This window comes from Photobacterium damselae subsp. damselae, assembly GCF_038086725.1.
Taxonomy (GTDB): domain Bacteria; phylum Pseudomonadota; class Gammaproteobacteria; order Enterobacterales; family Vibrionaceae; genus Photobacterium; species Photobacterium damselae.
Genome location: NZ_CP146971.1, coordinates 519,042 through 980,414, shown reverse-complemented (window position 1 = coordinate 980,414; position 461,373 = coordinate 519,042). Strand labels below are relative to the sequence as shown.

Below are 461,373 nucleotides of genomic sequence, written 5' to 3'. Positions count from 1 at the left end.
CTTTTTCGATAAACATGGACTGGGATTTTGGATAAGACTTTGAACATTTTGGGCAACCTTTACCTGAAAGATGTGCGTTTGGTCGTTGTTCAAATTCGCCATGTTGAGGACACATAATAGTACTTTTATTTAATGAACCTAAGTATTCAAAATTTGAATAATCGTATTTTGTACCATGAATTTTACGAGCATTAATAACAAACTCTTCTTTTGTTTTCTTTTCTTTTCCTGCACATTTTGGACAACCTCTCCCTGCTAAGTGTGCGTCTGGACGTTGTTCAAAATCACCATGAACAGGACAAGTAATCATACTTTTTGTTTTTGCATTTACATAAATGAAGTGGTTGTAAATGTATTTACCGTTGTGGACGGTAGTTGCTTTTTCAACAAACTGCTCTTGTGTTTTCTTCATGGCTTTTCATCATATTTAATATGAACTTATTATATTAAGTTACGAAATAATCTAATATTTATGTATGTAGCTCTCCACAAATATTACCAACTTACAAATCGAGTTTTCATTAAAAGTTGATTAAGAATACTTATGCCTATTTATGTTTATTATGGTCGTATTTAATGAAAAAACATGCAATATACAAAAATGAAAATCATTGATTGCAAAATTTTTTGTGGCTTCAATAGATATCCTATCGTAGATTTTTTAGGCCGACATAATCCTGTGATATATCTTGATGTTATATTTGATGTTTATTTAATAGCCTGCTTGCTTATGCATACTATTAACATAACAAAAAATGTAATCGTGATTTTTGTTGGATTAAGAAAAGTTAAAAAAATTAAATAACGATTCATATTGAATTTATTGTTATAACGGGTTAACAATAAAAAGGACGTTAGGCTTTGACTAGAAAAGGAGTAACTATATTTTTATTGTAGAGTGATTCTTATATGGATAAAACGTATCAGCAGGATATTCTGTCTGCTTCTAAGTTTATAATCTTTGGTAAAATAATTACGAGTCTAGTCTTAATTGTTGGTTTAATTTCTTTTGGCTTGTCTAAAGAAATTTACTCTTTATGTCTGGGGGGTGCGATTGCCATTATACCGAATGCGTTAGGTATTTGGTTTGCATCAGTAAAAGCTCGTATCAATCCTAATGTAGATATTAAAGTGTTAGCTCGAACAGTTGAAATGACACAATGGGTTTATACCGCATTATTTGTCTTAGTTACTGTTAAATTTTTATCATTTAATAGTAATGTTTTACTGTTGTCTTACAGTTTTACATTCTTAGGTTGTTTTATTGCTCCAATGTTGAATAAACCTCAAATTAGGATGACGTAAGGTGGATACTGTAACTACCGCTCATGATTATATTGAGCACCATATGACATTCTTAACTGTTGGTAAGGGGTTTTGGAGTATAAACCTTGATTCTATGCTAATGGTTTGGGTGTTAGGTTTACTGTTCATTGGCTTATTTCGATATGTTGTAACTCGAGGCACCAGTGGTGTTCCTGGTCGTTTACAGTGTTTTGTTGAGGTAACATTTGAATTTGTAAACAATTTAGTTAAAGAAATCTTTAAGACCGATGATAAGTTAATTGGACCATTATCATTAACTATTTTTGTCTGGGTTTTCTTAATGAATACAATCGATCTACTTCCTGTCGATTTTATTCCTCACTTTATGGGCCTTTTAGGCTTTGGACATTTTAGAGATTTACCTTCAGCCGATGTTAACGTACCAATGTCAATGGCAATAGGTGTCTTTATTCTTATTATTGGATATACATTTAAGAACAAAGGATTCGTCGGTTTTATTAAAGAGTTAACTACTCAACCGTTTGAAAATCCATTGTTATATCCGGTGAACTTTGTTTTGGAGTTAGTGACATTAATTTCAAAACCAATTTCTCTCGGTTTACGACTATTTGGCAATATGTATGCAGGTGAGATGATCTTTATTCTTATTGCATTAATGCCATGGTGGATGCAATGGGCTTTAAGTGTACCTTGGGCTCTATTCCATATTCTAATTGTGTTCTTACAGGCATTTATATTTATGGTGCTAACGATTGTTTATTTAGCAATGGCAGTAGAAGAACATTAATTTAATCAGTTTTATATATTAGTTGTTTAAAAATTTTGGAGTTATTTATGGATATCGTAAGTGCAGTTCTTTATGTTGCAGGTGCACTGCTAATTGGTTTAGGGGCTGCTGGTGCTGCAACAGGTATCGGTAACTTGGCAGGTAAATATTTAGAAGGTGTTGCTCGTCAGCCTGATTTAACTCCAATGCTTCGTACTCAATTCTTTATTATGATGGGTTTAGTTGATGCGGTACCAATGATCGGTGTAGGTATTGGTCTATATATTATCTTCGCAGTAGCGTAATTACGCAGAGTTTTATTCGTTATTTAATAGCGTATCAAGTGAGGATGTATGAACTTAAATGCAACCATGCTTGGTCAGGCAATTTCCTTTGTGATTTTTGTATGGCTATGCATGAAATATATTTGGCCACCATTGACCGAATTATTAGATAAGCGTCAACGAGAAATTGCAGAAGGCTTAATTCATTCTGAAAATGCAGCGAAAGAATTAGAACTTGCTCGTGCTAATGGCGACAAGCTTCTAAATGATGCAAAAAAAAGTGCGAGTGAATTAGTTGAACAAGGAAATAAACGTCGTTCACAAATTATTGATGATGCAAAAGCAGAAGCAGAAGCAGAGAAAGCTCGAATTATTGCTCAAGGCCAAGCAGAGTTAGAAAGTGAACGTAACCGCATTCGACAAGAATTACGTCGTGAAATGTCAGACCTTGTCATTGAAACTGCAGAGAAACTGATTAATCAAAATTTAGATTCGGCAGCGAACCGCGAATTGGTCAACAAACTTATTAAAGATATTTAGTTAGGGAGTGCGTGATGTCAGATCCTCAAACAATCGCTCATCCTTATGCTAAAGCTGCTTTCGAGTTTGCCAAAGAACAGCAAGCTTTAGAGCAATGGGCGCAGATGTTGACGATTGTCTCCGATGTAGTAACACAACCTGTGATATCTGAGCAGCTAGAAGATCTTGAGCAATTGGGTAATGAGCAGAGAGAACAGTTTGTCGACATGCTCTTGGCGATTTGTGATGGGTTATTAGATGAGCACGTTAAAAACCTAATTCGTGTAATGGCAGAAAATAGTCGATTGGCTGTGTTATCTAGTGTTACCGAGCTGTTTTTAGAGTTAAAAGCCGACTATGAGCGAACTGTCCAAGCTCATGTGGTTAGTGCTGATGAATTAACTGCAGATCAGAAAGTTAATTTGATTGCTGCTCTTGAGAAAAAACTCGATCGACATGTTGAGTTAGATTGCCAAATAGATAAATCGCTTGTGGGGGGCATGTTAATTCATGCTGGTGAGTTGGTCATAGATGGAACGTTGAAAACCTCAATGGATCGCTTAGCGTCTCGTTTACAAGCGTAATAGGTAGTATGTATGCAACTGAATTCAAATGAAATTAGCGATCTTATAAAGCAAAGAATCGCAGACTTCAATGTGGCGACTCAAGCTCGCAATGAAGGAACTATCGTTTCTGTTAGTGACGGTATTATTACTATTAACGGTCTTGCTGATGTTATGCAAGGTGAAATGATTGAGTTACCTGATAATCGTTTTGCTTTAGCATTAAACCTAGAGCGTCACTCAGTGGGTGCTGTTGTGATGGGACCTTATGCAGACCTTGCTGAAGGGATGAAAGTTAAGGGTACTGGCCGTATTTTAGAAGTACCTGTTGGTAAAGGACTATTAGGCCGTGTAGTTAATACTCTTGGCCAACCTATTGATGGTAAAGGTCCTCTCGAACACGATGGATTTTCGCCAGTTGAAGTAATTGCTCCGGGTGTTATTGACCGTAAATCTGTAGATCAGCCGATTCAGACTGGCTATAAAGCGGTAGACTCTATGGTTCCTATTGGTCGAGGTCAACGTGAGTTGATTATCGGTGACCGCCAAACAGGTAAAACCGCGATGGCTATTGATGCCATTATCAATCAAAGAGACACCGGTATTTATTCTATTTACGTAGCTATTGGTCAAAAAGCCTCAACCATTGCAAACGTTGTGCGTAAATTAGAAGAAAATGGCGCACTACAAAATACTATAGTCGTTGTAGCATCAGCGTCAGAAGCGGCGGCACTGCAATATTTAGCACCATATTCTGGTTGTGCAATGGGTGAGTACTTCCGTGATCGCGGTGAAGATGCTCTTATTATCTATGATGATTTGTCTAAACAAGCCGTTGCCTATCGTCAAATATCTCTACTTCTTAAACGCCCACCAGGTCGAGAAGCATTCCCTGGTGATGTTTTCTACTTACATTCTCGTTTACTAGAACGTGCTGCTCGCGTAAATAGCGATTATGTAGAACGTTTTACTAAGGGTGAAGTAAAAGGCCAAACAGGGTCACTAACAGCTCTTCCTATTATTGAAACTCAAGCTGGTGACGTTTCAGCATTTGTTCCAACTAACGTAATTTCGATTACTGATGGTCAGATTTTCCTACAGACTCACTTATTTAATGCGGGTTTAAGACCTGCGGTTGACCCAGGTATCTCGGTCTCTCGTGTTGGTGGCGCTGCGCAAACTAAGATCATTAAAAAGTTATCTGGTGGTATTCGTACTGCTCTTGCTCAGTATCGTGAATTGGCTGCGTTTGCTCAGTTTTCATCAGACCTTGATGATGCAACTCGTAAGCAGTTGGATCATGGTGAAAAAGTAACTGAACTCATGAAGCAAAAGCAATATTCACCAATGTCGGTAGCACTTCAAGCTCTTGCGGTTTTCTCTGCGGAAAAAGGTTATCTAAATGATGTACCTCTAGCAAAAATTGGTGAATTTGAAGCTGAGCTTATTGCTTTTGCTAAGAGTGCTTACAGCGAGTTGTTAGATCGCATTAATCAAACTGGCGATTATAACGATGAAATTGAAGCGAGCCTTCATGAGTTACTAAAAGCATTTGTACAAACACAGTCGTATTAAGACTTTCTCAACATGTTGTTATGAATGTGGATAGGAGCTAACGATGGCAAACGCAAAAGAGATACGTACTAAGATTGCGAGCGTACAAAATACGCAGAAAATCACCAGTGCGATGCAGATGGTTGCCGCAAGTAAGATGCGTAAAGTAGAAGAAAACATGGCGTTGACTCGTCCTTATGCTGCCAATATGCGTAAGGTAATTAGTCATGTTGCTTCTGGCTCTCTAGAGTATCAGCATCCCTATCTTGAAGAACGTGAAGTTAAACGTGTTGCTTACATTATTATTTCCTCCGACAGGGGGTTATGTGGTGGCCTAAACAACAACCTATTTAAAAAGGCGCTAGCAGATATGCGCCAATGGCAAGAAAGTGGTGTCGAGGTGGATACAACTTTAATAGGTTCAAAAGCAATTTCGTTTTTTCACCGTTTTGGCAATGTTATCGCACAAACATCAGGCTTAGGGGATAAGCCAAAACTGGAAGATATTCTTGGTCCTGTTAATGCGATGCTTGAGCATTTTGATCAGGGAAAAATTGATCGTTTGTTTTTAGTGTTTAATGAATTTGTAAATACTATGGTTCAAAAACCACAAATAGTTCAATTACTTCCTAGTCCTGAGATTGAAAAAGAAGCAAATGATGAAATATCTGCTTCTAGTCGCTGGGACTATATTTATGAACCCGATCCTAAACAAATCCTCAACGAATTGATGCTCCGTTACATTGAGTCTCAGGTTTATCAAGGCACCGTTGAGAGTATTGCTTGTGAACAGGCAGCGCGAATGGTTGCTATGAAAGCAGCTACCGATAATGCAGGCCAGCTAATTAATGACTTGCAACTTATGTATAACAAAGCGCGTCAAGCTGCGATCACTCAAGAATTAAGTGAAATCGTAGCAGGGGCACAAGCTGTTTAACCGAATTCAGAGGATAGAGAATGAGTACTGGCAAAATAGTCAAAGTCATCGGTGCTGTCGTTGACGTTGAGTTTGACCAAAATAGTGTGCCTCGAGTCTACGATGCACTAACTGTTTTAGGCACTGAACATGCGTCCTTAGTGCTGGAAGTGCAACAACAAATTGGTAGTGGTGTTGTTCGTTGTATCGCAATGGGTTCATCAGATGGTTTACGTCGAGGATTAGTTGTAGAAAATACACAAAATCCAATTTCAGTTCCCGTTGGTAAAGAAACGCTTGGTCGAATCATGAACGTGCTTGGCGAACCTATTGATGAGTGCGGTGAAATAGGTGAAGAGACTCGTTATGCGATTCACCGTTCTGCGCCATCTTATGAAGAGCAAGCAAACTCAACCGCTCTACTTGAAACGGGCGTTAAAGTTATTGACCTTATTTGCCCATTTGCAAAAGGCGGTAAAATCGGTTTATTTGGTGGTGCCGGTGTTGGTAAAACCGTAAACATGATGGAACTTATCAACAACATTGCAAAAGCACACTCAGGTTTATCCGTATTTACCGGTGTGGGTGAACGTACTCGTGAAGGTAATGACTTTTATTACGAAATGAAAGAAGCAGGTGTTCTCGATAAGGTGTCCATGGTTTATGGTCAGATGAACGAGCCACCGGGTAACCGTCTTCGTGTCGCACTAACTGGTTTAACTATTGCAGAGCGCTTCCGTGATGAAGGCCGTGATGTACTTCTGTTTATCGATAACATTTATCGTTATACCTTAGCGGGTACCGAAGTATCAGCATTACTTGGTCGTATGCCATCTGCGGTAGGTTATCAGCCAACCTTAGCTGAAGAAATGGGTGTACTCCAAGAGCGCATTACTTCAACTAAGAAAGGCTCTATTACCTCTATTCAAGCCGTATATGTTCCTGCTGATGACTTAACTGACCCATCACCAGCGACAACATTTGCTCACTTGGATGCGACCGTTGTATTGTCTCGTAACATCGCAGCACTTGGTCTATATCCAGCCATTGATCCATTAGATTCAACGTCTCGCCAACTTGATCCATTAGTGGTTGGTACAGAGCACTACGAAGTGGCTCGTGGTGTACAGACAGTATTACAACGCTATAAAGAGCTAAAAGATATTATTGCGATTCTTGGTATGGATGAATTATCTGAAGAAGATAAACAAACTGTATCTCGTGCCCGTAAAATTGAGCGTTTCTTAACACAGCCTTACCATGTAGCAGAAGTCTTTACCGGCCAGCCAGGTATTTTTGTTTCACTTAAAGATACGATTTCTGGATTTAAAGGACTGTTAAGTGGTGAATACGACGATATTCCTGAGCAAGCATTCTTGTATTGTGGCGGCATCGACGAAGTGATCGAAAAAGCGAAATCAATGTAAGGGGTAAAGTATGGCTATTGGTGTTTCAGAAAATACCTTTCAACTGAGTATTGTCAGTGCTGAAGGTCCTCTATTTTCAGGCCCTGCTCATGCTCTAGCTGTATCTGGAATTGATGGAGAGTTGGGTATTCGACCTGGACATTCTCCATTACTAACAAAACTAAAACCTGGTGTTGCAAGTTTTGTCGTTGACCTTCAGTTGCCAGAAGAAGTGCTTTATATTTCAGGCGGTATTGTTGAGGTTCAACCCAGTATTGTAACTGTGTTAGCAGATACGGCAATGCATGGTAAAGACATTGATAAAGCAAGAGCGGATGAAGCTCGCCGAGCAGCGGAAGAGAACATCAATAAGCATGCTGATGATGTTAACTTTGCTCAAGCTCAAATGGAGCTCGCGAAAGCTATGGCGCAACTTCGAGCGGTGGAATTAACCCAGCAAGTGCGTCGTTAAACGAATAATCATTTTAATAAATTACTATCTCCATTTGCCTCGATATGTAGCGATATCGAGGCTTTTTTCTATCTGAGGAAAAACGATTACTGGAACCAACAACATGGTGTTTCATTGGTTTGTCCATAGAAGTTTAGTTTTGCTTAACTTTGGTTTGATAAAAACTGACTATGATAAAGCCACAAAAAGCGTAACCTAAAGCTACATACTCAGGTTGCTTTGAGTATAAATAGATTTGTATAAGGCAAAGGAAGGTAAGTGTTATGTCTTTTTCAAAAATTTATATCTTTTGGTTTACGTTTGCCACTGTTTTATGGATCGGTTTCCCATTGCTTGCGGTTACTTCAGGGATTTAAAAAAACGCTAGATTGAGTGCTCAATCTAGCGTTTTTATCTATATATCTAGCTAGTTATTATTTAACTACGCCGCACGCCATTCGAGCTCCGCCACCACCAAGTGGTTTTGGCATATCAGAGTAATTATCACTGCCAGCATGAATCATAATGGCATGACCTTTTAATTCTTTTAAAGTTAGGCGAGGGGCTAAAACGGGATTCGTTGCTAGGCCATTGGCACTAACAAATAGAGCGGGGAGGTCGCCTTTATGATTATCGGTACTCCAAGGATAGCCATGTTTACCTGTTTTCTCTGGGTCGTAATGTCCGCCAGCTGCTCCACCTAAAATTGTCTTCCCTTCTTTTTCGATAGAGCCACAGCTACCATTTTGATGAACGTGGAAACCATGCATTCCTGGTGTTAGATCAGCAAGATCTGGAGTAAACACGACCCCATACTCGTTTTGTGAGAGAGTAATATGACCTACCGTTTTACCTGTTTGTAAATCAGTCATGTTAACGACAAGGTCTTGAGCAAAAACTTGTTGAGATAGGGCTAGTGTTAACGCTCCTAGTAATACTTTTTTATACATTGAACTATTTCCTTATCAAATTGATGCGTTTCACGTTTTCGATATTAGAATAGTCAAGTTATCTAAAAAAGATAGACGAAATTTTCTCATTGATTAATCGAACAATTAGAAAATGAAATAAAATAACGACGTTAGTTTGATTGTAATCAATAAATTTATTTTATTTCTTTGTTTTTAATAGGTTGTCTTGTTTTATGTTATTTTAGACGTTTATATTTCGTAATAATTATTTTGAATTCAAATTTAATTTTAATGATATCTTTCACTTTTAATTAAGGAGGAAGATATGAATAAAGATAAGTTATTATCAATAATAAAAACTATTTATCATGTGATAAAAAATAGCGTAGATTTTAAAAATAGAATTTGGGTTATTAACATTAAGCAAAAAGGAAAACCAGAAGATGCGCATCTCGTAGCTGAAGATGATTTTAGTTATTCTTGGGAGTGGATGATAAAACAAAATTATACTCAGGATATGATCGATAAAGTTGATGCGATGAAACCTTCTGAAACTATCACATTGGAGAACAATCATCATCGATATCATTTAATGAGGGTTAAGTAATCATGTCTGAGATGGCTTATACCCCAGTAACAGATACGAGATCTTTATTACGCAAAGTTATTGTGATTGCGATACCCATTATGCTGCAGACTTTACTTTTTTCAAGTAAAGGACTGATTGATGTCATGATGGTGGGGCAAGTCAACGAATACTCCGTTGCAGCTCTAGGAATTGCAACTAAAATTTTATTTGTTGCAACGATCATCATTAGCGGTGTTTGCTCTGCTGGTGGCATATTAATCGCTCAATATTGGGGGGCAAAAAAGACAGAGCAAGTGAGACAAACCACCATACTGAGTTTGTTGATTACAGTATTAGTAAGTGTAATTATTTTAAGTGTTTTTGTTTTATATCCTGAAAAACTAAGCCAATTAGCAACAACGGATTTATCCATAAGAGATCTCTCTCGTTCTTATATTGCTATTGTTGGATTTGCATTACCTTTAATGGCATATACCGCTGTTATGATGTCGGCACTAAGGTCTATAGAACAGCCTAAATTAAGCTTAATATTTAGTACAATCGGGATTTGCTGTAATATTATTTTAAATGCCATATTTATTTTTGGCCTTTCTTTTATTCCTGCCTTAGGTATTAAAGGTGCAGCTTTAGCAACGGTAATTAGTTGTCTACTTGAAGTTATCCTTATCCAATCATATCTTTTTATTCGCTCACATCCTTTAGTCTTTTCATTTCAAGATTATAAAAACGCAATAACAAAAAGTAAAATTCAACAATTTATTGGGTTATCACTTCCAACAACCTTAAATTTTTTACTGTGGTCTGGAGGGCTTCTTGCCTATCATGCGATTATGGGACGGGTTAGTAATGAAGGGGTTACAGCTCTTGCCGTTATTTCACCAATAGAAACAATATCATTAAGCCTACTTGTTGGAGTTGCTAATGCCTCTGCTGTAATTATTGGTAACCAATTGGGGGCTAAGCAATATGATAATGTGTACCATAACGCCAAAATACTGGTAATCTTTGCCATTACATTAATGGTTTGTGTTGCCTGTATGCTCTATCTATTTAGAGAGCCTCTACTATCTATTTTTACCACGTTAAGTGTTGAAACTCATGCCACATCAATGAGTTTTATGACGGTATTATGTATTGGTATCGTATTACGATCTTTACCTACTACGCTAGTTGTCGGCGTTTTAAGAGCTGGTGGGGATGTTAAATTTTGTTTGTATCAAGATTTATGTACTCAATGGCTTTTTGGTATTCCTCTTACGGCTTTCGTTGCTTTTGTCCTAAATTGGTCGATCGAATTTATCTATGCTTGTTTCTTTCTTGAAACACTGTTCAAATGGTTTGCTTGTATTTATCGCCTACAGAGCTATAAATGGATAAAAAATCTCAGTTTATGAACAGGACCTAAGTTGCTAATATTAAAAGAGTATGATTTGTGTATTTATCCTCAATTATCATCTTGCGAATTTGACAATTTGAAATGCTATTTTCTTTACGTTTGACTATGACAAAATGGTTTCATAATAAATTTTGCGGAGTAAAGTCACATGTCAAAAAAATGGGAACTATTGGATCAGCGAGTACAGCGAACTTTTGAGAAAGCGATTAAGAAGAAAGGGGAACTATCGCTAGCAACGATTGTTGAGTCTCAGTACTATTTTCCTCGAAAATATTCAATCGAACCTGTGGTGCAGGAAATAAAAAAGATTGCATAGGAATTATAAAAATAAAAAGGCACCAAGATGAAGTTATTGGTGCCTTTTTTAGTATGTCGAACATCGATTGTTCTAGGAGCCGAAAGCCCTTTAGTTGAGCGAGAATCGCTAGGCGTGCATGGACAGAGAGGTGAAATATGAAAGAAGAAAACGGTAATATACTTGGCTGTGACGAACAGAAATCTAATAGGCCATTACAATCTTATAGATAGAACAGTCCTACACCTAGATAGGAAATGTGTATGTAAACACCATCATTTAATATTAACAATAAACTTAATTTTGGGTTATTTTTTACTGGTTTTTTATAACACCAAAACAAATTTGAATTAACTTGTTCATTACTGCTTCTACCACTTGTATTTTTGTTTTCCCAACAGATAAAGGTGGTGTTTAAGGATATGATGTCGGAGTTCTTGGGGCAAAAGTTGAAATACATAATAAATCGAGAGAAAAGTGCAGCAACAGAATGCTACACATGAAAATTAGTGATGTTAGTTAAAGGTTAGCGACGTTTAGTGCTAATACCGAACGTAATTCATGCTATACCTACAAAATAGTTCAAGGCATTGTGGTTATTCTCATTGTGAGATAGGTATGGTGAATCGATGAAAACATAAGAACAGCCTGCGATCCACGCTTGTAAGTTGGCGTGAGAAGATAAGAGCAGTGAGACTTCATCCAAAATGATTTTTAGCAAAATTCATTTTAAATGGTATTTTTTTGCTATGTAAAGATTTATTAATGATAAATATACTGAATGTTGAAAGTAAATAAAGTCAACAATTAGGTAATAATTATGATAAAAAATATAATGTTAGTCTCATGTGTTATAATAAGTACCAATGCAATGGCGAGTCTAAGTGAATATGCTTCAAATTTAGACAAAACAACATTTAAGTTTAAGGTTGGTAAAGAAAATAAACCAGATAAATTTAGCTGTGTGACTATTGCAGGTGGTGATGAAATAGGTAATCCATTTTTTAATGGTCAGGATATAATTGCAAAAAAGTGTAATGAAGAAGATAAAAACACTCAGTTTTATTCGTATATTAATGGTGAAATAAAAGCCGTTGTTAATACATATCCAAGTACCTATGTTGCTCATGATTATTGTATTGACGTAGATAATGGAATTGATGTACCTGGAAATAAGGTGCAAATGTTTGAATGTAATGGTACAAAGGCACAAAAATTTACACCATATACAACAAGTGAAAATAAAGTAATTTTTAAAACTAATGCAAAAAATTGCTTAAGCGTTAGTGGCAGTGGTGCTGAAGTAAGGGCCTGTGATTTAGAGGATAATACTCAAATATTTAATGCAGTAAAACCAAAAAAAATGATCAGAGTTGATTTTTATGATGGTGCTGGCTTTAATATGATTGGTCGTGTTGAAGATAAAGGATTTAGGACATTTTATTCTCCTAAAAAAATGATGCTTGGTCAGGAAAGAACCATTTATATGCCAGGAACTTCAGAAACAATTAAAATCTCTGGTGTTGGTTTGTATGCAGGAGCTAGAACATATAGTAAATGGGTTGATGTTAATCCTGGTGAGCATTATCGTCTACAAAGTTGGGGAACTTTATTTAACCCAACTTATGAAGTTAGCAAAATCCTATAATAAATAGATTAATTAGTTATACTATTTCTGTTTTTCATTTGAGAAGAAGATGGCCGTATCTTCTTCTCATGCTCCTCACAACTAATAATCAAGCCGAAGGTTTGTTTGTTCATTAAGAGCTTTTAAAAGAATCCTATCAATATCCATCAAAATAACCGATGCAGCACGAAATCTATCTTTCCATTATAAAACTCTAATAAAAGACTTTCAGCAGGGTAAGATCACGAACGTTTTCTGACCAATTATAACAGATTTGACCCGTTGCTTGAGTTGTGATCATATGCTCCCTTTTTCAGGAGTATAACATGAGCATTGACGCATTTTCTAAGTATTTCGACGACCTAAAGGATCCGCGCCAGTCGGCCAAAATCAGTTACCCATTATTCGATGTTTTGTTCTTGGCTGTGTGCGCCATCATCGCTAGAGTAGAGGGGGATATCGAAGACTTCGGTTAATTTCACCTCGATTGGTTCCTGATTGGAAAGGTCTAACGAGCATTGGTGTTGCTATTGATTATCGTATTGATAAATCAGGTAAAGAATCGTTGGAATATCGTTATTACATCAGCTCAGCAGAGCAAAGAGCGTTTTTCTGCAGCAGTTCGTGAGCATTGGGGAATAGAAAATAGCTTGTACTGGGTTCTTGATGCAACTATGAATGAGGTCGATTGTCAGATTTACGGGGGTAATGCTACCGAAATTATGGCCTATATGCGTCATATGGCTCTGAACATGTTGTGTGCTGAAGGCTCAAAGAAAGCCAGCATTCGATGCAAACAAAAAATTGCAGCCATGAGCAGTTCCTATCAGGAAAAGGTTTTTCTAGCTGGTTTCAATGCTGTAGATGAAAAGTAAGCATTCGTGCTCTCATCCTGAGACTTTCAGTCGTAATCGTTTGATATTTATTAAAGCCATAGAACGTAGAGCTTTAGAGTTGAATCAATAGTAAAACAGCTCAACTTATCTCAAGTATGTAATTGAATTTCTTATGTATTCATGTTAATAATCGAGCAACTATAACATTCGATTAATTAGACATTTTTCTCGCCAAGGTAGCGCTTAATAGCTAATTCATTCCCTCTAAAGATAAATATTCTATGGAATTTAAAATATAGATTGTATCAGGAAAGCCTGTAGAGCTGCCCATATGGCAAGAATAATATCTTTTATTATTTAGTTTTTTGCTGAGTAAGTTTTACTTAGCAAAATTACAACATTTATTTTCTGAACCCTAATTATAGAATTATTTGTGATGATTAAAATTTATATTAGGTGTTAAAAACGCCCATATGAATTCTTATTTGGTATGTTTCTACTGTAATGAGTTGAGGTAATTCTTTTGAGGCATAATTTGATAAGTTATATATATTTAGGTGTTTGATTTATAAAAAATAACAATAAGAAATGTAAGAAGGCATATTTGAAATTAAATTAGTTGTATATGCTATTAATTGTTCGGTGTTTTCTATTTACTATACACCACATCAAGACGAAGCATCTTGATGTTAGTTCTTAAATAATATACGTAAAGTAAAGGAAATTAAAATGAAAACAACAATGAAAACTCTAGCTATCGCAGGTCTATGTGCAATGTCAGCTGGCGCATTTGCAGCTGGTAGTTCTACTGCTCCTGTTAAGTGGTTTGGTACAGTTCCTGGTGTAATCCCTGGTAGTGATATTATTATCACTGGTGCAAATAAGGGTGATGTTCAGGATGGTCTTTTAATGGTTGATGCTAATGGCTCTTTTGTTTCTCAAGATACAGTTACTCTAGAGTCTCATACGTATACACCAGCAACAAAAGAAATTGGTGATTTAACTAATGCAAAATGGTCACTACAGAATGTTGCAGTAATTCCTGGTACTTACGATGCAGCTAACATTAAAGTATCATTTAATAATGCAGAAGTTGCTACTGGTTCTGAACTGCCAACAGCAGAAGACACAGTATACTTAACAGTTAAGCATGATGCTGAAAATGCAGCTGTAGTACCTGGTGAGCAGGTTCGCGTTACAACAACTGTTGTAGCTACGCCTGCTGCTTAATTACTGATTCTTGTATGAATAAAAAGAGGGGTAATCCCCTCTTTTTTTAAGGATAATCAGATGAAATACATATACATATATATATTCATGTTATTATCTCCATGCTTAACCTTCGCTAAGATTATTTCTCATACATTTGATGTTTCAACATTCATTGATACAAGTTTATTCTATGATGAAATATTAGTTATAACGGGTAAAGATGGATTATTGCCAATAAACAGTGGGGATCTTTTTATAAATGAAGATGGAACGTTTGTTTCTAGTACCTTAGTATTAGAAGCTCATAAAAGTGTTGATGGCATAATGGAACTTGATAAATTTCATGGAGAAACATTATGGTCCCTGCTAAAAAGTGAAACATTAATTGATGCCGATGTTAAGGATTTAGATCTAATAGTTAAGATTGATGGTGAAAATTTAGAAGTCGGCAGTAAATATAAAGAAATAGATAGTAGTGTTACTTTGAAAATAGAGAATATAGAAAAAATTGATGATTTAAAGGTTGGTCAAACTATAACTTCAATATTAACTATTCTTCTTGAACCAAGTATTTAATGAATAATATCATGTAGGTTTGTTATAAATGATTTATAAGAAAAAGATATTGACCATGTCAGTTGCACTTATTTTATCTAATAATGCATATAGTATTCCTCATGGTTTTGAAGATTTATACGAAGAACAGAGTGGGAAAGTAAAGTTCATCATAAATGATGACTATATTATGGAATTGAATTCCCACTACAGTAGTGAAAGCGTAACTGTTGACGATTCGGAAGTTAGAGTATTAGAAGAACATCTGAAAAATACATATCTAAATGAGAAAGCAAAAAAGAAAATAATTCTAGATCTTACTAAAGGTGTTACGTCTTCCCTAACATGTAAAGGCAAGCGAGATATCTGTATCCCAGAAGATAAGAATAATATCTCTTATGTAATAATAAATAATCAAAAACTCGTAAGAGTATTAACACCTTCTTCGTACTTAAATTCAAGTACGAATAAAAAAAGATACGTGTCAATAACTAATGAAAATAAAGCATTAATATCAAAACATGATTTAAGTTTCGATATGTACGATGATAGTGATTCAAATTACTATTATCGAAACTCGTCTTTCTTAGGGTTAGGGCCTGGTTATATTTCTGGAGATTTCGATTTAAGTGAAAAGTCTAATAATGACGATTTAGAACTTAATGAATTGGCATATAATTTTTTAAGTGAATCAACTAGGGTTCGATTCGGTTACACTTCTGATTTTGTTGAACAAAATTGGAATAGTACTATATTACTTGATACCAATGCAAGTAAAAATATCTTTGGTTTGACTATCGGATCGACTAAACAATTAGAATTTGAAAACAAAGAAACGGCTCAAAGAATATTTTTTAATTCACCAGCCAATGGAAGATTATCTGTATATCGAAATAATAAACCTATATTAGAGAAAAATATAGGTGCTGGCCAGAATTACTTAAGCCTAAATGAGCTTCCTCAAGGAATATATGATATTGCAATCGAGGTGAAAAGTGGCGGTAATGTTGTATTTAAAGAAAATAGAACAATTTTTAATAAAAACAAATATGACTTAAATACAGCTGATTTTGATTATACTGTTACTGTAGGAAATTATGAAAAAAAAGATGTATATAATAACTTAGATTATGGTGTAGATGATGATATAGAATATGATGATCGTGCTATGATTAATGGTAAAATTGCATATAAAATTAATGACAGTATAATTGTTGGATCTGAGGTGGGAATATTGGAATCGGATTCATTTTATAAAGCAGCAATTGATTATCAAATCACTAATGATCTTAATGTAAACTCTGTCGTAAACTTATTCTCTAATAATAGTTCATATTACCAAGTTGATGCTGTTTATAAGAACTTTGCAATTCAATTTAGTGATTATAATGATCATCATGCCATTTCAGAATCACCAAAGATTGATAACTATTTTTATGGAATTGGCGATAATGAGCAATTATCAATTTCATATAGTCAGAATATATTATCTGGCGATGCTTATGTTAGTTATATAAATCAAAGGAATGATAAGGGAAATTACTATAATGAAATTGATATTTATAATATAGGCTATTCATTGCCTGTCTTTAATGATAGTTACTTATCGATAAACTATTCTTCAGTTGATAGTAAATCAAATTATGATGATAATGATGACTGGAGCATTGACGTTTCACTAGAAATTCCGATTGGAAATTTTGATTCAGTGAGATATACAGGAAACTTTGATGATAATGGAGAGTCAAATCGAATTGCATATAATCACTATATGGAAATAACTGATCAGATTAATGGAAATATTGAAGCGGGTATTAAATATGAACATAATGATTATGATTCTGAAAATGTAGTTTCTGATGCTTCGTTATCATTAAATCAAAGCTCACTTTATGCGACTAGTAGTTTATATGGATATGCCGATTCAAATGGTTATGCATCGTTGTCAATGAATTTAAATGCTAATACTATAATAACAAATGATAATTTATATATAACATCGAATAATTCAGATTCATATCTTGCGCTAGATGATGCATCATATAAAGCTCCAAATCAGGATGATTCTTTTTCATCTGTTGCTAATATCAAAATGAATAATGAACTTTCACAAAGAGTTCATATAGAACATGGTGTTGAAATAATACCTATTGATAGCTATAAAGAATATCAAGTTTCTATCGATACTGATGCTAGTGATTTTTATAATCAAGGTGATGATTTTGTGAAATCAACGACAGCTCCTGGAACTGTTATTGATATGGATCTTCGCTTATATAATGTAGATTCTTATATTTCTATTTTTAATGATTTAAGTGGTTCTCCCGTATCTGATATTAAATGTATAGGTGATGGCTGTTATGGTGTACAAGAGATACAAAATGGAGTTTATAAAATTAGAATTGCTAAAGGACAGCCTTTTAAATTAGTTACGAATAATGAGAGGTGCTTTATTCCTACTGCTGATTCTATTACTAGTAATAATTTAGGTGAAAACTTTTGTATGCCAACAACCGAAGATCAAAATGGTATTCAGGTAGCCAAAATAAAGAATAAATACTACTACTATGTGGGAATTTATGGTGATAAAGATATCTTTATGAGCTCTGCAAAATCAATTTATCATAACGTCGAAGAGCGATTTGTATTTAGAAATGCAGGGAATAGTACAATGGTTTTCTTAAGTTCAAATACTAGAGCCTCTGAACATGATAAAGAAAATATTAATATTCTACAAAGCTATGCTTTAGATGATACTAAAGTAAAATCTGACTATGTAAAATTATAATGGTATTTAAAATGAAGTTATGTAATTTGTTTTTGTTTTTCGGACTTGCTCTATCATCCATCTCTGCTCATGCATTTATTGTCGACAGTATGGTTAAGTTTCCACAAAAAGATAGTGGAAATGGAATGTTTACTCTAAATAGTAATACAAATAAAACTGAATATATAAACGTCACTATTGATAAAATAAAAGTTAAGAGTAATAAACTTGAGAAAACACCATATACAAGAGATAATTTTCCAATGTGGGATTTAGCAACGACTCCAGGGAAATTAGTTCTTCATCCTGGTGAGGCAAAAGATATTGCTGTAAAATTCTTATGCCAAAAAAATTGTCATAATGAGAATGAAGATTTAGTATACCAAATAAGTTTTATCCCTGTTAATGACCCAAATGGAAAAATAGACGGTCAAAAAGTTAATATGCTCTTTGGTATGGCTCCATATTATATAGTACCAGCTAAAAAACCTATAATTGATTATAAATATGAGTTTGATAAAGGCTCTCGAAAATTGACAATTCATAATACGGGAAATACATATCTCAATTTTAATATTGATAATTGTAAAGATGTTGAAACAGATAAGGAAAAAGATTGCAGTATCAATAATCACCTTTTATCTGGCAGAAAACGAAGTGTCGTTATTCCTAAACACTTAATTAGTCGAAATACGTTGTTAAGAGTGAGTAACTATGATGAATCTTTCCTTAAGAAAATCAATTTATAATATATTTTATATTTCAATATTAATTTGTTCTTCATCTGTTTTTTCAATGGCTCTTAACGGTCAAATTAAAGATGGAACTATAAAATGGGATAATGGTGTAAGAATAGATAGTTATTTGTCATTATCCAATTGGCAGATAATATCAGGCTTACAACCTACAGAAGAATGGAAGCCTGGAAGTATAGTTTCAGTAACTGGGATAGTTAATGAGAAAATAAAATTAAAAAATTCAAATGGAGATGTTATAAAAATTCCTTTTGATATTTCAGGTATTCAATATGGATTGGGTGACAGTGGAAGTAAGTTTGAAATTATTAGTTCCGCTGGATCATCTTTTCCGACTTGTGATCGTAGTGTTATAACACCTTCAAAAGCAATTGTAATTGGAAAAAAATGTGCAGCAAAAGAGTCTTACAGAACAAAAAATGGATTTGGCTTTACTCCATTCCATTTTGCTCGACCTCTAATATCAATGAAAGATTCTGACGTTATTGAAGCTTTTAATGATCCAAGTTTAACTAAAGGGATTTTCAAAGGAACCGTAAACATAGTACCAATGTATTTTTTTAAATCGCCAACAGGAACTTGGACCTACCGAACAACAACACCAATACCATTAGATATTTCAATTCGATATAATGGAAGTCAAATGTTAGGGTTTGAAGTTATTGGTAATGGGGTAATAACTCCAAACTACGAACGAGAAAAGAAAATTGTTAGCGGTATGACTGAATTTAAAGTTAAGTTTACAGGCGTATTTTCTCGAGGTACTAAAATTAATATGAAGTTATTAGAGCCGGGCTCTCGTCTTTTTACTCTTAATGCTACTGATACGTCTATTCCTAGTGGAAAAGATAAAATACCATATGGTATCTATTGCGAAGGTAAATCATGTAACGATAATTACCTTGTTAATACCAATGGAGAAATGGTTGTACCTGGTGGGAATAGTTATTTAAATGCTTTTGAAAGTAGTAGAGAAATATCTTTTACATTGGGTGTTGAGTATAAAAATATTCCGATGAATAAAGTTGCAACGAGTCAATATCGCGATAGCTTTACTATTATATTTGAAAATGAAATGTAGAGGATGTATGAATAAAATAAATATATTTATACTTGTCAATATTATTTCTATATCATTATTCGGTTGTGGTGGTGATAGTGATAGCTCATCAGTTTCGACAATTGCAGAAAAACCGATTATTAGAGATATTTTTGATAATATAGAGTATAAAAAAGATAAAATCTATCATCTAGATTTAGCTCATGCCGTTACTGATCCTATGGGCTATCAAGTATATTTAAAATCAATTAGCTCTTCATCTGATGATTGTTCTATAGTGTCATATGATAAAAATTTATTAACTGTTGAAGTAATGTCAAATGGAAAAGTGGCATGTAATTTCGATTATAAAGTTAGTAATCGGCCGAATAATCAAGATATTAGTTCAACATCTCAAGATGGTAACTATTATCTGTTAATTTCAGATTTATCTGATGAGATAGATTTATTTGCTATTAGCTTAACAACAAACGTAAATTCTCCTCCTATCTTAATAGATCTAAAAAAAGAGCTGGGTGAAAAATTCCCTATTGGTTATAAAATTCTTGACATTAGTTATAGTGGTACTGGTTTTATAGATGATTTGGATAAGGAATCATCGACTATGCTTTTTTCAAATTCCAATGCTGGTATGAATCGTATTTATTATTCGTTGACAAATGGGGAAAACGTTGTTCCTGGTTTTATTGACATAGCGGTATCTGATATTGGCATAGAACAACCAGAAGTTGATGATTTCATTTATGATGATGTGGTTTTGTTAGGTGAACCAAAAATTATTAGTATAAATGGACATTTTGATGATAAGGGGCAGAAACTTATGTTAACGAAAGTTTCTGCTTTTAATGCAGATGTATCGATTATCAACGAATATGAGTTTAAATTTATGTCAGATCGACCTGGAATTCATTATGTAACTTATTATGTTACCAATGAATTAGGCGGACTGTCCGTAGGAATCGTTCAAATAAATGTTGGTGGTGCTCCTTTTCAAGATATTAGCCTTGATATTGATGGTATAGATGTTACATTTATTGCGCCAAAAGAAATTAATTCTTTAACTGAACATGAAAAAAAACTAGTTATTGCTAAATATAAAGAAACAGGCGAATATGGACCTGCTGGTGTAATTATGCCAATGTTCAATACTGTTAATGCGCATCAAATATGTTCTGGACTTAGAGCTAGGATACCAACTGAAAGTGATCTTAAGAAACTATATGATAGCTTTGATAATAATTTATTTCAAAAATATCAATGGCCAATCACAAAAAAATATATAACTAGTGAAGGATTTCTTTTCGACTTTAAAACTGGTGAAGCGACGTATCAACCTGGGATTGGTTATCTTACATGTTTTAAATAAGAAATAAGGTAGTAAATTATGGCAAAAATAAAAGCTATAGTATTTTTTATAGTTTCTTTATTTCTACTTGGGTGTAATGGATCTAATAGTAACGAAGATTCTAAAAAAGATGAATTTTATTTTAGTGTTAAAAATAGTTTTCATCACATCGTTTTATCTACTGATAAAAGTAAGCATATAGATCTTTCTGAAAATATCAATATGCAAGGTAAAGGTTCAGTATCAATAAAGAAAGTCAACATTTTATCTGGTGCCTGTGCTGCACCGATTATTGAGGGCACATCATTAGTTATTACTGACAATAAATCAAATTTATGTAAAGTTAGCGTAGAATACTTATCTAACAATAACGTACAAAAATCCTCTGATGTTACATATATAATATCATCGGGAGAAAAAGGTGATATTTTACCTATTCTTAATTTAGATAAAACTTTAGAGCAGGCTAGTGATCCCTTCGTGATCGACCTGAAAGCATCCCTTGGTAGTGATTATCCATTTGAATATTATTTGGTTAATTCATTTGTTCTAGGTAATGGTCAGGTTGAATCAGATGTTACGAATAACACATTATCATTTTCTACTAATCAGGTAGGTTCGACTCGTATTTATTATTCTTTAGCGAGTGACAATCCAGATAATAAGCCAGTTTTTGGTTATATCAATGCTAATATCACTAGTGATAAAATTATTCCACCAAAAGCAAATAATATTACTTTTAATAGAGATGTTGTTGCAGGTGAAATTGTAACTGTCAATTTGAATGAACTAACTGCTATCAATGAGGGAACGGTTCCTCTTAGTGAAGTACAAGTAACTGACGTCTATATGTTAGATACTTATAATGCTGCATTGGTTGAGATTGAAAATCAAAATGATTTACGTAATGTTGAATTTACTTTTCAATCTCAATATCAAGGTAAATATTATGTTTCTTACTATATATCGGATCATTTAGGCAATAGCGATATAGGAATTGTTGAGATTAATGTAAAACCAGCATATGATCTTATTTTTTTACCTGAAGTCGGTATTTTTACAGCACCATTAACAGTCTACGATATACTCGATACTGGATATGAAATAACTGACGATGAACATAAACACACAGAAAATGGGAAAAATGGTCCTAGTGGATTAGAGATAGCATTATTTTCCCAAGTTGACGCTCAGAGATATTGCTCTGATATTGGTATGGTATTAGCAACTGCTCTCCAACTAGAGAAACTTGATAGCAGTGCTTTGGGAACAACTATTTTCAGTAAATATAATTGGCCTCAAAGTAATTTATTTTGGGGGTTTGAAAATAATGGAGCATATAATTTTAAGAAACACAAATGGGTAGATGAGGCTCCGGTCGATAATGGGTACTTTACATGTGTGCTACAATTAGATAATGAAGAAGTTACCATTCATTCTAAGGATAAGTTGTTTGTTGGGCAAAGTGATGATGCATATCTAACAACAAAACTTGTGACTGGAAAAGAAATTATTATTCCTGATGAATATGTTAAATATTCTGTGGAACATAAAGATATTTTGGATATAGATATTGATAAAGGTGATATTTCGGCTTTAGCATTCGGTACTACAAATATCACTGGCACGCTCATTGACTCATCAATTAGTGATTCAAAGAAAGTTGATGTTGTAGAATATCCTATAATTGAGATGAAGGTAAAAGCATATATTCAAGTAGGAGAAACTACGCCTGTTACTTTTGAAATATCTTATGACGGTGGTAAATCTTGGCAGTCGCTTCCTAAGGAAATTGTGGTTCAAAATATAACCATGGAGCCTGACAATCTTGCTACAATATCTGATGATGGTGTTAATAAATTTAACCTTACGGGAGATTATGTCGGTGATGTTGTTCTAACTGCTCATACAAATCATCCTGAAATAGATAAATATATCGATCCTAGAACGGTGATTATAACTAGTAGTGATGTTTGTCTACAATTTGGTTATTTTGATGATATTCATGGATATAAATATTGTATTGTTTATGATGTTGATAAATTTATGCGTATACCTGGTTTGGAAGAATTAATTGCCGATGATCGAGGGATCATTAATAATAATCCATATGTTTATCCTGAAAATCAAAATAAATTTTGTCGTCTAATTGGTGCTGATGAGTATTTAATACCTAAAAATTATGGTGTTTCTAGATTTATTGGAAATTGGATTCCTGGGTGGACAGATGAAAATGCATTGACCGCTCGACTTGTTAAAGAGCGTTACGAAAATCATGAAACCAAACCTGGAAGGCGAATGCAATGGCATGCTCATTGGAGCCTTAATATTAATAAGTCTTATTGGGAAGGATGGATAGATACTATGGTTAAGTCTGATATTGTTGCACCGACATGTCTTTATAAAGACCAACACATAAATCCATCTGCATCTGCAAAAAAACGGTTTATAAAATATAGTACGATGATAAGAAATGTTATTTTAGTTGATAATAAATAGGGGCTGTTGCCCCTTTTTTTGTACTGGAACTAATTGAAAAATGCTAATTATTAATAAGTATATATCACTACTTGTAGTATTTAAAAACTAATGCTTCATGCTATTTCAGTGTCTTCTTATAGGTAACAAAACTAATTAATCAAATGTAACTTTGAAGCTCGGCAAGATAGCTAAATGTGAATATAAATTTGAGTTTTAGTTTATCCATGCTTTTACTTATAGGTGAAATATCATCAGTTAAATCACCTTGACTTCATATTAGATGAGAGGATGCAAGTTTTTGCAATAAAATATAATTTATATGTTGTATTTTTTTGATTCACAAATTGCTTAAAAATTCTATTTAAGAATGCTACTTTTTTTGTTGATACGATTATTTTCGTAATATCTGCGATTGAATCCGAGCTGTTTTATAAGTGCTATCATTAACTAGATAGCATCAATTCATAATCTTAATAGAGATCAATTCGATGCGAACGGTAGCAAAATACTTTCGATAGTGCGAGTTATATTTATATGATCAGTGTTTATGCATAATCAAACGAGCTAATATTTGGTGGTTAAAACTGAGTAGAAAAGCAATGGAATAATAACAACACCTTAATTGATAAAGATAACGATATCACTGCAGCCCTAGGAAAGAAACTATTGGTATAATGACTAGTAAAACCAAGAGAGCAAAATCATTATAGAATAAGGTGGTGGCTACTAGCTTACGGTACGCAATCAAGGGTAACAGCGATAGAAATAGCGTCCTCAACTCAGTAAGTAAATATGACAGATAATTTTTCGGTATGGACCTATAGAGTTTCGTTACTACATCAGTTCCAAAGAGCTTAGTGCAGAGCAAGCCGTGATTGAGAGAATATATTGGGGATAAAATTAATGTATTGGCTATTTGATGAGGCATGAATGAAGAAGTCAGGTATAGAAATCACGGCATATTAGCTGATATGCAGAGCAAATCAAGTTAAGTATTGTCGTAAGTAAAAATGATGCATGACAAACACTATCTTACTAGAGGAAGTATTAAACGTATATAGTAAAGGCCTAGACTCTCCTGTGGTCGATCTGAAATGTTCTGCAGATAGATCAGAGATTTACTTATCTGTGTGTGTTTTGTTTTATACCTAGTGAGCATTGCTAAAGTTTAATATATGGTATATTTTATGATATAAAAATCATCCTTGACTTAAATGATCATTTAATTACTTATGTTAATGACTTGTAGTAATGAAATACATCTTTATTTGATAACAAATCAATTTTATCGAATTTAAAAATATATTTCACAATACCTTTTGATAATCTTGTTGATGACATAATATTCCCCCTAGTTTTTTAAATAATTTATAGCCACTGTCATCAAAAGTATAGATGATAACATCATCTACATTTAGCTTTAATATTAATTCATAAAGCTCTTTATATATCTGTTCAAAACTATTTTTGTTTTTAGCTAAAATCCCCATAAGTATAATTTCTTTTTTATCATTTAATTCTCTAGTGGTATAAATCAAGCATGATTCTAATTGATTATCTCTGTTTAATGATATGGTTTTTATATTTTCATTAATTATACTTTTTGCCAAAAGCTCTGTGCTGAGGTAATCTTTAAGAAATTTCTTAATGTTTAATTTTGAATCACTATTATTTATAGTAAAGATATGATCATTATGTATTAATATATCAGATATTATTGTGCTGCTGTTTTCAAATTTACATTTTAAATAATATTCTATTACTTGGTAATCATTATTAACATCGTGGTTGTAATTTTCGATAAAATCGTATAATTTATTTATATAGTTAAAGATTATAAATTGTTTTTTTAGAGGTGGAATCGTTTTTTCATTCTCCCATCGGCTTAACGTTACTGTATCGAGTTTACTTAATAACGGATGATAGTTCGCTAAGCGATCTACCATGTCTTGTTGAGTGAGATTATTCTCAATTCTAAATTTAAATAACAAATTATTAAACATATTAGCATTCCTTTTTAGTAATTAACTTGAATGCTTATTGTGATGCTTTATATTTATCTCTGACATAGCATAGTTGTAAATTTTATTTGTTTTTTTGCTATTTTAAATTTAATTTACTAACATTATATAATTATACGTAAAGGTTATTTTTCAGTGAAAATAATAATTTAGTTGAATATAAAATAAAGGAAAATATTAGTTTCTCAACTTAGATTTTAAAAATATTTTAGTTAAAGGTTAGCGGGCTAAATTTCTATGTAATTTGTCGCCACTAGAAGTTGTTTTTTGCTACATCCTGATGTATGTTATAAATATTTAAGGATGAACGTAGAGTTAGGTGCTAAATGAGTGATCTTTTCGCTAACATTATTACTGAATATCGCAAGAGTAATAGATTAACGCAGAGGGATTTGTTGAATTTTTTGTATCAGCAAAGTCCATCATTGGTTTCTCTAGATTTAGTAACATTGAGTCGTGGGAAAGAGCAAAAACGGTACCTTCAATGGAAAAGAGACTGCTTATTCTGTCAATAATCAATAAAATGGATGAATATTTTTTCGCTAGTTCTGGAAAATATGAAATTATTTCGAATAATTTAATTAATAAAGTACTAGATAAGCGTTATAGTAAAATAATTAGCTTTGCAGCAATGCTTAAGTTAAAAACTATACTAAATAGTAATGATTTTCAATTAAGATTTAATTCGTTTTCCGACGCACCAAAATCAATAGGCGATTTTTTTCTAATCGTAACCGTTATATAGGGGATATATGTAAAAAGATAAATGCACAAGTCGGTAGTTGGCATTATGAAGATAAAGTCATTGGTTTTTTTATACATGCACCTATTAAAAATGATATGTTTTCAATATTATCAGGTCATATTGATGATATGATAAACCAAGTAAAATTTGAACAATCATCCCCCTTAGGATGCGATGCTCTTTTCTTTTTTGATCAGGTTACTCTAACTCGTGAATTGTATGATTTATCAACGCTTAGGTTTTTTATATTGTTGATCACTAATCCTCAATATAAAAAGGTATATATTTGTATTCATGATCGGATGTATCTTAATCTCATGTTAAGACTCGGTGGTAAGGTTGTATGCACTTATCATACGGATGAAATGATCGATAATGGTTTTGAACATTCACATTTAGTCGTTTTTGATTCGCTCAAATTCATCTCAAACAAATCTGTTTTTGAATTCTTTGCAAATGTTTATAATAAGCTAAATAGGAATAATCCTGACTTACTAAAACAACTAAGAGAATCAAATGAAACCAGGAGCAACAGGTTTAAAGCGTATTGTTGACGCAGCGGGTTACTCTGCACAGGGGCTAAAGGCTGCATGGGAAAATGAAGCGGCATTTCGTCAAGAGATGGTGCTACTGCCAATACTAACCATTATCACTTTTTTTCTGCCAGTCAGTGTTGTAGAGCAAGTGCTAATGATAGGTACGCTGTTTATTGTGGTCATTACAGAGCTATTGAATTCTGCTATTGAAGCGGTAGTTGATCGAATTGGCTCGGAATATCACGAGTTAAGTGGTCGAGCAAAAGACATCGGTTCTGCTGCTGTATTTGTTGCAATGGGACTTGTCGTTGTAACTTGGGGTTTGATTTTAATTTTATAGATAAAAGAATATATAACAGTATTCTGATTAGAAGCAGAGCATATTAAGTGCTCTGCTTTTTTTGATTTTTAGAAACTAGATCTACTGTTTTCTTTCTTATGAATTAAGAGATTTAAACGAATATCTCCTAACAAATAACAATTCGATTTCTGCCCTGTTCTTTTGCTTGATATAGACATTTATCGGCATTTGAAATCAAAGTATGAATGTCTTGATCGCCGTGTGTAACGCCAATACTAACGGTGTACTCAATATCGTTGTTGAGAATCACGGTTGGGACAGTATTGAGTTCTTTTTGCAGAGCTTCTAAGCGTTGTAAAAAAATTGATTGAGAGTTACCAAATACAATGCAGAATTCTTCTCCCCCCAGACGAGCGACAAGAGAATCCGAGAAATAGGTTCTCAGTAGTTTTGCGAAGTTGATAAGGACCATATCACCAACATGATGGCCATACGTATCATTAACCAGTTTAAACTTATCAATATCAATAAGAGCAAGGCATTTGGGGCCTGATGTTTTCTTTGTCGCAGGATGATTGAAAAAGTAACGGCGGTTCCAAGATTGGGTGAGGTAGTCGGTATTTGCCATATTAAATAGCTTTCGTTCAGCATCAAGAATATTCAATGTAGAATGAAGACGGCAATAAAATTCTTCTTGGTTAAACGGCTTACTTAGAAAATCATTGGCTCCGGCTTTTAAAAACTTTGCTGTTAACGCGTGCTCATCACTGGCAGAAAGGCCAATCGCAGCCACTTCACTTGGGCTATGTGTTTTTCGAATTTCTTTGATTAAACTAACACCATCACGTTCGGGCATAGTGTAATCTGTAATAATCAGGCTGATGTCTTTTTCTTTACGAAAGATATCTAATGCTTGTTCTCCATTACACGCCTCTAATACATTCAAATATTGACGTTCAAGTAAGCTACGAACATATTTTCGAGAGGTGATAGAATCATCAACAACCAGTACTTTGTGCTGGCTATTATTTCCCAGTCGATTAAGGATCGGAATAATGGAGGCTATACAACTTGGGCTATCTTTAGGTACATAGTCGATAACGGTTTTGGCGAGAACTCTTTCTCGGGTCATTTCATCCATTAAAGCGGTAAGGACAATCACTTTGATCCCAACCGACAGGCAGACATCTATCACTTCACCGTCTTGACCATCAGGTAAGCAGTAATCGAGAATTGCACATAAGAAATCGAGGTCTTGATCTAAGATTTTTTCCGCATCAGCGATAGACTCTGCAAAAATTGGTGTGTAGCCTGCTTTACGTAATTCCACTTCTAGTACACGGCGAAAAGGACGGCTGTCTTCCACCACCAAGATTTTATGTTCCATTCATTTTAACCTAAAGACAGTTTCATCGACGATTATAGGGGCGCTATTATGAGGCATTTCTTTAAGGCATACAAATAAAGTTATTGTGAATAAACTTATTGATTATTTTATAATTAATTGAATTTTTCTTGATATGGATATGGTATTTAAATGCACGGAATTGCGTATTTTGATGTCTTTTTGCACGTGTTAGTGGTCTGGTCTTTAGCTGCTATTACGCCTGGAGCCAATGTTTTTTTGACGATTAATACCAGTTTGGTATCTGGAAAGGCAAATGGCTTGGCTTGCGCTTTTGGGGTTACTCTTGCCGTTGGCCTATGGGGATTGGCTGGTATTTCAGGGATTGTCATTATGCTATCCCTTTATCCCTGGTTATTTACTGTTATGAAGATTTTGGGTGGGACTTATCTTATTTATTTAGGGCTTAGTCGTTTTAAGACCGTACGCCGAGGGTATCAATTAGCGGGACAGGTAGAGGATAAACACTCATGGGGTGCCTCTGCTATTCGATCATTTACCACCAGTATATTGAATATTAAGACAGGATTGTTTGTGATCAGCTTATTTAGTCTTGCGATCCCTCGTGAGCATGATTACCGTATTGCTATCTTGGTTATAGCAACGATGATGTTGATTACGTTTGTTTGGCATTGCTTGTTAGCGCTTGTTTTTTCCCATTCAAGGGCTCAGAAAACCTATTTTCGGCTACAGCGTTATATTGATGCTTTAACAGGTGGATTGTTTACTCTTTTAGGTCTTAAATTAATCACCAGTTAAAGTAAAAGCCCGACAAAGAATGATCGTTAGAATCTATTTTTATCGGGCTTACAAGTTTATCTCAATTTATAGCTGATATTCGTTTACCAAGTGTACTTAATACCCATGCGGTAGCGAGTTTGGCGGTTATCAGTATAGCGGCTTTGGCTCACATTACCGACTTCAATAAATGGACGCCAAGACGTATCATCTTTTGTTTTGTAGGTGTACATCAAACGGAAATTATGTAAATAGTTAATATCATCATTATCAAACTGAGGTAGGGCGTTACTTTCCATCTCTTTCCAAATTTGGAATTCATACTGGAAGTCCCAGTTTTGAGTGTTGTAGCCTAGCCACGCATCAAATTCTTGAATTTTTGAATGATAGCTATCACCACTTGGACCTGTCATTGAATAGTCCCACAGTTTCCACTTATAACGGCCTTGAACACGAATGTTGTTATCGAACTTATAGTTTAAACGAACATAAGGTACATAGACTAAGCCATCTGGAACAAAATCAAGAGACATACCGACAAGGCCAACGGTATTTGGATTTAGACGCTTATAATAAAATGCGGAGAACTCAGAACCATTCATAGACATTGAGTCGAACATTTTGTCTTTTTCGTCGTTGTTATAACGAGCATCAAGCTCGAAACCAACACCTTTTCCTGTGTCTAAAAATGCTTTAATACGGTCACTGTGTTTATTGGCACCATCAACATACTGGTGGCGATATTCAATAGTGGTTTTGTAATCATTGGCAAGAGCTTGGCCGCCTGCAGTTACAAGAGTTGATGCAATAACAACTTTGGTTAATGTGTTCATGGATTGTCCCTAATATTTATAGTTAAGTTTTTATCAACCACATATCTTTTCTAATTCAGCAGATTAGTGGCAGAGATAGTTGATTTATCGATAACTGCTAGGTGTATGCTTTTGCACTATTTGCTGGAACCTCGGTTGGTCGCCAAGGATCACCTGTATGTTCAAGCCAAGGTAGTAGCTCTTGTTGCACTAGTTTCTCAACGATTGCTTGGTGATCCGCTGCGATATTTTTCATTTGATACGGATCGGCTTGGTTATCATGCAGAGTAACCGTGAGAGGTTTTCCGATCTTACGGTCAATCACTAAAGTATAATGATCGGTTCGTACGCCACGACGACCGTAAGATTGACCACCATAAGGCATGAAAGTATAAAATTGAGAGGTTGGGGTTTTATCGCCTTTCATACCTTGTAAAGTTCGAGCAAAGTTGGTTCCTTCAACTGTATCTGGAATCAACTGCTCCATCCCCATTAAACCAAATAAGGTTGGATAGATATCTGGGGCAGAGAAGAGTAAATCGTTTTGTTGTGGTTGCAGTTTTCCAGGCCAACGGAAAATCATCGGAATGCGCATAGCTTCTTCATAATGAACGTTTTTGGTTGGTTGACCGTTTGAGCCCATACAACATCCATGATCGGAGAAGAACACAACCAAGGTATCATTAGCTAAATTAAGGCGATCTAATTCATCAACAATACGACCAAATTGTTCATCAACCCCATTGACCATCGCCATGTATTCTTTGAAATAGTTAGGACCGTAACCCTCTAAATACTCTTTATCCCATTGTACGTTTGGACGTGTATTTAAACTCTTCGAACTTTGGCCTTTAAAACGGTCAAGGTATTTTTGTGGCACCTGATCGTAAGGGGAGTGTGGTGGGTTCATCGAAACTACGAGTGTAAATGGTTTCTCCGCATCACGATATTTTCCATTTTCGTTTCGTAAATAATTAATAGCAACATCAGCCTCATGCTCAGGACTCCATTGATTTATATGAAGCGGCTGATCACGTGGAGTGTCATTAGTCCAGTAAATTGGATTTAGATGTAAGTCATAAGTACCGTAGGAATACCAGAAATCAAAGCCATGGCGACGATCTGGTGCAGTCCAATCATTCCAATAGCGACCTTCCATAGGATTATTATAGCTAGGAACAAATGGGGTCTCTGGGGCATCGAGATGCCATTTACCGATATATCCCATGCTGTACCCTTGTTCTTTAAGGATATCAGACCAGGTCACTGTATTTTTCTTAAGTTCGATTCCAAAGTCTTTACCACCAAAGAAACCAGGGGTTCCCGTATGGCTATTACCTTGAATACCATTACGGTAAGGGTACTGCCCTGTCATTAACATACCGCGAAAAGGGGTACATAAAGGAAAGTTTGAAACCGCTTGGCGTAGTACAACGCTTTGTTTGGCAAACTTATCAAGATTTGGCGTTAAGCTATTATCTTGTTTCATAAAGCCTAGAGCTTGCGCTCGAAACTCATCAGGAAAAATGATCAATAGATTGGGTTTCTTTTGAACACTTTCGTTTGCATGTTTTTGTTCGGAAGCAGATACCGCATGAGGCGTTAAACCTGCTGAAACTAGCGCACTAGAGGCCGCCATTCCTTTTAACAGTCCACGTCGAGTAATAGACATACCATCAACTCCTAGTTGAAGTTATTTATAATAAAACAATAAAAGTAAATAAAAGTCTTTTGTGTTGCGATTTGTTGCGGATCGTAAGGTATCGACAGTTTTTGTGCTGTGTTTATGATCACAAAAAGCAAAATGAAAGAATAAGAAGGTTTTCGAAAGTTGACTTTCTTACTGTTTTTCGTTCAAAAAATGGCGAATTGCTCGAAAAAACTCGAATATTGTTTGTGGTTCCTATTTTCGAGATATATTATTGATTCGTAATACGTAATATAGCGCAAGCAAATTCGAAGATTAACGAAAGTTTGTGAAAGAGATCATAAGTTTTATTTTTACGTATTGTTTGGGTGTTTTTTAGGTGTAATCTACAAACGAAATCATTCGAAAGTAATTTCATTTGATTTCAATAGGAGACAACAGAAGTGAAAAGTGCTGTTGAAAGACGCATGGAAATTGTCAACGTTGTGAACCGTGATGGTAAAGCACGCGTTGAAGACCTTGCGTCACAGTTTAATGTCTCAAGCGTCACCATTCGTAGTGATCTGAGTTTTCTCGAAAAAAATGGTTATGTTGTTCGCTCTCATGGCGCAGCTATTCCTAACTCAGGTGTGATTGCAGAATTAACCGTACATGAAAAGCGTCGTCAAAATGCGGGAATTAAAACCGCGATTGGACAGGCTGCGGCGAAACTGATTCACAATGGTGACACCGTTATTCTAGATTCGGGGACAACAACACGAGAGATCGCTTCGAACTTAAAAACAGTTGAAGACGTTGTTGTCATGACCAATGGTCTGGATGTAGCAATGGAGTTAGCGTCAGCCCCTGGTGTTGAAGTGTTAATGTCAGGTGGTGTGCTTAGAAAGAACGCACTCTCTTTTTCTGGCTCTCAAGCTGAAACCGGCCTGAAAAACTATCGTTTCGATAAAGTTTTTTTAGGAGTAGATGGTTTTGATTTACGAGCAGGTATCACTACACACAATGAGCAGGAAGCCAGTCTTAACCGCTTAATGTGTGAAATTTCTGAACGCGTGATTGCGGTTGTGGACTCAACTAAGTTTGGGAAACGTAGCTGCCATATGATTCGCGAGTTTGGTCATATTGATACGGTAGTAACCGATTCTGATATTCCAGAAGACTATTTACAAGGTCTTCGAGATATGAAAGTTGACGTTATTATTGTCGAAAAAGAGAACTGATTAACTGACTCCATAGCGGCATCCTAGGTGTTGTTTGTGGAGTTAGTTAATGAACACCCTTCAAGAAATTGTTCAATCTCATAAAGCAGGCGCAAAAAATGGTATTTATTCCGTCTGCTCTGCCCATCCTTTGGTAATTGAAGCTTCATTACTTCAAGCCTTAGATGATAACTCTGCATTATTAATTGAAGCGACATCCAATCAAGTGGATCAATTCGGTGGTTATACCGGTATGACTCCCTGTGATTTTCGTGATTTCGTTTTAGATAAAGCTGAGCAATATCAATTCCCTACTGAAAAATTAATTTTAGGTGGTGATCATTTAGGCCCTAATCGTTGGCAAGATCTCCCAGCTTCTGAAGCGATGAGTAAAGCCGATGATTTGATCGCTGCTTATGTTGCCGCTGGATTTAAAAAAATTCATTTAGATTGCAGTATGTCTTGCGCTGGTGATCCTGTTCCGTTAAGCGATGAAATTGTAGCTGAACGCGCCGCTCGCCTTGCAAGAATTGCTGAGCAAACTGCGGTCGCAACATTCGGTTCAAGTGATGTCGTTTATGTGATTGGTACCGAAGTTCCTGTTCCTGGGGGCGCGGCAGAAGAGCTTGATGAATTGGAAGTTACTTCAGCACAAGCGGCGACAAAAACAATTGAATGTCATCGAAGTGCTTTTGCAGCTTTAGGCCTTAATTGTTGGGAGCGAGTGATTGGTCTTGTGGTTCAACCTGGCGTGGAATTTGACCATACAGGTGTTATTGATTATCAACCAGAAAAAGCCATTGGGTTAAGTCAAGTTGTTGATCAATATCCTCAAATGGTGTTTGAAGCTCATTCTACTGATTATCAAACCGATAAAGCTTATTGCCAACTTGTTGCCGATCATTTTGCCATTTTAAAGGTTGGTCCTGCTTTAACTTTTGCAATGCGTGAAGCGTTATTTAATTTAGCGGCCATTGAAGATGAGTTAGTCGCGTCGGCTCACAGCTCCCATTTTAAACAGCGCATTGAAAATCAAATGCGTGAGCATCCTCAATATTGGCAAAAGTATTATCACGGTAATGAGTCGCAGCAGCGTTTTTCTCGTTGCTATAGTTTTAGTGACCGTATCCGTTATTACTGGCCTGATGAAACAATTTTACAGGCTCAAGCCACTCTTTTTTCAAACTTGTCTCGTTATAGCATTCCTTTGCCGTTATTGAGCCAATATCTTCCTGAGCAATTTCACCATGTCCGAGAGGGGCTGATCTCAGCCGAACCTAAGGCGTTGGTTATCGATAAGATCCGTCAAGTTTTGCGTAGTTACAGTAAAGCTTGTCATCCAAATATTTAATGAGGTCAGCATGAATTCATATTTAGGTTATACCGAGCAAGAGTTAAACCGTTTGAAAGGTTACTGGACAGCAAAAGAAATTACACAGCAACCTGAATGTTGGTTACAAACACTGCAAATTGTTCAGGAATGTCGTCCTGCAATTAAAGCATTTATGGATAAAGTGTTTGCTCATCAAAACATTCGTATTGTGTTAACTGGAGCGGGTACATCTGCCTTTGCCGGTAAATCTCTTGCGCCAACACTAACGGAACAGTTGAGTTGTCGTGTTGAAGCTATTGCTACAACTGATATCGTTTCCAATCCAAAACAATATTTTGCAGAAGATATTCCAACTCTTTTAATTTCTTTCGCTCGTTCAGGAAATAGTCCAGAAAGTGTGGCTGCTGTTGAGTTGGCAAATCAATGCTTATCTCAGTGTTATCATCTAGTTCTTACCTGTAATAACGAAGGTGAATTATATAAAAACAGCATAAATAACGAAAATGCATTGCCACTATTAATGCCAGAGCAAACGAATGATAAATCTTTTGCGATGACCTCAAGTTTTTCATCTATGATGCTAGCCTGTCTTTCGGTTATGTTGTATGGAAACGATTACACGAAAGGTTTCGAAAGTGTTTGTCGAGATTCTGTGCAGTCGCTCAAAGATTTCGATTCGGAAATACGTAATACTATAAACCATGAAGTCGATAGGGTGATCTATCTAGGAAGTGGCGGTTTACAAGGGCTTGCTCAGGAGTCATCGCTAAAATTATTAGAGTTAACGGCTGGAAAAGTGGTCGCTTGTTATGATTCTCCACTGGGCTTTCGTCATGGACCGAAATCTATCGTAAACGAAAAAACCTTAGTTGTTGTTTTCGTTTCTAATGATGAATACACCCGAAAGTACGATCTCGACCTATTAAATGAATTGCGTCGTGACAATATTGCATTTGATGTCATCGCGATTGCAGCTCAACCAGACCCTCGCATCGAAAGCGGAACCCATTTTTATGTAGATAAGATGGCTGGCGCTACTGATGCAGAGTTGTTATTTCCTTACATGCTATTTGCTCAGAGTTACGCATTCCATTGCTCTCTAGCGCTTGGCAATACACCTGATAATCCGTGTCCTACTGGTGAAGTTAACCGTGTAGTACAAGGAGTAGTAATTCACGATTTATCTGGCAATTTAAAATAACTATTAGAGGTAGAACTCATGACGGCACCAAATATCGTATGGACTCGCATTGATGAACGTCTATTACACGGCCAAATTCGTATTACTTGGGGTAAGCATTCTGAAGCTAACCTTATTTTAGTCGCGAATGATGACGCTGCTGACGGCCCTAATGCTGCATTTATGCAAGCGGGGATGAAAGCATCTGCTGGCGGTGAATATGCGGTACGCTTTTTCTCTATCCAAAAAACTATTGATGTAATTCATAAAGCATCACCGCAACAGAAGATTTTTATTCTGTGCAATAACCCAACAGATGTTGCTCGTTTGGTTGAAGGTGGAGTGCCAATTACTCACTGTAATGTAGGCAATATGCATTTCCATGAAGGTAAGCGCCAAATTGCAAAAACAGTTTCGGTTGATGAAAAAGATATTGATGCATTTGAACGTATGGTTGCTCGCGGTGTGACTTGTACTGTGCAAAATACACCAGACCAAAATCCAGTACCTGTTCTTGAACTTGCGAAGACGGTGGCATAAGCCGTCTCTACCCTACATACACAAGGATTGAATTATGTTTTTTGAAGCTGCACTTGTGGCGGTGTGGGCATTCTTCTGCGGTATCGATAAGTACGATGTTGCGCTGAATATTCACCGTCCATTGATTACAGGACCTGTGGTTGGTTTGATCATGGGTGATTTACAAATAGGTTTGATTGCTGGTGCAACACTTGAGCTAGCTTGGCTTGGTTTGGTGCCTAATGCCGGTGCTCAGCCACCAGATGTAACCATGGGTACTATCGCAGCAGTAGCATTTGCGGTAATGACGGGACAGTCTCCTGCGGTTGCGATGGGGGTTGGTATGCCTATCGCCGTTATGATGCAAATGTTGGTGATCGGCTTCTTTGCTATGACAGCATTTACAATGGGTAAAGCTGACCGTTTTGCTGAGCAAGGTGATTCTGATGGTATCGATCGCTTATTGATTACCACTATTTCATTGCGTGCTGTGTTATACGCTGTGATTGCCTTTATTACCGTTTACTTTGGTGAGCATGCGGCAACTTGGATTGATGAAAATGCACCAAAAGCGTTACTTGAAGGCTTAGGTATCGGCGCGAAGATGGTTCCTGCAATCGGTTTTGCCATGTTGCTAAAAATCATGTGGTCAAAAGAAGTGGCAGGTGTGTTCTTCATCGGTTTTGTAATGACTACTTACCTAAAACTTCCAATTATGGCAGTGGCAATTTTGGGCGCATCAGCCGCAGCACTGTACTTCTTCTTTAGTGGCAATGGAAACAGCAATAAGCAAGCAGAGGAATTTGAAGATGGCATCTGATATCACAGCAGGCACTCTAGCCGATAAAAATACCAAAACTCACGTAAATCTAGTCGATGATGTCGATGCGTACGAAGATACTACACCACGTAAAGTGATCACGAAAAAAGATCTTTGGATCTGTGCTATTCGCGGCCTATTTATGGAAGGTAACTTTAACTTTGAACGTATGCAGGCTGGTGGTTTTGCTTACTCTATCGTTCCGGCGTTAAAGAAAATTCACGGTGATAATAAGCGTGATTTTGCAAAGTCTCTTAAGAACCATCTTCAGTTTTTTAATGCAAGTCCAAAGCTGTTTACTTTCTTGCTTGGTACGGCCATTGCGATGGAAGAGAACAAAGAGAAGCCATCAACTGTTAACGTAATGAAAGTTGCGGGTATGGGACCAACGGGTGGTATCGGTGATGCTATCGACCATATGACGCTAATGCCATTAACACTTGCTTTGGGTGCTTCTATTGCGATGGAAGGCTCAATTGCTGGCCCGTTTGTGTTCTTCTTCTTATATCAAATTGTTCATTTTGCTGTTTATTTCGGTTTGATGTTCATGGGCTATAAAGCGGGTACCGCAGCCATGGTTAACATGAGCGAAGCCACGGAGAAGTTAGCAAAAGCTGCCAATATTATGGGTATCTTTGTTATCGGTGCGCTCTCGGCCACCTTTATTAAGGTGCAGACAACAGCCTCCATTGAATTGGGGGGCAAGGTGGTAGAACTACAAAGTGCTCTGTTTGACAAGATCATGCCAAACCTTTTACCACTGGCGCTTGTGTTCTTTATGTTCAAGATGGTGAAAGGAACAGGGTTCTGGGCTAAGCCTCCTGTACTTATCTTCTCAACACTTGCTGCAGGTGTTGTCGGTCACCTACTCGGTATTTTATAAGCTCTCATCAAGTTAGGGAGTACTTGCTCCCTAACTTTCTGCAATACAAGGATTGAAATCATGATTGGAATCGTCGTATCTGGCCATATTCATTTTGCTTCTGGCGTTGCTTCTGCTGTGCGTGCTATCGCTGGAGAGCAAGAGCAAATGTGTTATGTCGACTTTGTAGAAACCATGTCAACCGATGAGTTAGAACTTGCCTTAAGACAAGCGGCTCAAGCAGTAGATTCTGGTGATGGTGTGCTGTTTTTAACGGATATCCCTGGAGGCTCTCCTGCTAATCGCGCTCTAGCTATATTGATGGATACACCTAATGTTGAGCTTATTGGTGGAGCTAACTTACCGATGATTGCGAATGCTGCGTTTGAACGTGATGGCGTTGAGCTGAAAGAGTTAGTTGAAATATTGCTAGAAATTGGCGGCTCTTGTATGCAAGACATGCGTAAGCAACTTGAAATGATGATGGCTCCAGAGCCTGAAGTTGAATGTGAAGATGGTTTGTAATATGCGTTTTGCTCTTCATCCCCAACGAATTTTTACAGCAACAGGTATTGAAACCGATCGTTATGTGATTGTTGCTGGCGGTGAGATTGAACAGATCACCGTAGAGCGTCCAGTCGATTGTGATGTGATAGAGCTTGATAATCAGACCTTACTGCCAGGATTGATTGATATTCATATTCACGGACGAGCAGGCTCTGATGTAATGGATGCAACAGAAGCGGCTTTGCAATCCATTAGTGATGCGCTACCTCAAACAGGGGTTGTTGCATGGGTTGGAACAACGGTAACTGCACCTTGGCAAGATATTTTAGCCGCGTTAGAACAAGTTCGAGATTTTACCGCAGGTTCTCATTCTGGGGCACAGTTGCTTGGTAGCTTTTTAGAAGGGCCATATTTTACAGAAGCGTATCGAGGCTCTCATCCAACAACCTATTTAAAAGCACCAACTATTGCTGAGTTAACCGAACTGCAGCAAGTTGCGGGTCAATCTTTGCTTCGTGTTGCCCTTGCTCCTGAATATGACGGCGCGATGTCTGCCATTGATTGGTTAACCGAACGAGGCATCAAAACTTCTGTTGCGCATACTAGTGCTAACTTTGAGCAAGTAACACAAGCTTATCACGCCGGTGCTGACTGCGGTGTTCATCTGTTTAATGGCATGTTGGGATTGCACCATCGTGAACCGGGTTGCTGTGGTGCGGTGTTATATCACGACATGTTAGCAGAACTGATTGCAGACGGTATTCATGTTCATCCTGTGATGATGCAATTAGCCTATCGGATGAAAGGGTACCAAAAGCTGGCGTTAATAACCGATTGTATGCGTGCTGGTGGATTAAGTGATGGTGAATACTTACTTGGTGCACAAATGATTCAAGTCACACAAGGTGAAGCGCGCACTCAAGATGGGTCACTTGCAGGCAGTACGTGCAGTTTAGATCAAGCACTGCGTAATATGATCTTTAGCATTGGTGTCAATGAGTGGGAAGCGGTTCAAATGGCCAGTCTTGTCCCTGCTCAATATATCAATAAAGCGTCGGAATTAGGTTCGATTGCAGTGGGTAAACGTGCTTCATTTGCAGTTGTAGATAGTGATTTTGTTATTCAAAGTACCATGATTGATGGTCAATGGGCATTTAAGCGTAATGCTTACTAATGTGCCTGAAAAACGTATTTTAGAGGTTAAACATGGAAATTCGTCAACCAATACATAGTGCACATGCAAAGCAACTTGATACTGCTGGTTTGCGTGAACAATTTTTGATTGAAAATCTGTTTCAAGCAGGTCAGATCAATTTAACCTACAGCCATATTGACCGTATTATTGTGGGCGCTGCGGTACCAACAGAGACTGCTATTGCCTTCGAAGGTGGTAAAGAGATCGGGGTGGATTTCTTTCTACAGCGTCGTGAGTTGGGCGTAATCAATATTGGTGAGCCAGGTTTAGTGGTTGTTGATGGCCAAACTTATGAAATTGGTGCACGAGAAGCCATTTATGTCGGAATGGGCGCACAAGATATTCGTTTTGAAAGTGTGAGTGCAGAACAACCTGCGCGCTTTTACTTGAACTGTGCCCCAGCTCATCACGCTTATCCAACTCGTAAAATTACCCGTGAAGATGCTGCTCCTGAAACCTTAGGTAATCAAGAGAACTGTAACGTTCGCACCATCTACAAATATCTTCATCCAGCAGTACTTCCAACTTGTCAACTGCTAATGGGAATGACGGAACTTGCCCCTGGTAGTTTATGGAATACGATGCCGTGTCATACCCATGAACGCCGTATGGAAGTGTACCTCTATTTTGATATGAACCAAGATAATGTGGTGTTCCACTATATGGGTGAACCACAAGAGACTCGTCACTTAGTTGTGCGCAATGAACAAGCCGTTATCAGTCCTAGTTGGTCAATTCACTCAGGTGTAGGTACTGCTGCTTATACCTTTATCTGGGGCATGGTTGGTGAAAACCAAACGTTCCACGACATGGACCACGTAGCGATGAGCGATCTGAAATAAGTTCAGCTTCGCCACTCTTCTTTTTTATTAACTCATTTTTAGATAGCCAAGTCATTACGGTGACTTGGACGGGCTTGGCTATCTTTATTAAGGACAAAATATGAATAATCTATTTGATTTAACAGGAAAAGTTGCCATCGTTACTGGGTGTAATACGGGTTTAGGTCAAGGTATGGCTTTAGGACTTGCAAAAGCGGGGGCAGATATTGTTGGTGTAGGTCATCAAGCCGCACCGGAAACCCAACAGCAAGTAGAAGCAATGGGGCGTAAATTTCATTACATTACCGCCAATCTAATGGCCCAAGATCATTTAGAGCAAATTGTCGCTGAAGCCGTTGAAATCATGGGACATGTGGATGTACTGGTTAATAACGCAGGCATTATCCGTCGCCAAGATATTTTAGAGTTTTCTGAGCAAGATTGGGATGATGTGATCAACATTAACCAAAAAACCCTATTTTTCCTTTCTCAAGCGGTGGCTAAGCAGTTTGTTAAGCAAGGTAACGGTGGCAAGATCATCAATATTGCTTCTATGCTCTCTTATCAAGGTGGTATTCGAGTGCCATCTTATACTGCAAGTAAATCGGCTGTCATGGGTCTGACTCGAGCTCTTGCTACAGAGCTTGCTGAGCATAATATCAATGTGAATGCAATTGCTCCTGGATATATGGCAACCGATAACACTGCAGCTCTTCGTGCTGATGAAGCTCGTAATGCCGCTATTTTAGAGCGTATTCCAGCTAACCGTTGGGGCTTGCCGTCTGATCTTGAAGGTCCTGCTGTCTTTCTAGCTTCTAGCGCCAGTGATTATGTGAATGGTTACACAATTGCCGTTGATGGTGGTTGGTTAGCCCGCTAATTTAAGGAGAATGTGTCATGGAAGCAAAAGCAAATATTCTCACTGCAATGAAGCGAGTTTACCAATATCAAGCGCAAAATCAGACTCGCAGTGTGGTACGCCGTAGTGGTAAAACTCGTTTTATTAAAGACACCGACTGGGAGCGCGGCGTTTTTTGGTCATGTGTAGCCGCAGCTTGGCAGGCAACTGACGATAATGACTATTTAGATGGGGTGATGAACTACACCTTACATACTGGTTTTCGACCAGGCCCTAATGGTCGTTTTGCCGATGATCATATTTGCTGTCAAGCCTATTTAGATGTTTATCCACTGATTAATAAAGAAGAAGCGCTTGAGCCGACCATTAAAGCTCTAGATCTTATGGTGAATGAGCCACAACCTGGTCGTCAAGATTGGTGGTGGTGCGACTCTTTATTTATGGCTCCTCCAAGTTTTGCCGCTCTGTCGCAAGCAACAGGTGACAGTAAATATTTAACATATATGAATACAGCATTTTGGGATGCGGTTGAGCATTTAAAAGATCCTGAAACGGGTCTGTTCTACCGTGACCATCGCTATATCCCTGATGGTAATGGCAGTGAATTGCGTGAAGCCAATGGAGAAAAAGTATTCTGGAGTCGTGGAATTGGTTGGGTATTAGCGGCAGTTCCTCGTTTAATGGCTCGTATGCCAGAAGACTTTGCGGATAAACCACGTTATTTAACCTTATTTACCGAGCTTGCAGCAGAAGTCATTAAGTATCAACAAGAAGATGGTTTCTGGCGTACCAGCTTATTGGATCCACAAAACTATCCAGCAAAAGAGAGTAGCGCAACGGCCCTATTTTGTTACGGTTTAGCATGGGGAGTTCGTACTGGCTTGTTAGATGAAGCGACTTACTTACCTGTTGTCGAAAAAGCGTGGGCAGCATTGGGTGAGTGTATTCATGATAATGGCATGATTGGTTGGGTTCAGCTACCTGCATTTAATCCGCGTGATGTGCAGTTTGAACACAATATCGATTATGGTGCTGGTGCGTTCTTATTAGCCGGTACCGAAGTGCTCCATCTTGCAAAATAAATAGATATGAATAGCTGGCTTCGGTCAGCTATTTTTTTGCTTTACGTTTTTCATATAAGGACATAACAATGAAATTGGCTCTACTAACGACCCTGGTTACTGCGACCTTATTTTCTGCAGCAACATACGCATCTGATAATAATAAAACCTATAGCGTGAACTTTACCGATAAAGCGCCAGTTATTGATGGGCAGCTTGATACTAATATTTGGGATAAGGCAGAAAACTTAACAGATTTCACTTTCCCTTGGCGTAAAGTGGCACCACCGAAAACTGAATTTAAAGCATTATGGGATCAAGATGCGCTGTATTTTATTTATACAGTCACAGATAAAAATGTCGCAATAGGAACAGATCCTGAGCGTGCCATTTTAGACTCGGATCGTGTTGAGATCTTCTTAGCCAAAGATACCGCGTTATCACACTATTACACGATGGAAATTGATCCGAAAGGGCGTGTTTTTAGTGCAAAAGCGAGCTTTGATATGAAAACCCAAAAGCGAGCATCTTTAGATAGTCAGTGGCGCTGGCCTGGACTTGAAACAAAAGCAGTATTGACTGATATGGGCTACCAAGTTGAGGGTAAGTTACCGCTGGCTACGCTATCACAACTTGAATTGTGGCAAGATAAATCTCAAAGTGAACTACTATGTGCATTAATGCGCGCTGAGTTTACTCAACAAGATGGCCAATTAGATATGGGATGGATGACATGGGTGGATCCTAAGACACCAAAACCAAATTTCCATAACCCACAGACATTTGGTTCTTGTAAGTTAGTGAAGTAATCCACCTCTTACTATTAAAATGAATATAAAATGTCAGAATAGTTGCTACTCTGACATTTATTCGAGCTCATCAAGATATTGTTTTAATCCCTCTCGATTAATAATAATTAATTCTCCATTTTTTTGCTTGGTTACAAGCCCTTGTTCAATTAACGTTTTTAAGGCACGACGATAAACTCTACTTGATGTGCCAAAACGCTCGGCTTCTTGATCGATTCGATTAAAACGGCCTAGCATTTGAGTATTATCTTTATGGTGCAGAAGATCATACGCAATATTGTAGGTTATAGGATGGAGTAGGCGATTAGTATAAATATCGAGGGAGTCTTGGTAATCAACCGCTAAAGCTGTCGCAAAAAAGAGAGTATATTGCGGCTGTTCAATGAGCAATTGTTCTACTTTTCTTGCATCCAATACATCTATTTCTAGTGTTTCTCCTGCAATAACAGACCATTGGCAAAGTGTTTTTGTAAATAACTCCATTTCCCCAAAAATTTGATAGCTGCATTCCAATTCACCGAGTTGGAAACGTCGACCATTTATAGCGCTAATATGCATGGATACTCGACCAGCAGGGACAATGAAAAGTTGGTTAACTGTCTGACCTTGCTCTAATATTGCATCATTTTGCTGTAATCGTTGAGTTCCTATTAAACAAGAATACATCGCTTGACGAAACTCTAAATAGTGGCTTTGTAGGTAAGGAGAAAAACGGGTTGTGATATATGGTGTAAGCTGCATGATGATTATTCGATACTATTTTTAGTATTTTCAGCCAAGATACCGCGTTTGATTACGAATGGGTAGCCCCATAAAAGTGAAATCGGCCAGTTGATGAGACTGACCGATAAAGGGGTGATACTCGAATTATTGCTCAATAAGATGAAAGACAGAGAGTGCTGTTTTGGCTGCTAAATGTTCTCCTTGCATCATAGTGTCTGCTTCATCAACATAAGCAGTCACACCCTCAGTTACATCTTGTTGATAGAGTACAACATTATTAAGGATTGAAGCCGTTTTCAGCTGGCGAAGACGACCAATAGTCAAAAGAGCTGAAGTTTCCATATCGGCTCCTAACACCCCTTTTTTATGCCAGTATTGACAAATTTGTTGTTCTGCATCGGTGTAAAAGCTGTCATGTGAACGAATAATTCCGCTATGGTACTTGGCTTGCTGCTGATGTAGATATTGACCAATCAGATAGTTTAGCTGTTGATCAGCTACTGCTGGATACTCAGTTTCTACATATGCTTTTGAACCGCCTTCGCTTCGAACTGCACCTTCTGCAACGATCAATTCACCTAATCCGATATCTGGTTGTAGTGCGCCAGCTGAACCGACACGAATAATATATTGTGCGCCACACTGTCTAAGTTCTTCAAGAGCAATTAATAGTGAAGGCGCACCAATACCAGTACTGCATAGTGTAATTGGCGTTTGCTTAAAAAAACCATTGATAAGTCGGTACTCTCTATTTTCCGCGATCACTTGCCAGTCAGTAAGGAGCTGCTCTGCAATTCGATTGACTCGATTGGGCTCACCACAAACCACAATATATTTGGCAATTTGACCTGGCTCAATTAATAAGTGGGGTTGTTTGCTCATGCGATTGCCTTTTGAGTGTTAGGTTTATTTTTCTTTGCAATCTCAATCCAACAGCGGGCACCATTCGCTGCGACAAAGAGTAAAATGGCGTATTCAATCGAAAGCGCATACACACCTTGAGCAGCATATAAGCCAATGCTGATGATGTTAATAATTACCCAAAGAATCCAGTTTTCAACATATTTACGAGTCATCAATATTTGAGCCACAATAGACAGTACCGTCATACTTGCATCCCAAAAAGGAAAAGCGTCAGGCTGCAAACTTGGTGCAGCTAGATTGGCTCCAAATAGATTAAGAACATCGACTGAAATATTGGCTAAAGCAAAGAATACCGGATCGATATATACAGTTAAGAGTCCAATTGCAATAATGCTTATAGCTGTTGTAAGTACTAACTTTTCTTTACTTAACCAGCGAACTTCTAGGGTCTCTCCATTCTCACTGCTAGGTTGGGTCCACGCATACCAACCATAGATGTTGGCGCAAAAGAAGAAGACTTGCAGTAAGAGCAGTCCATACAATTGGATTTGGAAAAAGATAATACCAAATAAGGTAACGTTGATTAGGCCAAATAAGAAGTTAATTGTTTTCTCTTTACTGGCAAACCAGATACACAGTAAACCAAAGATGGTGCCAATGGCTTCAATCCATGACATTGCATAACCATCCCCTATGGGAAAATTAACTAATGTATTATTAATATCGAACCAAGCAAGAAAATCCATTTGGTATTCCTTTTATCGTGATTATTGGATTAATTCGTATTGTAAAAGGCATATAACGTCAAGGGGAGGACATATGTCCTATTCAAAGAGAGGCAGATCATAGTTTGGGGAATAATGGATATAAACCAAAAGCAACCTGCCAACTATTATCCAACATTGCATTGAAAGTGGCAGATTGCGTACAAATTAATTCAACTTAATTTGACTCGGTGTTATTTCTATTCAAATCAGTAAACGTCGTAATATTTTCTTTAGACTCAAGCCATGCTCGGTTCGCATCACCTGCAATAATGGCCTCAACAATACCATTATGACTGATACCACTTTGTGAGAGATCATAATCATGGTGAGTTAGCTTAATATAACTCTTTAGCTGATTTGAAATTTGTTCATATATCTTAATGAATTTATTGCTTTTACTGATTTCAACGACCTTACGATGAAGCTCAAAATCCTTTTCACATACCTCAATAATATCTAATGAATCATTGAGACAGAATTGGCAGAACTCCTGATAGATACGGCTTAATTCTTGTTTATCTTCTTCTGTTGCTCGCTCCGCAGCCATAACCGCGGCTTGTGATTCAATAGCAACTCGTAAATTATACAGTTCCCATAAATCATCTTGCGATAGGGTAAAGACATGCCAGCCTACATAAGGTTTCTGAACCACTAACCCTTCATGTGACAATGAGTTTAATGCCATGCGAACCGTACTGCGTGACAGCTCAAGATCTTTTGATAGCGTACTTTCGACAATCTTTTCGCCCATCGCTAACTGACCAGAAACGATCATATTTCTAATAAATTCAGTCGCTTGCTCTTCTAAACTCTGCTTATTTATCTTCATTTCCCTGACTCGCTTTAGTGCAAGTTTTTAAGTTGTTGAAAAATATAACACAAACTTGTGAAGCTTGTCATATTTTGTATTCTGTAGATCTGTATACTGCCGATTGTCGGACAATAGACAATTAACTAGTAACGATAAACCGAGAATATAACAATGAAAGCAATAAAACTTTCTCCTGCCGATAATGTGGCAACACTGCTTGGCGACGTGGCAAAAAATGAGTGGGTGGAAATTATTTCCGCTGATAATGAAGTTATTGCTGAGATTAAAGCTCTGCAAAAAATCCCCTTCGGTAACAAGATTGCGTTGTGTGATATCGCTCATGCAGAACATATCAATAAGTGCGGTCATTCGATCGGTAAGTCAATTATTGAAATTCCATTAGGACAGCTTGTTCATGTGCAAAATGTTCGTAGTGAACGTTTAGATATTCCGGAATCCATTATCGAAGAAATCATTAAACAAATGGGGATTGAGCAATAATGACTATGACTTTCAAAGGCTTTCCGCGTCCAAACGGTACATTTGGTATTCGTAATAATGTCATGATTGTTGCTATTGACGAGTGTTGTGAGGGCATCGCTCGTAATATCAGTAAAGAGATAGATGACTCTGTTGTAGTTACAAATCACTACACCTGTATGTATGGCGGTAACGAAGAAATGATCGATACCATTATTCATACAGCAACCAATCCCAATATTGCAGGCGTATTAGTAATTGCAATGGGATGCGGCTCAATTGATCCAGAAATGGTCGCAGAGCCTGTACGTAGAGAAGGGCTTCCTGTTCATACGTTAACCGTGATTAAAAATAAGGGCACGATCGAAACAATTAAAGATGGCCTTGTGTTAGCTAAAGAGTTAAAAGCTTATGCTGATAGCGTTGAACGTATAGATGCCCCAATTTCTGCTTTGCGCATCGGTATTAAATGTGGCGGTTCAGATACATCAAGTGGTTTGGCATCTAATCCATCTGTGGGTGCTGCATCCGATAAATTAGTGGATATGGGCGCAACAACAATGGCGGGTGAGTTATTAGAACTGCTAGGTTGTGAAGAGATCTTAAAAGCGCGTTCGGTAACATCAGAGGTTGGTCATAAAATTGAGCGCCTTATTGCTGAAGATCTTAAGCGTTGGCATGTTATTGAAGGCACCGAAACTATGTCTATTGGTAACAGCGTTGGCGGGTTAACCACGATCGATGAAAAATCACAAGGCGCAATGCATAAAACAGGTACTCAACCGATTCAAGATTGCCTTCGCATTAATCATATTCATCGTGAAAAACCAACAAAACCAGGATTTTATCTAACGGAAACAACAATGCTATGTGGTGGTGCTGCTATGCATTTTGCATCTTTAGGTTGTCAGTTAATTCTGTGGACTGCAGGCGCTGCTGGTTTTAATAACTCCATTGTGCCAGTGATTCGAGTTTCTGGTAATAGTGCTTTGATCACCGCTGATATGGATATCAATGCTTGCGGAATTATGGATGCAACAGACACCATTGATAATGTATCTAATAAAATCATTGATAAAGTTTTTGCTGTTGCTGATGGTTTGCCAACTAATTTAGAAGGGATCGGTTTTGCCTATGCCTCTTTATATCAAAAAGATCAGCGTTTAGAACATGTTATCGGTATCTGTCCTCAATAATCCTATTCCTTTAAAAAGGGGTAAGATGCCCCTAACGTGAGACTACAAAAATGAGTAAAACAGCTCCAAATAAATCATTAGGTCTGACTCTTGCGCTTGTTTGTGCCGCTTTGTGGGGAGCATCGTTCCCTTTAGGTGGAGTATTGGCTGGTAAACTTGATCCTGTTGTTTTAGCTATTGCTCGCTATGCAATTGCCACTTTATGTTTTGTGGCCGTATTTATTTTTTCGAAAAAGCACACTTTAAAGAAAATTCAAAGTAAGAAAGATGCCATTTTGTTGATGGCGGCTGGGATTTCCGCCCAAGCAGTCTTCTTCTATTTTACAATTCTCGCGTATGAATATACTTCATCGGGAGAGATCGGTGTGATAAATGGTATGGCTCCATTTTTAACAATGGCTGCTGTATTTGTTATCGATAAAATTAAACCATCAGCACCAAAAGTATTTGCGGTTGTTTTATCTTTAGTGGGGGCGGCTGTTATCGCTTATGACCCATCTAATAAGATTCAAGGTCTAAATTTGGGTCATTTATTTGCTCTCTGTGGTGTTTTAGGTTTTGTTACTTATAACTATATCTTGGGTAAATTTGGCTCAGATTTAAACTCTCGTTACGATCTGTATTCGAGCAGCTTCTACCAGTTTGCTTCAGCAACAGTAGCCCTGTTTATTTTGGCTATTGTCACTGGTGCAGATTTCAGTTCTGCTGCTGTGTTAGTGGAAAACGGTAAGAATTTAGGCAGTATTTTAGCATTAGGTTTGTTGTGTTCTGGTTTTGCTTACGCACTATGGGAGTTAGCAACACTAAAAACTCAAGATGCGGTTATTACAACAATGGCACTAAACGTATTACCTTTATTTGCAATGATTGTTGCCTACTTCTTATTGGGAGAAGTGATGACGCTGCAGAAATTAGCAGGTGTAGTTACAGTTGTGATTGCTCTATGTATTTATACGGTTGGTGACAAATTTAAGAAGAAGCCAACAGTTCATCAAGCAACAGTTTAATTTCTCCATCTTATAAGCTGCTAGCTTAAAAACTGGCAGCTTTTTTTATTAAATCTTATCTAAATTAAATTCTGATTGTCATCGATAGGGATATAAAATGCAGTTCAATGAAATAAAAATTACCGATATCGAAACTATTCATGTCCGTATTCCAGCCTTTGATGCTGAATGTGAATGGGGAGAAGATGCTGTTATTGTTAAGGTCCATACAAATGCAGGTATTGTTGGGGTTGGTGAGGCTGACTCATCACCGTTAGTCGTAAAAGCTGCAATTGAAGCGCCTCAAACTAACTTTTATTGCAATGGACTTAAGCGTTCTTTAATTGGAGAAAACCCATTAGAAATTGAACGCTTATGGAACAAAATGTACTACGAATCTAATTATTTAGGTCGTCGTGGCGCTGGTATTCACGCCATATCAGCTATCGATATTGCGCTATGGGATATTGCAGCCCAGTTTTATCAAGTGCCATTGCATATTCTACTTGGTGGTAAATACCGTGAAAAAATTCGTTGTTATGGTACGTTTATTCCTGCAGACAAACCTGAAGATAATATTGCAATTGTCGAGCAGTTGTTGGCTCAAGGTTTTTCTTCTATTAAGTTTGGCGGAGGTATTTTAGGTGATCATCCAGATACCGATTATGCGATCATAAAAACCGTTTGCGACACCGCTCGTCGGATTAATCCTGATTGTGAAGTGCAAATTGATCTCGCTTCAAAATGGCGCACATGTGGTCATTCAGCAGATATGGCTAAGCGTTTAGAAACATTTAATTTAAATTGGATTGAAGAGCCAGTTTTGGCTGATTGCCTTGAAAGTTATAATAAATTGTCTCGTTTAACATCACAGAAAATTGCAGGTGGTGAATCGTTAACAACGCGCTACGAGTTTGCTGAATTTTTAGAAAAGTCGGGTGCTGATATCGTACAACCTGATATTACTCGATGTGGTGGTATTACTGAAATGCTCAAAATCTACGATATGGCTCAGATGAAAGGTGTACAATTAATTCCTCATGGTTTTAGTACCGGGATTTTACTTGCGGCCTCAGTTCATTTTCTTGCTTCTCGTGAATATGGTACTTTAATGGAGTATTCACAAAGCACCAGTCCTCTGTTTACCTCATTAGTAAAAAATCAATTGCAATTTAACGATGGGTTTGTTGCTGTACCAAATACCGTAGGATTAGGCGTTGAACTTGATGAAGCATTAATTGCGAAATATCGAGTTGATTAATTTGTATAGATAAGGGGTCTAATGGCCTCTTTTCGATTTATATTCGTAGACATTTTCGAATGTGATTCTCTAGCAGAATATCTTGATGAGAACCCAATAAAGATCATAATACAAGATGATAATGTGATTGCGGCTAATATTTGGCAACAGCAGAAAGTTGAGCTTACTCGCCATATATCTGCGATAGGTAAGATGGCGATACTTGTGCAAAAAGAAGAGGGCACTAAACGTATCTCGGTAAGTGACCCATTACAAAATCAAACTACAGTAGAGCTAGAATTTAAAAAGCCTATCAAGATTAGGTCAGACCCAGATCAAAGACTGCAAATAAGTGGACAGAAGATCCTTACGATAGATGTAACTAATTTAAAAGGGAATAGTTACCAATTCATCGCTAAGTAGTCGGTGTGTTATGGAGCGAAATGAATCTTTCGCTCCTTTTTATAATGCGTAGATAAAAGATAGAAGCCCTAAAATTACAAGTAATAGTCCTGATACTAAATCGTTATATCTGCCTAGAAGTCGACCGATTATGTGATTACCCAGATGATTACCTAAGTAGATGAGTAGAATACTGGTTATGAAGGTCAGGACAGTAATTAAGGTAATATTTAAACGAGAAACACTGCCTAAAATCCCAACACCAATATTATTGATAGAGAGCAATATTCCCAGAATAATAGCGCCTTTAATCCCTAATTCTTTGGTATCGTTTTTTTGAGTCTTTTTTTTATTTGAGAAGCTATTTCCAATAGACCATATTCCAAGTCCAATAAAAATGATTGAGCCGATATCCGAAGATTCTTGATGTGATATGAGGTGCGTTAACCATTGACCTAAAATCATAGAAAGATAAGTAACAACGGCGGTAATAGTGGCAATAATGGTATTAGATAGTAAAGATATTTGTTTATGTTTAACTCCATAAGAGAAACCAATAACAAAGTTATCTAAATTAGATGATAAGCTAAAAAGTAAAGCAAGTAGAAAGGTCATAATATAAAGCCTAAAAATTGCTTTATAGATTTTTTATCAATAAGTTACGAGTGGTTTTATTGCAGGATTATATTTCATTTATTGAAGATAGCCAGCAAGCAACTGGCTATCTTAGTATCACAATTAAAGATGTATTATTTTGCGATTAAACCGAACTGTAGCACTTCAGCATCCGTTGTTGTCGTTGTGACTTTGGTATTTTCACCATCGATACTGGTTTGTACCTTGTCTGATGGGCCGGTTAGTTGCCAATGCCCTTTTACGGTAAAAATACTCGTGACAGGTTGTGATAAATCATAACGCCATGGTCTGCTGTAGATACTCACTTCAACTTGATCGCCATTTTCATCAATTTGATCTGGGTCTTGTCCTTTGTAAAAAGCAAAGTCAGGATTAACGATACTTAAAGCCAATTCATTTCCTTGCTGATTAGGCTTGGCGATAATTTGCATTGGTGTTTCTGCCGATACAACGTGAGTATTACTGGTAACTTGAGCAGGAGCAAAGAATGCATAGGCTTCGATCCCATCTTTTTCAACGGCATGAAGATTAATATCTTGCTGTAATACGTGATATTTTGGTTTTATCGCTTCAGTACCATCTATAGTAATCGCGTATTCATAACCTCGATTTTTTGCTTGAATGCCATGCTCGATCACAGCAGAAGCAAAATTACCTGCTGTGACTTTACCGTCATCCTCATCATTGGAGGTTTGAGTTTGATAGCTAATGTTAAGTGGTTGCTCATTGGTTGCTGAAATAAAATAGTAGTTATGAGCAGGATCTTGCAGAGTAATTTCTCCAGATAAAGAGTCAGCATAGCCAAGATTGCTAATAGGAGTACCATTCACTTCGATTGGTTTTAGCGATGAAACCGAGTGTTGGAATAAGGTTGTTTCTACAGGATATTGGGGATCATCACTGTTGATATTAGATCCTAGGGCAATCACATTATTATCAAAAATGAAGTAGGATTTATTGGCAGTAAAACCTTGTTGTTGATATTTCTTATGCCCTTGTAGTTTCATTGCAAACATTGCCATGTGATCGTCAAGGCGATTTGCTCCCGAATAAGCTTCAGTGGAGAGCAACATTTCTTCAATACCGGCTCCTGGTAATTGGTTTAATACGGCTTTCAGTTTGTCGTTAGGTAAATGAATCGTTGTGGTACCTGGATAGCGATTCCAGTCCCAACCATCGTGACTAAATGCACGCAGAGAATAATCGGCAGGAGTAATTTCTAACTGACCATATTGGAGATAACGGCCGTATAGATTATTTGCCGCATAGGTTTCATTTCCGACTAAATAACGGCTAAATCCTCTTGCTGTGGCGAGCCAAGACTTTTGTGTATCACTGTGACTTGAGCCTCGAACTACAGCCATTGAGGCATAATTCATTGCCCAGCTGCCGACAGGCTCATTTTCAGCTTTAATTCCTTCAAATTCAGTTTTATTTGTCAGGTTAGCAAATGCAGCTGCAAGCTCTGGATCAATTAGATGAGTTTGATCGGGGGAGCCAGCTAAAGCCAACCACTTAAATGGGGTTGCAGTAATCTTTTGTTTACCATCAGGATGGCGTCCACTCAACACAATTGGGGTATTGGTCTCTTTGGTGTAGATACGCATCTTAAGTAAGGCATCTTTAATTCTACTATGAGCTTGTTGTGTGATCTGATAAGGGCTGTTACTGAGTCCGAAAACGGCTCCGGCTAAGCCACTGAAAGCATCTTTGCCATATGCAGGGTAATGCTGAGAGTGGTGAAATATACTGCCGTCAGGCTTAAACCCACCACCAAGTCCATCTGATGCGAGTAGTGTTTTACTCAACCACGTTTGTAGTTGTTGAAGCATGTCGTGACGTTCGGACGAGTTAGGAAGTAAGAGAAAGCTTTTTATCATCCATTGCAGCTGAGTATTTAAAATATCAACATTTGAAGCTGTAATATCTTGGTCTGTTTCATAAATTCGACCTGTGGCATTAAACCACATCATAGATTGTTGAGCTGATTGTAATAGGTGATGTTGTGCCAACAATTGTCGAGCAATAAATAAGGCATCGAAATATTCGCGAGTCTGGTAGCCAACATGAGTAATAACTTGCAAACCGGATCCACCTTGCCATCCTTGATCAAATGAATAAGAGACTGCATTGATAAATGCTTTTTCTAAAGCGGCTCGATTGGTATTGGAAAGAGATTCACTGCGAAGGAGTTTGGCGCTTTCTAACAATATTTTACCAAGGTCTCGAATATTAGCGGTATCGGTTACCATGGCCAAAGTAGCATCATCTAAAATGCCTGTTTTTAGATAATTTTGACGTTTAGGATGGTCGAGCGGTTTCCCTTGCCAGCTACCATCTGTATTTTGAGTTAATGCAAATTTTTGATAGCTTGCGAGATTTTTATCGATTTGCTGCTGGGTAATGGTTGTTTGTGGGTTAACAGCAAGATATTGATCAAATTGCTGATACAAGTTGGCAGTATCGCCAGATGTATCATCAAATGGGACAGTAAAATCAAATGTTGCATGATGTTCTTTTAACATCTCGTCATACATCATCAACGCTGTCCAGTTTTTACTCGCCATATCAACAACGGTTGGATTTACAAAAGGCTGTTGATAATCAGCGGTTGGCCAACGGTTATCTACAGGCACTGACATCATCATTTGGTCAAAGTAAATCGTTCCACTTGCTTGCGGTGCAATAATACGGAGTCGATTCATATTGGCGTTAGCTTGTCCTTGCATGTCTCTATATGGCACGGCAATTCCTCGCCAACCTTTGAAGTTTAATTGGTAATGGAATTTGGCTTGAGTGGAGTCATCCGTTCCAAATTCAAAAAGCAAACTATCATCAATTGGCTTTTCGTTGTAAATCCATGCAGTGAATGTTTGAGGGGTAATTGCATTTTCTTTTTCAGGGCTATATCCAATGGCTTGATGAAAAGTCAGCATAGTTGTTGGGTCAAACTGCCAACGCAGAGATTGAGCGCCGTCTTTATAGTGTCGATTGGTTACAGCTAATGACTGAGCTGATGTTGTTGTAATTGCTTGTGGTACATCTTGTTCAAAGAAGTACATGTAGCCACCAGGCTCTAGTTGTGCTCCTTTTCCATCTACATTTGGAGAGTTTTGAATACTTTCGTTATTACATCCAGCCAGCGCTAAAGAAAGACTGATTGTTAAGATTGAAGGGAGAAGGGGATGTTTCATTGTCGTTTAACCTTTTGTTATATTATTTGAGTGCGAAAGGTTAATGAAAGATTGTTGATTAAAAAATGATCCAGATCGAATTGTTTAGCTCATATTTGCTTTCGGTTTATTTTGTTTTTGGTGATTGAAGCAAGATCACAAAAGAAAATGGCGTTTAATCTTTCATTTGTTTTTGTTCTTGTGATCTTAATCTCTTTGTTGTTTCGTTTGTTTTCGTATTATGTGCCGGTCTTAATAACGAAATATGCAAGGAATGAGCATGGCAACAGCACGCTTTCACATGATGGCAAAACCAACGAGCTATCGCTGTAATTTAAAATGTGAATACTGCTTCTATCTTGAAAAAGAGGAGATATTAGGAGATTCACAGTCATCTGAATGCGTTAGTGCGACATCAAAGCAACCAGATGTAATGCCTGATCCTGTGCTAAAGCGTTACGTTCGAGATTACATTGCTTCTCAAGATGCAGATCAAATAGATTTTTCATGGCAAGGAGGGGAGCCAACACTCGCTGGCTTGGATTTCTATCGCCAAGTGGTGAAGTATCAACGTCAGTATGCAAATGGTAAAACCATCACCAACAGTTTTCAAACTAACGCGGTTGCTATCAATAAACAATGGGCGCAATTTTTTGCTGAACATCAATTTCTGATTGGTGTATCTATTGATGGTACCCCCGATATTCATGATAAATACCGCATATCTGTTAATGGTAAACCAACTTTCGAACGTGTGAAACGTGCTATTGAATTGCTGCTTGAATACCAAGTAGAGTTTAATGTTCTTACTGTGATTAATGATCAGAATTGGGATAAAGGTGCGCAAACCTACCAGTTCTTAAAATCACTAGGGGCTCGCCACCTGCAATTTATTCCAATTGTTGAAGTGGAAGGTTCAGCAACGACCTCGACTCGTCATTACGCTCCAGAAAAAAATAATAACGTCACGCATTTTTCTGTTCCTGCTCATGGCTATGGTCAGTTTATGACTGAAGTGTTTGAAGAGTGGTTAAAAGAAGATGTTGGCACCGTATATGTGCGTATGTTCGATAGCATTTTAGCTACTTGGCTTGGTTATCCCGCCTCTGTTTGTGTTCAATCCAAAAACTGTGGTCAAGCTATGGTAATTGAAGCAAATGGTGATGTGTATTCTTGCGATCACTATGTTTATCCAGCGAACCGATTAGGCAATGTTGCTGAACTGTCGTTAACTAAAATGGCAACGAGCAAACAGCAACAACGCTTTGGTAATGCTAAATCGACCAAATTAACAGATCAATGCCAATCTTGCGAAGTACACGGCTTGTGTTATGGCGGGTGTCCTAAGCCTCGCATTGTTCATCAAGAAGGGCAAAAACATAAACAAAACTATTTGTGCCCGTCATATCAAAAAATTTTCCGTCATACCGCGCCTGCCATGCATTTAATGAGTCAAGCCATTCGTCAAGGGGGCACGGCCGCCGACGCCTTACCTATGATTGCTCATGCTCGCGGTCAACATGCTTTTGCGTAATACCCATTAGGCAATAAATAAAAACGATATTAGTACAACTATGAATAACGATTGAGACAAGGAGTTAACAATGAATCTGTCCTCGACTAAGAAGACAGTGGTTGCCAGTTTAGTTGCCGCAGCATGTGTTGCAGCACCGGTTACCACCTATGCGGCAAAACAAGCTGAACAACCAAATGTATTATTGGTGATCATGGATGACCTAGGTACGGGCCAGCTCGATTTTGCTTTAGACAGCTTAGATAAAACAGAATTAGCAAAACGCCCAGTACCGGCTCGTTATCAAGGCGATCTGGATAAAATGATTGATGCGGCACATCGAGCAATGCCTAATGTGGCTAAATTGGCACAAAATGGCGTTAAGATGACCAATGCATTTGTGGCTCATCCTGTGTGTGGTCCATCTCGTGCTGGTATCTTTACAGGCCGTTATCCAACCAGTTTTGGTACTTACAGTAATGACGATGCGTTGCAAGGTGTGCCTCTTGATATCAAATTACTGCCTGCATTATTCCAAGAAAATGGTTACCGTACCGCCAATATTGGTAAGTGGCACAATGCGAAGATCGCAAGTAAAGATAAAGTAGCAGAAGATGCCCGTACCCGCGATTACCACGATATTCAGATTCCGGTGATCGGTAAAGGATTTGGTCCTGAAGAGCGTGGATTTGATTATTCATACAGTTTCTATGCTTCTGGTGCTGCGTTATGGAATTCCCCTGCGATTTATCAAAATGGCAAGAACATTCCAGCGCCTGGTTATCTAACTCATAATCTCACCAATGAAGCGCTTAAATTTATTGAAGATAGTGGCGATAAACCATTTTTCATTAACTTAGCTTATAGTGTGCCACACATTCCACTAGAGCAAGCATCACCTGCTAAGTACATGGATCGTTTTAATACAGGAAATGTAGAAGCCGATAAATATTTTGCGGCAATTAACGCAGCCGATGAAGGTCTTGGTCAGATCATGGCACTGTTGAAGCAAAAAGGTGAGCTTGATAATACGCTGATTTTCTTCCTATCTGATAATGGTGCTGTTCATGAGTCACCAATGCCAATGAACGGTATGGACAGAGGCTTTAAAGGCCAAATGTATAATGGTGGAGTGCGTGTACCATTTGTCGCTGCTTGGCCAAATCACATTCCTGCTGGTGGAAAGAGTGATACGCTAATCTCGGCTCTTGATATCTTACCAACCGCATTAAAGGCCGCTGGTATCTCGATTCCTCAAGATATGAAGGTTGACGGTCAAGATATTATGCCTGTCCTTGCAGGTAAAGCTGAGCAGTCACCACACAAATATATTTACTGGGCAGGTCCTGGCGCTAAGCATTACAGTGAAGAAAATGATCCATTTTGGTATGGCTATTGGAAATGGATTACATACGAAAGCGATACTATTCCATCTAACCCTAATTTAGAAAAGCTCTCTAAAGGCTCATGGGCAATTCGAGATCAAGATTGGGCTCTGTATTTTTATGATGATGGTTCTAATAAAGTGAAATTATTTAACGATAAATTAGATCCTTCTGAATCTAAAGACTTAGCTCAGAAATACCCAGAAAAAGTAGTTGAAATGAAAAATGCTTTTTATGACTGGATCAAAGATAAGCCAAAGCCTGTGGCATGGGGTCAAGACCGCTATCATGTTCTTACTGAGTCGGCAAAACCAGCACCTAAATTAGCCCAAAACTGATAATCCTATTTTTAAGATTGTAAGCCACGTATGAAGTGACCGCAAATAGTGAACATTTCAGCTACGTGGCTTTATTTATTTTCATTTACGAATTATCAAATCGATTTTTTTATTATATGAATTAACGAGTTGCTTTGATAATACCAATCAGTTCCTTGGTTGGTTTAAACGTCATGATAGGGAAGAAAAATGACAACGAAAACACCTCAGACGCCAACCTCAGCCCCAAAAGCTGAGACTAAATCACATATTGATTCGATTAAGCATATTACTGCAACAGAACGACCAATAGTTCCATATGAGCACCCAGATGCAAAGATGTATTGGCACCTGTTCAAGCAGCGTTTAGTTCGGTTAAAAGTGAAAAAGCCACGTTACGCAAAGCATGACCACCATATTCAGCAGCTTTTCCAGCAAGAACAAGATCTACGCGTATTATGCGACAGTTTAAGCCAATATGTGACCGAAGCGTTTTGTCATTACAGTGTATGGGACCACTCACACGCTTATTACCCTGGCCGTCCTAGTCAGCAAAGTGCTCGTACCGATGCTGTAGAAGGGGTAAGTCGTGTGTTACCAACTCTTGCCGCTTGGCTTCATTTTAGCAATCAAACTCAGATGACAACTTTAGATGGTCAATCGGTTGATATTGCATCGTTGCTATCTCAAGCTTTTTTAGCGGGCACAAATCCAACCCATCCAGGTTATTGGGGGACGTTACATAACTGCGATCAACGTATTTGTGAATCAGCTGATTTGGCTTTGGCTTTATGGTTATCAAAAGAGTGGGTATGGCAACACTATAGTACGTCTGAGCAGCAGCAGATAGTACAGTGGTTTAAGCAGGTTAATTCGTTAATTACAGTTGATAATAATTGGCATTTATTTCCATTAACGGTACAGGTGGTTTTAAAAGCTTTAACGGGCGAAGATCTGGTTGATCATGATAAGTATGAGCGGATCAAAGTCTTTTACGTTGGAGATGGCTGGTTCCGTGATGGCGCAAAAGGTAATTATGATTACTACAATGCTTGGGGGTTCCATTACTCTTTATATTGGCTAGATCAGATAGACCCAAGCTTTGACCCCGATTTTATTCGCCAATCATTAAGTGATTTTGTTGCTGGATACCGCTATTTCTTTACGCCGCAAGGACTGCCTTTTTTTGGTCGCAGTGCGTGTTACCGTTTAGCTGCAGCTGCCCCGTTATTAATGGCGATTGATCAAAATAGTTCTGCTCTTTCTGTGGGAGAGGCGAAACGAGCATTTAGGCTTAACCTAACGTATTTTGTGGGTAATGGCGCGATGCAATACGGTGCACCAACACAAGGTTTGTTCCAAGATGACGGCCGTTTGGTCGATAATTACAGTGGGCCTGCAAGCAGCTTTTGGTCTTTACGGGCTCTAAATATTGCTCTATTTATGGGGAATCGTTGTGATTTATGGCACGCGAAAGAAACCCCATTGATGATAGAACAACAAGGATATGATTTTGATATTCCTGCCATTCAAGCCAATATTAAAGGAGTTTTCGAAACGAAAGAGATTGTAGTGACATTCCAACATGAATATACCGAGCAGCAAACTCCTCTTTCTCGCCGCTTAGAATCACAATCATATCTCAATAAAGCTCTTGAATTAGTCTTGGGGCGAGCCGAACGACCAAAAAATAATTTATTACGCAAAGGGATCACCAGCTATAGTTCGAAAATGTCCCATTTCTTTTAAATTTTAAAGATTGTCTTATTAATAGCCGAAGCTCATAACTATCAAGATAGGCGTTTCGGCTTTATTCACTGTGTTTTTATTCCTCTTTTTTGTTTATTCATCGGTATAACCAATAATTTATTGTGAAAGCGCATCAGTCGAAATTATTCGAAAGTACTTTTCTTTTTCTTTTCTTGTTTATTTTCGATTTGAAAGTGTATCTGTGATCAAGATCTTTTTATTTATCTTTGTTTTCGAATAGTATCTTTATCGAAAGTTAACGAAGGATTTGAGGTTTTCTATGTTTTTGGTTTCATCTCGCGAAATGCTGCACAAGGCGCAAATGGGTGGCTATGCTGTTCCTGCGTTCAATATTCATAATTTAGAGACAGTGCAGGTAGTGGTAGAGACTGCTGCCGAGATGCGCTCTCCTGTGATCTTAGCGGGTACGCCTGGCACTTTTACTTATGCTGGGACTGATTATCTTGTTGGAATTTGTAAGGAAGCGGCGAAGCGTTATGAAATGCCTATTGCGCTTCATCTTGACCACCATGAATCTTTTACTGATATTCGCCAAAAAGTGGAAGCTGGCATTAAGTCAGCCATGATTGATGGGTCTCACCACAGTTTTGAAGAAAATATAGCGCTAACTCGTCAAGTTGTTGAATTTTGTCACCGTTGGGACTGTTCAGTTGAAGCTGAATTAGGCCGCCTTGGTGGTCAAGAAGATGATTTGATTGTTGATGCGAAAGACGCTTTGTATACCGATCCTGATGCAGCAGTGGAGTTCATCCGTTCAACTGGGATTGATTCTCTCGCAATTGCAATTGGTACGGCTCACGGCATGTATAAAGAAGAGCCGCGTTTAGACTTTGACCGCTTAGGCATTATCCGCAGTAAAACTGACACTCCGTTGGTTCTGCATGGTGCATCTGGTGTGCCTGATGCTGATGTTCGACGTTGCATTGATTTAGGTATCACCAAAGTTAATGTCGCGACAGAACTTAAAATTGCGTTTTCTGATGCGGTAAAACAATACTTTATTGAAAATCCTAATGCGAATGATCCTCGTCATTACATCATCCCTGGCAAAAATGCGATGAAGCAAGTTGTTATGGATAAAATCCGAGTTTGTGGTAGCGAAGGTCGATTATAAATTTTTGAGTATCTCTCCCCCCTAATTGGTTCTAAACCAAAGGTACTCATATTAATTGATGCTCTTTTGAGCCCGTTATTAGCTATGTTTGGCGTCTCCCATAACGGTTAAACATAGCTTTTTTATTTTCGTATTGGAGAGATTGATGGAACAACTCCCGTCATTATCTAAAAAAATCGCCATCATTGGTGAGTGCATGATTGAGCTCAGTGGCCAACCCTTTGCACAACAAGAGCAAAATTTTGGTGGTGATACGTTAAATACGGCGATTTATTTATCTCGTTTATTACCGCGTTTGGCTCCTGCTTATATTACCGCTTTAGGTCTTGATAACTATAGCCATTACATGGTTGATGCATGGCAAAAAGAAGGCATTAATTGCGATTATGTATTGCGAGAAACTCGTAAATTGCCGGGTATGTATGCCATCGAAATTGATCCTAATGGCGAAAGAAGTTTTCACTATTGGCGTAATGACTCTGCTGCTCGTCAAATGTGTGATCATCCTCAGTTTCGTACCGCTATCGACTACATGAAAAGCTGCGATCTTGTTTATTTATCTGGGATTTCTTTAGCTATTTTACCTGATCACGGCAAGATTAAATTATTAGAAGCTTTAGCAGAAATTCGTTCTTGCGGCGTTAAAATCGCTATCGACTCTAATTATCGTCCTCGTTTATGGCGCAGCAGAATGAATGCTAAAGAGTGGATGATGCAGCTTTATAGTTTGGCTGATCTGGCTTTAGTAACCGCAGAAGATGAAGATCTACTGCATGGTTCGGTCAATAGTTTACCTTCAGTCATTGCCAAACGTCTACAAGGGCAAGGTGTCGAGCAAGTTGTCGTTAAAATGGGTAAAGAGGGCGCTCAATGGTTTGAGCTAGGTCAGTCTGGTGTTGTTGCTGGTAACCAAGTTGATAACGTTATTGATACCACGGCTGCCGGTGATTCGTTTAATGCTGCTTATTTAGCTTCGTGGGCCTTGGGCATGTCAATGAGCGAAAGCTGCCATTGGGGTAATCAGCTAGCAGCGCAAGTAATTCAGCATAAAGGGGCTGTTATTCCAACAGCTTACACTCGTTATTTAACAGAATTGATGGACGTTAATTATGATGACTAAAGAATGGCTAATGAAGTTACGTGACTTAAAAGTGATGCCTGTAATTCAGATTGATAATGCAGATGATGCAGTACCATTAGCTAAAGTCCTTATTGATAATGGTCTCCCTGCTGCTGAAATTACGTTTAGAACAGCCGCAGCAGCGGAGTCAATTCGTCGTATTCGTGCTGAGTTTCCTGATATTGTTCTTTGTGCCGGAACGGTGTTAACCAAGGAACAAGCTGATGAAGCTACTGCTGCAGGGGCCGACTTTGTTATTAGTCCTGGGTTTAATCCAACTACAGTAAAATACTGCATTGAAAATAATATTAAGATGATCCCTGGCGTTAATAACCCAAGCCTTGTTGAACAGGCTCTTGAGTTGGGTGTTACAGCCTTAAAATTTTTCCCTGCAGAAGCATCTGGCGGTATTAATATGCTGAAATCATTAACTGGGCCATACAGTCAGATTCAGTTAATGCCTACAGGTGGAGTGAATCCAAAGAATTTATTAGATTATTTGGCTATCTCTCAAGTCATTGCTTGTGGTGGAACTTGGATTGCACCAACCGCTGCAATTAATGCCCATGATTGGGATTTGATTGCGCATAATGTGCGTGAAGCAGTAAAACTGACTCAACAATAGGAGAGGATAATGTCTGAGACTAAACGCGTTGCAGTCTTACTTGCTGATGGTTTTGAAGAAGGGGAGGCGGTTGTTTTTATTGATATTATGCGTCGACTTGATATTGAAGTAGATGTCTTATCATGCATGGAAACAACAGCATTAAATACTTATTTTAAAACTAAGATCACTGCTGACTACACACTTATTGCAAAGTTTGATGAGACCTATGACGCAGTAATGATGCCGGGAGGCCCTCAAGGTACTGATAATCTCACTGCAAATACCAGTGTGATTGCATTTTTGAAGCGTCATATTGATGCTAACAAATACATCTGTGCTTTATGTTCATCTGGAGCAAAAGTATTAGCCGCTCATCATTTATTACAAGGCCGTCCTTATACTACAGGTGATAAACTTGCCGATAAGTTTGATGATGGCGATTTTCGTATTCAGAAAGTAGTTGTGGCCGATAACTTTATTACAGGACGTGGTTTAGGCGTCAGTTTTGAGTTCGCTTTTACTGTCGCTAAGTATTTACTATCTGATAATCAGGAAAAAGTAGATTGGCAGGCTAATCATATTTATTTTGAACATTGGCCTTTGTAATATTTCGCTATTACACATAGCCGATAGTGATTGCTATCGGCTTTTTTATATTTAATTATTTGTAATTGAACAAGCCATATATTTTTATTTTGTATATTATTACTGGTCTAATGACTTATTGTTTAATCGTTTCTTTATAATCCCGATTCATTTAGCTTTTAATATATATGAATAAATTAATTTCATATAAAAGTTAACTCTAATAAATCAATAAATAATTAAATATAAACACAATGAATAAGAAGCTATTATTACTTCCGTCTGTTATTTCATTTATCGTAAGTGGTACTGCAACTGCTGGTGGATTTCAAGTTAATGAACATTCTGCAACCGGTTTAGGCCGTGCATTTGCAGGTGAAGCTGTTATTGCTGATAACGCCTCAGTGCTTGCTCGAAACCCTGCCGCTATGGCGATGTTTAAGCGTCCTGCGATGTCTGTTGGTATGACGATTATCGATACTGATGTCACGGTTAAAAATGCTCAATATCAAGCACCAGGTGCTAATATCAATGCTAACTTTGATAAAGAGTCCATTTTTCATTTTGATGGTTTTGCTGGCTTTCCTGGGATTGACCAAGATTGTAAAGGTCAGTTATGCAAGCGAATGGCAGCGACTGCAATCAATGGTTTTTTAGAAAAGCATGGATTAGAAACTAAAATAGCTTGGCAAGATATTCCAGATCATATTTCTGTTCCACAGCTGCCTGCTATTCCTGAATTTGATATTTATGTACCTAAATATGATTCGGTCGATATATTACCTAATACAACTTTTACGCCAATTGCTGATGTATCTGATATCGGACCAACAGAAATTGTACCAAACTTTTATTATATTCGACCAATTAATGATAAATGGGCTGTAGGTATTGCTGCATTTTCAAACTTTGGTACAGGTACCGAATTTAAGAGTAATTATCCGGCTTCTATCTTTGGTGGTAAAACTCAAGTTAAGAGCATGAATTTAGGTTTAAGCGCTTCTTATCGTATTAATCAATATTTAAGTTTAGGAGCGGGTTTAGACATCATTTATGGGGTAGGTGAACTCTATCGTGATGCCGGTTTCGATGCTTCATTATCCGCATCATATAATGATAAACACTATAATTTAGGCAAGCATCACTTTGGCGCAAATGTGATTGATATTGATGCTTCGGGTGTTGCATTTGGTTGGAACGTTGGTGCGGTATACGAGTTAAACGCTAACCATCGTTTTGGTGTTAGCTACCGACATAGTCCAGATCTTAAAGCTAAGGGCGATGTAATGATCGCAGGTAAAGATCATGATGAGATTACCGTTCCTTTGCCTGATATTGCTGAGTTCTCTGGTTATCATCTTTTAACTGATAAATTTGCTATGCACTACAGTGTTCAGTGGATTGGGTGGCGTGATTTTGACCAAGTATCATCAAAAGATTTAGCGATCAAAGAATATGAATGGAAGAATTCATGGCATTACGCTTTAGGTGGTACTTACTATCTAAATGATACATGGACACTACGTGCTGGTTATATGTTTGATAAGAGTCCTGTTGATGAGCTTAAATCCATTTCGATTCCTGACTCAGATCGTCAATGGTATTCGGCAGGTGTAACCTATCATTATACGCCAAATGCAAGCTTTGATTTTGGTGCTGCTTATGTTCGTGGTGAGGATGTAAATGTAACGGAATACTTATCGCCTGAAATGCCTGAATTGGGGGCAATCAGTGCTGTTACTCGCGCAAATGCGTTCTTAATGGGTGTTCAGTTTAGTTATCTCTTTTAACTAAATAGAAAAGAATATAAAAAAACCGAACAATGACGTTCGGTTTTTTTAATCTCTTTACAGAGTAATATCAGTCTAACTAATTACTTATTCATCTCTCCGTTATAGTGCTTATAACAGGATAATGGAACAACTAACGACTCAGATTGGTATTAGTCTGCAATTTCTGCGTTGTGGTAAACGTTCTGAACGTCATCACAATCGTTTAGCATATCAAGGAATTTCTCGAAAGATGCTACATCGTCACCAGCAAGCTCAACCATTGTTTGAGGAACAAATGAGATTTCCTCAACATCTAGAGTCACTTCAGGCATAGTTGCAGCTAAAGCATTTTTAACTTTGAAGAATTCAGTGTGTGGTGCATAAACAGTGATCACGCCATCTTCACAAGTGATGTCAGTCACGTCAGCGTCTTCCATCATAAGGTTCTCAAGAACCACTTCTTCATCTTCGCCTTTGAATTCAAACACAGCTTGGTGTTCAAACATGTGGCCACAAGTACCTGGGCTACCAATTTTCGCGTTGTTCTTCACGAAGCACTGACGAACATCCATAAAAGTACGGTTGTTGTTATCAGTTAGACAGTCAACGATAACCATGCAGTTACCAGGACCAAAGCCTTCATAGCGAGCTGTTGCGTAATCTTCACCAGCACCACCTTTCGCTTTGTCGATCGCTTTTTCGATTACGTGACTAGGTACTTGGTCTTTTTTCGCTTTTTCGATTAGGCGACGAAGTGCTAGGTTACTTTCTGGGTCAGGGCTACCGTTTTTTGCACAAACGTAGATCTCTTTACCGTATTTAGAGTAAACCTTGATTTTAGCGCCCTGTGTTTTAGCCATGGACAGCTTACGTACTTCGAATTTTCTTCCCATGAGGAATAACTCTCTTTGTTCGGGTTTGGGTATATTAACCACCCAATTTTATCAGCTAGAGTCCCTATAAGGCTAGTATTTACCTATATAAACCAACAAAAAAGACATTTGTCAGGCAAATTTAAATAGTTTCTTAAATAGTGTGCATAAGATGATCGCGCAAAATTTTATCTTTGTAGCTCTATGTTCTGGGAATGTAGCAATCGGGTAATATTTTTGTATTTTCATCAGGTGAAAATATTGATTAATTATTTTAATTCTCTTGTTTCTCAATATGTGAGAATTAAGCGATAAATTTTTTATTTAATTCTTATATTGTAAGAATGCGACTTGTCTCTATGACTTAGGGTGGTTATAACTTCATTATCACTTAAATACCGAGAAATGATTGTGACTTATTCCCTAAGCGCCAATGAGAAGTTGCTGCAAGTTTTAATTCATATTGCAGCATCCAATAAACCGTTACATGCTCAGCAGTTAAGTAATGAAACGGGAATGCCAATCAGCAGTTTATATCGTTATTTAGCACTGTTACGTGACTGGAACTTAGTAGAAGAGAATCATAGTCAAAATACTTACAGTGCAGGCCCTGCAGCTCTTCAACTACAGCGCAATTTTCATACCCATTCGCCATTACCTGATGGTGTACGACCTGTTCTTAAGCGTTTACAACAGCAAACAGGTGAAATGTCAGCTTATATGGTGCCTGTTGGTTTTAATGCATTGTGTGTCGATAGTATTGATAGCCCGTATGCCCTACGTTGTAGCTATGAAAAAGGCCAAAGCCAGCCATTGATTCGTGGTGCATCAGCAAAAGTGATCTTGGCTCATTTGTCTTTATCTCGTCAGCTGATGATCTTAGCGCATTACGGCATTACTGATCAGTTTGAAATTGATCGGTGGATGACAGAGTTAGAACTTATCAAGCAAGATGGTTTTGCCCTTAGTACCTCCGAAATTGACCCTGGTGTTTCAGGTGTAAGTGCTCCTGTATTTATCGGAAATAAAGTTGCTGGTGCTGTGAGTGTGATGGCTCCTGCTGAGCGAATTAATAGTCGTAAAAACAAAATTGTCATGTGTGTACTACAAGCTGCTCGCGCTTTACCACCTCAGCACTAAGCTGCGTGGTATTTGTTATAACATATTGAGTTTAAGGAAGTATCGATGTTTGTTGATCATTTAAAGCGTCTATTTATGTCTGAACAGATAGAACATAAAACGGCATCATCACGCATGTTCATTACTCCTTATGCTCAACAGCGAGAGCGTGGCATTGTACTTTTGGGGGTAGTATCGGACTTAAGCCTTGGTTTTAATCGCAGCCGAGATGAAGCCAAAGATGGTCCTGAAAGTATTCGCCAAGTATTACCAAAAATTCATACTCACGGACATTTACCTGTTTATGATGCAGGTAATATTGAACTCGAACAAAGTCATTTTACTGTCGTTGCTCAACAGCAATATTTGACTTTATGTGAATTATTACAACAAGGACAATTGCCTGTCGTTCTTGGTGGCGGACATGAAATTTCGGTTGCCAGTTATCAGGCTGTGTCCGATGTTATGGCTCAGCTGCATCATATAGATAAGACGACAACAGAGACTGATATTGCTCAGTGTGTTCGTGTCGGGGTCATTAACTTTGATGCCCACTTTGAACTTAGACCTGCATTGTCGATGAAACCGGGTTCTGCTTTTCATATGGCTGCGAATTATAGCCGAGAAAAAGGGCGTGAATTTAATTACTTAGGTCTTGGTATTTGTGAGCATGCTAACTCTCAGGCTATGTTTAAATTAGCCGATGAACTGGGATGTCGCTGGTTATTAGATAATCAGATGACAACACGCAATAAGAAGAAAGTTCAAGCGGTTTTAGATGGGTTTATTGACAGTGTTGATCACATTCATTTGAGCGTGGATATGGATGTGTTTTCTTCTACTGTTGCCCCTGCTGCCAATATGACGAATATGGGAGGAGTCAGTCTCTCTGTTGTAGAGTGGGCTCTCAAGTACATTATGGAAAGTGGCAAAGTGAAGTTAGTGGATTTAGCTGAGTTAAACCCTGAATTTGATTATGAGCATCGTACCGCTAAGTTAGCAGGTAAGCTTGTTCATGTTATTGCTCGAAATTTATAGTGTAAATAGATACAAACTTATTGATTTTTTCTGGTTAACCGACCCATTTAACCGGTTAAATCAGTAAGTTGTATGCTCTGGTCTTATTTTATTTCCCTTATGCTAGTCATAATCAGGGAGCAAGTTGCATTGTACTTGCTCCCTTCTTTTTATTTTTCCAAGTCTTATTTTATAGCTTCATCTATTCTCTCTATAACCGACTGTTTTATCTGGCTTGGATATAGTCTAATTACTTCATCAAACTTGGAGACTTAATGGCTTTTTTAGCTAACTCTTTAGCAAATGCTGTAATGTCTTGCTCGATAAGTGACATATTCTGATAAATATCACTTGGCTCTACCGTCATTATTTGGCGATTTTGCATAATGATTTTACCATTGACGATTGTGGTATCTACGTTACTAGGGTTGGCTTGGTAAACTAGAGTTGCGTACGGATTATAATTAGGGTGCATGTTTGCAGATTGTGTTTCGACAATAATAATATCGGCTTTTTTCCCTACCTCTAGCGAACCTATTTGCTTGTCCATATGAAGCGCTCTTGCTCCTCCAATTGTTGCCATTTCAATGACTTGCTCTGGAATCATAATCGTTCGGTCTTGATATTTTAATCGTTGCATATTCGCTGCATAACTTAATGTACGCCATAAATCGACTTGATTTGAACTCATTGGTCCATCAGTGCCTAGTCCTATTGCAATATCTTGCTGATACATAGGCCAAGCAGGAGCAATACCGGTTGCACCTTTTGCATTGGCCATTGGGTTATAAGCAACGCCAGCACCCGATTGTTTAATTAGATTAATATCATTTGGCTCTAAATGAATAGCATGAGCTAATACCATTCGATTATTCAGAACTCCTATTTTTTCTAGCCAAGCAATTGGACTCAATTTCTCTGTATTATCACTGATACGTTCAGCTTCGTTATTAAACTCACTGGTATGGATCAAAATAGGCACATTAAGTTTTTCAGATAAGATATTAATTTCTTTCAGTTTTTGTTCTGAAACTGTATATACCGCGTGAGGGGCAAAAGCTGGGGTAATCAACGGATCGTTTTTATATTGTTCAATAAAGTTTTTGGCATATTCAATTCCACCATAAGGTTTTGGGGCATCGACAACGGGGAACTTAATGACCGTTTCACCTAATACCGCTCGCAGGCCTATTTCCTTTGTTGCTTTAGCCATTTCATCCATATGATAGTACATATCGGCATATGTAGTGACGCCACTTTGTGCTAAGTCAAGCGTACCAAGACGGGTTGCTTGATAAATAACATTTCGACTGAGCTTTTCCTTTTCCAGAGGGAAAAAATATGCAAATAGTCGATTTTCAATGCCTTCTTCACCTAACCCTCGAAAGGCAATCATAGGCAAGTGATTGTGAGTATTTATCATTCCAGGCATGACAATCCCATCTTTAGCATCAATCGTATGCTCTGATTGATACTTAGACAGAAGTGATTCCTCTCCAATCGCAATAATTTTATCGTGATCAATGACGATGATGCCATTTTCAATAACTTTTTTATTTTTATCCATGGTTAAGATCTGACCGTTTTTAATGATCAGACTGGCATGATATGGCTGTTGGGCCTGGCTCGCGAGAGATGAACTACTAAAAAAGAGTATAGAGATAAGAGATACTGCCGTTAATTTCATTGGTAAATTAATTTATGGATAGGAAAAGAGGACGAAAGAATAGAGAGGTTATTTATTAGTGTAAACGTTTGCTTTAGATGTATTGAATATTTTGTGCATTGCGTCAACATTATATTTAAGTCAATTAACTCATTTAAGATCATGTTTCTGCATAGAGGTATTGTGCTAGCAGTCCAAGAAAGCTTTGTTACTTTAAGTTACTTTCTAAATTTAACTAATAATATAGCTATTTCAATACCTTGATGTCACCTTGGTATCATAGATGGCATGATAGGTATAGATTTTTTGACAAAAACATACAAAACTAAGCTCTATGGGTTTGTTGTTATTTATTCTTATTATGTATAATGCTGCTTGGGAATATTAAGTCGAAATTATTTGGTTATGAATTTATACGAACAGGCACAATTGGCGAACCGTCATAAAAAATCGGGAAAGAACAAGGCGGTTGTAAAATACATGGTGAGAGCACTGATTCATGCCGCTCAGTTTAAAAGAATGAGTGCGTATTTTCATCAAGGTAACCGGTTGAAACTGTTTGAAAAGCAACCTAATTTCGTGACTAAGTGTATTACTCCTTATCTCAGAGACGGTTTTACTAAAGACCAGCGTGTTGATATTTTAATTAATCATTATCAATGGTTTGAACAAGTATTTACAGCTCAAGCCCAATGCGCAATCTATCAAGATAATGTGGTTCTTTGTGAATTGTCGATTGATGAAGAACGTTATTTTGTAACACTAAGTTTTGAGCGTAATTCACGAAAAGAAGGTGAATTAACCCTATCTCTTTGTGATGAACAGCATAATAAATACTACGTTATTGCATTTACCTATATTGCTGGTGACTTTTATATTGGCTGTATGCAAGGTGGGGCGAATGATAATGGATTTAGTCGTAAGTTTACAAAAGCATTTTACGGTTTGCGTCCAAAGTCTTTTATGGTTGAAACCGTGCAGTTACTGGCTCAGTTATTACATATCCCACACCTTTATGCGGTGAAGAATTCAGGTCATATTTATAATGCTAAACGTTATGGAAAAAAAGCTCAAACGATCAATTTAAATTATGATCAGCTATGGGAAGAGCATGATGGAGAGGTTTATGATGAATGGTTTTATCAATTGCCGTTAGAGTCTAAACGTCGTGCAATGGAAGATATTAAGCGTCCTAAACGGAAAATGTATCGTGAACGATATGAATGGCTTGATGGTTACAAAGAGCAGTTGGCGCAATCATTAGAGCCATTGTTGAATTCTTCAACGGTAAAATAACTGTCATCAACTTTTAGAGTAAAAATAGCGGGAGCATCATACTCCCGCTATTTTTTTCACTGTTATTTATGCTGCCTCTACTTTGACACGAAAAAACATGGCATAAAATAGAGGAATAACCAGTAGGGTTAATAAAGTAGCAAAGAGTAAACCAAACATAATGGTTACAGCCATGCTCTTAAAGAACGGGTCAATAAGCAGTGGCGCTACCCCTAATATAGTGGTAAATGCACCTAACAATACTGGTCTTGCACGACTGATTGCCGCATCAATAATTGCTTGATAAGGTGCTTTGCCTTCCAAAATTTCAGCATCGGCCTGATCAACCAATACAATGGCATTTTTAACCATCATACCGATTAAGCTTAAGAATCCCAAGATTGCCATAAATTCGAATGGAGTCTGGAAGATAATTAAGCCGATTGTTACGCCAATTAATGCCAGCGGAGCCGTTAGCCAAATCACCAGAGGTTGGCGAATGGCATTAAACATAAAGATTACTGACAAAATCATTGCTGCAAATCCGTAAGGAGCTGAAATAGCAAGACCTTCGTTAGCATCTTTTGAAGCTTTATATTCACCATACCAAGTTAATTGATAGCCTGGTGGTAGATCAATTGCTTCAATTTTATCTTTAATATTATTAAATGCATCTGCGGTTAGTACTCCTGGTGCAGGATCGGCCTGAACTAGCAGAGTTGGCATACGATCAATGCGACGTAATATCGCATCTTCCCAAACCACATCTACAGATTCCACTAACTGACTAACAGGAATAAATCCACCAACGGTATGACTGTATACTTCTGTATTTTCAATGGCTCGTTGATGATCTCGCTCACTTTGTGGTGCTCGTACAACAATTGGGATCAGATCATCGCCTTCACGATATACACCCACATTTCGTCCAGATAAGGTTTGAGCAATCGCTTGGTTTATTTCTTGCGTGGTTAAACCAAAGCGTTGAGCCTCTTCTGCTGAATAGACTGGGCGAATCACGGGTACTTGTTGTCGCCAGTCGTCCTGTACCGCAATCAGTTGAGGATCGTTTAGCATGATTGCTTTTGCTTGCTCTGCTAATTGTCGTAGAACTTTACTGTCAGGGCCCTTAAAGCCGGCTTCAATCTTTTTGCCACCCCCTCGGCCTAACATAAACTTCCACACTTTAATTGAGGCATCTGGATATTTTGCATCAAGCTCGCTTTGTAATTTACCAAGCAGTGGAGCAATCTTGGTGTAGTCATCAATATCGATCAATAACTGACCATAGCTTGGATTACGAGCCTCTGGTGCATAAGTCAGCATAAAGCGTAAACCGCCACCACCGATGAAGCTGGTGATATTCGTAATGCCTTCTTTGACTTTTACATCTTGTTCAATTTGTGCAATCAGTTTTTCGGTTCGTTTAATATCAGAACCTTGAGGAAGATAAACATCAACCACAAACTGTGGACGCTGGGACTCTGGCATAAAACCAGGTGGTACAAAGCGCACTGCATAAACAGCGACGCCAAGCATCACTAGTAGCAGAGAAGTACTCATAGCTCGATGTGCTAGCACCCAAGTTAATACTGCCTTATAACCTGTTACCATTTTACTTGGCTTACTATCTGGTGCTTTTGGCTTAACTTTTAAGAAGTCGTAGCAGAGCATTGGGGTGACAGTGACTGCAAATACCCAACTTAAGAACATGGAGTATAAGATCACCCAAAATAGTGAGCCTGCATATTCGCCCATATCAGATGGTGATAAGCCGATAGCACTAAAAGCACAGATACCAACGACAGTACCACCAAGCAGTGGCCACTTGGTTGAGTTCACAATATCTGAAACAATGGTTGCACGATCTTCTTCGGGGTTATTTTGCAAACGAACTAAGACACCATCTGTAACTACAATGGCGTTATCAACCAACATACCCAATGCAATGATCAGAGCACCAAGAGAGATACGCTGCATCGCAATATCTTCAATGAGCATGATACACAGGGTTCCAGCAACGGTTAGCAGTAGAACAAAACCGATAATAATCCCTGAGCGTAAACCCATGAAAACCAAGAGTACAATAAATACAATAACAACGGCTGCAATTAAGTTATCGATAAAATTGGTAACAGAATCACGAACTGAATCAGACTGCATGGAGATGACATGCAATTCCATCCCCAAAGGACGCTGACCCTCTAATTCGGCGATACGAGCTTTAACCGCATCACCCATATCGACCACATTACCACCTGTTACATTGGAGATACCAAAGCCAATCGCGCGCTCTCCGTTGTATCGCATTAACATAGACGAAGGTTCTTTATACCCTCGTTTTACGGTTGCAATATCACCCAGTCTTAATACGGTGTTGTTTTCACCTACGCCTACTTGTAAGTTCTTTAGATCGTTAAATGAACGAATACTGGAACTTGGAATAACTGGAATACGCATTGAGTCGGTTTCGATACTGCCAGCAACCGTTACCAAGTTTTGTTTTTGAAGAACTTGGAAGACTTTCTCCGCCGATAACCCAAATTGCGCTAAACGTTCACTAGAGATCTCAACAAAAATGGTCTCTTGTTGTTCTGCAAGTGTGGCTGTTTTAGCAACACCTGGAACAAGAACCAATTCTCGGCGTAGGCTATCGACATAATCTTGTAGCTGTTTATCAGTAAACCCATCACCGGTTACCGCAAAAAATAATGCATAAACATCAGAGAAATCATCGTTAACAATAGATGGTCCGGCCCCTGGTGGTAACTGGCGCTGGGCATCATTAACTTTACGACGCAATTTATCCCAGACTTGTTGTAAATCGGCAGAGCTTTTTGCAAACTCTAGCTTGATTTCAACGGTAACTTCCGACATCCCCTGCTTGGAAACCGATTTAACCTCTTTTAATTCTTGTAGAGATTGTACGGCCCCTTCAATAACATCGGTTACTTCGTCAGAAACTTCTTGTGCAGTCGCTCCAGAATAAGGGGTATTAATGACCGCTTGGCGAATAACAAATTCGGGATCTTCAAAGCGTCCTAGTTTGAGGTAGCTGATATAACCACCAATGAGGGTTAGAGCAATCAAAACCCATACACTAGTGCGTTTTGCTATGGTGTAACGAGCAATATCCATCGATTATGCTCCGCTATTATCATCAGTATAAGGGCGAACTTGCATACCATCTTTTAAACTAGCAACACCGGCAATGATGATACGTTCCCCAGGGACAAGGCACTCAGTAATTTCAATACGGCTACTGCTAAGTGCGCCAACCTTTACATAACGTTTTTCAACATGGTTTTTATCATTGACGACCCATACGAATTGCTTTCCTTGATTATCAGGAACAACGGCTGTTAATGGTACGGTAATGGTTGTTTCAATAGGCAGTTTAATCTCAGGATCGGCCGGACTTACTTTTACAGCCATACCAGGTAGTACTCGAAAGCCTTTTAGATCTTCAAAGCCTAATACAACGGCATAAGTTTGAGTCACAGGGTCTGCCTGCGTAGCGAAAGTGCGCAGTTTTAAAGCAAAGTCTTTACCTGGAATGCTTGATAGTTCCGCTTTTGCCTTGGTCTCTTTTAAGCCATAAAGCATAACGGTGTCAGGAATATTGATGACAACTTCAAGGTTCTGCACATCATGTATTGCAATAATAGGCATGTTTGCCTGTACTTGAACATGGTTATCAACCATTTTTCGACCAACTATACCGTCAAATGGCGCTTTGAGTTGAGTATACTCAAGCTGTCGTTTCGCTTCTTCTAAACGGTTTTGTGCTAGGTTAAAGCGAGTCGTTAATGTGTCCAAATCGCTTTTAGCAATCGCTTGGCTTTTCTCAAAGATAGCTTTACCTCGCTGATATTCAGCTCGGGCATTTTTAAGTTCTAGTTGTGCTGATTCAAACGCAGTTTGTGCGTCACGATCATCGAGCTTTGCTAATAATTGGCCTTGTTTAACTTGATCGCCTTCCTTAACGAAAATATAAGTTAAACGCCCACCAATACGAAAAGCTAGATCTGCGCGTTGAGCTGAGCGAACGACGCCATTAAAGCTCAGTTCATCATTAGCATGAGCTTTGACGACTTCCGATAAAGCAGGTTTTACTGCAGTAGGCAGTACTGTTGTACTTTCTTCACTGCCACAGCCTGTAATAACGAAAGAAGACAGTGCTAAGCTCACTGCAAGAGCACTCACTTTTAGGTTTGTTAGTGCTGAAATATGAGTTGTTGTTTTCACCTATTTTCTCCGTAACAGATAGGGTCAGGTGCGACCCGCCATTTATGATTGTATTTGTCAGCTTACTGCGTTTCGATTTTAATCGAACGCTGTAAAGTAAACTTTTGAGTTTATTTTATAGTGAATACGGGAAAAGTAAACTAGTTGGTATACTTGTTGGTGCGAAATTGATAGACTTATCGCAATAGAAGGAGAGCAAATGAAAACAAAAATGACACGCTCCGAACAGAAACATCTTGCGATTATTGATGCAGCAAAAGAAGAGTTCATTCAGCATGGCTTCTTAGCGGCAAATATGGATAGAATCAGCGCAGCAGCTGAGGTTTCAAAGCGTACATTATATCGACACTTTGAAAGTAAAGAGGTGTTGTTTGAATCTGTTTTAACCATTATTCAAGATGAAGTGAATCAAGCGATTCAATATCCTTATATTGAAGGAAAAACATTAAAAGAGCAGTTAACTGAAATTACCTATAAAGAAGTTGATATTCTCTATAATACTTATGGTATTCCTCTATCTAAAACTATTGTGATGGAGTTTATGCGCCAACCTGAAATGGCTCATAACCTTGTTAAAACGATTTATAGTAATAAGGCTATTACGCAGTGGTTTCATGACGCAATGATGGCTGGGAAATTAAAAGAGACTAACCTAAATTTAATTACGAATATTTATGTTAGTTTGTTTCAAGGGTTGTTATTTTGGCCTCAAGTGATGGCATTAGCCCCAAATGCGGAAGGGAAAGAGTTAACTGATAAGGTTGAGACTGTTGTATCAATCTTCTTAGCATCATATTCATTAGAGCCGTAATTTTATGCATGGTGTCTTTGTCAGAACTCTGTAAAAAGATGCCATTTTATTTTTAATTTCCTCATACTTCACGATCTCTTCACATTTATCCTGCCAATATCAATACATCGGAAAAAAATCTTAATTAACGAATTTGTTCATCTTCAATTAATTTCGTTAGCGTTACTATAGCTACAACTTAGAGAGAAGCTCTCAACCAGCTTCATGTAATTATAATAAATTATTGCTAGGACATTGGACTATGAAAAAAATTATTTTAGCATCTGCTCTTCTTCTTGCTTCAGGAGCAACTTTTGCAGCAAATCAAGCTGTTCCTGCTCAAGGTGGTTTTTCAGGCCCTGTAGCTGCAAATGTTGTTAAAACAGTAGATGGCGCGCTACAGGCTAATGATGATGCACAAGTTGAATTGACAGGACATATTGTTAATTCTTTAGGTGATGAAGATTACACTTTTAAAGATAATACTGGCCAAATTGTGATTGAAATCGACCATCACAAATGGAATGGTATCAATGTGACTCCAGAAACGAATATTGTAATCACTGGTGAAGTTGATAAAGATTGGTCAACTCGAATTATTGATGTAAATACAGTACGTTTAGCGACGAAATAAAATTATGGATATACAGCATACGCAATATTTATATGAGAGATTGTATCAACATTTCGAAATGACATCGGATGACGAAGTCCGTAGAAAACTTGATGCAGCACTATTTAATAAGAATCGTCAGCGGATAGACAGTAGTATGCTGGCTCGCTTAGCCGATAGCGAACATTTGTTTGAACGAAAATATTATCAACAGTTGGCTTATAACGCGTCGGTACTTGCTCAGCGTTATCAAATTTAATGCATTAAATGAGTAAAAAGAAAACCCAGAGTATATAGATATTCTGGGTTTTTATTTATCCATTTATTTATATTGTATTTTATAAATTAAGGGATAATTATTCAGCATTAAGAATAAATTTCTCGATAACTTGGGCCACACCACTATTATCGTTCGTATCTGTAATATAGTTAGCAATTGCTTTGGTATCTTCTGACGCATTTTCCATTGCAACGCCTAATCCTGCATATTCGATCATGTGGTGGTCATTGCCTGCATCACCCATACAAATTACTTCACTTGCATCAATACCAAGATAATCAGCTAATGCTTTAACGCCCGTACCTTTATTACTATTTGGGTTCATGAACTCAAGGAAGAATGGTGCACTCTTTACTATGGTGTAGTCTTTAAAAAATGCTTCGGGAAGTTGCTCATGAGCGGCACTCAATTTTTCCGGTACATCAATGATCATCACTTTCATGATCTCTTCATCATCTTCTAATGTTTCAAAGTCTTTTAATGTGATGGAGAGTTCATTGATTTTTGCTTCATGATCGGTGTAATAGTTGTGCTCTGGTGTGATAAGACCTTCAGTTCGAGAAAAAGCATGAACATGTACACCCAGTTCTTTGGCTTTACGAGCAATACGTTTAGCATCTGCTCCCGTTAAAATATTACTGCGTACAACTGTTTGACTGGCAATGCGCTGAACCAGCGATGCGTTGTAACTTAGTACGAAATCATCATCACTGGTCATATTTAATTCTTGAAGGGCGGTTTGCATCCCTTCTAATGGACGACCAGATGCCAAAACCACATGAACTCCTTTAGCACGAGCTGCACTAATGGCTTGTTTATTACGCTCAGTAATTTTATGTTCAGAGTTAAGTAGGGTGCCATCCATATCTAAGGCAACAAGTTTATACATCGTTTCATCCCATTAATAAAAATTAGTAAAGATTTTATACCTAAAGTAGCCTCTGATGCGAGTATCTCGGGAGAATCATAGAGTTGAATTAGCCCTGTGTAAGAGAGGGTAAGGTGAAATTTTGATGTAAGTACAAATGGGGGGAACTAAGAGAGTTTTATAGTATTTATGTTTATTGTTCTAACTAAATTATGTTTTACAAGTTCTATGCATTCCGAAATATTTGGGTTTGAATTTTGATTTAGGCTCTATAATTGTTTAGTATACGAAGGATTTTGTATGGATATAAATCAGTAGAAACTCATTAATGACGAGTTTTTATTTAGTTAGATATAAATAGGGACGATATAATGCGTAAAACATTAGCTTTTTTATTACTCTCAAGCCTCGGCTTTTCTCTTCAAGCTCAAGCCAACGAATGCGGCAAAGTAACTATTGCTGATATGAATTGGAACTCAGCCTCATTTCTCGCCAACTTAGATCAATTTGTCCTCAATAATGCATTTGGTTGTAGTGCTGAATTGGTGCCAGGCGATACGATGCCTACAGGTACATCTATGATTGAAAAAGGGGAGCCCGATATAGCGCCAGAATTTTGGAGTAATTCGATGAAAGCTGCGTTAGATCGTGGTGTCGAAGATAAGCGCTTACGTTTAATTGGTGGACCTTTTGCTGATGGTGGTGTTGAAGGGTTTTGGGTTCCAGCCTATATGGTAGAAAAAGATCCGTCTTTAGCAACTATTGCAGGCATTAAGAAACACGCTAAACTATTTGTTCATCCAGAAGATCCAGGTAAATCAGCATTTTATACATGTCCATCAGGTTGGAATTGTCAGATTTCTGCGGGTAATATTTTTCGAGCTCTTAAGTTAAAGCAGGCTGGATTTGAATTAGTTGATCCTGGTTCGGGTGCGGGACTTGCAGGTTCTATTGCCAAAGCTTACGAGCGTCAACAACCTTGGTTTGGCTACTATTGGGCACCAACAGCGGTTTTAGGTAAATATAAAATGGTTAAAGTTGATTTCGATTCTGGTACCGATCCTGAATATTTTAAATCGTGTTTAACTCAAGAGACGTGTTTAGATCCAAAGCCTTCTATGTACCCAACCTCACAAGTTGATACGGTTATTACGGAGTCTTTTGCTGGTAAAGCTGGTGATGCACTCAAGTATTTACAACAGCGTGCACTTACTAATGAGCAAATGAATGAGTTACTTGCTTGGATGGAAGAAAACCAAGCTGACGGTGAAATTGCAATGGAGCATTTCCTTACCGATTATGAATCAACCTGGACGACTTGGTTTACTCCAGATCAAACAACAAAGCTTAAACAGGCTCTAAAGAATTTATAATACTTTAAATATACATACCCAGTGTTTTTACTGAATCTCATTTTTTGAGAACGCTGGGTATATTTCTACCTACAGCATAAAAATAATGACATGAAGTGAGCTATTTTTGTGCATTCCCCCCCGCTGATTGAACAGTAAATAACTATGGATAGTTTATATGTCTGATTCTTCTTGGCTAACTGAGATCCCACAATTGGATCGTGCTCAGTTACTGGAAATTCGTAAAACGTTAGATGGTGCCTATCGATCTTTCTCTCGGGAGTATGGCGATACCATCGAAGGTTTTTTTGATCCTTTACTTTCTTTTTTGGTTTGGTTTGAAAACTTACTACTTGATAGTCCTTGGTGGTTAGTGATTGCAGTCCTAGCCACCCTTGCTTATGTGGCCAGTCGCTCTTGGAAATTAACCTTGGGTGTGATTATCTCATTTGTGCTTATTGGTGTATTTGGGATGTGGGATAACACCATGAGAACAATGAGTATTATTTTAGTGTCAACACTGGTTGCTATTGGAGTGGGTATTCCTATTGGTATTGCGATGGCTCGCTCTGATCGGGTGCAAAATAGTGTGACACCAATGCTTGATGTGATGCAAACCATGCCTGCTTTTGTCTATTTAATTCCGGTAGTGATGTTGTTAGGTATTGGTAAGATCCCAGGTGTTATTGCTGTTGTTATTTATGCTATTCCACCGGTTATTCGTCTAACCAATTTAGGTATTCGTTTGGTTGATAAAGAAGTTCTGGAAGCGGCTACCGCGTATGGAGCGAGTCCTATGCAGCGGTTGTTCGGTGTCCAACTTCCTCTTGCAATGCCTAATATTATGGCGGGAATAAACCAAACTATCATGATGGCCCTTGCTATGGTGGTTATCGCTTCAATGATTGGAGTTAAGGGCTTAGGACAGCCAGTTCTTAAGTCCATTACAAACCAGTACTTTACGTTAGGATTGCTCAATGGTTTAGCGATTGTGGCACTGGCAATTATTTTCGACCGCATTTCACAAAGTTATGCTAAACGTACTCAACAGCATCTGGGAGGATCTCATTAATGTCTTATTCAACCGCCCAGTCAACTCAGACACCTTTAATTAGGGTGAAAAAGCTCTATAAAGTTTTTGGCCCTAAAGCTAAGCAAGTACTTACTCAAGTCAAGGTCGGGGAAAGTAAAGACGATATTCTTGCTCAAACGGGTCATACAGTTGGATTAAGTGATATTAACTTAGACATTTATCCTGGTGAAATTTTTGTTGTGATGGGGTTGTCTGGTTCTGGAAAATCCACATTAATTCGTCATTTTAATCGCTTAATTGAACCTACAGAAGGCGTAATTGAAGTTGATGGCATAGATGTTTTATCTCTAAAAGAGAAAGATCTACAACATTTTCGACGTCATAAAATGTCGATGGTTTTTCAACGCTTTGGCCTTATGCCGCATAAAACAGTTCTTGAAAATGTCTCTTATGGTTTACAAGTTCAAGGTGTTAACAAAGAAACCCGAATCACCAAAGCGCAAGAGTGGTTAACAACTGTTGGTTTAGATGGCTATGAGAATCAATACCCAGCAAGCCTATCTGGTGGTCAACAACAAAGGGTGGGATTAGCCCGTGCTCTCTGTACTGATGCTGAGATACTCTTAATGGATGAAGCCTTCTCCGCTCTTGATCCACTTATTCGTAGTGAAATGCAAGATCAGTTAATTGAACTACAAGAAAAGTTGCATAAGACTATTGTTTTTATTACCCACGACTTAGATGAAGCGCTTCGACTTGGAGACAGAATTGCGATACTCCGTGATGGTGTATTGGTTCAACAAGGTAAGCCTGTTGATATTCTCTTAAATCCAGCCGACGACTATGTTGAAGCTTTTGTTAAAGATGTTAATCGTGCAAGAGCTTTAACCGTTGAAACTGTTATGAAACCCCAGATTGTTCGTATTTCAGCCCAAACGATTGGTGATGCGGTTAATCAAATGCGTCAAGTTAAAGAAGATTATGGTTATTACGTAACGGATGAAGGGTATCAAGGTGTTATCACACAAGAAAGTTTAGATGAAATCAGTGAGTCACAATACCATCAAGCCATTCCAGACTCATTAGTTGAGAGTGTCCCTGCTGTGACGCCTGATGCTTTACTTGAATCGGTTATTCCTGAGACTTTAGATAGTGATCATCCATTGCCCGTTATTGATGAACTAGGGGAAGTTAAAGGGCGATTATCGCGTTCTACGTTGGCAGAAATATTGAGTGAACAGACTGATAGTAATAAAGTGGAGGTAACTCAAAATGAGACAATAAAAAAGTCTCAAACTGAAACCACAGCCGCTTAAGATAAGAAAAAGCCATACTCATGAGTGCGATCCCAAAAGTTTGAGTATGGCTTTTATATCTGTTATTGAGATTTTTGGATCTCTTGATCTACCCAGCCAAGCAGTTGTTTGATCGCTCGTGACAATACCTGATTTTGGCGAACAATATAGCCTAAGCTGGTGGTTGGAAAATCGGGTAGCGGTGTGATTTTTGTCTTTAAATCGAGTTTGGAGTGAACTGAAAAAGCTGGAATGATAGCAATACCAAAGCCCGCTTCAGCCCAGTCTATTTGTGCATCTACGCTGCCTACTTCCATAATGCGATATTTCGGTAAGTTTAAGCTTGGTAGCGCTAAATCGATTAAATCCCTTGTACGAGTATCATGACCCAATAAAATTAATGTGGGTTCGTCAGCGGTTAAAATTTCCTCTTCCGCTGATATTGTTGTTATTTCCCTATTTTCAGCAAGCGTCTGCCATTGCTGGAGTCCATTTCCTAACGCACACCATTTCACTTGTCGTAACTCTGTAAAATGTAGCGGTTGACTCTCTTTTTGCGCGATAACAAATCCTAAATCGGCTTTTGCACTTTTTACCAGCTCAGCCGCTTGTGATGAGGTGGTATTAAATAATGAAAGATCAATGCCTGGAAACTCTTTGCGAAATGATTGAAAAGGGCCAATAAGAAGCAGGCGTGAAATAATATCACTAGCAGCAATAGATAAGGTACCTTGATTTAACTCATTGATAGCATTGAGATCAGCCTGACAGATTTGCAGTTCCATTAATGCATTTTCAGCGCTGGCTAATAGTCTTTCTCCCGCTTGAGTAAGGCGAAAAGGATTTCTCTCAATTAACTTTACTCTTGTCACTTGTTCTAGCTGTTTAATTTGCAGGCTTACATTAGGTTGGGTCATATGAAGCGCGATCGCTGTTTTCCCAAAATGTTCATATTTTGCCAAAGTAACAAAAGTATTTAGCCAATTAAGATCTAACATCTATTGCTCTCTCATTGGATATATTTCAAATCAGTATGCCGATAAATTAAACTTTACGCTCATATGGAATCCTTATCAAGATTATAAAGATTATTAATTTTTCTTATTCTCATGGTAGGCATACGATAACTCCATCGCTTTTAAGGAGAGTTAATCATGTCGTCTATTGTTGTTGTTGGTGCAAACTGGGGTGATGAAGGTAAAGGTCGTATCGTAGACTTTTTGGCTGAAAATGCTTCAGCAAGCGTTCGTTTCCAAGGTGGTAATAACGCAGGTCATACTGTTGTTAATGATTTTGGTACATTTAAATTGCACCAACTACCAAGTGGCGTGTTTAACCCTGACTGTATTGCAGTGCTAGGCCCTGGCATGGTAATCAGCCCTGAGTTACTTTCTCAAGAAATTGCTGAAGTTAAGCAATCTGGTGTCGAAATTAAACTTTGCATCTCAGATCGCGCAACTTTCTGTCTTCCACTCCACGCTTTAGAAGACACTCTAGAAGAAGCTCGCTTGGCAGATCGTGCTTATGGTTCTACTCGCCAGGGCATTGCACCTGCATATGGTGACCGTGTAATGAAAAAAGGTATTCTAGTGGGATGGTTAAAACAACCTGAAGTACTAGAAGAGCGTATTCAGTTTTGGTTAGATTGGAAACTGCCTCAGCTTAAAGCGCTATATCCAACCTTTGAGTTTACCCAAACGGCAGCAGAGATGACACAATGGTTATTGGATGTGTCTGCACCATGGCGTGATGCGATTTGCAACGTTACGGTTCCACTTAAAGAGATTCAAGCAAAAGACGGTAATTTACTGTTTGAAGCTCAATTAGGTGCAGGTCGTGACCTTGTGTATGGTGAATACCCTTGGACAACATCATCGAATGTGACTTCTGCATATGCAGGTCTAGGCGGTGGTTTACCTGCTCTACGTCCAGAGCGTGTTGTTGCTGTCGCAAAAGCATTTAGTTCATCTGTAGGTACTGGCACACTGATTACCGCGATGGAAGAGCAAGATGCCTTCCGTGAAAAAGCTAACGAATTCGGTGCAACAACAGGTCGTCCTCGTGATATGGGTTACTTTGATGCTGTGGCAACTCGTAATGGTGTTGAACTCCAAGCCGCTACCGAAGTGGCATTAACGAAGATTGACTGCTTAACCGGTCTTAAAGATCTTAAAATCTGTGTTGCATACGATGGTAATCACAGTGAAAACCCAATTTGGCCACAAACCGCGTCTCTAGCACCTGTTTATGAGCAGATGGAAAGTTGGGAAGAAGATATTACAGGTTGTCGTACATTTGAGAGCCTACCAAAAGCAGCACAGCAATATGTGCTACGTATTGAAGAACTCATGGGTGTGCCGGTATCAATGATTTCGGTAGGCCCAGAGCGTGAACAAATGATCCTTCGATAGTTGTTCACATCGGTTGTTTGAGACACAACCATTATGGGAATGGCACAAGGCCAGGGCAGGAAGCTCTGGCCTTTTGTCGTTTTAAATTAACTGATATCAACAAAAAGAGCTTTTGCTAAATAGTCCGAATTATTTTTAACGCCAGGTAAAGTAAAATAGTAGCCACCTCCAAATGGTTTGATATACCTTTCTAAAGGTTCGCCATTTAAACGATTTTGAGTATCAATAAATCCGGTTTTTAAATTTTGCTGGTAGGCAACAAAGATAAGTCCCATATCTAACATTCCTGATGCGTTGACACCTAGGCTGTAGCTAAAACTTCTTCGACGTAATTTTGCAGTATAGCGATCTGGATTTCTGGGCTCTGCTCGGCGTATGTGAGAATTGAATAAGATACGATCACCATGAGGATCACTTTTGTAATCAGGAGAGTCATACTCGTGTTGCTTTCCGATTGGAGCACCACTATATTTGTGGCGGCCAAAGTCATTTTCTTGATCTTCAAGGGGGGTTCGATCCCAAAAATCGAGATTAAAACGAATTAGTCGAATTGCTTGGTAAGAGCCACCAATACACCAATTTTTATCTCTGCCTTTATTATTAACCCAAACCAATTCTTCCATCAATTGCGCGTTATCAGCAGGAGCATTACCTGTACCATCTTTAAAACCAAATAAATTAATTGGCGTTGAATTGTTGTCCAAGTCGCGAGAGGGTAAAAAACCATCTATTTTCCATTTTGGAGCCATGAACATTTGTGTATGCTTTATCAGATCTCTAACGGCATAGATAACGCTTTCAGGGCTATTTGCACATATCTGTAAAATAATATCGCCACCACACCACTTTGATTCTAGTCTATCATTTGGAAAGCTCGTCATTTCTTTGAGATAAGATGGTTTTAAATCATGCAAATTAAAGCGCCCATCAAACAAAGAGTTGCCAATAGATACGGTAATAGTGAGTGCATCTGGATTGATATGACGACCTAAGAGCCCACTCTCTTCAGGTGGTAATCTATCCCTATTAATAGGAATATTAACATTATAATTTTTTGTTAGAATACCAATCCTGGATGTGATCGTAATAAACAAATTTTTTAAATCTTGCTTAGATTTTGTGGTTATATCAAAAGCAATAAAGGTTGCATTTTTTTGTTCTTTAGTAATAACACCTGCCTGATGCAACCCTTGAAATGGAATCTCTTCATCATATTTTGTGTGTGTTTTATTAGCCCCGATTGCAGGTAAACTTATAGAGGCACTACCTAAAGCAATTGCTTTAATAGCATTTCGACGAGATAAATCTAGATTGTTATTTTTCATTATTTTCGACCTCGAACTTATGATATACATTGATTTTTAATAAGGAACGAATAGTGGCAAGTAAATCCGCTTGAGTAGAAAGTAATGAGTACAATTTATTTTTATCATTTATGGTTAAATGTTTAAAAGGTAAGTAAATATTATTATTTTTATATTCATTAAGTACCGATGTGATTCTCATGTTATTATCATCTAATATTTTATAGCTATCTTTTGGTATGAAAGGTTTTAATAGTGTTAATATTTTATAAGATGATTCAATATTAGCATGTAGATCATTTAAGTCTGAGTTGCTATATATATTCTCTTTTCCTGCTAGATTTACTTCAATAGCTGTTTCAACAAAATCACCAGATGATTGTATGAGTTTAGTTATTTCAATAGTTTCAATACTTAAGCGTTCTTTTATATCTGTCAAGTTATAAATAAGATCATCGGTTGCAGACAATACCTGATCTTTATTGTTAGTTTTGAATAAAAGATATTCAATCAAATGAAATCCTTTAAATCGCCAATCGTTTCTACCTTGTATGAAATAACTTTCTCTTGGATCGAGAATGCGATCACTATCACCAAAGAGCATGACAATTGGTCTGGTCATCACATAATTATTATGTGCTAGAATATAAAGTTTTTTTGCCTGAGTAATATTGCCTTGTTTGACTTCATATTGTAATTTCTTAAGATTTATAATAGATTGAGATATTTTCTCTTTAGTATATTTCATGTAATAAGCAATAACATTATGATACTTGTTTGGTGTAGGAATATCACCTTTTGAAATAATAAAGCTATCACCTGTTTGTGGCTGAGATCTAAGCGCTTTTGCTTGAATTATATGAGTGTAGAATAATAAAATTATCATACTTATTATTCTGAGGTTTTTCATGATTTTTTCCTCAATAAAAATAAATGTATTATGCTTGTCCAATATATAATTAAAGTAATAGCATTTAGCACAATCGGCTGAGAACGATAGGCGAAAAATGACGATAGCAAGCTCCCTATAATACCTGAATCATCAATAAATCCACTTGTATTCCAAATAGGGTAGAATAACTCATTTGGAATATTGAAATCAAATTCAAGTAATAAATTTGCTAGTCCATCAATTCCTTTAATTAATAAAGATAATGCAATGAACAATAATATAACACTAGTTGTATTAAAAAATAATTTCCATGGGATATAATGATTTAATCGAGAAAATAAGTATATTGTTATAATAGCAGCTAAGATACCTAAGCTTAAAGATGATATAAAATCAAAAATAGTTGTCATATTAAGAGACATTATAAAACTGGATAAAAATACAACTAATTCACTACCTTCTCTAGTAATGGAGATAGCGACTATTAGGCTTATACCGAACCAACTGTTATCTTTACTTTTCTCTGTAAGATCTGTTTCAACATTATTTTTCATGGATGAACCATTTTTCTTCATCCAATAGACCATTTGCACAATGAGACAGCAAGCTGTGATTTCCATAATAATCATGAATATAGATTGGCTTGTATCATCAAGAAAGTTAAATAATCCATATATTGCCATCGCAAGTATAATTGAAAAAATTATGCCTAAAACAACCCCATACCAAAGATATTTTATTCCATTTTTAGCATCAGGTTGTCTTTTTATCCAAGCATAAATGATACTAATCAATAGTAACGCTTCAATACTTTCGCGCCACATAATAAAAATTATTTGTTCCATTTTAATTAATGCTCAATATCGAGAATGTTGTGTCTATCAAATTGATCTGTCTTATGAATTTGATAGTGGGTTTATTGTTCTATGGCAATGATCATCCCTTTGGGTTGATCTAAATGAAAATCATCAAAAAATGTGTATGTACCAGACCTTAGAGGAGCAATAACGACAACGGATCTCGCTCCTGGAGCTAAAACTTTCTCTTTTCTTAATTGCGTACTTTCAAATTCCGCAGGTTGATTTCCTATGTTTTTAACTTCAACTCGGATGATTTTTCCAGTAGGAACAGTAAAGCTAAGAGGAGTAAAAGTACCATTATTCATTTGAAGTTTAATGGTGTGTTTATCAGCTGCAGAGGCATTTAGTGTGGTTATTGAACTAATAACTAAAACAGCATTTAACAAAAACTTTTTCATTTTAATCACCGTTGAAATAGGGGACATTATTGTCCCCAAATCTAATTTATAAGTTATTAATAACTGCCCTTTCGACCTATGCCTGCATAGTCAAATTCCCAAGAAATATCAAAAGGTTTAAACCAAGGAGCAACACCTGTTTCTTTATCTATGTGGCGATAAAATGGTGCCTTTTTATTATGAGATGGTGGGTAAATGGTAAAAGTAACCTTGTATTTTCCTGTTCCGTTTAGCTTAATATTTTTACCATAATGGGGACCATCACTAGCGACCATAGGCATAAACTCTCCCGTTTGGGTAATTTGTTTTTCTCCTAATTTTGTTACTTTATATTTGATTGTTAGGTATGGAATCCAATCTCCTTCTGCAAAGCCATTCGGATTTTCTTGAACTGCATGAATATCTGCTTCTAAGTGGATATCTGATTTGGCTGCTGGAAGCCGCTCAATAGAAGTGCTGTGTTTTTCTCCATCCATAGTGATAGGTTGCAAATAAACGCCTTGAATTTCCATTCCATCTTTAATAGTTGGTTGTCCTAGAGGGTATTCTTGAGCCAAGGTGGTTGCAGAAAATAAGGCAAAAGCAGCAGTCATTGAGGCGTGTGACAGTTTCATTAAGTTCTCCTTTTTATAATGATATTGATTCTCATTAATGTTAACGTAGATCTTAATGATTCTTTTTATTATTTATTGAGAAGTTATTTTTATGTAATGAAACTTATATAAAATTTCTTTATAAACAATGAGGTGAGATAGTAAATGCTGTTTAATGTTATTATTTTGTATTGCTTTGTTAAAATATAACTTGTTACAAGTAACCATTTAATGGTAACAAACATGAAATATATGCTATTTGTTGATTACTCTGTTGAGTATTGAAGGATGAAATATGATGTTGATGATTAATATCGAAAAAGGCGAACCATCTTGACTCACCTTTGATTTCGATCTTAACTTGAGTTGATTCGGTTAAATATTAATTCTTATAAATAGCTACATGGGGAATACCGTCATTACCAATGGTGCCTCGATACATACCAGCAGAGTTAAATTCCATTGTGTAATTACCTTGCTTATCAAGTACGATTACACCTCCAGAACCATCAATCGATTTCACATCATCTAATGCATTTTTTGCCGCTTCTTGCAACGATACGCCCTTATATTTGACTTGTGATGCAATGTTGTAAGCTGTAAGAGTTCGAATAAATTTTTCCCCTGAACCTGTTGCAGATACGGCTACAGTTTCGTTATCTGCATAATTACCTGCACCAATAAGTGGTGAGTCACCAACACGGCCGTAACGCTTATTTGTCATTCCCCCTGTTGATGTACCTGCGGCAAGATTACCTTCTTTATCTAGTGCTACAGCGCCAACGGTGCCATACTTGTAGTCATACATCATAGGATCGGCAAAAAGTGCTGCAGTTTTACCATCATGATCAAGCACCACTTGTTCTTTTTCGATGGCTTTTTGCAATTGCTGCCAACGAAAATCAGTTTTGAAATAAGACGGATCGACAGTCTTAATGCCATTTTCAGCTGCAAATTTCTCAGCACCTTTTGATACCATTAATACATGTGGACTCTTAGTCATCACAATATGCGCAGCATTGATGGGATTTTTAATATTTGTTACACCGGCAACGGCTCCTGCCATTAAGGTTTTACCATCCATGATTGAAGCATCAAGTTCATTTTTACCTTCATGGGTAAATACGGCACCTTTACCGGCATTAAATAATGGGGAATCTTCCATTACATTGATTGAAGCCATGACCGCATCAAGACTGGAGCCTCCCTTGTTTAAAACTGCATAACCAGCTTGAAGGGCTTCTGACAATTTTTGTTGATATTTTTGCTCTTTTTCAGGGGTAATAGTCTCTTTTGTAATTGTGCCTGCACCACCATGAATCACTAAGCGGATTGGTGATTCTTCTGCAAACGAAGATAGTGAAAACGTAGCGCTTAAAATAGCAATAGATAATGTTTTTAGTTTCATGTTGTTGTCATCCTTTACTTGTTTACTGAACATTATCATGCTTTTAATTAACTATTTATTCTAAATTTACTTAAAATTTTAGTATTTAACAGAAGATCTCACCAGATTGAAACGCACTGGAAACGTTTAACTATTTATATGTAGTTCTTAGCAGTTTTTTCTAGTTTGTTATGTGTTTTGTTACTTATGTGGAAAGAGGCGGGTGGAAGTTGTCTTTTATATCAAGAGATAGGATATATCACAGTTATCGCGATTAAAATTTTATACCCTTCCTCTTTGTTTTAATAATGACTGTGATTCTTATGATGAAGAAAATCATTTTAGATACCGATCCTGGCATTGATGATGCTATGGCTATTTTGTTTGCTGAAGCTCATCCAGATATTGATTTAATGGCTATTACGACTGTGTTTGGTAACGCGACTATTGAGAATGGCACTCATAATGCGTTATATCTTAAACAGCGATTTCAAATGAAAGCAGATATAGCAAAAGGTGCTCGACAGCCTCTTATGAGACCACCTGTTGGTCCTACTGAAATTGTGCATGGTAAAACGGGGTTGGGTGATTTCCATGCCCCTGAATTAATCGATAAAACGATTGATCTTCGTCCCGCCTACCAATATATAATTGAAACGATTCGAGCTAATCCTCAAGAGATTACTTTAGTCGCTGTTGGCCCTTTAACTAACCTTGCTATGGCCATTCAGGCTGCTCCCGATATTGCCGGTTTAGTGAAAGAGGTTGTTATTATGGGTGGTGCTTTTGGGGTTAATGATCATAGAGGTAATGTGACCCCCTACGCAGAAGCAAATATTCATGATGATCCTCACGCTGCCGACATTGTTTTTTCTGCCTCATGGCCAGTAAAAGTTATTGGATTAGACGTGACAGAAGAGAGCTTTTTCTCCGGCCGATATTTAGATCAACTTCGAGATCATGCGGGCTCTGTAGGACAATTTATTTGGGATATCAGTCGTTATTACTTGAGGTTTTACTCAAATAAAGTTGGTTTAGATGGCTGCCATGTTCATGATCCATCTGCAATTGCCTATGTTATTAATCCTGATTTATTTTCATTTCGTTCCGGTGCTGTTCGGGTAGTATGCGAAGGGCCTGCAGAGGGTATGACGGTTCAAAAATTTGACGATAAGTTTTATCCTATTGATGAATGGTCAATACGACCATCACAGCAGGTTGGTGTTGATGTTGATGAAAAGCAATTATTAGCTCTTTACCAGCAGACTATCGTTAACTATTCATATCAATTTGAACAATAAAGAATGTCGTACTTCAGGGCTGAATTTAGCCGCTAAGTATTAATGATGTTTGTAGGCAGTCTTTAATTTTTTAGTATTTTCGTTTAGCTTGATTATAAAGACTGCTTATTATAAATGTTCTAGATTTGCCAAATAATACTGTGCTGTATCTAAAATAGCCTGTTTTTGCTTATCGTCCATATTATCCCAAGCTCTTAATATCATTCTGGTTCTTGGGTTTTTGGCTAATAATAAGTCATGCTTATTCATAAAATGCCAATAGAGACTGTTTAAAGGGCAAGAGTTTTCCCCATGGCGAAGTTTGATGTCATATTTACAGTGCTTACAATAATCACTCATTTTGTTGATATATGATCCGCTAGCGCAATAAGGTTTAGTACCAACTATGCCACCATCTGCAAATAGAGCCATTCCGCGAGTATTAGGGAGTTCAACCCATTCAATCGCGTCGACATAGATCCCTAAATACCAATTGTCAACTTCGCTAGGATCAATTTCTGCTAATAAACAAAAATTTCCTGTTACCATTAATCGTTGGATATGATGCGCATAAGCAAAGGAAAGAGATTGTTGGATAGCCTCCCGTTGACACAGCATTTTTGTATCGCCATTCCAGAAGAATTGCGGTAAAGGACGCGATGAATTTAATGCATTCTTATCTTTATATTTAGGCATGTTTACCCAATAAATAGCCCTAATATATTCTCGCCAGCCTAATATTTGACGAATAAATCCCTCTATTTGTGCGATATCGATATTATTATTTTTTTGTTCAAAATGACTGATAGCGATATTCATGACTTCTAACGGAGAGAGCAATTTGCAATTTAGACAGAAAGAGAGACGACTATGGTATAGAGACCATTTAGCAGATGGAGATGTATGAGTCATTGCATCTTGAAATTGGCCAAAAAAGGGTAAGCAAACCTGACAAAAATGGTTCAGAAGTGTGAGTGCTTGTTGTCGATTAATTGGCCATAATAATACACTTTGTTCATCTCCTATTGTTTTTATTCGATGTCGGTTAAGTCGTTGTACAATTTCAGATACATCGTTATTAAAACACAGAGGTTGGGGAAGATTTTTAATATCAATGGATTTAAGTTTTTTTCTATTATTCTTATCAAAATTCCATTTCATTCCTATCGGTTTATCTACTTCCATTAATATATTAAAACGTTTACGCATTCTCCTATAAAAGTGTTCCATAACAGTATGTTTATCTGCAGTAAATTGTTCGCTTATTTCTTGGCGACTTAAAAGAAAGTGTTCACTATCAACACATGCGATTGAGCAAGGAAAAGAATATGCTTTTATCTGGTTATCAAGACGATATTCATCCGGTTCCTGATATTCGAATTTTTCAGCTTTGGTTTCTTTTATATAAACTTCAATAAGTTGAACTAGGTTTTTATATTGTTCTGTTTCATCTAATGTTAAATATAAAACGTGATGACCTTGCTGTGTTAGTTCTTGTGCAAACTCTTTCATTGCAGCAAAAAATGCGCATACCTTTTGAATATGATGTACGACGTAATCAGTTTCTTGTTTTATTTCAATAAGTAAATATAGAGTAGAGTGGTCTATATTACGAAACCATGAGTGATGGATATTAAGCTGATCACCTAAAATTAACCTTATAGTTTTATATTCCATCATCACTATACCTTTAAGTTATATATTTTTAGATTAAATACTAATAGATAGGTTTTAATTATTATAGTGCTAAAAATGTAAGGAATACTTTTTTGTGATTGCCATTTTATTGACGTTTTATTGTGCATGATATAGTCAAAAGAGGGATGCTGTAGTATGCTATATGTTATAGATTAGTAAACAAGGAGTAGTTGCTATGAAATGTCAACAATGTGGGTCTTTAGATGTCAGACGGTTACGACGTAGTATTTTAGAGCGTGTATATATCCGTAGAATTTTTGTTTGTAATGAATGCAGTCATATTCAAAAAGAGCACAAGTATATAAGAGATTAATAGATGAGTTCTTTTCTAAAATAAAAAGTCACCACGCGCGGTGACTTTTATAATAAATAGATTTTTATAAAGAAAAAGGGGATAATTTTAGTTGATAGAGTTGCTGGGTGGATATTTGCGTACTGACCTCTTTAAGAGATTGAATAAAAAGTAATAAAGAAGTAATTAACTGATAGTTCTTGTTGATTTCATCTACTGTAAAAACAGCATTTAATGCTGATAAGCTTTCGTTATGCCTATAGCTAATTAAATATTCTTGTAGAGCGCTTAATGTAGCGGTATGAGTTGTTGAAATTTTTTCATGGATCATACTGGTACGCATAATATTTGCCAGCTCAGTTAAACTCTCGACAATTAATCGATTAATTCCTTCACTATATTGTTTCTCTCTCCAGTTATTATAATTATCCTCAAATGATCGATAATGAAAACATGCTCGATAAGCAAGATTAAGTACATTTTCTACTTTATCTTTATCTAGATCATTATAGGCAGACCAATTTATCTTGGTACTTGCCATTTCAGCTAAAGAAACAGCCTGAACAGGAGAAGATAACTCTAGCGAGATCAGGCTATGTGTTTTTTTTCTTAGTAACTTGTTTATTTTAAAGTACAAACGGATTCGAAATTGAGTTAGTTGACGTAAAAAAACAAACTCTGGTTGACTTGAAAAAATGCCGTTATAAATCCAAAAAATGATAAGTAGTGCGATGGATAATAAGGTTATTGTTAATAGAGATGTCTCGATATTGTAACTCGGGGTTAATTGAATCGCGCTCGTTGTCATAAGCATTAAGGTTTGACAACCAAGTAAACGATGAAAAATCTGTTGAGGTTGATTGAAGTAAAACCAAAGGCTGAAGACATTAATAAAATAGAACAGACCAAGCTGCCAAAGGTGACTCAAATGCGGCAAGATAAATGTATATTGGAGGAGAGCTAAGGCTGCCCAACAAATCATGTGAAGCAATATATAGCGTGGGCTTACAAATGGAAGAGATAGAGCAACACTACCGAAGATTAAGCTTAGCATTACGATCATCGCACCGCCTTGCATGGGTACATAGACCCACAAAGCAACGCTTATCCAAAAGATGATCAAGATTTTAAGTACATTAATCAGACGCTCAGAATCAAAAGTTAATGTTAATACTGATGATTTGGTTGGTTTTTTGGGGTGAGCTTTTGACGGTTTATCATTTATTATTGCTTGAATAAGGTTTTGATACATCTGCTCTTGAAGCGTATCCATTTTCAGTAAATTTTCAGCCAACATTCTTAGCGCCCCATGTTGAGAATTGCGGTTATCTAGTAACGATTCAAGGGTAAATGTATAGCTTGATTTTGCGGTAGTATTGTTAAGATACTGGCGAAGATCATCCATTGTCGAGTGTGGATGTTCTACTGTATATTCCAGTAAGGTAATGGAGTTGCTGTATCGGGTTTTAAGTTGAGTAAGGATCTCAATAAGATCTTCTTTTTGCTCTTGGGTAAATGGAGTATTAATTAAATTGATAGCTTCAGATAGATGACCGCTTAAAAGGATCCATTGATTTTGCTGTTCTCGAATGCTATCCCAAACGGTAAATTCGCTACTAACTTGATAACTATCACTTTTTGCAGCTTGTAGTAAATCGTCTATACGGGCTAAATATTTTAAGCCATCTCCCCAAGAAACGTTTTTGCTAAGCGTATTATTCTCTTGAAGACTGTTGATCGCCTGTTCTATCTTATCTAGCTTTGTTTCAGCATTATTTTTTAACGTGTTAAGCAGCGTTATTCGACTTGAGACTGGGCTAAAGATACTAAAAACGAAGCTAAAACACAGTACACCTAAAATAGTTTCTTGTAATCGCAGGGCGGCAATTGTAAATGTTTGCTCTGACGTCATTTTTCCCATCACAATAATGACGCAAGAAACCATTAATCCCATGGTCCATGCATAACCATTTTGGGGGTTACTCTGCTGATAGATGCAGACAGCAATAATGAGCGAATAAACAACTAAAAAAGCAAGTGGTTGCTGACCAAATAAACCCACCAATATAAAAGCGATGATTACCCCGGCACAGGTACCCAATAGTCGAAGACGACCTTTTTTGAGTGAATGGCCATTCGTTTCGGTTGCAGCCATTACAATCACAGCAAAGGCAGCCCAGTACGGTTTATTCCAACCAAACGCTAGAGCAATAACAATAGCCAGAGTGAGTGCAGAGGCAACTTTTAATGGCATGATCCAGCGTTTAGATATCATATTACCTCCTCAATCTGCTGCAATAGGGCATTTTGAGCCAAATGTTTTTTATGAATCACAATTGATGCTGACGAACCAATACGAAATTGAATATCTTGCGGAACATGATCTAAGCGAATACGTACAGGAATACGTTGGGCAAGACGAATCCATTGAAATGTTGGATTAACGTTCGGTAAGAGAGAATTTCCAGTACTACCATCTTTATGAGCGATACCATAACCTATGCTTTCGACATAGCCTGATAATGGTTGATCACCATAAGCCATTAACGTAACTGTCGCTTTATCGCCTGTAGTGACATCGCTGATATCTGTCTCTTTAAAGAATCCGTCAATCCAGAAACTGTGTTTATCGATAAGAGCAACGACTGGCTGATTGGCAACAACTTGACTGCCAACATTTAAGTTTAAGTTTGTGATATACCCATCGACAGGAGCTGTAACTTTAGTGAAGCTTAAATCTAGTTTGCTTTGATCATAAAGAGCTTTTGCAGCTTCTACGCCTGCTTGGGCTGCTGTGACAGTATTTTTTTGTTGAACTAAGGTGATTTTTGATATCGCTCCTGGTTGGCGCAGAGCCAGTTGGCGACCTCGATTCGCTTCATCTTTAGCTCGTTGCAACTGTGCTTTAGCTTGGTCTAAGTTACCTTTGGCTTTTTCTAGAGCTGTTTTGTATGTCCTCGGATCCACAGTAAAGAGAACCTGGCCAGCCTTAACTTGACTATTATCTTTAATATTAAGGTGGATTATAGGACCTGTAACACGAGGGGTAATTTGAACAATTTGAGCTCGGACCAGACCATCTCGAGTCCAAGGGTTCATCAAATATTGTTGATATTTCCAACCTATGGCCATGAGAGCAATAATCACAAAGCAACTAGTAATAAGTAAACGTTTGAACATGGATCTTCTCTATTATTATTATGATGGAAAGATAAAGGTACTGATTAATACGGTGTAGATGACTGCAATCGATAACTCGACTAAGGGAGGGCTCGATACGTATTTGTACCATTTGAATGTATTGAATATTCGAACAGTAATAGAAGTACAAATGATCGCAACAAAGCCTGAAATTAGTAGAGGTGGAAAGTAAATTTCTCCGATAGCAATCTCTTTCGGGATGAGATCTAACATAGTTATGATTCGCTATCTAAATATTGATATTTATTATCTCTTTGATATTGGAAGTGATAATAGTCACATTTTTCTGTGAGATAAATATACACTTATGGAATACAATAGAAACTGTGAGTTTCGAATAGATACCATTATCTGAACTTTTAGATAGGAATAGAGTTGGTGGATCGGTTAAGTAGCATTGAAATTTTTGTTAGGGCTGTTGAATTAGGATCATTTACAGCTGTTGCGGAAGAGCGTGGTATTAGTGCGCAAATGGTTGGCAAGCATATCAGAGGATTAGAAAGCTCTCTAGGTACTAAGTTGTTGGCAAAATCAACGCGTTATCAAGCATTAACCGCTGCGGGTGAACAATTTCATCTCCGATGTTTGAATATTTTATCGGAGATGAATGCTGCTCAGGAAGACATATACCGAGATATTAATGAGCCAATAGGTAAACTAAAATTATGCTGTGGGGTAAATTTAGGGATTAGCCTTATAGCGCCATTATTGGGTAAGTTTATTCAGCAGTATCCTAAGTTAGAAATTGAACTTGTACTGGATAATAATCCACCAGATATTCAACGAGATGGCTTCGATGTTATTTTTCATGATCGGGTTGAAGGGTATGAGTTCTTGGTTGGACACCAGATCTGCAGTTATGACATGGTTGCTTGTGCTAGTCCTGAGTATTTACTTAAGTATGGTATACCAAAGCATCCTAAAGAGTTAGAGCATCATCAATGCTTGAAACACAGTACAGCATATCATGCTCATCGTTGGTGCTTTAAAGGGCCTGATGGTGAGTATTTTTCACCTAGAATTTCCTCTCGTTTTATGATCAATAGTGGTCAAGCGATGCTTGCTGCGGCTAAAGAAGGGGCGGGGATTACTATTCAACCTCGATTCCAAGTACAAGATGATCTTAATTCAGAGGCTTTAACTCGCATTCTTCCGAGCTATACATTGCCCGAAATTGAATTATTTATGCTTTATAAATCATCATTGCGTAATACATCACGACTAATATTACTCAATAACTTCTTTATGAGTAATATAAATAATTAGTTGATTTTGTTGGTTTTTATATGGGGTATAAAAAAATAAAAAATTTTGAATTAGAAAAACATAGTTTTATAAATGGCGTATAACAACAATGTTTTTTATAATAACCGAAAATAGTCATATTTCTGACAGCTAAATTGCTGTCTATTCTAATGTTGACAACAATACTTGTGCATTATGTGATGTGCGAAGTTAATAGTTAGGTTGATACCCAAATGACGTTATAAGAGGAGATATTTTCTCTCATTGATGTTGTTTGGGTATAATTATTATAAGCGTATTTAAGTAAGCAATTACTTGAAAGGAGTTTTCAGTGGCCGGTGCCTCTCTTCTTACTTTATTAGATGATATTGCAACTGTTTTAGATGATGTTGCTTTAATGACCAAGGTCGCAGCTCGTAAGACAGCTGGAGTTTTGGGTGATGACTTAGCTCTTAATGCTCAACAAGTCTCAGGTGTTCGTGCAGAGCGTGAAATCCCTGTTGTTTGGGGAGTGGCGAAGGGCTCATTTCGTAATAAGTTAATCCTTGTTCCTGCTGCGATATTAATCAGTGTTATTGCTCCCTGGCTTATTTCTCCAATGTTGCTTCTTGGTGGTTTATTTCTATGTTTTGAGGGTGCGGAGAAAATTTTAGAGAAATTCTTTCACCACGAAGAGCATAATGAAGAAGCAAAAGTTGAGCCTGAAATTGTTGATATTGAACAGTTTGAGAAAGAAAAAATTAAAGGTGCAGTACGAACTGACTTTATTCTTTCCGCTGAAATCATTGTGATAGCGCTAGGTACTGTACAAGACCACCCTCTGATGACTCAAATTCTGGTTGTTAGTTTAATTGCTATCGTGATGACGGCTGGGGTATATGGTTTAGTTGCAGGTATCGTAAAACTAGATGATGCAGGTCTTTATCTGGTAAATCATAGCGAAAAAGAAACATTAAAACATCGTATTGGTGGCGCTTTGGTAAGTGTCGCACCGTACTTAATGAAAGCGCTCGCCGTGATCGGTACTATCGCAATGTTTTTGGTTGGTGGCGGTATTGTAGTTCATAGCATTCCTCAATCGCATGACATTATTCATCATCTTACTGAAACAGTCAGTTTCCCAGGGGCTGCATCTATTTTACCTGCCGCGATTAATGGTGTGATCGGTATTATTGCTGGTCTTGTTGTACTTGCTGTTGTGACGTTGGTGAAAAAAATCAAAGGCTGATACTGCTTTCTGATTTTCAATATAATAACGCCCGTAACCTCTCGGCTACGGGCGTTTTATTTATTACAGAGTATTCATCTGCTCTTGCCATAAGCTAACAACAGCGTAGCCGAGTGGATTATCATGACTACATGCACTGGTGTGTGTATGTTGTTGATGTTTACTGCTACGTACGCTCTCCATGACCACTTTATAACTTTGATCTGGGGTTAGTTTATGCATATCAACGAAATCACCACTTACGTTTGCCTGTGGTACTGATTTCTGTTCAAGTTTGATTGGTTGAATACGACCTTCTAGTACGGTACCCCAAATCTTAATATCTTTAATTTTTGCAGGGTCAATCGTTAATGGGTTTTCATCAAGAATAGTAAAGTTAGCCAATTTACCTGGTTCAATACTGCCAACCTGATTTTCCAACTGAAGAGAATATGCCGCATCAATGGTAACGGCTTTTAGTGCTTGTTCTGCACTTATTCGTTGTTCAGGACCTGCAACTCGACCTGAGAAGGTTGTACGGTTGACTGCACTCCACATCAGATATAGAGGCTGAGCCGGGGCCATTGGCATATCTGAGTGTAGGGAAATTGAAATTCCTTCCTTGGCAACATCACCTAAACGCACCATCTCATTAGAGCGTTCAGGGCCAACACCGGCTTCACTGTATTTGTCAGCCAGTGCCACTGTGTAGTATGGGTTTGCACTAACAATTGCGCCGAGTTCTTTGAGTTCTTTAACCTGCTCTGGGGTTGAGAAACCAAAGTGAACAATGGTTGTTCGGTGATCTTTACGCGGATTGCGTTTCATATTTTCTTTGAGCGATTTGAGAACCATATCCAGTCCTTTATCGCCATTTTGGTGAATATGAATTTGGTAACCCGCATCCCAATATTGAGTAAAAGCTTTGGCGAAGATTTCTGGTTCGATCATCCATTCGCCTTCGTGGCCATCAAGATAGCCATCTTTCATCTGCATTAGCTGACTGAAAATAGCACCATCAGCAAATAGCTTCACTTGTTTAGGAAGGAATGCCGTATTGCCTTCACCCCATGACAGCATCTCTTCTGTTGCACCGATCATATTGTCATTTAGGTGTTCAAGAGCCATCGTTTTTCCATCTGGAATGAAGTAAAAACGAAATGGTGTTTGTGCGTCACTAAGCACTGCGTTTTGAGCTTCTTGTAGTTGTTTTGACACTAGACCACCAGGTTCGGCTGAGGTCGTGATGCCATTTGCGTGCAAATACTGTTCAGTAAATTCTAGGCCGTCTTTTAAGCGTTTAGGGGTTGCAATAGCTGGGGCAATTTTAGGCAATAAAACAAACATGCCTTGTTCCCAGAAATGTCCTTCAGGTAAATTTATTTGTTCTTGGGCACTTTTGCTTTGTTTAGCGATGTAGTCTGCAGTTACCCCATACTTTTTGAGTGCAGCTGTATTTAAAATAAATTCGTGAGCTGAGCGATGCCAAACAATAATAGGACGTTTATTATTGATCTTATCTAAATCATCTTTGGTCAGCTTACCATGGAAGTAATGGTGAAAACCCCAAGTGAGTAGTAGTTCATTAGGGTCGGTCAGTTTTTTATCAGCATCAGCAAGGCGCTTTAGGTAATCCTCACGATTGCTGACAGCTTTAACTGTACCTGTTGGTAATACCCAGTCTTCCATTGAGATGATTTCTGCCGTCATCGTAAGAGAAGAAAGTAGTGGGTGAAGATGCTGATCAATTAAGCCAGGAACAATGATTTTATCTTTAAATTGGTTATTAACAGTAATGTTCTTATCACCAACTTTAGATTTAACCTCTTCGAGAGAACCGACAGCGACTATCTTATGGTTAACAACTGCAACAGCCTGTGCATTTTGTTTATTACCATCCATTGTAACGATATCTTTGGCGGTATAAATCGTTGTTTCTGGGCTAAGAGCTGTAGCGCTAATAACATCTTGCAGCGAAGAGCCTTGAGCAAAAACGCCTGCTGAAACAAATGATAGAGCTATGGCTAGAGAGGTTTTTTTTACTTTCATGAAGTTCATTTAAATCAACCATCTGACTTTAATTATGTAATCATGAGGATAGACAATTAAAAGCAATATTGACCAATTAAAAGTTTTGAATTGCGAGCAATACGTAATTGTTGTGTTTTATCTTAATTTAATTGTTTTTATTTATAGCTATATTGCTTAGCAACTATCTGAAATTTTATGAAAAAAAAGCCTATCTATAAGGATAGGCGTACAGAAGAAGAAATAAACTCTTCAAGGGCATACTGGATATGAATACCAATAGGTTTTTATAATATGGCGTACTGTATTTATCTTTCAAGATGAGAGATTAAATTTTGCGAGCCATCGTTTATTTTTTTGCAAACTGAAGCAATAACAAGGATGTTGTCTGTAAGGATGCAGTTAAGTTGTTTTGAGCTGTTTGATTGTGGTAAGTGCGTGGGTATATGAGGCGGGGCATAAAAAAACCGAGCTAACTTTTCCTTAACAAGGTAAAAGGGCTCGGTTTTTATTAGCTATGGGTTATTGCTATACGCGAATTAAGCCAATAGTTCTTTTGCAGTCTCAACTACGTTCTCTACGGTAAAGCCAAATAGCTTAAATAGTTGATCTGCTGGTGCTGATTCACCAAATGAAGTCATACCAATAATACGACCATCAAAACCAACGTATTTGTACCAGAAGTCAGCAATACCAGCTTCAATTGCAACACGAGCAGTCACATCTGATGGTAGAACAGATTCGCGGTAAGCCGCATCTTGTTTGTCAAATACATCGGTTGCTGGCATAGAAACAACGCGTACTTTACGGCCTTCAGCTGTAAGTAGAGCATAAGCCTCTGTTGCTAGTTCAACTTCAGAACCTGTTGCAATCAGAATTAACTCTGGCTTGCCATCACAATCTTTAAGTACATAGCCGCCTTTTGTGATGTCTGCTAATTGCTGAGCATCACGCTCCTGTTGAGCTAGGTTTTGACGAGAGAAGATAAGCGATGTTGGACCATCTTTACGTTCGATAGCAAATTTCCAAGCAACAGCTGATTCAACTTGGTCACATGGGCGCCATGTGCTCATGTTTGGTGTTAGACGAAGAGAGGCAACTTGTTCAACAGGTTGGTGTGTTGGACCATCTTCACCCAAACCGATTGAGTCATGAGTGTAAACTTGGATATTTTGCACTTTCATTAGTGCAGCCATGCGCATTGCGTTACGAGCGTATTCCATGAACATTAGGAATGTTGCACCGTATGGTACGAAACCACCGTGTAGAGCAATACCGTTAATGATAGCAGTCATACCAAATTCACGAACACCGTAGTGAATGTAGTTACCAGATGCATCATCAGCGGTTAAAGACTTAGAACCAGACCACATGGTTAGGTTTGATGGTGCAAGGTCAGCAGAGCCACCCATAAATTCAGGTAGTAGTTTACCGAATGCTTCTAGTGCGTTTTGTGATGCTTTACGAGAAGCGATATTTGCTGGATTTGCTTGAAGGTCAGCGATAATTGCTGATGATGCTTCTTCCCAGTTAGCTGGAAGTTCACCATTTACACGACGCTTAAATTCAGCTGCTAATTCTGGGTATTGTGCAGCGTATGCAGCAAATTTTTCATCCCAAGCTGTTTCTTTAGCTGTACCTGCTGCTTTAGCATCCCATTCTGCATATACGTCTGCTGGGATTTCAAATGCACCGTAGTTCCAACCAAGGAATTCACGAGCCGCTTTGATTTCTTCTGCACCAAGTGGAGCACCGTGACAGTCGTGAGAACCTGATTTATTTGGCGAACCAAAGCCGATAATAGTCTTACAACAAATTAGTGTTGGGCGAGTTGTATCTGCTTTTGCTTCTTCGACAGCTGCGTTGATCGCTGCCGCATCGTGACCGTCTACAGAACGGATAACTTGCCAGCCGTATGCTTCGAAACGCTTAGGTGTATCATCAGAGAACCAACCTTCAACGTGACCATCGATAGAAATACCGTTGTCATCCCAGAACGCGATTAGTTTGCCTAGACCTAAAGTACCAGCAAGTGAACACGCTTCGTGAGAGATACCTTCCATCATACAACCATCACCCATAAATGCATAAGTATGGTGGTCTACAATGTCATGGCCTTCACGGTTAAATTGAGCTGCTAGCGCTTTTTCTGCTAGAGCCATACCAACAGCGTTAGTGATACCTTGACCTAGAGGGCCTGTTGTTGTTTCAACACCTGGTGCATAGCCGTATTCTGGGTGGCCAGGCGTTTTTGAATGAAGTTGACGGAAGTTCTTTAGATCGTCAATAGATAGGTCGTAACCAGTTAGGTGCAATAGCGAGTAGATCAACATTGAACCATGGCCGTTTGATAGAACAAAACGGTCGCGATCTGCCCAGTTAGGGTTTTGCGGGTTGTGGTTCATGTGGCTACGCCATAAAACTTCAGCGATATCAGCCATACCCATTGGTGCACCTGGGTGACCAGAGTTTGCTTGTTGAACACCATCCATGCTTAGAGCACGAATTGCATTGGCAAGATGTTTACGATCCATAATAAATCTCGTGTTTTCTAAATTGAATAAATTGGTTTGATGAAAAGATTGGGTATCAAACTAATGAATGATACCCAATATCTCTTTTTATCTAAATCTTATAGTTTCTCTGCGATCATTGTTTCAAGTTTACCTTGGTCAATCGCAAAGTTACGAATACCTTCAGCTAGTTTCTCAACAGCCATTGCATCTTGGTTATGCTCCCATAGGAACTCAGAGTGGGTCATTGCAGCTGGACGAGCTTTAACTTCAGTTGCTGGAAGAAGTTTTTGTTCAACAACACCTGTTGCATCTTCAAGATCTTGAAGAAGTTGAGGGCTAATAGTCAGACGGTCACAGCCTGCTAGCTCAAGAATTTCACCTGTGTTACGGAAGCTTGCACCCATCACGACAGTGTTGTAACCATGTTCTTTGTAGTAGTTATAGATATTAGTTACAGAGATAACACCTGGATCTTCTTGAGGTGCAAAATCACGGCCTTCTTTAGCCTTGTACCAGTCCATGATACGACCAACAAATGGTGAGATTAGGAATACACCAGCTTCCGCACATGCACGAGCTTGAGCAAAAGAGAAAAGAAGCGTTAAGTTACAGTTGATGCCTTCTTTTTCAAGAACTTCAGCTGCACGAATACCTTCCCAAGTAGAAGCAAGTTTAATTAGGATACGATCATTGCTGATACCAGCATCGTTGTACATTTTGATTAATTTGCGTGCTTTAGCAATACTACCTTCAGTATCAAATGATAGACGAGCATCAACTTCAGTAGAAATACGACCAGGAACGACTGTTAGGATTTCTTTACCGATATTTACCGCTAGCATGTCACAAGCATCTTGAACTTGCTGAGTTTTGTCAGAGCTTTGTGCTTTTGCATACTCAATAGCTTGATCAATTAATGGTGCATATTGTTCGATTTGAGCAGCTTTTAGAATAAGAGATGGGTTGGTTGTTGCATCTTCTGGCTGGTATTTAGCAATTGCTTCAATTTCACCTGTATCAGCTACAACTGTTGTTAGGGCGCGAAGTTGTTCTAGTTTAGTGCTCATAGCTATCGACCTTCTACGTTGGTAGTGCTTTTAATGCTAAGTGTTATTTCTATTTGCTTAGCGATTAAAGGCCAAATAATTAACTGGATGTTAACAGCAATAATTCAATCATCAAACAAACGACTTGAACATATGGTTTGCTGTAGAACATTTGATACATTGATAATTCATTTTTATGTGATACTTGTCAACGATATTAGAGGCTAAATTTCGTTTGGATCTCATTTTTACTTATTTTTATGACCTTGGCAGTCAAATCTCGCAGTTTAATACGTACGGAATATGATTTAATAAATGTCTCCAGGTTGAGCATATGATCATAGTTGTGAACTTTTGTTCGTATTGAGTAGCAATGATATTGAGTAAGATGACTTATTTTTATCTGCTCTGAGTGAAATTTGTTCGACACCCAAGTGATTTCAAAATACAAAATTCACTTGGGTATAAATGTAGAACAGATAATCACGAGAAACCAATTAGGAGTATTCCCAATTGATTGATTAGCTGAGAAGTTGCTCTAAGGTCAGAGGTGCTGAAGTTAGACCAATCTTTTGAGCGGGAGTTAAACCACTTCGATCTTGTCGACATAAATTATGCCAAGCACGGTAAATATCGAGCAAAGGCATCAATCCGCCAGGTCTTAGTTTGCGTCGCGGTTCATTGACTAACTGTGAAAATTGATCATGAAAACGACTTTGGTATTCGCTGATTGCACGATGAGAAGCAATTTCAAGCCAGCGTTTTTCATTGTCTTTTTCTCCGCCCAGATGGCTAATGCCTTTGCTTGTTTCATTATGTCGCGTAAAGGCCCAGCGATCTCTCCACCATCCTAATAATACGATATCAATGCGTTCACTTACCTCTTGATCAAGCCAATCGGCATCTTCAACTACATACAAAGGATGGAAGCTTTTATCTTTTACTCGCTCAAGAAAAACGGAAATACATGCTGATCTTAGTAAGGTTTCTTGCGGCATAAAGAGAGAGAGCTGTTCGTTGTTCTCTTTTAACTGCTGAGCTAAGTGCAAGTAATGGGCATACGCTGTGTATTGGGGTCTGATGAGACACCCTTTTGTTGGGTAGTTGATTTTCGCTTGATTTGTAAGCGGATCTTCCATATTTGTTCGAGATAATATTTTGCGATACGTTGCATCAACTCTTGCCAGTAAGCCATTAGTCTCAGGCTGAGGTGTTTCTACTAATCTTAACGGTTGTGGTGCAATAAAACGGGTACCAACAGTATAGGCATCGTGGATCTCAAAACGCTCTGTCACTTCTTCAGGCTGAAAATTGGTGTGTTGGCCAACAACATAGCCTGATTGAGCTTCGCTGGTTGCTATCCACAATACGCCATTGTCACTGCATGGTTGTAATGGTCGTATATCAGACGCAAGAGCGAGAGAATGAGCATGCTTAAATAAGCGACCGTCAAACATAGCTAATTGACGGCGACAGCGACTGGCTATATGTGAGAGTTGATCGTAGAAAGATTTCGGGTTCATGCTTAAGCGGCGACAGATATCGCGAACAGAATGCCCGGTAAAAAGCATGGCCAATAATTTTTGTTGCACTAAGTGCTTTTGATTGAAACCCGACCAGCGATCAACAAAAGTATGTTGGCAACATTTACAGCGATAACGTTGTCGATCACCACTGTAACCAAAAGCATGATAAAGATGACGATGGGTTAATACGGGCAGGCCAAGGTTTTCACAGTCAAGATTACTGCAGGCAGGCAATCCACTACTTTGAGCTATTTTTAAGCGTGACGCTTCTGCAACAACATCGGGGTTACTTAAGATTGGTGGAAATGCGCCACATTCACGGCAAATAAGAGCGGGTTTAGCTGGATTAGTACGCTGAAACACATAGTGATCTTCATTTGTTGAGCCAAAATGACTGCATCCAATTGTTTTACAATGGTTAAATTGCAATCCATGGATCGCAGGAGGAAGACATTGTTGATTTGATATTGGATCTTGCTTCATGGTCATCATTACCTAATCCTTGCACTAAAGCTTATCGTAGCAAGTTAGAAAAATACGTCCTAGTTATCATTATTATGATTGAGAGGAATGTAGCGATTATTGATTGAATACCGTTACTGATAACAAGGAGGGACAGCAGAATTTTGAGATTGAGCATCTGTTCAGAATGGTTCAAGAATAAGTTATGAACACATTAATAAAAAGCAGAATGGACGTCGGGGTAGGCGTCCAAACTGCAAAAGAGGTACTTATAGATTTACAGCCGTTTCAAGGGCTACATTCATCATATCGTTAAATGATTTTTGACGATCTTCTGAACTCAATTTTTCACCACGCTTAATATGATCTGAAACAGTAAGAATGGTTAGGGCTTTTGCACCTAGTTCTGCTGCTACACCATAAATGCCAGCCGCTTCCATATCGACACCTAAAATACCGAGTTTTTCCATTTTATCGAATAGATCAACTTCTGGGCTGTAGAATAGATCGGCAGAGAACACATTACCTACGCGTACTGGTACATTCTGACTGCGAGCTTGGTTAACCGCTGTTTCAAGGAGGTGGAAATCAGCAATTGCAGCAAAATCATGATTATTAAAACGAATACGGTTTACTTTAGAATCGGTAGATGCACCCATACCAATGATTACGTCCATCAGTTTTACGTCATCATGAACTGCGCCACAGCTACCAATACGGATAACATTTTTCACGCCAAAATCTTTGATCAACTCATGAACATAGATAGAGCAAGATGGAATACCCATACCATGACCCATTACTGAGATTTTATGGCCTTTATAGGTACCTGTGTAACCAAACATATTACGCACGTTACACACTTCTTTTGCATCTTCTAAGTACGTTTCTGCAATGAATTTAGCGCGAAGTGGGTCACCAGGCATTAATACTGTTTCTGCAAAATCACCAAACTCAGCGTTGATATGTGGAGTAGCCATAATATGAGCTCCTAAAAAGATGTTATCTAATTAATTAAAGCAGTGAAGAGTCTTTACCGAAATGACAAAGCTCTTTTTCATATGTCAATTTGGAATTATTGAGGAGGAAATTCCAAATTGATGTGCTTTTCGTTGCCAACAAGTTTAGGTAAAACCAACTTCTATCCATGAGATCTATATCACACTTTGTAATCTATTTATGATAAAAATGGCAGGTGATAACTAAATCTGTTGATTTGGTGATGGTAAACGTTTGCTTTTTAGGACGGTAATTTAAAATTAGTAAGGTAAATATCAATATATAAATTAGTTTAACTTGCTGTATTTATTTTGTTTTTATCGTTCTTTTCCCGTTTGGTTTAATCTCTGATTAGTCTATTTAGTAAATCTCTGGTGTAATGGATTACACTATTGCAAAACTGCTTATTCTTGTGATTTTGATGCTTATAGAAAGGAATTTTTTATAAATTATCAGACGAGTTTTTCTAATTTGAGGTTGTTATCAAAGATGAATTCTTTAGATGACTATATAATCTAAAATCAATAGTTCATGGATGAGAGAGTTGGATTGAATGACTAACTATGATTTATATTTGCAAACAGTAGATAGGTTAAATGATAAGTTAACCGACCTGTTTAAGTTTGTATATTGGCAGCCGACAGATAACGAATTAACTATCGATCCTCTGTTTGTTGATGAAGCGGGTTGCCCCATTCAAAAATTAAAAGTTAGCGTTTGTCGAGCTCAAAATATCCATATGACTTCTGACTTTTTTAAAGCGTATTGGCTTCGTGGTTTAGCTCGTATTGCTCCATTACGACAAGCAGTATTTAATCGACATTTGTACTATTGGTTGACTCAAAGTGTTCAACAATTTCCTTTCCACCTACTTAGCTCATCATTATTAACTAATCTATCCGATGATGAAACATACCCATTCCCTTCTTTAATTAGACGAGAGAATAGCCACTTACCGTGTTGGGTATTAGCTCGTCAAAATGACGAATACCTGATTTCAATTATCGAGTCTAGAACTGGACAGCTATATACCGCATCATGGGTAAAAGATCCTGATCTTATTGAAGACAGTAAATGGTTTGAAGCTCAAGTTATTGATTCAGTTTTAGACTCATCAAGTAAGGTAGAAGTCATCTATCAAGAATTGATCGAAGAATTTAAAGAACAACGCCTAGAGGATGATATTGATCTTCAAGATATATTACATGCGCCATCTTTAAAGAAAGTCAGTTCATTGGCAAGTGTTGGCTTGGTGTTTGTTATTGTGATTGCATTTTTTATCTTTTTTAAATATCAGCTGGGGTTCTGATATGTAAATGGATCCGATACACTACCCCGAGTACGTTTCTTGGATATTGAGATAAAGGTTAATGCATAACTTATCATTACTGTCTGATGCAGAAAAAAATCGAATTGAATTGGATAAGCAGGCTGCTTATGCGGTTTGGAAAGTCAGTAACGCAAAAGCAGGTCCTGAGGTTTTTTCTGAGCTATTAAATAATATTGTTGATGATGATGAGCGTGAGTTTTTTGAGCAAGCTGTTGTCAAATATAAAGCCCAAATGGGTGTACGATAAGTTGTAGACCTTGGTAGCAACAATATTCAATTATGCTAAGTTAATTAAAACGCCATTGATATATCATTCATATCAATGGCGTTATCGTTTGCGATATTTTATTTATTCTTCCTGTGAATGACTAGAAGTAAATGTATACTTACACGTTTACTTTTTGGCTGTACAAGATACAATAATCCCTATCTCCTTTATTCTCTCCTTTTTGTGGTCTTTGTATGCAACGTCGTCTTATTCCTTTACTGTGTGGCCTAGCGGTTTCTTCTAGTGCATTTGCCCAATCATTTTCTTTACCTATCTGGAAAGAAAAAGCAGAAGCACTTGGCTATGATCTGCCTAAACCTATTGGTTTTAATTTAAGCTATATGTCGCTAGAGCAAGGAATTCAAGTTGATAGCATAGGTTTTTCTGGGTTGCATTTACCGAATTTTATTCGTGGCATTGATATGCAAGCAGAACAGGGTAAACAAACCAGTGAAGTTGTAACACTTCGTGCTGACATGTGGTTATTTCCATTTCTAAATGTTTATGCGCTTGCTGGTAAAATGACAGGTAAGTCTGAAACTTCAGTTAATTACGCTGTTTCTGTTAAACCCTTATTACCAGGACGACCAGATCACAAAATAAAAGGAAGAATTGATAACTTTTCTCTTGATCTTGATGGTTATCTATATGGTGGTGGTATCGTATTAGCAGGTGGTTACGAAAATTGGTTTGGGTTAGTTGATGCCAGTTATACTCAAACTCAATTGACTGTGATTGACGGTAATATTGATGCTTGGGTGATCAGTCCTCGTGTCGGTTATGATTTTCATAAGTTAGGGGTTCCACTTCGAATTTGGGGTGGTGCGATGTATCAAGATGTCGAACAATCGTTATCTGGACAATTAAGTGAATTGGGCTTGCCAAGTGCATTAAATCCAATTGTGAAAGATGGTAAATTTCATATTGAGCAGCGTCTAACGACAGAGTGGAATCCTATTATGGGGGCTCAATATCAGATTAATCCCAATTTAAACTTATTAGCAGAATTTGGCTTTGGCGATCGTCAAAGTGCCTTTGTCTCAATTGATTTTCGCTACTAAGGAAGAGGCATTTTGTTGAAAAAGCTATTACTGTCTTCCCTTATTATGATCAATAGTCCTTATTTATATGCGACTGAAAATGAGCCGCAACAGGATTGGATTGATAATTTTCTGACTCAATTGGGTTCTAGCGATACTATTGATGTTTCACAAGGAATCGATTGGGGCGTACTTCCTGGTCCTTTTGCTAATCCAGAACAAGGTGTTGGGTTTGGTATTGCGGCTGTTGGTTTATATGCCCCTTCAGATTGGGTGGAAACAACCCCCTATTCAACGTTAGCGATCAAATCTTATATCTCATCCACGGGCTCATACGGACTAGGACTTGAGAATCGAACCTATCTAAACCACGATCGACTACGCCTCCTTGGTGATGTATGGATCAGCCATTCCCCACAGTATTATTGGGGGATTGGGAAAAAAGCAGCGGAAGATGATCGTAATAAAAGTGAATATCAAGGACGTATTTTTAAAGTCGCACCAAAAGTCTCTTATCAGTTTTTACCGCATACCTATGTGACTTTAGGATGGGATTTTCAAAGTTACGCGAAACAAAAAATTGATAGTAATTTGCTGACTTCTTACCAATTGGAAGATCAACGAAGTAGTGGTATTAGCACTGCCTTTGAGTACGACAGTCGAGATTTTGAGCCCAATCCTTACCATGGCATGCTTCTGTTTGCTGAATGGGTTAATTTCCGTAAAAGTTTAGGATCTGACCAAAATTACCAACGCCTGACGATCAATTATCGTCAATATGTTGAAATAAGCGATAGTGATGTACTTGCTTGGGATCTTTACGGTCAAAAGGTTGATGGTGATATCCCTTGGTATGGTTATGCTGAGATGGGAAATGATGATCGTATGCGTGGATATTATACTGGGCAATATCGAGATCGTTATCAGCTATCTAGCCAAATAGAGTTGAGGCATCGTTTTAATTATCGACACGGCATGGTGGCTTGGATTGGCGGCGGTAATATCGCGCCGAAAAGCAGTGAGTTATTTTCAGACTCTTGGCTACCATCAGCAGGGATAGGCTACCGTTTTACCTTTAAACCACGAATTAATGTTCGAATAGATTATGCTGTTGGCAAGGATAGTAGCGGGTTCTATTTCAATATTAATGAAGCGTTTTAGTGGCTAATATCATGATAAAACTCATAAAACCAATACTTGGTGCTGGATTACTTTTATTCATTGGTTCAGTTAATGCAATGGATGCGCCTGTAGGTGTGCGTCCGTGTTGCGCTTTTGGTAAAGACCTAAAAGCAGAAGTAGGCGGTGTACCCGTTCCATTCTTTTCTATTGGTAATATTTTAGGCATCGAAGACTTAGGATCTCATGTCTATAATGATGGTTCTCAAGGTGTTTCAAGCAGTCTGTTGGGAATGGGAAAAGAGACTAACGGGATTGTTTATACACAAAAAGGGGGATTCATTGATATTGCCCATGTACGAGATACGGCTGATTTTACCTTTTACTTATATCAAGAAATCCATTCAAAACTGGGCTCAGGAACGAGTATTGTTCTCACACCTGAGTTGCGCTCGCGTCATGTTTATTTACCTAAAAAAGATACACATGGTTTAACGGCTCAAGAGCGTCAACAAATTAGTGTTGAATTAGCTGGTTTGATGGCATTTCGATTAGCTCAATGGCACGAAATAGCTCAATGGTTTGGCCTTGAATCTGTCGGCGGTTTCTCTGAGCTAGCTTCTGCGTTTTCTCCTGAAGATCTTTATTCAAATATGCTTGGTGCTAAAGTTGCGATGAACATATTGCAACAACAGCCATCTATTTCTAAACAAACATTTTCTCAAATATTTACTCAGAATTTAAAAGCAAAATTAATCGCTTTAGATATTGTTTCTGCAGATAAAGCAAAACAAAAAATGGCATCTTTAGATGGTCAGTGGTGGGATAGCTCTAAGCGATTACCGCAAAAATGGGTTGTACTAAAGCGAGACTATCGACTACGTCTTGATTTACAGCCAAATGGTGTAGCAAATGGTGAACTTGAGCAGTTAACAGCGCAATTAAGTAATGGCGATAACAGTGAACAATGGGCAGATTTGTATCTTCATTCAGCTGATCGAGAAAAACAGTTTGAGTTACTACCCGCTGAGCTTAAAAAGAAACAGGTTTGGCAACCTAAAGACTTTAATCAATTAGCTGATTTTGCGAAGCAACATGATGCTAAAGAGGTAGGACACTCTACTCAAGTGTAAATATAGTCAGATATATTCATTTGTTGGACTAAAAAAATACTAGAGCCCGCTATTTTCATCTACAGTAATTAGATATTGAGATATCTTGTGTAGAGAGGGAAATGGTGGGTTCTATATGGCTAATATTGTGCTAGTTTGCGATATTTTTCTAAAACAGGGCAGCAGTTTTTTTGATTTTCTCTACCATTTACCAACCCACAGTCCACATCAATATATTCTTTTAGTAAGAGGTATTGATAAGGGGTTATCGAGCCGCTTAACCTCTCTTGGCTATGACGTTAAAATATTTCACTCAAGCATCGATCTTGCTAAATATTTTTTGCAGTATCAACCGGATCTGATTCATTTCCATTTTTATGGTATTGGGCATCGACATATATTATTGGCTAAATGTTTGGCCCCAAAAGTGCTCTTAACCTTCCATAATTCGCTTGTGAAAAAACCAAAAATCAGCTTTTATCTACGGGTAAAACAATCTCTTTTAGCACTACCTTTATCCCGTGTTATTGCCGTATCGTCGTTTACTTCATCTTGGTTGTGCTCTTTATTACCCCCCATTAAAGTCGTTCATATTGATAACGGTGTTGATTTGACACGGTTTAGGCCAATTCCCCAAATTGAAGTTACTCAATATTTAGAGTGTTGTTATATCGGCTCTTTATCTAATGAGAAAGGGGGTAATAAATTGATATCTCTATTTTCTTTACCAGAGATAGCCCGTTTTGCTCGCTTACATCTGGTGGGAGAGGGGGAGTTACAAGAGGTTATTCATCGATTACCAGAGCAAACAGATAATATTATTTCTTATGGTTATCTGAATGATGTGACTGTGGTATTGAAAAAAGTACATTTGGTTTTGGTCCCTTCTGATTGGTATGAGGCATTTGGTTATAGTGCAGTTGAGGCCATGGCAACACAACGCCCGATTATTGCTCAGCCTGTAGGGGCGCTTAAGGATCTATTTTCCAATGATCTTCATGGCTGGCATGCTGATTATAATAATATGATCTCGGTACAAAAATTGCTTGAAAGAATTCATCGGTCACCTTTGTTGCTGAAACGGACAGGGGAGCAAGCACAAGCATGGGTTAAACAGAAATATGATATCCATAATCAAATCAAGAAGACTCATAGGCAATATTGCCAGCTCTTAAATGAGTAAAAGATTGATGACGATAAATAGGAGGTGGTATGTGGACTTATCGTGTACGTTCATACATAAAACAGCGTAATTCGCTTTTTAGTCGTTGCCTTTATTCAGTCATATTAACAATCCGTGATGGTCAATTGCCTCGAATGGTTTGGGTTTACCGACCTATTTATTTGTTATACCAATTAGTTAAACAGGTATGGGCTAGATTGGTTAATGTCATTTTTTATTTACCTATGTTGCAAGCTCGGTTGACCCAGTTTGCCCCTCGATTGCAACTTGAAAATGGTTTTCCCTTAATAGGAGGCCCTGTTGAAATCACAATTGGTCAAAATACCTGTCTGAATGGAGCACTAAGCATTCATGCTCATCCTGATACACCCAGCAAGTTAACCATAGGCGATAATTGTTATCTAGGTTGGCAAACCAGCATTATTGTGGGGTTAAGTGTCACCATAGGCAACAATGTAAAAATTGCTGGACGGACAAGTATACACTCTCATGCAGGACACAGCACAGATAGCTCCCATCGAGACAAAACGCCTGAATTAGGCCATTTAACGATTGAAGATGATGTATGGATCTGTACCAGTTGTAATATTGTAAAACCTGTATTAATCGGTAGAGGTTCGGTTATTGCTTCCGGTTGTGTTGTTACTCACGATGTCCCTCCAAATGTATTGTTTGCAGGTAATCCAGGGCGAGTGATTCGCCAGTTAAAATAAAGGTGGTAGAGCGCAATATGAAGATTCTTTATATCAGTTATTTTTCGCCACCACTTTTGAATGTAGGTGCTCACCGTACTCGCCGTTTTGCCTCTTACCTAACAACATTCAATCACAAGGTGACGGTTGTCGCTGAAAAACGCCGTAATCGCTTTACTCAACAAAGCAAAGATGCCTCATCTGCTCCTAACACTTTGCTTATTGATGCCGTAAAGTCGTGGAATATTGATTGGTTATGGAAGTATCCAACGATTGTTCATAAAGGTCTATATCGATTATTTGGTCGTACATTACCTGAACAAGATAATAAAATTGCCAAACGTTACTGGTTTATTGATATGCAGTGGGGGTGGATTATTCCTACCCTATGGCATTGTTATCATTTAATTAAACAAGATAAACCCGATGTAATTCTTGTTACTTGTCCTCCATTTAGTAGCAGTGTGGTGGGCTATTATCTTTCCAAATTTTTTTCTATTCCGTTAGTTCTGGATTTTCGTGATGGCTGGACTCATGCGAGTTATTTTGTTGAATACGATTACCAGCACTGGGAAAATCGAGTTTTGGCTCAGGCATCAGCCCTAGTGGTGACCTCTAAAGCTGATCTGCATTCCTATCAAAGTAAATACCCTAAAGTGGCTGTGAGCGATATTCCAAATAGTTTTGATTGGCCATTAGATATTACCTCTAATAGCTCTAGTTGCTGTGATAAAAAGCGTGTGTTTACTATTGGCTATAGTGGTACTTGGGATGGTTTTCGTCGTTCCGCCAAGCAAATATTAACGCACCTTAGTCAAGCATCATTTGATTTCCTATTTATTAATATTGGTGATGATCATCCTGAGTTTCTCTCTTTAGTTGATGAGCTAAAAATAGAAGATAAGGTCCGAAATTTAGGTTTGTTAAATAAAGATAAGATGCTGAAACATCTGGCAGATTGTGATGCATTATTTATCCAAAAAGGTTCGCCTGATTTAGATTTAGAAGATACTCATTTAGCGACAAAAGCGATTGATTATGTGGCTAGCCGAAGAATGATTATTGCAGAATTGCCAAAAGGTGAAACTAAGCAATTTTTACTTCAATATGGTGGGAAAGTGGTTATGGTTGATGCTGATAACTACTCTCAACAATTAGAGTCAGCCTATCAAGATTGGTGTTCAAATCCAAACAAGCGCTATGAACCTAAGGGCGATTTTTGGCAACATTATGACCCCATATTATTAAGTCGTCAGCTAGAGAAGGTATGTTATGACGTGTGCTCAGGATCTTCTCAGACAACTTAGTCAAGATGGCGTAGTTGTCCTTCCTAACCTGATTTCCAAAGAACAATTAAAAGCCATGCAAGTGATATTTGCACAACAGCTAAATCAGCCTAATTGTAATGCTTGGCAAGGTTACCATCAGACAGATCGATATCGTTTGATGGTTGATCAAGTATTAGCGCTTCATCCAACATTTGTTCAATTAGCCATTGCTCCGTTATTGTACACCATGGTTTCTCAGTATTTAGGTGATGATGCCTGCTTACAAGAAGCCAAAGGGTGGCAAAGTTTGCCGTTTAATTATGACTTTCATCCCTTACATCGCGATGAATGGTATTGCACTGAATTTTATCAAGATAAATTACCCCCTAAATCATTAAAGCTAGGATGTTATTTACAAGATGTGAAATCAGGCTCCTTTGGTTATGTTTTAGGCTCTCACCTAAAGAGTAACGGAATAGAGGTGGGAGAAAGGTTTCACCAAGATGCTAAAGACTATGCGATGCATAAGATTATTGGTCGTGCAGGTACGTGTTTTCTATTTGACCCACAAGGGTTACATCAACAAACGTATCCAAATAATGAAGCTAGAAATGCCGTGTTCTATCATTATTTTTCCCCTCATATTCGATTAGCTAAGGCTTTTATCCGGTCAGGGCGCTATAACCATATGCTGGTCGATATTAGTTATCTCAAGGGATTATCCCCACACCAGATGCGATTTCTTGGTTTAGAAAGAGGGCGGCCTTTACCAAGTAATTTACTCTTACCATCATCACGGCAACAAACTTGTATCATCAGAGCAGGACTTCGAGCTTATAATGAATTTCGTTATTGGAAACAGAGAGTAATGGCTCGACTGTCAAAAATTACTTAGTTTGTTTTACTGTGGTCGTAATGTGTGAACCATCAGCAAATTCAAGGGTAATGGGAAAGTTATCTGTAGTATGAAAATCAAATAACATGAGATGATCCCCATGTGGTTTGAGGGTGATTTTTCCATTTGCTGGAATAGTAATATAGTCCAACTTACGCATTTTCATCATACCGTCTTGATGCTGGTGGGTATGAAGCTCAATTGTTTGGCTGTTTGGGCTATGGACTTTTGTTAATTTCGCTAAGTGATTGCTGTTATTTTGGATAGAGAGATATACAGCCCTAACTGTACTATTTGTTGGTGCGATTGGCATCCATGCATTTTCAATAAAAATATGTTCAGCTTGGGAAGACCAAGTGAAAGAACTCAATAATATGAGAAAGAAAGCGACTAATTGTTTCATGACAGCATCCTTGAGATCACTTTAGTATATCTAGAATACTAGCCACTTCTTTCTCTATAATACAAATTAAACTTGCTGCATACCTCGAGTTTGATTCATTGTTCGAGATCCAGCAGTGCCATAGTTGTTAATATCAAATCGGTTAGGGGAGTAACCGATTTGTTTGCGATAGCGTAGGTCTAACTTTTCTAAGTTAATACCATAAGTCAGTCTCATTTTTTCGATCATGGTATTAATTTCTAATTGAGACTTATGTTGTTGTCTCATATAAAAGTAGAGATTTTCGGCTCTTTGTTGATCCATTGTAACCTCCAATACCTTTAACGTATTAACTCATTAAGATTAATGGCTATGAGGTGCGCCTGATAAATTAATAATGGCAATACCTATAGCAATAACAATCATGCCAATCCAAACTTTGGGATCCAGTTGCTGTTTATAAATAAAGCTCGACATCACGGTCACCAGTACAATGGCCATTCCGGCCCAAGACGCATGTACAATACCAACAGGTAGATTTTTCATCGCTTGGCCTAAAAATAAAAAAGCTGTTAAATGCCCTAAAATTACTATGGTACTTGGTAACCAATTGGTAAATCCATTCGTTGCTTTAAGGGCGACATGTGATGTTGCTTCAGCCAAAACGCCAAGTAAAAGAAAAATCCAACCCATTTTATTTGCTCTATTTTTAATATTTAATTAGAAGATATGCCCAAGCACCTTGGATTTAGATATTATATTTATTTCCCTCTTAATGATAATGGTCTGGTGTTATAAATTACTTTTACTATATAGTAATAATTGAGTGCAAAAAAGGCACAGGTGGTATGCCTATGCCTTAGTTGTGTTATTTACAGAAAAGTTTATGCTTCTTTGATTAAGGAGATCATTGTCCAACCAGCTTTTACATCGGGCTGGATGGTACTTGAGAATACGTGAATACTCAGCTTAGGATCGACCGCAAATAATGGGATGATCTGGGCTGTTTTATACTGCTCGTAATAATCTTCTAAGCTAAATGCCTCACTAATCTTCGTATGGCGAACTTCTGCCCCCTGATTGATAAAGCTTGCCAGTTTTTTGTAGCTAACATCTTGATTAAAAAGTGTTAATCCATGGCGTTCTTGTGCTGCGTAGTGCTTTTCATTAAAGTTTGAATTACTGCGATTACCGTACAAGCTGTAAACACTTCGTTCACCAAAGTCATTCATAAAATGCATACAAGCAACCACATTGAGATGCTTATCTGGTGTCATTGCCAGAACTTTGCCGACTCCAATCAAGTTCAAATACTCATCAGCATGGCTCGATACAGGGTTGCCATAATAAGTATCAAGGCCTGCCATACGAGCATTACGGATATAGTCCCAGTTAGAATCGGTCATCACGACTCGGCAATCATATTTCTTTAACTCGATGCCAATGGTTCGAGCAACATCATTGGCTCCAACGATAAGGAAACCACGAGGTGAGGGTTCAGCAACCTTAAGTAATTTAGCCATTGGACGAGCGGAGATACTTTGGAGGACTACGGTTCCAATAATGATCATAAAGGTAAGAGGTACCAGCAGTTCAGCTTCTTTTATGCCTGCTTGAGAGAGCTTAATTGCAAATAGAGATGAGATTGCTGCAGCAACGATACCCCTTGGGGCTACCCATGCTAAAAATAGTTTTTCTTTACATTGCAATCCGCTTCGAAGTGTAGAAAGAAAAATTGAAGCAGGACGAGCCACAAATTGAATGACGATAAATAAAGCCGCAGCACTGAAACCTAATGCTTTAAAGTCAGTGAGGTCAATACGAGCTGCAAGTAATAAGAAAAGTCCTGAAATCAATAGAATAGTAAGGTTTTCTTTAAAGTGTAAGATATGCTGAATGTTGACTTCTTTAGCGTTAGCCAACCACATACCCATAACAGTTACAGCCAGTAGGCCAGCTTCTGATTCAATGGCATTAGAGCCTGCAAATATACCCAGAACTACAGCTAATACGGCGAATGGTTGTAAATATTCTGGCAGTAGATGTCGGCGCAACACAACAGCAATAAACCATCCAGCAAGCGCACCAAAAATAAGTCCAACCGCTAAGATCAGTGCAAAAACCTCTAAACTATGTACTTCACTGCTTGAGACCATAAACTCGTATACAAGAACGACAAATAGAGCACCGATAGGGTCGATAAGAATGCCTTCCCAACGCAGGATATTGGCTAATTTTGCCTGTGGGCGAACCGTTCTTAGCAGAGGAACAATAACGGTTGGCCCTGTAACGACCGTCATACTTCCGAATAAGAATGACATTGACCATGAAAGATCTAATAGGTAATGAGTTGCGGTACTGGTGATTAGCCAAGTTACCACAGCACCAATAGAAACGATACTTTGAACGGTTTTGTTAACTTCCCGAATTTCTTTAAAGTTAAGTGTTAGGCTTCCCTCAAATAAGATAATAGCGACAGAAAGTGAAATTAGAGGGAACAGTAAATCGCCGAACATGTCATTGGGCTGAAAAATACCAGTAACGGGACCAATGACGATACCCGCAATTAATAGAAACAAAATTGCAGGCAGTTTTAAACGCCATGCTAACCACTGGCACCCTAAACCGAGCACACCGAGTCCGGCTAGGGTTAAGCCAATCATTTCTTCATGCATATGTCTTTCTCATAATAAAGGCTGCTGTTGATACAAGCCTTTGGGATTGTTGTTATTGTCAGATAATGAACAGTGTACTATGAGTTAATGGCAGTTACCAAATGTCAGTATTAAGCTAATTTTTAGATAATATTAGAAAAAACACATGAATTGAGAGTGACATTTGAGTTTCACTCCGTAGACTTGGCTTCCCTTACTGAAACTCTTACTAATAAGGAATGAATCCGTGTTACCTGAACGAGCCAGCCGTATGGCTATTTTTCACACTTTAGTTGTTTCTGGTAGCTTTACTCAGGCCGCTTTAACATTAGGCGTTTCGACTTCTCATGTGAGTAAACAACTTGGTCTATTAGAAGCTGATCTTGAGGTGAAATTAGTTCAACGTACAACACGCAGTTTCACCCTTACAGAAGAAGGGGTTCAATACGCGAAATATTGTGCAAAATTGGTTAATACGATTCAAGATGCTGACGCCATGGTAGGTGATGTTCGCAATGAGGTATCTGGGGTATTAAGACTTGGTCTTTCTAAATCTTTTGGCACCATGCATATCATCCCTGCGATTGAGCATTTACGTAAACAATTCCCCGAGCTGCATGTAGAAGTCAGTTTGTTCGATCATAAAGCGAATATGGTAGAAGATGGACTCGATCTATGGATAACCAATGTTGAAAATATTCCAGAAGGTTATGTTGCGCAAAAGTTAGCGGATACTCGTTTTATTGTCGCAGCATCACCTGAATATTTACTTCATCATCCTGCGCCTACTCACCCTAATGAGCTGCAAGAGCATAATTGTTTGACCTACCAAAGTCGCCATCATAGCCATAATACGTGGTCTTTTAATAAAGGGACTGAAGGGCTTTTCGTGACGGTATCTGGTAACTATCGTGTGGATTTGGCAGAAGCGGTACGTGATGCTTGTATTTCAGGTTGGGGAATTGCCTATTTGGCGACGTATCTATTAACTGATGAGTTTCGTCAAGGTAAATTGATTCAACTACTCCCTGACTGGGAAGCCGATCAAGCAATGCACTTTTACGCGGTATATCCTAGTCGTAAGCATTTACCTAAAAAAATATCGGCGGCTATTAGCTTTTTTAAACATTATATTGGTGAACCACCTTATTGGGATAAAGCGCTAAAACCTTTAGTTCGGCTGTAGCGCTTTCTATTTTCAACATCGTTTACTTATGAGTGGGTAAACTGCAATATATTTGCTTTGTTCCAATCTTTACTACGGTGCTGAATATCTTTCCACACCATAGGAGCGACAATGGTGGTAAGGGCAATATTTGAAAGTGGCACCGCCATCCAAACACCATCAACGCCTAACCATTTCGGCAGCAGGTATAAAAACGGTAATTGAATTAGCATATTGCTAACGGAAATGGTAAGTGCTTTCGCCGCTTGATTGACCGACATAAAGTACACTGAAGCAAGCACGATAAAACCATCTAAGAAAAGGCCAAATAAATGAAGCTGAATGCCTTTTGTTGTTTCTGCTAATAGTAGACTATTGTTATTATTAAATAGTCCTATCATGGTTTCCGGAAATATATTGAGTAACAATACCCAGCTTATACCCGCAATAAGCGTACACTTTAACGCTAATACAAACATTTTCTTTATTTTGTTTGCTTGCTTTGAACCGTAATAATAACTAACAGGAGGCTGCATCCCTTCTGCAATCCCTTCGGCTAATAAGTAATATAATGTCATTAGATAACCGACAATGGCATAAGCTCCAACCGTCATTGAAGAGCCATATTGCATAAATTGATAGTTGTGTAAGGCAACCACAAAGCTAGCATATAAATACATCACCAAAGAAGAGGAGCCTAAGCTTACAACTTGCTTCATTGTTGCTGGATCTACTTTATGCCACTCGATATTGAGTTTGAGCTGTGAATGTTTTGATAAGAAGTAATAAATCCCTCCCAAACAGACACAGAGCTGGGCTAATATGGTTGCAATAGCTGCACCTTGTAATGCCATATTGAAGTGACCGATAAAAATATAATCGAAGGCAATATTAAGTAAGGCACCTAAGATCATTAAACCAGTCGCAATTGCTGGGCTTTCATCGTTACGAATGAGCATTGGCATGGCACTAGCCATAATGGTGATTAGCGAACACCAAGTAAAGATATCGATATAGTCGAGTCCCAATGACATGGTTGTGATTGTCGCCCCCTGAGCAAGCAACATCACAGGGGCAAATGCAGATAATAGGGCAAGTGTTAATAGCGCCAAAATCACCATAAGATGAAAGCTACTCAACAGTGCTTTTTGCCCTTCATGCTGTTTATTTTCACCACGAGCAATAGAGATTAAGCTGCCAGCCCCCATTCCAAGCATTAAGCCAAACCCGGATAAAATAAAAACAATAGGCCATGCCATATTAATACCTGCAAGGCCCTCATAACCAACGTAATGTCCGACAAAAATGCCGTCAATGATTTGATATAACCCACTGACTAACATGGCTGTTACAGCGGGAATAGTATAGCGAATAAAAGTTTTGCCAATAGAAGCGCTTTGTTCTACGTGTTGTGCGTGCATGATGCTTATTCCTTCTTCATTGCATATTATTATCCTTGTTTATGAGATAGGAGAAAGTTAGTATCCATCTGTATATCGGATAGGTTGGGTGTGATGTATAGCTATGAATTGGACAATGGATCAGCTTATTGCTTTTGTTTCTGCTGTTGAGACAGGCTCTTTTAGTGCAGCAGCACGTCGTTTGGGAAAAGCACAATCTCGGGTCAGTACTGCGATTGCACATTTAGAAGCTGATCTTGGTATTGAGTTATTTGATAGAAGTGGCCGTTTACCGATATTAACAGAAACGGGTCAACAGCTTTACGAGGATGCAAAGGGCATATTACAACAGTGTGAAAGGTTACAAGCTAAAGCTGGGCATGCAACTCAAGGACAAGAGATTGCCTTGACTATTGCAATTGATGAAGCAGTTCCTGTCATCACTTTTGAAGATTTTTTTACTCAGCTTGCAAACCAATTTCCCGATTTAAAATTGACGATAATTAATGGTTCTCAAGATGATATTGCGCTTTGGGTTGATGAGGGGCGAGCTGATGTTGGTATGATGTTTTATCTTAATGAGTTACCAAGTCGGCTAGAGTTTACGCTTATTAATGATTTTAAGCAGACATTAGTGGTTGCGAAAGAGCACCCATTAGCGATGTACCCCATTCCAACGATAGAACAACTCAATCAATATCGTCAGCTTGTTATTCGTGACAGAATAGGAAATCGCAGTGAAACTCCAATATCGTCACGTCATTGGCATATCGACAGCTATTACCATATTACCGCCCTAGTGCTAAGAAATATTGGTTGGGCTCTGATTCCAGAACATGTAGCTCGAGCTGAGTGGTATATCGATGATCTTGTAGAATTATCGACCGATAATATTTTTGATTCACTGTGGGTAGAGATGGGCATTGTGAAACGAAGAGATAAAGCAAAAGGGCCTGTGATGGTCTGGATATATCAGCAAATTAGGGCGTTGTTTGATTTGTAATGGTATGATGCGAAATCGCACGTTTTTGCTGTAAAAAAGTACCAATGAATACAGATAATTTATTAAGCTCTCGTAATAAGAACTTGTTGCCTTTAGTCGTTGCAGGCCCGATACTTCGTAAAGTGACCGCGGATTCTCTGAACTTTTGGTTAGTGACGACTGAAGCTTTAGTCGGCGAGGTACAAATATACCATTCTGATGAACCAGTGGCTTTTTATCGGACTGAAATTGATTTAAAAGATCAAATTCAAGTTGGAGAAAAAGCTTGGATTGTGTTACTTCAACTCTCAGGTACGTTTCCGCTCGACGAGCCATTAGAATATGAGATAATAACTCAACAAGGGGCCATTTCTTCATTACTTCCGCAATTATTGTATCCACAAGAACAAAGACTTTCTTTTGTTATTCATTCTCGTGCTGATTACGTGCTTCATGGTTCATGTCGAAATCCGCATTACCCTGGCCCTGATAGTCTAGTTGCCGCTGATAATAAGGTAATGAATCAGGCTATTAAGGAGCGGCCCTGTTTATTAATGATGAGTGGTGATCAGATTTACGCTGATCATGTTGCCGGCCCTATGCTGGTGGCTATCATGCAAGTTATTGAAATATTAGGTCTCCATTCAGAAGAGTTTCATCAAAGCGCTGTATCTGATACTCAAGCTCTGTATTTACGACCAGATAATCTCTATGGAAGAGAAGGGTTGTTACCCCATTATATTGATGAATATAGTTTGCTGAGTAGGTTATTTCCTAATCGTAGCTCCCCAATTTTTAGTTCTCGTGAATGTGAAAATCATTTGATTTCATTAGCTGAATTTATTGCTATGTATCTTTTGGTTTGGTCGCCAATATTATGGGAATTTATCGAATTAGACTCCTTGGAGCAGCAGAATTTTGTTATTAATGGAGAACAATTAAACGAGAAGTATCAGCAAAAGTGGCGATGTGAAAAAACAACAATAACTGATTTTGTCCAAGGCCTGCCTCAAGTTCAACGGCTGTTTTCTCATATTCCAACTTATATGATCTTTGATGATCATGATATTACTGATGACTGGAATCTTACTGTTGGGTGGGAACATGCCGCTTACTCAAATTTGTTTTCACGTCAGATTATTGGAAACGGTTTAATTGCTTATTGGTTATGTCAAGGGTGGGGGAATGCCCCTGAATACTTTGGTGATGAGTTTCAATTACCAATGCGATGCTACTTTGCAAATCCAACGCATGAAAATCAGAGTATTTTAATTGATCAACTTTACCGTTTTGAGCGATGGCATTACACGATAGAAATTAAGCCAAAAGTTGTTGTCCTAGATACTCGTACCCGCCGTTGGCGCTCTGAATCAAAGATGAACAAGCCGTCGGGACTGATGGATTGGGAAGCGCTTATGGAGTTTCAACAGGAATTATTGCATCAAGAGTCAGTCATAATTGTGTCGGCAGCACCAATGTTTGGAGTTAAGTTTATTGAAATGCTTCAGCGAATGATGACAGCTTTAGGACAACCTTTACTTATCGATGCGGAAAACTGGATGGCGCATCCTGGCTCAGCAAATAGCTTAATTAGTATCTTTACCCATACAAAAACACCAACAAACTTTGTGATTTTATCCGGTGATGTTCATTATTCATTTGCTTATGACATCAAGCTACGATTTCGCCGTAATAGCCCAAATATTTATCAAATTACCTGTAGTGGGTTTAAGAATGAATTTCCAAATGGTCTACTTCGATTTTGTGATCTAATGGATAGATTACTATATAGTCCTCATTCACCTTTGAACTTATTTACTAAACGCAAACGTCTTAAGATTGAAAAGCGTGACCCAGATGTAAATGGCCATCATAGATTAATTAATCAGTGTTCTATTGGTGAATTACATCTTGATAGTAAAGGCCAACCAAGTTCAATTTCTATCCTAACAGGAGAGGGTAAAACTATTTCGTTCCCTTCGCTCCATTCTAGGGAACTTTAGTGTAATATCACTTACTAATAATCATATTTATAAAGTCAAGATCTGTAGTGTCAGGTTTTGTTAAAATAAAAGCTTATTGATAGCAGTGATATAAGCGTTAAGTGTTAGGTAAATAGCAGTGTCCGACTTTCACTCACAATCGTTAAAAGGATCGGTTTTGGCCATCAGATTGTTATGGGGTTCATTTTTTATTTTAGTTATTGCGATCCTTGCCGTTGGAGCAACAACTTACGAAGCTGAAACTGTGATTGGAACAGTCCTCGATGTAGAAAAAGTAAACGATCTCACTTACGAGCATTATCACTTACATGTTGATTTATTACAGCAAGATGAAGTGATTGATGTTGAACTGAAAAATGGACAAGAATGCCCTGTTGGATCTCAAGTTGTGTTATACCAAAAGCAATCCAAATTGTTAGGTAATGTGAGTTATGAATATGTTTCCTGTGAGGTTTCATATTAGACTTTATAGTAAGTAATGCCATAATCATTGTGCTGTATGTGTTGCTTTGACAACGAATTGACAATAGATTTACTTAGCAAGAACAATTTTTTACTAACTTTACGGTTTACTCTATTAGAATTACGAAATACTTTACGATAATTAATTGTGGAGTGATAAGTCGAATAGGAGTTGCGATGAAAGTAAAAGTAATTGGTTTAGCTTTAGCGGTTGGATTATTCATGGTTGGATGTGATCAACAAGCATCGCAACCATCTGCTGCTGTTGACCAACATAATGCGCAAAACTCACTGGATTGGCCTGGTTCTTACACGGGGATTTTACCTTGTGCAGATTGCTCTGGTATTGAAACCATCTTAGATATTAAAGCTGATGGTAACTATACACTTGATGAAACGTATCAGGGTAAAAAGGATGGTCATTTTGTATCAAGTGGTGTGTTTACTTGGAATAAAGCGGGCAATACAATTTCACTAAAATCTGCTGATGGTAAAAGTGATAGTAACTATTTTGTTGGAGAGAACCGTCTATTTCGTTTAGATAAGGAAGGGAATCGTGTAACGGGGCCTCTTGCTGATAATTATTCTCTAAAGAAACAATAATATCGTTATATTAATAAATTGATGATGGCGTGAGGTGAAACCTTACGCCATTTTAATTTGATTATCCCGCACTCTGTAACATGGTTATTGTACTCAAATCTTGATGATACATCACTTCATTTTGATGGGTTTGATGAGCAATTTTTTTGGCTTGATACATTAATTCATCGGCTTCAATGAGTAATTTCTCAAATGGTAAATAATGCTCTGGGTAAACCGAGGTAACCCCAATACTCAGAGAGACATCATGGGATTTATGTTGGTCGAAATGTCGGCATAAACGTTCCACCAAAATTTGAGTTTTCTTTAATGCGGTATTCGGTAACCAAATACAGAACTCATCTCCCCCGTGTCGTGCTGCCGAATCCGATTTTCGAAGTGTTGCTCGCATACTATCGGCAAGCCCAATAAGTACCTGATCACCAGCTTGATGACCGAAAGTATCATTGACCTCTTTAAAACGGTTAATATCAATATATAACAGGCTTCCCCAGCCAGATGTTCGCTCAGCATAACTGATATTTTTATCTACTATTTCTTGGAAAGAGTGACGATTATAAAGTGATGTTAATGCATCTTTTAAAGCCAGATCTTCTAAACGTTGTGTACGATCAGAAACAATTTGCTCAAGATTATTGGCATAGCTCTCTAGCTGCTTATTCGCAACAATAACTTCAGATTGAAGGGTCGAAATATAAGTATCAAAAACCAGTTGATTATCAAAATACATGAGTTTCTTAAGCGAACTTAGGATTTGATTGGTTTGCGGTTCGTCTTCACTATAATCACGAATAATATCTTCAAGTAGATGTTGTAGGCGATTAATCCCCGATAAATAAAGCTTGGGCGTTACCCCAATTCTTTGATGAATTCGACCAATTTGAAGCCTTTTCGCAACATAGTCCATATCGTAGCTACCAGAAAAAAGCTCGGTAATATATTGGCTCATAGAGTAATGCAGGCGTTTTAATGTGTCTTTATCACCAATAATTAATGCTATTTCGGGAATTGAAACCTGATGTTGGTAAAACTCTTGTACCACTTGAGGTATCAGTGGCTCTAACCATTTTAGACATTGTTGAAGATTTACTTCATCTTGCTCTACAAATGAAAGTGATATCTTGCGCTGTTCAATATCATGTTCATTGATATTTAATTGTTCCGCTAGTGTTTGATGTATAAGATTTCGTGCATCCATATTATTAGCCTAAGTATTTATCTTTATTATGTTTTTTTGAGGTAGAGAATGACGATTCCCCTCAATTTCAATCCTTGAAACGATTCGGGTATATACTGATAGAACTTATATTCACAGACAATTGTTCTAAATCAAAGTTAGATCATTTCACCTAAAAAGTGATATTTTTAACCTCTGAATCGACATTAGTTAGGAAGGCTACCATGCATTTGAAGTATCGATTGATAAGTGCAGCAGTATTAGGTTTGTTATCTGCAAACGTTGCAGCACAACAAGTTGTAGAACTTAAAGATGGACGACGCGTTCAATTAAATGATGATTTTACCTGGCAATATGTTCAAAAACAGCAAACTACTATTGCTAAACCTGAAGTGCTCGCAGCCAGTGCACAATTAGCTCCTGTAACTGCAGTGCCTTTTACTAATACTGTTGTTGGAACTCAATTTAAACTCAATTCTAGTAAGCCTATTCTTCAGTTATCACAAAGTGGTATCGATGCAATTTTGCAGCCAGCCTATTATCAAGGTAATGAGTTAATTATTCCAGTAGGACTGACTAATCAAGGTACGGATTCTGTTGTCTTAGTTAAGATGAATATTACTCTTGCAGATGCTAATGGCAAGAGTTTAGCTTCTGAAAGTGTAAAGGTTTGGTCTGCTATTAAACGTATGCCTGAAACATACCTTCGAGCTAAAACACAGAAGCAAGGTTTACCTATTAAATTAAAGGTTCCTTCGTTTTCTAATTATCAGATCAAAGCAGAAATCACAGAAGTTGAACATTGGTAATCCGAACAGAATACTTTAAGCTGACAAGTTGTTAAAATAATGCTCAAATATGGGGCAACGAGATTAAGTTCCTATTTTAATAGCAATTAGTTAGTTTAATGTGAGAAGGGTTACGAATGAGTCAAGGCAAAAAGGTTCTGGTGGTAGATGATGACCAAGAAATCCGAGAGCTACTTGATGAATATTTAACAAAATCTGGTTTTCATGTTGTAACTGCCGCCGAAGGCGAAGAGATGAAGCGTAAACTTGCAGCAGGAGAACCAGATCTTATTTTGCTTGATGTGATGATGCCTGGTGATGATGGATTTACCTTATGTCAGCACATCCGTAAAACTTCTGATGTTCCAATTATTATGCTGACGGCTGTCTCGGATGAAATGGATCAAATTATTGGTTTAGAGCTAGGGGCGGATGACTACATTGCTAAGCCGTTTAGTCCTCGTCAATTAATGGCTCGCATTAAGGCTCTGTTACGCAGGGTTAAGCCAACTGAAACGCAGCAAGCACCCGCTACGCCTAAATTTATTCGTTTTGCTAACTGGCGGTTAGATACATCAACTCATACATTGTATAACCTCGAGAAGGGCCATGAGCATGAATTGACAGGAGGCGATTATGCGCTTCTTATGTTATTTCTCTCTCGACCAAATGAGATTCTCGATCGCGATACTATTTCTTACGCTACTCGTGGACGAGAAGTACAAGCATCTGAGCGAGGTGTGGATGTGGCTTTGAGCCGTTTGCGTCAACGGTTAGGTGATAAAGGGCGAACTCAGCGTTTAATTAAGACCAGCCGTGGTAATGGTTATATCTTTACCGCAGAGGTAAGCTATGAGGTTTAAGATTGAATCTCGCCGTCTAATTTGATGCTACTTGAGTTTCGAATCTTGAGCTAAGTCACAGCTTGATATCAGATTATTCTATCATCTTCAGTATAATCATCCCATCGTAATACATGATGGGATCCTTCAATGCAACTTAAATCTCTTTGGCCTAAATCACTGTTGGCAAGAACATTGTGGCTGACTTTACTGGCTGTATTTTTTGCTCAACTGATCTCAACCATGATTTGGTATAGTCAGTCTAAGCAAAGAGATTTAAAAGGATTGGAATCTACTTCGGCAAGCATGGCAACAATGTTTGCCTCTACGGTCAATTTCTTTCAATCATTACCAACAGAGTATCGTCATATAGTGCTAGATCAACTGCGTAATATGGGCGGAACACGTTTCTTTGTTTCATTTAACTCTGAAGAAATTCGTATCACACCGATTGCTAATTCCGAGTTAAAGCAAGCGGCAATCTCAACGTTTGAGACAGTTTTACACGATAAATTACCGCAACAAGATCAGATTAAGGTTGAGTTCTCTCGGCCTGAAACGTTGCATGTTTTAAAAAATGATATTTTACTGTCCGATTTACCTAAGTCTTGGGCTCATTATACGTTAAGCCTAGAGCCTCTTAGCCCTCCGATACTGGTTGTTCAGATCCAACTTGAACATAATCAATGGTTGTATATTGCAGCATTACTGCCAGCGCCTTATATGATGCTAGAAGATCAGATCATGACAAGTCATCAGGTCTTTTCATTACTATTTACGACTCTATTATTGTTAGTTTTTACGTATTTAATGATCAGTAAACAAACGAAGCCTTTGAAGCGATTAGCTAATGCTGCCAATGCACTAAGTTTGGATATTTATCAGCCTCCAATAAAAGAAGAGGGGGCCAGTGAAATTGTTACGGCCACCCGAGCGTTCAATCGAATGCAGCTTCGTTTAATGCGCTATATTGATGATCGCGAAAAGCTCTTTTCATCAATATCTCACGATTTAAAAACCCCTATTACTCGACTTCGTTTACGTGCAGAACTCATTGATGATGAAAGTAAAATAGAGAAGTTTAATCGCGATTTAGATGAGCTAGAAATGATGGTCAAAGGGGCGCTTCAATGCGTTCGAGATACGGATTTACATGAAAATCTTGTCACTGTTGATGTATTAGATATTTTGCACCATATTGCAGAAGGCCATAATTCACAACAACGAAAAGTAAGAATTTTAGAAAAACCAATTGCCCCTTTAATGGCTAAGCCTTTAGCTCTAAAACGTTGTTTTACCAACCTCATTGATAATGGCGTTAAATATGGCGAACGTGTCACTGTTTTAATTTCAGACGAATCAGATGCTTTGGTTCTTATTATTAAAGATCAAGGCAAAGGGATTCCTTTGGAACAACAAGACGCGGTATTTGAGCCTTATTATCGCTTAGCAAAAGATAAAGATGGCCACGGACTTGGAATGGGCATTGCCCGCAATATCGTTCGAGCTCATGGTGGAGATTTAACCATTCATAATGCCAACGATGGCGGTTTAGAAGTCAAAGTATTCCTTCCGCGTTTTGCAAACAATCAATAAGAGATAGTGTGATGAACAAGAAGTATTTAGTTGCGACTCTTTTATCTGGCTTAGTTAGTAGTCATGTTTCTCTTGCTGGTGATATTGAAGTTTTGCACTGGTGGACATCTGGTGGTGAGGCCAAATCTGCTCAAGTACTCCAACAGATGATGGAGTTACAAGGACATCACTGGCACAACTTTGCAGTCGCTGGTGGCGGTGGTGAAAGTGCTATGACAATTTTAAAAACCCGAGCTGTATCGGGTAATCCACCAACAGCAGCGCAACTTAAGGGCCACGATCTACAAGAGTGGGGTAGACTGGGCTTTTTAACATCATTAGATCGTATTGCTCAAGAACAGCAGTGGGATAAAGTACTGCCTCCCGTGATTGCTAATATCATGAAATATGACGGGCATTATGTGGCAGCACCTGTCAATGTCCATCGAGTAAACTGGCTATGGGCAAATCCTAAGGTATTTAAAGCTGCTGGTGCAACCATTCCTACATCATTAGATGATTTTTTTGTACAGGCTAAGAAGATTAAGCAAGCGGGTTTTGTCCCTCTTGCCCATGGCGGGCAGCCTTGGCAGGATGTAACGTTATTTGAAAATGTGGCTCTTGCTGTTTTAGGTAGTACGAATTATAAGCGAGCATTTGTTACGCTGGATCCTAAAGTTTTAAACGGCGCTCAAATGGTTGAAGTATTTCGCCAGTTTAAGCGTATGCGAGAGGTTATAGATCCTCGCTTTGAGGGGCAATCATGGAACAAAGCGACAGCTATGGTGATTGAAGGCAAAGCTGCGATGCAAATAATGGGAGATTGGGCAAAAGGCGAATTTGTTCAAGCAAATTTGAAACCTGGGAAAGATTATATTTGTGTACCAGCTCCTGGAACGGACCAACAATTTGCTTACAACATTGATAGCTTTGCTTTTTTTAAATTAAACGGTTCTGCCGAAGATAAGAAGGCTCAGCAAGCTCTTGCTCAAACGATAATGTCTCCTGAATTCCAATCATTGTTTAATCTTACGAAAGGTTCAATTCCCGTTCGTCTTGATATGGATATGTCTGAATTTGATCAATGCGCCCTTGAATCTATGAAGGATCTCAAAGCCACTTCGAAAACAAAACACTTTGTTCCTAGTATCTCTCAAGGATTAGCTACAACAAGTTATGTACAAAGCGCTATTTCTGATGTTGTTAGTGAGTTTTTCCATGACCCAAACGCAAAGCCCCAGCAAGCTGCAAAACAACTGGCTAGGGCGATAAGAGCGGCAGAGTGATGTGAATTAGCTTATTACCACGCCTAAGCTTAATAATATCATCACCATTAATGTCAGCATTCCTAATAATGGCCCAATAAAACGGAGCCAAGAAGAGTATGCAACACGTCCAATGGCAAGGCCTCCCATAACAACTCCTGAGGTTGGGGTAACTAGGTTAGGTAAGCCAGAAGCTGATTGAAATGCAGTAACAACAAGTTCGCGGCTCACTCCGGCAAAGTCGGCAAGAGGGGCTAATACTGGCATTGAGAGAACAGCAAGACCAGATGATGATGGAACTACGAGACAGAGTACGGCTTCAACCCAGTAAATGGCATTGATAAAAGCGATTTGAGGAAGACCCGCAAGTAAGCCTTCTGCGTAATTTAAGATAGTATGGGTAATGTTTCCATCGTCCATTACAACCACTAACCCGCGAGCAATCGCAATGATTAAAGCAACACCTAATAGGTCTCTTGCACCATCAACAAAGCTATCGGTCAATTCTGTTTCTGATAAGCGGCCAATAAAGCCAACTAAAATGCTAGAACCAATAAATAACGCAGAAAGCTCTGCCATCCACCAACCTTGAACCGAAACACCCCACATCATGACTGCAAATGTTAAACCAAAGACCATTAAGACAATCTTTCGTGTTGTATTCAGCTCTGGTGTTTCTTGCTCTTTACCGTGGAGAAAGAGGCGTTCATTTTCATCTTTTTGGCTTGCGACAATAGATTGAGAAGGATCGTCTTTCACTTTCTCAGCATAGCGCATGACGTAAATGGTACACATAATCCAGCCAAGAATCAGAATGGCCAAGCGTAGACCAATGCCATCCATAAAATTAATTTCAGCAGCATTAGAGGCAATTACCGTTGCAAAAGGGTTAATTGTCGAACCTAAACAACCGATCCCGGCTCCAACCATGATAATTGCAACACCGACAATACTGTCATAACCTGCTGCGATCATTACTGGGATAAGAAGTGCGTAAAATGGGATAGTTTCTTCTGCCATGCCGTAAACGGTTCCACCTAAGGCAAATAGGCCCATTAAGATTGGGATCATCCATTTTTCTCGGCCATTAAGTTTTGCCATGGTTCCTGCAATACCAGCATCAATTGCGCCAGTACGAGTAACAACAGCTAAATATCCCCCAATAATCAATACAAATAACGCAACATCAACGGCTCTTGCCATATATTCGCCTGGATCGTAAAAGCCTTGAATGGGAGCCATTAAGATATCAATAATACCTTGAGGATTAGAGGCTACGGTTTCATAAGATCCCACCAGTGGAACCATTTTTCCTAAGGTTTCATTATTCACCATTTGGTACTGACCTGCCGGTATTAACCAAGTCAGTGCTGCCATTAAAACAGTAAGTAACATTAAGATGGTGTAGGCAGAGGGAAACTTTAATTTTTTCATATGATGTCCTTATTTAGGCGAAGCATGACACTTCGCCTTGGGTGGTGAGCCACCTCTGTAATTCCAATGATTAAGCAACAAAATCCATGATTTGCGGGATGGATAAACCAGCTAGTCCCATTTTTTCAAGTGTGCGGCCTTGCTCAAAATAGTTGGTATCGTTATAAGCATTATCTATGTGCAGACATGATGTGATTATTGGCGTTTCAATACCTGACAGTTGGGCGAATTCGTAGCAAGGAACCAGTAAGTAAGCGGCATCTTCAGTGATATAGCGATTGCTTGCACAGTTTGGTGCACTGTTTAATTTACCGTGGGTTTCTGAAGTTCGGTTAACTTCATAAACGGTCTCACACTCCATCGCATACAGTGCATTCATCGCATCAAGTTCGCTTCGCAAATCTAGCCCTAATGCTTTTCCTACTTGCTGACGTTCTTGTTCCATGACTGCCGCAGCTTTTGCTGTTGAAATGGAACAACAGTCTTTGTAGTAATTAAATTGACCATCGAAGTTTTCGAGCAACCCCATATTTAATGTGGTGAGCAGTGGGTGGCCGCCGAAATTGATATTCTCAAGACCTGCACAAATAACATTTTTAAGTGGAGTTAATGGCAGAGGCATGACCGCTTGTAATTGTTCTATGGCGTATTGGGTTTGACTTGCTGGAAAAGCGGCAACAGGAAGAAACTCTTTCATACCTAAAATTGCCAGTTGTGCAGGTCCAATGATACGAGTTGCCCACGGGATGGAGATTGCATCAACAAAGGTGATATCAAGATCTGAGTAACCATGTTCATTTTTTATTTTATTAAGGACTAATGAACCATAGTTACCTGGCATTAACATGATAATTTGCCCATTTTTAAGATGAGGAAGCATTTCAATAAATAAGGGTTCTTGAGCAAAAGAGGGAACTGGTAGGATTAATAAATCTGAATATTCTACTGCTGTCTGTAGATCTCGAGTAACGGTATCAATTGCTTGAAAGCCCGCATAAGTGAGAGGGACTGAATTAAACTCTGCGAGAGCCTCGATTCCGCCATTTTGTTCTATATCCAGTAATGGTTGATCAAAGCCTTTCGCGCCAAATAAACAGACATCTGCACCCTGTAATGAGAAGTGATAAGCTGCGGTTAAACCTGCATTACCAGAGCCAATAATAGAAACTTTAGGTGCCATAATTTTTCCTTAAATTAAGAGGGGGATAACTTGCTCTCAACGTTACGATGGTTATGGCAACAACAGCTAATGACGAGACTGCACCCTAGTATGCAAATTTGTAATACTCTAAGAAATAAATGTTTCAAATTATTGATAATAAATGTTTTATTTATAATTTTTAAAATGTATGAAGGCTGGCTGTTTTGTGATTTTGATGAGTTCAGTACTCATTTAAATCTCGCATTGGGCCTATTTTAAGTTGGATATCCATGGCATCGGCTTGCAGCATAAATTGTTCAATAAACACTTCTGCGTGGCGGTGGATGGGTTTAAATGCAGGGTAAAGAATGTCGAATTCAAAAGGTAAATGAAAGTTAAGAGGTTTGGTTAACACGTTCGTGTGTTCACTACTCATATATGCCGTTAGTGGATCGGTAATTGCCATGCCAATCCCCTCTTGAACTAAAGCAGCGGCTGTGCTGGCAAGTGAGACTTCGATATGTTCTATGGTTCGTAAATCGTGACGCTGTAAAAGAGAGTCGATGCGTTGCTGTACGGTGTCTTTTTCATGTCGAATAACAAGTTGATCGGCAATGTCATCTAGAGATAAGTACGATTTATGGGCAAGGGGAGAATGGATAGGCACGATAGCTACGCACTGGCATTCAACACGTTGCGCTTTAACTCCAGGTAATGGCTGGGTATCAGGCAAAAAAGCAAAGCCGATATCCACGACCTGACTTTGTACCCGGCGAATGATTTCTTCTGAGCGATAGGTTTTAAATCCCACCTTTAGCTGATTGGTCTGTTTCAGAAAATGGGCAAGTATTCGTGGTAAAAACGCATTAGATAATAGAGGCATTGCCGCTAAATGAAGTGATCCAAAATGATTTGTACGAATTGAAGTTGCAACATTATCCAAATCGGACACCGCCTCGAACACTTTAGCGACTTCTAGATAAAAGGCTTCACCTTCAACACTTAATACTAAACGATTTCGACTGCGTACAAAGAGGGTAAAGCCTAGCCGATCTTCTAATGCTGAAAGTAAACGGCTAACAGCGGGTTGACTTAGATTTAATCGTTCGGCAGCTGCCGTTACCGTTTGGCATTCAACCACGGCTTTAAAGGCATTAAGTTGAGAGAGTTTCATTTTCGTCTTTTATTTGTAAATAAGAAAAAGAATAATAAAAATAATAAGTTATTACTTTGAACGGCACCTCATAACCCCACTTTCTTTTCTTTTTTTTGATAACCCAATTTTATTTTACGTATTCGGGGGATATCAATTTGGCTTCGGCAGTCTACAATCAAGTTATTAAACTATAGTGGAGATATCATAATGATTCATGGTCTAGATATTGAAATTGATTGTACTGGTAATCATGTTTTTCTTGAGCTTAAAGCTTGTGGAAAATTGACTCATAGTGACTATGAAAAGATTACACCTATGATTGATGAGGCCCTTGAAAGCATCGATTCCCCGATTGTTAATGTATATTTTGATGGTTCAGAGTTTTCGGGATGGGAATTACGTGCTGCTTGGGATGATTTAAAATTAGGGCTTAAACACGGAAAAGCATTTCACAAAATCGCACTATATGGAAATCAACAATGGCTTGAAGTTGGAGCTAAAGTGGGTAATTGGTTTATCTCTGGAGAAGTGAAATGGTTTGATGAGCCTTTGGATGCGCTAAATTGGCTAAGAAGTGAATAAATTACGATTAATTTTCTGTGTCTAAACTTTAAGGTTTGATAGCATACTCATAAATAATGAATCTATACCCAAGTCTCTATACTTAGGCAAAATTGACTTAAGACATTTTGCATCTTGAAGCTACTTGGGTATAAACCGTGATGACATAGGAATGTTATTCTCAATGAAAAAAATCATGTTAGCAACGAGTACGCTTGTTGCTATTTTATCTCAATCTGCAGTTGCAGAAACTCTTGATCAACAATCCTCTATATTACCAGTAAATACCGATTCAGCTTCTGAGTTAACTGAGTCAGTACAAGTACCGAGCTTTGATGATTCTCGTCATTACTTTGTTGGTTTAACCGGTGGCTTGAGTCAGTTTAGTATCACTAATCGAGCAAAAATATCGGGCCAGTCTTTTGATGCGCCAAGTCCCGATAGAAATGGTTTTGCTGGTATTGATTTTGGTATTTACGCTCCTAATGGTAAAGGACGAATTTACTATAGCTATCAACGTCATCAAGCAGACACTAAAGTAAACGATGTAAAAGCATTAGAAAATACAATCGATTTACATCTGCTTAGCGGTGATTATTTATTTAGACCGCATAAAGCAATCAGTCCTTTTGTAGGGGCTCACTTTGGTTATACCCAGATAGAAGGCAAGGCGACAGGCGAAGGCAGTTATCGTGAATCAGGGTATGTATTTGGTCTGCAAGCCGGTATCAGTTGGCGTATAACTCAGCAATTTACAATGGATATTGGTGCTCGCCATACCGTACTACCTAGTGAATCTGTGAAAAAATGGACAGGTAAGATCTCAGGCGATAATCATTCAGTGTCTTTTGAGACTCAGCCGGAATCGATTTCGTCAGTATATATGGCTGTTAACTACCGATTTTAATTATCCTTTCAATATAAACCACTGAAAGCCCTATCTATTTTAGGGCTTTTTTGTCGTCTGCTATTCTTTAATAAGGCATTTACTCTCTTTGTCAGGGGGGTATAATGCTCTTCCTTAAAAACGACAACCATTATCAATAAGGACTTCACTTTGAAGCTATTTGTTAGAGATCTTACTGTAATTGATGCCTCTTATCTTTCTGTTGAGCGAGGTATGGTAGGCGAGAGTTGGATTCTCGATGTGGTCATGTCTGGTGAATTAAATGAAATGAGCATGGTGCTTGATTTCAGTCGAGTAAAAAAGCAAATCAAACAATTGGTTGATCAGTTTGTCGATCATCGTTTGATTGTTCCAACACAAAATAGTGCAATTAAAGCGCAGCAAGTTGAAGACGGTTACTTTACTGTAGATTTGCTTCGTGGTGATAACAGCATTTATTTAAAAAGCCCTGAACAAGCATTTTGTTTTATTGAGGCGCAAGAGGTTACGATTGAAACAGTAACCAAACACTTGCATAACGTGTTATCTGGACATATGCCAGCCAATGTTGAAGGCTTAGAGCTTACACTTCGACATGAAAAAATTGATGGTGCATTCTACCATTACAGTCACGGCTTAAAAAAACACGATGGTAATTGTCAACGTATTGCCCATGGTCATCGTTCTCCTATCGAATTGTTGGTTAATGGCAAGCGACACTCTGTGTTAGAGCAAGAGTGGGCCGAACGTTGGCAAGACATTTATTTAGCCGCAGAAGAAGATGTGGTTGAGCTTTCTCTTCTTGATTTAAGTGAGAATGCACAAAATCTATCATCTGAGCAGTATGTTGGTTTTAGTTATCAAGCACCGCAAGGTAAATTTGATTTAGCCATTGCTAAAAATAAAACGGAAATTCTACCTACAGATACGACAGTAGAGTTGCTGGCTTATTATATTGCTCAGCAAGTAAAACCGAAATTAGAGACCAATGATTCTCTAGACGTATTTGCTTACGAAGGCGTAGGTAAAGGCGCAATGGCATCGCTTTAGTCGCTCATCGACAGTAAAATTGAATAAAAGCTGTAGTGTAAAAGTTGTATACAATAATATGACTTTTGTACTGCAGCTTTTTAGTTTCTAAGCATTGACTAAGATTAATGGTTGCGAGAAATTCTCTCTGGGTATAAATTCAAAAGATTATTCAAATAATCACAGAATTACACTATGTCAATTAAAGCTTATACCCTAGCATCCTTACTTGCTATGTCATGTTTTTCCGCTGTGTCTTATGCACAATCTGCGCAATCTGTGCCACACGGTAATTCAGATGTGACTCAGTCTTGTATGGGAAATGAAAATTTAGATGAGTCTGGATTAGAAACTTGTTTGGTCAATGCGGGTAATGCTGCTAAATCTCAAGTGTATGATTTATCAGCTCAAGGCGATAAGTTAACATCTCAAGTAGAGCAAGAGTGCGCCCATCTTAAAAAAGTAACGGCTGATGATGCAGATGGTACTAAAGCAAAGGTTAAATGGGCAACCTGCTACGCTAATGCTTGGTCTGCTGCTCGCGATCAGTTCCTTGGTGAGAAATATTAAAGATTATTATCAAACATTAAGCTGATATAAAACAAAAGGCACCGCGGGGTGCCTTTTTTAAATCATTATCTAAAACGATAACATCAGATTATTTATTGTCGCGCTTGTATAGCTCAGAGAAAGAACGCTGATATGCTACTGCAATTTTATTGATGATTTTCTTAGTCATGGCGCTAAACCTAATGTATTCCTAGTATCGTTAATGATTTAAAAAAGTTTAAGGACTTACTTATCCTCTGGAAGTGCGGGCATTATATGGATTTTATAACGATAAAAAAGTGAGAAAAAATTCAAATAAAGATTAGAAAAACTAATATTACTATTTCTAATAAATGGCGATAAAAAACACTAATTTATTTCATGAAAATATTTTATGGTTTTGCTTTTTTCAGCCCTTAAATATTCGCTAAAGTTACCTTTGGTATGAGATGAATTGAAGTTACTGCGAAAGAATAGACAAAGCGCTTTGAGATATAAAACCGTATCGTTATTAGGGTTTAATTAATCATTAACTGAATGAAATATAAAACGAAAAATTTGAAAAATAACGGAGTAAGTCACTAAATCATCATACGTTTATGTTTACACTGAAGACATGATGTCATATATGAGAGGGATCGATTATGTCAGTACAACCTCTAAGCAGTGACAAACTGTATCGAGAATCAGAGCTAAATGGATTAGCTAAAGAAATTAAATCAACCAAACAGTTAGCACCGATCGATGAGATCGTAGGGCAAGAGCGTGCTCAAAGAGCGGTTGAGTTCGCAATGTCGATCAAAGAGAAAGGCTATAATATTTATGCGATTGGACGTAATGGCCTAGGCAAACGTACTATGGTGCTGCGTTATTTAAATCGTCATGATCCTAATGGCAATGGTCATACTTTATATGATTGGTGTTATGTCTCAAATTTTGATAACTCCCGCAGTCCGAAAGTGCTAAAGCTTCCTGCTGGTAGTGGCTTACCTTTTAAAAAAGATATTGAGCAATTGATGAAGCGGCTTGTTAAATCATTACCGCTCGCTTTTGATAACGAAATGTACTATTCCCGTGCTGATAAGCTCAAGCAACAATTAGCAGAGAAACAAGGCGAAATTCTTCAAGCGATTTCAAGCCAAGCTCAAGCTAATAATATTAGTGTGACGGTAACCGCTCAAGGCGAATACCAAATGGTTGCGATGAATGGTGAGCAACCTCATACTGAAGAGAGCTTTCAAGCACTTTCTGAACAAGAGCAAAATCATTTTGAACAGGTCATTAATGCTTTAGAAGCTGAGTTGCGCGGTATGATCCGTCAATTTACTGAGTTTGAAGAAGCATTTAGTGACAAGCTGCAAAAATTAGATGAAGAAGTTGCTCAAGAAGTGGTTTCTCACGTATTAAAACCACTCAAAATCCAATATGGAAAGATTTCAGAAGCTAAACATTACTTAACCGCACTACAAAAAGATATTCTGGAAAATCTGGATATTTTCTTAGAAGACAATGAAGAGCAACTGGCTTTAGCGTATGCCTCACTCGATAAAAAAATGCCAAGACGTTATCAAATTAACGTATTGGTTGCGCAAGATGAACATGCATTTCCAATCGTGGTAGAAGAGAGCCCAACGTATCATAATCTATTTGGCTATATTGAAAATGCCACTTTCAAAGGGACTGTTTTTACCGACTATTCATTAATTCGACCAGGCAGCTTACACCGAGCAAATGGTGGGGTGTTGTTAATGGATGCGGTGAAGGTGTTGGAGCGCCCTTATGTTTGGGATGGCTTGAAGCGAGCATTGCGTGCCCGTGAGCTGAATTTAAACTCCCTTGAGCGAGAAGTCACCTTATCTGGTGTTGTTTCTTTAGAGCCAGAAGCCATTCCTCTGGATGTGAAAATTATTTTATTTGGTGATTATCAAACTTATCAGTTGCTACAGCATTATGATCCTGAATTTGGTGAGCTATTTAGAGTTACCGCCGATTTTGAAGATGATATGCCAAGAACAGAGCAGTCAGAAGAGCAGTACGCCAAGTTTATCGCCAGTATTATTCAAGACAATAATATGCTCCATTGTGATCGAAAAGCGATTGCTCGTATTATTGAATACAGTTCACGTCGGGCCGATGATCAAAATAAGTTGTCATTGCATTCGGCTGATATTGCCAACTTACTGCGAGAAACTAATTACTGTGCGAAATCTTCCAATGCCAATATGATTCGCTCTCATCATGTAGAGCAAGCTTTAGCTAATCAGATTCAACGGGTCAGTCGTTTACAAGATATGGTCAAACAAGGATTTGTAAATGGCACAACTCTCATTGATGTAACAGGTGAGCGCATTGGTCAAGTAAACGCTCTTTCTGTACTGACAACAACGGATCATCAATTTGGCTCTGCCAGTCGAATTACAGCCACAACAGCCTATGGCTCTGGTGAGATTTTTGATATTGAACGAACGGTTGATCTTGGCGGTAGCATACATTCAAAAGGGGTTATGATTCTTTCTGCCTATCTTGCTTCTGTATTTGGCAAAACCGCTCGAATTCCATTAAGTACTCATATTACCTTTGAGCAATCATATGGTGGTGTTGATGGTGACAGTGCTTCAATGGCAGAGCTGTGTGCGATTGTTTCAGCGTATTCACAACAGCCATTACGACAAGATGTTGCTATTACTGGCTCTATGAATCAGTTTGGTGAAGCGCAACCTATTGGCGGTGTTAATGAGAAAATCGAGGGCTTTTTTGATGTTTGTACCATCAAAGGCAGAACTTCTCAGCAAGGCGTTATTATTCCCCAGTCTAATGTACATAACCTGATGCTACGTAAAGACATTGTCGAAGCGGTCGAAAAAGGGGAGTTTCATATTTGGGCGATTAACCATGTAACTGAAGCCATTGAAATCTTAATGAAGATACCTGCGGGTATATGGCACGACAGCACTGGATATGATGCTAATACTCTTTATGGTATGGCTCAAATAAGATTGAATGCTTTAAAACGTTAGTAATACATAAGCGGCTATTTCGGTAGCCGCTTATATTTATTAGCTCATATTTATTTGTTTATATTTTCAATGCTATTACTGAGGAAAGCACACGCCTAATCCTCCTAATCCGCAATACCCATCTGGATTTTTAGCCAAATATTGTTGATGGTACTCTTCGGCAAAATAAAACGTTGATGTGGGTTCAATTTCTGTTGTGATGAGATGATCATCTCCCATCTTTGTGAGTGCCTGTTGATAACGATTACGGCTACTGATTGCCGCTAACTCTTGTTCTGATGAATGAGTATAAATCACCGAACGGTATTGAGTACCGATATCATTACCTTGGCGCATGCCTTGGGTTGGATTGTGTTTTTCCCAAAATAAAGATAAAAGTTGCTCTAAAGAAACAACCGAAGGGTCAAAAACAATCTTAACTACTTCAGCATGCCCGGTTTGTCCTGAACAGACCTCTTGATAAGTGGGGTTTTCAGTATAACCACCACTGTAGCCAACAGCTGTACTGTAGACACCATCGACCTGCCAAAATAGGCGTTCAGCTCCCCAAAAACATCCCATACCCAATATAATGAAATCACAATGATTGGGCACGGTATCTAATGGTGTTTGTAATACATAGTGATGGGCTGGAGGTACTATCGAATTTTTTCTGCCAGCCAAAGCATTAGAAGCATCGATTTTAATTTGTTTATCGTTGAGCATAACCACTTCCTTTGAGCTTAATCTATTTGTTCTTGTTGACGCTGCTGGTAAGTCACATACCTATTTCTATGCTTTTGTTTTGCAAAATACAAGGCTTGATCCGTTTGATGTATCAACGACTCAACGGTTAAGTCATCGAATGAATCAGGCTGCCAAGTATAAGACCCTATCGACAAGGTTAATCTTTCACTGCACTGAGAATAGTGGTGCTCAATATTTTCTTGCTCAAGATATTGCTGCAGCTGTTCAACTTTGGTCTGAATTTGCTCCTGTGATTGATTAAAGGTAAGCAGTAAGAATTCATCGCCACCATAACGAAACGCAAAGTCTTGCTGTTCTGAAAATGCTTGATGAATAAACTTTGCTACTAAGCGCAACACCTTATCACCTTGCTGATGGCCATAGTGATCGTTAAATGTTTTATAGAAATCAATATCAATCATTAAACACGTTAAAGATTTTTGCTGCTTCTGAGCCTCTTTTATCAGGTTTGGGGCAATCGTATCGAGTTCATAACGATTAAATAATTGAGTTAGTGCGTCATAGCGAGACAAGGTATTTAAGCGTTGGTTGACGGCTTCAAGCTCTTGTTGTTGCTGTTTTAAGATGTTGGTTTGTCGTAAATTCTCAAGTGAGACCGCAATATAGCCTGCAAGTTGTTTGGCTAAGTCACAATGGTGTTGTTGGTAGAGATAAGGCGTGTGATGCTCTAAAAATAACACACCAATGGTGATCTCATTTAAAGTGATAGGCGTAATGATAATCGACTGTGTTTTTTCATCATTACCTTGAAATAGTTGACGATCCATTTTTTTGGGATCGACATAAACCGCAAGGTCTTGTTCCGAGCTGGTATTTAAGTGTAGTTGCTGCTGATGGGCCACACTATAGGCACCTAAACTTGAATCATCTTCACAGCGAATGATGATAGGGGGGATAACTGCACCATCTTCAATAAAATAATCATAATTAAGTTGATGTTGTGCTTGGTCGTATAGCGCGATACCAAAAACATGAATCGGTATTATTAGATTCAGCTGTTGATAAATTTCAGGCAAATGAGCCCGTAAATTATTTGCAGTGGCAATCTGCTGACCAATTTTAGTAATCACACTCAAGTTATTATGAAGTTGCTGTAGATTATCAAATTGCCGTTTTTGCTCGCCAAGAGTCAGAATATAATCCATGTAACGAGTTTCTCGACCTGCAGATCGGGTTATCTCATCATTGGCCTCTTTTGCTTGAAGGGCGAGTATATTATTGGCTTTATCGAAATCACCTTGTTGCTGATAAATCTGCACTTGAAGATGGTACAGACGATTTTTAGCTTGATAGTGATCTTCATTAGAGATCAGCTTTTCCGCTTGTTGGCAATGATTTAACGCGGCTTTAAGTTTATTCTTTTTAAGTAGGAGTAAAGCATAAAAATACTGGTTTTCTGAACGACCAAAATACTCATAAGATTGAGAAAAAAAGTAGTCTGAAGTGATATAGCTGTGTTTTGCCTTAGAGTAATTATTTTGAATGGCACTAATACGACCTTGATATGACCAAGCGTAGCCCAGAGTTCGCTGACATAACGTTTTTTGGGCGTAATGGATCGCTTCTTGAATCCACGCTTCTGAATCTATTAAGTCACCTTGATGTGCAAGAGCCAGTGCGACATTCATTTTAGCAAGAGATATACAGTTGAGATCGTCCAACTCTAACGCTAATTTATCGGCTTTGCGGCAATATCTTTCACCTTGTTTAAAGTCATTCAATAGCAAATAAGCATCGCCAATATTGAGATTGAGCAACATCTGAAAATTACGATCTTTTAAATTGGAATTTTTATAAGCTTTTAAAAAATGCGTAAGACCATGCTGAAATTGCCCTAGCATGGTATAGATAGTTCCTAAATGGATATCACAATAAAGTGAAAGTACGGCAGAATGTTGTTGGTAACAAATGCGCTGACAATGTAAAAATGTCGGAATCGCTTTAGCCATATTATTGCTACGATACGCTTCGTAAGCCGTAATAAATTGCTCAAATTCATCGGGGAAATGAATTTTATGCTGATGAGCCATTGCTAAAACTTGCTGGTGGGTTTGTTGAACCTCTTCAAGTCCCGTGCATTGTGGCAAACGAGTTAATATGGTTAATATCTCAGATAAAATGGGGTGTTCTGCCATGCTATTTCATCGTTACTTGTTTTTATTATAAGCGATTATTTTAGCACGATTATGTGAAATTAAATGCGTAGTAAAGAAGAAGTGTGAGTGAATATTGGTTTTATTGTAAAAAATAGTTGCCGCAGGAATAAATGAAACTCAATACAGGAAGATTGGACAGTATTTATAAATCACACTGTCCAAATAATAGATCTTAATGGAATTAATTAAACTGCTTGAGCTGGAAAAATCTCAGTTGGTGCAACCAGTTCTTCTTGAGCTGCAATAGTTTGAAGTTCCCATTCGCCACGTTTATGTGTTTCTTTTAATACGCCGTAACAAGCATTGTGTGCATGTTCAAAAGCTTGCTCCGGAGTCCAACCTTTTAGTAGGCCGCCAGTAAATAGAGATGAAATAAGATCACCAACGCCAACAGGTTGTAAATCAAATGGTAGGTGTGGTCGCTGAGCAATGAAGCAGCCCTTTTCTGTTGCTAGCATCATAGTAAATTGTTCATCAGAAACACTATGAAGATGTTTAACTAGAACAACTTTAGGACCTTTAGTTAATGCCGCTTTACATGCTGCAACAGCGTCTTCTAGATTATTAATTTCCATTCCAACAAATTGACTTAATTCAAATTGGTTTGGAACAATAACATCAGCCATTGGCATAACATCATTGATCAAGTGCTCAGCAATGCCTGGTGCTACGATACAGCCTTTGTCAGGAGCACCCATAACCGGATCACACACATAAATTGCATTTGGGTTATGTTGTTTAACCTTTTTCACTGCATCTAAAATCGCAAGGCATTGATCAGCACTACCTTGGTAGCCACTTAATACAGCTTCGCACTGTTGAAGTTGATCAATTTTTTCAATACCAGAAATCAGTGTTGTAATGTCTTCTGCAGAAAATGCCTTACCTGTCCAGCCCTGCTTATATTGAGTATGGTTTGAAAATTGAACAGTATGAATTGGCCATACCTCAAAACCCATACGTTGTAGAGGGAAAACTGCTGAACTGTTACCCGCATGGCCATATACAACATGCGACTGAATAGAAATAATGCCTTTCATCTAGGTGCCTTTTTTACCTACCTAAGTAATATCCATACTTTACTCTCGTATACAAAATAAGCATAGCTCTTTGAATGAAATCCATGATTACAAAAGTTGAAAGATTAAAATAAGGACAAATAGTTTTAGTTTTCAACACTATAGTGGATATTTAACTTATTGTTTGTATTTATTAATTCCAAAAAGTCGATTTTATAAAAAGACGTAATTTAATTGAGAAAAGTACCTGTTGATATTTTTATATCCTTTCTTGATAAGGGTGTTGGTGCATATAGATGCAAATTATGACCTAGTTTTAACAAATATTATTCACTTTAAAATTAATTGGTTAGAATTTTTTTGTGAAATTAATCTCAAAAAAATGAAAAAACCTATTTACAGTTACTGAAATTCTGATTACTGTTCATAACGTCTGAACTTTAGACCTAAATACTAAATCAGAAACTTTGCATGCTGAGCTTACCTCGCCAAAGCTTGCATTCTGAATGAGTTGAAATAGATAAAGCAAGTTTCTTAGCCTGAGTTCGTACCGTTGCAAATTCGAACTTAAGAGGCCGTACTAAGAGAAGGGTGTACTCTTAGCCAGAAGAAGTAGGTCAAGAAGTTAACAGAAATGATATCGCACTATCAAAAAGATGGTGTGAGATAACTTTGTTCTCTAATTGATAACATCGCGATATTTAGAAAGCTTTTAATTGAATATAAGCAGTATCGTGGTGTCAGAAGGAAAATTACTATGACTTCACAAACAGGTATTATTCGTAGCTTTAACCCTGCAGAAAAGAAAGGCTTGATCACATGTGATTTAGGCGGTGACATCTCATTTGATGCGTCTCAGATTTCATGTACATCATACCCAACAATGGGCAGTATGGTTGAATTTACCCTGGATGAATCTAATAGCAAATTAAAAGCAGTTAAGATCCGTTATCTATAATCTGTTTTTATTTGTGATTGATATTAACGCGAGGCTTAGCCCTCGCGTTTTTAGTTTTAAATACCTAGCTATCAGTGATTAAAACTAAGCTTGGTGCAGTTATATACAATAGAGAAGATAAACTGGCTGTTATTTAGACACTTAATCTTATAGGCCTTTACAGCGAAGAATCCTATCTATATCATACACAGCACTTACGGAGAGATGGCTGAGTGGTTGAAAGCACCGGTCTTGAAAACCGGCATACGTTTGTAGCGTATCTAGGGTTCAAATCCCTATCTCTCCGCCATATTAAAGAAGGCCGCTGAGTTTTGCTCAGCGGCCTTTTTGCATTATTTTTTCAAGCTATTTTTAAAGAGTTTGGTTTAGCAAGAATGGCTAGAATCTACCGTATTACTTTCTTTTACTTTCAGACGATTTTTATTGTCTCGGCTGCGACGGATTAACTCGTTATCTTGAACAATCTGGCTTGTTTTTGCTAAACGATCATAAAGTAGAACGTTTACTGAGGCAGCAAGGTTCATACAACCAACTGTCGGTACATAAACCACATGTTGTGCGCGATCGGCAATCTCTTGATCAATAGAACCATCTTCAGGGCCAAAGATATAAATGGCCTTATTCGGATGCTGAAACAGAGGGAGAGGGGTTGCTCCTTCTGCCAATTCGACACAAACAATTTCGATGTCGTCATCAAGACCGTCTAAAAGAGAATCGACACCAGTAAGAGGAATCGTCTGGGACATCGATTTTGTATCAGTGCTGAACTTTGCTGCGCGGTCATAGCGTTGGCCGGTATATTTCACTTCATTTGCTTGATAGCAGCCAGCGGCGCGCATAACGGCCCCTACGTTCGTCGGACTTTTAGGGTTGGTGAGTCCAATAATGGTATAGCTGTTTTGTTGCTTATTCATAATTTGGTTATCGACTGGATCGTTATATTTGATATAAAAAAGCCGCCTTATATACTCAAAATCGTATAAAGCGGCTAGTTATAATAACAGGGAGAGAAATTAAACGTTAGCTTCTTGCTGCTTAACTTCATCTTCGGTTTGGTTACGTGTGCTATAGAGCTTATAGGCCATAATACCGATCACAAGCGCTTTGATGATCATCATCTGCGGATTGCCATAATAAGCAGCCATACCTACAAAACCAGATAGGAACATAAGAATTCGGTATTTCTTCAGTTCGGTCATATAGAGAGCCAATAGAATTAAGGCAAGATCACCGAACTGTAACGCTTCTGAAATCGTAGGATTGTTAATAAAACTACTGATAGCCACATAAGCAACGTAAAGGATACCGCCAGCCATTAAAGCTGCAACCGTGTTAATGATGGCTTTACTGGTGTTAGTAAAATCTTTTACATATCGATATGCGTTAATTGCGCCAACAGACAGGTTTAGAATAACCTTTGGCCACCATCCCATTAAAATAGACCAAGCTGTATCGTTTGTTGCAGAAGCAAAAGCGGCATAACGGGTAAATTTCATTGAGTTGAAGATGGTGAGTGATATGTAGAATGCGACAGATGTCCATCCTAATACTTCGCGAATTATATCAAGCAAAATATTATCTCTTTTCTAAACGTAATTATCATTCGCAATGGCGAAATTATCTGCTATTTCTATCATAGTGGATGGTTTATGCATCTACATCTGAGAAGATAGTTGCGAGATAATACCACGCCAGAGACAATAAAGCACAGAAAAGCGATATATCAATAACTAATTGAACTTAAAAATATTTTTATCTTATTAAGCAGATTAACTTGTTATATCTCTTCACGATTACAATTTATTATCTATTTGATTACACCATAAACACAGATACTGTGATTTGTCTTAAATAAGACTGCTTGAGCATATTAAAATCGGATAGGGAAGATTAAATGATTGCGTTATTTGCTAAATGCTCATTAGGGGCGTTTGCGGTTCTATTAATTGCATTGTTATCTAAGACGAAAAGCTTTTATATTGCAGGTCTTGTGCCTTTGTTTCCAACTTTTGCTTTAATTGCACACTTTATTGTTGGTTCTGAACGCGGGGTTGAAGAGTTAAGAATAACAGCTTTATTTGGCTTGTATTCGCTGATTCCGTATGCGGGATACCTATTAGTAGTGTATATACTCAGCGCCCGCTATGGATTATGGATGACTTTATCATTAGCAACTGCAATATGGGTATTATTTGCTGCGGGGTTATTGGTCAGTTGGTCTAAGCTTGTCCCTACTATTGGTTAGATAGTAAACAGTAATATCAACCTTGCAGGGGGTTTTTAATACAAAATAAACCAAATAGGTTGATGTTAAGTCAAACGGTTTGTAGAAGCTTTACAATATCGATGAACCACTCTAGTATCCGTTCCCGTAAGGAGAGATGGCTGAGTGGTTGAAAGCACCGGTCTTGAAAACCGGCATACGTTTGTAGCGTATCTAGGGTTCAAATCCCTATCTCTCCGCCATATTAAAGAAGGCCGCTGAGTTTTGCTCAGCGGCCTTTTTGCGTTTTGTTACTGAAATACTCCATACTAACGACCCCTTAGTGTGAGTAGTTCTTATTATTCAAAAGGCTTCTGTACCGAATCGCGTTTAATCAAAAGGGGATGAAATGTATTCGATACAGGTAGCTCGCAACCTTCTAAAGATAGACGAGCAGCATTCATCGCCATACTTTCAATTGGACTACGAATGGTCGTCAGCTTAGGGCTAAAATAACACTGAGGTAGAACATCATCGAAACCTACAATAGATAAACGTTGTGGGATCTCTATGCCATGTTCTTTAAAGACTTGCATTGCAGCTGCTGCGTAAAAATCGTTAAATGCAACTAGCGCTGTTACAGGTAATCCTTTGTTGAGTAAATTAATAGCAGCTTCTGCACCTCCAGGCTCTCCAAAAGGCACTTCTTCAACCCAATCGGGATTAAATTCAATTCCAGCTTCAGCTAACGCTTGTTGATAGCCATTAAAACGATCAAATTTATCATCAACTTCCATTTCACAGGAAAGATAAGCAATTTTACGATGACCCTGTTCAATTAAGTGCTTCGTTGCCAAATATGTGCCTGCGTTATTATCTAACCATACACATTGTGACTCAATTTCGGCGACATGACGGTTAATAATAATGATCCCTGGATGTTGTTTGGCATAACGGATCAACATCTCATCAGTCATTGCTTTGCTATGAACAATGATATTGCGGCAGCCTTTACTTAATATAAATTTTAGCGCCTCTTCTTCACACTCTATATCGTAGTTACCACTTGCCACAATGAGCTTACGTCCGTGCTTTTTTGCAATTTTTTCGACGCCTTGAGTCAATAAACCATAAAAAGGAGAGTGAAAACGGCTTACGATCAAGCCAATAGTATCTTGTCCTTGATTAATGGTAAGGCGTCGGTTGTCTTTAATTTGATAGCCAAGCTGTGCCATCACACTCTCTACCTTCGCTACGGTTTCTGGCAGCACACTATCAGACTGATTAATGACTCTAGATACGGTGGCGGTTGAGACATTTGCCGCTTTTGCTACATCTTTAATGGTTGCCATATGTGTTGAAGATCCCATTTTTTAATCATGTAATTTACATTGAATATTAATATGTTACATCAGTGAATTCCATCACAGATCGATAGATATTTAGTATTTATCCTAATAATGTGATTCAAAACAGATAAAAACAATTAATAACCTTTGTTCCTTTTATGACGTGTGGATGTAAATTACATGAATAATAAATCTATAACGGCACCACCAGTAGGGTTAGCTCTGCTGCCATTAATTGCAATGATCGGATTGCTGGTAATTGGATATGGTGTATATGGTCTTCCGATTGAAAGTCTTTTGTTAACTTCTGCGGTAATAGCAGCTGCAGTGGCATGGAAAATTGGCTACAGCTGGGATGATATTCAAAATGCTATTATCGACCGCTTAGCGAAAACCCTGCCTGCTGTCTTCATATTGGTGTTAGTTGGTGGCTTAATCGGTAGTTGGATGGTCGGTGGTACTATTCCAATGCTGGTCTACTACGGTCTAAAGATCATCAGCCCTGAATATTTAGTGCTTACATCATTTTTAGTGACTTGTATGGTGTCTCTATGTACAGGAACATCATGGGGTTCTGCAGGTACAATTGGTGTGGCTTTGATGGGTATTGCAACGGGTATGGACGCAAACCTTGCCGCAGTGGCTGGTGCTGTGGTTTCTGGCGCATACTTTGGTGATAAGATCTCACCACTTTCTGATTCCACTAACTTTGCCCCTGTTGTTGCTGGCACTGATCTGTACTCGCACATTCAGCACATGCTTTGGACTACAATTCCTGCATTTATCCTTTCTGCCGTTGTGTTCTTCTTTGTGGGTAGTCACGATGTTACCGCAGATACGCCGGAGAAGGTGATTGCAATGCTGGCTAATATTGAGCAGCTATTTTCTCTTAACATTTTCCTATTATTGCCTCCTGCGCTGATTTTGTGGGGTGCTATTCGTAAGTTGCCAACCATTCCTTTGATGTTATTAGCTATCGCAATTGGCATCTTTAACGCAGTAACATTCCAAGGCTTCAGCTTAGTAACGGCATTAACTGCGATGCTTAATGGCTTTAACGCGAGCATGTTTGCAGATGCTGGCTTAAGTAATGTGACCGTGGTTAGCGATGTTTTAACTTTGGTTAATCGTGGTGGTATGACTTCTATGATGGGCGTTGTGTTACTGGTCTTCTGTGCTTTCTCTTTTGCTGGAACTCTGGCTCTTACAGGTGCTCTAAATGTTCTTGTTGATCTACTAAGCAAAGGGATCAAAGGAACTGCAAGTCTTATTGGTGCAACAATTGTGACTACTATTACCGTGGTGTGTACAACATCCGATGGCAAACTGGCGCTACTTATTCCTTCAGAGCTGTTCCGAGATACCTATAAGCGTATGCAGCTAGACCCTAAGAACTTATCTCGCACTATTGAAGATGCAGGCACCATTATCGAACCTCTTGTTCCATGGACTAATGCTGGTGTGTTTATGGCTGCAACATTAGGTGTTTCAACGCTAGATTACATGCCTTGGGCAATTCAAAACTACTCTGCAATTTTCTTTGCCATGTTGTGGGCAGTAACAGGTGTCGGTATTGCCAAAGCGGTAAAAGAGGTTAAACAGACAAAAACAACAACACAAACTAAAGCAACAGTTTAAATAAATTAATTTGGAAAGCCCGTCTATTTGGGGCTTTCCTTTCTTACGTGAGGAAGTTATGGCGCACGAACTGGATACTATTATTAATCGTTATGGTACAGATTGCTTAAAATGGGACTACATGGAGAAATGGCTAGGGGTTCCAGAAGGGGAAGCTCTGCCAAGTTGGGTCTCGGATTGGGACTTTAAAGCTCCTAACTTTATTACTGATGCTTTACAAGAGCGTTTAAATCACGGCATTTTTGGCTATTCTGAGCGCGGTGATGAATATTTTAATTCGGTAATCGATTGGTGGGCTGAACGCCATCAAGTGAGCTTGCAAAAGGAGTGGTTTCATACAACACCGGGAAGCTTACCTGCTATTGCGATGCTGGTGGAGCAATGGTGCCAAGTCGGGGATAAAGTTTTAGTGCTTAGCCCAGTTTATCATGCTTTTTATCGCACCATTGAAAATACGGGCCGTACAGTTGCTGAATCGAGTCTGATCAATGACAACGGTTATTACACGATTGATTTCGCCGATCTTGAAGCGCAATTTCAAAATGGTGTGAAGATCATGATCTTCTGCAACCCTCATAACCCAGGCGGTCGAGTGTGGACAGAGCAAGAAGTGACCCAGGTTTGCCAGTTATGTCATCAATATGGTGTGTATCTAATTTCTGATGAGATTTGGGCTGACATGGTATTTAGTGGCCACTCGTTTTACAGTTGTCTACGAGTTGAACCGCAGTACTTTGATAAACTGGCGGTGTGTATAGCGGGAACTAAGACCTTTGGTTTGCCGTCAATGCGTTTGACTAATACTATGATTCCAAATGAAAAAGAAGCTCAAGCGCTCAAAACAAAGTTATTGGCTTATGGTATTGATGTCTATAGCGCCTTTAGTATTATTGCCAACCAAGCCGCTTACCGAAATGGCCATACATGGGTTGATGAAACCGTTAAATACCTTGAAGAAAATAATAAAATTCTAGAAGCGTTTGTTCGTGATGAGCTAAAGCAAGTGACTTATCGGGTTCAAGAATCAACATATTTAGCATGGTTAGATTGTCGAGCAATGGGGCTTGATGATCAAGAACTTGAGCAGAAGTTGCATCAAGCTGGGGTGATTCCAACTATGGGATACGGATTTGGTCGAGATGGTAGTGGATTTATCCGTCTTAACTTAGGTTGTCCAAAATCTATTTTAGAAGAGAAAATTAACCGCTTAAGAACCGTATTAAAATAAAATCTTAGCGAATATATATCGATTGTAGAAGAGTCGAAAATAGAAGAAAGCCACGTTTTTCATAATGATTTTAATGATGAAAACGTGGCTTTGTATTTCTTATTTATTCGGTTTTGCTTTTAATACTAAGCTGATTTTATGCCCCTTCAAAATGATAGGTCATATCAACTTTGTGCGTCAGTTTAGTAAATAGCGTATTGGTGAGTTGATCGGTTAATTTGAGTGCATCGGTAACGGTTTGTTGCTCAAAATTATTGATCAACGCCTGAGCTTGTTTTGGCTCTGACTTATAAATGGCTAGATACTGTTTTTCCATCTCTTTTTGTTTTTGCGCAGTCTGTTGTTCAAAGTTTTGATACGCCTTTTGAACAATAGGAGCAAAGTCATTCCAATCCATCATGGCAAGTGTTTGTAACTTACGGAACTTCCAATTAGCGGATTGATCATCTGCTTGATCGGTACCTAAAGTAATGCTGTGAGGTACTTTGGTCATACCTTGGTAATACGGCAAATAAACACTAAGTGATGTCATACCATATGCCATGTATTCCACTTCGCCAATTGCTTTGGGTAGGTTAGGACGAACTTGTAGTACGTGGGACTCTTGAGTTCTAAATACCGACACTGGGCGGTATGGTTCTTTAGGATTTTTATTGGCGTACGGATCGTGGGAAGTGCCTTGATAATGGTTACGCAAGCCTTGTTCTACATCAGCAACGGTAAGCTTGTGAGTCGGTTTTAAGAAGACTGGGAATGTTTTACCTTGATCAATTTTTGTTTTAAGACCCTGAGTATACATATGTTGTAGGGTCCAAACGCGAGGGTAGTTGTAGGTGATATCATTTGGGGTATCTTGTGAATAAGCCGCATGAAAATCAAAAGGTTGACCCTTAACGGCTTTATATAAACCGTGTTGTTCAGCAAAACTCACTAAGGTTGGAGAGGCTAAATAATTTGGATTATTTGGAAGATAGTGCTGCAATCGACCTTGGTTTGCTGATACGAAGTATTTATCTGCAGGTACTTTTTCTGCCATCCATTGGTGACCACTACCGGTTTCTAAATACCAAATCCCATCATTATCAACAAAAGCAACCCCAAAACCTTCAGAAGCCCCCTGTGTTTCAATGATCTTACCAAGTAACTCTACCCCTTCTTTGGCAGAGTGAATACGCGGTAAAATCACGTTCTCAATGGAATCTTCGCCAATACCTGTTTTGGTAACGTAAGGATCGACTTTCAGTGCGTTAGCGCCATTATAAATGGTTTCAGTTGATGACATGCCAACGCCGGCAGAGTTGAACCCAACTTCACCCATGCTTTTACCATCAGTATTAAAATCAGACATTGAAGTGTATTGCAACGCCTCTTTTGCTGCCGGATACGTAAAGTCATTGGCATTAGAGTGGAAAGCTTCTTTCTGTGGTTTTTCTGCTGGATGGAAAACAAAATTTTTCGCGTTAGTTGCTTGGTAATCTTCATTACGGGCAACAATATATGACCCGTCTTTAGTTGCTTGATTACCTACAAGAATCGTCGTACAGGCGCTTGCTTGCCCTGCAATAGTTGCCGCAATAATACTGCTAGCCAAAAGTGTGAGTTTTTTCATTTTTTTGTATAACAAATAGAAGTGGAAGATCTGTTATACGAGGGTTAGAGGTTAATTTATGTGATCTTGATCAAATAGAGTGGTAGAGGATAGGAAGACTAAATTTTCATTTTTTGTGAGAGTGGTTATTTACTTATAGTATTGATAGTAAATAGGAAATCCCAAAGCCACTCGCAGTATAGTTGTAGCAAACTTCGGGATTAGTAAGTTAACCTAGCGAATTATAATTAGAATGCTGGGATAAAATGCTGAAAAATGAGTAAAGACGCCACACCACTTATTACCACCCAAATTAGGTCAAAACGTAAGCTAACCAAGGTACATACAATAGCGGCTAATACTTTCGGGTTGTGTAAATTAAACGACATATGAGGACCAACTCCTAAAATCTCAACCGCAATAATGGCTGGGAGAACGGTAACTGGCACAAAGCGTAATGTCTTTTTAAATCGCTCAGACATTTCAAACTTACCCGCCATACCAATGACTGAAAAACGGATAATGAAAGTTGCTACTGTCATCGCAAAAGTGATCAAAAGAAAAGTTGTGGTTGTCATAATTACGCTGCTCCATGTTCTTCAGTCAATAAGCCAGTTTCTGATTCAATAAAGTACTCTTCAGTTGTTTCGTGTAATTGATTGGCTTTCAGTTCTGCTTTTTCTGTTGCTAGATCCATACGGTAACCGGCATATACACCAACAATAGCGGCAATCACTAAACCTAGAGAATAAGGAAGTTCAGCAAGAAGAACCCCTGTAAAAGTGGCAACCATTGCAGCGACAATGCACTCTCGACTTTTTACCTGAGGGATCACAATAGCAATGAAGGCTGCAACCATTGCAAAATCAAGGCCATAGTTAGCAATTTCTGGGAATGAAGAACCAATCAAAGCTCCAAGGAAATCAGCGACTACCCAGTTAAACCAGAATCCGCCCATTGCGGCTAAATAAAACCAGTGGCGACCTTCTTTTTCCTGCTTCATCTCATTTATGGTTGATGCATACACTTCATCGGTTAAGCCATAAGACATTAAAGCTCGAATATGAAGAGGGTATTCTTTCATATGTTCTGACATAGATGCACTATATAGCAGATGGCGAAGGTTAATAATAAAAGTGGTGAACATGATCACCAGGATGCTCGCAGATGACTGAATTAATCCTAAAGCAACCATTTGCGAAGATCCTGCAAAGACAGTAAATGACCATAAGGTACTTTGTAATACACTCATTCCTGCTGTAATGCTCACTGCACCTACAATAAATGAAAAAGGGAAGGCCCCCACACATAAAGGGAAAATGGCTCGTAATCCCGCCTGTACTAGTTGTTTATTCATAACATTCATACCTAGATTAAATTACTCAAATTTATTTGCAAATTTATGAGCGCATCGTATGGCTGTTTTATGCTTTTTTCAAATCTATATTAAAAAATATTTGATCTGGATCTTCCTTTTAAAGTAGCTCCATATTCCAGCTTGGAATTAACATTATGTTATTTATGGTTTTATTTCGTTTGTTTCATTTATGGGATCTTTGGTTTTCTATTTTTGTGCAAATATTTTTGCATTTTGTTTTCTCTGGTGGTTAAACTGTATTTGAAATTTTCAAGATGAATCAGAAAGGAATAGCAATGAAAACTATCATTACAGCAAATAAAGCACCTGAAGCGATTGGTCCGTATTCTCACGGTAATGCATTTGGTGATCTTATTTTTACATCAGGTCAACTTCCTGTATGCAAAGAGAAAGGTGGTGTAGTTGATGGTGGTATTAGCGAGCAATCTCGCCAGTCTTTATTAAACCTTCAGTATGTATTACAAGCTGCTGGTGGTGATATGGAAACTGTTTTAAAAACAACTTGTTACCTGTCTGATATCAATGACTTTGCCGCTTTTAATGAAGTGTACAAAGAATTCTTTAAAACCGATTGTCCCGCACGCAGTTGTTTTGCAGTTAAAGATCTTCCTTTAGGTGTGAAGATTGAAGTTGAAGCAATTGCGTGTCGCAAATAATTAGGTAACAGTTGAGGCTCCCACCATGAAACAACAATGGCAACAGTACAAAAATATTTTAAACTCAGTTGTAAAACCAGCTCTTGGATGTACAGAACCGATTGCCGCAGCCTATGCCGCAGCAGTTGCGGCAGACATGCTATCAGGAACTCCTGAGCAAATTCGAGTGTTCGTCTCTGATAATCTGTATAAAAACGCGATGGGTGTTTTTGTTCCTGGAACCGGTAAGATTGGTTTACCGATTGCTGCTGCTGTTGGTGCTATAGGTGGGAATCCAGACTCTGGACTGGAGGTTCTGGCTAATATTACTTCTGAAGATGTGCAGCATGCACAAGCTCTAATTGATGCGGGTCGAGTTTCGGCTTTTCGTAAAGATGTTGAAGAGTTTATCTACTGTTATGTGGAGATAGAGTCAGGAGATGATCTTGCAACGGTTGAGATCAGTGGTGGTCATACTCAAATAGTTAAGAAGACGCTTAACGGTCAGACTGTTTTTAGCCAAGATCAAACAAAATCAGCCTCGACGGGTTCTATCTGTGATGGGGTTGAGATTAATATTGGTCATATTTATAACTTTGCAACTAGTGCTAATTTTGAAGAGATCAAATTTATTCTTGATGCATCAGATTTAAATATCAAGCTCTCTCAAGAAGGTCTCGAACATGCTTATGGTTTGGAAGTGGGTCGTACTATAGAGCAAAGTATTGCTAATGGTTTGATGGCAGAAGATCTGGTCAACAAGATTGTAATGCACACCGCTGCTGCTTCTGATGCCCGAATGGGGGGAGCAACACTGCCTGCCATGAGTAATTTTGGTAGTGGTAATCAAGGAATCGCCGCGACAGTTCCTGTTGTTGTTACCGGTGAGCACTTTCATGCATCGCAAGAACAATTAGCTCGTGCCCTTATAATGAGCCACCTTGGTGCCATTTATATTAAATCTCACTATCCACCACTTTCTGCATTTTGTGGTAATACAGTAACTAGTGCCGCCGCCGCGATGGCGATGGTCTATTTAGCTGGTGGATCCTTTGAGCAAGGCTGTTATGCGATTCAAAATGTGCTTAGTGATTGTTCTGGTATGGTGTGTGATGGTGCAAAATCAACTTGTGCGATGAAGGTCAAAACCTCAACCAGTGCTGCCGTTAATGGCTTTTTGATGGCACTGCGTTGCAATGAAGCACATAATCAAGGCATTGTTGCTGATGATGTTGAAACGAGTATCCGTAATATCGGTAAATTGGTAACGGCGGGGATGAGTGTTACAGACTCTACGATAATTGATATAATGTCAGCATAACCAGCCGTTTAATAAAGAAAAACCGCTTAGTTATTATGATGACCAAGCGGTTTTTTTATAAAAAGAGGAAGGATTCAGTGCACGAATTAACCCAAAGTGATTATGATATTTTACATGCCATTGAGAATATCGTGGATGGTATTGCTGCTATGTATGGTGAGCATACAGAGGTGTTATTGCACAGCTTAGATGTTCGTAATCCTTCTATTATTAAAATTGCGAATGGCCATGTTACAGGACGTGAAGTGGGAGCACCTATCACGAACTTAGCTTTGATGAAATTAACGCAAGGTAAAGATATTTCAGGTGCTTATATGACCAAGTGTCCTGATGGTAAAACGTTACGTTCAATGACCACGATTATTCGTAATTCTCAGCAACAAGCGATTGGTCTTTTATGTATAAATTCTAACTTAGATGCTCCTTTTCAATCGGTTATTCAATCGCTAGTACCATGTATTTTACCTCACTCTGAAGCGACTAATACCCCTGAAACATTTGCTCGTAATAATGAAGAGATGATGCAAAGTTCGATTGAAACAGTTCGAGCCCAAGTAATGGGAGATAATACGATAGCACCGTCAAAGAAGAGTCGTGAGATTGTGACTCGCTTACATGATCTTGGTGTGTTTGATTTAAAAGATAGTGCTCAAATAGCAGCAAAGGGCTTAGATATTTCCATTCACACAATTTACCGCTATTTACGAGAATTGAAGGCTTAATCTTTTCTCATTTTAGGCGAGTTATATTCTCCCCAATACACAATAAATTATTCTCTTATTATTGATAATCATTGATTAGGTGTTATTGGGGATTGTTATTAATCAATTATTACGGTCACGAGCTTCATAGCGATAAGTAATATCAACAATAGGTTGATAGATCATATCACCCTGTGAATTTAGGAACTGATCCACTTTCACTTTTGACTGAGTAATCTGATAACTACGAGGATTAACGCGATCAGTTAAGATCGGGTTTAAAGCTTTGCCAAGTTCAAATGCACTTTTACTTTCAAACCCTCGCAACAGAGCTAACCCAGCATCAAAAGCTTGTTGAGAGCTTGTAAACTGAGCTCCATCTATGGTGGTCTGCTGAGACTTCCAAGTGTACGGAGAGGCATTCACGGCAAAGCTTAAAACAATACCTGAAAGAAGAGAAATTAACTTAACCATAATCTTTATACCTTATGCTTTCCACAATATGTGTTCGGTAATAAAGACCTATATAGTGAATTATTCTTTCACGGCGAAATGTAAAAAGTTATTTCAGCGATATATCGTTGAGTTAAACCGTTACTTACGACACATCAATCCAAATCCTAAGACACTTATCAATAGCCATAACGCAAATGAACCATGGCTATTTAGCGTATTCATTTCGGTCGCCATTGCAGAAGATGATGCAAATAGAGTTGAGAAGAAAAAGGTGGCTTGCTTTAGTTTTGCGGGGAAAGTATCCATCTTTGGTATTCGTATTGGTCGTTACAGTAAAAAAGTTGCGCGTATAGTAGTTAACCAGTGAAAAAAAACAATCTTTAATTGGGAAAAATGTGACTCTAACACGTGAAAAAAGAACACTATAAATATTATTTATTTTCAAGTGAAAAAACATCATTTGGAGTGAGTTTTTAGTTCAATATAAATTCAGTAATGTAATAAAATTGTTTGTTTTTTGTGTTGTAAATATGGTGTTTTTGAGATGAGTACGGCGATAAGCTAAAAAAATTGGCTTTTTGACAAAAAATACATTTCTACTTATTCCGTTTCCATTGATAATGCTCAAAAAGAATTTAATTGTATGATTTATTATTAATCATCACATATATTGCTTTCAATCATGGAGAGATCATGAATGCATTATTAGGTCGTTGTGATATTACATTGTTGACGAACCGACAAGAAATCGAAGCGGCAGAAATCCATTATGTTCGCCCTGAATTAGAACAAGCTCTAATCGGTTTAGAACCGCAAAATGCTATTGATGTTCTCGGTCATTTACCAAATGCATGTCGAATCTCTCATCAACTCGCGGCAAGTTATGTCTTGGGTTGTTCAACTGGGACATTATTGCGGCAGGTAAATCATGAGTGGATTAATACTCACGCGATGCAGCTTTTTTTAATGCTAAACAAGTTAGGTTGGAAGCAGTACGCAGATTCAGCAACATCGGCATTAATCGCGGGGCAATGGGATATTTCAGAGCAACTGTTTGGTATGTCTGCAGAGTTAACCGTTGAGCTCATTGCAAATCATGGCGTTATTGCTTGGCTTGAGAGTACAGATATGTCAAAGCCGTATCCAAAATTACTTTCGTGGGCGCTGCGTTATGGTTGGCAGATGGATTACCAGATCTTGAAGCATTCAGATCTGTATCAACGACATGCGAGCACGCTGAGTATTTCAGAAAAAATGCAAGATAATGTGTTGTTTCTTTTGATTTTATCTCGAGTATATGAACTGGCTTTATTGCTCTCTGATCATCGTTTATCGGGACAGTGGCAATTTATCAAACCAACGGTTGAAGCTGGAGGGGTGAGAGTAAATGCGCCCCATGGTGAACTTTATCATCAAGCTGTTGTTGGCTGGGATAATAAAATTGTTGAATATCAAATCATTACACCAACAGACAGATTGTGTGAACCTGATGGATTATTTGATTATATTTTTCAGCACTGCGAATTACCTGAAAATGATCCAACCGTTGGGCTTGATCTGCTTGTTGGTGCGCTCGATCCCTGTGTGAATTTTCAGTATTCGTTGCAGGATGTACAACACACATTAAATTCTTAACGTGAAATAGGCAAAGCAGAAGAGTGAACAGGCAAATTATAAGTGTTATTTCACTGTTTTTCTTTGCTTATTTTAGAGTATCGACTTAAACCCAATAGCAATGAGTATTTAGCTCTAGGTTGCTGGGGAAGATTATAATTAGGTGATAGTGGCAATGATTTCTCGTCAATTTATTCATGTCACAGGTATTGTGCAAGGGGTCGGTTTTCGCCCTTTTGTCTATCAATTAGCTCTGGAATATCAACTGTTAGGATGGGTAATCAATGACTCTGAAGGAGTAAAAATTGATGCACAAGGAACCGTTGAGCAATTTACGCAATTTGTTGAGCAGTTAGAGCGTCAAGCCCCACCGTTAAGTCGTATTGACCATATTGAGATCACCGTTTTACCTAGTTGGAATAAGGCGCAATGTCCAACAGAGTTTTCGATTCAAGAAAGTTGTGAGCGAGAAAGTACCTCGGTCTCTATCTCTCCAGATCAAGGGGTATGTCAGGCGTGTTTAGCCGATCTTGAAGATCCCCGTTCGCGCTATTATCACTATCCTTTTACTAATTGTACCCACTGCGGTCCTCGATACAGCATTATCAAAGCGCTGCCTTATGATCGCTGTCATACCAGTATGGCGAATTTTCAGTTCTGCCAGCCGTGTGAACAAGCTTATAAAAACCCATTAGACAGGCGTTACCATGCCCAACCGATCAGTTGTGAACATTGTGGTCCTTGGGTTAGTTGGCACCAGCATTCTACCGCTGAGACGGATAGTGTGGGTGAACAAGCCATTGAATCTTTAGCTAAACAGATCTTAGCTGGTGGCGTTGTTGCACTAAAAGGCTTAGGTGGTTTCCATCTTATTTGTGATGCCAGCGATAATGCGGCTGTTGAGCGATTACGTCAGTATAAACATCGCCCCAAAAAACCATTAGCGATCATGGTTCAAAGCTTATCTGATGCTCGTGTATTTGCGCAAGGTTGTGATAAAGAGTGGCAGACTTTGGATGAACAAAAACGTCCTATTGTGTTACTTAAGAAAAACCGCGAATCGATACTCGCCCCAAATCTTGCGCCAAATGTGCCGTACTTGGGGATCATGTTGCCTTATACCCCTTTGCATTTTTTGCTTTTTGCTAAGTTAGCTGAACTAAAGCCTCATACACCTCACGCTTTGGTTATGACCAGTGCTAACCGTTCTGGATTGCCGATTGCAACATGCTTTGAAGAGGTTATTGCTCAATTTGGTACTGAGCTAGATGGTATTTTAAATCATAATCGTCCAATTCTTCATGCCTGTGATGACAGTCTGGTTCATGTGATTGACGATAAAGTGCATGTTTTAAGAATGGCCCGAGGTTATGCGCCATTTAGTCGATTTGCTGATACTCATAATCAGGCAACATTGGCGATGGGGGCACAACAGAAAGCATCTATAGGCCTTGCTTTGCCGCAGCAATGGATGTTATCTCCATTTATTGGCGATCTTGATAATGTCGATAATGAAATGCGCTATCAACAAACGATAAAAACCTTCACCTCTCTCTATCATGTTTCGCCGCAACGCATTGTTTGTGATTATCACCCAGGATATCGCTCAACCGAACTGGCGCAGAGAATGGTTACAGACGACTCCTCGATTTCGTTGACTCAGATTCAGCACCATCATGCTCATGTGCTTGCCGTGATGGCCGAGCATAATTTAACAGAGCAGGTACTTGGGGTTACCTTTGATGGAACTGGATATGGTGAGGATGAAACCGTCTGGGGTGGGGAAGTGTTATTGGCCGATACCCATAACTCTAAGCGCGTGGCAAGTTTACGATCGTTTCGTTTATTAGGTGGAGAGCAAGCCATTAAAGAGCCTGCTCGTTTGTTATTGGCTATTTTGCTTGAATTTATGCCGATTGAGCAGGTTTGTTCATTGCAAGAAAAACTCTTTCCACAATGGACAAGTGCAACGTTAGAGAATCTATATCAACTTTGGCAAAGTGGCAGTCGTTCTCCATATACTTCATCAATGGGACGGCTTATTGATGCAATGGCTTATCTTTTAGGGGTACTAGAGCGTGTCAGTTATGAAGGTGAAGCCGGGCTTTTATTGGAACAAGCCGCATTAAATTCTCAATATGAGCCTTTGTACCCGTTACCAGAATTATCATTGGTTTCATCGAATGCGCAATCTGATTTTACGGTTATTGACTGGCAACCATGCTTTGAGTCTGTGCTATCTTGCCGATTATCGGTTGCGTTCAATCAAACGTTGCAGAACCGCCTTGCTCATGCTTTTTTACGAAATATCGCCCAAAGTATTTTTACCTTAGCCGAGAATTATCCAGCCCTACCTCTTGTGCTTTCTGGTGGTGTATTTCAAAACCGAATTATTTTGCAGAGCGCTTATACATTAGCATCTGCTCGTGATAGTGCTTTGCAACAAAAACAACCTATTTACAGTGGCGAATTGATCCCTGTGAATGATGGTGGTATTGCAGCAGGTCAGCTGTGGTATGCCATTCATAATAACTAACCACTGATATCTCATTTTTGGAAAGCAATATGTGTTTATGTATTCCGTCTAGTGTCATTGAATTATATCCAGATGAAACTGCTGCTTTAGTTGAAACCATGGGGGTTCAGCGCAAAGTTAGCACCCACTTAATTGCAGAGCCGATTGACCTTGGCGATCATCTGTTAGTTCATGTGGGTTTTGCGATCAGTAAAATTAACGCGAAAGAAGCGCAAGAAAGCCTTGAGATGTACAAACTGATTTTGGCTGATATGGAGCGCCAAGAGTTAGAAGGTTTGGTGTAATGGCAGTATCAACTCAGTTATATCAAGGATTTCGTCAGCCTGATTTAGTCAAAGCGCTGGCTGAAAAAATCGCGCAGCGAGCTCAGCTTCTAACCAAGCCGCTTTATATGATGGAAGTATGTGGTGGTCACACTCATACCATAATGAAGTTTGGTCTAAAGCAGTTATTACCTGATAACCTGCATTTTGTTCATGGTCCAGGTTGTCCCGTCTGTATTATGCCAAAAGAGCGTATTGATCAGGCTATTGAACTGGCTCAGCAGCCCGATGTTATTCTCGTAACTCTAGGCGATATGATTCGAGTTCCTGGGTCAAAAAGTTCACTGGCTCAGTGTCGTGCTCAAGGTGGTTTAGTCGAGCCTATCTATGATCCGATGGATACTCTAAAAATTGCTAAAGAGAATCCCGACAAAAAAGTGGTTTTCTTTGCCATCGGTTTTGAGACAACGACACCAATGACCGCAGTGTTGGTCGAAATGGCAGAAGCTCAACAGATCAATAATCTCTATTTTCACATTAATCATGTATTGGTTACTCCAGCTATGGAAGTGATTTTAGCTGATGGTCAGTCTCCGATTAATGCTTTTATTGGTCCTTCTCATGTGAGCGCGGTAACGGGATCTAAAATTTATCAATCGGTCGTAGATAAGCACCATATTCCGTTAGTGGTTGCGGGGTTTGAACCTGCTGATGTATTAGAATCTGTACTGATGTTGGTTGAGCAAGGCATCAAAGAACAAGCGTTACTTGATGTGCAATATAAGCGTGTTGTTACTCAGGCTGGAAATACCGCAGCACAAAGTTTGGTTGAACGTGTGTTCGATGTACGAGATGAATTCAATTGGCGTGGTTTAGGTCCAATTCCTCACTCTGCTCTTCAACTTAAGCCGTGTTATCAACATCGAGATGCTGAAATTATTTTTGACGACTGCTTCTCTCACATTGATACACCAGATCATAAAGTGTGTCGCTGTGGCGATATTCTAAAAGGCCTTGCAACACCGCCTGATTGTAAAGTCTTTGGTAAAACATGTAACCCCAATCGTCCTATGGGAAGCTGTATGGTGAGCTCTGAAGGCGCTTGTAATGCTTATTACCGTTATGCTGGTACGGAAGATTTATAGGAATTAACTCATGAAACAGGTTCAATTAAGTCATGGTGGTGGCGGTGTCGAAATGAATAAACTGATCAATCAGTTGTTCTTTCGTTATTTAGGTAATGAGATTTTGCTGCGCAATGAAGATGCCGCCGTTTTAGAATGCTCTGGCCCTATCGCGATGACTACCGACAGTTTTACCGTATCACCTCTGTTTTTTGAAGGCGGTAATATCGGTAAACTAGCCATTGCTGGCACCGTAAACGATTTGGCTATGATGGGCGCTGAGCCGCAATATCTCACTTCAAGCTTTATTATTGAAGAGGGCTTCTCGCTTGATGATTTAGAAGTGATTGTTAAGAGCATGGCTGATGAACTGAAGGTATCTGGTGCAAAAATCGTTTGTGGTGATACCAAAGTCGTGCCTAAAGGATCGGCCGATGGTGTTTATATTAATACAACAGGGGTTGGCCATATCCGTCAACGGGGAATTTCATCTCATAATGTAGCTGAAGGGGATACGCTGTTAGTGTCTCGTGATGTTGGTTGTCATGGTGCATGTGTTTTAACGGCACGAGAGTCACTAAAGCTGGCATCACCGATTGCAAGTGATTGTGCGACTCTATGGCCAACCGTAAAAGCATTGCTTGATCAAGGTATCAAGATTCATAGCCTTCGAGATGCAACCCGAGGTGGTATTGCCGCGGTATTTAACGAATGGTGTCAAACATCAGAAGTGCAAATCACGCTAGATGAGCAGCAAATTCCTGTTAATGATAGTGTGCGTGGCATTTGCGAATTATTTGGTTTCGAACCTTATGATTTGGCCAATGAAGGTACATTTATTTTAGCGGTTCCTCATCAAGATGCTGAGCGCGCTTTGGATGTTCTACAGCTGTTTAATCCGCAAGCAGCGATTGTGGGTACGGCTTGTCGATCAGAGCAACATCGAGTGGTATTAAACAGTCCTTGGGGAAGCCGTCGTTATTTAGATTTCCCAGCAGGTGAGCTTTTACCTCGTATCTGCTAGTTAAGTTATTCGCAACTAAGAAAAACAGCCTCTTAACCAAGTGATTATCGTCTGTTAAGAGGCTGTTTTTTTATCGATGGGTTTTATTCTAATATATTGAGCATTTCGGCATTATATTCAGTGAGTGGCTGATGGTTTTTCAGCTTCTCGACATAATCTGGATTGGCAATTAGGGGACGACCAATTGCAACAAGATCTGCGTCTTTTTGTTCTAGTATTTGTTCTGCAATGTCTGGAGTATAACTGCCATTGCCAACCACTTTGCCTTGATAGTAGCGGCGCATATATTGTGTAACCGTTCCATCAATATAGTCGTATTTCACATCATCAAACGCCCCATTGTGCAGATAAACCAGATCGTAGTCGTTCAGTTTCTTTAGAACATAATCTGAAACTTCTCGATCTTTTTCATTCAGAGCCATATGAAGATAACCAACAGGAGATAGACGCAATCCAACGTGATCTATTTCCTTTTGCACCGCTTCTATCACTCTAAAAAGAAAACGTCCCATATTCTCAGGAGTCCCGCCCCATTGATCGGTTCGCTGGTTTGTCTCCCAATGTAAAAATTGATCGATCAGATAACCATTAGCGCCATGAATTTCTACACCATCAAAGCCTGCAAGTTTTGCATTGGCAGCAGCTTGCGCAAATTCTTGAATAACGCGTTCGATCTCCATATCCGTCATAGCGCGAGGTTCTTCATACTGCAAACCATTAGTACGAGGAACACGACCTTCAAATGAAACCGCCGATGGTGCTATTGGTTTGTCACCATTTAGGTAGATAGAGTGAGCGATACGTCCACAGTGCCATAATTGGACAAAGATCTTACCGCCTTGTTGATGCACCCGATCTGTTACTTGCTGCCAATGTTGTATTTGTGATTCGTTATAAATTCCCGGTGTATTTGGGTAGCCTTGTCCTAATGGTGAAACAATGGTTGCCTCAGTGACGATTAACCCTGTTTCCGCGCGCTTAGCGTAATATTCAGCCATCGCCATTGTTGGATTGAGATCATCATCGGCCATAGAACGCGTCATAGGTGCCATAACAATGCGGTTTTTTAGTGTTAAATTCGGTGCCAGTTCAATGGGCATTAGCATTTGTAAGCTCATGATTATGCCTCGCCTTGATACATACCACGAATTGGGTAATGGTTGTTCGGATCACGAATAAAACCGATACCAGAGAGTAAAACTTCAAGCTCTGGACGAACGAATGGGCCATTTGAGATATCAACGATTTGCAATTGACCTTTATCATTGATTACAAAGAGTCCCGGTTCTGCAAATAGGTGATCGGTCTCTTTTTCTGAACGAGGCTCTGAGATATAAAGTCCAAGCTGTTCCATTTGCGATACCGTTAGACCGTAAGCAATAGGGAAGGTCACATTAAGTTGTTCTTTATGAGTGAGTGCCTGCTCTTTGCTGTCAGCTGATACAGCAATAATATCAACACCGACTTTGCTAAATTGGTCTTTTAGTGTTTCTAACTGATTAAGATAGCGAGTACATAAAGGGCAATGCTTGCCGCGATAAACGACAACCATTTTCCAATCATGATTGCCTTGAGGTTGGCTAAGTTCTACATGTTGGTCGTCTAATGTTGTCACTGTCATGGTTGGAAATTGAGCGCCAGCGGTAAGTTTGTGTGTAGTCATCATTATTATTCCTTAAGTATTTGGCTTGAAAGTATCATAGTGTAAAACCATAAGTTCTAGAACTAAGGTAAAATGACTACCAGCTATAACTTTTTGGAATGGCTCTGATATTATGGATACTACATCGAGTTGATGACAGCTCATTAACCCTATTTATATAAAGAGAGAGTAGGACATGGACAAATTAGGGGCAATGCGAGCGTTTGTCCGTGTGGTGCAAACAGGAAGTTTTTCAGCAACGGGGCGAGAGTTAAATACTTCTCAAACGGCAATCAGCAAAAAAGTGGCTGCTCTTGAAAAAGAGATCGGAGTAAAGTTGCTGACTCGTAATAGTCGTGAACTGGCGCTTACACCATCGGGTACTGAGTACTTTAATAAGTGTGTGGCGATTCTCGGTGAAATAGACGAAGCTGAGGCTAGTGCAAGAGAAGATGTTGCTGTACCAAAAGGAGTGCTAAGGATCTCTGCGCCGATCGCGTTTAGCCGCTTAGTTTTAGCTTCGTTATTATCGGAGTTTAATTCTTTATATCCTGAGATCTCAATTGACTTACTTGCCAGTGATCAACATGTTGATTTGATAAGTTCGGGTGTGGATGTGGCGATTCGGGCTCGTAATCTTGAAGATTCTACCCTGATTGCTCGTCATCTGTTTGATAATGTTTTGATGCTTTTTGCATCTCCCGATTACCTTGCTAAAAACGGAACGCCAAATAAGCCTGAAGATCTGCTAGAACATAATTGTTTAGTTTATTCGCGTCTACATTCGGTGAATACATGGTCTTTCAGCTGTAAACAACAAGAGCATTTAATCTCTGTGCATGGTTCATTCCGTTGTGATAATGGTGATGTATTACTGGATGCTGCACTTGCTGGACTCGGTATTACTCATCTACCTAAATGGATGGTGAGCCGTTATGTTGAATCGGGGGAGTTAGTACCATTGCTGGTGGATTATGAAGGTCAAAAACTGCCATTTAATGCGGTATATCTACAAAACCGATATGTACCATTGAAAGTGCGCTGCTTTGTCGATTTTTTAAAGCTGAAGATAGATGGATGTGGGGAGTTTTTTAAATAAACAAAGGCAGACCTTAGTTCTGCCTTTAATCGTATTATTTTATTGCAGAGGAACTTTTTTTGGTTTTCTCGTAATCATCATTTATTGAGCAACAGCCAACTTTTTTTCCATTTGACTTAAGGTAAAGTTGTATGAAAAGAAAAAACATAAAGAATATAAACACAAATAGCGATATGAGTATATACACAATATATAGTTCGTCTTCATTCATATTCTTCTCCTTTCAATTATTCTAATTTTTCTTATTTTGTATATATAGTGAAGTTACCTTCTATAATCTTTTGTACTACATCTTTATCATTTTTTGGTGATAATGTTATCTTTACTCGATAAGGTTCACCATTAGGTTTTGCTGCCAATATTTTTTCATCTGTAAAAGAGTTGTTTGTATTTAAAAAAGGTCCACCATAAACATCAATATTACTTGGGGTGATTGGTAAATAGTTATTTAATAGTGATGACTTAATCGATTGATTTATCAGAGATACTAGTTCTTTTTTCAAAGTTCCAACAGTATTATTTTCTGGAAGTTGAGGCTTGTTAACTGTTGATGTAGTAGATATTGGATTTGATGGATAGAACTCAATACTTCCTTGTTGTTTGATATCTAACACAATTTTATTGAATGACAACCCATTGCTAGAAATAGACATTGGGCCAACATTCACATTATTAAGCGTTGTTGCTGATGCTGTTCCAACTAATGATAAAGATACTATTAGAGCGAGTAATGACTTTGATACTTTCATTTTTGATTTCCTTATTGTTTTTCTTAAAATAACATGTTCCATTTTAAAAAATGCGCATTATTTGTTATTTTTCATGCATAAGTAATAATCAATTTTGGAAAGGGATTGATGAGTGATGTAACTTGATTTTCAATTTATCATCCTCTCTTATATATCCAAAAGTATACTCAACATTCGTGTTGATACCATTTTTATCTGTAAATGTATAATTACCCATAATATACGCATCATTACAGCCTGCATACATATTGTTATTATTAAAGGTTATTTTTTCAAATGAGCTTAAAGCAAAACCTTTATCTTCATCATATTTACCTCCAACAAAGTATGATAATGCATCTTCTTTTGTGTTTCTAAAAGGATGTTGGCTTGCTTTAGTTGGTTTAAATAATACAGTACCATTATCAAAGTCATACATTTGCTGAATAAAAATGTTGGCATCTTTTTCAGGTGTCTTTGATTTTCCTATGTTTATTATTCCCTTAGCCCATTCTTGCTGTGCCTGATCAATTTCACCAGAAGTAATAGGTGAGCATTGATGCGCTTGTACTGAAAGACTTGAAAACCCAAGTAAACTTACGATAAATATTTGTTTCATGTGTAAACTCCTTTTTAACTGATTGCAACAATTTAATATCAACTTGTTATTGTTAAAAGGTATTTATTCCTATCTTATTAATAGGTGTTGGTTATGGTTTATTCAGGTTTGTGAGGAGAGGATTCATGACCATTGGAGGTAATCAGCTCAATATAGATGAGTACTGAGCTGATTGAATGCTTAACCGAAATGTAGTTTTCGATGGCAATTGGGACATAAGCTTTGAACATTATCTAAACTATCTTCACCACCTTTAGATAGTGGAATTAAATGATGCACTTCTAGATATGGTTCACCATTTGATTTTTTATTAAATGGAGCCTGACATCCACATGCTTCACAAATACCTGCTGCTCTAATTAAAGCTTCTGCAACAATATCAGGGTTTCGTTGATAGTCTTTTACAACACGAGAAATTAGTTGAGGTTTTTTATTTGCTTTTTCGATTCGCTGTCGGCGTTTTTTAGGATTATCTAGCAAAGACTTAATAACTGATTGCTCAAAATTAGTAAAATAATCAGCTTGTTCATAATCAATTTTATTTATATCTGAATTATGGATGAATGTATCGTTAGTAACGAATTCAATGTATGTTTTTCGTTTTTCTTCATTAAAATCTTTAATTAGACCAATATGTACATTACGTAATTTCTTCTTGGTTTTAGTAATTACGAATAATGGTATCTGTGCTGTGTAGCAATTTCTTAACGCCTGAATTTCATTATTATCATGTGATCCTCGACGATTAGTAGCTGGAAAATCGTATAAAATACCACAGTCCGAAAAATCATCTGCATAGTCTTTACCTGTATGTAAGATACTAACAGCAATACCGAACTCGTTGTTTATAATCTTTTTAGTTACAGTTGAATGAACCCAAATACCAGCAGCTCCACCATATAGCTGTAATTCTCTTAACTTGTTTGGTGTGACATTAGTTGCGATATCACCATAACTAATTTTCTGAAATAGATTTTTTCTACGCAGTATTTCTTTTTGGATTAATTCAGTATTCATGTGTAATATTGTACATCTTCATGAGAAGTGTCTGATGTATTAGATATCTGAATTAAATGCAAGTAGTTTTAGTGCTCTGTGTTTATTATTTGTGACTAGATAAGCATACAGAGTTGGTTGTGAACAAAAAAACGGCAGATCCTAGATCTGCCGTTTACTATTACACTGGGCGAAAATCTACCCTTTAAGCAATTGCATTTTCTAGAATTTCACGACTACGCTCTAGAGTGATGGATTGGTTTTCACTTAGAGCAGTCATTCCATGCTTACCAAGTTGGTCGATAACAGCACTAACTGCCGACTCTTTATCACCTGTGTACTCAGTTAATTGAGTTGCAACACCTAACTGATGGTAGAAGGCTTCAATTGCATCGATTGTGCGCTCTGCAAGATCAGAGGTTGCTTCAAGACCAAATACATTTCGACCCATTTGCTCTAGCTTAGCGCGCTTATATTCAATCTGATTGCGAAGCAGCGATGGTTGAACAATAGCAAGAGAGCGAGCGTGATCAACATGCCATAACGCAGTCAATTCATGGCCGATCATATGGGTTGACCAGTCTTGCGGAACACCACTACCAATTAGACCATTTAGCGCTTGGTTTGCTGTCCACATTAGGTTTGCACGCCATTCATCGTTATCACGTTCTGCATAGTGATCGCCTAATGTTTTCAGGTTACGAAGAAGCACTTCTGCATAGCCATCTTGCACCATAGCGTGTGTTGGCTTAGTTAGGTATTGCTCACAAGTATGAACCCATGCATCCACGATACCGTTAATAAGCTGACGCTCTGGCAGTGTTTTCATTACATCTGGGTCCATTACTGCAAACTTTGGCTGAACCGCTGGGTGTAAGAAGGCCAGCTTATCTTGTGTTTCTGCTTTAGTAATTACCGCACCCATATTAGATTCAGAACCCGTTGCAGGTAGTGTTAGGATTGCGCCAATTGGGGTTGCTGATTCAATGGTGTGCTTACCAACTAAAATATCCCAGCCATCACCATCGTATTTCGCTGCAGCTGCAACATACTTAGAGCCATCAATAACGGATCCGCCACCAACAGCAAGGATGTAATCCACACCTTGTTCTTTCACAATAGCAACGGCTTTATCTAGTGTTTCTTTAGTTGGGTTTGGTTCAACACCTGAAAACTCAAGCCATGTGTGATTTTCGAGCGCTTTAACAACTTGATCATAAACGCCATTTTTCTTAATAGAACCGCCACCATAAATCACTAATACTTTGCTTGTTGTTGGAATGTCGTTAGTGATTGCTGCGATTTGACCTTGACCAAAATGAATTAATGTAGGGTTTACATAAGTAAATTGCATATCGACCTCTTGCTTCCTTAGATGGATGATTTTCGTTGTGATAGATGCATAATAGTCTTGAAAGCTGGTATAGAATAGGCGGATTTCTGTTTATTTATTGCCTATTTCTCTTAATTGGTGCATTTTGATAAGCAGTAAACAAAAGTAAGGGGATGGAATATGCAATTAAAACGCTCGATGGAGTTGTATGTTGAGAAGCAGCAACTAAATCATTTAGAAGGCATCTACCAAACAGCGATTCCAGAAGTTTATTTTTATCGCAGCAGTAAAGGGAATCAGCGTCAGCCTTTTACCTACCAGTCAGGGCTGATTATTTTAGGCCAAGGACATAAGAATATTCATATTGGTGATGAAGCGGTTCATTATGGCGAAGGTGATTACTTAGTTGTTGGAATGCCAATGCCTTTGGAGTGTGAAGCGTTTCCTGATAATGAGCAGCCACTGTTGGGCATTTCAGTAGATATTCCACCTCAACTTTTACACCGTCTTGTGCAGCAGTTGGAAGCGAAAGGGTTTCGTCCACAAAAAGAGAATCAAGTAACTTGTGGCTGCTTACAATCTGTTGCTATGGATAGTGCAATGCATGATTGCTGTATTCGATTAATGAATGCGCTATGTAATGAGGTGGAAACTGATATTTTAGGAAATGCCTTAGTTGAAGAGTTAGCATACCGAGCCCTGATTGGTCGAGAAGGGCATTTGTTGTTTGAGTTAGCCCACAGTGAAGGCCATTATGCTCGTATTGCCAAAGCATTAAATAAAGTACATCTTTCTTTTGATGAGCCTCTTACCGTTCAACAATTAGCAGAAGAGGCAAGTATGAGTGTTTCTGCTTTTCATACGGCTTTTCGAAATGTGACATTAGAATCACCGTTACAATACATCAAAAAGGTTCGACTAAACAAAGCGAAAGAGCTTATTCATATTGAAGGAAAACGAGTAAATGAAGCGGCGAGAATGGTAGGTTATACCAGTCCATCGCAATTTAGTCGTGAGTATAAACGTCATTTTAATGAAACACCGAAAGGTACAGTATTCGCTTAAGGAAATGAATCATGTTGTGGTTTTTAATGGTGACTTTACCACTGGTTTTGTTGGTAATTCATAAACTGTTTACTTTGGCTGATTGGTATCACGATGTTCGCAAACTTTGGATTATTCCTGGCTTAATTGGCGGATATTGCCTATTTTCATTGCATTCTGTTTTCGATAGAGATGCGCTACCTACGTTGATATTAACCATTTATTATTTGGTCTTAATGTTTTTTGCCGTCAGGTTTACTTTATCAGAGATACGCCAGCTTAATCAGAAGAATGTATAGTAGTGATTGCGTTTTGTATAAGATTTTAGGTGTAGTTTTATGGATCAATTAGGTGCGATGCGGGCTTTCGTTCGAGTTGTTCAAGTACACAGTTTTTCGGCAGCAGCCCGCGAACAAAGTTCAACTCAAGCGACAATCAGTAAAAAAGTTGCTGCGCTAGAAAACCAGTTAGGCGTTAAGCTATTATCGAGAACCAGTCGAGAATTAGCCCTTACCGATGCTGGACAAGAATATTATGATAAATGTGTACTGTTACTGAGTGAGTTAGATGAGGTTGAAGCCTCTATTCGGGAACAAATCACGTTACCAAAAGGGACCATTCGAGTTGCCGCTCCTGTAGCATTTGGACGATTGGTGATTGCGCCAATATTAAATGAATTCATTCAACGTTATCCAGATCTTAAGATAGATCTGACTTTAAGCGATCAGCATGTTGATTTAGTTGCTCAGGGGATTGATGTCGCTTTTAGAGCTCGAAAACTGGAAGATTCAGCTCTTATTGCTCGGCATTTGTTTGATAACCCAATGTTGCTACTCGCGTCTCCAAGTTACTTAGAGCGAAATGGATATCCTGAAACACCACAACAACTGACTAATCATGATTGCTTGGTTTATTCACAATTAAAATCACTCAATATATGGCACTTTAATCAACAAGATGAAGAGATAGCGGTGCCGGTTCAAGGGACGATACAAAGTGATAGTGGAGATGCGCTCCTTGAGATGGCACTAACTGGAGCTGGAGTTGTGCAGCTGCCTATTTGGATGGTAAAGAAACAGTTAGAGTGTGGCGAGCTAGTACAGATCTTGGCCGATTATCAAGGACAAAACTTACCTTTTAATGCTGTTTATCTACAAAATCGCCATGTCCCTTTGAAAGTGCGTACTTTTATTGATTATATGAAAGAGAAACTGGCTCTTTTTGAGCTCAATTCTTAACGTCCAAAATCATTTGAGCCTATAACACATTTTAGTATACCGAACAAAAAAGGGCAGAGAAGGAAGGTTCTCTGCCCAAAAGGATTCAGTGTTGCATAGTTAGAAAATATTAGATGGTAATGTAGTTGTAGCTATCGTCTGATTTATCACGTTTACCACGGTATTTATCGCTATAATTATCAGCCCAAATTGCGGTAGCATCTTGATTTTGGTTCCAATCAAAAACGGTTGAGCGATGTTTGATCTTCCATTCTCCGTTACGACGTTCAAAGCGGAAATGGTGACGGCCACCTAAGATTCCTTCTTTATCTACGCCATTTTCTTCATGAACATGATAAGCCCATACGTAACACTCGGCTGTTGCATGATCGCCATCAATCTCAATTAATGGGTTGCTGATTCGGTGCTGTGTTGCTTTTAATGCTCTAAACCCTTCCATTGCGGGTTCAACAAATTTGTGTGCGTTATCGTTATAGAAAAATAAGTCAGGGAAGATAGGATCTTGATGCTCTTCAATAGCATCTTCCCAGTAAGTTGATTTCATTAATTCGCCATCTACACGATCGAGTGCACGAGCGAATTTGTACATGATTTCAGTCAGTTCTTGTTTATCTAGTAGTTGTTGAAGTTTCTGTTCCATAGTCATAATCGTTTCTCTTAATCTCTGTATTGTGTCGATGAAGAGATACTATCTTTTTGATAAATGGAATAGAACTGAGCTAATATGAATACCAACTATTCATAAATGGAATGATTTAGGTTGCATCAACAGATAAAACAACGCCCTTAATGACACGAGAATAAAAGTCATTAAGGGCGCAGTTAGAAGCTACAAAACTATCAGTTGTTCGCTATTTAAAACTCAGCATCAACTTGAAATTCCATTGGTTCATGAGTAATAGGATGTTCAAGTGATAAGTACTCGGCATGGAGATGAAGTCGATTTGATTTTTGGCCGTAGAGATCGTCACCAATAATTGGCATGTTCATTCCCATTGGGTGTGCTGAGTGAACACGTAATTGATGAGTACGACCTGTTTTTGGGTAGTAATAGACTTTGGTTTTACCGTCTTTTCGGCTGATCACTTGCCATTTAGTTTCAGCGGGTTTTCCGTGCTCAAAGCACACTAACTGACGAGGGCGATCGTTAATGTCGCCTCGCATAGGTAATGAGATAATACCTTCGTCACTATCTGCAAGGCCATCTAATAAAGCGACATAACGTTTTTCAACCGTGCGAGTAATAAATTGTTTCTGAAGGTTTTTATGAGCGCGTTTGGTTAAAGCTATAACCAACAGGCCAGATGTCGACATATCAAGTCGATGCACAATCAATGGGCTATCAGCATCAGGAAACATTGCCTGCATACGGGTGTAAACCGAATCTGAGATGGTCTTTCCTGGAACAGATAAAAACTCAGCTGGTTTATTAACAATAACCATGGCCTCATCTTGATAGATAATCTCAAGCTCTTTGCCTTCTGCTGGGTTTTTTAGCAATAAATTTTCTTCTAATTCAATGCCTTTTAGCATATGTCCAAGAATTGGCTCGCATTTGTTTTTACACGCTTCATAAAAGTATTTGTGTTTACGAATTTCTGATTTTGGTGACGCTCCCCACCAAAACTCTGCCATAGCAATAGGCGTCATACCATGCTTAAACGCATAATGAAGCAGCTTAGGTGCCGCGCATTCACCTGAACCTGCTGGTGGTGTTTGATTTGGTGTTTGGGCAAAGATATCAATGAGATCTTTTTCTTCACCGTATTGATTTAAGAAACGATATTGTGCAAACAGTTTTGCTTGTAGGGTTGAAGAAAGATGGCGACGTTTTTCTTTTAATTCATTAATTTTATTATCAAATACATCAACTTGATTTGCTAATACTTGCAGTTTTTCATCCCAAGTTGACTTAAGAAAACGTTGTTCGTGTTTCTGTTTTGCACTCTCTTTAGCTAAACGAATCGCGGTCTCTTCAATCAATTGGCTGTCATTGGTTGCTTCTGCGGCTTTTCGTTGTGCTTTGCGATCTTTGCGGCTATCAATAATTTGTAAACGGCACTGTTCAATTTCATCTGCGGCTTGAGCCTGACTTTGAGCAAAGGTGTCACGTAACGCCAGCAATTCTGCATTAGTTTCAAGTCGGCGAATTTCTGCGGTGACATCATTAATCACTTTTTGTTCGGTTTGAAAAAAACCATCGTCCGTTAGCATATCAAATACAGGAGGGACAAAGTGAGGCAGTAAATTTTGATCTGCAATTTTGCCTGAAAACGCCGATAAATAACCGATTTCCCCGTCAGCATTTTTGACTAAAAGCACCCCAAACATCTTGCCGATTGCCGTATCTAAATCGCCATTAAGACCAAAATTATGTTGCCATTGTGTCTGCGTTTCTAAATGCAACTGAAGTTCTTGTGCTGCAAGCTCACATAAAGGGTGAGGGGTGTAGTAAAACGGAAACGTAAAACGCTCAGGTAAAGTATATTGATCAATAGAAGATTGAAAACGAGTAAAACAAGATTGAGGAGAGTGCATCATCTAAACTAACTAAGGCCGAGTTCACAAGGAGGCGCGATTCTAGCACTCTCCCCGGGGAAATACGAGGTAGACTAGGCAAAAGGTATCTGCTTAACAAATTGTGCCATTTGCTGCCAGTCTTGACTCACTCTATCTACTTTCCCTTTATTACGGCAGGCGCGCCCAAGTCCACCAGGGTGAGACTGCGCACAGATCCAAACCTTCACTTTACTAGAAAAAGAGAGCAAAAAAGGTTGTTCTATAGCTTGGCTTAGATTTTTGACTGGTTTTAGTGATGTATCTTTTAATCGGTTTTGTTCTTTAGCGGCACGTAACAGTGCATTATAAGTAGCGACACCAAAACAAATTGCAACTTTTGGCGCAATAATTTCAATTTCCTCTAGAGTAAACTGCTCTGCTGCTTGAATCAGTTCACCAATGGTAATATTACCTGCCATTGCTCCAGGTTTAACAAAAGGAAATAGATTTGTACCATAGGTTTGAGCGACAGAGAGTTGAAAATAACGCTGCAAATATTGCTCTAAATTACGAGTAGTCGGAAAACTTGGCTCAATTCCATAATGTATTAAATTACGATTAAGGGGTTGTGATAGAAAATCATCAGAACACCAATCTTGCAAGATTAACATCACTGATGCATTTAGGTTTCCTGCATATTTACTATAAGGTGAGACATAATCGCAATCATAAGCGCCATGATGATAATCGGTAATGCTATTAAATCCGTTTGGTGTTAAGCAACGTCGTTTTTGCGCCAAACGGATAAGTTGTTGATGCTTTTTCTGCAGCGAATTATCTCCCTTCATAATGTTTTACTGTTCCTGTTTATTTAAAGTGTAGATACGGTATAAATTAATACCAACACAGATAAAGTTCATGGCAAAGACAGGCCAAGCTTGAATAATCAAACCATATACTGCATACAAGCTGCATCCTGCAAGGTTTACATAACGCAGTGTTTTAATATTTTTCATGATCAACGAAAGAATGATCAAGGCAGAAGCAACATAGCCAAGAAGGGAAATTTCCATACTTATTATCTCTAAAGTTAAATGATGAAATAAGTATAAAAAATACCTGTTATGTATGAGAAGAGGCTTTAAACCTTAAACAGTTTTGCGTTATATGCAAAAGTTGGTGAAATATAAAAAATAAAGCACCGAAGATTATCCGGTGCTTTATGACATGCATCATGAAATTCTGTGAATACTAGTCAATCACAACTAATGCATTAGGAAGTTCATTTTTTTGCTGTGTTAATGGGAAATGTTGCGCCAGAACTTCCCCACTTGCTGTCAAACATTGGATATACCCTTGATAAGTATTTCCTTGTTTTACATTTTGAGTGAAATCCTGAACCAATTTCTGCCATACCTGATTATCTATTTGCTGGCTGATACCGTAGTCAGTTATGATCTCGACATAATGATCGGCTTCACTTACAAAAATCATCACTCCTAAATGTTGCTGAGTCTTATGTATACCATTAAGCAAAAATTGCTGGTGGGCTAATAAACTTGCTCGGCGATATTTCACTGATTTTGGAATCATTCGATATTTAATTGCTGGTACTCGAAACAGTAAAGTAAGAGCAACAAATACAGCCAGTTGTGCCATTAATAGATCGGTTATATCAAGCCACAAGGGTGACAGGTACAACAGAGCTGGAGTAAATAGGGCAATAATGGCAGCCCATAGTGTAGGTACAAAATAGTAATCATCAGATGCTGTGGCAATGACAGCCATTAATTCTGCGTCTGTTTGTTGCTCAATATTGCCAATCGTCTGACTAATTTGTTGCAACTCTTGTTCGGAAAACATCTTCATTCTTACCAACCTCCCGAAGCGCCGCCGCCACCAAAGCCGCCACCGCCACCACTAAATCCACCGCCAGATGAGCCACCAAAGCCACCTGAATGATTTGAACCATGGCGATGAATGCCGCCCGAACCAAAAGAACCCGTAGTGAAACCATCGCGACCACTGCGGTAATATTTCCCACCATTCTTACGGCGGCGGGTATAAGCGATGATCTGAATGACAACAACAAATAGAACAAATAGATAAAAATCGTACGGTGGCTGATCTTCTTCTACAATCGGCTTATATTCACCGTGAATGGCTGCAATAATCGCTTTGGTACCGTTACTGATCCCTTGATAGAAACGCCCAGCCTTAAATTGCGGTTTGATTTCGTGATTGATAATACTGTATGCAGTTGCATCGGGTAGTGCTCCCTCTAACCCATAGCCAACCTCAATTCGCATTTTCTTATCGTTATAAGCAATAATTAAGAGTACGCCATTATTATGCTCTTTCTGCCCAATGCCCCATTTGCGTCCAAGTTGATAACCGTAATCAGCAATAGGAATACCTCCTGTGCTTGGAACCGTCACAATAACAACCTGATTTGATGAGCTCTTTTCTTCCTCTGCCAGCAAGGTGTTTAAAGCTTGTCGCTGAGGCTGAGTTAAGATGTGCGCATCATCAACCACTCTTCCAGTTAAAGCTGGAAATGACGGTTGAGCAAAACACAGTTGACTTGCAAATAGGAGAAATCCGCAGATCAATAGGTTTTTTCTCATTTAAAATTCTACCTTTGGTGCAACATCAGCATTCGGTGTTGTTGCTGTAAACGTTGGTTTCACTTCAAGGTCACTGTATATTAGCGAGTGCCATAAACGACCAGGGAAAGTGCGGATCTCTGTATTAAAAGCTTTAACACTTTCAATGTAATCACGACGAGCAATAGCAATACGGTTTTCAGTACCTTCTAGTTGGGCCTGCAGCGTTTGGAACTGTTCGTTCGCTTTCAAATCTGGGTATCGTTCAGAAACCATCATCAAACGAGAAAGCGCTGAACTTAATTGGCTTTGAGCTTGTTCGAACTGTTTAAATGCTTGTGGGTTGTTTAGTGTTTCTGGCGTGATTTGAATCGATGAAACTTTAGCTCGCGCTTCAGTCACTGCGGTTAACGTCTCTTTTTCATGAGAGGCATAGCCTTTCACTGTTGCAACAAGATTGGGAATAAGATCAGCGCGACGCTGATAGTTGTTTTCCACCTGAGCCCAATTGGCTTTTACTTGCTCATCAAGTGTTGGAATCGTATTAATGCCGCAACCTGTTAATTGAAACACAAGGGCTAATACAATGAACCACTTGTATGATTTTAAATAATTAGTCATAACAGTCCTTATAAAAGTGCTTTTTTTGATATAATTCTCGACTGCATATCCTAGCATAAAACAGTCAAAAACTTGTCATGGTGATGAGTTTGTGAGTCAACGACCTAAATTATAGTAGATGGTAAGGTTAAGATTTCTAAATAAAATTCCATGTATGTTTAAAAGGAATCTTAAAAGCGTTAAAATACGTCATTCATTTTAAAATGCACTTTATTTAGATTTATGCAAAAATAACGAATAAATCTTTATTTACCAGAAGCAAGATATTAGTTTTCCATATTGTGATCTCGCTAATACGCGATATGCTATTAGGCACTTAATTTGATCACAATTTTGTGAGTGATATAACTAATTAATAGAACGATAATGATATATGAGAACAAGAGCACAACGTATTGGCCATGCTATTGGCTTTGAAGTAATTGGGTTAATTTTAATTGTAGGTGTATTGAGCCAGTTTGGTTTTGATCAGAGCCACAGTGGAATGATGGCCATTGTTGTTACGATTGTAGCAACGTTTTGGAACTACGCTTACAACGTCCTTTTTGATAACTACTTGAAGCGAAAATACGGTTCAATTCATAAAACACAGAAAATGCGCTTGGTTCATACTGTGTTATTTGAAGCGGGCCTATTGGTTGTCACGACCCCAATTGTTGCAGTAATGATGGATCTGAATTTATGGGATGCCTTTTTACTCGATGTGGGTATGGCTCTGTTCTATCTTGTTTACGCTTACATTTATAACTGGATTTTCGACAAACTGTTTCCACCTCAAATTGCGATCTAAGTTTATCGATTGTTATAGATACAAAACGGGGAGCTCAATGCTCCCTGTTTTTTTTGACTGTTTTAGATGAGTATTACTCAATAAACTCATACACAAATGGTGCTTCAAGATCTTTTAGGATCATCTTTTGCAGGTTGATACCAAACATCATAATGATTAAACACCAGTTTAAAAATGGCAATTTACCCGTATTAATGCTGTCGATAAATTTTGCTGGATTCCAATTATGAAGCTGACAGATATTTTCCGCTGTCATTTCTGGGTATAAACCACTATCAATTAGTTTGGAAAATTGTTCAGGTGTTGGGCACACAAAAGTGTTACGAGGACCAAACGCCGTTGGTTTGAAGAGGCGCAGTACTCGACGAATATCATCAACTTCAATGATCTTTTCATTTGTGCTGATATTTGGAATGCCAGCGAGCGCTGAAAGAAAACACCAACATGGGTATGGAATTGTAGAAACATCTAGCGGCTCTTTTTTATAGTTTGCCGTCCAGCTGTTGATATTTTTTTCTTGTAAACCCGTAACAAGAGCCAACTTTTTAGAATCGTAACCATGCTCTTTAAGTAGGTTCACAACTTCTGCAACTTCAGAAACTAAAGGCTTGCTCCACTTGTCGTAGGAAGAAAAAACACTTTCTCTAATCACAATTTTTTCCAGTGTGTTGATAAATTCGATGATGACCGCGAATAATACGTCTTAACGCTCCGTTACGCTACTGTTGACGAGGTTATTTCTACGTTTGTGACGGTCTTAATAGATCTTTATTGATCTGAGAAGGTAGGTTTTGCAATGTTTTAGAAAAGAGTACTTTCCCTTCAATCTATGAATCAAAACGAGATATACCTCACATTAGCCTGCTTACACTTCGCCTCTCTAGTAAAAGACCGCTATAAATGATCAGTTTACATTCTAATATCCATAATGATTTAGTGGATATGTTTCGGTGCGCGTACCGTACACAGTGAGAAGGTCATGGAAGTAGAACAAATCGAAGTATTAAATTTTATCAGTCAATATCCTCCTTTTGATGATTTGCCTGAAGAACGGTTAAAAGAGATCGCGCTTAATGTTGAAATCTCTTATTACCGAGCAGGTACTACCATCGTCAATTTTGGTGATGCTATTCATGACTTATTTATGGTACGCAGTGGTACGGTTGAAATTTATCGTCGTAAAGGTGAGTTATATAACCGAATAGATACTGGCGGCTTATTTGGTCAGATGGGATTGCTGATGAACAATAAGGTGCGTCTTCCTGCTAAAGCGACCGAAGATACGTTGGTTTATTGTATTCCTGAAGCGATTTTTAACGAGCTGTGTGATGAATTTGATAACTTCGCTGACTTTATGGAATTAGAAGACAGTGCTCGTTTGCGCAGTGTGGTTTCAAACCATGCAGAAGGCAATGATCTTACTACAGTTAAAGCGCGTAAAATCTTAACTCGTGAACCTGTGATCATTGATGCGTCTGAAAGTATTCAAGCCGCAGCCAACTTAATGGCAGAAGAAAATATTACAGCTTTGCTAGTTGCTAATTCAGAATCTTCTGATAGTGAAGAGCATGACCATTTATTGGGTATCTTAACCGATCGAGATCTCTGTATTCGGGTATTGGCACAGGGTATTGATACGAATTTACCGATTTCTGAAGTGATGACAACAGATGTTATCTCACTAGATTATAACGCCTATGTTTTTGAAGCCATGCTAATGATGTTGCGTTATAACGTTCATCATTTACCCATCATTAAAGATAAAAAGCCCATCGGCATTATTGGCCTGACGGATATTGTCCGTTATGAATCGCAAAACAGTCTGTTGTTAGTTAGCTCTATCTATCAGCAACAAAGCGTGGAAGAGCTAAAGAGTATTTCGACTCAAGTTAAAGATTGTTTTGTCCGCATGGTAGGTGAAGATGCCAATGCTCATATGATTGGTAATGCGATGTCGGTGATTGGCAGCAGCTTTAAGCAACGTTTAGCCGAATTAGCAGAGGCAGAACTTGGGCCTGCTCCTATTCCATATTGCTTAGTCGCAATGGGCTCTATGGCCCGTGATGAGCAATTGATTGTTACCGACCAAGATAATGCGCTGATTTTAGACGACAGCTATGACGAAGCTATTCACGGTGACTATTTTGCGCAACTTGCTAAGTTTGTGAGTGACGGTTTAGCGGAATGTGGTTATAGCTATTGTGATGGCGATATTATGGCAACCAATCCTCAGTGGCGTAAGACTCGTACTGAATGGGAAGAGTGCTTTGCTGAGTGGATCGATCATCCGAACCCAGAGCGTTTACTTCATAGCTCGATTTTCTTTGACATTGCAGGAGTTTATGGGCGAGTAAAATGGGCTGAACAATTAAACAGCTTCATTGTTCGTCGAGCTAAAAAGAACAACCGTTTCTTAGCTTGTTTGGCTCACAACGCGATCAATCGCACTCCACCTCTTGGGTTCTTTAAAGATTTTGTGATGGAAAAAGATGGCCGTCATCGTAACTCTATCAACTTAAAACGTCGTGGAACGGCACCTCTTGCTGATCTGATCCGTGTTCATGCTTTAGCTGTGGGTTCACAACAACAGAATTCATTTGATCGCCTTGATGACATTATTGATGCAGGTATTTTACCTAAGGGCCGAGGGCAAGACTTACGTGATGCCATGGAATTGATCTATATGGTTCGTATTCGTCACCAAGCATTGGATATAGAAAATGGTGATGAACCTGATAACAGCATCGAGCCTGAAAATATGTCGGAGTTTGAACGTCGTAACTTGAAAGCAGCTTTTCAGATTTTAAGTAACGCCCAAAACTTTATTAAATTCCGTTATCAGAGAAATAGTCGATGATCCGTTTATTTACCTCGGCAAAAGAGGATGAGCCATTACTTGATACGTCAGCCACGCCTAATTGGCCTGAGCGTTTTGTTCAGTTAGCAACAGAAAGCAAAGACAAGCGACTCAAGCAGTTTTATGAAGCATCTTGTGTGGCAGGGGATACTCCATTAAAAGAGGTTCCTTTTGTGGCTCTGGATCTTGAAACGACGGGGCTAGATTCACAACAAGATCAGATTATTTCAGTCGGGTTAGTACCGTTTACTCTCGATCGTATCTATTGTCGTCAATCCGCCCATTGGGTGGTGAATCCTCACCGTTTGTTGAATGAAGAATCGGTCGTTATCCATGGTATTACCGATTCCGAAGTTCAAGATGCCCCCGATCTGCGAGTGATTTTAGAGCAAGTTCTGCAAGCTCTAGCAGGTAAAATTGTGGTGGTTCATTACAAAAATATTGAGCGCGGGTTTTTGAATCAGGCGCTACTTAAACGACTTGGGGAGGGCATTGAATTTCCAGTTGTGGATACATTAGATCTTGAGGCCGCGATTCAATATCGGCAGTGTCGTGGTTTTTTTAACCGATTAAAAGGAAAAAAACCAGGCTCAGTGCGTTTAGGTCATGCTAGAGAACGATATGGATTGCCGACATATCAACCTCATCATGCCTTAACGGATGCATTAGCGTCAGCGGAATTGCTACAGGCGCAACTGGCTTATTATTTTACGCCAAATACGCCTATTTCAGAGGTTTGGCAGTGAGTAAATGATTAGCTTTATGATGCCTTTACATTGGCATCAATAAAGATAACATATTGGTGCCTACCAATAACGGAAGCAAAAAGATAGGGAAATAGAGGCTAAATGTTGCCTTGATCATTTTTGTTATTCCTCTCTACATCACATACATAATAATTTTGGCATCTTGTCACGTATTTAAGGAGTAATTCGTGAGCAACGATAATAATGGCGGGATCCAACGTCCCGACGGTAAAGTAAAAGCAATTGATACTGATTATCAGATTGGTCAGGACAATATCGCTTTGAAAGTAGGGCCATTTGGTCTCGATATCCATAACCGAGTATTTGCAATATCAGGCATGTTTATCATCCTGTTTGTTGTTTTTACTCTTCTTTTCCGCGAGCAAGTGGAACCATTTTTCTCAGGTTTGCGTAATTGGCTCACCTCAAGCATGGATTGGTTCTTCTTATCTGCGGGTAATATTTTTGTTCTTGTTTGTTTAGGACTGATTGTCACACCGTTAGGTCGAGTTCGTATCGGTGGTACAGAAGCAACTCCTGATTATTCATATGCTGGTTGGCTAGCCATGTTGTTTGCCGCTGGTATGGGTATCGGATTGGTTTTCTTTGGCGTATCAGAGTCAATGTCACACTTTAGCTCTGCTCTTGGCGGAGTAACGGTTGAAAATGGCGTTCGTACCGACTGGGCTCCGTTAATGGGGGCAGAAGGTAACACGGAAGCTGCGGCAGCTCTTGGTATGGCTGCAACTATTTATCACTGGGCTCTTCACCCGTGGTCAGTGTATGCATTATTGGCGTTAGGTCTGGCGATCTTCTCGTTCAATAAAGGATTACCTCTGACTATGCGTTCTATTTTCTACCCATTATTTGGTGAGCGAGTTTGGGGGTGGGTGGGTCATATCATTGATATCCTTGCCGTAGTAGCAACTGTTTTTGGCCTTGCGACATCATTAGGTTATGGCGCATCACAAGCTGCGACAGGTTTGAATTTCTTATTTGGCGTACCGATGACAGATACGACACAAATTGTGTTGATCGTTATTATTACTGCCCTGGCTTTGATCTCTGTTGTTGCAGGTCTAGACAGTGGTGTTAAACGTCTATCTGAAATCAATATGGGCCTGGCAGCATTATTACTACTTTTCGTAATTGTTGTTGGACCAACGCTGGCTATTTTCACTGGTTTCTTCGATAACATCGTTTCATATCTAAAAAATCTACCCGCTTTATCAGTACCTTTTGCTCGTGAAGACGTGAACTACTCTCAAGGCTGGACGGCATTCTACTGGGCTTGGTGGATCTCATGGTCTCCATTTGTTGGTATGTTCATTGCTCGTGTATCGCGTGGTCGTAGCGTTCGTGAGTTTATTGTTTGTGTTATCTTAATTCCATCAACAGTATGTGTATTGTGGATGACCGCTTTTGGTGGTACTGCAATCAGTCAATATGTTACAACGGGTTATCAAGCAGTATTTGATGCAGATTTGCCTCTGAAACTGTTTGCGATGTTAGATATTATGCCATTTGCAACGATCACATCGATTATTGGTATTGTGCTGGTTGTGGTCTTCTTTATCACATCCGCTGACTCGGGCTCTCTTGTGATTGATACCATTGCAGCTGGTGGTAAGGTTGATGCTCCTGTTCCTCAACGTGTATTTTGGTGTACGTTTGAAGGCCTTGTTGCTATTGCACTACTGCTTGGTGGTGGTCTGGCTGCAGCTCAGGCGATGGCTGTTACAACAGGTTTGCCGTTTACGTTTGTTCTACTGGTCGCGACAGTTTCGTTAATCAAAGGGTTAATGAGTGAGCCGCGTCCAGCTCGTAAATCTCGTAAGACAGCAACCCAGTAACCTAATTACTGTTATCGATATAAAGGTGAGCTTCGAGCTCACCTTTTTTTTACCTAGTATTTATATGAGCTCTTAATATATTGAGTGTTTTTTTATGATTTTGTGGAAACGTTTACACATTGAGAAATAGATCACGGAACTGAATCCTATTTGATTGATAGACTCTGAACCAGTTAAGCAACTTGAGCATCATGAGAAATAAGATGTTCAGCAGTCTTGGAGAGAGCAAAGTGGAAATTCTTGTCACTGGCGGTATGGGATACATTGGTAGTCACACCTGTGTTCAAATGATCGAAGCAGGTATGACACCTATCATTGTTGATAATTTATGTAATGCAAAAGAAGAAGTTCTTACTCGAATTGAAGCATTGACGGGTATCCGACCGATCTTCCATCGTGGTGATATTCGTGATGAAGCGTTTCTAGATACTGTATTTTCGCAGCATAAAATTGAAGCCGTTATCCATTTTGCAGGCCTTAAAGCCGTTGGTGAGTCCGTAGCTAAGCCTTTGGAATATTACGATAATAATGTGACAGGCACTTTAGTTTTAGCTCGAAGCATGCGCAAAGCGGGTGTAAAAAGCATCGTATTTAGTTCATCTGCTACTGTTTATGGCGATCCTGATGTTGTGCCTATTACGGAAGATTCTCCAACAGGGGCAACCACAAACCCTTATGGCACTAGCAAACACATGGTTGAGCAGTGTTTAAGTGATCTCTTTAAAGCTGAAGATAACTGGAGTATTACGCTACTTCGTTACTTTAATCCAGTAGGAGCACATCCATCGGGCTCAATGGGTGAAGATCCTCAAGGTATTCCAAATAACTTAATGCCATTTATTGCTCAAGTTGCCGTTGGTCGTCGTGAAAAATTGGCTGTTTTTGGTAACGATTACCCTACTCCTGATGGTACAGGTGTTCGTGATTATATTCATGTTATGGATCTTGCCGATGGCCATATTGCAGCACTCACTGCAGTTGGTAAAAAGGCTGGATTACATATTTACAACCTAGGTACGGGTAAAGGCTCAAGTGTTCTCGAAATGGTTGAAGCATTTAGCCAAGCTTGCGGTAAAGCGGTCCCATTTGAAATTTGTCCTCGTCGAGCAGGTGATATTGCTGAATGTTGGGCAAGTACGACTAAAGCTGAGCGCGACCTTGGTTGGAAAGCAACACGCACTGTTGCAGAAATGACGGCAGATACTTGGCGTTGGCAGTCTGAAAATCCACAAGGCTATTCTCCTGTGTAACTAAAGCCTTACCACGATTACTTGCGTTTTCCACATTGGTTTGGAAGGCGGATAAAAAATTTAAGAGTTGAGAAAAGCATGTCAAACGTTGAATTTAACCCAGTCGATCACCCTCATCGTCGTTATAACCCATTAACGGGTCAGTGGATTTTAGTCTCTCCTCACCGAGCAAAACGTCCATGGAGCGGTGCGGATGAGAAACCTGCTACCGAGCAACTTCCGAGTTACGATGGCAAGTGCTTCTTGTGTCCAACGAATGAACGTATTTCAGGTGATGTAAATCCAGATTATAAGGGCACTTATGTCTTTACGAATGATTTCGCAGCTTTGATGGTCGATTCGCCTGACGCACCTAAATCGGATAATCCACTATTTCAAACCCAAGGTGTACGTGGTTTAAGTCGAGTGATCTGTTTTTCTCCTGATCACAGTAAAACTTTACCTGAATTACCTGTCGAGAAAATCCGAGGGGTGATTGATACTTGGAATGACCAAATTGAAGAGTTAGGTAAGGATTATATTTGGGTTCAAGCTTTTGAAAATAAAGGTGAGGCAATGGGTTGCTCTCAGCCGCATCCGCATGGACAGATTTGGGCGAACAGCTTTTTACCTAATGAGATTGAACGTAAAGAGCACAATTTAAAAGCTTATTACCTAGAAAATGGCCGTAACCTGTTAGTTGATTATGTTCAAGCCGAACTTAAAGATGGCTCACGCATTGTAGTTGAAACGGAACATTGGGTTGCATTAGTACCTTACTGGGCGGCGTGGCCATTTGAAACTATGTTGCTACCTAAAACGCATATTCGTCGTATGAGTGAGCTTACAGAAGAGCAACGAGACGATCTGGCGTTGGCGATAAAGAAATTAACGAGCCGTTATGACAACTTGTTCCAATGCTCTTTCCCTTATTCCATGGGGTGGCATTACGCTCCATTTTTTGAAAAAGGAACGAATGTTGACCATTGGCAGCTTCATGCTCTGTTTTATCCGCCGTTACTTCGCAGTGCTACTGTTCGAAAATTTATGGTCGGTTATGAAATGCTGGCGGAAAGTCAGCGAGATCTTACAGCAGAACAAGCAGCACAGCGTCTGCGTGATCTCAGTGACATTCATTATAAAGAACAATAACTGCAGTCAAATTTGAAGCTGAACTGACAATATCAAAAACGTACATTGCGGCTTGAGATTCGAGTCGCTATTAAAGAATTAAATCGTGAGAATTTACTATGTCTGATCTAATCCAAAACGTAACGCATTCATTTAATCAAGTTTTAGGTTACGCGCCAACACACATTATTCAAGCGCCTGGTCGAGTTAATCTTATTGGTGAACATACCGACTATAATGATGGCTTTGTTCTACCTTGTGCCATTAATTATCAGACAGTGGTTGCGGCTGCAAAACGTGATGACAATATTGTTCGTGTTGTATCTGTTGATTACGATAATGCGGTAGATGAGTTTGATATCACTCAGGAAATTACATTCCAGCAAGATAAAATGTGGGCAAACTACATTCGTGGCGTGGTGAAATATTTACTTGCTCGTGGCTATCAATTTACTGGCGCTGATATTTCTGTGAGTGGTAACGTTCCACAAGGTGCCGGTTTAAGTTCGTCTGCAGCGCTTGAAGTTGTTATTGGTCAAACATTTAAAGTCTTATTCAATCTTGAAATTAGTCAAGCCGATATTGCCTTAAATGGTCAGCAAGCAGAGAACCAATTTGTCGGCTGTAACTGTGGCATTATGGATCAGATGATTTCCGCTGAAGGTCGAGAAAATCATGCTATGTTATTAGATTGCCGCAGTTTAGAAACAGAAGCTGTCTCAATGCCAGAAGATATGGCAGTGGTTATCATTAACTCAAATAAGAAACGTGGTTTGGTTGATAGCGAATACAACACCCGCCGTCAACAATGTGAAGAAGCGGCTCGTATTTTTGGTGTTAAAGCGCTGCGTGATGTCACTATTGAACAGTTTAATGAAAAAGTGTCTGAATTAGATGAGCTAGTGGCAAAACGTGCTCGTCACGTAATTACTGAAAATGATCGCACAGTAGAAGCTGCTCAAGCCCTACGAGCTCATGATATGAAGCGTATGGGAGAGTTAATGGCTGAGTCACATGCTTCAATGCGTGATGATTTCGAAATCACAGTGAAAGAGATTGATACTTTAGTTGATATCGTAAAACAAGTGATTGGTGAGCAAGGTGGTGTTCGTATGACTGGTGGTGGCTTCGGCGGTTGTATTGTTTCATTAGTTCCACCTTCACTGGTTGAGGATGTAAAAGCCGCCGTTGAATCTCAATATGAAGCAGCCACAGGCCTTAAAGAGTCGATCTATGTGTGCCAAGCAAAAAATGGTGCTGGCCTAGTAGACGTTCTATAAGGGGTAACAATGAATCCCGATATCATTAAATTAGTTCAAACGATGGCACAATCGCCATCGTTTGATGGTCAGCCAGCAAAGTTAGTACATTTGACCAATGCATCTGGCATGACGACTTCATTTATGGATATAGGCGCGACTTGGTTAAGTTGTACTGTTCCAATGCCAGAAGGTGCCCGTGAAGTTTTATTGCGCTCTGCTAATATGGATGAGCACATGAAGCAAACCGCGTACTTTGGTTCAATCGTTGGTCGCTTTGCTAATCGTATTGCAAAAGGTCAGTTCTCTGTTGATGGTATTGATTATCAACTTGATATCAATAATGGTGAGAATGCCCTTCATGGTGGGGTAGTTGGCTTTGATAAACGTCGTTGGGCAATTGAGAAGCAAACAGATAATCAAGTATGTTTTGCATTACGTTCTGTTGATGGCGATCAGGGTTACCCTGGTAATCTGGATGTGGTGGTTACCTACACTCTGGATGAGGAAAACCAGCTTACTATTTTATACCAAGCACACTGTGATGCTAGCTGTCCGGTCAATTTGACGAATCATGCGTATTTTAATCTGGCAGGAGAAGGTAGTGCATTTAATGCGTTAGACCATAGTCTGCAGATTAAGGCTCCTTATTATTTACCTACAGATGCTACCGCGATTCCTATCGGTGATTATAAATCGGTAGTTGGTAATAGCTTTGATTTTACGTCATTAAAGCTGATTGGCTCTGAGTTTTTGCAAGACGATGATCAAAAATTAGCGGCAGGTTATGACCACAGCTTTGTCTTTTCTGAAGAGGTAGTTGACGGTAAAACGCCTGTTGCAAAACTGGTCTCGCCAAATCAAGATCTTACTATGATAGTGAAGACAACAAAGCCTGCAATGCAAGTGTATACAGGGAACTATTTGTTAGGTTCAATTGGCGCAAGTAAAGCGTATCAAAACCATGATGGTGTGGCACTAGAGACTCAGTATTTCCCTGATTCGCCAAATAAAGAACAATGGCAGCAACGATGCCCACTGTTATTGCCAGAGCAAACTTACCATCATCAAACCTGTTATCAGTTTGAGTTTTAAATTTTTGGAATAACTTCTAAGTTTTGATAGTAAAGCCCGCTTAATTGAAGTCGTCACATTAAGTTAGACTTTCAGTTAAGCGGCTTTATTTTTTCAGTTCTTAATGCTTAAACGTATTCGTTTCTGTTGCACTTGTGGCGGTTAGATCGCCTGATGGATTGATTAGATGAGGAATAATTTTGGGCAGATCTAATTCAATATCATGATTCGTAACAGGGTTAATCACTTCATTATACCAACCAAGTAAGCCAAGAACGGCATAGCCAATTGCATCATCTTCATCACGATGTTCTATGATAATCTGCAAGAAACGAAGAATTGCTTTATCATTCGATTTTGCTTGCTTTAATGTTTCGTGAAAGATAGCGGTTGCTTCACCAACAAGTCCTTCGTATTCGGTTTCGATTGCAACTTTAAATGAGCCGCCATCAACAGAAATTTTCATTATGATTCTACTTATGAGTCTTAATACATTGGTTGTAATGGTATCGAAGATCGTAAAAATTGTCGTGAGAGAAGAGGATAAATCACGAGATAGTCACAGAAGTGGGGAGTAGTTGATGGATTTATATACCCAAGCCATTAACTTGATAAATTGCTTGGGTATATATCATTGTAATACAAAAGACTACATTCTGAACAACTCAACACGTAAGTGTATTTCATCTTCGTAAGCGACAACCGATTGGAAGTACGAACTCTCTTCAACAAATTGTGAAAAGAGTTCTTTGTCTGCTGATTGACCAATAAAGAGAATCTGAGTCGATTTGATCATTAATCCGTCTTCATCAAAGCTTGATGTTAAATCTTCGTCCACAACACAAACAAGTACACGTCCATAACGAGCATTTAGATCGATACGGTGAGCTTGAGAGTACTGAACTTTCGTTTCTAAATTAGCCTCAATTTTTTGGATTAAATCTACGAAACGATACAAATCGCTAGAGCAGGTTTGTAGCAAACTTTCATGATGTTGAACTAAAATGGTTTCTAAATCTGCACCTGATTGACGACCTAGAGATAGCCACTGTCGAGCAGGTTTCTTTGCTCCTCGGTATTGATTACTTTTCACAATGCGCTTGAGAAAGTGGATAAGAAGGGTATTACGCTCTGCAAGACTTAAAGTTTTCTCAAGCTTTTTAAACTCTAAATGAAGTAAGGCGTTGGTTGTTACGTCTAGTAGTTGCTGGGATTGGTTCATTCGCGTACCGATTTGGAACTAGTATTAAGTATAATCATACTCTTACTGCCAAAAGATAACAGTTTTGTTTACATTGTTCCAGATGCAGCAACCATTTTATAAGAGTTGGTAAAGTGGTATCTATTTCAGCATGTAGCGATAGATTAGAGTATCAGTAAAAAGGATCGAGAGATATGCCAAGTTATGTGGCTATATCAAAGCTTCTATGTGAACAACTTTAGTATAAATCTCGACCCTTAAGACTTAGGTATTACTCATAATCTGAAGCATAAGTTTCTTCATAAGTATGAGAGTAAAGCTCAAAGAGGTTACCAAATGGGTCTTCCATGTAGATCATTTGAGCTGGCTTGTTATCATCTTCTGGGTGATAGCGCATAATATCCATACGTGCTTTACCACCATATTGTTCAATTTTTTTAATGGCTGTTTCAAAATCGTCTGTTTGTAGGCAAAAATGGAAAATACCTAAGCGAGAGAAATCAACTTCATGACGCTCTTGGCGCTCTTTCATTTCAAATAACTCAACGCCAATACCATCTGTTGTTACAAGGTGTGCAATATTAAAGCCTTTAAAACCTTCGCCGAATACAGCAATACACATACGACCAATAGCAGTTTCACGTTCTTCAATAACTTTGGTATTGCCCATAACAACCTTTAAACCTAAAGCTTTCGTGTAAAACTCGACGGCTTTGTCCATGTCGCCAACCATAATACCAACGTGATTCATTTTCATAATTAAGGTTCCTAGCTCTGATGTTTGTGGTTTTTGTTTCGATGAGGAGAGTATAGGTAAGTAAGATTAAAACAGGAAATTATCAAAAATTATAAAGTTGATAATATTTTATTATCATCTAAGGGGAATAAAATCCTCCTGTATAAAGGAGGATTTGAGATCATATAGTAAATTTATTTACTAAAGATATTTTCTTGTTTATGTGGGGGATTTTTAGAGATCGACATTTTTCTAAACCAGTGAGGATCCGCCTTTGTTATGAATATGCCACCCAGAAGTAAAAACATTAACCCAACCGATAGCATTGAGATACTATTACCTGCAATCCACGTTGATAAACTTAATGCTATTAATGGAAAGAATAAAAAACATAGAGATGCGGTAAATGGCGTCGATACCTGTCCTAATTTAAAATATGCAACGATACCGCCAACACTAGCAATTAAACCTAAATAAATAATGGCAGCGATAGAGTCTGTAGAGAATTGCTCTATCTGTGGTACTTCAATAAATAATGAGGACATTATAAGAAGAATTGAAGCAATGAAACTTGGTAAAGCATTGTATGTAAGTACAGGCGTCCCTTTACAGAATTTTTCTACAAATACATACATGATTGCATGCATGGCCACTGCACCGCCTAAAGCCATAAATCCAAGTAGATAATCACTTCCACCAAGATTCATCTCTATTGTTAAGATGCCTATTAGGCTCAAAACAGCAATTAATAGCCCGAAGATTTGGTATTTTTGTAACCTTAGTCCAAGAAATAAATTGGATGTTAACATAACTGCAATAGGCATATTAGCAAAAATAATGGATGCTAATCCTGATGAGATATATTGTTCACCATATATCATTAAGGTAAATGGAATTGAAAAGTAAAAAACAGCTACAATCAACATCCAATGTCGCTTTCCTTTTGGGAAAAATAGAGGTTGTTTAAGAATAATAGCTAAGCTTATGAGTAGTGGTGAAGCCACTAAAAAACGTAAACCAGTAGCAAATATTGGCGGGATTGTTTGTACAGCAACTTCCATTGCAAGCCAAGTTGTTCCCCAAATTAAGCAAACAGACACAAATAATAACGTAGGAAGATGTTTATTATTCATAACAACCTCCAATAGAACTATTTATTGATATTATATGTTGTGGCTTTTTATTTATCTTACTATCTATATTTAAAGTAGTATTCATTTTGTAATCCCATTACAGGCCATGTAGATAATATTATCCACACAGATTAATCACTGGTACTGATATGCTTCAGCGCCTAATTTTATTGGGCTCATAATAAAGAGCGTATGAGTATATTGGGATTACAATATAGGAGGGCGATGTTGTGATGAGATATCGATGTTAGTATATAACTCAACCATATTAGACTTTGGCTCATATGTATAATATGTTCCATAAGATACGTTATGTAGAGTGAAAATGGCACTATTCGAAGGAACATGGTGATGAGAACAGCATTGTTTTACATAACAAGTGCCACCTGGTTCACAACAGTTCGGCTCATTACAATTTGAATCTAGATGTTGCTCAGAGTAAGATGATAACTCACAAGATACTGATAAATCAGTATTTAGTGATAAAATATGAGAGGCTTGGTTTACGCTTGTGATATTAGCATATGTCATACCACTAGATAACGACAGAACAAATAGTGCTGTAAGTAATAAGTAAATTATCGAGACACATTTACTAAATTTCACATCTGTTCCATGATAAAAATTAAACCTAAGTATTAAAATATCGATAATAACTCGATAAAACAATAGCAGGAATGTTGAATTTACATTGTTTTACGCTAATCTATTTTATAAATACAAGTATTAAACAAGTTTGTATTCACTATTTGTATATTTCTTTATTAATGTTGATACAACCACTTATGGTTGTATCAACAACAAGAACATCTAAAATAAAACTTATTCTTTTCCGTACACGTTATTTTCTTGCTCTTGTACTCGAATAAACGTTGTGCGTTTTGTGAGTTCTTTTAGCTGAGCTGCACCAACATAAGTACAGGTTGAACGAACGCCACCCATGATATCTTGAATAGTGTTTTCTACTGGGCCTCGGAATGGTAGTAGGACTGTTTTACCTTCTGCTGCACGGTACTTTGCTACACCACCTGAGTGCTTATCCATTGCGCTCTGGCTCGACATGCCATAAAACTTCATGAATGTCTTGCCATTTTGTTCTATAACTTCACCGCCACTTTCTGTGTGAGCTGCAAGCATGCCTCCAAGCATAACGAAATCAGCACCACCACCAAAAGCTTTTGATACATCACCAGCACAAGAACAACCACCGTCACCAATAATACGACCACCAAGCCCATGAGCTGCATCTGCACACTCGATGATAGCCGATAGTTGAGGGTAACCTACGCCAGTTTTCACTCGTGTTGTACATACTGAACCAGGGCCGATACCGACTTTAACGATATCAGCACCAGCAAGGATCAGCTCTTCAACCATATCGCCTGTTACAACGTTACCTGCACTAATGACTTTATTTGGGAATTGGGCTCGAACTTTTTGTACATATTCAACAAGATGTTCTGAGTAACCGTTGGCAATATCAATGCAAATGAAGATGAGATCATCACTCATTGCCATAATATCTTTGGTTTTTTGGAAATCAGCATCAGATGTGCCAGTAGAAACCATTGCGTTGTTGAGAACGCTAGCATCGTTTTGTTCAACAAATTCTTGCCAGTCAGCCGTTGTGTAGTGCTTATGAATTGCCGTCATTACATTATGTTTAGCAAGTGCTTGCGCCATAGCGAAGCTACCCACAGAGTCCATATTTGCTGCAATGATAGGTACACCTGACCATTGACGACCGCTATGCTTAAATGTAAACTCGCGGGTTAATTCAACTTGAGAACGGCTTTTTAAAGTAGAACGTTTTGGACGAAACAGTACATCTTTAAAACCTAACTTCAAGTCTTGTTCGATACGCATGGTTATTCCTTAATCAATTCGTATTGTTGCTCTTAGCAATGTCTGGTGGCAGCCAAACGTTTGCACTTAACGAGCAGGCACAAAAAAACCGGAGCGTTGGCAGACGCTCCGGTTTTCAGCATTATAGGTTCAGAAACTTTTTTAACAAGACTGATATTGTAAAATTTTTTATGTTATCCTCTCGAAGATATACTCAATTTTAACCAATCATTAAAAATTGTTAACCTTCTCACACTTCCTGTTCTTTTATTTCTGATTTGTGCTTATTTAGACCTATACCTTATAATTATCAAAAAGATATACAACATTCAGAGTATGTGTTTTTGCCGTTTTTTATCGAAGTGGTTAAATAAAACAACGTTAAAAATTCTGAATTTATCTGTTTTTCACTTCCATTATTATCAAATGACTGCATAATCTAGACCCTATAATTTAACGCAGCAGTAATTTGGTTGTTATGTGTCATACACCAAATACATAACAATAGTGTGTTAAGACTGAAAATGGTCAAACATCGTACACTCACTCTTAGGATGGTTTACCTTGTTGAATAACAAAAAAATACAAAAACATTTTCCTTTAGATTTCTACGGAGAAGAGGGTAGCTGGCGGTTTATTATTCGTGCTGAGAAGCCGAATGAAATTGTTGATGCTATGTACTGGCGATCTTATGTTTCTTGCCATCGTAAAGACTTTGATTTGCTCAGAATGGCAGTTGATAAGTTTAATTATAAGTATAATTACTCAGCATCAGATTCTTCTGAGTTGCATTATGGTCTAGGCGGAGCTCCTATGCGTGTAAACATGATGGGACCGATAGTTTTGATCTCAGATCTGCTGGCGAAGATTAAAGGCGAATCAGATCCAGATACTGATGAAAATATCGAACTGGTTCCTGCCACGGCATAAATTCTATCGATAAATAAGGCGAAGGGGAGAATATTATCCCCTCCCTAGCTTATCGTGCACGCTCTAATAAACGCTGTTGATATTGCGTCGGTGTCACTCCGCGATAACGCTGAAACGCTTTTGAAAAACTCTGAACATTCTGATAACCCAATAAACTCGCAATTTTCTTAATATCCATCCCTTCCAACATATACTTTATAGCAACATTACACAGTACATAGCTTGTAATACTGGTAAAGTTCAATCCGTAATTGTGTAATCTTCTGCTTAACTGTTGAGTTGAAAGCTGTAATTTTTCTGCGACAAAATGAATACTTGGCCGATCGTAATATCGGTTGTAGTTCACCATTTCATACATTACTTTGGCAAAGTCTTGTGGCTGAGGCATATTCAGTAAATCATCAAGCTGAAGATTAGAAAGTAGCATTGGTTTGGTGACATTAAAAACGCACTCATTTCCCGTTTCTAGAATCGCAATATCAATCCATACTCGAGTCATAGGTGCATTCCATGTGATGTTGCAGCCAAAAAAGTCCTGATAATCAATAACTCGTTCGGGTTTTCCGGATATCTCTACATGAATAGGGTGATAGTCTGTTCCCATATAGTTGCGAATTACATTAGTAAACATTATTGCAACTCGTAAGCTATCAAGTAATCGTTGTTGCCCCATGAGATAATGGTTACCGTATGTCCATTTAATCACTTTGGCTGATTGCTCGCCATGGAAGGTTGCACCTGATTGCAAACATGATGAACCATAGTTAATTCTTCGAAATGCCAGTGCCAGATCGGGGGATGATAGGAACCATTCACCGAGCATACCCATTTGTTCAAATCGAACCAGATCTGCAATCTTTGCTAAATAATTCGGATCTCCAGTCATATTAATGGCACTTTCTAGCCAAGCTGTCATATCTAAAAATGGTGTAAGCGACATTGGTTCTTGTAATAGTTTTGACGGTATATCCCAATCTTGAGGGGCTAGTTGATAGCGCTTTTCTAAACCATTTAAAATTGGTTGAAAGAACAGGGTTCTAATAAAGGCTGTATCAATCATTATTATTTTCTCGATGGATTGATTTAATCATAAAACCATATTTTAAGATTAAATCAATCCAATTTCATTTCTGAAATCACATAATTGCCTGAGAATGTCTGCAACAGATAACAAGAACATAATGATAAATATTTCGTTTTCATCTTAAATTGGAGATGCGTATGAGCCTCTTTAGTATGCCGTTTGTTGATACGGGTGTAGATACGGCACTGCATGTATTTGCAGGTGTTGTGTTAATTGCCACCATTGCCGCTGCTGCAATTGGTTTTTGGAAAATTCATGAAATACCAATTCATAAAGCTCATAAAAGTGATCATCATCAAATAGGTTTGATAACCGCATTAACTTGGATTGGCTTTATTTGGCATTGGGTTTGGGTTGTTGCCGTAATTGTTGCTTTTGTTGATGGAGAGCAAGCTCTGAGCCGAATCAGAGATATATGGCACGGTAAAGATGAGGAACCTCAGGTTGATACAGCCTCTTCAAAAAAGATGAAAACAGAGGAGGTAGAAAATGCTTGAAGGTTTAGCCGTATGGGCTCTATTTATTTATCTACTTCGCTTAGTGGGAATGCCGTGGAATAAGTTTACTAAAAGCTTTGCTTATCTAGGTGGTGGGGGATGGCTTGTATTTGTCTGGTTTGGCTTGATCACTTTCGCCCCTATGGATTTATCGGGGGGATCACTGGTTCAATCACCTCATATCCAGTTAAGGCCTGCATCTTCGCAGATAAAAGGTCATGTGAAAGCTATTCATGTTGAGCCAAATCAAACCGTTGAGAAAGGACAACTCATCTATGAACTGGATGATGAACCATATCGTATCGCGCTCACTAAATCAGAGACGAAACTTGACTCGGCTCATGTTGATTTAAAAATGGCGATTGAAGATGTCGCTAATGCAAAAACTCAGTATCGTTCTGCTGTAAAGGATATTGATATCACAAAAAATAAGTTAATTGCAGCAAAAGAAGATTTAAGATTTAAACAAGCAACATTAAATCGATATGTTAAGCAAAATCAAGTGGTTAAACACACAATTACTGAAAGTATGTTAGATGAACAACGTACTGCAGTTAAAGTGGGTAAAGCACAAGTGACCACGTTAGATTCTCAGGTTGAAAAAGCTGTGATTGCATCGGAACAAGCAAAAGTAAGCTTAGAACAAGCACAATTAGCGGTTACGAGTCGAAAAGTTGCGGTTAAGAGTGAGCAAGAAAATGTGGCACAAGCCCAATGGAATTTAGAGCACACACAAGTTTATGCGCCTGCTGATGGATATCTGACCAATTTCATTATGCGCGAGGGCCAGTATGTTGGCGTTGCTCCTCGTATTCAAATGTATACCGATGAAAAGTACGTATTAATGCGAGTCAATCATCAAGCAATCCGTAATGTAAAACCAGGGCAGATGGCTGAGTTTGCTTCTGCTGTTTATCCAGGAAAAGTTTTTGCTGCTGAGGTTGAGGGTATTATTGAAGCAACAGGAGAAGCTCAGGGTAGCTTGCTCGCTCGTGATGATAATGTACGACAAACAACAGGAGCTAACATTGCCAATAAGCATCATTTTGTTCGCTTAAAACTTATTGAAACAGAAGGCTATGATATCCCAGTTGGCTCGGTTGGACTTGCTTGGATTAGTGCTGAAAAGCCGATTGGATTTCTTGGATTCCTTGATGTTATTCGAGGCATTATTATTCGAATGAAATCTCAGATATTTTACGTATGGTCGATGTAGAACAAAATAAGTAAAGATTATTAATAGAAATAATATATTTTGGCTGTAATTTCAATTGTTCATCTGAACGAGGCTCTGGGATTACAGCCCTTTTTCTTTTGGGAATTGAGTTTGGCAAATATGACAAAGTGTGTCGTTATCATTGACACTAATTTACGAGCATAACATTGACATCTCATTGACCAGTTGCTGACATCAAGATTAATCTTTAAGCCTATTATCCTTCCAAAGCAATCCCCGATTATAAGAGAAGGATGTGATGAAAAAATTCATTATTGGCATGGTTATTACTGCTCTATTATCACCCTCTATGGCTTTTGCAAAACCGCATAAGCATCATCATAAAAAACACCATAAAGATGTGATCATTGTTAAGCCAAAACATCATCGACATCACCATCACCATCGTGATGTTGTAATTGTAAAGCCTGGAAGACCTTATTATAAACCTTGGTATTACCGTTCAAGTCTGCCTGAAATTGCAACATTTGCGGTTATTGCCGGAGTGACCTATGCAATTGTAGATAATATGTATTATAAAAGGGATGGTGATCGTTATATAAAAGTCATGAGGCCATAAAAAGTTAACTATTTGATATGATTTAAATTTCAGTTTGTTTCAGAAGCTTTTTGTATTTGTAAGTGTGTTTTTTCTCTAGAAAATAATATAAAGAGCACTGTTTTTTTGTTCTGGATATGAACACTCTCTATTAAGGAGCCTCTGATAATGAAATTCGTTAAAATTCTACCTTTACTGTGTATGGTTATGGCTTCTACGGCTCAAGCGGATAATCTAGTTGACCGCTTAAATCAGGTAGATCAAGGCTTACAAAGTGCACAAAATGCCGTAAACAGCACTCAAAACTCAATTCGTGATGGTCAAAATCGTATTGATAATACTCAGCGCTCTATCAATGAAATCAAAGATGGGACTTATGTTGAGAATCGTGTGAACAATAAAGTACGTAATACGAAACGTCGTGCGGTTGATAACTTGATTCAGCGTTCAAACAATGCGATTCGTAAAGCGACAAATACTTACTAATATTATGATGTCTAAGCGGTCTTTAGACATAAGATTCTAACTAAACAGAGAAATAATATGTTGCGTTTGATTGTATTAGCATTAGTTGGGTTTGGTATTTATTTAGGTATAACTTATAAAGACAAAATTGACGATGCTCGTAATGTTCGCCCATTTGAGAAAGTGCAAGATGCGGTAGAAGATGCTAGGGATAATGTTAAAGATAAATTTGAAGAGCTAAAAGGCCATAATAATTAGTTCTATACCTAGGTAACTTAAAGATTCAGAATGTTATCTCTGATTCTTTCTTGTTCAAAAAAAGCCTCCAGTGTTTATGAAATGACTCATTAACGTTGGAGGCTTCTTCTATTGTATGAAGATATTATTCAGCAGGCGCCAGATTTGGCGCTTCAGACTTTTTTCGCTCTACCGCACGACAGGCTGCTGCTGTGAAGATAACATCCGTTGAACTGTTAAGAGCCGTTTCAGCAGAATCTTGAATTACCCCAATGATGAAACCTACCGCAACAACTTGCATTGCAATTTCATTTGGAATGCCAAATAAACTACAAGCAAGAGGAATCAATAGCAAAGAACCGCCAGCAACACCAGATGCACCACAAGCAGAAACTGCAGCAACAATACTTAATAATACTGCTGTCGCAATATCTACTTCGATACCTAGAGTATGAACTGCTGCTAACGATAAGATTGTAATCGTAATAGCGGCACCACCCATATTGATTGTTGCACCAAGCGGGATAGAAACAGAATAAGTATCTTCGTGAAGGTCAAGTTCCTTACATAACTGCATATTTACTGGAATATTAGCCGCAGAGCTACGAGTAAAGAAGGCTGTAATACCACTTTCACGAGTACATTTTAGGACTAATGGGTATGGATTCTGGCGTGTTTTGTAGTAAACGATGGCAGGGTTTACGATAAATGCAATGATTGCCATAGAACCTAGTAGTACCGCCAGTAGATGCGCATAGCCTGCTAGTGCAGCAAAACCAGTTTCTGCAAAAGTATTTGCTACAAGACCAAATATACCGATTGGCGCAAGACGAATAATAAAACGTACAATTAGTGTAACGCCATTAGACATGTCATGGAAAACTTGTTTGGTTGCATCACTTGCCTGATGAAGAGCAAAACCTAATGCAATCGCCCAAGCTAAAATACCAATGAAGTTACCAGTCATAAGAGCATTGATTGGGTTATCAACAATTTTAAATAAAAGAGTATTAATAACTTCTGTAATACCTTCTGGTGGTGCAACACCAGTATTACTAGCAACAAGCGTCAAAGTGGTAGGGAAAAGGAAGCTCATTACTACAGCGGTTAATGCCGCCATAAAAGTACCAAACAGATAAAGCACAATAATAGGCTTCATATTGGTATTACCGTCTTTCTTTTTGTTGGCGATGGACGATGCAACTAAAATAAAGACAAGAATAGGGGCGACAGCTTTTAGTGCGCTAACAAAAAGGCCTCCAAGGAAACCAACACTCAGTGCTGATTGTGGTGACAGTGTCGCGAGAATAATACCCGCAATGATACCGACTAATATCTGGACAACCAGACTGCCATTCGCAACGCGTGCGAGAAAAGGTTGTGGTGATTGGTTCATATTACATCCTGCATGTTGTGCCAAGCTACATGGTGCGTTTACGTTGTGGCGAACAAAGCAAAACCGTATAGCATATAGCAGCATTCCCAGTGCTGTTATACAAGTTTAGCTATAGTTTACGCTCTACAACGATATTCCGCGTATTTATATTGGTTTATTATTTTGTGTCTGCAACATTTTTTAACAGGATCTGTTCAAAATATCCAGTATTGATTTTAGAAACTTTTAACTAACCATATTTTAACAAAACACTCGATATTACTAAGGGCTTAAGCTATTGCGATATTCAATAGTGAAATATTCTGTGATAAAGCTCAAAAATAGTCTGTTATTAAATTGTTTGAAAAAAGACAAAAATTAACTGCTGGCACTTTTTTGCTCCTTCAAAGGACATAGAGAGAAATTAGTAGTAGATGAAATCTAAAGGAAAATTTTACACAAAAAAGCAGCGAGAAATATCACATTTATCGCTGCTTAAATTGGAGCTTAGAATGTATCTTTCAATTAAGTCATACGTTACTTATTAGGGCCTAATTCAGCTAAATGAGAGCGCGGTTGACTTTTCTTAGTGCTGGCTGTCGGTAATGCTTTGATTGCTTGCAGTAGATCATCATTTTTCCATGTCGTTGCTTGCTTTGAGTACGCAGCATTCATCATGATTTCTATTTCATGAGCAACTTTTTGTGCTTCTGAGCTACCAACTGATTGTAAGTTTTCATTTTTCCATTGACGGAAATAAGTTTGAGCTTTTATTGGTTCATTACGTTTTGCAGCTTGCAGTAAGCCTTCTAGCGTAGAGATTGCCACCGCTTCAGAATTGATTACGGTTGATCTTGTCTGTTTGCTACGTTTTGCTTTAAGCAATGCAATGGACGTACCTAGCCATAAAATTGCCATTAATGCAGTCAACCAAGGCCAAATGTTGGTGTAAGCACTATCATTTTTAGTTACTGAAGATGATGTGCTTGATGCTACATTTGTGTCTGTAATGTTGGCTATTTTATCTTCTTGGTTATTCAGTGCAGAACTGGTATTGGCTTCTTCTTGCATTACCGTTAATTTCATGCCATCAATAGAGCTTGTTTGTTCCTTTCCTGTTATGGTATTGAACCAATTTACAGACAGTCCTGGAAGTGACAACTTGCCTTCCTTTCTTGGAATAATTACTTGCTTTACTGTCATTACAGTATAACCATTTTGATTGCTATACTCTGGCTTTTCGTTGTAACTACGAACACTACTTGGATATTCCAAGCTGATATTTGGCATATTACTTTGAGAGGTATTTTTAATCTTCAAAGTAATGAGGCGAGTAAGCGGCTCTCCAACTTTCACCGTGCTATTTTGAGGTTGCCATTGCTGCTCTAATTTTAGATCTGTTGTGGGAATCCATAATCCGGTGTAACTTTCAGGCTTTGCTTTAATCTCTAACGCAATATTTTCTGCGGTACGTTTTACCGGAATATTGACGCTAGGACTAAAGCCAAACCCACCTCGATTACCTTTTACTATGTTGCCACTAAACTTTGCTCCGTTTAGCGTGATTTTACCGGGTTTTTCTGCCGTAATTTGATAGTAACGAGTTACGACAATATAACGACGACCGTTTACTACCGTTTCTGTCTGGCGATCATCTCCTTGTTGAACAACATCAAGACCGTCACCATATGGTGCAGTTAGTGATGCTTGTGACATTTGTGCCCCAATTCGTAATTCGACACGGTAAGAGAAGGTTTCGCCTTGATATAACGAGGATTTATTTACTTCTGTTAGTAATTGAACAGCTTGTTGGTCTTGAGTTGTTTTTGTAGTGCTAGCATTTCCATTTTTTTCTACTGTGATGGTAATTGGCTGAGATTCTGTTGCTCCAATTCGGAAAGACGGGATAACGATTTTTCCCGTCTTTTTAGCTGCAAGGGCGACATTCCATTCTGTTGAGCGGGAGATTACACCATTGATCATACTAGTACTGTTACTCACACTGGGGGTGCCATAGTTAAAATCGGTATCCAATGGGCTCAGATCGAGTGCATTAGCATTTACACTATCATCGATTTTTACTGTGAGTTGGAATACGTCATTGAGCCCAACTATGTTTTTTGAAACCGTTGCTTCGACCTGTGCTGCAAACGCAATAGCAGGAGAGAGTATTGTTAACAGTGCGATAAGAAAAAGACTTACCCACTTTGATTGGCGGTTTTTTTTGTTATTAAGTAACTTTTTCATTCTTTATTACCATGAGTTCTCTGTTTCTTGCTGCTGTTGAGCTCGCTGTCGTGCTTGTAAGATCATCTGAGCTCGAATTAATTCACTTGTATCATCAGGAATCTGCTCAAGTTTTTTTAATATAGGGTTACTTTGTGTAACAGTCGCTTCTCCCGGTTTTTTGCCTTCTTGGCTAGGAGTGACGGCTAACTCTTTTTCTTTGTTATTACCTTTTTTCTCTTTACTTTCATCCGTTTTAGCTTCAGCCTGCTGTTGCTGTTGCTGTTGCTGTTGCTGTTGCTGTTGCTGTTGCTGTTGCTGTTGCTGTTGCTGTTGCTGTTGCTGTTGCTGTTGCTGTTGCTGTTGCTGTTGCTGTTGCTGTTGCTGTTGCTGTTGCTGTTGCTGTTGCTGTTGCTGTTGCTGTTGCTGTTGCTGTTGCTGTTGCTGTTGCTGTTGCTGTTGCTGTTGCTGTTGCTGTTGCTGTTGCTGTTGCTGTTGCTGTTGCTGTTGCTGTTGCTGTTGCTGTTGCTGTTGCTGTTGCTGTTGCTGTTGCTGTTGCTGTTGCTGTTTATTGTTCTCTTGCTTAGATTGCTCTGATGATTGAGAGTTTTGTTTTTTGTTCTCTTTTTGTTCATTAGAGTCTTGTTTTTGTTGGTTCTTTTGAGAATCATTCTGCTGATTCTGCTGATTCTGCTGATTCTGCTGATTCTGCTGATTCTGCTGATTCTGCTGATTCTGCTGATTCTGCTGATTCTGCTGATTCTGCTGATTCTGCTGATTCTGCTGATTCTGCTGATTCTGCTGATTCTGCTGATTCTGCTGATTCTGCTGATTCTGCTGATTCTGCGATTGTTGCTTATCTTGTTTTTTTGACTGATCCTGTTTGTTTTGCTGGTTTTGCTGGTTTTGCTGGTTTTGCTGCTGCTTTTCTAATGCTTTTTTTACGATTTCTAGATTCTTTTTAGCATCTGTATTTGTAGGCTCTTGTTTTAATACTTCATCATAAGTATTAATGGCCTTCTCATATTGGCCTGATTGAGCATAAGCATTACCAAGGTTATAGCGAGATGTTGTGTCTTTTAATGGCTCTAATGTTTTAATCGCTTGATGAAATTGCCCTGCTTTATATTGAGCAATACCTTTCCATGCTGGTGATGAAAAGTCTTTAATTGCATCAGTATATTGTCCTTGCTGGTAGTTATCATAACCCCGCTGATCCTGATTTTTCCAAGGGCTTGCATGGGCATAATCTAAGGGCATAAAGACCATTAATGCTGCAAGTACAATACCTCGTCTAAAACCAAGTAATGCAAGTAAAATTAGTGGTAATAGCAACCAAAAACCATTATTTAGACGCTCTTTAAGTTCTTTTTGTTTACCTTGTTCAAGTTGATTACGAGGCTTTGCTGTAAACTTAACAATATTATTGACACCTTGGTTGTCCGCTTGAGAAAACTGTAATAGCCCACCAGTTTTTGATGTAATGGCTGACAAGGTGTTAGGGTCGACTTTTGCTATTACCGTTTGACCATTTTGAGTTAATAGTCGACCGTCAGGCATCTCAATTGGAGCACCTTGCTCTGTACCTATAGCAAGAATAGATACTCGATAATGCGTATTTTTCAACTCTGCTAGAGACTCTTGTGACTCTTTTTCTGTCATACCGTCTGTGATTAATATAATATCGCCGTTGGTATCTCCTGCTTGTTTAAGTAAATCAATAGCTTGTCTAATACCTGATGCAGCATTACTTCCTGGAATCGGCATAATTTTAGGTGATAAACTTGGAATTAAGTTAGCAAGAGTACTGCTATCATCAGTAAGTGGACTTATGGTGTAGCCATCACCTGCATAAGTTACAAGGCCAGTACTTCCTTCTTTCCAACCAGGTAACATATCTAATGCTTTAAATCGAGCTTGCGTGAGTCGATTAGGCGCAATATCGGTTGCATACATAGATTTGGACATATCCATTACAAGTACACGAGCGCCAGAAAGAGAGTAGGCTGGTAGTTTTGTTTTCTCCCAACTTGGCCCAGCTAAGGCAATAACAGCAAGGATCCAAGCAAGACCTAATAGATATAGAGGCCATGTTTTATGTTGTGGCTGGCTAAGTCCAAGTTTTGCTGCGATATGTGGAGCAATTAGTGAACTTGATTGCGACTTACCTTTTAGCCAAGGCAAAAGTAAAAGCAAAGGTACGATTGCAATTAACCACATTGGGTGGATAAAAGTAAAATCAGCCATTACGTTTCCTTAGTATTGCAATAATTAGAGATAACACGAGTGCGACAGTAAGAGGATAACGGAAAAGTTCATCTCTTGGACGCCATGTCTGTTGTGCGTTATTAACTGGCTCTAATTGGTTAATAATCTGATAAATTTTGTCTAGCTCTTGTGGATTACGTGCTCGGAAGTACTTACCTCCAGTCATTTGGGCTATCTTAGTCAGTGTTTTCTCATCAAGATCTTGCGACGGATTGACTTTTTGAACGCCAAAAATGCTACGTTGTAACATTTCATCAGCACCAATGCCGACAGTATAGATTGTTACGCCACTTTCTTTTGCTAATTTAGCTGCTTCTAGAGGATCAATGACCCCTGCTGTATTAGCACCATCACTTAATAAAATAATCACACGTTGAGGTGCTTTGCTTTTTATAAAGGTTTTAGTTGCAATTCCTAATCCTTCACCAATAGCCGTACTTTGTCCAACAAGACCCAAGACGGTTCTGTCCAATTGCTGTTCAACAGTATGACGGTCAAATGTTAATGGCGTTTGCAAATAGGCATGATCGCCAAATAGGACTAACCCCAGACGGTCACCTTTACGTTTTTCAATAAAGTCCGATAGCACATGTTTGATGGCGGTCAAACGATCAATCGATTGGCCTGATTGAGTTTGCATATCTTTGATTGCCATTGAACCTGATAAGTCAACAGCAAGCATCATATCCCTGTGATCGGGTTTGATCTCAATAGGATCTCCATACCAAACAGGTCTTGCAAGGGCACATACAAGAGATACCCATAACAGAGCCATAAGTATTTGCTTAAGTCGATTCTTAGGCTGCGAGCTACCAATATTATCAGGCAAAATAGGCAGATGAATTGCAGCAGGTTCAGTTACTGGTTTACTAAAACGATAAACCAAATAGGCTAGGGGAAGTAAAAGCCACGCCCAAAGCCAAGCAAATTCAAACATGGTTAATTACTCTTTATTTCTTACGGATTGAGATGATACTTTTTTAAGCCAACAATGTGCTTGTTTATAGCAACGATCAAAAGTTTCATCATCCATTTTTGCATTAGAAAAAAGGCCTGATTGCCACTGCTTTTCTAAAGCGACAAACCCTTGTTTCTTTTCATCAAGCGATGAGTCGAGAAACGTCATCCAGTGTTTTCCGGTTAACTTTGCTACTTCTTCTCTTGGGAAATAGGTCAAGGCAACTTGCTTAAGTAAGGCATTGAGAGCAGATATGTCTCGAGTTGACTTAAGTTGTTTTAGCCTATTTAACGCTTCATTTTTAGCTAAATTATTTTGTTTATGGTGTCGCGTACTTATAACAAACAAAACAATAAGACATAAAATAGCAACAATGACGGCCCACCATCCCCAAGCAAGAGGCCAGTAACTAGGCACTGCTTGTACATGAACATCAGCTAATGGCAGTAGTTCAGGTTTTGTTGTCACTTTCTGCCTCCCATTTGAGTTAGTTGGTGTGTAAGTGTTTTTGCTGCCGATAGTTTATGCAGTGGAATAGCCAACGATTTTGCCAAATGTTCAATAAACTCTTGATGTTGATAATAACTCTGTTCAATTGCTTGACGCGTCTTTTTTGATGAAAAATCAAGCCAAGCGGAACGTTTATTATCGGTTACATATTCTCGACCACGATACTGTGTCTGACCTTGCTCTAAAGGGTCATAAATCTGAACAAATTGCATTCGATTATGATGACGTAGCTGGGTTAAGCGTTGCTTATCTTGATTGTATAAATGATAGAAATCACTGATGACAATAATATCACTACCTTTTGGGCATAGGTAATGGAGATGCTTTAAGGCTTCAGCAAAAGAAACTAGATTCGGTTTTTGAATGTGTTCTAGTGATTCTTTATGTGAAGCGATTAACGCATTAATTAATCGAAGTGGACCTTGTTGACGAGCCGTAGGTTTGCACTCAACTAAACTGTGACCGTTATAGATAATAGCTCCAATTCGGTCTTTTTCAGTGACAGTTAACCAACTGATTAAACTACTGAAATGAGCAGCTTGTACTGACTTTAGTAACAATTGAGAACCAAATTGCATGTTAGAACTCAGATCAATAAGCATCATCACTGGTTGTTCACGTTCTTCAGTAAACAGTTTTGTATGTGCTTTACCAGTACGCGCAGTTACACGCCAGTCGATAGAGCGAATATCGTCGCCTGGTTGGTAAGGACGTACTTCGGCAAAGTTCATACCTCGCCCTTTATGGCGGCTAACATGCTGTCCGTTTAGCTGTGACCAAATACTGTGTGCTGGGGGTAACCAACGCACAGTTTGGTTTTTATATTGTAGAAGTTCAGCCAAACAGAGTGTTACACCATCACTATAAGCGGGTAATAAAGCACTCATTGCTGTTTGATTCATACACTTGCAACCTGCTCAAGTAAGTGTTCAATAACACGATCACTAGCAATACCTTCAGCTTGTGCCTCGTAGCTGAGTAATAAGCGGTGACGAAGTACAGGAAATGCCATCGTTTGAACATCTTCAGGTGTTACAAAATCACGTCCTTGCAGCCAGGCGTGTGCTCGAGCGCAACGATCAAGTGCTAAAGTCGCACGAGGACTAACCCCCATTTGTAACCAACTAGCTAAAGTATCACTGTATTTTTCTGGTTGGCGAGTCGCCATGACGATTCGGATGATATATTGCTCAACATCTTCTGCCATATAAATGGTAAGTACTTGCTTACGCGCTTCAAAAATCTCTTCTTGGCTAATGGTTACGGCTTCGGCTACTTTATTACCCAGAGCTTCACCACGATTTAGCCGTAATATTTCTAATTCACTATCTGCATTGGGGTAGTCGACCATTAGTTGCAGTAAAAAGCGATCAAGCTGAGCTTCCGGTAATGGGTAGGTACCTTCTTGTTCTATGGGGTTTTGTGTCGCCATCACCAGAAATAGCTCTGGAAGAGGGTAGGTTTTACGGCCTGCAGTAATTTGTTTCTCCGCCATGGCTTCAAGCATTGCTGCCTGAACTTTGGCCGGAGCTCGGTTTATCTCATCAGCTAGGATTAATGAGTTAAAGATAGGACCGGCTTGAAAACTAAATTCCCCTGTTTCTGGACGGAAGATATCTGTGCCAGTTAAATCAGCAGGTAGTAAGTCTGGTGTAAATTGGATACGGTGAAATTGCCCTTCAATACAATCTGATAGCACCTTAACTGCTCGTGTTTTAGCTAGGCCTGGAGGACCTTCAACAAGAATATGTCCATCGGCAAGTAAAGCGATAAGAAGCTGTTCAACAAGCTCTGGTTGGCCAATAACTTGTGATTTTAAGTAATTGTTAATTTTCTGGAAGCTATTGTTTAACATATTAATTTATCTGTAATTATATGAATTTAATACTGGTAGTTATGACCATGTTCGGTGATGAAAGTTCAAATAAACCAATATTGTATGATGATTGGCTTTGAATTATATGCATAAGAAAAGATAGATATAATCAAAATCAGACCTATTCATATGAAAGCATACCTTTGGTGAATGATTGGTGGCTATTTATCATAAAGTTTTGACTTTATTTATTTGGTGACAATTTTTTGACATTCAATGATGGTAATAACATTATAATTAACTAGAAATAATATGTTTGTTTAATAAAAGAATAGTTACTATAAATATCAAAAATGGTTGCGCGATCTAACCGTAGGGTGTGTATTTGACAATGAAAAGACAATCTCTAATGATAGTCGATGATGGGTACAATATATTATTAAAAGCATGTGACTTTATCATCATTAACTTAGTGTTATCTCTCTTAATTCAGGGACAAGTAAAAAATGAAACTGTAGTTGATTTTGCAGCAGGTTTCTTATTTTCTGTTATATTTATATTGATTGGAGAGTATTGTTCTCTCTACAAGAAAAATGTCAGATTAAATATATCGAAAAGCCTCATAAAATGTACATTAACTTTTGTTTTAACTACGGTTGCATGGTTAATTCTCCGTAACCAGTTAATGTCTCTTGAAGGTATGGAGTACTCGAATTTACGTCAACTGATGGTTCATGGTTGGTTCGCTTTATCCTTAACTTTTCTTTTACTATTTCGTACTACTGTTGTTTTTGTTATCCAATCATGTTGGAAAAAGATGGCGGTAAAAAAGATCGCTATTATTGGTTTGACTAGCGGTGGTATTGCGGTTGAAGCAGCTCTAAGAAAGGAATTAAAAGGTCAAAATTTTACTATTGAGTATTATGACGATCGTGATGAGTCTCGTTTTGGCTATATGACGAAAGCTTCTTTTAAGGGAAAAGTTGACACTTTATTACAAAAAGCAAAGCAAGGTGATATTGACGAAGTTTATGTTGCTTTACCCATGGTTGCTCGAGATCGAATTCAATATTTTTTAAGGTTGTTATCGGATACAACGGTTGAGACATATATTGTTCCAGATTTATATACCTATAATAATGCAATTAATCAGATCCGAGAAATTGATGGTGTCCAAACATTGAGTGTGTTTGCATCTCCTCTCGATGGATTGGGGGATGTCATTAAACGTATAGAAGATATTATTATTGGTGGTTTGATTACGTTAATGATTTCTCCAGTACTTATCGCAGTTGCTATTGGTGTTAAGCTGAGCTCTCCAGGCCCGATTTTGTTTAAACAAGATCGATATGGTTTAGGGGGTAAATGCATAAAAGTATGGAAATTCCGCTCTATGAAAGTGATGGAGAATGATGCAGTTGTTACTCAAGCTACCAAGAACGATCCTCGAGTTACCAAATTTGGCGCATTTATCCGGCGTACGTCACTAGATGAACTTCCACAATTTTTTAATGTGCTCCAAGGTTCAATGTCAATTGTAGGTCCTCGACCTCATGCTGTTGCTCATAATGAAGAGTATCGTGTTTTAGTTGATAACTATATGATTCGTCACAAAGTAAAACCTGGTATCACAGGACTTGCTCAAGTTAATGGTTATCGAGGTGAAACAGATACTTTAGATAAAATGGAAATGCGTGTGCATTACGATATCCGCTATATACAGTCTTGGAGTTTATTCTTAGATCTGAAAATTATATTTATGACGGTGTTTAAAGGATTTGTTGGTGAGACTGCATATTAGCCATAGATTACATGGCATATTGTTAAATAGTATTTATTTAAAGGCTAATTATGAGTGATGAGATCTTTATTTCAGTTATTATAAAAACGTATAACGAGCAAGAGGGTATCGAAAAGACCATATGTAGTATACGTAAGCATATGAGTAATTATCCTCATAAAATTATAGTCGCAGATAGCTTATCAACAGATGATACTCAAAAAATTGCTCAGTCAAATAATGTTGAGGTTATTTCTCTGGTTGATCCTAGTGATCGCTGCTGTGGTGTAGGTCATCAATTAGGTTATTTACTGAGTGAGGGTGACTATTTATTGCTGCTTGATGGCGATATGGAGCTAGAAGATGGATTCATTCATGAAGCTGTTCAGTTTCTGCAAGATAATCAGGATTATGCTGGCGTTGCTGGTATGGTTGAAATGGATGATGTAGAAAGTTATGAATTTAGGGCCCGAAAGCAAAGGATTCATCAAATTTATCCTCTTGGGGATTGCGATCATTTAGGCGGTGGAGGCTTATATCGAAAATCGGCTATTGATCAGTTAGGCTATTTAACTAATAGAAATCTTCATGCTTATGAGGAATCTGAGTTGGGTATGCGATTAATCGATGCTGGATATAAGCTGCATCGATTATCAATTCCATATTTTAAGCATACATCTTATGATATGCCTTCCTTGGAAATGTTAAAATATCGCTGGAAAAATGGTTATCTGTTTTCATCTGGCGAGTTAGTTAGAAGCGCCTGGGGTAAACCATATTTTAAACAAGCATTAAAGACTATTAAAAATGAAGCTATCTTTGCGGCTTACCTAATACTAGTCGCACTTTCAATAATGAGCTTGGATATAAAGTTATTTATTTTTTCTTTAATACCAATATTATCGTTTTGGGGAATAAAAGTAGTTAAAAATAAATCGATAAAAGATGCTACTCAAAGTGTAATTAATATGATGTTCTTTTCTGCTGGATTGTTAAGAGGACTATTTAATAAGCCAAAAGATCCTTACCAATCTCCAAATTATAAAATAATAAAATAAAGAAAGTTATAAGGGGGAAGTAGTCCCCCTTATATTATCTAATCAACCTTCCATTATTTTGCGCGAGTTTCCCGGTGCCGCCGGGGTGTACTCGTTCAGTAACGCCCATTTCTTGCATAAGCAGCTCTTTCATTGCTGCAGCTTCTCGCTGATTTGTTGGTTTCCAGTTTGAGATAACACGAGCTTTATTCTGTTGCATGACCAATCCTTGCCTCACTTAAACAATGTGTTTCATATGTTATGGTTATTTACCATATTATTCTAGTTATATAGTGATTTATTTCTAAAAAAGTGTAACAAGAATTGAAAGGAATAATTGAGTAGATATGTCATTGGCCCCTCAAGGAAGGAGAGGCCAGAAGAGATCTTATTTTGCGATTGAGCGACTACGCAATTCAAAGATTAGTTTTTCTGCACTACATTCAAATTGGATGCGAGCTGTAAGCTCAGTGCTATTTTCTTCAATTGGACTAACTTCAAACTTGAAGTTTTCATTTACTTCTTTAGCTAGTGCTAGGTAGTTAGCTAATTCAGCTTCAAGAGCCGCTTTACCATTAGCAAAAATAGTAACGTCTGCTACATCATCATTTTCTTTGATGATAAAGCCCATTTCAGCTGAAACGCCGCACGCTTCACAAGTTTGATATTCTTGAACGTCTTGAGTCATGACTTTAATCCCCATTTAATATTTGCGAGTATTTTAGAACGTAGCTGATTAGAACGCTATTCATAAATGATGAAAACTCAGTTTAGTAATACTGAATGATGTTTTTTTGTCTAATTTATCCATAACATTGCTTAACATGTTCAAGTACATCTTTGTACGGGTAATGCTCTAATTGGGCAAAGCCTTTTAGACTTTTGGCTTTTATCGTCGTGTGGATCGGAGAAGCCATTCCGGTTAAAAAGCGACTTAAAACACTGGCTTCTGGTTGTTCATTACATTTGGCTATAAATTCATCACACCATTGCGTTATTTTTCGATTATCTATCGGTTCCGCTAACACGATTGCGGGCAAAGTTGCGGTTTTCCCCCTACATACGGAACAGTGATGACACTGCTTAGGAGCGTTTTCGTCACCGAAGTATTGAGCAAGTTTATAGCTTAGACACTCTTTGCTTTCGAAAAATCCTATCATTTCATCAATGCGGTTGATCTCATTATTTTCTTTATTATGAAAAAGGTCATACAAGGCCTTGGCTTCATCTTCTATGTTAAATGAGCTGTGTGTGATTTTATACACGTCGGTCATTTGCTTACTTTCTAGGGTCAACCAACCTTTTTGTGCAAGATAATCCATCGCAGCCACAACGCGTTGTCTTTCACACTGATAGAGTTGCCATAACGCAGTAAAATCTAGTGTATGCCATACTTTTGCTTTAGGCGAACATGAGAATATGGCTTGTAAAAACTGTAAACGTTCGCCTTCAAAATGTTGCAAGATATCATTGACTGGAATGTTGAATTTAAAGCGATACTCAGCGTAATAACTGTATACGGGCTCGATAATATTACGAATTTCTAGATAAACGAGTAGCGTCTTTAATGGCAATAATCGAATATTACTATCTCTCGATAGACGGTTGATCATCACTTCCCAATGCTGCTCTGCCTGTGCTATTTCGCTTAACACTTTAATGATGGCACTTTGTTCTGGAGTATCGCCATAGATAAAGTTTTCCAAAACATTTAGGCCCGATTTATTCGCAATAACAGTGCAGGTTGACTGCTGACCATCACGTCCTGCTCGGCCAATCTCTTGGCTGTAGTTTTCAATTGATTTCGGCAAATCAAAGTGAATAACTTGGCGAATATTTGATTTATCAATACCCATGCCAAAAGCAATGGTAGCAACAATACAGTCAATTTTACCCTGCATAAATTGTTGTTGAATATCATTACGTCGCTCACTGCTCATGCCTGCATGGTAAGCATGTGCATGGATATGGTGACGTTCGAGTTCTTCAGCAAGCCATTCTGCGGTATTTTGCAAAGTAACATAAATAATTGTTGGCCCTTGATTTTGATCGTTCGCAATTTGATTTAACAAACTTGAGAATTTTTCATCTTCTTCTGATGTAAGAATATTGAGATCTAAATTAGGACGATAAAAGCCTGTTACTACAATATTCTCTTTTTCAATGCCAAATTTTAGTTGCATATCATCGATAACAGCAGGTGTTGCCGTTGCTGTTAATAGTAGCACTTGAGGAATATTGAGTGCCTTTTGGTATTCAGGTAATTTCAAATAGTCAGGACGAAAATTATGTCCCCATTCAGAAATACAGTGAGCTTCATCTATAACCAGTAATGAAATCGGAACATGTGAGATAAATTGTCGAAATCGTTCGTTTTTTAAGCGTTCAACAGAAATCATTAAAATTTTGATATCACCTTGTCGAACTTGTTGCATGATATTTTGACTTTCATCCCATGTTTGGCTTGAGTCAATTGATGCCGCTGCGATACCTTTGCTTTGGAGGAAATCAACTTGATCTTTCATTAGTGCCAATAGCGGCGAAATGACCAAAGTAAGATGAGGGAGAAGCAAAGCTGGTAGTTGATAACATAAAGATTTGCCTGAACCTGTCGGAAAGATGGCAGCACTTGAATGTCCATCTAAAACTCGGGAAATCACATCGTCTTGCCCTTGTCGCAGTTGAGCAAATCCAAAGACTTTTTCTAATGTTTGTAAGTACATAATTCAGACACTCTGTATTTTTTTCTTATCCTACCTTATTCCTCGGGTGTTGGGCATACCTGCACAAAAAATGTGATCGTTTTATAACTATTTCTGTTGTTTTATGAACGCTATTTTGGGGTAGTGTTAGATTCATCGTGAATAATTGGTCCACAAATTAGGTGGAAATTTGAAACTTGTGCAGTTCAAAAATCGTATAGGTTGTGTCTAACAGAAATAATATAGATGATATTTATGTCTATTATTGAGCGCTTAGGTTTATACCCAAGTAACCTCAAGATGCGAGGTTCAGCGAGAATAATTTGGTTTACAGGCAAGGCCGCGATTTGAAGATCTAGTGGCTCTAAATTAAAAATCGTTAACGCAGTATGTGAAGCAAATTAACTCGCCCTTTGGGAGCGTGTCTGTGACAATGCTCTGAATCCTGCATCTTGAAGTCACTTGGGTATATATCATGAGTCGTAACTGACTCTTTTATTATTACTATCGAGATGTTTTGTGATATCACTCATAGGTGCTGAAAATTGCTTTTAAGTTAATCTCTCTGTTGCAGATAAAACAGAGAATTTATTTTTAAGTGATATATGTATGCAGTGGTTTAAAAATTTATCTTTCCGTTGGAAATTTGCTATTCCAATGGCGTTTATTGTTAGTATTTTTCTATTGATTATTGGCTTTGCATTAGTTGTTTTTAGTAATGTTGCAGAGTCTGAGCGAATACAAAGAGCGGAGGTCCAACCGGTTCTTGATAAACTTGAAGATGGATATCGCGATCTCTACCAAGTTGTGACTGCTGGTCAGGGTATTATTCTGGCAAAAGGTGATGCTAAACTATTGGCATATCATCAATTTGAGTTTGAGGACAATGGCAGTAAAGCTTTACCTCGTTTAATGTCAGTACAAGAGCTAATTGATTCAAAGTTCTTACCAACCTCGACCCAAAGCCAATTATCACAATTGCGTTCAACCTATGAAGCTTGGATCCAGCATTATTCTTATATGGCTGATAATCCTATGTTGGCAGAATCCTATAGTCGAGAGAATGATGCTCAAATGAATAGAGAGTTTGAGCAGTTAAGATCTCAACTAAAAGGTATTCGAGGACAAATAGAGACATCGTTAACTGAACTTCGTCAAAGTATTGAATCTGATATTCGTCAAGCGGTACTGTCGCTTCAGATCGGTGGTTTTCTCGCATTGATGCTGGCTATAGTTGTTGTATTAGGTGTTGGACAAGTGGTGCTTGCTCCTATGCAGCGCTTGAGTATTGCAATGGAAAATATTGCAACAGGTGATGGGGATCTAACTCAACGAGTACCTGTAGAATCTAGTGATGAATTAGGGCAGTTAGCGACATCATTCAACCAATTCGTTGATAAAATTCATGTTACAGTTCAAGCAGTTTACCAAACCATTAATACGGTTAGTTCACAAGCTGTTCAAATCAAAGATACGACTCAAACGGTAGTTGAAAGAGTTGTTGATCAGCAGGAACAGAGTGCACTTGCCGCCACTGCTGTAAATGAGATGAGTGCAACAAGTGATACGGTTAGCCAGCATGCAAGTGAAGCGGCTCAAGCAAGCCAATTGGTTTCTGATGAATCTAATGCTGCTAAAGTTGTACTTCATCAAACGGTGGCTGCTATTAATCAACTTTCTGAAGAGATTGAATCCTCAAGTATTGTGATTAGTGATCTTGAACGAGATGTAAGTAATATTGCCTCTATACTTGATGTTATTCGAGGCATTGCTGATCAAACTAATCTGCTCGCTTTAAATGCTGCCATTGAAGCGGCTCGAGCAGGAGAGCAAGGTCGTGGTTTTGCTGTTGTGGCTGATGAAGTTCGCTCTTTAGCCAGTAAAACACAGGAAAGTACTGGCGAGATCCAGATTATGATTGAGCGTCTTCAGCAAGGTGCAAATCAAGCAGTGAAAGCAATGTCTTTGAGTAGTCAAAGTGGTATTGCAACTGTTGAGCAAGCTAATAATGCTAATCGTTCACTAGAGAGTATTACTGATTCTATTAATGTTGTGAATGAAATGAATTTGCAAATAGCAACAGCGGCTACTCAACAGAGCCAAGTTAGTGAGGATATTAATCTTAATATTCAAAAGATTGCTGATAATAGCCAAGATGTAGTTGTTAGTTCAAATCAGTGTCACGATATTATTCAAGACTTAGCAACTAAGTGTGAGCAATTAGATACATTAATTCGACAATTTAAAGTGTAGCATTAATAGGAAATAGGGCGGTTCATCATTCTAAGATAAACCGCCTTGTTTATTCTTTTAGTTACTATGCTCTGTTACCGCAGGTGCAATATAGGCTTTTGTTCCCCAAAGAGGTACAGTCGATAAACTGTGTTTAAAACTGCCTGAAGTCTCTTTAGTTGAGTAGCTTAAGTACATAAGAGTCTGATGTTCAGCATCAAATATTCGACGAATTTTCATCGATTTAAAGAAGATACTCTTAGATTTTTTAAAGACAACTTCCCCTGATTTTGATTTATCAATTTGAGCGATCATTTCGGGGGTGATTTCGCCCGTTTGACGACAAGAAATTGATGAGTCTGATGGATCGGCTAGGCTTAAGTTTGCTTCAATACTAGCAATATGACATGTCACTCCAGGAACATCAGGGTCTACAAGAGAGTTTAGTTTGATGTCTTTAGTTGTAAAAGCACCTAAAGAAACATCACCCACTTCATCACCTCCACAGCCACTTAGTAGAGTTGTTGCAGCAATAAGGGTTGCAATTAACGGCGCTTTTTTCATATTTATCTCCAAATAATACAAGCTATTGGTTTATCTTAATATTTATAGTGTGATTTTGCGTCAGATTTTAGTGAATTAGCTCTACTTGCTCGATATTTTGACATAAAAACTTTAAATTAACAAAAAATCAACATAGTATAAAAGTGTGACTGTAAAAAAGGTGCAATGAAATGCGATAAAAAAAGTAATCAATTTGGAGGGGGCTATGTCTAATGTATTAAAGTTTCCTGTGCAAGAACCACGCAGAGAACCCACTGAACTTGAAAAGATGGTAGAGCAAGAGCTGGTTGATCTCGGAGCTGATGTAGAGATGGCTCGAACCATTACTCAGCGAATGGAACGTTTTTTAGAGTTGGCTGCTTTTGAATTTGATATGCGGATGAAAGTATCGAAAGAGTGCTTGGATGAAATGAACCAGAATGTTTTTCCTGTTATTTCTGAAATGCAAGCCTCGGTACAAGAGACAATGAGTGAGATTTTAACTGAACGAGTTATGCATGAAATTCAGTTGTATAATCTTGAGCTTAAAGCGGGTCGTTAATATTTGAGAATACACAATAATGGATAGGGCTGCAGATTAAAGCCGTTGGGAAGATAAAACCAACGGCTTTGTTGTTTCTATGGTAAAGGTTATTAATACGGGACTTATTTGTTTATATCGCTGGGGTATAACTTTTCGGCTTTACTGCCTAGAGCCCAAAAACTAATAGCGAGTAGAGCAAAGAAAATGGTTTTATGCATGCTATCCCAAAAGTATTCAAAGAATCGGGTGTATAAGTTAATCAGTAAAAATGTAATACCAAAGCTGCGATATAACACTTGATTGTGTTTAATACCGAAATAGATAGCGCCCAGACAGCCAAAAATTGAGAAAGCTGCCCATTGTATAAGCTCTATTTGTGGTGTTTTTTGCCATAAGTTGATTTCTGAGTAGTTACCAAAAATCGAGAGGAGCCATAAAGCGAAGAAACTGTACAGCAAACCCATAAATAAGGTGGAATCTTGTAAATATGGTTGGCGTTCTTTTTGCCAATGACCAAATGCAAGTATAACAGCACCAAAAAAGACGAATCGTAATGGAATATTAGTACCTAAAAAGTAGTGTTCAGAGTTGCTCCATAGATCGGTTTGGAGTAAAAACCATAAGCCAGCTCCAATGAGAAAGAATAACCAGATAAGTATGGATCTAAGTTGAAGACCCAGTAAGCCATAAATAAGAGTGGGAGCCAAAATAAACCAAGTATCACTCCACTGATTAAATGTTGATGTTTCATGTAAAAAGCCGAAGGAAACGGCCGTCATGAGAACCCCAAAAAAGAAGATAGCTTCATTACTGATATTTTTACTGGGATTAAGGCGACGACGGCGGATCCCAAATCCATAAAACATAGTAGCGATTAGCGCAGATAGTAGTGCAAGAATACTGGCTGGCGTATCAATAATTTTTGCGATTAATGACATTAAATAATCATCTGCAACAAGCACACCGACAGAGATAACAAAACATGAAATTGCGATCCAAAATGAGTAAACAGCTAATAATTTCCAATCAAAACCAATAATTTCATAACTGACAGCTAGCTGTTTAGCTTGTTCATCATCAATGAATCCTTTTTCATGCCAATGGGAAAGGGTTTGGTCTAAAAATTGTGCTTGGCGTTTGGTTATTTTCATAGTGACGGTCGCTTTGCTAAACACTGGCGGCATAGACATTGGTTATGAGATGTCTGTTTACATGCCTCAATTTTTTTCACATCAAGATCAAAACACCAACACGTTTTATCTTCTGCTTTACACCCACAGTAAGTTGGTTGTTGGCACTGAGGGCAGGTGTGCGTATATCTAGCCCTTCGAATTTGGAGGATCTTCATCGCTTGTTGTTCCTCGGTTAAATCTGGCCACTGTTGAATTTCAGTTTTTGTTCTGCCACAACCTATACAGATGCCATTTTTCAATTTACACACACCGATACATGGAGTTTTCATAAATACCGCTATCGCTTTTTATTCAATCCTCTAATAATACTAAAAAGAGATGTTCTTGTATGGATTTCTCTTCTTAATTGCAGGCGCTGAGTTTTGGGTTATTTCGTTTCAATATGGCTCTTTGCTAGTACACATTCATAATAATCAAGCTGCTCTTTATGATTATTATGCAGACGCTCGACAGAGTTTTTGTACTCCATACCTATCTTTTTCATAACCTTGCCAGATGATGGTTCACGATGTAGATGGCGTGCGTAGAGATAATGAAGTTCTAAGTCACGACTCGCATATTCCTTTACAGCCAAAGCCGCTTCCGTACAAAAACCATTTCCCCAATAGGGGACGCCTATCCAAAATCCTATTTGTGCGTGGTTATCTTTGATATGCTCTAGACCTACACAACCGATGAGCTTATTTGATTGTTTTTCTACAATGGCAAACATAATGGATGTTTTTGCTTGCCACCCAGCTAAATGAACGCCAATCCACTGCCCTGCCATTCCATCGTGATAAGGGTGAGGTACCGATAGCGTTTTATTTGCAATACTGAAGTCTCCGGCAAGGTGCTGAATCTTGGTTGAATCTGATAATTCTAAGGGGCGCAGTAATAAACGAGGTGTTTCTAGTAACGGTTGGTGAAGAGACATAAAACCTCCAAGATTAAGTAGCGTCCTTCATTTAAAGAGAATTAACTGTTTTACTCTAGTTGCAAGATCAATTTTTTGACAGATAGCATAAGGAAAGTATTCAAAATGGGATCTTAAAGGCTCTTTTCATCGTGGTATTCCATATTGAGATTAAAATCTATTTTCATATTCTTCAAAGGGTTAAAGGTTTTTTGTAGATAAAGTTTGTTTTTTGTCCAAAAAGTGGTTGCTAAGTTTATTAAAGCTACTTATATTAAGCGGGTTGATATAAGTCGTAAGGTGAAAATTAGCACTGTAAGCCTATCTAGCTTTAACCGTCACTGAAGTTAAGAACATCACTCCACGCAACATATCACATTTCTAAAAATAAACTTTAAGTAGAAACCTGAAACTTTTAAATGGTTCTACGGTCTCACTTAAAGTAAACGTAAGCTGTTAGTCTCATTGTCATGAATATGTCATTAGAGTTTATTTAAACAGTAACAATAATAAAGCAACATAATAATCAATTTATACCATTGGTAATTTTTTGATTTATGTTCAAAAATAAAAACAGAGGTGTTTTATGAGATCACGTAACCGTAGACAGTGGTTTTACTATCAAAACCAATCAGTTAAAACTGCTGCAAAATCTAAGTGATTAAACATGTAAGCGATACTTTAGGTGATAAGTATCGCTTTAATATTTTCAATGTTTAATTAATTATTCTACCTTTTATCTGTGCCGATTCCGGTATTTCTTTTATTTTACTTCCTGATAGATATAAATCGCCACCTACTTTTAGATTAAGAGGTAAATAGGTGAGTTTTGTATTGTTAAGATATAAATTTCCACCAACAAATAGGTTATTGGGTAAATAGGTAATGGGGGTTGAAATTAAACTTAAATCACCAGGTACAATTAATCCTTCTGGCAGGCGATTAACCTGAGAATGTGCAAGGTTTAAATATCCTCCAACTTTTAGCACATTGGGTAGAAAGGTGATATTGCTATAAGACAAGTCTACATTTCCTTTAACCTTTAAAGGAGAGGGAAGGGGCGAAATTTTAGTGTGTGATGCGATAAGACTGCCGTGGACATCTAACGGTGAGGGTAATTGAAGATCACTAAATCTAGGGAAGTATAAGTTGCCATAGGTGTCGGTATAATTAAGCAAGTGAACATTTGATAATACAACCTTTGCAAATGCATTGGATGAGCCAAGAAAAAAGACAATACAAACGATTATCTTTAATTGATTGAGCAGTAACAGAGATTTAGTCATACAATTTAATACTAATTGTTTGTTTTTATACGGTTCTTATATTATCGGCAAACCATATTAACACTTGAGCTAAACGTTATCCTTTTGATTAGATTCCCATCAGATAAGCAAATAAACTAAAAAAAATGCCTTTAGGGCTTGTTTTTGTGATCCATATCTCTATATACTCCGCTCCCGGCCAGAACCATCGAGTTCAGCCACCTTAGTTACAAGCTGTCACCATGGAATGTGAACGACCCACGGAGTTGGACCGGCGTTAATGTTAGCTTGTTAATTTAGGTGACTTGTATGTTGTACAATCGGACGGAATCAATTTTGTTTGTTAAGCCTTTGGGTTTGACACCTTCCTATTTTGCTTTTTCTCTAAAGCATCTGCCCTATTTGTTTCAACAGACAGCAAGACCTACATTTTTCGACATCCAATTAAAACTCGTAGGACGAAATAATGCAGTTATTAATTAGTATCGCCGGTATTTTGGTGCTGATTTTGTGCGCTTGGGCTTTTTCTGAAAATAAAAAAGCCATCAATTGGCGCACAGTAGGCGGAGCTCTGTTTTTACAGGCGGGCTTTGCAGCGTTGGTATTGTATATACCTATTGGGCAGAAAATGCTAGGGGCCATGAGTGATGGTGTTGCTGGCCTATTAAGCTTTGCTGATGTGGGTATTCAGTTTGTTTTTGGTGATTTATCCAATATTCAAAAAAGCGGCTTTGTTTTTGCTATTCGTGTCCTACCTCTTGTTATCTTCATCAGTGCTCTTATTTCCCTTCTTTATTATCTTGGCGTAATGCAATGGATCATCAAAGTTCTTGGTGGTGGAATTCAAAAAGCTTTAGGTACTAGTCGTGCGGAATCATTAGTTGCAACAGGTAACATCTTCCTTTCTCAAGGCGAATCGCCACTTCTTGTTAAACCTTTCCTTTCTCAAATGACTCGCTCTGAACTGTTTGTTGTGATGACCTGTGGTATGGCATCAGTAGCCGGCTCAGTGCTTGGTGGTTATGCAGGCTTAGGTGTTGATCTGAAATATTTGATTGCTGCTAGCTTTATGGCTGCTCCTGGCGGTCTATTAATGGCAAAGATCTTAGTACCAGAAATCGGTACGCCTGTTGAGCAAACTGCGATTGAAATGGAAAAAAGCGATCACAGCAATGCAATTGATGCTTTAGCTGCTGGTGCAATGAACGGCATGAAAGTGTCTGTGGCTATCGGTACAATGCTGATTGCCTTTGTTAGTGTTATCGCTATGGTAAATGCTGGATTAGAATCTGTTGGTGAGATGTTTGGCTTTGCTGGCATGACGATGCAGAAAGTTCTTGGTTATGTATTCTCCCCATTGGCTTTTGTTGCGGGTGTTCCTGCTCATGAAATGTTGAAGGCTGGCTCTTTCATCGGTGAGAAGCTGATCCTAAATGAATTTGTAGCATTTATGGATTTTGCGAATGTTAAGCAGACTCTTTCTGAGCATACTCAAGTGATCATTACTTTTGCACTGTGTGGTTTTGCTAACATCGGTTCAATTGCGATTCAAATCGGCTCAATTGGTGCGATGGCGCCAGATCGCCGTAGTGATGTAGCAAATCTTGGTTTCCGTGCTGTCCTTGCCGCGACATTAGCTAACTTGATGAGTGCAGCTCTTGCAGGTATCTTTATTTCTCTATAATGAAGAGTGATAAATAGTTGATTCGATAGGGGAGGCTAAGTGCCTCCCTTTGTTTTGTAACTGTATTTTGGAGCAAATATCAAACAGCTTTTTGTTCAAATTGTTTAATAAGTACTGACGTATCACAACGGTTTAAACCTTGCTGCTGTAATTTTTCATACTCTTTATCTACTTGGTGAGTCATAGGTAAATCAACACCAAGCTTGTCTGCTGCTTCAAAGCAAATGGCGAGATCTTTTCTCATCCAATCAATGGCAAAACCGAAATTAAATTGATCCGTAGCCATAGTCGTGGCTCGGTTCTCCAGTTGCCAAGAACCTGCTGCGCCATGTTTTAATACTTCAGCCATCTGTTCTATATTTAAACCCGATGCTTTCGCTAACGTGATGGCTTCTGATAATCCTTGCAAAATACCGGCAATGCAGATTTGATTCGCCATTTTTGTTGTTTGTCCAGCACCTGAATCGCCCATCAAGGTTACTGCTTTTGCGAAAGCGGCTATTGTATCTTTTGCTTGTTCAAATACATTTTTATCGCCACCTACCATTACTGTTAAACAGCCATTAATTGCTCCTGCTTCACCACCCGATACAGGCGCATCTAAAAAGTGGCAATTGACCTCTTTAGCTGCATTGTATAGCTCTTGAGCCAGTTGTGCTGATGCCGTAGTGTTATCAACAAGAATGGCTCCTGATTTTGCATGAGATAAGATACCATTATCACCATAATAGACTTCTCTAACATCATTATCATTACCAACACAAGTAAAGATAATTTCTGCCTCTTTAGCTGCGATTGCTGGCGTTAATGCGCTCTCACCGCCATATTCTTTAACCCAATTTATTGCCTTTTCATGGGTTCGATTATAAACCGTGACCTGATATCCAGCTTTTTGCAGGTGAGCAGCCATTGGATATCCCATGGTACCTAAACCAATAAATGCGACCTTTTTCTGCACGACTATCTCCTTGTTCTTTATATTTTCGTTTACGGGGAAATACACCCAAGCTATTGTTACTGAACTTAACATCTTAATGTTATTTGAGGATAAAGACTCAGATTTTTGTTATCAGCACTATTATGAGGTGAGCTTTGCTGTTTTATGTGATTATTCACTTGTATCTCTGCGCCGTCAGCTTTATGATGCGACGTCATAGTTTAAAACAGTGGTTAATTTCTCGCTTATTTTATGTTTTCGGTCTTATTTCGTTCATTTATCTTGATGCTCTGTCTTGGGTTAACTTCGGTTGCTCATGCTGACGCACGAACGAAATTTGAACAAGATTTTTATCATTTGAGCGTGAATACTAACCAGCTGATCGTCGAGGGTACAGATAACTCCTTTGATATTGCAACGTTATATCGTCAAATTCACATAGATGAGACGGTTGCTTCATACCCCTTTGCCCGACAAGACAAGCTGATTTGGAAATTTGCGAATCAGACAGAAGAAGAGTCTCATGGCGATCACCAGAGCCGTGAACCCCATGATATTCGGTTGGGATTAGCAAATTCTAGTCGATTTTTAAGTATGGCTCATCATGATCCTGATGAAGTCCAGCCGCTTTATTATCTCGCCCATGAGATTTCAGTTCCTTCGATTTTAAGTATAGCGAAAAGCTATTCTGAAGATTTATGTCCAACACTTGATTGGATCCTCAAGATAAAACCATCCTCTAATCGCATCTCTGGTTGGAAAGAGAGCAATTTGACATACCGAATTTATTCACATCAATATTTAGCGTAACGCGCGCCCACACTCCAAGTTTTTTTAGTTTCGAATTTCTTATTTCGATAGCTAAATCTATCTATATTTCGTAAAAAATACCTAATTCGTATTTTTACTTCTATCTTTTGTTATGACTTGTTATCTCATGGTGAGGTCAAGTCAGGTTTATATGTGCTTAACGTTATAAGCATAGGAAGAAATGGTAATGAGAAAAAGAAAACCTCAACAGATCTTAAACCATTATTCGGCATGGAAATATGTCGTATTGGTGGTGACTGTTGCAATCATGCTTTTAAGCGCGATCCCAACGTGGTTTGGTGAAGATGCAGCAGTTCAAATCAGTGCTAAAGGTGGTCCGGTACCAACGCCTTTTGCGATTAAAAAAGAGCTAGATGATAATCACATCGCAATTAAGAAAATTGAGCAAAAACCAGCTCATACCATTGTGATTCTGGATGAAGAAGATCAACAAACTAAAGCAAAAGAAGTTTTAGCTAAGTTGATTAAAGGTGAAAATGCCGAAGAGCGTTTGACGCTGGCTCTTGAACCTGCAGCGCCAATGTGGCTACAAGATATGGGCTTTGAACCGATCAAGCTTGGTCTAGACTTACGTGGTGGTGTTCAATTCTTATTAGATGTTGATGTGAACCAAGTGTTTAAAGTTCAAGGTCAATCTCTTGCTGATGACTTACGCGCCGATTTCCGTAAAGAAGGTATTCGTGCCGCTCGTGTAGAAATTATGGCTGCTGACAAATTGTTAGTACGTCTTCCAAGTTCAGATGCAAACAGTAAGATCCGTCATTTTGTTGAGCAGCAGTACCCTCAATGGCAACCAACAAATGGTAATGGCGATAACCTTATTTTAACGCTTAAAGAAAAAGAGCAGACAGAACTTCGTAATTTAACTGTTCAGCAAAACCTTCAGACTATGCGTAGCCGTATTGAAGAGTTGGGTATTACAGAAGCCGTTGTTCAGCGTCAGGGTGAAAACCGTATCCGTATTGAGCTACCAGGTGTTCAAGATCCAGCTGCTGCGAAAAAAGTTATCGGTGCAACAGCAAGTCTTGCATTCTATGCTGTGAAGCAAGAAGGTACTGGTAGTACTATGGTGCTTGATGATAAGCAAGGTCGCCCTGTTCGCGTAGGTCGTAAACCTGTACTAAGTGGTGATCATATTATCGATGCTCGCGCCGGTTTTGGTGAGATGAGTACTCCAGAAGTAAATATCACACTAGATTCTGCTGGTGGTCATATTATGTCTGAATTCTCTCGTCATAATATCGGTAAACCAATGGCAACATCTTACAGCGAATATAGCCGTAATGATAAAGGTGAAACGGTTCAAACTAACACCATTATCAGTGTTGCGACCATTCAATCTCAATTAGGTAGCCGTTTCCGTATTACGGGTGCTGGTTCTTTAGAAGATGCACAGCAATTAGCGCTGCTTCTTCGTGCTGGTTCATTAACTGCTCCTGTTACTATTGTTGAAGAACGTACAATTGGTCCAACTCTTGGTGCTGAAAACATCAAGAACGGTTTTGCTGCTTTAGCATTAGGTATGGGTGTTACATTGCTATTTATGGCAGTTTGGTACCGCCGTCTAGGTTGGGTAGCCAATATTGCTCTTATCTGTAACATGATTATGCTATTTGGTTTATTAGCATTAATCCCTGGTGCTGTTCTTACCCTTCCTGGTATTGCAGGTCTTGTATTGACTGTTGGTATGGCAGTTGATACCAACGTACTAATTTTTGAACGTATTAAAGATAAATTGAAAGAAGGTCGTAGCTTTGCTCAAGCAATCGATCGTGGCTTTAGCAGCGCCTTTAGCACTATTTTTGATGCGAACTTTACAACCATGATCACCGCAGTAGTACTTTATGCTATCGGTAATGGTCCTATTCAAGGCTTTGCTCTAACTCTTGGTCTTGGTCTATTAACTAGTATGTTTACTGGTATTTTTGCTTCTCGTGCCATTATTAACTTGGTATGGGGCCGCGATTCACGTCACGACGTAAGGGTTTAAGACAATGAATTATCTTGTTAAAAACTTAACTAAGCTTCGTTATTTTACGAGTATTGTATCTATCTCTTTGATGGTAATTTCTATCTCTTTTGTTTGTCTTAAAGGCTTAAATTGGGGTTTAGACTTTACTGGTGGTGTGGTAAGTGAAGTACAACTAGCTGATAATAAAGTAACAAGTAGTGAGCTTCGTCCTCTACTAGATGCTGGCTTCAATCAAGATGTGGTGGTAATTGCAGCAGATGAACCTGGACGTTGGGTGTTGCGTTATGCCACTCCTGCTAAAGGGGTTCAGTATCCAGCCCTTAATGAAGTTCTTGCCCCACTAAAGACTGATGTTCAAGTATTGAATACTAGTATTGTAGGTCCTCAGGTTGGTAAAGAATTAGCTGATCAAGGTGGCTTAGCATTACTGTTATCACTGCTTTGTATTATGGGTTACTTAAGCTACCGTTTTGAATGGCGTCTAGCTTCTGGTTCACTTCTTGCCCTGCTTCACGATGTGGTTCTAGTTTTAGGCTTTTTCGCGGCAACGCAAATGGAGTTTAACTTAACGGTTTTAGCCGCAGTATTGGCGATTTTGGGTTATTCATTGAATGACTCCATTATTATCGCAGACCGTATCCGAGAGTTGCTAATTGCTAAGCCAAAACAGACATTAGAAGAGACCAATAACGAAGCAATTGTAGCAACGTTCTCTCGTACTATGGTGACATCCGGTACTACATTAATGACCGTTGGTTCTTTATGGTTACTAGGTGGTGCTTCTCTTGAAGGATTCTCTATTGCAATGTTTATCGGTATCTTAACGGGTACTTGGTCTTCAATTTCGGTTGGTACAGTATTACCAGAATATCTTGGTTTGAAGCCTGAACATTACATGCCAAAACCAGAACCAAAAGAAGAAGAGTACATCTAACTCTTTCTAATTTGTTTTAAAACTAAGCCGCTTATGAATCTATAAGCGGCTTTTTTTTTACTTCAACCCTTGCTATGGTAATTCAAACGTAAATTAGTCAAGGAAGAGTAATGGAAGAGAACAAAGGGTTACACACAAAAATTATAACGGCTGGACGTGCAAAAAAGTGGACGCAACATTTAGTTAATACTCCAGTAAGCCGAGCGTCAACGATTGTATTTGATTCAGTAAAAGAGATGAAAGAAGCAACGGCTAATCGAGGCAATAAATCTCTTTATTATGGCCGTAGAGGTACCAATACGCATTTCGCTTTTCAAGAAGCAATGACTGAACTTGAAGGCGGGGTTGGCTGTGCTTTATTCCCATGTGGGGCAGCGGCAATAACAAACTCAATTTTGGCTTTTGTTAAGGCTGGAGATCATATTTTAATGGTTGACGGAGTTTATGAGCCAACACGTGATTTTTGCGATAAAGTTCTTGCGCGTATGGGAGTAGAAACAACCTATTATGATCCTTTGATTGGTGATGAATTACGAGAATTAATCAGACCCAATACAAGCGTACTATTTTTAGAATCGCCATGTTCTATTACGATGGAAGTACAAGATGTCCCTAAACTAGCCTCAATTGCACATGAGCATGATATAGTGGTGATGCTGGATAATACATGGGCTTCACCAATTCATTTTCAGCCATTTGACCATGGTGTTGATATATCTATTCAAGCAGCAACTAAGTATATTGTTGGTCACTCTGATGTTATGTTAGGAACGGCAACTGCTAACGAACGCTGTTGGAGCCAACTACAAGAACAAAGCTACTTAATGGGACAGTGTACATCTCCTGACGATATTTATCTTGCTGCTAGAGGATTGAGAACCTTAGGAGTGAGAATGAAACAGCATGAAGAAAGTGCATTGAAAGTGGCACACTGGTTATCTCAGCGCCCTGAAGTTGATCATGTAAGACATCCTGCCTTTGAGAGTTGTGACGGTAATGCTTTTTTTGAACGTGATTATTTAGGTTCTAATGGGTTATTTTCGTTCGTTCTAAAATATGGCGATATATCTTCAGTAAATGCAATGCTTGATAGTATGAAGCATTTTAGTATGGGATATTCTTGGGGAGGATATGAAAGCTTAATTCTTGCTAACCATAATATTAATAATATAAGAACCGTAGATAAAAAAGAGTTTTCAGGCTCAATAATTAGGCTTCATATTGGTTTGGAAAGTGTTGAAGATTTAATATCTGATTTGAATAATGGTTTTGAGGTATTAAATAAAAAATACAAACAACAAAATATATCATAATGGAATAAATCGATAATCATGCTTATTTTTAAAATTAAGCTAGAATTAAATAGATTATACAGGAGGTGCTATGAAACAATTATATTTTACGATTGTATTATTGATTCTTGCTGGTTGTGCAGAAACGAATACTAGTTACCAATTGTATCCCGATGAATATGTAAGCGATGTTAAATACGATAGCATTTATTATTATGGGTACAATCATGGATGTGATAGTGCCCTTGATAAAATAGGGATGGATGGTTATAACTACCTAAAAGACAACACATTTATTAATACAGACACGCGTTACAGTGATGGTTGGGAAGCCGGATACCAAGCATGCAGTAGCGGAGAAAGAAACGTTATTGAATTATAAGAAAGAGCCACCGGTGAGTGGCTCATTTTTTACTTAATTTCAATTACTTGATTATTGTTAAAAATTATTTCAGTAACAATCGATAATTCAGAGAATATAATAAAGAACTTATTTTCGATAATATTTTCAATTATAAGATGAAGATTGCTGTCAATTAATTGACTGAGTCGAGGGGAGTTAAGCTTTTCTGCAATATCTAAGGTTTTATAATTTAAATTACTATCATAGATCCAAGCATTAAATGTGGAATGGTTAGATATATTTCTCTCTGTAAAGGCTGCTAGATTTTCCATAATATCGCCAACTTTTCGGTCCAATAAATACATTATGTCTTGATTTTATTTCTATGTGGAAATTTTAATATTCATTGTGTGATGTAAACAAGGTCTAATGATGAATTTAGTCAATAATAACCCAATGTTGATTTATTTTATGATGAAGTTCTGTTCTTTTTATAAAAGTTAAATTTTTTATAAAACTATCAGGTGTTAAATCGAAAAATCTTATGAATCATTATGAGCACTGATCTTTACTATTAGGTGAAGGATAACATCAGGAAGAATGATTAATAGGATAAAAAGAAGTATGATATGTGGCTTTTAGGTTAGCGGTAAGTTTTATGTCATCAGCTCAAACGGTTCAGGTCATCCGTAAAGCAACTTGGATTGGCTCTATTGCGAATATTATTCTTGCAGTGGTTAAAATTACTATTGGTAAGTTAACCAATAGCCAAGCTTTGATCGCCGATGGTGTTCATAGTTTTTCTGATTTGGTTACTGATGCCGCAATTTTGATTGGTGCAAAATTTTGGACAGCTCCTGCAGACAAAGAACATCCTTACGGGCATGGTCGGTTTGAAACGTTGACCAATATTTTTATCGGTATTTTGTTAGCCTTTGTTGGTATCGGTATTGGTTGGGAATCTCTACATTCTATTAGCCAAGAACAACATAATAGCCCAAGTTTGCTCGCATTTGGCGCTGCAGTCGCTTCAATCGTTGTAAAAGAAATACTTTACCGTTGGACAGTAATACAAGCTAAAAAGGTAAATAGTCGAGCTCTATTTGCCAACGCTTGGCATCATCGTTCAGATGCTCTTAGTTCATTGCCTGTTGCTATTGCTGTTATTGCTAACTATGTTGTTCCAGATCTTCATTATTTGGATCAAATCGCGGCATTAATTGTTACTTTAATGATTTTAAAGGCTGCAATCGAAATCTTATGGCCAGCAGTAAAAGAGTTGACGGATGCCGAAGCAGATTCTGAATTAGAGAAACAGATTCAGAAACTCGCATTAGAAGATGTTAATATCAAAGAGGTTCATGCGATTAGAAGCCGTCGGACTGGAAGCTCAATCCTAATTGATTTTCATCTTCTGGTTGATTCTGAAATGACAATAGAAAAAGCCCACACCATAGCAGAAAACTTTAAAGCTAAGCTACTTGATAATTTAGATGAAGTTGTTGATATTATTATTCATATAGAGCCTTTCAATTGTGCAGAGCGTGTGATGAACCCATGTTGTGATGATTGCAATGAAACAATGAAAGAACATTAAGTTAGAAAGATAGAGCAACTTTCGATATTTGAACACCTTTATTCTGTGAAATTCTCCCCCCATTATTAAGTTATTAATATAAGGGGGAGATAACATTATAGAATCGCTTTAACTAACCAATTTTGAAGTTGTTTAAGCTCTTCATAGTGAGCTGGATACTGTTTTTGTGTGACTTCTATTGCTTGAATTATGGTATCTTCTTTATATGGCGCAAGAACCAATTTATTGGCAAAAAATTCAATTACATCAGGTGTTAAGCTGTCGGTAAATACCTGTGCTTTTGATATATTTCCTTTTTCTACATCAAAATGTAATTCAACTCCTCCCCATGTAAAACGCTCATCTAGTGAATGCATAAATTGAGGCGTATTTCCAAAATTCCATTCCCAGCCTTTTTGTTTATTATAGCGCTCTTCGAAACCAGGAATGTTAGGCATTTTTTCTGGAGATATTAGTTCTAATTCAACGTGCTCACCATAATATTCAAAGAAAGCTTGAATTATAGCGGTAGAAACAGATTGATGATCAATGGATGGGTTAATATTACTCAAATTAGTTACACGAGCTCTAACAGATGTAATTCCTTTTGCTTGTAATTTTTTAGGGTCTGGGTTTAGATAATTTGCTAAACGATTGAGATCGGCATTGAGTAGAAGAGTTCCATGGTGAAAACCTCGATCTAAGGTTTCTCGATAGGCTGAACCTGAAAATTTACGAGTACCATCATCATCTTCAATAACAAGATCATTACGTCCTGTTGCAACAGCATTAATTCCTAATGTTTGTAGTGCATCAATTACGATTTGGGTTGATATGGATTTGTTGTACTCTGGTTTTCCTGCCATAAAGGTAAAGTTTGTATTACCTAGATCATGAAATACAGCGCCACCTCCACTTTGTCGTCTTGCAAGCTTTATATGATCAGATTCCATTTTATGTGTATTACATTCTTTCCATGGATTTTGAGCTCGCCCAATAACCACAGTATTATCATTACGCCATAAAAACAGAACACGCTGATCTGGTGCCATAGCATGAAAGATGGAGTCTTCAACAGCAAGGTTAAACCATGGATCTGTTGATGTAGATATAAAGACACGAAGGCTAGACATAAAATACCTGACTAAAATTGTACATTATTGAAATGTACTCTGTTTAATGAGCTTGGTAAAGAAAGAAGAAGATTTTAGGTGAGTTGGGACAATTAAGAAAAAAGCCAAATCATATGTCTAAACTGGATACATATGATTTGGGAATATTTGATAAGTTATGACTTGCTTAGAAATTTATATTTCAATTGCTTCTAAGAAGATTAACATGATTTATGAGCTACAGATATTAGTAAATCTGCAACATTAGGTTTACTTTGATTGGTTTGATGTAACTAAAAATGACTATTTATTAATAACTATTCATCATTTTTTTAAAGGTATTGGTTTGTATTGTGATATTAGTCATAATTTTATAATGTTGATGACTTATGAATATTTTAATTAATGTTATATAAAAAAAGCCAGCTATTGAGGAGGGAGTTCAATATGCTGGCTTTCTATTATATTAACAACGTACTATCAAACAGTTGAAATTGGCATGTTATCTGTAAATCTAGCTTTTGCTAAATTTTACATATTAGAGATATAACCGTAATTAGCTTGCTTTCGCTCTATTTACTGCACCTTCTCTTAATTGTTGTAAGACAAGATCTTTTTTACCATCAGCAATAATCTGGCCTTGTTCCATTACAATTAAGCGATCAACAATATCGAGCATACTTGTTTTATGTGTGATCAGAATTAGAGTTTCTTCATTTGATAGACTTGCCAATTGATGTTTAATGTACATTTCAGAACGGTTATCCATACTGCTGGTTGGTTCATCCATTACAAGAACCGGAGGTTTGCTCAGTAGAGCTCGAGCAATTGCTATAGATTGACGTTGACCTCCAGAAAGTGCTAAACCACCTTCACCAACTTGCTTTTCTAAACCAGCATCATCATGCTGAGTAAAAGAGGTTACCCCAGCACGTTCTGCTGCAATTAGGATATCTTTATCCGTTGCAAGAGGGCGTCCAAGAGTGATGTTGTCCCGGATAGAACCAAAAAATAGGGTAATATCTTGTGGCACACATCCAATATTACGACGTATATCAATGTGGTGCATTTGATTGATATCTGTATTATCAATACGGACAGAGCCCTCTGTAGGACGGTATAGCCCCATTATCAAACGTTCTAATGTGGTTTTTCCAGAACCAATACGTCCAATAATTGCCACCTTTTCACCTGGGTTGATAGAAAAACTGACATTTTTTAACGCAGCTTTTGTGCTGTTTGGGTAAGCAAAACTAACTTTATCAAATTCAATTTTGCCCTTTAGCATTGGATGGTGAATGTAACGCTTACCATCTTCTTGCTCTAGTGGCATTTCCATCAACTGTTCAATAATGGTCATTGCAGACTTTGCTTGATTGTAACGAGTTGATAGTAGTGATAATTGCACAAGGGGACCTACAGCTCGACCACTAAGCATAGTTGATGCAATTAGGCCACCCATTGTTAATTGCCCATCTGAAATGAGATAAACACCAACAACTATCATTGCAACCGTTACAAATTGCTGTAGAAATCCAGCAACATTTTGTACCGAGTCAGTTAATTTACGTGACTTAATACTCCAGTTGGACATGTGAGCTACAGCTTCTTCCCATTTATACTGGAACTGGCTTTGTGCACCAAACATTTTGACTGTTTCTAGACCTACTAGGCTTTCAATCAAGTTAGCATGCTTTTGTGAAGACAGACGAGAACCTTCTTCAATTGAGCGACGTAATGGTTTTTGAATTAAGAAGCTGTAAATAATGAGAATGACAACAGCAACCATTGGAACCAATACGATTGGCCCACCAACAAGATAAATTACCAATAAAAATAGCAGTGCAAATGGTAAATCGATCAGTGATGAGACCGTCGCAGAGGTAAAGAACTCTCGAATAGATTCGAACTCTTGTAAATGGCGAGCAAAAGCACCAACAGATGCTGGTTTTGCTTCCATTCGAATTCCCATTACTCGGCTAAATATTTTTGCAGAAAGTAAAATGTCTGATTTTTTACCTGCAATATCAATAAAGTAGCTTCTCATTAACTTAAGAATTAAATCAAAACTAAAAATAATCGTAATACCAATAGCTAAAACCCATAGTGAATCAAAAGCTAGATTTGGTACGATTTTATCGTAAACGAGTCGGGAGAATAGAGGTGCTGCAATGGCAAAAATATTGATCAATATAGATGCAATAAGTACATCTCGATAAATATTTTTTGACTCCCAAAGAGTACTCCAAAACCAGTGGCCATCACGAGTTTTTAATATTTCTGGCGAACGCTCATCATAGCGAAAGCGTTTTTTGATAAGGAATAGATGCCCCGTGTATTGTGCTGTTAAGTCATCAATACTGATCCATTGTTCATTTCCATCGGCTTGAGGAAGAACAACCTCGGCTTCATTTTTTTCTTTATCGAGACTAAGAACAACACATGCATCTCCCCCTTTTAATAAAGCTATAACAGGGAAGAGAAGAGGAGACAAATCCGTAATTGATTGTTTGGCTTCTTTTGCTTGTAACCCAGCTTTTTCTGCTGCTCTAGGTAATAAGAACGGGGTCAACAAACCATCAGCTAAAGGTAAATCGGCAATTAGGGCATCCGATGAGTTTGCTTGACCATAGAATCGGCTAACGTACACCAAAGATTGTAGTAATGGATCTTTCATGTTCATCGCTCTTGTTTGAAATTATCTGTGATATACCCTTGGAAACCGTTGATCATAAATTCAGATAATTTATCTTTCTGGGCCTCGGTTTCGACTCGTGATGCAATAACGGTAATACCTAGATTCTGTGCGGTTCTGGTTATTGAGGTTAAGGCATCTGCTTTAACTTCATCATCCACTTGATTGGTGTAAGTAAAGTCAAGTTTTACATAAGTAGGACGGAATTGGGATAAATAGCCCGTTGAACCAAAGTTATAGCCAAATTTATCGATACCAAACTGGAAGCCATTTCTATGTAAGATTTCACAGAGTAAACCTACATTGTGAGGATTCTTGATAAAGCTTATTTCTGGTAATTCAAAGTATATTTTATCTTTAAGTGATGGATAACTTTCAGTTTTATTCGATACCCAACGAATGAAGCTATTATCATTAATACTACTTTGCGTAATATTGATCGCAATAGGTTGTTTGATGTTATTGTGTAGTACTTGTTCAAAAATAGCATCTAGAACAAAAATATCGAATGAAGTTCCTGCATTAAGTTGCTCTAGAGCTGTGAGAAATTGGCTTGCTGAAATATATTTCCCTGCTTTGTCTATATACGCAAAAACCTCTTGATGTAACACTTCACCATTTAAATCCACTGCATTTTGGTAGTTGAATCTAATTTGTCGATTGGCGATAGCTTCATCAACGAGATATTTCCATTGTTGTTTCCCGATTAGGTTCAGCTTTTGATTATTTTCACTCTGGATAATAGCGATTGGTTCATTCGGCTGCTGATGAGCAATAGTTAATGCGTTATCCGCCTGTGTTAATAGTGTAGAGATTGTATCTTCTTGATTTTTCATTACAATCCCAACTGCTGCATGTACAGGCGCTAAATTGAGTGGATCGCTATTCAACTCTGATGTCATATTTAGCATTTGGCGACCCAACATTTTTAATTCATCTTCATCTGCTTCTGGTGCGATGAGAATAAATTCTGCTTGGTTAAGTCGAGCAATAGTATAGTAATCACTGGATAGCTCTTTTAATCGATTAGCAAGAGTTTGAACTTGTTGATCGCCAAGCTCATAACCTTGATGAGTATAAGTATCTTCAATAATATCAGCTTTTAGTAACGCAAATCCGCCGCATGAATCTTGTTCTAGCCATGATTGAAGTTGGGACATGAGGAATGTGCGATTAGCTAGGCCTGAAACGGGATCTTGATACGCTCTAATTCTTAATTTGTCAGCTTCCGCTGCTTGCTGCTCAAAATATTTTTTAAGCTGAGCACTCATATGATTGAATGCATGTACTACATCTTTGAGTTCTTTTACCGCTGGAATAGGGAGTGGTTTATCAAATTGATTACTCGAAATTAATTGTGCTTGTTTTTGAATATGTTTAAGAGGTGTTAATACATTTCGTAAAATAAGCGCAAGAATAATTGCAGCAAGAATGATGGTAATAATGAAGCCTAAAAGTAGCTGCGTGGTTGCATGCCATAATTGAATATAAGCATTTGCCGGGCTACTTGTAACAGTTAGATGTGCAAGTTGCATCCAACCGCTTGCTAGCGTGGTTGTTTTTGTCACAGGTTCGATCGAAATAAAATTCATATACCACTGTGGTACATCTATAATTTCAATCGGGTATTGGCGAGCAATGGATGTTTTTCCATCAAGCGTTTTGAGCTCAACTGCGCTGTAAAAACTGCTATCAAACGTAGCATTAATTACAGACTCAGCAGCAACATAATCTTTATTTTCTAAATAAGGAGCTAAGGCTAAGCCAACCGCACTAATGGCATTATCTAACTCAGTTGACTGTTGGGTTTGTAGGTAGTCTTTGGTCGTATTAAACTGCACTGCAAATACAGCAGAGATTAATACAAAGAATACAACTAGCATCCATAAAAGTATTTTTCTATAAAGACTCATTACCATTACTCATCAAAGTTTATTTTGGGTCTATGAAGTTCTATTTTTCGGTTTCTATGACGTAAATCGTTCCACATACTAAGACGCGACGCTTTTCCCGCCAATTGTCCTTGCCCCTGTTGTTTGATTAACCATAAGTTACTACCGTTAAAACTGTATATGGGCAAAAGATCTTTTCTCTTATTTGCTGGTTTGATCTCACCATCAAGATTATCGAGAATTTCAGGAACGGCTGTTGGGGTAGGGTAGTAGGCCACAACCATATGAAATTGGTTTAAAGTTAATGACTTTACATAGACTAGGCGTAACTTCGAATCTGGTACGCCCAAAGAGCGAAGTGCCATGTACTTAGCGATACTAAAGTCTTCACAATCACCAGCTCCAACACCCACAAATTCAAGAGGTGTGGCCCAGTAATCTTTTTTTCCCCACAGCTTTATATCATCAACAAAGATAAACTGATTAAAGAAATCATTAACCAGCTTGAGTTGTTTTTGGACTGGGAATTGCCGTGACTTATCGATGAGCTCCCGCCATGCAGTTGCTCGTTTTTCAGCCCTTTCACCATAAAAGCTTCGTATTTTGCTAATTTGCTGTTGCTCTCGACTTGTTAGAGCATCGACATTTGCGGCTATACATAGAAGAGCAACAGCAACCAGTGTAACGAATTTTTTCACTGTTTTTAATTTTCACGCACTGTAAAAATTGTCCACTGATCAACAACGTGACCTTTTGACCCTACAACTTGAGCAACAACACGTCGACTTAATGTATTGCTAGCTTCTGATGTTTCAGCTTGAATCGGATCCGCATCACCGAAACCAACTGTTTTGATTCGATCTGCCGCAACACCAAAATCGATCAATTGTTGTCTAACATTGGCAGCCCGGGTATCGGATAAATATTGGTTATGAGCACTATTGCCAACCGGGCTCGCATAACCTTTTAATTCTATATGAGTTTCTGGGAAAGTTTCTAAAAACTGTGCTGTTTTCTTGAGTTGAGCCATGTAGGTCTCAGGAATGACCGTTGAGTCATTCGCAAATAAAACATGCACACTATTTTTTTCATCGGTTTTAACGTAAGTTGGGCAACCATCATTATCGACAACGGCACCTAACGGAGTATCTGCACACTTATCTCGAGCATTGATAACACCATCGCTATCAAAATCTCGCAAATCTTTTGTTTGTGTTGCAACTGGCGGTTGTTGAGCACTAATTGAACAACCAAACAACGAAAGAGCCATTAAACTCATTGCAATATTTTTCATTATGTTTTCTCGCTTACTTTACTGACTCAGTCCATTCGTTAGGGATATCAACTCGCATTTCATTCAAGATTGTACCCGTTGCATTTAAAACGCGATACTTAGCAAAAATGCCATCATAGTGAGCGTTTAAATAAGCTTTGCGTGATTCAAATAGTTCGTTTTCAGTGTTTAATACATCAAGCAGTGAGCGTTGACCAATTTTAAACTGTTTTTCATAAGCAATTACAGTACGAGCTGAAGCATCAACGTGCTCTTGCAAGTATTTTGTCTGACTATTGGCTAATTCCATAGCGCTCCAAGATAGCTTTGTTCCTTCTTTTAGCATACGCAATGCGCGATCTCTAATATCTTTTGATTTATTTAACTGATAAGCCGCTTGACGACTTTTAGCCGCATCACTACCACCATTAAAGAGGTTATAGCGCATATTTAGCATGGCTTTAAATTCATCGGTATCACCACGAGAACCATTAAGCTCATTGCCCCATTCTTGTGATGCTTCAATATCAAAGGTAGGATAAAAATTACCTTTTGCTTGTTTATATTGATATTCAGCAGCATCAATATCATTGCTGGCAACATACATTACAGGATTATTCTTTTGAGCAATTTTCATTGCATCATCAAGAGAGGTAGGAATGAAGTTAGCGTCAACTTCTGGTGTAACTAAACCATCAGGGAATGTTCCGACGGTACGAGCAAATTCTGTTTTCTTATCGTTTAAGTTACTTTGGGCTGCCAATAAATTGGTTTTTGAACGGGCAAGGCGGCCTTCTACTTGAGCTAAGTCTGCTGTTGAACCGATACCTGCATCAGCACGTTTTTTAATATCCACATACATATGTTGGTGGACTTTATAATTCGATTCAGATAGTTTTAAAACAGCTTCTGCACGTAGAACATCAAGATACACTTCTGCTGTTTTTAGCGCCTTATCTTGGGCATCTGAAAGTAACTGATAGCGTTGAGCCTCGGTTTCTGATTGGTTACGGTTAATGTTATTCCAAGTAATAGAACCGTCCCACAATAGCTGTCGAATACTGATTTCAGCTTGTTTAGGGTCGTATTCTCCCTTAGTACCAAACTCATTATCATAATTGTTGTAACCAACCCCTGCACGAAGATCAACAGAAGGCAAATAATCGCCTTTTGCTGCATCTATCATTGAGTTACGACTCATAAACTCATTGAAAGCACTTTTAATTTCAGGGTTTGAGGCTAGCGTTTCAGCGACTGCCTGCTCTAATGATTGAGCCATAACAGGCATGGTCATCAGAGAGGCTCCTATCGTGAAGGCTAATTTCTTTAACGTATTATTTTTCATATTTACTCTCTTAAAGCAGAATGGCGAGCTTTTAATATAGGTTTAAGTAGATAGTCCAGAACTGAGCGTTTTCCTGTGATTATATCTACAGAAGCTGTCATACCTGGGATGATAGGTAACGATTCACCATCTGGCGCAGTAAGACTATTTTTATCTGTTCTAACTCTCACTTGATAGAAACTGTTACCTTCCTTATCTTGGATCGTATCAGCACTGATGGTTTCAACCACGCCATCAAGGCCTCCATAACTAGTAAAATCGTATGCAGTAAATTTCACTATTGCTTTTAGGCCTGGGCGTAAGAAGCCAATATCTTGCGGTGCGATTTTTGCCTCAATAAGTAATGTATCTTCTGTGGGTACTATTTCGATTAAGTTCATGCCGGGCTGAATAACACCGCCAACAGTATTAACATAAATCTTTTGAATAGTGCCGGTAACAGGAGATACCACCGTGGTTCTTTTTACACGATCTTCTAAGCCGATTCGGGTCTCGTTCATACTAGATAATTGATCACTAGTATCATTAAGCTTTGACTGAATATCACTTCTAAACTGCAGGGCAATATCCATATATTTAAAAGTAGCTTCTTTAATTGCGGATTTTGCTACGGGAGCTTGTAGCCTGGCTGAGGTTAAATCTCGTTTTGTATCATTTAATGAACGTTGCAATTTTAGCAGTTCAATTTTAGGTACAACACCTTCATCTGCCAGAGGCTTAGTGATGTTATACTCTTTAAGAGCAATGTTGTAACTGCGTTGTAGATTAGCGATTCTAGATTGATTTTCTGTTAATTCTCTTTGTTTTTGAGAGATTTGTTGAGCAACGACTGATAATTGGTTTTCGAGGTTCGAAATATTATCTCGATATTCATTCTGTTGACGTCGAACTTTATCTGGATGTGATTTTTTATACTCACTAGTAAAGGCCAGCTGAGCCGGTTTTATAACCACCGTTTTTTGCCAATCCTTCGATGCTTGAGACTTATCTACTTTAATACTAGCAAGTAAGCCATTAAAGCGAATAATATCTGCTTGTAAACCAGCGACGCTTTGATCTTTTTCTTTATAGTCTGATTGAAATAGAGTGTCATCAATCAGTAATAGTTTTTGTCCCTTTGTTACATGTTCGCCTTCGCGCACCATAACTTGCTTAACGATACCACCTTCAAGGTTTTGTACGACTTGTAATTGACTTGATGGAATTACCTTACCAATCCCGGTTGTCACTTTGTCTAACTTAGCGACCGATGCCCATGCGAAAGCTACAATAAAAAAGAGCAGTATCACCCAAAGTAAAATACGCGCACTAGTTGGTGTGTTAAGTAGCAGTGCAGCTGATTTATCATCAACAAAATCCAGATTGGATAGAGTATTTTTTTTATCATTATTGGCCATCATGCATCCATCACAATTTGAGTAAATATCTATAGTAAGTAGGTACTAGTCAGGTTTAAATCAAAGCAAAGGACATGAACTAGCAAACTTAAACTATCGTATTTTAAAGTAGTAAATTTTTGTTTATCTTACTATTAATTTTACAGATGCAACATGCATTTGGTTGCTAGATAATAAAGTGACAAATTATTGGCGTAAAGTATTTTCTTCAAATGCAGTTCACGTTATTATCATCGATTAGTAAAACTTATTATAACGATAAATTATTCTAATTAGGAATAATTATACCTCTATGGCATTTACTGGTGGTAGAATGGAAAATCTAAATAAAGTAGTCAAAATTCAAAATGGTGAAGCATTTATACTATCTGCTAGTGGCAAAATTGTACGAGTAGCAGATAAACATGCCTTAACGGAAGATGAAATTTTATTGCTTGATAAAAATACTCAAGCAGTCTTAGTTGATGAGTTTGATTCAGAATCGTCTGCTTTTTCAGATGATTGCATATCATGTATCGCTGTTAATAATAATGATCAAATAATAGAACAGCAATTACCGGAAAATGCTCAATTAAATTTATCAGAATTGCTAGAAGGTAATGTCTCAGCCGATGAAATAGCTGCAATTCAAAATGCAATATTATCAGGAGAAGATCCGACTCAAACACAAGAAGCACCTGCTGCGGGTATCGTTTTAGCAGGCTCTGCAATTGGGCGATTTATTACGATTGATTATGATAATGATTCCATGCTTGCTGAAGCCGGATTTGATACATCGTATGATCCGTCATCTCAACAAAGTGTTGAAGAGCCACTAGCAATAGTAATTGCTGAAGGTGGAGAGCAAATCTCTTTACAAGTAACAGAAGGGGATTTAAGTGATCATTCTTACCCAGTATCCACATCTCAAATAATTACAATAGAAGCAGGTTCTCTTCCTCTCGATCCCGATTCATTTACATTTACACCATCTTCCCTCGCTTCATTACTAAATGAATTATCATCAGATATTCGCTCTGGTGATCAACCTGTTCTATTCATATTTGATTCAAATTCAAATTCTATTTTTGGCACTCAGAATGGCCAAATAATCTTAACTATAGAGATTAAAGGTGTTGGTACGCATGATAACAATGCTGATATTGAAGTTATCACAACCATTCATGCACCTATTGATCATAACTCAAGTGATTCAAATGGCGTAGTTACTAGTTCTGGTGATCAAATACATATCAATTTTGATATCACAGGAGCAGATACAAGTGGTAACGAGATAGATAATCCAATCAACACAGATGTAACAATTGTAGATGGTCAAAACCCAAGCTTTGGTACCGATTCTGGTGTCACCATCAATGAAAGCACAGAAAAAGGCCAAGTGATCCACGGTGAAGTGCCATTGGATGTGGGCTCAGATGCGATTGACTCACTGACTTTTGATGAAAGCCAACCAAGTCTGGTGGGACTAACCTCTAATGGTGAGCCAACAACCGTTGAAGTCAATGGCAACAGCTTAATCGTGCTGGACGCACAAGGTCAGCCGGTACTGACGGTGACAATTGCGAAAGATGGCAGTTACGAAGTAAAAGTAACTGGGCCGCTGGACCAAGGCGACAGTGAATCCATTGATTTGGATTTGAATGTGACGGCGACTGACTTTGATGGTGACAGCACCTCAGGTGTAGCAAACATCACCATCACTGATGGCCGCGATGCAGCCGGTGGCGAAGAGATCGCTATTACTATTACCGAAGGTGATTTAGACACCAACGGCGCAGCACCGGGTGATCCAAGTACTTATCCTGTGAGCCAATCAGGCTCGTTTGTGATTACCGCAGGCGAAGACCGCTTAGTACCAGATAGCGTGCAGGTAGACCCAGCACAAACACAAGCCTTATTACAAGAGCTGTCAGCTGAGCTGACCTCTGGTGGTCAATCGCTCAATTTTACTCTCGACAGTAACGGTAACATTGTTGGTACTCTGCCAGATGGCACGGTTGCGATCACCGTAAGCCTAAGTGCGGTGCAAGATGGACAAGACATCAAAGTCACAGTCGATATCGAGCAGAACGTGCCGCTTGATCACACCAACCGTGGCGATGGTGACGGTTTTGTGCATTCTCAAGGGGATAACATTGAAATCTCTGTACCGGTGCAGGCGCAAGATACCGATGGCGACGCATTAGAAAACAGTGCTAACGTCGATATCACGATTGTAGATGGTCAAAACCCAAGCTTTGGTATCGATTCTGGTGTCACCATCAATGAAAGCACTGAAAAAGGCCAAGTGATCCACGGTGAAGTGCCGCTGGATGTGGGCTCAGATGCGATTAACTCACTGACTTTTGATGAAAGTCAACCAAGTTTGGTGGGGCTAACCTCAAATGGTGAGCCAACAACCGTTGACGTTAATGGCAACAGTCTAACGGTATTGGACGCACAAGGTCAGCCGGTACTGACGGTGACAATTGCGAAAGATGGCAGTTACGAAGTAAAAGTAACTGGACCATTGGACCAAGGCGACAGTGAATCCATTGATTTGGATTTGAATGTGACAGCAACCGATTTTGATGGTGACAGCACCTCAGGTGTAGCAAACATCACCATTACTGATGGCAGCGATGCAGCCGGTGGCGAAGAGATCACTATTACCATTACCGAAGGTGATTTAGACACCAACGGCGCAGCAAAGGGTGATCCAACGACCTATCCTGTGAGCCAATCAGGCTCGTTTGTGATTACCGCAGGCGAAGACCGCTTAGTGCCAGATAGCGTGCAGGTAGACCCAGCACAAACGCAAGCTTTATTACAAGAGCTGTCAGCTGAGCTGACCTCTGGCGGTCAATCGCTCAATTTTACTCTCGACAGTAACGGTAACATTGTTGGCACTCTGCCAGATGGCACGGTTGCGATCACCGTAAGCCTAAGTGCGGTGCAAGATGGACAAGATATCAAAGTTACGGTCGATATTGAGCAGAACGTGCCGCTTGATCACACCAACCGTGGCGATGGTGACGGCTTTGTGCATTCTCAAGGGGATAACATTGAAATCTCTGTACCGGTGCAGGCGCAAGATACCGATGGCGACGCATTAGAAAACAGTGCTAACGTCGATATCACGATTGTAGATGGTCAAAACCCAAGCTTTGGTACCGATTCTGGTGTCACCATCAATGAAAGCACTGAAAAAGGCCAAGTGATCTACGGTGAAGTACCGCTGGATGTGGGCTCAGATGCGATTGACTCACTGACTTTTGATGAAAACCAACCAAGTTTAGTGGGGTTAACCTCAAATGGTGAGCCAACAACTGTTGAAGTTAACGGCAACAGCTTAACCGTGCTGGACTCTCAAGGTCAGCCAGTACTGACGGTGACAATTGCGAAAGATGGCAGTTACGAAGTAAAAGTAACAGGACCATTGGACCAAGGCGACAGTGAATCCATTGATTTGGATTTGAATGTGACGGCGACCGACTTTGATGGTGACAGCACCTCAGGTGTGGCGAACATCACCATCACCGATGGTAGTAATGCAGCCGGTGGCGAAACGGGCAAGGTTGAAGTTATTGAGCCGGATTTAGTGCCAAACGACTACCCAGTAACAGCAAAGACCGAGATCACCTTACATGCCGGAGAAGATCGTCTCGACCCGACTTCTGTGACTCTTGATAAAACTCAAATTAATACACTATTAAATGAATTATCTACCGAGGTCACGTCAAATGGTGAAAGCTTAACCTTCACTTATGTTAATGGCGTATTAACAGGTCAATTACCAAACGGTGAGGTAGCCTTAACCATTACATTGACCGCGATTCAAGACGGTCAAGATGTCAAAGTCACGGTTGAAGTGGAACAGAGTCGACCATTAGATCACAATCCATCAGGTAACAGTGAGGGAATGGTTTCGGTTTCTGATGGCAATATCAGTATTGATTTGCCAATTCAGGCAAAAGATACCGATGGTGATCCATTGGGCAATGCCGCTAATGTAACGGTCGATATTAAAGATGGTGTGCAACCATCATTTGGTGATGACACAGGCATTGAGATTAATGAAGAAACGGATGAGGGTAAAATCCTAGCCGGTCACATCAGTGTGGATGTGGGCAGTGATGAGGTTGCTAGTATTCACTTTAATGACAATCAGCCACATCTTGATGGTATCACCAGTAATGGTCAACCCGTAACGGTAAGCACCCATGAAAATGTCTTAACTCTGGTTGATAGTCAAGGCAATACCGTTCTTGAAGTGACGATTAATGCAGATGGTAGTTATAGCGCTAAGATAACCGGTTCATTAGATCAAGATATTAATAATATTGTTGATTTACCGCTTGATATTACAGTGACAGATAAAGATGGTGACAGTGCGCAAGGAACCATAGAAATTACCATCACCGATGGTAGTGATGCCGTCGGTGGTGAAGAGATCGCTATCACTATTACTGAAGGTGATTTAGACACCAACGGCGCAGCAACGGGTGATCCAACGACCTATCCTGTGAGCCAATCAGGCTCGTTTGTGATTACCGCTGGCGAAGACCGTTTAGTACCAGATAGCGTGCAGGTAGACCCAGCACAAACGCAAGCCCTATTACAAGAGCTGTCAACTGAGCTAACCTCTGGCGGTCAATCGCTCAATTTTACTCTCGACAGTAACGGTAACATTGTTAGTACTCTGCCAGATGGCACGGTTGCGATCACCGTGAGCCTAAGTGCGGTGCAAGATGGACAAGACATCAAAGTCACAGTCGATATCGAGCAGAATGTGCCGCTTGATCATACCAACAAGGGGGACAGTGATGGTTTTGTGCATTCTCAAGGGGATAACATTGAAATCTCTGTACCGGTGCAGGCGCAAGATACCGATGGTGACGCATTAGAAAACAGTGCCAATGTTGATATCACGATTGTTGATGGTCAAAACCCAAGCTTTAGTACCGATTCTGGTGTTACCATCAATGAAAGCACTGAAAAAGGCCAAGTGATCCACGGTGAAGTGCCGCTGGATGTGGGCTCCGATGCGGTTAACTCACTGACTTTTGATGAAAGTCAACCAAGTTTGGTGGGGCTAACCTCAAATGGTGAGCCAACAACCGTTGAAGTTAATGGCAACAGTCTAACGGTATTGGACGCACAAGGTCAGCCGCTACTGACGGTGACAATTGCGAAAGACGGCAGTTACGAAGTAAAAGTAACCGGACCATTGGACCAAGGCGACAGTGAATCCATTGATTTGGATTTGAATGTGACAGCGACTGACTTTGACGGTGACAGCACCTCAGGTGTAGCAAACATCACCATCACTGATGGCCGCGATACAGTCGGTGGCGAAGAGATCGCTATTACCATTACCGAAGGTGATTTAGACACCAACGGCGCAGCACCGGGTGATCCAAGTACTTATCCTGTGAGCCAATCAGGCTCGTTTGTGATTACCGCAGGCGAAGACCGCTTAGTGCCAGATAGCGTGCAGGTAGACCCCGCACAAACACAAGCCTTATTACAAGAGCTGTCAGCTGAGTTAACCTCTGGTGGTCAAGTGCTTACCTTTACCCTAGACAGTAACGGTAACATTGTTGGCACTCTGCCAGATGGCACGGTTGCGATCACTGTGAGCCTAAGTGCGGTGCAAGATGGACAAGACATCAAAGTCACGGTCGATATCGAGCAGAACGTGCCGCTTGATCACACCAACCGTGGTGATGGTGACGGCTTTGTGCATTCACAAGGGGATAACATTGAAATCTCTGTACCGGTGCAGGCGCAAGATACCGATGGTGACGCATTAGAAAACAGTGCCAATGTTGATATCACGATTGTAGATGGTCAAAACCCAAGCTTTGGTACCGATTCTGGTGTCACCATCAATGAAAGCACAGAAAAAGGCCAAGTGATCCACGGTGAAGTGCCGCTGGATGTGGGCTCAGATGCGATTGACTCACTGACTTTTGATGAAAGCCAACCAGGTTTAGTGGGGCTAACCTCAAATGGTGAGCCAACAACTGTTGAAGTCAATGGCAACAGCTTAACCGTGCTGGACTCTCAAGGTCAGCCGGTACTGACGGTGACAATTGCGAAAGACGGCAGTTACGAAGTGAAAGTAACCGGGCCGCTGGACCAAGGCGACAGTGCATCCATTGATTTGGATTTGAATGTGACAGCGACCGACTTTGATGGTGACAGCACCTCAGGTGTGGCGAACATCACCATCACTGATGGCAGCGATGCAGCCGGTGGCGAAGAGATCGCTATTACTATTACCGAAGGTGATTTAGACACCAACGGCGCAGCACCGGGTGATCCAACGACCTATCCTGTGAGCCAATCAGGCTCGTTTGTGATTACCGCAGGCGAAGACCGCTTAGTACCAGATAGCGTGCAGGTAGACCCAGCACAAACACAAGCCTTATTACAAGAGCTGTCAGCTGAGCTGACCTCTGGTGGTCAATCGCTCAATTTTACTCTCGACAGTAACGGTAACATTGTTGGTACTCTGCCAGATGGCACGGTTGCGATCACCGTAAGCCTAAGTGCGGTGCAAGATGGACAAGACATCAAAGTCACAGTCGATATCGAGCAGAACGTGCCGCTTGATCACACCAACCGTGGTGATGGTGACGGTTTTGTGCATTCTCAAGGGGATAACATTGAAATCTCTGTACCGGTGCAGGCGCAAGATACCGATGGCGACGCATTAGAAAACAGTGCTAACGTCGATATCACGATTGTAGATGGTCAAAACCCAAGCTTTGGTACCGATTCTGGTGTCACCATCAATGAAAGCACTGAAAAAGGCCAAGTGATCCACGGTGAAGTGCCGCTGGATGTGGGCTCAGATGCGATTGACTCACTGACTTTTGATGAAAGTCAACCAAGTTTGGTGGGGCTAACCTCAAATGGTGAGCCAACAACTGTTGAAGTCAATGGCAACAGCTTAACCGTGCTAGACGCACAAGGTCAGCCGGTACTGACGGTGACAATTGCGAAAGACGGCAGTTACGAAGTAAAAGTAACCGGACCATTGGACCAAGGCGACAGTGAATCCATTGATCTGGATTTGAATGTGACGGCGACTGACTTTGATGGTGACAGCACCTCAGGTGTGGCGAACATCACCATCACTGATGGCAATGATGCAGCCGGTGGTGAAGAGATCGCTATTACCATTACCGAAGGTGATTTAGACACCAACGGCGCAGCCACGGGTGATCCAACGACCTATCCTGTGAGCCAATCAGGCTCGTTTGTGATTACCGCAGGCGAAGACCGCTTAGTGCCAGATAGCGTGCAGGTAGATCCAGCGCAAACACAAGCCTTATTACAAGAGCTGTCAGCTGAGCTAACCTCCGGTGGTCAATCGCTCAATTTTACTCTCGACAGTAACGGTAACATTATCGGCACTCTGCCAGATGGCACGGTTGCGATCACCGTGAGCCTAAGTGCGGTGCAAGATGGGCAAGACATCAAAGTCACAGTCGATATCGAGCAGAATGTGCCGCTTGATCACACCAACCGTGGCGATGGTGACGGCTTTGTTCATTCTCAAGGGGATAACATTGAAATCTCTGTACCGGTGCAGGCGCAAGATACAGATGGCGACGCATTAGAAAACAGTGCTAACGTCGATATCACGATTGTAGATGGTCAAAACCCAAGCTTTGGTACCGATTCTGGTGTCACCATCAATGAAAGCACAGAAAAAGGCCAAGTGATCCACGGTGAAGTGCCATTGGATGTGGGCTCAGATGCGATTGACTCACTGACTTTTGATGAAAGCCAACCAAGTCTGGTGGGACTAACCTCTAATGGTGAGCCAACAACCGTTGAAGTCAATGGCAACAGCTTAACCGTGCTAGACGCACAAGGTCAGCCGGTACTGACGGTGACAATTGCGAAAGATGGCAGTTACGAAGTAAAAGTAACCGGACCATTGGACCAAGGCGACAGTGAATCCATTGATTTGGATTTGAATGTGACGGCGACTGACTTTGATGGTGACAGCACCTCAGGTGTAGCAAACATCACCATCACTGATGGCAGCGATGCAGCCGGTGGCGAAGAGATCGCTATTACTATTACCGAAGGTGATTTAGACACCAACGGCGCAGCACCGGGTGATCCAAGTACTTATCCTGTGAACCAATCAGGCTCGTTTGTGATTGCCGCAGGCGAAGACCGCTTAGTACCAAGCAGTGTGCAGGTCGATCCAGCGCAAACACAAGCCTTATTACAAGAGCTCTCTGCTGAGTTGACCTCTGGCGGTCAAGCATTGACCTTTGCCTTAGACAGTAACGGTAACATTGTCGGCACTCTGCCAGATGGTACGGTTGCGATCACCGTGAGCCTAAGTGCGGTGCAAGATGGGCAAGACATCAAAGTCACAGTCGATATCGAGCAAAACATGCCGCTTGATCACACCAACCGTGGTGATGGTGACGGCTTTGTGCATTCTCAAGGGGATAACATTGAAATCTCTGTACCGGTGCAGGCGCAAGATACCGATGGTGACGCATTAGAAAACAGTGCTAACGTCGATATCACGATTGTAGATGGTCAAAACCCAAGCTTTGGTACCGATTCTGGTGTCACCATCAATGAAAGCACAGAAAAAGGCCAAGTGATCCACGGTGAAGTGCCATTGGATGTGGGCTCAGATGCGATTGACTCACTGACTTTTGATGAAAGCCAACCAAGTCTGGTGGGACTAACCTCTAATGGTGAGCCAACAACTGTTGAAGTCAATGGCAACAGCTTAACCGTGCTAGACGCACAAGGTCAGCCGGTACTGACGGTGACAATTGCGAAAGATGGCAGTTACGAAGTAAAAGTAACCGGACCATTGGACCAAGGCGACAGTGAATCCATTGATTTGGATTTGAATGTGACGGCGACTGACTTTGATGGTGACAGCACCTCAGGTGTAGCAAACATCACCATCACTGATGGCAGCGATGCAGCCGGTGGCGAAGAGATCGCTATTACTATTACCGAAGGTGATTTAGACACCAACGGCGCAGCACCGGGTGATCCAAGTACTTATCCTGTGAACCAATCAGGCTCGTTTGTGATTGCCGCAGGCGAAGACCGCTTAGTACCAAGCAGTGTGCAGGTCGATCCAGCGCAAACACAAGCCTTATTACAAGAGCTCTCTGCTGAGTTGACCTCTGGTGGTCAAGCATTGACCTTTGCCTTAGACAGTAACGGTAACATTGTCGGCACTCTGCCAGATGGTACGGTTGCGATCACCGTGAGCCTAAGTGCGGTGCAAGATGGGCAAGACATCAAAGTCACAGTCGATATCGAGCAGAACGTGCCGCTTGATCACACCAACCGTGGTGATGGTGACGGCTTTGTGCATTCTCAAGGGGATAACATTGAAATCTCTGTACCGGTGCAGGCGCAAGATACCGATGGCGACGCATTAGAAAACAGTGCTAACGTTGATATCACGATTGTTGATGGTCAAAACCCAAGTTTTGGTATCGATTATGGTGTTACCATCAATGAAAGCACAGAAAAAGGCCAAGTGATCCACGGTGAAGTGCCATTGGATGTGGGCTCAGATGCGATTGACTCACTGACTTTTGATGAAAGCCAACCAAGTTTGGTGGGGCTAACCTCAAATGGTGAGCCAACAACCGTTGAAGTTAATGGCAACAGTCTAACGGTATTGGACGCACAAGGTCAGCCGGTACTGACGGTGACAATTGCGAAAGACGGCAGTTACGAAGTAAAAGTAACCGGACCATTGGACCAAGGCGACAGTGAATCCATTGATTTGGATTTGAATGTGACAGCGACTGACTTTGATGGTGACAGTACCTCAGGTGTAGCAAACATCACCATCACTGATGGCAGCGATGCAGCCGGTGGTGAAGAGATCGCTATTACCATTACCGAAGGTGATTTAGACACCAACGGCGCAGCAACGGGTGATCCAAGTACTTATCCTGTGAGCCAATCAGGCTCGTTTGTGATTGCCGCAGGCGAAGACTGCTTAGTGCCAGATAGCGTGCAGGTAGACCCAGCACAAACACAAGCCTTATTACAAGAGCTGTCAGCTGAGCTAACCTCTGGTGGTCAAGCATTGACCTTTGCCTTAGACAGCCATGGTAATATTGTGGGCACTCTGCCTGATGGCACGGTTGCGATCACCGTAAGCCTAAGTGCGGTGCAAGATGGACAAGACATCAAAGTCACGGTCGATATCGAGCAGAACGTGCCGCTTGATCACACCAACCGTGGCGATGGTGACGGCTTTGTGCATTCACAAGGGGATAACATTGAAATCTCTGTACCGGTGCAGGCGCAAGATACCGATGGTGACGCATTAGAAAACAGTGCTAACGTCGATATCACGATTGTAGATGGTCAAAACCCAAGCTTTGGTACCGATTCTGGTGTCACCATCAATGAAAGCACAGAAAAAGGCCAAGTGATCCACGGTGAAGTGCCATTGGATGTGGGCTCAGATGCGATTGACTCACTGACTTTTGATGAAAGCCAACCAAGTTTAGTGGGGCTAACCTCAAATGGTGAGCCAACAACCGTTGAAGTTAATGGTAACAGCTTAACCGTGCTGGACGCACAAGGTCAGCCGGTACTGACGGTGACAATTGCGAAAGATGGCAGTTACGAAGTAAAAGTAACAGGACCATTGGACCAAGGCGACAGTGAATCCATTGATTTGGATTTGAATGTGACGGCGACCGACTTTGATGGTGACAGCACCTCAGGTGTGGCGAACATCACCATCACCGATGGTAGTAATGCAGCCGGTGGCGAAACGGGCAAGGTTGAAGTTATTGAGCCGGATTTAGTGCCAAACGACTACCCAGTAACAGCAAAGACCGAGATCACCTTACATGCCGGAGAAGATCGTCTCGACCCGACTTCTGTGACTCTTGATAAAACTCAAATTAATACACTATTAAATGAATTATCTACCGAGGTCACGTCAAATGGTGAAAGCTTAACCTTCACTTATGTTAATGGCGTATTAACAGGTCAATTACCAAACGGTGAGGTAGCCTTAACCATTACATTGACCGCGATTCAAGACGGTCAAGATGTCAAAGTCACGGTTGAAGTGGAACAGAGTCGACCATTAGATCACAATCCATCAGGTAACAGTGAGGGAATGGTTTCGGTTTCTGATGGCAATATCAGTATTGATTTGCCAATTCAGGCAACAGATACCGATGGTGATCCATTGGGCAATGCCGCTAATGTAACGGTCGATATTAAAGATGGTGTGCAACCATCATTTGGTGATGACACAGGCATTGAGATTAATGAAGAAACGGATGAGGGTAAAATCCTAGCCGGTCACATCAGTGTGGATGTGGGCAGTGATGAGGTTGCTAGCATTCACTTTAATGACAATCAGCCACATCTTGATGGTATCACCAGTAATGGTCAACCCGTAACGGTAAGCACCCATGAAAATGTCTTAACTCTGGTTGATAGTCAAGGCAATACCGTTCTTGAAGTGACGATTAATGCAGATGGTAGTTATAGCGCTAAGATAACCGGTTCATTAGATCAAGATATTAATAATATTGTTGATTTACCGCTTGATATTACAGTGACAGATAAAGACGGTGATAGTGCGCAAGGAACTATCACGATTAAAGTTACTGATGGTTCTAATGCTTCTGGAGGTGAATCAATTTCAATTGAAGTCGTTGAAGGTGATTTAGAACCGAATGGAGCAGGAACCGGGTATCCAGTTCAACAAACAGGCAACCTGGTCATTATTGCTGGAGAAGATCGACTATTACCTGAATCTGTAAAAATTGATCATACCCAAGTTGATGCATTACTAAATGAGCTTCATCAAGAGGTCACATCTGATGGGCAACCAATTGTATTTACTATCGATAGCAATGGTAGCATTGTTGGAACATTACCTGATGGCACGATTGCAATCACAGTTGAATTAAATGCTGTTCAACAAGGTTTAAACGTCAATGTTAATGTTGAAATCACTCAGAATGTACCCCTAGATCATACAAATACAGGTGATAGTAAAGGGTTCATTGGTTCTGATGGCGATAAGATCACGATCAACGTTCCAATTGAAGCTTCTGATAGTGATGGAGATCCACTAGATAAACCTGCTGACATTAATATTACTGTTGTTGATGGTGATAATCCTACTTTCGGTATAGATGCAGGAACAAATATTAAAGAGACCGAGGGTAGTCAAACGGTAACGGGATCAATTGATTTAGATGTAGGTAGTGATCATATTGCACAGATGAATTTTAATACTGTGCAGCCATCACTTGCTGATCTCACTTCAAATGGGCAGGAAACAGATTATCTTGTTAGTGGTAATCAGATTATTGTTTCTATTAGTGAAGGCCCTCATGCTGGTGAACCTGTTCTTACTATCACGATTAATAATGATGGTTCTTACACTGTGAAACAAGATCATCCGCTAGATCAAAACAATGCGGATGGAGATTCAATTCATCTTGACCTTGGTGTTACTGCGACAGATATGGATGGTGATAAGAGTAATGAAGGTCATGTCATCATTAATATTGCAGACGGTCAAAATCCGACAGGGCAAAACGTTATTGCTAATATTTCAATAACAGAAGGTGATTTAGAAAATCCAGCTCAAGGCAAAGGTTATCCTGTTGCTTCTAATGGGTCATTTACGGTTGATGCTGTTAATGATCAACTGGTTGCGACTTCGATGCATGTTGAACCTAACGTTGTTAATGGTTTATTAGGCGAGTTGAATACCCTGACTTCTGGTGGTCAAGCTCTTAGCTTTATGATTGTACAGGATCCAGCAACCGGCAATATTACTATTATTGGTGTTACTGAAACTGGAAGCTTACCTGTACTTAATGTGACATTAACGCCCCATCAACAAGCTAATGGTGATGTAACGGTTGATATGTCTATTGAGCAGAGTGCGCCATTAGATCATTTAGATAGTGATGGTAAATATATTGATGTTACTGATGGTGACATTAGTATCCATGTTCCTGTTCAAATGAATGATTCTGATGGTGATAATCTAGATCAACCTGTTGATGTGACGATTACTATTGAAGATGGTCAGCTACCATCGTTTAGCGACGATTCATCAATTACTTTGAATGAAGGTGATGATGGTATCGTTTCTGGTTCTGGCCAAATTAGTGTTGATACTGGTAGTGATGTTATTTCTGATGTTTATTTTGCTGATAATCAATCGAGTCTTAATGGGTTAACCAGTAATGGGCATGCGACAACATATACAATCAGTGATGATGGTCATACGTTAACTGTTACGTTAGCTGGCGATCCTTCAACAGTAGTTATGACGATTACTATTGATATTGATGGTAATTATGTCGTCAATCAAACGCAGCCGATCGATCAACGTGACGATACGATTAACGATAATGAAAATATTGTTATTGATGTTATTGCCAAAGATGATGATGGAGATATCAGTCAGCCAGGGCATATTATTATTAATAGCCATGATGGTGATAACGCTCAAGGCGGGCAATCTGGCTCTATCAGTATTACTGAAGGTGATTTAACACCATCGGAAGGCGAACAAGGTTATCCAGTATCTAGCAGTACAAAAATTCATGTTGAATCTGGTGTGGATCGTTTAGATCCAAATACAGTAACCATTGATAAAGGTGTGCTTGCTACATTAGTTTCTGAACTGCAACGAGAGCTTACTTCTGATGGTCAAGCAATCTCATTTACCTATGATCAAAGGGCAGGAAAACTGGTTGGAACTGTTAACGGTGACACAGTACTAACGATTGACATTGACGCTGTGCAATCATCAAACGGGCATGATGTCGATGTAACAGTAACCATTACACAAGAGCGACCTTTAGATCATTCCGGTGATAAAGGTGATGGTTTGGTTACTTCTGATGGCGATAAGATCAATATTGAAGTGCCAATTCAAGTTCAAGATACGGATGGTGATAATCTCAATAATGATATTGTGGTTGATGTTTCTATTGCCGATGGTAATAACCCAATCATTATTGGTGCAGATGCAATTACGGTCTCTGAAAGTGCCTTAAATGGTGATAAAAACCATCACCAAGGGTCAAATCCTGGTGATAAGGGTGAAACAGCTAAAGGCCAAATAGAGGTTGATAGCGGTAGTGATCATATTAAAGATTTCGTTATTGATGTTGATAGTTTTAATGCAGCTAATAAAGGGGTATTAACCTCCGGTGGGCAGCAAATTACATTGGTTTATAACGCCAAAAACGATACCTATATTGGTAAGGCTGCGGGACAGACTATCTTCACTATTAAGATTACCGATGATGGTAACTACACCTTTAAGCTAAAAGGTGCGATCGATCATCAGGAAGGCACTGACACCGATGATTCATTAACTATTAATATTCCTGTACAAGCCGTTGATTCAGACGGGGATATGAGTAATACCGTAAATATTCCGGTAACGATTGAAGATGATATCCCTTCTGTAAATAATGTGACACTTTCCATGGAAGAAGGCCATACATCGCCATTATTTGATGTGTTGACGATTGCTGACGAAGGTGCAGATGATGCACAAGTTACAGCCTTAATTGTGGATGGTCAGCGTATCGCATTAGATGATATTCCTGTCAATGGTCAATATCATGTTTATGAAGTAAAAGATGGAGATATCGTCCTCGGCCAGCTAATGATTACTGCTGAAGGTGAAACCTATTTCTACGCTAATAAAGATTTGGATCACGACCAAGAAGAGATCATAAAAAATATAGGCGTAGAAGTGACCGATGGCGATGGAGATACTGCAACCGGCACTATCACTATTGAGATCAGTGATGAAGATGCAGTATTAAAAGTTGAAAATAGCCAAGTTTATGAAGATGCCCAGCAGCATGATGATGCTAATGTCCCATCGGATTATTACGGTGTTGATATTAACATGTCAATTGATGTGGGCGATCAAGATCGTGGTGAACATATTGGACAAGTAACCATCTCCGCAGCAGGCACAATGCATGGTTCTTTCTTCTTTAATGGGGTTGAATTGCCAGTTATTGATGGCAAAGTGACGATTCCTTCTGCTGCATTTAAAGATAATGGCGATGGAACATTCAGTTTAGATGGTGTGACGTTTAAGCCTGATTCAGATTTCTCGACTATTGACGGTGTTTTGGACTTCAATGTTTCAGCTGAAGTTGTTAATGGTGATGGTAGTAAACATCCTGAAATGAATGGCAGTTTTACCGTTACTGTTGATGGTGTTGCTGATATTCCAACATGGGATGATGATAACTCTGTTTACCACTACACAGTGAATGAAGACGCCGATAATGTACAACTTGATTTACAAGCAGTACTTAATGATGACGATGGATCGGAAAACTTATTCTACTTCATTACAATCACTGAAGGAGAAGGAACACTTGTTGGCAAAGGGTTAGTAGAAGTTTCACCTGGTGTGTACAAAATTGCAGCAAGTGATATTGATACTATTGAGGTTGATCCTGCAGACAACTTTAGTGGTGATATCAAGTTAGATGTTTATGCTCAAAGTGAAGAGAAAGACAATCACGATACCGCCGACTCTGACCATAAAGAGATCATCATTAATGTTAATCCTGTTGCAGATGATGGCGTATTAAAAGTCAGTCGTATTGAAGCTGATGAAGATCAGAGAATTGATTTAGCGTCTCATATTCATTTAACTTCAAATGATGATTTTGACGGATCTGAGCATCTGTATATCCGTATCTCTAATTTGCCGGAGGGAGCAGTACTGTTCTTAGATGGTCAGCCTGTTGCTTTGGATCCAAATGGTTATTATGAGATTGATTACGACAAGATTGGTTCGCTACAACTACAACCACCTCTAGACAGTAACGTCGATTTTACTTTCACAGTTGAAGGCGTTGTAAAAGATACAATTACAGTAACTGATGAAAATGGTAACCCGCAAGATCTGGAAGACGTTAAGGTTATTGGCTCAGGCAATGTTGATGTCGCTCTAACTGGTGTAGTTGATGCCCCTGAGTTAACACCTCATATCCCAGATGAATGGACACCTTTACCAGATAACGCGGGTTTAGAAACTACAATCAAAGAAGACGCAGAAGGCGGTGTTAAACTCGACTTTGATGTGGTTTCAGGTGAGCATATTATTGATCCTGCAACAGGAGCAACTGATGGTTCGGAGACGCTTAGCGTCGTGATTTCTGGTATTCCAGAGGGGGTTGAGATTAAAGGCCCTGATGGTGTGCCTTATGCGCTTGTGTATGCAGGTGAAGATGAAGATGGCAATCCGATTTATCAAGTGGACTTAGATTCGTTAAGTGGTATTACAATTATCCCGCCAGAGAATAGTACTGAAGATATTCATCTTGATGTACGAGTTGTAGTGACAGAAAACGATGGTGCAAGTCAATCATTTGATAAAGATGTCATTATCCATATTGAACCTGTTGTCGATGCAACCAATTATACGAATCACTCTACAGGCTATGAAGATGAATTAACCCCAATTGATTGGAGACCTAATTTAACTGATAGTAAAGAGCAGGTTACTTCTTTAACAATTAAAGATCTGCCTGCGGATTTTGATCTGTATATTGATGGACAATTTATTGCTCATGGTGGCAGTTCTATTACGTTAACTCCTGAACAATTTGCTCTCATTAATCAAGGAAAACCGTTACAAGTTAAAGGACCAGAAGATTCTGATACTGACTTGATCCTGCATACCGATGTGACCGTCACTGAAAATGATGTCGATTCATCTGCCTCAGCCAGTAAGGTGGTTGAGGGGACTATTGATGTCAATATTATTTCCAAGGTTGAAGATGATGGGCATCTAGGAGTATTGGTTCCAGGCACAGGAGAAGGAACTGTTATTGAGGTTGATACCATATCATCAACAGATAAAGGTGTTATAGATCTTTCAACAGGGGATGGTTCTCAGGGACATATTGGCTTTGTTGAAGATGATGATTCGAGTAATGAGGTTGTAACTCAAGTTGTTCTAACTTTCCCTGAAGGGCTTCCAGATGGCTTTGTTGTGGTTGGCGGCATTAATAACGGTAATGGTAGCTGGACTGTGCCGCAATCTGCTTTGGATGGGTTAAAAATCATCGCTCCTGATGGATATACAGGCTCATTTGATCTAACCATTAGCGCTAAAGTCCAAGATCAAGGTGACAATGGTGAAGGTGATGTGAGTTCTGAAAAAATCTTTGAAGATTCCATAAAACTCGACTTCTCGAATAACGCGACTTCATCTGATGAAGAAGCGGGCGAAATTGAAATCAATCATGATTATGTGGTGACAGGTGATGAAGATCATCTGCTTGATCTCGGTAAACAATTAGCAAATGTTGTTTCTGTTTCTACGGATGATGGGCAACAAAAATTTGATGAGTTTACTTTGGTCATAAATGCATCGAGCCTCCCTGATGGCGCTGTTATTACCGGTATGCATTTTGACTTTGAGACTGGCGAGTATGTCCTTAAGGTTCCTGTGGGGGCTGATGGCTCGGTTGATTTATCTGGCGTTGGATTAATTCTGCCACCTGATTTTGCTGGTGATTTTGATCTAGATATGCGCTATGTAACTACAGATACTGAGAGCGGTGATGTGAACACCATTGATGATCAAGTGACAATCGAAGTGAATCCGATTGTTGATATTCCATCAAATCCTCAAACGGGTGATCACACGCCAGATATCTCTATCTCCGTTGTGAAGACAGAGGGGTTAGATGATAATAAACAACCTATAACTGAAGGTGAAGAACAGCATCAATACGATGGCATAGCCTATGAGGATGGTGACATTACACTTGATCTTAGCGTTGCTGTGGCAGATTCTGATACATCAACAAATGATGGTTTGGAAACTATTAATAGTGTCACTGTCACCGTGGATCCTTCTATGGGATATTTTGTTGATAGCCATGGCAATCTAGTATCGAGTCTAACCGTATCATCAGATCAACTTAATAATATTCAGTTTAGACCTGCGCCTGATTTTAGTGGTGAAGTTTCTGTTCATGTCAAAGTCGATATTACAGATACAGCTGACTTTAACCAATCAGGCAATACAGTAACAGATAGTGGCTCGTTTGAGACTGATGTTTCGTTTGATGTTGTTGCTGTTAATGATGAAGTCGTATGGCAGGGAACGGATAAAGTTATTGTTGGCCAAGAGGATTCATCAATTTCTCTTGCTGGTATTAGTGGTTCGATTGAGGATATTGATGGTTCTGAACAGATTCTATCCATTAAATTAACCAATGTACCTGATGGCTTTATTATTGATGGTGCAGTAAATAACGGTGATGGGGTATGGACAATTTCAATCCCACCAGGTCAAACATCATTTAATTTGGATTCATTGAGTATTACGCCGCCGAAAGACTTTAGCGGTCAGGTGGATATCAATGTTGTGGTATACAGCAAAGAAGACTCTTTAGATAAGCCAGCAGAAAACTCAACAACGATTTCTATTGATGTTAAGCCAGTAGCAGACAAGATCGACAGCGATATTACAGATCATGTTTCCGGTACTGAAGATGATGCCATTGTTATTAATTTAGATATTAAAGCGTACGATGACACCAATACTACGGATGGCTCTGCGGGTAATGTTACTGAGAATGGCCCAGAAACACTGCAAATTACCTTTACTAATGTCCCTGATTCAAGTTCTTTCAGTTTACCTGATGGTGTTGTAGGTACATGTGAGAAGCAACCTGATGGATCATGGATAATTAAAGTTGATTCTAGTGAATTGGATAAGGTTATTTTCCATCCAGGTGATGCAAATGAAAATAATTGGGATGGTCAGCTCAATATTGATGTTCGTGCGGTTGATAATGGTGTTGTTGCTGATGACAGTATTGCCGTTAAAGATGTTATTGATGTTGATGTAACGCCAGTTAATGATGCTCCTGTTGTTCATGTACCAGATGCACTAGAAACTGATGAAGACACCAAACTTGTGATTACATCATTGCAAGTGACTGATGTTGATGCAAGTGAAACACCAGACGGTAATATCACCATCAGTATTAATGTTGGCCATGGTACTTTAAGTTTCCCTGATGGAACGGATCTTTCGGGTCTAACTGTTCAGCAAGATAGTAAAGGGCGAATCGTAATTACTGGCAATGTTGATGACATCAATAAAGTATTAAGTGATGGCATTGAATATCAACCCGATCAAGATTTTAACGGTAATGACACTATGTTTGTTACGGCAGATGATCTGGGTAATAGTGGTGATGGTGGTCCTCTTAGTGACGTTGGTCGTGTCGATATTGCTGTAACGGCGGTCAATGATGCACCAGAAAACACGGTGCCTAATGAAGTTGTTGCTCAAGAAGATACGACAACTGTTATCTCGGGCCTCTCGGTATCAGATCCTGACTATAGTGAATCTGGTTCTAGCGATAGTATGACAGTAACCCTAAATGTGGGACATGGTATTTTAGATATTACGCTTCCTGCTGGTAGTTCACTTATTGTTACTGGCAATAGTTCAGGAAATCTGGTTATTTCGGGATCGTTGGATGAGATCAATAAGCTGCTTGATCAAGGTGTTAATTATACTGCTGATGAAAACTACAGTGGTCCTGATGAATTAACAATGATAACCAATGATGGTGGTAATGTTGGTTCTGGCGGAGAACAAAGTTCAACCAGCAAGGTACCTGTAACTGTCACTCCTAAAGCAGACATACCTACATTAAGTTTGAGTGATAGTTTGCCACAGATGACATCAGTTCGAGCTTCTGCTGGCACATTGATCCCATTACTTGGATTGATGGTATTGGCAGCTGATGCATCTGAAACATTATCTGTCGAACTGAGAAATCTGGGAACAGGTAAGATTGTTGATGGTCATGGTAATCCGATTGGTCAGGATATGGGGAATGGAGTTTGGATATTAACCCCAGACCAACTTGCTGATGCCCATATATCAGGATTGCCAGATGGAAATAATCAAATTGAGATCGTTGCTGTTTCTACGGAAAACGATGGTTCTACGGCAGAATCGGCGCCGATTGATATTGGTATTGTGGTTGATAATCTTGCTACCTCTAATGGTCAAGTTGGTGGCTCTGCACCATCAGATGAAGCTAACTTGGTGATTGATAGTAGTGCAGAAGCTACTCTTATTGGTGGCGCTGGTAACGATATTTTAGTTGGTGGTCAATCATCAGATATTCTTTTAGGCGGTGCTGGTGATGATATTCTTTGGGGCGGAGATTTAAATGGTACAGGTGATCGCGCTAAAGATATCTTTAAATGGGAAAGTGCAGATTTAGGTCATGCTGGTAGTGCAGCAGCAGATACCATTATGGATTTCGAAGTTGGAATCGATGTGATCGATCTTGGTGATGCTCTTGATACTAGTCATTTAGCATCAATGAATGATTTACTTCATTTGTTGCAGTTATCTGAGCAAGACGGTAATGCTGTATTGACTCTATTTGATAATGATCACAATGAAATTCAGTCCATTACCTTAAACGGGGTATCTGAATCTGATTTATTAGGTCAAGATCCAACCGGAATGACGGACGGAGATAAGTTAGAAAACTTGCTTAATAGCGGTAACTTACAGCTATCAAATAATTTTGGTGATGAGCACAGTAATATTTTAACTGCTGATAGCCAAGGTGGGTCATTATTTGGCTTTGATGGTGATGATGTTCTCGTCGCTGGTAGTGGAGATGATATTTTAACGGGAGGTGCGGGTAATGACCTCTTTACATGGCATCATGATGACCTGAATACTTCTAGTAGTCCTGATATTATTACCGACTTCACGCTTGATCAGGATCAGTTAGATTTTCGTGATCTATTGCATGACAATAGCAAATCACAAATGGACGATCTGTTATCCCATTTAGATGCAAATATCAATGATGAGGGTAAAGTGGATTTAACGGTATCAACTGATGATGGCAAAGAACAGCATGTTGTTCTTGATAATGTGACGGCTCAAGACTTAGATCTTTCTGATTCGGCAAGCTCAGCAGATATTGTGAGCCAGTTATTTAGTCATGATGCGTTTAAAATTGATCCTAGCAATATGTGATAGATAAGTTGATTTAATAACATAAAAGCTCAGCGTCTCTGCTGGGCTTTTTGTTTATTAAACTGCTGTATTTATTGATATAAATTTTTATTAAAACGTTCTGAGTTAAATTAAGTCCATTTCATCAACATTTTGTGTAACTCTGAGCGCTGATAAGGCTTACATAAAATATCATCCATTCCTGATGTCAGACATTCTTCTCTTTCTGTTGTTGTTGTCCCCGCAGTTAATGCAATAATCGGTTTTGTATAGCCATTATTGCGAAGTAAGCGAGTCGCTGTGTAGCCATCCATGACAGGCATTCGGCAGTCCATTAATATGATATCGAATGATGTATTACTAATAATATCGATAGCCTCTTGTCCATTATTGACTATTTTAGGTTCTATTCCTAATTTCGTTAGCATTAGCTTTATAATCATTTGATTGGTCGCGAGATCTTCGACAACAAGTACCTTTATTTGAGAAGATAACAGGGTTGGTTTAATCGTTTGTTGAGAGATATCTAAGAGATTATCACAAAGTTGTAATGGTAAAATAACCGTAAATGTAGAGCCTTGTTCTGGGATACTTATTAGCTTTATCTCTCCTGACATTAATTCACAAAGTTGTTTACAGATAGCTAAACCGAGTCCTGTTCCTTCATGAATTCTTTGACTAGAAATATCAACTTGACTAAAAGGCTTAAAGAGCTTTAGTTGTTGTCCTTCTGTGATACCTATTCCTGTATCTTTGACCTGAAAGATAAGTTTGTTTTCGCGCCATGCTGTATTTAGGATAATACTGCCTCTACTTGTAAATTTAATTGCATTATTAATGAGGTTGACAAAAATTTGCTTAATTCTATCTTCATCTCCCAATAAAGAATTTGGAACAGTGTCATCAATAACTAAAGTTAATAATAGTTGTTTCTCTTGTGCTTGATACCGCATGATATCTGCTAGGTTACTAATAATTTGGCGTGGATTAAATGGTTTGATTATAAGTTCTAGCATCCCAGCACTGATTTTACTGTAGTCAAGTAAATCATTAATAATCGCTCGTAGTAACTCTCCTGAATTATTTAAGGTATCAAGTAATTTTTTCTGCTCAGAGGATAATGGCGTATCTGCTAACAACTCTGCTGCACCGAGTAAGCCATTTAACGGTGTGCGTAATTCATGATTAATCATAGCCAAAAAGTCTCTCGTACTACGCTCTGAATTTTCAGCTCGTTTCTGTGCTGAAATAGCATTGTTCATAGATATTTTTCTACCAAGAGCTGAACAGAGTAGTTCTTTAAATAAAATCAAATGTTGTTGTAGCGTTTTCAAAGAGGCATTTGTTGATGATATTTGAGCAGCAAAATGGCCAATAATCTGATGATTATGAGTTAAAGATAACCATAATATTTTGTTCTGATGATCCCAATATTTGGTTTGTATATTTAAGTTTGAATGGAATGACCATAAATCAATATTTCCAGCCTGATATAACCCTTCTAAAGAGGTATCTGACCCCTCTCTAATGAAGATGCAACAGCTGGAAACATATTTATTATCAATTAGTTGTTCTACTAAATGGTTTAGAATACTGGGAGTCGGCTCTTGTTTTAAAAAGAGTTGAGAATAGTAAAGGAGATGATTCTCCATTTGAGTTTGATAGGCTAATAATTGTGAATCTAGTTTAGCTTGATGTTTTATTTTTTCTGCTGAATCTTCAATGAGTCTCTTGGCTTCGTATAGCTCAAGGCTTTTCTCTTCAAGCAGTTTTTCTGCCGCAATTCGAGCTTTACGTTCTCGGTTTATTTTTTGTTGTAATAATTGCAGATATGGATCATCCATATAGTTAACTCACACAAAGTTCAAAATGGACATGGCTTTGCGTTGAATTTAGAGGTGTCATTGTAATTTCAATCGTTTGATTAAAATGTTCAGCACACCCTTTGAGTAACCCTAGACAAACATGTGACATACAGCGGGCAGAATGATAATCAAATATCAAATAAGTTTGGCTGGAGGAGATAAACTCAAAGCGAGGTGGTGTAGCATCAGGATATAACTTTTTAACTTCGGTATGTATATGATTCTCTACTCGCTGAATAAAAGAAAAAGTAGAGTCATCATCCGAAATTTGAATGGGTAAACTAGCCAGTAAGCGAGGAAAAACAAGATAGCCAAAACTTTCTTGTAACTCTGCTGCATTGATCTTGGTAATTTTGCTCAATGCTAAGATTAATTTTACTAAGCTGGTATGTTTATAGCTTCCAACGGCAGTATAGATACCTTCGTCTTTTGCTTCATCAAACATCTGTTGACATACCGCAAGCCCAAACTGATCTTCAACAATATCAATAAATTCAGTAAAAATTATTCCTTTCATTTTTATTATCCATTATAAATACGTAGTGCAATTTGTTATCAACGTATTACTTAGTATGGACACTAAAGATAAAGGAGATCAAGTTCATATTCTAAAGCAACGAAGAATAGCTTGAAATAAGAATACTGCACACTCTTTATAATCGAGAACAATGGCAGTATTCATGGGTTGCTGCAGATTACTGTTGAAGGTATAGGTCTGTATGACGATGAGATGCTTGAGAAACTAAATAGTTAACCATTTCATCTTTAAGCTGTTGTTGTATTTCTATATTAATTGCATTTACATCTGTAATAAGAGCAATATCATCATCTTCACTGTAGATCATGCCACACGCTGCAGGTTTTCCCTTATAGAAGCCCACGTAAAGCTGAGCAGGAGATGTCTTTTCTAACATAATTTGGGTTAAAAATTCGATCGCCATTTCTCTTGCTTCATCATCTTCCCAGTGTCCTGCTTGAATAATCGAATAGCGAATAGTTAAGGGATGACAATCAACAGGGTAGAATGACAATAAATTTGATTCGAAGTCAGAACATGCTTCGATAGAGGAAGTGATGAGTTGCGATTGGTATTTTTTATATATTTCTAAACCTTGTAGGCTTTGAGGCGTTGGATATTCAGCATCAGTAACATGACTGGCCATCCATTGGTTTTTATGTTCAATCAGCGTTTCAATATTTAAAGGCATAACATCACTTCTTTGTCATATTTAACCCTACCTTACAGTAAAAATAACTAATAAGGTATGGATAAACGAGTGGTTGTCGAAATTATAAGCAAAACAGCCTGCTAATGCTCGAAAATAACGTCAGAGTGGTTTACTCGATGTCTTTCGCCATAGATACCGTCTTCTGCGCGAAGACCACAGCCAATGATCATGGTGATTTCTGCCTGTTTTGGTAACTGTAGTATCTGTTTTACTCTTTTTGAATCAAACCCTTCCATAGGGCATGTGTCGTACCCTTCTGCTCGCATTGCTGTCATAAATGTCATCGCGGCAAGAGAGCTACTTTTATGTAAACATGTTCGCAAATCTTGTTTACTTACTTCTCTAACCATTGGTCTTTTTAATCCGATAATAGCACTTAATAGTTTACGACCAGCACCAAATAAACCCAATCTATCATTGTTATAAATGAAGGGTATGAGTTTTTCGTAATACTTTAAAGCTCGTGTTGCCGTTGCATCCTCGCGTCCGGTAAAAGCCTCACGTATCTGTTGTGCATTCATTTGGGCTCTTTGTCGCCATTTATAAGGAGTGGTAACAACAATAACCAACTCACTGGCTGTTTTCGCGGCATTTTGTCCCATGCAGAAAGTCGCAATTTGTTCTTTTAGGTTAGGGGTTACAACGCGGTGAAATTCCCAAAGCTGCATATTTGAACTATTTGGTGATAGAGTTGCAAGCTCCAGTGATCTGGCAACGGCTTGATGATCAAAGTGTGCTGTTTGGTCATATTTTCGGACTGAACGACGGCTTTCAATTAATTCTTTAAATGTATCGTGATGATTTGTCATAAGAGTGCTTGGTTGAGAGTAGTGGCGTTTTTATAACAAGCTTCTATCAAGTTGTGCAATCCTTTGCTAACAAGTTTGCGGGAGAACCAACAGCAAACTAATGCTGTTGGTCCGACTGATAGCACTCAGGAGTTCGTGTATTTGGGGGTATTTACACGATATTTGCGATCAGACACCAAATACTTTGTGGTGCCTATCTATTTTTAAGTTAAAATGATGAAGTTAAAAGAGAATAAATGAAATTATAGGTTTCCCCTTTTATGAGCGGTCAACGATTAAAGCTGCAATTTCAAAGACTTTATACCCATTTTAATGGTCAAAATAGTGATACAAATCTTCAAGATATCGCTGATGTTCTATTTTGTACTAGACGAAATGTGCGGATGGTTATCAATAAGATGGTCGATGAAGGCTGGATTAATTGGCAGCCAGCGGTTGGACGCGGGAAACAATCTCATTTAACGTTTCATAGTTCAGATAGTGAATTGCAGCTTAACCATGCTAGAAAACTGGTGGCTGATGGAAAATTAGAGCCTGCGTTATCGGCTTTAGATAATAACGCTGATAAATTAGCACAATTAATCCAAGAACAGCTGGGGCTCTCTCACCATCTTGGTAAGCAAATTGTTCGGTTGCCTTACTATCGTTCTTTTGAGGCATTAGATCCGTTGAAACCTCTGCGCCGCTCAGAGCAACACCTCATTCGTCAGATTTTTAATGGTCTTACTCTTATTAATGAGGAAAAAGAGGAAGTCGAAGGGGATATTGCTCATGCATGGGAGATGTTATCACCACAGCACTGGCGTTTTTATTTGCGCCCTTCAGTACGATTTCATGATGGTAAATTACTTGACGTTCAAGATGTTATCTCAACCTTCGAGCGTGTAAAAGAACATCGTCTATACTGGCATATTCATTGTGTGAAATCACCGCACCCAAATACGGTTGACTTTATTTTGTCGGAACCTGATGTTCATTTTGCTGAGTTAGTTGCTAATATCTCAGCTGTTATTCAGCCAGCAGATGCGATACAACGAAAAGATTTTGATCATTTCCCGATTGGTACTGGCCCGTATCGAGTTATTGAAAATAATAAACAGCGACTAAAGTTAGAAGCATTTGATCACTATTTTGGTTTCCGTGCTTTGACCGATATTGTTGAGATATGGATTTTATCTGGTACAACAGCTTGTTATATTAAGCCGTCTGAAGTAACCGAAATACAACCCTCAACGCTATTTTCAGGTCGGTTTACCCTTGATGAAGGTTGTAACTATTTACTCTTTAATCGCCAGACTGGTATCTGTGCTCAGCAAGAGTGGCTAGATTATTTAAATGCAAAGCTGACTCCTCTTAATCTATTAAAGCATTTGGATCCCAATGAGTTAGGTGACTTTAGGTTCACTAATGCTTATGGGTTACTACCGGGATGGATTCATAACTCACTGGCTGAAAAAGAAGTCGATGTACCAAGTAAGCGCACTATCACGCTGGCTTATCAGATGGAACATCCCATATATCCTTATCTGTCGACTATTATTGCCAAGCTCTTAGCTGAAGATGGCATAAAATTAAAAACTTATGAAATATCATATGAAGATCTTCTCAGTGGTAAGGGGCACGATAAGGTTGATATTTGGCTTAATGGCATGAGCTTAGGTAGTCGTCGTCCGGAAGCTTTTCTGCCTTGGTTCTATAATCATGATTTTATTTACCAAGCGATGCCTGCCAATGAATTTGCTTTGCTACAAGATGATATTCGTTTGTGGCGCTCTTTATCTGATAAAGCCTTCCCTTCGGAGAAAATAGCACGTCACTTGGTAAATGTAGGTCAGATGATGCCTTTGTTTTATGTTTGGGTTGGTATTGATGATACAGGGCAGTGGCAAGGTATGGAATCAAACTCGATGGGGTGGTTTGATTTTAAATCAGTGTGGCTAAAACCATGAATAAGTCACTTAGGTATAAATAGATGGACTTATTCATAAGTTCTAGCTTCTGAAATTAGGGCTTTTGAAATTATAGCTTCATAAGATTATTGCTGAGACATTGGTTGAACTATATCTCTTGCTTGTAATTGCTCTCTTTGTTTTGTCAGCCCATATTTATTCAGCCATGTATATATAGGTTGTAATACACTGTCTATTGCGGAGTTATACCAGGGTGCTTTTACAATTTCTTCTTGGGTTAAAATAGGTTGGCTGACAAGCAATTGTTCATTAATGTACCAGTCAATCTTACCTACTTGTTGGCCTTTTTCTAAGGGAGGCTCCAGATTATCTCTGTAGGTTATGATGGGTTTTAATTTGTTCTTTAATCGACTCGGTACGGTAATCATCCCTGTATCACCTAGAGTTAATTCTGCTGAGGCAGGTTCGCCATGCCAGATACGAATGGGTTCTAAGAGCTTATCGTCAAGTTGTGGTGTAATATCTTCATAGAAACGAAATCCCCAATTGAGTAATTGTTTGCTTTCAAGACGACGAGCTTTTGCGGATTCGGTTCCAAGAACAACCGCAATTAATCGTTGTTCACCATTTTTTGCTGATGAGACTAAACTATAGCCCGCTTGTTTGGTATAGCCTGTTTTAACCCCATCCACATGAAGCGTTTCATCCCATAGTAAGGCATTACGGTTACCTTGTTTAATATCTCCGAAAGTAAAAGATTTTTCTTTATGCATACCGTAAATATCGGGAACTTCTTGAATGAATGCTCTTGTTAATATCGCCATATCAAATGCGCTGGTGGTTTGGTTATCAGAATCTAGACCGTGGGGATTGGTAAAATAGGAATCTTTCATGCCATATCTTTCTGCATATTGATTCATCATTTTTATGAAAGCACTTTGATGACCCGCAACGTGTTCGGCTAATGCTACGGTCGCATCATTTCCTGAAGATACAATTACTCCACGTAATAGGTCTTCTACACTGACGGAGTCTCCCACATTAAGAAACATCTTTGATGAGCCAGGAAATTTTTTACCCCATGCATTTTCGCTGATAGTAACCATATCAGATAATTGAATATTGCCTGCTTTGATCTCTTCTCCCACCACAAAAGTCGTCATTATTTTTGTAAGACTTGCTGGTGCCAAAGGTGTATGTAAGTTGTCACCAGCAATAATTTGGCCTGTGTTATAACTCATCAGAACCCAGGCCTTAGCTTCAATATCGGGAGGATCAAGTAAGTATGCAGAATGACTGTAGAATGATGGAATGACTAAACAAGAAGCAAAAATTAATCGATAAACGTACAAATTTAAAGTTTTTAGCATTGTTATAATCCCTTAAAATTAATTATATTATTGTTTAGAGTTGTAAGTTTATTTATACGCTCAATTCTTATTGATAATACAAGTTTTGATTATTTAAGCTTTTCATGAAAATAACATGATGATTAATCAAATCAGTACTTTGTTGACATAAATTATTATGATTGGATTGTTGACAGTACTCGAGCATACAAACAATGAGTTGATCTAATTTCTTTAGAATCCATCGTTTTAAATCTGGCGAATGATGATATAAAGATACCATTGCTTGTAACTTTGAGTAGGCAAGTTGTAGATAATCTAAAGATAATGAGTAGTTTTGTTTACTATTATAATAATAATGAAGTTTGAAACAGCTATCGAGCCAGTAAGCAAAGGCTTCTTGATCTTGATTTGAGTGAATCTGTTTGAAGATCGAGGCTGGCACATTATTGTTTAAAGCCTCCAACGCTTCAATTTTAACTGAATGATTTTCCTCCATTTTTAAATAGAGTGCCTTTATACGAGGTAACCAGTTTTCTGTATTCATAGCACTCTCCTAAATATTTCCTATTTATTCCATCTTAAGTTTAGTATAAATATTTTAGTTATAATCATTCTTTTTAGGGATAAATTCAGAATGGGTAAATTACGCTTTAGTTATTCCTTTAAGGAAATGTTGAAGGTATTTAGCAGCAGATATTATTTCGTATGGTACGAGTAGATATTAAATGAAAAATAGAGTTAAAGCGGTATGAATGTATAAATTTCCTCTTTTTATGTAATGATTTGCTTATAGTGTAATCGTTTTACTTTATTTTTAGTCTCAATAATAAAAAAAATTTGTATTATTAATGAATTTTTTCTGGTGTTAGTTCTAAAAATATTGCAATCTAAATGTATAGTAACACTTGGTTACAAATAAAATTATTACTAAATTCTTTATTGGTATTTAGATATTTAATTAAAAACTCATATTTACGCTAGAGGAACGCTTTATGAATAAGCCTCAGCTATTAAATATTGCTAAAAAAGCATATTTAACGATGTTTAATACACAAGCTGAAGTTTGCGATATTCAAGAGACGTTTTATGGCTGGATTGTTTTTCTTGTTGGTTCAAAGGGAAAAATTGTTGTTAAGTTCTCCAAGGAAGTGGGACGAATAGCAAAAGAAGCAAATGCTTTAAAACGCTTAAGAACGGTTGCAGACTGTGCTGTACCATCAATCTACTTTTTTGGTCGTGATGAAGGTTACGACTATTTAGCATTAGAGTGGATTGATGGTGTATCTGCAAGTGAATTACCGAAAGAACATCATGCAATCAAAATTTTTTCTGAAAGCTACTCAGATATTTTAGTGGCATTGCATGAGCATCATAACGATCAAGGATTTGAATGTAACTCAGAGTCTTTTACGCCTGATTTCATCAATGCTTTTGAGCAATGGACAATGCCATTACATCGCTTTATTCAAAGCGGTGGATCTCCATTTTCAGGCCAAGAAAGAGAGCAATTTGGGCAATTGTGGGAAATGAGAGAGACATTACTTGATCCAATCCGGCATACCGAATCATCTCTAATTCATGACGATTGTAATCTTGCTAATGTATTGTTTGATCCAAAGACATATAAAGCCATAGCATTACTCGACCCATGTGATATGGGATTTAAACATAGAGAGATGGACTTAATTCATTTAAATCACTATCGCTCAGATGTGCCTATTTTAGATTGTTATATCGAGAAGTCGCCTCTAACGGAGAACTATCTAATTCGTCAGGAATTCTTCCGTTTATGGGATGATGCAAAACATTGTAGGAATACTGGATGGTATAATAATCAATGGTTTAGCACTCAATTAAGCCACTTTATTGATGTTGTTCGTTAGTTTGTTATATTTCTGCGCTAATTAGGTTAATTAGCGCAGAAAATAGTACTAATAACTTACAATGACTTCATAACTTGTGAATTTTCGAATATTGATCACACCAGTATCAAAAATAAGATATTGGCCTTTGATGCCTTGTAGAACACCTTCAACTACAGGGTTCTTATCAAAGTTATGAGATGTGATTTTTGTCGGAAACTGTTCAACAGGATAATGAATATCTTGAGTTTCTGCAGAAAGATATTCTATTGCATCATTACCGTATTGCTTGGTAACCGCCAACAATTCATTTTGGATTTCAGGGAGTAATTGCTCTGAATAAGACTTTAGATCCAATTGATTATTATCTCCTTTCAACATATTGCGCCAGTTAGTTTTATCTGCAATAAATTTTGCTAGCGCAACTTCTACTAATCCAGAAATATGACGGTTTTTAACTTTTAAAATAGTTAGGCCTTGTGTGGCACCCTGATCAATCCAACGAGTTGGTATCTGAGTATAGCGTGTAATGCCTACTTTTAAAGCTGATGTATTGGACAAGTAGACATAATGAGGCACCATACAATTATCGTCACCCCAGCTAGGCTCACGACACGTGCCTTGAGCATAGTGGCATGTCTCTGGTTTCATTATACACATATCACAGCTAGCGAGCTTTTTCATACAAGGAAAACAATGGCCTTGCGAATAGCTTTTTTTAGTCACTTTACCACATGAACAACAAATTATTTTCCCTGTATGAGTTAAGGTGATTTTGTTGCCAATTAACGAGTTTAAGGTTATTTCCTTATCACCAACTAATAGAGAGTAGTTTACATCTTGTCCTAAAGAGGACTTCATTTTACTTAATGTGCCTTGTGCTTGCATGACATTTACTCAAATTAAAACGCCCAAGTTGTTGGCTTGGGCGTTGTGTTATTCTTTATGGTTTTTCGTTACGGCAGACCTGAAAAGTTCGGTAACTTTTTGACTATTATTTACCCAATATAAGCCACGGGAAGCCGAGAGCATCAAATCTAGATAATCCTGATGATAGAGTAAATAGGTATGAGTAACGTTTAGTGCATTATGTTTGTTTTTTAACCCTATTTCATTGTTTAGCACAATGGATTTATCATTATCGATTGTCTTATCTTTATCAGAATAAGCCCAATGATACATTTCTGGGTCAATACGTGTTGTAGCAATAAATTGTGATTTGCTTGGCTCTGTTGTTACTGCTGCTGCTCGAATAGATAAGGCATGATGATAGTCACTATTTTTTTCTGTGATAAAAGAGATGAATGAGTAATTCATTTCACCATCTTCTTCTTTAGAAATGTAATAGTGAGTAACTTTCGATTTTATCCCTGAGCCATCCATATAGTTAGTAAATACCTGAGCTGTTGGCTCACGAGATAATTCGGTTTGAATAATTGGGGTATCTCTAAATATCTCACCTTGTTCACTCGATAATTTTGCAAACTCTCCCCACTTTTCAGGCGAAATACGATAAGCAAAATCAGTTTTCGGTATACATTGATCTGAGTTATCTTTTGTTCTACACCAAGCAACAGAATAAGCACCACGGCTTGTTTTGTACATGTAGATTATGCGGTTTTTAATGGTACTTTTGTTAAACTTTTCGACATTGCCTTGATAAATAGCATCTGCTTTTTGCTCAAGCTCTGCAAGGTCTGTTGGTGTTAATGCAATATAAGTAATTTTGTTGCTACCAATTGTTTCTGTTTTGACTTGAAATGTTGGTATATCAGGATCTTGATTAAAATAAAACCAAGCTATTGAGCTTAATGTGACAGCTAAGGCGCCCACTACTATTGCCGGTTTTACCCAATTCCTTTGAGCTGCTTTTTCTTCTTGTTCTTGTTGTGATAGCGAAATAGTTTCTCGTTGGAAATCTCGAATTTGATAACCAACACGGGGTAGTGTTTCTATAATGTCGCCTTTTTGTTTTTCTTGTAGTTTTACTCGAAGAGCTCGAATAATTTGAAACAAAGAGGCTTCAGTTACAATACGATCTGGCCAACCAACTTTTAATAACTCTTCTTTGGTTACAGGACGGTGATGATTCTCAATCAGAAAAGTCAGAATGTATTGTTCTGAAAGATTTAACTTTTGAGTTGAATCATTTGCCTTGAGCATTCCCTGACTTGGGATATAGCATACATCCGTTTTAAATTTAATCTGCTCAACTGTAGGCATTTAGAACTCTTCCTATAAATATCATTACGATAGTAGTCTACCATGAAAAAAAACGCTTGAATATTTGCGTTAATGTTAAATGAATGATTAACCGCAACAATAAATTGTAACAATGTTTGTATCTACATGATATTGAAAGGAATGATTTTATAATTTCTTATTATAGATGATTCTGGTTGTATCGATATAATACAGTATGCTTAATTTATAGGCTGATATGACAGTTTTTTGACATTGTGAGATATAAGATTGAACAGGGCTATGAATCTTTACTTTATATATTTATAGCTAATTAATCATTACACATCTAACTATATTCTCGTGTGGTATAAAAAAGGAGTGGTATTCGCACTCCTTTATTTATCTGTAATCAATATGTTGATTATTTTTTGAAGATTTCTTGGAATTCGCGTTTCATTGGTGGATTTTGACGCGCTTTCTTAAGTTGTTTTGCAAGATCTTTAACGCAGTTATGTAGAACTTTATCTAACATGGTTGCTTTGTAGTTTGCTTGTTCTTCTGCACCCATATCTTCAGGAAACTCAGTTTCTTGCATTTCACCTAAGAAATCCACACCTGAATATGTCTGGCTAAGAGCAACTAGAGCGTGGAATTGTTCAAAATTGTCCAAAACATTTTGAGCGCTCTTAGGTAGTGCGTTCCATGCTTCTAGAGTAGTAGGCTCAGATACTTTATATACGTTAATTAGCATATCATGAAGTTCTGCAGGCACTTCTTCAACTTCAATGATTTTGCGTAGTTCTGGTGAACAGTCATCTAATGTAAATTGAACTTCTTCAATTACTTGTTCGTCTTTTTTCTCGATATCAGACATCGTATTTTCCTACCACTAAATGTTATGAGGATGGGAATCGTATAGAGATCACTTTAAATGTCAACAGATGATGGCATTTAAACTGAATGCTTGATAGTAAATTGATCACGAAACCAAACGGAATATGCTAATAACTGTGGATATTTTCGACACTTGATGGTTTAGGATCTTGCTCATTGATCGGTTCATGCTAATCTGCCTAAGAACGATACCGTACTATACTCATGTTACTTAATTACGCATTCGTTGAGTTGAATTCGGTATCTCATATAGTGGTCAATAAAGGTTAAAAGAAGAGCATGGATATTAATTTTTCACAGAATGAAGCTCGTATTATTGGTTGTTTACTCGAAAAAGAAGTAACTACTCCTGACCAGTATCCGCTTACTCTTAATGCACTAACAACTGCCTGTAACCAAAAAACCAACCGAGAGCCAGTATTAGCGCTAACAGAAGCTGAGGTAATGGATTCGGTTGAAGAATTAAAAGAAAAACGTTTAATCAATGAATTGGTTGGCTTTGGAAGTCGAGTTCCTAAATATAAGCATAGATTTTGTAATACTGAGTTTGGTTCTCTGCAATTATCTAAACAAGAGTTTGCTGTAATCTGTGTTCTGTTACTTCGAGGACCACAAACTGCTGGCGAATTAAGAACAAGAACAAATCGTCTATGTGATTTTAAAGATGTAAAAGAAGCAGAAGAAGTATTAACTAAGTTAGCAGAGCACGAGAAGGGACCTTATGTTGTAAAATTGCCTAAAGAGCCAGGAAAGAGAGACTGTCGATATATGCATCTATTTAGTGGTGAGGTTGATATCAGCACGCTCGCAGCATCGACTTCAGTTTCTAATTCTTCAGCCAGCTCATCTCGAATCGAGCAACTTGAACTTGAGGTACAGGCATTAAAGCAAGAATTGGCAGAATTAAAAGAAACAGTACAAATGTTAACAGAATAACCATAGCCAATACTTGTTTATGTTGATTAATAGGTCGTAATATCGGCCTATTTTACTTGTCTATTTTTAGCCTAGGCCTAGAAGCGATTCTCACTCACTCACTCTATCTAACTATTAGATAGAACGCAGATATGACTCTTGTGATGAAGTTGTAAAATGAATGAATATCAAGAAGATAAGATAAAAATAGCACCTTCATGGTGGGTCTATTTGATCAGAACACAGCAAAATTCTTTGTATTGTGGTGTAACGACTAATATTGAACGTCGCTTTCATGAACATCAATTTACAGAAAAGGGGGCGAAGTACTTAAAGGGAAAAGGGCCTCTTCAACTTGCGTGGTATAGCGAAATTGGTGATAAAAGATGCGCTATGCAATATGAATATCGGATCAAAAAATTATCAAAATCACATAAAGAACAGTTAGTCGAAGGTATAAAAACGCTAGATATGTTAATTCCGAATATGGATTAAATTCGTTTTATTCTCAGTTAGTTTCCTCTATCATCCTCTCCTTATTTCAGCACTATCAGCCGATTGGCATCATAAATGCACGTATTTTTGTATCTTGATGCCTGTTTTAAAAGGCAAAATTATTATAAAGGTGGCCATTATGGCTCTTAAAGCAACTGTATATAAAGCACATATCAATGTGGCAGATATGGATCGTCATGTTTATCTTGATGTTAACCATACTGTCGCGTGTCATCCATCAGAAACCATTCAACGCTTTATGCTACGCATTTTAGCTTGGGGGCTAAATGCCGATGAGAACCTTAAATTTACTAAAGGTTTATGTGATACTGATGAGCCTGATCTATGGATTGTAAATTACAGTGATGAGATTGAGCTTTGGGTTGAGTTAGGTCTTCCAGATGAAAAACGTCTACGTAAGGCCTCTCATAAAGCACAAAAAGTGATTTTATTTGCTTATGACAACAATGCGGCAACTATTTGGTGGCAACAGAATCAAAATAAGATTAACACACTTGATAATGTGTCGGTTGTATTTATAAATGATCAGACTTTAGTAGAGTTAGAGCAGGTTGCTGAGCGATCAATGCAGCTACAGTTGACCATTGAAGGTGAACAAGCGTGGTTGAGTAGTGACAAAGGCAACGTGACTATTATACCGGAGTGGTGGAAACGCTAAATTTGATATATTTAGTATGATTCTCAAGTAATCTGATGATGCTTGGATCTATGCCACTGCTTGGTAAACAAAAGGAGATATGCAGTGGCAGAGAGGTTGTATCAACATGCTCAAACAATCTGGGATTATCATGTTTTAAACCAAAATTTAAAACCAGCAGATTGTATTGTTGTTTTAGGTAGTAACGATGTTCGAGTTGCAGAGCGAGCAGCAGAGCTTTTTCATCTTGGTTTGAGCTCTAAAGTCTTATTTTCTGGTGGGGTAGGCGAGTTAACCCAAAATATGTTTGATTGCTCTGAAGCGGAAGCTTTTGCCAGTATTGCTATGTCGCTAGGTGTACCTCAAGACGCAATACTAATTGAAAGTCGCTCAACAAATACAGGAGAGAATATTCTCTTTTCTCAGCAGTTGTTCGATCAAGAAGGAATAAATCCTCAGTCTATTCTTTTAGTGCAAAAGCCATTTATGGAAAGAAGGGCTTTAGCAACGGCTCAAGTTTATTGGGCAAATAAGAATTTACAAGTTACATCACCGCGACTCTCTTTTGGTGATTATCCAAATGAAATTCTCTCATTTCCCGATATTGTTAATGTGATGCTTGGCGACTTGCAACGTATTGATGAATATCCAGCGTTAGGGTATTCCGTTAAACAAGATATTCCATCAGACGTATGGCATGCTTATGAACAATTGGTTGCTCTAGGGTTTAATGGTCACTTATTAAAGAAATAAAGATCTTACTCCTTGGCCACGACAGAATTTAAAGTCTTATCACTGATTTCTATATCTTGAAGTCACTTGGGCATATATTAAAATAGAGCAAATACAGTCAGTACTTGCTCTATTTTAGTAAGCGGCTTTTATACTCTTTCAAACAAAAAGAGTGCTATTGAGCTTACTTTGTTTTTGCTGTTAGATCTGCAATTGCGTTTTTTAGGCCTTGTGGGTCAAAGCCATTAATTACTTTTACATTGTCTTTATTTGCATTTTCAGTCGGCATAACAATAAGTGCAGGGGTGCCTTGGAAACCAAGTTCACTAAACAGTTTAAAGTTCTGCATAAAGCTATTGTCTAAATTCATCTTAGTGGTATCTACACCAACAGATTTCGCCGCTGTATCAACATCTACTTTAGTTAGATTACCTTCATCTTTACGCGTTGCAAAAATAGCATTGTGGTACTGTTCGTAAGCAGCACTGCCTTTCTGTTCAAAGATCCAATTACCCATATCTGCAGCATATTTAGATGCTTCCCAACGGTTAGCAAAAATAGGTGTCTCTTTGAAAATAAATTTAACATTTGGATTTGCTTTCTGTAGCTCTTTAACAATAGGTGCAATTTTAGAGCAATACATGCATTGGTAATCAAAGAATTCAATAACATTTACTTTTGCATCTTTAGGTCCAACAAATGGGGTCGCTTTATCATTAATTAGTTTATCGGTATTTTGGATAATGGCACTGACTGCTGCTTGTTGCTGTTGCTCCATCTGCTGTTTCTGAAGAGTCTCAGATGCTTTCACCAAAATTTCTGGGTGAGCGATAATATAGTCACTCGCAATTTTTTCGATCTGTGCTTTCTGTGCTGAAGAGAAATCAGCAGATGAAGCATTGTTTGCTTGGCTATCGTTACAACCCGTTAAAGCGGCAGTAATAAATAATGGTAGAAGATACTTTTTCATTGGAAACCTTGAGCAGAATAGATAAGTGATTTACGTATTAGAAAAGAGCAAAAGCTAAAGTTCCATAACTTTGTTGTAAGTTATTTGTAATGAGCATGCGCTCGCGGCTTTTTATTTATTGCTTAAAATGTATCTAATTGATTATTAATCAGATTTTATTGTTATTTTTGGGTTCTCTTTCTCGTGTGGTATTTAATAAAAACTTAAATTCCATATAGGGAATACTGCAGATGTGATTAATGTCGCTTTTTTCATCACTCAAGTTACGTAATTTTAATCACACCTTGTTATATAAAACATTCTTATTATGAATAAATCCTTTTTATCGTTAGTGCTTGGAACCGTATTGGCGAGTTCTTTTGTTATTGGTAGTGCATATGCTGATCCAAAATTAGCAGGTACTGAAACGGGCTACAGTTCAACTCAATTAATGCAAATGGGCGAACAACAGGCAAAACTTCATTGGGTTTCGGTTGCGGATATCGAAAAAAGCTTAGAAGGCAAGCCACCTATGGCAGTAGGCTTCGATATTGATGATACTGTTTTATTCAGTTCGCCAGGTTTTTATCATGGGCAGCAAGTCTTTTCGCCAAATGGCTACTCTTATTTAAAAAATCAGAAATTCTGGAATAAGATGAACTGTGAATGGGATGTATTCAGCTTACCTAAAGATATTGGTAAAGAATTGATTGCTATGCACCAAAAACGAGGTGATAGCATTTACTTTATTACAGGTCGAGATCCATCAACATGTAAAGAAATCACATCCGACTATTTACAAAAAGTATTTAATATTAAGCATATGAATCCGGTTGTTTTTGCGGGTTCCAGTAAAACAGAATATACCAAGACTAAATACATCAAAGATAACCATATCAAACTTTATTATGGTGATTCTGATGGTGATATTATCTCGGCTCGTCATGCAGGAGCTGAAGGTATTCGAATTATTCGAGCATCAAATTCAAGCTATAAACCAATTGCACAAAATGGTATTTATGGTGAGAAAGTGGTAGAAAATTCACAGTATTAATTTTCTACACGGCTTCCTTCACACGGAAAAATCACTCGGTTATATAGAATTCTTAAAGCGGCTATTTTATTTGGTCGCTTTTTTCTTTTTAGGCGTTCTTTTTTTCTTCTTCGTTTTACGCAAAGTGTGATCCACAGATACTTGATTTCGACCATCATCTTTGGCGTTATATAGAGCAATATCAGCTAGATTTAGTACATCATTTGGTGTCGGAGCAGAGTAACTATCGGCAACACCGATGCTGACTGTAATGTGGACAGCGTTTGGCTCTAAATCATTATGCTGGCGTTTCAGTCTACCTTGAAGCGCTGAAAGAGGTCTATTGTCATGGTCTCTTAACACCAAGTCATAGCAGGCAATTTCTTCTCGAACATATTCTAGTTGAGATTGTACTTCGTTGATGTTCTTGCCTTTAAATAAAAGGGTAAATTCTTCACCACCATAGCGAAAGACTTTTCCCACGCCTGATATTTTTTGACTGATCTGTGCGACAAGGCGTAATACTTCATCACCTGTTTCATGACCGTATAGATCATTAAAGTCTTTAAAATTATCAACGTCCATCATAGCAAGAGTATAAGTTCGGCCTAAATACTTTAGTTCAGTATCTAGTGCTCGTCGACCAGGGATTGTGGTTAAGGGATCAATATAGACTAATTCATGAGTTGATGTAATAAGGCTGCTAAGAAGCAAAATTGCAGCACAGGAATAACTCATACTGGATATGAACGGGTTATCAAACCATGCAAGAGTTATAAAGGAGAATAAAAGACAAATATAAATGGCCTGATCTGTTCGTTGGTTTCGTTTTAATATTGCAGAAGCGCTGCTACAAATAAGTGCGATATTAAGCAGTAATAATATTATTGGTAGCGGTGAAATATTGTTATAAGAATAAAAAACAGCATACCACCAATCAGAGAGTGCCGATCCATCGTAAAGCCATACAATAGCAATGGATAGGGCAATTTGAACCATATTAAAAATAAGCATGGCAAAACCGCATCGAGAAAGTAAGCGTTTTTCAGGAACGATATGCAGTAATAATAAATTTAGAGGTAATAATGCTGATAATAAGATATAGATTAGACGTGTATTGCCATTTGCTAATGGTTGTTGTAAACAATTTAAAATCAGGAAATAGGATTCAAGCATTAAGATCGCAATAATACCAATACGACCTTGATTAAAAGGCTGGCTGAGAATAATAACAAGCGCTAAAACAACGAAGGGGAGCACTTGTAAGCTTGCTTGGAAAGGTGTAAGCAAAGCATAGAGCTGAGGATAGGTGAAAATAAGCAATCCAGCTATCAGTAATGGGATAAGTAATCGAATACTGGCACTACGTAGCATAGAGAGAGAAAACATAGATATCCCTGATGAATAGTTTAACCAATGTCTGCTTATTCTTTTAGTGTACAAGAGCAGAAAATAATCCCAAGAAATTATACTCTTGATGAAACTAACAGCAAATTATAATGCAATATTTTGATTTTTATTTCAAATAAAATTCATATAATATAAATTTTGAATATATATCGATATTTACAAATAATAGTATTTACTCTTAATATCTTGTTCAAGCTAAGATAAAAAAGGCCAGAAAATACTGACCTTAATTATAAGTTTTTAACTATTATTGCTCTACTTGATTTTCATTATCTTGAGCTGTTGTTTTTAACTCTGGATAAGTCTTTACAGGTTTTGCAATAAGCTGACGTGTAGTCGAACGAATCTCTGCAAGTTTAACGTCAAAAGTATCTCCGAGCTTATACTCTTCAGTACCATCAATGCTAATTGTTCCCAATTCACCGCTGCATTGGATTCGTTCTTTATTGTCGATAATCAATGGTGCTGGAATAAAGACAGTTGCACCATTTTCAAGTAAACGAGCACGAATACCTGCACGATTGATATCAAAGACTTCTGCAGTAAAGACAGTTTCTTTTTTTACTGCATCTTTAAGTAAGCGGACATACAACCAATCGGCAACATCGCGTTCTGCCATACGGTGAAGACGGCGGTGTATAGCAATCTCTTCACCAACATTATCATCAGGTGTTTGCGTTGATGGATTGCCTGTAATAACAGATTTTAGTAAGCGATGGTTGATCATATCACCATACTTACGAATTGGTGAGGTCCAAGTTGCATAAACATCAAGACCCATTGCGTAGTGAGGGCCTGGTTTATTGCCCACTTCACTGTATGCTTGGAACTTACGTAGACGATTATCTAAGTAAGAACTCTCCTGCTGGTTTAACCAACGACGAAGCGCGCTAAAGCCTTCTAGTGAGATAACTTCTTCTTTTGAAAAAGGTGCTTCTGCTTTTGTTAAAAACTCCATTGCAGTATCGAGTTTTTCAAGATTAAAACCACTGTGTAGGTTAAAAACACCTGTTCCAAATTTATCTGATAGTACTCGACCCGCACAAATATTTGCTGTAATCATTGCTTCTTCAATCATACGGTTTGCAGTACGACGAAAATCAGTATGAATTGCAACAACATCATTATCAGCACTTAGCTCAAAACGATAATCTGGACGATCAGGGAAGATGACTGCATTATTTTGACGCCACTCGGTACGAGCATTCGCAAATGCATGAAGTGCTTTAATTTGTTCTTCGATAACAGGTGTTGGTTGCCAGTTATCACAATGTCCATTCTCTAAGTAATCTGAAACATTGTCGTATGATAGGCGGCCTTGAGATTGAATCCAAGCGGCAAAGAAGCTGATATCGTCTTGGATTTCGCCTTGTGCATTAACGGTAACTTGGCAACAAATAGCAGGACGCTTTTCACCTTCAATTAATGAACATAGCTCATCACTTAATTCACGAGGCAACATTGGAATGTTACGGCCCGGCAAATAAATGGTAAACCCACGCTCACGGGCTTCATCATCCATTTTGTCGCCAACAGAGATATAAGACGTTGGATCGGCAATAGCGATAGTAATTTCGAAGCTACCATCATCTTTCTGGACGGTATATAGCGCATCATCCATGTCTTTAGTTGAATCACCATCAATGGTAATAAAAGGTAATTCAGTGAGATCTTGACGTTCTAGACCTTCATCGATCATGTTCCAACTATCTTGCGGCGCAGGTTCAGCATTTGGCAGATCATGATGTGCTAAGGTTACCCACCATGGTGCAATTTTGTCATTGCTGTCTGTGATTTTTTCTGACACTTCGCAGAAGAATGTTTTATTGTCACCAACAAGAGGATGGCGAGTAATTTTAGCTACAACCCAATCGCCTTCTTTTAGTGTCTCTGGATTAACACCTTTGGCTGCTTTAGCTCGGATAGCATCTTTAAGTTGTGGATGATCGGGCACCACATGCATACGATCGCGGATTAATTTAATGCGGCCGATAAAACGCGTTAACGATGCTTCGATTAATTCTTGTGGTTCTGCAACTTCACGTTCTTTTTCCGTACGAATAATTGCCATAACACGGTCACCGTGCATAACATTTTTCATATAGTTCGGCGGAATGAAATAGCTTTCTTTACTGTCAACTTCTAAAAAACCAAAACCTTTGTCGGTCGCTTTAACGTTACCTTCTTTTTTGGTTAGAGTATCTTGGATTTGCTTTTTAAGCTGTGCTAGCAGTGGATTGTCTTGAAACATTATGCCCAGTCTCTGTTTAATAACCCTCACACTATACGTTTTTGATAATAGAAAACCAAGATTTGGTATTGAGTTTGTCTGCTCTTTTTAGTTGGAAACTTGTTAGTAGTGAATGAAAAGGGTGAGATGGATTGATTTTATTGATGAGTGATTGAAAGTAGGTTGTTTTGAAAGATCTTTAGGCTAATGAGGTGAAATATGAGGTTTAAATGTTGTTTAATTCTCAAAAAAGCCACCATTATTTGTCTACTCTTATATAATTACTCTTTAGGTTTCGGGGAGTTGTGCAAAGAAGTAGGCGTTTGATATCGATTTCTGCGCTTACCTGATATGCGTATTGTACAAATATTAGTTTTTCAATAGCCAATTTGTGACATTGTTCAATTTTTTCTGGATTTTTGCCCAGTATTGGCGCACAATGCGCGACTCTTATTTATCGAGGCCCATGCTTGTGGTTGCTGTTGCAGAACCGTTATATAGCCAAAGGGGCCCCGTTTTGTGTATGATTATCTTATTGGGATCCCAATGCAAGAATCTGTTACAGAATTTCGCCAGTTAGAACTGGCCGACACACTATTATCCGCACTAGATAAAATGGGCTTCGTTGCGCCTACACCTATTCAGGCGGCGTCAATTCCTCTTCTACTAACTGGTACTGATGCTTTGGGTAAAGCTCAAACAGGTACTGGTAAAACAGCTGCGTTCTCTCTTCCTTTATTGAACAAGCTAAAATTATCTCAGCATAAGCCTCAAGCAATTGTTATGGCTCCAACTCGTGAGCTAGCGATTCAGGTTGCTGCTGAAGTTAAAACTTTGGGTCAAAACATCCAAGGTCTTAAAGTATTAGAAATCTACGGTGGTGCATCTATCGTAGATCAAATGCGTGCACTTAAAAATGGTGCTCACATCGTTGTTGGTACTCCTGGCCGTGTTAAAGACCTAATCACTCGTGATCGTCTACACCTAGATGAAGTTCATACTTTCGTGCTTGATGAAGCTGACGAAATGCTAAAAATGGGCTTTGTTGACGATGTAACATGGATCATGGAACAAGCTCCAGAGACAGCACAGCGCGTTCTATTCTCTGCGACAATGCCTCCAATCGTTAAAGAAATCGTTGATCGTTTCCTACGTAACCCAGCTCGTATCGACGTTGCTGGTGAAAACCGTACTGTTGCTAAAGTTGATCAGCAGTTCTGGGTTGTTAAAGGCGTAGAGAAAGATGAAGCTATGATGCGTCTTCTTGAAACAGAAGATACTGACGCTTCAATCGTATTCGTACGTACACGTCAAGATACTGAACGTCTAGCTGATTGGCTATGTGCTCGTGGCTTTAAAGCTGCTGCTCTACACGGCGATATCCCTCAGTCTCTACGTGAGCGTACTGTTGAACACATCAAACGTGGTGTTATCGATATCCTAGTAGCAACTGACGTTGTTGCTCGTGGTCTTGATGTGCCTCGTATTACTCACGTATTCAACTACGATATCCCATTTGATGTAGAATCTTACATTCACCGTATTGGTCGTACTGGCCGTGCTGGTCGTGAAGGTAAAGCGATTCTATTGGTTCGCACTAACCAAATTCGTATGCTACGTACAATTGAGCGCGTAACAAAATCTCGTATGGAAGAAATTCAACTTCCTCTACGTGATGCTGTTGCTGAAGCTCGCCTAAACCGTTTAGCAAAAGAACTTGAAGCACAAAAAGAGCAGAGCAGTGTTGAAGCATTCGTTGAGCTTGTAGAAAAACTACAAGAATCAATTGAAGTGGATGCAGCGACTCTAGCAGCAATGCTTCTTCAGCGTCAGCAAGGTAACCGTCCTCTGTTCTACAAAGGTCCAGACCCAATGATCGCTGCTCTTGAGCGTGATAAACAACGTCGTGACCGTCGTGGTAATGACCGTGATCGTGGCGAACGTGGTGAGCGCGGTGAACGTCGCGAGCGTCGTACTTTTAACGCTGCAGATTGGGATACTTACCAGCTACAAGTTGGTCGTGAGCAAGGTATTCAGGTTAAAGATGTTGTAGGTGCAATTGCTAACGAATTAGGTCTAAACAAAGACTTCATCGGTGCAATCAAGCTTGCTCCTGAGCACACTTATGTTCAGCTTCCTAAGAAGATGACAGCAGAAGTTGCAGCTCAGCTGAAGAAACTACGTATTCGTCAGAACGAAGTGAAAGCTGTTGTTGTTGATGGTGAAGTTCTACGTGAACACCGTCGTGGCGGTCGTGATGGTAATCGCGATGGCAACCGTGGTGGTTACCGTGGCAACCGCGATGGTAATCGTGATGGCAACCGTGAAGGTGGTCGTGGTCGTCGTGATGGCGAGCGTCGTTTTGACCGTAACCGTGGTGGTGATAACCGTGGTACTTACCGTGGTGAGCGTAATCACGGCGGTGATCGCAATAACAGCAATGGTGGTGAGCGTCGTCGCTCTGATCGTAAGCCTCGCTTCGAATCATAATCAACCCCATTTGATGATTGCTAAAATCTAAATGAAAGCCAAGATGTAATGTCTTGGCTTTTTTATTAATTGTATTTTTATTGTGTTTACCTAAACTTTCTCGCTTCTCGCTTCTCGCTTCTCGCTTCTCGCTTCTCGCTTCTCGCTTCTCGCTTCTCGCTTCTCGCTTCTCGCTTCTCGCTTCTCGCTTCTCGCTTCTCGCTTCTCGCTTCTCGCTTCTCGCTTCTCGCTTCTCGCTTCTCGCTCATTTGTTAAATTTTATTGTTTATTAAATTCTATTTGTTTCATTTTTCATTTTAAGTATTTAAGCAAATCATTAAGATTAAATTTGAATTAACTTGATATTCAATACTTTAAAAAGAATTTGTTGTTTTAGAGTATTGAGTTTTGTCATAAAACATGTCAATTTGTCATACAAATAATAAAGGAATAATAGTAATGACAAACGAACAATTTTTTCAGCAGATTCTTGATTATGCCGATGTAAAAATAAATGGCGACCGCCCTTGGGATATCCAAATTTTAGATGATGCTGTTTATGACCGAGTACTTGAACATGGTTCGCTTGGTTTTGGTGAGAGCTATATGGATGGCTTGTGGACTTGTGATGCTATTGATGAAATGATTTCCCGAGTTCTACATGCCCATATAGAAGAAAAGTTAGGTATAGCGACAAAATTAAAAGTGGGTTTTAAAGCAGGTAAAGCTAAATTAAAACACTTATTTAATGCGCAGAGTATTGAGCGTTCAAGCCAAGATGTGCCTTTTCATTATGACTTAGGCAATGATCTGTTTGAAGCTATGCTTGATAAACGTATGACGTATACTTGCGCCTATTGGCAAGGTAAGCATGGTGCTGAGTACTTAGATGAAGCACAAGAGGCTAAATTAGATCTTGTCTGTCGAAAAATGGGGTTAGAGCCTGGAATGCGTGTGCTGGATATTGGTTGCGGTTGGGGTAGTTTCATGACCTATGCCGCTGAAAAATATGGTGTGATTTGTGATGGTTTGACACTATCTAAAGAACAAGCAGCATTAGGTCAACAGCGCGCTAATAACAAAAATCTTCCTGTGAACTTTATTTTGCAAGATTATCGCTTACATACAACAGAACAGCCTTATGATCGTATTGTTTCCATCGGAATGATGGAGCATGTAGGTCCTGATAATTATCACGACTATTTCAAAGCTGCATTTTCACTGCTAAAAGAAGATGGAATTTTCTTACTTCATACTATCGGCAGTCCAGAATCGAAATCAGAAGCTGATGCTTGGATTCATAAGTATATTTTCCCTAATGGGGTGATTCCATCTATGTGTCAGATTGGTGCAGCAGCTGAAGATTATTTTAATATAGAAGATGTTCATAATATTGGCCCTGATTACGATACTACGTTGATGGCTTGGTGTGAAAAATTTGAACAAGCTTGGCCAACGCTTGCAGATAAGTATGGTGAGAAGTTCTATCGGATGTGGCGTTACTATTTGCTCTCTTGTGCAGGCGCATTCCGTTGCCGAGATCTTAATGTTTGGCAATTTGGTTTAACTAAAAAAGGGGCGGAATTACCACATTCTGTTCGTGCCGCTTAATCTTATCTTATAAATTGTAATAATCGATAAAGAAAGCTCCCAACTAATGGTTTAGCTGGGAGCTTTTTTAGTCACTTATTTTAATCATTAAGCCGTTTAATAATAAGAGATATTATTTACCTGCAATATTTAAACGAGAAAAACGGATTGTTGGTGCATAAAAATCGCGTTCATCATCAGCATGCAGAACATTACTCATAACATCAATTTCTTTGATCATCTGATAAAAGTTACCTGCAACGGTAATGCCACGAACGGGCTGAATGCGTTGCCCATCTCGACACAAGAAACCACTGGCACCAAATGAAAAATCACCACTGACAGCATCAGCACCTGAGTGAACCCCCTGCAGATCGACTAATTCTAAGTACTCGCCAGCTGTTACATCACTCTCAGTCGCTGTGCCTGTAGAAATAACGGTGTGATTACCACCTACACTCAAGCCACCTTTTGCTGAACGTGAAGCGTGCGCTGTATTAGATATACCAAAATAGCTTGCTGTATGGCTGTTATGAAGCATACTTTGTAGCTCACCATTACCAATAAGCACAGTATCTTGACTAGCAAAACCTTCGCTATCAAAGCTTCCAATAGCAAAGCCTCCTGGCATATAGACTTTATCGGTAAGTGTTAGCTGGGTGCTGGCAACTTGGCTATGTAAAGCATCTCGCCATGGATTGATTCCCTTCATGGCAGATACCCCAGAGAAACATAAGCCAAAAGCGCCAAATAAACTGCTTAATGCATTATGTTCAAAAATAACCGAGTAAGCTTTTGTTGCAATCGGGGTTCCATCAGCTAACGCTTTTGCCATTTCATACCCATGCTCAATACAATGAGTTGGGTCAAGATCGCTAAATTTACGGCCTAAAGACATTGCTCCATACATAGATTGCTTATCATCACACTCATATAACGTGTATGCGTAGCAATAGGTTGAGCGAGACTTTTGATAACATTGAGTACCTTGAGTATTTGCGATAAGTACTTGGCTCTCTGATTCTGCAAATCCATTGTAGGGAGCCCCTTTAGCATTAGGTTTTGCAACGACTCCGCGCTCTAGACTGAGTGCTAAATCAATTTTTTGATCAGCACTGCCATCATCTTCCTGGTAAATTTCAGTAATATCTGTAGTAATTCGACTGTTTAAACAACTGATTTTTTGATGTTCATCAATCTGAGAATATTGCGCATTTAATAGTGCATTCTCAACCATGATATTGAGGCTTTGAGGCTCTAAAGATTCAGAGTAACTGGTTGCAACACGTTGATCTTTAACAACACGAACACCAATTACTTGGCCTGAAGTGACTTTATATTCGTCCAGTTCACCATTGTTGGCTTTTAGCGAGAAGTTGTTACTGCAACTGGCGATAACATCGGCTTCTGCTCCACGTTTTTGTGCTTTGTTTAAGACAAAGTCGATCGCTTGCTGTAATTGAGTTTGATCGGCCATTAGTTACCTCCACCAACAAGAATATTATCTACTTTTAATGTCGCTTGACCTACAGTAGTTGGTACAGAACCACTGACTGAACCGCACATACCTGCTGCCAACTCAAAATCACTTCCGACCATACTGATCTCTTTTAGTACTTTAGGACCTGTGCTGATAAGCGTGGCAGATTTAAGTGGTTTAGTGATTTTGCCATTTTCAATGAGATAAGCTTCTTGTACTGAGAAGTTAAATTCTCCTGTACCAGGCTGAACCGAACCGCCGCCCATTTTTTTCGCGTAGATACCACGTTCTACACCGGCAAGCATTTCGTCTAAGCTTGAGTTACCCGGTTCAATAAAGGTATTACGCATACGAGAGGTTGGGGCATATTTGTATGATTCTCGGCGACCAGAACCTGTAGATGCATAACCTGTTTTAAGACCGCCCATCTTATCAACCATAAAGCCGGTAAGTTGGCCTTCTTTAATCAATTGAGTGCGTTGTGTCTCAACACCTTCATCATCGATATTGATTGAGCCCCACTCGTTGACTAGAGTGCCATCATCAACGGCATTTACGGCGGAATTTGCAATCATCTCGCCCATTTTATCGTGGAATACCGAGGCTTTTTTCGCAACAGAGGTGGTCTCAAGCAAGTGGCCACAGGCTTCGTGGAAAATAACGCCACCAAAACCATTACCTATGATGACCGGCATCTCTCCAGATGGGCAAGCATCAGCAAACAGTTTAACCATCGCTTGTTTAGCAACATCTTGGCCTAACTGTTCCGGATCTATTTTATGATGAAATTCCCAGCCTGTAAGTGCTCCAGGAGCTTCATAACCACTTGATTGCTCTGTGCCATTTTGAGCAATAGCGTTGGCAGATAGGCGAGTGTAGTGACGAATGTCATTGATATGCAGCCCTTCGGAGTTAAAAATCTCTACTTTTTGTTCTCGACTACCAATGCCTGCAACTAATTGCGAGATTTTTTCATGTTCATTACGTGCAGCGTTATTAATTTTACGTAAAAAAGCTATTTTTTCCGCTAGATTCGGATCTCCACTAAGAGGGAGTTCGCAATGATGGCGACTCTCATAACGGCGTAAATCAAATGATATTGGAGCGACAATACGTTCACGTTTATCTTTCGCCGCCAGTAAGCTTGTTACACGCTTTAATTCTTCTTCGTCAGTGCTATTGGTATAACCGTAAAGGACTTTAAGCCCAAAAAACAGACGAATACCGATACCGAAGTCGATACCTGAGTTAACACGATCAATATCGCCTGAGATAAGTTGGACTGAGCTCGATTGATGATGCTCGACAAACAATTCGGCAAAATCCGCCCCTAAGAAGAGTGCGTGATCGATAACCGCTTTGGCTGTTGTAGAATTTAGCATAGAGTCTCCTTTGCTAATGACGAGATCGTTCAGCAATCAATAACAGCAAGTCAGTGAACGATTTTAATTGAGACAACCTATCACAATTTAAGATTGGACTGGCTTATCATTGTGATAGGTTTATTAGATGACCTGAGTGATCAATCAGTATGCATTAAGCTGCTGTTACTATTGAGCATAGGATATTTTCGAGCTCATCCCAAGGTAGAATTTCTTTATCAATGACTTCAAGGCGTGACTCAAACCCTTCTAAAGAAAGTTCATTAACAGTCACTATGCGGTTAACAACATTGAAGGCATAACACCCTTTATCTGTATTAACAACGGCCTTTACGCGCTCGGCATTAATATTCGAAAGAAGCGAAAACAGCTTAGAAAAGTCGAATAATTGTTCAGCCGCAAAGAACCATCCACAGCTATGATAGCCTTGGCCCTGATTTTCTTTACGAATAAACTGTTGTCCAGGCGCGAGTTCAAATTCAGGAAGGGGAGCTAACTCTGTATTATCGTCATTGTGATGGTGGTGATGGCTATGGCTTGCTTCTCGTTGCAACCGTTCTACATCTAGCCATGCTGGGTCAAGTTTGCCGTTTTCAACATGAGCAAGCAGTGCTTTTTGCGGTTCTGCTTTCGTAAGAGTCTCTTCAAACAAAAACAGATCATAGTCATCACATTGGTCAATTTTATTGGCAACGACGATATCTGCTAATGCCAGTTGGTCTTGGAAGTTCTCGTTTTCGGTATAGATTGACTCCGAGAAATGACGAGGGTCAACTAATGTGATGGTAGCTCTTAAATCAATATAGTTCTTATAGGTGTCAGAAGTGAGTTTGTTAATCACTTCTTTTGGATGACCAAGACCTGTTGGTTCAAGTAATAATCGGTCAGGTTTTTGTGCTAATAGAGCATTAATACCAACCGACATTGGCAGGCCCGCAACGCAACACATACAACCACCCGGTACTTCTTTAATTATCGCACCTTGTTGTTCCATCATTGCGCCATCAACACCGACGTTACCGAATTCATTGATTAGAACAGCCCATTTTTCATTTTCTGGCTTACGCGCCAACAGGGATAATATTGCGGTTGTTTTACCAGCGCCTAAAAAGCCAGTAATAATATTAGTAGGTATGCGTTTCATGCGGTTCCATTTCTCCATTAGCGTTAGACGCAGTTGACCTAGTGTACGTGACCTATTCTGACCATGCTAGTTTAGGACTCGAATTGTTTTTGGTTTGGTTAAAAAAAATCCGAGTTTATTACCCGTACCAGTTTTTTTCGGTACAATCGATATATTATTTTGTATATAACGATTAACAAGGATAGACCCTATGATTTATTTTTCTGAACAAGAATTAGATGCTCTGTTATTAGAAGATATTTACCGTGGGGATGTAACAACGCGAGGCTTAAATCTTACTCATCAAGAAGCTACGATGGTGTTTCGTCGAAAACATTCTGGTGTTGTCGCGGGAATAGATATATCAGTACGATTATTACAAAAATTAGGTTTAACGGCTTATAGCTATGCAAAAGATGGCGATATTGTTGATAGTGGATTTACGCTAATTGAAGCTAAAGGGTCTGCTGATAAATTGCATCAAGGTTGGAAAGTTGTGCAGTTGGTTTTGGAGTGGTGTTGTGGTGTAGCTCAATATACACATGCGTTAGTCACTCAAGCAAAAGCCATTAATCCAAATGCTATTATTGCGTGTACCCGTAAAAGTATCCCAGGAACTCGAAAATTAGCAACTTTAGCGGTATTAGCCGGTGGGGGGCATATTCATCGTGCTGGGATCAGCGAAACCGTTTTAGTTTTTACTAATCATCGACGATTATTAACAGAACCGAATAATTACGCTAAACAAGTTCAATTGCTGCGTCAATCTGCGCCTGAGAATAAAATCACTATAGAAGCTGATTCTTTAGCGGATGTTGTGCCTATTATTAGTGCAAAACCTGACATTATTCAGCTTGATAAATTTAGCATAGATGATGTGAACCGAGCTCTAGAACTGGTAAATAACGCAACACAATCAATCACATTATCAATTGCTGGCGGGGTAAATATCCATAATATTGAGCAGTATGCCTCAACTGGGGTTAATCTATTTATTACCTCTGCACCGTATTATGCTCAGCCTACCGATATTAAGGTGATTATCTTAGCAAGTGCTCTAGAAACAAATTAAATTTTCTTAATACCATCAAAATTAAAAGAAAAGATGTATAATAGTAACAATTGAACGCTGATTTTTATTGGTGGTAAACGGCTGTGGTGTCAAGTTTTTTATGCATCACTAAGGGTGCAATCTATGCAACAGTCTGTTTTTTTAATCACCAATAAAATTAGATAAAATAAGCGAAATATCAAAGAGGTATCTTGCTTATTAGTAGCAAAGTTACTTAAGGATGTAGACCTGATTATGCGTAGAAATAAAAGAATACTACTATAGATTCTTGACGCATTTAAAATCTTGAGAAGTTGATGTTGATGATATTACGAAAAAATAACTGGGGTCTATGGTGTCACTAGAGCAAACTACCGCTACAGCTGCATTTTTACCTCATGAGCTAATTGCTTGTGAAGAGTGTGGGTTAGTTGTTGATATTCCAGATATTAAAGATGGTCAAAAAGCGACATGTCCAAGATGTGGACATACATTGCTAAAGAAAATTAACAACCCATATCATAAACCTATTGCTTATGGTATTGCTTGTTTGATCATGCTGGCTCTGAGTGTGTCTTTTCCTTTTATGTCTTTTAGTGTTCAAGGAATGACTCAGGAAATTACATTGTTTAAAGCCGCTGAAATGCTACGCCATTTTGATAATGGTGTACTTTCTATATTGTTGATGGGATTTGTTTTGGTACTGCCTGCTTTTTATATCGTGGCTATTATGTACCTGAATTATCAAGCAGCGAGAGTGAATCAAGGCAATTACGATGTTAAAAATATGGCGACAATTAAGAGTTTATGCCGTGTTATTTTTAAGATTGAGCCTTGGACTATGGTCGATGTATTTCTCATTGGCGTATTAGTCAGTCTTGTTAAAATTGCAGCTTTAGCCGATGTTGGTTTAGGTAGTTCATTTTGGGCTTTCTGTGCTTACACCGTATTATTTGTTAAATGCGTTTCAATGATTGATCGTACTTGGATTTGGGATCAGTTTATCCCAATGAAGCCGATTGCTTCTGATGTTAAGCCTGGTGATGATCATACAACATTAAATCATGTCGCGTGTCATACCTGTAATCAGTTAAACCCAATGCCAACAACCAAGCATGCTAAATGTTTACGTTGTGATAGCCATCTTCATACCTATGATCCGCGAATGAATCTTCAGCGTTCATGGGCCTTCTTGCTTGCCTCTATTGTTTTTTATATTCCAGCTAATTTATATCCAATGATGTACACCGTAAGCCTTGGACAGAAAGAAGGTTCAACCATTATGGGTGGGGTAGCACTTTTATGGCATTTAGGGTCGTATCCAATTGCTGCAGTCATATTTTTTGCCAGTATATTTATACCGATGGCAAAAATGTTTGCTTTAATGTGGCTCTATTATTGCGCATCAAAGAAAGCAGATTGTAGTCAGCGAGATGCAATTCAACATTTAAAGCTTTATCGTTTAACAGAATTTATTGGGCGATGGTCAATGATCGATATTTTTGTCGTTGCAATTTTAGTAGCTCTTGTTCAGCTTCAAAATTTAATGGCAATTCTTCCCGGTCCGGCAGCTTTATCTTTTGCTGCAGTTGTCGTCTTTACTATGTTATCAGCTATGACGTTTGACCCAAGAGTGTTCTGGTCAAATACCGACCTCAAATCTTCAGCAGATGGTAAAGCATCTGCTGCAATTAACTAATTAATCGTAATGTCTAATTTTAACGAGAACCCCAATATGAGTGATAATAAGCCAACTCAGGCTGAGGTGAAGAACCTAAAGCAGGTTTCTGCCATTTGGATTATTCCAATTGTTGCCTTAGCCATTGGTATTTGGATGCTGGCACAATATATTACCAGTAAAGGCCCTGAGATAACGTTAAGAATGCCTACGGCTGAAGGTATTGAAGTTGGCAAAACTCAGATTAAGTCTTTAAATGTTAAAGTTGGTGTCGTAACTAATATTAAATTAAGTGATGATTACAGTTATATCACGGTAACTGCTCGTATGAACAAAGATGCTGAGCGTATGCTTCGTGATGATACATTGTTCTGGGTCGTAAAACCTCGTATTGGTAAAGAAGGTATTTCGGGACTAGATACTTTGTTATCTGGCTCTTATATTGAGCTACAGCCTGGTAAGTCTGATATTAAAAAGTACAACTTTAAAGTATTAGATGTGCCACCAATTGCTCCGCCTGATGCAAAAGGACTGCGTGTCGTATTAACTAATAAAGAAGCAGGTAAATTGAGTGTTGGTGATCCTGTACTTTATGAAGGTTTTACGGTTGGACGTGTTGAACAGGTATCGTTTAATACTAAAACTAAGTTAGCAAACTATCATCTATTTATTTTCCAGCCTTATGATAGCCTAATTCAGACAACAACAAAGTTCTGGTTAGCCTCCGGCGTTGACTTCCAAATGAGTGCGTCTGGTATTAATGTAAAAATTGGTTCATTAGAATCACTAATTACTGGTGGTGTAAGTTTTGGTCTTCCTGATGGCGTAAGTTCTGGTGAGAAAGTAACAACACAAAATGAAAAATATCGTCTATACGACAATATGAAGCAAGTAACTGAAGGTATGTACGATCAGTATTTGCCTTATGTCATGCTATTTAAAGAGTCTATTCGAGGTCTTCAGCCTGGTGCTCCTGTTGAATATCGCGGTGTTCGTATTGGTACAGTTGAAAAAGTTCCATTTAAACTGCCTACCAATAAGCACGGTTTCTCCAATAAGATGATTCCAATCTTAGTGCATATTGAATTAGGTAGAATTACACAGCTTGGTGGTCATGAAACTCTTGAAGGGCTAAAAGCCGACTTACAAAAAGAGTTTAAGACAGGTTTACGAGCAACATTAAAAACCGGTAGCTTAATTACAGGTGCGCTGTTTATTGATCTTAATGTTGATCCTGATGAGAAAGCACCAAAGCTTCAATCGTTTGATGGCTATGATATCTTCCCAACTAAAGCGGGTGGATTTGCCGAAGTTCAGAAACAAGTAACTGACCTGTTGAAGAAATTGAATAACTTACCGGTTGAAAAAACAGTGAATTCTTTGAACAGCACTCTAGCTGCAACTGAAAAAACATTGCAGTCTGCAGAACGTGTTACCGCAGATCTTGATCGTTTACTAAAACAAAAAGATACGCAGCAGCTACCGGCAGATATTCGACAGAGTTTAAAAGAGATTCAGCACACATTAAACAGCTATGGACCAAATGGTGCTCCATATCAAAATCTTGAAGGGGCATTAAACCAGTTCCAAGATGTGATGCAAGAACTTCAACCTGTACTAAAACAAATCAATAAAAAGCCAAACTCATTGATTTTTGGTGGTGATAAAACGGCAGATCCAATTCCTGCTGGAGGTAAATAATGATGAAAAAATGGTTAGCAGTCGCAGCGTTATTTTTAGCAGGGTGTAGCAGTGCACCAGAAACCAATACGTATTTACTTCCTGCAGCACCGCAAACAACGATGAGCCATGTTAATGTGAGTAAACCTATGCTGGTGGTAAGACCGGTTGAGATGGCATCTCATCTTAATGGTTCTGGATTGGTTTATCAGGTATCAGATACCAAGGTTGTGGAAGCACAAAATAACTTATGGGCCGAAGCAATCAATAAGCAGTTAACTCGTCGTATTACTGATGATCTACGAAACAAACAAAACAAGTTTTGGCCAACTCAGTTAACACCAACACTTGATATTGCAGGCGCGACACGCTTACAAGTTCGTATCGATCAGTTTAATGGTACTTATAATGGTATTGCTGATGTTGCCGGAGAATGGATAGTGATGAATGCTAATGGTGAACTAGAAAGTGTTCATCCATTTAAATTTAAAGTGCCATTAGCCGAACCTGGTTATAATGCTCAGGTGCTAGCGTTATCAAAAGGTGTTGATGAGTTAACATCACAAATAGCGCAGCAGATTAAGTAATACGTTATTGTTTAAGCAAAAGGAGCCTCAGTTAGGCTCCTTTTTTTATCTGTATTATTGAAAGCTTAATACAACATATTGTTATCGTTAATATGAATATCTTTCATTGGCAATATCCTTAAAACGCCACCAATAAAGTATAAAATCTATTTTCTATATGTTATGTATATAACAAAAGAAATACTATTTTATTAATCTATACCTTTGTGATTTGGGGGGGTGAGATTTAGTTAGAATAGTTTGTTTTACTACAAGGTAACGATTTGAAGCGTAAGAAGCGCTAGATGAAAAAATCGAGTATATGCTGATAAGGGAAGTAAAATGAAGATAGCTCAATATATGGTGAAGTTGCTCAGTGAGGCCGGCGTTAAGCGTATTTGGGGTGTCACTGGTGATTCATTAAATGGGATCAGTGATAGTTTACGAGCCGAGGGTTCGATTGAGTGGATTGGTACCCGCCATGAAGAAGTTGCTGCATTTGCTGCTGGCGCAGAAGCTGAATTAACAGGTGAATTGGCGGTTTGTGCCGGTTCTTGTGGGCCAGGTAATATGCATCTTATTAATGGACTATATAACTGCTACCGCAATAAAGTGCCAGTACTTGCAATCGCTTCAGATATTCCATCTTCAGAAATTGGTACTCACTATTTTCAAGAAACTGATCCTACTCGACTGTTTAAAGAGTGTAGCGTTTTCTGCGAAAAATTAACGACTCCTGAGCAGATGCCTCAACTTATGGAAACTGCGATGCGCCAAGCTATTTTAAAGCGGGGTGTGAGTGTTATTGTGGTCCCAGGGGATGTGGCATTACTCGACATGCCGAAAAACACCGCAATAAAATGGCAGCGTCCAACCTTACCGCTAACAATGCCGATAATCTCTGATCTTAATCAGTGTGCTGAAATACTAAATCAGTCAGTAAAAACGGTATTATTTTGCGGGGCCGGAACAAAAAATTCTCATAAACAAGTCATCGAGCTTGCCGAAAAACTAAAAGCGCCAATTGTACATGCGCTACGAGGCAAAGAGCATATTGAATATGATAACCCTTTTGATGTCGGTATGACGGGATTAATCGGTTTTTCATCTGGTTATCATGCGATGGAAAACGCAGATGTTGTTATTTTAGTTGGTACAAGTTTTCCATTTAGACCTTTTTATCCTAAAGGGGCTAAAATCGTTCAGATTGATAATGATTCTAGTGCGATTGGGCGACATACCCAGATTGATTTAGGTATTGTGGCAGATGTTCAACCGACCTTATCGGCATTGTTACCATTATTAGATGAAAATCATAATACTGAGTTTCTTAATAAATGTGTTGAACACTATCAAAAGACACGAAAGGAGCTTGATAATCTGGCTGAAGTTAAACCTAAGAGTGCCTTAATTCACCCACAAACACTATCAAAAGTCATCAGTGAAAAAGCACATCAAGATGCTGTATTTACTTGTGATGTTGGTACGCCAACACTGTGGGCTGCCCGTTATCTGAAAATGAATGGTCATCGTCGCTTACTGGGATCTTTTAATCATGGTTCGATGGCGAATGCAATGGCTCAAGCTATTGGTGCTCAAGCTGTAGATAAGGACCGCCAAGTTATCGCTATGTGTGGTGATGGTGGATTCTCAATGCTTATGGGTGATTTGTTAACGTTAGCGCCTTATCAATTACCGGTAAAAATTGTGATTCTTAATAACAATTCTCTTGGTTTTGTTGATATGGAAATGAAAGCGGCGGGTTTTGTTTCTAATGCGACAGATCTCCATAACCCAAGTTTCGCAGCTATCGCTAATGCTTGTGGTATTAAAGGTATTAAGGTTTCAGAACCTAAGAAGCTAAATGAAGCCGTTGATGAACTCTTAGCTCACCAAGGTCCTGCGTTACTTGAAGTGATTACTGATAAACATGAGCTTAGCATGCCTCCTAAAATTCAGTTAGCTCAAGAAAAAGGCTTTGCTATTTATATGCTGAAAGCGTTATTTAATGGCTATGGCGATGAGCTGGTAGAAGTGGCTAAGACGAATTTATTGCGGTAAACATTAGAAGATACGGACTAATAAGAAAGCTGGATAACATGAATTATCCAGCTTTTTATAGTATTAATAGGTGTTTTATCGTTACCAGAGGTTCTTAATCTCTGCTAAGTGGTTTGGTAGATCTTGAGGCTTCTCACAGCATACTTGTTCCATGACTTGTTGAAGCTGTTTTTTCAACATATTCATCGCATGGTAGCCACCGTTATGACCTAAAGCTCCTACGCTATACATAAAACTACGGCCTAAGAAGGTGAAATCCATTCCTGCAGCCATAGTACAGGCAATATCTGAGCCTTCTCTAATACCACTATCCATCATAATGGTCGTTTTACCTTTGCAAGCATTAAGTATTTCAATACCCTTATTAATGGTTGAAGGACCAGCATCAAGCTGACGTCCCCCATGGTTAGATACGATAATGCCATCAAGTCCTAAGTGAATTGCTTTTTCTGCATCCTCAACAGTGGATAGCCCTTTTAGAACTAGATTACCGTCCCATTTATCTCGTAGTTTTTGTACTTTTTCTTCACTTAAGCGTCCATTAAATGTTTTATCCATAAATAATGCTAAGTGATGCATATTCATGGAACCTGGCATGTATTTAGTTAGCGTCCTAAATTCAGGCTTACCTTTTATCAATGTTTCTAAAGCCCACTCCGGTGAGGCCATAATTTGTAACATATTTGGAATGGTCATCTTAGGAGGCATTGCCAGACCATTTTTAATTTCTTTTGGACGATAGGCGAATGTTGGAACATCAGATAAAAGAACTAAGGTTTTGACTCCTGCCGCTTTACAACGTGCTAGTAAGTCATCAGTAATAGCATCATCGGCAGGGTGATATAACTGGAACCACATTTTACCTTCGGTGATTTCAGCAATTGTTTCTATTGGAGCGGTTGAAACGGTACTTAAAATAAACGGAACATTGTGGTCGAAAGCGGCTTTAGCCAAAATTTCAGGCGCTTGTGGCCAAATTAGCCCTTGTAAACCAACAGGACTCACACCAAATGGTGCATCATAAGTTTCACCAAAAAGCTCAGTTTTTAATGATATTTCCTGATAATCACGTAGATAGTAAGGGATAAGTTCTAATTTTCGAATGTCATCGGTATTACGTTTTAAGCCAATTTCGTTGTTACAACCACCATCAACATACTCAAAAGCAAATTTAGGTAAGCGACATTTTGCTTTTTTTCGGAGTAGATCGATAGAAGGATAGTTAGTGTTAAAATAGTCCTTCATTGTATAACCTTACATTTTATTATTGTTAATAGGTATTATTATCACTTGGTTGCGCTTAAGTAAATGCAAAATATTTGTATGTGATGATGAAAAATTAAGTAATAAATTTGTCATTTTTTAGGAGTGACAGGCGCTGTCTAGGCTATTTATTAATCGTATAGAAAAAGTTTAAGAGTTAATTTTGCATTCATGGTAGGTTCATTTTTCAGCCGCTATGATACATTCAAGCTTGAAAAAGATGGATAGGAACCCCATCTATGAGTTATAAGAGAAAGAGATAACGAGAGCTGTTCGATGGAGAATGAGGCGTAGCAAGTTGGTTGATACGGTTAATCCTCATCACAGAATAGACAAGAGGGCTCAAAATGAGAAATCTTATTGCTGGTTTTATTGCCGTTGTTATTGGTATGTTTACCCTATTTTTCGCAGCGATTATGGGGCTATTCGTAAGTGTTGCTGCATTGATTACTAAGCCATTCTTAAAGCGTAAATTGGCTTACGCAGATTATGCATATCAAGAGCAAGGTTTTACCGATTCACGTTTTGGTGATGCTCGACAAGAAAAAACAAATGCATCATCAAATGTTATTGACGGTGAGTTTGAAGATATTACAGACCGTAAATAACCTGCTATCGATGTAGTCTGATCGAATATAGAATTATTAACGCCAGCTTGAAAATATGTTTCGAGCTGGCGTTTTCGTATGTTCTAACCACTAACATTATAAATTTTAGCTTTAACCATATTTCGATATTGGCTCGGTGTGACCTTAAATACTTGCTTAAATCGTGTCGAAAAATGGTATGCGTCTTGATAGCCCACATGTTCGGCCACATCCTGTATTGATAACCCAAAATCACGCAACAATTGTTGAGCTGTATCCATTCTTATCCCCTGTAAGTACTGATGCGGGGTTTGCCCAACTTGATCTTTAAAACGGCGATTAAATGTACGTAGGGGAAGCCTACATGCATTGGCGATATCTGTAGCTGTTATTGATTCAGATAAATGACGTTTCATCCACTCTTGCGCTAAAGCGATCGATTCATCAAATTGAGCTTGCCCCCCAATTTGATAGAAGGGCTGTTGACCAGACTTACTGATTTCGTGACCGTAGTGAGTTTCGATTGTCGTCGCAATTTTTTGGCCATAATATTTTTCAATAATATATAGGATCATTTCAGTTTGAGAGTTAATTGATCCTGTGCAATACAAGCCATTTGCTGCCGTAATAGAGGCTTGACGATTTAATTTAATTTTTGGATATCGTTGACTGAATTTATCATAAAAATACCAGTGGGTTGTGGCGACTTGATCGTTTAATAATCCAGTTTCTGCCAGCCACACAACAGACGTTCCTGTCGCCATTAATTGGCTACCATTTTGATATTGTTTGATTAACCACTCCGTTAATCCTGGAGTATTGTGAATCGCAGACAACGGATTGCCCCACATAGGCGGTAAGATCACAAGATCAAATTGTTCTTCATCATTAAAGGTAACATCCGGCTCAATTCTGATCCCTGCTGTTAATTTAGGTGAAGTTAAGGTTGGTGCGACTATTTTCAAACTAAAAGGGGACTCTTTCTGTAAACGCCTTTCCCGCAACGTCGATGCGCTAGAGAGCATTTCAGCAGCCAGAGATATACCTGTAATGAGTGCTCGATGATAAAGCACAAAACCGACTCGCATTGTTCTATCTCACTTTATAAATTGATGATTAGATATTCAATCACATTTAAGTGGCATTATTTTCAGTGTTTTTGGCATAAATTCAAGGTGTGTTGAGCAATAAACTTGTTATTCTGATATTAGAACAGTGTATTGAAAGATTTTTCAGGAAGTGATGTATGGCAAAGTTACCGTTAATCGTTGGATTTGGCGGCATTAATGCGGCGGGTCGTAGTTCTGGGTTTCACAGCTATAAACGAATGTTAGCAGATGTGTTACCCCAAGAGACTATGGCATCAACATGGCAAGATCTTGCGATTCGTATGGGACTGAGCGATACCGGTTGTGATGTTTCAGATGAAATTATTGCTGCGATTAAAGCGGGTACTTTGGTTCGTCGAATCGATTCATTCGATCCCGATGCATTGCTATATCAATATAAAGCGAATTTAGAAACAGAATCTGAAGCAATTACTTTTACTCTGCGCAAATCAAAATTACCGACTCAAATCCCAGATAACTGGCTGGTTGAGGAGCAAGGTAGCAAAGTAAAGATTACCGTAACGGGCAGTATTGATGCATTACTTGAAGATCGCGTAACTTTCCCTGTATCGAGTGGTGGTAATATTCCGACAGGTTTTGATCCTGGCAAATTATATAACTCACGTTTTCACCCTCGTGGTTTGAAGCTGACCGTATATGGCGCTTCAGATGCTTTAAACTCACTAGGGTTTGAATGGAATCAAGTGCTAGAACACGTTAAACCTGATGAAATTTCGGTATATGCAGGTAGTGGTTTAGCGCAAGTTGATGATCAGTCTTTAGCGGGTATGATTGCCGCGCATTTAACCGGTGGACGAGTTAGCTCAAAAATGATGGCTTTGTCTCTTGCTGAAATGCCTGCTGACTTTATTAATGGTTATGTGATTAATAGTGTTGGTACTACGGGCACAAATATGGGTGCCTGTGCCACTTTCCTATACAACCTTCGTCAGGGTATGTACGACATTCAACACGGTAAATCAAAAGTCGTTATTGTGGGTAATGCCGAAGCACCTGTTGCGCCTGAAGTTATGGAAGGTTTCCGTGTTATGGGCGCTTTAGCCGAGGATGAACAGCTAAAAGCACTTGATAACAGTGATTGTGTTGATAACAGTCGTGCTTGTCGTCCGTTTTCGACTAATGCTGGATTTACCATGGCTGAAGCATCACAGTTTGTGGTGTTAATGGATGATGAATTAGCACTAGAGTTAGGGGCTAATATTTACGGTTCTGTTGCTGATGTATTTGTTAACGCTGATGCCAATAAGAAATCTATTTCGGCACCTGGTGTAGGCAACTATGTAACGGTGGCTAAAGCCGCAGCACTTGCTAAAGCCATTTTGGGCGCAGAAGGCGTTAAGCAAACCTATGTGCAATCTCATGGTACGGGTACGCCACAGAACCGTGTAACCGAAAGCCATATTTTAAATGAAGTGGCGAAAACTTTTGCGATAGATAAATGGCCTGTAGCGGCGATCAAGTCTTATGTGGGCCATTCAATGAGCGCAGCGGCAGGGGATCAGCTTATCGCATCTTTAGGCGTGTGGCAGTATGGTTGGATTCCTGGTATTACTACGATCGATCATATTGCAGATGATGTTCATCAATCCAATCTTGAGATTTTAACTTCGCATAAATTTGCAGGAGAGCAGGGCGAAGCATATAAGGCTGTTGTCTTAAATGCCAAAGGTTTTGGTGGTAATAACGCAACTGGTCTGGTGCTCTCTCCTCAGCAAACTCTTGAGATGTTAACGGTTAAATACGGTCAAGAATGTATCGACTCTTATAAAACAAAAAATACGCCAGTTGCTCAAATTGCAAAGCAAAACGATCTTGCAGCATGCCAAGGCCAAGAAACGATTCGCTACGATTTTGGCTCAGAAGTTATGGACGGCGATTCTGTTGAAATGGATCAGCAAAGCTTAAAATTATCTGCTTTTGCACAAGCGATTGATCTACCAACAGTAAACCCATTTGCTGAGTACAGTAAATAAGAGATTTATTGAGTTGCGAGATAGCGTGAGTTGGTAAATATTAGTTTAATATAGAGCTTATTGAGTATAAAAATGCCGCTACTTATAGAAAAGTTAGCGGCATTTTTTTATTTAAATGAATTTAGAAGTCGTTTATTACTTAATAGAACCTAATTTCGCTTTGTTTTGAATCGCTTTACGAAGACGAGCACGACGTTCTGCCGATGATTTATCTTCATTTGGATTATTCGTACGACCACGGCGATCGCGGAACGAAGCTTTAGTATTCATTTTCTCGAGTAGGGCATCACGGCTCTTTGGCTCATAACCTACTAATTGTACGCGGTGAATACGCTGACCGATCAAACGCTCTATTTGGATCAGAGTTAGCTCTTCTTCACGGCTTACAAATGATACCGCATGACCTTGCTGACCTGCACGACCGGTTCGGCCAATACGGTGAACATAGTCCTCAGCAAGAAATGGCATGTCGTAGTTCACAACATGTGGTAAACCTTGAATATCCAAACCACGAGCAGCGACTTCGGTTGCAACCATTACGCGAGCTTTGCCTTCTTTAAACTCTTTAAGAGCACGACGACGGGCGCCTTGCGCTTTATCACCATGACAAAGAACGGCTTTAATACCGTCTAGTTCAAGCTCTTCTACTAGCTGGTTTGCGGTTTCTTTGTAGTTAACAAAAACCAGTACTTGCTGCCAGTTTTTCTTACCAATTAGCTCCGATAGCATTTCACGCTTGCGTTCTTCATCAACCGGATAAACAACGTGCGCAACGGTCTCTGCAGTTGAGTTTTCAGGTGTTACAGAAATACGTTTCGGTTTGTTTAGTAGCTCTCCTGCTAACTTATTCATTTGAGATGAGAAAGTTGCAGAGAACAGCATAATTTGAGGCGTAGAGTTAACGTTACTTAAAATTGTACGGATCGCGCTAATAAAGCCCATATCCAGCATACGGTCAGCTTCATCAAATACTAAAAATTCAATGTTCGACAACAGTACATTTTGTAACTCTAAATGCTCAAGTAAACGACCTGGTGTAGCAACTAAGATATCGCAGCCTGATTCAAGCTTTTTCTCTTGAGTCGCTATTTTACGACCACCAAAAACAGCGACTGTCGTTAAGTCAGTATAACGGGTGTAGTCTTTAATATTATTAGCAATTTGCTCAACTAGCTCACGTGTCGGCGCTAAGATCAGTGCGCGAACGTTCATACGAGAGCGAGGCTGAGGGTTATCCAGCATTTTCTGAATAATTGGTAATGAAAATGCGGCTGTTTTACCAGTACCTGTTTGTGCATTCGCTAATACATCGTGACCACGACGAAGTTGAGGAATGGCTTGCTTTTGAATTGGAGTCAGCTTTTCATAGCCGATCTCTGTTAATGCTTTTACCAGCTCTTGAGAGAAGCCTTGGGCAGAAAATGACATAATGGTTTCCTAATATCTGGCCTATGTCTATTACATTCATAACCGAACCATCTTTATGATGCATATCGTTTATGGATGTAGTCGACAGGAGAATAAAAACGGTCGCACATTATAGAGGATCCTAGCTCGTTTTAACAAAGAAAGTTAAAGCTCTATAACAAGTATTTATTTACAAGGTGAATTAAGTAAGGTCTAATGATTCAAAATAATAATGAACGGTGTGCATTTTGTCTTTTTTGTAGTCAAAAAAATGTCGTTTTGTGTTTTTGTGCTTTCATTTTAAACCTTGTCTTGTAGAATCTGACAATAAATTTACATATTTTTGATGTTGTTATGAATAAAGCCTTTCTTTTTTTACTCTGCGGTTTATTACCGAGCTACGCGGTTGCGTTTAATCCAAGCCCATTTATCGATAATTTAGTTTCGTGCAAAGGGAAAGGTTATACACAGTGTATTGATAACTCTGGTAGTGAAGCGGAAGTGAGTATCAGAAAGGTTGATCTTAACAAAGATGATATCGACGAAATTATTATTGAGATCCACGGTAGCTCGGTTGAATTTGGTATGGCTGGTGGTTATGTTCAGGTGCTAAAGCGAGTGAGTCGTTACCACTATCGGATCATCAATTCATTGGCAGCGTACAGTTGTAATGTACTTGATAAAAAAACAAATGGTTATTTTGATCTTAACTTTTCAGGACCAGGCCTTAATGTTCCCTATGAATGGTACTGGAATGGAGCGACTTACGCAGCTAGATAGTAAAGTCTGACTATGAGCTAATTTGAAAAAGAGGAAGCCAATTGATGACTCCCTCCAACAACATCAAAAAATTAGCGCTTATTGCGTAGGTAACGCTTACGGCGCTCTTCTTTATTCTTTGCTTTTTCTTCGGCTTTACGTTCAGCTTCTACTGCAACGTCGATAAGCTCTTGAGTGATCATCTCAGGGCGTTCCATCGTAATCTTACCCAAAGTACCATTACGCAGCTCATTGATCAGAATTTCTGATACTTTATGAAGATCGACCCGACCGCCACCTTGTAAACAGCCTCGGTTACGACCAATCTCTTCTAATAACTCAATTTCAGAATCAGGAAGCTCATCATCTAGGTTGTAGCGTGCTTTTAGTAAGTCAGGGTAGGCTTGAGCTAAATACTCTACAGTAAAGAAAGCAACGTCGATATAATCCATTGCCGTATCTTTAACTGCGCCTGTTGCAGCCAAACGGAAGCCACTGTGCGGGTTTTCAACTTTAGGCCATAAGATTCCTGGAGTATCTGATAGCACAATACCATTTTGCAGATTAATACGTTGCTGCTGGCGAGTAACTGCTGGCTGGTTACCTGTTACCGCCACTTTACGGCCCGCTAATGTATTGATGATGGTTGATTTACCCACGTTAGGGATACCCATGATCATGGTGCGAATATTTTTGCCCATCTCTTCACGATGAGGAACAAGCTTACGACAAAGCTCCATGATTTGATGAACTTCGTTGATATTGTCTGTTGTAATCGCAATCGCTTTAACGTTTTGCTCTTGTTCTAAGTGGTCAATCCAACGTTGAGTCATTTCAGGATCGGCCAGATCTCGCTTGTTTAGCACCTTAACAACAGGCTTTTCGTTCTTTTCTCGAAATCTTTTGATCAACGGGTTTTCACTACTAAACGGAATTCGGGCATCAAGCACCTCGATGATCACATCTACTTTTGGTAGTGCTTCTTCAATCTCTTTACGCGCTTTGTGCATATGGCCCGGAAACCATTGGATAGTTTGGCTACTCATTTGATTCTTATACTCTTTATTTCTCTAGTTATTACGCTACGCGGTTCTTCTCGAATGTGAATCAGTGACTATACTCTGAATCCTGTATCTTGAAGTCATGGGGTATAACAGTAAACAACTAGGGCTTAAAATTGTTCATGAAACAGCACACTTAATCACTTTTAGTGTACGGAATGCTTTTCATCAAAGACTTGGTTGAAGTTTAACATACTTAAGGGGAGATATTGGTATTACTAAACAAAGATTCTCATTTGTAAACAGAAGCAGCCAGATACGAAGAGTTCGTAAATTTCTATGGTCTTCCAACTTAAAACAGAGTATTGAGTTTGAAAAATATCAAAAAATGACTATGTCTATAATCAACATGCTGCTTATTTGAGTGAAACTGGTCATCTGTATAGGTTTTCTTGATATTGTCGACATTTTATATGCAAAAGTATGACAATAAAGAGGAAATAGTTTAATCTCTCGAGCGAATGGTTATTGCTGTAGGATGGCTCATGTCTTCATCAAATTTCGAATTTTTACAAGGTGTTAACGACACACTGTATATTATTGCTTTATCAGCTGAACGTAACTTGCATCAAGATCCGCATACCACATTGTTTAAGGTGCGTTTACTGTCTGAAGAAATTGTTAATTACATTTCTGAGTTAGTGAAACTTGATGATGGGTTATCGACATTTGAACAGCTGAAGCAGCTTGGCAATAAGGGCTACTTAGATGAGGAGCGTCAAGCAATCTTTCATGCTTTACGTAAATACGGTAACAAAGCTGCGCATGGTTATTACAACAATGCCACCGCTGCGGGCTATGCGCTAGAAATTGCCCACAAGGCTGCAACAATTTATTATCGTGTTAAAACGGGTGATGGCAGCTTTAAACCTAATCCATATCAAGCACCTTCAGAACAGCAAAACGATAACTTGATTGAGCAATCGAATGAAGAGATTGCTCGTCTTAATGCGATTATCGACAAGCTAGAATCGCAGAAGTCACCTGAATTTGATATTAGACAAGCACAGATCGCATTTCTTGAAGCAAAAGACAATGACAGTTTAAATCAAGCTCAAGCACGTATTCGAGAGCTTGAACAGCAACTGCAGCAACAAGCCTCGCTAAACACTGAACCAGAAGACGAAGCAAAAGCATCTCAAGAACTCAAACAGCGAATTGAGTTACTAAAGCATAGCCATTTTGATCTCAACGAAGCTCAGACTCGATTTATTATTGATCAGCAACTACGTGATGCTGGTTGGGATGCGGATACCCAAGAATTAACCTTCAGTAACGGTGCTCGTCCTCATCCTAAGAAAAACCTTGCGATAGCTGAATGGCCAACGGCATCAGGTCCAGCAGACTACGTTTTATTTGTGGGTATGACACCTATTGCCGCTGTGGAAGCAAAACGTAAGCGTGTTAACGTCTCTGGGGCTATCACCCAAGCTGAGCGCTATAGCCATACTTTTTCACCTGTTGCGACAGAGTTAGAACAACTTATGGTACCAGCGTGGGAGCTGATGAAACGTGAAGGCCCTTGGCAAGGGTGCGAAGGGGAGGCATCGTATAAACTTCCTTTTGTGTTTGCGTGTAATGGTAAGCCGTTCTTAAGACAAATGCCTGAGCAGAGTGGTACATGGTTTCGAGACTGTCGTTTACCGACGAATGCTAAACGTGCTTGTGAAAGTTTTTACAGTCCAGCAGGCTTGCTTGACCTCCTAACACGAGATCATCAACAAGCTCAGCAAGAGATGGCGTTAGAGCCTTTTGAATATCTTGGCTTACGTCCATACCAAAAAAAGGCTGTAATTGCTGTAGAAGAAGCATTGCAGCAGAATAAACGTGAATGTCTGCTAGCAATGGCAACAGGTACAGGTAAAACACGTACTATTATTGGCTTACTTTATCGTTTTCTGAAAGCTGAGCGTTTTAAGCGCATTCTATTTTTAGTTGATCGCTCGTCGCTGGGGGATCAAGCAACAGAATCGTTTACCGAAACACGCTTAGAGCAAAACCAATCGCTTACCCAGATCTATGACATCAAAGAAATGGCGGATAAATTACCAGAAGCGGAAACCCGTGTGCATGTAGCAACGGTACAAGCGATGGTGAAACGCTTATTTGAAGACAAAGAGAGTGATAACACTAATGCCACCATTTTGCCTATCGATCAATACGATTGCATCATTGTGGATGAGGCACACCGTGGTTATACCCTTGACCAAGAAATGGATGAAAGCGAACTGATTGCACGTGATCCAAACCTGTATCGCTCTAGTTACCGTCGCGTATTGGATTATTTTGATGCAGTGAAAATTGGCTTAACTGCAACACCAGCAGCACACACTTCCGAAATTTTTGGTTACCCGGTTTATACCTATTCTTACCGTGAAGCAGTAGCTGAAGATTACCTGATTGATCATGAAGCACCTATCCTCTATAAAACCAAACTGAACCAAGCTGGTATCAAGTTTGAAGAAGGTGAAATGGTTGAAATGGTGGATACCTTCTCTGGTGAAGTTAACACCTTAGAACTTGAAGACGAGCTGGATTTTAACGTAGAGAATTTCAACCGTACCGTCATCAATGAAAACTTTGATCGAACTGTATGTGAAGCGTTAGCAGAAGATATCGACCCAACAGGTAAAGAAAAAACCATGATCTTCTGTGTTAACGATCAACATGCGGATCGGGTTGAACGACTGTTAGTTGAAGCGTTTCAAAAAGCCTATGATGATGTACCAGCACATGCAGTACAAAAAATCACAGGCAGCACAGATAGAGTCAAAGAAGCGATCAAAAAATATAAAAACGAAACCTATCCAAGTGTTGCGATTACCGTTGATTTGCTAACTACAGGTATAGACGTACCTGAAATTTGTAACCTTGTGTTCATGCGTCGTGTTAAGTCCCGTATTTTATACGAGCAAATGTTAGGTCGTGCGACGCGCCGTTGTGATGATATTGGTAAAACAGTCTTCCGCATTTTTGATCCAGTCGATCTCTATGCATCATTGGAGCAAGTCAACACCATGAAATCTGTGGTGAAGCGTCCAAATATTTCCATTGAGCAACTTATTGATGAGATTTCCGAACCTCGTAATCTTGAACTATCAGGGCGAGAAGAAGGCAGCAGCTTTGCACATGATTCATTGGATGAGCTAAGCCAAAAAGTGATGCGGGTAATGCGTAAAGCGCAAGCTAAAGCAGAAAAAGATCCCATCATCAAACAAGAGCTTGAAAGTATCGAGCAGGAGTGGGGCTGTCCAGCTGATCAAATTCATCAGAAATTGCATCAAGCAGGGCCTGTGAAAGCGGCTGAAATGCTTAAAGTACACAGTAACTTGGCCAAAAGAGTAGAAAGTGTTCGTTCAATGCTAGGTGGTGGTGAAAAATACGTAATTTCTAACCACGATGATGAGTTTTTAGTTCGTGAACAGAACTTCTCTGCTTACAGTAAGCCAGAAGATTACCTCACTGCTTTTGATCATTTCATCAAAGACAATATCAATAATAATGCGGCGTTGGCAGCAGTCGTCAACAAACCGAAAGAGCTTACCCGTGAGCAACTAAAAGAGATCCGTATTTTATTGGATAACCAAAACTTCAAAGAAGTGGATCTACAAAGTGCTTGGAAGAAAACCACCAACCGAGACATTGCCGCTTCTATCGTGGGTCATATTCGTCGTGCAGCATTGGGTGAAGCATTAATGCCATTTGAGCGCCGTATTGATATGGCGATGGATAGCATTTATGCCATGCATTCTTGGACGAAACCGCAACTAAAATGGCTTGAACGCATTGCCAAACAGTTGAAAAAAGAAGTGGTATTGCAAAACGAAGACATCAACCGCAGTTTTGCTCAAGCTGGTGGCAGCAAAGGGCTGGATAAACAGTTGGGTGGACAGTTAGAGCAAGTATTAATCGCGCTCAACGATCAAATTTGGCAGCAGCAAGCCACCTAATATGCTTAAAGCCTAGCCAATCACAACGACGTTATTATTAATCTTATTTTTACCTTGCCGCTAAGTGGTAAACTTAGCGGAAGTATTGCATTTAAACGTATTTTTATCGCTAGTGGTGTGTAAATAGCCATTAAGCGACCGCTATCTTCAAACGAGAGCCTTATGAATAACAACGAAATTGTACAAAAACTATGGAAGCTGTGTGACGTATTACGTGATGACGGCATTACCTACACTGACTATGTGACTGAGTTGGTGCTGTTGTTATTCATCAAAATGGAAAACGAGCAAGCAGAAGCAGGGATCACAGAGCACGTATTACCTGAAGGGCTGCGCTGGACGGACATCACCGACAAAACAGGTATCAAGCAGTACGACTTTTACCGTCAAATGCTATTAGATTTAGGTAAACACCACGATCCATTATTAGCTGCAATCTATGCTGGGGCGCAAACTAGCCTAAAAGAGCCAAAACACTTAAGTCAGCTTGTTAAGCGTATTGATGAGTTAGATTGGTTCTCTGCGCGTGAAGATGGCTTAGGCGACTTATACGAAGGCTTATTAGAGAAAAACGCTAACGAAACCAAATCGGGTGCAGGTCAGTACTTCACCCCACGTCCACTTATCGACACCATTGTAAAACTGACCAACCCACAAGTCGGGGAAACCATTCAAGATCCTGCGGCAGGTACTGCGGGTTTCTTAATTGCGGCCCATGAGTTTATTAAAGCCAACACAGACGATCTGTTTGACTTAGATGAAAAGCAGCAAGATTTCCAAAAACGCAAAGCTTACAACGGTATGGAGCTGGTGGCATCGACACGCCGATTAGCTTTAATGAACTGCTTATTACATGGCATCGAAGGTGATGGCGAAGGCGTTATTTTCCAAGGTAACACGTTAAGCGGTGAGGGGGCGAAACTACCCAAAGTCGATATCATTCTGTCTAACCCTCCATTTGGTACTTCTAAGGGTGGCGGCGGTCCAACGCGTGACGATTTAACCTTTGACACCAGTAATAAACAGTTGGCTTTCTTACAGCATATTTATCGCCATTTAAAACCAGGTGGTCGAGCTGCTGTGGTACTGCCTGATAACGTATTGTTTGAAGGTGGCGTAGGGCAAAAAATTCGTGCTGACTTAATGAATAAGTGTAACTTGCACACCATTTTACGTTTGCCGACGGGTATTTTTTACGCACAAGGGGTGAAAACTAACGTCCTGTTTTTCCAAAAAGGCACGAAGGATAACCCAGAGCAAGAGGAAAATTGCACCACATCTACGTGGGTGTACGACATGCGTACCAATATGAATACCTTTGGTAAGCGCCGACCATTAACGGCAAAACACTTTGATTCCTTTATTGCCGCTTTTGGTGATGATGTAAATGGTTTATCAAAGCGTGCAGAAGGTGTGTGGCAACAGCTAGGCGAAGTCGAATCTGGCAATGAACCAACATTAGATAACGCTCGTTTCCGCCAATTTAGCCGTGAGTATATTCGTGATCAAAAGGGCGATAGCCTTGATATTTCATGGATGAAAGATTTAGAAGCCAGCAGCGCAGAAAACCTCCCAGAACCAGAGGTACTTGCAGGTGAAGCAATGGCAGAGCTAACAGAAGCCATGGCAGGTATTTATCAGCTAATGCAAGCACTGGGTGCTAGTGATGAAGCAGAAGCGCAAAAGCAACTGCTAGAACAAGCCTTTGGTTTAGAAGAAAAGCCGGAGGAAGTGTGATGAGTGAATTGCCGAAAGGTTGGGTAGCAAGCTCCATTGGTGAAGCCTGTTTGATAGAAAATGGTCTACGAAAACCTATCTCTTTAAAGGAGCGTGCTAGTTGTCAAGGTCATTACCCTTACTATGGAGCCACTGGGGTCATAGACTATTTAAATAACTATACTCATGAAGGCGAGTACGTTCTAATTGGAGAAGATGGAGCAAATCTATTATCTAAATCTAAGCCTTTAGCATTTATTGCTAAGGGAAAATATTGGGTAAATAATCATGCACATACCTTAAGGTGTCTTGCCGATAGCCCAAATTTATATTTGGAAAAATATTTCAACTCACTTTCTTTAGAGTCTTGGGTAACAGGTTCTGCTCAACCTAAGCTTACAAAAAAGAATTTGGAAAGTATCCCATACCCACTTGCCCCACTAAACGAACAAAAACGCATTGTTGAAAAACTCGATGAGGTATTGGCACAGGTCGACACCATCAAAGCGCGTTTAGATGGCATTCCTGCGATCCTTAAACGCTTTCGTCAATCTGTTCTCGCTGCTGCGGTATCGGGGAAATTGACGGAAGAGTGGCGTGGTTCTGCCAACTCTTTTGATGATTGGAAAGTTCTTTCTATTGGTGACATTTCGACAGTAGCGACTGGTAAAACACCAAAGAGGACAAATAGTGAATATTGGAATTCAGAGGACGTGCCTTGGTTAACTAGTAGTGCGACTGGTGATTTATTCTGTTATGAAGCTGAGCAATTTGTTTCAAGTTTTGGGGCTGAAGATTGTAAGTTAAAGTTATTCCCTGTTGGTACATTATTACTAGCAATGTACGGAGAGGGTAAAACTCGAGGTCAAGTGACGGAATTAATGTTGGAAGCTACATGTAATCAAGCCTGCGCAGCAATCATCGTTGATGAAAATAAAGCGCTTAAAAGTTATGTAAAGCTTAGACTTTTAGAGAATTATGAGGAAACTCGAAAAGCAGCTGTAGGTGGAAATCAACCTAACTTGAACTTGAATAAAGTACGTGAAATTATTATTCAGTTGCCAACTCTTGAAGAACAAAAAGAAATCGTCCGCCTAGTTGACCAATACCTCGCGTTCGCTGAGATCATTGAAGCCCAAGTGAAAAAAGCGCAAACACGAGTAGACAACCTTACCCAAAGTATCTTGGCAAAAGCCTTCCGTGGTGAGCTGGTGGAACAAGATCCAAACGATGAGCCTGCCGATAAACTGTTAGAACGCATTGCTGTAGCCCGCAAGGAAGCAGAAGCATTAGCAAAAGCTGCTAAGAAAGCGCAAACAGCAAAAAAACGAACAGTAAAGAAAGAATCTGCACAAGAATCATAATCGAAATCATCAGCACGCTTTCGGGCGTGCTTTTTTAGGGATGAAAGGTTTTGGAATTTTCACGAAAATTTATTGAATATCTACATCAGTTCGATATTGATATATCGATTCTAAATTCAAATTTAGATGAAGTTAAAACTAAGTTAGATAATATATCACCATTAGCAAAATCCTATTTATTAGGTGATGACTTCAGACCTTTTCTTCAATATGTAGAGAAAAAATCTGCTGTTGCGTATACGAAGAAACATGATGGTGGTGCTATTTTTTTTGCCGAAAAATATGTTATTAAGTCTGCACGAAATGCTTATGGTGGATTTTATTTTAGTTCTGAAGGAAACCTAAAATTAGAGTTTTCATTAAAAAATTTATCTTCTGATGAGAAGATGCGCATACCGGAACATATAAAAGGCATTGGTTATATGTATCCTTTAATAACGAATAAAGCTGATATAGATATTGCGAACGAATGTTTGTCTGAATGGCTTGATATTAAAGAGGGCGCTTCCTCGAAATCGAATCATGTGAAAGTCAATAATATAATAAAAAATAAGAAAGTATCATTTATGCCATTAAACCAAATCCTTTATGGCCCTCCAGGTACAGGCAAAACCTTTCATACCATAGAAGCCGCCGTAAAAGCAGCTGAGCCGACATTCTACCTAGATTTAAATATCGACCAGCTAAAAGGGGCAACACAAGAACAACGAGCTCAACTTCAAAGTAAGTTCAAAGCGTTATCTGATTCTAAACGCATCCGTTTTGTAACTTTCCATCAAAGCTATGGCTATGAAGAGTTTGTGGAAGGATTGAAAGCTGAATGTAATGATGAAGGTCAAATCAGCTATTGTGTTGAGTCGGGTATTTTTAAACAAATATGCCAAGATGCTAAAAGTTCCAATGCCGAACACCAACAATTTGATAGTGCTCTAGAAAAGTTAAAAGAATTATGTTCAGACGAGCAAAATCCTTTGCGTGTGAAAACGTCGAACAAGTCTGAGTTTGATGTTGTTTATCGTGGTGGAAAGACATTTTTACTTGACCCCGTTTCAGCTGGAAAGTCTTGTGGGTATTCTGCATCTCTTGAAAACATCAAAAAACTCTATTTAACGGGTAATAAAGACGGTATTTACAATATTTCGTATGTTCGAGGGTTGCTTGAATATATGCGAGAACATTTGAATTTAGCGCCGATTTCACAACATGAGAAGCAAATACAACCTTATGTTTTGGTTATTGACGAAATCAACCGTGGCAATATATCCAAAATTTTTGGTGAATTGATCACCTTAATTGAGCCATCCAAACGGAAAGGAGCAGAAGAAGCGTTAGAAGTTACCTTGCCATATTCTGGCGAGACGTTCTCTGTTCCCGATAATTTACATATCATCGGCACAATGAATACGGCTGACCGATCTTTGGCGCTTATGGATACGGCACTGCGTCGGCGCTTTGATTTCGTTGAAATGATGCCAAAACCTGAGTTATTCAAGAATAGAAAAATCAGAAATATCGATTTAACGAAACTATTAACCACTCTTAATAACCGTATTGAAGTGCTTTATGATCGTGAGCATACCCTTGGTCACGCCTTTTTGTTTCCTGTCTACAATGAACAAGACGAAGGTAAAGCCTTTGAACTGTTAAAAGCGGCATTTAAAAACAAAATTATTCCACTGTTAGAAGAGTACTTCTTTGATGACTGGAACAAGATCCGCCTTGTATTGGGAGATAATCAAAAAGAAGCAGCGTTGTGTTTCGTGACCAAGCAAGAAGATAGCTATGAATCTTTATTTGGTACTAATCACGGGCTTAATCTTTATGAAGATACAAAAGTGACTTTCCAGCTTGCGTCGTTTGATGGTCATGATTCTGTATGGGATCAACCTGAAGCTTATATTGCCATTTATACCAAGGGCTAATGGTTGAGCATGAAAGTGAAAAACAACGTTACGCTATTTGAATTTGGCTATATTACCAACGATCGTAAAGCGAACGAATATGAGCATATTCAGGTTATTTCAGATAACGCTTACTTGTACCTCAAAGGCATGTGTTTAAGTGATGAGCGGGAACGTAACTTACTTAAACTAAAAAGTGTTCAAGGTATGGAAGTGCTGCAAGTACAAAATTATGCAGGGGTGTTATTTACCCCTGATGGTACGCAATTTGAGATCTTACCTAAAATCGGTAAAAACCAATTTGCTTGCAAAAAAGCAGAAGAAGATGCACGTCAGTCGTTATTGATCATGTTAAAGGCGCTAAAAGGCTTTCAACATATTCAAACCTCTAACGCTAATATTATCAGTCGTAAAATGCCGCTGCTTGAAGTGTTCATTAGCCAGTTTTTGCAATCGGTTAATCTCCTTATTAAGCGTGGCTTACGCAGTGATTATGTGCCTAAAGAGGATAACCTGGCCTTTTTAAAAGGTAAGCTCAATGTTGGAAAGCAGCTTCGTCATAATGTGATTAACAAGCACAAATTTTACTGTGAATATGATGAGTTCTTGCGAGATCGCCCTGCCAATCGATTAATTCATGCCGCTTTAACGAAAGTACATGGGGTTGTACGAAGCGCAGAAAATCAAAAGTTGTTACAAGAATTGATGTTCGTCTTTCATGATGTGCCTGTCAGCCTTAACCAGAAGCATGATTTTTCGCTAGTGGCGTTAGGTAGGGGAATGAACCATTATGAATTGCCTTTAGCTTGGGCGAAGTTGATTTTAGACGGACTCTCGCCACAAACAATGAAAGGTGATCATCATGCTGCTTCGCTGTTATTCCCAATGGAACGTGTATTTGAAGATTATGTCGCTCAATCACTTAGTAAAACGTTGAAACAAACACATCGTTTGAAAGCACAGGTACAGAGTAAAAGTTTAGTTACCCACAAGGACTCTAGCTGGTTCAAGCTTAAGCCCGATATGGTAATTGAGCATAATAGTAGAGTTGTAACTGTATTAGACACTAAGTGGAAATTACTTAATTCATCAAAAGCCAATGGCACAGATAAATATGGTTTATCCCAAAGTGATTTTTATCAGATGTTGGCATACGGTCATCATTACTTTGATGCAGATATAGAAAACCCAGAAATGTTCTTGGTATATCCCTCACACTCTGATTTTGAGCAGGCAATATCACATAGTTTTGATTTCCCTATTCAAGGCGAGAAAACCTTAAAGCTATGGGTCGTTCCTTTTGTTATTAGTGATAATGATGTTGAGAAAGGGATTCAGTGGCCGGAAAATACTGATGTGGAAACTTGGATTAAAGTTACTTAAATTTTTATTTTTCCTTTCGATAACAAATGCAGTTCTTATGTAAATTGTGTCTGTTTTTATAAAAATAACCACCTATTACTAGATGATTTTACTATAAATTGTCTTTATTATAATACCTATCGATATGTTGATATAAAGGAATTATATATGATTAACCTTGCTGAATTTAGGAATGATTTTTTTCTTCAATTAGAGTATTCGTTAGCGACAGGAAGGACTATTGATAACTTAATTAAACGTTGTGAAGGTATGCATGGTAATACCCAGTTCAATTCATTTCTGCAGCAAACAAGTTCTAGTCCTAGTCCTATTGATTGGTTAACTAATGATGATTCACTTAATGCCAGTATATCAGGGTTAAGATATGCAGCCGAAGTAATTGTAGAGCTTGAAGATTGGCTTGCCTTACCTTTCCGTGAAATTTTACATGGTTTAGATAAAAAACATTATGTAACAACACTTGAAAAAATATTTAATGCTTCAGAAAATGAAAATTGGAGAGGCGTTACTAAAAGAGATATTAAAGATTTATTAATAGAGTTTGATTGGTGGTGTTTATATATTGATTCGCTTGAAGTAAGAGAAGGTGATATAAAATCAGCAAGAGAGCTTTATCATTTTTTAAATTCTCCATTATTTAATCAATTAACACATTTGGTTGATATAGTAGAAATTGCATCAGCTAATTGGGATGTTGATGAGAAAGTATTTGATAATATAGTAAAAAATCTTGATAAAAGTAACAAAAAGTTTAACCCTGAGTGGCTCACTAATGCGTTTTCATTTAATCATTATAATTTTAAAACTCATAGAGAATACAGTTCACTTTACTCTTGGTTATTTTTATCCATATTCGCTCAGGCTTATCAATATAAAACCAATATGTGGGCTACTAAGCGTCAATGGGAGTCTTTAGGTTTTAAATTAAAACAAGATGCGAGACCTGCACCTATTTTTCATTACTTTAAAGTTAATAGTAATGGAGATGATATTTTTCAAGAGGAAAAACTGGCTACTTTTGGGCAAAAAATATCAATAGTTTATAATGCGGATGGTGTTGAAGGTGAGCTAGGTGACAGTGTTGCTAATACAAAGGTTTTACCATTAGAAAGCCTTGAAAAGCGGATTGAAAATTTGAATGTTAAGATTGAGAATGTTTATAGTGTTGCTTGTTATCACCGAGATATTGACCTTATTATGATGCCGCATAAAGAAACTTTTAGAGCAAAAAATGCAACAAAACAATACTATGCGACATTACTGCATGAGTTAGTTCATTGGACTGGGCATGAGAGTAGATGTAATCGTAAGTTTGGTTATTTGGGAGATGAAGACTACTCATTTGAAGAGTTGGTAGCAGAACTTGGTTCAAGTTTCTTATGTGCTCGATTTGATTTAATTAAAGAAGTAAGAGAAGAATCTATATCATATATTAAAAGTTGGTTATCAAACCTAGACACTACAGAGTCGATGCAATATTTAGAAAGAGCTGCCCGTCTAGCAAATCGAGCTAGTAATTATATTTATGTTCCAAAAAAACATGAGAAATAATTAGCAAATACCTAATAAGCCATAGCCAAAGTTCAACTTTGGCTTTAATTTTTAATTAAATGACTGTAAATCTAAATTGTTTTTTATGTTGAAATGAGCGTTTTAAATATCCATACACTATTATTATAAGATTAATTACCTTAATAGGTGATATTTGCTATTAACCTCATAAAAAGTAATGTTTATCTGAGTTACAATTTAAGAAAATTACTATTATGTCATAGTCATGATAGTAGATTGATTTGTAATGAAAGGATTTAACAATGCAGAACATTAATGTTTTTATTAAAGACAACATAGCTCAAATTGCTCGTAAAGGGCTTCATATTGCACCTGAGATACCAGAAAAAAAATTAAACAATGCAGCAAGTTCAATGAAATTACATGATCATGTAGGCTCTATTATTGCTCTATTAGATAGCACTCTTTTTGGAAGTGGAAAAGATGGTCTTGCATTTACTGGTGAAAAGATGGTTTACAAACCAGCATTTGAGTCTCCAGTTACTGTTGATTTTACGGAGTTAGAGTCAACTGAGTATGTTCGTAATGTTTCTGTAAATGAAAAAGGAAAAGAAAAAGTAGAAGAGTTTACTTTAATTACTCTTAAAAATGGAAGTTCCATTAAAGTTGAACATATAAGTGAGTGTAATTTAGAAAAGCTTGCAGAGTTTCTAAATACTATAGCAACTCAGTTTGACTCTTTTGAGGAAGAAGATCAGCTTGTTGCCTTATCAGAAATGTCGGAAGATCTTAAAGTTGCTTATTTAAAGGTTATCGTAAATATGACCTATTACGATGATGGTGAAGTTGACAAAAATGAATTCGCTCAAATTTTATTATTAATGACTCGATTAGAACTTAGCACCGAGTCTCGTTTTACTCTTCGTGACTATATTACGTCATTAGGTGAATTAGATTGTTTAGATGAGTTAATTAAAACAATCGATGAGTCTTGTCTTCCAAGTCATAATAAGTCTGTAAAAATCTCGCTAACAAAAGATCTTTTCAGCGTTTTCATGAGTGTTAATAATGGAAGTCATGAGAATTTTGCTTTCTTCAAGGAAAACAATCATCTGTTTAATCTAACTGAAGAAGAAGTAGAGCTTATTATTGATGCGCTGAAACTTGATTTTAAAATGTTGAATGCTGATTTCAGTGATGATGCATTAGCAAAAGGTATGAAGGAATTAGGAGCTAAAGCAGGAGCCGTTGGTGTTCCTCTTGCTGCAGTTTATCTTTCTGGTTCTGTTGTTGGTATGTCAGCGGCCGGCCTTACATCTGGTTTAGCGACTCTTGGTTTAGGTGGCGTATTAGGTTTTTCTAGTATGGCAACGGGTATTGGTGTTGCAGTATTACTTGGCGTTGGTGCATATAAAGGGATTAAGCATCTAACTGGTGCCAATGAACTTGATAAAACGAAGCGTAGAGAGTTGATGCTAAATGAAGTTATCAAGCAAACACAGTCAACCGTATCCTATTTAATGGAAGATATTAACTTTATCACCACTAGGTTAAATGACGCTATTTTTGATCAAGGTGTCCAAGATGAAAAAGTAAAATTACTCCTTCAAAAAGTGAAGTTATTAACTTCTGCTGGTAATGTTCTTACTCATAAAGGTGAAGAAACACAGGGTAAGTGCTTTAAGCTAAAATGTCCTACTGAACTTGATCAAGAGAAACTTCAATCGCTTACACGTGATGCGACTAAACATCAAATTTTCAATGTTGTGATGTCTTTTTATGAAGAGAAAACTGTTGAAAGGAAAAAAGATAGTGAAATTGTATCTGTTAATATTTTGGTTTTAAAAGAAAATATTTCAAATACTGATATGGAAAAATTAGCCAAGATTTTTGATGCAATTGGCTACTATAAAGCATCAGATGTAATTAAAGGTAAACTATCTGGACTTTTTTCATAGTGAAAAATAGAAACTATCATGTTTCGGCCATGCTGGTGCAAAAGCACCAGCTGGATAATTCCGAAAGCAAAATGAGTGAGCTCGACGCTGCTTTAAATACGCTAGAGCAAAATCAAACATACAATAATAATGCGTTAGATCAAGCATTAGCAGAGCTTGATGGATTGTTGGGAGAGGAGGGTATTGATTCTAAAGTAGCTGTAACTGTTGATATTACCAATGAACTCGATGATTTATTACAATCTGTAGAGCAAGCTCGAATTCAGCCTTGTGTACCTTATCTTTCTACGTTGGATTTACTCGAATTTAATGATGACATGTCATGGGAGGAGTACCAATATTATGTTGAAAAATATGCATTAAGAAATGCTGTTGATTTAGATGCTGATCCATTTAAAACACTGATGTCTCCAATGCAGAGAATTGAATTAGAAAAACGCATTGAAGAAGAGTTCACTATTAAGAATGCTCAATGTGATAATTATGATTATTTGATTGCAGGTACATGCGGAGTTATTGGTGGACTTATTGATGTGTTTTTCGTTGGGATGCCGGGAGAAGGGAAGTTAACGAATATTGCTGATAATAGTGTTAATTTGGCTGTTGAAAAGTTCGCAGGAGCTTGTGGCTGGGAGGGAGCCAGAGAGGGAAGTGATCCCACTAAAAGTGCGATTAGTTTTCTCGAAAGAAATTATAAAATTAACTACGATCAAGCCACAACGTTTGGTTGTAATGGAACTGATGGTGCTGTAAATAACTTATCTCCTAAAAATCATCATCTGAAGAGTTTAGGGCATTCACCTGATCTTATTGGTCTTTTTTTCTCTATTCTGAATCAGTTCACAAGTACCTCCTCTTTTATATCAAATGGTCAAATCATCACAATTGATACTGATGATTATGAGTTAAAGGGGGGAAATTTTATTGCAAAAGTTTTCTCTGGATTTGTAAATTGGCTTGGGCATCTATTTTCTGATATGGCAGGTTCATCAGGAGCATCAAGCCGGGGATCGGGCATACCCATTCCGTTTTATAACCTTTTATTATTATTTGATATTGGTGAATTTGGTCAGCATAAACAGTCGTTTGCCACTGTTGCTACACAAGTTTTTGAAAAAGGTTATGACATGAGGCATGGCATTGCAATGGCTATCCCTGTTCTTATTACGGAACTGTTGACGAGATTGATGTGGGTAACCAAGCAGCGCTTTTACCATAAGAAACAATGGAAAGAGTGTATTCCGTCTGTGAACAATCCTGAATTAAGACGGATGTTATTAGTTGCTCATGGTTCGCTATGCCTTATCGATACTGGGGACGCAGCTCTAAGATCGGGTGGTGATATGGTTCAGTTTTTATTAAGAACGAATATTATCGGTTGGGCAAGGTTTGGTTCTCTAGCTTTAAAAGAGGTATATGCTTGGCATAACTCTGGACATATTAATGCAGATGCAGTTGATGAGTATCTTGAGTCTGAATACAGAAAAATGTTGAGACAAGTTTAAAAAGTGAGTAATTAAACGAATAATTATGTTTCAGTACCTAACTATGACCAAATTTTATATTAAGTAAATAATAAGTGAATGCGTAAGCATTCACTTTGTAACAAAGTAGTCCCATGCAATTAAATCTACATCCAATAAAGAAGCTTTGGAATCAGATCTGGCATCGTAAGCAGATCGTATTCTTATCATCCTCTAGTTTAAATATTCAGCAATCAAAAGATATCATTGAAATTTCGCTCGATTCGCTAGTTAATTTATCTATTCAAAAAGGGTGGTTATTCCATTCACTTGTGATAGAGGCTGATGAGCAGTACTTTATCTTAAAGGGTTATCGCCATTCTGATTTATTAAGCTTTACTCATGGTGTTGTGGCGACTCTTTTAGAACTGATCTCAAATAGTGATAAATGGCAAGCTTACCAACAGTCATTAGATAAATTGGACGCTAAAAATGTTTATCTATCTTCTTATGAATGGGAGCCTATTGCTGCAATTTATAGCTTGGTATGTAAGTTACAGAACTTAGGTATCTCATCAGAACAATTGGTCAGCCCGCTGCAAAAACAGGTGTTTGAAGAAGCTAAATTACTACCTGCAGAAACCATTAGTGAATTAGGGCGCAGCCTTCATAATAAGCAAGTAATACCTTTATTAGTCAATAAGTATAAAAAATTCTTTGATGAGGTCGAGAAAAATCCACTAACGGATAAGCAGCGAGTGGCTTGTGTTGTTAATGATGATCATACTCTCGTGATTGCTGGTGCAGGAACCGGAAAAACAGCAACCTTAGTGGGTAAAGCGGGTTACCTTATAACGGCTAATATCGCTAAGGCTGAGAATATCCTTATGCTTGCTTTTGGCAACAAAGCGGCATTGGAGATGAATGAACGTATCGCAGATCGTCTATCTGTGAGTGCATTAAAAGCGAGTACGTTCCATGCACTAGGCAATCAAATTCTTGCCAACCACTATGGTGTTAAACGTTCAATAACATCTTTTACGGAGCAGCCTGCTCAATTCACAAGATTTATTGATTCAACGCTAAGCTCTTTAGCTGAACAAAGTTTTCAATTTAAATCGACTCTTGTTCATTATTTTTCTAGTTTAAGTGCACCAGACAAATCAGCTCTCGATTTTAAATCAATCGAAGAATACAACGAGTTTCTCTCAGGATGCCGCTTAGTTACTTTAAACAATGAGTGGGTAAAAAGCGTTGGTGAACTTCGAATTGCTAACTATTTAGCTCTAAATGGTATTAAATACGAATATGAAGCTCCGTATAAATTTGATACGAGAAGCGTTGAACGTAGGCAGTACCAACCTGATTTTTACTTACCTGATGCCGATATCTATATTGAGTATCTTGGATTAGATGAACATAACAATACAGCCCCTTATATTGATAAAAATGAGTATCTAGCGAGTCTTGAATGGAAACGTCAACTACATGCAGCTAATAAGACAACCATGTTAGAGCTATACAGTTATCAGTCAAAAAGGGGCCAGTTACAGGAGCTATTAAGTTCAGCATTAGATGATCATGATGTAGTGAGGAACCCGGTAGAAATTGATACATTATTTCAGCAGTTAAAAGAAGCAAATAATAGCCAATGGCAAGGTTTTGTTGATTTGTTACAGCGCTTTCTTGGTCTATATAAGGAAGGGCAGTTTGATATCGATTTAGTTAAAAGTAAGCTAATAAAAGGAGGGTATGATATTGAAAGAACGGAGGCGTTTTTAGAGATCTTTACCCCTATTTTAACTGCGTATCAAGAGCATCTAGTTAACACTGAAAGCATCGATTTTAGCGATATGATTGCTGAAGCGACATCAATTATTGAACAAGGGGGGTTTAATCACTCCTATACACATATTTTAGTCGATGAATTTCAAGATATATCTGAAGGACGCGCCAAACTACTTAAGGCGTTATTGGCATCAAGACCTAATATGCGCTTATTCGCTGTTGGCGATGATTGGCAGTCTATTTATCGTTTTAATGGTGCTGATTTAACATTATTTACTGAATTCTCAGTGGCTTTTACACCAGCAACAACTGTCCCGTTAGATAAAACATTTCGTTTTAATGACAAGATACATGAAGTGAGTAGTCGATTTGTTATGGGTAATCCGGCCCAAATCAAAAAAGAGATTACGACTCATGAGCAATTAAATGCACCAGCGATTAGGCTTGTTGATATTAAGAAAGAGATGGAAGCTTTATCTTCAACTGCCAGTATGAAGGATCGGAAAAATCGCGCTTATGTAAACGTTTTGCAACGTGCTTTAGCAACTCTAAATCGCTCTGCCAGTCAGAAAGGTAAAGTAGCATCTGTGTTAATTATTGGGCGCTATCGTCAGGAAAATACCGCGCAGTTGCAAGATTTTGATATATCCAAACTCACTTATACACATTTAAATATTCGTTATGTTACCGCTCATGCTAGTAAAGGTTTAGAAGCTGATTATGTGATTTTATTTGGCGTTGATACTGGCATATTTCCTTCTACTAGAGAAAATGATGAATTAATAGACCTGGTCTTACCAAATAAAGAACATTTTATCCATGGTGAAGAGCGCCGCTTATTTTATGTTGCCTTAACCCGGGCAAAACACTTTGTTTACGTAATATTTGATAATGATAACAGTAGCCCATTTTTATCTGAATTAACCAAGTTTGGTTTGCAGTACGTTGATAACAAGTTGGCCCCTCAATTAGCAAAGTGGCACTGTAATCAATGTAAGATAGGAATGCTTCGCCCGTTTACAACAAAATACAATAAAACGTTATATAAATGTTCTTTTTCGCCAGCATGCGACACATTAGTTAATAGCTGTAAGCATTGTAATTCACCATTAGAAGTCAATGCGCAAGGTTTTAGGCGTTGCCGTGGCTGCGGCGAGATAGAAATTGGCTGTTTACGTTGCGGTATTGGTACCATGGTCGCTCGATGTGAAAATGATCCTAATCGAGAAACTTTCTATGGCTGCAACCGTTTTAGGCGCGGAGCCGATGATTCGTGTCGAGAGAATATAACTGTTGCAGCTTATCAACAGCGGTTAAAAGAGGCTTGTGATAGAGTGTCTATTAAGTAATTTATAGAGTATTGAGCTTTTTTAAAAACGCCTAACCCAAAACCATTAGAAGATCTAACTTAATGAATAAAAAACAAATTGAAGTCGTTGCTGCTGTGTTGATGAATGGTGGCCAGTTTCTGGCTGTTCAAAGGGGGGAGTCGCAGTTAAGTTATGTGAGTAAAAAGTGGGAGTTTCCCGGTGGTAAGGTTGAAGCTGGTGAAACACTTGTCGCTGCGATTACGAGAGAGCTTGAAGAAGAGTTAAGAATTACCATTGCAGAGCCTCAGTTTTTACTAACTGTTGAGCATAGTTATCCCGACTTTGATATTACAATGCACTGTTTCGTTGTTAATGTTCCGACTCGTGAATTAGAGCTGACTGAGCACCTTGATTCTCGCTGGTTGAACAAAGAGCAACTGTGGGATCTTGATTGGGCCGCTGCCGATGTACCTGCGGTAGAGATGTTGCAAAAAACTTTTTAAAGCGCAGGCTAAAAGGTAACTATTACAAATGAACTTACAAGCTGGTTGGAATGGAACTTGGCAAGAATTTCTCTCAATGGACAAAGCAAGCTTTCTCAAATCGTTAGTGGCTTTCTATGGTCACCTAAGTTGGACGCAAGATCTTGATCCTGCGCAATACTATGCTTGGGAAATCGAATTCGATGTAATGCAAGCTACGCTCAGTCATGTTATTGCTGAATCTCGAGTTACCCCTAATAAATGCTGGATAGCTTTTGAGCAGGAGTTAATTGGAGAAGGGGGAAAGCGAGCAGCTGATGTTAACTTAGTAACGCCAACCGGTGATTTGTTTGTTATCGAGTTTAAGCACAAGAAAGAAGCTTCAGAATACGAAATTATACGCGCTAACTCTGATTTACAAACGATGAGTCGTTACCACAGTGAGTCTATTGATTTGTCTGGGTACGGCTTTATTGTGTTGACTAAGCCTGGTGCAAAAGCGTTTCAGCACTCAAGTGTTATTTGTGATATCACAGACCATAGCTTCGCACCTAAATTAACAGAAATGCTTATAGGTTCATTATGTAAAACCTTTAAGTATGATGTACTTAACTGGGCGAAAGGTGAATTTTACCGTCAGCCCAGTATTTTGCATGGCACGGCACAAGTTTTCTTCGAAGCAAAAATTCCGACACTTAAAACATCAGCGAGTGAAAATATTGAAGAAGCACGAACGTCACTTCTTAAACTCTATCAGCATGCGAAAGATAAGAAACAAAGGTATGTTGTTGTCGTTCATGGGCGACCTGGTGCCGGAAAAACATTATTGGGTATTAGCACTGTGGCGGAAATTGCGCGTACAGAGAGTGCAAAGCAGAGTGAATCGATTTTTCTGTCTGGCAATGGACCTTTAGTTCAGGTCTTACAGCATACATTGGATTATAGTGGAAAACAGATCGGGTGTCGGATTGGAGACAAAGTCATTGATGGTCAGGTAATGATCCAAGATCTCCACATATTCAAAAAGCACATCAAGCATTCTTTGGCCTCACGACAAGAGACGTTTGTTGTTTTTGATGAAGCGCAGTGAGCTTGGGATAAAGCCAGTCCAAGAGATACACAATCGCTATCTGAATTGATGCTATTTTGTAATTGGTTATCTCAGCAAGCGTTTGGTGTGCTCGTTTTACTTGTTGGAGATGGGCAAGCTATCCATCGAAATGAGATGCAACTGGATCAGATGTTAGAGGACTTAGATCGCGCAGTGAGATCACAAAATGGTAATGTTATTCCGATTATGCCGTCTTTGCATGCTGATAAAATGAAGCTTATTCAGCCTATTAAAAAAGATGTGTATAACCTTAAAACACCAATTCGACAATCTTATACTGAACACCTTGATAAATGGATTGAAGCGGTCTTATCTAACAATCCAAAAACAGCTAAAGAAGTAGCGCTGAGTATTCAACCTGTTTATCCACTAAGAATAACCCAGGATAGAAAAGCTGCCGAAAAATATGCCCGGGCGTTTCAGTACATTATGCATGAAGGAAACAGACTGCAAGATGCCTTTAGATCTGGTTGGTTGATGTCGAGTCAAGGTGGTCACTTTATCGAAGAAGTACAGAAAGATAAATTTAAGCCGGGAAGACACATAGGGCCTTGGTACGTAGAGCCACCAAGTTCAGAAAACTCATCTTGTAATTTTTATGCTGCATGTACTGAATTTAGTTGCCAAGGATTAGAATTATCTCTTGCTTTGTTTAATTGGGGTGTGGACTTAGTTTATAGAAACGGCCAACTTACTATATCTACAGATCAGAAATATCGTCGTCAGTATGCACATTATACTGAGGGAAGCTATCGGGTTCTGTTAAGCCGAGGGCGAAGCGGACTGGTTGTTAAATGTGATGATAGGAATACATTCGAGTATTTAAAAAGCTGCGGAATGCAGGAGATTTAAGTTCAGATATCCAGCTATTATACCCAAGTACTAGGCGATCACATTTAAACGCACTTGATACTTGGGTATATTTGAACTAACTACATTTTGAAACTGGTATCTAATTAAACTCGCTACTGTATAAGACCGATTTATAGGCTAGTTATTTTTAATATCCAAATAGTTATATGTCTCTAAACCTATCTTTGTTTTAGGTCGTTGACAGCAGCGATCAACCCAATTGAGAATGTTGGGGTATTTACTCATATCGATAACCGAATCAATATGATAAAAATTTCGAATCCAGATAATCCATGGGAACATAGCGATATCTGCAATTGAATACTCATCAGCGACAAGGTAGCGCTTACCCGTTAATTCCGACTCAATATAATCTAATACTTTGATACTTTCATTTAGATAACGCTCTTTAGGGTAGGGATCTTTGACTTTATCTTTTGCATAGGTCGAAAAGTGACCGTAAGCACCAAATACGGTTCCCTCTGTACTTGCTTGGTAAAATAGCCATTCAATGGTTTGAGCGCGATGGAGAGGATCATTTGAGATAAGTTTATTAAATTTCTCTGCTAAGTAGAGCAAAATAGCGCAAGATTCACCAATAATTTGGGGATCTTCACTATCTTTCGATTTGTCTGCTAAGACCGGAATTTTATGGCGAGGATTAATTTTAGAAAAAGCTGCAGAAAACTGCTCGCCTTTTGTAATATCAATAGTGTGTAAATCATACATAACGCCCATTTCTTCCAATGCAACTGGAATTTTAATCCCATTGGGTGAACCTAATGTATATATCGTTAGATCTGACATGTGATCTCCTTAATAATGATTTAGGCATAAAAGGTGTATTAAGATTACATTATTTGTGACGGAATAAAAATGATATATCTGAAGTTATATATTGAGGAATTTAACGTTTAATATAAAGCTAACTGGTTGAAATATAGATAAAGCTTCATTTCCTTCTTTGAATTCTAATAAATAGATTTAATCACCTTAATTTCATATATGCCATTGATAATTATCAAGAGTAGCCGCAGGAATTTACCTCTATTATTCTGTTGAGAATGATTATCAATTAGGTGGGTTCATGAAATACTCAATAACATTGCTGACTTTACTGCCTTGTCTCTCTTATGGTGGCGAAGTAACAACGTTAGATGAAGTTTTGGTTGTTGATCACAACAGTGCGGTGTTATATCCAACTCGAATGGCGCAAGAAAAAATTATTCGAAATCAACCAGGAGGGGGAAGTTTAATTACAGATAAATCAATCATTAGTGCTCGCCCTGAAGATGCTTTGTCACAGCAAGCTGGCGTGGTGGTGCAAAGTTTTTCTGGTGGAAATGATCAAACGCGTTTAAGTGTACGTGGTTCTGGTATTCAAAGTTTTCCACCTACTCGCGGGTTAGCTATTTTCCAAAATGGTTTCCCAATTAATGATGCGGATGGCTCGTTTAATTTAGGCCTGGTCAATTTTTCAAACACACAGTTTATTTCAGTGCTACGTGGTGCCAATGCTCTGCGTTCGGCAACCTCAAGCTTGGGCGGTGAAATTGAGCTCTTTTCAAATCAAGGTCGTCAAAATAATCAGGTTTCTTATCAATTAGGTAGTTTCGGTCGCCAAAATACTTTTGCGACAGTAGGGGCCGAAAACAGTGATGGTGATATTAATCTGAGCGCTAATTTAGATGATTATAATGGCTATCGAACTCAATCATCTTCACACCGAAAAGGTTTATCGCTTAACTCAACGTATTTTTTATCAGACCGCTTATCAAACAGCTTATACGTAGATTTAGCAAAGTTACGGTTCAATATTCCCGGCCCTTTGAGTAAAGATCAGCTAGAAGATGACCCAACACAAGCGAACCCTATGTATGCGAAAGCAAAGCCGTTTCGTCATTTAGAAAATATTCGAATAGGTGATCGATTCTCTTTTGCGCAAGGTCAGCAACGCTACGATCTGCAATTGTGGTATAGCCATACATTTGATGATTTCAAAACGCCAATGAGCCGTTATATCAGTCATATTAATACATACGGTTCTTCTCTATCTGCTGATATTAAGCTAAATGATCAACACCATTTAACTTCTTATCTTTCTTTTGATCAAAGTGATATTGATAGGTCGTTTTATGCTAAAAATAACGCATCCATGGGTGTATATAACCTTACTGCTAATAACCTACGATTTAATGTTCGAGATCATTATCAGATTGATCGGGACTTTTCTGTTATAGCGGGAACCGATTTTGCTTTATCTCGTCGTAATGGCGAAAGTAAACATCAAAATCTGGACCAACGCTATCGAACTTTTGCCCCTAAAATTGGTGCTTTATATCAATGGAATGCAGCAAATACGCTGTTTGCTAATGTCAGTTATAGTGCTGAGGTGCCAACATTTTGGGATATTCAAGATACTAAAGGTCAAAACGTAATACTTAAGCCTTTAGAGCAGCAAAAAGCCACCACGTATGAAATTGGTGCTCGTGGTTCACTGTTGGATAGTTGGTATTATGATTTAGCCATTTATCATGCCATTGTCGATAATGAAATTGTCTTAACGTACGATGATTCAGGTACTCAAATGGGGGCTTTCAACTACCAAGGAACCTCTTGGCATCAAGGTGTTGAATTGGCTCTTAATAAAACACAGTATCTTGGTAGTACGGAGCTAGATTATAACTTAACCTGGACTTTTAACCGCTACACGTTCCAAAGCGGGTTATATCAGGGTAAGCATTTACCTACAATTCCAGACCATATTATTACGGCGCAAATAAAAGCGAAACATGGCAAATTTGGTGCTGGAGCCGATATGAATTATGTCCCAACCTCGACACCTGTTGACTATGTTAATAGTGGACGCCAAGAGCTTGATCCATATTTAATTGTGAATGTTGGTGTTGATTATCAACCTATTACTGACCTGACAGTGTGGGCTAAAGTCGACAATATTTTAGATGAGAATTATGCCGCGATGTCGGTAGCCCGTGACAAGGTTGGTTCTAGTAAGCAGCCTACGCAATTTCCTGGGTTAGGTCGTAGTGTCAATATTGGTTTTCAATATAAATATTGATCCGTCTTAAAATAATAGGAATTCATGGCCGAAGAGTTATCTCTTTGGCTGTGGCCTATAGATTCCAAATTAAAACGTTATGAATAAAAAAATAATTGGTTTTTGTTTTGCTTTCATATTAGAGCTTAATCCTGTCAATGCATTAGCAATTACCGTGACTGATATGATGCAAAACCAAGTCTCTATTGATTCTCCGCCCAAACGAGCCGCTATTGCAACCGTACCCATAGCTTCTTTACTTATTAGTTTAACGGGTCAACCTGAGCATTTAGTTGGAGTCCATCCTTTTGCTAAAGAGACATTACTTGATGGCACTCTTGGGCAATATTATCCTCAATTACAAACGCTGGAAACCGACGTTATCGCACGTAATTTTTCGCCTAATATTGAAGCTCTCTTGGCTTTGCATGTGGATCTTGTTGTCCAGTGGGGGCATCTTAACCCTAAATTATATAAACGGCTACAGGCAGCTCAGATCCCAACAATTACGCTACTATATGGCACAGAAGATTATAGTCAGCAGTGGATTAAAATCATGGGAGAAATATCAGGACAATCTGTTAAAGCGTCTCACCTGTTGGCTCAACGTAAGGCATGGATTGAGAAACTTCAGCAACAACAGCAAAGATATCAAACCAAACCTAAAGTACTCTATTTGTCTTCTTGTAAGGACAGTCGCTGTTTTTCCATGAGTGGAAACTCCAATGTTCAATTTGATATTGAGTTGGCTGGTGGCATTAATTTAACCCAAGATATTCATACTCAACAAAATACCAGCATTAATATGGAACAAATTATTGAATGGGACCCAGATATTATTCTATTAGGTAACTTTGATAAAAACTTTATGCCACAAGATATTGAGAAAAATGCACTGCTATCTTATACCACAGCGGCTAAAAAACATCAGATATATAAAATACCGCAAGCAGGCTTTATTTGGGATGTTCCAAGCCATGAAAACCCTGCATATTGGCTCTGGCTCAGTGCTATTTTTCATCCATCGGCTCCAATTAAACTAACGACGATTGATCTTAAACAGATGATAAAGCAGTGGTACGGTATTGAATTAACCCCACAAGATATTAAGGCAATTTTAAAAACAGATATAAATCGTTACGATGCGAGATTACAGTTTGATCGTTAATGGATGAATAAGAATATAGCGATCAAAAAGAAAAAAGTAACAGGCTCAGTTATTATTAGCTGGGTCTGTTACTTTTGTTATTGATAAATCAGATCGGCTTTTTAGATATTATTTTTTATTTAGTTCACAGGAGGATTTGGTTTTTCGTTGTATGTTTTTGCACATAAATAACGACTTTCTACTAAATCATCTAGCATGATCATTGCGCCTGATTCGGCAATAAACTGCATGGCTTTGGTTGGATTTTTCATAATTAAACCACTAATTTCATCAATGCCATAATCAAAAAGAATAGGACATAAAGGCGCACTAGGGCCAACAAGTAGATGATGTTGGATATTACGGCTGCTACATAAAATAGGCTCTAAACTACCATTCATTAATGTTTGAGCTGTTATTGCTAATTGTTGTGCATTTTGAAAAGCCATTGGTGCATCTTCAACCGCAATATCTCCAGGTCTGGGTTCCCGTTCAATAATTTTCGCGCTAGGCAATCGCTGCTGAACAGAACGAAAACCGCCAATGATGACTAAGCCATCCCCTGGTGGTGTAATCGCAGAAAATCCGCCTGTATGGTTAAAATGATACGGGTTATCTATTCGATTCCAGTAAGCGTTGATGGCAGCCAGACCAAGAGCTCGACATAAAGGGTCGAATGAACAGAAGTATTGTGCTAGTTGAGCCAGTGTTTTTCCAGCAAAGCCTTCTTTAGGGCGAATTGTTCGGGCACCTTCTGTTCCTCGTTCTGGACTGCGAGCAATACCGCATAAATTACCTACCTTCACGAAGACCCAATTAAAACCAAAAAGAACGCTATCTACAACGATGGAGTTTGGAATACTAGCTGCTAGTGCTTGTTCAAGTTGTCCGCCGCCAATAGCCTGAATAATGGCGAAAGGATCGGGTGTGATCCCGTGATGATTGATGGCGAATTCTAAGCTTGAACAAGTAAGGATTGTGACGGGGTAACCTAATGGTGTTGTATTGATTGTGAACAGATCCTCTTGAGAAGAGAGCTCCCATCCTGCTTGTTGTAGTTGTTTAATCGCAGAGGTAAAGCAGATGGTTTTTTCTGGAGACGAGGTATCTACGTAAAGCGTGTAATGATCCTGGCAGAAGGTAAGGGGATTTTGAGATATCTGCATGTAGAGCCTATGGTTATGTTTTGGAATGACTAAAAGTGATGAGACTAAAAACGGGCAAGATTCCCGTTTTTAGTTAAAAAGAAATGTAACTTATTGATTGTCTTTTAATAGATGAAGTAAAAATTTAAGGGGCTTTGTCGCTTGAATACTGTGTGGCATTTTAGCATCCATAATGGCCCATGAACCGGGAGTCATAGTGCGAGGCTCTTGATCAAAAGTGAAGATACATTCCCCTTCTAGCACTTGAACAATTGCTGGGCTTGATGCTGTATGCTCGGTCATTTCTTCATTTTCAGCAAAACCAAAGATAACAGCTCGAACTTTATCTCCTTGATATAGAGGGCGTGAGGTGATGCCAACACGAGGAATTTCGATTTCTTCAAGCAGATTTTCATAAAGGGTGTAGTTAAACATTAGGTTGTTCCTTCTTTTTAACAACAAAAGTAATGGCGGCTATATTTCGGCCATGTTCACGGAAGATATTTCGCATGGATAAAACCCGTTTTCTGACATCGGGTTTTAACGCTAAATTTTTTAAAATTTTTGCACATCCTATAATGCCTTCATCTTGTATCATTCGAGTTGGCTCAAGCAGATGCATAGGTGCCATGGCTTCATATTCAATATCAAAACCGCACTCTTGAATTAATTGACGCCACTCTCTAGCTGTTAATGGTTTCGCTGGGTGTTGAATGGCTTCGGTCAATGATTTTTGAATATCTCGTTGTCGATGAGGTGCAATATCATCAGGCGTTATACACATTTCATGAATACCAAATCGTCCATGCGTTTTAAGAAGACGACACGCTTCGATCATTATTTGTTTTTTTCGAGCCGTCGTTTGCATCGTTAGCATGGCTTCACAATAGACGACTGTGGCTATCTCCGAATGTAATGTCGAATCTTGAGCACTATTAACATGGCAGGTTTGGTTTTTACCGTTAAGATAAGAACGAACAATCTCAGCTGCGTGTTCGTTTTGTTCTACTGCCGTATACGTTTTCGGCTGTTTTGCTAAAGTCATCTTAGCGGTTAATCCAACCCCTGGAGCAAATTCAATAACCTCATCAATAGCCGTAATATTGAGCTCATTTAACATCTTATTGGTTAGTTCAAGCCCTCCTGGACGTAGTACTGTTTTTCCAATTTGAGCAAGTACCCAATGACCAGGCCTCTTTGTTATTTGATGATTTTCGCCCGGCATTGTAAGTTTGTTCGGCATCGTGTTTTTCCTATCTAGTGAAAAATAATAGGAACAAACAGTAATAGCAGGGATATAAAACTTACCCAGCGGAAAGTTACACTAATCTCATCCATAAAAAGTTCCTCATAAAGATTGCATCTCAAATGATAATCATTATCATACAATGATGTATTTGAAATATATCTTGATAATTATCAAGTAAGGAAGGGTATGATGAGTTTTTCAATTATCTCTTTACTGAATAAAACGCAGTTAGAGAAACTGGCATCCCATCAAGAGAAACTCATTTGTCATACTGGATCGATACTTTTCCATCAAGGTGATGAGGCGAATCGAATGTATGTCATAGAGAAGGGCAAAGTTATCCTTTATCGTTTGATGCCTAATGGCGAAGAGAAAGTGTTTAATGTTTTTCTTGCGGGGGATGTTATTGCTGAAATGGCTTTGTTTATGTCGCCTCGTCAATATCCAATGACGGCTCGAATAGAACAAGATTCGGTTTTATTGGCTTATCAACATAATGATGTGAAGCAATTGGTTTCTGAGACCCCTGAACTTGCTGTTCGCGTAATGGAATATATGACCAATAAAATTCATAGCTTAGTTAATGATGTTAATATCTTAACTCAGGTCAATGCTAATCAACGTTTTGTTATGAAATTAGCTGAAATATATAAAAAACAAGGGCTAAAAACCGACAAAATTAACCTATTAACCACTAAAAAATTATTAGCTACTCAGTTAGGCATGACCCCAGAGACATTATCACGAGCGATTAAGCGGTTAAAAAATGAAGGGCAAATAGTTGAAAGTGGGAACAGTTTGAAGATTATGGATATTTCAGAACTCTGTCGCTCTGTTGAGTTAACACCCGATATTTTTGAATAGTGTTTGGGGATATACCTAAGTACCATGAAAATACCTAGGTATATCAAAATTAGAGGTTATCCATGAAGCGTTTTAATATATTCAAAATAGCCAAATACGCCATCTAAGAACATCTGTACCGCAAGCATAAGTAGTAACATACCCATTAAGCGCTCAATTGCAGTTAATCCTTTCTTACCGACAATGCGCTCAAATACTTCAGAGAACATTAAGATAGCAGCGGATGCTCCCCACGCACCAATTAAAGCAATACTCCAGTCAAACATACGATTTGGATCTTGGTGCGCAACTAAAATCAAAGTTGCCAATATAGAAGGACCAGCAAGCATAGGAATGGCAAGTGGGACCAGAAATGGTTCTTCACCTGCAGCCATATGACTAGAACCTTCTTTGGATGGAAAAATCATTCGAATTGCAATAAGAAATAGAATGATCGCACCAGCAATAGAAACAGCTTGTTGTTTAAGATTTAAGAAGTTAAGTACGGTTTCTCCCGCAAATAGAAAGAGAAACATGACTAACAACGCAAAGCAAAGCTCACGAATTAAAACGATGCGTCTTCTCTTTTTATCTATATGCCTAATGATTGATGAAAACATAGGGAGGTTTCCCATAGGATCCATAATCAAAAAGAACATAACAGCAGCAGAAAGAGTGTCCATAGCGTACCCTAAATTAAATGTTAAACAGTCTGAGAGGAATCTCAGGAATTAATGATGTCGATTATCTGAATTGTAGCGATTCGGTGCTTTATGAGTAAAAGCAGGATAGTGTTCCGTATTATTAAAATGTCTCGCCGTTTTTCGGGCGTAAGTCTACGCTTTTCTTTTACGAACTCATAGACATATTTTGTACTTTTTAACGGCACTGTGTACGTTATTTTACCTAGGTAAACGATTGTTTTTACCTTATATGATATTTCTTTGCGCAGGAATTATAGATGAGTAAAGAGTCAGTAAATGTTTGGCAACAGTGTGAGAGTCTACAAAACGTAGGTTTGATCAAAAAGTGCCATTTTAATCGTAGTATTTTGAGATTTAGGGTTCGTTCTTAATAGAATGGCTGCTAGTATGATGATTAAAAGTGTGAAGTGTTTCTAATCTTTGCATAAGGTATAGAATAATAACAATATGCTTTTTCTTTGAGAGAGCGCTCCCAGTATTACACTTAAATGAGGTTTGGCCGCCACTATGTTAAGTGTTAATACATCAACTTGTTACAACATAGCTGAACTTACTCTTTGCTCTACATTTCTGTAAGTTATTCGTGACAAACCCGGATTGATACTCCGGGTTTTTTATTATCGAGAAAATGAATGATTGTATTGTAATACCATTAACGGATGCGTTTTCTCGGTCCCGCTAGCTGCGTCATAATAGCATCGAGATTAATGGTTTCATCTAGAACTAAAGCGAACCAATCGTAGCTAAGATCCAGTCCTTTTATATGTCCGTAAGTACCGTAGTATTTGAAACCAAACTTATCTAAGTTATTTATAGATGCGTGATTGTCAGGTTCTACAATAGCGTACAGTACCTTTACGCCGTTCTCCCTAGCGTAATCAATCCGAATTTGGGTAAATTTAGCGGCAATACCCATACGTCGATAGTCTGACGATACAAATAAGTACCCTAATTCAAGATAGTCAGACAGCGTTTCAGATCCCTTGATACTGGCCATACCAATAACTTCTTGTTTGGTATTGACGGCGACGACATTCAAAAATGAGTCAGTAAGACTTTTCCAATTTTTTGTTTGGCGATTAAAAACAATCTCTGCTTCAGAAACAAGTTGAGCGTTAGGAGCAGTGATAAATTCAAAAGAATCGTGAAACATTGAGAACCTGCAAAGGTAAATAATCAAAGAAAAATGCTCTTGAAGCGATAAGTGCTCAAAAGGCGGCGTAGTTTCTTTTTTGTTTGATTAAAAAGCAAGGGATTTTTAAGCGATTTTCTTAATTATTGAGAAATACAAGGTGTTAAATATGCTTACGCAAACATTGTTTTCTAAAATGAAGGGCTTAAGTGCTGGAAAACACCATTGTGAGGAATAAAATTGAGTTTTTGTTTATACAGTGGAGGAGGAGTCATGAAAAAAGCATCAAAAAATAGAAAGTTGTGGTATTTCCATATGCATGAAAAACGCAGTAATGCACCTGTAAGAAAACATATGAAGGTTTGAAAAATCTAAAAAAGCTGAAATTCTTTTCTATTCGCTCTCTTGTAATTTTCGATGTGTACTATAGTATATATCGAAAATTCATGGAGAGTATTATTATGTCTGTAAAAACCTGGGCTTATTCATCTTTGTTACTTGCACTTTTTAGCCAAGGTGTTATGGCAAAAGATGTCACAGTGTTTGCTGCGGCTTCGTTAACCAATGCACTAAACGAGATTTCTACTGATTATAAAAAAGAATCTGGAATGAATACGGTGATGTCATATGCCTCTTCTTCTACATTGGCACGTCAAATTGCACAAGGTGCGCCTGCTGATATTTATCTTTCTGCTAATGAAAAATGGATGGATTATGTTGCAGAACAAGGTGCTATTGATAAAAATTCTCGTATAGATTTACTGAAAAACGCCTTAGTGCTGGTGGCTCCAAGTAACTATCCCGAAAATAAGATCACGATAACTTCATCGTTCGATTTAACAAAAGCACTTGATGGTACTCGTTTAGCGGTTGGCGATCCTGCTCATGTTCCTGCGGGTCGTTATGCCAAGCAATCTTTAGAAAATTTAGGGTTATGGAAACAAGCGGAACCTTTGTTAGCAAGAGCAAATAATGTGCGTGGTGCTTTAGCTTTAGTAGAAAGAGGTGAGGCTAAATTAGGTATTGTTTATAAGACCGATGCTGACATTACCAATAAAGTTAAAGTTGTTGCGGATTTCCCTGCTGATTCTCATAAACCAATTACTTATCCTATTGCCATTGTGAAAGGCCAAGAAAATAACAAAGATGTTGTTAGCTTTTATGATTATCTTCGAGGCCAGCAAGCTAAATCTGTGTTTGCTAAGTATGGATTTACAATCGTTAAATAGCTCACGTATTGCAAGGAATTTAATGATTGATGCTTATTTGGAATAAATGATGTAATCTCATAAGTATCTTGAGTTATACATAAGTAAGAAGGTTTTTATGCGTCGAGCACTGATTGTGGCAGGTTTTATTGCGACACTTGCTGGTTGTAGTAGCGCTTCTCAGAATATTGAGTCTCAACAAGCGGCGGAGCAGCAAGGGTACAATGATGGTTGTAAAGGTGCCTTGCAAAATCAATGGCAGCCTGCTCAAACAACTTTAGATGCAATGAATGCAAAAGATAAGCTCAGTTATCAACAGGGCTGGAAAGCAGGATTTCAGCGTTGTGTTATTGGTATAGGACCAGTAAAAATTAATAGTTCTATGCCTATTGCCAAAGAGCATATCAAGCCAGAGTCAATGACTGAATATGGTTACGATCAAGGGTGCAAAAATGCGCTTCAAGGTACCTATTCAATTCAAGGTGATTTTGCAAATGCGCCTAAACTCTCAGGTACGGCTGCTGAGTATACATCAGCATGGCACCGAGGTTATAACCGTTGCCGTATTGGGTTGGGGCCTGTAAAACTTGCTCCTGGATTAATTGTTCCAAATCAGCATCCAAATAAATAACAGCTCTAAAATAAATGTAAAAAAGCGAGCTAACAGGTTAATTTAGCTCGCTTTTTATTAAACTCTTTTTATGAGAGCATTTTTAGATAAAGACTTAAAACTCTTGACGACCCATCTGGAAAATATGCTCAACCTGATTGTTGTCATTTAATAGAACAATATTCGCTTTATAACCTTCAGCAATTTTACCGTAGCTATCATCGATTTTAATGGCTTTTGCCGGATAAAGAGAGGCCATTCTCAGTGCTTCTTCTCGAGATAGACCAACGTGCTGGATTAGATTCCGAACGCCTTCAATCATCGTAATTGCTGCACCTGCAATAGTTCCATCTTCATAATGGCACTTACCGTTTGTTACATACGCTTTTACACCTGCCATATCGTATTCTGTCATATCTGTACCAGCTGGTGTTACAGCATCGGTAACCATAAATAATTTTTCACCCATAAGTTGGTGAGCAATACGAACCGAAGGATAATCAGCATGGATGCCATCTACAATGATCCCTGTATGAGGTTTTTTATCAAAAATATAACCAACAACACCCGGTTCACGAGATCCAAGGGGAGTCATTGCATTATATAAATGAGTAGCCATTTCTAGACCATTTTTTTCGCATACTTGAGCGTAGGTTGCATTGGTGTGGCCGAGAGAAACAGTAATTCCTGCATTTCTAACAATATCAATAGCTTCTTGACTTGTATTTTCAGGAGCTACGGTTAGAACTCGAATTTTATCTGCATTTTGAGCAAAGAAACGAGCAGTTGGTAGATCCAATTCACGAATAAATTCTTGGCGATGAGCGCCTTTCTTTTCAATACTAATGAATGGTCCTTCAAGATGGAGACCGAGCACACCATGAGTTTCTGGCTGATCTAATTCACCGACGATTGAGACAATATTTTCCATTGCTTGTTGATCGCTGGTGATAAAGGTGGGTAAGAATTGAGTTGTTCCCGTCTTCAAATTTGTTTTATTCATGATATCTAAGGTTTTTAGACTAGGATCGGTATTAAGTAACACGCCACCACAGCCATTTAACTGGAGGTCGATAAATCCTGCTGTTGCTAAATAGCCTTTACCATCTATTTGGACATCTGGCAGTTGTGTGTCCATTGTTTCATTATTCGAAATAACTTTTGTGATTGTGTCATTTTCAATAATGATAATTTGATTGTGATGAATTTCTACACCATCGAAAACGTTAACATTAGTAATCGCGTACATACAGGTCTCTCGTTATTGTAAGTTATTTTTCTTTGTGAAATAACATACCAGTCATTTTATAAGCAGGTCAAGAGAAAGCAATCTGGTTTGAGCGTGATAGAGGTTATAAATGGTATGAAAAGATAAGTTTAGTTAGGGCCTGTTAATGTTTCTTTTATTCAAAACAAGCGATAATAAGTAGTTATTAATTTATTAAACAGTAGGTTGCTTAATGTCTCCCCAAACTATCTTTGCGAGTGTTGCGTTAGTTATCGCATTGGGTTCTCTTGAAAAAAGTATTGTTACCACACCATTACCATTGATAGGGCAAGATCTTAATGCTGGCCAAGCTCTAACTTGGGTTGTAACTGCCTATTTATTAGCAGCAACGGCAGTATTACCTGTTTATGGAAAACTTAGTGATATATTTGGGCGAGTGAAAATGTTAAACGTTAGCATTGTTCTCTTTATGCTCGGATCTGTTGCTTGTGGTTTATCCGATTCTTTAACTCAGTTAATTCTGGGACGTATTTTACAAGGACTGGGAGGCGGAGGTCTGATTGCATTGGCATTTACCGTTATTGCCGACAGTATTCCCGCTCGTGTTGTGGGCAAGTATCAAGGTTATATTTCCATTGTTTATGCGGTATCGAGTATTGCTGGTCCCTTGCTTGGGGGCTACTTTGCTGAGCATTTAAATTGGCGATGGGTATTTTGGATCAATTTACCGCTTGGAATTCTGGCGATTTGGATGATCAATCGTAATTTGAAACATTTAAGTAAAGGCCGTAAATCTCCATTTGATTGGAAAGGCGCGGGGCTTTTGATGTGTTCAACTACATTGACACTATTGATATTATCTCCTGAAGCTAATTTACCACTTGGGTGGGCCGCTTTTGCATTATTACTGTCTTTAGTTGTTCTTTATTGGGTCGAACGTAGTGCCAGCGATCCTATTCTTCCTTCTCGTTTAGCTCGTCTACCAGGGTATTTAGTCAGCGTCAGTCTAATTTTATGTTCTCAGTTATTGATGTTTGCTGTCTTAGTGTATTTACCTCTTCAATTGCAGTGGCAAAAAGGGATGACAGCATCGGAAAGTGGTCTCTTTATGATGGTCTTTATGTTCAGTATCACAACAGGTGCATTTATTGGCGGTAAGCTGATTGCTCGCTGGGGAAATTATAAGATCTTTGTCGTACTTGGTTTCTTGATGGCTTCTCTAGCGTTATGGCAATTACACTTTGGCTTATGGATTCGTGTTGCATTAGCTTTTGCAGGTCTTGGCTTAGGATTTACTCTGCCTGCTCTTAGCGTAGTTGTACAAAATGTTTTGCCGCCAAAGGATCGTGGTATCGGTATGTCTCTGTTTAACTTTGGTCGAGAGTTAGGTGGGGCTATCGGTGTTGCAGTGTGTTCAGCTGTATTTCATTTCCAGCTACCAAAAGATATTGTAATTAATAAAGCTGATGGACTAGCAAGCCTTGAACCTCAGTTACTCGCACAAAGTTTTAATGCGACTTATGTTGTGATGGGGATTTTTGCTTTAGGGGCTTTCTTGTCTGCAATTATATTGTTGAAGTCTCAGTCCTTAGCGATAGATGTTGAGAAACAATAATTTTCAATGCCTTAATGGTATGTTTTATGTTGAGTTAAATTTATAAAATACTGTTTGATTTTACGTAATTTCGAGAATTAATGTTTACTATCAGGAGATAATTTCAATAAAGTCAAAAAAATGACATTATCCATACATGCTTATTAGATATATATTGACCCTATTTTATTGTGTGATAAATTCTCAATGCATATAAAAGGGGTCTGTATGAATATAATTGATTTAAGAGATGATTTAGTAGTCGAATCTGTACAAGGTTCTGTATATACAATTGATAATAAAGGAAACTTAGTTCAATTATATGCAGGTAGTCACCTTAATAAGGGCGATAAAGTTATTTTACAAAATGATGCTTCTTTTGACGCTCTTGTTCATAATCAAACTGTAACATTTGATAATAGTGCAGATAACATGACTGTTGAGGATTTGAAAAATTTACTCAATCAACAGTATGCTGCAACAGTACATCAAAATTATATCAATCAATCTCAACCAGATGATGATTTAGCTTCTTCTCTGTTAGTGAAGCAATCTCATAGTGTTGATCATCAAATTTCAAATAACGTAACCTTAGATACTATCCATAGAATGATTGAGGATGGTCAGGATCCAACGTTAGCACAACCTAAGCCTGCTGCTGGTAATGAGCTGAGCAGTTCGGCTCCTGGTTCTGTATATATCGATTATGACAACGATCAAATGTTGGCAGAGGCTGGGCATGATACTGCTTATAAGCCAACTGATAATCAAGAAAGAAAAGATTATATCGGAGGGGATGAGTCTCTTTTTCTTCCACCGCTGCATGCTGGCGTACAGATCCTTTCAATTGCTGAAGATAATGTTATTAACGAATCCGAAGCGCATTCAAAAGTATCTATTACAGGTACAGTATCTCAAGATGTCAAAGTCGGCGATATTGTCGAGTTATCATTAGATAAGCAGCCTATTGGCCATGCGACAGTGACTCTTGTTAATGGGGAACTGGTTTGGACGACATCTGTTGATGGTTCAACCTTAGTTAATGCTAATCTCGATTTAGTGACAGCGACAGTAACAACGCATGATTCACATGGTCGTACAGTAAGCGCAACAGACGATCACACTTACAGCATTGATACAGACATTGCCGCGAAAATTACGATTACTTCGATTGCGACTGATGACAATGTGACAGGCCCTGACTCTGAGCATAGCCAGACAATCATCGGTACGGTAGGTGGCGATGTGCAAGAGGGGGACCACGTCATCGTAAGTCTCGATGGCAAGGTATTGGGCACCGCGACAGTCCAAGCCGATAAGTCTTGGAGTTTGAACGTTGATGGTAAAGTCTTGTTGGATGCAGGCCGCGATAGCGTGACTGCAACGGTCGACATTCGCGATGCGGCGGGTAACCAGGCTCATGCAACGGCGACGCATGATTATACTGTCGATGTTTCTGCGAGTATTGATATTGACCCGATCACAGGCGATAACATCATCACTCAAAAAGAGGGGCATGAGCAGAGTCTAACCATCACGGGCAGCGTAGGCGGTCAAGTGCAAGCGGGTGATACCGTCATTGTTACTATCCATAATCATCAATATAAGACGACCGTTGGTGCCGATAATAAGTGGTCTGTCGATGTGACGGGCGAGGATGTGCTGCATGCCGATAAAGCGAGCGCGACGGTAACGACCTCATACAGCTCACATAATGCAACCGCCAGCAGTGATGAAAACTATCAAGTTGACATTAAAGCCGATATCGCGATCGATAGCATTGGTGGCGATAACATCATCAATGACACCGAATCAAAAGGCAAAGTGCCGGTGAGTGGTACCGTAGGCGGTGACGTCAAAGCAGGTGATGTGGTTAACGTTATGGTGGATGGCCACAAAGTGGGAGAAGCCAACGTTGTTGAACAGGACGGTAAGTTAACGTGGACAGCCGAGGTTGATGGCAGCGTATTAAAAAATGCAAGTGCTGACAGTGTGACGGCAACCGTGACGACTACAGATGAAGCGGGTCACAGTGCAAGTGCTACTGATGAGCATACTTATAAAGTCGATACCGACATTGCCGCATCTATCACCATTACCTCGATTGCGACCGATGACAATGTGACAGGCCCTGACTCTGAGCATAGCCAGACAATCATCGGTACGGTAGGTGGCGATGTGCAAGAGGGGGACCACGTCATCGTAAGTCTCGATGGCAAGGTATTGGGCACCGCGACAGTCCAAGCCGATAAGTCTTGGAGTTTGAACGTTGATGGTAAAGTCTTGCTGGATGCAGGCCGCGATAGCGTGACTGCAACGGTCGACATTCGCGATGCGGCGGGTAACCAGGCTCATGCAACGGCGACGCATGATTATACTGTCGATGTATCTGCGAGCATTGATATTGACCCGATCACAGGCGATAACATCATCACTCAAAAAGAGGGGCATGAGCAGAGTCTAACCATCACGGGCAGCGTAGGCGGTCAAGTGCAAGCGGGTGATACCGTCATTGTTACTATCCATAATCATCAATATAAGACGACCGTTGGTGCCGATAATAAGTGGTCTGTCGATGTGACGGGCGAGGATGTGCTGCATGCCGATAAAGCGAGCGCGACGGTAACGACCTCATACAGCTCACATAATGCAACCGCCAGCAGTGATGAAAACTATCAAGTTGACATTAAAGCCGATATCGCGATCGATAGCATTGGTGGCGATAACATCATCAATGACACCGAATCAAAAGGCAAAGTGCCGGTGAGCGGTACCGTAGGCGGTGACGTCAAAGCAGGTGATGTGGTTAACGTTATGGTGGATGGCCACAAAGTGGGAGAAGCCAACGTTGTTGAACAGGACGGTAAGTTAACGTGGACAGCCGAGGTTGATGGCAGCGTATTAAAAAATGCAAGTGCTGACAGTGTGACGGCAACCGTGACGACTACAGATGAAGCGGGTCACAGTGCAAGTGCTACTGATGAGCATACTTATAAAGTCGATACCGACATTGCCGCATCTATCACCATTACCTCGATTGCGACCGATGACAATGTGACAGGCCCTGACTCTGAGCATAGCCAGACAATCATCGGTACGGTAGGTGGCGATGTGCAAGAGGGGGACCACGTCATCGTAAGTCTCGATGGCAAGGTATTGGGCACCGCGACAGTCCAAGCCGATAAGTCTTGGAGTTTGAACGTTGATGGTAAAGTCTTGCTGGATGCAGGCCGCGATAGCGTGACTGCAACGGTCGACATTCGCGATGCGGCGGGTAACCAGGCTCATGCAACGGCGACGCATGATTATACTGTCGATGTATCTGCGAGCATTGATATTGACCCGATCACAGGCGATAACATCATCACTCAAAAAGAGGGGCATGAGCAGAGTCTAACCATCACGGGCAGCGTAGGCGGTCAAGTGCAAGCGGGTGATACCGTCATTGTTACTATCCATAATCATCAATATAAGACGACCGTTGGTGCCGATAATAAGTGGTCTGTCGATGTGACGGGCGAGGATGTGCTGCATGCCGATAAAGCGAGCGCGACGGTAACGACCTCATACAGCTCACATAATGCAACCGCCAGCAGTGATGAAAACTATCAAGTTGACATTAAAGCCGATATCGCGATCGATAGCATTGGTGGCGATAACATCATCAATGACACCGAATCAAAAGGCAAAGTGCCGGTGAGCGGTACCGTAGGCGGTGACGTCAAAGCAGGTGATGTGGTTAACGTTATGGTGGATGGCCACAAAGTGGGAGAAGCCAACGTTGTTGAACAGGACGGTAAGTTAACGTGGACAGCCGAGGTTGATGGCAGCGTATTAAAAAATGCAAGTGCTGACAGTGTGACGGCAACCGTGACGACTACAGATGAAGCGGGTCACAGTGCAAGTGCTACTGATGAGCATACTTATAAAGTCGATACCGACATTGCCGCATCTATCACCATTACCTCGATTGCGACCGATGACAATGTGACAGGCCCTGACTCTGAGCATAGCCAGACAATCATCGGTACGGTAGGTGGCGATGTGCAAGAGGGGGACCACGTCATCGTAAGTCTCGATGGCAAGGTATTGGGCACCGCGACAGTCCAAGCCGATAAGTCTTGGAGTTTGAACGTTGATGGTAAAGTCTTGCTGGATGCAGGCCGCGATAGCGTGACTGCAACGGTCGACATTCGCGATGCGGCGGGTAACCAGGCTCATGCAACGGCGACGCATGATTATACTGTCGATGTATCTGCGAGCATTGATATTGACCCGATCACAGGCGATAACATCATCACTCAAAAAGAGGGGCATGAGCAGAGTCTAACCATCACGGGCAGCGTAGGCGGTCAAGTGCAAGCGGGTGATACCGTCATTGTTACTATCCATAATCATCAATATAAGACGACCGTTGGTGCCGATAATAAGTGGTCTGTCGATGTGACGGGCGAGGATGTGTTGCATGCCGATAAAGCGAGCGCGACGGTAACGACCTCATACAGCTCACATAATGCAACCGCCAGCAGTGATGAAAACTATCAAGTTGACATTAAAGCCGATATCGCGATCGATAGCATTGGTGGCGATAACATCATCAATGACACCGAATCAAAAGGCAAAGTGCCGGTGAGCGGTACCGTAGGCGGTGACGTCAAAGCAGGTGATGTGGTTAACGTTATGGTGGATGGCCACAAAGTGGGAGAAGCCAACGTTGTTGAACAGGACGGTAAGTTAACGTGGACAGCCGAGGTTGATGGCAGCGTATTAAAAAATGCAAGTGCTGACAGTGTGACAGCAACCGTGACGACTACAGATGAAGCGGGTCACAGTGCAAGTGCTACTGATGAGCATACTTATAAAGTCGATACCGACATTGCCGCATCTATCACCATTACCTCGATTGCGACCGATGACAATGTGACAGGCCCTGACTCTGAGCATAGCCAGACAATCATCGGTACGGTAGGTGGCGATGTGCAAGGGGGGACCACGTCATCGTAAGTCTCGATGGCAAGGTATTGGGCACCGCGACAGTCCAAGCCGATAAGTCTTGGAGTTTGAACGTTGATGGTAAAGTCTTGCTGGATGCAGGCCGCGATAGCGTGACTGCAACGGTCGACATTCGCGATGCGGCGGGTAACCAGGCTCATGCAACGGCGACGCATGATTATACTGTCGATGTATCTGCGAGCATTGATATTGACCCGATCACAGGCGATAACATCATCACTCAAAAAGAGGGGCATGAGCAGAGTCTAACCATCACGGGCAGCGTAGGCGGTCAAGTGCAAGCGGGTGATACCGTCATTGTTACTATCCATAATCATCAATATAAGACGACCGTTGGTGCCGATAATAAGTGGTCTGTCGATGTGACGGGCGAGGATGTGCTGCATGCCGATAAAGCGAGCGCGACGGTAACGACCTCATACAGCTCACATAATGCAACCGCCAGCAGTGATGAAAACTATCAAGTTGACATTAAAGCCGATATCGCGATCGATAGCATTGGTGGCGATAACATCATCAATGACACCGAATCAAAAGGCAAAGTGCCGGTGAGCGGTACCGTAGGCGGTGACGTCAAAGCAGGTGATGTGGTTAACGTTATGGTGGATGGCCACAAAGTGGGAGAAGCCAACGTTGTTGAACAGGACGGTAAGTTAACGTGGACAGCCGAGGTTGATGGCAGCGTATTAAAAAATGCAAGTGCTGACAGTGTGACGGCAACCGTGACGACTACAGATGAAGCGGGTCACAGTGCAAGTGCTACTGATGAGCATACTTATAAAGTCGATACCGACATTGCCGCATCTATCACCATTACCTCGATTGCGACCGATGACAATGTGACAGGCCCTGACTCTGAGCATAGCCAGACAATCATCGGTACGGTAGGTGGCGATGTGCAAGAGGGGGACCACGTCATCGTAAGTCTCGATGGCAAGGTATTGGGCACCGCGACAGTCCAAGCCGATAAGTCTTGGAGTTTGAACGTTGATGGTAAAGTCTTGCTGGATGCAGGCCGCGATAGCGTGACTGCAACGGTCGACATTCGCGATGCGGCGGGTAACCAGGCTCATGCAACGGCGACGCATGATTATACTGTCGATGTATCTGCGAGCATTGATATTGACCCGATCACAGGCGATAACATCATCACTCAAAAAGAGGGGCATGAGCAGAGTCTAACCATCACGGGCAGCGTAGGCGGTCAAGTGCAAGCGGGTGATACCGTCATTGTTACTATCCATAATCATCAATATAAGACGACCGTTGGTGCCGATAATAAGTGGTCTGTCGATGTGACGGGCGAGGATGTGCTGCATGCCGATAAAGCGAGCGCGACGGTAACGACCTCATACAGCTCACATAATGCAACCGCCAGCAGTGATGAAAACTATCAAGTTGACATTAAAGCCGATATCGCGATCGATAGCATTGGTGGCGATAACATCATCAATGACACCGAATCAAAAGGCAAAGTGCCGGTGAGCGGTACCGTAGGCGGTGACGTCAAAGCAGGTGATGTGGTTAACGTTATGGTGGATGGCCACAAAGTGGGAGAAGCCAACGTTGTTGAACAGGACGGTAAGTTAACGTGGACAGCCGAGGTTGATGGCAGCGTATTAAAAAATGCAAGTGCTGACAGTGTGACAGCAACCGTGACGACTACAGATGAAGCGGGTCACAGTGCAAGTGCTACTGATGAGCATACTTATAAAGTCGATACCGACATTGCCGCATCTATCACCATTACCTCGATTGCGACCGATGACAATGTGACAGGCCCTGACTCTGAGCATAGCCAGACAATCATCGGTACGGTAGGTGGCGATGTGCAAGAGGGGGACCACGTCATCGTAAGTCTCGATGGCAAGGTATTGGGCACCGCGACAGTCCAAGCCGATAAGTCTTGGAGTTTGAACGTTGATGGTAAAGTCTTGCTGGATGCAGGCCGCGATAGCGTGACTGCAACGGTCGACATTCGCGATGCGGCGGGTAACCAGGCTCATGCAACGGCGACGCATGATTATACTGTCGATGTATCTGCGAGCATTGATATTGACCCGATCACAGGCGATAACATCATCACTCAAAAAGAGGGGCATGAGCAGAGTCTAACCATCACGGGCAGCGTAGGCGGTCAAGTGCAAGCGGGTGATACCGTCATTGTTACTATCCATAATCATCAATATAAGACGACCGTTGGTGCCGATAATAAGTGGTCTGTCGATGTGACGGGCGAGGATGTGTTGCATGCCGATAAAGCGAGCGCGACGGTAACGACCTCATACAGCTCACATAATGCAACCGCCAGCAGTGATGAAAACTATCAAGTTGACATTAAAGCCGATATCGCGATCGATAGCATTGGTGGCGATAACATCATCAATGACACCGAATCAAAAGGCAAAGTGCCGGTGAGCGGTACCGTAGGCGGTGACGTCAAAGCAGGTGATGTGGTTAACGTTATGGTGGATGGCCACAAAGTGGGAGAAGCCAACGTTGTTGAACAGGACGGTAAGTTAACGTGGACAGCCGAGGTTGATGGCAGCGTATTAAAAAATGCAAGTGCTGACAGTGTGACAGCAACCGTGACGACTACAGATGAAGCGGGTCACAGTGCAAGTGCTACTGATGAGCATACTTATAAAGTCGATACCGACATTGCCGCATCTATCACCATTACCTCGATTGCGACCGATGACAATGTGACAGGCCCTGACTCTGAGCATAGCCAGACAATCATCGGTACGGTAGGTGGCGATGTGCAAGGGGGGACCACGTCATCGTAAGTCTCGATGGCAAGGTATTGGGCACCGCGACAGTCCAAGCCGATAAGTCTTGGAGTTTGAACGTTGATGGTAAAGTCTTGCTGGATGCAGGCCGCGATAGCGTGACTGCAACGGTCGACATTCGCGATGCGGCGGGTAACCAGGCTCATGCAACGGCGACGCATGATTATACTGTCGATGTATCTGCGAGCATTGATATTGACCCGATCACAGGCGATAACATCATCACTCAAAAAGAGGGGCATGAGCAGAGTCTAACCATCACGGGCAGCGTAGGCGGTCAAGTGCAAGCGGGTGATACCGTCATTGTTACTATCCATAATCATCAATATAAGACGACCGTTGGTGCCGATAATAAGTGGTCTGTCGATGTGACGGGCGAGGATGTGCTGCATGCCGATAAAGCGAGCGCGACGGTAACGACCTCATACAGCTCACATAATGCAACCGCCAGCAGTGATGAAAACTATCAAGTTGACATTAAAGCCGATATCGCGATCGATAGCATTGGTGGCGATAACATCATCAATGACACCGAATCAAAAGGCAAAGTGCCGGTGAGCGGTACCGTAGGCGGTGACGTCAAAGCAGGTGATGTGGTTAACGTTATGGTGGATGGCCACAAAGTGGGAGAAGCCAACGTTGTTGAACAGGACGGTAAGTTAACGTGGACAGCCGAGGTTGATGGCAGCGTATTAAAAAATGCAAGTGCTGACAGTGTGACGGCAACCGTGACGACTACAGATGAAGCGGGTCACAGTGCAAGTGCTACTGATGAGCATACTTATAAAGTCGATACCGACATTGCCGCATCTATCACCATTACCTCGATTGCGACCGATGACAATGTGACAGGCCCTGACTCTGAGCATAGCCAGACAATCATCGGTACGGTAGGTGGCGATGTGCAAGAGGGGGACCACGTCATCGTAAGTCTCGATGGCAAGGTATTGGGCACCGCGACAGTCCAAGCCGATAAGTCTTGGAGTTTGAACGTTGATGGTAAAGTCTTGTTGGATGCAGGCCGCGATAGCGTGACTGCAACGGTCGACATTCGCGATGCGGCGGGTAACCAGGCTCATGCAACGGCGACGCATGATTATACTGTCGATGTTTCTGCGAGTATTGATATTGACCCGATCACAGGCGATAACATCATCACTCAAAAAGAGGGGCATGAAAAAGTATTAGATGTAACTGGTAAAGTTGGTGGTCAGGCTCGTGAAGGGGATGAAGTTACAGTAACTATTGGTAATAACAAGTATATAACTCATGTTCAGAAAGACCTCACTTGGAGTATTGCTGTTGCTGGTATGGATATTTTACATGCCAATCAAGCGATTGCTAGTGTAACAACATCTTATAGCTCACATAACGTTACAGTTGATGCTGATGAGCCATATAAAGTTGATATTGGTGCTCTAGTCACTATTGATTCAATTGCAGAAGATAACATTGTGACTCAAGCTGAAGGTAAGAGCTCTGTAGTAATTAATGGTTCTGTAGGTGGTGATGTTAAAGATGGAGATATAGTCACATTAACAATTGATGGACAACAATTTACTGGTGAAGCTAAAGATGGTCGTTATCAGATTACCGTCGAAGGTAGTGCTTTATTAAAGGATAGTGATCGTATTGTAGAGGCTTCTGTCACTACAACTGATGGTGCTCATCATTCTGCTTCTGATACAGCAGAAAAATCATATCAAATAGATGGTGTGGTGATCCAAGCTGATAATGGTGATAACACTATAGTTGGTACAGTTGGCTCGGATTTATTAATTGGTGATCTAGATCCTGCTAAAATTGTTGATGTTCCAACTAATGTTAATTTTGTGATAGATACATCAGGCAGTATGTATTACGGTCGATTGTTAAACCTTGATTCTATTCATATGAATAGTGCTGAAAAGTATAAAGTCTTTGTAAATTATGGTGCAACATTGACCGCCGCTGATGGCACACAACTTTATAATGGTAGTTCTCAGAGTGGATGGGTTACAGTTACCTACGACCAGATGAAAGCTGGCTTGCAGTATGATGGTTATAGGGCAGAGGATCCAATCTATATTAAGTCATCAATAGGGGAAGATCAGACGTATAAGTTAACAGATTTCCCTTCTGTTTTTGATATGACAAAGCAGGCTTATCAAGTGTTAGTTGATGAGATCTTGACGAATACCAATGATAAAAGTTCTTTAAACTTTAATGTGGTTACCTTCAATAGCACTGTTGGGGGGGACTCGTCGTTTCATTATGATGCTGAGAGTAATAGCTTTGTAAATAGTCGTGGTACCGATATTCATAATTATCTGAATTCTTTGATTGCTGGAGGTGGTACTGAATTTGAAGCTCCATTAAAAACTATAAGCGATCATATTGTTACAGATGGTAATACTAGAAATGTTGTTTACTTCCTAACTGATGGTAAGGACAATACAGGATTTAGTAATTCAGCTAATAATTCAGATTATGCGGCTTTAAAACATGCAGAGGTTATTTCAATTGCTGTTGGTCCATCAGGAGATGCAGATCAAGTTAACCAAATTGCTCAATTGGGTGAAGGGTATAACAATAATAATGACTCAGAGCCAAGCTATTCAAAAGTGATCACAAATACCAATGAGTTAACAGATATATTTAAAGACATCGGTCAACACTTCATTCCTGGTAGTGACACTATTACAGGAAGTGATGATAACGATGTGCTTGTTGGCGACGCTTTAAATATTCATTGGATGTATGACGAAGGATTGTTGCATGGACAATACCATGAGCCTGTAAAAGGTAAAGTTGATACATATCCTGCAACTATTATTAAACAATATTTAGCAGATGAAGCCCACAATGGCGATACTAACAAGGTTCTTACTTCTGATATTAACCATTTTATTGCCGACCACTTAGATAAATTTGGCAACAATGAATATGGTGGTAATGATCATATTAGTGGTGGTAAAGGCAATGATATCTTAATTGGCGATGGTGGTAATGACACTTTAGATGGTGGTTTAGGAGACGATCTACTTGATGGAGGCCTTGGTAATGACTTCCTAACTGGCGGGGCTGGTAACGATACCTTTATTTGGAGTGATCGTTCACTTGTAGCAAAAGATTCAGCAAGTAATAATCCTATAGATCATATTAAGGATTTTGCTATCGGTGAAGATAAGATCGATCTAACCGATATTCTTGATAAGAGTGACAATACCACTATTGATGATTTGCTAAAGCATGTGAGTGCAGAAATTAAAGATGTCGGTAAAGATGATAAAGCTGATGTCGTATTGACAGTTCACAATAGTGATAGCTCAAAACAGGCAACCATTGTCCTAGATGACTTTGCTTCACACTCTGATTTAACAGGTATCACCAGCTCGAATGAGATTGTGCAACACTTGTTTAATGATCATGTCTTTAAATAACACTTAGCTTAAATATAAATAATAAATAAAAGGCCCTTAAGTTCGATGAGCTTAAGGGCCTTTTGATGTCTCAAATCCAACTATTTCAGCAGGATATATCATAAAACTTCATGATGTTAGTTGCTGATAGTTATTGTGGCTAGTTCATGCCAGCGATCTTTCATTGCGCCATCAATGCCGAGTAGTATTTTCGGTTGATTTGTTTCTGGATCAACTAAAGCAACATCAATATAGTATTTGCCAATAGCAAGAGTACTTGGTAACGATAATTCATTGGTTATTTCATAACTAGGGGCTTGGCCATTGAGTTCTTCTGCTGGTTGCCACAGAGTGATATCAGTGTTGGTTTCAAATTCAATGGTACTATCAGAGCTTACTGAACGTAAACGCCAGCGAATAGGATAGTTATTGTAACTTGGCGCAACACCTACATTTTGCCACTGAGAGACAAGCTTAATGCGTTCTCCTGCATGGGCGGTTATAGGTAAGAGTAATTGTGTTAGCTCAAATCGATATCCCAGTTTTTTTAGTGTATCTTGAACAATACCTTGATACATATCGGGTATTTTTTTTGATTTAGCATTAATTAATGAAGCGTGTTTTTTTAATGCGTAATCAAAAGACTCTTTCACTTTTTCTTGGGTATATAGCTCAGGATTGTATGACCAATCTTCCATTGTTTCACAAATTTCAAAATCTACCGGCTTTTGCTGCCAACGATGGTCAAACTCATAATCTGGATATTCATTAGGATAAGGCCCCGATCCTTTTGTATGCTCAATTGCGTATGGATAGCCTTGGTCCATATGATTCCATCCCCATTCAGCCCAATCACCTAAACAGTCAGCTCGCCAGCCAAAGCCTTTTAGAGTTGCATAACTTAATGTATCTTCATCTTTTGAATTAATGAGCATTGTTTTTGTCGTTCGTGGAAAAGTTTTTTCAACGAGATCAACATAATAAAATAGATCTTCATTAGTGTAGCCCTGTGATATAAGGTCTGGATACTGTGGGGTTTGAATTGTTCGGCTGCTCATATTCCATTCACCCCATGTGCCAATTAAACCGACATCAATACGAAGGATATTCTGATTACCATCGTATTTATTACCTAGTGTTTGCATTAACTGGGCAATTTTTTCTTTAAAATAGGGCTGGTTATAGTCAGGAATAAATTTAGCATTGGTAGAACAACCTTCCCACTGACCTGATGGAATAGTACTGCTAAGTTGATCCTTAATCCAACATGGAACACCTAAAATTGGTTGGAAGTTGAAACCAAGCTCTCCATAATAGGTTTCACCTGGAGCTGCTAGCGTCATAATACGAAAAACTAATTTTTTATTATGTTTTATGGCGTCTTTCAATGCCGTGTCGATGACCGAAAAATCATATGTTCCTTCTTGAGGTTCAAGCTGTTCCCAATACCAACGATAGTACACAACACTTGTTACGGGGTAGCTTGGGACTGGCGTGTAGGGATCATCATGAATATGGATTGATGATAAATCAGTAAAGCCAATATCAGGGTTAACCAAAACATTACTATTTATCTGAGGGATAATAGCTTGAATGTTATCAGGTAGTAATGGAAAAGTATTCGCATTGCTAGAACTATTATTGCAACCCAGAAGAATAGATAAAGATAAAATAGGAATAAGATAACTTTTAGGCATTATTGTCTAATTAATGTTCTAATAAAATTTATCTTATCATATATTGAATTATTTTTCTTATATCAGGTTAATGTAAAAAAGGAGATGCTAAATCTCATTTTTTATTTATCTTTTTAGAATGTTATTTAATATATACATCACCTATTGTATGCCAACCATCAATATCTCTACCAGAAATTCCTAACTTTATTGCTGGCTTATTATTTTTATCAAGTAATGCAACTTGTAATTTATACATTCCCGTTTGCATATTAACTGGTAATGAAAAAGTATTGTTTTGATTGTATTCATGTGCATCTTGATTGGTATTTTCTGCTGGATACCATGTGGTTATATCATTTTCTGTATTCCAAGCAATGATTACATTATTATCGTTATTTACTAATCGCCATGAAACTGGATAATTATTATAGCTTGGAGCAGATCCTACATTCTTCCACGTTGAATTAATAGTAAGGTTATTTCCTGGTTTGAAATTACTGATAAGCTGAACTGATTTTAATTCAAATCTATATCCTAATTTTTTTAAAAAGTCATCTAGTAAATCTTGATAAATCGCAGGGATATTACCTGATTTTAGATTGATTAATGATGCATGTTGATTTAGTGCAAAATTAAACGTTTGTTTTACTTTTTCTCGTGTATAAACATTAGAATTATTGGCCCAATAGTTCATAGTATCGCAGATTTCAAAATCTACAGGGGCTTTTTTCCAGTGCTGATCAAAGGTAGGGTATCTATAGGGATTTGTTAAGTATCCATTACCTTTAATAAATTCTAAAACATCAGGGTAGCCATTTTCCATATGGTTCCATCCCCAAGGGGCCCAATCACCAAGACAATCGGCTCTCCAACCGAGATTAAGCTTAGACATTGCATAGCTAGATACGGCCTCTGTTGATGAGCCAATATCAATGGATAATGGTTTGTCTGGAAATGCCTCTTGCATCATATAAACATAGGGTTTTAAATCTTCTTCTGTATAACCATTTCGACCCAAATCGGCCATGTTTGCATGCGTTGCTAGATTCCATTCTCCCCATGAACCAACGAGACCTACATCTAACCGTAGTATATCTGGATTCGTGTTATAACGCTGACCCATAGCATTAACGAATTTAGTTAATTTTTCTTTTAGTAAAGAGTTTTTATAGTCAACAACATAACTATTGTCATCTTTACATATATCAAAAGTATTTGGATCAATTTGTTTTTTTAACCAACAAGGGATTCCAAGTATCTTATTTCCAGCTAGCGGAGATGGATTATAATATATTTCATTAAGTCCCGACATCGTCATAAAACGAATTACAACTTTTTTTCCTAGATGTTTAGCTTGATTTATTGTGTCATCAATAAGTTGGAAGTTATATTTGCCTTCTTCAGTTTCTAACTCTTCCCAATACCATCTAAAATAGACAACTGAAGTATTTGGGTGAGTTGGTTCTGACCACCAAGGGTCATTTTTTATATCAAACGTATGAAATTCAGTAATTCCGATGTCTGGGTTAACTAATATATTATTGTTTGTTTCTGGATAATAATTAATTGTTTCTTGTTTCTGATTGCTATAAGCATTTTGACTAATGATTAACGAAGAAATAAGAGCTGCATAATATAAATTTGATTTTTTCATAATTAATATCCAGTTGCTGGTTTGATATTGAATATGCCAAAAAACAAAATTTAGTAAATATGCTTTTTTGTGATCTTGGTTCCGTTGTTTTTATTTAAAATTAAAAAAACATTGATTTCGACAAAATATTGTCGTTGTCATTTTTTTGTCGTAAATATAATTATATGTTTGACTCTTATTAATATTTATATCATGAATTATTTAGACCTGTTAATAATGAATAACAGGCCTAAAATAATTAAAATTTAAATATTACTCCCACTGTATTAGTGTGTTTTTTGGCCAGTTGCTGCCAATTTCATGATACTGTTTTTCTAAAATATGTCGTTTTATTTTTAAGGTTGGAGTTAGAATTCCATTTTCTATACTCCATGGTTCTTTGATCATGAGTACCCCTCTAATTTGGGCATGGGATTCTAGTTCGCTATTAAGTTTTGCAATCACTTTATTAACTCGTTTTTCATATCGAGCACGATCAAAATTGGGAAAACTGTGAGGGACAGCTAATAGAATGGGTCCTGGCATTCCGGATCCAATGATACACATAAGCTCTAAGTTACTTAATTCAAAGAGTCTCTTTTCGATAGGGACTGGCGCTACAAATTTGCCTTTACTTGTTTTAAAGGTGTCTTTGATTCGTCCCTCTATTGTGATGTAGCCATCTTCATCAATAGATCCTAAATCGCCAGTATGAAGCCAACCATCTTCATCAATGGTTTCTTTTGTTGCTTCTTCATTTTTGTAATAGCCACTGAATAATCCTTTGCCACGAACAAGAATTTCTTCTTCAGCCGTCAGTTTTATTTCAATTCCAGGTCCTGCATTACCTACTGAACCAATTTTGTCTGCTCTAAATGGATAATTTAAGGTGCTATAGGCAAAAGACTCCGTCATTCCCCAAGCCTCGGTGATATTAAGTCCAATATGACGGTACCATTCCAGTAAAGCGGGTGATACAGGGGCTGAGCCGCAGCCTAAAACGCGTGCTTTATCTAAGCCTAAACCATCAGCAAGTTTTCGCTTAATGAGTCCTGAAATAAATGGAATTTTTAGCAATAAGTTGAGTTTAGCTGGTGGTAGTTTTTCATGAATACGCTGTTGAAATAGAGTCCATAATCTCGGGACTGAAATGAAGAGAGTTGGGCGATGCATTTTGACATCATCAATAAACGTATCTAACGACTCAGGAAAAGCAACTTGGATACCTGCTTGGACTGATGTACCGAATATGTAGACTCGTTCTGTTATATGAGCAAGAGGTAAATAGGAGAATAGACGTTCATTTTCTTTGATACCAATATGCTCAATAAGCCGTTGTGAAGACCAAGCAAATGCGCCATAACTTAGCATTGCACCTTTAGGTAGCCCCGATGTTCCCGAAGTGTAGACAATAGACATAATATCTTCATGAGAATGCTGAGGTCTTTCTTGGCTTGGTTCGTATTTCGCAATGAGTTCGTCAAATTGGTATTGGCATTTAGGGGCTGTCGAATAATTAAAACCAATCGTTGGTATGTAAGCATGCTTTGCACATACTGAATTTACCGCTTTCTCATCATCTAGCTTTCCTATAAGGATGATTTTAGATTCACTATGTGTAATACAGTGCTCTATTGTGTCAGCACCAGCGGTTGGAAAGATTGGTACACTAATATAACTTCCTAGCATCATAGCTAGGTCAGTGATAAACCATTCGGCGCAGTTTTTAGCGATTAACGCAACACGATCACCTGGTTGAATTCCCATATCACGCAGACAAGATACGAGGCGAAGTGCTTTATCCAATACATCAGCATAGGTGTAATCAGTAAACTCTCGATTAATAATCTGACGTAAAAAAACTTCGTTAGGCTTCTTCTCTGCCCACTGAATTAACATATTGTAAGGTAAAGATTGATCCATCATAAAGTCCTTTGAAGGGTAGTTTAATGGCACACTCATTGCTTCTTCCTTGTTATAAATAGTCTTTAGAGTGATTTGTTTTTGTCCTGATTGATAATTCTAAGTATAGGCAGAGGTTTTTATTAATGTGCAATCATGCACTTATATTTTATGTGGATGATGTCTCATTCTTAGTGTTAATACTCAGTTCTATTTGCGATCTGGAAGAACAAAAGAAGAAAACCGTTAAGTGATGAGTGACATTTATTCTGATGTGGGTTATAACCCGACCTGTTTTGTCTTGGGTCGTTTGGAGATATTGTGAAAATTCTTCGCGCTTTTTGGGGTATAGGACTGATGTCTGTACTATGTCAGCCTGTTTTAGCCTCTAATTATTCATATAATGATTTTCCACCAAAGGGAAGTCGTACTGTAGATGATGTTATCAAACGCTACCAACCTATTGTTGAGCCTAGATTAAAGATTGATTTTGCTCGTGCAGATGTTTCTTATCCTCCCAAAAAAATTGCGTTATTTGCTATGAAAAATGAGCAAAAAATGGAGTTATGGGCAGAAGAAGGTGATACATGGCATCTTATTAAAAACTATCCAATAACAAAGTTAAGCGGTGTTATGGGGCCAAAAAAGCGAGAAGGGGATAAGCAGATTCCGGAAGGGATTTATCAAGTTGAATTCCTTAACCCTAATAGTCAGTACCACTTATCGATGAAACTTAACTACCCTAATGATTTTGATTTGAAGTATGCAAAGTTAGAGGGAAGAACAAAGCCTGGCACTAATATTTTCATTCATGGTAAGGAATCATCTGTTGGTTGTTTAGCTATTGGTGATGTTGCGATTGAAGAGTTATTTGTTTTAGCGAAAAATACGGGAATCGACAACATTGATGTAGTTATCAGTCCTTATGATCCAAGAACAAGAACTTTAGTACCCACACTTTCTGAGCCATATTGGACATCCATTCTTTATCGCGATATTGCCCACGTGGCCAAGCAATTTAAGAGCAAAACGCGCTTATAAACTTATCTATTAAGGAATAAAGTGTGATGTTGCGCGTATATTTTACATCCGCCTTCGTTAGAACAGAAAATTTATAAAAAATTAATACACTAACAGTGGCTTATCGTATTTCATTTTGTAATACTTTACAGCACATAATACCAAACAGATGAATATCGTAGATTACGGAAGCCAATCGACGATAAACACAGATACAAAAGAGTAATACTTATTTATGCCAAAGCGTAGTAAAGAAGATACCGAGATTACAATTCAAACGATCATGGATGCCGTTGTAGATCAGATTCTGACATTAGGCTACGACAAAATGTCTTACACCACTTTGAGTAATCAGACAGGCATATCGCGTACAGGCATTAGCCACCATTTTCCTAAGAAACAAGATTTCGCTAATGCACTTGATGGACGAATTTTTCAAATTTTTGTTGAAAAACTCGATCTCGAACATGGATTAGAAAACTTTTCTCTTAGTTGGAATCGAGCGCTAGATGATGAAAAGTTCAGAGCTGTGCTGCGATTACTATTTTTACACATTTCAGCGACTGAAACTTCTCATGAATTTGCAAGTAAAGGTATTGAGCGTTTGTTTACTATTTGTGTCGAGAAATTTGGAGTTGAAAGCAGTGAAGAACTGGAGCGTTTATTAGGTCGATCGTTAGTCCGCTTGGCAAAATAAGCTTTATTTCTCTTTTTCTTAGAAAAACCACCTTTATTGCAAAGGTGGTTTTTTTATATATAGCTTTAGCCAATAATATTAGAATGAACTATCTAGATAAGTTGAATTATAGAGCTAAAACTCTAAAATGGTCAAAAAGTCATATATTGGCTTCAGAAGGATTTATGAATGAGAGTTAAGCCATTTACATTACCTAAGCTAGCCCTCGCGCTGTTTGCTTTATCGCCTGTAGTTGGACAAGCTGAATCAGTCAGCTTTAGCCAAGCTTGGCAAACTGTCGTTAGTCAAAATGAAGGGTTAGCGGCAGAACGAACAAAAGTTGATCAAGCTAAATATCTACAAGATGCTGCTTGGGATCTGAATTTACCCCAAGTTAGTGTTGGTGCTAATTATACTCGTTTAGATGATAACGTTGAAATATCACCATCCGATTTGTTTTCAAGCATGCCCGCCTCTGGTACTGATGCTGGTAAAGTTATTTCACAATTAGCAGAGCAGTTGTCTAAGCTAACGGGTACTGACTTCAATTCTTTATTCACCTCTCAAATCACGGATAAAGATGTTTTTACTAGCTCCATTCGCGCTATTTGGCCTATTTTTACTGGAGGGCGCATTAATGCTGCTCAAGCCATTGCTGAAGGTAAAACCGAAGAAGCTAAATATATGCTGGCCATGAAAAAGCAGGCTACCTATGAAGATCTTTCTCGATTCTATTTTGGCGTTGTGCTCGCTGAGCAGGTATATAAAACCCGACAAGAAGTAGAGGCCGGTTTAAAACAGCATTTTGAGCACGCGGTTAAGCTTCAACAACAAGGGCAAATAGCTCGTGTTGAACGATTACAGGCAGAAGCTGCCTACGATAAAGCAAGAGTAGAAACACAAAAATCAAAGCGAGACTTAGAAATTGTGCAAGTTGCATTAACTAAGCTTCTTAATGCGAGTTCGCCTATAACACCAACAACGACATTGTTTACCAATGAACAGTTACCTAATTTAGATTCTTTTCTTTCTCAGACACTAACCACATATCCTGGTTTGCACTTATTAGATGCAAAACGCAAACAAGCTAATGGTTTAATTGATGTGGAGAAGGGCAAGTATTATCCAGAAGTGTATCTCTATGGTAATTATAATATCTATGATGGACATTCTCTTGCTGCTGAATTAACACCAGATTGGGCAGTTGGGGTTGGCGTCAATATACCATTAATTGATAACACGGGTAGAAGCGGTAAATTAAAGGCAGCACATAGCGCAGTATCGCAAGTTAATCATTTGCAAGCACAAGCAAAACAAGATCTTTCTGTTTTAGTTGAGAAAACTTATAAAGAAGCAAACCAAGCTTTGGAAGAGTATCAAGGCTTACAATCGAGCTTAAATTTAGCTATTGAAAATGTCCGTTTACGAGAAAAAGCATTTAGTCAAGGACTTTCAACATCATTAGATGTGGTAGATGCAGAATTGTTTTTAGCCAGCATTAAGACTCAACGTTTAGCTGCATCATATCAATACATCACATCTTTAACTCGTCTTTTGGCTATCAGTGGTCAAATGAGCGAATTTAATCAGTATCAAAAATATCGCGGTCTTGAGGTTCAATCTAAATGAGTAAAGTTAAAACCCTAGCAGTTGTCGTTCCTGTTGCAGCCCTAGTCTCATGGTTAGGTTATACCTTCTGGCAAGCATATCAACCAGTCCCTGAACGAATGCAGGGCCAGATAGAGGCGCAGCAATATAATATTTCATCAAAAATTCCAGGTCGTATAGATAAAGTTTTGGTTCATAAAGGTGATGAAGTTAAACCTGGTCAGTTAATATTCACGCTACTTACACCTGAAATTGATGCAAAACTGATTCAAGCTAAAGCTGGTAAATCTGCGGCAGGCGCTTTAGCCGAAGAAGCTGAAAAAGGGGCGCGTCGCCAGCAGGTCGCCGCAGCACAAGATCAGTGGCGAAAAGCAAGTGCGGCTGCTGATTTAATGGAAAAAACATACCGACGTATTGATAATCTGTACAAAGATGGCGTTGTTGCTCAGCAAAAACGCGATGAAGTTTATACTCAATGGCAAGCCGCAAAATATACAGAAAGCGCAGCTTATCAGATGTATCAAATGGCGAAAGAAGGTGCGCGAGTAGAAACCAAGAAAGCGGCACAAGAGAAAGTTAAAATGGCTGAAGGTGCGGTAGCTGAAGTTCAAGCCTATGCGGATGATGCTAAAGCAACAAGTTGGCACAATGGAGAAGTGTCGCAGATCTTGCTTCATGATGGCGAACTGGCACCTCAAGGTTTTCCTGTTGTGACTATTATGGATATGAGCGATGCATGGGCGGTGTTTAATGTTCGTGAAGATAAGTTAAAGGATTATCAAAAAGGTGCCGAGCTTACTGTGAAAATTCCTGCTTTAGGTGAACAAGAGTATCGTTTTAAGGTTACTCATGTTGCCGTAATGGGCGATTTTGCAACATGGCGTGCAACAGATACTGCTAAGGGCTTTGATATGCGAACCTTTGAAGTGGAAGCGCGTCCGATGGAACCTATTGATGGTTTACGTGCTGGTATGAGTGTAATAGTCGAGTAATCTTATGTTTTGCCTTTCATATATAAAACGAGAATGGCAACTGATCTGGCAAAATGGATGGCTAAGAGCATTACTGATTTGGTTACCTATCACTCTCTTTGTGACAATGTGGCTGATTTTTTCTGCTGGAATAGCAAGAGATTTGCCGATTGGTGTTGTGGATCTTGACCATAGTCGTATGTCTCGTGGCTTAACTCGTTATTTTGATGCGAGTCCGACCATGGCAGTGACTGCCCAGTATACTGATCGAGCTGATGGGGATCGAGCATTACGAGGTGGTGATATCTATGCATTAGTTGTGTTGCCTGATTCATTAGAAAAAGACACCATGTTGGGATACTCGCCATCTGTAACAGTATTTTATAACAGTCAGTTTATCTTGATTGCTAAGTTACTCAATTCAGCTATGGTGCAGGCGCAAGCTACCTATAATGCTTCTATCGAAACACTGAGAAATATGTCTCATGGCTCGCCAGTTCCTCTCCAAGCATTGGGGCAAGCCGTTCCTGTTCAAAGTCAGATTACACCACTGTTTAATAGTAATAGTCATTATGGTCAGTTTCTTGTTTCTGCAATCTTACCTGCAATTTGGCAGATCCTGATTGTTGCGACAACCGTTATGGCTCTCGCTGCTGAAGATCGTCGACAAGGTTTGCTTAATTGGCTTCGAGAACGACCATATCAGAAAGTAATGAGTAAATTCGTTCCTTACTTTTTTGGTTTTCTCATTCAGGGTATGCTGTTTTTGTGGGGAATGTATGGCGTACTAGATTGGCCTATGCATGGTAGTTGGTTGATCTTATTTACAGCGCAAAGTTTGATGGTACTCGCTTGTATTAGTGTTGGCTGCCTATTCTATTTTGTCGCTATGGATACAGCTCGCGCCATGAGTTTTGTCGCTGGATTTACAGCTCCTGCATTTGCATTTATGGGCATTACATTTCCTGCAACTAACATGCATCCATTAGCTCAAATGTGGCGCTCGCTATTGCCTGTTAGCCATTATATCGAGATTCAGCTGCAGCAGGTCGATTATGGTACGGGTTGGTTTCAAGCCCGCGATAACTTGTTTGTCTTAGCGCTTTTTATCATTGCGCTAATCCTTGGTTTAGTAAAAATGCATTTTTGGCGAAAAGGGCAACTGGAACATGAAGCTAAGTTAGATGTTAATAAGGAGACATTATGAGTTGGAAGTCCTTATTAAGGTTTGAACTTAAAGCCATATTTACTAATCCAGCGCTACTGTTCACGGTTTTTGGTGGTATCGTAATTTATTCATTTCTTTACCCATTGCCATATTCTGAACAATTACCTCGAGAGCAGCGAGTTGCCGTGGTTAATTTGGATCATAGTCAATTAAGTCGAAAACTGATTCGTATGGCTGATGCAACACCACAAGTTGAAATTACTGAACATTTGGGCAGTATTTATTCGGCTCAACAGCAGCTGGAGCAGAGTAATATTGATGGCATTTTAGTCATTCCTGAGAATTTTTATCGAGATGTTCTGCTCGGAAAAAGTCCAACTTTAGCTTACGCTGGCAACGCTGCACTATTTTTAGTTTATGGTACTGTTGTTGAAGGATTAGCATCTGCTGGTGGAACGTTAGGAGCGCATATTAAAGTCTCTCATATGGTAATGGATGGTCATAATATTGCTTTAGCGGCTAACCAATATTCGGCAATGAAGCTAAATATGAGGCCAATTTTCAATACTACAATGGGCTACATTAATTATGTTGTACCCGCAGTATTTGTTTTGATCTTACATCAAACATTGCTAATTGGCGTCTCCATCATTGGAGGTGAACATAATGAGCGACGGACCGAAGGCGAAATTGGCTACTGGATGACATACCCTGCTTGGAAAATAATTTTTGTGAGAACAATACTGTTTGTTTTGATCTATATTCCTCTAACGATGTATTACTTTGGCTGGAGTTTTGATTATTACGATATAAGTAAACTTGCAAAGGCTTCTGAGTTGCTCTTGCTTACAATTCCGTTCTTAGTTTCGGTGATCAGTTTAGGTTTAGTGATAGGGCAATTGATCCCTCGACGTGAATTAGCAACATTAATTGTTTTGCTAAGTTCATTACCGCTAGTGTTCTCCGCTGGGTTTATTTGGCCAACTGCAGAATTACCTGCCATCATTAAAGGTTTTGCACAGTTAGTACCGTCAACACCGGCTATAAATGGCTTTTTACGGTTAAATCAAATGGGAGCTAGTTTTACTCAAATTGCTCCATATTTTTGGCAAATGTGGTTGCAGGCAGTGATTTACTTCATGTTAGCTTGGGGGTTGATGAGTCGTAATCGAAGTCATTTAGAATAACGTCCAATCATCACTTAATAATAATGAGCGCTTTAGGTCTTGAATCTGAAGCGTTTTTTTCATGTATTAATTGTGAGATAAGTATGCTTTATAAGTAGAATATATTTACATAAAGAATTGTTAATACTAATCTTTCAAAGATACCAATGATGATATAGGACATACACATGAAAAAGCAGATCTCTGTATTAGCACTATCACTTGCAGCAGTATTCTCGACGGCTGTTTTTGCTGGCAATGGGTTAGATGCAACTATGGACAAGGCAGCAATGGATGCAAAACAAGATGCTCATGCGGCGATGAAGGATGCTAGTGCTGACTCTAAAGATGCAATGACTGACATTAAAGATGAATTAAATAAAGGCACCGAAGATGTCATGAAAATGGCAGAAAAAGAGGGTAATGCAGAATCTCATGCAATTAATAAGCACTCCGATGCTATGAAGATTGATCAGAATGCAATGAAAGAAGAAGCGGCAACACAAGTACAAGAAAAAGTTATTAAAGAAGTTACTAATTAATCATTATTCTAAACTCAAGTGTTTGAAATTAATTAGATAGTTAAGCCCTTGAAGATAGGCTCAAGGGCTTTTTCATGTGTTTTATAACCTGTTATTCATCATCAAAAGAATCTAATAACGTTTGAGATAAAACAAAGTAGTTAGCGCCTGATTTAGCATCAACAAAATCTAATAGGCGATCATAATAGCCATCATTATCAGCGTAGATCATTTGGCGAAGTGATGTTTCAATAACATTGGAGTCAGCTGCAAAGCCTATAAACATAGTGCCGTGCTCTAAGGCGTTACCAAATGGACGATTTTGACGAAGCATTTTAATTTCTTCATCATCAATAATCACTTTACTCTTGTTATTATGAGCCCAAACAGGTTTAGTTTCATCATCAAGTTCAATGTTGTCTAATTTAGTACGACCAATCACTTTCTCTTGATAATCTGTTGATTGGCTTTCCCATTTTAATTCGCGATCGACATAACGCTGCACGGTTAGATAGCTACCTCCATGGTGGATCTCTTCATCATCTTGCACTAATACTGCATTAATACGAGCGGTATTTTTCGGATTTTCAGTACCATCAACAAAGTCGATTAAATCGCGATTATCCAAGTATTTGAACCCCTGAATATCTTCAGCAAGATCAGCACAAGCTCTAAAGGCGTTAAGCAGATATTTAGCGGCTTGATAATTTAAATCCATACGTTCAGATTTAATCATAAAGAACACGTCACCGGCTGTGCTTGGGAATTGGCGCTCACCATCTTTCATTTCTGTAAACGTTGTAAGATGCTTCGGCATAACAACATCAGGAAAAACAACTGGCCATGCTTTTTTTGATACTGCTACAGTGATATTGAGATTAGCTGTTAGATCTTTTTGGGCAATAGATTTTTCGATCCCTGCTATTTGTGAAAAAGCATCTTGTAGACTTTCTGTATCCGCATTCTCATTAAGAACGAAGGTAAGATATTCAGCAAATGTCGATGGGTTTGATAAAGCACCTGCTTGTGCTAATTCTGCAATATTTTGAGTCATAATATTTAGCCTTTTATAGTCTTTACCTTAATTTATACCCTTTATAATAGTGCTGATAAGTGAAACTTTAGGAATATTATTTTCCATAATTTGATCTTGGTCTTTGCATCATAATCTGACCTCAGTAACAATGTAATTTATCGATATATCAATCTGTTAAGTAAATAATTTGACGCTTGATATTACTGATTTTGACTATTTGAATTTTCGGTCATTTTCTTATCTTTTGAGTTATGGAGCAGTGATGAGTTCAGAAAAAGAAAAAATGTTAGCTGGTTTACCCTATGATGCATGGGATCCTCAGTTACTAAATGAACGTATGAGAGCAAAGGCTTACTGCCATAAATTTAATCTGGCTGATCCAACTTTGTTAGATGAGAGAATGGCTATTTTGTCTGACTTACTTCATGTTGAGGGTACCGCTCATTTAGAGCCTAATTTTTATTGTGATTATGGATACAATATCCATTTAGGTGATAATTTTTATGCAAATCACAATTTAACTATTATTGATGTCTGTAAAGTTGATATTGGCTCCAACGTATTGATAGCTCCTCATGTACTTATTTCTACGGGTACTCATCCTACAAATCCTGTGGAACGTCGTAGTACAGAATATGGAAAGCCAATAAAGATTGGTAACGATGTTTGGATTGGTGGTAATGCTTCTATTTTGCCAGGCGTAACTATTGGAGATCGTGTTGTAATAGGTGCGGGTAGTGTGGTAAATAAAGATATTCCTAGCGATAGTATTGCAGTAGGGAACCCATGTCGGGTAATTAAAAAATTAGCAGATTCGTAACCTTTAATCGGTAAGAACTACGGAGTGAAAGTCATGGCTGTCACTCCATTTATCATATTGCTTCATCACAAGAGAAAATGCCGGATTTTGGAAATGAACTGTGAGCCATTGTCTAATCAAAGGATAGGGAGATTCAAGATACCAGTGACGTTCTACTTTCGAAAACTGACGAAGAAAAGGCAGAAGAGCATAATCAACTAAACTTGGATGTTGTCCCATAATAAAAGGCGTTTTACATAGACGCTGTTCTAGGTCTTTTAGAAGTATCTCACATTGATGTCGGCGAAGCTCTATATCGAGGTCATGGTAACGTGCTGCTGCTTTGTAGCGCTCTAATGCAGGAATAAATTTACTATCAAACTTTGCAATTAAGCCCAGCATATCGGCAAAATGCTGGGGATCATCCTCTAACAGTAAGTGGTTAGGATCATGTTGATTCAAAGCCCAGACCATAATTTCTAAGCTTTCATCAAGGTAGTCACCATTTGGAAGAACCAGCAAAGGAACTGTACCTTTAGCACTTATCTTGAGCATATCTCTAGGTTTGTTCTTCATATCTACTTCACGTAATTCCACTTGAATCTGAGCAAAATACAACCCTAAACGAGCTCTAATTGCGTAAGGGCATTGGCGAAGAGAGTAGAGAATAGGAGTAGACATCATGTCACCTAAATTATCCGTAACCTCCCGTCATAATAGTACAAAAAACAGGCGTTGGCCAAGTTCTCATTTTTACGAAAAACAATAATTTTCTTTATCATCAGAGGGTTAATTTGTATGACAGTTCAAAGAAAAAAGCCGTAAGTGGTAGATAATGGATGAGAACATTTCATGCTGGGGTAAAACAACGATAAGGATATAGTGTTATGTTAAAGTTTGGACCATCATTTATGACCATGGTTATGGGATTTACTCTAAGTAGCGCAGCTTATGCGGTTGATGAATGGCCTGATTTACCTGTTGGTGTAAAAAATGGAGTGAGTGCACAAGTTGGCTCTCAGCTATATGTAGGATTAGGTTCTGCTGGACAGCAATGGTATCGATTAGATCTCAACCAGAAAAGTAAGGGATGGCAAGCAGTTTCTCATTTCTCAGGACCTAGTAGAGATGGCGCTACTGCTACGGCTATAGGTAAGAATATTTATGTTTTCGGTGGTTCAGGAAAGGCTAAGGCTCAAGATAAGTCTCCAATTATTTTTGATACGATTTATCGTTATCAGGTCGATCTTGATAAATGGGAAGAAATGGATGCGCATACCCCTGTTGGACTATTAGGAGCTTCGTCATATTCTCCTAATGGAGAAGAAATACTTTTTTTCGGTGGTTATAACAAAACATATTTCGATCAATACCTTGCATCAATTACTGCTGTTGATAAAGAGACTCAACCCGAAAAATGGCAATCGATAGTTGATGGCTACATGGGGATGAAGCCTGAAGATTATAAATGGAATAATTTTGTGATTAGTTTTGAACCTCATACTGGTTTTTGGCGAAGTCTTGGTGAAGTTCCTTATAGTGCAAATTGTGGTGCCGCTTTAGTTCAGAATAAAAAGAATGCAGTAATTATCAGTGGTGAGATTAAGCCTGGTTTACGAACTGCAGAGGTTAAAGAATACCAATTTGATACTCAATCACCATGGCTAAAACTTAATGAATTACCTGTACCTAAAGGCTTTACTTTACAAGAAGGGGTTGCAGGCTCTTTTGCTGGTATGAGCCATGACGCTATGATTGTCATGGGTGGGGCAAATTTTCATGGTGCACAACAAGCGTTTGCCAAAGGAAAAATGTTTGCTCATGCGGGTCTGAGTAAATCTTATAATCCTGAAATGTACGTTTATCAAGATAAGCAATGGCTGCAAGTGAACGACTTTATTTCAGGACTTGCCTATGGTTCTTCTTTCACAACGTCTGATGGCGTGCTCATTGCTGGTGGTGAAAACAGTGATGGCCAAGCCTCAAATAAAGTCTATCTGCTTAACTGGAATGGAAAAACTGTTGATATCATTGATTAATAGACCTAAAGCAATACCGTCCCAAATGACACGATGTAATTAGGTATAATTACAAAGAGATGCTGGATATTATTTTTCCAGCATTTCTTCTATTAAATCGATAAAGCAGCGAACTTTTGGTGATAAGTGTTTTCTGCTTGGGTAAAGCAAATACACATTTACCTCTGTTTCAGGCAAATCTTCAAATAATATCTCAAGCTGTCCTGTTTTTAAGTTATCTGCAATATAAAATTCAGGTAAACGGCAAATTCCTTGGCCAGCAAGAGTCATTGCTAATTCAATGTTACCGTCATTGGTTTTCACTCTAGGTCTTACATCGACATTAATCAGTTGATTTGATTTATCAATATATTCCCAGCGGTAAGGTGATTTCAAATTAGAATAACAGATACAATCGTGGTTCGTCAGCTCAAAGGGGTGATAGGGACGGCCTTTTCGTTCTAAATAATCAGGGCTTGCAACCGTATAAATACAGCTTTTATAGATAGCTTTACAAATAAGAGATGATTCATCGAGTTGAGCTGCTGCTCGAATCGCCAAGTCGTATCCGTCAGCAATCACATCAATACGTTTATCGGTCAGATCGAGATCCAGTATAACGTTAGGATAGCGTTTTGCATATTCAACTAGAACAGGTTGTAAATGTTGATGGCTAAATCCAATAGGGCAGTTGATGCGTAATGTTCCTCTTGGGGAGGCTTCTTGGTGAGTGATTAGGCTCACCGCATCTTCAGCACCTTGAATCAATTGTAGACATTGTTCAAAATAGGCCTCACCTTCAGGAGTTAAACTTAGCGAGCGTGTTGTTCTGTTCAGTAACCGAACACCTAATCGATTCTCTAATTTATTAACTTCTTTACTTACATGTGAGCTAGAGTGGCCTAGTAAATGAGCTGCTGCCGAGAAACTTTCTGATTTAACAACCTGAACAAAGATAATGATACCATCAAATAATTGGTTATTTGTCATGTGGTTATTCACCTTATTTCAGATATAACTATGTGATATCAAGATGCGAATTCGAAGTGTTAGTATAAACTCAATTCAAGGAAAAACATTGGGTTATTGTGATAATTTTATTCGTTATGATAAAAAGAAACCCTTTGATAAGGATATTATCAAAGGGTTTTCTCAATACCATTGCTCAATAAAGAAAATTAGTTTTTCTTAGTGTAAGCTGCAATGATTACCATCTGAACACCGTCTGCACGACCTTGGATGTGTAGAGGGTTGTCAGTTAGGCTGATATTACGTACTGCTGTACCACGCTTAATTACCATGCTAGAACCTTTAACTGGAAGGTCTTTGATGATAGTTACAGTATCGCCTGCTTGTAGAGCTGCGCCGTTGCTGTCTAGTGTTGGTACTGCTGCTTCTGCTTCTGCAACTAGACCTTTTTCTGCCCACTCACGAACATCGTCTTCTAGATACATCATATCAACTAGGTCCATTGCCCAGTCAGTTGTTGTAGAAAGACGCTTAAGCTGACGGTAAGCCATAACTTGAACAGCTGGAACTTGGCTCCACATGCTGTCATTTAGACAACGCCAGTGGTTTTCATCCGTTGCTTCTGGGTTTTCGATTTGAGTGCTACATGTGTCACACAGGTATACACAGCAGCCAGCACTTTTGTCTGCAGATGCTGCAACGTTGTGTACATGTAAGTTGTCTTCAGAAGAACATAGTTCACACTTGTTGCCGCTACGGTCTTTTAGAGCTTGTTCAATAGTCATGGGATTCGATATCCAAAATAATAATGAATAATGATTGTTCGTATATTATGCGCCTCAAATTCTCATATGAAAAGAAAAGTCGGTTGAGATCACAAAATTTATCGTATTCTAGACTGTTTAATATCCAATTTTGCTGTTTAAATAGCAATGATTCTTATTATTTGGTTAAAAATTAACTGATTTATTTCGAGGAAGTCTCAAATGTATGTTCCAGCTCTAGAGCAAAGTATGAATGAGTCTTTTTCTTTAATTTAAATCTACTCTATTTTTATATGCTGAATTATTACTGTTGTAGATGAAATTATTCTCGTCGTATCTCACATAGTAAAGTTGCTAAGATATACATCTTATTTTGGGGATCTAGTCGAAAAAAATGGGATCAAAATATCGTTGTATTCTTATGCTGTTTACAATGCATTAAATTGATAACAACAAGGATTTGGCTGTGAAAGGATTTCAAAAAATAGCGCTTGGAACTGCATTAATATTGGGTGCGTTATCACCTCTTACTCAAGTCTATGCTATGAAGGTTGTTCCTAAAATAATAGGAGGTGATGACGTTAACTTCTCTCCTAATGAAAATATGATGGTTTCACTAAGAGCAAATGAAGTGGATGAAATGCCATTTTGTGGTGGAACTATTATTGGGGAACGGTGGATTTTGACTGCTGCTCATTGTGTTGTACTTGGGTCTGGTGATGGGTTATTTGTTATCAAACCCTCCCAATTAACCATAACAGCCGGAATTACGGATAATAGCGATACAAATGTTGAAAATATGTATGTTGCAACACATGTGGTTGTACATCCAGATTATACACTAGATGCTAAAGTTAAAGTCGACAATCAGGGAAACATTGAGTTAATTCATTCTGCTTTAAATAATGACTTGGCTTTAATTAGAGTCGATAATGAATTTACTGATCTTGGTATGAGTGTTTTAGCCAATGATGAGCTGGCAAATAAGACTGATGTATTATTATCGACCCAATGGGATGATCATGACCGACCTAAAAATGTCCGTATTTTGGGATGGGGCGCGACCTTACCTGATGGCAGTTCACCTTCAGATAGCCTAAAACAAGCTACACTTTCATTCCTACCTATTGCTGATTGTTTTGTACGTATTGAAAATGGTAGTTCTCCTGCATTAGTTATTGATAGCCCGACAAATAGAACAAAAATTTGTACGTTACCCCCAGAAAAAATTGCTCAAAGTCCTACCGTGGGCGCAGACAGTTGTTTTGGGGATAGTGGCGGTCCATTATTTACTCAAACCGCTGAGGGTCAAACTATTCAAATTGGTATTGTGAGTGGTTCTACTGTTGGATCTCCTGCTTGTGGATCACTATCGCGTCCAACATTCTATACTCGTATTGGAACTTATTATGATTGGATCACAGAAACGATAAAAAAGACACCTCAAAAACCGATCACTTACCCTAATATCATCAAAGATCCTGATAGTGATGGAGATAATGGTGGCGGAACAGGGGAAATACCTTGTAACGACAGTATTTCTCCTAATAACTGTGCATTAGTCGGTAAAGATAGTGGAGGTAGTATGGGCTGGTGGAGTTTATTTTTACTGGGTGGATTATTCTGGAAGCGTAATAAAGAGCACAATTCGATGCCAAATTATCAGTCATAAGATGCATTAGCACTAAAATTATTAAAGCCTGCATAATCTTATTAATAAAAGAACGCAGGCTTAATTTTGGGTTGTTAAGTGTGTTTTACGTTAGCGCTTGAAGCTAATATTTTCTGTTTTATCTAAACAAATTTCCGTTTTTGCTGGCTGGGTTTGAGCAATAATGTGGCCAGAGCGAATGGAATAGCGCACAGGAACTTGGCGGCGTACTGCATCAAAACCATTTTCAGCAGGAAGGACAAGTAAGTTACCTGGTTTACCGAGATGAATACCGTAGTGATCTTGTATATTTAAGGTTTTAGCAGAGTGAGTGCTAATCAAATTAAGCGATTGATTAATTTGCTCATATCCCATGATTTGACATACATGAAGTCCCATATGAAGGACTTGCAGCATATTGGCGGTACCTAGAGGATACCATGGATCAAATACATCATCATGGCCAAAACAAACATTAATATCAGCACCTAGCATCTCTTTGACACGCGTGATACCGCGACGTTTTGGATAATCATCGAAGCGGCCTTGTAGATGAATATTCACTAGTGGGTTGGCAACAAAACTGATCCCTGACATTTTTAGTAGTCGGAATAATCGAGAAGCATAGGCACCATTATAAGAGTGCATCGCCGTAGTATGGCTTGCTGTTACCTTATGACCCATTTCATATTTGTGTGCTAGTGCTGCAACAGTTTCAACAAAACGAGATTGTTCATCATCTATTTCATCACAGTGAACATCGATTAATCGGTTGTATTTACGAGCTAATTCAAAAACATAGTGTAGGGATTCAATACCATACTCTCGAGTAAATTCGAAGTGAGGGATTGCACCAATAACATCAGCTCCTAACTCAACGGCTTGTTCTAGTAACTCTTTACCGTTGGGATAAGATAGGATGCCTTCTTGAGGGAAAGCTACAATTTGAATATCGACCCAAGGACGCATTTCTTCACGCACTTCTATCATTGCTTTTAATGCTGTTAGCGTTGGATCCGACACATCAACATGAGTTCTAACATGTTGAATACCATTTGCAATTTGCCATTTTAAAGTCTGTTTAGCGCGAGATTTAACATCCTCAATAGAAAGTAACGCTTTTCGTTCAGCCCAGCGCTCAATACCTTCAAATAGAGTACCTGAAATATTCCAGCTTGGTTCGCCAGCCGTTTGAGTTGTATCTAAGTGGATATGAGGCTCACAAAAAGGAGCCATTGCCATCCCTTTCTCGCCATCAATTACTTGCGTATTTTCAGGGTAAGACAATGCAGCCGCCATAGGCTCAATTGCCGTAAATTTGCCATCATGGATCAATATTTGATACAGGCCTTCCTTGCCTTGTAGCGTCACGTTTGTAATCAGCATATTTGAAGAGTGCATCATAAGGATCCTTATGCAGTAACAGGTTGAGATTGTGTATTACGATTAATAATTGGGTTCAGAATGAGATAACTAATAGCACCACCGAGAACCGCATTGATTGGAACAATACCAGGAATAAAATGCCCACAAGCAACACCAATCGCCACGCCGATAATAGCGGCCCAATTTACTGTTTGGAATTTTGCATTGGCAAAGTCGTGATAGCGGTGACGGTTTTTAAGAAAATCAGCAATGATGATGCCACCAATTGGCGGGATTGCTGCGGATAAGAAGGTTAGCCAGCCAACAAAATGGTTATAAAGCCATAGGGCGCATAAAGTACCGATTATGCCATTAATTACCGAGAGATGCTTACTTGGTAGTTTTGTGATATTTGAAAAGCCTAAACCTGAAGCGTAAAGCGCATTGTCATTTGTGGTCCAGATATTAAGACCTAAAACAATAATTGCAGGAATTAATAAACCTTGAGCAATCATTACTTCAGAGATATCAGACTGACCTGTTACAGCGCCACCTGCGGCGCCAAAAATAAACATCAGAGAGTTACCCAAAAAGAAAGCAATCATTGTGATGACAACGGCCATAATGGGTTTACGACCAAAGCGTACAAAGTCAGCGGTTAGAGTACCAGCAGAGACAAATGAACCAACGACGAGAACAAGTGCTGTTGAAAATTCCAATGGCGTTTCTGGGGAAATTAATTTTAATTGCTCTACACCACCAATACTGTTTACCGCTTCAATGACAGAATACCCACCGAGTAATGCAATCGCAGGCACTGCGATCGCTGATAAAATCATAAGAGCGGCGATACCAAAGTAAACCGTTGCTGTCATTAATAGTCCGGAAACAAGAATCAGAATATTGGTATCAATTCCCGTTGCTTTATGGACTGGGATTGCGAACATGGCTACGCCAACCCCAAACCAACCAACTTGAGTACCACCAAGAAGAGAAGAGGGAAGCCAAGAACCTTTTAAACCGAAAGAAAAACGAGCAAGAAGATGGGTGGAAAGACCAGTTGAAGCGCCAATGTAGCCGAGAAAAGAAGTGTAAATACCAAGAATTAAATTACCAATAGCCACTGCGAGGAAGAAATCATGATAGGAGAGTCCCGTCCCTAGAGTTCCTCCTGTCCACATACTGGCAGAAAAAAATGTCAACCCTAGCATTACCATTGTGAGCGAGAGTGCCCCTTTTCGTGCCGACAGAGGTACCGGACCTAAACTGTAGTTATTGTCGCTTGCCATATCTAATCATCCTTTAGGAAATAGCTAAATTTCACACAAACGGCGCGTATTTTATGGATGAAAATCTAAAGATCAATAACGAATTTTAAAAAATGAACAGAAAAGTACATTTTTGTTTTTATCATTATGATTTAATTATACTTTTATTTTGATTGTTTTTATTTTTTATTGTTATGCAAACGATTTCCATTGTAAGGTTTGTGAATGTATTCGATTTTCCATGCTGTATTTTGTATTCTAAATTGGAATTTTGTGGTGTTTTTAAATTATGACATTAATTGGGATAAGATAGGATCTTTGCTAAAAGTTATCCACAGATATCGATTATCCACAAAACTTGTTAATAAGTCTGTGGGAAAGGCTGAAAGACCAGATTTCTTGCCGACTCTGATAAAGTCAATAGATATTTTTACAAAACGATGACTAACATAATAGAGGTTGATTTAGTTCAATATTCACTTCTGTTTCATGATTAATAGATAAATTGTGGGATCGTATTCACAGTAAAAAGACCAATGGAAGAATAGAGCATATTCTTTATATATCAAATATTTATAAGAAATGTATTGAGAATATTTATGCCACGATTATTCATATATTAATTTAATCATTATTCAAACTTATTGGATCTTTGTTTGCTGTGAAAAGGCTCTGTGAATTATTCTCGATATCACTTAAATAGATTTAAACTGCTTATGTTTTGTACGCCTGTAGTTGTTGTCGACTGGTGTGTTGTGGGTAAAAATTACTCACTTTTATTGTAAGTGTGGAAAAAATAGTAGCTTTAAGGCTTCATCATAAATTTTTGAGGTTATTGATTGCGGCTTTCTATTTATGAATTAGAATGAGAATGTTTTTTGTTCTCTCGAGTGTTTTTGTAGTGTCCCAAATAGTTGTAGTTGATGACGATATTCTCTTGTGTTCTCTATTAACAGAGGTTCTCTCTGATGAGGGGTACGATGTAGAGAGTTTTCATTCTGGTGAAGATGCGCTTAATTATATGCAAGACCATTCTGTTGATTTAGTTTTACTTGATGTAATGCTACCTAAGCTGAATGGTATGCAAGTGGCTCGCCGTATCTGTCAACGTTTTGCCACGCCTATTTTAATGTTAACCGCTTTAAACGACGAAAGCTCTATGCTAGATGGGTTGCAAGCTGGAGCTGATCAATTTTTAGCTAAGCCATTTAAAGTTCCTGAGTTACTTGCGCGGATAACTACAATTTTAAGACGGGTTGGTTTAGAGCGGCAACGCAACTTACTGGTACAAAAAGATAATACCGAGCTATTTAAACAGTTTGCGCGTATCCCTTTAACTACAACAGAATCAGAACTGTTAGATTACTTGGTTAAGCGTCCTGATATAGTGATATCAAAATCTGAATTACAAAAAGAAGTGCTCAAAAAAGATCTTTGTCCGTTTGATCGTAATCTTGATATGCATATTAGTAATATCCGCCGTAAAATGGTGAAACTGGGTTTGTCAAAGCAACATATCAAAACGGTTAGAGGAAAAGGGTACAGCTTTATTGAGAGAGTATAAAAGCATAAAGGCACCATGAGAGTGCCTTTATAAAAGTATGGGAGATAGTTGAAATTTACTTCATCACTGATTGTAGAAAGTTAAAGTTCATTTGCCCTAATTTTTCAGTGTGAAATGCAATTTCTTTAAGATTTGGGTTCAATTCATAAAACAGCGGTTGGTCACGGTTTTCTGCATAGTTATGAACAAGATAGCCTTTACCACTTGGATATTCCATATTCCAAAGCTGGCTTTCTGCGACATGACTTACCGCGATAAATTCACCAATGTATGAAATTTGATTTGATCTCACTGTAAAATGAATATTTAAATCATCTTGATTTGTCGAGATAAAGCTACGGTTACCGTCAGAACCTTCAATGGTAACTTTGCTAATGTCGTATTCACCTTCGGGAAGAAGTAGGGTAAAAAGTTGTCCCGTTTGAGCCGGCGTAGCAAAGTCATGCTGTTTATTATCATTGGTTAATAAAATTGGCTCTCCTTTGCTTCCATCTGGCAACAATTTGCGTAGCTCAATGGTTGTTTTTAGGTTTTCTCCTGTTTGTGGCCAGATTGCACTTGCACCTATGACCCCGACAAGATAGCCGCGAGCAGTGGAAACTTCTGTATAAGAGTCTGGAACGGAAACTTTCATTCCAGAAGCGCAGCCGTAAAGTAGTAGGCTGAAAAAAAGTACTAATAATTTCATTTATGACTTTCCTTGTTAAGCATTGGTAACTTAGCAATGCTTAATCATTATATGAGCGGTTTGCTGGTTCGTAAAGAGGATGCTCATATGGAATAGTTGAAGTGTGTATATTTGTAACGTACTAATTTAACGATAAAAAATTTAGCTATAGTGAATATTTCTTTTATGAATCGAGTTCTTTCGCGTTATCAGCACTCTCTAGCTGTTAAACTTTTTAGTTATTTTGCGATCATATTAATAGTTATTTTAGGTTTACAAAACCTTGCGGAGATAGCACTGGTTCGTTCAATGCTGCAAATTCCAACTCATGTTCAGGTTGATATGAGAAAGATGGCTCATCAAGCAGAGTCTTTGGTTGAGTTAGGTAATAAAGAGGCCTTAACGGATTGGGAAGAACAACAGAAGTATTACCTATTTGTGGTAGATCAACAGCATAATGAGCTATCAAATCGTGTTATGCACCCTCATTTTAAATTCAAACTACAATTCACTCGCCCATTAAATACCATTCTTGATAGTCAAGTTAGCCAGCCTATTATTAGTATTCCTTTGCCTAAAGTTCAGGCAACGTTAATGGTACAATTACCTTATCAACAGCATCCTGCGAAAAACTTTTCGTTCTATTTTGGACTGATCCAAATAGTGATTGCTGTTTTAATCTTATTACTCTTCTCCGTGCTTATTGCTCGATATTTACAAAGACCATTAACAACACTTCAGCTTGCTTCAAGAAAGCTTGCCGATGGTGATTTTTCGGTACGTGTAACGAAAGAGGTCGGTGATAATGTCTCAGAATTTAAAGCGCTTGCTCAAGATCTCGATATTATGGCATCTAATATTCAACTATTAGCGGAAAAGCAAAAGAGATTGATTCGTGATGTATCCCATGAACTGAAAACGCCATTAGCACGGCACGATTTGGCTTTACATTTATTACGTCGCAGAACTCAAGATCAAAATAAAGAGTTACTCGATCAACTAGAGCAACAGTCAGATCAAATGAATACATTGGTCAATGAAATTATTGAATTTTGTCGAATTGATAATGCTAAGTACTCAACACAATTGATGCCAATCCAGATTGATAGTATTTGCCAGATCCAATTCGAAGAAAGCCAACGACATCTAGGCCTGAATCAGTCGTTAAATCTCCATTTAGTTGATAACTTTCCTATGGTAATGGCAGAAAGTCGTTTAGCTTTGCGTGCAATCAAAAATATTATTGAGAATGCCGTAAAATATGCTGGGAGTATGGCTGTCATTGATGTTTCAACTTGCCTACTTATCTATCAAGGTCGTTCTTATGCCGCTGTTGTAATTGAAGATAATGGGGTAGGAATCCCTTCGTCTCAGTTAAAACGTATTTTTGATCCCTTTACTCGTCTGGAAGATTCTCGAGATAAACAATCGGGCGGTTATGGTTTAGGACTTGCGATCGTAAAAGAAGCCATGACGGTTATGAAAGGGGAGGTAATAGCAGAAAATCGACGCAGTGGTGGACTTCGAATATCTCTTCTCTTTCCAATTGTTGAGTAACGGGAAGGACGATTACTTATTGAGTTTCTCTATATATCTTTACGAATGCAAAGAATGTAAATTAGAGTGAAAATAAGAATGGTTATCACTTATATTCCAACTCCGGTTCGCTGGTAGCAGCATTACGATACTCATAAACACTTGGTTTATTACTATAAATATTTCTAATGCTGAGTGTTTGGTTAAATATCTGGAGATAACGGAATATGTTTTCTAAAAGTCAGTTGGCTTTACTTATTGGTGCAACTCTTGCCGCACCTGTTTCATTTGCACAAAATGTAGAAGCAGATGAGCATATGGTGGTTACGGGACGTGATTACGGTTATAAAGCCGATACTAACTCAACAGCTATGCGTATGGAAATGACACAGCTAGAGACCCCTGGGCAAGTTGCAGTTATTGATGAAAAGCTAATTGATGAACAGCGTGCAAGTACGCTAGGTGAGGTACTGCAAAATGATGCAAGTATTTCAGCTGGCGGTACCAGTCGTAACCGTGAACGTTTTTCTCTTCGTGGTTTTGAATTAGGCAGCAGTTCTGGTTTCTTACGTGATGGCCACCAGCATTGGTCTCATTACCGTCAACCAATTGAGTTACTTGAACGTGTAGAAGTCATGAAGGGACCTGCAGGTTTATTATATGGCCAATCTGCTCCTGGTGGCTTAGTGAACATGGTTTCTAAAAAGCCAACTCATGAAACACAAGTTAACTTTAGTCAAGATGTGGGTTCAAACAATCACACTCGTACTGTTGCTGATGTAAGTGGTTCTTTAAATGTAGACCAATCACTTCGTGGCCGTGTGGTATTAGCTAAAGAAGATTATGATTCATGGCGCCGTTACGGTGATGGCACCAAACCATCAACTGACCGCTTTGTTGGTGGTTTATTCCTAGATTACGATATTAACGATGATGTAACAGTTTCTGTTCATTATGACCGCACAGAAGATAAAGGAAGTGTTGACTCAGGCGCTTATGTGGTTGATGGCAAAGTTGTTCGTGGTGACAAATATATTTGGGATGCTCAGTGGTCAACTATTGATAACACCGTTCAAAACACGGGCATTGATGTTAAAGCACAATTAACTGACTCATGGGCTTTAAATACTGGTTTTAACCATCAAGATTTTAAACGTGTAGATGTAGAAAGTTACCCAAGCTTCAATGATTATGCATCAACGGGTAAAATCGTTCATAGTGGTAACGATCGCCATGATCATTGGGTATTTAATACTGCGTATTCCGATCTTGTTGGTGAATTAGATTTTCTTGGTACCCAGCATCAAGTACTAATTGGAGCAAACTGGTTAGGTTATTCATACGATCGAGCTCAATACTATTTTGATAAAGTCACGACAGAACCTGGTCAAACAGTACCTAAACCGGGTTATTCAGGAAAAACACGCAAATCTAATTCTGAGTACGATGCGTGGGGCTTCTATCTACAAGATATGATGACAATTAATGATTACTGGCAATTCTTAGCGGGTGTTCGTTTCGATCGTCAAACACAAGAAGGTAAGGCTGCTGAAGAGGCGATTTCACCTAAAGTTGCAGCAATTTTCCACCCTGCAGATAACGGTTCAATCTATCTGTCATATTCGGAGAGTTTTGAACCTCAAGGTGTCGTTTCATCTGATTACGTTAATGCAGGCGATAAGCTAGATCCTTTGCGTGGAAAGCAATATGAGCTAGGTACTAAATGGGAATTATTAGACAGTCGTCTATATGTATCGGGTGCTGTGTTTAATATTACTCAAGAAAACTCTAAGATTGCGGTAGGTCCTAAAGATAACCAGACTCTAACTCAGGGTGGTGAGCGTGTTCATAATGGCGCAGAGTTAGCATTACAAGGTAAAGTGACGGACAAGTTGAATGTAAATGCATCTGCAATGTACTTAGATGCAGAGTATACCAAAGACCAGAATTTTGAAGGTAATCGCCCTGCAGATGTTCCTGAGTTTGCTGCGAGTGTTTGGTCTACTTATAACGTGACGGATGCTACCGATGTAAACCTAGGTGTGATTTACGAAGGTTCTCGTTATGGAGATGCAGCAAATACATTTAAGAAACCTGGTTATACTCGAGTTGATATGGGTGTATCTCATACCTACAAGTATGACGAAAAACTGGATATTATCGGTCGTTTGAATGTTGAAAATGTATTTGATACAGACTACTTAGCTGGTGGTGGTTCAACAAGCAGCAAGTACCCAGGTGCTACTGGGGTTACTATCGGTGAAGGCCGTAACTTTATGGCAACAGTTGAGTTCAAATACTAATCAAAACTCAAATAAATGAGGGGAGGCGCGAGCTTCCCCTGATACTATTTTTCTTTTTATCTTTATCACATTTGTGACTTTTTATTTTTATATCGCATTGAACTAATAGATTGATGACAATGAAAAAGACATGTATTGCGCTACTGGTTTTAAGCGCATCGGGAACAGTGGCTGCAAACAGTCTAGATACTGCCCGTTCAATTGAAAGTAAAACAAATGCAGCCTCTGCTGTGAGCCAAGATCGCATTGATAAAAGTGCTGATTCCGCACTAAATATGAAAGCTGAAATTGAGCGTTTAGAAGAAGAAACTAAGAATCTGGCTATTTATCACGATCATCTAGCTCGCTTAGTTGAGAACCAACAACAAGAAATGGTTCATATCAATCAGCAGATCAATGATATCAAAGAGACTCGACAAGGTATTGTGCCATTGATGTATCAGATGTTAGATGGTCTTGAGCAGGTCATTAAACAAGATAAACCAATTAAAGAAGAGCAACGTGTAGCTCGTCTGCATAAACTTCAGGCAATGATGGATCAAGCAGATATCTCTGATGCTGAAAAGTTTCGTCGCTTGTTAGAAGCTTACCAAATTGAAATGGATTACGGTACAAAGTTGGCTACCTACCAAGCAAAAATCACGCTTTCAGATAATAAAATAATAGAAGCGAATATTTTGCATTTGGGTCGTTTAGTGTTAGTTGCTCGTAGCCTAGATGGCCAGCAGTATTGGTCTTGGAATGCAAAAGACAGCTCATGGCAAAGTGTCGATGGTGATAAAGCTGATAATATTGCTCAAGCTTATGCAATGGCGAATAAAGATATTACGCCGAATCTGCTGACATTGCCGATTTCTCCATCTCATTTATCACTGACTCAAGCCGCAGGAGCAAAACAATGAAATTAAAAACATTAGCGTTTGCGTTAAGTGTTGTGATGCCTTTGTGGACTGGTCATGCTTATGCCGATAGCTTGGTAAGTAAAGCTCAACAAGAACAAGCAGTGCAAACGGCTCATAACGCAGCTCGTGAGCAAGGTTTTAATCACACTGAAGCCAGTATTAAAGCTCAACGTGATGCTCTGTTAGCTAAGCGAAACCAACTGCAAAATCAAACGGATAAGTTGAGTAAAAGTTTTAGCCAAAATGAAGAGCAGTTAGCTGAACTTGAAGAGAAATTACGATTAGAAACTGGCAGTTTAGGTGAACTTTTTGGTGTTGTACGTCAAGCAGCAAAGGATCTAAATCATGAGCTAGACAATTCTGTCACCAGCTTAGGGGTAAACCACGATGATAACGTCGTTGCTGATATTGTTGCGGCAAAATCGCTGCCATCTATGGCTCAGTTAACTGGGTTATGGCGCACTATGATTGGGCAAATTCAAGCTAGTGATGAAGTGGCTAAGGTCGAGATCCCTTATGTAAATGGGGCCGGTGAGTTAAATCAAGTTTCAGGTTTTCGCCTCGGCAGCTTTGGTTTAATCACTGATGACGGTTATGTTAATTGGAATAGTGGCCGTGGTAATGCTGAAGCGTTTCCAATTCAACCTGAAAATGGTCCAACATCAGCCTCTTTTGAACATTTAAATCAGACTGGGATGATGGATATTGTTATTGATCCATCTCGTGGTGAGATGCTTGCACAATTAGCTAATGAACCGACATTAATGGATCGCTTAAAGGCGGGGGGAGTGGTTGGTCAAATTATTTTAGTTCTATTGGCAATTGGTGGTGGTATTGCGCTGTTCCGTGGTGCTAACTTGATCAAGATTCGTCAACAAATAAGCCGCCAACTTAAAAATCCTGAACAACCTGGCAATAATCCTCTTGGTCGAATTTTGTCTGTTTACAATAAAGAGCAGAACCGAAGTGTTGAGGCCCTTGAGCTACGTTTAATGGAAACTATTATTGATGAGCAACAAGGGTTGGAAAAAGGTTTGTCTATGTTAAAGCTATTGGCTGCATTAGCACCCATGCTGGGATTACTGGGTACAGTCACGGGGATGATCGAAACATTCCAAGTGATCACTCAGTTTGGCAATGGCGATCCTAAAGTGATGGCTGGTGGTATTTCGATGGCGCTTGTTACTACCGTTTTAGGTCTTATTGCCGCAATGCCGCTGCTACTGGCTCATAATGTGTTGGGCACTCAGGCAGAAAATATTCGCAATATTTTAGAAAAACAAGGGATCAGTTTAGTGGCTGAACAGGCAGAAAAAGCGTGTTTTAAGCCAAATACTCAATCTAAGGTGGCGGCTGCGTAATGTTTTCTAGTTTGATTGAAAACTGGTGGTATTCGCTCTCTCATTTTATGGATCAGGGTGGAGCCATTTTATGGTGGCTTGCAGCCGTTGTTGCGATTTATTGGTTGTTGGTTATTGAGCGCCTGCTGTATTTGACGTTGACATACCCAAAACAGAAAGCGAACTGGATTGCTCAATGGCAAGCACGCAGTGATCAAACATCTTGGTATGCGCATGTCATTCGTGAAGGTTGGTTAAATCAGGCACATCAAGCTTTAAACCAAAATTTAAACTTGATCAAAGTCTTAGTTTCTATTTGTCCTATGTTGGGATTAATGGGTACGGTTACCGGGATGATCTCCGTGTTTGATGTGATGGCTTCACTAGGCAGTAGTCAACCTAAACTGATGGCCTCTGGAATCTCTTTAGCTACTCTTCCGACAATGGCGGGAATGGTAGCGGCTGTTGCAGGCATGTTTGTTCACTCTCGTTTATCTAAAGCATGTCACTGGCGAGAGCTTAAGTTAGAAAAATTATTAAGGAGTCAGCAATGAGGCTAACTCGACCTTCACGAAACCGTGAAGATGCTCAAATTGATCTTACATCCATGTTAGATATCGTATTTATCATGTTGATCTTCTTTATTGTAACCAGCTCGTTTGTGCGTGAATCAGGTGTCGAAGTTAACCGACCTCAGGCCAGTCATGCTGTAAGTCAGAAAGATGCAGGTATCTTTATTGCGATCACTTCGGCAAATGATATCTATATTGATAAACGTATCGTAGATGCTGAACGAGTTCAGGCGACCATTGAGCATATGCTTGTTGACCAGCCGGATGCCGCCTTGGTTATCCAAGCTGATGAGCATGCCTATAATGGAACTGTAGTTAAAGTAATGGATGCGGCAAAAGGTGCTGGAGTGAAAAATATTGCACTGGCTGCTGAAAATAAGTGATGGTTAGGGGAGTAGGATGTTAAGAGTCTTAATGGCTTTTCCTTTAGCCATATTGCTTGCGGGTGGCTTGTTTACATTTATGGCTTGGATGGTTGATAACGGCTCACGACAAGAGCCTGAATCAACCCCACCTTTATCGTTTAATATGGTTATGGTTGAGCAAGAATCCGAAGTTCAGCGTCGACAACGCGTTGTACCGCCTAAACCAGAGGCTCCAAAACCACCACCGCAAGTCATGCCAAGTCAAAGTAAGCCGACGTCGGTATCAACACTGCCCGTAGCCTCTATTTCAGCACTTGGCTTAGATACTTCTATTTCTGGTATTGCAGTCTCGGCCCCTAAATTTGGCAAAATAGAGGGAGCGGCGAATTTGGGGGCTGGAATTAATGTTGGTTCAAATCAACAAGCAATGCCTTTGTATCGTGTTGAACCTCGTTATCCAGCACGGGCATTAAAGCAAGGCGCGGAAGGTTATGTGGTTTTGCAATTTACTATTGATACCCAAGGTCGTCCCTCTGATATTAGTGTGCTAGAGGCTAAACCTCGCCGTTTATTTGAACGAGATGCAATGCGAGCACTGCGTAAATGGAAATATCAAGCGAAAGTGATTGATGGCCAAGCGGTTGAACAACCAGGGCAAACGGTAAAATTGGAGTTTAAAATAAATCAATGATGAAGATAAAAAAGCCATTAGTCTCTGTCTTATTATTGTCAGCTTCGATATTACCGTGCTGGGTACAGGCGGCACCTCAGTTGAGTCAAAGTGTGGCGGCTAAATTACAAAAAGCTAATACATTGATGCAAGAGGACAAACTAACCCAAGCGTCACAACTTCTAACTTCAATCGCAGTAGATAAAGCCTATGACAAAGCGTTTATTGCCCGTATGTTAGGAGTTGTATATTGGCAACAAGGTAAAACCCAATCTGCAATTAAAGCGTTAACTCAAGCTGTTAACAGCGGTTTATTGAAAGATGAATATGGGTGGCAAACAGAGCGTATGCTTGCTGATTTATTATTATCTGAGCAACAATATAATAAAGCGCTACCTCATTACTATTCGTTGACCCAAGTAAAAGCTAAAGGTAATAAAATTGATGAGGTGTGGTTACGTATTGCCCAGTCACATTATCAATTAAGCCAATGGCCAAAAGTATTAACTGCCATTAAACGATACGATAGTTATGGTAATAAAGATTCAGTGTCACCACTTTCTATTGCCCTGGGGGCTCAACTGCAGTTAAAAAAATACAATTTGGCTGTACCGACATTAAATCGACTGATCGCTTTAGAACCGAATAAAAACATTTGGTGGCAGCAATTAGCTAGTTTGCAGATTCGTATTGGAAAAACATCGGATGCATTAGATACTTTGGTATTAGCTCAACATCAAGGAATCCAGCTTTCTAATAATGAATTGCGAACATTAGCACAGCTTTATGCTCAGCGTGGTATACCTGAGCGAGCAGCTAAAATAATTGCAACGCTATCTGATGCAAACACACAGGAACGCCTAGTTGAGCAAGCCAATTATTGGCAAATGGCGCGCGAATGGGATAAAGCGATAACAGTATGGAAAAAAGCGGTATCACTCAATAGTAAATACCGCTGGCAGTTGGCTCAATTGCAATTACAGCAAGGGCAGTATCGGCAAGCTCTATCGCAGCTAAATCAAATCTCGAACTCAAAATATCAATCTCAAGTTGAATTAGCAAAAGTACATGCTTATTACAAACTGGATAAGTTAGAAAAAGCAATTATACATGCGAAAATGGCGAATAACTTAAAACCGTCTCAAGAGGCGAAAGGATGGATCCAATATTTGAGTCAGATGCAGACAATGTCATAACAAGTTATAGTTTAATCTATTGAGTATAAGATTTAAGCAGCTAATAGGATGACCTGTTTGCTGCTTTTTTATATCTTTTTAGGCTATTTAATTGGGTATATAATCTTTTCTTTTTTTTAAGAGTCCAATTATGTTTGTTGGTCATATTGATAGATTTCCTGCGCAAAGTTATCTAGCCCCTAAACTACTTGCTGCCATGAAAACCGCGTTCTCTCGTATTCAAGATTTACCTGCTGATTTTTCATCGTCAGTCGAGATTGATGGTAAAGATTTTTTCTTTAATATTCAGCAAGAAACATGTACACCTGCAGAGCACAAATTGGCGGAAATACATCATAACTATGTGGATGTTCATCTAGTATTAGATGGGCAAGAGCAGATTGGTGTGTCATCACTGCCGCTCGAAATTACTGATGATAGTAAGAAAGAGTTTGATTTATATTTTGGTCCCTTGCAGGACGAAGATTTTATTACCTTACAGCAAGGTGATTTTGCAATTTTCTTTCCTCATGAAATTCACAAGCCATTAAGTACTTATGGTGAACCAACAAGGGTAAAGAAAGCAATTATTAAGATCGCTATTGATATTTTGTAGCGAGTGCTATTTTTTATCAGTAGTAGGTCTATACCCAAATACAGCAAATTTGGTATATCCCCTTAGCCATTTAGATAAGGGGATACTTCTATTAAATCTTATCGTAAATTTCTTGTTGAAGTTGTGCTGATTTTGCAATGTCGTCAGCTGACATGTATTGTTTTACGTCTTTTATTTCAGAACTAGCATCATAGCCATTGTCTTCAGCGATATTATACCAAGCTAAAGCTGTTTTGAAATTGCTATATGTACCATGTCCATTTCGGTATGAGTAACCCACCATATACTGACTATATTCATTCCCTCGCATTGCACCCTGAGTGAAATAAGCTAAGGATTTTTTATAGTCTGTTTTTTTAAATCCACACTGGGCTTTATAGTCAGTATAGTAATAAATATCACCCAATTTTGCGTAGGAGCGGGCATGCTCATCGGTCTCTATTGCTTTTTCGAAAAATTGTATAGCACGAGCACAATCTTTTTTTACACCTTCGCCATTAAGATAGGCAATACCTAGGTTATACATCGCACTTGCATCACCTTGGTCTGCTGATTTTTGGAACCACTTTGCAGCTTCAGTAAAATCTTGTTTAACACCTTGGCCATCGTTGTATGAAAATGCTAATTGATACATTGCATCGCTATAGCCTAATTTAGCTGCCGCGAGATAGTACTCATTACCTTTTTCGTAATCTTGAGCTGTGCCTTCTCCATCAAAATACATAATGCCTAAGCTATATAGTACGTAGGGGTCTTGGCTCGATTCTAACTGATGGTAAAGTTTGAGCGCTTTTGTATAGTCTTCTTCTTCGTAATAGTAATCAGCTAAAGTCAGTGTCGCTTTGGGATGATTATTTTCTGCTAATTGATTAAGGTATTTTATACCCTGCTCAATATTTTCTTGCATCATAGATTCGGACATCAAGATATTTGCCGCGTTATAAATAACTTCAGCATCTGTTGATGTTTCCGCTTTTTTTACCACAGCAAGATCTTCGGATGTGTATTCTTCGTAGCTTAAATCATAGGCAAAAGCAGGAGTGGAAAGGCAAAGGGTTATACCTATAGATAATAGAGTTCGGCGATAATTCATTATAATAATTCCATTTTTATTTTGAGAGGGAATTATAACGATCTGTTTTATTTTTAAAACCTAATCAAATGAATGAATCATAAAGAATGTGATCACTGTACAACAATAAATCAGATAATAATATTTCATGCCGTCAAAGTTATTATTTAACGGCATGCATTTATTCTATAATTTACTCTTGCGTGAAACCCAAGCGACAAATAGACATGCTGGAATATTCATTAAAAGTCCGTACATAAGGGGAACTACTGCTAATTGTGGCTGATGCATAATACTAAGTGCCACCATCATTGCTGTTCCGGCATTTTGGACACCAACTTCTATTGCTATGGTTCGTTGTGCTTGTTGGGATACTTTTATTTTTCTAGCAATGAAATAAGCAAGAAATAGAGAACAGCTTGATAGCAATAAAACAGCAATCCCTTCTATACTGATAAAACGATCAAATATTTTTTGATTTGTTATAAGTAACGCTAAAATAATGAGCAGCATTGCTATAGTTGATAGTTTTTTAACCATTGGTTGAATCAGTTGAGATTGTTTGGGTAACCATTTGGTTATTATCATTCCTAGACTAATAGGTAAAACAGTAACAGCAATAAGTTGTTTTATAGCAAGGTCAATCGGTAATTGAAACTGCTCTAATTGAGAACCGTGTATGTCTAAATAAGTAATAAAGACTAAAGGCAGTAAAAAAGGAGAAAGTAAACTGATAACTGCTGTGAGTGTAATACTTAATGCGACATCTCCTTTGGCTATTAAGCTAAAGAGGTTAGATGTTGCACCACCTGGACATAAAGAAACAAGAAACAACCCGGCAGCTGCGGTTGATGATAGAGGTAACAGCTGAATAAGCACTAGGGCCAAAGCCGGTAACATAAAAATTTGCAAACACAAACCGATAATGGATGATTTGGGCTGTGTGATTACACGAGAAAAATCGGCACGTTTTAAACCAAGCCCCATACCGAGCATGACTATGGCCAAAGTAATAGGGAGTAAGACCTGAGTCACAATGTGTTGCATACATCTTCTCTTTGGTGATCATAAAAGCGTGAATTGTAATGTAACGTATTCTTTTGGTGAATGAATTTTATGGTGTTATTTGTATGCTTTTGTAAGAGGAAGAGTGATACAAATAAGCAGAGTACATCTATCACAGTTGTAAGAATGAAGGGTTGAGTTTTGTAAATAATGCTATATAAAATCTTGAACCAAAATAGCAATAAGAATTAGAGACCAATCATGCCAACTATTCAATTTGCCCAAGGCGCTCTTACTTCTCAACATCAGGCTGAACTATCAGTTGGATTTGAATCGCACAGTGAAACACAATCTGCTCCGCCTTATCACAAAGAACAGGTCAATTGGACAGTTGAAAATGAACAAGGAAAGCTAGTTGCGGTGCTTACTGCCGATATTCTGTGGCAATGGTTATATGTCGATGAGCTCTGGGTTGATGAAAGCTGTCGTGGTACGGGAATGGGTAAACAATTAATGGCTAAAGCAGAAGCATATGCAAAAGAGCAACATCTTTCTGGTTTGTGGCTGTGGACCCAAAGTTGGCAAGCTCCAAAATTTTATCAAAGTTTAGGTTTTGAAGAGTTCACCCGTTTTGATAATTTTCCAACTGGTCATAGCCGTATTGGTTTAAGAAAACTTCTAACTGCTTAATAAGTTGTTTTGAAAATGTGCCCATCATCCATTATTTAAAATACTGATGGGCAAATAATTGTTTTAGTACATTATAATTTTATGCAATACCACCTTGAGTAAGATGTAAAGGATCCAGTAATTTATTGAGTTCTTCTCGAGATAGATCCGTTTCTTCTTCCGCTACATCAATAATTGGGCGGTTCTCTTTATAAGCTTTTTTGGCTATCTCTGCCGCTTTTAAATAGCCAATAATCGGATTTAAGGCTGTGACTAAAATAGGATTGCGAGTGAGAGCCTGACTGAGATTATCTTCACGGATCGCAAAGGTTCTGATCGCTTTAGTCGCTAAAAGAGCCGAGGCATTAGCTAATAATTCGATGCTTTGACAAATATTTAAAGCAATCACAGGTAGCATAACATTCAGTTGGAAGTTACCAGATTGACCTGCCACAGTGATGGTTGCATCATTACCTATAACTTGTGCTGCAACCATAGCGGTTGACTCTGGTATCACTGGATTGACTTTACCTGGCATAATTGATGAACCAGGTTGTAACCCTTCAAGTTCAATTTCCCCTAAACCCGCAAGAGGGCCTGAATTCATCCAACGTAAGTCATTAGATATTTTTAATAGGGCAACTGCTGCAGTTTTAATTTGGCCCGATAAGCTAACAATGGCATCTTGGCTGCTGAGGTTGTAATAAAAATTATCACTTGCGGTAAAAGGTATCTCGGTTGCAACCGATAAGTTATTTGCAAATAGAACAGCAAACTGAGGATGAGCATTAATCCCAGTTCCTACCGCTGTTCCTCCTTGTGCTAGTTGAGTCACATTTGCAAGAGATTGAGCGATACCAATTTTAGCTCGTTCAATTTGAGCCTGCCATCCACCTAATTCTTGAGCAAATGTAATTGGCATGGCATCCATTAAATGTGTACGACCTGTTTTAACAATATGTCCAATCGCTTGCTTTTTTGCTTCAAGTTCTGCACTTAATTGCTCTAAGGCTGGAAAAAGGAGGGTATAACACCCTAGAGCAGAGCTGACTTGAATCGCTGTTGGGATCACATCATTACTGCTTTGTCCCATATTAACATGATCATTTGGGCTAACTGATACTCCTAGCTTTTGGGATGCTAAGGTTGCAATAACCTCGTTGGCATTCATATTGGTGCTAGTACCAGATCCCGTTTGGAATACATCGATAGGGAATTGATCTAGATGCTCTCCGTCAATAATTTCTTGGCAACTAGAAATAATGGCATGAGCAATATCGTGATCCAGCAATTCTAAATTTAAATTACTGCGAGCTGCTGCTTGTTTGATATATGCGAGTGCTTTAATGAACAGAACGGGCATAACTAAACCGCTAACAGGAAAATTATCAACAGCACGTTGAGTTTGTGCTTGATACAGTGCGGTAGATGGCACTTTTATTTCACCCATACTGTCTTTTTCTATTCGAAAATCACCCATCGTCATTCAGTCCTTATCTCAGTATTTTATTTTGATAATAATTATCATTTGGTCGTTAACTGTCAACAGGAATACCTTATTAGTTTAATAGAGTAAACCGTGTCTTTGTCGAATCAATTGCAGAAATAATTGGCTCGATATTTCGATAAGCTCATCAGGAAAATCATAATCTGGGTTGTGCAATTGTGGATGAGCCTCACCGCTGCCTATGCAAAATAATGTCCCTGGCCATTGATGCAGAAATTCCCCAACATCTTCTGACCAGCGTAAAGGGTGATCAATCTCTTTTACTGAGTAATGAAGGGTATTGGCTGCAAGGCGAACAGCATCGGTTGTTTGTCGGTTGTTGATCGTTGCAGCAAAAGGTTCAATCCATTCAATATGAAGATCTAAGTGGTGTAACTCTGCTTGAACTTGAGCATATTTTGTTAGCTCCTCCTGTATTTGTGCTAAAACCATTTCATCGTCACTACGTAGTGTAGCCATGACTTGAGCCTTTCCTGGTGATGTACCGTAGCCTTCATTGCCTATTTTTACGTGAACTAAAGTAATTAAGTTGAAATTATCTTGGTAGCTTTGCGTGATTTTATCGAGATAATCCATAAGCCTATTCACCGCAGGGGCAGGGCTAATGCCATGTTCTGGATACGCAGCATGAGAGGTTTTTCCATTAAAGGTGATGTTGACTCCCGTTGATGCACAAGCAAATACGTCGTTTTTGATGACAACTTCACCAAGCGGATACCCTGGTAAATTGTGATAGGCAAAAACAGCATCTGGTTTTATGTGTTGCATTCTTATATCTTGCAACATGTTTTTTGCGCCAAGGCCAATTTCTTCAGCAGGTTGAAATAGTAGAACAACAGTCCCCGATGCTGGTGGATTATGAGCCAAAATATTCGCCAGTTGCAGTAAACTGGTTGTATGACCATCGTGCCCACAAGCATGCATACAACCACTATGGCGAGAACCATGGCTATGATTGGGCTTCTCATTAATAGGAAGCGCATCAAAGTCAGCACGAAAGAGGGTCGTAGGGCCAGATTTTTCGCCGACAATTTCAACAATAATGCCATGACCACCAATATTAGTTTTTGGCGCTAAACCAAATTTTAGTAGTTGATCGGTAATTTCCGATGCAGTTTTATATTCGTTAAGAGAGAGTTCTGGATAACGATGAAGATGATGTCGAAAGCGGATTGGATTAAAGTCTTCTTGGCTCATAATAACGTTAAATCAATGGGTTTGGTTTTAACTCTACTCCGAAAATAGGCATCATTATGTGAGATGTTTCACGTGATCTTAGAAATGAGGCAGTTCCCTGTTATCAATCTTTGATAAACTAGCCATAAAGAATAAACAAAGAATAATTTAATATGAATCGATTACTGTTTACTGCTGGATGTGTTTTTGTGACCGCAACGGTTAATGCCGATCCGATAAATTTGATTGAGCATTATCCTTTATCTATTCCTCAAGTTATGTCGACATTGCACAAGCAGGGCTACCAAGACTTTCGAAAAATTAAGATTGAGCAAGATGAAAATGAATTGGAAGTGATTGCACATGAACCTGATGGTGATCGCGTAGAGATTACACTCGATCTGACTTCTGGAAAAATCATTGAGGTTGAATAGTCATTTTCAGCCCTAGCTTAAGAGAGTCCTTTTCTTGAGCTATTTATATCAGCTACTCTTTTATATTGTTTGATCCTATCAATTTAAACTTATCGTTTTTTGCCTTTTTAAACCGTTTTTGTGATAGATATGAGTAAGCTTGTATTTTAAATGGTCACAATTGATGTAGTTTTTTTACAAATTTGTTGCAAGTCATTTTCAGCGAATAAATTCAAACGAATATCGCTTATTGTTACAATAAAACTCATATTAACGAGATTTTACTGATAACCATCCTTGTTGTGTCAAGGTTTTGACTGGTCTAAGCTCTAGGTTCACTATATAAGGTAAAGAATGATATATGTGAATCTCTTCCACAAAAAGTCTATTTGTTTTTCATTTGTTGCAGTTTGTCATACCGTAAGTAATCAAATTTATGTAATTTTCTATCATTTTTGTATCTTATAGGATTTTAAATTGCTATGCAGCGTGTTATATATGATTGCGATTGCTTATATAACACGGAGGTAACATCATGGCTGGTGTATTAGGAATGATTTTAGCAGGCGGTGAAGGGTCAAGATTACGTCCCTTAACAGACACAAGAACAAAACCTGCGGTGCCATTTGGCGGTAGTTATCGCTTAATTGATTTTGCATTAAATAACTTCGTTAATGCAGATTTATTGAAAATTTATGTACTCACCCAGTTTAAATCTCAATCCTTATATCTTCATATGAAGAAAGGATGGACAATTTCAGGAATTACCGATCGTTTTATTGATCCAGTACCTGCTCAAATGCGAATGGGTAAGCGTTGGTATGATGGTACTGCAGATGCGATCTATCAAAATATTCGCTTTATTGAAATGGAAGACCCGGATCAAGTCTGTATTTTTGGTAGTGATCATATCTATAAAATGGATGTGCAGCAGATGCTAAACTTCCATAAAGAGAAACAAGCAGAACTGACGGTGTCTGCTTTACGAATGCCTCTGTCTCAAGCCAGTTCGTTTGGTGTTATTGAGGTCGATGAAGATGGTTGCATGATCGGTTTTGAAGAAAAACCAGCCAATCCAAAGTCGATCCCTGGAGATCCAGAACACGCGTTGGTTTCCATGGGTAACTATATTTTTGAGACTGCAACACTGCTTACTGAGCTTGAGGCAGATGCTATTGATGATTCTTCTAGCCATGATTTTGGCAAAGATATCATTCCAAAGCTCTTCCCTCAGGGTAAAGTGTTTGTTTACGATTTTAATAACAACATTATCCCTGGTGAAAAGAGCACTGGTTACTGGCGTGATGTTGGTACGATTGAAGCGTATTGGCAAGCTCACATGGATCTATTAGCAGAAGAACCCGCGTTCTCACTGTATAACTCCAAGTGGCAGTTACATACCTATTATCCGCCGCTACCGCCGGCAACGATTATCGATAGTAAAGAGTGCAAAGTTGATATTAATAACTGCATGATTTCAGCGGGCAGTTATATTCATGGTGCAACGGTTCATAAATCGGTTCTAGGTTTCAAAACAAATATCGATACCTGTTCCATCATTACTGAATCAGTCATTCTAGGTGATGTGAAAATTGGAGCTAACTGTTCGATTCGCCGCGCTATCATTGATAAAAACGTTGAGATAGCACCAGGTACCATCATTGGTGAAAATTTAGAAGAAGATCGTAAGAAATATCATGTCTCAGACGAAGGCATTGTTGTGATTCCAAAAGGAGCAAAAATTGGTTTCTAAACGTAAGCCAGCAGGGAAAGCACTTAAGATCCTTTTTGTTGCGTCAGAAGTGGATGGCTTAGTTAAAACTGGAGGCTTGGCAGATGTTGCCAAGTCTTTACCTGCGACTCTAAAATCTATGGGGCATGATGTGCGTATCGTGCTGCCTTTTTATCAAACTATCAAACATTCAGACGAAGCAACTGAGTGTGCCAAATTAAAACTTCATGTTGAAACTCAACCTGAGCCGGTATTTTATCGTGTGATGGATATGAATGTGGCAGGAGTTCCTGTTTGGGCTTTAGATGTGCCTCATTATTTTGCTCGTCCTGAGATCTACGCAGAAAATAATGTTGAATATGCTGACAACGGTGAGCGATTTTCATTTCTAGCTGCAGGGGCATTAGATTGTTGCCAGCAGCTAGGTTTTCAACCGGATGTTGTTCATTGTAACGATTGGCACACAGGGCTAATTCCGTTTCTACTAAAAACGCGTTACCGTCAAAGTGATTTTTTTGCGAATACACGCAGCGTGATCTCCATTCATAATGCTGTATTTAAAGGTGTTTATAACTACGATCAGTTCAGCTTGATCCCTGAGCTTATTCAACATCGTTACCTAAACTTAGAGCAAGATCGCGCTCATATCTCAATGTTGAAAGCTGGTGTTGCGTATGCTGATCGCATCAATGCTGTAAGTCCTAATTACGCCACGGAACTACTGACCGATTTAGGCTCTCATGGTATGGGATGGGAGTTCCAGCAACGTGCTCGCGATCTTTTCGGTATCGTAAATGGTTGTGATTATGATGATTGGAATCCAGAAACCGATGGCTTTATTAAGCAGAAGTACAAAGCCAATAAAGTGAGTTTGGTTCGTGGTAAAAAAGCTTGTAAGCGCGATTTACAACAGCAAGTTGGCTTACCTGAAGATGATGTGCCTATTTATGGGATGGTATGTCGCCTAACTGAGCAAAAGGGTATCCATTATCTTGTTCCAATTTTGCAAGACTTTTTGCTCAATGAGGTTCAAGTGGTGATCGTGGGAACCGGTGACCCAAGGTTAGCTGAACAGCTTCGTCAAATTAGTCTAGCAAATCCAACTAAATGTGCTTTTGTTGAAGCTTACAGCAATCCACTTGCGCACTGTGTAGAAGCTGGATCCGATTTCTTTATGATGCCATCTGAGTTTGAGCCTTGTGGTTTAAATCAAATGTACAGTTTAGCGTATGGTACATTACCGATTGTGCGTGCTGTTGGTGGCCTAAAAGATACGGTTATTGATTACGATGCGACACCAAAATTTGCAACTGGCTTTATTTTTACACAACCTACACCAGAAGCATTATTGATTAAACTCCAGCGTAGTTTGCTGCTTTATTGCCAGCAACCACAGGAGATTAAACGTCTACAACAAAATGCGCTAGCGTGTAAGTTCAGTTGGCAAGAATCGGCACAACAATATTTGGATATGTACCGCTCTATGTGGGCTAAGCAGTCCGAAACGAAAATGGAACAAGAAGCTTAAATGAATAAAGTTATGACCTCTAACTTCAGAGCATAACAATAAAAATGCCGAGATACGATAAGGCCTGTGGTGATGAACACTACAGGCTTTTTTTGTAGGCCTACAAACTGTGATTATTTGTCAAAAAATCATTATTTTATACTGATTATTAACTGTGAGATGCCCTTCGTCACAAAATGTAGTGGTCGCGACTTTTTACTATGTTGGCAGTTTTTAAGTTCAAATCTATTCTAGGTTTATAAGGAATGAGCCATGCAATTTAAATTGTCCCCGCTATCTAAAACCCTTGTTTCAATTCTGACGACAGTGACCATGATGGGATGTAATGATTCAGATTCAACCGTTGATAGTAAAGATGGGTACTTTGATACCACAAATCCCCCAAATATTATTATTAAATTGCCGCCAACGGATGGGCTAACAGCCAAACTCAATAGTGCCGGGGATGTCAGCGAACCCGTTCAAGCCAAAGATGGTGAAGCGGTTGTGTATTATGTGACTAAACCTGATCAGACCCGCAGTAATCAGTTTGCCAATTACAGTTTACACATTTGGAATAATGATCAATGTGATAGAGCTGCTGATGATATGGTTAATGGCGCGTGGGATAACACGCAGAATACTCCAACAGGAATTGATAATTTAGGGCCTTATTGGAAGATTAATTTAAAAGGCGGTAAGAGTCATTGCATTAACTTTATTGTACGAGATGATAAATTGTCCAATGTGTTAGGTGGTGATGCTCAATTGGATTTTAACCAAATATCTGATCGAACAGCTTCCTATCTTTCTGGCGATACTAAAGCCAAAGATTCTCGCGAAGAAGCTTTTGTGGCGATCTCTGGTGTAGCGAATGCAGAAGCGCATTTAATTGGAGCTAAGACTTTAGTATGGAATGGTGCTGCCAACGCAGATCAAGTGCGGCTTTACGTTTCGTTAAAAGGGGACATTGAGCCTAATAAGAATTACCAATATACCAATGATTATATTTTACTTGAGCCAACTCAGCTTACTGCCCAACAAGAGAGTCGTTTCCCATATCTTGCTGGCCAACAAGCTTATGCCATTCCTGCTGATGTTGATATGCGCTCTATTGTAAAAGCAGAAACCGTTACTTTAGCTGTTGATAAACAAGGAACTGTTCTTGCGGGAACCAAAGTACAAACGGCTGGTATACTTGATCAATTGTTTGCGCCAAAAGCACAGTCTGAACCGTTGGGCTCAATGCTGGTCGATAATGGCGTACAGTTTAAGGTGTGGGCCCCGACGGCACAAAATGTTGTATTGATCTTATTTGGTGACAACAAAAAAGAACTTGGTCGCTTGCAGATGGACTATAACGCTCAATCTGGTGTTTGGACCTCATTAACAGACAAAGCTAAAGATGGTACCTATTATCGTTATTTGATTGATGTATTTCATCCAGTATCAGGCCAAGTTGAGCAATATCAAGTCACAGACCCATATTCTTTGAGTTTGGCGATGAACTCCAAATATAGTCAAGTGGTCAATCTTGATGATCCAAATCTAAAACCAGATGGGTGGGATGAGTTAGCTCGACCAAGAGATCAATCAAACCCTGCTACTTTTGTTATTTATGAAGCTCATGTACGCGATTTTAGCGCTCATGATGAATCTACAAAACCTGAGTATCGTGGTAAGTTTAAAGCCTTTACCCAGTCTGATTCTGTACCTGTTAATCATCTAAAAAAATTGAGCAAAAATGGGGTAACACACTTACACTTGCTGCCCATTTTTGATATCGCCACTATTGATGAAGACACACAGCAAGTAGCCAACATCGAACAGCCATTTTCTACCTTGTGCGCTATTAATCCGGAGGTTTCTCAGTCTACATTCAGCGCAGAGTGTCAGAGTAATTTGACTATCGCAGAAGTTTTAGAGCGAGAGCAAAGTAGTGACAGTGCTGAAAATCCAACAGTACAAGAGCTAAATCGTCTGATCTCTGCAACAGATAGCTTCAACTGGGGATACGACCCATTTCATTACACCGTACCTGAAGGCTCTTATGCAATAAATGCAGAAGGGAAAAGCCGTATTTTAGAAATGCGTGAAATGGTTCAGGCTGTTAAGCAAGATATCAATATGAATGTAGTAATGGATGTTGTTTATAACCATACCAATTCTGCAGGTCCTCTGAGTGATACTTCTGTTTTAGATAAAATTGTTCCTTGGTATTACAACCGACTAAACCCATTAACTGGAGCGGTAGAAAACTCGACATGCTGCTCTAATACAGCACCAGAACATGCCATGATGGCAAAGCTTATTAAAGACTCGTTAGTGGTTTGGTCTCGTGATTATAAAATTGATGCTTTTCGTTTTGATTTAATGGGGCATCACCCATTATCTCAAATTCAAGATGCATTACAGGCTGTTCAACATGTTGATCCACAAACCTATTTTTATGGTGAAGGTTGGAATTTTGGTGAAGTGGAAAACGACAAATTATTTGTTCAAGCCACACAACCTAACTTAGCTGGAACAGGTATCGGTAGTTTTTCCGATCGACTTCGTGATGCAGTTCGTGGTGGCGGTCCATTTGATGGTGGAAATGCATTGCGAGAAAATCAAGGATTTGGCAATGGTGCTTATGTTCAACCAAATGAAATAAGTACAACATCCAAAGAAAGTGCACTACATGCTACAGATTTAGTGCGGTTAGGTATGGCAGGGAACCTAAAAGCGTTTAAGTTTGAAAATGCGCAAGGTGCCATTATTCGAGGAGATCAGTTGGATTATAATGGTCAACCAGCTGGTTACGCGAAAGATCCTACAGAAATTCAAAACTACGTATCTAAACATGACAACCAAACATTATGGGATAACCAACAGTATAAGATCCCGTATGATGTATCAGGAGAACAGCGAGTTCGAATGCAGGCCGTTTCTTTAGCCACAGCAATGTTAGGACAAGGCGTGCCATTTACTCATATGGGGTCAGAACTACTACGATCTAAATCAATGCAACGAGACTCTTATGATTCTGGAGATTGGTTCAATAAAGTCGATTTCACATTGCAAGATAATAACTGGAATAAAGGATTACCTCGCAAAGATAAAGACGGTGATAATTATTCTATTATTGAGCAAGTGATTTATGGTAGTGGCGCTCATGCTCAGCCAAGCTCTAAAGAAATGCAGCAAATGGTGGATTACTATCTCGATCTTGTTCATTTACGTCAAAGCTATCCTCTCATTACTTTAGGTACAGGAACTGAAGTGATAAAACGCGTAGCCTTTCATAATACGGGAGTCGATCAGCAACCAGGGTTAATTATTATGAGTATTAATAACGGCCAAGGTTTACAAGATATCGATTCAACGCTTGATGCTATGGTTATTGCGATTAATGCAACGCCAGAAATAAAGACATTTGATATTGGTTTTTCAGGTTTTGAATTGAGCAATCAATACCGTTCTGATTTAGCAAAAGGGGCTAAAGTGGATGGAAATCTATTAACGATTCCTGCATGGACGCCAGCAGTTTTTGTGATGCCTCGTACCAATGAGCGTTCACAAGGACTTCCTGTTTCCCACTAATACATTAGATAGAAAAGCTCTTTATCTTACGATTATAACGAGGTAAAGGGCTTTGCTTTAGGTATGTTGTATGAAAATAAATCTCTTAATAGCTCTTATTTCAGCGCTATCTAGTAGTGCTGTTATTGCTAATCCATCACTTACTATTTCAACTTCGACAACCAGCCGAGATTACCCATTATCCGATCTTCAGAGTTTAGTTATTCCTTTGGTGAAAGGGGAATATCAATTAAAAATTGAAGGTATAAATAAAGATTGTCAGTCACCAATTGCGAAAAAAATAAGATTTAATCAACCGTTGAATTTAAATTGTAGTAAACCAACCGTACTTCCTATTAAAATTCGATTTAGTGGTGATTATGCTTTTGAATATGATGGAAAGAAACAGACGGTATTAATTAAACGTGCACCTAAAAAACAGACACACAGTGTATTTAAACGACCAATCCCCCAAATAGACTGCGAGCAATATCATGGCGGTTTGGTCACGCTTGATTTGGCCAATACATATCCGGATGGAACTCAATTACGAGAAGTGTTTACGCAACAAAATGTGGTGGTGAATAATGGTAAGGTTCGACTCACGCCTTCAATAAATAGTGCTGGATTAGTGTTGTTAGAGCCGCTTACACAAGTAGAACCAAAACCTTCTTTTAACTATCGTAATGCTAATATTTACTTTGTGATGTTGGATCGCTTTAATAATGGTGACACTCGTAATGATAACAGCTATGGCCGTCACAAAGATGGCAAGCAGGAGATAGGTACCTTTCACGGTGGTGATATACAAGGTGTTATTGATAAACTGGATTATATTCAGAGCCTTGGAACCAATGTTATTTGGTTATCTCCCATAGTTGAACAAGTACATGGCTTTGTCGGTGGTGGAGACAGCGGTTCTTTCCCTTTTTATGCCTATCACGGTTATTGGACTCGAGATTTTACTAAGATCGATGCTAATTTAGGTAATGAAGCTGAGTTAAGAGAGCTTGTGAGTCAGGCCCATCAGCGAGGCATCAAAGTACTGTTAGACGCCGTTATTAATCATGCAGGGTATGCAACACTTGCTGATTTGCAATTAGATGACATTCAAGTTGTAAATCGCGAGCAAGTTCCAAAGCAGTGGGCAGATTGGCAACCGAAATCAGGTCAGAGTTGGCACAGTTATAATTCGTTAATCAATTATCAAAGCAAAGAGTGGCAACAGTGGTGGGGGAAAGATTGGGTTCGTGCAGGATTACCTAACTATTTGGCTCCGGGTAGTGATGATATTACGATGACGCTTGCTGGCTTACCGGATTTTCTTACCGAATCAGAGAAAGTTGTTACACCTCCTCAGTGGTTATTGGACAATCCTGATACACAAGTAACAGCAAAATCAAATTACACTGTGAGTGATTATCTTATCGAGTGGCAAACCGATTGGGTTAAACGATTTGGCATTGATGGTTTTCGTGTTGATACTGTAAAACACGTTGATGGTGAGGTTTGGCAAAGATTGAAGCAACAAGCTGGTGAAAAATTACAGCAATGGCGGCAACTGCATAATAGTAAAAACAATGAACCATTTTGGATGATGGGAGAGGTGTGGGGTCATGGCGCTTATCGTAGCCCTTATTATAATGATGGTTTCGATGCTCTGATTAATTTTGACCTGCAGAAAAAAATGGATCAAGCTGCAGTTTGCTTCTCACAAATGAAACCTGTGTATCAAGATTATAACCAGCAGTTAAAAAAATCTGCAGACTTTAATATGACCAGTTACATATCCTCTCATGATACTGAGTTATTTTTTAGCCGTTATCGATCTTTTGAGATGCAAAAAAGTGCCGCAAATGCTCTGTTACTTAGCCCTGGAGCGGTTCAAGTCTTCTATGGTGATGAGATCGGTCGAGATTTAGGGCCTTATGCTGATGATTTTCATCAAGGAACCCGTTCTGATATGGTGTGGAAACTTAATGATGAGCAACAAGCGTTATTACAACATTGGCGGACAGTCGGACAATTTAGGCAACGACATCCAGCCGTTGGTGCAGGCGTTCATCAAGAGCTTACTCAGCAACAGGGTTATGCTTTTTCTCGTCAATTAGGCACTGATAAAGTGGTAGTTGCATTTGTTGGTAATCCTAAGAAGTAACGCGGTTTTATTCTAAATAATAGACAATTCTTACTGATATTATCAATTTGTGTAAACGATCTCATTATGTAGGGGTACAAGACAGGTAAAGTGGATAATCCTTTATTATTCCTGAAGTTATAAAATGTCTTGTACCTTAAATTCGATTCCCTTCCAACCTGCTGCAAATATTGATGTTTCGATATGCCATGAACAGCTCAATGTCGTTTATTTAACCGCAGAATCAACACATTCACTCAGCGCAACTACCTTAATAGGGCGATTTACTTTTCCATATCAAGGAACAGAATCCATTATTGGTGATGGCTTTCAAATGCTGGCTCAAACTGGTGGAACAATAGAACAACCACAAGCTGTTGGTCGATGCCCTGATAATAACAGTGAGTATCGTATCTATCCGCACGATGCGCCAAACCGTTATTATAACTATCTTGTGATAGAGCAAGAGAGGCAATTTACTTTATTCGGTTTTACTTCCTGTCACCGTTTTGCTGGTTACTTTGAAATTCATGATCAATCTATTTACGCTTTCATTGATGGTGAGCACTGTGTATTTAAACCAGATACAACTGATGGTATTACACTTGAGCAGATAGTTACTGTGGTTGGGTCTAATTTACAAGATGTATATCAGAGCTTCACAAAGGCGATTAATCGTAACCATCCAAAGCGAAATGATACGCAACGATCACCTGTAGGTTGGTGCTCGTGGTATGCCTATTATGCAGGGGTGTCAGCTTCAGATATTGAACAAAATATTCGCTGCATGACAGGTGAGAATAAAAATATTGAATGGGTATTACTGGATGATGGTTATCAAGCTTATATGGGAGATTGGCTGACTCCATCGGAACGTTTTTCGGATGGTATTCAAACGGTGATAGCCAAGATTAAACAACAAGGGAAACAACCAGGAATTTGGTTAGCGCCATTTATTGCAGAGCCAAGTTCAGAGATTTTTAAACAACATCCTAATTGGTTTGTGTGTCATCAAGAAGGTGAATTGCTCAAAGCTGAAACTGTAACTTATGGCGGATGGCGATGTACGCCTTGGTATATTCTTGATACTTCACATCCAGAGGTTCAAGAGCATCTAACCTCTGTGGTTAAAACTATGCGGGAAGAGTGGGGCGTTGAGCTATTTAAGTTAGACGCAAACTACTGGGGAACACTTAAAGGTGTGCGTTATCAAAAAGATTGTACAGGTGTGGCAGCTTATCGTTTAGGGATGGAAGCCATTGCCAAAGGTGCTGGTTCAGCTTGGTTATTAGGTTGTAATGCACCAATGTGGCCATCTTTAGGATTGGTTGATGCGATGCGAGTGTCTGATGATGTTGAGCGTAATCCTCACCGTTTTAGTCAAATAGCACAAGAGACGTTTTATCGCAGTTGGCAGCATTTGGCGCTGTGGCATATTGATCCTGATTGTGTCACCTTAATCGATCTCGAAAGTCAAAAAACAAGTCATAACAGTTATCTATTCCATCGTGATGTGGTTTTAGCAAGTGGTGGGTTATTGTTATCTGGTGATCCATTAGCTTATTGGACACCATTCGCTCAGCAGTCGTTTCATCGCTTAGTTAAGCGTCAATGCCAAACACTAAATAGCGCTGAGTTTAATGATCTCTCTTTAGCTCAAGCAGAGTTAACTTTAGACAAGCAGCAAACACTTTATATTGGATTTAATTATAATGATGTAAATGCACGTACTGTGACGTTTGATGCCAAAAGAAATAAAGACTGGTTTGATTTTTGGACAGGAGAATGTGTGGCAATGGGTGTATCTACATATCAAGTTCAATTATCGCCGGGATTAAACAGTTGTAGTGTAGTTGCCCGTTAATAAGTGATAAAAAAGAGCCACTCATTAAAAGTGGCTCAACTGTAAAATTAGAAAAAGAAAAGTTACTCATTTACGACGTGTTGCAAGGAAACTAAGTTGTTCAATTTATTAACTTTGCGCTTTAACAGCAGTAATAAAGACTGAACGCGCTTTATCGATGCCTAAACGCTCAGCTTCATCTAATAACTTCATTGCTTTTTCGATATCATTTTTCTTTACAGCTTGTTTGATACCATCAAGATAATAACTTTTTGTTTCATCAAGAGTAGGGGCTTGATCTGCAACCACCACAGAGGCTTGGGCTTGTGGCTGGTGAGTCAAATAAGGTGTTGAAATTGATAAATTCAACTTACCATAGGGTGAGTGATTGACTTCTGGGTTTGGAATTTCGGGTGGTACATTTCCATGAGCTATAGCATAAGCTTTGGCTGGATGAAGTACTTCCGTTTTTTGTGCTAAATCTTTTGCCGTGGTGTAAATAACCATATTAACGGTTGTTTCTGTAATTGGCGGTAAGAAAGTGAATTTACCTTCAAGCAAATCGCCATCTAAAAATTTGGCTGGTTTATAACTAAAATCAGCAAAAGAGAATGTCTGTAACACTTCACCCTTATTATCAACAAAGGCGATATTTGGAGCATAGACCCCTTGATCTATGATGCTTTGTAAATCAACCGTTATCGCCCCACGATTTGCTGGTATTTGAAAAGCGGCAATGGCTCCAGCACTGTTAAATTGTTGACTGGTTTGACTATTTTTATCCAGGGTGAAAGTGACTTTTGTCGGAATATTAAGCGGTTGCCAGTGAATATCTGAGCTTTGTTTTATTTGAGCTTGTGCTACTGATGTATCTAAGGATTGGGTTTGTTGCGCACAGCCAGAGAGAAGGACTGCGGAAATCGCCAATGCTACAGCTTTGTTCATAATGCTACCCACGTTTGGCTGCTAATTAATGGATCATCAATGGAGAAAAATATACGGTCAATCAAATAATTGACCGTATTTATTTAAGTTAAACTGAAACGATTACCACCAAGCTTCAGCTTGAACACCGATGTTGTATTCGTTGTCTTTATTGCCAGCAAATTTACCGTCGTCATTTTTTAGGTAGCTTGCGTATAGGCGGATTTCAGGACGAGCCCAGAAGCTAGAGCCTGCAGTCCATGCTTGAGCAAGGGTGTATTTTTGACCACCAGAGTTATTTGCATCAGTTGCACCATCGTTAGCAAAGTAACCGGCTTCAAAGATGGTCTTATGATGATCATCCCACTTGTAAACAGGGCGAACTACAGCAGAGAAGTTAGTGATATCCTGCTTTTGACCATCTTGGATATCATCGATAGTTGATGCCCACACTAGTTGGTGAGAAAGATCCCAGTGTTCGCCAAGGCTGATTACACCATGGTTAATTAAGCGATAAGCTGAACCACCGTGTTTAGCTTCAGCAGCGTACCAGTTACCTGCACCACCATAAACCATTGGCGCACCATAACCTTCGTTACCAAACTGGACAACAGTCTTGTTAAAGCCACCAAGAACGCTTTGAGTGAGTTCTGCCGTTAGCATTACGCCATCTTTGGCATTTTTTGCTGCTTGATTTGCATCGTGATCTGGATTGGCAATTGCGTAGTCAATACCAAGCTCAAGAGAGGCGCCATCCCATAAATTTAGACCGGCATAACGAGCGTCTAAAATATTCATGTTTAGTGGCTGGATTTCATCAGGGATTGGATTGAAGTCTTCTGCTTCGCGATCAGAACGAACCCATGCTAAAGAAAGCTTACCTGGACCCATTGCGATATTTTCGATACCAGCACCAGCACCTGAGATATCCCAATAGTAACGGTCAGTAATATGAATATCATGACGTTGGTAGTAACGTTTACCTGCCCATAGTGTTGCTTCTGGTGCAAAGCCAAGTACGCCTTTCGCTTCAACGTTTAGCTGGCGTAATGCAATTTTAGCATCGTCTTTTTCTGTGCCTTCCCAGTCATTTGAACCGTTAGAAGTGGCTGCTAGCATGGTATTAACACGGAATGTCATGTCATCTTGTTGGTAAATATTAGAGCCTAAACCAATTTCACCATATGCATCGCCTTCATTACCTAAACGACCTAGGTTATTTTTTTCGAATTCGAACTGTTGACCGTGGTCACCACTGATACCCACACCAGCACGCATATAACCGAAGAAATCTACATCAGCAGCCATGCTTGCTGTAGACATTAGTGCTGCAGATACGGCTGCGGCTGTTAGACAAACCTTGTTCAATTTCATGGGTGAAACTCCTTCATGGAACATTATATTTGTTATGCCAGTTTCATCACGGTGAATAATCTGATTTAAAATTGATTGCTTATAAGTAATCAGAATATTGCTGAAAATTAATAGTGCAGAGGAGGTAGAGTATTATTAATTTTCATCCCACAGTGATAACTCGCTTTTTTCAAATAAATTAGGATTGAAGATTTATTTGATGAGTTGATTTTTATCTTTTTAATAGTCGTTAGCATCATCCTAAAAAAGAAATAGTTAAGGATGAGATGGGAGGATGAGTGCAAGGATCACATTTTGTTGAGATGCGTCGAAAAATTAGTTTTAAAGCAATAAGTTGTGTGACTTACTTCACGAGTAAATAGCCTTACTTATAATGAGATGAATAATAATGAGATTGGCATCACAAGAATCCATAGGAAAGTATATGGAGTAGAAGCAGTATTTATCTTCTAAATTGGATGGTTAGTGTGATCATATTCAAAATTATTGATAAGATATTTTTTTTAAAATAAAAAGTAAAAAATAAGGGGGATATATTATCTCCCCTTTATCTTTCGAGTCGCTAATATCCAAATTGCTTAGATATTAGGTCTGTATACCCAAGCTATTTTAGAATAAACAAAACTACTCATCCCAATAGCTACGACCTTCTAGTGAATAAGGCTCATTTCTATCATATTGGTTTCGCTGTCCTCGAATTCGAGATAACTGAGCTTCCAGTTCTTTTGCTTGCTGAAAGTGACCTTCTTGATAAGCCAAAGAGATTCTCAATTCCAAGTCTTCAATGCGATCGTTGTGATTCATACTTAGCCTCCTTGATGTGGATAAATACGCATCAAAACCAATATGGCGTTTGTGTCATTCAACCCGGCAACACAATAACGAGTCAAACCCCAAAAGGATTGATGGAGAATTCTATCCCACTGATCCATCTAGCGAGTAGAACATTAAAAGTATAGTTGACAATGGCAAGATCGAAAAAAGGTAAGGCTGCATAGCAAACCTTACCTGCACAAAAACCAATATTATGGCACTGAGCTAATGGTCAATGGATTCGGCAATCCAAATAATAAAACCTAATTAAATTTTTTCCTCATAGAGGCGGCGACAAGCAGTGCCATCGCTATGGAATAGATGACAGCGATGGGCTGGAATTCCGACTTCAAGGCGATCTCCTGCATTAACATCAAGAGTATCTGGCTGGCGATAAATAAAGTCAGCATCAACATTGTCCATATTCAAATAGACCTGTGTTTCATGTCCTAATTTTTCGACAACAAGGACTTTACCCTCAATGCAGGCATCACCATCACAACAAGGCACTAAATGTTCTGGACGGACACCCAGTGACATTCGAGAACCGCGTTCTACGGTTGAGCCATCAACAGGTATCCAGAATGCATTACCATTAGCCAGTTGAACCATAACACGATCATTTTCAACTTCTTCGACAAAGACACTCATAAAGTTCATCTTTGGTGAACCAATAAATCCAGCGACGAAACGATTCTGTGGGTAATGATAAAGCTCTAATGGGCGGCCAACCTGAGAGACAAATCCACCATCTAATACCACAATTTTGTTTGCAAGAGTCATAGCTTCGATCTGATCGTGAGTAACGTAGATCATTGTACAACCCAGTTGTTTATGAAGTTTTGCTAATTCGATACGCATCTGCACACGAAGCGCTGCATCTAGGTTTGATAAAGGTTCATCGAGAAGAAAAACCTGAGGTTGAGCAACAAGTGTTCGACCAATAGCAACACGCTGACGTTGACCACCAGACAGTGCTTTAGGTTTACGCTCTAATAAATGTCCTAGCTGCAAAATATCGGCAGCATGATCCACTCGGCGTTTGATTTCACTTTTATCGGCTTTAGCTAGTTTAAGGCCAAATGACATATTGTCGAATAGGTTTAAGTGGGGATATAGCGCATAAGATTGGAATACCATGCCCACACCTCGTTGAGATGGGGGAACATCATTCATACGTTTATCACCAATGTATAAATCGCCAGAAGTAATGTCTTCTAAACCAGCAATACAGCGAAGTAATGTAGATTTACCACAGCCTGATGGGCCCACGAAAACGACAAATTCTCCGTCCTGAATATCCAAATCAACATTTTTAGATATTAGGTTATCTCCATACGCTTTACATACGTTTCGTAAAGTGACACTTGTCATTGTGCCTGTCCTCTATTTTTTGTTGTGTCGGTGAGCACATTTTTAATCAATGGCTTACTGGCGACGAATATTATCTGGATGTTGGAATTTTTACTCAGTTTTTTTGATAAAACATCCTCCTAAATTGATCTGGTTCAAGGGGGATGAAGGGGGAGGAGTACCGAGTTCACACTTTGCTAGTTTACTAGATGAAATCTATTTAGTAGATGAATATCCTGTGCGTGCTATCACAATATGTACTTATATTTAGATCTTCGTCACACCGCCTATTCGAGCCAGATCACGCTTTGAATAACTGCTGTAGGGGGGCGTAGTATTTAGGATGATGTAGGCCTACACAAAGTTAGGGATGATAGTGGTGAAATGACGTTACCCACTAAATAACCATGTAACGTTGCCAAAAATAACAATCAGGAAGGATGTTAAAGATGAGAAAAGTCCTCAGTACCGTTGCCCTATGTACTCTTGCTGCACTTGGTTCAGTTAATGCTTATGCCGCGATTGAAGAAGGTCAACTCACTATTTGGATTAATGGTGATAAAGGCTATAACGGCCTAGCTGAAGTTGGTAAAAAGTTTGAAGCAGATACTGGTGTAAAAGTGACTGTAGCTCACCCAGATGCGTTGGAAGAGAAGTTTCCTCAGATGGCATCAACTGGTGATGGTCCTGATATTATCTTCTGGGCTCATGACCGCTTTGGTGGATATGCTCAAGCAGGCCTTCTGGCTGAAGTGAAACCAACAGAAGCATTTAAGAATAAGTTCACTGATTTCACATGGGATGCAGTTTCTTACAATGGCAAATACATTGGTTATCCGGTAGCGGTTGAATCCCTTTCTCTTATCTACAATAAAGATCTTGTTCCTAATCCACCAAAGAATTGGGAAGAGATGGCTGCACTAGACAAAGAGCTACAAAAGAAAGGCAAGCGCGCCATTATGTGGAACTTACAAGAACCGTTCTTCACATGGCCAGTGCTTGCTGCTGATGGTGGCTATGCCTTTAAGTTCACTCCAAATGGTTATGATGCTAAGAATGTTGGCGTAAATAATGATGGTGCAAAACGCGCAATGACGTTTATGAAGCAGATGGTTGATAACGGTGTTATCGCAGCTGACGTTGATTATGCGATTGCAGAGTCTGGCTTTAATAAAGGTGATGTTGCAATGACAATCAATGGTCCATGGTCTTGGGCTAACATTGATAAAGCTGGTGTTAATTACGGTGTCACGGTTCTACCTAAACTAAGTGGTAACCCATCTAAGCCATTTGTTGGTGTATTAACTGCAGGTATTAGTACTGCATCTCCAAACCAAGATCTTGCAGTTGAGTTTCTTGAGAATTATCTACTGACAGATGAAGGTTTAGCGACTGTAAATAAAGACGTTCCTCTCGGTGCTGTTGCACTTAAGTCTTATCAGAAAACATTAAGTAAAGATTCTCGTATTGCAGCAACGATGGATAACGCCCTAAATGGTGAAGTTATGCCTAATATTCCACAAATGGCTGCCTTCTGGTACGCAGAGAAAGCAGCGATTGGTAATGTATTAACTGGCCGTCAATCTGTTGATGATGCGCTTAATACTGTTGCTGAACGTATGACTAAGTAAGTTATTGAATTCGTACTATTAATGGGGGAGTTGTTGCTCCCTCATTTACCCGCATTGTGAGGAACTCTGATGCAGTCTCATCAAGCAGCCGATATGACACTAGAGAGCCCTGTAGGGGATATGTCTGTCGGTATAAAAAAAGACTCTCAAAATAAAAAATGGTTGAAATGGCTTGCTCTAGGCTTGATCAGTATTATTAATGGTTATGCGACCATTTTGATGTACGCCCGTGGCGAGTACGCTTTTGCTTTATTAACATTAGTTTTAACATCGCTTGGCGTTTATGTTTTTGCTCGTAAAAGCATGTATGCACACCGTTATATTTTCCCAGGTGTTGCTGGCATGATTTTATTTATTATATTCCCTCTTATGTACACCATAGGTTTGGCTTTCACTAACTATAGTGGCACCAACCAGCTAAGTTTAGAGCGCGCTCAAAGCGTTTTACTTCAACAAACGTATCAAAGTGGTGATAGCGTAAAATTCTCTCTTTATGATGATAACGGTAAAGTGCATATTGCTTTACAAGAGGGGAACAAGTGGTATCAGACACCTGCATATGATTTGAAGCAATTACCAACAGAGCCGATTTCTCTGACTGAGGTTGCCGTACCTTCTGGTGATAAAGCACCATTAAAGCAAGTTATCGCTAATCGTAAAGCATTAAGTGACATTACCTTAATTGGAGTTGAGGGTAATAACCTCAAAATGTCAGGTTTGCGTACTTTTGCTGAAATTGAACCTGTTTATACACTCGAAAAAGATGGTGAAACTCTTATTAACCATCAAAAAGAGATTACACTAAAACCTAATATGGATATCGGGTTCTATCAACAAGTTGATGCTAATGGCCAATTTGTTGGTGAGCCGCTTTCGCCAGGCTTTATAGTTAATATTGGTTGGGACAATTTTTCCCGAATCTTTAATGATCCAGGTATTCAACAACCATTCTTTAAAATCTTTGTGTGGACGGTTGTATTCTCTGCTTTAACCGTGATTTTAACCTTGGCTGTGGGCGTCGTGCTGGCTCAAATTGTATCTTGGGAAGAGCTAAAAGGACGTGGTGTTTATCGCTTGTTACTTATCTTACCTTATGCGGTTCCAGCTTTTATCTCTATCTTGATATTTAAAGGCCTGTTTAACCAAAGTTTTGGTGAGATTAACCAAGTACTAGAAGGTTTATTTGGTATCAGTCCTGCTTGGTTTACCGACCCGTTTTTAGCCAAAACAATGCTTATTATCGTCAATACTTGGTTGGGTTACCCTTATATGATGATTTTGGCTATGGGTCTATTAAAAGCCATTCCTGATGATCTTTATGAAGCATCGGCAATGGATGGGGCGGGTCCAATTGATAACTTCTTCAAAATTACACTGCCTCTTCTTGTTAAGCCAATGATTCCTTTGTTGATTGCAAGCTTTGCCTTTAACTTTAATAACTTTGTATTGATTCAGCTACTAACAAATGGTGCGCCAGATATGATCGGCACATCCGTTCCAGCAGGTCATACCGATTTATTAGTAAGTTATACCTACCGAGTTGCGTTTGAAGGTGCAGGTGGTCAAGACTTTGGCTTAGCAGGTGCAATTGCAACTTTAATCTTCCTATTAGTTGGTGGTTTATCACTGCTTAATATGAAATTTACCAAGCTAGAGTCAGAGTAAGGAGTTCGATTATGGCTATGGTTCAACCTCAATCATTAAAATACCGAGTTTGGGCAACGCACATTGGAATGTGGTGTTTTCTTGCTTTGATGATGTTTCCTCTTTTAATGGTGATTGCGATTTCATTTCGAGAAGGAAACTATGCATCAGGCGAATTGATTCCATCTAACCCATCACTTGAGCACTGGAAACTGGCTTTAGGTATTGCGGTACAAAATGCGGATGGTACGGTAACACCTCCGCCATTTCCTGTTCTGACTTGGCTTTGGAACTCCATTAAAGTGGCTGGCTTGACGGCAATTGGTATTGTGACCTTATCAACGACCTGTGCTTATGCTTTTGCTCGTATGAAGTTTGCAGGTAAGACGTTGATTTTACGCTCTATGCTGATTTTCCAGATGTTTCCTGCGGTACTAGCATTAGTGGCATTGTATGCGCTATTTGATCGATTAGGTGCTTATGTACCTTTCCTTGGCATGAATACGCATGGGGGCGTTATCTTCGCCTATATGGGTGGTATTGCACTCCATGTTTGGACGATTAAAGGATATTTCGAATCCATTGATGGTTCTCTTGAAGAAGCTGCTGCACTTGATGGAGCAACACCATGGCAAGCCTTTAGAATGGTACTATTGCCATTATCTGTACCCATCCTTGCAGTTGTGTTTATTCTTTCTTTCATTGCGGCTGTTACTGAAGTTCCTGTTGCCTCATTGCTACTTCGTGATGTTGGATCATATACATTGGCAGTGGGTATGCAGCAGTATCTATATCCGCAAAACTACTTATGGGGTGACTTTGCGGCTGCAGCAGTACTTTCAGCATTACCCATTACGATTGTGTTCTTGCTAGCGCAAAAATTCTTAGTGGGGGGTTTAACTGCTGGTGGTGTGAAAGGCTAATTTACTTCTCAGTACCTATATTATTCCTTGCAATGTAAAAGAGCCAAAGATCTGTTACTCGATCTTTGGCTCTTTTTTTGTTCAATAATTTTATAGCTTCTCATTTCGTATTCTCAGTCTCGTAATGTTCGTGCGATCGGCAAAACTCATTCCCTCACCGTATTTATTCAACAATTACTAATGTTAATAGCAATAACAGTAATTAATATTTCCAGCTTGACGTCAATATGTAGTGTTTTGGTTTTTATAATTATCCATATGTTGTATTTATTTGAACTTGAATAATTTCTACTACTTTCTGTAAGGTTGAATTGATACTGATAGTCATTATCATCTCGTTCAGTTTATTGCTTAGGAGATATAGGCATGAGTAACAATAAGATAAGTGTGACAGAGTTTAATTTTGCCGACATAACATGGAAAGGAATTACCGTTACTCCTGCTGCGGCAGAGAGAATTATTTCGTTATCAAAAAACAATAAAGCAGTTCGTTTTTCAGTAAAAATGTCTGGCTGTACGGGTTATGCATACGTTATTGAACAATTAACCGTAATTGAAGAACAAGATGTTTCATTTAACTCTCATGGCGCACTTTTCTATGTCGCTTTGTCAGCAATGCCTATGCTCGATGGCACTGAGATCGACTTTGTTAAACAAGGTTTGAATCAATCCTTTGTCTACCATAACCCTAATGTAAAAACAGAATGCGGTTGTGGTGAAAGTTTCGGAATTTGATCTATGAGTATACCTGAACTCCAACCCGACATTGATCATGTGCTCAATCATAAGCGCTACAAAGAAGGGTTTTATACCGATGTTGTCAGTGACACCTTTAGTAAGGGCATTAATGAAGAGGTTATTCGCGCCATTTCAGCCAAAAGAAATGAACCCGATTGGATGTTGGAATTTCGCTTAAATGCCTTTAATCATTGGCTCACAATGAAAGAACCTCACTGGTTAAAAGCCGAATACCCAAAATTGGATTATCAAGACTACAGTTATTATTCAGCGCCTAGCTGTGCTCGCTGTGACAATATTGATTCGTCAAATACAGATCAAGAAAGTGCTAATAGTGAGTTTTTAACACAAGAAGTTGAAGAAGCTTTTGAATTGTTAGGAGTGCCTGTTCGGGAAGGAGCCGATATTGCTGTTGATGCTATTTTTGACTCTGTCTCTGTTGCAACGACCTATCACGAAGAACTCAAACAGCTGGGCATTATTTTTTGCTCCTTTAGTGAGGCGATTCAACAATATCCTGAATTAGTAAAAAAATATTTGGGCACAGTTGTTCCTGCAAAAGATAATTTCTTTGCGGCACTTAATGCGGCTGTTGCTTCTGATGGCACTTTTATTTATATCCCCCCAGGTGTTCGTTGCCCTCGTGAGCTTTCAACCTATTTTCGTATTAATCAGGCAAAGACAGGTCAGTTCGAACGCACGATTTTAGTGGCAGATAAGGGGGCATATGTCAGTTATATCGAAGGTTGTTCAGCACCTGTTCGCGATAGCTATCAGCTTCATGCCGCCGTTGTTGAAGTCATCATTCATCAAGATGCCGAAGTGAAATATTCAACGGTCCAGAACTGGTTTGCCGGTGAAGAAGGTCAAGATGGTGGCATTTTAAACTTTGTAACTAAACGAGCTCTATGTGAAGGTCGTAATAGTAAGATGTCTTGGACCCAATCGGAAACAGGTTCGGCGATTACGTGGAAATATCCGAGCGTGATCTTACAAGGGGATAATTCTGTCGGTGAGTTTTTCTCCGTTGCTTTAACCAATGGTAATCAAAAAGCCGATACGGGCACTAAGATGATCCACATTGGTAAGAATACAAAGTCGACCATTATTTCAAAGGGGATCTCCGCAGGCCAAAGCGAAAATAGCTACCGTGGTTTAGTTAAGATTCTCCCTTCAGCACAAGGTGCTCGTAACTATACCCAATGTGATTCTATGCTCATTGGTGATAAATGTGGCGCTCATACTTTCCCAACCGTTGATGTGCGAAACCCATCCGCTCAAATTGAACATGAGGCAACAACTTCCAGGATAGGTGAAGACCAACTATTTTATTGTGTGCAGCGAGGGATCAGTGAGGATGATGCTATCTCTATGATTGTTAATGGTTTTTGTAAGGATGTATTTTCTGAGTTGCCATTAGAGTTTGCCGTGGATGCGCAAAAGCTTCTTTCTATCAGTCTTGAACATAGTGTGGGTTAATTATGTTAGATATTAAAAATTTACATGTCAGTGTCGAAGATAACGAAATCTTAAAAGGCATTAATCTCCAAATTAAAGCGGGAGAAGTTCACGCAATTATGGGACCTAATGGTTCGGGTAAGAGCACATTATCATCCACGCTTGCAGGCAAAGAAGACTATGAAGTTACCCAAGGTAGCATTGAATTTTTAAATAAAGATCTTATCGAGTTAGATGCAGACGAACGTGCTGGTGAAGGGGTATTTCTTGCTTTCCAATACCCGGTTGAGATTCCAGGTGTGAGTAATAAGCTCTTTTTACGTACAGCTCTTAATGGTATCCGCAATTATAAAGGATTATCTGAGTTAGACCGCTTTGATTTTGATGATTTGTTAGAAGAGAAAGCGGAGCTGTTAAAAATGCCTGTTCATTTGTTGGATCGTTCCGTTAATGAAGGGTTCTCCGGCGGTGAGAAAAAACGGAACGATATTTTGCAAATGGCGGTATTGGAACCCAGCCTTTGTATTTTAGATGAAACAGATTCTGGCCTTGATATTGATGCGTTAAAAGCTGTCTCAGAAGGTGTAAATGCTTTACGTGACGATAAGCGTGCTTTCATTGTTGTGACCCATTATCAGCGTATTCTTGATTACATTAAACCGGATTATGTTCATGTTATGGTGGATGGGAAAATTGTTAAATCTGGTGATTATCGTTTAGCTAAAGAGTTAGAGGAGAAAGGTTATGGCTGGATCATTGGAGAATAAATCAGCATCGACTCTTCTTAATTGGCAAGCGTTAGTGCCTGATGCCCTTGACCAACAAAAACATTGGAAAAAAGTATTAGAACTAGGACTTCCAACCAGTTGTGACGAAGATTGGAAATTTACACCCTTTAATTTTCTTTATGAGCTCCCATGGCATGATCGAGTGCCTTTAGTTCAACGCCGTATACCTAAAGATCTTAGTTATTTAGGTTCTGAAGATGTATATCGAATGGTATTTATTAATGGGTGTTGGCAAAAAGAGTTATCTGATTCTGTGTGTGGTGTCGATATTTCCGTATTAAAGGGAGATGATATCAGTACTGAATCCCTTGCGGTCGATCAGCTGGATAATGAGATAGTTGTTGAGCTTACCGAAGCACTAAAAACGCAAATGGTTAAGTTTACTGTTGCACCTAAAGTGATATTAGATAAGCCATTATGCATTATTCATTACATAGATAGCCTTGATGGAGCTGTGTGTGCGATGCGTCATCACTATCAATTAGGTCGTTTGTCGCAAGTAAAGATTATTGAGCACCATGTGAAGCTATCGGAGGTATCCCATAAAGGAGTTGTGTTTAGCAACACATCCATAGAAGCTCAAGACGGTGCGCAAGGCGAATATATTAAGATCGTTGAACAGGGAAGTGAGCAACTGCATCTTGCTCATAATCATATAGTTACAAATCGTGATGCGAATGTGACGAGTTCCACCTATTTATTATCAGGAAAATGGATTCGCCATAAGACCAGTAGTGAGCTAGAGGGTGAAAACGGTGTTGTCGAGATGAACAGTTTATCTCTCCCTGCTCATGGTCAATGTTTTGATAGTCGAACTTATCTAAATCATAGTGTTTCGCACTGTCGTAGCCATCAGTTACATAAAGTGGTGGCCGTTGATGATGGTAAAGGTGTATTTGACGGTTTAATTTATGTAAGTCCTGGTGCTTTAAAAACTGATGGTCAAATGGATAATCATAATTTATTGATTGGTGATAAAGCTCAAATAAATAGCCAGCCTAAATTAGAGATTTATGCTGATGATGTGAAGTGCAGTCACGGTGCTACAACGGGTCAGTTAGATCAAGAGCAAATTTTTTATCTACAAGCTCGTGGTATCAAGAAAGAGCTCGCCGAGCGCATGATCATCAAAGCATTTGCAAAAGAAGTGTGTGATCTGGTGTCTTTTGAGCCAATTCGTCGTTATTTGCTTGATCATGTTGAAAAGAAATTGGAGCGATCATTATGATTGAGAGTCCATGGAGAAAAGATTTTCCGATTTTTCAGCAGCTTGATAAAGAAAATTATCGATACCTTGATAGCGCAGCAACAGCGCAAAAACCACAAATAGTTTTGGACATAATGGATAAGTTTTATCGATATGATAATGCTGCTGTCCATAGAGGTATTCATCGGTTAAGTGCTCGTGCAACGGATCAAATGGAGTTGATTCGTGAGCGGGTTGCGCAATTTATTCATGCACCTTCGGAGAACAATATTGTTTTTACCAAAGGGACAACTGAAGCCATTAATTTAATTGCCAACAGCTATCTTCCAACCTTTGCCCAAGAGGGGGATGAGATTATTATCTCTGAACTTGAGCACCACGCTAATATCGTTCCTTGGCAAATGTTAGCGCAGAAGTTAGGGTTAAAAATCAAAGTTTGGCGTCTTGCTGACAATAACCGTGGTCTTTGTCTAGATGCATTTCGAGAGCTGTTAACGGAAAAAACAAAGTTAGTTGCGATTAGCCAACTTTCAAATGTTCTTGGAACTGTGCAGCCCATTAAAGAGGCTATTTGCATGGCACATCAAGTAGGGGCGGCAGTCATGGTTGATGGTGCTCAAGGTATCATGCATCAGCAGACTAATGTTCAAGAACTTGGTTGCGACTTTTATGCTTTTTCAGCTCATAAGCTCTATGGTCCAACGGGAATTGGAGCGTTATATATCGCTCCAAAATGGTTGCAGCAATTACCGCCATGGGAAGGGGGGGGAGCAATGATTGATAAAGTGGATTTATTCAGCGAAACCTCATATCAAGCTGCGCCTTGGCGTTTTGAAGCAGGTTCTCCGAATGTTGCGGCTATTATGGGCTTTGGTGCTGCCATTGAATATGTTAATCAAATCGGTTTATCTCAGATACAGGACTATGAAAAACAATTAATGTCATATATGTCACAACAGTTTTCAGATATTGATAACGTTGAGTTATATGGTGACGGAAAAAATCGCCATGGCGTGCTGTCATTTAATCTTACGCCTCACCATGCGTTTGATGTCGGCAGTTTTTTAGATCAATACGGTATTGCGATTAGAACCGGCCACCATTGTGCAATGCCTCTTCTAAAACGTTTAGATCAAGCTGCAGTATGTCGAGCTTCTATTGCCCTTTATAACAATGCAGAAGATATTGATAGGCTGGTGGCAAGCATTAAACGTACACAAATGTTATTAGGTTAAAAGAGAGTAGTAATGACACCAGATAAAATAGTACGTAATTTCCAACGCTGTGTTAATTGGGAAGAAAAATATCTATATATGATCGAGCTTGGTGAGCGATTTTGTACCTTGGAATCGGAAAAATGTACTGATGATTACCGTGTTTCTGGATGTCAGAGCCAAGTATGGATCTCGATTGATTTAGATAATGACCGTTTAAAAATTAAGGGAATGAGTGATGCTGCGATTGTGAAAGGCCTGATTGCTCTTATTATTATTGCATTTAATGGTTGTTCGTTAGATCAAGCTAAAACCTTCGATTTACAAAAATGGTTTAACGAATTGGAGCTTACTCAGCATTTAACGCCATCAAGAGCTGTTGGGCTAAGTGAAATTGTAAAATCAGTTTATAACAAGTTATAAAATTTAATTCTTTTAGATAGTTAACCATTTATCTTTGTTATTTAAACATGCGTAAATTTGCAATTAAATCTTGAGTTTTTGAAGTTAATAAATACTAGAGCTTCGTTTAAATCGGCGTAGAGTAACAGTAAAACATAGATAAAATAAGGTATGTATGATGACACCCAAAGATAGATGGTTACTAGACCAGATGTTAGAACTTGAAGGTAAAGATCTTACTCAGTTAACAAAGCAAGAAAAAGAAGTGTTTGATGCGTTTGAAGCAAGAGCTCACGAGTTTGGCGTAACAATTGAAATTGCTTCTGAAGCACCTTTAAGTGATATAAAGCAAGGTACTTCATCTTATTCGGTTACTCAATTAGAAAGACATTTCCCAAATCAAATCATCATAAAGCGCGTATTGGATGATGAATAATAATTTCCCCCAGTACTATAAGTAATGGGGGAGTTTATGTGGATCTTTAGTTGTGTTTTAAAATAAGCTCATTTTCTATGGCTTATTAGATGGAATTGAATTTTTTTCAAAAAAAACATTCTTGTGTGTGTATAATGAGCATTTCATATAAGAATTTACGCATCTAAGTTATATTCATAGTTCAAGATATGTTTAAAAAAATACCTAAGACTTTTACAAAGAAAAAGTACGTTTTTATTCTGTTCATTTTTATGAGCTGGTTTGTGTTATCTGCTTGTTTTTTGTTAATGGATTATGCATATAAACGTCATAAGTTAATGAACTATGCACAAGAAACTGTTCAAGTATTCAATTCCATTTTTAACCATGCTAATTCAAGTATTGATTTGGCAGAGAAAATAGACTATTTGAATTGTGACAAATCATTGAATCAGCTGCGTCAAATTGCTGCCATTACACCGTATGTTCGTTCTATTGTTATACTTCATAACAACAAACTCATTTGTAATAGTGTATTAGGTAAAACGAACTTTCCAGTTAATCGTAACTTAAAACATAAAAAATTAGCCATTATTGATAAGAGCTATATAACAAAAAAACCTGTATTAATATTAACAAAAAAAATTAATGAAAATTCTGAGATTAGAATTGGAATTAATACCTACTTTTTATCCCATAATCTGATTTCTAGTACAGAAGATAGAGAGCTGTACATTGAGATTGATGATGCTATTTATAACTTAGACGGTGTAGCAAAAACTATTGATACTTCTGATGGGTATATTCGAGTAAGTTCTTTATTATATCCATTTTCAATTTATGTTGATGATTCTTTTGTTTTAACCTCTCTTGACATGACGTTTGTTCTGTTTATGTTACTTACAGGGATTGTTGTTGGCGGATACGGTAATAGGATTTTTAGTAAAACGGATTTTGTAAAATATGAACTAGAAAATGCCATACTCAACAATGAAATTAAGCCTTATATTCAGCCGATATCGTCGAGTAATGGTGATGTTATTGGTGGTGAAGTATTGGCTCGTTGGGTAAAAAGCAATGATCGGGTGATACCTCCTGGTGTTTTTATCCCATTAATCGAACAGTATGATTTGATGGAATCAATGACTAACTCTATGATAGATCAACTGATTAACACTCCAAACCTACTTGAGTCTAATAAATCACTACATCTCAGTATTAATGTTACAAAAGAATGCTTAGAAAATGAGATAATTCGCATCAAATGTGAATGGCTTGCGGAAAGATGTCGTTTAATTTTAGAGTTAACAGAAAGTGAAGAATTTACCGATCCTGAGTATATCTCATTACTTATGGGTGAGTTGCGAGAGCGTGGTGTTTTGTTTGCTCTTGATGATTATGGCACTGGTTTTTCAACATTAAAATATCTTAAACAGTATCAATTTGATTATTTAAAAATTGATAAAATGTTTGTTGATAATGTTTGTGATGATAGTGTTTCAAGTGAGATAATTAAAAATATCATATCGTTAGCTAAAAAGCTTAATATTAGTCTTGTTGCTGAGGGGGTTGAGCATCAGTCTCAGGTGAATAAGCTTGCTAACTATGGCGTAGATTATTTTCAAGGCTATTATTTCAGTAAGCCGATAGCGATTGATGATTTTATTGCCAAGTATATTCTCTTTAGTCGTTTAGTTACTTAATTTAAACACTATTATTGAAGAATGGTTAAGAAACAATAGTTATCAAGAAGCCCTTTTAATATTGTTAAAGTAGGAATAGATTAGATCTATACACAATTTAACAGGGAATGAAGATGGCTGAGGTTGCAGTATTTTACGATACCGAGCAGGTTAAGATTGGTGAACAGTGTGTTGTTAATGAGCTGCATATTACCATGTATGAACTCATGCAAAAGGCTGGAACTGCTGTTTTTCAGGCTCTTGTCCAGAATTATCCCGATGCTCGTTCGCTGATTATATTTGTTGGTAAAGGCAATAACGGTGGGGATGGTTATGTTGTTGCTAAATTGGCTTTATTGGCAGGGTATCGAGTACAGGTGCATCATCATGGTGATCAAAACCGCTTAACATCGGATAGCCATAAAGCTAAGCAGGACTACATTAATGCGGGCGGTTCTCTTCTGGCCTATGATGATCTCGATTTTCAAAACATAGACCTTGTTATTGATGCGCTTCTTGGAACGGGTTTGAGGGGGGATGTGTATCCCGAAACATGTGTACTTATCCACAAGATTAATCACCTCAATCTACCGATAATGTCTATCGATATTCCGTCAGGGTTATACGCTAATACTGGATTTGCCAGTAAAGAAGTTATTAAAGCCGATATCACGGTTTGTCTAATTGCAATAAAAAGTGGTTTGATTACAGGTTCGGCACGAGAGTATGTTGGTAAGTTACTTATTGACGACTTAGGTGTTAAGGCGCTCTTTTGCAAAAATGCGTCAGCAAAAGGAACTTTAACTTATGCAAAAATAAAACCAAGAAAACCTACATATCATAAAGGAAATTCGGGGCACTCTCTGGTGATTGGGGGAGATGCTGGTATGGGAGGTGCTTTACTTCTTTCCTCTGAAGCCTGTTTACGTTCTGGTGCTGGTTTAGTCGCTTCTTTGACTGATACGACGAATGTAATGCCTTCTCTTGTCCGTACGCCTGAAGTCATGGCTTCTGATTGGCAAAACCAAGAAATGTTATCTCAACGTTTGTCATGGGCTACTGCACTTGGATTTGGACCTGGTTTAGGTTTGAGTTCGTTCGCAAGACACTTATTCAGCCAAATCTCTCAACAAACTATACCCAAAGTATTTGATGCCGACGCATTAAATATACTCTCATTGACTCCTAACTTTGATGATTTAAGAATCTTAACCCCTCATCCAGGCGAAGCCGCTCGATTGCTAAATTGCACTATCAAGGATATTGAACAAGACCGATATCAAGCAGTTCAAAAGATACAGAGCAAATATGGTGGTGTTGTTGTACTTAAAGGTGCCGGAACTGTAATTTATGATGGAGAACAATTCTTTGTTTGTGCCATTGGAAATGCAAATATGGCAACAGGGGGAATGGGTGATGTGCTGACGGGAGTTATCACCAGTTTATTAGCTCAAGGTTATAATATGACTCAGGCAGCTGTTTACGGAGTTCATATTCATAGTTTAGCTGGTGATCTCGCTGCTAAAGATAAACCAGTTGGATTAATAGCTAGTGATGTTATTGCATATTTATCTAATGCGGTTTGTCTGAGCTCTAATAGATAAAAAAAAGAGGTGGAATTAACCACCTCTTTTTACTATCTCAAACAAATCAATGATTATTACTTAGTGTAAGAACCACGGATGTTGTCGATGCGCTGGTTAGCACGCATTGCTTCTTGGTAAGCTGCGTCAGATGCTGCACGAGCGTCGTTAACAGCGCCAGCTAGTTGATCTTGTTGGCTTTGTAGAGCGCTTACTTGATCAGAAAGTGCGTCAACTTTGTTAGTTAGTTGCTGCATTTCGCTTGAGCTTGAACAACCCATTAGAGTTGCACTTAGAATAACACCAGCTAGGATAGTTACTTTACGATTCATTCTCTTTATTCTCCTTTAATCTGCCACTACAAACTGAGTGTAAAAGTTTTAGTTGGCAGATTCATTATGGCATAACTTGCTAAAAAATCTCATTAAAAACACATAAATAATAAAAAAACTTTTTCTCGTTATGGGATCATTCACACAAAATTGCAATTATTTATCTTAAATTTACCTTCTATTGACAGTTTCAATTGATGATTTAAGTTTCCATGTTTTGAGTAATAGTTTTTTATTTTATTGATTTTTAATGCTTTTTTGTAAACTTACATTTTGTTTTTATCATGTTAATTTTGTATTGCACTGTGCATTGGTAGAAATTTAATTAGTTAAGTGAAAGCGCTATAGCAACAATTTGTCAGCGTTTCTGTGAAATTAAAACATCATTAATTTCCTGAGTTAGTAGTTGGACATTTAATGTATGTGCAACCTTTTTAATAATGTTGCCATTAGGTTGAAGTATATAAAAATAGGAGTTGTGATCGATTGTGTATTCAAGCTTTGATTCTGGCATTTTAGTCTTGAGATAGAGCACACCATATTTATTTGCTAATTCAGTCGTCTGTTCGACAGTACCAACTAAGCCTGTAATCCCAGCCTTAAAATAACTTGCATACTCCTTGGTTTTTGTTGCAGTATCTCTTTCTGGATCTAGTGTTATAAATATCGGCCACACATTTTGACGTTGTGTTTCAGATAAATTATCTAAAGCACTTGATAAGATAGCTAATGAGGTTGGGCATACGTCAGGGCATTGAGTGTAACCAAAATACACAACCCTAATTCGAGGATCTGTTGTATCGAAAAGGTCGATAACATCTTCTCCATACTCAAGAATCTGCATTGGGTAGTAGGGGGCATGGCGAGCATTAGGATCTCGTTTTTGCCAGAAATAATGCGCCGTTAATCCAGAAAAAAGCGCACAAATAAGAATTAGCCACTGATACCGCATGATAAGTTCCTATATAAAAACAGCCTGTTACAGTAAATATAACAGGCTGTTTAATGAGCTTTTATGCTGGTAAGTTTACTTTGTGATTGAAGTAACTTTATCTAGTGATTATTCGCCGTGTTGTGCGAACTTTTCTAATCCCCAAACAATAGCAATGCCTAAAATCATGGCGATAATAGCGTAGCCTAAAAGCGCTGGCTGGCCTGTTACATGTTCAAAGTTAAAAGGAGATAAGTTTTGTTCTACAAGAGGAACCTGCTCTCCATGAGAGTTAATACGCCAAGTTAATGTTTCTTTCCATGGCCAGATTTTGCCGAGGGTTCCGATCATTAATCCAGTTAAGAAAGTTAAAGCGATATCTCGGTAGTTTCTTAAGATCCAAGATAAAACATGAGAAAACGTCAAAAGACCAACGACACAGCCCATTGCAAATAGACCGAGAGTAACAACATCCATCGATTTTGCCGCACCTAAAATTGGGGCATACATACCGAGCAGTAATAGAATAAAGCTACCTGAAATTCCAGGTAAGATCATAGCGCAGATAGCGATAGCGCCTGCAATGACGATATTGACTGGCGTTGGATCCATGCTGACAGGGTTAACAACTGTAATACCATATGCAAAAGCAGCCCCAAGAATAACGGCAATAAAACGAGTTAAAGCCCAGCGGTCAACTTGTTTAAACATATGGATAACTGACACAATGATCAAACCAAAAAAGAAAGACCACAGTGGAATTGGATGAGTATGCAACATCCAGGTAATGAAACGTGCTAATGTAAAGATACTAGTTAAAATACCAGCAAAAAGAGCGATAAGAAAAGTACCATTAACATGCTCAAAAGCACCTTTAATACCTTTCTCTTTTAAAACAGTGATAAGTTTTGGGTTAATACGACGAATGCTTTCTAAAAGAGTATCATAGATACCTGTAATAAAAGCGATTGTGCCGCCAGAAACACCAGGGACAACATCAGCTGCACCCATTGCCATTCCTTTTAAAAAGGTAATCAGCTTATTCATGTAAGATCATCTTATTTAATTAAAAACTGGCGATATTATACATTTAAAAACAAGAAAAAAGAGTGAAAAGATAAGATGATTGACACTAATTTTACAGGGTGGTATGTCCTTAAGTTATTACTTTCCTTCATTTGATTTTCTACAGGAATTCTTTCGGACTCAGAGAACGATAAATAGAGTTTAACGCTTTAATGTACAAATTGTGACCATGCTAATATCAAAAAAGGAGATTCTAGGTAAAGTAGTTTTATAAATTTTAAATACAATATACCCAAGTAACCTCAAGATGCGAGGTTCAGCGAGAATAATTTGGTTTACAGGCAAGGCAACGATTTGAAGATCTAGTGGCTCTAAATTAAAAATCGTTAACGCAGTATGTGAAGCAAATTAACTCGCCCTTTGGGAGCGTGTCACAGACACAATTTCATCGTCAAACAATTTGGAAATAGCGAGCTATTACACTGCATTGTTTGTCTTGAACTTGAATCAGTGACAACGCTCTGAATCCTGCATCTTGAAGTCACTTGGGTATATTACGATTAATGGAGTAATCAGATGTATAAGACTCTGCTAGGTATTGCAACAGAGAATCAACTCATTCGAGCTGATATGAAGTGGGATACGACAAAATCACATGATATTGAAACCCTATGGTTAGTTGAAAAATCACCTGATGATAATGTTGTGGCGAGGTATGTGATCAAAGTCACCAAAGAATTAAATTTTCCTGATAGAAGAAATATTTCGTATCAAAAATACACTCCAGATAGTTTATCGTTGGTGAGCAGCGGCGAATTAATTGTGTAAATAATTGCACATTTATATATATGTAATAAGACCATTATATGTTGAATTTGTGCTCTAGATTTTATTCTTTGCAGAAAACCACGTAAAATCTTGAAAAATTAAAATTAGTTTGTATCTTATTTCGATATAACAGTGATACTTATTTTATTTATATCAGGATTCAGTTTATCAGTGAGTCCTGATTTCGTGTATTTAAGGAATAATTACATGATACCAAGAGATTCGACTTTACGAGTTGTAAGACCGACAGATAATCTTGATACTATAGCTGAAATGTATTCCGCTTTAGGCTTTGAAAAAGTTAAAGAATTCAAGAATAATGAGGGTTTTGATGGCGTAATTCTTGGTCATCGAAAACATGCTTATCATTTAGAGTTTACCCATCGCATCGGTACAAAAATTGGTAAAGCCCCTAATCAAGAGCAGCAATTGGTTTTCTATATTGCTTGTAGTCGAGAGTGGGAGCGAGCTTGCCGTAGTATGATCAGTGCTGGTTTTAATGTGGTTGAAAACATTAACCCATACTGGGAGTCGGTTGGCAAAACATTTGAAGATATTGATGGCTATCGCCTTGTTCTTCAAAACTTAGACTGGGATCTATAAGCCAATTTATTATTTATAAATAATAAAGCATCAGTTAGTGGTGCTTTATTTTTGCATAAGATATCTTTTCTTTCATGATTTTCTCTGCCATAGCTCCAAAAAAATCGCATGGATTATTGTGATTAACTAAATGATGCTGTCTGTTGCCAATATTTTTGAGTAATTTTATTTCAGATTGCTCTTTTACCTGTAACCTTTCAGGCGTATTAAAATAATCCAGTATTGGCGATCTTAAATGTTGATCAATTTGTTGTAATTGAAAATAGCATCGATTTATTGCAATCATATCCTTCATCAGTTTGAGACTTTCTGCTGTAGATATAGTTTGATCATTTATTAATTCTAGGATTCTATCCCATCTTTTAGATGCTAAAAGCCCCATTACGACATATTCAGGCCTTTGATAGCTGCTTAATAAGATTTTTTCATAATCATCTCGAATTAAATTTCGGTTAACATCATTTCCCCACAAGTCGTTTGATAAAGACTGAGTAGTTATCATTTCTATCTGTTCAGATGGAAGTTCACTGGAGCTTACGTGCCACTTGGCTAGTATTGATAATGCAGAATATTCATTCAGAGGGAGTTGTATATGGTTTCCATCGAGTATAGCTGGGTGGCTTTTCATCATTTCTAACGAGTCATAAGCCATAGCGGGTAGGAAGAAAAGGATATGTATCGAGATGATAAGGAATCGTAAGTAAGTCAGCATAATGAATTTGTAATAGTGTTATCTGTATTATTCATAAGCTGTATTGGCGTTTATCTCAATATTAATGAAGTGGATTGTAGAGCGACTATACATTTTTGTATGAAAAAAATTAACTTACAATAATGTATGAAGTAAATATGGTTATTAAATTATTGTCTTTTATCTAATTGTTAAGCTTCAGTTTAGGCTCGCTATATATATTATTAGCATCTAGTCGAAACAACGTGTGGTATTATGCCTGATAAGCTATTTGAAGTGATATTGATAATTGTTGCTATCGCGGTTGCCATAGGGATCTATAGCTGCACAGTTATGAGCTAATCATATAATTTGGATATTACTTCTATACACATAAAACTATGATTTCAACATTGAAACTATGATTGGTTAAAATAAGAGTAGTTTGCTTTTTTTGTAAACAGTTATATTCACTTTATCTTCTTTCTTGTACATAAAACGATAAGCCTTATTTTTAAAGGGTGATTAGTTGTTTTTATCATCTACTTTCGACTATTGCGACAGCACGAACTTAGGCATATTCTTTATAAAAAATGATCCGTATCAATAATTGGTAAGATAGGAGAGAGAATATGGCTCTTAATAAAAAAGTATGGTCTGACATGGCTGTTGACCCAGAAGCTCCTCAAGGATTTTATTTTCGTGATGCAAGTTGTGCTCAACCAATTACTTCAATGTTAGAAGTGTGGGATGCCGGTACAGTTGAAGATCCTCATCATCATCCTCATGACGATATGTCTGTGATGGTTGAAGGTCGTATAGATGTGCAATTTTTTGATCGTCAAGATGATGGCTCATTGATTAAGAAAGGGGATGTTCAGATATTTAGAAAAGGTGATACTGCATATATTCCTGCAAATCAAATTCACTCAGTAATTTACACTGAAGATACGAAAATGGTTTACGTACAAGACGGTGAATTTGGCTTTATTGCTGATTAATTGTGTCTTCTTCCTTTTGCGTTGCGAGAGAGTTTTACTTTCGCAGCGCTTTATGCTTTTTAGGTAACTCATCTCTTATTCTCTTTTCATCATTTCTTATCCTTCTAGTTAGAATAACTACTCTATTGCATTTCGTGCGAATAATTATCAGTTAAATCCTTTTTGTTGAGAATAAACTGCTATTGTGCTTCAAATCAAAGAATAAACTTATGTAATTTTGATACTGTCGGCGTATTACTAGATGATTTTTGTCATCCATGAACTTTGCCATAAAAGGTCAAGCGATAATTGACTTAAAAATAGATATATTAAGAGTGTTCTTAAGAGCATCGTGGGGCAAAGTTAGTTAGAACAATGAGGCTATAATGATAAATATAACGATCGACGGACAAGTGTTCGCCATCGACCCAGATCAAAATCTACTGGAAGCTGCTAAGCAATGTCAGGTGGATATCCCATCGCTATGTGGTAAGAACACAAAAGGTGAGAAAGTTGCTTGTAATCTTTGCGTAGTAGAGATTGATGGTCAGGGAGTACAACGTGCTTGTGAAACCAAGCCAGCCGAAGGAATGTCAGTAACGACTCAGTCAGAAGAGCTCAGTTCACGTCGTCAAACAGCGCTGAATAAAATTTTGTCTGATCACTATGCAGATTGTGAAGCCCCTTGCCAAACAGCATGTCCAGCAGGGGTAGATATTCAATCTTACCTTTACCATATTTCACAAAACGATCACCAGAAAGCGGTTGAAGTTATTAAACGTACCTTACCTATGCCACTATCTATTGGTCGTGTTTGTCCTGCTTTTTGTGAAGCTGAATGTCGCCGAGGGTTAGTTGATGAGCCAATTGCGATTCGTCAATTAAAGCGTCATGCCGCAGATATTGATTTAAAAGCTCAAGAAGCCTATGTACCTGAGAAAAAGCCAGCAAAAGGTAAATCTATTGCGGTTGTTGGTAGTGGTCCTGGCGGTTTAACTTGTGGCTATTATCTATCTAATGAAGGTTACAATGTCACGGTTTATGAAGCGATGCCTGAAACAGGTGGATGGCTTCGCTATGGTATTCCTGAATACCGTTTACCTAAGTCCATTTTAGATAAAGAAGTAGAGTTAATGTGCCGTAATGGCATGGAAATCTACACGAATAAAAAGCTAGGTGAAGATTTCACTTTATCGGATCTCTCTCGTGATTTTGATGCGGTATGTCTGGCTGTCGGTGCATCAAAAGCGGTAGAAATGCACTATACGGGCAGCGATCTTGACGGTTGTTATTTAGGTGTTGATTATCTAAAAGATTATGTCACCGAACATAAGTTGGTCACAGGTAAAAAAGTTGCCGTTATTGGTGGTGGTAATACGGCTATCGACTGTGCGCGTACAGCGGTTCGTGATGGTGCTGATACTACACTGATTTATCGTCGTACTCGCGATGAAATGCCAGCAGAAGATTATGAAATTGCAGAAGCTGAGCATGAAGGGGTTAAGTTTCACTTCTTAACCAATCCATCTGAAAATATTGCTGATGCTAATGGGCGTGTATGCCAAGTTAAATTGGAAAAGATGGCTTTAGGTGAACCCGATGCATCAGGTCGTCGCAGTCCAAAGGCAACGGGTGAATTCTTTATTGAAGAGTTTGATACTGTTATTGCAGCAGTATCACAAAAAGCAGATTTAAGCTTCCTTGATAACGAAACGATTGAATTGCCACTGACACGTTGGAATACCTCAGATGCTCACCCTGAAACTATGCACAGTGGTGTTGAGAATATCTTTAGTATTGGTGATTTTCGTCGTGGACCAGCAACGGCTATTGAAGCTGTAGCTGATGGTCGCCGCGCTGCTCAAGCTATTGATCGATTCTTTAGTGGCTCAATGGAGCAGATTCCAGCTAAAGAATTTAACTCACAAAAAGAGACAAAACTAAAATTAGTTGCGCCTGAACAATTTGCGGCCATTCCAAAAGTGATGCGTGCAGTTATGCCAGAGCTTAGCTCAGAACAACGCGCTCTTAATTTTGGAGAAGTCGAATTAGGTTTTGATAATGAAGCCGCAATAACAGAAGCTGCTCGCTGTCTAGAGTGTGGTTGCCAAGCGAATAAAGACTGTAAGTTGCGTGATTATGCGACTGAGTATAAAGCGGCTGAAACCGATTTAGAGAACGAAGCAAAGCAGAAATTCTGTGTAGATGACTCTTCTGAATTTATTGTGTTTGATGCTAACCGCTGTATTAGTTGTGGTCAGTGTGTACAAGCTTGTAACGAGAAAGCGGTACATGGCGTTTTAAGCTTTATGAAAAATGCTGATGGGACACCCGCTCAGCGTCCTGAATGCCGACCTGGTTTTGATGGCGTAAATATGGGCGATTCAAAATGTGTGCAATGTGGTGCTTGTGTACAAGCGTGTCCTACTGGGGCATTGGTTGATAAACGTGATAAAGCGCAAGGTCGAATTGAATTATTGACGCCTGTTGAAACCATCTGTACCTATTGTGGTATTGGCTGCCGCTTAACCATGTTTGTGGACAAAGCTAAAAATAAGATCCGCTATGTACAAGGCTCTGAAAAGTCACCAGTGAACCAAGGTATGCTGTGTGTGAAAGGCCGCTTTGGTTTTGATTTCATTAATAGCCAGGAACGTTTACAAACACCGCTTATTCGTAAAGAAGGTCAATTAGTTCCTGCTACATGGGATGAGGCTATCTCTCTTATTGCTGAGAAGTTTACAGCGATCAAAAATGAAAAAGGTGGAGATTCATTAGCTGGATTTTCGTCGGCCAAAACAACCAATGAAGATAACTTTGTCTTTCAGAAATTTGTCCGTTGTGAGTTTGAAACCAATAACGTTGATCACTGCGCTCGCTTATGTCACGCATCAACGGTAACCGGTCTTGAAGCATCACTCGGTAGTGGGGCGATGACAAATGATATTCCAAGTATCAAGCATTCAGATCTGATATTTATTATTGGATCCGATACATCATCTGCTCACCCGATTATTGGTTCACACATAAAACAAGCGGTTCGTCATCATGGCGCTCGTCTTATTGTTGCTGATCCTAAGAAGGTTGATATTGTTGCCCATGCTGAACTGTATGTCGCTCAGCGCCCTGGTACTGATGTGATGCTATTGAATGGCATTATGCAGCAGATCATCAAAAATAATTGGCATGATCAAACGTATATTGATGAGCGAGTTGAAGGCTTTGATGCATTAAAAACTGAAGTGATGCAAGAGGCCTATTCGCTGGAAAAAGTGGAGTTGGTAACAGGAGTAAAAGCGAGTGATGTTCTTGAGATGGCTCGTTTAATTGGTACCGCAGAACGTACTGCTATTTATTACTCTATGGGTATTACACAGCACACCACAGGCCATGATAACGTTCGTTCAATTGCAAACTTGCAAATGTTGTGCGGTAACATAGGTATTGAAGGTGCTGGCATCAATCCTCTGCGTGGTCAGTCGAATGTGCAGGGTGCTTGTGATATGGGTGCACTACCGTGGGACTTCCCTGGATATCAAAAAGTAGAAGTACCTGAGAATCACCAGAAATTTGCTAAGGCGTGGAATAAACCTAATCTACCTGCGAAAAAAGGTTTAACCCTGACCGAGATTATTGATGCTGCATGCCATGATCAGGTAAAAGGTTTGTATGTTATGGGTGAAAACCCAGTACTAAGCGATCCAAACCAAGCGCACGTAATTGAAGGTCTTGAAAAGCTAGATTTCCTTGTTGTTCAAGATATTTTCTTAACAGAAACAGCTGAATATGCAGATGTAGTATTGCCATCGTGCTCCTTTGCTGAAAAAGATGGACACTTTACCAATACCGAGCGCCGAGTACAGCGTATTCAAGCTGCGGTAAATCCTCCTGGTGAAGCCAAACAAGACTGGCAGATTCTGCAAATGGTCTCTCAGGCAATGGGAGGGCAATGGCATTATGATTCTGTTCAAGAGATCACAGAAGAAATCACACAACTAACGCCTCAATATGCAGGTATCAGTTGGGATGCAGTTGGCTATGAAGGCATCCAATGGCCATGTAATGCGAATAAACCTCAAGGTACTCGTATTATGCATGAAGAGCGCTTTGTTCGTGGTAAAGGCGAAATGGCTGCGGTTCCATTCCGTTATGCAGCAGAGCTCCCTGATGAAGAGTTTCCTCTGGTCTTAACAACTGGCCGTCTACTAGAGCAGTTCCACACAGGTACCATGACTCGTAAGACGAAAGGTTTGGATAATCTTGCAGGTCCTCGAGCCATGATTAGTGTAACAGATGCCGAGCGTTTGGGTATTCATAATGGTGAAATGATCCGTGTTGCAACTCGTCGTGGCGCTATTGAAACACCTGCATTTGTGACTAAACGCATGCAAGATGGTGTTGTATTTGTACCATTCCATTTTGCAGAATCACCAGCAAACCGTTTAACCATAACAGCAACTGACCCGCATGCTAAGATCCCTGAGTTTAAAGTTGCGGCAGTGAAAATTGAGAAGATAGAAGCAAAAGAGGTTGAATTAGCTTAATTGTAGCCTTTATCTCATTTTGATCGATAAAGCCACTAAGCCTTGGGTTTAGTGGCTTTTTTTCAGCCTTAATAACTGGTTTGATATCATTCTTAGGTATAGAATCTTTACATACGCAGTACATTATCTGAGGTGAGTGATGAAATTTGGCATTATTGTTGTGATCTCTGTTTTAGCCGGGATCTTATCTGGCGAGCATTTTCACTCATTTGTTTTAGGTGTTGGTGTCGCTTCTCTTGCTGTTGGAATGGGGTATTGGGTAACCTTTCGAACATCTAGCCGTTATCCTCAATTAGCTTTTTTGATGCTTTTATTAGGTCTGTTTACAAAGATTATTGTTACTATTGTCGGTGTTATGTGGGGAATTAATAAAGAGCTATTATCATCTCCATTTGTTTTTTCTTTGTCATATTTGGCATTTTTGATTATAGCTAGTTATGGCTACTTTAAGTTACGAGAATATCAATTAAATCAAACTAAGAAGAAAATGCCTAAGTAAATTCAATATTTGGTATGTAGCAGAGAGTATAACTTTATTTAAAGATAAGGTGTTGATTATAATAACTATTGCCTCTTAACTGAAGGTTATTGATTCAGTATGTATACAATCATCCAAACTTGTATTTTTTCTAGATGGTTTACTCTTAAAAAGAGAGTAAAATAATTATTTTGCTCTTTTTATCATAAATAGAATTTAACTCTCATGCAATAATTCCTTATTGGAATTTAATTTATACAAACCGTCCACAATCTTTAGTTTTAAAAAATAATATAGAAATATTATTTGTATACTTATGTATTACTATGTATTTTTCGCTACAAAATGTGATGCGCATTCCAAAATAATGAGGTAAGATACTGGAAAAGTTAGATTTTTATTCTTTATTGGTATTTTAAAGGGCTGATTGTGATTTTTATATTACACTAACCGTAAATCTAAAATATTCAATGATGTCGGTTTTTAATTACATATGAACTAAAAAAATAGACATAATAAGCTTATAATTGATATGCTCTATAAAAACATATTGACTATTAACTGATATATTAATAACTTCGAGATTACTATTTATTTTAGGTTTATCTAATGCATGTTTTAATTTTGAGGGCAAGAAAATCACAGAATATTACTCAACTCGAAATGGCTAAAAAACTTGGAATATCAAGACAAACGTATGTTGATATTGAAAATGGGGTACGAGTTCCAAGAGTTGATCTGTTAAATAAAATTTCGGAGATTACTAATAAACCCGTAAGTTATTTTTTTGAGAGAAATAACCCGATGGATTGTGAGAGGTTACTTGGGTTGTTGTCAGAGCTAGAACCTAAGAGACGTGATTGGTACATGAAATTATTTGAAAAAATTCTAGAAGAAGAGTTAGATTTTTCTTCTTAAGTAGAATTTATAAATGTTTCTGATAATCCTTCGAATTCAAATTTCTTGTAAATTTTGTTTTGAACTGTGTTTTTAATGTGTTTATTTAAAATTAATTGAGTTTAAATGGTATTTCTTTAAGGGATTTATATACTGTACTATATGTTAATTCGGCAATGAAGCTTAGGCTGATAATAAAAAATAATACTATTGTTGAATGTTGTTCTGATTTTTGTTCATGATTTATTTTTTTTGCGATGAAAAATTTATAATATTGCTAACTAATAAATAAATATGATTCTAATGACCATCTTTGATTTTTATATTAATATTCTTATCAAATAAAAATTAGGATTTATATAATAATGAAAGTATATCTTCAGCTAAAAAAAGAGTTAGACTTCTTGCGCTCATTGATGTTCGATTTAATCGATATGGGTGAATTTGAATATTTTGCCAAAATATATGATGACTATCATCTAAGACTCGCAAATTTTTCAAAATGTTATGAAGAAGTCTATGGTGAATTGTTAATAATTGAGCCTCAAGATGACAAGTTGTATAAGAAAGATCTTATCCGATAAGAAAAAGCTAGTCTGTACAGTATCACTCCTTATTTGGGGGGTATTCTCAATTGCATTATTAAGTGCAACTTACTTATCACACCTAGCATCTTTAAAAGAAAGGGGGAATTTAGCAAGATCTCAAGTTGAAGAAATGCTTGCTAATGCTCAAGCTGGTATCAATAAAGCATTACGTTTGGAACTGGATGATTGTGATAAGTCATTGTATGAATTAAGAAATATTGTTGCAGTTACACCAGATATTCGAACGATCAGTTTAGTCCGCAATGGTTATATGTATTGCAATTCAATCATAGGTAAACTCTCACCAGAAAGAAAAATTGGTAATTACCAAGAGCGATTATATGTACGACATAACAGTGCATTAGACCATTCTCCTGTTATGATCTTAACGCAGAAAATATCCAAGTCGCAATGGGTTAGAGTTGGTATAAGTGAGTATTATTTATTAAGGGCATTGCAACGGATTAACGGTGATGGCGCTGTCGTTATTAAAGTAGGTAATACATCATATAATGAATTCGGTATTATAAAGTCCAAATTAGACAAATATGAATTTTATAAGAAATCAGTTATCTATCCGTTTTCAATATATCTAGACAATAAATTTACTATTGATAATAAAACAATAACTTATCTACTTGTATTAGCTTTTATTTCATTTGGTTTAGCTCTGCTAGCAATGCGTTTTCTCACTGGTCTCAATTGGGCAAAATTTGAGGTTGAAAATGCAATTATTAACAACAAGATAAAACCTTATGTTCAACCAATCGTTGATGATAATGGTGATATTGTTGGTGGCGAAATTCTAGCTCGCTGGATAAAAGATAATGGAGAGATTGTACCTCCTAATGTCTTTATACCAACAATTGAGCAATATGATTTAATGGTACCAATGACACTCAGTTTATTAGACCAAGTTATTGAATATCAATCTCTTTATCATTACAAAAGACTGCATTTAAGTTTTAATGTGACTGAAGCCTGTCTAAATGATCCTAAAATTAAACAGGTTTGTCGCATATTAAGTCGTTATTGTGATGTGGTTTTAGAATTAACTGAAAATCAGCAACTGGTTCAGACTGATACTGCTCAAACTATGATGGCAAGTATGCGTAAGTTCGGTGTAAAGTTTGCTTTAGATGATTATGGAACGGGATACTCAACACTCGATTATCTACGGAAGATTAAATTTGACTATTTAAAAATTGATAAGTCTTTTGTTGATCATATTACAAGTGATGATGTTTCAAACGCCATCATTGACAATATTATTGCCTTAGCTGATCGGTTAAATATTCGAATTATCGCTGAGGGCATTGAACAGCCCGAACAAGTTGAGATTTTGAAATCTCGAGGTGTTATTTATTTTCAAGGTTACCTTTATGGAAAGCCTATGTTACTCGATGAGTTCGCTACAAAGCTTGTTTGAGGTAAATAACAGGGATGTTGTTCTGATATCGCATAATTATTCATAACTTGAATATTAACTTAGCAATATTCTAAATTACTGATATGCTATAAATGTATCTATTTTGTAAAAATATCAATAATTTTAAGGATCGTTATGCACGATATTGGAACGATGGCTGTAAGTGTGTTTATGGGTTTTTTTGCGATGATGAACCCGTTTGCTAATACAGCAGTCTTTGTCGGAATGACAGGGGGATTACCTGCCAAACAAGTACGAGCTATTGCTTTTAAAGCTTTGGTCACTGCTTTTGCAATTATTGCTGCATTTAGCTTTTTAGGAAAAGGAATTTTTGAAGTATTTGGCATTACTTTACCTGCTTTAAGAATGGCTGGTGGAGTATTAGTGTTTTTGGTTGGCTATCACATGTTACAGGGTAACTCATCATCAATGCATTCATCTCAAAATGCGAGCCAAGATAGTGATAATAACTCAGACCAAGACATTGCCATATCTCCACTTGCTCTACCTCTTTTAGCTGGCCCAGGCACAATTGCCACTGCAATGAATTACTCAGCGGCAGGTAATATGTTACATATCATTATTACTATTTCTGCTTTTGCGGCACTGTGCTTAATCACTTATGTTTGTTTTATCTATGGGCCAAAGCTTATCGAAAAAGTAGGTCAGAGCGGTATCAGCATTATCACTCGTTTAATGGGATTGATTCTAACTGTCATTGGTATGCAAATGGGCATTCAAGGCGTACATGATGCCATTGTTCTATTTAATTCTACTCCTGCCTAAATACCACTAAATAAAAGCTAGATTGAGCGTAATCTAGCTTTATTAGTGTCCTAATCTTCATACAATTCAAGTGGTAATCCATCAGGATCCATGAAAAAAGTGAAGTGTTTACCCGTTAATTCGTCGATTCTAATAGGCTCTACATCAATATGGTGCTCTAGAAGATGATCGATCACCTTGTTGATATCATCCACAGCAAAGGCTAGGTGTCTTAGTCCCTGTGCTTCTGGATAGCTTGGCCGTTTAGGGCTGTTAGGAAAAGAAAAGAGCTCAATTTGAGAGTGATCAGGCAGAGTAAGATCAAGTTTATAGGAGTCTCTTTCTGCTCGATAAGTTTCCTTTACAATAGCTAAGCCTAAAATATGATTATAAAAATGCTTAGATTTCTCATAGTCTGAGCAAATAATCGCTGCATGATGTATTTTTTTTAGCATGTTATATGTACCAATAATTAACTTACTTGAGTATTCCAATAGGTTAGAGTTGGTTCTGCTTAGTAGGTATCTGCAAATAAGTTGGGTATAATGAAAAAATTACTGTTATTTATCTTATAGAAAAATTGAAAATCGAGTCAATCTATAAGGTGACGATTATTGTTGGAGCAATCATGGCCAAACTGACCCTACAAGAGCAAATGCTAAAAGCAGGTCTTGTTGATAAGAAAAAATTGAAAAAAGCGGTTAAAGGTAGCAAAAAATCTCGTACGCAGGCAAAAGAAGCAAAAGCAGCTGTTGAAGCAAATCGTCAAGCTCAACTAGAAAAAGACAAACAGCTGAATCAACAGAAGAATGAGGCTGCGCAAGCAAAAGAGATTGCAGCTCAGGTTAAGCAATTAATAGAGATGAACTGTATCGACCGTACGAAAGGTGAAGAGGGTTATAACTTTACTGATGGGAGTACGGTTAAGACTTTATACGTTACTCCGGAACTTCGTGACCAATTAATTAAAGGTCGTCTTGCTATTGCGCGGCTAGGGGAGAGCTATGAGCTAATTCCTGCTGTTGTTGCAGATAAGATTGCACAGCGAGATCAGGAATCAATTGTTGTGAATAACACGGTTGATGAGACAGTCGTTGATGAAGACGATCCATATGCTGATTTTGTGATTCCTGATGATCTAATGTGGTAACTCCATAGCATTATTTACAGGGTCACAGATACTTATCTATAAGTAACCTCATTAATAAACTTACACCCAAGTTAATTTGGGTGTAAGCCTTTCTGGCTCTTATTCCTTACTTCCTTTCACTATACTAATTTTCTAGTCTCTCTTTATCTGGTCTATCTTTAATTGATGTTGTTTTATCGATTGCGCTCTTATTTGTTATTTTAAAATTTAATTTTGTAATAAAAACAATAAAAAGATAATGCGAATCGATATCATTTGTGCTTTATTGGTATCATTATGTGGTTCTCTGCTGTAATGGGTAGAAACAAAACCAATAGGAATAGAGAATGAAAACAGAAATCAGCCGCTGGTTAGATCGAGATCCAGATCCAAAAACGCGTTTAGAATTAGAAGAGCTTGTTGCTGCTCACAATATAGCTGAACTTGATGAGCGTTTTCGTGGTCGCTTAGAGTTTGGTACAGCAGGTCTTCGTGGCGTTGTTGGGGCTGGGCCGAATAGAATGAATCGTTTGGTGATTCAAGAAACAGCAACGGGTCTTGGTCACTATTTAATTGAGACTATTGATAACGCAAAAGAGAAAGGGGTCGTGATTGGCTATGATGGTCGACCAGATTCTAAGCAGTTTGCTCATGATGCCGCGGGTATGTTAACGGCTCTTGGTATTAAGGTTTATCTTACTTATAAAGTGGCTCCAACTCCTGTGGTTGCTTTTGGTGTTCACCATTTAGGTACTGCTGCTGCAATTGTAGTAACAGCCAGTCATAATCCACCAGAATACAACGGCTTTAAAGTTTACTGGGAGAATGGCGCACAAATTATCCCGCCACATGACAGTGGTATTGCATCCGAAATTGATAAAGCGGCAGCAACGCACTTACCTCATGCCGATCTTATTCAAGCTGAGCAACAAGGTCTGTTGATTTGGTTAGACGATAAATATTATCAAGACTACCGTGCAGCTCAAAATCATAACCCATTACTGCAAAATCATACTAAGCCAGAAGGTATAGCAATCGCTTATACTGCAATGCATGGTGTAGGGGCTGAGATGGCTGAAACACTGCTCAAAGATGCTGGATTTGAGCAAGTACATAGTGTCGCAGCTCAAAGAGAACCTGATGGTGCATTTCCAACAGTAAAATTCCCAAATCCGGAAGAAGCTGGTGCAATGGATATGGTGATTGCAGAGGCTGAAAAATATAATGCAGTATTGGCTTGTGCTAATGATCCTGATGCTGATCGATTTGCAGTAGCGGTAAGAACAGAAGATGGCAATTATAAAATGCTGACAGGGGATCAGGTTGGTATTTTATTTGGCCATTACCTATTAAATCATGCGCCAAGTGATGAACGCTTAGTTGGTAATACAATTGTGTCATCCAGTTTATTAGCGAAAATAGCCAAAGCAGCAGATGCGACATTTTATCAAACATTAACCGGCTTTAAATGGTTGACCAATGTTGCGATGCAAAAACAGACAGATCAAAACAAGTTCCTGTTTGCGTATGAAGAAGCTCTAGGGTACACCATTGGCCGTACTGTGTGGGATAAAGATGGTTTATCTGCTCTGGTTGCATTTGCGCAGTTAACAGCAGAGCTTGCTGCTCAAGGTCTCACTGTATGGGATCGATTGGAATCTATTTATCGTGAGCATGGCTTATACATTAATGCACAACGCAGTTTAGCTTTAGATCCAACATCTCCGCCTGTAGGTGATACATTGCGCCAAAATCCACCTTCAGAGATTGCTGGTTTAGCGGTAGAAGTGATTGATGACTTAAAAGTATCACTCAAAACCTTTGCTGATGGAACTGTTGAGGCAATCGATTTACCATCAAGTGATGTGCTTATTTATCATCTTGCCGGTGGAGCACGCGTTGTTGTTCGTCCGTCAGGTACTGAGCCAAAGCTTAAATGCTATTACGAAATTGTTGAGCCGATGACACATGAAGATAGCCTGTGCCATTCTCAGCAGCGAGCACAGCAAGCAATGGATGATCTTATTGATAAGCATCAAGCCTCTCTTGCCTAATAGTGCTGATTTGTAATTTATTTTCAGTATAATGAAAGACAGATTGATAATAATTGACTTAAATAGAGATGACTATGCTTGAGAATATGAATCTGTCTATTCCAGAAGATATCAAAAAAGAGCCAGAGCTACCGATTCCGACTCTTGAAGAGCAGAAAAAAATTGTTGCAGAGTTAAAGCGTTTAGAAGAAACTGGCGAGTTAACTCCTGAAATTCTTCATGCATTTATGACTGGCGAACGTAAGCCTGAGTAAGCTGAGAGAGTTTTTCTCATATTAAAAAAGAGAGCCTAAGATGGCTCTCTTTTATTATAAAAAATAAAGAGTTACTTCCTACTTTGCTCAACAATACTGGGCTTTCGTAAGTTAAGCGACATAATCATGCCAAAGATAGCTCCTTGAGTAATAATGGCTGAACCACCGTAACTAAAGAAAGGTAAAGGGCTTCCCATTACGGGCAATACACCACTCACCATACCTATATTAATAAAGCTATATAAGAAAAAGCTAAGTGCAAATGCTGCGCTTACCAATCGGCTAAATGGCGACTCTGTTTGACAGGCTAACCACAATACTCGAGCGGTAATAAATAAGTAGAGCGCAAGTAAAACAACACTGCCGATATAGCCCCATTCTTCTGCAAAAGTCGAAAAGATAAAGTCGGTGTGGCTTTCAGGTATAAAGCCTAAGTTACCTTGAGTCGCATCCATCCAGCCTTTCCCTTTGATTCCACCAGAACCAATAGCGATTTTTGATTGGATAATTTGGTAACCTGCGCCAAGTGGGTCTGATTCTGGGTTAAGAAACTGGGTAATACGTTTTTTCTGATAAGGTGCCATAACAAAGTACCAACTAACAGGTAGTGATACCGCGACAACGCCTAAAACAGATAAAATGATTTTCCACGCCATTCCCGCAAAATACAGAACAAATAACGCATAAATGATGGTAAATATCGCACCATCTAAATCAGGTTGAATAAAAATCAGACCAGCAGGAACCGATGTAACTAATAAGCAAAGAAAAATCTTCTTAATCGTTGGTCGACCTGCATCCGCAATAATAATCCACGCCATCATTAAAGGAATGGCTACTTTTACTAGCTCAGAAGGCTGGAATCTAATTGGCCCAATTTCTAACCAACGTTGTGAACCATTGGTGCTATCACCTAATACAAACACACCAACAAGCAAAAGCACTGTTAAACCATATAGATAAGGCGCGGAACGCTGATAGCGAAGGGGGGAGATACATGACATAAAGATAAGTGCCCCAATTGCTAATGCCGCACGTACTAAATGGCGCTCTATAATTGGTTCACTAAAGCTACTTGCACTCCATACCGATAACGTACTGAGCGTTATTAAAGTCAGAATGGCAAATAATAATGGATAGTCAATATGTGGTTGGAATCGTTTAAACATTTGCTGTTTGTATACCCACTCAAGAAGAATAATTGAGGTTTATAAAAGTGCGGACACTTTGAGGCTGACAGGGGGGAACTGCAAGCGTTATTTCTGTTTTTTTTGCTATCATTGTTATTTTTATAAATAAATTGAGCAAATATTGATATTGTAAATGTATGATGATTTGCTATGTAAATTTGTCGAGATAGAAAAGAAAAAGCAAGAGAGTAATCACGCCTGTTTTCACTGATAACTGGTATATTCTGACGTCTTTAGTTAAATGGAAATGATTAATGAAAAATGAGCAATACTACTGGGGTGTTGATCTTGGTGGTACAAAAATTGAGTGTGCTGTAATTGACCGCAATACTGAAGAGTGTGTTGTAAGAGAGCGTATTGCAACAGAAGGCCAGTTTGGTTATGAGCACGTACTTAATCGAATTAAAGAACTCATCGATCTCTGTAAAGAAAAGAGTGGTATTACTCCTGCTCGCATTGGTTTTGGTACACCAGGGACATTAGATCCTAAGCTAGGTGTAATGAAAAACTGCAACTCAACCTCACTTAATGGTAAACCTCTAGATAAAGATCTTGAGCGTATCTTAGGTTGTGATGTAGTACTGGCTAATGATGCAAATTGCTTTGCTTTAGCTGAAGCGCATTTTGGTGCTGCAAAACGTCTTAAGCCTGATGCTGAAGTTGTGTTTGGTATTATCATGGGAACAGGTGTTGGCTCTGGTATTGTCGTTAATGGCAAGGTTATCAATGGCTGCCATGGTATCGGAGGTGAATGGGGGCATAATGTTATCGAACCTAATGGCCGTGACTGTTACTGTGGTAAAAAAGGCTGCTTAGAAACCGTTATGTCGGGTAAAGGTTTAGAAGCATATTACCAGCAGTTAACTGGCCAAAACTTACCATTACCTGAAATTGTAGCTAAAGCGCGTTTAGGGGATGAAGATGGCATTAAAACCCTCAGCCGTATGATTGAAACCTTTGGTCTGGCTGTTTCTCAAATTATTAATACGATCGACCCTGATGTGATTGTTGTAGGTGGCGGTGTCGGTAATATTGATGAACTCTATGAGCAGGGGCCAAAAGCTATTTTAGCGCATTTATTTAATCCAGAGCTTAATACTTTGATTGTAAAACCCGATCTAGGTGACAGTGCTGGGGTCTTTGGAGCCGCTGCTCTTGTGAAATAAGATAAAATTAATAAAACAAAGCTCCTAAATTATGGCAAAGGGGCTTTGTTTTCATTAAAGAAATGAATACTGCTACCTATGTTTTTAAATTATAAATTTATTGGGTAGGGAATAGCTGTAGCTTCATCAAGACCCAGTGAAACATAAGCCTTGATGAATTTTGGTCAATGATGCGTATTGGAGCGACTATGCGTTTTGGGCTAAATAAGCCTGAACTTGATGTCGATAAGCTGCTTTTTGCTCATCGCTAATAAAACTTGCATTAATAGCATTGGTAGTCAGTTGTGCTAACTCATCTTTTGTCATGGAATGAGCATTATATACAGACATAAAATTATCGCTCATATAACCACCAAAATATGAAGGATCATCTGAGTTAATTGTCACGGCTACACCTTTACGTAATAGCTCGATAATATTATGTTGCTCCATGTTATCAAATACACGAAGCTTGATATTTGAAAGAGGGCAAACAGTTAATGGCATTTGTGTTTCAATCAGTTGCTCGATTAATTTTTTATCATCAACACAGCGTACACCATGATCGACTCGGCTGACTTTTAACATATTAATCGCATCAATAATATTTTGGGCTGGACCTTCTTCACCTGCGTGAGCGACTGTCTTTAGACCTGCTTGTTTAGCCATCTGAAAGACTTGTTCAAACTTCTCCGGTGGATGGCCAAGCTCTGATGAATCTAACCCGACACCAATAATCTTATCTTGATGTTGTAAAATAGAGGATAAAGTTTCAATCGCACTCTCTTGAGATAGGTGACGTAAAAAGCATGCAATAATATGAGATGAGATCCCAAGTGATGCTTTACCATCAACTAAGGCTCTATGAATGCCATTGATAACCGTTTCAAATGAAATTCCACGGCTTGTATGTGTTTGTGGATCAAAAAATATTTCAGTATGAATAACATTATCTTGTTTACAACGCAGCAAATAAGCCCAAGTTAAATCGTAGAAGTCTTGCTCGGTACACAATGCGCTAGCTCCTTGATAATAAATATCGAGGAAGGACTGTAAATCTTCAAATTGGTATGCTGCTCGAAGGGCTTCTGGTGAATTATATGGAATAGCGACTTGATTTCGTTGTGCAAGAGTAAACAGTAACTCAGGCTCTAAAGAACCTTCGATATGTAAATGCAATTCTACTTTTGGCAATCCCAGAATAAAGTTTTTCATCTTTGACCTATCAAATCATTAAACTAAAACAAGTTGCTCTAAGAAAACGAATGTGTGATAAGCCATATACCGTTACTCAGAGCAAGATTACTGTAATCTATACTCTTCATAATCAGCACTTTCCGGGGACTGGTAGAAACCCCCAAACCATATTATTGGGGTTATACGAAGAAAACATGGATAGTTTATCAAAATGTTTGGATTTTACAACAACCGAGTTTTTCTGAGTCATATAGGGTGAGAGTGTCAATCAATATGCAAGGTAATGCATAGTGGCACATTGTTTGACACAATCAGTTGAGGTTAATGTTTTTTATTGGATATAGAATATTTAATAAAATTAATAATGATAAAAATACCAATATAAGTTATAGCTAACTCAATGGGTGTGACCTTAAATAATCCAATTATGTATGTTACAGAGAAAACAATTAGGCCAACAATCGTACCGCAGAGAGAAGTCGCCATCCCAGCTTGCTTTGGGAAAAGAGTCATAGTGATTGCTATCGCATTTGGTACTATTAATCCAATGAATACAAAAATAGCAAAAATTGGCACTGTGAGAGTGAATATATTTTGATGGAAAGTCATCAATAACAACATCACAATTGACGAAATGCTCGATAATATAATCCCTGATTGTAAGATACTTTTATTATCATATCGAATAATTAAGTAGCGATTAATCATTGTGCCTATAAAATAAGCACAACCAAGAAACATCGCTAAGTTACCATAAAATAGAATACTATAATTTAGTTTAACTTCAATTAAATAAGGTCCGATAGTGTTAAATATTAGAACCGTACTGTAACTTAAACCATAAATAATACTCAGTAATGTAAACTCTTTATTAGTTATAATGATAGCTAAATTAGTGGTGAAATTTTTTGCATTAAAATGAATAATATTCTTATTAGACTCTTTAAAAAGCAATGTACAAACAAAAAATAAAATAATGCCATAGACAGTGAATAGATAGAAGTTAGCTTGCCAGCCAAATTTATCTGCAAGGTTAGCACCAATAAAAGGAGCAACGATAGGTCCAATAGCCCAACTTAGAGCAAAGTAGTTGGCCATTTTCTTCAACTCTAAACCAGAAAAAAGATCAACAATGATCGCCCGCATTCCTGAGGCTAAGCCTGCAATAGCTAATCCCTGTAATAATCGCAATAAATTCAGATAGATAATAGAATAGGACACTATACAAAGCATACTCGATATCGAGAATACCATTGATGATGCAATAAATATTTTCCGTCTGCCATAACTATCGGATAGAGACCCCAATATAATTTGGCCTAACCCATATCCGAGTAAATATAAACTGATAGTTAGCTGAATATATGAAATATTAGCATGATAGAAATGAGCCATATCAGGTAAAGATGGTACATATAAATCGATACCAATACCCATTAAAAATGATATGGATACAACTAGAAATAAAGCAATCTTTTGTTGTTTATATAGATAATGAGTCATATATTTATTAGGATATTTTTAGTAATAGCCTAATCCTCAGTTGATTTGTTTTTGATTTTATTTTTTCCACACTAATGTTGCTGTACTCATTTTTCCATCTATACCAACTTGAGGTAATGTATCGATAACTAACATATTATCTTGAAATGATATTTTTCTCTGAAGGGTTAAACCGAGCCAAGATGGATCCCAAGAAACTTGAATATGGAAATTACATACATCATTTTCGAAATCAAATTTGGCCATATACGCCATCATATTTTTATACAGAAAATCATTTCTTTCGCTCTCTTTAACTGAGTCAATAAGATGCTGTCTGTCAGAAGTAATCATAACACTTACAATATTGTCTTCAGTGAAAATTATTTTTCCTTTGGGTTTTTCTCCCATAATGTCAGTTTCAATATGTGTATCTAGTACAGTATGTTTAAATGAAACGAGTTCCCATGCACCATATAAGTCTGAAATATTCATTTTATGCTCCAGTAATGACTATTAAGTATTGTAAATATAGTGGTTGTTCAAATGTTTAATGCATTATAGAGCAAGCATTAATGCAAAAAAGCTGCAATAATGTCACTATGAATCGACAATTTTGCAGCACCTTATGAATTGGGATGACATACAATACTTATTAGCTCTTGGACGAGAAGGTACTCTTAGAAAAGCCGCAGCAAGTTTATATGTTGATCAAGTTACTGTCGGGCGAAGGATCGCAGCCTTAGAAAGTCATTTAAAGTGCCAGCTCTTTGTTAGAAGTAATAAAGGGTATGAGTTAACTTTTGCTGGTCAGCAAGCATTTTACGAAGCAACTAAAATAGAATTGGCGGTATCGGGTTTAGTCAAAAAAGTAAAAGGGTTTGATCAACAGCTGAGTGGTGATGTCGTGATATCTACAACAGATTCTGTTGCCATTGATTTTGTCACGACAGCGGTGAAGCACATCAGAACAATTGCACCAGATCTTAGAATCAAACTGGATGTAACTACGCAGATTTGTGATATGACAAAACGAAATGTTGATATTGCAATCCGAAATATTCGACCGAAAAATTCAGATCTTATTGTAAAACGTTTATTAAAATCACCAATGTATCTGTATGCCAGTGAGGATTATATTGGGCATAATCGTCCGTCTAAAAGTGTTTCTTCATTAGATGATTTAGATCTTGTTGTCCATGCCCCTATGTTAGAAGCTAATGCATCAACTCTGTGGGGGTTATCAATGGAAAATGCAAGAATCGCCTTACTTGCTGATAGTAGTTTGTTGCTAAGATCGGCAATTAAAGGTGGGATTGGTGTTGGTTTTTTACCTGAATTTATGGCAAAAAAAGATAATCTGGTCTCTATTTTTCCTGATTACCATATCGATACCGATTATGAATTATGGATGGTTACACATACCGATACTATTAACTCGGCTAAAATTCGTTTAGTTATCAATATATTAAATGAGATATTTGCTAAGTCGGATTGCTAATAGCTCGCGGGACGCCTCAATTTATCACCTTGTTAAGGTTCTGTTGAAGAGTGAATTGTTAACCTCTAAGCTAATATTAGAGGTTAAGTGAAATGGGGTAGAGTGATGGTTTGTAAACCCTTCAATAAAAGTCGATTTCTTAAAAACTATATAGGTGTGTTAATGCTAATGTTAACCTCATTCTCTAGTTATGGCTTTGTTGGTGAGGTACATGAACCTATCCCAGAAATAAAAGCGCCCTTTATGGTTCATCAACACACGAAAGAGTGTGGGCATGATTTTTTGACTTATTTAAAAGAAAGACAAAAACAGCAAGACCAACAAGTAAATAATACAGATAATAACAACACAAATACTCCCAATGATTGGCTAGTTATTGAGTAGATTATTTTTATGTAAATGTCATTTCTTTTTTCATATTGCCTATTATTTTGGTATACAGTTTCCAACTCTTTATCAAAAAATATCACTATTTTAGTAGTAGTGAAGGGATTTAGTTCGCTGTATATTGAGGCTATCTAAATAATGGGAGTTGTGGATATGGCATGTATTTTTTGTGAAATTGTTAAGGGTAAATTACCTTGCCATAAGGTATGGGAAGACGACAAACATTTAGCGTTTCTTTCTATTTATCCAAATACAAAAGGTTTTACTGTTGTTATCCCTAAAAAGCATTGTTCTAGTTATGCTTTTGCGCAGTCTGATGAAGTGTTATGCGATTTAATTGTAGCTACAAAGAAGGTCGCTCTGCTCTTAGATAAGTCTTTTGATGGTGTAGCTCGAACAGGTATGTTTTTTGAGGGGTATGGCGTAGATCATTTACATAGCAAGCTTTCGCCAATGCATGGCACGGGTAACAATTCTGAGTTTCAATTGATAGAAGCAAACATTGATAAATTCTATGATAACTATGAAGGGTATCTGTCATCACATGATTGGCATCGAGCTGATGATAGTGAGCTAGCTCAAATTGCGGCTCATATTCGGTCTGTAGATGCCAAAGAATAAAAGTAGAGTCCGTAATAGGACTCTATTTCTTCTTGACCATCGTATTACGGAAGCAGTTGGGTAAGTGAAGATTTTAGTTGAGCCACTTGTGTATCACTTAACCCATTAAATAATTTGCCCATTTCGTTAAAAAATTCTGGTGCAGCCTTCACCATTAATTCGACACCATCATTAGTTAGCGAAATTTTTACAGACCTTTTATCGACTAAGTCATGTCTTCTTGTTACTAAGCCTTTTGAATCAAGTCGATCAATTCTATTGGATAGGGCTCCAGACGATGGTAGTAGGGTTCGCTCCTTGAGTTCTTTTGCTGTTAGTTCATAAGAAGTACCTGAACGAAAAAGTGTAGCAAGAACATCAAATTCAGAAACATTAATCCCATAATTTTTACAAAAGTTATTTCTAGCATCAGATATGAGCGAACCAAATCGTACAAAATACGTAGCAAGTTCAACAGTATCTTTATCTAAATTTTTATCCGCTGATAACCATTGCTGTATAACATCTTCATTGCTGATATTCACATTAAATCCTTACGCTCTGTGGCTATGCTAGAGCTTATTTTCTATTTCGATACTTTATTGCGTTCAATTTCACGCTATAAAAAATGATTTTACCTAAAGCACAGATAATACGAAAAACCATATAAGCTAATGATATAACGTCAATTATTAGAAAGATAATTCTTGTGATTATAAACTTAATAATTGTTGCTGTTAATGAAGTTGTAATCATATTACCTCTTGATTTATTTCGATTTTATTACTGGTTAGTATTAACAATCATCTATAGTCGCGTATTACTATCTGGTTTGAATTAACTTTACTAATAATTTATGTTTACGTAAAGTATGTTTAGTTAAACATAAATTGAGGCGTCAAATGAAAATATTTTTAGCCATGTTAGCCCCTCTTTTGTGGGGGACGACTTATATTGTTTTATCTGCGGAGTTTGTTGGTTGGTCACCGTTTGCCTTGTCGGTATGGAGAGCACTGCCCGCAGGATGTATTCTCTTTTTAATTAAACCAACATTTCCCAAACTGGCTGAATTACCTGCTATATTGCTAATTGGCTTCCTTAATATTGCTTTATTTTTTGGATTATTATTTGCAGCCGCAATGCAAATTCCAAGTACGTTGGTTGGTGTAGGCATGGTGGCTCTGCCTGTGGTTGGTCTGGCAATCATGGGCGTTTTTCACCAAATTAAGCCTTCTCTAATTCAGATAATCTCGGCAATAATCCTTGTCTCATGTGCTACATTTTTGTTTATTACCAGCTCTGTTCCAATTAGTTTCGGCGCTGTATTGTCACTTGTTGGAGCAATGACGGCTCTAATCAGTGGAAGTATTGTCGCAAAGCACGTTATGAAGAAAATACATTGGTGGAAATTACTTACTTGGAAGCTGATATTTGGCGGTTTGATTTTAATTCCAATGGCTTACTTGGATATGAGATATAGCAGTAAATCGTTTGTGACTCCTGTCCCTGTTAATGGAGAACAATGGGCCGCGATGCTTTGGTTAATTGTAGGACTTACTTCATTAGCTTACGGTGCTTATATTTATACGATACCGAAGATTTCTACTAATGAACTTAGCTTTTTTGGGACATTTAATCCTATTCTTGCGATGATCCTTGGTGCAACTGTAGCAGGAGAACCATTTAGTCGGATTCAAGTTGTTATTATGGGAATAATGGTAGCGAGTAATCTTGTAGCTCAGTTTCTTGAATATAAAAAGAAGGTGTCTACAGAGCAGGAGATTATCGATTACTGATAGGATCCAAATATCCTAGTATATTAAATAGTACTTAGCTGAAAAATAAAGGCTACGAATCAAGTAGCCTTAGTCATATTCTGATCACATCAAAATTCAATTGCTTCGCTTCCAACGAGAGATCATTTCATGCGTTACTTCTCGCTCATAGCAAATAGGAGAATAGCCACCAGGCTTACTCCATGCCACAGCGAGACCCATTGCTTGTTACAGGACATCGACCTGAATAAGAGCGTATAGATTGCTTGATGATTTCTTGTTTGATTTTTGAATTAGTCTTTGCACTTATGATGGAAGGCTAATTGCTAGAGCTATAATTACTAAATATAGCTTCATTACTGTACTAACTTAAGATGTATGACAAAGGCTTGAGCAGTGTACACAGCCATTAGCTTTTGGATAATATTTTTTCGCTTCAATCACGGCATCACCACAATATTCGAAACAACCTAGATAACCTTTTTTATGTATTTGTGATAGATATGGACAGTTTTCTGAATGAACTTCATGATCACCATTTGCCTGAGCATTTTGATTTACATAATAACGAGTCATAACATTCCTTATACTTTATCGAGCGGAAATAATATCTTGCTACTATTTACGACTTAATCAATAGTCAGTTACTTTATGTGTGTATTGTTGCATAAATTAGTTATAACTTTTTCTATAGTTGCAGAAGATTATTCTAACTAATGTCTCATTTACTTGTTATGTCTCGGGACGATTTGTATCTACTTCGTTCATCAACATATGGAGATACCTATGAGTAGATCTGTTGAGTTACTAGTCCGCATAATCTAAATAATGCATCGAAAAGTAGGTACAACTGTGCAGAAGCTATCAAAAAAATCGTTCTAGTTGTGGAGTATATATTCACCATATCTGAATTTATATATTACATTTTATATTATAAATCTTATTTTACATATACTTTTATTTGTAGCTGAGAAAACTTGGGTATCTAATAGTGAACAAATATTGAGGTGTATTATGTTTTCAGTAAAAAAAGCAACATTAGATGATTTAAGTAAAATATCGCCACTATACGAAGAGTATTTAACGTTCTATCACGTAGATTTCTCAGATAAGAATCCGCAGAAGTATCTAGAGGAACGTTTATCAAATAACGAATCTGTTATTTATTATGTAGAGGATGATAGCGGTAATTATGTTGGTTTCACTCAATTGTACCCATTATTTTGCTCTCTAGAAATGAATCGTACATGGTTACTGTATGATTTGTTTGTTGCTGAATCAGCTCGTTGTCATGGTATTGCACAACTACTTCTAGACCAAGCGGATAAATTAGCTAATGAAACGGATGCTTCGTTTATAATGTTAAGTACTGCCATTGATAATTTTAAAGCTCAAAAACTTTATGAAAAAAATGATTATGAAAAAGATGTTGAGTTTTTTACGTATTTAAAGCACTTGAAATAATGAATATTGCTTCTTTCATAAAGTAGGCTATTTAACTCATGTTAAGTCTCGATTATTTATCGAGACTTTTTCATATTTGGAATTTGTTATGTTTAGTAGAACAACATTCGCTATCAGTGCAGTATGAGAACAGTGGTCGTTAAATCTTTGGTCATTGCTTAAATAGTAGCTTAGGCCACTACATTAACATTAAGTACGATGGGCATAAGTGAGCCCAATAAATACATCGTGAAATGGTTGAATCATATGACTAGAGGTAGTGAGCTTCGCTCCGTATGTATTGAGTAAAGTCCAGATATCCTGCAATATATTGTTGGCGGTTAAGAAATCTAATTCCTAACCGCTTATTAAAGATTAGTTAAAATTAATAATTAGTAGCTCGTCATATTTAGTCTGCTACGTTTTGCAGCAACTGTGGCTGTTTATCTTTTTAACAAGTATTATTTTTGGGTTTTGATCCAATTCTTAATACTTGTTTCAACAACTTCCATTGGTTGATCACCATATTTTAGCAGTTGATCATGGAAGCTCGCCCAGTCAAATTTGTTGCCTAACTCATTTTGGGCTAAAGCAAGCATTTCCATGATTACTAAATACCCAGACTTATAAGATACGGCTTGCCCAACATAGGCCGCATAGCGGAAACTTTCAGATTCGATATCTCCATCACCCAAAGCAGAATTTTGATTCATATAGTTTTGTGCATTTTGGATACTCCATCCTTTTGCATGGATCCCAGTATCTACGGCTAGTCGCATGTTACGTAATTGTGCCTCATTTAGACTACCGAAATATTGCAAGGCGTTACATTCCTCAGCATCGTTATAAATACCGCCTTGGAAGTGGGTATAGTCGAGATCAGGTTTGCACATTCCTGTAGCATTAATAAAGGTTGGTTTGCCTTCAGCGTTTAGTTCACCATAAATACCCATCTCCAGACCTAACCATTCAGTGTACAGCGCCCAGCCCTCGGCATATGCAGTATAGCTAACACCTTTGATGTAATCTGGTTTATCTTTTGGTGGATACTCAATGGAATAAGCATTTTGGAAATGATGACCAGGAGCCGCTTCGTGGAGTAATAGGGTAGAGACATTCCATTTCTGAAGACTATAATTTGGATTAGTATTGAGGTTAAACTCATTACCACCGTAGGAGGCTACGCCATCATATTTCTCGCGGTTAGCAGGAACAGGAACGATGGTGTAATCGGTTTTAATTGGCTTAAAGTATGAGGCAACAATGTTATTTGCATCATTTTTAAAGGTGTTATAGTCGATAAGAGCCGCTTCACAAGCTGTTTGGTCGGATGCCGCTTTGCACAGATTAGCATAAGGTGTATCAGAGATAGTCCGACCGTCACGGCCATAGAAAAACTGTTCACTGTTGAGATAATCGAAAAACTCATCGAGGTTAACGCTTGTATCTGCATTTACAAGATTAAACGTACGCTCTTCGACTATGCCATCTGGGTTACGCCATTCGGCTTTAATCGTCTCACCTCGTTTTTTGATGATCAATTGAGCGACTCGAATCATTTCGGCCTTAGCATCGGCTACCAGATCTTCACCGAGCTTGTTCAATTCCATCGCTGATTTGCCCGTTGTACTGTTACGATCAAGCTGCCATTGATACCATGCTTGACCATTTGGTAGATCGCCCCAACCGATATTGGTGTCAGTAATGTTATTTGTTCCGCGAGCGCTCTTGAAATAGTCTGTTTGTAAGAAACTAATAATATTGTCGACTGCTCTTTGGGCATCATTTACGGCTTTTTGGTATTCAGCTATAAATTCGTCGCTATAATCAGCATTACTAGATGCTTTGATATCGTCCAGACCTATCTCTAGTAAACCATAAGGTTGTCCATTGATAGCCATAGCTTCAACGGTACTATTAATAAGGCGAGTTGTTAGTATTTTGGGTAGCTGAGCTCCATCGATAATTGCCAGCGAGTATTGTGATTGTAAATTATTGACCCAAGACGTGAACTCCCTAAGCACCTGAATATGTTTGTGGTAAGCTTCAGGGGATTCTTGTTTACTGCCTGCGGCACTGGCATTCCAGTCTATGTAGTTATAAAAGTGGGTGATGGGAATATCAAAGTTACCGAAACGAGGGTTGGGAAATGAAGCTCCTCTGATGGCAAGATTACGGTCAAATTGGAAAGTATCGTAGTAGATTTTGTCTTCGTCAGACAGTGCATCGCGATTGATTTGTTCTAATTTATCAAGATACATTCGGTCTATCCCCTGACGTGAACTTGCCATTTGGTCTGTTACTTGGCCGAAATGGGTATTGTCGAGGGTGTGGGTTGCATTTTGATAGTTACTTAAGACTGTCCGTAATTGTGTTGCTGGTGGTTCAGTATCTTTAGGCTGTTCGACAACAGTAGTATCATCATTACAGCCACTGAGCATAAGTAAACTGGTTATAGCAAAGGTGTAAGGTAAGGAGTATTTTTTCATTATTCTAATCCTAATATTTTTATCGTATCACTGGTTTTGCCTGCATTGCGGGCTCAGAATAAGTTATTTGATTTGGGTGATTCAGTTTGTGAGCAGGATCAGGGAATATATCTTTGTTTTTATATGTGAAAATAGAATATTCACGGAATTATGCTTTCATGCAAAGAGGAGATGATTTTATAAGTACTGAAGCTGTTTAGACTGGATAAAATTCCGATAAAACATTCAGGGTTATTGCCTTTTTTTGCTGTTATAAATTAAAAAATGTGGATTGATTCACAATTATTTAATGTTGTATAGCTACATCCTTACTTTTTATTCGCTTTTATTTCTATAAATCTAATCGTATAAAGACTATTGTTTTAGTTTGAGGACAAAGTTTATCTATTCCATAAAAAGATAATTTATCTCAAATAAAGAATGATTGATTAATTTTTATGCTCTTATTAAAAATCATATCTATAAATAATAACTTCTTAATCTATATATAAATAATGCGACATAAACCAGTTTGATGTATATAAAATTGATTGCTTTTTTTATATTGTTGTATTAATAATGCATAAGATATTCGATGGATATTAATAATGTGACTATAAAATTCCTTTAAGGTGTTAATTTATTCCTTAATGTTATTTTCTTTTTGCTTTTTTATTGCGCATTGATGATATTTCTTTATGAGGTTATAACTGTGAAAAAAATTTTATTTCCACTCCTTATTATGATGGTTTCTGGTTGTACAACCATTCACTATAGCGCTGAGTCTACTCAGAATCATTATTCCCTACCAGATTTAGGACAGATTACTAAATCTTATGTTGGTGATCATATGATCGACCAGGGTGTTGCAACAACAATGAAATATTTATCTATTGAGAATACTATTGATGGTGCAGCTTACGATATCCCTAACGGATCTTATATTCAAATCGGACATAATAAAGGTATAGATTATTTTTCGATATCTTCACAGAAACAAGCAAATGTTAATTTTGTCGCTGGATTATTTGAACCACCAATTGCGCTATCATTAGAAAATAATAAGGTTTGCGTTACAACAATGTCTTATCAACCAGCATCTTGTTATGATAATGGCAACGCTAGAATTGAAAATAAAACTATGCATTCTGGTAGCTCATTTAAACAAACATTGATTTATAATGGCTCTGTGGGAAATAAGATCAACATATCTTACCGAGAGTTTTCTAGTGGTATAGCAAGAGATGCTTTCACAAATAATGTTGAATATGATATGTCGAAATCTAATATTATAAATTATAAAGGAGCAGTAATTGAAGTAAAAGAATTTGATAATAGCTCTATTAAGTTTGTAGTAAAAAAACATTTCAGAGATAATTTCTCAATAGCTAATTGATAATATTTTCTTACATACAATAATGAAAATTATGAAAAAGGGATGGATTCGATTATAGGTCATTCCTTTCCATATTGGGTTTTGTTTGTTGGCTCTTTGGTTAGCTTTGTGATAATTCGCTTTAATGAAGTACTAGTTTTATTGGAGAAAATATTGGATACGATATTAATTTTTGCTGTTCCATTTATTGGCGTATTTGGTGTAATAATTGGTGCTTTACTTCAAGCTTTATTTAGTAGGAAAAATCAGAAAGTCAGTCAACTGACAGAACTTCAAAATAAATCATATGCTGATTTCTTAAATGCGGCGTCAAAAATTGCTGTTGCTCAACGAAGAAATAATCGTAAAGACGTTGAGAGAGAACTCTCGAACTTAGCAGATGCTAAATCTCGAATTTGCGTTTATGGTGATTCTGTAGTTATACAAAAGTTGGCAGTTTTTCTAAGGACAGGAGGAACTCTACAAACAGAGCAAGAGATTCTTGCGTATACTTGTTTATGTGTAGAAATTAGGAAATCAGTTGGTATGTCTGATAAGTTTTTGTTAGCTCAGGATATATCCCAACTTTTATTTAGTATTGATATTAAAGATACCAAAACACCGCGCTTATAAAGCGAACTTCTAATTATCACTATTAGCATATAGGCTACTTCTCTACTATAGGTAAGAATAATACGAATTTTGTTTCATACTTTTTACAATATCATGGGAAAGTAGCTTAGGAATTGTTATTGATAGACAAAAAACTAAATTATTATAAATAAAGTCCCTGCAATAAACAGGGACTCAGCATTAATTTACCATTACCTAAGCTATTTACTTAACTTTCGGCAACGTTGCTAAAATTGCAGCTAGCGTATCATGACCAAACATAATGCTACGCTCTGGAGACCAACCGTATAGGCTATCTGGATGGTTATTGTGATCTTTAAATGGCATCTCTACAGTGTAAGACAAACACTTAAAGGTTTCGCCAACCCAGTTAGAACAGATAGTTAAGTTCGCTTTACCTGGTTCATCTTTGCCGTAACCGTGTTCATCTTGGAACTCAGGCGTTACTGTTAGTAGTGCTTGCTTGAAGGTATTTTCAAGATCAGCAAGGTAAGCATCATAAGATGGGATACCTTCAGAACCAGCAACGAAGTTGTAAGGGATCGCTTCATCACCATGAATATCAAGGAAGAAATCGATCCCCGTCTCTAGCATACGTTGACGAACATGATAAACCTCAGGGCTACGCTCAAGGCTTGGCTCCGCCCATTCACGGTTAAGGTTCACACCAATTGAGTTCATGCGTAAATGACCACGGATCGCGCCATCTGGGTTCATGTTTGGCACAATATAGAATACGGCTTGATCCAATAGGGCACGAGCAACCGTATCAGTCTCATCCAGTAGGCGCTGAACTACACCTTCCATAAACCACTCAGCCATGGTTTCACCTGGGTGCTGACGTGCAATCAACCAAACTTTCTTTTTACCTTCATCAGGCTCACCAATGGTCAATAGACTCATATCATTGCCATCAAGGGTGTGACCTAAAGTCTCAAGACGACAGTTGTGCTGTGCTTGCGCTAGGTGAATCAAATCTTGGTGACGATCGTAGCTGTATGGTGCAAAGTAAGCAAAGTACATAGAACCATGCTCAGGAATAATGCTAAAGCTTAGTGTATCACCATCAAACTCAGCAGGAATACGGAACCACTCTTCACGGTCGTAAGAAGCCACTACATCGTAGCCGTTCCAGCCTTCAGGGTAACCGGATTTAGCAAGATCAAGGATCTTAAAGCGATGTGATTGCTGAGGCTCACTCTCTAAACGAAAATGAAACCACTGATAAACATCAGACTGATTATCTTTAGGGATAGTGAGTTGGATATCATCTTTTGATTCGGCTTTGACAACATTAATGCTGCCACTTTCAAAGTTGCTAAAAATTTTCATTATTATTGTTCTCTATTTTGTGAGCTTAGTATGACAATTAATTTAGTCGATTAAGCCTTGTTGTTTAAAGTCTTCAACGATGATTTTTGCAGCAAGCGAACAGACATCTAAGTTTTCACTATTAAGCCATTGAGCCTCTTCGATCTCAGCACTTGGTGTGATTTGACCGTCAAATAGGGCAAAGTAACAGGTCATTTTAACCATAACACCTTCAGGCTTACCGTCGGCTTGTGCTTGATAGAAGCCAGCGTATTCAATTGAGTCTGGTTTTAAATCTACAGCCAATTCTTCTTGAATCTCTCGAATTAACGCCTCTTGATCCGATTCGCCATTTTCTCTTTTACCACCAGGGAGATAAAAGCTGGTTTTACCAAATGAACGAACAGCCAGTAGCTTACGATCTTGAATTAGGATCCAAGCCAATTTATCAATATGTTGTAGCGTCATGAGTTTCTCCTAAATTTTGATTTAGTGTACTGATAAGTTCTGTTAACAGCCAGTTTTCAAAGTTGTTTTTTGAATGAACTCAATTTTTTCTTATAATCAGCTCAAACAATGATAATCAGAATAAAGATTACTATGAAAATGCATTTTGAAACTGAACGACTAGAGCTTGCACCATTAACACTAGAAGATGCGCAATTTGTCTTTGATCTATACAGCACTCAAGAGTTTAAGACATTTGTTGGCGATAAGAATTTGCACAATTTAGATGATGCCAAAAAGTACTTGGAAACGGCTTTAATAGCAATGTATCAAATTAAAGGCATGGGACTGCTAAAAGTGACGCGCAAAGAAGATTACAAGCCTGTTGGTATTTGCGGTTTAATTAAGCGTGACACATTGGATGATATCGATTTAGGTTATGGCTTCCTGCCAGAAGTATTCCGTTGTGGCTATGGATATGAAGCGGGACGTTGCATGATGAATTTTGCAAAAGAAGCATTGAACATCACGCGATTGGTCGCAATTACAACATCAAACAATGTGGCTTCTCGTGCATTACTGACGAAACTGGGTTTTACTTTTGAAGCGATTCAGGAACAGCAAGGCGAATATACGCTGGATCTTTTCGCAACCAATCTATCTAATTTGTAAACCACTTCTCGTAAAGAGTACGAGCCAAATAAAAACAAAAGATAGATGGGATCAACAGGGTGATTACTCCTAAAGCGTACGAGATAGCCGTTGGGATTCCCAGCCCCCAAGCAAAAGAAAATGCCATGCCGTTTACAGCTTCAATAGGACATTGATAAAACGGAACGTTCTGGTTGTAACACAGTCCAAATGTTGTAGCAGCAAACGCTAGGACGGCAATAAAAAGGGAAATGATGGTCTTAGTTTTCATTTGTTCTCTAAAATGGTAAAATACGCTGTTTTTTATTGTTCGATATTATAAACTGAATTGAGTAACGGGCAATAGAGTTAACTCACACAGACACTTTGATGTGAGCTAATCTTTAAATATTATGGACGCAAGATAAAACGTCTTTTTCTTTGCTTATAGCAAGCTCTCAGTATGTGCTATAGCGAATTTGAATAGGTAATAGTAATGAGAACATTAGGTAATATTATTTGGTTTTTATGCGGTGGCGTGATCATGGGCCTAGCTTGGTGGTTCTTTGGTCTACTTGCGTTCATCAGTATTATTGGTATTCCTTGGGGTCGTGCTTGCTTTGTTATGGGTACTTTCTCATTCTTCCCATTTGGTAAAGATGCAATTTCACGTGATGAACTAACCAATCAAGACGATATTGGTACCAGCGGTTTTGGTATCATTGGTAACGTAATTTGGTTCTGTTTAGCTGGTATTTGGCTGGCTATTGGTCACTTAATCTCAGCCGCTGCGTGTTTTGTCACTATTATCGGTATTCCATTTGCGCTTCAGCACCTAAAACTTGCCGCTATTTCGCTTGCGCCAATTGGTAAAACAGTTGTTGATAGCGAAGTTGCTGCAGCTGCACGAATCAGTAATGCACAAGATCGTGTAAACAAATACCGTTCATAATTCAAATCTGAATATATACCCAAGTAACCTCAAGATGCGAGGTTCAGCGAGAATAATTTGGTTTACAGGCAAGGCAACGATTTGAAGATCTAGTGGCTCTAAATTAAAAATCGTTAACGCAGTATGTGAAGCAAATTAACTCGCCCTTTGGGAGCGTGTCACAGACACAATTTCATCGTCAAACAATTTGGAAATAGCGAGCTATTACACTGCATTGTTTGTCTTGAACTTGAATCAGTGACAACGCTCTGAATCCTGCATCTTGAAGTCACTTGGGTATAAATATCGAAGCCGAGTTTAAACTCGGCTTTTTTATTACTAAATTTGCAAAACCTGCTAATACTTTATGAGGTTTGACAGAAAATTGTCATTAATAATGGGATTCTTTGCTAAAAAGTCGCCATAAAAATGACATCATATAAACACTAAAGGAGTGAGTCATGTTTCGTGCGTTATTATTATCTCTTATGTTGGTAGCACCATTTGCAAGCCAAGCAGCAACACCTTCATCTTCTGATGTTAAAGCAGCAATTAAGCAATGCGAAACAAAATATAAAGCAGATGCTAAGAAAAAATCCGACTGTATTACTAAAGCGAAAAAGTCAGTATCTAAAGTAGCAACTAAATCAACTAAAGATATTAAAAAGGACGTAAAGAAAACGTCTCACAAAGCAACAACATCTACGACTAAAGATGTGAAGAAAACAAAAGCTGCAGTTAAGAAAAACCTTAAAGCTGTGAATGTAAATAACGCATCAGCATCGGATTTAGCGGCATTTTTACCTGGTATTGGCGATGCAAAAGCAAAAGCGATTGTGGATTACCGTAAAAAGCATGGCAAATTTAAGTCTGCAAAAGATCTAGAGAAAGTTCCTGGTCTTGGTGCGAAAAGTGTTGGTGCTATGTCTAAGTACCTAAAATTCTAATCTTTTGTTTTAATTAAAAGATTGATAAAAAAGCTCGCTAGTCGGGCTTTTTTTGTATCTGTTTTTATATATCAAAAGTTATGATAAGAAATACATGGGATATACTAACAAATCAGTTCTTCTTCGCTTTCATGAGGAAGGCAATTCCAGATACCACGTTTAATAATATGAGGCAGTAACAAGTATAAAGGCATCTGCTTAATGCATCCTCGTATACGCAGTAATCTCGCCGCCAATTTGTAATCATCATCTTGATAGGGCGGGAATGCATAACTAAACAGGTCAATATAGCTGGTTTCTAATGAATTAAGTGTCACACTTACTTTAAATTGCTGGTGGTAATATTGGCTGACAAAATCAGGAATAGCGAGATCAAAAAGAACGTGGCAAAAATGTAAAGCTAAAAATAAGCTTGAGTCTTTTCCAATCTTGTTTTGAAACGTAATTAACTCCCCCCAAAAACCTTCTTGTATACTATTTTCATTAAGTAGTGAATATAACGTGAAAATATCTCTTAAACCAAACTTACTATCGTTAATAAAAAATAAATTAATCGCTAAATGATAAATGGCCGAAATTGGATCGAATATTGAGGCAGGATAACAGCTATCTGGATAGATTAATTTACGAGTAAATACATCATCACCTGAGTAACGAAATCTCTTAGGAAGAAGCTGATAATGTACAATAAGCTCTAAATTTGATTCTTGATGAATAAAAGGTGATAACGCATTGGTATATCTAATACGGCTTTTTTCATCATAATCACTGATTAATTTAGGCCGCCATCCATGTGTAAGGAGACAATTTTCTATATGATGAATCGCGTTGTGGCTTACCAGAATTTCAGTTGTTTGCCGTAAGTAACCTAATCGACTTTGCTGTTGCGAAAATTGAATACCAGCTTGATTAATGTAACTCCATGTTGAAGTCGCTTGGGTTAAGGCTTGAGTAAGAACGTAGTGATAATCGTTTAGCTGCTTACATTGGGCTAAATGAGCTTGTTGCCCAGATAACAATGTTTGTTGAGAGTGTAAGAAAAGATCATCGAACACATCATGCTGGTGACATAAATACTGTAATTGCCCTAATAAATTGACATGGCGAGCCTCTGTTAAAATAGCACTCTGATGCTGTTCACTTAATGAGGTAAGCAAGCTCGGTCGTTTGAGAATATCGATCAGAATTACAGGCGGTACGGTCATTAAATTATCCAATCATTAAAGGGGCTGTTTCAACGGGTTAAGCTCAATTTTTTATTGTTAGAATTTTATACTCAAATGATCTCTTTTGTTGTCGTCATTTTAAGAACATCAATTAACATAAGTATGGAAACAAAAAGTTGATTTAGGCAAATTTATGCTAAGTGCGATAGGATAATGGCAGTTTACAATAACCCGATAAGGATGAGGACATTGGCTCACGTTGAGTTAGTTTTAGGTGGCGCCCGTTCAGGTAAAAGTTCATTAGCTGAAAAATTGGCTTTTGATGGTGGTAAAGAGGTTATTTATATTGCAACAGCGACCGCTGGCGATGATGAAATGGCACAACGTATCGAACACCATAAGGCACAAAGGCCTGCACATTGGACCGTAATTGAAGAACCTATTGAGCTTGCAAAAATCATTGCACAGTACAGTGCGCCTAATCGTTGTCTGTTGATTGATTGTCTAACGCTTTGGCTCACAAACTGCCTATTTTCAGGCTACGAAGCTCTTTGGCCCCAGCAAAAACAAGCTATGATTAAAGCGTTGAATGAGGCTCAAGGTGAAGTGATTTTAGTTAGTAATGAAGTTGGGTTAGGCGTTGTCCCTATGGGGGAGGTTTCCCGCCAGTTTGTCGATCAAAGTGGTTGGCTGCATCAAGATATTGCGAAAATAGCTGATCGAGTCGTGTTTGTTATTGCAGGACTACCTCAAGTACTTAAAGGGGAGACATTGTAAGTTTGATGTCTAATTCGATGCCTAAGTTGTTTGGTTCTAACAGCAAAAAGGAGTGAAATAGTATGACGATAGGAGAGACTCGGGTAGATTTTTTACGTCATGGACTTCCTGAAGGTGATAAATGTCTACGTGGGCATACTGATTTTGCGCTAACAGAGGTGGGGTTTGCTCAAATGGAGCACGCCGCAAGCTCGTTAAAAGAGCTAGACGTGATAGTGACATCGCCCTTACAACGCTGTGCAACGTTTGCTCATCATATTGCGCAGCAGTTTAATCTTAAGGTTGTGGCGGAGCCGTTATGGAAAGAGATGAACTTTGGTGAATGGGACGGTTTAGAACAACAGCAACTCTGGCAGGATATAGGCCCAACACTTGATAGCTATTGGCGTGATCCATGGCAGTTAACAGAGCAGGGGGAGGCGTTACATAAAGGAGAGACCTTAGAGCATTTTGACGCACGAATTCTGCAAGCTTGGCAGACTCTAGTTGCCCAATACGCAGGTAAAAAAATCTTGGTCGTGACACATGCAGGAGTGATGCATCAGCTACTGCGTCATTTACTCTCGATGCCAAAAGACACCACATACCTTCATTGTATTAAGTTTGATTATGCCGCACGTTACCGTGTCACTCATTTTGTCGATAACGAAAACCAACAATGGCCACGACTTTACTGGCCACCTTATATAGATTAAGCCCCAGACTCCAGTGACTTCAAGATACCCGGTTTCGTAAAAATGCCTTTGTTTGTATCTTGAAATCACCTAGATATGGTGGGTTTAAAGGTATATGAGTATTTAGTGCTTATAGCTATTCCATACAGTTTAAGCTTTACGGGGCTTTTGTTTGAACTGCTTAATACTTCGTTTTTGAGCTGTACGACGATTGGCCTGTTTATCTCTTGGTTTGCGTTTACTCTCTCCTGTGGTTGGTTTGTCTGTCACAGGGAAGCCATCAAGATTATGCAGCTCTAATGGTCGCTGAGTTAACTGACGAATCGCCGTCAAAAATTCCGTTTCGCCATGACAAACAAGAGAGAGAGCCAAACCATTATTGCCAGCACGACCCGTACGTCCAACACGATGTACATAGGTTGCGGCATTGGATGGCAAATCAAAGTTGATCACAAGTGGTAACTGCTCAATATGAATACCACGAGCTAAGACATCAGTGGCAATCACGACATTTAATTTTTTTGCTTTGAAATCAGCAAGAATTTGCTCTCGTTCAGTTTGCTCTTTGTGGCCATGTAACGCGGCAACTTGAATACCAGCTTTCATTAGACGTTTACACAGTGCATCAGCGTTATCTCTAGCCCCAATAAAGACCAACGTTTGTTGAGTTGGGTACTGCTTTAATAGAGCGATGAGTGCTTGTGGTTTGCTGCCTTTATTGACCAAATACAACTGCTCAGAAATAGTATCGACTACACTGTTAGTTTTCTGCGCTTCAATTCGAACGGGCTTAAATAATACCTCTTGAGTGAGCGATTCAAGCTGTTCTGGAAGTGTGGCAGAGAACAGTGCTGTTTGTCGTTTAGCCGGTAGCTGTTGGAGGATCTTTTGAATATCAGGCCAAAATCCCATATCCAGTAAACGGTCGGCTTCGTCGAGTACCCAAGATTTGATATGGCTAAGGCTTACTTGTTCTTTACTGAGAGCATCAAGTAGGCGACCTGTTGTTGCGATAAGTAACTGAGGTTGACTGTTCAGTGTCTCTTCTTGTTGTTCTTGGCTGATCCCACCACACAAAATCGCAGTTCGAATCGCCATTTTTTCTGCAATCGTATTTAAAGATTGATGAACTTGAGTAGTTAATTCTCGAGTTGGTACCAGAATAAGAGCTTGAATCTCTGGTTGACTTGGATCGATTTGTTGTAGCAGAGGTAAGCCGTAAGCATAAGTTTTACCGCTGCCTGTTTGAGCTAAAGCAAGAACGTCTTGATGCTTTACTAGCGCTGGAATAGCGTGACGCTGAATATCTGTTGGGGTATTGAGCTCATTAGGTAGCGCATGAATCAGAGAAGGAGATAAAGGTAAGGTTGAAAAAGACATAATCTTAGCTGCAAATCGAAAACAAGAGGCGCAGTCTAACAGGTCAAAAAAGGCTTGGGTATTAAATTCATCTGCTTCTTGTTACATCGCTTAAGTTATGGTTTTATTTGCCTGTATTTTTCAGATTGCGGTAGGACTCATGCAAAAAACAACCCAGGCGATAATGGTTCAAGGTACAACATCGGATGCAGGTAAAAGTGTTTTAGTTGCCGGTCTATGTCGTGTATTGGCCCGAAAAGGGATCGCTGTTGCACCATTTAAGTCACAAAATATGGCGCTAAATAGTGCAGTGACTCAAGATGGTGGTGAAATTGGTCGAGCTCAAGCTGTGCAAGCTCAAGCCTGTCGCATTGAACCTACTGTTGATATGAATCCTGTGCTTTTAAAGCCAAATACTGATATCGGCGCTCAAGTAATTGTACAAGGCAAAGCGCTAGCCGATATGGATGCTGTTGGTTATCACAACTATAAGAAAGTGGTGATGGGGCCGATTATGGACTCTTTTGCCAAACTGCAAGCACAATATCAAACGGTGGTTATTGAAGGTGCCGGTAGCCCAGCTGAGATCAATTTACGAGAAAATGATGTAGCAAATATGGGGTTTGCTGAAAAAGCAGATGTGCCCGTTATTATTATTGCTGATATTGATCGTGGCGGTGTGTTTGCCCATCTTTACGGTACACTAGCCTTGCTATCGGAGTCGGAACAAAATCGCGTTAAAGGCTTTGTGATTAACCGTTTTCGTGGCGATATTAAGCTATTGGAATCTGGGCTTGATTGGCTTGAACAAAAAACTGGAAAGCCAGTGTTGGGTGTTCTTCCTTATTTGCATGGTTTAATGTTAGAAGCAGAAGATGCCATTAATAGCCAGCAAGTCGAATCAACCACGGATCAGCCATTACGAGTAGCTGTTCCTGTTCTTACCCGAGTGAGCAATCATACTGA

The 461,373-nt window shown here is 38.7% G+C and carries 384 protein-coding genes, 2 tRNA genes, 4 pseudogenes and 1 riboswitch (2 of these 391 running past the window's edge); of the genes and pseudogenes, 232 read left to right on the top strand and 158 right to left on the bottom strand.

From position 1 onward, the window contains the following. A protein-coding gene (locus WAX86_RS19070) for a hypothetical protein (RefSeq protein ID WP_341489499.1) crosses the window boundary here: on the bottom strand, window positions 1–412 show its 5' portion. It extends 416 nt beyond the left edge of the window; 412 of the gene's 828 nt are visible here — the first part of the coding sequence; it begins with the start codon at window positions 410–412; its stop codon lies off the left edge, out of view. Between the two features lie 497 nt (window positions 413–909). Between WAX86_RS19070 and WAX86_RS19065 the strand changes: the two genes are divergently transcribed. Genes WAX86_RS19065 through WAX86_RS19025 form a run of 9 tightly spaced genes read left to right on the top strand, consistent with a single transcriptional unit; the run spans window position 910 to window position 7,767 of the window. After that, complete coding sequence (locus tag WAX86_RS19065; RefSeq protein WP_036765879.1) at window positions 910–1,305, top strand: hypothetical protein; 396 nt, start codon at window positions 910–912, stop codon at window positions 1,303–1,305. 1 nt (window position 1,306) lies between these two features. Then, the gene (gene atpB / locus WAX86_RS19060) at window positions 1,307–2,074 is read left to right on the top strand and encodes a F0F1 ATP synthase subunit A (RefSeq protein ID WP_065171197.1); all 768 of its coding nucleotides are present in this window, start codon (window positions 1,307–1,309) and stop codon (window positions 2,072–2,074) included. Between the two features lie 47 nt (window positions 2,075–2,121). Then, entirely contained in the window at window positions 2,122–2,358 is a 237-nt protein-coding gene (gene atpE, locus WAX86_RS19055) for a F0F1 ATP synthase subunit C (RefSeq protein ID WP_005306237.1), read from the top strand. A 48-nt stretch (window positions 2,359–2,406) separates the two neighbouring features. Then, window positions 2,407–2,877 carry a F0F1 ATP synthase subunit B gene (gene atpF / locus WAX86_RS19050; RefSeq protein ID WP_036765878.1) on the top strand — a complete coding sequence of 157 codons (471 nt, stop codon included), beginning with the start codon at window positions 2,407–2,409 and terminating at the stop codon, window positions 2,875–2,877. A gap of 14 nt (window positions 2,878–2,891) precedes the next feature. Then, on the top strand, window positions 2,892–3,440 hold the full coding sequence (locus tag WAX86_RS19045) for a F0F1 ATP synthase subunit delta (RefSeq protein ID WP_065171199.1): 549 nt from the start codon (window positions 2,892–2,894) through the stop codon (window positions 3,438–3,440). Window positions 3,441–3,452: 12 nt separating this feature from the next. Further along, window positions 3,453–4,994, top strand: coding sequence for a F0F1 ATP synthase subunit alpha (atpA, locus tag WAX86_RS19040; RefSeq protein WP_036765877.1), 1,542 nt, complete (start codon window positions 3,453–3,455; stop codon window positions 4,992–4,994). Window positions 4,995–5,037: 43 nt separating this feature from the next. Further along, window positions 5,038–5,910 carry a F0F1 ATP synthase subunit gamma gene (gene atpG, locus WAX86_RS19035; RefSeq protein ID WP_005306225.1) on the top strand — a complete coding sequence of 291 codons (873 nt, stop codon included), beginning with the start codon at window positions 5,038–5,040 and terminating at the stop codon, window positions 5,908–5,910. Between the two features lie 20 nt (window positions 5,911–5,930). After that, window positions 5,931–7,316 carry a F0F1 ATP synthase subunit beta gene (atpD, locus tag WAX86_RS19030; RefSeq protein ID WP_036765875.1) on the top strand — a complete coding sequence of 462 codons (1,386 nt, stop codon included), beginning with the start codon at window positions 5,931–5,933 and terminating at the stop codon, window positions 7,314–7,316. Between the two features lie 10 nt (window positions 7,317–7,326). Next, the gene (locus tag WAX86_RS19025; protein ID WP_036765874.1) at window positions 7,327–7,767 is read left to right on the top strand and encodes a F0F1 ATP synthase subunit epsilon; all 441 of its coding nucleotides are present in this window, start codon (window positions 7,327–7,329) and stop codon (window positions 7,765–7,767) included. Window positions 7,768–8,180: 413 nt separating this feature from the next. Here the strand turns inward: WAX86_RS19025 and sodC are convergent, their stop codons facing one another. Continuing rightward, on the bottom strand, window positions 8,181–8,696 hold the full coding sequence (gene sodC / locus WAX86_RS19020) for a superoxide dismutase family protein (RefSeq protein WP_069532990.1): 516 nt from the start codon (window positions 8,694–8,696) through the stop codon (window positions 8,181–8,183). A gap of 286 nt (window positions 8,697–8,982) precedes the next feature. Between sodC and WAX86_RS19015 the strand changes: the two genes are divergently transcribed. The 13 genes and pseudogenes from WAX86_RS19015 (at window position 8,983) to WAX86_RS18955 (ending at window position 23,593) form a co-directional block, all read left to right on the top strand. Next, complete coding sequence (locus WAX86_RS19015; RefSeq protein WP_341489498.1) at window positions 8,983–9,264, top strand: hypothetical protein; 282 nt, start codon at window positions 8,983–8,985, stop codon at window positions 9,262–9,264. Window positions 9,265–9,266: 2 nt separating this feature from the next. Beyond that, a complete protein-coding gene (locus WAX86_RS19010; protein ID WP_341489497.1) occupies window positions 9,267–10,640 on the top strand; it encodes an MATE family efflux transporter in 1,374 nt (457 codons plus the stop codon). Window positions 10,641–10,790: 150 nt separating this feature from the next. Continuing rightward, on the top strand, window positions 10,791–10,958 hold the full coding sequence (locus WAX86_RS19005) for a hypothetical protein (protein WP_162598127.1): 168 nt from the start codon (window positions 10,791–10,793) through the stop codon (window positions 10,956–10,958). 799 nt (window positions 10,959–11,757) lie between these two features. Next, the gene (locus WAX86_RS19000) at window positions 11,758–12,585 is read left to right on the top strand and encodes a ricin-type beta-trefoil lectin domain protein (protein WP_341489496.1); all 828 of its coding nucleotides are present in this window, start codon (window positions 11,758–11,760) and stop codon (window positions 12,583–12,585) included. Between the two features lie 305 nt (window positions 12,586–12,890). Next, window positions 12,891–13,040, top strand: coding sequence for a transposase family protein (locus WAX86_RS18995; protein WP_341489495.1), 150 nt, complete (start codon window positions 12,891–12,893; stop codon window positions 13,038–13,040). A gap of 17 nt (window positions 13,041–13,057) precedes the next feature. Continuing rightward, window positions 13,058–13,439: pseudogene (locus tag WAX86_RS18990) on the top strand (ISAs1 family transposase); the annotation flags it as partial. 690 nt (window positions 13,440–14,129) lie between these two features. After that, window positions 14,130–14,630 carry a hypothetical protein gene (locus WAX86_RS18985; protein ID WP_341489494.1) on the top strand — a complete coding sequence of 167 codons (501 nt, stop codon included), beginning with the start codon at window positions 14,130–14,132 and terminating at the stop codon, window positions 14,628–14,630. A gap of 60 nt (window positions 14,631–14,690) precedes the next feature. Further along, complete coding sequence (locus WAX86_RS18980; protein ID WP_341489493.1) at window positions 14,691–15,188, top strand: hypothetical protein; 498 nt, start codon at window positions 14,691–14,693, stop codon at window positions 15,186–15,188. A 55-nt stretch (window positions 15,189–15,243) separates the two neighbouring features. Further along, window positions 15,244–17,955, top strand: coding sequence for a CS1-pili formation C-terminal domain-containing protein (locus WAX86_RS18975; protein ID WP_341489492.1), 2,712 nt, complete (start codon window positions 15,244–15,246; stop codon window positions 17,953–17,955). A gap of 11 nt (window positions 17,956–17,966) precedes the next feature. Further along, window positions 17,967–18,683, top strand: coding sequence for a hypothetical protein (locus tag WAX86_RS18970; protein ID WP_341489491.1), 717 nt, complete (start codon window positions 17,967–17,969; stop codon window positions 18,681–18,683). Then, entirely contained in the window at window positions 18,649–19,770 is a 1,122-nt protein-coding gene (locus WAX86_RS18965; protein ID WP_341489490.1) for a hypothetical protein, read from the top strand. Before WAX86_RS18970 ends, WAX86_RS18965 begins: the two co-directional genes overlap by 35 nt. 7 nt (window positions 19,771–19,777) lie before the next feature. After that, a complete protein-coding gene (locus WAX86_RS18960) occupies window positions 19,778–21,115 on the top strand; it encodes a hypothetical protein (protein ID WP_341489489.1) in 1,338 nt (445 codons plus the stop codon). A gap of 18 nt (window positions 21,116–21,133) precedes the next feature. Further along, window positions 21,134–23,593: a hypothetical protein gene (locus WAX86_RS18955; RefSeq protein ID WP_341489488.1), complete on the top strand. Its 2,460-nt coding sequence runs from the start codon at window positions 21,134–21,136 to the stop codon at window positions 23,591–23,593. A gap of 1,289 nt (window positions 23,594–24,882) precedes the next feature. Here the strand turns inward: WAX86_RS18955 and WAX86_RS18950 are convergent. Continuing rightward, a complete protein-coding gene (locus WAX86_RS18950; protein ID WP_341489487.1) occupies window positions 24,883–25,578 on the bottom strand; it encodes a hypothetical protein in 696 nt (231 codons plus the stop codon). 1,279 nt (window positions 25,579–26,857) lie between these two features. On the opposite strand from WAX86_RS18950, the gene WAX86_RS18945 reads away from it, so the two are divergent. Continuing rightward, window positions 26,858–27,217, top strand: coding sequence for a diacylglycerol kinase (locus WAX86_RS18945; protein ID WP_068947234.1), 360 nt, complete (start codon window positions 26,858–26,860; stop codon window positions 27,215–27,217). A gap of 127 nt (window positions 27,218–27,344) precedes the next feature. Here WAX86_RS18945 and WAX86_RS18940 read toward each other — a convergent pair whose 3' ends face one another. Next, complete coding sequence (locus WAX86_RS18940; protein WP_106340826.1) at window positions 27,345–28,565, bottom strand: response regulator; 1,221 nt, start codon at window positions 28,563–28,565, stop codon at window positions 27,345–27,347. Between the two features lie 150 nt (window positions 28,566–28,715). Between WAX86_RS18940 and WAX86_RS18935 the strand changes: the two genes are divergently transcribed. Then, a complete protein-coding gene (locus WAX86_RS18935) occupies window positions 28,716–29,342 on the top strand; it encodes a LysE family transporter (protein ID WP_341489486.1) in 627 nt (208 codons plus the stop codon). A gap of 83 nt (window positions 29,343–29,425) precedes the next feature. Here WAX86_RS18935 and WAX86_RS18930 read toward each other — a convergent pair whose 3' ends face one another. Together WAX86_RS18930 and WAX86_RS18925 are read right to left on the bottom strand one after the other, a co-directional pair. Continuing rightward, entirely contained in the window at window positions 29,426–30,154 is a 729-nt protein-coding gene (locus WAX86_RS18930) for an oligogalacturonate-specific porin KdgM family protein (RefSeq protein WP_069531925.1), read from the bottom strand. A 97-nt stretch (window positions 30,155–30,251) separates the two neighbouring features. After that, window positions 30,252–31,805 (bottom strand): sulfatase, encoded by a 1,554-nt coding sequence (locus tag WAX86_RS18925; RefSeq protein WP_136039250.1) that lies wholly within the window; start codon window positions 31,803–31,805, stop codon window positions 30,252–30,254. Window positions 31,806–32,248: 443 nt separating this feature from the next. On the opposite strand from WAX86_RS18925, the gene agaR reads away from it, so the two are divergent. From agaR to WAX86_RS18865, 12 genes are all read left to right on the top strand, one after another. After that, complete coding sequence (agaR, locus tag WAX86_RS18920) at window positions 32,249–33,001, top strand: transcriptional repressor AgaR (protein WP_197734799.1); 753 nt, start codon at window positions 32,249–32,251, stop codon at window positions 32,999–33,001. Between the two features lie 49 nt (window positions 33,002–33,050). Further along, window positions 33,051–34,331 carry a tagatose-bisphosphate aldolase subunit KbaZ gene (kbaZ, locus tag WAX86_RS18915; protein ID WP_341489485.1) on the top strand — a complete coding sequence of 427 codons (1,281 nt, stop codon included), beginning with the start codon at window positions 33,051–33,053 and terminating at the stop codon, window positions 34,329–34,331. A gap of 10 nt (window positions 34,332–34,341) precedes the next feature. Beyond that, complete coding sequence (locus tag WAX86_RS18910; RefSeq protein ID WP_069531919.1) at window positions 34,342–35,514, top strand: SIS domain-containing protein; 1,173 nt, start codon at window positions 34,342–34,344, stop codon at window positions 35,512–35,514. Between the two features lie 18 nt (window positions 35,515–35,532). Continuing rightward, complete coding sequence (gene agaV, locus WAX86_RS18905) at window positions 35,533–36,033, top strand: PTS N-acetylgalactosamine transporter subunit IIB (protein WP_005306171.1); 501 nt, start codon at window positions 35,533–35,535, stop codon at window positions 36,031–36,033. Window positions 36,034–36,067: 34 nt separating this feature from the next. Further along, on the top strand, window positions 36,068–36,832 hold the full coding sequence (gene agaW / locus WAX86_RS18900; RefSeq protein ID WP_005306168.1) for a PTS N-acetylgalactosamine transporter subunit IIC: 765 nt from the start codon (window positions 36,068–36,070) through the stop codon (window positions 36,830–36,832). Next, window positions 36,822–37,715: a PTS system mannose/fructose/sorbose family transporter subunit IID gene (locus WAX86_RS18895; RefSeq protein ID WP_005306165.1), complete on the top strand. Its 894-nt coding sequence runs from the start codon at window positions 36,822–36,824 to the stop codon at window positions 37,713–37,715. The genes agaW and WAX86_RS18895 overlap by 11 nt, the downstream gene beginning before the upstream one ends. 60 nt (window positions 37,716–37,775) lie before the next feature. Further along, the gene (gene agaF / locus WAX86_RS18890; RefSeq protein WP_044179605.1) at window positions 37,776–38,219 is read left to right on the top strand and encodes a PTS galactosamine/N-acetylgalactosamine transporter subunit IIA; all 444 of its coding nucleotides are present in this window, start codon (window positions 37,776–37,778) and stop codon (window positions 38,217–38,219) included. Window position 38,220: 1 nt separating this feature from the next. Next, window positions 38,221–39,375: an N-acetylglucosamine-6-phosphate deacetylase gene (gene nagA, locus WAX86_RS18885; protein WP_341489484.1), complete on the top strand. Its 1,155-nt coding sequence runs from the start codon at window positions 38,221–38,223 to the stop codon at window positions 39,373–39,375. 32 nt (window positions 39,376–39,407) lie between these two features. Further along, entirely contained in the window at window positions 39,408–40,238 is an 831-nt protein-coding gene (kduI, locus tag WAX86_RS18880) for a 5-dehydro-4-deoxy-D-glucuronate isomerase (protein WP_069531911.1), read from the top strand. A gap of 100 nt (window positions 40,239–40,338) precedes the next feature. Then, the gene (gene kduD / locus WAX86_RS18875; RefSeq protein WP_237035601.1) at window positions 40,339–41,097 is read left to right on the top strand and encodes a 2-dehydro-3-deoxy-D-gluconate 5-dehydrogenase KduD; all 759 of its coding nucleotides are present in this window, start codon (window positions 40,339–40,341) and stop codon (window positions 41,095–41,097) included. Window positions 41,098–41,114: 17 nt separating this feature from the next. Next, window positions 41,115–42,158: a glycoside hydrolase family 105 protein gene (locus tag WAX86_RS18870; protein WP_115426268.1), complete on the top strand. Its 1,044-nt coding sequence runs from the start codon at window positions 41,115–41,117 to the stop codon at window positions 42,156–42,158. A gap of 68 nt (window positions 42,159–42,226) precedes the next feature. Then, complete coding sequence (locus WAX86_RS18865; RefSeq protein WP_176848727.1) at window positions 42,227–42,946, top strand: carbohydrate-binding family 9-like protein; 720 nt, start codon at window positions 42,227–42,229, stop codon at window positions 42,944–42,946. Window positions 42,947–43,003: 57 nt separating this feature from the next. Here the strand turns inward: WAX86_RS18865 and WAX86_RS18860 are convergent, their stop codons facing one another. The 4 genes from WAX86_RS18860 to WAX86_RS18845 all read right to left on the bottom strand — a co-directional run bounded on the left by WAX86_RS18860 (window position 43,004) and on the right by WAX86_RS18845 (window position 46,129). Next, window positions 43,004–43,687 carry a Crp/Fnr family transcriptional regulator gene (locus tag WAX86_RS18860; protein ID WP_068947224.1) on the bottom strand — a complete coding sequence of 228 codons (684 nt, stop codon included), beginning with the start codon at window positions 43,685–43,687 and terminating at the stop codon, window positions 43,004–43,006. A 126-nt stretch (window positions 43,688–43,813) separates the two neighbouring features. Then, the gene (locus WAX86_RS18855) at window positions 43,814–44,551 is read right to left on the bottom strand and encodes a nucleoside phosphorylase (RefSeq protein ID WP_341489483.1); all 738 of its coding nucleotides are present in this window, start codon (window positions 44,549–44,551) and stop codon (window positions 43,814–43,816) included. Beyond that, a complete protein-coding gene (pnuC, locus tag WAX86_RS18850; protein WP_341489482.1) occupies window positions 44,548–45,279 on the bottom strand; it encodes a nicotinamide riboside transporter PnuC in 732 nt (243 codons plus the stop codon). Before pnuC ends, WAX86_RS18855 begins: the two co-directional genes overlap by 4 nt. Before the next feature lie 196 nt (window positions 45,280–45,475). After that, window positions 45,476–46,129 carry a GntR family transcriptional regulator gene (locus WAX86_RS18845; protein ID WP_158134550.1) on the bottom strand — a complete coding sequence of 218 codons (654 nt, stop codon included), beginning with the start codon at window positions 46,127–46,129 and terminating at the stop codon, window positions 45,476–45,478. 153 nt (window positions 46,130–46,282) lie between these two features. Here WAX86_RS18845 and WAX86_RS18840 point away from each other — a divergent pair, with 153 nt between their 5' ends. From WAX86_RS18840 to WAX86_RS18820, 5 genes are all read left to right on the top strand, one after another. Further along, window positions 46,283–46,612 (top strand): UxaA family hydrolase, encoded by a 330-nt coding sequence (locus WAX86_RS18840; protein WP_036765864.1) that lies wholly within the window; start codon window positions 46,283–46,285, stop codon window positions 46,610–46,612. Further along, window positions 46,612–47,787 carry a UxaA family hydrolase gene (locus tag WAX86_RS18835; RefSeq protein ID WP_237030356.1) on the top strand — a complete coding sequence of 392 codons (1,176 nt, stop codon included), beginning with the start codon at window positions 46,612–46,614 and terminating at the stop codon, window positions 47,785–47,787. Before WAX86_RS18840 ends, WAX86_RS18835 begins: the two co-directional genes overlap by 1 nt. Before the next feature lie 50 nt (window positions 47,788–47,837). Beyond that, window positions 47,838–48,794: a DMT family transporter gene (locus WAX86_RS18830; RefSeq protein ID WP_065171242.1), complete on the top strand. Its 957-nt coding sequence runs from the start codon at window positions 47,838–47,840 to the stop codon at window positions 48,792–48,794. Between the two features lie 97 nt (window positions 48,795–48,891). Further along, window positions 48,892–50,034: a mandelate racemase/muconate lactonizing enzyme family protein gene (locus WAX86_RS18825; RefSeq protein ID WP_065171243.1), complete on the top strand. Its 1,143-nt coding sequence runs from the start codon at window positions 48,892–48,894 to the stop codon at window positions 50,032–50,034. Between the two features lie 21 nt (window positions 50,035–50,055). Further along, window positions 50,056–50,436 carry a polysaccharide lyase beta-sandwich domain-containing protein gene (locus WAX86_RS18820; protein ID WP_341489481.1) on the top strand — a complete coding sequence of 127 codons (381 nt, stop codon included), beginning with the start codon at window positions 50,056–50,058 and terminating at the stop codon, window positions 50,434–50,436. Between the two features lie 39 nt (window positions 50,437–50,475). Here the strand turns inward: WAX86_RS18820 and WAX86_RS18815 are convergent, their stop codons facing one another. Next, window positions 50,476–51,030 (bottom strand): manganese efflux pump, encoded by a 555-nt coding sequence (locus WAX86_RS18815; RefSeq protein WP_065171245.1) that lies wholly within the window; start codon window positions 51,028–51,030, stop codon window positions 50,476–50,478. Between the two features lie 134 nt (window positions 51,031–51,164). Then, a complete protein-coding gene (locus WAX86_RS18810; RefSeq protein WP_341489480.1) occupies window positions 51,165–54,245 on the bottom strand; it encodes a chondroitinase family polysaccharide lyase in 3,081 nt (1,026 codons plus the stop codon). Between the two features lie 259 nt (window positions 54,246–54,504). On the opposite strand from WAX86_RS18810, the gene WAX86_RS18805 reads away from it, so the two are divergent. From WAX86_RS18805 to WAX86_RS18770, 8 genes are all read left to right on the top strand, one after another. Continuing rightward, a complete protein-coding gene (locus WAX86_RS18805; RefSeq protein WP_341489479.1) occupies window positions 54,505–55,758 on the top strand; it encodes an anaerobic sulfatase maturase in 1,254 nt (417 codons plus the stop codon). Window positions 55,759–55,828: 70 nt separating this feature from the next. Continuing rightward, on the top strand, window positions 55,829–57,460 hold the full coding sequence (locus WAX86_RS18800; RefSeq protein ID WP_005306120.1) for a sulfatase: 1,632 nt from the start codon (window positions 55,829–55,831) through the stop codon (window positions 57,458–57,460). Between the two features lie 189 nt (window positions 57,461–57,649). Then, window positions 57,650–59,188 (top strand): DUF2264 domain-containing protein, encoded by a 1,539-nt coding sequence (locus WAX86_RS18795; protein ID WP_341489478.1) that lies wholly within the window; start codon window positions 57,650–57,652, stop codon window positions 59,186–59,188. 280 nt (window positions 59,189–59,468) lie between these two features. Beyond that, complete coding sequence (locus WAX86_RS18790; RefSeq protein WP_065171248.1) at window positions 59,469–60,323, top strand: tagatose bisphosphate family class II aldolase; 855 nt, start codon at window positions 59,469–59,471, stop codon at window positions 60,321–60,323. Between the two features lie 145 nt (window positions 60,324–60,468). Beyond that, on the top strand, window positions 60,469–61,443 hold the full coding sequence (locus WAX86_RS18785) for a sugar kinase (RefSeq protein WP_238055925.1): 975 nt from the start codon (window positions 60,469–60,471) through the stop codon (window positions 61,441–61,443). Further along, window positions 61,436–62,068 (top strand): bifunctional 4-hydroxy-2-oxoglutarate aldolase/2-dehydro-3-deoxy-phosphogluconate aldolase, encoded by a 633-nt coding sequence (locus WAX86_RS18780; protein ID WP_005306107.1) that lies wholly within the window; start codon window positions 61,436–61,438, stop codon window positions 62,066–62,068. Before WAX86_RS18785 ends, WAX86_RS18780 begins: the two co-directional genes overlap by 8 nt. Before the next feature lie 9 nt (window positions 62,069–62,077). Beyond that, window positions 62,078–62,656 carry a DJ-1/PfpI family protein gene (locus WAX86_RS18775; protein ID WP_341489477.1) on the top strand — a complete coding sequence of 193 codons (579 nt, stop codon included), beginning with the start codon at window positions 62,078–62,080 and terminating at the stop codon, window positions 62,654–62,656. Window positions 62,657–62,889: 233 nt separating this feature from the next. Beyond that, on the top strand, window positions 62,890–64,425 hold the full coding sequence (locus WAX86_RS18770; protein ID WP_176848734.1) for an outer membrane protein transport protein: 1,536 nt from the start codon (window positions 62,890–62,892) through the stop codon (window positions 64,423–64,425). 152 nt (window positions 64,426–64,577) lie between these two features. On the opposite strand, the gene WAX86_RS18765 is transcribed toward WAX86_RS18770, so the two are convergent. Then, window positions 64,578–65,300, bottom strand: coding sequence for a YebC/PmpR family DNA-binding transcriptional regulator (locus WAX86_RS18765; RefSeq protein WP_036765862.1), 723 nt, complete (start codon window positions 65,298–65,300; stop codon window positions 64,578–64,580). A gap of 384 nt (window positions 65,301–65,684) precedes the next feature. Here WAX86_RS18765 and WAX86_RS18760 point away from each other — a divergent pair, with 384 nt between their 5' ends. Then, window positions 65,685–66,419: an IclR family transcriptional regulator gene (locus tag WAX86_RS18760; protein WP_065171253.1), complete on the top strand. Its 735-nt coding sequence runs from the start codon at window positions 65,685–65,687 to the stop codon at window positions 66,417–66,419. A 45-nt stretch (window positions 66,420–66,464) separates the two neighbouring features. Further along, window positions 66,465–67,436, top strand: a complete 972-nt coding sequence (locus tag WAX86_RS18755) for a formimidoylglutamase (RefSeq protein WP_044178075.1) — start codon at window positions 66,465–66,467, stop codon at window positions 67,434–67,436. 229 nt (window positions 67,437–67,665) lie between these two features. On the opposite strand, the gene WAX86_RS18750 is transcribed toward WAX86_RS18755, so the two are convergent. Further along, window positions 67,666–69,102, bottom strand: a complete 1,437-nt coding sequence (locus WAX86_RS18750) for an amidohydrolase (RefSeq protein ID WP_065171255.1) — start codon at window positions 69,100–69,102, stop codon at window positions 67,666–67,668. Between the two features lie 384 nt (window positions 69,103–69,486). Between WAX86_RS18750 and WAX86_RS18745 the strand changes: the two genes are divergently transcribed. After that, complete coding sequence (locus WAX86_RS18745) at window positions 69,487–70,377, top strand: VirK/YbjX family protein (protein WP_044178081.1); 891 nt, start codon at window positions 69,487–69,489, stop codon at window positions 70,375–70,377. Window positions 70,378–70,443: 66 nt separating this feature from the next. Here WAX86_RS18745 and WAX86_RS18740 read toward each other — a convergent pair whose 3' ends face one another. Both WAX86_RS18740 and WAX86_RS18735 read right to left on the bottom strand, forming a co-directional pair. Beyond that, window positions 70,444–73,494 (bottom strand): efflux RND transporter permease subunit, encoded by a 3,051-nt coding sequence (locus tag WAX86_RS18740; RefSeq protein ID WP_237030361.1) that lies wholly within the window; start codon window positions 73,492–73,494, stop codon window positions 70,444–70,446. Between the two features lie 3 nt (window positions 73,495–73,497). Then, window positions 73,498–74,604, bottom strand: coding sequence for an efflux RND transporter periplasmic adaptor subunit (locus WAX86_RS18735; RefSeq protein ID WP_065171257.1), 1,107 nt, complete (start codon window positions 74,602–74,604; stop codon window positions 73,498–73,500). 199 nt (window positions 74,605–74,803) lie between these two features. Between WAX86_RS18735 and WAX86_RS18730 the strand changes: the two genes are divergently transcribed. The 3 genes from WAX86_RS18730 to WAX86_RS18720 all read left to right on the top strand — a co-directional run bounded on the left by WAX86_RS18730 (window position 74,804) and on the right by WAX86_RS18720 (window position 76,266). Then, on the top strand, window positions 74,804–75,415 hold the full coding sequence (locus tag WAX86_RS18730) for a TetR/AcrR family transcriptional regulator (protein ID WP_068968780.1): 612 nt from the start codon (window positions 74,804–74,806) through the stop codon (window positions 75,413–75,415). 241 nt (window positions 75,416–75,656) lie between these two features. Further along, entirely contained in the window at window positions 75,657–76,028 is a 372-nt protein-coding gene (locus tag WAX86_RS18725; RefSeq protein ID WP_044178092.1) for a YgiW/YdeI family stress tolerance OB fold protein, read from the top strand. A 4-nt stretch (window positions 76,029–76,032) separates the two neighbouring features. Next, window positions 76,033–76,266, top strand: coding sequence for a hypothetical protein (locus tag WAX86_RS18720; RefSeq protein ID WP_075985072.1), 234 nt, complete (start codon window positions 76,033–76,035; stop codon window positions 76,264–76,266). Between the two features lie 97 nt (window positions 76,267–76,363). Here WAX86_RS18720 and yidA read toward each other — a convergent pair whose 3' ends face one another. After that, window positions 76,364–77,176, bottom strand: coding sequence for a sugar-phosphatase (gene yidA / locus WAX86_RS18715; RefSeq protein WP_065171259.1), 813 nt, complete (start codon window positions 77,174–77,176; stop codon window positions 76,364–76,366). A 350-nt stretch (window positions 77,177–77,526) separates the two neighbouring features. Here yidA and WAX86_RS18710 point away from each other — a divergent pair, with 350 nt between their 5' ends. The 3 genes from WAX86_RS18710 to WAX86_RS18700 all read left to right on the top strand — a co-directional run bounded on the left by WAX86_RS18710 (window position 77,527) and on the right by WAX86_RS18700 (window position 80,856). Continuing rightward, the gene (locus tag WAX86_RS18710; protein WP_239973171.1) at window positions 77,527–78,528 is read left to right on the top strand and encodes an ABC transporter substrate-binding protein; all 1,002 of its coding nucleotides are present in this window, start codon (window positions 77,527–77,529) and stop codon (window positions 78,526–78,528) included. A 157-nt stretch (window positions 78,529–78,685) separates the two neighbouring features. Next, window positions 78,686–79,579, top strand: coding sequence for a proline/glycine betaine ABC transporter permease (locus WAX86_RS18705; protein WP_044178099.1), 894 nt, complete (start codon window positions 78,686–78,688; stop codon window positions 79,577–79,579). Next, a complete protein-coding gene (locus WAX86_RS18700) occupies window positions 79,579–80,856 on the top strand; it encodes a glycine betaine/L-proline ABC transporter ATP-binding protein (RefSeq protein ID WP_341489476.1) in 1,278 nt (425 codons plus the stop codon). The genes WAX86_RS18705 and WAX86_RS18700 overlap by 1 nt, the downstream gene beginning before the upstream one ends. A 62-nt stretch (window positions 80,857–80,918) precedes the next feature. Here WAX86_RS18700 and WAX86_RS18695 read toward each other — a convergent pair whose 3' ends face one another. Then, entirely contained in the window at window positions 80,919–81,833 is a 915-nt protein-coding gene (locus WAX86_RS18695) for a LysR family transcriptional regulator (RefSeq protein ID WP_115061070.1), read from the bottom strand. A gap of 156 nt (window positions 81,834–81,989) precedes the next feature. Between WAX86_RS18695 and WAX86_RS18690 the strand changes: the two genes are divergently transcribed. After that, window positions 81,990–83,246: an adenylosuccinate synthetase gene (locus WAX86_RS18690; protein ID WP_065171263.1), complete on the top strand. Its 1,257-nt coding sequence runs from the start codon at window positions 81,990–81,992 to the stop codon at window positions 83,244–83,246. A gap of 86 nt (window positions 83,247–83,332) precedes the next feature. On the opposite strand, the gene efeB is transcribed toward WAX86_RS18690, so the two are convergent. The 6 genes from efeB to WAX86_RS18660 all read right to left on the bottom strand — a co-directional run bounded on the left by efeB (window position 83,333) and on the right by WAX86_RS18660 (window position 88,701). Then, window positions 83,333–84,571 (bottom strand): iron uptake transporter deferrochelatase/peroxidase subunit, encoded by a 1,239-nt coding sequence (gene efeB, locus WAX86_RS18685; protein WP_341489475.1) that lies wholly within the window; start codon window positions 84,569–84,571, stop codon window positions 83,333–83,335. Then, on the bottom strand, window positions 84,561–85,460 hold the full coding sequence (locus WAX86_RS18680) for an EfeM/EfeO family lipoprotein (protein ID WP_341489474.1): 900 nt from the start codon (window positions 85,458–85,460) through the stop codon (window positions 84,561–84,563). The genes efeB and WAX86_RS18680 overlap by 11 nt, the downstream gene beginning before the upstream one ends. Continuing rightward, window positions 85,457–86,287 carry an FTR1 family protein gene (locus WAX86_RS18675; protein WP_237030369.1) on the bottom strand — a complete coding sequence of 277 codons (831 nt, stop codon included), beginning with the start codon at window positions 86,285–86,287 and terminating at the stop codon, window positions 85,457–85,459. Before WAX86_RS18675 ends, WAX86_RS18680 begins: the two co-directional genes overlap by 4 nt. 71 nt (window positions 86,288–86,358) lie before the next feature. After that, window positions 86,359–86,700 (bottom strand): cupredoxin domain-containing protein, encoded by a 342-nt coding sequence (locus tag WAX86_RS18670; RefSeq protein WP_107200343.1) that lies wholly within the window; start codon window positions 86,698–86,700, stop codon window positions 86,359–86,361. Window positions 86,701–86,756: 56 nt separating this feature from the next. Then, window positions 86,757–87,314: an iron transporter gene (locus WAX86_RS18665; RefSeq protein WP_341489473.1), complete on the bottom strand. Its 558-nt coding sequence runs from the start codon at window positions 87,312–87,314 to the stop codon at window positions 86,757–86,759. A gap of 361 nt (window positions 87,315–87,675) precedes the next feature. After that, window positions 87,676–88,701, bottom strand: coding sequence for an isoaspartyl peptidase/L-asparaginase (locus tag WAX86_RS18660; protein ID WP_341489472.1), 1,026 nt, complete (start codon window positions 88,699–88,701; stop codon window positions 87,676–87,678). 302 nt (window positions 88,702–89,003) lie between these two features. On the opposite strand from WAX86_RS18660, the gene WAX86_RS18655 reads away from it, so the two are divergent. Continuing rightward, on the top strand, window positions 89,004–89,981 hold the full coding sequence (locus WAX86_RS18655; RefSeq protein WP_237034207.1) for a nucleoside hydrolase: 978 nt from the start codon (window positions 89,004–89,006) through the stop codon (window positions 89,979–89,981). Window positions 89,982–90,089: 108 nt separating this feature from the next. Here the strand turns inward: WAX86_RS18655 and WAX86_RS18650 are convergent, their stop codons facing one another. From WAX86_RS18650 to WAX86_RS20325, 4 genes are all read right to left on the bottom strand, one after another. After that, complete coding sequence (locus WAX86_RS18650) at window positions 90,090–91,637, bottom strand: cryptochrome/photolyase family protein (RefSeq protein WP_341489806.1); 1,548 nt, start codon at window positions 91,635–91,637, stop codon at window positions 90,090–90,092. A gap of 398 nt (window positions 91,638–92,035) precedes the next feature. Continuing rightward, on the bottom strand, window positions 92,036–94,225 hold the full coding sequence (locus WAX86_RS18645; RefSeq protein ID WP_341489471.1) for an FUSC family protein: 2,190 nt from the start codon (window positions 94,223–94,225) through the stop codon (window positions 92,036–92,038). After that, complete coding sequence (locus tag WAX86_RS18640) at window positions 94,222–95,130, bottom strand: HlyD family secretion protein (RefSeq protein ID WP_065171271.1); 909 nt, start codon at window positions 95,128–95,130, stop codon at window positions 94,222–94,224. The genes WAX86_RS18645 and WAX86_RS18640 overlap by 4 nt, the downstream gene beginning before the upstream one ends. 18 nt (window positions 95,131–95,148) lie before the next feature. After that, window positions 95,149–95,364, bottom strand: a complete 216-nt coding sequence (locus WAX86_RS20325) for a DUF1656 domain-containing protein (protein WP_081282956.1) — start codon at window positions 95,362–95,364, stop codon at window positions 95,149–95,151. 165 nt (window positions 95,365–95,529) lie between these two features. Here WAX86_RS20325 and WAX86_RS18635 point away from each other — a divergent pair, with 165 nt between their 5' ends. Beyond that, a complete protein-coding gene (locus WAX86_RS18635; RefSeq protein WP_065171272.1) occupies window positions 95,530–96,417 on the top strand; it encodes a LysR family transcriptional regulator in 888 nt (295 codons plus the stop codon). 310 nt (window positions 96,418–96,727) lie between these two features. Further along, the gene (locus WAX86_RS18630; RefSeq protein WP_068968772.1) at window positions 96,728–97,624 is read left to right on the top strand and encodes a DUF808 domain-containing protein; all 897 of its coding nucleotides are present in this window, start codon (window positions 96,728–96,730) and stop codon (window positions 97,622–97,624) included. 63 nt (window positions 97,625–97,687) lie between these two features. Here the strand turns inward: WAX86_RS18630 and WAX86_RS18625 are convergent, their stop codons facing one another. From WAX86_RS18625 to deoD, 5 genes are all read right to left on the bottom strand, one after another. Continuing rightward, window positions 97,688–99,652, bottom strand: a complete 1,965-nt coding sequence (locus WAX86_RS18625; protein ID WP_341489470.1) for an amidohydrolase family protein — start codon at window positions 99,650–99,652, stop codon at window positions 97,688–97,690. A 518-nt stretch (window positions 99,653–100,170) separates the two neighbouring features. Beyond that, window positions 100,171–102,165, bottom strand: coding sequence for a transketolase (gene tkt, locus WAX86_RS18620; RefSeq protein WP_341489469.1), 1,995 nt, complete (start codon window positions 102,163–102,165; stop codon window positions 100,171–100,173). Between the two features lie 98 nt (window positions 102,166–102,263). Further along, the gene (tal, locus tag WAX86_RS18615; protein ID WP_005306031.1) at window positions 102,264–103,214 is read right to left on the bottom strand and encodes a transaldolase; all 951 of its coding nucleotides are present in this window, start codon (window positions 103,212–103,214) and stop codon (window positions 102,264–102,266) included. 500 nt (window positions 103,215–103,714) lie between these two features. Further along, complete coding sequence (locus tag WAX86_RS18610; RefSeq protein ID WP_068968769.1) at window positions 103,715–105,211, bottom strand: lactate dehydrogenase; 1,497 nt, start codon at window positions 105,209–105,211, stop codon at window positions 103,715–103,717. A 239-nt stretch (window positions 105,212–105,450) separates the two neighbouring features. Next, the gene (deoD, locus tag WAX86_RS18605; protein ID WP_065171277.1) at window positions 105,451–106,161 is read right to left on the bottom strand and encodes a purine-nucleoside phosphorylase; all 711 of its coding nucleotides are present in this window, start codon (window positions 106,159–106,161) and stop codon (window positions 105,451–105,453) included. Window positions 106,162–106,733: 572 nt separating this feature from the next. Between deoD and WAX86_RS18600 the strand changes: the two genes are divergently transcribed. The 9 genes from WAX86_RS18600 (at window position 106,734) to WAX86_RS18560 (ending at window position 115,087) form a co-directional block, all read left to right on the top strand. Beyond that, window positions 106,734–107,489 (top strand): hypothetical protein, encoded by a 756-nt coding sequence (locus WAX86_RS18600; protein WP_151170875.1) that lies wholly within the window; start codon window positions 106,734–106,736, stop codon window positions 107,487–107,489. A gap of 61 nt (window positions 107,490–107,550) precedes the next feature. After that, window positions 107,551–107,757, top strand: coding sequence for a DUF3283 family protein (locus WAX86_RS18595; protein WP_036765858.1), 207 nt, complete (start codon window positions 107,551–107,553; stop codon window positions 107,755–107,757). 215 nt (window positions 107,758–107,972) lie between these two features. Further along, window positions 107,973–108,839 carry a hypothetical protein gene (locus tag WAX86_RS18590; RefSeq protein WP_065171279.1) on the top strand — a complete coding sequence of 289 codons (867 nt, stop codon included), beginning with the start codon at window positions 107,973–107,975 and terminating at the stop codon, window positions 108,837–108,839. A 45-nt stretch (window positions 108,840–108,884) separates the two neighbouring features. Beyond that, window positions 108,885–109,979 (top strand): BamA/TamA family outer membrane protein, encoded by a 1,095-nt coding sequence (locus WAX86_RS18585; RefSeq protein WP_068947284.1) that lies wholly within the window; start codon window positions 108,885–108,887, stop codon window positions 109,977–109,979. Window positions 109,980–109,990: 11 nt separating this feature from the next. After that, entirely contained in the window at window positions 109,991–111,070 is a 1,080-nt protein-coding gene (locus WAX86_RS18580) for a DUF4056 domain-containing protein (protein WP_044178639.1), read from the top strand. Between the two features lie 115 nt (window positions 111,071–111,185). After that, window positions 111,186–112,232: a glycosyltransferase family 4 protein gene (locus WAX86_RS18575; RefSeq protein ID WP_341489468.1), complete on the top strand. Its 1,047-nt coding sequence runs from the start codon at window positions 111,186–111,188 to the stop codon at window positions 112,230–112,232. A gap of 29 nt (window positions 112,233–112,261) precedes the next feature. After that, window positions 112,262–112,945, top strand: coding sequence for an acyltransferase (locus WAX86_RS18570; RefSeq protein WP_068947189.1), 684 nt, complete (start codon window positions 112,262–112,264; stop codon window positions 112,943–112,945). Window positions 112,946–112,962: 17 nt separating this feature from the next. Continuing rightward, the gene (locus WAX86_RS18565) at window positions 112,963–114,231 is read left to right on the top strand and encodes a hypothetical protein (protein ID WP_341489467.1); all 1,269 of its coding nucleotides are present in this window, start codon (window positions 112,963–112,965) and stop codon (window positions 114,229–114,231) included. Next, complete coding sequence (locus WAX86_RS18560; protein WP_341489466.1) at window positions 114,197–115,087, top strand: phytanoyl-CoA dioxygenase family protein; 891 nt, start codon at window positions 114,197–114,199, stop codon at window positions 115,085–115,087. The genes WAX86_RS18565 and WAX86_RS18560 overlap by 35 nt, the downstream gene beginning before the upstream one ends. Here WAX86_RS18560 and WAX86_RS18555 read toward each other — a convergent pair. From WAX86_RS18555 to WAX86_RS18540, 4 genes are all read right to left on the bottom strand, one after another. Continuing rightward, entirely contained in the window at window positions 115,080–115,490 is a 411-nt protein-coding gene (locus WAX86_RS18555; protein ID WP_050787830.1) for a copper chaperone PCu(A)C, read from the bottom strand. The genes WAX86_RS18560 and WAX86_RS18555 overlap by 8 nt on opposite strands. A 66-nt stretch (window positions 115,491–115,556) precedes the next feature. Further along, a complete protein-coding gene (locus WAX86_RS18550) occupies window positions 115,557–115,793 on the bottom strand; it encodes a hypothetical protein (protein WP_036765856.1) in 237 nt (78 codons plus the stop codon). Between the two features lie 39 nt (window positions 115,794–115,832). Continuing rightward, window positions 115,833–116,162, bottom strand: coding sequence for a multidrug efflux SMR transporter (locus WAX86_RS18545; RefSeq protein WP_044178035.1), 330 nt, complete (start codon window positions 116,160–116,162; stop codon window positions 115,833–115,835). 191 nt (window positions 116,163–116,353) lie between these two features. Beyond that, window positions 116,354–118,144 carry a sodium:proton antiporter gene (locus tag WAX86_RS18540; RefSeq protein ID WP_341489465.1) on the bottom strand — a complete coding sequence of 597 codons (1,791 nt, stop codon included), beginning with the start codon at window positions 118,142–118,144 and terminating at the stop codon, window positions 116,354–116,356. Between the two features lie 226 nt (window positions 118,145–118,370). Here WAX86_RS18540 and WAX86_RS18535 point away from each other — a divergent pair, with 226 nt between their 5' ends. Beyond that, window positions 118,371–119,309, top strand: a complete 939-nt coding sequence (locus tag WAX86_RS18535) for a LysR family transcriptional regulator (protein WP_005305995.1) — start codon at window positions 118,371–118,373, stop codon at window positions 119,307–119,309. Window positions 119,310–119,335: 26 nt separating this feature from the next. Here WAX86_RS18535 and WAX86_RS18530 read toward each other — a convergent pair whose 3' ends face one another. After that, on the bottom strand, window positions 119,336–120,709 hold the full coding sequence (locus tag WAX86_RS18530) for an MATE family efflux transporter (RefSeq protein WP_341489464.1): 1,374 nt from the start codon (window positions 120,707–120,709) through the stop codon (window positions 119,336–119,338). A gap of 103 nt (window positions 120,710–120,812) precedes the next feature. On the opposite strand from WAX86_RS18530, the gene WAX86_RS18525 reads away from it, so the two are divergent. The 4 genes from WAX86_RS18525 to WAX86_RS18510 all read left to right on the top strand — a co-directional run bounded on the left by WAX86_RS18525 (window position 120,813) and on the right by WAX86_RS18510 (window position 124,738). Next, window positions 120,813–121,691, top strand: a complete 879-nt coding sequence (locus tag WAX86_RS18525; protein ID WP_237030382.1) for a LysR family transcriptional regulator — start codon at window positions 120,813–120,815, stop codon at window positions 121,689–121,691. Between the two features lie 44 nt (window positions 121,692–121,735). After that, a complete protein-coding gene (locus WAX86_RS18520; protein ID WP_341489463.1) occupies window positions 121,736–123,673 on the top strand; it encodes an alkaline phosphatase D family protein in 1,938 nt (645 codons plus the stop codon). Window positions 123,674–123,830: 157 nt separating this feature from the next. Further along, window positions 123,831–124,136, top strand: coding sequence for a hypothetical protein (locus WAX86_RS18515; RefSeq protein WP_044178110.1), 306 nt, complete (start codon window positions 123,831–123,833; stop codon window positions 124,134–124,136). Window positions 124,137–124,312: 176 nt separating this feature from the next. Next, window positions 124,313–124,738, top strand: a complete 426-nt coding sequence (locus WAX86_RS18510) for a copper resistance protein NlpE (protein WP_036765853.1) — start codon at window positions 124,313–124,315, stop codon at window positions 124,736–124,738. Window positions 124,739–124,799: 61 nt separating this feature from the next. Here WAX86_RS18510 and WAX86_RS18505 read toward each other — a convergent pair whose 3' ends face one another. After that, window positions 124,800–125,936 carry a diguanylate cyclase gene (locus WAX86_RS18505; RefSeq protein WP_341489462.1) on the bottom strand — a complete coding sequence of 379 codons (1,137 nt, stop codon included), beginning with the start codon at window positions 125,934–125,936 and terminating at the stop codon, window positions 124,800–124,802. Window positions 125,937–126,139: 203 nt separating this feature from the next. Between WAX86_RS18505 and WAX86_RS18500 the strand changes: the two genes are divergently transcribed. The 4 genes from WAX86_RS18500 to WAX86_RS18485 all read left to right on the top strand — a co-directional run bounded on the left by WAX86_RS18500 (window position 126,140) and on the right by WAX86_RS18485 (window position 130,406). After that, window positions 126,140–126,724 carry a DUF3157 family protein gene (locus tag WAX86_RS18500; protein ID WP_341489461.1) on the top strand — a complete coding sequence of 195 codons (585 nt, stop codon included), beginning with the start codon at window positions 126,140–126,142 and terminating at the stop codon, window positions 126,722–126,724. A 116-nt stretch (window positions 126,725–126,840) separates the two neighbouring features. Then, window positions 126,841–127,566, top strand: coding sequence for a response regulator (locus tag WAX86_RS18495; protein WP_065170589.1), 726 nt, complete (start codon window positions 126,841–126,843; stop codon window positions 127,564–127,566). A 129-nt stretch (window positions 127,567–127,695) separates the two neighbouring features. Continuing rightward, on the top strand, window positions 127,696–129,141 hold the full coding sequence (locus WAX86_RS18490; RefSeq protein WP_069532863.1) for an ATP-binding protein: 1,446 nt from the start codon (window positions 127,696–127,698) through the stop codon (window positions 129,139–129,141). Between the two features lie 11 nt (window positions 129,142–129,152). Beyond that, on the top strand, window positions 129,153–130,406 hold the full coding sequence (locus WAX86_RS18485) for an ABC transporter substrate-binding protein (protein WP_341489460.1): 1,254 nt from the start codon (window positions 129,153–129,155) through the stop codon (window positions 130,404–130,406). A gap of 6 nt (window positions 130,407–130,412) precedes the next feature. Here WAX86_RS18485 and WAX86_RS18480 read toward each other — a convergent pair whose 3' ends face one another. The 3 genes from WAX86_RS18480 to WAX86_RS18470 all read right to left on the bottom strand — a co-directional run bounded on the left by WAX86_RS18480 (window position 130,413) and on the right by WAX86_RS18470 (window position 134,134). Further along, complete coding sequence (locus WAX86_RS18480) at window positions 130,413–131,819, bottom strand: YfcC family protein (RefSeq protein WP_341489459.1); 1,407 nt, start codon at window positions 131,817–131,819, stop codon at window positions 130,413–130,415. A 70-nt stretch (window positions 131,820–131,889) separates the two neighbouring features. Then, a complete protein-coding gene (locus WAX86_RS18475; RefSeq protein ID WP_341489458.1) occupies window positions 131,890–132,999 on the bottom strand; it encodes an NAD/NADP octopine/nopaline dehydrogenase family protein in 1,110 nt (369 codons plus the stop codon). Between the two features lie 202 nt (window positions 133,000–133,201). After that, on the bottom strand, window positions 133,202–134,134 hold the full coding sequence (locus WAX86_RS18470; RefSeq protein ID WP_065170585.1) for a LysR family transcriptional regulator: 933 nt from the start codon (window positions 134,132–134,134) through the stop codon (window positions 133,202–133,204). Window positions 134,135–134,323: 189 nt separating this feature from the next. Here WAX86_RS18470 and WAX86_RS18465 point away from each other — a divergent pair, with 189 nt between their 5' ends. The 5 genes from WAX86_RS18465 (at window position 134,324) to WAX86_RS18445 (ending at window position 140,158) form a co-directional block, all read left to right on the top strand. Then, entirely contained in the window at window positions 134,324–134,698 is a 375-nt protein-coding gene (locus WAX86_RS18465; RefSeq protein WP_165761806.1) for an STAS/SEC14 domain-containing protein, read from the top strand. 163 nt (window positions 134,699–134,861) lie between these two features. Beyond that, window positions 134,862–135,584, top strand: coding sequence for an outer membrane beta-barrel protein (locus tag WAX86_RS18460; protein WP_237030220.1), 723 nt, complete (start codon window positions 134,862–134,864; stop codon window positions 135,582–135,584). Window positions 135,585–135,734: 150 nt separating this feature from the next. After that, a complete protein-coding gene (locus WAX86_RS18455; protein ID WP_065170582.1) occupies window positions 135,735–136,613 on the top strand; it encodes a 6-carboxytetrahydropterin synthase in 879 nt (292 codons plus the stop codon). A gap of 174 nt (window positions 136,614–136,787) precedes the next feature. Continuing rightward, a complete protein-coding gene (locus WAX86_RS18450) occupies window positions 136,788–137,162 on the top strand; it encodes a hypothetical protein (RefSeq protein ID WP_239971614.1) in 375 nt (124 codons plus the stop codon). 623 nt (window positions 137,163–137,785) lie between these two features. Next, window positions 137,786–140,158, top strand: coding sequence for a Lon protease family protein (locus WAX86_RS18445; RefSeq protein WP_158134636.1), 2,373 nt, complete (start codon window positions 137,786–137,788; stop codon window positions 140,156–140,158). Window positions 140,159–140,233: 75 nt separating this feature from the next. On the opposite strand, the gene msrA is transcribed toward WAX86_RS18445, so the two are convergent. The 3 genes from msrA to pdxY all read right to left on the bottom strand — a co-directional run bounded on the left by msrA (window position 140,234) and on the right by pdxY (window position 144,101). Further along, complete coding sequence (gene msrA, locus WAX86_RS18440; protein ID WP_341489457.1) at window positions 140,234–140,863, bottom strand: peptide-methionine (S)-S-oxide reductase MsrA; 630 nt, start codon at window positions 140,861–140,863, stop codon at window positions 140,234–140,236. Window positions 140,864–140,880: 17 nt separating this feature from the next. Further along, window positions 140,881–143,040: a sensor domain-containing diguanylate cyclase gene (locus WAX86_RS18435; RefSeq protein WP_341489456.1), complete on the bottom strand. Its 2,160-nt coding sequence runs from the start codon at window positions 143,038–143,040 to the stop codon at window positions 140,881–140,883. Between the two features lie 206 nt (window positions 143,041–143,246). Next, window positions 143,247–144,101 (bottom strand): pyridoxal kinase PdxY, encoded by an 855-nt coding sequence (gene pdxY, locus WAX86_RS18430; RefSeq protein WP_036765846.1) that lies wholly within the window; start codon window positions 144,099–144,101, stop codon window positions 143,247–143,249. A gap of 736 nt (window positions 144,102–144,837) precedes the next feature. On the opposite strand from pdxY, the gene WAX86_RS18425 reads away from it, so the two are divergent. Beyond that, a complete protein-coding gene (locus tag WAX86_RS18425) occupies window positions 144,838–145,038 on the top strand; it encodes a cold shock domain-containing protein (protein ID WP_005305940.1) in 201 nt (66 codons plus the stop codon). A gap of 198 nt (window positions 145,039–145,236) precedes the next feature. Continuing rightward, window positions 145,237–145,327: transfer RNA gene (locus tag WAX86_RS18420), tRNA-Ser, on the top strand. Between the two features lie 76 nt (window positions 145,328–145,403). On the opposite strand, the gene WAX86_RS18415 is transcribed toward WAX86_RS18420, so the two are convergent. Together WAX86_RS18415 and WAX86_RS18410 are read right to left on the bottom strand one after the other, a co-directional pair. Continuing rightward, entirely contained in the window at window positions 145,404–145,952 is a 549-nt protein-coding gene (locus WAX86_RS18415; protein ID WP_065170577.1) for an RNA methyltransferase, read from the bottom strand. Between the two features lie 99 nt (window positions 145,953–146,051). After that, window positions 146,052–146,609: a hypothetical protein gene (locus tag WAX86_RS18410; RefSeq protein ID WP_341489455.1), complete on the bottom strand. Its 558-nt coding sequence runs from the start codon at window positions 146,607–146,609 to the stop codon at window positions 146,052–146,054. A gap of 323 nt (window positions 146,610–146,932) precedes the next feature. On the opposite strand from WAX86_RS18410, the gene WAX86_RS18405 reads away from it, so the two are divergent. Together WAX86_RS18405 and WAX86_RS18400 are read left to right on the top strand one after the other, a co-directional pair. Beyond that, window positions 146,933–147,283, top strand: coding sequence for a GlpM family protein (locus WAX86_RS18405; RefSeq protein ID WP_341489454.1), 351 nt, complete (start codon window positions 146,933–146,935; stop codon window positions 147,281–147,283). Between the two features lie 130 nt (window positions 147,284–147,413). Further along, window positions 147,414–147,504: transfer RNA gene (locus WAX86_RS18400), tRNA-Ser, on the top strand. 96 nt (window positions 147,505–147,600) lie between these two features. Here WAX86_RS18400 and WAX86_RS18395 read toward each other — a convergent pair. Continuing rightward, window positions 147,601–148,611 (bottom strand): LacI family DNA-binding transcriptional regulator, encoded by a 1,011-nt coding sequence (locus tag WAX86_RS18395; RefSeq protein ID WP_341489453.1) that lies wholly within the window; start codon window positions 148,609–148,611, stop codon window positions 147,601–147,603. Between the two features lie 159 nt (window positions 148,612–148,770). Between WAX86_RS18395 and nhaC the strand changes: the two genes are divergently transcribed. Next, on the top strand, window positions 148,771–150,228 hold the full coding sequence (nhaC, locus tag WAX86_RS18390; protein WP_068968743.1) for a Na+/H+ antiporter NhaC: 1,458 nt from the start codon (window positions 148,771–148,773) through the stop codon (window positions 150,226–150,228). A gap of 58 nt (window positions 150,229–150,286) precedes the next feature. Further along, entirely contained in the window at window positions 150,287–151,456 is a 1,170-nt protein-coding gene (locus tag WAX86_RS18385; RefSeq protein WP_341489452.1) for a MalY/PatB family protein, read from the top strand. 136 nt (window positions 151,457–151,592) lie between these two features. On the opposite strand, the gene WAX86_RS18380 is transcribed toward WAX86_RS18385, so the two are convergent. The 3 genes from WAX86_RS18380 to WAX86_RS18370 all read right to left on the bottom strand — a co-directional run bounded on the left by WAX86_RS18380 (window position 151,593) and on the right by WAX86_RS18370 (window position 154,401). Then, the gene (locus tag WAX86_RS18380) at window positions 151,593–153,065 is read right to left on the bottom strand and encodes a C69 family dipeptidase (protein ID WP_138241992.1); all 1,473 of its coding nucleotides are present in this window, start codon (window positions 153,063–153,065) and stop codon (window positions 151,593–151,595) included. Between the two features lie 227 nt (window positions 153,066–153,292). Then, entirely contained in the window at window positions 153,293–153,622 is a 330-nt protein-coding gene (locus WAX86_RS18375) for an AzlD domain-containing protein (protein ID WP_069532886.1), read from the bottom strand. Between the two features lie 2 nt (window positions 153,623–153,624). Continuing rightward, a complete protein-coding gene (locus WAX86_RS18370) occupies window positions 153,625–154,401 on the bottom strand; it encodes an AzlC family ABC transporter permease (RefSeq protein WP_065171302.1) in 777 nt (258 codons plus the stop codon). A 296-nt stretch (window positions 154,402–154,697) separates the two neighbouring features. Between WAX86_RS18370 and WAX86_RS18365 the strand changes: the two genes are divergently transcribed. The 3 genes from WAX86_RS18365 (at window position 154,698) to WAX86_RS18355 (ending at window position 157,100) form a co-directional block, all read left to right on the top strand. Beyond that, the gene (locus WAX86_RS18365; protein WP_065171303.1) at window positions 154,698–155,078 is read left to right on the top strand and encodes a RidA family protein; all 381 of its coding nucleotides are present in this window, start codon (window positions 154,698–154,700) and stop codon (window positions 155,076–155,078) included. A gap of 25 nt (window positions 155,079–155,103) precedes the next feature. Then, window positions 155,104–156,378, top strand: coding sequence for a serine dehydratase subunit alpha family protein (locus WAX86_RS18360; protein ID WP_065171304.1), 1,275 nt, complete (start codon window positions 155,104–155,106; stop codon window positions 156,376–156,378). Between the two features lie 77 nt (window positions 156,379–156,455). Next, window positions 156,456–157,100, top strand: a complete 645-nt coding sequence (locus tag WAX86_RS18355; RefSeq protein WP_341489451.1) for a PAS domain-containing protein — start codon at window positions 156,456–156,458, stop codon at window positions 157,098–157,100. A gap of 102 nt (window positions 157,101–157,202) precedes the next feature. Here the strand turns inward: WAX86_RS18355 and WAX86_RS18350 are convergent, their stop codons facing one another. Beyond that, window positions 157,203–157,553 (bottom strand): DUF3316 domain-containing protein, encoded by a 351-nt coding sequence (locus WAX86_RS18350; protein WP_239971665.1) that lies wholly within the window; start codon window positions 157,551–157,553, stop codon window positions 157,203–157,205. 55 nt (window positions 157,554–157,608) lie between these two features. Between WAX86_RS18350 and WAX86_RS18345 the strand changes: the two genes are divergently transcribed. The 6 genes from WAX86_RS18345 (at window position 157,609) to hypE (ending at window position 164,096) form a co-directional block, all read left to right on the top strand. Next, window positions 157,609–157,902, top strand: coding sequence for a hypothetical protein (locus WAX86_RS18345; protein WP_036765842.1), 294 nt, complete (start codon window positions 157,609–157,611; stop codon window positions 157,900–157,902). A gap of 326 nt (window positions 157,903–158,228) precedes the next feature. After that, window positions 158,229–159,170: a hypothetical protein gene (locus WAX86_RS18340; protein ID WP_044178165.1), complete on the top strand. Its 942-nt coding sequence runs from the start codon at window positions 158,229–158,231 to the stop codon at window positions 159,168–159,170. Window positions 159,171–159,324: 154 nt separating this feature from the next. Further along, window positions 159,325–161,685, top strand: a complete 2,361-nt coding sequence (gene hypF / locus WAX86_RS18335) for a carbamoyltransferase HypF (protein ID WP_341489450.1) — start codon at window positions 159,325–159,327, stop codon at window positions 161,683–161,685. A gap of 29 nt (window positions 161,686–161,714) precedes the next feature. Further along, on the top strand, window positions 161,715–161,969 hold the full coding sequence (locus WAX86_RS18330) for a HypC/HybG/HupF family hydrogenase formation chaperone (RefSeq protein WP_044178168.1): 255 nt from the start codon (window positions 161,715–161,717) through the stop codon (window positions 161,967–161,969). Next, window positions 161,969–163,093: a hydrogenase formation protein HypD gene (hypD, locus tag WAX86_RS18325; RefSeq protein ID WP_065171306.1), complete on the top strand. Its 1,125-nt coding sequence runs from the start codon at window positions 161,969–161,971 to the stop codon at window positions 163,091–163,093. The genes WAX86_RS18330 and hypD overlap by 1 nt, the downstream gene beginning before the upstream one ends. Window positions 163,094–163,103: 10 nt before the next feature. Further along, on the top strand, window positions 163,104–164,096 hold the full coding sequence (gene hypE / locus WAX86_RS18320; protein WP_341489449.1) for a hydrogenase expression/formation protein HypE: 993 nt from the start codon (window positions 163,104–163,106) through the stop codon (window positions 164,094–164,096). A gap of 83 nt (window positions 164,097–164,179) precedes the next feature. Here the strand turns inward: hypE and WAX86_RS18315 are convergent, their stop codons facing one another. After that, window positions 164,180–165,214 (bottom strand): alkene reductase, encoded by a 1,035-nt coding sequence (locus WAX86_RS18315; protein WP_341489448.1) that lies wholly within the window; start codon window positions 165,212–165,214, stop codon window positions 164,180–164,182. A gap of 2 nt (window positions 165,215–165,216) precedes the next feature. Further along, entirely contained in the window at window positions 165,217–165,759 is a 543-nt protein-coding gene (locus tag WAX86_RS18310; protein ID WP_341489805.1) for a peroxiredoxin-like family protein, read from the bottom strand. A gap of 175 nt (window positions 165,760–165,934) precedes the next feature. Here WAX86_RS18310 and WAX86_RS18305 point away from each other — a divergent pair, with 175 nt between their 5' ends. Then, window positions 165,935–166,837 carry a LysR family transcriptional regulator gene (locus WAX86_RS18305; RefSeq protein ID WP_341489447.1) on the top strand — a complete coding sequence of 301 codons (903 nt, stop codon included), beginning with the start codon at window positions 165,935–165,937 and terminating at the stop codon, window positions 166,835–166,837. Between the two features lie 242 nt (window positions 166,838–167,079). Here the strand turns inward: WAX86_RS18305 and WAX86_RS18300 are convergent, their stop codons facing one another. The 4 genes from WAX86_RS18300 to WAX86_RS18285 form a co-directional block, all read right to left on the bottom strand. Next, window positions 167,080–167,586, bottom strand: coding sequence for a hypothetical protein (locus tag WAX86_RS18300; RefSeq protein WP_237035713.1), 507 nt, complete (start codon window positions 167,584–167,586; stop codon window positions 167,080–167,082). A gap of 88 nt (window positions 167,587–167,674) precedes the next feature. Next, complete coding sequence (locus WAX86_RS18295; RefSeq protein WP_237035714.1) at window positions 167,675–168,184, bottom strand: hypothetical protein; 510 nt, start codon at window positions 168,182–168,184, stop codon at window positions 167,675–167,677. 180 nt (window positions 168,185–168,364) lie between these two features. Then, on the bottom strand, window positions 168,365–169,201 hold the full coding sequence (locus tag WAX86_RS18290; RefSeq protein WP_237030400.1) for an HNH endonuclease signature motif containing protein: 837 nt from the start codon (window positions 169,199–169,201) through the stop codon (window positions 168,365–168,367). 184 nt (window positions 169,202–169,385) lie between these two features. Then, window positions 169,386–170,534 carry an iron-containing alcohol dehydrogenase gene (locus WAX86_RS18285; RefSeq protein ID WP_086368441.1) on the bottom strand — a complete coding sequence of 383 codons (1,149 nt, stop codon included), beginning with the start codon at window positions 170,532–170,534 and terminating at the stop codon, window positions 169,386–169,388. Between the two features lie 159 nt (window positions 170,535–170,693). On the opposite strand from WAX86_RS18285, the gene WAX86_RS18280 reads away from it, so the two are divergent. Genes WAX86_RS18280 through WAX86_RS18270 form a run of 3 tightly spaced genes read left to right on the top strand, consistent with a single transcriptional unit; the run spans window position 170,694 to window position 172,795 of the window. Then, window positions 170,694–171,578 (top strand): AraC family transcriptional regulator, encoded by an 885-nt coding sequence (locus WAX86_RS18280; RefSeq protein WP_065171313.1) that lies wholly within the window; start codon window positions 170,694–170,696, stop codon window positions 171,576–171,578. Window positions 171,579–171,589: 11 nt separating this feature from the next. Then, complete coding sequence (locus WAX86_RS18275; RefSeq protein WP_341489446.1) at window positions 171,590–171,856, top strand: hypothetical protein; 267 nt, start codon at window positions 171,590–171,592, stop codon at window positions 171,854–171,856. A 39-nt stretch (window positions 171,857–171,895) separates the two neighbouring features. Beyond that, window positions 171,896–172,795 carry a LysR family transcriptional regulator gene (locus WAX86_RS18270; RefSeq protein ID WP_341489445.1) on the top strand — a complete coding sequence of 300 codons (900 nt, stop codon included), beginning with the start codon at window positions 171,896–171,898 and terminating at the stop codon, window positions 172,793–172,795. Window positions 172,796–172,904: 109 nt separating this feature from the next. On the opposite strand, the gene WAX86_RS18265 is transcribed toward WAX86_RS18270, so the two are convergent. The 7 genes from WAX86_RS18265 to WAX86_RS18235 form a co-directional block, all read right to left on the bottom strand. Further along, window positions 172,905–173,435, bottom strand: a complete 531-nt coding sequence (locus WAX86_RS18265; RefSeq protein WP_228006499.1) for a nuclear transport factor 2 family protein — start codon at window positions 173,433–173,435, stop codon at window positions 172,905–172,907. Between the two features lie 215 nt (window positions 173,436–173,650). Next, on the bottom strand, window positions 173,651–175,333 hold the full coding sequence (locus WAX86_RS18260) for a pseudouridine synthase (RefSeq protein ID WP_341489804.1): 1,683 nt from the start codon (window positions 175,331–175,333) through the stop codon (window positions 173,651–173,653). A gap of 74 nt (window positions 175,334–175,407) precedes the next feature. After that, window positions 175,408–176,142: a hypothetical protein gene (locus WAX86_RS18255; RefSeq protein WP_239971691.1), complete on the bottom strand. Its 735-nt coding sequence runs from the start codon at window positions 176,140–176,142 to the stop codon at window positions 175,408–175,410. 6 nt (window positions 176,143–176,148) lie between these two features. Next, window positions 176,149–176,367: a YgjV family protein gene (locus WAX86_RS18250; RefSeq protein WP_050787827.1), complete on the bottom strand. Its 219-nt coding sequence runs from the start codon at window positions 176,365–176,367 to the stop codon at window positions 176,149–176,151. 178 nt (window positions 176,368–176,545) lie between these two features. Continuing rightward, window positions 176,546–177,163: a TPM domain-containing protein gene (locus WAX86_RS18245; protein ID WP_068968728.1), complete on the bottom strand. Its 618-nt coding sequence runs from the start codon at window positions 177,161–177,163 to the stop codon at window positions 176,546–176,548. 2 nt (window positions 177,164–177,165) lie between these two features. Beyond that, entirely contained in the window at window positions 177,166–177,921 is a 756-nt protein-coding gene (locus WAX86_RS18240) for a YgcG family protein (protein WP_068968727.1), read from the bottom strand. After that, complete coding sequence (locus tag WAX86_RS18235) at window positions 177,922–178,521, bottom strand: LemA family protein (protein WP_341489444.1); 600 nt, start codon at window positions 178,519–178,521, stop codon at window positions 177,922–177,924. It abuts the gene before it with no gap. Between the two features lie 373 nt (window positions 178,522–178,894). Here WAX86_RS18235 and WAX86_RS18230 point away from each other — a divergent pair, with 373 nt between their 5' ends. Continuing rightward, a complete protein-coding gene (locus WAX86_RS18230) occupies window positions 178,895–179,311 on the top strand; it encodes a PACE efflux transporter (RefSeq protein WP_068968726.1) in 417 nt (138 codons plus the stop codon). Window positions 179,312–179,384: 73 nt separating this feature from the next. On the opposite strand, the gene WAX86_RS18225 is transcribed toward WAX86_RS18230, so the two are convergent. Continuing rightward, entirely contained in the window at window positions 179,385–179,963 is a 579-nt protein-coding gene (locus tag WAX86_RS18225; RefSeq protein WP_005305853.1) for a hypothetical protein, read from the bottom strand. Between the two features lie 327 nt (window positions 179,964–180,290). Here WAX86_RS18225 and WAX86_RS18220 point away from each other — a divergent pair, with 327 nt between their 5' ends. The 7 genes from WAX86_RS18220 (at window position 180,291) to galM (ending at window position 189,481) form a co-directional block, all read left to right on the top strand. Next, window positions 180,291–182,168 (top strand): DUF294 nucleotidyltransferase-like domain-containing protein, encoded by a 1,878-nt coding sequence (locus WAX86_RS18220; RefSeq protein ID WP_086368455.1) that lies wholly within the window; start codon window positions 180,291–180,293, stop codon window positions 182,166–182,168. Continuing rightward, window positions 182,165–182,914, top strand: coding sequence for a 3'-5' exonuclease (locus WAX86_RS18215; RefSeq protein WP_106341172.1), 750 nt, complete (start codon window positions 182,165–182,167; stop codon window positions 182,912–182,914). The genes WAX86_RS18220 and WAX86_RS18215 overlap by 4 nt, the downstream gene beginning before the upstream one ends. Window positions 182,915–183,102: 188 nt before the next feature. Continuing rightward, a complete protein-coding gene (locus tag WAX86_RS18210; RefSeq protein WP_341489443.1) occupies window positions 183,103–184,767 on the top strand; it encodes a BCCT family transporter in 1,665 nt (554 codons plus the stop codon). Window positions 184,768–184,997: 230 nt separating this feature from the next. Next, window positions 184,998–186,017, top strand: a complete 1,020-nt coding sequence (galE, locus tag WAX86_RS18205) for a UDP-glucose 4-epimerase GalE (protein WP_176715263.1) — start codon at window positions 184,998–185,000, stop codon at window positions 186,015–186,017. A gap of 78 nt (window positions 186,018–186,095) precedes the next feature. Further along, window positions 186,096–187,148 carry a UDP-glucose--hexose-1-phosphate uridylyltransferase gene (locus tag WAX86_RS18200; RefSeq protein WP_044178227.1) on the top strand — a complete coding sequence of 351 codons (1,053 nt, stop codon included), beginning with the start codon at window positions 186,096–186,098 and terminating at the stop codon, window positions 187,146–187,148. 98 nt (window positions 187,149–187,246) lie between these two features. Then, entirely contained in the window at window positions 187,247–188,407 is a 1,161-nt protein-coding gene (gene galK / locus WAX86_RS18195; protein ID WP_188007054.1) for a galactokinase, read from the top strand. A gap of 9 nt (window positions 188,408–188,416) precedes the next feature. Continuing rightward, window positions 188,417–189,481, top strand: a complete 1,065-nt coding sequence (gene galM / locus WAX86_RS18190) for a galactose-1-epimerase (RefSeq protein ID WP_341489442.1) — start codon at window positions 188,417–188,419, stop codon at window positions 189,479–189,481. Between the two features lie 100 nt (window positions 189,482–189,581). Here the strand turns inward: galM and WAX86_RS18185 are convergent, their stop codons facing one another. From WAX86_RS18185 to WAX86_RS20320, 4 genes and pseudogenes are all read right to left on the bottom strand, one after another. Further along, a complete protein-coding gene (locus WAX86_RS18185) occupies window positions 189,582–189,926 on the bottom strand; it encodes a hypothetical protein (protein WP_341489441.1) in 345 nt (114 codons plus the stop codon). A 183-nt stretch (window positions 189,927–190,109) separates the two neighbouring features. Beyond that, the gene (locus WAX86_RS18180; protein WP_341489440.1) at window positions 190,110–190,682 is read right to left on the bottom strand and encodes a DUF2913 family protein; all 573 of its coding nucleotides are present in this window, start codon (window positions 190,680–190,682) and stop codon (window positions 190,110–190,112) included. A 250-nt stretch (window positions 190,683–190,932) separates the two neighbouring features. Next, the gene (locus WAX86_RS18175; protein ID WP_068968418.1) at window positions 190,933–191,418 is read right to left on the bottom strand and encodes a VOC family protein; all 486 of its coding nucleotides are present in this window, start codon (window positions 191,416–191,418) and stop codon (window positions 190,933–190,935) included. A 173-nt stretch (window positions 191,419–191,591) separates the two neighbouring features. Next, window positions 191,592–192,008, bottom strand: a pseudogene (locus tag WAX86_RS20320) (EamA family transporter); the annotation flags it as partial. On the opposite strand from WAX86_RS20320, the gene WAX86_RS20315 reads away from it, so the two are divergent. Next, window positions 191,962–192,084, top strand: a complete 123-nt coding sequence (locus WAX86_RS20315) for a hypothetical protein (RefSeq protein ID WP_370469544.1) — start codon at window positions 191,962–191,964, stop codon at window positions 192,082–192,084. The pseudogene WAX86_RS20320 and the gene WAX86_RS20315 sit on opposite strands and share 47 nt — an antisense overlap. Window positions 192,085–192,173: 89 nt before the next feature. Here WAX86_RS20315 and WAX86_RS20310 read toward each other — a convergent pair. Next, window positions 192,174–192,458: pseudogene (locus WAX86_RS20310) on the bottom strand (DMT family transporter); the annotation flags it as partial. A gap of 894 nt (window positions 192,459–193,352) precedes the next feature. Then, a complete protein-coding gene (locus tag WAX86_RS18165; RefSeq protein WP_005305818.1) occupies window positions 193,353–194,396 on the bottom strand; it encodes a GMP reductase in 1,044 nt (347 codons plus the stop codon). Between the two features lie 546 nt (window positions 194,397–194,942). Between WAX86_RS18165 and WAX86_RS18160 the strand changes: the two genes are divergently transcribed. After that, entirely contained in the window at window positions 194,943–195,305 is a 363-nt protein-coding gene (locus WAX86_RS18160) for a hypothetical protein (protein WP_370469103.1), read from the top strand. Window positions 195,306–195,354: 49 nt separating this feature from the next. Here WAX86_RS18160 and WAX86_RS18155 read toward each other — a convergent pair whose 3' ends face one another. Further along, complete coding sequence (locus WAX86_RS18155) at window positions 195,355–196,365, bottom strand: AraC family transcriptional regulator ligand-binding domain-containing protein (RefSeq protein WP_341489438.1); 1,011 nt, start codon at window positions 196,363–196,365, stop codon at window positions 195,355–195,357. Between the two features lie 161 nt (window positions 196,366–196,526). Between WAX86_RS18155 and WAX86_RS18150 the strand changes: the two genes are divergently transcribed. The 5 genes from WAX86_RS18150 to WAX86_RS18130 all read left to right on the top strand — a co-directional run bounded on the left by WAX86_RS18150 (window position 196,527) and on the right by WAX86_RS18130 (window position 199,384). Then, complete coding sequence (locus WAX86_RS18150) at window positions 196,527–196,886, top strand: MFS transporter (protein WP_341489437.1); 360 nt, start codon at window positions 196,527–196,529, stop codon at window positions 196,884–196,886. Then, complete coding sequence (locus WAX86_RS18145; RefSeq protein WP_341489436.1) at window positions 196,879–198,102, top strand: biotin/lipoyl-binding protein; 1,224 nt, start codon at window positions 196,879–196,881, stop codon at window positions 198,100–198,102. Before WAX86_RS18150 ends, WAX86_RS18145 begins: the two co-directional genes overlap by 8 nt. A 259-nt stretch (window positions 198,103–198,361) precedes the next feature. Then, on the top strand, window positions 198,362–198,682 hold the full coding sequence (locus tag WAX86_RS18140) for a hypothetical protein (RefSeq protein ID WP_086959075.1): 321 nt from the start codon (window positions 198,362–198,364) through the stop codon (window positions 198,680–198,682). A gap of 147 nt (window positions 198,683–198,829) precedes the next feature. Next, window positions 198,830–199,147, top strand: coding sequence for a hypothetical protein (locus tag WAX86_RS18135; RefSeq protein ID WP_065170898.1), 318 nt, complete (start codon window positions 198,830–198,832; stop codon window positions 199,145–199,147). A 57-nt stretch (window positions 199,148–199,204) separates the two neighbouring features. Beyond that, a complete protein-coding gene (locus WAX86_RS18130; protein WP_005305806.1) occupies window positions 199,205–199,384 on the top strand; it encodes a hypothetical protein in 180 nt (59 codons plus the stop codon). Window positions 199,385–199,508: 124 nt separating this feature from the next. On the opposite strand, the gene sstT is transcribed toward WAX86_RS18130, so the two are convergent. The 7 genes from sstT to WAX86_RS18095 all read right to left on the bottom strand — a co-directional run bounded on the left by sstT (window position 199,509) and on the right by WAX86_RS18095 (window position 208,555). Beyond that, complete coding sequence (gene sstT, locus WAX86_RS18125; protein ID WP_036765824.1) at window positions 199,509–200,759, bottom strand: serine/threonine transporter SstT; 1,251 nt, start codon at window positions 200,757–200,759, stop codon at window positions 199,509–199,511. Between the two features lie 516 nt (window positions 200,760–201,275). Continuing rightward, a complete protein-coding gene (locus WAX86_RS18120; protein ID WP_341489435.1) occupies window positions 201,276–202,985 on the bottom strand; it encodes a BatD family protein in 1,710 nt (569 codons plus the stop codon). A 6-nt stretch (window positions 202,986–202,991) separates the two neighbouring features. Then, entirely contained in the window at window positions 202,992–205,211 is a 2,220-nt protein-coding gene (locus WAX86_RS18115) for a VWA domain-containing protein (protein ID WP_341489434.1), read from the bottom strand. Continuing rightward, window positions 205,204–206,169, bottom strand: a complete 966-nt coding sequence (locus WAX86_RS18110; protein WP_065170901.1) for a VWA domain-containing protein — start codon at window positions 206,167–206,169, stop codon at window positions 205,204–205,206. The genes WAX86_RS18115 and WAX86_RS18110 overlap by 8 nt, the downstream gene beginning before the upstream one ends. A gap of 6 nt (window positions 206,170–206,175) precedes the next feature. Then, on the bottom strand, window positions 206,176–206,658 hold the full coding sequence (locus tag WAX86_RS18105; protein WP_044179514.1) for a DUF4381 domain-containing protein: 483 nt from the start codon (window positions 206,656–206,658) through the stop codon (window positions 206,176–206,178). Continuing rightward, window positions 206,655–207,602: a DUF58 domain-containing protein gene (locus WAX86_RS18100; protein ID WP_065170902.1), complete on the bottom strand. Its 948-nt coding sequence runs from the start codon at window positions 207,600–207,602 to the stop codon at window positions 206,655–206,657. Before WAX86_RS18100 ends, WAX86_RS18105 begins: the two co-directional genes overlap by 4 nt. Continuing rightward, on the bottom strand, window positions 207,599–208,555 hold the full coding sequence (locus WAX86_RS18095) for a MoxR family ATPase (protein ID WP_341489433.1): 957 nt from the start codon (window positions 208,553–208,555) through the stop codon (window positions 207,599–207,601). Before WAX86_RS18095 ends, WAX86_RS18100 begins: the two co-directional genes overlap by 4 nt. Before the next feature lie 352 nt (window positions 208,556–208,907). Between WAX86_RS18095 and WAX86_RS18090 the strand changes: the two genes are divergently transcribed. Together WAX86_RS18090 and WAX86_RS18085 are read left to right on the top strand one after the other, a co-directional pair. Further along, window positions 208,908–210,317 carry an undecaprenyl-phosphate glucose phosphotransferase gene (locus WAX86_RS18090; RefSeq protein ID WP_341489432.1) on the top strand — a complete coding sequence of 470 codons (1,410 nt, stop codon included), beginning with the start codon at window positions 208,908–208,910 and terminating at the stop codon, window positions 210,315–210,317. A 50-nt stretch (window positions 210,318–210,367) separates the two neighbouring features. Next, a complete protein-coding gene (locus WAX86_RS18085) occupies window positions 210,368–211,354 on the top strand; it encodes a glycosyltransferase family 2 protein (protein ID WP_252689150.1) in 987 nt (328 codons plus the stop codon). A 34-nt stretch (window positions 211,355–211,388) separates the two neighbouring features. Here the strand turns inward: WAX86_RS18085 and WAX86_RS18080 are convergent, their stop codons facing one another. From WAX86_RS18080 to WAX86_RS18070, 3 genes are all read right to left on the bottom strand, one after another. Next, window positions 211,389–211,553, bottom strand: a complete 165-nt coding sequence (locus WAX86_RS18080) for a hypothetical protein (protein ID WP_005305783.1) — start codon at window positions 211,551–211,553, stop codon at window positions 211,389–211,391. A gap of 168 nt (window positions 211,554–211,721) precedes the next feature. Next, window positions 211,722–212,021 (bottom strand): YfcZ/YiiS family protein, encoded by a 300-nt coding sequence (locus WAX86_RS18075; RefSeq protein WP_005305780.1) that lies wholly within the window; start codon window positions 212,019–212,021, stop codon window positions 211,722–211,724. Window positions 212,022–212,136: 115 nt separating this feature from the next. Then, a complete protein-coding gene (locus tag WAX86_RS18070; RefSeq protein WP_005305666.1) occupies window positions 212,137–214,056 on the bottom strand; it encodes an ATP-dependent DNA helicase RecQ in 1,920 nt (639 codons plus the stop codon). Between the two features lie 588 nt (window positions 214,057–214,644). On the opposite strand from WAX86_RS18070, the gene WAX86_RS18065 reads away from it, so the two are divergent. After that, on the top strand, window positions 214,645–216,288 hold the full coding sequence (locus WAX86_RS18065; RefSeq protein ID WP_341489431.1) for a methyl-accepting chemotaxis protein: 1,644 nt from the start codon (window positions 214,645–214,647) through the stop codon (window positions 216,286–216,288). Window positions 216,289–216,345: 57 nt separating this feature from the next. On the opposite strand, the gene WAX86_RS18060 is transcribed toward WAX86_RS18065, so the two are convergent. Continuing rightward, window positions 216,346–216,831 (bottom strand): CreA family protein, encoded by a 486-nt coding sequence (locus WAX86_RS18060; RefSeq protein ID WP_036765789.1) that lies wholly within the window; start codon window positions 216,829–216,831, stop codon window positions 216,346–216,348. Window positions 216,832–217,036: 205 nt separating this feature from the next. On the opposite strand from WAX86_RS18060, the gene WAX86_RS18055 reads away from it, so the two are divergent. Next, window positions 217,037–217,372, top strand: coding sequence for a hypothetical protein (locus WAX86_RS18055; protein WP_036765788.1), 336 nt, complete (start codon window positions 217,037–217,039; stop codon window positions 217,370–217,372). Between the two features lie 104 nt (window positions 217,373–217,476). Here WAX86_RS18055 and WAX86_RS18050 read toward each other — a convergent pair whose 3' ends face one another. The 4 genes from WAX86_RS18050 to WAX86_RS18040 form a co-directional block, all read right to left on the bottom strand. Beyond that, a complete protein-coding gene (locus WAX86_RS18050; RefSeq protein ID WP_238071312.1) occupies window positions 217,477–218,505 on the bottom strand; it encodes a hypothetical protein in 1,029 nt (342 codons plus the stop codon). After that, window positions 218,502–218,816: a DUF1289 domain-containing protein gene (locus WAX86_RS20305; RefSeq protein WP_376788116.1), complete on the bottom strand. Its 315-nt coding sequence runs from the start codon at window positions 218,814–218,816 to the stop codon at window positions 218,502–218,504. Before WAX86_RS20305 ends, WAX86_RS18050 begins: the two co-directional genes overlap by 4 nt. Window positions 218,817–218,914: 98 nt before the next feature. Beyond that, window positions 218,915–219,463, bottom strand: a complete 549-nt coding sequence (locus tag WAX86_RS18045; protein ID WP_065170913.1) for a GNAT family N-acetyltransferase — start codon at window positions 219,461–219,463, stop codon at window positions 218,915–218,917. Window positions 219,464–220,158: 695 nt separating this feature from the next. Continuing rightward, entirely contained in the window at window positions 220,159–220,728 is a 570-nt protein-coding gene (locus WAX86_RS18040; protein ID WP_081313101.1) for a hypothetical protein, read from the bottom strand. A 445-nt stretch (window positions 220,729–221,173) separates the two neighbouring features. Between WAX86_RS18040 and WAX86_RS18035 the strand changes: the two genes are divergently transcribed. Further along, a complete protein-coding gene (locus WAX86_RS18035; protein ID WP_341489430.1) occupies window positions 221,174–222,391 on the top strand; it encodes a NupC/NupG family nucleoside CNT transporter in 1,218 nt (405 codons plus the stop codon). Window positions 222,392–222,470: 79 nt separating this feature from the next. Here WAX86_RS18035 and WAX86_RS18030 read toward each other — a convergent pair whose 3' ends face one another. Further along, window positions 222,471–223,313 carry an NAD(P)-dependent oxidoreductase gene (locus WAX86_RS18030; RefSeq protein WP_341489803.1) on the bottom strand — a complete coding sequence of 281 codons (843 nt, stop codon included), beginning with the start codon at window positions 223,311–223,313 and terminating at the stop codon, window positions 222,471–222,473. Between the two features lie 267 nt (window positions 223,314–223,580). Between WAX86_RS18030 and WAX86_RS18025 the strand changes: the two genes are divergently transcribed. From WAX86_RS18025 to WAX86_RS18005, 5 genes are all read left to right on the top strand, one after another. After that, complete coding sequence (locus tag WAX86_RS18025) at window positions 223,581–224,138, top strand: hypothetical protein (RefSeq protein ID WP_081282922.1); 558 nt, start codon at window positions 223,581–223,583, stop codon at window positions 224,136–224,138. Between the two features lie 181 nt (window positions 224,139–224,319). Further along, window positions 224,320–226,149, top strand: coding sequence for a protein translocase subunit SecD (gene secD, locus WAX86_RS18020; RefSeq protein ID WP_171027360.1), 1,830 nt, complete (start codon window positions 224,320–224,322; stop codon window positions 226,147–226,149). A gap of 4 nt (window positions 226,150–226,153) precedes the next feature. Further along, window positions 226,154–227,065: a protein translocase subunit SecF gene (gene secF, locus WAX86_RS18015; protein ID WP_036765784.1), complete on the top strand. Its 912-nt coding sequence runs from the start codon at window positions 226,154–226,156 to the stop codon at window positions 227,063–227,065. A gap of 110 nt (window positions 227,066–227,175) precedes the next feature. Further along, window positions 227,176–228,378 (top strand): cystathionine beta-lyase, encoded by a 1,203-nt coding sequence (locus WAX86_RS18010; RefSeq protein WP_341489429.1) that lies wholly within the window; start codon window positions 227,176–227,178, stop codon window positions 228,376–228,378. 70 nt (window positions 228,379–228,448) lie between these two features. Beyond that, on the top strand, window positions 228,449–228,739 hold the full coding sequence (locus tag WAX86_RS18005) for a hypothetical protein (RefSeq protein WP_044177872.1): 291 nt from the start codon (window positions 228,449–228,451) through the stop codon (window positions 228,737–228,739). A gap of 29 nt (window positions 228,740–228,768) precedes the next feature. On the opposite strand, the gene WAX86_RS18000 is transcribed toward WAX86_RS18005, so the two are convergent. Beyond that, complete coding sequence (locus WAX86_RS18000) at window positions 228,769–229,032, bottom strand: hypothetical protein (protein WP_107200320.1); 264 nt, start codon at window positions 229,030–229,032, stop codon at window positions 228,769–228,771. A 326-nt stretch (window positions 229,033–229,358) separates the two neighbouring features. Here WAX86_RS18000 and WAX86_RS17995 point away from each other — a divergent pair, with 326 nt between their 5' ends. Continuing rightward, window positions 229,359–230,297 carry a cation diffusion facilitator family transporter gene (locus tag WAX86_RS17995; RefSeq protein WP_341489428.1) on the top strand — a complete coding sequence of 313 codons (939 nt, stop codon included), beginning with the start codon at window positions 229,359–229,361 and terminating at the stop codon, window positions 230,295–230,297. A gap of 95 nt (window positions 230,298–230,392) precedes the next feature. Here WAX86_RS17995 and WAX86_RS17990 read toward each other — a convergent pair whose 3' ends face one another. The 7 genes from WAX86_RS17990 to WAX86_RS17960 form a co-directional block, all read right to left on the bottom strand. Then, a complete protein-coding gene (locus tag WAX86_RS17990; protein ID WP_237031893.1) occupies window positions 230,393–231,409 on the bottom strand; it encodes a lipoate--protein ligase in 1,017 nt (338 codons plus the stop codon). Between the two features lie 535 nt (window positions 231,410–231,944). Continuing rightward, window positions 231,945–234,065 (bottom strand): type I secretion system permease/ATPase, encoded by a 2,121-nt coding sequence (locus WAX86_RS17985; protein ID WP_112163560.1) that lies wholly within the window; start codon window positions 234,063–234,065, stop codon window positions 231,945–231,947. A 2-nt stretch (window positions 234,066–234,067) separates the two neighbouring features. Continuing rightward, window positions 234,068–235,996: an EAL domain-containing protein gene (locus WAX86_RS17980; protein WP_341489427.1), complete on the bottom strand. Its 1,929-nt coding sequence runs from the start codon at window positions 235,994–235,996 to the stop codon at window positions 234,068–234,070. A 5-nt stretch (window positions 235,997–236,001) separates the two neighbouring features. Next, window positions 236,002–236,673, bottom strand: a complete 672-nt coding sequence (locus WAX86_RS17975) for a transglutaminase-like cysteine peptidase (protein WP_005305623.1) — start codon at window positions 236,671–236,673, stop codon at window positions 236,002–236,004. A gap of 5 nt (window positions 236,674–236,678) precedes the next feature. Continuing rightward, a complete protein-coding gene (locus WAX86_RS17970) occupies window positions 236,679–237,269 on the bottom strand; it encodes an OmpA family protein (RefSeq protein ID WP_036765780.1) in 591 nt (196 codons plus the stop codon). Between the two features lie 13 nt (window positions 237,270–237,282). Further along, window positions 237,283–238,593, bottom strand: a complete 1,311-nt coding sequence (locus WAX86_RS17965; protein WP_370467808.1) for a TolC family outer membrane protein — start codon at window positions 238,591–238,593, stop codon at window positions 237,283–237,285. A 2-nt stretch (window positions 238,594–238,595) separates the two neighbouring features. Continuing rightward, the gene (locus WAX86_RS17960; RefSeq protein WP_005305614.1) at window positions 238,596–239,990 is read right to left on the bottom strand and encodes an HlyD family type I secretion periplasmic adaptor subunit; all 1,395 of its coding nucleotides are present in this window, start codon (window positions 239,988–239,990) and stop codon (window positions 238,596–238,598) included. 313 nt (window positions 239,991–240,303) lie between these two features. Here WAX86_RS17960 and WAX86_RS17955 point away from each other — a divergent pair, with 313 nt between their 5' ends. After that, window positions 240,304–261,084 (top strand): retention module-containing protein, encoded by a 20,781-nt coding sequence (locus WAX86_RS17955; protein ID WP_341489426.1) that lies wholly within the window; start codon window positions 240,304–240,306, stop codon window positions 261,082–261,084. A gap of 110 nt (window positions 261,085–261,194) precedes the next feature. Here the strand turns inward: WAX86_RS17955 and WAX86_RS17950 are convergent, their stop codons facing one another. The 4 genes from WAX86_RS17950 to WAX86_RS17935 form a co-directional block, all read right to left on the bottom strand. After that, window positions 261,195–262,907, bottom strand: coding sequence for an ATP-binding protein (locus tag WAX86_RS17950; protein WP_341489425.1), 1,713 nt, complete (start codon window positions 262,905–262,907; stop codon window positions 261,195–261,197). A gap of 4 nt (window positions 262,908–262,911) precedes the next feature. Beyond that, window positions 262,912–263,445, bottom strand: a complete 534-nt coding sequence (locus WAX86_RS17945) for a heme NO-binding domain-containing protein (protein ID WP_065171977.1) — start codon at window positions 263,443–263,445, stop codon at window positions 262,912–262,914. Between the two features lie 178 nt (window positions 263,446–263,623). Beyond that, window positions 263,624–264,136: a hypothetical protein gene (locus tag WAX86_RS17940; protein WP_044177888.1), complete on the bottom strand. Its 513-nt coding sequence runs from the start codon at window positions 264,134–264,136 to the stop codon at window positions 263,624–263,626. A gap of 101 nt (window positions 264,137–264,237) precedes the next feature. Further along, window positions 264,238–264,966 carry a nitroreductase family protein gene (locus tag WAX86_RS17935; protein ID WP_106224231.1) on the bottom strand — a complete coding sequence of 243 codons (729 nt, stop codon included), beginning with the start codon at window positions 264,964–264,966 and terminating at the stop codon, window positions 264,238–264,240. Between the two features lie 260 nt (window positions 264,967–265,226). Here WAX86_RS17935 and sgrR point away from each other — a divergent pair, with 260 nt between their 5' ends. Further along, window positions 265,227–266,915, top strand: a complete 1,689-nt coding sequence (sgrR, locus tag WAX86_RS17930) for an HTH-type transcriptional regulator SgrR (RefSeq protein WP_068968543.1) — start codon at window positions 265,227–265,229, stop codon at window positions 266,913–266,915. Window positions 266,916–267,001: 86 nt separating this feature from the next. Here sgrR and WAX86_RS17925 read toward each other — a convergent pair whose 3' ends face one another. Further along, a complete protein-coding gene (locus tag WAX86_RS17925; RefSeq protein WP_237031889.1) occupies window positions 267,002–268,246 on the bottom strand; it encodes a D-alanyl-D-alanine carboxypeptidase family protein in 1,245 nt (414 codons plus the stop codon). A 67-nt stretch (window positions 268,247–268,313) separates the two neighbouring features. After that, on the bottom strand, window positions 268,314–268,772 hold the full coding sequence (locus tag WAX86_RS17920; protein ID WP_341489424.1) for a hypothetical protein: 459 nt from the start codon (window positions 268,770–268,772) through the stop codon (window positions 268,314–268,316). A 448-nt stretch (window positions 268,773–269,220) separates the two neighbouring features. On the opposite strand from WAX86_RS17920, the gene WAX86_RS17915 reads away from it, so the two are divergent. Next, window positions 269,221–270,111, top strand: a complete 891-nt coding sequence (locus WAX86_RS17915; protein WP_068945699.1) for a phosphotransferase — start codon at window positions 269,221–269,223, stop codon at window positions 270,109–270,111. Between the two features lie 48 nt (window positions 270,112–270,159). On the opposite strand, the gene WAX86_RS17910 is transcribed toward WAX86_RS17915, so the two are convergent. The 3 genes from WAX86_RS17910 to WAX86_RS17900 form a co-directional block, all read right to left on the bottom strand. Continuing rightward, on the bottom strand, window positions 270,160–270,978 hold the full coding sequence (locus tag WAX86_RS17910; RefSeq protein WP_341489423.1) for a DUF2797 domain-containing protein: 819 nt from the start codon (window positions 270,976–270,978) through the stop codon (window positions 270,160–270,162). A 48-nt stretch (window positions 270,979–271,026) separates the two neighbouring features. Further along, window positions 271,027–272,313, bottom strand: a complete 1,287-nt coding sequence (locus WAX86_RS17905; RefSeq protein WP_237034136.1) for a winged helix-turn-helix domain-containing protein — start codon at window positions 272,311–272,313, stop codon at window positions 271,027–271,029. 382 nt (window positions 272,314–272,695) lie between these two features. Then, the gene (locus WAX86_RS17900) at window positions 272,696–273,148 is read right to left on the bottom strand and encodes a DUF3069 domain-containing protein (protein ID WP_065171413.1); all 453 of its coding nucleotides are present in this window, start codon (window positions 273,146–273,148) and stop codon (window positions 272,696–272,698) included. Between the two features lie 299 nt (window positions 273,149–273,447). Here WAX86_RS17900 and WAX86_RS17895 point away from each other — a divergent pair, with 299 nt between their 5' ends. The 4 genes from WAX86_RS17895 to WAX86_RS17880 all read left to right on the top strand — a co-directional run bounded on the left by WAX86_RS17895 (window position 273,448) and on the right by WAX86_RS17880 (window position 275,989). After that, window positions 273,448–274,104 (top strand): YceH family protein, encoded by a 657-nt coding sequence (locus WAX86_RS17895; RefSeq protein ID WP_136039903.1) that lies wholly within the window; start codon window positions 273,448–273,450, stop codon window positions 274,102–274,104. Between the two features lie 156 nt (window positions 274,105–274,260). Beyond that, a complete protein-coding gene (locus WAX86_RS17890; protein WP_068945703.1) occupies window positions 274,261–274,578 on the top strand; it encodes a GIY-YIG nuclease family protein in 318 nt (105 codons plus the stop codon). A gap of 139 nt (window positions 274,579–274,717) precedes the next feature. After that, window positions 274,718–275,257 carry a YaeQ family protein gene (locus tag WAX86_RS17885; protein WP_005305582.1) on the top strand — a complete coding sequence of 180 codons (540 nt, stop codon included), beginning with the start codon at window positions 274,718–274,720 and terminating at the stop codon, window positions 275,255–275,257. Window positions 275,258–275,341: 84 nt separating this feature from the next. Continuing rightward, window positions 275,342–275,989 carry a YdcF family protein gene (locus tag WAX86_RS17880; protein WP_341489422.1) on the top strand — a complete coding sequence of 216 codons (648 nt, stop codon included), beginning with the start codon at window positions 275,342–275,344 and terminating at the stop codon, window positions 275,987–275,989. A gap of 163 nt (window positions 275,990–276,152) precedes the next feature. Here WAX86_RS17880 and WAX86_RS17875 read toward each other — a convergent pair whose 3' ends face one another. Next, window positions 276,153–276,938, bottom strand: coding sequence for a thioredoxin domain-containing protein (locus tag WAX86_RS17875; protein ID WP_341489421.1), 786 nt, complete (start codon window positions 276,936–276,938; stop codon window positions 276,153–276,155). A gap of 307 nt (window positions 276,939–277,245) precedes the next feature. Between WAX86_RS17875 and aphA the strand changes: the two genes are divergently transcribed. Beyond that, a complete protein-coding gene (aphA, locus tag WAX86_RS17870; RefSeq protein ID WP_005305572.1) occupies window positions 277,246–277,971 on the top strand; it encodes an acid phosphatase AphA in 726 nt (241 codons plus the stop codon). A 66-nt stretch (window positions 277,972–278,037) separates the two neighbouring features. Here the strand turns inward: aphA and WAX86_RS17865 are convergent, their stop codons facing one another. Both WAX86_RS17865 and WAX86_RS17860 read right to left on the bottom strand, forming a co-directional pair. Next, on the bottom strand, window positions 278,038–279,339 hold the full coding sequence (locus tag WAX86_RS17865; RefSeq protein WP_341489420.1) for a GGDEF domain-containing protein: 1,302 nt from the start codon (window positions 279,337–279,339) through the stop codon (window positions 278,038–278,040). A gap of 268 nt (window positions 279,340–279,607) precedes the next feature. Continuing rightward, window positions 279,608–281,611, bottom strand: a complete 2,004-nt coding sequence (locus WAX86_RS17860) for an exoribonuclease II (RefSeq protein WP_005305565.1) — start codon at window positions 281,609–281,611, stop codon at window positions 279,608–279,610. A gap of 525 nt (window positions 281,612–282,136) precedes the next feature. On the opposite strand from WAX86_RS17860, the gene WAX86_RS17855 reads away from it, so the two are divergent. Then, window positions 282,137–284,080 (top strand): DEAD/DEAH box helicase, encoded by a 1,944-nt coding sequence (locus tag WAX86_RS17855; RefSeq protein ID WP_005305562.1) that lies wholly within the window; start codon window positions 282,137–282,139, stop codon window positions 284,078–284,080. 438 nt (window positions 284,081–284,518) lie between these two features. Next, window positions 284,519–285,670 carry a cyclopropane fatty acyl phospholipid synthase gene (gene cfa / locus WAX86_RS17850; protein ID WP_065171422.1) on the top strand — a complete coding sequence of 384 codons (1,152 nt, stop codon included), beginning with the start codon at window positions 284,519–284,521 and terminating at the stop codon, window positions 285,668–285,670. Window positions 285,671–285,782: 112 nt separating this feature from the next. On the opposite strand, the gene WAX86_RS17845 is transcribed toward cfa, so the two are convergent. The 3 genes from WAX86_RS17845 to WAX86_RS17835 all read right to left on the bottom strand — a co-directional run bounded on the left by WAX86_RS17845 (window position 285,783) and on the right by WAX86_RS17835 (window position 289,655). Beyond that, window positions 285,783–287,126, bottom strand: a complete 1,344-nt coding sequence (locus WAX86_RS17845; RefSeq protein WP_341489419.1) for a TldD/PmbA family protein — start codon at window positions 287,124–287,126, stop codon at window positions 285,783–285,785. Continuing rightward, complete coding sequence (locus WAX86_RS17840) at window positions 287,126–288,511, bottom strand: TldD/PmbA family protein (RefSeq protein ID WP_239970874.1); 1,386 nt, start codon at window positions 288,509–288,511, stop codon at window positions 287,126–287,128. The genes WAX86_RS17845 and WAX86_RS17840 overlap by 1 nt, the downstream gene beginning before the upstream one ends. A 154-nt stretch (window positions 288,512–288,665) precedes the next feature. Further along, window positions 288,666–289,655, bottom strand: a complete 990-nt coding sequence (locus WAX86_RS17835) for a GTP-binding protein (protein ID WP_341489418.1) — start codon at window positions 289,653–289,655, stop codon at window positions 288,666–288,668. Between the two features lie 190 nt (window positions 289,656–289,845). Here WAX86_RS17835 and modD point away from each other — a divergent pair, with 190 nt between their 5' ends. From modD to poxB, 5 genes are all read left to right on the top strand, one after another. Beyond that, window positions 289,846–290,706, top strand: coding sequence for a ModD protein (gene modD / locus WAX86_RS17830; RefSeq protein WP_238070858.1), 861 nt, complete (start codon window positions 289,846–289,848; stop codon window positions 290,704–290,706). Window positions 290,707–291,037: 331 nt separating this feature from the next. Next, the gene (locus WAX86_RS17825) at window positions 291,038–292,384 is read left to right on the top strand and encodes a paraquat-inducible protein A (protein ID WP_238070859.1); all 1,347 of its coding nucleotides are present in this window, start codon (window positions 291,038–291,040) and stop codon (window positions 292,382–292,384) included. A gap of 36 nt (window positions 292,385–292,420) precedes the next feature. Beyond that, complete coding sequence (gene pqiB, locus WAX86_RS17820; protein ID WP_068968646.1) at window positions 292,421–294,064, top strand: intermembrane transport protein PqiB; 1,644 nt, start codon at window positions 292,421–292,423, stop codon at window positions 294,062–294,064. Next, window positions 294,064–294,630 (top strand): membrane integrity-associated transporter subunit PqiC, encoded by a 567-nt coding sequence (locus WAX86_RS17815; RefSeq protein ID WP_227000346.1) that lies wholly within the window; start codon window positions 294,064–294,066, stop codon window positions 294,628–294,630. Before pqiB ends, WAX86_RS17815 begins: the two co-directional genes overlap by 1 nt. 321 nt (window positions 294,631–294,951) lie before the next feature. Continuing rightward, complete coding sequence (poxB, locus tag WAX86_RS17810; protein WP_341489417.1) at window positions 294,952–296,670, top strand: ubiquinone-dependent pyruvate dehydrogenase; 1,719 nt, start codon at window positions 294,952–294,954, stop codon at window positions 296,668–296,670. Window positions 296,671–296,751: 81 nt separating this feature from the next. Here poxB and WAX86_RS17805 read toward each other — a convergent pair whose 3' ends face one another. Further along, window positions 296,752–297,915, bottom strand: coding sequence for an alpha-hydroxy acid oxidase (locus WAX86_RS17805; RefSeq protein ID WP_044177918.1), 1,164 nt, complete (start codon window positions 297,913–297,915; stop codon window positions 296,752–296,754). A 365-nt stretch (window positions 297,916–298,280) separates the two neighbouring features. On the opposite strand from WAX86_RS17805, the gene WAX86_RS17800 reads away from it, so the two are divergent. Continuing rightward, on the top strand, window positions 298,281–298,541 hold the full coding sequence (locus tag WAX86_RS17800) for a hypothetical protein (RefSeq protein ID WP_341489416.1): 261 nt from the start codon (window positions 298,281–298,283) through the stop codon (window positions 298,539–298,541). Between the two features lie 83 nt (window positions 298,542–298,624). Here WAX86_RS17800 and WAX86_RS17795 read toward each other — a convergent pair whose 3' ends face one another. Continuing rightward, on the bottom strand, window positions 298,625–299,608 hold the full coding sequence (locus WAX86_RS17795) for a GlxA family transcriptional regulator (protein ID WP_005305527.1): 984 nt from the start codon (window positions 299,606–299,608) through the stop codon (window positions 298,625–298,627). Between the two features lie 158 nt (window positions 299,609–299,766). Here WAX86_RS17795 and WAX86_RS17790 point away from each other — a divergent pair, with 158 nt between their 5' ends. Next, the gene (locus tag WAX86_RS17790) at window positions 299,767–301,623 is read left to right on the top strand and encodes a beta-ketoacyl synthase (protein ID WP_341489415.1); all 1,857 of its coding nucleotides are present in this window, start codon (window positions 299,767–299,769) and stop codon (window positions 301,621–301,623) included. 135 nt (window positions 301,624–301,758) lie between these two features. On the opposite strand, the gene WAX86_RS17785 is transcribed toward WAX86_RS17790, so the two are convergent. Next, on the bottom strand, window positions 301,759–303,051 hold the full coding sequence (locus WAX86_RS17785) for a DEAD/DEAH box helicase (protein ID WP_005305522.1): 1,293 nt from the start codon (window positions 303,049–303,051) through the stop codon (window positions 301,759–301,761). Between the two features lie 333 nt (window positions 303,052–303,384). Between WAX86_RS17785 and WAX86_RS17780 the strand changes: the two genes are divergently transcribed. Continuing rightward, the gene (locus WAX86_RS17780) at window positions 303,385–303,810 is read left to right on the top strand and encodes a hypothetical protein (RefSeq protein WP_036765767.1); all 426 of its coding nucleotides are present in this window, start codon (window positions 303,385–303,387) and stop codon (window positions 303,808–303,810) included. Between the two features lie 71 nt (window positions 303,811–303,881). Here the strand turns inward: WAX86_RS17780 and ylqF are convergent, their stop codons facing one another. Then, window positions 303,882–304,835 carry a ribosome biogenesis GTPase YlqF gene (ylqF, locus tag WAX86_RS17775; protein WP_036765765.1) on the bottom strand — a complete coding sequence of 318 codons (954 nt, stop codon included), beginning with the start codon at window positions 304,833–304,835 and terminating at the stop codon, window positions 303,882–303,884. Between the two features lie 500 nt (window positions 304,836–305,335). Between ylqF and hsdR the strand changes: the two genes are divergently transcribed. The 11 genes and pseudogenes from hsdR to WAX86_RS17720 all read left to right on the top strand — a co-directional run bounded on the left by hsdR (window position 305,336) and on the right by WAX86_RS17720 (window position 325,640). After that, complete coding sequence (hsdR, locus tag WAX86_RS17770; protein ID WP_341489414.1) at window positions 305,336–308,800, top strand: type I restriction-modification system endonuclease; 3,465 nt, start codon at window positions 305,336–305,338, stop codon at window positions 308,798–308,800. Window positions 308,801–308,962: 162 nt separating this feature from the next. Continuing rightward, a complete protein-coding gene (locus tag WAX86_RS17765; RefSeq protein ID WP_341489413.1) occupies window positions 308,963–310,537 on the top strand; it encodes an N-6 DNA methylase in 1,575 nt (524 codons plus the stop codon). Next, window positions 310,537–311,880, top strand: a complete 1,344-nt coding sequence (locus WAX86_RS17760; protein ID WP_341489412.1) for a restriction endonuclease subunit S — start codon at window positions 310,537–310,539, stop codon at window positions 311,878–311,880. The genes WAX86_RS17765 and WAX86_RS17760 overlap by 1 nt, the downstream gene beginning before the upstream one ends. A gap of 50 nt (window positions 311,881–311,930) precedes the next feature. Continuing rightward, window positions 311,931–313,802 carry an AAA family ATPase gene (locus WAX86_RS17755; RefSeq protein ID WP_341489411.1) on the top strand — a complete coding sequence of 624 codons (1,872 nt, stop codon included), beginning with the start codon at window positions 311,931–311,933 and terminating at the stop codon, window positions 313,800–313,802. A 9-nt stretch (window positions 313,803–313,811) separates the two neighbouring features. After that, window positions 313,812–315,164, top strand: coding sequence for an McrC family protein (locus tag WAX86_RS17750; protein ID WP_341489410.1), 1,353 nt, complete (start codon window positions 313,812–313,814; stop codon window positions 315,162–315,164). Between the two features lie 147 nt (window positions 315,165–315,311). Beyond that, complete coding sequence (locus WAX86_RS17745; RefSeq protein WP_341489409.1) at window positions 315,312–316,715, top strand: zincin-like metallopeptidase domain-containing protein; 1,404 nt, start codon at window positions 315,312–315,314, stop codon at window positions 316,713–316,715. A 263-nt stretch (window positions 316,716–316,978) separates the two neighbouring features. Continuing rightward, window positions 316,979–318,634, top strand: a complete 1,656-nt coding sequence (locus tag WAX86_RS17740) for a hypothetical protein (protein ID WP_341489408.1) — start codon at window positions 316,979–316,981, stop codon at window positions 318,632–318,634. After that, window positions 318,634–320,139, top strand: coding sequence for a hypothetical protein (locus tag WAX86_RS17735; RefSeq protein ID WP_341489407.1), 1,506 nt, complete (start codon window positions 318,634–318,636; stop codon window positions 320,137–320,139). Before WAX86_RS17740 ends, WAX86_RS17735 begins: the two co-directional genes overlap by 1 nt. Before the next feature lie 113 nt (window positions 320,140–320,252). Then, a complete protein-coding gene (locus WAX86_RS17730) occupies window positions 320,253–323,234 on the top strand; it encodes a UvrD-helicase domain-containing protein (RefSeq protein ID WP_341489406.1) in 2,982 nt (993 codons plus the stop codon). A gap of 62 nt (window positions 323,235–323,296) precedes the next feature. Further along, the gene (locus tag WAX86_RS17725; RefSeq protein ID WP_341489405.1) at window positions 323,297–323,698 is read left to right on the top strand and encodes a (deoxy)nucleoside triphosphate pyrophosphohydrolase; all 402 of its coding nucleotides are present in this window, start codon (window positions 323,297–323,299) and stop codon (window positions 323,696–323,698) included. A 28-nt stretch (window positions 323,699–323,726) separates the two neighbouring features. After that, window positions 323,727–325,640, top strand: a pseudogene (locus WAX86_RS17720) (DNA/RNA helicase domain-containing protein). 138 nt (window positions 325,641–325,778) lie between these two features. Here WAX86_RS17720 and WAX86_RS17715 read toward each other — a convergent pair. Continuing rightward, window positions 325,779–326,447: a glutathione binding-like protein gene (locus WAX86_RS17715; protein WP_341489404.1), complete on the bottom strand. Its 669-nt coding sequence runs from the start codon at window positions 326,445–326,447 to the stop codon at window positions 325,779–325,781. A 280-nt stretch (window positions 326,448–326,727) separates the two neighbouring features. Here WAX86_RS17715 and WAX86_RS17710 point away from each other — a divergent pair, with 280 nt between their 5' ends. Next, on the top strand, window positions 326,728–328,719 hold the full coding sequence (locus WAX86_RS17710) for a TonB-dependent receptor domain-containing protein (RefSeq protein ID WP_341489403.1): 1,992 nt from the start codon (window positions 326,728–326,730) through the stop codon (window positions 328,717–328,719). A gap of 79 nt (window positions 328,720–328,798) precedes the next feature. Further along, on the top strand, window positions 328,799–329,866 hold the full coding sequence (locus WAX86_RS17705) for an ABC transporter substrate-binding protein (protein ID WP_341489402.1): 1,068 nt from the start codon (window positions 328,799–328,801) through the stop codon (window positions 329,864–329,866). Between the two features lie 119 nt (window positions 329,867–329,985). On the opposite strand, the gene WAX86_RS17700 is transcribed toward WAX86_RS17705, so the two are convergent. From WAX86_RS17700 to WAX86_RS17690, 3 genes are all read right to left on the bottom strand, one after another. After that, window positions 329,986–331,011, bottom strand: coding sequence for a Rossmann-like domain-containing protein (locus WAX86_RS17700; RefSeq protein ID WP_341489401.1), 1,026 nt, complete (start codon window positions 331,009–331,011; stop codon window positions 329,986–329,988). A 90-nt stretch (window positions 331,012–331,101) separates the two neighbouring features. Further along, the gene (locus tag WAX86_RS17695) at window positions 331,102–331,425 is read right to left on the bottom strand and encodes a cupin domain-containing protein (RefSeq protein ID WP_005305485.1); all 324 of its coding nucleotides are present in this window, start codon (window positions 331,423–331,425) and stop codon (window positions 331,102–331,104) included. Continuing rightward, the gene (locus tag WAX86_RS17690; RefSeq protein ID WP_237030096.1) at window positions 331,418–332,233 is read right to left on the bottom strand and encodes a methyltransferase domain-containing protein; all 816 of its coding nucleotides are present in this window, start codon (window positions 332,231–332,233) and stop codon (window positions 331,418–331,420) included. The genes WAX86_RS17695 and WAX86_RS17690 overlap by 8 nt, the downstream gene beginning before the upstream one ends. A gap of 195 nt (window positions 332,234–332,428) precedes the next feature. Between WAX86_RS17690 and WAX86_RS17685 the strand changes: the two genes are divergently transcribed. Then, window positions 332,429–333,103, top strand: coding sequence for a Crp/Fnr family transcriptional regulator (locus tag WAX86_RS17685; RefSeq protein WP_238070726.1), 675 nt, complete (start codon window positions 332,429–332,431; stop codon window positions 333,101–333,103). A 56-nt stretch (window positions 333,104–333,159) separates the two neighbouring features. On the opposite strand, the gene WAX86_RS17680 is transcribed toward WAX86_RS17685, so the two are convergent. Together WAX86_RS17680 and WAX86_RS17675 are read right to left on the bottom strand one after the other, a co-directional pair. After that, complete coding sequence (locus tag WAX86_RS17680; RefSeq protein ID WP_044179690.1) at window positions 333,160–333,765, bottom strand: YhgN family NAAT transporter; 606 nt, start codon at window positions 333,763–333,765, stop codon at window positions 333,160–333,162. A 673-nt stretch (window positions 333,766–334,438) separates the two neighbouring features. Next, a complete protein-coding gene (locus WAX86_RS17675) occupies window positions 334,439–334,939 on the bottom strand; it encodes a GNAT family N-acetyltransferase (RefSeq protein WP_341489400.1) in 501 nt (166 codons plus the stop codon). A 440-nt stretch (window positions 334,940–335,379) separates the two neighbouring features. Here WAX86_RS17675 and modA point away from each other — a divergent pair, with 440 nt between their 5' ends. Both modA and WAX86_RS17665 read left to right on the top strand, forming a co-directional pair. Continuing rightward, window positions 335,380–336,147 carry a molybdate ABC transporter substrate-binding protein gene (modA, locus tag WAX86_RS17670; RefSeq protein WP_237035978.1) on the top strand — a complete coding sequence of 256 codons (768 nt, stop codon included), beginning with the start codon at window positions 335,380–335,382 and terminating at the stop codon, window positions 336,145–336,147. A 97-nt stretch (window positions 336,148–336,244) separates the two neighbouring features. Further along, a complete protein-coding gene (locus WAX86_RS17665; RefSeq protein ID WP_188013057.1) occupies window positions 336,245–336,757 on the top strand; it encodes a lipoprotein in 513 nt (170 codons plus the stop codon). 94 nt (window positions 336,758–336,851) lie between these two features. Here the strand turns inward: WAX86_RS17665 and nagA (WAX86_RS17660) are convergent, their stop codons facing one another. Continuing rightward, window positions 336,852–337,985 (bottom strand): N-acetylglucosamine-6-phosphate deacetylase, encoded by a 1,134-nt coding sequence (gene nagA, locus WAX86_RS17660; protein ID WP_341489399.1) that lies wholly within the window; start codon window positions 337,983–337,985, stop codon window positions 336,852–336,854. A 211-nt stretch (window positions 337,986–338,196) separates the two neighbouring features. Here nagA (WAX86_RS17660) and WAX86_RS17655 point away from each other — a divergent pair, with 211 nt between their 5' ends. The 4 genes from WAX86_RS17655 to WAX86_RS17640 all read left to right on the top strand — a co-directional run bounded on the left by WAX86_RS17655 (window position 338,197) and on the right by WAX86_RS17640 (window position 350,785). Then, entirely contained in the window at window positions 338,197–339,579 is a 1,383-nt protein-coding gene (locus tag WAX86_RS17655; RefSeq protein ID WP_341489398.1) for an MDR family MFS transporter, read from the top strand. Window positions 339,580–339,786: 207 nt separating this feature from the next. Beyond that, window positions 339,787–344,562, top strand: coding sequence for a retention module-containing protein (locus tag WAX86_RS17650; RefSeq protein WP_341489397.1), 4,776 nt, complete (start codon window positions 339,787–339,789; stop codon window positions 344,560–344,562). Window positions 344,563–344,579: 17 nt separating this feature from the next. After that, window positions 344,580–347,360, top strand: coding sequence for an Ig-like domain-containing protein (locus tag WAX86_RS17645; RefSeq protein ID WP_341489396.1), 2,781 nt, complete (start codon window positions 344,580–344,582; stop codon window positions 347,358–347,360). 17 nt (window positions 347,361–347,377) lie between these two features. Beyond that, window positions 347,378–350,785, top strand: coding sequence for an Ig-like domain-containing protein (locus WAX86_RS17640; RefSeq protein ID WP_341489395.1), 3,408 nt, complete (start codon window positions 347,378–347,380; stop codon window positions 350,783–350,785). Between the two features lie 116 nt (window positions 350,786–350,901). On the opposite strand, the gene WAX86_RS17635 is transcribed toward WAX86_RS17640, so the two are convergent. From WAX86_RS17635 to WAX86_RS17625, 3 genes are all read right to left on the bottom strand, one after another. Then, window positions 350,902–352,461 (bottom strand): DUF4832 domain-containing protein, encoded by a 1,560-nt coding sequence (locus WAX86_RS17635; protein WP_341489394.1) that lies wholly within the window; start codon window positions 352,459–352,461, stop codon window positions 350,902–350,904. A 121-nt stretch (window positions 352,462–352,582) separates the two neighbouring features. Continuing rightward, complete coding sequence (locus tag WAX86_RS17630; protein ID WP_341489393.1) at window positions 352,583–354,097, bottom strand: DUF4832 domain-containing protein; 1,515 nt, start codon at window positions 354,095–354,097, stop codon at window positions 352,583–352,585. A gap of 252 nt (window positions 354,098–354,349) precedes the next feature. Next, entirely contained in the window at window positions 354,350–355,975 is a 1,626-nt protein-coding gene (locus WAX86_RS17625) for an AMP-binding protein (protein ID WP_171027289.1), read from the bottom strand. 324 nt (window positions 355,976–356,299) lie between these two features. On the opposite strand from WAX86_RS17625, the gene WAX86_RS17620 reads away from it, so the two are divergent. The 7 genes from WAX86_RS17620 to WAX86_RS17590 all read left to right on the top strand — a co-directional run bounded on the left by WAX86_RS17620 (window position 356,300) and on the right by WAX86_RS17590 (window position 363,129). After that, window positions 356,300–357,019: a murein L,D-transpeptidase family protein gene (locus WAX86_RS17620; RefSeq protein ID WP_227000372.1), complete on the top strand. Its 720-nt coding sequence runs from the start codon at window positions 356,300–356,302 to the stop codon at window positions 357,017–357,019. Window positions 357,020–357,233: 214 nt separating this feature from the next. Then, window positions 357,234–357,695, top strand: coding sequence for a TetR/AcrR family transcriptional regulator (locus WAX86_RS17615; RefSeq protein ID WP_065171969.1), 462 nt, complete (start codon window positions 357,234–357,236; stop codon window positions 357,693–357,695). Between the two features lie 168 nt (window positions 357,696–357,863). Next, complete coding sequence (locus WAX86_RS17610) at window positions 357,864–359,303, top strand: TolC family protein (RefSeq protein WP_341489392.1); 1,440 nt, start codon at window positions 357,864–357,866, stop codon at window positions 359,301–359,303. After that, entirely contained in the window at window positions 359,300–360,274 is a 975-nt protein-coding gene (locus WAX86_RS17605) for an HlyD family secretion protein (RefSeq protein WP_065171967.1), read from the top strand. Before WAX86_RS17610 ends, WAX86_RS17605 begins: the two co-directional genes overlap by 4 nt. Window positions 360,275–360,278: 4 nt before the next feature. Next, window positions 360,279–361,460 (top strand): ABC transporter permease, encoded by a 1,182-nt coding sequence (locus WAX86_RS17600; RefSeq protein WP_341489391.1) that lies wholly within the window; start codon window positions 360,279–360,281, stop codon window positions 361,458–361,460. Then, complete coding sequence (locus WAX86_RS17595) at window positions 361,457–362,608, top strand: ABC transporter permease (protein WP_239973924.1); 1,152 nt, start codon at window positions 361,457–361,459, stop codon at window positions 362,606–362,608. The genes WAX86_RS17600 and WAX86_RS17595 overlap by 4 nt, the downstream gene beginning before the upstream one ends. A gap of 167 nt (window positions 362,609–362,775) precedes the next feature. After that, on the top strand, window positions 362,776–363,129 hold the full coding sequence (locus tag WAX86_RS17590; protein ID WP_065171964.1) for a hypothetical protein: 354 nt from the start codon (window positions 362,776–362,778) through the stop codon (window positions 363,127–363,129). A gap of 91 nt (window positions 363,130–363,220) precedes the next feature. On the opposite strand, the gene WAX86_RS17585 is transcribed toward WAX86_RS17590, so the two are convergent. Next, complete coding sequence (locus tag WAX86_RS17585) at window positions 363,221–364,162, bottom strand: Dyp-type peroxidase (RefSeq protein WP_065171451.1); 942 nt, start codon at window positions 364,160–364,162, stop codon at window positions 363,221–363,223. Window positions 364,163–364,406: 244 nt separating this feature from the next. Between WAX86_RS17585 and WAX86_RS17580 the strand changes: the two genes are divergently transcribed. Then, window positions 364,407–364,964 (top strand): sugar O-acetyltransferase, encoded by a 558-nt coding sequence (locus WAX86_RS17580; RefSeq protein WP_065171452.1) that lies wholly within the window; start codon window positions 364,407–364,409, stop codon window positions 364,962–364,964. Between the two features lie 3 nt (window positions 364,965–364,967). Here the strand turns inward: WAX86_RS17580 and WAX86_RS17575 are convergent, their stop codons facing one another. Further along, the gene (locus tag WAX86_RS17575; RefSeq protein WP_065171453.1) at window positions 364,968–365,624 is read right to left on the bottom strand and encodes a glutathione S-transferase; all 657 of its coding nucleotides are present in this window, start codon (window positions 365,622–365,624) and stop codon (window positions 364,968–364,970) included. Window positions 365,625–365,830: 206 nt separating this feature from the next. Here WAX86_RS17575 and WAX86_RS17570 point away from each other — a divergent pair, with 206 nt between their 5' ends. After that, the gene (locus WAX86_RS17570) at window positions 365,831–366,982 is read left to right on the top strand and encodes an N-acetylneuraminate epimerase (RefSeq protein WP_239970926.1); all 1,152 of its coding nucleotides are present in this window, start codon (window positions 365,831–365,833) and stop codon (window positions 366,980–366,982) included. Window positions 366,983–367,051: 69 nt separating this feature from the next. On the opposite strand, the gene WAX86_RS17565 is transcribed toward WAX86_RS17570, so the two are convergent. After that, a complete protein-coding gene (locus WAX86_RS17565; RefSeq protein WP_238070872.1) occupies window positions 367,052–367,951 on the bottom strand; it encodes a LysR family transcriptional regulator in 900 nt (299 codons plus the stop codon). Between the two features lie 188 nt (window positions 367,952–368,139). Then, window positions 368,140–368,715: an alkylphosphonate utilization protein gene (locus WAX86_RS17560; RefSeq protein ID WP_005305389.1), complete on the bottom strand. Its 576-nt coding sequence runs from the start codon at window positions 368,713–368,715 to the stop codon at window positions 368,140–368,142. 445 nt (window positions 368,716–369,160) lie between these two features. Between WAX86_RS17560 and WAX86_RS17555 the strand changes: the two genes are divergently transcribed. Continuing rightward, the gene (locus tag WAX86_RS17555; protein ID WP_341489791.1) at window positions 369,161–370,366 is read left to right on the top strand and encodes a trypsin-like serine protease; all 1,206 of its coding nucleotides are present in this window, start codon (window positions 369,161–369,163) and stop codon (window positions 370,364–370,366) included. 90 nt (window positions 370,367–370,456) lie between these two features. Here the strand turns inward: WAX86_RS17555 and WAX86_RS17550 are convergent, their stop codons facing one another. Together WAX86_RS17550 and codB are read right to left on the bottom strand one after the other, a co-directional pair. Continuing rightward, on the bottom strand, window positions 370,457–371,746 hold the full coding sequence (locus WAX86_RS17550; RefSeq protein WP_341489802.1) for a cytosine deaminase: 1,290 nt from the start codon (window positions 371,744–371,746) through the stop codon (window positions 370,457–370,459). A gap of 11 nt (window positions 371,747–371,757) precedes the next feature. Further along, window positions 371,758–372,999 carry a cytosine permease gene (gene codB, locus WAX86_RS17545; RefSeq protein ID WP_107200359.1) on the bottom strand — a complete coding sequence of 414 codons (1,242 nt, stop codon included), beginning with the start codon at window positions 372,997–372,999 and terminating at the stop codon, window positions 371,758–371,760. A gap of 880 nt (window positions 373,000–373,879) precedes the next feature. Here codB and WAX86_RS17540 point away from each other — a divergent pair. Continuing rightward, window positions 373,880–374,542: a response regulator transcription factor gene (locus tag WAX86_RS17540; protein ID WP_036766036.1), complete on the top strand. Its 663-nt coding sequence runs from the start codon at window positions 373,880–373,882 to the stop codon at window positions 374,540–374,542. 55 nt (window positions 374,543–374,597) lie between these two features. On the opposite strand, the gene WAX86_RS17535 is transcribed toward WAX86_RS17540, so the two are convergent. Then, window positions 374,598–375,230 carry a hypothetical protein gene (locus WAX86_RS17535; RefSeq protein WP_065171458.1) on the bottom strand — a complete coding sequence of 211 codons (633 nt, stop codon included), beginning with the start codon at window positions 375,228–375,230 and terminating at the stop codon, window positions 374,598–374,600. 165 nt (window positions 375,231–375,395) lie between these two features. On the opposite strand from WAX86_RS17535, the gene WAX86_RS17530 reads away from it, so the two are divergent. The 9 genes from WAX86_RS17530 to WAX86_RS17490 all read left to right on the top strand — a co-directional run bounded on the left by WAX86_RS17530 (window position 375,396) and on the right by WAX86_RS17490 (window position 384,688). Further along, entirely contained in the window at window positions 375,396–376,766 is a 1,371-nt protein-coding gene (locus WAX86_RS17530) for a histidine kinase sensor domain-containing protein (protein WP_068968623.1), read from the top strand. A gap of 206 nt (window positions 376,767–376,972) precedes the next feature. After that, complete coding sequence (locus WAX86_RS17525; RefSeq protein ID WP_341489790.1) at window positions 376,973–379,048, top strand: TonB-dependent siderophore receptor; 2,076 nt, start codon at window positions 376,973–376,975, stop codon at window positions 379,046–379,048. 113 nt (window positions 379,049–379,161) lie between these two features. After that, complete coding sequence (locus WAX86_RS17520; RefSeq protein WP_044178470.1) at window positions 379,162–379,950, top strand: DUF3450 domain-containing protein; 789 nt, start codon at window positions 379,162–379,164, stop codon at window positions 379,948–379,950. Continuing rightward, complete coding sequence (locus WAX86_RS17515; RefSeq protein WP_341489789.1) at window positions 379,947–381,311, top strand: MotA/TolQ/ExbB proton channel family protein; 1,365 nt, start codon at window positions 379,947–379,949, stop codon at window positions 381,309–381,311. The genes WAX86_RS17520 and WAX86_RS17515 overlap by 4 nt, the downstream gene beginning before the upstream one ends. Continuing rightward, a complete protein-coding gene (locus WAX86_RS17510; RefSeq protein WP_036765736.1) occupies window positions 381,311–381,844 on the top strand; it encodes a MotA/TolQ/ExbB proton channel family protein in 534 nt (177 codons plus the stop codon). Before WAX86_RS17515 ends, WAX86_RS17510 begins: the two co-directional genes overlap by 1 nt. Further along, window positions 381,841–382,245: a biopolymer transporter ExbD gene (locus WAX86_RS17505; RefSeq protein ID WP_044178478.1), complete on the top strand. Its 405-nt coding sequence runs from the start codon at window positions 381,841–381,843 to the stop codon at window positions 382,243–382,245. The genes WAX86_RS17510 and WAX86_RS17505 overlap by 4 nt, the downstream gene beginning before the upstream one ends. A 16-nt stretch (window positions 382,246–382,261) precedes the next feature. Then, window positions 382,262–382,918, top strand: a complete 657-nt coding sequence (locus tag WAX86_RS17500) for an energy transducer TonB (RefSeq protein WP_044178481.1) — start codon at window positions 382,262–382,264, stop codon at window positions 382,916–382,918. Further along, the gene (locus WAX86_RS17495) at window positions 382,915–384,093 is read left to right on the top strand and encodes a tetratricopeptide repeat protein (protein ID WP_341489788.1); all 1,179 of its coding nucleotides are present in this window, start codon (window positions 382,915–382,917) and stop codon (window positions 384,091–384,093) included. Before WAX86_RS17500 ends, WAX86_RS17495 begins: the two co-directional genes overlap by 4 nt. Window positions 384,094–384,223: 130 nt before the next feature. After that, window positions 384,224–384,688 carry a YhcH/YjgK/YiaL family protein gene (locus WAX86_RS17490; protein WP_239970953.1) on the top strand — a complete coding sequence of 155 codons (465 nt, stop codon included), beginning with the start codon at window positions 384,224–384,226 and terminating at the stop codon, window positions 384,686–384,688. Window positions 384,689–384,779: 91 nt separating this feature from the next. Here WAX86_RS17490 and WAX86_RS17485 read toward each other — a convergent pair whose 3' ends face one another. Then, entirely contained in the window at window positions 384,780–385,781 is a 1,002-nt protein-coding gene (locus tag WAX86_RS17485) for a tetratricopeptide repeat protein (protein WP_237035775.1), read from the bottom strand. Window positions 385,782–385,946: 165 nt separating this feature from the next. Continuing rightward, on the bottom strand, window positions 385,947–386,807 hold the full coding sequence (locus tag WAX86_RS17480; RefSeq protein WP_065171465.1) for a bile acid:sodium symporter family protein: 861 nt from the start codon (window positions 386,805–386,807) through the stop codon (window positions 385,947–385,949). Between the two features lie 219 nt (window positions 386,808–387,026). Between WAX86_RS17480 and WAX86_RS17475 the strand changes: the two genes are divergently transcribed. After that, window positions 387,027–387,455, top strand: a complete 429-nt coding sequence (locus WAX86_RS17475) for an N-acetyltransferase (protein ID WP_044178484.1) — start codon at window positions 387,027–387,029, stop codon at window positions 387,453–387,455. A 79-nt stretch (window positions 387,456–387,534) separates the two neighbouring features. Here the strand turns inward: WAX86_RS17475 and WAX86_RS17470 are convergent, their stop codons facing one another. Then, on the bottom strand, window positions 387,535–388,914 hold the full coding sequence (locus tag WAX86_RS17470) for a lyase family protein (RefSeq protein WP_107200362.1): 1,380 nt from the start codon (window positions 388,912–388,914) through the stop codon (window positions 387,535–387,537). An 84-nt stretch (window positions 388,915–388,998) separates the two neighbouring features. Then, window positions 388,999–390,138, bottom strand: a complete 1,140-nt coding sequence (locus tag WAX86_RS17465; protein ID WP_065171467.1) for an amidohydrolase — start codon at window positions 390,136–390,138, stop codon at window positions 388,999–389,001. A gap of 152 nt (window positions 390,139–390,290) precedes the next feature. Between WAX86_RS17465 and WAX86_RS17460 the strand changes: the two genes are divergently transcribed. The 6 genes from WAX86_RS17460 to WAX86_RS17435 all read left to right on the top strand — a co-directional run bounded on the left by WAX86_RS17460 (window position 390,291) and on the right by WAX86_RS17435 (window position 401,334). After that, entirely contained in the window at window positions 390,291–390,551 is a 261-nt protein-coding gene (locus tag WAX86_RS17460; RefSeq protein ID WP_036765724.1) for a PepSY domain-containing protein, read from the top strand. 514 nt (window positions 390,552–391,065) lie between these two features. After that, window positions 391,066–392,283, top strand: a complete 1,218-nt coding sequence (gene glgC / locus WAX86_RS17455; protein WP_044178495.1) for a glucose-1-phosphate adenylyltransferase — start codon at window positions 391,066–391,068, stop codon at window positions 392,281–392,283. Next, complete coding sequence (gene glgA / locus WAX86_RS17450) at window positions 392,273–393,790, top strand: glycogen synthase GlgA (protein WP_341489787.1); 1,518 nt, start codon at window positions 392,273–392,275, stop codon at window positions 393,788–393,790. Before glgC ends, glgA begins: the two co-directional genes overlap by 11 nt. 252 nt (window positions 393,791–394,042) lie before the next feature. Further along, a complete protein-coding gene (pulA, locus tag WAX86_RS17445) occupies window positions 394,043–397,354 on the top strand; it encodes a pullulanase-type alpha-1,6-glucosidase (RefSeq protein WP_341489786.1) in 3,312 nt (1,103 codons plus the stop codon). A gap of 70 nt (window positions 397,355–397,424) precedes the next feature. Further along, a complete protein-coding gene (locus tag WAX86_RS17440) occupies window positions 397,425–399,491 on the top strand; it encodes an alpha-amylase (protein WP_341489785.1) in 2,067 nt (688 codons plus the stop codon). A 124-nt stretch (window positions 399,492–399,615) separates the two neighbouring features. Next, on the top strand, window positions 399,616–401,334 hold the full coding sequence (locus tag WAX86_RS17435; RefSeq protein WP_341489784.1) for an alpha-galactosidase: 1,719 nt from the start codon (window positions 399,616–399,618) through the stop codon (window positions 401,332–401,334). Window positions 401,335–401,442: 108 nt separating this feature from the next. On the opposite strand, the gene WAX86_RS17430 is transcribed toward WAX86_RS17435, so the two are convergent. The 4 genes from WAX86_RS17430 to malK form a co-directional block, all read right to left on the bottom strand. Continuing rightward, window positions 401,443–402,258, bottom strand: coding sequence for a MalM family protein (locus WAX86_RS17430; RefSeq protein WP_065171472.1), 816 nt, complete (start codon window positions 402,256–402,258; stop codon window positions 401,443–401,445). Between the two features lie 102 nt (window positions 402,259–402,360). Then, a complete protein-coding gene (locus tag WAX86_RS17425; RefSeq protein WP_065171546.1) occupies window positions 402,361–403,605 on the bottom strand; it encodes a maltoporin in 1,245 nt (414 codons plus the stop codon). A gap of 630 nt (window positions 403,606–404,235) precedes the next feature. Next, the gene (locus tag WAX86_RS17420) at window positions 404,236–404,415 is read right to left on the bottom strand and encodes a hypothetical protein (protein ID WP_036765723.1); all 180 of its coding nucleotides are present in this window, start codon (window positions 404,413–404,415) and stop codon (window positions 404,236–404,238) included. 276 nt (window positions 404,416–404,691) lie between these two features. Beyond that, entirely contained in the window at window positions 404,692–405,798 is a 1,107-nt protein-coding gene (gene malK, locus WAX86_RS17415; RefSeq protein ID WP_065171473.1) for a maltose/maltodextrin ABC transporter ATP-binding protein MalK, read from the bottom strand. Window positions 405,799–406,226: 428 nt separating this feature from the next. Between malK and malE the strand changes: the two genes are divergently transcribed. The 12 genes from malE (at window position 406,227) to WAX86_RS17355 (ending at window position 419,483) form a co-directional block, all read left to right on the top strand. Further along, on the top strand, window positions 406,227–407,408 hold the full coding sequence (gene malE / locus WAX86_RS17410) for a maltose/maltodextrin ABC transporter substrate-binding protein MalE (protein ID WP_106261450.1): 1,182 nt from the start codon (window positions 406,227–406,229) through the stop codon (window positions 407,406–407,408). A gap of 69 nt (window positions 407,409–407,477) precedes the next feature. Next, window positions 407,478–409,073 (top strand): maltose ABC transporter permease MalF, encoded by a 1,596-nt coding sequence (gene malF, locus WAX86_RS17405; protein ID WP_106261449.1) that lies wholly within the window; start codon window positions 407,478–407,480, stop codon window positions 409,071–409,073. An 11-nt stretch (window positions 409,074–409,084) separates the two neighbouring features. Continuing rightward, a complete protein-coding gene (gene malG, locus WAX86_RS17400) occupies window positions 409,085–409,975 on the top strand; it encodes a maltose ABC transporter permease MalG (RefSeq protein WP_005305300.1) in 891 nt (296 codons plus the stop codon). Window positions 409,976–410,341: 366 nt separating this feature from the next. After that, window positions 410,342–410,710 (top strand): iron-sulfur cluster assembly accessory protein, encoded by a 369-nt coding sequence (locus WAX86_RS17395; protein WP_065171475.1) that lies wholly within the window; start codon window positions 410,342–410,344, stop codon window positions 410,708–410,710. Between the two features lie 3 nt (window positions 410,711–410,713). Further along, a complete protein-coding gene (gene sufB / locus WAX86_RS17390) occupies window positions 410,714–412,192 on the top strand; it encodes a Fe-S cluster assembly protein SufB (RefSeq protein ID WP_065171476.1) in 1,479 nt (492 codons plus the stop codon). A 2-nt stretch (window positions 412,193–412,194) separates the two neighbouring features. Then, window positions 412,195–412,938: a Fe-S cluster assembly ATPase SufC gene (sufC, locus tag WAX86_RS17385; protein ID WP_068968605.1), complete on the top strand. Its 744-nt coding sequence runs from the start codon at window positions 412,195–412,197 to the stop codon at window positions 412,936–412,938. Continuing rightward, window positions 412,916–414,187, top strand: coding sequence for a Fe-S cluster assembly protein SufD (sufD, locus tag WAX86_RS17380; RefSeq protein ID WP_341489783.1), 1,272 nt, complete (start codon window positions 412,916–412,918; stop codon window positions 414,185–414,187). Before sufC ends, sufD begins: the two co-directional genes overlap by 23 nt. Beyond that, entirely contained in the window at window positions 414,184–415,401 is a 1,218-nt protein-coding gene (locus WAX86_RS17375) for a SufS family cysteine desulfurase (protein WP_341489782.1), read from the top strand. Before sufD ends, WAX86_RS17375 begins: the two co-directional genes overlap by 4 nt. A 12-nt stretch (window positions 415,402–415,413) precedes the next feature. After that, window positions 415,414–415,803, top strand: a complete 390-nt coding sequence (locus WAX86_RS17370; protein WP_239971038.1) for a SufE family protein — start codon at window positions 415,414–415,416, stop codon at window positions 415,801–415,803. A gap of 154 nt (window positions 415,804–415,957) precedes the next feature. After that, complete coding sequence (locus WAX86_RS17365) at window positions 415,958–416,218, top strand: hypothetical protein (RefSeq protein ID WP_225314594.1); 261 nt, start codon at window positions 415,958–415,960, stop codon at window positions 416,216–416,218. A 188-nt stretch (window positions 416,219–416,406) separates the two neighbouring features. Further along, a complete protein-coding gene (locus tag WAX86_RS17360) occupies window positions 416,407–417,900 on the top strand; it encodes an EAL domain-containing protein (protein ID WP_341489781.1) in 1,494 nt (497 codons plus the stop codon). A gap of 113 nt (window positions 417,901–418,013) precedes the next feature. Next, the gene (locus WAX86_RS17355) at window positions 418,014–419,483 is read left to right on the top strand and encodes an NAD(P)H-hydrate dehydratase (RefSeq protein WP_341489780.1); all 1,470 of its coding nucleotides are present in this window, start codon (window positions 418,014–418,016) and stop codon (window positions 419,481–419,483) included. 56 nt (window positions 419,484–419,539) lie between these two features. On the opposite strand, the gene WAX86_RS17350 is transcribed toward WAX86_RS17355, so the two are convergent. The 3 genes from WAX86_RS17350 to WAX86_RS17340 all read right to left on the bottom strand — a co-directional run bounded on the left by WAX86_RS17350 (window position 419,540) and on the right by WAX86_RS17340 (window position 421,772). Beyond that, complete coding sequence (locus tag WAX86_RS17350) at window positions 419,540–419,794, bottom strand: Lpp/OprI family alanine-zipper lipoprotein (protein ID WP_044177989.1); 255 nt, start codon at window positions 419,792–419,794, stop codon at window positions 419,540–419,542. 358 nt (window positions 419,795–420,152) lie between these two features. Then, on the bottom strand, window positions 420,153–420,746 hold the full coding sequence (locus WAX86_RS17345; protein ID WP_005305277.1) for an SCO family protein: 594 nt from the start codon (window positions 420,744–420,746) through the stop codon (window positions 420,153–420,155). 108 nt (window positions 420,747–420,854) lie between these two features. Beyond that, the gene (locus WAX86_RS17340) at window positions 420,855–421,772 is read right to left on the bottom strand and encodes a DUF368 domain-containing protein (RefSeq protein ID WP_068968640.1); all 918 of its coding nucleotides are present in this window, start codon (window positions 421,770–421,772) and stop codon (window positions 420,855–420,857) included. Window positions 421,773–422,327: 555 nt separating this feature from the next. Here WAX86_RS17340 and WAX86_RS17335 point away from each other — a divergent pair. Beyond that, window positions 422,328–422,579 (top strand): hypothetical protein, encoded by a 252-nt coding sequence (locus WAX86_RS17335; RefSeq protein ID WP_341489779.1) that lies wholly within the window; start codon window positions 422,328–422,330, stop codon window positions 422,577–422,579. Between the two features lie 207 nt (window positions 422,580–422,786). After that, entirely contained in the window at window positions 422,787–423,182 is a 396-nt protein-coding gene (locus WAX86_RS17330; protein WP_341489778.1) for a VOC family protein, read from the top strand. A gap of 34 nt (window positions 423,183–423,216) precedes the next feature. Here the strand turns inward: WAX86_RS17330 and WAX86_RS17325 are convergent, their stop codons facing one another. Further along, window positions 423,217–423,813: a hypothetical protein gene (locus WAX86_RS17325; protein ID WP_341489777.1), complete on the bottom strand. Its 597-nt coding sequence runs from the start codon at window positions 423,811–423,813 to the stop codon at window positions 423,217–423,219. Between the two features lie 671 nt (window positions 423,814–424,484). Here WAX86_RS17325 and WAX86_RS17320 point away from each other — a divergent pair. From WAX86_RS17320 to WAX86_RS17295, 6 genes are all read left to right on the top strand, one after another. Then, window positions 424,485–424,853 (top strand): cupin domain-containing protein, encoded by a 369-nt coding sequence (locus WAX86_RS17320; protein WP_341489776.1) that lies wholly within the window; start codon window positions 424,485–424,487, stop codon window positions 424,851–424,853. Window positions 424,854–425,218: 365 nt separating this feature from the next. Continuing rightward, a complete protein-coding gene (gene fdhF / locus WAX86_RS17315) occupies window positions 425,219–429,376 on the top strand; it encodes a formate dehydrogenase subunit alpha (RefSeq protein WP_341489775.1) in 4,158 nt (1,385 codons plus the stop codon). A 139-nt stretch (window positions 429,377–429,515) separates the two neighbouring features. Further along, window positions 429,516–429,875 carry an NADH:ubiquinone oxidoreductase gene (locus WAX86_RS17310; RefSeq protein WP_065171437.1) on the top strand — a complete coding sequence of 120 codons (360 nt, stop codon included), beginning with the start codon at window positions 429,516–429,518 and terminating at the stop codon, window positions 429,873–429,875. Between the two features lie 588 nt (window positions 429,876–430,463). Then, window positions 430,464–430,772, top strand: coding sequence for a helix-turn-helix transcriptional regulator (locus WAX86_RS17305; RefSeq protein WP_044178434.1), 309 nt, complete (start codon window positions 430,464–430,466; stop codon window positions 430,770–430,772). A gap of 528 nt (window positions 430,773–431,300) precedes the next feature. Further along, window positions 431,301–432,767, top strand: coding sequence for a cyclic diguanylate phosphodiesterase (locus tag WAX86_RS17300; RefSeq protein ID WP_237034129.1), 1,467 nt, complete (start codon window positions 431,301–431,303; stop codon window positions 432,765–432,767). A gap of 135 nt (window positions 432,768–432,902) precedes the next feature. Beyond that, window positions 432,903–433,553: a MarC family protein gene (locus tag WAX86_RS17295; protein ID WP_176285177.1), complete on the top strand. Its 651-nt coding sequence runs from the start codon at window positions 432,903–432,905 to the stop codon at window positions 433,551–433,553. A 50-nt stretch (window positions 433,554–433,603) separates the two neighbouring features. Here WAX86_RS17295 and WAX86_RS17290 read toward each other — a convergent pair whose 3' ends face one another. After that, window positions 433,604–433,987, bottom strand: coding sequence for a VOC family protein (locus WAX86_RS17290; RefSeq protein WP_036765703.1), 384 nt, complete (start codon window positions 433,985–433,987; stop codon window positions 433,604–433,606). 173 nt (window positions 433,988–434,160) lie between these two features. Here WAX86_RS17290 and WAX86_RS17285 point away from each other — a divergent pair, with 173 nt between their 5' ends. The 3 genes from WAX86_RS17285 to WAX86_RS17275 all read left to right on the top strand — a co-directional run bounded on the left by WAX86_RS17285 (window position 434,161) and on the right by WAX86_RS17275 (window position 436,969). Next, window positions 434,161–434,682 carry a DUF2058 domain-containing protein gene (locus tag WAX86_RS17285; RefSeq protein WP_068968629.1) on the top strand — a complete coding sequence of 174 codons (522 nt, stop codon included), beginning with the start codon at window positions 434,161–434,163 and terminating at the stop codon, window positions 434,680–434,682. 326 nt (window positions 434,683–435,008) lie between these two features. Further along, entirely contained in the window at window positions 435,009–436,715 is a 1,707-nt protein-coding gene (locus WAX86_RS17280; RefSeq protein ID WP_341489774.1) for a phospho-sugar mutase, read from the top strand. Window positions 436,716–436,789: 74 nt separating this feature from the next. Further along, window positions 436,790–436,969 (top strand): ATPase, encoded by a 180-nt coding sequence (locus tag WAX86_RS17275; protein ID WP_341489773.1) that lies wholly within the window; start codon window positions 436,790–436,792, stop codon window positions 436,967–436,969. A gap of 71 nt (window positions 436,970–437,040) precedes the next feature. Here WAX86_RS17275 and rodA read toward each other — a convergent pair whose 3' ends face one another. Further along, complete coding sequence (gene rodA, locus WAX86_RS17270; protein WP_005305248.1) at window positions 437,041–438,138, bottom strand: rod shape-determining protein RodA; 1,098 nt, start codon at window positions 438,136–438,138, stop codon at window positions 437,041–437,043. A 275-nt stretch (window positions 438,139–438,413) separates the two neighbouring features. Between rodA and WAX86_RS17265 the strand changes: the two genes are divergently transcribed. Beyond that, window positions 438,414–439,325 (top strand): ROK family protein, encoded by a 912-nt coding sequence (locus WAX86_RS17265; RefSeq protein ID WP_005305245.1) that lies wholly within the window; start codon window positions 438,414–438,416, stop codon window positions 439,323–439,325. Window positions 439,326–439,511: 186 nt separating this feature from the next. On the opposite strand, the gene WAX86_RS17260 is transcribed toward WAX86_RS17265, so the two are convergent. The 3 genes from WAX86_RS17260 to WAX86_RS17250 all read right to left on the bottom strand — a co-directional run bounded on the left by WAX86_RS17260 (window position 439,512) and on the right by WAX86_RS17250 (window position 442,478). Next, window positions 439,512–440,519, bottom strand: a complete 1,008-nt coding sequence (locus tag WAX86_RS17260; RefSeq protein ID WP_086367948.1) for an adenosine deaminase — start codon at window positions 440,517–440,519, stop codon at window positions 439,512–439,514. A gap of 89 nt (window positions 440,520–440,608) precedes the next feature. Beyond that, window positions 440,609–440,708: riboswitch (purine riboswitch) on the bottom strand. Window positions 440,709–440,822: 114 nt separating this feature from the next. Continuing rightward, window positions 440,823–441,938, bottom strand: coding sequence for a Bcr/CflA family efflux MFS transporter (locus WAX86_RS17255; protein ID WP_341489772.1), 1,116 nt, complete (start codon window positions 441,936–441,938; stop codon window positions 440,823–440,825). Window positions 441,939–442,061: 123 nt separating this feature from the next. Continuing rightward, on the bottom strand, window positions 442,062–442,478 hold the full coding sequence (locus WAX86_RS17250; RefSeq protein ID WP_151171513.1) for a lipocalin-like domain-containing protein: 417 nt from the start codon (window positions 442,476–442,478) through the stop codon (window positions 442,062–442,064). A 133-nt stretch (window positions 442,479–442,611) separates the two neighbouring features. Here WAX86_RS17250 and WAX86_RS17245 point away from each other — a divergent pair, with 133 nt between their 5' ends. From WAX86_RS17245 to WAX86_RS17235, 3 genes are all read left to right on the top strand, one after another. Continuing rightward, window positions 442,612–443,484, top strand: coding sequence for a LysR family transcriptional regulator (locus WAX86_RS17245; protein ID WP_341489771.1), 873 nt, complete (start codon window positions 442,612–442,614; stop codon window positions 443,482–443,484). Between the two features lie 162 nt (window positions 443,485–443,646). Continuing rightward, window positions 443,647–443,868 (top strand): hypothetical protein, encoded by a 222-nt coding sequence (locus WAX86_RS17240; protein ID WP_341489770.1) that lies wholly within the window; start codon window positions 443,647–443,649, stop codon window positions 443,866–443,868. A gap of 156 nt (window positions 443,869–444,024) precedes the next feature. After that, window positions 444,025–444,492, top strand: coding sequence for an HIT family protein (locus WAX86_RS17235; protein WP_341489769.1), 468 nt, complete (start codon window positions 444,025–444,027; stop codon window positions 444,490–444,492). A gap of 44 nt (window positions 444,493–444,536) precedes the next feature. Here the strand turns inward: WAX86_RS17235 and WAX86_RS17230 are convergent, their stop codons facing one another. Next, a complete protein-coding gene (locus WAX86_RS17230; RefSeq protein WP_341489768.1) occupies window positions 444,537–445,016 on the bottom strand; it encodes a MarR family transcriptional regulator in 480 nt (159 codons plus the stop codon). A gap of 357 nt (window positions 445,017–445,373) precedes the next feature. Here WAX86_RS17230 and WAX86_RS17225 point away from each other — a divergent pair, with 357 nt between their 5' ends. Beyond that, window positions 445,374–446,267 carry a DMT family transporter gene (locus WAX86_RS17225; RefSeq protein ID WP_237035909.1) on the top strand — a complete coding sequence of 298 codons (894 nt, stop codon included), beginning with the start codon at window positions 445,374–445,376 and terminating at the stop codon, window positions 446,265–446,267. 348 nt (window positions 446,268–446,615) lie between these two features. On the opposite strand, the gene WAX86_RS17220 is transcribed toward WAX86_RS17225, so the two are convergent. Continuing rightward, window positions 446,616–446,822, bottom strand: a complete 207-nt coding sequence (locus WAX86_RS17220; RefSeq protein ID WP_044179746.1) for a hypothetical protein — start codon at window positions 446,820–446,822, stop codon at window positions 446,616–446,618. Between the two features lie 438 nt (window positions 446,823–447,260). Between WAX86_RS17220 and WAX86_RS17215 the strand changes: the two genes are divergently transcribed. Then, window positions 447,261–447,710: a GNAT family N-acetyltransferase gene (locus WAX86_RS17215; protein ID WP_341489767.1), complete on the top strand. Its 450-nt coding sequence runs from the start codon at window positions 447,261–447,263 to the stop codon at window positions 447,708–447,710. A gap of 440 nt (window positions 447,711–448,150) precedes the next feature. On the opposite strand, the gene WAX86_RS17210 is transcribed toward WAX86_RS17215, so the two are convergent. Then, window positions 448,151–450,178 (bottom strand): DUF885 domain-containing protein, encoded by a 2,028-nt coding sequence (locus WAX86_RS17210; RefSeq protein ID WP_341489766.1) that lies wholly within the window; start codon window positions 450,176–450,178, stop codon window positions 448,151–448,153. A 691-nt stretch (window positions 450,179–450,869) separates the two neighbouring features. Here WAX86_RS17210 and WAX86_RS17205 point away from each other — a divergent pair. Next, window positions 450,870–451,553 (top strand): hypothetical protein, encoded by a 684-nt coding sequence (locus tag WAX86_RS17205; protein WP_217908154.1) that lies wholly within the window; start codon window positions 450,870–450,872, stop codon window positions 451,551–451,553. 42 nt (window positions 451,554–451,595) lie between these two features. Further along, window positions 451,596–452,165, top strand: coding sequence for a hypothetical protein (locus tag WAX86_RS17200; RefSeq protein ID WP_225314595.1), 570 nt, complete (start codon window positions 451,596–451,598; stop codon window positions 452,163–452,165). A gap of 204 nt (window positions 452,166–452,369) precedes the next feature. On the opposite strand, the gene WAX86_RS17195 is transcribed toward WAX86_RS17200, so the two are convergent. Both WAX86_RS17195 and WAX86_RS17190 read right to left on the bottom strand, forming a co-directional pair. Beyond that, window positions 452,370–453,497 (bottom strand): M14-type cytosolic carboxypeptidase, encoded by a 1,128-nt coding sequence (locus WAX86_RS17195; RefSeq protein ID WP_237030604.1) that lies wholly within the window; start codon window positions 453,495–453,497, stop codon window positions 452,370–452,372. Window positions 453,498–453,539: 42 nt separating this feature from the next. Beyond that, window positions 453,540–453,944 (bottom strand): NUDIX domain-containing protein, encoded by a 405-nt coding sequence (locus tag WAX86_RS17190; RefSeq protein WP_044179748.1) that lies wholly within the window; start codon window positions 453,942–453,944, stop codon window positions 453,540–453,542. A 132-nt stretch (window positions 453,945–454,076) separates the two neighbouring features. Here WAX86_RS17190 and WAX86_RS17185 point away from each other — a divergent pair, with 132 nt between their 5' ends. Further along, window positions 454,077–454,595: a GNAT family N-acetyltransferase gene (locus tag WAX86_RS17185; RefSeq protein ID WP_341489765.1), complete on the top strand. Its 519-nt coding sequence runs from the start codon at window positions 454,077–454,079 to the stop codon at window positions 454,593–454,595. Here the strand turns inward: WAX86_RS17185 and WAX86_RS17180 are convergent. Continuing rightward, window positions 454,585–454,845 (bottom strand): hypothetical protein, encoded by a 261-nt coding sequence (locus WAX86_RS17180; RefSeq protein ID WP_065171885.1) that lies wholly within the window; start codon window positions 454,843–454,845, stop codon window positions 454,585–454,587. The two genes, WAX86_RS17185 and WAX86_RS17180, sit on opposite strands and share 11 nt — an antisense overlap. Window positions 454,846–455,049: 204 nt before the next feature. On the opposite strand from WAX86_RS17180, the gene WAX86_RS17175 reads away from it, so the two are divergent. Further along, a complete protein-coding gene (locus tag WAX86_RS17175) occupies window positions 455,050–455,505 on the top strand; it encodes a YccF domain-containing protein (protein WP_044179752.1) in 456 nt (151 codons plus the stop codon). Between the two features lie 440 nt (window positions 455,506–455,945). Continuing rightward, window positions 455,946–456,431: a helix-hairpin-helix domain-containing protein gene (locus tag WAX86_RS17170; protein ID WP_341489764.1), complete on the top strand. Its 486-nt coding sequence runs from the start codon at window positions 455,946–455,948 to the stop codon at window positions 456,429–456,431. Between the two features lie 104 nt (window positions 456,432–456,535). On the opposite strand, the gene WAX86_RS17165 is transcribed toward WAX86_RS17170, so the two are convergent. Beyond that, a complete protein-coding gene (locus WAX86_RS17165; protein ID WP_341489763.1) occupies window positions 456,536–457,636 on the bottom strand; it encodes a nucleotidyltransferase family protein in 1,101 nt (366 codons plus the stop codon). 201 nt (window positions 457,637–457,837) lie between these two features. Between WAX86_RS17165 and cobU the strand changes: the two genes are divergently transcribed. Both cobU and WAX86_RS17155 read left to right on the top strand, forming a co-directional pair. Then, window positions 457,838–458,374, top strand: a complete 537-nt coding sequence (gene cobU, locus WAX86_RS17160) for a bifunctional adenosylcobinamide kinase/adenosylcobinamide-phosphate guanylyltransferase (protein WP_376788123.1) — start codon at window positions 457,838–457,840, stop codon at window positions 458,372–458,374. 62 nt (window positions 458,375–458,436) lie between these two features. After that, window positions 458,437–459,069 (top strand): histidine phosphatase family protein, encoded by a 633-nt coding sequence (locus WAX86_RS17155; protein ID WP_341489761.1) that lies wholly within the window; start codon window positions 458,437–458,439, stop codon window positions 459,067–459,069. Between the two features lie 129 nt (window positions 459,070–459,198). On the opposite strand, the gene WAX86_RS17150 is transcribed toward WAX86_RS17155, so the two are convergent. Next, window positions 459,199–460,428, bottom strand: coding sequence for a DEAD/DEAH box helicase (locus tag WAX86_RS17150; protein ID WP_341489760.1), 1,230 nt, complete (start codon window positions 460,426–460,428; stop codon window positions 459,199–459,201). Between the two features lie 139 nt (window positions 460,429–460,567). On the opposite strand from WAX86_RS17150, the gene WAX86_RS17145 reads away from it, so the two are divergent. After that, window positions 460,568–461,373, top strand: the 5' portion of a protein-coding gene (locus WAX86_RS17145; RefSeq protein WP_068969421.1) for a cobyric acid synthase. The gene runs 673 nt beyond the window's last position; only the first 806 of its 1,479 coding nucleotides appear in the window; it begins with the start codon at window positions 460,568–460,570; its stop codon lies off the right edge, out of view.

Excerpts from the sequence above, each read along its gene's own strand:
- WAX86_RS17690 (WP_237030096.1), bottom strand. The coding sequence starts at position 332,233 with ATGCCGAACAAACTTACAATGCCGGGCGAAAATCATCAAATAACAAAG.
- WAX86_RS18860 (WP_068947224.1), bottom strand. The coding sequence starts at position 43,687 with ATGCAGCTTACACCATATATCACAACCCGTTTTTCTCCTTACCTACAA.
- atpE (WP_005306237.1), top strand. The coding sequence starts at position 2,122 with ATGGATATCGTAAGTGCAGTTCTTTATGTTGCAGGTGCACTGCTAATT.
- WAX86_RS18175 (WP_068968418.1), bottom strand. The coding sequence starts at position 191,418 with ATGAAAATGAATCACGTTGGTATTATGGTTGGCGACATGGACAAAGCC.
- WAX86_RS17795 (WP_005305527.1), bottom strand. The coding sequence starts at position 299,608 with ATGCGAGTCGGTTTTGTGCTTTATCATCGAGCACTCATTACAGGTATA.
- atpF (WP_036765878.1), top strand. The coding sequence starts at position 2,407 with ATGAACTTAAATGCAACCATGCTTGGTCAGGCAATTTCCTTTGTGATT.
- WAX86_RS18070 (WP_005305666.1), bottom strand. The coding sequence starts at position 214,056 with ATGTACTTACAAACATTAGAAAAAGTCTTTGGATTTGCTCAACTGCGA.
- WAX86_RS17295 (WP_176285177.1), top strand. The coding sequence starts at position 432,903 with ATGCACGATATTGGAACGATGGCTGTAAGTGTGTTTATGGGTTTTTTT.
- WAX86_RS17290 (WP_036765703.1), bottom strand. The coding sequence starts at position 433,987 with ATGCTAAAAAAAATACATCATGCAGCGATTATTTGCTCAGACTATGAG.
- WAX86_RS17590 (WP_065171964.1), top strand. The coding sequence starts at position 362,776 with ATGAAAAAGCAGATCTCTGTATTAGCACTATCACTTGCAGCAGTATTC.
- WAX86_RS17360 (WP_341489781.1), top strand. The coding sequence starts at position 416,407 with ATGTTTAAAAAAATACCTAAGACTTTTACAAAGAAAAAGTACGTTTTT.
- WAX86_RS18265 (WP_228006499.1), bottom strand. The coding sequence starts at position 173,435 with ATGGAACAGAAACTTCAACAACTACTAGATAAACAAGAACTGACTGAA.
- secD (WP_171027360.1), top strand. The coding sequence starts at position 224,320 with ATGGTAATGAGAAAAAGAAAACCTCAACAGATCTTAAACCATTATTCG.
- WAX86_RS17535 (WP_065171458.1), bottom strand. The coding sequence starts at position 375,230 with ATGAAATTATTAGTACTTTTTTTCAGCCTACTACTTTACGGCTGCGCT.
- WAX86_RS18120 (WP_341489435.1), bottom strand. The coding sequence starts at position 202,985 with ATGAAAAAGTTACTTAATAACAAAAAAAACCGCCAATCAAAGTGGGTA.
- WAX86_RS17580 (WP_065171452.1), top strand. The coding sequence starts at position 364,407 with ATGAGTTCAGAAAAAGAAAAAATGTTAGCTGGTTTACCCTATGATGCA.
- sstT (WP_036765824.1), bottom strand. The coding sequence starts at position 200,759 with ATGAACCAATCACCACAACCTTTTCTCGCACGCGTTGCGAATGGCAGT.
- WAX86_RS17280 (WP_341489774.1), top strand. The coding sequence starts at position 435,009 with ATGAAAACAGAAATCAGCCGCTGGTTAGATCGAGATCCAGATCCAAAA.
- ylqF (WP_036765765.1), bottom strand. The coding sequence starts at position 304,835 with ATGAGTAGCCAAACTATCCAATGGTTTCCGGGCCATATGCACAAAGCG.
- WAX86_RS18255 (WP_239971691.1), bottom strand. The coding sequence starts at position 176,142 with ATGAAGGGAGATAATTCGCTGCAGAAAAAGCATCAACAACTTATCCGT.
- WAX86_RS17155 (WP_341489761.1), top strand. The coding sequence starts at position 458,437 with ATGACGATAGGAGAGACTCGGGTAGATTTTTTACGTCATGGACTTCCT.
- WAX86_RS17685 (WP_238070726.1), top strand. The coding sequence starts at position 332,429 with ATGAGTTTTTCAATTATCTCTTTACTGAATAAAACGCAGTTAGAGAAA.
- WAX86_RS18960 (WP_341489489.1), top strand. The coding sequence starts at position 19,778 with ATGAATAAAATAAATATATTTATACTTGTCAATATTATTTCTATATCA.
- WAX86_RS17300 (WP_237034129.1), top strand. The coding sequence starts at position 431,301 with ATGACAAGTTGTATAAGAAAGATCTTATCCGATAAGAAAAAGCTAGTC.
- WAX86_RS18495 (WP_065170589.1), top strand. The coding sequence starts at position 126,841 with ATGAGTCAAGGCAAAAAGGTTCTGGTGGTAGATGATGACCAAGAAATC.
- WAX86_RS17285 (WP_068968629.1), top strand. The coding sequence starts at position 434,161 with ATGGCCAAACTGACCCTACAAGAGCAAATGCTAAAAGCAGGTCTTGTT.
- WAX86_RS18610 (WP_068968769.1), bottom strand. The coding sequence starts at position 105,211 with ATGATGACCATGAAGCAAGATCCAATATCAAATCAACAATGTCTTCCT.
- WAX86_RS18115 (WP_341489434.1), bottom strand. The coding sequence starts at position 205,211 with ATGGCTGATTTTACTTTTATCCACCCAATGTGGTTAATTGCAATCGTA.
- WAX86_RS17320 (WP_341489776.1), top strand. The coding sequence starts at position 424,485 with ATGGCTCTTAATAAAAAAGTATGGTCTGACATGGCTGTTGACCCAGAA.
- sufB (WP_065171476.1), top strand. The coding sequence starts at position 410,714 with ATGAGTATACCTGAACTCCAACCCGACATTGATCATGTGCTCAATCAT.
- WAX86_RS18565 (WP_341489467.1), top strand. The coding sequence starts at position 112,963 with ATGAAGATTCTTTATATCAGTTATTTTTCGCCACCACTTTTGAATGTA.
- WAX86_RS18800 (WP_005306120.1), top strand. The coding sequence starts at position 55,829 with ATGAATCTGTCCTCGACTAAGAAGACAGTGGTTGCCAGTTTAGTTGCC.
- WAX86_RS17845 (WP_341489419.1), bottom strand. The coding sequence starts at position 287,126 with ATGGCCGATCAAACTCAATTACAGCAAGCGATCGACTTTGTCTTAAAC.
- WAX86_RS18690 (WP_065171263.1), top strand. The coding sequence starts at position 81,990 with ATGTCGTCTATTGTTGTTGTTGGTGCAAACTGGGGTGATGAAGGTAAA.
- WAX86_RS17995 (WP_341489428.1), top strand. The coding sequence starts at position 229,359 with ATGTCATCAGCTCAAACGGTTCAGGTCATCCGTAAAGCAACTTGGATT.
- WAX86_RS18725 (WP_044178092.1), top strand. The coding sequence starts at position 75,657 with ATGAAAAAAATTATTTTAGCATCTGCTCTTCTTCTTGCTTCAGGAGCA.
- WAX86_RS18570 (WP_068947189.1), top strand. The coding sequence starts at position 112,262 with ATGTGGACTTATCGTGTACGTTCATACATAAAACAGCGTAATTCGCTT.
- WAX86_RS18600 (WP_151170875.1), top strand. The coding sequence starts at position 106,734 with ATGACTAACTATGATTTATATTTGCAAACAGTAGATAGGTTAAATGAT.
- WAX86_RS17305 (WP_044178434.1), top strand. The coding sequence starts at position 430,464 with ATGCATGTTTTAATTTTGAGGGCAAGAAAATCACAGAATATTACTCAA.
- WAX86_RS20315 (WP_370469544.1), top strand. The coding sequence starts at position 191,962 with ATGAAACTTGGTAAAGCATTGTATGTAAGTACAGGCGTCCCTTTACAG.
- codB (WP_107200359.1), bottom strand. The coding sequence starts at position 372,999 with ATGGCAAGCGACAATAACTACAGTTTAGGTCCGGTACCTCTGTCGGCA.
- WAX86_RS17260 (WP_086367948.1), bottom strand. The coding sequence starts at position 440,519 with ATGAAAAACTTTATTCTGGGATTGCCAAAAGTAGAATTGCATTTACAT.
- WAX86_RS18145 (WP_341489436.1), top strand. The coding sequence starts at position 196,879 with ATGCTTGAAGGTTTAGCCGTATGGGCTCTATTTATTTATCTACTTCGC.
- WAX86_RS17990 (WP_237031893.1), bottom strand. The coding sequence starts at position 231,409 with ATGTCTAGCCTTCGTGTCTTTATATCTACATCAACAGATCCATGGTTT.
- WAX86_RS18575 (WP_341489468.1), top strand. The coding sequence starts at position 111,186 with ATGGCTAATATTGTGCTAGTTTGCGATATTTTTCTAAAACAGGGCAGC.
- agaR (WP_197734799.1), top strand. The coding sequence starts at position 32,249 with ATGGAAATTGTCAACGTTGTGAACCGTGATGGTAAAGCACGCGTTGAA.
- atpD (WP_036765875.1), top strand. The coding sequence starts at position 5,931 with ATGAGTACTGGCAAAATAGTCAAAGTCATCGGTGCTGTCGTTGACGTT.
- WAX86_RS18215 (WP_106341172.1), top strand. The coding sequence starts at position 182,165 with ATGATCCGTTTATTTACCTCGGCAAAAGAGGATGAGCCATTACTTGAT.
- WAX86_RS17395 (WP_065171475.1), top strand. The coding sequence starts at position 410,342 with ATGAGTAACAATAAGATAAGTGTGACAGAGTTTAATTTTGCCGACATA.
- malG (WP_005305300.1), top strand. The coding sequence starts at position 409,085 with ATGGCTATGGTTCAACCTCAATCATTAAAATACCGAGTTTGGGCAACG.
- WAX86_RS18835 (WP_237030356.1), top strand. The coding sequence starts at position 46,612 with ATGACTATGACTTTCAAAGGCTTTCCGCGTCCAAACGGTACATTTGGT.
- WAX86_RS18365 (WP_065171303.1), top strand. The coding sequence starts at position 154,698 with ATGAAAACTATCATTACAGCAAATAAAGCACCTGAAGCGATTGGTCCG.
- WAX86_RS17700 (WP_341489401.1), bottom strand. The coding sequence starts at position 331,011 with ATGCAGATATCTCAAAATCCCCTTACCTTCTGCCAGGATCATTACACG.
- WAX86_RS18315 (WP_341489448.1), bottom strand. The coding sequence starts at position 165,214 with ATGAGCTTACAAATGCTAATGCCCATTGAACTGGCACCGAATTTAACA.
- WAX86_RS18840 (WP_036765864.1), top strand. The coding sequence starts at position 46,283 with ATGAAAGCAATAAAACTTTCTCCTGCCGATAATGTGGCAACACTGCTT.
- WAX86_RS18085 (WP_252689150.1), top strand. The coding sequence starts at position 210,368 with ATGAGTGATGAGATCTTTATTTCAGTTATTATAAAAACGTATAACGAG.
- galK (WP_188007054.1), top strand. The coding sequence starts at position 187,247 with ATGTCTGATCTAATCCAAAACGTAACGCATTCATTTAATCAAGTTTTA.
- WAX86_RS18645 (WP_341489471.1), bottom strand. The coding sequence starts at position 94,225 with ATGATATCTAAACGCTGGATCATGCCATTAAAAGTTGCCTCTGCACTC.
- WAX86_RS19010 (WP_341489497.1), top strand. The coding sequence starts at position 9,267 with ATGTCTGAGATGGCTTATACCCCAGTAACAGATACGAGATCTTTATTA.
- WAX86_RS18700 (WP_341489476.1), top strand. The coding sequence starts at position 79,579 with ATGTCTTATTCAACCGCCCAGTCAACTCAGACACCTTTAATTAGGGTG.
- WAX86_RS17925 (WP_237031889.1), bottom strand. The coding sequence starts at position 268,246 with ATGCTAAAAACTTTAAATTTGTACGTTTATCGATTAATTTTTGCTTCT.
- WAX86_RS18295 (WP_237035714.1), bottom strand. The coding sequence starts at position 168,184 with ATGAAACAAATATTTATCGTAAGTTTACTTGGGTTTTCAAGTCTTTCA.
- WAX86_RS18755 (WP_044178075.1), top strand. The coding sequence starts at position 66,465 with ATGTTTGTTGATCATTTAAAGCGTCTATTTATGTCTGAACAGATAGAA.
- WAX86_RS17740 (WP_341489408.1), top strand. The coding sequence starts at position 316,979 with ATGCAGAACATTAATGTTTTTATTAAAGACAACATAGCTCAAATTGCT.
- WAX86_RS18825 (WP_065171243.1), top strand. The coding sequence starts at position 48,892 with ATGCAGTTCAATGAAATAAAAATTACCGATATCGAAACTATTCATGTC.
- WAX86_RS17470 (WP_107200362.1), bottom strand. The coding sequence starts at position 388,914 with ATGGGTGATTTTCGAATAGAAAAAGACAGTATGGGTGAAATAAAAGTG.
- WAX86_RS18460 (WP_237030220.1), top strand. The coding sequence starts at position 134,862 with ATGAAAAAAATCATGTTAGCAACGAGTACGCTTGTTGCTATTTTATCT.
- WAX86_RS17680 (WP_044179690.1), bottom strand. The coding sequence starts at position 333,765 with ATGGACACTCTTTCTGCTGCTGTTATGTTCTTTTTGATTATGGATCCT.
- WAX86_RS18580 (WP_044178639.1), top strand. The coding sequence starts at position 109,991 with ATGATAAAACTCATAAAACCAATACTTGGTGCTGGATTACTTTTATTC.
- WAX86_RS18005 (WP_044177872.1), top strand. The coding sequence starts at position 228,449 with ATGAAACAATTATATTTTACGATTGTATTATTGATTCTTGCTGGTTGT.
- WAX86_RS18590 (WP_065171279.1), top strand. The coding sequence starts at position 107,973 with ATGCAACGTCGTCTTATTCCTTTACTGTGTGGCCTAGCGGTTTCTTCT.
- WAX86_RS17675 (WP_341489400.1), bottom strand. The coding sequence starts at position 334,939 with ATGTTTCACGATTCTTTTGAATTTATCACTGCTCCTAACGCTCAACTT.
- WAX86_RS17235 (WP_341489769.1), top strand. The coding sequence starts at position 444,025 with ATGGCATGTATTTTTTGTGAAATTGTTAAGGGTAAATTACCTTGCCAT.
- WAX86_RS18555 (WP_050787830.1), bottom strand. The coding sequence starts at position 115,490 with ATGAAACAATTAGTCGCTTTCTTTCTCATATTATTGAGTTCTTTCACT.
- WAX86_RS18475 (WP_341489458.1), bottom strand. The coding sequence starts at position 132,999 with ATGGCACCTAAAGTTTCTATTATTGGCTCTGGTAATGCAGGTTTAACC.
- WAX86_RS17435 (WP_341489784.1), top strand. The coding sequence starts at position 399,616 with ATGTCTTGTACCTTAAATTCGATTCCCTTCCAACCTGCTGCAAATATT.
- WAX86_RS17340 (WP_068968640.1), bottom strand. The coding sequence starts at position 421,772 with ATGAATAAGCTGATTACCTTTTTAAAAGGAATGGCAATGGGTGCAGCT.
- WAX86_RS17615 (WP_065171969.1), top strand. The coding sequence starts at position 357,234 with ATGCCAAAGCGTAGTAAAGAAGATACCGAGATTACAATTCAAACGATC.
- hsdR (WP_341489414.1), top strand. The coding sequence starts at position 305,336 with ATGTCTTCATCAAATTTCGAATTTTTACAAGGTGTTAACGACACACTG.
- WAX86_RS17440 (WP_341489785.1), top strand. The coding sequence starts at position 397,425 with ATGAAAATAAATCTCTTAATAGCTCTTATTTCAGCGCTATCTAGTAGT.
- modD (WP_238070858.1), top strand. The coding sequence starts at position 289,846 with ATGATTTATTTTTCTGAACAAGAATTAGATGCTCTGTTATTAGAAGAT.
- WAX86_RS18970 (WP_341489491.1), top strand. The coding sequence starts at position 17,967 with ATGAAGTTATGTAATTTGTTTTTGTTTTTCGGACTTGCTCTATCATCC.
- WAX86_RS18675 (WP_237030369.1), bottom strand. The coding sequence starts at position 86,287 with ATGGAACAAATAATTTTTATTATGTGGCGCGAAAGTATTGAAGCGTTA.
- WAX86_RS18405 (WP_341489454.1), top strand. The coding sequence starts at position 146,933 with ATGATTGCGTTATTTGCTAAATGCTCATTAGGGGCGTTTGCGGTTCTA.
- WAX86_RS17655 (WP_341489398.1), top strand. The coding sequence starts at position 338,197 with ATGTCTCCCCAAACTATCTTTGCGAGTGTTGCGTTAGTTATCGCATTG.
- WAX86_RS18010 (WP_341489429.1), top strand. The coding sequence starts at position 227,176 with ATGGAAGAGAACAAAGGGTTACACACAAAAATTATAACGGCTGGACGT.
- WAX86_RS18485 (WP_341489460.1), top strand. The coding sequence starts at position 129,153 with ATGAACAAGAAGTATTTAGTTGCGACTCTTTTATCTGGCTTAGTTAGT.
- pqiB (WP_068968646.1), top strand. The coding sequence starts at position 292,421 with ATGAGTGATAATAAGCCAACTCAGGCTGAGGTGAAGAACCTAAAGCAG.
- WAX86_RS17490 (WP_239970953.1), top strand. The coding sequence starts at position 384,224 with ATGTTTGTTGGTCATATTGATAGATTTCCTGCGCAAAGTTATCTAGCC.
- WAX86_RS17780 (WP_036765767.1), top strand. The coding sequence starts at position 303,385 with ATGAATAAAGCCTTTCTTTTTTTACTCTGCGGTTTATTACCGAGCTAC.
- WAX86_RS18910 (WP_069531919.1), top strand. The coding sequence starts at position 34,342 with ATGAATTCATATTTAGGTTATACCGAGCAAGAGTTAAACCGTTTGAAA.
- WAX86_RS18080 (WP_005305783.1), bottom strand. The coding sequence starts at position 211,553 with ATGCAACAGAATAAAGCTCGTGTTATCTCAAACTGGAAACCAACAAAT.
- WAX86_RS19015 (WP_341489498.1), top strand. The coding sequence starts at position 8,983 with ATGAATAAAGATAAGTTATTATCAATAATAAAAACTATTTATCATGTG.
- WAX86_RS17185 (WP_341489765.1), top strand. The coding sequence starts at position 454,077 with ATGAAAATGCATTTTGAAACTGAACGACTAGAGCTTGCACCATTAACA.
- WAX86_RS17905 (WP_237034136.1), bottom strand. The coding sequence starts at position 272,313 with ATGCCTACAGTTGAGCAGATTAAATTTAAAACGGATGTATGCTATATC.
- WAX86_RS18165 (WP_005305818.1), bottom strand. The coding sequence starts at position 194,396 with ATGCGTATCGAACAAGACTTGAAGTTAGGTTTTAAAGATGTACTGTTT.
- WAX86_RS18655 (WP_237034207.1), top strand. The coding sequence starts at position 89,004 with ATGATGAAGAAAATCATTTTAGATACCGATCCTGGCATTGATGATGCT.
- WAX86_RS17240 (WP_341489770.1), top strand. The coding sequence starts at position 443,647 with ATGCTAATGTTAACCTCATTCTCTAGTTATGGCTTTGTTGGTGAGGTA.
- WAX86_RS17475 (WP_044178484.1), top strand. The coding sequence starts at position 387,027 with ATGCCAACTATTCAATTTGCCCAAGGCGCTCTTACTTCTCAACATCAG.
- WAX86_RS18995 (WP_341489495.1), top strand. The coding sequence starts at position 12,891 with ATGAGCATTGACGCATTTTCTAAGTATTTCGACGACCTAAAGGATCCG.
- malF (WP_106261449.1), top strand. The coding sequence starts at position 407,478 with ATGCAGTCTCATCAAGCAGCCGATATGACACTAGAGAGCCCTGTAGGG.
- rodA (WP_005305248.1), bottom strand. The coding sequence starts at position 438,138 with ATGTTTAAACGATTCCAACCACATATTGACTATCCATTATTATTTGCC.
- agaF (WP_044179605.1), top strand. The coding sequence starts at position 37,776 with ATGATTGGAATCGTCGTATCTGGCCATATTCATTTTGCTTCTGGCGTT.
- WAX86_RS18510 (WP_036765853.1), top strand. The coding sequence starts at position 124,313 with ATGAAAGTAAAAGTAATTGGTTTAGCTTTAGCGGTTGGATTATTCATG.
- WAX86_RS20305 (WP_376788116.1), bottom strand. The coding sequence starts at position 218,816 with ATGAAAACTCCATGTATCGGTGTGTGTAAATTGAAAAATGGCATCTGT.
- tal (WP_005306031.1), bottom strand. The coding sequence starts at position 103,214 with ATGAGCACTAAACTAGAACAACTTCGCGCCCTAACAACAGTTGTAGCT.
- nagA (WP_341489484.1), top strand. The coding sequence starts at position 38,221 with ATGCGTTTTGCTCTTCATCCCCAACGAATTTTTACAGCAACAGGTATT.
- WAX86_RS17570 (WP_239970926.1), top strand. The coding sequence starts at position 365,831 with ATGTTAAAGTTTGGACCATCATTTATGACCATGGTTATGGGATTTACT.
- WAX86_RS18375 (WP_069532886.1), bottom strand. The coding sequence starts at position 153,622 with ATGACAACCACAACTTTTCTTTTGATCACTTTTGCGATGACAGTAGCA.
- WAX86_RS17345 (WP_005305277.1), bottom strand. The coding sequence starts at position 420,746 with ATGCGGTATCAGTGGCTAATTCTTATTTGTGCGCTTTTTTCTGGATTA.
- WAX86_RS18470 (WP_065170585.1), bottom strand. The coding sequence starts at position 134,134 with ATGAAACTCTCTCAACTTAATGCCTTTAAAGCCGTGGTTGAATGCCAA.
- WAX86_RS17500 (WP_044178481.1), top strand. The coding sequence starts at position 382,262 with ATGTTAAGAGTCTTAATGGCTTTTCCTTTAGCCATATTGCTTGCGGGT.
- WAX86_RS17800 (WP_341489416.1), top strand. The coding sequence starts at position 298,281 with ATGAGAAATCTTATTGCTGGTTTTATTGCCGTTGTTATTGGTATGTTT.
- WAX86_RS17625 (WP_171027289.1), bottom strand. The coding sequence starts at position 355,975 with ATGTTAATTCAGTGGGCAGAGAAGAAGCCTAACGAAGTTTTTTTACGT.
- sufC (WP_068968605.1), top strand. The coding sequence starts at position 412,195 with ATGTTAGATATTAAAAATTTACATGTCAGTGTCGAAGATAACGAAATC.
- WAX86_RS17575 (WP_065171453.1), bottom strand. The coding sequence starts at position 365,624 with ATGTCTACTCCTATTCTCTACTCTCTTCGCCAATGCCCTTACGCAATT.
- WAX86_RS17365 (WP_225314594.1), top strand. The coding sequence starts at position 415,958 with ATGATGACACCCAAAGATAGATGGTTACTAGACCAGATGTTAGAACTT.
- WAX86_RS18625 (WP_341489470.1), bottom strand. The coding sequence starts at position 99,652 with ATGAAAGTAAAAAAAACCTCTCTAGCCATAGCTCTATCATTTGTTTCA.
- WAX86_RS18445 (WP_158134636.1), top strand. The coding sequence starts at position 137,786 with ATGTCAGTACAACCTCTAAGCAGTGACAAACTGTATCGAGAATCAGAG.
- sodC (WP_069532990.1), bottom strand. The coding sequence starts at position 8,696 with ATGTATAAAAAAGTATTACTAGGAGCGTTAACACTAGCCCTATCTCAA.
- WAX86_RS18200 (WP_044178227.1), top strand. The coding sequence starts at position 186,096 with ATGTCAAACGTTGAATTTAACCCAGTCGATCACCCTCATCGTCGTTAT.
- WAX86_RS18310 (WP_341489805.1), bottom strand. The coding sequence starts at position 165,759 with ATGACTACACACAAACTTACCGCTGGCGCTCAATTTCCAACCATGACA.
- WAX86_RS17970 (WP_036765780.1), bottom strand. The coding sequence starts at position 237,269 with ATGAAAAATATTGCAATGAGTTTAATGGCTCTTTCGTTGTTTGGTTGT.
- WAX86_RS18955 (WP_341489488.1), top strand. The coding sequence starts at position 21,134 with ATGGCAAAAATAAAAGCTATAGTATTTTTTATAGTTTCTTTATTTCTA.
- WAX86_RS18530 (WP_341489464.1), bottom strand. The coding sequence starts at position 120,709 with ATGCACGCACAACACGTAGAACAAAGCGCTTCTATTGGCAAAACTTTT.
- WAX86_RS17530 (WP_068968623.1), top strand. The coding sequence starts at position 375,396 with ATGAATCGAGTTCTTTCGCGTTATCAGCACTCTCTAGCTGTTAAACTT.
- WAX86_RS17480 (WP_065171465.1), bottom strand. The coding sequence starts at position 386,807 with ATGCAACACATTGTGACTCAGGTCTTACTCCCTATTACTTTGGCCATA.
- WAX86_RS18710 (WP_239973171.1), top strand. The coding sequence starts at position 77,527 with ATGCGTAAAACATTAGCTTTTTTATTACTCTCAAGCCTCGGCTTTTCT.
- WAX86_RS18865 (WP_176848727.1), top strand. The coding sequence starts at position 42,227 with ATGAAATTGGCTCTACTAACGACCCTGGTTACTGCGACCTTATTTTCT.
- WAX86_RS18350 (WP_239971665.1), bottom strand. The coding sequence starts at position 157,553 with ATGGTTAAGTTAATTTCTCTTCTTTCAGGTATTGTTTTAAGCTTTGCC.
- WAX86_RS18640 (WP_065171271.1), bottom strand. The coding sequence starts at position 95,130 with ATGTTCAAACGTTTACTTATTACTAGTTGCTTTGTGATTATTGCTCTC.
- WAX86_RS18360 (WP_065171304.1), top strand. The coding sequence starts at position 155,104 with ATGAAACAACAATGGCAACAGTACAAAAATATTTTAAACTCAGTTGTA.
- WAX86_RS17465 (WP_065171467.1), bottom strand. The coding sequence starts at position 390,138 with ATGAGCCAAGAAGACTTTAATCCAATCCGCTTTCGACATCATCTTCAT.
- WAX86_RS17835 (WP_341489418.1), bottom strand. The coding sequence starts at position 289,655 with ATGAAACGCATACCTACTAATATTATTACTGGCTTTTTAGGCGCTGGT.
- WAX86_RS17165 (WP_341489763.1), bottom strand. The coding sequence starts at position 457,636 with ATGACCGTACCGCCTGTAATTCTGATCGATATTCTCAAACGACCGAGC.
- WAX86_RS18380 (WP_138241992.1), bottom strand. The coding sequence starts at position 153,065 with ATGAAAAAACTCACACTTTTGGCTAGCAGTATTATTGCGGCAACTATT.
- WAX86_RS18745 (WP_044178081.1), top strand. The coding sequence starts at position 69,487 with ATGAATTTATACGAACAGGCACAATTGGCGAACCGTCATAAAAAATCG.
- WAX86_RS18480 (WP_341489459.1), bottom strand. The coding sequence starts at position 131,819 with ATGAAAAAATTAAAGTTTCCCTCTGCCTACACCATCTTAATGTTACTT.
- WAX86_RS17265 (WP_005305245.1), top strand. The coding sequence starts at position 438,414 with ATGAAAAATGAGCAATACTACTGGGGTGTTGATCTTGGTGGTACAAAA.
- WAX86_RS17430 (WP_065171472.1), bottom strand. The coding sequence starts at position 402,258 with ATGAACAAAGCTGTAGCATTGGCGATTTCCGCAGTCCTTCTCTCTGGC.
- WAX86_RS18730 (WP_068968780.1), top strand. The coding sequence starts at position 74,804 with ATGAAAACAAAAATGACACGCTCCGAACAGAAACATCTTGCGATTATT.
- WAX86_RS18425 (WP_005305940.1), top strand. The coding sequence starts at position 144,838 with ATGACTTCACAAACAGGTATTATTCGTAGCTTTAACCCTGCAGAAAAG.
- WAX86_RS18465 (WP_165761806.1), top strand. The coding sequence starts at position 134,324 with ATGATTCATGGTCTAGATATTGAAATTGATTGTACTGGTAATCATGTT.
- WAX86_RS17890 (WP_068945703.1), top strand. The coding sequence starts at position 274,261 with ATGAATGAATATCAAGAAGATAAGATAAAAATAGCACCTTCATGGTGG.
- WAX86_RS17895 (WP_136039903.1), top strand. The coding sequence starts at position 273,448 with ATGGATATTAATTTTTCACAGAATGAAGCTCGTATTATTGGTTGTTTA.
- poxB (WP_341489417.1), top strand. The coding sequence starts at position 294,952 with ATGAAGATAGCTCAATATATGGTGAAGTTGCTCAGTGAGGCCGGCGTT.
- WAX86_RS18895 (WP_005306165.1), top strand. The coding sequence starts at position 36,822 with ATGGCATCTGATATCACAGCAGGCACTCTAGCCGATAAAAATACCAAA.
- WAX86_RS17550 (WP_341489802.1), bottom strand. The coding sequence starts at position 371,746 with ATGCACTCTTCAAATATGCTGATTACAAACGTGACGCTACAAGGCAAG.
- WAX86_RS18680 (WP_341489474.1), bottom strand. The coding sequence starts at position 85,460 with ATGAAAAACCTCAGAATAATAAGTATGATAATTTTATTATTCTACACT.
- WAX86_RS18300 (WP_237035713.1), bottom strand. The coding sequence starts at position 167,586 with ATGAAAGTATCAAAGTCATTACTCGCTCTAATAGTATCTTTATCATTA.
- WAX86_RS17220 (WP_044179746.1), bottom strand. The coding sequence starts at position 446,822 with ATGACTCGTTATTATGTAAATCAAAATGCTCAGGCAAATGGTGATCAT.
- WAX86_RS18280 (WP_065171313.1), top strand. The coding sequence starts at position 170,694 with ATGCAATTAAAACGCTCGATGGAGTTGTATGTTGAGAAGCAGCAACTA.
- WAX86_RS18095 (WP_341489433.1), bottom strand. The coding sequence starts at position 208,555 with ATGTTAAACAATAGCTTCCAGAAAATTAACAATTACTTAAAATCACAA.
- WAX86_RS18025 (WP_081282922.1), top strand. The coding sequence starts at position 223,581 with ATGTTTTCGGTCTTATTTCGTTCATTTATCTTGATGCTCTGTCTTGGG.
- WAX86_RS17965 (WP_370467808.1), bottom strand. The coding sequence starts at position 238,593 with ATGAAAAATAATACGTTAAAGAAATTAGCCTTCACGATAGGAGCCTCT.
- WAX86_RS17935 (WP_106224231.1), bottom strand. The coding sequence starts at position 264,966 with ATGACAAATCATCACGATACATTTAAAGAATTAATTGAAAGCCGTCGT.
- WAX86_RS18965 (WP_341489490.1), top strand. The coding sequence starts at position 18,649 with ATGATGAATCTTTCCTTAAGAAAATCAATTTATAATATATTTTATATT.
- WAX86_RS17495 (WP_341489788.1), top strand. The coding sequence starts at position 382,915 with ATGATGAAGATAAAAAAGCCATTAGTCTCTGTCTTATTATTGTCAGCT.
- WAX86_RS18560 (WP_341489466.1), top strand. The coding sequence starts at position 114,197 with ATGACGTGTGCTCAGGATCTTCTCAGACAACTTAGTCAAGATGGCGTA.
- WAX86_RS17825 (WP_238070859.1), top strand. The coding sequence starts at position 291,038 with ATGGTGTCACTAGAGCAAACTACCGCTACAGCTGCATTTTTACCTCAT.
- hypF (WP_341489450.1), top strand. The coding sequence starts at position 159,325 with ATGATTTCTCGTCAATTTATTCATGTCACAGGTATTGTGCAAGGGGTC.
- WAX86_RS17600 (WP_341489391.1), top strand. The coding sequence starts at position 360,279 with ATGTTTTGCCTTTCATATATAAAACGAGAATGGCAACTGATCTGGCAA.
- WAX86_RS17875 (WP_341489421.1), bottom strand. The coding sequence starts at position 276,938 with ATGAAAAAGTATCTTCTACCATTATTTATTACTGCCGCTTTAACGGGT.
- WAX86_RS18500 (WP_341489461.1), top strand. The coding sequence starts at position 126,140 with ATGCATTTGAAGTATCGATTGATAAGTGCAGCAGTATTAGGTTTGTTA.
- WAX86_RS17855 (WP_005305562.1), top strand. The coding sequence starts at position 282,137 with ATGCAAGAATCTGTTACAGAATTTCGCCAGTTAGAACTGGCCGACACA.
- WAX86_RS17750 (WP_341489410.1), top strand. The coding sequence starts at position 313,812 with ATGAAAGTGAAAAACAACGTTACGCTATTTGAATTTGGCTATATTACC.
- atpG (WP_005306225.1), top strand. The coding sequence starts at position 5,038 with ATGGCAAACGCAAAAGAGATACGTACTAAGATTGCGAGCGTACAAAAT.
- WAX86_RS17730 (WP_341489406.1), top strand. The coding sequence starts at position 320,253 with ATGCAATTAAATCTACATCCAATAAAGAAGCTTTGGAATCAGATCTGG.
- pdxY (WP_036765846.1), bottom strand. The coding sequence starts at position 144,101 with ATGAAAGGCATTATTTCTATTCAGTCGCATGTTGTATATGGCCATGCG.
- WAX86_RS18245 (WP_068968728.1), bottom strand. The coding sequence starts at position 177,163 with ATGAAGATGTTTTCCGAACAAGAGTTGCAACAAATTAGTCAGACGATT.
- aphA (WP_005305572.1), top strand. The coding sequence starts at position 277,246 with ATGAATAAATCCTTTTTATCGTTAGTGCTTGGAACCGTATTGGCGAGT.
- WAX86_RS17515 (WP_341489789.1), top strand. The coding sequence starts at position 379,947 with ATGAAATTAAAAACATTAGCGTTTGCGTTAAGTGTTGTGATGCCTTTG.
- WAX86_RS17195 (WP_237030604.1), bottom strand. The coding sequence starts at position 453,497 with ATGAAAATTTTTAGCAACTTTGAAAGTGGCAGCATTAATGTTGTCAAA.
- WAX86_RS17915 (WP_068945699.1), top strand. The coding sequence starts at position 269,221 with ATGAATAAGCCTCAGCTATTAAATATTGCTAAAAAAGCATATTTAACG.
- WAX86_RS18670 (WP_107200343.1), bottom strand. The coding sequence starts at position 86,700 with ATGAAAAAGTTTTTGTTAAATGCTGTTTTAGTTATTAGTTCAATAACC.
- WAX86_RS18305 (WP_341489447.1), top strand. The coding sequence starts at position 165,935 with ATGGACAAATTAGGGGCAATGCGAGCGTTTGTCCGTGTGGTGCAAACA.
- WAX86_RS18270 (WP_341489445.1), top strand. The coding sequence starts at position 171,896 with ATGGATCAATTAGGTGCGATGCGGGCTTTCGTTCGAGTTGTTCAAGTA.
- modA (WP_237035978.1), top strand. The coding sequence starts at position 335,380 with ATGTCTGTAAAAACCTGGGCTTATTCATCTTTGTTACTTGCACTTTTT.
- WAX86_RS18525 (WP_237030382.1), top strand. The coding sequence starts at position 120,813 with ATGAATTGGACAATGGATCAGCTTATTGCTTTTGTTTCTGCTGTTGAG.
- WAX86_RS17650 (WP_341489397.1), top strand. The coding sequence starts at position 339,787 with ATGAATATAATTGATTTAAGAGATGATTTAGTAGTCGAATCTGTACAA.
- WAX86_RS18705 (WP_044178099.1), top strand. The coding sequence starts at position 78,686 with ATGTCTGATTCTTCTTGGCTAACTGAGATCCCACAATTGGATCGTGCT.
- WAX86_RS19025 (WP_036765874.1), top strand. The coding sequence starts at position 7,327 with ATGGCTATTGGTGTTTCAGAAAATACCTTTCAACTGAGTATTGTCAGT.
- WAX86_RS17960 (WP_005305614.1), bottom strand. The coding sequence starts at position 239,990 with ATGGCCAATAATGATAAAAAAAATACTCTATCCAATCTGGATTTTGTT.
- WAX86_RS18950 (WP_341489487.1), bottom strand. The coding sequence starts at position 25,578 with ATGTTTAATAATTTGTTATTTAAATTTAGAATTGAGAATAATCTCACT.
- WAX86_RS17725 (WP_341489405.1), top strand. The coding sequence starts at position 323,297 with ATGAATAAAAAACAAATTGAAGTCGTTGCTGCTGTGTTGATGAATGGT.
- WAX86_RS18055 (WP_036765788.1), top strand. The coding sequence starts at position 217,037 with ATGTCTAATGTATTAAAGTTTCCTGTGCAAGAACCACGCAGAGAACCC.
- WAX86_RS17200 (WP_225314595.1), top strand. The coding sequence starts at position 451,596 with ATGGATTCGATTATAGGTCATTCCTTTCCATATTGGGTTTTGTTTGTT.
- WAX86_RS18695 (WP_115061070.1), bottom strand. The coding sequence starts at position 81,833 with ATGTTAGATCTTAATTGGCTAAATACTTTTGTTACTTTGGCAAAATAT.
- WAX86_RS17215 (WP_341489767.1), top strand. The coding sequence starts at position 447,261 with ATGTTTTCAGTAAAAAAAGCAACATTAGATGATTTAAGTAAAATATCG.
- WAX86_RS18040 (WP_081313101.1), bottom strand. The coding sequence starts at position 220,728 with ATGACTAAATCTCTGTTACTGCTCAATCAATTAAAGATAATCGTTTGT.
- WAX86_RS17695 (WP_005305485.1), bottom strand. The coding sequence starts at position 331,425 with ATGTTTAACTACACCCTTTATGAAAATCTGCTTGAAGAAATCGAAATT.
- WAX86_RS18415 (WP_065170577.1), bottom strand. The coding sequence starts at position 145,952 with ATGAATAAGCAACAAAACAGCTATACCATTATTGGACTCACCAACCCT.
- WAX86_RS18505 (WP_341489462.1), bottom strand. The coding sequence starts at position 125,936 with ATGGATGCACGAAATCTTATACATCAAACACTAGCGGAACAATTAAAT.
- WAX86_RS18490 (WP_069532863.1), top strand. The coding sequence starts at position 127,696 with ATGCAACTTAAATCTCTTTGGCCTAAATCACTGTTGGCAAGAACATTG.
- WAX86_RS17245 (WP_341489771.1), top strand. The coding sequence starts at position 442,612 with ATGAATTGGGATGACATACAATACTTATTAGCTCTTGGACGAGAAGGT.
- WAX86_RS17710 (WP_341489403.1), top strand. The coding sequence starts at position 326,728 with ATGAAATACTCAATAACATTGCTGACTTTACTGCCTTGTCTCTCTTAT.
- WAX86_RS18185 (WP_341489441.1), bottom strand. The coding sequence starts at position 189,926 with ATGAAAATTTCTGTTGATGGCGGCTCATTTAAAGTTGCAATCGAAACC.
- WAX86_RS18650 (WP_341489806.1), bottom strand. The coding sequence starts at position 91,637 with ATGGAATATAAAACTATAAGGTTAATTTTAGGTGATCAGCTTAATATC.
- WAX86_RS18845 (WP_158134550.1), bottom strand. The coding sequence starts at position 46,129 with ATGAAGATAAATAAGCAGAGTTTAGAAGAGCAAGCGACTGAATTTATT.
- WAX86_RS17790 (WP_341489415.1), top strand. The coding sequence starts at position 299,767 with ATGGCAAAGTTACCGTTAATCGTTGGATTTGGCGGCATTAATGCGGCG.
- WAX86_RS18790 (WP_065171248.1), top strand. The coding sequence starts at position 59,469 with ATGTTTTTGGTTTCATCTCGCGAAATGCTGCACAAGGCGCAAATGGGT.
- hypD (WP_065171306.1), top strand. The coding sequence starts at position 161,969 with ATGGCAGTATCAACTCAGTTATATCAAGGATTTCGTCAGCCTGATTTA.
- WAX86_RS17765 (WP_341489413.1), top strand. The coding sequence starts at position 308,963 with ATGAATAACAACGAAATTGTACAAAAACTATGGAAGCTGTGTGACGTA.
- WAX86_RS18100 (WP_065170902.1), bottom strand. The coding sequence starts at position 207,602 with ATGAATCAAACAGCAATGAGTGCTTTATTACCCGCTTATAGTGATGGT.
- WAX86_RS17170 (WP_341489764.1), top strand. The coding sequence starts at position 455,946 with ATGTTTCGTGCGTTATTATTATCTCTTATGTTGGTAGCACCATTTGCA.
- WAX86_RS18975 (WP_341489492.1), top strand. The coding sequence starts at position 15,244 with ATGTCAGTTGCACTTATTTTATCTAATAATGCATATAGTATTCCTCAT.
- WAX86_RS17705 (WP_341489402.1), top strand. The coding sequence starts at position 328,799 with ATGAATAAAAAAATAATTGGTTTTTGTTTTGCTTTCATATTAGAGCTT.
- WAX86_RS17610 (WP_341489392.1), top strand. The coding sequence starts at position 357,864 with ATGAGAGTTAAGCCATTTACATTACCTAAGCTAGCCCTCGCGCTGTTT.
- WAX86_RS19065 (WP_036765879.1), top strand. The coding sequence starts at position 910 with ATGGATAAAACGTATCAGCAGGATATTCTGTCTGCTTCTAAGTTTATA.
- yidA (WP_065171259.1), bottom strand. The coding sequence starts at position 77,176 with ATGTATAAACTTGTTGCCTTAGATATGGATGGCACCCTACTTAACTCT.
- WAX86_RS18450 (WP_239971614.1), top strand. The coding sequence starts at position 136,788 with ATGTCAATTAAAGCTTATACCCTAGCATCCTTACTTGCTATGTCATGT.
- msrA (WP_341489457.1), bottom strand. The coding sequence starts at position 140,863 with ATGCTCAACGATAAACAAATTAAAATCGATGCTTCTAATGCTTTGGCT.
- WAX86_RS18750 (WP_065171255.1), bottom strand. The coding sequence starts at position 69,102 with ATGAAATTAACGGCAGTATCTCTTATCTCTATACTCTTTTTTAGTAGT.
- WAX86_RS18720 (WP_075985072.1), top strand. The coding sequence starts at position 76,033 with ATGGATATACAGCATACGCAATATTTATATGAGAGATTGTATCAACAT.
- kduD (WP_237035601.1), top strand. The coding sequence starts at position 40,339 with ATGAATAATCTATTTGATTTAACAGGAAAAGTTGCCATCGTTACTGGG.
- WAX86_RS17885 (WP_005305582.1), top strand. The coding sequence starts at position 274,718 with ATGGCTCTTAAAGCAACTGTATATAAAGCACATATCAATGTGGCAGAT.
- WAX86_RS17980 (WP_341489427.1), bottom strand. The coding sequence starts at position 235,996 with ATGAGTCTTTATAGAAAAATACTTTTATGGATGCTAGTTGTATTCTTT.
- WAX86_RS18945 (WP_068947234.1), top strand. The coding sequence starts at position 26,858 with ATGAAACCAGGAGCAACAGGTTTAAAGCGTATTGTTGACGCAGCGGGT.
- WAX86_RS18760 (WP_065171253.1), top strand. The coding sequence starts at position 65,685 with ATGATTGTGACTTATTCCCTAAGCGCCAATGAGAAGTTGCTGCAAGTT.
- WAX86_RS18135 (WP_065170898.1), top strand. The coding sequence starts at position 198,830 with ATGAAATTCGTTAAAATTCTACCTTTACTGTGTATGGTTATGGCTTCT.
- WAX86_RS18980 (WP_341489493.1), top strand. The coding sequence starts at position 14,691 with ATGAAATACATATACATATATATATTCATGTTATTATCTCCATGCTTA.
- WAX86_RS18815 (WP_065171245.1), bottom strand. The coding sequence starts at position 51,030 with ATGACCTTTCTACTTGCTTTACTTTTTAGCTTATCATCTAATTTAGAT.
- WAX86_RS17175 (WP_044179752.1), top strand. The coding sequence starts at position 455,050 with ATGAGAACATTAGGTAATATTATTTGGTTTTTATGCGGTGGCGTGATC.
- WAX86_RS17665 (WP_188013057.1), top strand. The coding sequence starts at position 336,245 with ATGCGTCGAGCACTGATTGTGGCAGGTTTTATTGCGACACTTGCTGGT.
- WAX86_RS18795 (WP_341489478.1), top strand. The coding sequence starts at position 57,650 with ATGACAACGAAAACACCTCAGACGCCAACCTCAGCCCCAAAAGCTGAG.
- efeB (WP_341489475.1), bottom strand. The coding sequence starts at position 84,571 with ATGAAAAATAACAATCTAGATTTATCTCGTCGAAATGCTATTAAAGCA.
- WAX86_RS18045 (WP_065170913.1), bottom strand. The coding sequence starts at position 219,463 with ATGTCTCTTCACCAACCGTTACTAGAAACACCTCGTTTATTACTGCGC.
- WAX86_RS18230 (WP_068968726.1), top strand. The coding sequence starts at position 178,895 with ATGAGAACAAGAGCACAACGTATTGGCCATGCTATTGGCTTTGAAGTA.
- WAX86_RS17630 (WP_341489393.1), bottom strand. The coding sequence starts at position 354,097 with ATGAAAAAATCAAATTTATATTATGCAGCTCTTATTTCTTCGTTAATC.
- WAX86_RS17815 (WP_227000346.1), top strand. The coding sequence starts at position 294,064 with ATGATGAAAAAATGGTTAGCAGTCGCAGCGTTATTTTTAGCAGGGTGT.
- WAX86_RS18775 (WP_341489477.1), top strand. The coding sequence starts at position 62,078 with ATGTCTGAGACTAAACGCGTTGCAGTCTTACTTGCTGATGGTTTTGAA.
- WAX86_RS18810 (WP_341489480.1), bottom strand. The coding sequence starts at position 54,245 with ATGAAACATCCCCTTCTCCCTTCAATCTTAACAATCAGTCTTTCTTTA.
- deoD (WP_065171277.1), bottom strand. The coding sequence starts at position 106,161 with ATGGCTACTCCACATATCAACGCTGAGTTTGGTGATTTTGCAGAAACA.
- WAX86_RS18870 (WP_115426268.1), top strand. The coding sequence starts at position 41,115 with ATGGAAGCAAAAGCAAATATTCTCACTGCAATGAAGCGAGTTTACCAA.
- WAX86_RS18660 (WP_341489472.1), bottom strand. The coding sequence starts at position 88,701 with ATGAAACTAAAAACATTATCTATTGCTATTTTAAGCGCTACGTTTTCA.
- glgC (WP_044178495.1), top strand. The coding sequence starts at position 391,066 with ATGGCTGGTGTATTAGGAATGATTTTAGCAGGCGGTGAAGGGTCAAGA.
- WAX86_RS18000 (WP_107200320.1), bottom strand. The coding sequence starts at position 229,032 with ATGGAAAATCTAGCAGCCTTTACAGAGAGAAATATATCTAACCATTCC.
- nagA (WP_341489399.1), bottom strand. The coding sequence starts at position 337,985 with ATGTACGCGATTACTAATGTTAACGTTTTCGATGGTGTAGAAATTCAT.
- WAX86_RS18285 (WP_086368441.1), bottom strand. The coding sequence starts at position 170,534 with ATGCAATTTACTTATGTAAACCCTACATTAATTCATTTTGGTCAAGGT.
- WAX86_RS17840 (WP_239970874.1), bottom strand. The coding sequence starts at position 288,511 with ATGCTAAATTCTACAACAGCCAAAGCGGTTATCGATCACGCACTCTTC.
- secF (WP_036765784.1), top strand. The coding sequence starts at position 226,154 with ATGAATTATCTTGTTAAAAACTTAACTAAGCTTCGTTATTTTACGAGT.
- WAX86_RS18385 (WP_341489452.1), top strand. The coding sequence starts at position 150,287 with ATGGCGCACGAACTGGATACTATTATTAATCGTTATGGTACAGATTGC.
- WAX86_RS18780 (WP_005306107.1), top strand. The coding sequence starts at position 61,436 with ATGACTAAAGAATGGCTAATGAAGTTACGTGACTTAAAAGTGATGCCT.
- WAX86_RS17715 (WP_341489404.1), bottom strand. The coding sequence starts at position 326,447 with ATGTCAGATCTAACGATATATACATTAGGTTCACCCAATGGGATTAAA.
- WAX86_RS18740 (WP_237030361.1), bottom strand. The coding sequence starts at position 73,494 with ATGGATATTGCTCGTTACACCATAGCAAAACGCACTAGTGTATGGGTT.
- WAX86_RS18340 (WP_044178165.1), top strand. The coding sequence starts at position 158,229 with ATGAATGCATTATTAGGTCGTTGTGATATTACATTGTTGACGAACCGA.
- agaV (WP_005306171.1), top strand. The coding sequence starts at position 35,533 with ATGACGGCACCAAATATCGTATGGACTCGCATTGATGAACGTCTATTA.
- atpA (WP_036765877.1), top strand. The coding sequence starts at position 3,453 with ATGCAACTGAATTCAAATGAAATTAGCGATCTTATAAAGCAAAGAATC.
- agaW (WP_005306168.1), top strand. The coding sequence starts at position 36,068 with ATGTTTTTTGAAGCTGCACTTGTGGCGGTGTGGGCATTCTTCTGCGGT.
- WAX86_RS17955 (WP_341489426.1), top strand. The coding sequence starts at position 240,304 with ATGGAAAATCTAAATAAAGTAGTCAAAATTCAAAATGGTGAAGCATTT.
- WAX86_RS19000 (WP_341489496.1), top strand. The coding sequence starts at position 11,758 with ATGATAAAAAATATAATGTTAGTCTCATGTGTTATAATAAGTACCAAT.
- cobU (WP_376788123.1), top strand. The coding sequence starts at position 457,838 with ATGAGGACATTGGCTCACGTTGAGTTAGTTTTAGGTGGCGCCCGTTCA.
- WAX86_RS17860 (WP_005305565.1), bottom strand. The coding sequence starts at position 281,611 with ATGTTTCAAGACAATCCACTGCTAGCACAGCTTAAAAAGCAAATCCAA.
- WAX86_RS18130 (WP_005305806.1), top strand. The coding sequence starts at position 199,205 with ATGTTGCGTTTGATTGTATTAGCATTAGTTGGGTTTGGTATTTATTTA.
- WAX86_RS17865 (WP_341489420.1), bottom strand. The coding sequence starts at position 279,339 with ATGTTTTCTCTCTCTATGCTACGTAGTGCCAGTATTCGATTACTTATC.
- WAX86_RS18930 (WP_069531925.1), bottom strand. The coding sequence starts at position 30,154 with ATGAACACATTAACCAAAGTTGTTATTGCATCAACTCTTGTAACTGCA.
- WAX86_RS18585 (WP_068947284.1), top strand. The coding sequence starts at position 108,885 with ATGATCAATAGTCCTTATTTATATGCGACTGAAAATGAGCCGCAACAG.
- WAX86_RS18290 (WP_237030400.1), bottom strand. The coding sequence starts at position 169,201 with ATGAATACTGAATTAATCCAAAAAGAAATACTGCGTAGAAAAAATCTA.
- WAX86_RS17940 (WP_044177888.1), bottom strand. The coding sequence starts at position 264,136 with ATGCCTTTAAATATTGAAACGCTGATTGAACATAAAAACCAATGGATG.
- WAX86_RS17560 (WP_005305389.1), bottom strand. The coding sequence starts at position 368,715 with ATGACTATTGAACAAGCTCTAAAAGACCGTAGCGGCAACAAGTGTGAA.
- WAX86_RS17210 (WP_341489766.1), bottom strand. The coding sequence starts at position 450,178 with ATGAAAAAATACTCCTTACCTTACACCTTTGCTATAACCAGTTTACTT.
- WAX86_RS18250 (WP_050787827.1), bottom strand. The coding sequence starts at position 176,367 with ATGGAAATTTCCCTTCTTGGCTATGTTGCTTCTGCCTTGATCATTCTT.
- WAX86_RS18030 (WP_341489803.1), bottom strand. The coding sequence starts at position 223,313 with ATGGGATATCCAATGGCTGCTCACCTGCAAAAAGCTGGATATCAGGTC.
- WAX86_RS18855 (WP_341489483.1), bottom strand. The coding sequence starts at position 44,551 with ATGAGCAAACAACCCCACTTATTAATTGAGCCAGGTCAAATTGCCAAA.
- WAX86_RS18820 (WP_341489481.1), top strand. The coding sequence starts at position 50,056 with ATGGCCTCTTTTCGATTTATATTCGTAGACATTTTCGAATGTGATTCT.
- WAX86_RS17180 (WP_065171885.1), bottom strand. The coding sequence starts at position 454,845 with ATGAAAACTAAGACCATCATTTCCCTTTTTATTGCCGTCCTAGCGTTT.
- WAX86_RS20325 (WP_081282956.1), bottom strand. The coding sequence starts at position 95,364 with ATGTTAGATCTCATCCCGAAAGAGATTGCTATCGGAGAAATTTACTTT.
- WAX86_RS18060 (WP_036765789.1), bottom strand. The coding sequence starts at position 216,831 with ATGAAAAAAGCGCCGTTAATTGCAACCCTTATTGCTGCAACAACTCTA.
- WAX86_RS17745 (WP_341489409.1), top strand. The coding sequence starts at position 315,312 with ATGATTAACCTTGCTGAATTTAGGAATGATTTTTTTCTTCAATTAGAG.
- WAX86_RS17485 (WP_237035775.1), bottom strand. The coding sequence starts at position 385,781 with ATGAATTATCGCCGAACTCTATTATCTATAGGTATAACCCTTTGCCTT.
- WAX86_RS17565 (WP_238070872.1), bottom strand. The coding sequence starts at position 367,951 with ATGACAAATAACCAATTATTTGATGGTATCATTATCTTTGTTCAGGTT.
- WAX86_RS19005 (WP_162598127.1), top strand. The coding sequence starts at position 10,791 with ATGTCAAAAAAATGGGAACTATTGGATCAGCGAGTACAGCGAACTTTT.
- WAX86_RS18520 (WP_341489463.1), top strand. The coding sequence starts at position 121,736 with ATGAATACAGATAATTTATTAAGCTCTCGTAATAAGAACTTGTTGCCT.
- WAX86_RS17335 (WP_341489779.1), top strand. The coding sequence starts at position 422,328 with ATGTATAAGACTCTGCTAGGTATTGCAACAGAGAATCAACTCATTCGA.
- WAX86_RS17325 (WP_341489777.1), bottom strand. The coding sequence starts at position 423,813 with ATGATGAAAAGCCACCCAGCTATACTCGATGGAAACCATATACAACTC.
- WAX86_RS17525 (WP_341489790.1), top strand. The coding sequence starts at position 376,973 with ATGTTTTCTAAAAGTCAGTTGGCTTTACTTATTGGTGCAACTCTTGCC.
- sgrR (WP_068968543.1), top strand. The coding sequence starts at position 265,227 with ATGAGCGGTCAACGATTAAAGCTGCAATTTCAAAGACTTTATACCCAT.
- pnuC (WP_341489482.1), bottom strand. The coding sequence starts at position 45,279 with ATGGATTTTCTTGCTTGGTTCGATATTAATAATACATTAGTTAATTTT.
- WAX86_RS18595 (WP_036765858.1), top strand. The coding sequence starts at position 107,551 with ATGCATAACTTATCATTACTGTCTGATGCAGAAAAAAATCGAATTGAA.
- WAX86_RS17635 (WP_341489394.1), bottom strand. The coding sequence starts at position 352,461 with ATGCCTAAAAGTTATCTTATTCCTATTTTATCTTTATCTATTCTTCTG.
- WAX86_RS19045 (WP_065171199.1), top strand. The coding sequence starts at position 2,892 with ATGTCAGATCCTCAAACAATCGCTCATCCTTATGCTAAAGCTGCTTTC.
- WAX86_RS18805 (WP_341489479.1), top strand. The coding sequence starts at position 54,505 with ATGGCAACAGCACGCTTTCACATGATGGCAAAACCAACGAGCTATCGC.
- WAX86_RS18935 (WP_341489486.1), top strand. The coding sequence starts at position 28,716 with ATGCACGGAATTGCGTATTTTGATGTCTTTTTGCACGTGTTAGTGGTC.
- WAX86_RS17605 (WP_065171967.1), top strand. The coding sequence starts at position 359,300 with ATGAGTAAAGTTAAAACCCTAGCAGTTGTCGTTCCTGTTGCAGCCCTA.
- WAX86_RS18330 (WP_044178168.1), top strand. The coding sequence starts at position 161,715 with ATGTGTTTATGTATTCCGTCTAGTGTCATTGAATTATATCCAGATGAA.
- WAX86_RS17760 (WP_341489412.1), top strand. The coding sequence starts at position 310,537 with ATGAGTGAATTGCCGAAAGGTTGGGTAGCAAGCTCCATTGGTGAAGCC.
- WAX86_RS18785 (WP_238055925.1), top strand. The coding sequence starts at position 60,469 with ATGGAACAACTCCCGTCATTATCTAAAAAAATCGCCATCATTGGTGAG.
- WAX86_RS17510 (WP_036765736.1), top strand. The coding sequence starts at position 381,311 with ATGTTTTCTAGTTTGATTGAAAACTGGTGGTATTCGCTCTCTCATTTT.
- WAX86_RS17330 (WP_341489778.1), top strand. The coding sequence starts at position 422,787 with ATGATACCAAGAGATTCGACTTTACGAGTTGTAAGACCGACAGATAAT.
- WAX86_RS18110 (WP_065170901.1), bottom strand. The coding sequence starts at position 206,169 with ATGTTTGAATTTGCTTGGCTTTGGGCGTGGCTTTTACTTCCCCTAGCC.
- WAX86_RS17900 (WP_065171413.1), bottom strand. The coding sequence starts at position 273,148 with ATGTCTGATATCGAGAAAAAAGACGAACAAGTAATTGAAGAAGTTCAA.
- WAX86_RS18665 (WP_341489473.1), bottom strand. The coding sequence starts at position 87,314 with ATGAAACTGTCACACGCCTCAATGACTGCTGCTTTTGCCTTATTTTCT.
- WAX86_RS17920 (WP_341489424.1), bottom strand. The coding sequence starts at position 268,772 with ATGAATACAGAAAACTGGTTACCTCGTATAAAGGCACTCTATTTAAAA.
- WAX86_RS18275 (WP_341489446.1), top strand. The coding sequence starts at position 171,590 with ATGTTGTGGTTTTTAATGGTGACTTTACCACTGGTTTTGTTGGTAATT.
- WAX86_RS18220 (WP_086368455.1), top strand. The coding sequence starts at position 180,291 with ATGGAAGTAGAACAAATCGAAGTATTAAATTTTATCAGTCAATATCCT.
- WAX86_RS17950 (WP_341489425.1), bottom strand. The coding sequence starts at position 262,907 with ATGGATGATCCATATCTGCAATTATTACAACAAAAAATAAACCGAGAA.
- WAX86_RS17355 (WP_341489780.1), top strand. The coding sequence starts at position 418,014 with ATGGCTGAGGTTGCAGTATTTTACGATACCGAGCAGGTTAAGATTGGT.
- WAX86_RS17420 (WP_036765723.1), bottom strand. The coding sequence starts at position 404,415 with ATGAATCACAACGATCGCATTGAAGACTTGGAATTGAGAATCTCTTTG.
- WAX86_RS18765 (WP_036765862.1), bottom strand. The coding sequence starts at position 65,300 with ATGGGAAGAAAATTCGAAGTACGTAAGCTGTCCATGGCTAAAACACAG.
- WAX86_RS17805 (WP_044177918.1), bottom strand. The coding sequence starts at position 297,915 with ATGAAGGACTATTTTAACACTAACTATCCTTCTATCGATCTACTCCGA.
- WAX86_RS18545 (WP_044178035.1), bottom strand. The coding sequence starts at position 116,162 with ATGGGTTGGATTTTTCTTTTACTTGGCGTTTTGGCTGAAGCAACATCA.
- cfa (WP_065171422.1), top strand. The coding sequence starts at position 284,519 with ATGACAAACGAACAATTTTTTCAGCAGATTCTTGATTATGCCGATGTA.
- WAX86_RS17275 (WP_341489773.1), top strand. The coding sequence starts at position 436,790 with ATGCTTGAGAATATGAATCTGTCTATTCCAGAAGATATCAAAAAAGAG.
- kbaZ (WP_341489485.1), top strand. The coding sequence starts at position 33,051 with ATGAACACCCTTCAAGAAATTGTTCAATCTCATAAAGCAGGCGCAAAA.
- WAX86_RS18260 (WP_341489804.1), bottom strand. The coding sequence starts at position 175,333 with ATGCACTCTCCTCAATCTTGTTTTACTCGTTTTCAATCTTCTATTGAT.
- WAX86_RS18940 (WP_106340826.1), bottom strand. The coding sequence starts at position 28,565 with ATGGAACATAAAATCTTGGTGGTGGAAGACAGCCGTCCTTTTCGCCGT.
- WAX86_RS17370 (WP_239971038.1), top strand. The coding sequence starts at position 415,414 with ATGACACCAGATAAAATAGTACGTAATTTCCAACGCTGTGTTAATTGG.
- tkt (WP_341489469.1), bottom strand. The coding sequence starts at position 102,165 with ATGGATCGTAAACATCTTGCCAATGCAATTCGTGCTCTAAGCATGGAT.
- WAX86_RS18985 (WP_341489494.1), top strand. The coding sequence starts at position 14,130 with ATGAAAACAACAATGAAAACTCTAGCTATCGCAGGTCTATGTGCAATG.
- WAX86_RS18370 (WP_065171302.1), bottom strand. The coding sequence starts at position 154,401 with ATGAATAAACAACTAGTACAGGCGGGATTACGAGCCATTTTCCCTTTA.
- WAX86_RS18140 (WP_086959075.1), top strand. The coding sequence starts at position 198,362 with ATGAAAAAATTCATTATTGGCATGGTTATTACTGCTCTATTATCACCC.
- WAX86_RS18925 (WP_136039250.1), bottom strand. The coding sequence starts at position 31,805 with ATGTCTATTACTCGACGTGGACTGTTAAAAGGAATGGCGGCCTCTAGT.
- WAX86_RS18235 (WP_341489444.1), bottom strand. The coding sequence starts at position 178,521 with ATGACTAATTATTTAAAATCATACAAGTGGTTCATTGTATTAGCCCTT.
- WAX86_RS17520 (WP_044178470.1), top strand. The coding sequence starts at position 379,162 with ATGACAATGAAAAAGACATGTATTGCGCTACTGGTTTTAAGCGCATCG.
- malK (WP_065171473.1), bottom strand. The coding sequence starts at position 405,798 with ATGACAAGTGTCACTTTACGAAACGTATGTAAAGCGTATGGAGATAAC.
- malE (WP_106261450.1), top strand. The coding sequence starts at position 406,227 with ATGAGAAAAGTCCTCAGTACCGTTGCCCTATGTACTCTTGCTGCACTT.
- galM (WP_341489442.1), top strand. The coding sequence starts at position 188,417 with ATGAATCCCGATATCATTAAATTAGTTCAAACGATGGCACAATCGCCA.
- WAX86_RS17310 (WP_065171437.1), top strand. The coding sequence starts at position 429,516 with ATGAAATTTGGCATTATTGTTGTGATCTCTGTTTTAGCCGGGATCTTA.
- fdhF (WP_341489775.1), top strand. The coding sequence starts at position 425,219 with ATGATAAATATAACGATCGACGGACAAGTGTTCGCCATCGACCCAGAT.
- WAX86_RS18770 (WP_176848734.1), top strand. The coding sequence starts at position 62,890 with ATGAATAAGAAGCTATTATTACTTCCGTCTGTTATTTCATTTATCGTA.
- WAX86_RS17225 (WP_237035909.1), top strand. The coding sequence starts at position 445,374 with ATGAAAATATTTTTAGCCATGTTAGCCCCTCTTTTGTGGGGGACGACT.
- WAX86_RS17190 (WP_044179748.1), bottom strand. The coding sequence starts at position 453,944 with ATGACGCTACAACATATTGATAAATTGGCTTGGATCCTAATTCAAGAT.
- WAX86_RS17585 (WP_065171451.1), bottom strand. The coding sequence starts at position 364,162 with ATGACTCAAAATATTGCAGAATTAGCACAAGCAGGTGCTTTATCAAAC.
- pulA (WP_341489786.1), top strand. The coding sequence starts at position 394,043 with ATGCAATTTAAATTGTCCCCGCTATCTAAAACCCTTGTTTCAATTCTG.
- WAX86_RS17985 (WP_112163560.1), bottom strand. The coding sequence starts at position 234,065 with ATGAAAGATCCATTACTACAATCTTTGGTGTACGTTAGCCGATTCTAT.
- WAX86_RS17910 (WP_341489423.1), bottom strand. The coding sequence starts at position 270,978 with ATGCAAGCACAAGGCACATTAAGTAAAATGAAGTCCTCTTTAGGACAA.
- WAX86_RS17150 (WP_341489760.1), bottom strand. The coding sequence starts at position 460,428 with ATGTCTTTTTCAACCTTACCTTTATCTCCTTCTCTGATTCATGCGCTA.
- WAX86_RS18180 (WP_341489440.1), bottom strand. The coding sequence starts at position 190,682 with ATGAACCAATCCCAGCAACTACTAGACGTAACAACCAACGCCTTACTT.
- WAX86_RS17505 (WP_044178478.1), top strand. The coding sequence starts at position 381,841 with ATGAGGCTAACTCGACCTTCACGAAACCGTGAAGATGCTCAAATTGAT.
- hypE (WP_341489449.1), top strand. The coding sequence starts at position 163,104 with ATGAAACAGGTTCAATTAAGTCATGGTGGTGGCGGTGTCGAAATGAAT.
- WAX86_RS18155 (WP_341489438.1), bottom strand. The coding sequence starts at position 196,365 with ATGATTGATACAGCCTTTATTAGAACCCTGTTCTTTCAACCAATTTTA.
- sufD (WP_341489783.1), top strand. The coding sequence starts at position 412,916 with ATGGCTGGATCATTGGAGAATAAATCAGCATCGACTCTTCTTAATTGG.
- WAX86_RS17350 (WP_044177989.1), bottom strand. The coding sequence starts at position 419,794 with ATGAATCGTAAAGTAACTATCCTAGCTGGTGTTATTCTAAGTGCAACT.
- WAX86_RS17945 (WP_065171977.1), bottom strand. The coding sequence starts at position 263,445 with ATGAAAGGAATAATTTTTACTGAATTTATTGATATTGTTGAAGATCAG.
- WAX86_RS18540 (WP_341489465.1), bottom strand. The coding sequence starts at position 118,144 with ATGCATGAAGAAATGATTGGCTTAACCCTAGCCGGACTCGGTGTGCTC.
- WAX86_RS18075 (WP_005305780.1), bottom strand. The coding sequence starts at position 212,021 with ATGACTCAAGACGTTCAAGAATATCAAACTTGTGAAGCGTGCGGCGTT.
- kduI (WP_069531911.1), top strand. The coding sequence starts at position 39,408 with ATGGAAATTCGTCAACCAATACATAGTGCACATGCAAAGCAACTTGAT.
- WAX86_RS17785 (WP_005305522.1), bottom strand. The coding sequence starts at position 303,051 with ATGTCATTTTCTGCCCAAGGCTTCTCTCAAGAGCTGGTAAAAGCATTA.
- WAX86_RS18395 (WP_341489453.1), bottom strand. The coding sequence starts at position 148,611 with ATGGGATCTTCAACACATATGGCAACCATTAAAGATGTAGCAAAAGCG.
- nhaC (WP_068968743.1), top strand. The coding sequence starts at position 148,771 with ATGAATAATAAATCTATAACGGCACCACCAGTAGGGTTAGCTCTGCTG.
- WAX86_RS17595 (WP_239973924.1), top strand. The coding sequence starts at position 361,457 with ATGAGTTGGAAGTCCTTATTAAGGTTTGAACTTAAAGCCATATTTACT.
- WAX86_RS18550 (WP_036765856.1), bottom strand. The coding sequence starts at position 115,793 with ATGGATCAACAAAGAGCCGAAAATCTCTACTTTTATATGAGACAACAA.
- WAX86_RS17460 (WP_036765724.1), top strand. The coding sequence starts at position 390,291 with ATGAATCGATTACTGTTTACTGCTGGATGTGTTTTTGTGACCGCAACG.
- WAX86_RS17255 (WP_341489772.1), bottom strand. The coding sequence starts at position 441,938 with ATGGGTATTGGTATCGATTTATATGTACCATCTTTACCTGATATGGCT.
- WAX86_RS18035 (WP_341489430.1), top strand. The coding sequence starts at position 221,174 with ATGCAGTTATTAATTAGTATCGCCGGTATTTTGGTGCTGATTTTGTGC.
- WAX86_RS18240 (WP_068968727.1), bottom strand. The coding sequence starts at position 177,921 with ATGAGAAAAAACCTATTGATCTGCGGATTTCTCCTATTTGCAAGTCAA.
- WAX86_RS18090 (WP_341489432.1), top strand. The coding sequence starts at position 208,908 with ATGAAAAGACAATCTCTAATGATAGTCGATGATGGGTACAATATATTA.
- WAX86_RS17250 (WP_151171513.1), bottom strand. The coding sequence starts at position 442,478 with ATGAATATTTCAGACTTATATGGTGCATGGGAACTCGTTTCATTTAAA.
- WAX86_RS18050 (WP_238071312.1), bottom strand. The coding sequence starts at position 218,505 with ATGAAAATAACCAAACGCCAAGCACAATTTTTAGACCAAACCCTTTCC.
- WAX86_RS18150 (WP_341489437.1), top strand. The coding sequence starts at position 196,527 with ATGAGCCTCTTTAGTATGCCGTTTGTTGATACGGGTGTAGATACGGCA.
- WAX86_RS18830 (WP_065171242.1), top strand. The coding sequence starts at position 47,838 with ATGAGTAAAACAGCTCCAAATAAATCATTAGGTCTGACTCTTGCGCTT.
- WAX86_RS17375 (WP_341489782.1), top strand. The coding sequence starts at position 414,184 with ATGATTGAGAGTCCATGGAGAAAAGATTTTCCGATTTTTCAGCAGCTT.
- WAX86_RS18065 (WP_341489431.1), top strand. The coding sequence starts at position 214,645 with ATGCAGTGGTTTAAAAATTTATCTTTCCGTTGGAAATTTGCTATTCCA.
- WAX86_RS18435 (WP_341489456.1), bottom strand. The coding sequence starts at position 143,040 with ATGGCAGAACACCCCATTTTATCTGAGATATTAACCATATTAACTCGT.